This window comes from Roseateles sp. GW821-FHT02E12 (genome assembly GCF_059421665.1).
In genome coordinates this window covers 1,490,351-1,937,395 of sequence record NZ_JBWKVK010000001.1, presented here as the reverse complement: position 1 = coordinate 1,937,395, position 447,045 = coordinate 1,490,351, and the positions used below count along the sequence as shown (strand labels likewise).

Here is a 447,045-nt window from a genome sequence, read left to right as displayed (position 1 = left end):
GTCGCCGAGCTTGGCGCGCAGGCGCGACACGGCCAGGTCGATGCTGCGGTCGTTGACCTCGACGCCGGGCGCGCGCGTCAGCTCGATGAGCTGGTCGCGGTTCAGCACGCGGCCGGGCCGCTGCACGAAGGCGGCGAGCAGCCGGAACTCGGCGCTGGACAGCGCGATGCCGACGTCATCGGCGTTGATGAGCTGGCGCGTCATGCGGTCGAAGCGCCAGCGGCCGAAGCGCAGCGTGCGGGTGTCGTCGTCCACCGCGGTGGCCTGGCCCTTGTGCGCGCGCCGGATCAGGGCCTGCAGCCGCGCCACCAGCTCGCGCGGCTCGAAGGGCTTGGCCAGGTAGTCGTCGGCGCCCAGCTCCAGGCCGACGACGCGGCTCATCGTGTCGCCACGCGCCGTCAGCATCAGCACCGGCGGCGCATCGGCCTGGGTGGAGAGCCAGCGCAGCAGCGCCAGGCCGTCCTCGCCGGGCAGCATCAGGTCGAGCACGATGACGTCGACCTTGTGCGAACCCGCCAGCACCCGCCGCATTGCCCCGCCGTCCGCCGCTGCACTGATCTGCCAGCCATAGCCCTGGAGATAGGCCGTCAGGCTGGTGCGGATCTCGGCATCGTCATCGACGACGAGGCAATGTCCATTCATGCAGAGATTCCCACTTTCAATCGAGCCACGTAGCCGGCACTGACCGAGCCCGTCACGGTGGCGAGCTGGGTGGTGTAGCCGTCGCTGAAGATGCCGTCGGTCGACAGGCTGATGGCATTGTTGTTGGCCGCGCTGTTGCCGTAGCCGCTGGTGGCGTAGACGGCGCTGTTGGCGTCCGACGGGAAGCACAGCTGCGAGGTGCGCAGCTTGTTGTTCCAGTTGGTGGCCGTCGTCGTGCTGCGGTAGACCTCGAAATGGATGTGCGGCACGCGGCCCGAATAGCAGCCCGGGTAGATGGTCTGGAACGTGGCCGTGCCGTCGGTGGCGGTGGCCTGCACGCCGCGCAGGTAGTTCTCGGCGGTCACGCCGCTGGAGTACATGGAATAGCGGCCCAGGGCATCGCAATGCCAGAGGTAGATGGCATAGCCGGACAGATCGGCGCACGACGCGTTCGTGTTCACGAGCTCGATGATGACCTGAAGCGGCACGCCTGTGGCAACGCCGCTGGCGCCACCGATGCTGGAGCGGATGTCGCTGCGCACGACGCCCGACAGCGCCAGTACGTTGGCAACGCCGCCGTTGGCGGTGTTGGAGCCGTCGCCCGGATAGGGGCCTTCGGTCTCGGACGGGATGACGGAGCAGCTGCTCGTCGTGGTGCTGCCGCCGCCGCTGGAAGACCCCGAGGAACCCGAGGATGAGTCGCTCGCCGTCGCGCTGCTGCCGCCACCGCCGCAGCCGGCCAGCGCCAACGCGCCGGCGCCGGTCAGCGACGCGGCACCCGCGCCCAGCAGCCAGCGCAGCGCGACGCGCCGCTCGAAGGCCTGCTGGTGCAGGCGGCTCAGGTCATGGGCCAGGCCCAGGTCGTGGTCATGCTTGGAGTCTTGATCGTGGTGCATTGCGTCTGTCCTTGAGAGGTCGGATGCAGGCATTGCACCGCCGCGATGTATCGGGCGGATCGGCAGATTGTGTCGGGGTCGAAATACGGCGGGGGTTGCTTTTGCGTAGAGCGCGTCTGCTCGATGCATTGCCGGGAGTCCCGCCCGGCGGCGGGGTAACTTTCTTCTGCGGCGCCAGAAGAAAGTTACCAAAGAAGAGGCGCTGAACCGCACTCCATCGCGACGACGCCAGGAGCGTCGCGCGAAAACAGCCGGGGGTATTTCGGGACGAAGCGAACCGCTTCGCTCTCGCTGCTGTCCCTATCACCAGCGCCATCCAGCTCACCACCTGCCCGCTTAACGCCGGCTGCACGCCGGGCTCACGAAAAATGCGAAGACAGCGTCGCTCGAGCGACGCGATCACCGCCAGCACCCCGCGGGCGTCGCCCCAGCGACGCGGTATTCCTGGTGAGTTCGGCGTGCAGCCGACGTTAGGCGGCGTGAAGTGGGCGCCATGGCGCTCGTCACAAGGACAGCAGCGAGAGCGCAGCGGCTCGCGCCTGCGCGCAACGCCTCCGTCGCTTTGCCCCCTGCACACGGCACTTGGTGCTCGTGTGCGGTTCAGCGCCTCTTCTTTGGTGACTTTCTTCTGGCGCCGCAGAAGAAAGTTACCCGCCCGCCGGGGCGGATTCCCGGCGCGATGCACACAAGCGATCAGGACAACCGCAAAAGCATCCCAAACTAACTCACCCCAGGATCAACTGCAACGACCCCTGCAACGCCTGAATCAACGCCTCCAACGCCTGCAACAACCTCTCGCTGCCCTGATGCATCCGCTGCACCGCATCCCCCTGTTCCACGCGCAACCCACGCAGCAGCAACAGCCAGGCCTCATCGACATCCTTGAAGGCGGGCTGCAGAGCCGGGCCGGCCAGCGGCGCGGCGCGCACCTGTTCGTAGGCCTTGATGAACTCGTCCAGGCCTGCCGCCAAACCGCTGGCGTCGTGGCCCGGCATGACCTGCGCCAACAAGCCCTCCTTGGCCAGGCGCTGGCTCAACAGCCGCAGCCGCGTGACCTGGGCCAGCAGCCCGACGGGGCGCTGACCGGCGCGCTCCGAGAGCCGCGCCACCAGCGTCTCGCTGCTCTCCAGCAGGCGCTGCGCGGCACGGTCGCTGCGCGCCAGGTCGGGCTGGCGGTTGGCAAGCGCCGCGTCCAGCTGCGCCCAGGCGGCAGACACCGCGGCCAGTTCCTCGGCCAGATCCTGGCGCAGCAGCTCGCCCAGCCGCGCCAGGTTGGCGGCAACGCGTTCGGCCGAAGCATCCAGCAGCGCCTGGGCCTCGCGGCGCTCCGGCGGGGCGAGGCGCGGCCACTGGCGCAGGGCCTGCAGCTTGACGAGACGCTGGCTCAACATGCGCTGGGCCCCGGCGCGCTCCAGCGCCTCGGCCAGCTCCGAGGTGTGCACGACGCCACGCGCCACTTCCGGCAACTTGGACTGGGTCTGCATCGCGGTGTTGCGCAACAACGCAAAGGCGGCAGCCTCGTCGATGCCACGCGCCTGCATCAGCAGGCCCTTGGCGCGCTCCGTCCACTTGCGCTCGTCGAGCTTGGCTTGGGCGGCGCTGTCGCGCGCCTGCAGCTGGGCGGCCAGGTCGCCCGCCCACAGCAGGGCCTGGTCCAGCGTGTCGGCGGCCACGTCGACGGGCAGCCAGAGCAGCGCGCCGCGGGCCAGCAGCGCGCGCCGCTCCTCGGCGCTGAGCACCGGCGACAGCAGCACCACCGGCAGCGCCCAGGCCCCTTGCGAGTGCAATAAATGCTCCAAGGCGGTGCGATCTGGGCACCACAGCAGGCCAAGACCCGGCCCGACGGCGGGCGCGGCGAGATCCGCAACGGTGCACGCCACCCATCCACAGGCCCGCAATTCGGCGCTCTGGGGCGGCTCGGCGGGGCTGCAGATCAGCGTGCGGCTCTCGATGAAAACAGGGGTGTCGGTCATGGCTCGGAGAAATACGCCCCAAAAAGGCGCAAGAAACAGGCCAACGGGCCGGGCATGGGGTTTGCAAGTATCGGAGCGTGGTGCTCGCAATGGTGCGGGTGCCGTCCCACTGCATGTCCCGCGCCGCCCAGGCACGCGATCGGTGGGTCGGCGCGGGCGTGGCAGCCAGCCCGATAGAGCCCCACGATGTCCGCACTGCAAAACTTCAAACGAGCCGGCCACAGCCCCACGCTGTTCGCCGCCTTCCTGTATTTCGCATTTTCCTGCTGCATCTGGGTGCTCAACGGTGCGCTGGCCCCCTTCATCAGCGAGGCCTACAACCTGACGCCGGCCCAGAAGGGTCTGATGCTGTCCATCCCGATCATGGCCGGCGCGCTGATGCGCTTCCCGCTGGGCATCCTGTCACAGTACATCGGCCGCAAGAACGCGACGCTGGTGGAGATGGGCCTGATCGCCGTGGCCATGCTCTACGGCTACTTCATGGTGAAGAGCTACGACGACATGCTGGCCATGGGCGTGCTGCTGGGCATCGCCGGCGCCAGCTTCGGCGTGGCGTTGAGCCTGGGTTCGGGCTGGTTCCCGCCGCAGTACAAGGGCCTGGCGATGGGCCTGGTGGGCGCGGGCAATGTCGGCACGGCGGTGTCGGTGCTGGTGGCCCCGCCGCTGGCCCAGGCCTTCGGCTGGCAGACGGTCTACGCCTTCGCGGCCGGCGCCATCCTGATCCCGATGGCCGTCATGATCGTCTTCGCCAAAGAGCCGCCCGACGTGGACTCGCACGCCTCGCTGCGCGAACACGCGGCCTGCCTGTTCGAGAAGGACGGCTGGGCGTTCAGCCTGATCTACGGCGTGACCTTCGGCGGCTTCATCGGCCTCATCACCTTCCTGCCGACCTACTACTACGACCAGTTCAGCGTCTCCAAGGTGCAGGCCGGGCAGCTGACGATGCTGGCGGCCTTCATGGGCGCAGCGGTGCGCGTCGTCGGCGGCTGGCTGTCGGACCGCTGGGGCGGCGTCAACATGCTGACCGTGGTACTCGTCGTCGTCGCGATCACGTTGACGCTGATCGGCATGAGCAGCGGCTCGCTGGTGCTGACGACGCTGCTGCTCATCGTCTGCTTCGCGGCGCTCGGCGCCGGCAACGGCGCGCTGTTCCAGCTGGTGCCGCTGCGCTGGCCCGCGGCCACGGCCGTGGCCGGCTCGATGATCGGCGAGATCGGCGCCCTGGGTGGCGGCCTGGTGCCCAACCTGATGGGCCTGTCCAAGCAGCACGCCGGCACCTACATGTGGGGCTTCGTCGTCTTCGCCGTGCTGGCCGTGCTGATGCTGGGTGTCATGCGCGTCATGCAGATCCGCTGGACGCGCACCTGGGCCGAGAAGGGTGGCCGCGCGCGCCACGCAGCTGCCAAAGCCGCGGATGCGGAGCCGGTGAACTACCAGCGCGTCTGAACGCAAGCCGGCCCGGTGCCGGCAGCAAGGTCAGGGCCCCAGGAACTTTGCGGTTCCCCGGGGCCTTGGTGTTTGCAAGGGTCAGCGCGGCAAGAACGCCAGCCAGGCGATCAGCAGCAGATTGAGCAGCACCGACACGCCCAGGGCGATATGCCAAACGCTTACCGCCTCGCGTGCAGCCTTGGGCGGGCGAGCCGAAGCGGGCTGATCGCGCGCGGCCAGGCGCTCCAGCGCAAGCAGGAACTCGTCGGCCGTTTCGAAGCGCAGCTTGGCCTCACGCGCCACCGCGCGCATGACGAGCCGGTCCAGCGGCATCGGCACGCTGGGCTGCAGGCGGCTGACGCTGGCGGGCTCGCGGCGGTAGCGGGCGAGCTGGTAGGGCTCGATCTCGCCGTAGGGCAGGCGGCCGGTCAGGGCCTGGTAGAGCGTGACGCCCAGCGCAAAGAGGTCAGAGCCCACGCCGGGCGGCTGCGGTGGATCCTGCCATTGCTCGGGGTTGATGTAGCTCGGCGTGCCGGCATGCAACTCGTGTGAGGCCGCCGGCGCGCGCGGGCTGAGCGCCACGCCGAGATCAAGTACGCGCCACTGGCCGTCGTCGCCGAAGTGCAGGTTGGCAGGCTTGATGTCGCGATGCACGACGCCGGCCGCGTGCAGCAGGCTCAAAGACCGTGTGACGGCACCACCCAGCGCCAGCGCCTGGGCGGTGTCCAGCGGACCCTTGGCGAGCAGTTGCTCCAAGGTATGGCCACCATGCCAGTCGAACACGGCGTAGAAGTGGGTCGCGCCGTCCGCCGGCGGGTGCACGCGCACGAAGCCGCTCTCGCCGCCACGGCGCCGGTGCCGCGGCGCCTCGGCCAGGCGCAGGCCCAGCCAGATCTCATGGGCCAGCATGGCGCGTTCTTCGGGGTCGTCGGCGCGGCCGGGGCGCAGCATCTTCAGCGCGACGAGCCGGCCGCTGGCAACCTCGCGTGCCTGCAGCAGACGGTGCACGCCGTTGTCAGCGACCAGCGCCGTGACCTGGTAGCCGTCCAGCACCGCACCAACACCGAGCGGGCCGGGGCTGGGCAGCGTACGGCCCAGGGCCGCGAGGTCGGCCAAGCCCGGGTCGGCCAGGTCCTTCACATCCAGCACGAGGGCCGTCGCGTTGTCATGGCTGCCGGCGGCCAGGGCCGCGGCGGTCAGCGCGTCGGCCACGGCCTGGGCCCCCGGCGTGGTGCGCAACAGGTCGGCAATCTGGCGGCCGCGCAAGCTTCCGTGCACGCCGTCGCTCGTCAGCAGCAGGCGGTCGCCCACCTTCAGCTCGCCGGCGCTGTGGTCCAGGCGCAGCGCGTCGTCCAGGCCCAGCGCGCGCGTCAGGCCGGCGAAGTCGCGGCGTTCCATGCGGTGGTCCTGGGTCAGCAACAGGCATTGGCCATCGCGCAGCAGCCAGGCCCGGCTGTCACCGACATGGGCCAGCGCGTAGCGGCGGCCGCGCAGCGCGAGCGCCGTCAACGTCGTCAAGGCCTCGCGCGGTTGGCCGTCGGCACCGGGGCGGCGGTTGTGCGCTGCCAACCAGGCGTTCTGGTGGCCTAGCAGGCGGTCCAGCGCAACGCTGGTGTCCCAGTCGGCCGGCACCGCGTGGAAGTCGCGCAGCAGACTCATCACGGAGGTCTGCGCGGCCATCAGGCCTTCACTGCCCGACCCTTCACCGCCGCTGACGCCATCGGCCAGAGCCGCCACCCAGCCGCGCTCGGCCTCGTGCGAGGCCGGCGCCTGCACGCCGGCGAAGTCTTCATTGCGCGGGCGCTTGCCTTGCAGGCTGGACAGGCCGGTGTCGAGTTCGAAGCGCATGCGCGTAAGTGGATCACCTCCGGAGCGTCGCTCGCAGATGGTGCATTTTTTGGGGTGAGTGCACCCGCACCGGGATAGCGAACGCTTCGGCGTGGGGCGCCGCTGGGCGTTTGAGGTTGATTTCTCACGCTGCGGCAGGTCTGGAGGCCAGCTTCATCGCTGGCACATGGCTTGCAAAGCAATTGGCAGGCCACTTAGGAGTCCGGCATGAAGAAGATGAAGCTCGTGATGGTGGGCAACGGCATGGCCGGTGTTCGCACACTGGAGGAGCTGCTCAAGATCGCGCCCGACCTCTACGACATCACCGTCTTCGGCGCCGAGCCCCATCCCAACTACAACCGCATCCTGCTCAGCCCCGTGCTGGCCGGCGAGCAGACGATCGACGAGATCATCCTGAATCCGCTGTCCTGGTATGCGGAACACGGCATCACCCTGCACCTGGGCAAGACGGTCACCGAGATCGACCGCGTGCGCCGCCGCGTCATCGCGGCCGATGGCACCACCGCCGAGTACGACCGCCTGTTGATCGCCACCGGCTCGAATCCCTTCATCCTGCCGGTGCCGGGCAAGGAGCTGGACGGCGTCATCGCCTACCGCGACATCGCCGACACCAACACGATGATCGACACGGCCACCAAGTACAAGCACGCCGCCGTCATCGGCGGCGGCCTGCTGGGGCTGGAAGCCGCCAACGGGCTGATGCTGCGCGGCATGCAGGTGACGGTGGTCCACCTGGTCGACACGCTGATGGAACGCCAGCTCGACGGCGTGGCCGGCGACCTGCTGCGCAAGTCCCTGGTCGACCGCGGCCTGAACTTCATGCTCGGCGCGCAGACCCAGGAGCTGGTGGCCGGCCCCTCGGGCCGCGTGCAGGCCATCAAGCTGAAGGACAAGGACGGCCAGGTCATCGACGTGCCGGCCGACCTCGTCGTCATGGCCGCCGGCATCCGCCCCAACACCGGGCTGGCCGAGAAGGCCGGCCTGCATTGCAGCCGCGGCATCGTCGTTACCGACACGATGCAGACCGTCACCGACCCGCGCGTCTACTCGGTGGGCGAGTGCGCGGCCCACCGCGGCATCGCCTACGGCCTGGTCGCGCCGCTGTTCGAGCAGGGCAAGGTCTGCGCGACCCACCTGGCCCAGTTCGGCATCGGCCGCTACCTGGGGTCGTCGGTCAGCACCAAGCTCAAGGTCACGGGCATCGACCTCTTCAGCGCCGGCAACTTCACCGGCGGCGCGGGCACGGAAGAGATCGTCATGAGCGACCCCTTCGCCGGCGTCTACAAGAAGCTCGTCATCCAGAACGACCAGCTCGTCGGCGCCTGCCTGTACGGCGACACGGTGGATGGCGGCTGGTATTTCAAGCTGCTGCGCGAGGGCCGCAAGATCGGCGACATCCGCGACAAGCTGATGTTTGGCGAGGCCGGCGCCAACATCGGCGACGTGGGCCACCAAGGCGTCAGCCGTGCGGCCTCGATGGCCGACACCGACGAGGTCTGCGGCTGCAATGGCGTCAGCAAGGGCAGCATCTGCAAGGCCATCCGCGACAAGGGCCTGTTCACGCTGGACGAGGTGCGCAAGCACACCAAGGCGAGTGCCTCCTGCGGCAGCTGCACCGGCCTGGTCGAGCAGCTCATCATGTTCACGGCCGGCGGCGACTACTCGGCCACGCCGAAGAAGAAGGCCATCTGCGCCTGCACCGACGCCAGCCACCAGGACGCGCGCGACACCATCGCCAAGGCCCACCTGCTGACATCCGCCGAGGTCTTCCGCGCACTCGACTGGAAGACGCCCAACGGCTGCGCCACCTGCCGCCCGGCCATCAACTACTACCTGATCTCGACCTGGCCCAAGGAGGCCGTGGACGACCCGCAGAGCCGCTTCATCAACGAGCGCTCGCACGCCAACATCCAGAAAGACGGCCGCTACTCGGTCATCCCGCGCATGTGGGGCGGCGAGACGACGAGCTCCGAGCTGCGCCGCATTGCCGACGCGGTGGACAAGTACCAGATCCCCACCGTCAAGGTCACTGGCGGCCAGCGCATCGACCTGCTGGGCGTGAAGAAGGAAGACCTCGTCAACGTCTGGAAGGACATTGGCATGCCCTCGGGCCATGCCTATGCCAAGGCGCTGCGCACGGTGAAGACCTGCGTGGGTAGCGAGTGGTGCCGCTTCGGCACGCAGGACAGCACGCAGATGGGCAAGGACCTGGAGCGGGCGCTGTGGCGCATGTATGCCCCGCACAAGGTCAAGATCGCCGTGTCGGGCTGCCCGCGCAACTGCGCGGAGGCCGGCATCAAGGACGTCGGCGTCATCGGCGTCGACTCGGGTTGGGAGATCTACGTGGCCGGCAACGGCGGCATCAAGACCGAGGTGGCCGAGTTCTTCTGCAAGCTCAAGACACCGGAGGAAGTGCTGGAGTACAGCGGCGCCTTCCTGCAGCTCTACCGCCTGGAGGGCTGGTATCTGGAGCGCACGGTGCACTACGTCGCCCGCGTGGGGTTGGACCACGTGAAGAAGAAGATCCTCGAGGACGCCGACAACCGCAAGGCGCTGTGGGCGCAACTGCAGTTCAGCCTGGATGGCGAACCCGACCCCTGGTTCGATTTCGGCCCCGCGCATGTCGACCTGCGGCAGTTCGAGAAGGTCGGTGCGTGATGTTGAATCGACGCCGTCTTTTCATCGCGGGCCTGGGCGCCTCCAGCCTTCCGGTGCTGGCCCAGGGCCGCATCAACCAGCTCGGCGAGGCCATCGACAAGGCCGGCGCCCAGCGCATGCTGAGCCAGCGCATGGGCAAGGCCTGGCTGGGCCAGCTGCGCCCCGAGCTGGCGCCGCGCGCGCGGCAGGTGCTGGCCACCAGCGAGGCCCGCTTTGAGCGCCAGCTGAGCGAACTGCTTGCCTTCGCGCCCACGCCAGAGATCGCCGGCAGCTACAAGGCCATGCAGCACCGCTTTGGTGACTACCGCGCGCTGTTGCAGAGCAAGCCCACCCGCGAGCGCATCGACGAACTGCTGCAGACCTCGGGGGAGGTTCTCAGCCTCGCGCAGATCGCCACGGGCCAGCTGCAACAGCGCTCCGCCGCGGCGACCGCCATGCTCATCAACATGTCGGGCCGGCAACGCATGTTGTCGCAGCGCCTGGCCCTCTTCTTCCTGGCGGGCCAGCAGGGCGCACGGCCCGAGCTGGTGGGTAAGGAAACGGCCAAGGCCCGCACCGAATTCGAGACCGCGCTGCGCGTGCTGAGCTCGGCCCCCGAGGTGACACCGGCCATCCACGACAACCTGGAGCTGGCGCGCAACCAGTGGGTCTTCCTGCAATCGGCGCTGGCCGGTGAGAGCCAGGGCCCGCAGGCGGCCAATGACGTGTTCGTGGCGAGCGAGAACCTGCTCGCCGTCATGGAAACCGTGACCGGGCAGTTCGCCCGCCAACTGGGGTGACGACGATGGACGACTGGACCCGCATCTGTGCACTGCAGGACATCCCCGTGCTCGGCTCGCGCCGCGTGCAGCGCCGCGCTGGCGTGGACGTGGCGCTGTTCCGCAACACCGAAGACGACGTCTTCGCGCTGCTGGACCGCTGCCCCCACAAGGGCGGCCCCTTGAGCCAGGGCATCGTCTTTGGCAAGAGCGTGGCCTGCCCGTTGCACAACTGGACGATCGGCCTCGCCGATGGCTGCGCCCGCGAACCCGACGAGGGCTGCACGCCGGCCTTCCGCGTGAAGCTGGAGGGCGGCGATGTCTTCCTGCTGCAAGCCGAGCTGGACACCTTGGCCCTGGACCTGGCCGCGCCTGTGGCCGGGCCGAAGATTTCTATTGCGGTGGCGTAGAGGCTGACGAATCAGCCGAGTTAGAAGAATATGAGCGAGACAAAGTCCACCTGCCCTTACTGCGGCGTCGGCTGCGGAGTCGTCATCGAGCATGACGACACGCAGATCACCGGCGTGCGCGGCGACCCCGACCACCCGGCCAACTTCGGGCGCCTCTGCACCAAGGGCACCAACCTGCACCTGACGGCCACGCCCGTCGTCATCCAGCACCAACGCCAACGCGAGCCGATGAAGCGCGCGGCCCGTGGTGGCCAGACCGAGGTCATCGACTGGGATGCCGCCAACCGCGAGATCGCCGACAAGCTGCTGGCCATCCGCGCCGAGCACGGCCCCGAGGCCATCGGCGTCTACATCTCCGGCCAGCTGCTGACCGAGGACTATCACGCGTTCAACAAGCTGGCCCGCGCCGTCATCGGCACGCCGCACATCGACTCCAACTCGCGGCTGTGCATGAGCTCGGCCGTCGTCGGCTACAAGCAGGCGCTGGGCGCCGACGCGCCGCCCTGCAGTTACGAAGACATCGAGCTGGCCGACTGCATCCTCATCAGCGGCGCCAACCCGGCCTGGGCCCACCCCATCCTGTTCCGCCGCCTCGAAGCCGCGCGCACGAACAAGCCGGGCCACAAACTCATCGTCATCGACCCGCGCCGCACCGAGACGGCCGAGCTGGCCGACCTGCACCTGCAGATCCGCCCCGGCACCGACGTGGCGCTGTGCCACGGCCTGCTGCATGCCGTCATCTGGCAGGGTTGGACCGCAGGCGACTTCATCGCCGAATCCACCGAGGGCTTCGACGCGCTGAAGGAGCTCGTCCGCGACTGGGCACCGGCCCGCGCCGCCCAGGTCTGCGGCTTGAACGAAGCCGACATCTGGCAGGCCGCCGAATGGTTCGCGACCTCACCGGCCTCACTCAGCCTTTACTGCCAGGGCCTCAACCAGAGCAGCAGCGGCACGGCCAAGAACACCGCCCTCATCAACCTGCACCTGGCCACCGGCCAGATCGGCAAGCCCGGCGCCGGCCCCTTCTCGCTGACCGGCCAACCCAACGCCATGGGCGGCCGCGAGAGCGGCGGCATGGCCACGCTGCTGCCGGGCCATCGCGACCCGGGCAAGGCCGAGGACTGGGCCGAGATCGAATCACTCTGGGGCGTACCTGACCTGCCCGGCAAGCGCGGCCACACGGCCGTTGAAATGTTCGAGGCCGCTGCGCGCGGCGAGATCAAGGCGCTGTGGATCGCCTGCACCAACCCGGCCCAGTCCATGCCCGACCAGGCCACCGTGCGCAAGGCGCTGGAGCGCTGCGAGCTGGTCATCCTGCAGGAAGCCTTTGCCCACACGGCCACGGCCCGCTACGCCGACTACCTGCTGCCCGCCGCCACCTGGGGCGAGAAAGAAGGCACCGTCACCAACAGCGAGCGCCGCATCAGCCGCGTGCGCTCGGCCGTGCCGGCGGCGGGTGAGTCCCGCGCCGACTGGCGCATCGTGCGCGACATCGCCGCGCTGATCGACGCCGGCCTGGAGCGTGCGCCGCGCCTCAATGCCGCCACCGCCGAAGACCTCTGGCTCGAACACCGCGACGCCACGCGCGGCCGCGACCTCGACATCACCGGCCTCAGCTGGGTGACGCTGGACACCGAAGGCCCGCAGCAGTGGCCCTTCGTCACCGGCCCGACGGCACGGCTCTACACCGATGGCCGCTTCGCCACCGCCGACGGCCGCGCGCGCTTCATCACCAAGCCCTACCAGGCCACAGCCGAGACGGCCAGCCCCAAACGGCCATTTGCTTTGACCACGGGCCGCATGCGCGACCAGTGGCACGGCATGAGCCGCAGCGGCAGCGTGCCGCGCCTGTTCGCCCACGAGGGCAAGCCGCTGGTGCGCGTGAACCCCAGCGACGCCGCCCGCCGCAAGCTGGCCGACGGCGAACTCGTCCACGTGCGCTCGCGCCGCGGCGAGGTGGTGCTGCAGCTCAAGCTCGACGAGAACGTGCCGCTGGCCGGCGCCGACATCGCCATACACTGGGGCGACGAATTCATCGGTGCCCAGTTCGGCGTCAACGCCGTGACGCAAGGTGCCTTCTGCCCCGATTCCAAGCAGCCCGAGCTGAAGTTCAGCGCCGTGGCCATCGAGCCGGCCGACCTGCCCTGGCGCCTCAGCGCCTGCGCCTGGGTCGCGCCTGAAGACGGCCCGCGCCTGCGCGAGCAGCTGCGTGCGCTGATGCCACGCTTCGGCTATGCGCATTGCCTGCCCGAACCCGCGAGATCCGATCACGGCGAGCAGGTTGGCTGGGCCTTCGAGGCCGCCTGCGCCGAGACGCCCGCGCCCGAACTGGTCGACGAGCTGGCCGCCGTGCTGGGCCTGAACAGCCCCGCCGTGCTGCGCTATGCCGACGCCCAGCGCGGCCGCCTGCGCCTGCTCAACCTGGATGGCGACGACCTGCAGGCCGCACCGTTGCAAGCTCTGCTGCGCGTGGGCCAGCACGACGAAGGCGCTTGGCTCGTCGACCTCTGGCGCGAGCGCACGGCCGCATCCACCGTCGGCCGCTGGCTGCTGTCGCCCGGCGCGCCGCCCACCAACACCATGGCCGCCAGCCCGCAGGTCTGCAACTGCTTCGACGTGCGCGAGGACGTCATCCGCCTGACGCTGTCGCGCTGCAGCGGCAGCCCCACCGAACGCCTGGCCCAGCTGCAAGCCGAGAAGCGCTGCGGCACGCAATGCGGCTCCTGTCTGCCGACGCTGCGCCGCCTGGTCAACACCACTCCCGAGGAGATCCCCGCATGAGCACCCAAGTTGTCTCGCTCGTCGGCGCCGGCCCTGGCGACCCCGAACTCCTGACCGTCCGCGCGCTCAAGCGCATCGAAGGCGCCGATGTCGTGCTGGCCGACGACCTGATCGACCCGCGCGTGCTGGCTCTCGTGAAAGGCCGGCTGCTGCGCGTCGGCAAGCGCGGCGGCTGCATCAGCACGGACCAACACTTCATCCACGCGCTGATGATCCGCGAGGCCCGTGCCGGCCACCGTGTGGTGCGCCTCAAGGGCGGTGACCCCTTCGTCTTCGGCCGTGGTGGTGAAGAGGTCGACGCGCTGCGCGAGGCCGGCTTGGACGTCGAAGTGGTGAGCGGGCTGACCAGCGGCATCGCCGGCCCCGCGGCCGTCGGCATCCCGGTGACGGACCGCCGCGCCTCGCCCGGCGTCATCCTCGTCACCGGCCACCCCGGCGAAGGTCGCGCCGAGCCCGACTGGGCTGCGCTGGCCCGCACCGGCCTGACGCTGGTGATCTACATGGGTGTGGCCCGCGCGGCCGACATCACGGCCAAGCTGATCGCTGCCGGTTTGAAGGCCGACCTGCCCGCAGCCATCGTCAGCGCCGCGCACACGGCGCAGCAGCGCCACGCGGTGACGACCCTGGCCGACCTCCCCGACTGCATCGCCCGCGAAGGGCTGAAGAGCCCGGCGCTGCTGGTCGTCGGCGAGGTGGCGGCACACGCGGCCGTGGCCCAGGCCTGGCCCGAGGTTATGGCTGGTTGACGCAAAGTGATGGCCGGTTGAGCCGCCGTGTCCCCGGCCGGGGACAGCCCTGCGGAACAGGACACGACTTCATCCCCCAGTCGAGGATGGCGCCGCTGCGCGGTGCGCCGCACACTGCCGGCCCCAACCACATGGAGGCCTACATGAAGCTGCCCTTGCCTGCCGCAGCCGCCCTCGCCGGCGCTGCCCAGGCCCAGATCGACATCGACGCGACCCGCCACGGCGGCGCTTTTTCGAGCGACCTGGCGACCCTGTTCCGCTCGATCACGCCCGTCACCCACTCCGACGGCGAACCACCGCAATTGTTCAGACTGAAGACCGCACCACCACCCCAAGGGACGGCGCCCGCACGGGGGGGAAGCATGATGAGCCTCAACTGAGCCTGCGTTCGACGGCTGCGGCGCTGGCCGCCGCCGAGCAGCAACGCGTCACGGGTTGAGCCAGATCACGCGGCTGCTCCAGCGCTGTCCCTCGGATGTGTAGACCTGGCGCAGCAGCAGCGCGCGGTCGTCCAGGAACACGATCTCGCCCGAGGGCGCCGAATTCTCCGCAGACAGCAGCACACGGCGCTCGAGTGCCGCCTCACCACGCCGGAAGACGTGCAGCTTGATCGGGCGCCAGCTGTCAGCGCCGCTGGGCGGCGTCACGGCGTTTTCGGGCTCGTAGCCCCACCGCAGCAAGGCTTGGCCACTCAGCACGGGCTGGGGAGCGCTGACCGGATCGACCAGGCCAGGCAGGATGCTGTAGGCCGTGAAATGCCCCACGCCGTCGAGGCCGACGAGGTTCAGGCTGTCGTCGATCCAGGAGAAGCCGGGGGTCCACCAAACCGCCGCGCCCGCGGCGGAGCCTCGCAGGTCCACCAACGGGGAGCTGCCGACGCCGTCGGTGATGGGCGTACCACGCTGCACTTGCCCGTTGACCGACACGCGCGCGGTCAGCAGTTGCTGCACGCCGGACACCGTCTGGGCCCAGCCCACGACCACGCTGCCGTTGACAACCGCAACGGTGGGCAACGTGCGCAGGAAGCCATCGGCCTCGTTGTACGCCAACAGGATCGGGGCGGTGACGGGCTGACCGCTGGTATCGAAGCCGCGCACGACGACACCATCGCGGAAGGTGGCCCGGCCGTCGGGCAGCGTGACCCGATCCTGGCGGATCGCCGAGACCCACAGCGACTGCGCGTCGGCCGCGAGCTGGAAGCTGCGCAGGTTGACCACCACGGCCGGATCGCCACCCATGTCGAGGCGCTGGGCGTCGGCCGTCAGCGGGCCGCCGCGCGCGTCCAGGCGCTGGATGGAGAAGCTGCCGTCCGTGGGTTCCCAGGCAACGAAGCCGCTGCCCAGCGTGCTGAAGCGGCGCATGCCGGGCGGCCCGACACGAGACCACTGCACGCGGCCGCGCTTGTCGAGCAGCGTCAGCAACTGGCGCCCCGGATAGGTGATCACCGGGTTCTGGCCCACCACCAGCACGCCGTTCGTCACCCGCTGGATGGCGGGGAAGTTGACGGTGAGGGGCTGGCCTGCCTGGTCCGGGCTGTCGGCCGGGTTGACGAGCACCAGCGGCGCTGCCGCGCCCAGGCCGGCCTCGCCGGCATCGGCCGCGACCAACTGCTCGTCGTTGGTCAGCATGATGCCGCTGGGCGCAATCGTGGGCGCCTGGCGCCGCACCCAGCCCAGGCCCTTGGCAAACCAGTCCGCACCGACCAACTCCTCCGTGGGGCCGAACTGGCCGGTCTTGCTCAGCAGCGGGCGTTGCAGGAAATGCGTCTGCACACGCACGGCGGACATCTTGGCACCGCTGACCAGCGTCACGTCCTCGCGGCCGATGACGCGCACATAGGCCGCCACGTCCAGGCTGTCGGACTTGCCGTCGCCGTCCAGGTCGCCCACAGCGTCCAGGCGCTTGCTGAACACGCTGACCTGGTCGCCCACCCGCACGGGCGAGCGCAGCAGCGTGAAGCGCAGGGTCTCGGCGGGCTGGTTGGCCACGAACTGCACGGACTCGGTCTGCTGCACCTCGCCCGCGGTGACCGTGAAGCGCTCCTGGTCGGCGCCGGCGTTGCCGCTGTTGCTGCCCTTGAGCAGCCAGTCGCTGCCAGAGCGGGTCAGCGTGAAGCGGGTTTCATAGCGCAGCAGCTCGGTGCCGGCGGCATTGCTCTGCCGGCCCCAGAAGATCCAGTTGGCGCCCTCGACCTGGGGCAGCAGCGCGGTGGCATCTGCCTCCAGCGTAGCGCCCATCGTGGGCGGCGCGGGTATCAGCGTGGCCGGCCCCGGCAGCGCAGGCGGGCCCGGGTCGCTGCCACCACCACCGCCGCCACCGCAGGCGGCAAGAACGACCATCGCGGCGAGGGCGCACAAGGCCCCCGGCCGCGTCCATGCGCGGTGTGTCATTGATCTCTCCCTGAATCGACCGCCTGGATCAAGGTGGCGGACGGCCGCAGTATCAGGCCGCCGCGGCGGCGTTCAGGGAGCGTGCGGATCAGCTCAGCTTGAAGCTGCTCACCAGGCCGGCCAGGCGCACGGCCTGCTCCTTCAGCGACTGAGCGGCCGCGGCGGACTCTTCCACCAACGCAGCGTTCTGCTGCGTCATCTGATCCAGTTCGGTGACGGTGCCGTTGACCTGGCGGAGCCCTTGGCTTTGCTCGACGGCGGCGGCACTGATCTCGCCAATGATGTCGGTCACGCGCTGCACGGAGCCGACGATGTCGGTCATCGTCGTGCCGGCATCGTTGACGAGGTTGGTGCCCGCCTCGACGCGCTCGACGCTGGCGCCGATCAGCGCCTTGATCTCGCGCGCCGCTTCGGCCGAGCGCTGGGCCAGCAGGCGCACCTCGCCGGCCACGACGGCGAAGCCTCGGCCTTGCTCACCCGCGCGCGCCGCTTCCACGGCGGCGTTCAGCGCCAGGATGTTGGTCTGGAAAGCGATGCCGTCGATGGTGCCGATGATGTCGGCGATCTTCCTGCTGGCGGTGTTGATCTCGCCCATGGTGCTGACGACGCGCGACACCACCGCGCCGCCACGGCCGGCCGTCTCGGCGGCGGCGCCGGCGAGCTGCTTGGCCGTCATCGCCGAGTCGGCGCTCTGGCTGACGGTGCCGGTCAGCTGCGTCATCGAACTGGACGCCTGCTGCAGGTTGGACGCCGTCTGCTCGGTGCGCTGCGACAGATCCATGTTGCCGCTGGCCACTTCGCTCGAGGCGACCTGGATGCTCTCGGCAGACTCGCGCACCTGGCCGACGATCTCGGACAGCGACTTCTGCATGGCGGCCAGCGCCTGCATCATCTCGGCGGACTCGTCGTTGCCGCGCACCTCGGGCGCACGCGACAGGTCGCCATCGGCCATGCGCTCGGCAAAGCGCTTGGCGGCCATCAGCGGGCCGATGATGGAGCGCGAGATCTGCACCGCCAGCAGGCCACCGACGACGATGCAGACGACGAAGGCAATGATGAAACCGGTGAAGACGCTGCTGACCAGGCCATCGACCTTGGCAAAGATGTCGTCGCCGCGCTTCTTCAGGTCGGCCTCGATGCCGTTCAGCATCGCCAGCGCGGGGTCGTAGGCGGCATCGGCCGCCTTCATGTCCTCGAAGGCCGCCTGCGCGTCGGCATAGCCGTCGGCGACGAGCTTTTCGGCGGCCGGCCGCACGGCCTTGCGGTAGTCGGCCATCAGCGCGCGGAACTTGACCAGGGCTTCCTTGCCCTTGTCCTCGGTCGCCATCGCGCCGAAGTCATCCATGGCCTTGTCCAGGCCTGTCTGGGCGGTGTCCCACTCCTTCTTGGCGCGGGCCGTGCCTTCCTTGTTGAAGATGGAGGCCACGAGGGTGGACGTCGCCGTCTTGCTCTGCAGCAGGTGGCTGCGTGCGGCCACCGTGATGTTGGACGTGGGGATCAGCTTCTGCGTGATGCCCTGGATGGCCTTCTGCGAGACGTTCAGGCCGAAGCCTCCAACGGCCACCAGCAGCGCAGTCATGGCAAGGATGATGCCGAAGGCCAGCCAGAGGCGGGCTTGGATGCGCAGGCGTCGCAGCATGGAGGTGCTCCTGTTAGGGAAATTACGGGTCTGAAGGCAGCTCTCGATTGAAGCAGAAACCTGCAACAGAACGTGAAAACCTGCTGGTAGGCTCGCGGCATCGTTCACGCCACAGCCCACCATGAGCTTTCTGGCCATCGACATCGGCAACACCCGGCTCAAGTGGGCCGTCTATGCGGAGGGCGCCGAGCCCGGCAGCCAGCCGCTGCAGCACGGCGCGGTTTTCCTGGAGAACATCGACCGGCTTGCCGACGAGGACTGGCAAGGCCTGGCCCCGCCGGCACGCATCCTGGGCAGCAACGTCGCCGGCGATGCCGTGCGCCGTCGCGTCGAGGAGCAGATGGACCACTGGGACCTGACGCCGCGCTGGGTCGTGCCCGCCGCCGAGGCCGCCGGCGTGACGAATGGCTACGACCACCCCACCCGCCTGGGTGCTGACCGCTGGGTGGCCGTCATCGGCGCCCATGCCCACGCCCGCATGCGCGGCTTCACGGGGCCGGTGCTGACCGTCATGGTGGGCACGGCGGTCACCGTGGACGCGCTGTCCACCGACGGCCAGTTCCTCGGCGGCCTCATCCTGCCGGGCCACGGCATCATGCTGCGCGCGCTGGAAGGCGGCACGGCCGGCCTGCGTGTGCCCACCGGCGAGGTGCGTGACTTCCCCACCAACACCAGCGACGCGCTGACGACCGGCGGCACCTTCGCCATCACCGGCGCCATCGAACGCATGCACCGCCTGCTGGCCAAGCGCGAAGGTTGCGCACCCCTGCTGCTGATGACGGGGGGCGCCGGCTGGAAGGTGGCCCCGGCGCTGGACGCGCCTCACGAGCTGGTCGAAGGACTGATCTTCGACGGGCTGCTGGCGATCAATTCGGCCCCGCGGACCTGATCCGCTCCACCAGCTCCCGCGCAGAACGTACGCCAAGGCGCTGGTAGAGCTTGCGCGTGTGGTCGACAACGGTGCTGGGCGCGATGGCCAGCCGCTGGGCGACCTCGGTGTGGGCCAAGCCCTGCAGCAGCAACCGCGCGACGGCGGCCTGGCCGCTGGACAGCTCGAAGCCACGCAGCCGGCGCTCGTCGGCCAGCTCGCGCGGCTCGAAGCGGCGCAACTGCACCTGCGTCCAGCAGGGCGCAGCGCCGTCGACGGCGTCCAACCGCTGGGCATGGAACTCGAAGCGCCCCCAGGGGCTGTCGACCCACTGCGTGAGCGGGCCATGGCGCGCGCCCACATGCAGGGCCGCGAGCACGGCGTCGGTGGGCGACGCCCGCTGCGCACCCGGCCCCGGGCCAGCCAGCAGCAGCAGGCGCCTGGCGCCGGCGCTGGCATGGCGCAGCCGGCCGACATCGTCCAGCAGCATCACCTCGGCCGCGTCGGGTGCCGGCTGCCAATGCTCGGGCGCGCAGCGCGGCACGCCGTCGCGCGACAACGCCTGGGCCAGATGGGGCAGCAGCGGCAGCAGCCGCGCCTCCTCGGCGGCCGTGAAGCAGGGGTCGCCGGGCGCGCGGTAGAGCACCAGCGAGCCCAGCGGCCGGCCAGCGCTCGAGCGCACGATCAGCTCGACCCGATAGCGAAAGCCTTGCGGCCGCCAGATCTCGGCATACAGCGCCGAGCGGAGGAAGCGCGCCGTATCCAGCTGGACGGCGCTGTTCAGCACGGCGCCCGAGCCCAGGGCCTGCGCGAAGGAGGGCATGGCCTCGGCCTCGCGCTTGTTGTGGAACTCGTCGAAATAGAGCCGGGCGATGGCTTCATCCACCGGCCCCTCGATGCAGTAGCGCGTCAACGCGCCATCGCCGTCGCACCAGTCGAAGAGGTTGCGGCTGGACGGCACCAGGGCGTGCAGCTCGGCCAGCAGCGCCGGCATGACCAGGGGCGTGGGCAGGTCCAGCGCACACAGCTCGCGCAGGCGGCTCAGCTCGCGGGACTTCTTCGGGGTCATGTCAGTGGCGCCCGGCCGCCCGAAGCCACTGACGCGCCCCCTCGGGGGGCAGCGAGCAGAGCGAGCGTGGGGGCCGTTTCATGCTCGGGATTTTCCCGAGCGGCGGCCGCGGGCGACTCACCACTCTTGAGGATGCCGGGCAAGGCCTGACCCGGCATCGTGCCCCCTTGCCAGGGGGTATCGCGCCCCGGGCGCTTGCTCCGGCAACCGGGGCCTGACTCCAATTCAAGCGAACTCAAGGGGGCCCCATGAAAAACACACATTCCCGCCATCGCATCGCGCTGGCCGTCGCCGCAGCCTTGCTCGGCATCGCCACGCCCGCCGGGTCGGCGGTCGTTGTCACGGGGCCGTATTTCAGCAATCCAGGCGGAGCAGCCTTCATCAGCGGTGCCAACCTGATGCTGCCGAGCACCGAGATCTGGTTTGGCGCGGGCGCCTCCGCTGCCCTCAGCGCCGATGCCGGCAGTCAGGTCAGCCTGGGCAGCCTCTATCTCGGCCAGAGTCATTCGGCGACCGTCCTGCTCGATGGCTCGGGAACCGTGCTGCAGCTGAACAGCCCCGGCGACAAGGCGCGACTCACCATCGGCGCCGGCAGCGCGGCCAGCATCAGCGTGACCGGTGGCGCGCTGCTGGACGGGCGTTACCAGGCCAACAACTGTCTGAGCAGCTACCGCTTCTGCGGCACGTTCATCGGCGACGCGACCGGGTCGTCCGGTGCGCTGCTCGTCAGCGGCACCGGCAGCGAGGCGCGCCTGCTCGGCCCTCTCATCATGGGCAATGCCGGCGTCGGCGAGAACGGGTTCGGCGTCGCGGGCGGCACCGCGACCGGGCAGGTTCAAGTGCTGGCGGGCGGCCTCCTGCGCAGCAACGAAGTCAACGCCGGCGTGACCCGTACGACACCCGGCGGCAATGGCAACGAACACAGCGTGGCCAACGTGCTGGTGGACGGCAGCGGTTCGCGTTGGCTGGTTGACGCCAACGCTATCAACGGCAGCGATGCGCGGGCGGATTTCGCCTCCGGTGCACGCGCAACGGCCTCACTCGCCGTCTCGGGCGGCGGCCGCTTCGAGGTGCAGGGCGACGCGGGCCACAACTACGGCCTGCGCCTGGGCAACGGCGGCAGCTTCACCGGCAGCGTCTCAGGCAGCAATGCGGCCCTGTGGCTGACGGGCGATGCCAACCAGGGCTACTTCCACATGGCCGAGGGTGGCACGGCGCTGCTGGACGTGACGAACGGCGGCAAGATCGGCGGCGGGTACTGGGTGCAGGTCGGCCTCAACGGCGGCACCGCCACGTTGAACCTGAACGGTGGCTCGGCCGAGTTCTCCCAGGCTCACATGCATGTGGGCAATAACGGCAACGGCACGCTCAACATCAGCAACGGCGGTCGGCTGAACGTGGGCGCGCTGGGCATCGCAGTGGGCACCGTGAGCAGCACGGGCGTGGTAACGCTTGACGGCGCCGGCAGCCTCATCAAGATAGACGGCTTGGACACCCACCGGCTCACCGTCGGCAACGCGGGCAATGGCAGGCTGACGGTCAGCGGTGGCGCACTGCTGGACGCCACCACCGACGCGGCAGCATGCGTCAACCGCTGGTGCGGTAACAGCGTGGGCTGGCTGGCCGGCAGCACGGGGCACTTCACCGTGACGGGCGCGGGCAGCGAAGCACGCTTCCTGAGCGACTTCAACGTTGGCGAAATCGTCGTCGCCCGGCAAGCCACCGACGGCTGGACCGGCGGTGAGCTCAACGGCACCACGCAGGCCCGCGTCGAGGTGCTGGCCGGCGGCAGGCTGGTGACCGAGGTCTTCAACGTCGGCGGCTGGCTCAGCACCGCCCAGGGTGGCGGCGAGCGAAGCTTTGCCGACGTCGTCGTCGACGGCACGGGCTCGACCTTGCTGGTCACCGGCAGCGCGCTGTCCAACCGCGACGCCAACCTCAACCTTGCCCGCACGCGGGGCGCGGTCAGCACGCTGGAGATCAGCAATGGCGGCCTGCTGCGCCTGCAAGCGCCCGCCGGCCGCAACGCCGCGGCTGACCTGACCGCCGGCCGCTACGCCCCGGGCGATCCGACCGCTGGTGGCGGCAGCAGCGTGACGACGGTGCGCGGCGCTGGTTCGCGCTTCGAGATCGACGGCGACACCTCGCGCCTGGTCGTCGCCAACAACGCGGGCGGCACGGCACTGCTGCAGGTCAAGGACGGCGGCGCCGTCGTCCAGACCGGCAGCAACTGGAGCTACCTGAACATCGGTGAGACGAACGCCACCGGCCGTGTCGAGATCCTCAGCGGCGGGCAGGTCAGCGGCGCGCGCTCTGTCAACGTCGGCAGCGGGGGCGACGGCAGCCTGCTGATCAGCGGTGCCGGCAGCCTGTTGACGACGGACCGCAGCGGCAGCTTCGTTGGCCAGCTCAACGTCGGCACCCAGGGCCGGGGCCGGCTCGATGTCCTCAACGGCGGAGCGGCCTCGGCGTTCTCGCTGCAGGTCGGCAATGGCTACGACACCACGAGCAGCGGCCAGGTCGTCATCGACGGCGCCGGCAGCAAGGTCGAGCTGGATGCGCTGGACTGGCACCGCATGTCCATCAACAGAGGTGGCGTCGTCGTCTCGGGCGGTGCACTGCTGGACGGCACGGTCAACGCGGCGGCCTGCACGGGCCATTGGTGCGGCGTGTTCATCGCAAACAACGCCGGCGACGACGGTGCTCTCACGGTCACCGGCGCAGGCAGCAAGGCGCGCTTCCTGAGCGGCTTCAATGTCGGCCAGGCCTATGCGACCGCACCGCCGGACACGCCGTGGACGATTGGCGTGCCGGGCGGCAGCAGCCTGGCGCGGGTCAACGTGCTGGCCGGCGGGCGGCTCGAAACCGAGATGGTCAGCATCGCCAGTGGCCCCACCGGATCTGCCGCAGACGGCAGCGAGAGCGTCGTCGCGCAAATCCGCGTGAAGGGCGCGGGCTCGGTCTGGCAGGTCAGCGGCGCCAACGGCAGCGCCGCCAGCTTCATGAGCGGCCTGGGCGCTGCCGCCAACACGCTGACCGACATCCAGATCGCCGACGGCGGGCAACTGCTGCTGACGGCCGATGCCAACACGGCCGCCTTCATCCAGCTGGGTGCCAACGGCGGCGTCAACCGCATGAGCGTCAGCGGTGCCGGCTCCAAGATCGTCTACGGCACGACGAGCAACGCAGGGCTGTGGATTGGCCGCACCGGTGCGACGTCCAGCCTGGCCATCAGCAGCGGCGGCGCCATCGACGGCATCAACCGCCTGCAGGTCAGCAACACCGGTTCCACCGGCACGCTGAGCGTGACGGGCAGCGGCAGCCGCATCGACTTCGGCGGCCGCTTCGCCGACCTCTTCGTGGGCCGCCAGGGCGGCATCGGCACCGCCTCCATCACCCATGGCGCCGTCGTCAGCATGGACTCCTGGATGCCACGCCTGTACGTCGCCTCGGGCGACACCGTCGCCGGCACGGTCGGCGCGCTGCGCATCGACGGTGCGGGCAGCCTGCTGAGCCTCGTCAGCCCGCAGAGCGCAGCCGGCGCCTTCGACCTGCCCCAGGCCAACATCGGCTGGGGCGGCGCGGGCACGGTGGACATCACCGGCGGCGGCCAGCTGCTGCTGAACGGCCGTGGCACCTCGGTGCCGGGCCAGGTCGCGAACACGCGCATGACCATCGGGCAGAACATCAGCGGCCTCAACGGCAGCGGCACGGTCAACGTCAGCGGTGCGGGCTCCAGGGTGAGCGTGGCTGGCACCGACGCCGCCGTCTATGTCGGCCGCAACTCGGGCGGCACCGGCGCGCTCAACCTGAGTGCGGGCGCGGCGCTGGACACCACGCTGCTGAACGTGGGCCTGCAAGGCGGCGTCGGCGCGCTGCAGATGAACGCGTCCACGCTCACGCTGACCGGCGAGCACAGCGGCAGCCCCATCGGCGCGACGCTGGGCATCGGCCTGGGTACCGGCTCGCTGGGCAGCGTGCGCTTGGCCAATGGTTCCAACGTCACGATCAGCAACGCGGGCAGCCAGGGTGCCCTGCTGCTCATCGGCGGCGCCAACAGCGCGCCGGGTGGCAACGGCAGCCTGGTGGTGCGGGCATCGACCGTGCAGGTCAGCGGCCAACCGGGCGTCACGGCCGCCGTCATTGGCTACAACGGCAGCGGCCTGGCCAGCTTCGAGAACGGCAGCACGCTCGACGTCGGCAGCAATGGCGGTGTCGTCGTCGGCTGGAAGCCCGGCTCGACCGGCGTGCTCAACCTCAGCGGTGGCTCGACGGTGCAAGCCGGCTACGTCGGCGTGAGTGCCTCACGCGACGGTGATGGCGGCGTCGCGACGCTGATCGTCAACGACACCAGCAGCGTTACCGCCAACACCATCGAGATCGGCGCCAAGGGCTATGTGGGCGGCACCGGCACGTTGATCGGCAGCGTCATCAACCGCGGCATCTTCAGCCCGGGCAACTCACCCGGCACGCTGCACGTGCAGGGCAGCTTCGACAACCAGGCCGGTGGCAAGTTCGTGCTGGAGGTCGAGTCCGACGGGCATGGCGGCTTCGTCACCGATCAGCTGGTCTTCGACGCCGGGAGCAGCGTGAGCCTGGGGGGCGTGCAGATCGAGTTCCGCTTCCTCGGCGCGACGGACCCGAATGCCTTCCAGGCCAGCGGCGGGTTCCAGATCGACAGCTTCCTGAGGCAAGGCAGCACCGGGCTGGACCACACGCTGCTGGGTGGGGCGAGCTATTCGGCAAGCAGCGGGGCCTATCAGTTCTCGTCGTTCAACTTCAGCGCCGACGGCGGGGCGGTGTTCCAGGCCCAGGCCGTGCCGGAGCCGGGGACGTGGGCGTTGTTCGCCATGGGCCTGGGGTTGGGCGGTTGGTTGCAGAGGCGCCGCAAGGCCTGAGCTGCGGATGACGGCATTCCGCTGGGCGGCCGGTGAGCGCGCCGCTCACTCTTCCCAGCGGAAACGCCAGATCGCAATCAGCCCGAACACCGCGCTGAACCCCAGCATCACGCCGCTGGGCAGCAACGCTTCGGCGAACGGCTGCCCGCGCCAGGTCATCGCGTCCAGCGCATCCACCGCCCAGCGCGTGGGCACGCCCAGCGACAGGGTCTGCAGCCATTCCGGGAAGATGAAGGCCGGCACCCAGGCGCCGCCGAGCATGACCATCAGCAGCGTGACCAGGATGGCCAGGCCGCGGGTGGCCTCGGGCGTGCGGCCCAGCGCCGCCACGAGCAGGCCGAAGCTGGCCGTCAGCAGCGAGAAGCAAACCAGCACCAGCGCAAAGCCTGCCGGGCTGCCGAGCACGCGCACGCCGAAGGCGGCGATGGCCACGGCGTAGATGACGGCGAAGACGATCAACGAGATCAGCGTGCTGGCCGCGATGCGGCTGCCCAGCAGTTGGGCGCGGCTCAGCGGTGCGGCGCGCAGCCGCTTCCACAGGCCCAGGCGGCGCATCAGCAAGAGGCCCAGCGCCAGCTCCACGCCGCTCATCAGGATGAACTGCACGCCCATCCCTGCAAAGGAGTGCGCGTAGCTGTTGTAGGCCACGGGTGCTGCGTTGGCGGTGGACTGCAAGGCCTCGATCTCACGCGTCGTGTAGGGCAGGGACAGGCCGCCCGCCTGGGGGGCCGAAGTCCCCTGCGCCTGCGGCTGCGCGGCCTCGCGCTTCTGCACGGCGCCGATGCTGTCGAACATGCGCGCCAGCTCGGCGCGGCGCTCCGGTTCGAGGCTGGTGTCCTTCTCGATCTGCTGCTTCATGTTGCCCAGCACGGGGCTGTTGGCGCTGAAGGTCGAGCGGCTGACCTCCTGCATCAGCGTCTGCGCCAGCATGCCGCGCACGACGGCCAGCGCGCTGGCCTGGGACGGGTCGTAGTGCAGCTGGATCTCGGGCTTGGGCACGCCGCCGAACATCGCGGCGCCGGCCTGCTGGCCCAGGCCTTGCGGCAGGATGGCCACGGCGCGCAGCTTGCCGGCGCGCACCTGGGCCACCGCGTCGGCCTCGTCGGTGACCGTGGTCTTGAGCGAGGACTCGGCCTGCAGCGCCGCGACGACGCGCTGTGACAGCGGGCTCTTGTCCAGGTCGACGATGCCGATGGGGATGCCGGCCATCTTGCTGTTGCTGCCGAACAGGCTGCCGAAGAACGCGGCGATGAGGATGGGCGCGACGATGCTCATCAGCACCGCGCGGCGGTTGGAGAAGTGCAGCTTGATCTCTGCACGGACGAGGGCGAGAAGGGCTTGCATGGTCGGGTCCTCAGTCGCGCAGGGCGCGGCCGGTCAGTTGGAGGAAGACGTCTTCGAGCGTGGCTCGCGCCGAGGCCAGGCCGCGCACCTTCACGCCGCGCTCGGCCAGCGCGGCCAACACGGCGCCGGTCTCGCGGCCGATGTCGGTCACGCGGACGTCCAGCCGCTGGCCCACGCGCTGCACGCCGGGCAGGCCCGCCAGCGCGGCATCGTCGGGCTCGCCGTCGATCTCGACGTGCAGCGTCTGCGCGGCCGGCAGCATCGCAAACAGCTGGGCTTGCGTGCCGCTGGCGACGACGCGGCCGTGGTCGACGATGACGATGCGGTCAGCCAGGCGCTCGGCTTCTTCCATGTAGTGCGTCGTGTAGATCAGCGCCTTGCCCGCGCGCTTGAGCAACTCCAGGTTGTCGAAGATCGCGTTGCGGCTCTGCGGGTCGACGCCGGCCGTGGGCTCGTCGAGCAGGATGACCTCGGGGTCGTGGATCAGCGCGCAGGCGATGTTCAGGCGCCGCTTCATGCCGCCGGAAAAGGTGGAGGGCTTGTCCTTGGCGCGGTCGGTCAGGCCCACCATGGCCAGCACCTCGTCGGCGCGGCGCTTGAGCAGGTCGGGCGGCATGCCGTAGAGGGCACCGAACAGCTCCAGGTTCATGCGCGCCGGCAGTTCCTCGTAGAGCGCGATGTCCTGCGGCACGAGGCCGATGCGGCGCTTGTAGCCTGCTTCGTCGGACGTGAGGCTCGCGCCACCGGAGAGGGTCACCGAGCCGGCATCGGGCACGGTCAGGCCGCAGATCATGCCCACCGTCGTGGACTTGCCGGCGCCGTTGGGGCCCAGCAGCCCCAGCACCTCGCCAGGCCGCAGCGACAGGCTGACCTCGTGCACCGCAACCCGATCACCGTAGGCCTTGCGCAGGCCCCGCGCCACCAGCACTTCGTTCGTCATGCCGCTTGTCTCCTGAATCAAGTGGGCCGGATGCTAGGCCTGCGCCCTGGCGGCCTCCGACAGGGTTGCGACGGATGGCCAGCGGCCGGCGCGAATCGACGGCGACGGGTGTGAACAGCGGCGCCATACTGCCGGCATGAAGGCACGCATCGGCATCATCGGCACGGGCTGGGTCGGCACCAGCGTCGCGTTCTCCACGCTGCTGGCAGGCCATGCCCGCGAGCTCTGGCTGCACGACGAGCGCGGCGCGGTGGCCGAGGGCGAGGCCCTGGACCTGGCCGACGGCGCGGCCTTCTACCCACGCTGCGCGGTGCGCGCCGTGGCGCTGGAACAGATGCGCGAGGCCGACATCGTCGTGCTGGCCGCCGGCCGCAACGGCCGCCCGGACGAGAGCCGGCTGGACCTGTTGCGCGACAACGCGCGCATCGCCGCCGGCATCGGCCAGGCGCTGGCGGGCTTTGGCGGCATCGTGATCGTCGTGACCAACCCGGTGGACGTGCTGACCCGCGTCGTCACCGAGGCGAGCGGCCTGCCGCCCGAGCGCGTCATCGGCACGGGCACGCTGCTGGATACGGCGCGGCTGCGCGAGCGGCTGGCCGTGCGGCTGGGGCTGTCCACGCAATCCATCCACGCCCTCGTCGTGGGTGAGCATGGCGACTCGTCGGTTCCGATCTGGTCGGGCGCACGCGTGGGCGGCCTGGCCCTGCGCGACTGGCCTGGCTGGCAGGCCGAAGAGGAAGCCGCGCTGGGCAGCCAGGTGCGCCGCGCGGCCTACGAGGTCATCCGGCGCAAGGGCGCCACCAATCACGCCATCGGGCTGGTGACGGCCGAGTTGATCGGCTGCATCGCAGGCGATGAACGCCGGCTGCTGCCGGTCAGCCGCGTGCAGACTGGGGCGTGCGGTGTGCAGGGCGTGGCGCTGTCGCTGCCAGCGCTGGTGGGTGCGGGCGGAGCCGTGCAGGTCGTCGAGCCCGCGATGGATGCGGCCGAACGGCAGGCGCTGGCCGCATCGGCCGCGGTGCTGGCGCAGGCGTACACATCGCTGGGAGCGTTATTCAGCGCCTCGTGCAACGAGCACTGAAAGCCCCTTAGGCGCGTTGAGCCGCGGCGCCCTCTTCGAGAAATCGGGGAACTCGCGCAGGGCAGAGAACGATGCGCGCAGCAAGCAATTCGAATCGAAACAGCGTTTTGCAGAAAGCGAACGAACGGTTCGATGCACCGGACAGTTGCATTCACTGCAACTGCGCAAAAAAAGCATTTCTACCCTCCCCGTTTCGTGAAGTTAGGGGTCGATTGAATGGGCTACAGGCGTTACGTTTTGCTTACTCCGCAGACGTCTTGTGTTGACGTGAGCCGGCGATGCTCTCTGGTCATCTCAGTGCCTTGTTCTCCGATGTTCCTTCGTCGCCTTAACCCCGATTCCGCCACCGACCGCGACATCGCGTCGGGCTTGTTTCTTTCCAATCCCGATTACGAGCTGAAGAACTTCGGGCGACTGCCGAGCGCCGACACGACGGCACCGCTATGGAACCGATTCCCGGAGACCACCGAGCCGCAGCACCGCCTGACCTTTGCCGCGTTCGTACGCGAGCAACCGGTAGGCCTGGCGCAGGTCGCGATGCATGCGCCCACCAGCGATTGCGCGGCGTTGCTGTTGCTGCTGGTTCCCAAGACCTTGCAGCACCAGCACGTGGGCTGCGAGATCGTCGAGCGCCTGAGCAAGCAGGCGCGGCGCTGGGCGGGCATCGCGAACTGGTACATCAGCGTGGCGGAGTCCAACACGGGTGCCCTGGCCTTCTGGCGCCACTGCAGCTTCCGCACCAAGACCCAGGGTCTGGTCTGCGACGGTTTTGCCGACCGACTGACGCTGATGACGCGGCCGATCAAGGCTCGGCCCGCCTGCCTGCACCATCGCGAGACCGAGAACGACCAGCTGGTTGCCAACCAGCATCTGTTCGCCCGGTTGCCTTGATGGCGTAGCCCGCAAGGCGGGCTGTGATCAGGTGGCGGCCAGCGCCCGGCCGATCAGGATCTTCTGCACCTCGCTCGTGCCTTCGTAGATCTGGCAGACGCGCACGTCACGGTAGATGCGCTCGACCGGGAAGTCAGAGAGGTAGCCGTAGCCGCCGTGGATCTGGATGGCCTCGGAGCAGACCTTCTCGGCCATCTCACTGGCGAACAGCTTGGCCATCGCCGCCTCCTTCAGGCAGGGCCGGCCGGCGTCCTTCAGGCTGGCGGCATGCCAGATCAGCTGGCGCGCAGCCTCGATCTGCGTCGCCATGTCGGCCAGCTTGAACTGCACGGCCTGATGGTTGAAGATGGGTTGGCCGAAGGTGACGCGGTCCTTGCTGTAGCGCAGCGCTGCTTCAAACGCCGCGCGCGCCATGCCGACCGACTGCGACGCGATGCCGATGCGCCCGCCTTCCAGGCCCGACAGCGCGATCTTCAGGCCCTGGCCCTCGTCGCCGAGGCGGTTGGCGGCCGGCACGCGGCAGTTCTCGAACAGGATCTGGGCCGTATCGCTGCTGTGCTGGCCCATCTTTTCCTCGATGCGCGCGACGGTGTAGCCAGGTGCGTTCGTGGGCACGACGAAAGCGCTGATGCCCTTCTTGCCCGCGGCCTTGTCCGTCACGGCCATGACGATGGCCAGGTCGCCATGCTTGCCGCTGGTGATGAACTGCTTGACGCCGTTGAGCACGTAATCGTCGCCATCACGGACAGCGGTGGTGCGCAGGCCGCCGGCCTCGGAGCCCACGTGGGGCTCGGTCAGGCAGAAGGCACCGAGCATGTCGCCGCGTGCCAGCGGCTTCAGGAAGCGTTCCTTCTGCTCGTCGTTGGCAAAGGCCATCAGGATGGAGCAGACCGGGCAGTTGTTGACGCTCACCACCGTGCTCGTGCCGCCGTCGCCGGCGGCGATCTCTTCGAGGATGACCGACAGCGCCAGGTAGTCCAGTCCCGCGCCGTCCCATTCGGTGGGCACGGCAACGCCGTAGCAGCCCAGCGCCGCGAGGCCTTTCAGCTGCTCGGCAGGAAAGTGGTGGTTCTTGTCCCAGGCCGCGGCGTGGGGGGCGATCTCGGCCTGCACGAAGGCGCGGATGGCGTCTTGCACGGCGAGGTGGTCTTCGGGGAGGAGCATGGGTGGCGCTTTCCGACAAACATTGGGGTGGCGCTATTGTCGAACGCCCGCCCGTGCCGGCGCCGGCTACCAGGCCAGCCGCTGCCCGTCGTAGTTGAAGAAGCTGCCGGTGTCCGTCGGCTTCACGCTGGCGAGCACCGTTCGCATGCCGGCGATGCTGGTGGCGGCGTCGATGTCGGCGCCCGAGCCGCCCATGTCGGTGCGCACCCAGCCCGGGTGAAAGCTGATGACCGTCGCCTTGCCTGCCAGGGCGAGCGAGGCGTCCTTCATGACCGAGTTCACCGCGGCCTTGGACGCGCGGTAGACCCAGCCGCTGGTGCTGGCACGCAGCCCGATGGAGCCCATCTTGGACGAGAGGATGGCCACGCGCGCACCCGGTGCCAGGCTTTCCGCGATCTGCGGCAGCAGGCGCATGGGGCCCAGCACATTAGTGTGCATGACGGCATCGAAGTCGGCCAGGGTCGGCGTGTCCAGGCCCGTGGTGCTGGGGCCGTAGACGCCGGCATTGATGACGACGACGTCGAAGCGCTCGCCTTCGATCTGCCGGGCCAGGCCCTCCACGCTGGCCACGTCGGCCACGTCCAGCTTCAGCCCACGGGCGCCATGCTCGCGCAGCCGGTCCAGCGCCGCGTCGTCACGGGCCGTGGCCGTGATGTGGGCGCCCGCGGCGCGGTACTGGCGGACGAATTCCAGGCCCAGGCCGCGCGACGCGCCGATGATGAGGACGTTCATGAAGGGTCTCAGTGACGCTCGGCCAGCGCCAGGCGCATGGCCAGGAAGGTGAAGAGCCCGGCGCCACCCAGGTTGAGCGCGCGGCCCACGCCGGGCCGGGCCGGCAGGTGCCGTGCTAGCGCCGTGAGCGGCACCAGCGCGAGCGAGAACAGCCCGCCCTGCACGACGAACCACAGGCCCAGGAACACGAAGGCCAGCGTCTTGTGCGGCGCGTCAGCGTCGATGAACTGCGGCAGCAGCGCGAGGTAGAACAGCGCAACCTTGGGGTTGAGTGCATTGGTCAGGAAGCCCTGCCACACGCCACGCGCGAAGGACGGCGCCGCGGCTGCCTTGGCCGATTCGACCGCATCTGCCGGCGCGCTGCGCTGCAGGCCCGACCTCGCCATGCCCCAGGCCACGTAGAGCAGATAGGCCGCGCCGACGAGCTTGACGACCATGAAGGCCTCGGCCGACGTCGCCAGCAGCGCCGCCAGCCCGAAGGCCGCGGCGAAGGTGTGGAAAACGCAGCCGAGGTTGATGCCCAGCACCACGGCCACCCCTTGGCGCCAGCCGGCGCGCAGCGTCGTGCCGACCGTCAGCGCCATGTCCACGCCGGGCGTGGCGTTCAGCACGAAGACGGTGGCGGCGAAGAGCAGGAGGTCGTGGGTGCCGAGCATCATCGACCGCCGGGCCGCCCCAAGGGCGATGGCGCCCCCTCGGGGGGCAGCGAACTTGGTGAGCGTGGGGGCTTCATGGTTTAGAGCATCTCCACGGCGAGTGCGGTCGCCTCGCCGCCGCCGATGCACAGCGCCGCCAGGCCCTTCTTGAGGCCGCGAGCCTTCAGCGCGCCCAGCAGCGTGACGACGATGCGCGCGCCGCTGGCGCCGATGGGGTGGCCCAGGGCCACGGCGCCGCCGTTCACGTTGACGATGTCGTGCGGCAGCTTGAACTCGGCCATGGCGGCCATCGTGACGGCGGCAAAGGCTTCGTTCACTTCCCACAGGTCCACGTCGGCCGCCTGCCAGCCGGCCTTGGCCAGCGCCTTCTGGATGGCACCGGCGGGGGCCGTGCTGAACCACTCCGGCGCCTGGGCATGCACGGCGTGGCTGACGATGCGGGCGATGGGCTGCAGGCCACGCGCCTTGGCCGTGCTCTCGCGCATCAGCACCAGCGCGGCAGCACCGTCGGAGATGCTTGACGACGTGGCGGCGGTGATGGCGCCGTCCTTCTTGAAGGCGGGCTTGAGCGAAGGGATCTTGTCGAGCTTGGCCTTGAAGGGCTGCTCGTCGTACTTGATGACGGTGTCGCCCTTGGGCGAGCTCAACGTGACGGGCGCCATTTCCCAGTCGAACGCACCGCTCTCATTGGCGGCCTTGGCGCGCTGGGTGGACGTGATGGCGTACTGGTCCATGGCCTCGCGGCTGAAGCTGTACTTGGCCACGCACTGCTCGGCAAACACGCCCATGGCCTTGCCGCGCTCGTAGGCGTCTTCCAGGCCGTCGATGGCCATGTGGTCGTAGACGGCCGATGCGCCGTACTTGATGCCCTTGCGGGCGAACATCAGGTGGGGCGCGTTGGTCATGCTCTCCATGCCGCCGGCCACCACAGCCTCGGCCGAGCCGGCCGCCAGCATGTCGTGGCCGAACATCATGGCGCGCATGCCGGAGCCGCACATCTTGCTGAGCGTGACGGCGCCGGCCGAGTCCGGCAGGCCCGCCTTGCGCAGCGCCTGGCGGGCGGGCGCCTGGCCCTGGCCGGCCATCAGGCAATTGCCCATCAGCACCTCGTCGACCGAGTCGCCCGGCACGCCCGCGCGCTCGACGGCAGCCTTGATCGCGACGGCACCCAGTTCCCAGCCTGCGAGGCCGGCGAAATCACCCAGCAGGCCGCCGATCGGGGTGCGGGCGGCGGAAACGATGACGACTGCGTCGGACATGATGTTCTCCATTCGTAACTCGAATCCGCCATTGTGGCGCGGGCCTCAACGCCCTGCAGCCGAAGGCAGGATGCCGCAGTCGACAGGACGGACTTCCGGCTCCAGCCGGCGCACCGCGTGGCAGATCTCCTTCCAGAAGGTGCGCGTCCAGGCGCCATGGCGCTGCAGGAACGCTGGCGCCACCGGCGCGAAGAAAGGCAGCCGCGCCGCCAGGGCCCACTCGACGAGGCCGGTGCGCTGCTCGGCCGACAGGGCTTCCCGGCTGGTCAGCAGCAGATCGAAGCGCTGTGCGTGCAGCATGGTCAGGCTCAGCTCGAAGGCGCTGATGGGCTCGACCGGCCAGCCGCGTTCGCGCGCAACCGTCTCCTGCACCGAGCCGGTCACCACGCCGACCCGCCAGTTGGCCGGCAGCTGGCCGCCGTCCCAGCCCGGGCTGGGCGGCGTGCCCTGGCGAGCGAACAGCGCCAGATGGCCGAACACGGGCGCCCAGGCCAGGTCGGGCCGTCCCTTGGCATCAAGAGGGAAGCGCATCGTCTTCAGCCGCTCGGGCGTGGTGCCGTAAAGCATGGCGATGTCGACCTCGCCCTGGGCCAGCAGCGCGCTGAGGCGGCGGCTGGGCAGGCGCACGAGGTCGGCCGGGCAGCCCATGCGCTTGAGCGCGTCGCGCACGGCGTCGACCTCCCAACCCGGCGGGTCGGCAAAGGCAGCGCCCTGGCCCATCAACATCGGAGGCGCGGCGCTGTCGTTGAAGCCGATCCGCAGCGGTTGCGGGCAGGCCGGCGCTGCCACGGAGGCACGCGCAATGCCGAGCAGCACCAGGCCCATCAAGACAATCAACAACCTCGGCATCGGCCCAGTGTAGGCAGGCAACCCGCGCGAAAGCCGCAGGGGCTACCCTGGCTCAGCGCCACAAACGATAGGCCCAGAACGCCTCTTCGGCCTGGATGCGGCGGCGCAGGTCCTCGGGACTGAAGCCCGTCAGGCGGCGCGTCTCGCGGCACAGGTGCGACTGGTCGGCGTAGTCGTTGTCGGCGGCGATGTCGGCCCAGTTCACGCCCGCACCGTCCTCGGCGGCCACGACCGCGCAGAAGGCGTTCTCGGCACGCGACACGGCGCGCAGCTCGCGCATCGGCAGACCTGCCCAGGCCTTGATGCGGCGCTCCAGCTGGCGCAGGCTGCGGCCGGCCGAACTGGTGGCGGCACGCACGGCCAGCGCCTCGGTCCAGGCCGCATAGCGGTGACCCGGCTGCTGCGTGCCCAGCGCCTGCCAGCGCGGCACCAGGAAGGCTTCGAGCAGCTGCAGCCGCGCCTCGTCGTCAGGGGCGGCGGACATGGCATCGGCCCAGTCGCGCCAGTCGGGCGGCAGCAGCTCGTGCACGTCGACGACCCGGTTGACGTGGCGGTCCAGCGCGAGGCCGGTCAGCGCGGTGAAGGCGTCGGGCAGCATCAACAGCTTGAAGGCCCAGACATCGCCCGTGTTGCGCGTGTGCGTGGGCAGCGTGAAAGGGCCGCCCAACAGCACGGGTGCGTGGCGGCGGTCGGGTGGCGGTGTCGAGAAGCCCGGCGTGGCCAACCACTCGCTGCTGCCCTCTGCCCACCAGAACAGCTGCACCAGCGGCGTCGCGGGGAAGTAGTTCTCGCGCTGCAAGGCGTCGAGGCCGCGCCCGCGGGTGTCGCGCATCATGACGCCGCGCACACAGCCGGCGAGGGCCAGCGGCGGCAGCCAGAGGCGGGTGCGCTCGTCATCCATGCGATCAGTGTCGCATTCGTTCAAGACCCGTCCGCCCCGCGAAGCGCAGCATTCGGCCATGACAGCAACGACCTGGAACGACCTCCCGAGCCACCCCACCCGCTGGTGGGGCTTCCCCGTGCTGATGGCGATGCGCCGCGACTACCTCGCCGTCATCTCCGCGCAGCGCCCGCTGGGCGACCTGGTGGCGCAAACCATCCTGGGCGAGCGCGGCGTGGACGTGTTCGACCCCGAGCTGCTGCGCGCCATCATGGTGGACCACGCCGACGCGCTGGTGCGCTGGAAGCGCGGCCCCGAGGTGTTCGCCGAGCTGATGGGCCAGTCCGTGCTCGTCACCGAGGGCGCCACCTGGCAGCGGCAACGCCGCATGCTGATGCCGGCCTTCACACCCAAACGCGTGGCCGGCTACGCGGCGCTGATGACCGAGGCCGCCGTGCAGGGGCTGGATGCAGTGCGGCCCGGCAACGTCGCCATGGACGCCCTCTTCAGCCACCTGACGATGGATGTCATCTCACGCACGCTGTTCAGTACGCCCATCGGCAACGACACGGCCGCCGCGGCCAAGGCCGTGCAGGTACTCAGCGAGACGGCACTGGCCGAGATGTTCTGGCCCTTCACGCTGCCCGACTGGCTGCCCCTGCCCGGCAAGGCCGCCAAGCGCCGCGCCGGCAAGCTGCTGCACGGGCTGCTGGCGGGCCACATCGACGCGCGACGCACGTCGGGCGACGACGGCAGGACCGACCTGCTCGGCATGCTGAAGGCTTTGCGCGACGAAGCCACGGGCGAGTCGCTGTCGCCGCAGGAGGTGTACGACCAGTGCATGGTGAGCTTCCAGGCCGGCCACGAGACGAGCGCGACGGCGCTGCTGTGGTGGAGCTGGCTGCTGGCCGCCCACCCCGAGGCGCAGGCCCAGGCGCGCGCCGAGGTGGATGCCGTGCTGGCCGGCCGCGTGCCGACGGCCGATGACGCCAGCGCCCTGCCCTACCTGAGCGCCACGCTGAAGGAAGCCATGCGCCTGTATCCGCCGGTGGCCGGCCTGCTGACGCGGCGGCTGACGCGCGACATCACGCTGGGCGGCGTGCGCCTGCCGGCTCGCACGCTGGTGCGCGTGACGCCCTGGCTGCTGCATCGCGACCCGCGCTGGTGGCCTGACGCGCCGCTGGGCTTCAAGCCCGAGCGCTTCCTGCCGGGGGCGGCGCACGAGATCCCGCGCGGCGCCTACATCCCCTTCGGCCTGGGGCCACGCGTGTGCCTGGGCCAGCATTTCGCGGTGCTGGAGATGACGCTGATCGCGGCACTGGTGCTGCAGCGCTTCGAGCTGGCGCCCGTCAGCCTCGAGCCGCCCAAGCCGCGCATGGCCGTCACGCTGCGGCCGGAGTCGGGACTGACGTTGCAATTGAAAGCGAGGGCCGCATCTTGAACCACTGGCTTGTCGGCGCCGCGGTGCTGGTCCTCATCATCGGCCTCGTTCATTCCTGGCTGGGCGAGTTGCGGATCTTTCGCCATCTGCGCCGGGGCAGGGTCGTGCCCACCGGCGGTGACCCGGTGCTGCGCGCCTTCCAGACCCGCATCTTGTGGGCCAGCTGGCATGTCGTGACCGTGCTGGCCTGGGCCTTGGCGGGGTTGCTGCTGTGGTTGGCCCAGCCCGCGGCGCGTGCGGCGTCGGGCGGCTTCGCCGAGCAGGTCATCGCCGCCGCGCTGGCAGCCTGCGGTGGCCTCGTGCTGCTGAGCACCCGCGGCCGCCATCCGGCCTGGGTTGCGTTGCTGCTGGCAGCGGCGCTGGTGCTGATGTCGCTGCGATAACGCAGGTCCGGCGCCCTGCGTTCAGCGGTAGAAGGCCTCCACCACGCCCTTGAGCTTGATGCACAGCGGCCGGCCCTTGCGGTCCAGCGTCTTGCCGGCGGGCACCTTCACCCAGCCTTCGCTGATGCAGTATTCCTCGACGTCGTGGCGCTCCTTGCCGTTGAAGCGGATGCCGATGTCGTGCTCGAAGACGGCGGCGACGTGGTGGGGGCTGCGCGGATCGACGCTGAGGTGGTCGGGCAGTTCGGGGCGAGAAGCTTCGGACATGGAATTCTTGGAGCTGAAAAGGCAGAGCAGGATTGTCGCGCGCCAAGCAGGGGGTTTCGCAAGCGCGCGCTCGGGGGCAGCATCGCGCCCATGAATGAGCAGGCCAGCGAGATCACCCAGTTGCTGACGGCCCTCGCCGGTGGCCAGGCGGACGCGCGGGATCGCCTCTACACGCTGCTCTACCCCGAGCTCAAGCGCCTGGCGCGCAGCCACCTCGCCGGCCATGCGCCGATGACGCTGGAGCCGGCCGCGCTGATCCACGAGGTCTGGCTGAAGAGCGCCGGCCGGGAAGCCGCACTGCACCGCGGCCAGTTCTTCGCCCACGCCAGCAAGGTCATGCGCAGCGTCATCGTCGACCACGTGCGCGAGCGCCATGCCGACAAGCGCGGTGGTGGCGCGCAGGTGACGCTCTCCACCGCCGCACTGGAGCAACTCGCGCCGCCCGACATGCTCAAGCTCGACGACGTGCTGCAGATGCTGGAGCGCGCCGACGGCCGCGCCCACCAGGTGGTGGAGATGCGCTTCTTCGGTGGCCTGGAGCTGGAGGAGATTGCCGTGCTGCTGGGCGTGTCGGTGCCGACGATCAAGCGCGACTGGCGCAAGGCGCGGGCCTTTTTGTTCGACGCCTTGCAGACATGAGCGCCGCGCCGGGCGGTCCCAAGCAAGCTCGCTCCCGCTTGGCGGTACAGCACGAAGTGCGAAGGGTGCGATGAGTTCCACGATTGATCGGGCCGGTGCGCTGGCGGCGTTCGACGCCTGGCAGGACGCGAGCCCGCAGGAGCGCGAGGCGCTGCTGGCCGAACTGCCGCCCGCCCAACGCGAGCGGCTGGAGGCGCTCATCCATGCCGACCGTGCGGCAGAGGACCGCGGCTTCCTCGCCGAGCCGGCTCAGTTGCCGACGGCACCCGAGCTGGCCGGCCAGGTGCTGGGCGCCTGGACGCTGATCGAACCGCTGGGCAGCGGCGGCATGGGCGAGGTGTGGCGTGCGCGGCGCAGCGACGGCGCCCACGGCGGCGAGGCGGCGATCAAGCTGCTGCACAGCCCCTGGCGCGGCGAGGCAGCCCAGGCGCGCTTTCGCCGCGAAGGTGAGCTGCTGGCGCGGCTGACCCACCCCCACATCGCCCAGCTGCTGGACATCGGCGAGGCCCTGCTCGGCGCCACGCGCGCGCGCTACCTCGTGCTGGAGCTGGTGCCCGGCGAGCGCATCGACACCTGGTGTGATGCGCACGACCTGGGCGAGGTCGCACGGCTGCGCCTCTTCCTGCAGGTCGGCGACGCGGTGGCGCATGCGCATGCCCGCCTCGTCGTGCACCGCGACCTCAAGCCGGGCAACATCCTCGTCACGACGGACGGCCAGGTGAAGCTGCTGGACTTCGGCGTCGCCAAGCTGCTGGCGGATGACACCGGTGCCGAGCTGACAGCGGTGAACCCCGCGGGCCTGACACCCGAGTACGCCGCGCCGGAACAGTTGCGCGGTGAGCCGGTCAGCACGGCCACCGACGTGTTCGCGCTCGGCCGGCTGCTGTGCCTGCTGCTGACCGGCCAGCGCGAGCCCGGCCCTGCGCTGCGCGGCGAGCTGGCCCTCATCGTGGCCAAGGCCGTCAAGCCGCGGCCCGAGGAGCGCTATGCCGGCGCAAGCGCATTGGCCGACGACGTGCGCCGCTACCTCGACCACCAGCCCATCAGCGCCAGGCCCGATTCGCTGGCCTACCGCGGCGCCAAGTTCGCGCGACGCTACCGATTGCAGCTCATTGCACTCGGCCTGGTGCTCGCCAGCCTGCTCGCCGGCATGGCCGCCACCGCCTGGCAATGGCGCGAGGCCACGCAGGAAGCCGAACGCACACGCCGCGTGCAGAGCGTGCTGACCGAGCTGCTCGCCGGCCTCAGCCCCGATGCCACCGGCAGTGCGACGGTGCCAATGATCGAGCTGCTGCGCCGCAGCTGGGCCGAGGCCAAGCGGCGGCTGGCCGGCGACCCAACCCTGCTGGCCGAGGTGGCCCGGCCGCTGGGCCTGCTGCTGAACCAGTCTGGCGACATGGCCCTGGCCGCCGAGGCGCTGGCACTGGCCCACGCCCAGCTGCAGGGCCGAAGTGAGGCCGGGCGCGACGTTGCGCTGCAGCTCGCGAATGCGAGGCGCCGCCTTGGCCAGGCCGACGAGGCGAAACAGTTGCTGGGCGCCCTGGTGCCGCCCCCCGGTGCGGCCGGCGACGATGCCGTCACGATCACAGCGCTGGCCCATCTGGGCGAGATTGCCACCGAGGCCGGCCGCCTCGACGAGGCACGGCCTCTGCTCGAACGTGCCGAGCGCGGTGCGCGTGAGCGCTTCGGCACGCAGCATGAGCGCTACCGCCGCGTGGCCGATGCGCTGGCCGGCCTGGCCCGCGCCCAGGGCCGCTGGGACGAGGCACGCCGCTGGCTGCAGGCCCTGGTGGATGCCAGCGCCGGTGCCGGCCGGCTGGTGGCCGCCCAGGCGCGCATGGCGGTGGCGACGATGGAGGTGGAGCTGGGCCACCACGCGGCCGCCGTGCCGTTGCTGCGCGCCAGCGTGCAGGAGCTCACCGAGGTGCTCGGCCCGGCCGACGCGAACACCCTCTACACCCGCACCTGGCTGTCCACCGCCCTCTTCCACCACGGCCTGCGTGACGAAGCCGCCAGCGAGGCCGAGGCCGCCTGGGCGCAGGCCCGGCGCGGCGCGGATACGGAGGCCGCTGCCCTCATCGGCCTGGTGGCCGCGCGCCAGCAGCTGCGCCGCGGTGAGGTGGCGGCGGCCGAGCCGAAACTGCGCGCCCTGCTCGCCGAGCTGGAAGCGGCGCGCAGCCCGGCCGCCGAGCGCTGCCGGGCGCTGCTCGGCGAGGCCGCGCTGCGCCAGGGCCGTGTGGACGAAGCCAGCCAACTGTTGACCCGCGCCGACTCAGCGCAGCACGAACGCCTCGGCCCGCGCGACGGCGAGCGCTGGCCGACGTTGGCCCTGCTGGGCCTGGCCCACGAAGCAGCTGGCCGCATCGGACCCGCTCGCAGCGCCTACCGCGACGCGCAAGCCCTGGCCGACGCGACGCTGCCGCCAGGCCACCCGGATCGGCTGCGGCTGCGTGCGCTCGTGGCGCTGGGTGGAGACGCCGACGCGCCGGCTGCGCTCGATGCCTATGCAAACGCCCTGGCCGACCGCGCCGACGCCACGGCGGTGCGCGCCCGGCTCGCGGGCTTGCTATCGTCCAGGGCCGGCGGGCTGCCGCCTGGCCTGGCCTTGCTGGACTTCTGACGGAGGTGCTGTGATGAAGCTTTCCATTTCGTTGCTCGCAGGCGCGCTGCTCGGCGCTGCCATGGCTGCCCAGGCAGCCGATGTTGCGCCGGCCACCGGCGCCGCAGCGGCCACCAAGGCTTCAAGCGCGCCGACCGCCAAGGCCGCCACCGCCAACACCGGTGCGGCACCCGTGGCTGGCGGCAATGGCGGTGGCCTCAGCAGCAATAGCGGCAATACGGCCACCCAGGTCGGGCCCAAGAAGCCCAAGTGCCCCGACCCCGGCAGCACGGTCTGCCCGGCGCTGGAAAAGACGCCGGCCAAGTAGGCGCGCTCTTCAGCCCTTGGTGACCACCAGCGTCACCTCGTACTTGCCACCATCGCCGGTGATGGTCAGCGTCTTGCTCTTGGGCCCGGCGGCCACGTTGAGCAGGTTGGCGCTGAGCGCGAACTCCTGCGTCGTGCCCACGCGGTCGTCGAAGTTGGGCGCACCGGTGGGGATGGCCAGCGCACCGTTGATGTCGGCCTTCAGCTTGGCGACGCGCTGGGCCCGCGTCATGCCCATGGATGCCGCCAGCGAGCTGACGACCGCGCCCTTGGTGATCTCGCGCGCGGCGCTGGCCTTGCCGTCGTCGTGCTCCATCATGGACACGAGGATGATGGCGTTCGCCGGGTTGGCAATGGCCTTGGCCGAGCCCGACGGGCCCCAGGCATTGCGGCGCCAGACGAGGAAGGGAAAGTCGCTCGGATTGACGCCGGGCTGCAGCGGCTGGGTGCCATGGGTTTCGCCGGCGTCGACGTCGCTCCAGGGGCCGTAGAGCGTGACCTCGGCGTTGGGCAGCAGCGGGTTGCTCAGGTCGACGGCGGTGACGAGCACATAGGGCTCGTCCGAGCCGACTTCGTCGGTTTCGATCTTGCACTTGATCTTGGACAGGGCGATGGTGACGGGCAATGCGGCCATGATGGTCTCCAGTGAGGTTGGAAGCGCAGCGACATGCCGCACTCGTCATCAAAGACGCAGCCGTGGCCAGGCAGGGATCACGGGTCGAAGGTGAAAAGTGCCAGGCAGAGCTGCTGACACACCCTGTCACGGCGGGCGCCGAGCATGCGGGCATCCACCACCGACAGGAGACCTGCCATGCAACCCGACTGCCTCATCCTCTACGTGAACAGCCCCGCCGAGAGCGTGCTCTTCTATCGCTCGCTGCTGGGCCGCGAGCCCGTTGAGCAAAGCCCGAACTTCGCGATGTTCATGCTCAACGACAAGACCATGCTGGGCCTTTGGGCTGCGCATGACGTGCAGCCCGAGAGTGGCCAGCGTGGCGGTGGCGCGGAGATCGGCATCACCGTGGGCACCGACAACGAAGTGAACGCCGCCGTCGCGGCCTGGAAGGCCTCCGGCTGGCCGGTGCTGCAGGCGCCCACGGCCCTGGACTTCGGCTTCACGGCCGTGACTGCGGACCCGGACGGGCACCGCGTGCGGGTGTTCAGGCCGACGCAGAGCTGAAGGGCTGCTCAGTCGCTCAGTCGCGCGCCGCAGGCGGCGCGACGGCGGCGCCCTCGATGCGATGCCGTTCAAGCGACTTCGCGACGAAGGCCGAGGCCTTGGCCTGCTCCACGAAAGCGGCAAGGAAGCGCGCACCCGCGGCCTTGCTCTTGGCCATGCCCATGGCCTGGTTGATGACCATGAATCGCCCGGGCAGCAAGCGCAGGCCCGGGTTGCGCGCGGCGTCCGCTTCCAGCTGCTGCTTTACGCCGGCGGCCACATCGAGCTGCTGCGCCAGGAAGAAGCTGACCACCTCGGGCGAGGTCGGTGCGCGCTCTATCGTCGCCGCCTTGAGTTCGCGCGTCAGGTAGAGGTCGTAGGCGCTGCGGGCGCCTACGGCAACACGAGTGCCTGGGCGATCCACGTCCTCGTTGGCCCGCAAGGGCGAGTCGCTGCGCACGAGGTAGGCCCCTTCGATCTGGACATAGGGCGCCGAGTAGGCCGTGGTCGCGGCGCGCGCGGGGTCGATGGCGAAGAAGCCCACGTCCACCCGGCCGGTGGCCAGCGCGTCCACCGCTTCGCCGGCCGACTTCACCACCATCAACTCCGCCTGCACACCCAACTGCCTTGCCAGCTCGCGCGCCAGGTCCACCGACACACCCGAGGCCTCACCGGTGGCCGGGTCCCTGTTGGCCAGGATGGGATTGCCCAGATTGATGACGGCGCGCAGCCGGCCGGTGGGTGCCAGTTCGGCGATCGCTTGGGCGGAAGGTGTCGGCATGGCGGCACAGGCGGTGAGCAAAGACATGAACAGGGCGAGCAATGCTGTCGGAACTGTTCTCATGGCGCATGAGCCTACACGCGAGCGTGGGTTGGCCGCCTGCGCCTTGAATTCCGGGTTTCCTCTAGCTGGCCGTTTCGCCTTCCCACCCCATGTCGTATCCATGTTCTTCTTCAGACATCCCAAGCCTGTCGTCGACCGGCGGCCGGTGGCGGAGCAGTCGGTCCAGGTGAAGGCCGCCACGCTGCCGGCGCTGACCGAGCTGGCCGAGTCCCGCCGCAGCCCGCTCGCGGATGAGCAGACGCAGTCGCCGGTGCCGATCGACCGAGCACAGCCCTGACGAGCCAGGCTCGGCGGCGGTGATGGGCTGGCTAGCGCGTGCGCCGCGGCTTGCTCTTGCCGCGCAGCTGAGCGCCGGCACTTGCGGTGCCGCGCGTCGCCGGCTTGTCGGCAGCAGGCTTGGCCGGCTTGACCAAACCCGTCGCCGCCGACACCGCCACGGTCTGGTACTCGGCGGCGTAGTGCTTGCGCATGCGCACGATCTCGCGGGTGTACTTGCCGGCGAGCTGCTGCTTCTTCGTGTCCGACAGCAGGCGGCCGGCGACATGGAAGAACTTGGACTCTTCTTCCTTCAGGTGGTGGCGGACCTTGAAGCTGAGCTGCTTCGCGGTTGCGATCCAGCCGTCCTGCTGCTTGTTGCGCACCGACAGGTCTTCGAGCAGTTCGTCCACTTGATGATGCTCATGCAGCGCGTGCCGAGAAGCGTCGAGGCCGCCGTCCTCCATCAGCAAGGGGATGTAGAGGAAACGCTCCTCGGCCGCCGCGTGGGCCATCAGTTCGACCTTCAGCTGCAGGAACAGCAGCTGGCGCGCGGCCATATCACCGCGTGACGCGGTGAGCTTGCGGCAAAGGTCGCGTTGCAGGTCGTGGCTTTCGCGGATGGCGTCGAAGATCATGCGGTCGTCTCCAGGGTGACGATGCATGTTGGTGGGCAACGGGCGCCGCGTCTGTCAGACGCCGCCGCTTCGGTTCAACCGGCGGCGAACCGCCGTGCCGGGTCGTAGGGAAACACGTCGTGCACATGCCCCGCCAGGATGCGCTCCTTGTGGCCCTGCCAGAAGCTCGCATCCAGCAGGTCGGCGTGGTGGCGCATGAAGCAGTCGCGCACCTGGGGGTCGCCAAGCAGGAACGGCGCGAAGGTCTCGGGGAAGACGTCGCGCGGCGCGACGGTGTACCAGACCTCGCCTGACATCTCCTCCTCCTCGTTGCGCGGCTCGGGCACGCGGCGGAAGTTGCAGTCGGTGAGGTACTCGATCTCGTCGTAGTCGTAGAACACGACCTTGCCGTGGCGGGTCACGCCGAAGTTCTTCCACAGCATGTCGCCGGGGAAGATGTTGGCGGCCACCAGGTCCTTGATGGCGTTGCCGTACTCGATGACAACGCGCTCCACCTGCTCGGGCGTCGCGTCCTTCAGGTAGATGTTCAGCGGCACCATGCGGCGCTCGATGTAGAGGTGGCGGATGACGAGGTCGTCGCCCGTCTCTTCGATCAGGCTGGGGCAGAAGTGCCTGAGTTCCGCGATCAGCTCATCCTCGAAGCGGTGGCGCGGGAAGGCGACGCGGGTGTACTCCAGCGTGTCGGCCATGCGGCCCACGCGGTCGTGGGCCTTCACGAGCAGGTACTTGGCCTGGATCAGCTCGCGCGTCGTGTCCTTCTGCGGCGGGTAGAAGTCCTTGATGACCTTGAACACGAACGGGTAGCTCGGCAGGTCGAACACCAGCATCACCATGCCCTTGATGCCCGGTGCGATGCGGAACTTGTCGCTGCTGTGTCGCAGGTGGTCGCGGAAGTCCCGGTAGAAGAGGTTCTTGCCCTGCTTCTGCAGGCCCAGCGCCGAGTAGGTCTCGGAGCGGGGCTTGCGCGGCATCATCGACCGCAGGAAGGCGACGAAGGCGCTGGGCACCTCCATGTCGACGAGGAAGTAGGCGCGGGCGAAACTGAAGAGGGCGAGCAGGTCGTCCTCGCCGAACAGCGCGGCGTCGATAAAGAAGCGGCCGTCGCTCTCGCGGCGCAGGATGGGCAGCGCGAACGGCGTCTCGGTGAAGCCGTTGATGATCTTGCCGACCACGTAGGCGCCCTTGTTCCGAAAGAACAGGCTGGACAGCACCTGCAGCTGGAAGTTGGCGCGCCAGCGGAAGTCGCCCAGCTGGCGCGTGACGGCGGCCAGCACACGGTCGACGTCGCGCCTCAGGTCGACGAACTCGCCTTCGAGCTGGAAGTTGGTGATGACACGCGCGAGGGTGTCGCGCAGCGTCGCCGGCGTCGGGTAGTAGGCCCGGTAGGTCGGCAGCGCGGCGGGCTCGTCGTTCTCGATGTACTCGGTCGAGATGGCCGGCCGCACGAAGATGAAATCGTTGTGAAAGTAGGCGTGGTGCAGGATGCGCGTGCACACCGAGTTGAAGAAGGTCTCGGCCAGCTCGGGCTGGTGGTGGTTGGTCAGCAGGCCGATGTAGTGCAGCTTGACCTGCTGCCAGACTTCCATCGGCAGCGTGGACGCCGCGAAGCACGTCTCCAGCAGCTCGCTGGCCTCGGCGACGCGGGTGTCGTAGAACTCGATGCGCAGCGCCTGGGCGCGCTGCTGGCCCAGCCAGTCGCCACGCTCGAAGCGCGCCTTGGCCTCGCCGGACGTGGCGCGGAAGAGCCGGTAATGGCGATCAAAGCCCCCGAGCAGGGCCTGGGCGATATCAAAGGCGCGGGAGTCCGTCAGCTGCGTCGGGAACATCGCCCGACTCTACTCAGGCCGTTGTGGCGTAGCGCTGCTTCACCTTGGCCAGTGCCCGGCGGTAGGCCGGGTCGACGTCGTCGGCCTTGGCGGCAGTCAACGCGAGGTCTTCCAGCAAGCCGTTGTGCAGGCCGTAGACCCAGCCATGCACGACGACCTCCTGGCCACGCTCCCAGGCGTCCTGCACCACCGTCGTGTGGCAGGCGTTGCGTGCCTGGTGCAACACGTTCAGCTCGCACAGCGCGTCGACACGCCGGGGCTCGGGCACGGTGTCCAGCCAGTCACTGTGCATGTGGCGCACATCCTGCACGTGGCGGATCCAGTTTTCCACCAGGCCCACGCGCAGGTCGTATAGCGCCGCGCGCACACCGCCGCAGTTGCTATGGCCGACGATGATGATGTGGCGCACCTTCAGGTGGTCCACGGCGAACTGCATGACGGACAGGCAGTTCAGGTCCGAGTGCACGACAACGTTGGCGACGTTGCGGTGCACGAACAGCTCGCCCGGCAGCAGGTCCACCAGCTCATTGGCCGGCACGCGGCTGTCGGCGCAGCCGATCCAGAGGTACTGCGGCGTCTGCTGCTTCAGCAGGCGGGAAAAGAAGCCAGGTTCACCGGCTTCGGTCTCGGCAGCCCAGCGCTTGTTGTTGTCGAGGAGGTCCTGCAGTTCGTGGTTGGTCGTCGTCATGCCGGCATTGTCTCCATCAGCAGTTACATCGTCTCTGCAAAGAGCTCGCGGCCGATCAGCATGCGGCGGATCTCGCTGGTGCCCGCGCCGATTTCGTAAAGCTTCGCGTCACGCCACAAACGGCCCAGCGGGTACTCGTTGATATAGCCATTGCCACCAAAGATCTGCACGCCCTCGCCGGCCATCCAGGTCGCCTTCTCGGCTGTCCACAGAATGACCGAGGCGCAGTCCTTGCGCACCTGTCGCACGTGCTCGGCGCCCAGCATGTCGAGGTTCTTGGCCACGGTGTAGGCAAAGCTGCGCGCGGCCTGCAGCACGGTGTACATGTCGGCCACCTTGCCCTGGATGAGCTGGAACTCACCGATGCTCTGGCCGAACTGCTTGCGGTCGTGGATGTAGGGCACGACGTTGTCCATGACGCTCTGCATGATGCCCAGCGGCCCGCCGGTCAGCACGGCGCGCTCGTAGTCCAGGCCCGACATCAGCACCTTGGCGCCGCCGTTCACCGCACCCAGCACGTTCTCGGCCGGCACTTCGACGTCCTGGAACACCAGCTCGCCCGTGTGCGAGCCGCGCATGCCGAGCTTGTCGAGCTTCTGCGCGATGCTGAAACCCTTCATGCCCTTCTCGATCAGGAAGGCCGTCACGCCGCGTGCGCCCAGTTCGGGCTCGGTCTTGGCATAGACCACCAGCGTGTCGGCATCGGGGCCGTTGGTGATCCACATCTTGTTGCCGTTGAGCAGGTAGACGCCGCCCTTGTCCTCGGCCTTGAGCTTCATGCTCAGGACGTCAGAGCCCGCGCCCGGCTCGCTCATGGCCAGCGCGCCGACGTGTTCGCCACTGATCAGCTTGGGCAGGTACTTGGCGCGCTGCGCGTCGTTGCCGTTGCGCTTGATCTGGTTCACGCACAGGTTGCTGTGCGCGCCGTAGCTGAGGCCAACCGACGCGCTCGCGCGGCTGATCTCTTCCATCGCGATCATGTGCGCCAGGTAGCCCATGTCGGCGCCGCCGTATTGCTCGGGCACGGTGATACCCAGCACGCCCAGGTCGCCCATCTTGCGCCACAGGTCCATGGGGAACTGGTCGCTGCGGTCGATCTCGGCCGCGCGCGGAGCGATCTCTTCATCGGCAAAGGCGCGCACCGCGTCGCGCAGCGCGTCGATGTCTTCGCCGAGTTGGAAGTTGAGGCCGGGCAGATTCATGGGAAGGTCTCCTGTGCGCCAGGTCGATACCCCGTTGTTCAGAGGTCGCGGGCGCTTTGATTGACGTAAACGTCAACTGTAGCAAGCGCGCCCCGATCAACCCGCTGCATCTGCAGGCTGAGGCAGCAACCGGCGCACCAACGGGTGGCTGATCTTCTTGTCCGTGCCCACGGCGTAGAACTGCTCGACGACGCCTTCGGCAGCGCCGACGTTCACCAGCCCGTAGCGGCCGGTCAGCGCGTCGTCCACCGCGGTCGCGGCGGGGAACACACCCAGCCCCTCGCTGCCGAAGGTGGCCAGCAACGCGCTGTCCTCGAACTCACCGGTCACCCGCGGGCGCAGGCCCAGGTCGGTCAGCCAATGGTCCAGCCGCGGGCGCAGGGCCGCGTGCGAGGTGGGCAGCAGCAGCGGCACGTCGGCCAGTGAGGCTGGGAAGTCGCGCGCCGCCGCGGCAGCCCAGCGCGGGTGGGCATACCAGGCCACTGGCGAGCTGCCCAGCGAATGGCTGTAGACGCGCAGATTCGGGTTCGTCGGCGCAGGGCGGTCGGCCAGCACCACGTCGAGCCGGTGCAGGGCCAGGTCGCCGAGCAGATCGTCGAATTCGTCCTCGTGGCAGAGCAGGCGCAGCTGCGGCGTGTCGAGGATGGGCGCGAGCAGGCGCTGCGCGACCAGCTTGGGCAGCCCGTCGGAGATGCCCACCGCCAGCCGCATCGTCGGCGCCGTGGCGGCGTCCCGCACCCGCTCGGGCAGGGTCTCGCCGATCTGGAAGATCTGCTCGGCCTGCTCCAACGCTGCGATGCCGGCCTCGGTCAGCGTCAGCCCCCGGCCCGCCGGCTTCAGCAGCGCCGCACCAAGAGCCTGCTCCAGCTCGCGAACCTGCGTCGACACGGTCTGCACGGACAGGCCCAGCTTCTCGGCGGCGCGCGTCAACCCGCCCTCCTTGGCCACGGCCCAGAAGTAGTAGAGGTGGCGGTAGCTGAAGCTCAAGCTCATTGATAACCCCAAGTTACTCGGAAGTATTGCTTCTTGATTTTCTGCTTTTTCTTGGCCTCTTGAAAGTCTAGTCTGGCGTTCCTTGTCGACGGCTCAGGAGGCCCTCATGCAAAACCAACCCCGCACCCACGCGATCGCGATGCCCTATGGCGGCGCGGTCGACCGCGGCACCGCCCACCGCGTGCTGCGCAACACCTATGCGCTGCTGTCGATGACGCTGCTGTTCAGCGCGGCCATTGCCTGGGCCGCCGTTGCCTTCAGCCTGCCCTCGCCCGGCATCATCCTGACGCTGGTGGCCTACTTCGGCCTGCTGTTCGGCATCCACAAGCTGAAGAACAGCGGCATGGCCGTCGGCCTCGTCTTCGCGCTGACTGGCTTCATGGGCTGGACGCTCGGCCCCTTGCTGACGCGCACGCTGGCCCTGCCCTCGGGCGGCCAAGCCGTGATGCTGGCACTGGGCGCCACGGGTGCCGTGTTCCTGGCGCTGTCGGCTTACGCGACGACGACCAAGCGCGACCTGTCTTGGATGGGCGGCTTCCTGTTCGCTGGCATGGTGGTGGCCATGCTCGCCGGCCTGGCTGCGATCTTCTTCCAGATCCCCGCGCTGGCGCTGACGGTCTCCGCCGTCGTAGCCCTGCTGTCGGCCGGCCTGATCCTGTTCGAGACCAAGCAGATCGTGGACGGCGGTGAAACGAACTACGTGCTCGCCACCGTCAGCCTGTTCGTATCCATCTTCAATCTGTTCACGAGCCTGCTGCACTTGTTCGGCTTTGCCGGCTCGGACGATTGATGCTCAAGGCTGCTTGCTGAGCAGCCAGCGGTAAAGGCCGACGCCGATGCCCGCGAAGGCCAGGAGCCCCAGCACCTGGCCTGCCGTCGCGAAGCTGTCACCCACCAGGGCCAGCGGCGCGCCGTTGCCGGAGAACACGACGATGGCGGCCAGGATGACGCCCAGCAGGCTCTCGCCGACGATGAGCCCGGAGGCCAGCAGCACGCCGAGTTGCTTGGTGGCTTCGGGGTCACGCTTGTAGGAAGCGCGGCGGTCGAACCACCAGCCGGCCACGGCGCCGATGACGATCATCAGCGTGCTGTTCATGGGCAGGTAGATGCCCAGGCCCACCGCCAGCGGCGCGAGGTGGGCCTTGCCGCCGGAGGCACGCTTCATGACCTCGTCGACGACGATGCAGGCCACGCCGATCAGGCCGCCAATGCCGATGAGGTTCCAGTTCAGGTCGCCCTGGATGACGCCCTTGGCCAGCGCCGAGATCAGCGCGGCCTGCGGGGCGGCCAATGCCTTCTTCGGATCGACACCCGGCGCGCCGGCGAAGCCGTAGGCCTGGTTGAGCAGGTCCAGCACCGGCGGGATGACGATGGCGCCCGCGACGACGCCGATGATGAGCGCCACCTGCTGGCGCCAGGGCGTCGCGTCGACGAGCTGGCCGGTCTTCAGGTCCTGCAGGTTGTCGTTGGAAATCGTCGCGACGGCGAACACGACGGCCGTGACGAAGAGCGCGAACGCGACCAGAGCCTGGCCCGTGGAGGGCGGCAGCAGCGGCTTCACGACGAAAGCCAGCAGCAGCGACACGCCGATGACGACCAGGATGCCCACGCCCGACAGCGGGCTGTTGGACGAGCCGATCAGGCCGGCCATGTAGCCGCACACCGCGGCGACGAAGAAGCTCATCAGCACGACGTAGACGACGCCGCCGACGACGAGCAGGCCGAGCTGGTCGCCCAGGCCCGCCGACGTGGCGAAGCTGGACAGCATGAAGCCGATGGGCAGCATGCAGGCCAGCGTGATGAGACCCACCGTGCCGATGGGGATGTCCTGCTCGTTGCGCGGCAGCGTGTCGGCCTTGCCGGCCTTGCGCACGCGGGCGGACATGGCGGCCGAGTGCAGGCCGGCGACAACCGGCTTGGCCAGCTTCACCAGCGTCCAGATGGCCGCGACGGCGATGCAGCCGGCGCCAATGAAGCGCACCTTCTTGCTCCAGGCGAACAGCGCCACCGCCTCGGCGGCGCCGTCGACGCCCGACGTCAGATAGGGCACGCCGCCCAGCCAGGCGATGCAGGCACCCACCAGGATGGCGACGCCCACCCAAAGGCCGACGAGGTGGCCCACGGCCAGCAGCGCGAAGCTGAAGTTCAGGTCGTAACCCGTCGTGCCACTTTTCTCGCCGCCGGGCAGGCGGAAGTACTGCGCCAGGTTGGCCGCGAACAACTGGGTCGCGATGACGATGCTGAAGCCCGCCGACACGACGCTGCCGACGACGATGGCCGCCAGCCCCTGGCGGCTGCCCTCGCCACTGTCACTGGCGTGGCCGACCTTCAGCACCTCGGCACAGGCCACGCCCTCCGGGTAGGGCAACGGCGAATTCGTGACGAGCGCGCGGCGCAGCGGGATGGAGTACATGACGCCCAGCACGCCGCCAAGGGCGCACAAGGTCGTCGACATCCAGTACGGGAAGCCACTCCACCAGCCGATCATGACCAGGCCGGGCAGCACGAAGATGATGGACGACAGCGTGCCCGCGGAGGACGCGATGGTCTGCACGATGTTGGTTTCGCCGATGGAATTGCCCGCGGCGCGGCGCAGCAGGGCCATCGAGATGACGGCGGCGGGGATCGACGTCGCGAATGTCAAGCCGGCCTTGAGGCCGAAATAGACGTTGGCGGCCGTGAAGACCAGCGTGATCAGGATGCCCAGCACGATGCCGCGCAGGGTAAGTTCCGTGCCCAGTTCGGGCGTGGCGGTGGGCGATGAGGTGCTCATGCTTGGAGGGTGCGAACGCCGGGTGGGCGAGGCGCGCATCATCGCGGCAGCTTGCACAGGATTCGTGCCCGGATAACCCTAGCGACACGCTCAATTGACGTTAACGTCAATTGGCGACCTAAAATCCCGGCCGATCAAGGAGACAAGCCCATGACCGATCTCGCCGCTGACTACAAGGCACTGGCCGAGTACCGCCCGACCCACAAGGTCCGTTTCGTCACCGCCGCCAGCCTGTTTGACGGGCATGACGCTGCCATCAACATCATGCGGCGCATCCTGCAAGGCATGGGTACGGAGGTCATCCACCTCGGGCACAACCGCTCGGTGGACGAGGTCGTCACCGCGGCGCTGCAGGAGGATGCCCAGGGCATCGCCATCAGCTCCTACCAGGGCGGGCACGTCGAGTACTTCAAGTACATGGTGCAGTTGCTGAAGGAGCGCGGCGGCGAGCACATCCAGGTGTTTGGCGGCGGCGGCGGCGTCATCGTGCCGGCCGAGATCCGCGAGCTGGCCGAGCATGGCGTGCGCATCTTCAGCCCCGAGGACGGCCAGCGCATGGGCCTGCAAGGGATGATCGGCGAGATGGTCATGAAGGCCGACCAGGACTTCAGTGTCTACGCGCCGCAGAACCTGTCCGCCATCACCGGCCACTCGGAAGCCGCCTGGCGCTCGCTGGCCCAGTTGCTCACCGCGCTGGAGAACGGCAAGGCTGACGCGGCGATCGTCGATGCGCTGCGGGAGCAGGCCAAGACCATCAAGACGCCGGTCCTCGGCATCACCGGCACCGGCGGCGCCGGCAAGTCCAGCCTGACCGACGAGCTGATCCGCCGCCTGCGCCTGGATCAGGGCGATGCGCTGCGCGTGGCCCTCATTTCCATCGACCCGTCGCGCCGCAAGAGCGGCGGCGCCCTGCTGGGCGACCGCATCCGCATGAACGCCATCTCGCCCTGGGGCCAGGGCGCACGCGTGTTCATGCGCTCGCTGGCGACGCGTGACTTCGGCTCGGAAATCTCCCCCGCCCTGCCCGACGTCATCGCCGCGGCCAAGATTGCGGGCTTCGACCTCGTCATCGTCGAGACCTCCGGCATCGGCCAGGGCGACGCGGCCATCGTGCCGCTGGTCAATGTGCCGATGTACGTGATGACGCCCGAGTTCGGCGCTGCCAGCCAGCTCGAGAAGATCGACATGCTGGACTTCGCCGAGTTCGTCGCCATCAACAAGTTCGACCGCAAGGGCTCGCTGGATGCGCTGCGCGATGTGAGCAAGCAGGTGCAGCGCAACCGCGAAGCCTTCACGGTGATGCCGGACACCATGCCCGTCTTCGGCACCATGGCCAGCCGCTTCAACGACGACGGCGTGACGGCGCTGTACCAGGCGCTCAAGGTTCGCCTGGCCGACCTGGGCATCCCCTTCAGCGAAGGCCGCCTGCCGCGCGTCGACACGCGCCACAGCACCCACCAGACCCCCATCGTGCCGGCCGGCCGCGTGCGCTACCTGGCCGACATCAGCGACACCGTGCGCTCGTACAAGGCCCGCGCCCGCAAGCAGGCGACGCTGGCCCGCGAGATCCAGCAGCTGGAAGCCAGCCGCGCCATGCTGGAGGCCGCCAACCCCGACAAGAACGGTGCCCGCACGGCGCTGGGCGACCTTGCCGAGCAGCGCAAGGCCAAGCTCGACGGCGACGCTCGCCAGCTGCTCCAGCAATGGCCCGACATGGTCAAGGCCTATGCCGGCGACGAGTACGTCGTGAAGATCCGCGACAAGGAGATCCGTACCGCGCTGGTCACGCAGAGCCTCTCGGGCACCAAGATCCGCAAGGTCGTGCTGCCGGGCTACGAGTGCCACGGCGAGCTGCTGAAGTGGCTGATGCTGGAAAACGTGCCCGGCAGCTTCCCCTACGCCGCCGGCGTGTTCGCCTTCAAGCGCGAGGGCGAGGACCCGACGCGCATGTTCGCCGGCGAAGGCGATGCCTTCCGCACCAACCGCCGCTTCAAGCTGGTCAGCGAGGGCATGCCCGCCAAGCGCCTGTCCACGGCCTTCGACTCGGTGACGCTCTACGGCGCCGACCCCGCGCCGCGGCCCGACATCTACGGCAAGGTGGGCAACTCCGGCGTCAGCATCGCGACGCTGGACGACATGAAGGTGCTGTACGACGGCTTCGACCTGTGCAGCCCGACCACCAGCGTGTCCATGACGATCAACGGCCCGGCGCCGTCGATCTTGGCCATGTTCATGAACACGGCCATCGACCAGAACCTGGCCAAGTTCCGCACCGACAACGGCCGCGAGCCAACAGCCGACGAAGCCGCCAAGATCAAGGACTGGGTGCTGGCCAATGTGCGCGGCACCGTGCAGGCCGACATCCTGAAGGAAGACCAGGGCCAGAACACCTGCATCTTCTCGACCGAGTTCTCGCTGAAGGTGATGGGCGACATCGCCGAGTACTTCGTGCATCACAACGTGCGCAACTTCTACTCGGTGTCGATCTCGGGTTATCACATCGCTGAAGCGGGCGCGAACCCGATCAGCCAGCTCGCGCTGACGCTGTCGAACGGCTTCACCTTCGTGGAGGCGTACCTCGCGCGCGGCATGCACATCGACGACTTTGCGCCCAACCTGAGCTTCTTCTTCAGCAACGGCATGGACCCCGAGTACACAGTGCTCGGCCGCGTCGCCCGCCGTATCTGGGCCATCTCGATGCGCGACCGCTATGGCGCCAACGAGCGCAGCCAGAAACTGAAGTACCACGTGCAGACCTCGGGCCGCAGCCTGCACGCGCAGGAGATCGCCTTCAACGACATCCGCACCACGCTGCAGGCACTGATCGCCGTCTACGACAACTGCAACTCGCTGCACACCAACGCCTACGACGAGGCGATCACGACGCCCACTGACGAGAGCGTGCGCCGCGCGATGGCCATCCAGCTCGTCATCAACCGCGAGTGGGGCCTGGCCAAGAACGAGAACCCGTCACAGGGCGCCTTCATCATCGACGAGCTGACCGAGCTGGTCGAAGAGGCGGTGCTGACCGAGTTCGAGCGCATCAGCGAACGTGGTGGCGTGCTCGGCGCCATGGAGACCGGCTACCAGCGTGGCCGCATCCAGGAGGAGTCGATGCACTACGAGATGCTCAAGCACACCGGCGAGTACCCCATCATCGGCGTCAACACCTTCCGCAACCCGAATGGCGAGACGGTGCCGGAACACATCGAACTGGCACGTTCGACCGACGAAGAAAAGCAATCGCAGCTGACGCGCCTGGCCGAGTTCCAGGACCGCCACGCGGCCGAGGCGCCGGCCATGCTGGCCAGGCTTCAGCAGGCCGTCATCGAGAACAAGAACGTGTTCGACGTGCTGATGGAAGCCGTGCGCGTGTGCTCGCTGGGCCAGATCACCGGTGCCCTCTTCGAGGTGGGTGGCCAGTACCGCCGCAGCATGTAAGCCCGCTCAGGCGGCGAGCTCCACGCGATCCCGCCCGGACCGCTTGGCCTCGTAGAGCGCCGCATCGGCGCGGCTGAACACGGCCTCGGGCGCCTCGTTGGCGCCATGCGCCCGCGCCACGCCGACGCTGACGGTCACCGCCAGCGGGCCGGCCGTGGTCGCGAAGGCCTCGGCGCCCACGGCCTCGCGCAGCCGCTCGCCCAGGCGGGCCTCGCCACCGGCCTCGGGCTGCACCCAGATGACGGCGAACTCCTCGCCGCCCAGGCGCACGGCCAGGTCCAGCGGCCTCAGGGTGTCGCGCAACCGCTCGCCAATGCCGCTGAGCACGGCGTCGCCCACCGCGTGGCCATGGGTGTCGTTGATGCGCTTCAAGTGGTCCACGTCCAACAGAGCCAGCACGGGCGGGTGGGCGGCGCCGCGCTGCAGCAGGCGGCGCAGCCTCTCGTCGAAGCCGCGCCGGTTCAGCAGGCCGGTCAGCACGTCGACCTCGATCAGTCGCTCGATCTGGCGCAGCGCGCGGTCCTGCAACAGCAGCAACATGGCCAGGGCCTGGCCGATGACGAGGCCGACCGTCACGAGCAGGCCGATGGCGTTGTACTGCGTCAGCTGGTCACGGTTGGCCGCGATCAGCGGGCTGACGGCCAGGCCGCGCGCCACCTCGACGACGGCGCTGACGATGAGGTCGCCCGCCAGCAGCAGCAGCGGGAATCCGTGCTGCGCTTGCCAGGCCTTCAGGGCGGCATGCGCGGCCGGCGCGGTCAGCGCCGCGGTGGCCAGCAGCGTCAGCGTCAGCGAGGGCCAGAACACGCCGGTCCAGGCCGTCAGCGTGAAGGAGCCAACGCCCACCAGCGCGGCAAAGACGATGGGCCACCGGCAGCGCAGCGGCAGGCCCAGGTAGACGCGCAGCCCCAGCAGCAGCAGCAGGGCCGACAGCAACCCGCCGAGATGGCCGATGACCCAGAAGGTGCGCGGCGCGTCCAGCGTGATGGCGATGGCACGCGCCAGCTGCGTCAGCGCGGCGGCCGCGAAGGCACCGGCCCAGAACCACAGCGATCGCTCCGACTTCAGATGCCAGGCTCCGCCCAGCGTCGCCAGCGCCAGCATCGTCGTGACGAGCTGGTAGACGCGCAGCAGCGTGTCGGCGTGCAGGGGTTCCATTTGAGGTCGAGTTGGGTCGCAGTCCGCACGATGCCTGCATCACGCCGCCCGGCCGGTGCGCGGCGTGTGGAAGCCATGATTTATCTCACGGCCGAAGGGCTTATACCTGCAGCCGGGCGGCGTTCAGCGCGGCTGCAGGGCCTGCATGGCCGACTTCACCCGCAGCACCATCGGCGACGGCGGCGTCTGGCTGGCGTCAAAAGGATGCAGGCGCTGCCCGCCCGTGGCGGCCATGATCTTGCGCACGTACAGCCGCGTCTCGGCATAGGGCGGCACGCCGAGGTAGCGGTCCACGGCCTTCTCGCCAGCGTTGTATCCGGCCAGCGCGAGCATCACATCGCCCTCGAAATAGGCCAGCAGCCAGCGCAGGTAGGCCATGCCGGCGCGGATGTTCTGCGAGGGGTCGCGCAGCCTGGTGACCTTGAAGCGCAACGCCGTGTCGGGCATGAGCTGCATCAAGCCTTGCGCCTTCTTGGGCGACTCGGCCAGCGGATCGAAGTTGGACTCCTGGGCCATCACCGCGAGCACCAGGGCGGGTGCGAGCTGGTACTCGGGTGCCAGCAACTTCACGTAGTTGACGACCGCGGGCGGCGCGTGGGGCGGCAGCGGCAGCGTGGCCCACAGCGAAACAGGCTTGGCGCCGCGCGCAGGCACCGGCGCCACGGCCACGGGCAGGTCAGTCTCGGGCGGGCGCAAGCAGGGCGGAGGGTCGCCCAGGGGCGTGCCACCCATGGAATCGAGCATGTTCTGCGCCTGCTGCATGCCCTGCTCGGCGGCGGCGGCGAACATGTGGGCGGCCTCGGCATCATTGCGCTGGATGCCGCGCGCATTCGTCAGCATCCAGCCCAGGCTGTACTGGGCCTCGGCGTCGCCATAGCGGGAGGCGCGGCAATAGAGCTTGGCGGCGGCAACCTCGTCGCGCTTGACGCCGTCGCCGTACTCCAGCGCCTTGGCGTCCTGGCGCCAGCGCTCCACCTGGGCCGGCACGACGGGGCCGCGCTCGCCCGGCGGCATGGTCGGCCGCGGCAGCTGCTCCAGCGTCAGCGAGGGCAGCTGGGCCCAACTCGTCGAACTGGCCAACAGCAGAAGCAGGAACAGGCGTCGCAAGGGTCAGTACGGAGCAGGTGGTCGGGGGGCGGAAGTCTAGACTGCCCGCCTGAACAGCGCGCCATGCCCACATGAACAAAACCCGCCTCGAAGCCTTCAGCGACGGCGTCATCGCCATCATCATCACGATCATGGTGCTGGAGATGAAGGTGCCGCACGGCAGCGACTGGGAGGCCCTCAAGCCGCTGTGGCCGGTGCTGCTGTCCTATGTGCTGAGCTTCGTCTACGTCGGCATCTACTGGAACAACCACCACCATCTGCTGCACGCCGTGCACAAAATCAACGGCGGCGTGCTCTGGCCCAACCTGCACCTGCTGTTCTGGCTGTCGCTGCTGCCGTTCGCCACCGGCTGGATGGGCGAGAACCACTTCGCACCGCTGCCGGTGGCCGTCTACGGTGGCGTGCTCGTGATGGCCGCGCTGGCCTGGGTGCTGCTGCAGCGCGCACTGCTGTGCATCCCCGGCAACAACACCGTGCTGGCGCTGGCGCTGGGCAAGGACTGGAAGGGCAAGATCTCGCCGGTCATCTACCTGGCCTCCATCGCGCTGGCCTTCGTGCACGTGGGCCTGTCGCTGGCCGGTTATGCCATCGCCGCGGCGCTGTGGCTGATCCCGGACCGCCGCATCGAACACCACTTGAACAGGAGCGAGTGACCATGCCCACGCTCGACCCCCGCATCGACGCCTACCTGGCCGGCGTACCCGAGTTCGCGCTGCCGATCCTGACGCGGCTGCGCGAGGACGTGCATGCCGCCTGCCCCGACGTCGTCGAGACGATCAAGTGGAGCCGGCCCCACTTCACGCTCGATGGCAAGCTGCTGGCCGGCATGTCGGCGTTCAAGGCGCACTGCGCCTTCGGCTTCTGGGAGCGCGAGGGCGCGGCGCCGGGCGAGCCGGGGGCGATGGGCGATTTCGGCCGCATCACGTCCGTGGCCGATCTGCCCAGCCGCACCGAGCTGCGCAAGCAGATCAAGGCCGCCGCCGCGCTGCTGCAGGCCGGTGCGCCGCGCGCCGCCAAGCCCGACCGCGCGCCGCGGCCGCAGCTGGAGATGCCCGCCGACTTTGCCGCCGCGCTGGCCAAGACCAAGGCCGCCAAGCAGCACTACGACGCCTTCCCGCCCAGCAAGCAGCGCGACTACCTGGAGTGGGTGCTGGAGGCCAAGCGCGAGGAGACGCGCGCCAAACGCGTCGCCCAGGCCGTGGAATGGCTGGCCGAGGGCAAGTCGCGGAACTGGAAATACGAGAACTGTTAGGGCAGCTTCGCTAGCCGATCACCGACTGCAGCGTCGAGTTGCGCATCCAGTCATCGGCCACCACGACACGGTTTCGGCCTTTCTGCTTGGCCTGGTAGAGCGCCTTGTCGGCCAGGTGCATCAGCGTCTCCGGCGTGTCTTCGCGCGCCGCCTCGGCAACGCCGGCCGACAGCGTCACGCGCAGCGGCCGGCCGCCGTCGCCCCGCAGCTCCAGCGCCTCCACGGCCAGGCGCACCTGCTCGGCCAGATGCTTGGCGCCGACCGCGCCGGTGGCCGGCAGCACCAGGCCGAACTCCTCGCCACCCAGGCGCCCGAGCACGTCGGAACTGCGCAGCCGCGCCCGCGTACAGGCCGCGACGGCCTTCAGCACCTGGTCGCCCATGGCGTGGCCGTGCTGGTCGTTGACGCGCTTGAAGTGATCCAGGTCCAGCATGACGAAGCCGACCGACTGGCCTTCGCGGCGGCCGCGCTCCATTGCGTGGGCCAGCAGGGACACCGTGGTGTTGTGGTTGACCGCACCGGTCAGGCCGTCGACGCTGGCGAGCTTGCGCATCTGGCTGGCCATGCGCTCGAAGTTGGCCAGCACGAAGCCGAAGCCCGCCGCCAGCACGGCCATGAAGGCCAGCATGAAGATGGCGCCGCTCCAGGTCTGCCAGGGCTCGGGGTCCACCGGCCGGGCACGCAGCCACGAGGCGGCAACACCCACACGCAGCCACAGCGCCAGGCTTGCCAGCAGCAGCATCAGCGAGACGACGCGAAAACTCATCTCGGCGCGCCAGCCCAGGCGCAGCGCGGCGATGGTGGACGGCAGCAGCAGTACGCCCATGGCCGCCGACATCGCGCCGGCGCGCACCGGCCCCGACACGTCAAGCACCGCCGGCACAGCCAGCGCCGCGGCCAACAGCAGCCAGTGATGCCAGACCGGCAGCCCGCGGTTCAGCAGATGCCGCGACACGGCCGACGCAAAGCCCGCCAGGCCTGCCATCAGCAGCCAGTTGCCGCCCAGCAGCACGGCCCAGCCCGGCAGCCAGGGCCGCAGCGCAAAGAACGCAAAGCCGATGCAGAAGGCCAGCCCCGCCCAGCCCAGGCGCTTGAGTTCGCCGCGGCTGAGTGCGCCGCGACCGGCCATCCACAGCTGCAGCGTCAGCAGGCCGAAGCCGACGACGAGCATCAGCACCAGGGTGGGGACGTGCAGCGACATGCGCGAGCGGCGCCTCGTTTATTGTGATGACTTGTAACGCCCAGTGTAGGCAGGGCCGGCGCCGCGCGCCGCCAGGGTCTGCGCCGATGGCGCGGGGCCACACCTGCGGCTCCAATGACTGACGTGATCGCCCCTGCCCTGACACCGGCCTTGATGCCCGCGCTGTGCCTGTTGAACCCGCATGCCGCCAACGGCCGCTGCGCCGCCCTGGCCCAACCCCTGCGCGAGGCCCTGCCCCAGGTGCCGCTGGTGCTGCCCGAGAACGTGGCCGCCGCGCGCCAGCGCCTGCTGGCCTTGCCCGAAGGCAGCCGCGTCATCGTGGCCGGTGGCGACGGCACCGTGCACCAACTGCTGCCGGCCCTGGTCGCCCGCAAGCTGCAGCTCGCCCTGCTGCCCGGCGGCACCGGTAACGACCTGGCCCGCGCCCTCGGCCTGGCCCGCATGGGCTGGCGCGAGGCTCTGGCCCATGCGCAGCGCGCGCCGGCCACGACGATGGACCTCGGCGAGATCACGACGAACACGGGTGGCGCCCAGCTCTTCATGTCCAGCCTGACGGCCGGCTTCGACGGGGCCATCGCCATCCGCGCCCAGGCCGCGCCCAACTGGCTGCGCGGCCAGCCGCGCTATCTGTGGGCCACGCTGACCGAGATCGCCCGGCTGCGCGTCTACCCGCTGCGCGTCGAGGCCGACGGCCAGCTGCTGCACGACGGCCCGCTGCTGTTCGCCTCCAGCCTGAACACGCCGAGCTACGGCAGCGGCATGCCCGCAGCACCCGGCGCGCGCATCGACGACGGCGAGCTGCAGCTGCTGCGCGTTGGCGCCTTCGGCCGCCTAGGTGCGCTGGCCATGATGCCGCTGCTGCTGACCGGGCTGCATCTGCGCCATGGCAAGGTTGCACTCACGCGCTTCAAGTCCCTGCGCCTGACCAGCACCATGCCCGTGCCGCTGGCTGTGGATGGCGAACCGCTGCTATCAGCCACAGACATCTCGGTACGCGTGCTGCCGCAAGCCCTCAGCGTCGTTCGCTGATGATGCCGGCATGGATCACGAGCAAGACGACCACAGCACCCCACGCGCCGGCTGGCTGGGCCCCTGGCTGAAGGGCTTTCCGGCGCTGCAGCCGCCAGTCGCGCTGGCCGACGTGGCGCAACGCGGCTGGGCCCTGCACGACATGCCCGTACCGCTGGCCGTCGTGCGCCAGCAGGCGCTGGCCCACAACATCGCCTGGATGCAGCGCTTCGCGTCCGAACGCGGCGTGCAGTTGGCGCCGCACGGCAAGACGACGATGAGCCCGCAGCTGTTCCGCCGCCAGCTCGATGCCGGCGCCTGGGGCCTGACGTTTGCCAACGTGCATCAGCTGCGCCTGGGCTTGGCCGCGGGCGCTCAGCGGGCCTTGATCGCCAACCAGGTCATCAGCGCCACCGAACTGGCCGAGCTGCTCGACCTGCGCCGCCGCCATCCCGGCCTGGAGATGGCTTTCTTTGTCGACTCGCAGGCCCAACTCGACCTGATCGCCGCGCACTGGGCGCAGCTTGGCGGCGATGAAGCCCGCATCGATGTGCTGGTCGAACTCGGCACCTCGCGTTGCGGTGTGCGCGAGCACGCACCGGCGCTGGCGCTGGCCCGCGCACTCAAGACCCACCCAGCGCTGCGCCTGCGCGGCGTCGGCTTCTACGAGGGTCTGCAGATCAAGGGCGAAAGCGAGCCCGACGTCGCGCTGATGCAGCAATGGCAGTCACGCCTCCAGGGGCTGCTGGATGCCATCGACACCGAAGGCCTGCTCGACGCCGACGCCCAGCCGCTATGGCTCAGCGGTGGCGGCTCGGCTGCTTTCGACCTCGTCGCGCCCGTGCTGGCCGGCGGCTCCAAGCGCCTGGGCCTGCTGCGCTCGGGCTGCTATGTCTGCCACGACCACGAGCACTACGGCCGCTACATGAAGACCATGGACGAGCGCATGGGCACGCCACTCAGTTCGCCCAGCCTGCAGCCGGCGCTGGAAGTCTGGACCCAGGTGCTGTCCTGCCCCGAGCCGGGCCTGGCGCTGCTGAACGCGGGCCGGCGCGACCTGTCCTTCGACGCCGGCTGGCCGCTGCCGGTCTGGCATCTGCAGGGCGCCGAGCGGACGAAGGCGCCAGCGGGTTGGCGCGTGACCGGCCTGAACGACCAGCATGCCTATCTGCGCTGGGACCCGGCCGAATGCGACGGCCCCGCGGTCGGCGAGCGCGTCGCGCTGGGGCCGTCTCACCCCTGCACCACCTTCGACAAATGGGCCTGGATGGCCGTCGTTGACGAGGACGACCGCGTCGTCGATGCCATCACCACACAGTTCTCCTGATGAACCGCCGCCACCTGCTGAGCCTGTCCGCCGCCGCCTTGATGCCCGCCACCGCCGCTACCTCCTCCGCCGTCCGTTACCTGCATGTCGGCACCTACGCGCCTCAGGGCCAGGGCTTGTACAGCTTCGCCATCGCCGCGGACGGCGCGTTGAAGCCCCTCGGAGTCACCCCCAACGCCAACAGCCCGAGCTGGCTGGCAGCCCACGGCGGGCATGTCTACGCCGCCGAGGAAGGCGGCGACCACATTGCCATCTACACGCAGGACGACGCCGGCCGGCTCGCCCTGCTGCAGCGCCTGCCCAGCGGCGGGCGCAGCCCGGCACATCTCTCGGTGAGCGCAGGCCACGCCTGGGTCGCCCACTACGGCGACGCCCGTTTCGCCGCCCTGGCGCTGCAGGCCGACGGCCGCCTGGGCGATGCCCAAAGCTGGCCAAGCTGCGCCGGCCCCGACTGCCGCCCCGGCCCGCAGCGGGCCGCAAAGGCACCGCCCGGCAGCCAGGCCAACAGCGGCCACGACGCAGCGCACGCCCACATGATCCAGGCCAGCCCCGACGGCCGCTGGCTGCTCGGCACCGACCTGGGCCTCGACCGACTGCTCGTCTGGCCGCTTGCTGCCGGCGCGCCCAACGTTGCTGCAAAGGAACTCGCCCTCAGCCCAGGCTCCGGCCCGCGGCACTTCGCCTTCCACCCCGAAGACCCGCGCTGGGTCTACGTGCTGCAGGAGGAGTCGTCCACGCTGTCCACCGTCGAGCTGACCGACGCCGGCCCGCGCCTGCTCGATGAAATCTCCGTGCTGCCCGACGGCTTTGCCGGCACCAACTACGCGTCCGACCTGCTCGTCGCGCCCGGCGGCCGCCACCTGTACGCGCTGAACCGCCTGCACGACAGCCTGGCCGTCATCTCCCTGGCCCAGCCGCGCAGGCCGCGCCTGCTGGACCACCACTGGGTGCACGGCAGCTACCCGCGCAGCGCCTGCCGCGCCGGCCGCCATCTCTACGTGTGCAACCAGCGCAGCGACCAGCTCAGCCACTTCGACCTGGGGCGCCCCGAGCAGCCGCGCTTCACCGGGCGGCAGACGGCAGTGCCCAGCCCGGCCGGGGCCTGTTCGCTCTAGACTGCCCCGATGAAACACGCCGTCTTCCTGCTGCTCGCCGCAACGGCGCTGGCCCGCGCCGAACCCATCGGTTCGGTCGACACCGCCTTCAAGCTCATCGGGCCCGACCACAAGGTCGTCGTCGATGCGCATGACGACCCCAAGGTGCAAGGCGTGACCTGCTATGTGTCGCGCGCCAAGACGGGCGGCATCAAGGGCGCCATCGGCCTGGCCGAGGACAAATCCGAAGCCTCCATCGCCTGCCGCCAGGTAGGGCCGATCGTCATCAACCAGGCCCTGCCGCGCCAGGAAGAGGTTTTCAACGAGCGCATCTCCCTGATCTTCAAGCGGTTGCGCATCGTTCGCCTCGTCGACCCGGCGCGCAACACGCTCGTCTATCTGACCTACTCCGACCGCCTCGTCGACGGCTCGCCGCAAAACAGCGTCACTGCGGTCCCGGTGAGCCGCGAGACCCCCATCCCGGTCAAGAAATGACACCCCTCGTCCAAGGAGTACCTTGGCCGGTCCCCCGAGGGGACGGCGATGCTTGCCGGATTGACCGGCAAGCACATCGCCAACGCGGGCCGGCTCGGGAGCGGCCCAGCGCTCGGCCCGCAAACCGGGAGCCACACGCATGACATTCACGGAAGCCCTGTTCGCGCTGATGCCGATGCAGGCACTGGCGGCCGCGCTGGTGCTGATCACGCTGATCGGCTGGCGCGGCGCCAACGCCGGCGGGCGCTGGGCCCAGGTCGGCATGGCGGCCCTGGCCCTGGGCCTGGCCCTGCTGAGCCCGGCCGTGGGCGGGCGCTTCACCGCGCCGCACGGCCTGCACAGCGCGGGCATGGCGGCCGTCAGCCTGGGCTTGTCGGCGCTGTGGTGGGCGCTGGGCCTGTGGCTGACACCGCGGCCCGGGCGCTGGCTCATGGCGGCAGCGCCGCTGGTCCTGGGCGCCGGCCATGCGCTGCTGTGGGGCGACCGTGCCAGCGCGCAGACGCTGGCCGACGTCGTGCTGGGCGCCCAGCTCGCGTGGCTGGGCGTCGCGCTGACCCTGCCGGGCCGCAACACCGTGGTGCAGGGCCTGAACAGCCGGCGCTGGCGGCTGCTCGGCCTGACCGCCGTGCTGCCGTTGCTGGCGGCCATGCTGTGCCGCGCCGCCGTCACGCTGTTCGGCAGCCCTTCGCCTTCGCCCGACCTGCTGCTCGCCCTGACCGGCCAGCTCGCGCTGCTGCTGGCCCTGCCCATGCTGCTGCTGGCCTGGCGCGGCCAGATCGAGGCCGAGCTCGCGCGCCTGGCCCAGACCGACGGCCTGACCGGCCTGACAGACAACGCCGCGTTCACCGGGCGCTCGGTGGACCTGATCTCGATGGCCCGCCGCTACGACGAGCCGCTGGCCCTGGTCGTGCTGGACCTGGACGACTTCGAGACCCTGCGGGCCGAGCACGACATCGACTTCGCCGACCGCGCGCTGGCCTTGTTCGCCAGCTGCGTGCAGGCCCAGATGCGCCTGGGCGACCTGGCCGGGCGGCTGGCCGGCCAACAGTTCGGCGTGCTGATGGCCCGCTGCCTGCCCGAGGGCCCGCAGGCGCTGGACCTGCGCCTGCGCACGGCGCTGGCCGAGCGCGCACCGGCCGAGCTGGGCATGAGCCTGTCCTTCAGTGCCGGCTGGGCCAAGCTGCGCCCGGGCGACCGGGGCCTGGCCGACCTGCAACTGCGTGCCGAGACCGCGCTCTACGAAGCCAAGCGCGCCGGCCGCGGGCAATTGATGGCCGAACCGGGCGTGGCGGACTGAGCATGCAGGACAACCTCGTCGACGACTGGGTTGGCCACAACCTGCTGGGCACGGACCCGGCCCTGCTGGCCGCGGTGCGAGAAGCCGCACCCCAGGCCGTCGAACCGCTGACCCGCTACGGCGCCGAGCTCGGCAGCACCGAGACCGCGCAGCTCGCGCGCGACGCCAACCGCCACGGGCCGCAGCTGCGCCAGCTCGACGCCCGCGGCCGCCGCATCGACCTCGTCGACTTCCACCCGGCCTGGCACGCGCTGCTCGCGATGTACCGCCGCCAGGGCCTGGTGGCCGGCGTCTTCGCGACCGACACGCCCGGCCGCTGGACACAGTTCGCGGCCGGCTGCTATCTGCACGGCCAGGTCGAGGCCGGGTCGCTGTGCCCGGCAACGATGACCCAGGCCGCGATCCCCGTGCTGGCCAGGCAGCCCGAACTCTTCGCCCCCCTGCGCGACAAGTTCTTCAGCCGCGAGCACGACCCGCGCGAGGCCACCATCGCCGACAAAGCCTCGATCTGGGTCGGCATGGGCATGACCGAGAAGCAGGGCGGCTCCGACCTGCGCCGCGTGACGACCGAAGCAGCACGCCAAGCCGACGGCAGCTACGCCATCACCGGCCACAAGTGGTTCTTCTCGGCACCCAGCAGCGACGCCCATCTCGTGCTGGCCCGCACCGAGGCTGGCCCGACCTGCTTCTGGCTGCCGCGCTACACGCCAGACGGCGCGCGCAACGCCGTCCACGTGATGCGGCTCAAGGACAAGCTCGGCAACCGCAGCAACGCGAGCAGCGAGGTCGAGTTCCACGGCGCCTGGGCGCAGCGCCTGGGCGACGAGGGCCGCGGTATCCCGACGTTGATCGAGATGGCCGGCTACACGCGGCTGAACTGCGTCATCGGCAGCGCGGCCCTGCTGCGTACCGGCTTTGTGCAAGCACTGCACAACGCTCGCGAGCGCTCGGCCTTCGGGCGCCACCTGGCCGAGCAGCCACTGATGCAGACCGTGCTGGCCGACCTGGCGCTGGAAAGCGAGGCCGCGATGCGGCTGATGCTGCGCCTGGCGCGCGGCTTCGAGAACAACGAGCCCGCCTGGCAGCGGCTGATGACGCCGGCCGCCAAGCTCTGGGTCTGCAAGCGCGCCATCGAATGCACCGGCGAGGCCATGGAGCTGCTGGGCGGCAACGGCTACGTCGAAGACGGCGTGCTGGCGCGCCTGTACCGCGAGGCCCCGGTCAACTCCATCTGGGAGGGCTCGGGCAATGTCATGGCGCTGGACGTGCTGCGCGCCGTGGCCCGCGAGCCGGATGTGGCACTGGCCCTGCTCGACGAATTCGCCGCCAGCTCCGATATACCCGTGCAAGCCGAGGCACGCCAGCTGCGCCGCCTGCTGACCGGCGACCCCGCCGCCCTGGAAGCTCAAGGACGCCGCGTGGCGCAAGGCCTGGTGCTGTGCGCCCAAGGCGTGCTGATGCGCGAGCAGTCGTCCACCATCGCGGCCGATGCCTTCATCGCGACACGCTTCAGCGGCGACGGCCGGCTCGTCGGCACCCAGGCCGTACCGCAGGCCGCGCAGATCCTGGCCACCGCGCTGGCGGCCTGATCACGGCGCCGAGTCGCCAAAGTATTTGTGCACGATGCGCGCCGTCGTGCCGTCGGCCTCCAGCGCTTCGCTGGCCTCCTGGTAGCGCTGCGCCCAGGCAGCATCCATCGAGCGCTTGCTGATCAGCACGAAGGCCGGTTCGTTGGACAGGATCACGTCGGTCGCCACGATGCGGGCCTGCCAGCCCAGCTGCGCCAGCTCCCAGCGTGCCGAAGCCTCGCTGGCCAGCACACCGTCCACCCGGCCCAGGGCCAGCATCTGCCACAGGCTGCGCCGCGAGGCGACCTGTGTCAGCCCGGCACGAAAGCCCGGCTGTGTCAGCAGTTCGGCGTACTCCGGCCCGTAGACCACGCCGATCTGCGCCCCCAGGCGCAGGCCCGGCCGCAGCACCTCGCGCAGCGTGGTGGCGGCACCGATACGCGCCCGATCAACCTGCCGCACAAAAAGGCGGTTCTGCGACAAGACATGCCTGGACACGAAGTAGGCATAGGCCTCGCGCTCGGGTCGACGCAGGCCACCGGGCAGCACATCCAGCCGCCCCGCTTCCAGCTCGACGAGCGCCCGGGCCCAGGGCAGCTCCAGCCATCGGGCCTTGCAGCCTAGGCGTGCCAGGCTTTGCTCCACCAGCTCCACGTTGAGCCCGGTGATTGCACCCGAAGGGGTGCGCATGCTGTAGGGCGGATCATCGTTCCAGCGCACGCGCAGTTCACAGGCCCACGCCGGCGAGGCGGCCAGCGCCAGGCAGATCAAGCCGAGGCGGAGCAGGACGAGAGGCGAAGTCACGGGCCGCATTCTTGGGCCAGCTAGCGCTTTTGTCAGCCGGCTCCGACACGCCACTGCGCCGCCCGCCGATACGCACCCGCGGCAGCCTCGTTGATGCTCAAGGCCACACCCAAGCCCGGAGCCGTTCCATGACCTTCGACGCACAGCTGCCTCAGAACCCCGCCTTCGAAACCAGCGTCGCGCGGCCCCTGCTGGCCACCTTGACGCGCTGGTGGGCGCCCGCCGTGACGGCGGCCGCCGACCCGGAGCTGGGTTATGAATCCGCGCTGCCCTGGACGCTGGTGGTCGATGACCTGCCCGGCGACAGCGGCCCGACGCGTTACTGAATCAGCCCGTTCTTCAGCGCGTAGTAGGTCAGATCACTGTTGGTCTGTAGCTTGAGCTTCTCGAGCACGCGCGTGCGGTAGGTGCTGACGGTCTTCACGCTGAGGAACAAGGCCTCGGCGATGTGGCCCACGGTCTCGCCCTTGGCCAGCCGCAGGAAGACCTGGAACTCGCGCTCGGACAGCGCCTCGTGCAGGGGCTTGTCCTGGGCCGCGCCGCCGCCCGAGCCGCTGGCGACGCTGTCGGCCAGTTGCTCGGCCACCGCCGGGCTGATGTAGCGCCGGCCCCGCGACACCAGGCGGATCGCGTTGGCGATCTCCTCGGGGTCGCATTCCTTGTTCAGGTAGCCGCTCGCACCCTGGCGCAGTAGCGTCGTCGCGTAGTGCGCCTCGGGGAAGCCGCTGAGGATCAGCACGGGCAGCTCCGGGAACCGCGCCTTGATGGCCGCCAACGCATCCACGCCGCTCTGGTCGGGCATGGAGATGTCCAGCAGTAGCACGTCCACCTCGCCACCGCGCGCCATCTCCAGCGCATCGTGGCCGCTCGATCCTTCGCCGGTGACACGCAGGTCGACGTGGTCGGAGAGGTACTGGCGCAGGCCGGTGCGCACGATGGCGTGGTCGTCGACGATGCCGATGCGGATCATGGTGAGGGCTTTGTGCAAAGAGTGGCTGTCAGCGTAGCAGTCCGGGGCAGTGGCCGGCAGGGGCTCCTGTCCTACATCGCCGACAGCCGCGTCCGACATGGGACCGCGCTGCGGGACTATGCCCCCGCGTCTGGCCGAGCGCGATAGTGACTCCAGCGACTCCTGAAGTCGCCCACCCACAGGAGATTCCAAATGTTCAACAAGTCCATCCTGACTGCTGCCGTCGCCACTGCCCTCGTCGCCACGCTGGCCACCACCAGCGGCTGCGCCGTCACCCGCAACCAGGAAACCGTCGGCGCCTACGTCGATGACACCGCGCTGACCACCCGCGTCAAGGCCAAGTTCGCCGCCGACCCCACCGTCAGCGCCATGGCAATCAGCGTCGAGACGCTGAAGGGCACGGTGCAGCTGTCGGGCTTCGCCAAGTCGTATGAGGAAAAGTCGATGGCCGAGAAGCTGGCCCGCGAAACCTCCGGTGTCGTGGCCGTGCGCAACGACATCGCCGTGCGTCAAGGCTCCTGAGCGCGCGCAGGAGCCTGCGCGGCAGAAGGCAGGCTCCTAGGACAAGTCCTACAGCGCGACGCGCTCCCGGCACTGCCGGCCCGGGGCCGAAGCAGTCCATACTTCAGCCTCAAACTCCCCACCGCAGTCGTCGGGCCATGCCAGCACTCAAAGCCTTCATCGTTGAAGACAGTCCGGTGATCCTTGAGAACCTCATCGCGACGCTGGAGGAGCTGGCCCAGGTGGAGGTGGTCGGGTCGGTGGCCGACGAGGCCAGCGCGGTGCGCTGGATGAAGCGAGACCCCGACGCCAATGCCGATCTCTTCATCGTCGACGTGTTCCTGCGCTCCGGCACAGGGCTGGGCGTGCTGCAGGCGGCCCAGCAGCTGGGCTTGCGGGCACGGCGCGTCGTGCTGACCAACTACGCCACCGAGGAAATGCGCCGTCGCTGTGCCAGCCTCGGCGCTGAACGCGTCTTCGACAAGAGCCGCGAGCTGGATGACCTGATCAGCTACTGCGCCGAACTGGCTGAACATGCCACAGCAGCCCGCTCTGCAGCCGCGACCAGTTGAGCGGCTGCCCGTGCTGCGTCATCTCGACCCCTGGCTGGAAGGCGCCAGCCGCAATCGCGGCCTGGCCGTCGGCTTTGCCGCACTCGCGGCCGCGGCCGTCATGGGCGTCAGCGAAGCCGCCTTCTGGGGTGCCGACGAGGCGCTCAAGCAATCCCAGGCCCGCCACATCGCCCGCAACGACGGCCTGCGCCTGCGCGAGCTGCTGACCGACGCCGAGACCGCCCAGCGCGGCTATCTGCTGACGGGCCGTGACGACTACCTCGCCCCCATCCAGCTGGCCGAGCGCGAGCTGCCCAGCGTGCTGTCGCGCCTGCGCGGCCAGTACGCCAGCTCCGAGTGGGAGGCCCTGGTGGCAGACGCCAGCCGGCGCGCCAGCGAAAAACTCTCCGAGCTGCAACTCGTCGTCAAGCTCTACCGCGACGGCGCCGACACGGCCTGGCGCGGGCTGGTCGAGTCCGACATCGGCCGCGAGAAGATGCAGGCCGTGCGCGAAGCCGTCGCCCAGCTCGATCGCCATGAGCTGACCCAGATCGCCACCGAACGCGACGCCGTCTTCCGCTCCCTGACCTATGGCCGCATCGGCGTGCACGGGCTGACGCTGATCAGCCTGTTCGGCCTGGCCATCTTCCTGCGGCGCAACGAAGCCCTGCACCGCACCCGCCGCGAACACGCCCAGGAACTGGCACAGGAGCGCGACCGCCTGGACCGCGAGGTTGCGCGCCGCACCGCCGAGCTGACCGAGCTCGCACAGCATTTGCAAACGGTGCGCGAGGACGAGCGCGCCCACCTCGCCCGCGAGCTGCACGACGAACTCGGCGCCCTGCTGACAGCCGCCAAGCTCGACGTCGCGCGCATCCGCCGCATGACGAAGACCGCCGCGCCCGAGATCGACGAGCGCCTGAAGCACATGAGCGAGCTGCTCGACCAGGGTATTGCGCTCAAGCGCCGCATCATTGAAGACCTGCGCCCCTCGGCGCTGTCCAACCTCGGCCTCATCCCGGCGCTGGAGATCCTGACCCAGGAGTTCGCCCAGCGCTCCGGGCTGCAGCTCAGCCTGGATCTGGAGGACGTCCCCACCAACGACGCAGGCCGGCTGGCGCTGTATCGCCTGGTGCAGGAGGCACTGACCAATGTGCTGCGCCATGCCAAGGCCAAGCAGGTGCGCGTGTCGCTGAACGAGACCGATGGCTGGCTGCAGCTGCACATCCGCGACGACGGCAGCGGCTTCAACCCCGAGGCCGTGGGCGCCGGCCACCACGGCCTGCTGGGCATGCGCTACCGCATCGAAAGCCTGGGCGGCAACCTGCAGCTGCTCTCCGCCCCGGGGCGCGGCACGCTGGTGCTGGCGCGGCTGCCGATGGTAGACCCCGAGCCGGAGCCCGAGCTGCCCTTCACGGTGCCGGGCGAGCTGGGCGGGCCGGTCCAGTCCTGACGCCCGTCTTCCGCTAGTCCTACAGGCCAAGCCTGCCCGGGCCGACATGGCGCTGCCCGACCGCCACAGAAACTTGAGTCCAGCGAGCGGCACCCCGAGCCGACGCACCGCTCGTACGCACTCAAGGAGAGGGCCATGCCATTGCCGAAAATGCCCGTCGTCTCACGCGATGCCGACGCCATCTCGCCCTCTCTGCACACCCGGCAAGCCCACGCGCTGGCCATCGTCGTCACCGTCACTGCGCTCGGCGCCACGGCCGGCCTCAACCTCATCGACGACCCGCGGCCACTGGACGTGCAGCTGAGCGCCTCCATGCAGCGGGCCGGCGAGACGCTGAAGGACTGGCAGGCCCAGCTGTCACGCGGGCTGCAGGTGTCTCTGCGCGCCGTGGCCGACGGCCGCGAACTCCCGCCCACTGACGACGCCGTGATGGCCCAGGCGCTGGCGGCTTCCCAGCCCGCCGTCGAGGCCCGCTAGGCCGGCACGGCCTCTTCGATCCCGGCCAGCACGTCGGCCACCGGCTGCGGCCGGTGCAGCAGGAAACCCTGCACCTCGCCAACGCCTAGGCGCACCAGTTCCAGCAGCACCTCGGGCGTCTCCACGCATTCGGCCACCGTCGTCAGGCCCAGCGTCTGCGCCGCATCCACGAAGCTGCGCACCGCCACTTGGTCCAGCGGGTCGGTCATCAGCGCGCGCACGAACTGGCCGTCGATCTTCAGCAGGTCCACCGGCAGCACCTTCAGGTAGCTGAAGGACGACGAGCCGGCGCCGAAGTCGTCCAGCGCCACACGAGCGCCCAGGGCCTGCATCTGCTTGATGAAGCGCGCCGCCTCGTCCAGCTGGGTGATGACGGCCGTCTCGGTGATCTCCATGCACAGGGCCGCCGCACGCGCCGGGCCCAGCGCGGTCAGCAGCGCACGCGCCTCCTGGTGGTAGGCGGCATCCTGCAGCGTCAGCGCCGACACATTGACGGACAGCGAAGCGATCTCGGGCGAGCCACCGCGCTGCAGCAACTCGACCGCCTGGCGCAGCACCCAGCGATCCAGCCGCGGCGCGAGGTGGAAGCGTTCGGCCGCCGGCATGAAGGCGCCCGGCAGCACGCGGCTGCCGTCGCGCTCGCGCAGGCGCAGCAGCAGCTCGCCGCGCAGGCGGCCGTCGTCCTCGCCCTGGGCGGGCAGCACGCGCTGCAGGTCGAGCTCGAAGCGGTCCTCGTCCAGCGCCTGCTGCAGCCGCGTGGCCCAGCGGTGCTCGCTTTGGTGGGCGCGCAGCGTCGCGTCGTCCGGCGCCCAGACCCGCACGCGGTTGCGCCCCTGCTCCTTGGCCGTCATGCAGCAGGCATCGGCCTCGCGCAGGGCCGTGTCGCCATCGGGCCAGCGGCCGTCCAGCGGCGCGACGCCGATGCTGGTGCCGATGCGAAAACGCTGCTCACCGTGCACGTAGCGGTACTGGTCCATCGCGTCGCAAAGCTTCTGCGCAACGCGCAGGGCCTCGTCCAGCGAGCAGTTCTCCAGGATGGCCGCGAACTCGTCGCCACCCAGCCGGGCCACGGTGTCGCGGCCGCGCACGCCGGCTTCCAGCCTGCGCGCCACCTCGCGCAGCACCTCGTCGCCGGCGGCATGGCCGCAGTGGTCGTTGACCAGCTTGAAGCGGTCCAGGTCGAAGGCCAGCAGCGCGTGGTGGCTGCCGTCGCGCTTGGCGCGCTCCAGCGTGCGCGCCAGGCGCTGGCCGAACTCCACGCGGTTGACGAGGCCGGTCAGCCCGTCGTGGCTGGCGCGCCAGCGGATCTCGTCGAACTGGCGGCGTTGCTGCGTCACGTCGCGGAAGACGAGGACGGCGCCGAGCACGCGCCCGTCGGCGTCGCGGATGGGGGCCACCGAGTCGTCCACGGCACGCAGCTCACCGTCGCGCCCCAGCAGCACGGCGCCAGCGGCCAGGCGCGTCGGGCGGCCGCTGGCCAGGCAGCGCTGCACCGGATCGACCAACGGCTCGCCACCCTCTTCGCGTTGGGCGACGAAAACGAGGCGGGCCGGCTGGCCGCGCGCCTCGGCGGCGGACCAGCCCGTCAGGCGCTGGGCAACCGGGTTGAGCCAGGTCACGCGGCCGAGGGCGTCGGTCGTCAACACCGCATCGGCGATGGACTGCAGCGTCACTTCGAGCAGCTCGTGCTGCTCCTCCAACTGCTGCTGCAGCCGGCGCGCCTCGCTGACGTCCCAGCACACGCCCGACAGGCGCAGCGGCCGGCCCGCGGCGTCACGAAGCACGCGGCCCGAGCCGCGCAGCACATAGACGCTGCCGTCGGGCCAGCAGACGCGCCATTCGCCTTCCAGCTGCGGCTCGCCACGAAGCGCGGCGCGCACGGCTTCGGTGGCAGCGCCGCGGTCTTGCGGATGCAGGCGCCGGCGCCATCGCGCCATGCTGACCTGCTGGCCATGCGTCGTCTCGCCATGCAGCCGCCACATCACGTCGTCCCAGGCCAGATGGCCGGCGCGCAGGTCCAGGTCCCAAACGCCGATGCCGCCGCCGTGCGTGGCCAAGGCCAAGCGCTCCAGCGTGCGTTCCAGTTCGGCGCGCACCTCGGCCGGCTCGCTGACGTCCAGCATGACGACGCCGACACGGTGCCCCGTCTCGCCCTCGTCCGGCCGGCCCACGACGCGCAGCACGCGCCGCCCCGGCTTGCCAGACACGTGGGTCTCGGCCGGCAGCTCCACATCCCACCCCTGGCCATCGCTGGCAGCGCGCTGCAGAGCCGCATCCAGCATGGCCGCGCCATCGGGGCCGAAGCGTTGCAGCAGGGCCGTCAGCGTTGGCACCTGGCCGGCCGGCAGGCCCAGCAGCTCGCAGGCGGAATCCGACAGCGTCAGCTTGCCCGTGTCGGCTTCCCATTCCCAGGCGCCGACGCCGGCCAGCCGGCTGCAGCGCTCCAGAAAGCGCGCGTTCTGCGCCAGCGCGAGCTGGGCGGCCGACATGGCCGTGGATTCGCTCATCAATGCATGCTCCGTCGCCAAGACGAGCAAGCATTGGCCCAGGGGCCGTTTCCCGGTGTCGGCAGCATTGGTGCTGCCGTGTAGGACAACGCCGCACCCGCGGCTCTCGCCGGTTGTCCTACAAGCTCCGCGACGCTGGGCCGACAACCGAAACGCCCTCTCCCGCGTTCACTGATGGCAGCGGCACTGCCGCGCTACTCAGGAGAACTTCATGACCACCCGCCGCAACCCCCTTATCCGCTGGCTCGCCCCTGCTGCCTTGGGCCTGGCCGGGTTGGCCGCCCTGCCGGTGGCCAATGCCGCCGATGTCGGCGTGTCCATCGGCTTCAGTCAACCGGGCCTGTATGGCCGCGTCGACGTCGGCCGCTACCCGGCGCCGGTGCTGATCGCGCCGCAGCCCGTCTACGTCGGCCGCCCGGTCTACCGCGCCGAGCCCGTCTATCTGTGGGTGCCGCCCGAGCATCGCCGCGACTGGCGCCACAACTGCCGTCGCTACGGCGCCTGCGGTGCGCCGGTGTATTTCGTCGAGGACGGCTGGTACCGCCAGAACGTCATCGTCCACCGCGACGACCGCCGCGGGCACGACCATCGCCGTGACGACCGGCGCGACCATGACCGCGGTCACGGGCACGGCCACGGGCATGGCCACGACCGCGACTGATCGGCGGCAATAGGCGGTAAATGGCCGCGCCAGCCCCGCAGTTCCGGCCACCGCCGGGGCGGCTGGCGGCCTAAAGTCGGACAGACCCTGACCGTTGTGCCGCGCCCGTGCGGCTGGCCCGGATGCCCGACTCCGCACTCTCCCCCTCCCTGCCCCTGCTGACCCCGCCGCCGGCCCCGCGCCGCGCCTCGGCCTCGGCTTTTGCCTGGCCCATGCTGCTGGCGCTGGCCGCCTGTGGCGGCGGCGGTGGCGGCAGCCCCGCGCCCGACGTCAGCACGCCGCCCCCGCCGGCCGCCACGCCCAGCCCCCTGCCGATGCCGGTACCTGTGCCGACGCCCAGTCCGTCGCCCAGCCCGTCACCGTCACCAAGCCCTTCGCCGTCGCCGTCGCCCAGCCCGTCTCCTTCACCGAGCCCGGCGCCCAGCCCGAGCCCTAGTCCGTCTCCCAGTCCCTCCCCGAGTCCCTCCCCCAGCCCGAGTCCTTCGCCCAGCCCCAGCCCCAGCCCCGCCCCGTCGCCCACGCCGACACCGCCGCCGCCCCCACCACCCCCACCGCCGGTATCCGGCGTCGTGGCGGCTGGCCTGTCGCTGACCGGTGCCACCGTGCGCGTGCTGGACCCCACGGGCAAGGCCATCGCCACAGGCAAGACGGTGACGGCCTCGACCGGCGCCTACGGTCCCGTCACGCTGAGCGGCACCGGCCCCTTCCGCGTTGAGGCCTGCGGCAGCGTGGGTGACAAGCCGCTGTGCGTCTGGGGCGTGACGAACAACGGCGGCACGCTGAACCTGACGCCGCTGAGCAGCGCCGTGACGGTGCTGGCCAGCGGCCTGTCGCCCGAGACGCTGATGACCGGCGCGCTGAGCACCCTGACCGACGCGGCCCTGGCCAGCGCCCAGACCCAGCTGCGCACCGCCATCGCGCCCGCCCTGACCGACGCCGGCCTGGCCAGCGACTTCGACCTGCTGACGGGCGCGCTGACGCCCGGCTCGCACACCGGCTACGACCGCGTGCTGGACACCATCGCCGTCGGCCTGGGGGCCGACACCAAGGCCTTCGTATCCCTGGGCGCGCGCCTGGGGGCCGGCACGGCCTATCTGGAACCCGGCACCACCCAGGGCAGCCTGAGCTTCGACGCCGGAGCCGGCGGGGTGGACCTGACCGGGCTGGACGGGCTGTTCACCAAGCTCATCGCCGCGACGGCCAACAACAACGCCTGCCAGAGCGCGCAGAGCGGCCTGGCCACCCTGTTCGACGCCAACGTGCGCGCCAGCATCGACCCGGTCTCGTCGGCTTTCGTGGGCCCCACCCAGTCGGCGCAGGTCATCTGCCTGCGGCTGAACGGCGTGCTGGGCGAAGGCGAGGTGCTGTTCGGCGGCAAGCTGCTGCCCACGACGCTGGGCCGCTGCAGCATCGGCAGCGGCGACCCGCTGTGCCGCGTCGACCTGGTCTACGTGACGGCCAAGGGCTTCCAGCGCCGCCTGGGCGTGGAGCAGGTCGCCGTGAAGCGGCCCGCGGGCTGGGCCTTCCTCGGCAACCGCCTGGAGGTGCAGGCAACGGCCGCCACCCGCCTCGTGCTGACGCGCCGCGTGGACAGCGCGGCACCCGATGGCTATGCACGCTATCTCGACGTCAGCATCCCCGCCGTCGGCGTGAGCGGCGGCGGCGTGCTGCAGTGCGCCCGCGTCAGCCAGAAAGACAGCAGTGGCAACGACGTACCGCTGGCCCTGTTCAAGAAAGCCGGCAACGGCGAGTACCTGAGCCTGTGGAGCGTGAGCAGCAACGACGCGACCCCCAGCCTCGACGTCTTCAGCGGCGCCACGCGGGGCAACAACATCGTCAGCGTGCCGGTGAGCAGCGGCGCCGACGGCGACGCCGTGGCACGCAACTTCGCGCGTGTCGGCCGGGCGCTGAAGATCGAGCTGTACAAGGACAGCGTGTGCGGCGCGCCGCTCGGCGGCCTGGATGGCGACGCCATCAGCGTCGATGTGGCGGGCCTGCTGCCCATCGCCGCCACTAGCCAGAGCGGCCAGCCCTGGCCGGCGGTGGCGGCGGCATCAAGCACCGCGCTGGCCTCGCTGAAGGGCGCCGTGAATGCCAAGGTCAACTACGGCCCGATCTGGACCTTCCCGCGCAGCGGCCTCGCGGTGAACCGCGCGCTGCTGTGCACCGACACGGCCTGCAGCAGCAAACTGGCCGAACTGGAGCTGGCCGGCAGCGCGACGGCCGCCGCACTGACCGTGTCGCTGGGCAACGCCGCGCTGGCCGAGAACACCTACAAGCTGCTGCGCATCACCGGCCGCACGCAGGATGGCCTGGTGCTGCAGTTGGACAGCCAGTCCTGCTCGGCGCAGACGTCCGGGCTGCCTTGCTAGCTGGCTAGCGGCTCACGCGGTACAGCTTGCCGCTGTCCGCGATCATCAGCAACGATCCATCGCTGGCCTGCTTGACGTCGCGGATGCGCTCGCCGAGGTCGGCAAACAGGCGCTCGCGGCCGGCGACGGTGTCACCCGCCAGCGTCAGCCGCCACAGCGCCTGGCCGGCCAGCGCGCCGACGAAGAGATTGCCCTGCCACTCGGGGAACATCGCGCCGCCGTAGAAGGCCATGCCGGCGGGAGCGATGGAGGTCGGCACCCAAAACGTCAGCGGCTCGACGAAGCGCGGTGCGTGTGTGCCGTTGCCGAGGCGGCAGCCGTCGCCCACCGGGTCGCCGTAGTTGCAGCCATAGCTGACGGTGGGCCAGCCGTAGTTGGCACCGGCGCGCGCGATGTTGATCTCGTCGCCACCCTGCGGGCCATGCTCGCCGACCCATAAGTCACCCGTCACCGGATGCAGGGCCGCGCCCTGCGGGTTGCGGTGGCCCAGGCTCCAGATGCCGGCCCGCGCGCCGCCGGCGAAGACAGGGTTGTCGGCCGGGATGCTGCCGTCACGGTTGATGCGCACGACCTTGCCCAGCGTCTGCGCCAGGTCCTGCGCCGGGCTGCCGAGCTGGCGCTCGCCCAGCGTGACGAACAGCGTCTTGTCGCGCGCGAACACGAGGCGCGAGCCGTAGTGGCCGCCGCCGCTGACCTTGGGTGCCTGGCGGAAGATGACCGTCAGCCCCTGCAGCGCATTGCCGACGAGCTGAGCCCGCGCGACAGCCGTACCGGCCTTGCCCGCGTCGGCGCCGCTGCCGGGCTCGGAATAGCTCAGATAGACCCACGGCGTGGTCGCAAAGTCGGGGTCCAGCTTGATATCGAGCAGGCCGCCCTGGCCGGCGCTGTCCACCGCGGGCGCGCCGCTGAGGGCCTGGCTGCCGGCCAGGTTGGCAGCCACGCGCACGACGCCGCCCGTACGCTGCGTGACCAGCCAGCCGCCATCGGGCAGCTGGGCCAGGCTCCAGGGGTTGGACAGCGTGACGGCCTGGGCCGTGACTGAAGGCGCCCCAGCCGGTGCGGGCACGGCCGGCGGGGGCACAGCCGGCGAGACCACGGCGCCAGGCTCACTCCCACCGCCCCCGCCACCGCAGCCGGCAATGCCGATCAGCATCCCGAGACCGGCAAGGAGGGTGCGTGCAGTCGCGCTCATGCCGCCGATGATGGCGCCAAGCGCAGGGCCGAGCGGTAAGCAGGCGTTGCGGTTGGCTGACGTGCGGATGTCACATCCGCGTCGAATTCAAGCCGGGTCTTGTTGCCAGCCGTAAGCCGGGCGGGCAACGGCAACCTGGCTTATCCACCAGCGGTCTTCGTCGCGACAACCAAGTGCAACGAAGGGCAGGAGTACGGGTAGGCCTGATGCGAAGGTAAAGGCGGAGGGTCGCGTAGCGGCCCGGGGGACTGAGCCCGGACACAAACAGTCCTGAGGACTGTTTGTGCCTGGCGAAGGATCGGGCCTCTGGCCCGAGCAACGCAGCATCAGGCCTATCCGTGCTCCTGCGAGCCAACCTACCGGCGCGGTAGAGGAAAGCTCGCCAAGCCCGCAAACCCCTTCTTCGACACGGCCTGCACGCCGAACACGACGTTGTCCTTGGACACCGGCAGCGTCACGCGCGTGGCCTTGCCCACGTCCTTGAACTGCTGCCAGGCGGCCGAGTCGGTGTCGCGCCAGACGATGCGGTAGCCGGCGACCTCGGGGTCGTCGCTGGCTGGCCATTCCAGCGTCGAGTCGTTGGTCAGCTCGCGGGCGTCCAGCTTCACGCCCTTGAGCGGCGCGGGCGCCCAGGCCAGGGTCGCCAGACCCGCGAGGTTGGCGCGGGTCACGTCGGCCACGAAAGCGAAGTCGACGAACTCGGGCAGGTCGCCGTAGACGATGCCGTTCTCGGTCCTGGGGTTCTGGTGCTGGTGGGCGAAGTTCTCGAAGGGCTCGCTGATGCGCACGGCCGCGTAGCCGCGCTCCAGGAAGGGGATGTGGTCGCCGCCGCGCAGATAGCGGTCGCGGCGCTGGATGAGCTGCACGGTGAAGCCGGGCATGGCGGCCTCGGCGGCGGCCTTCAGGTGGCGGCCCAGCTGGTGGGTGGGCAGGTCTTCGTTGCCGCCGGCCTGCAGCAGCGGCAGCAGCTCAGCCTGCATCGCGGCGACGGACCTGGCGTCGGTGTCGCTGGCCGGACGGTTGGCGTTGGCCGCCGTCAGCAGGCGCACCAGCGGGTCGAGGCCGTCGGCGAAGAGGCGCAGGCGTTTGGCATCGTGCTGCCCCGCATCGCCACGCGAGCTGCCGATGATGTCGTTGGTGATCATGGCCTCGACGTTGGTGTTCGCCGCCCGCGCCTCGCGCGCCCATTGCGCGGCGCCGAGCAGGCCTTGCTCCTCGCCCGGCACGGTCATGAAGACGATGGTGGCGTCGAACTGCCGCCGGGCCATCACGCAGGCCAGCTCCATGACGGCCGCCGTACCCGAGGCGTCGTCGTTGGCGCCGGGCGCTTCGCCCAGCGCGTCCATCACGTCGCTGTTGCGCGAGTCGTAGTGGCCGCTGACGACCAGGGTGCGGCCTTTGCTCGCGCCACGGCCCGGCAGCGTCGCGACGACGTTGACGAGCTCGGTCGGCTGGTTCATGCGGGTGCCGGCCGGCTCGATGAAGCTCTGCTCCTCCACCTGCAGCCGCCCACCGGCGACCCTGGAGCAGGCGGACAGCTCGGCCGTGATCCAGCGCCGCGCGGCACCGATGCCACGGGTGTCGGAGGCGAGGTCGGACAGCGTGTGCCGCGTGCCGAAGCTCACCAGCTTGCGGATGCGCGCCTCGATGCGCGCCGGGCTGACCTCGGCCAGCATGGCTTTCAGTTCCTCGGCCGGCGTTGGCTGGGCCTGGGCCGTGGCGGCGAGCAGGGCGAGGGTGAGGGCGATCAGTCGGGGTTGCATGCAAACGATTCTGCCCTTGCCGGGTTGCCCGGCTTCTTCTACGCTGGGCCCCACACCGAGGAGGTCCGATGAGCGCTTCAAGCCTGGATTCGCGAGTGAGCACGATCCGAACGGTCGCGCTGGTCGGGCCGGCCGCGGCCGGCAAGACGCTGTTGCTGGACGCGCTGCTGGCCCACGCCGGCGCCATCCCGCAGGCCGGCAGCATCGAGCGCGGCAGCACGGTGAGCGACCATGACCCGCTGGAGCGGCGCCTGGGCCATTCGCTGCAGTCCAGCCTCGCGCACTTCACGCACGGTGGCATCCGCGTGCACGCCATCGACACCCCCGGCGCGCCGGACTTCGTCGGCCAGGCCCTGCCCGCGCTGGAGGCGGCGGACACGGCCATCGTCGTCATCAACGCGCAGAACGGCATCGAGCTGATGGCCCAGCGCCTGCTGACCGCCGCCGGCGAGCGCGGGCTGACGCGGCTCATCGTCGTCAACAAGATCGACTGCCCGGATACCGACCTGCCCGCGCTGCTGGCCCAGATTCGCGAGGTCTTCGGCAAGGAGTGCTTGCCACTGAACTTGCCGGCCGACGGCGCCAAGCGCGTCGCCGATTGCTTCTTCGCGGCGTCAGGTGACGCCGATTTTTCGTCCGTGGCCGATGCGCACCGGGCGCTGGTGGAGCAGGTCGTCGAGGTGGATGCCGCGTTTGTGGACCGCTACCTGACCGACGGCGACGTCGACCCACGCGAGCTGCACGCGCCGCTGGAGCAGGCGCTGCGCGAGGGCCACTTGATCCCGGTCTGCTTCTGCTCGGCCAAGACGGGCGCCGGCATTGGCGAGCTGCTGTCGGCCATCGAGGCCCTGATGCCCAACCCCGCCGAGGGCAACCCGCCACCCTTCCTGGAAGGCAAGGGCACCGAGCCAGCGCCCTACCCCGCCCAACCCGACCCAGCCGGCCATGTGCTGGCCCATATCTTCAAGATCGTGGCCGACCCGTACCTGGGCAAGATGGGCGTCATGCGCGTGCACCAGGGCCGCGTCGCCAAGGGCGGCCTGCTCTTCGTCGGCCATGCACGCAAGCCCATCCGCGTCGGCCACCTCTTCATGCTGCAGGGCGCCAAGCATGTCGACATCGACGAAGCCTTGCCCGGCGACCTCTGCGCCATCGCCAAGGTGGACGACCTCGCCTTCGACGCGGTGCTGCACGACGCCCAGGAGGACGAGCACATCTACCTGAAGCCGCTGGACTTCCCGACGCCGGTGCACGGCCTGGCCATCAGCCCGGCGCGGCGTGGCGACGAGCAAAAGCTCTGGGAAGTGCTGGCCCGGCTGGTAGACGAAGACCCCTGCCTGCGCATCGAGCAGGCAGGCGAGACGCACCAGACGCTGGTGTACGGCCTGGGCGAGCTGCACCTGCGCCTGCTGCTGGAGCGGCTGCGCGAGCTCTACAAGGGTGATGTCCTGACCGAGCCACCGCGCATCGCTTACCGCGAGACGATCTCGGCGCCGGCCGAGGGCCATTACCGCCACAAGAAGCAGAGCGGCGGCGCGGGCCAGTTCGGCGAGGTCTACCTGCGCGTCGAGCCGTTGGAGCGGGGCGCGGGCTTCGAGTTCGTCGACGCGGTGAAGGGCGGCACCATCCCGGGCCAGTTCATGCCGGCCGTCGAGAAGGGCGTGCGCTCGGCGCTGGCCAGCGGCGCCATCGCCGGCTACCCGCTGGTGGACCTGCGCGTCGTCGTCTACGACGGCAAGCACCACTCGGTGGACAGCAAGGAAATCGCCTTTGTCACCGCCGGCCGCCGCGCGCTGATCGAGGCCGTGCGCGAGGCCCGGCCGCTGGTGCTGGAGCCCATCGTGCAGGTCGAGATCACCGCGCCCGAGCATGGCATCGGCGACATCACCGGCGACCTCGCCTCACGCCGCGGCCAGGTCAACGGCACGCGCGCCGCCGTGCCCGGCAGCCTCATCGTGCAGGGCCTGGCGCCGCTGGCCGAGCTGGCCAGCTACCAGACGCGGCTGAACGCGATCACCGCGGGCGAAGGGCGCTACACGCTGCTGCTGTCGCACTACGAGGCCGTGCCGCCGAACACGCAGGCCGCGCTCGTCGGGGCCTACAAGGCGGGCGACGAGGCGGAGTAGTTCAGCCCGGCGGGTCGCGGTATTCCAGCAGCGCGTAGGCGCCGTGCTCGGACTCGCCACCGCCCACCTCGCGCCAGCCCAGGCGGGCATAGAAGCTCAGCGCCGCCACATTCAGGCGCACGCATTTCAACCGCCAGGGTCGCGGCAGGCCACTGTCGCGCAAGGCCGCCAGCAGGCGCTGGCCCACGCCGGCACCGCGCGCCTGCGGCAGCACGAAGAGGTGGTGAACGAAGGGGTCGGCCGTCTGGATGGCCAGCAGCCCAACGGGCCGCCCGCTGGCGTCTTCAGCGACGAGCACGGTCTCGCCCTGGGACACGTCGGCAAACACCGGCGACTGCCGCGCGGCGGGCGGCAGCCAGTCGGCGCTGCTGATGCAGGTGGCGTAGATGGCCTGCAGGTCGCCAGCGTCGGCGGCTGTGGCTGCGCGAACTCTGATCACGCGCCCGTCGGTTTGGGCGGGCTCAGGCGCTTGAGCCAGTCGGTCCAGTCGACCGGCCCGCTGTCGAAGCGCTTCTGCAGGTTGCCCAGCACGACGCTCCAGGATTTGTCGAAATAGGCATAGGCCTTGTCCCATTCGCCGCCGTCACCCCAGCCGACGTGGTGCAAGCGCACGCGGGTGGTCTTGTCATCCACCGCCTCGAAACGCACGATGACCACGGTGCGCTGCTGGCGCACCTCGGGCAAGCTGGGCGGGGCGTTCCAGTCGAAGCTGAGCATCTTCTGCGGCTGCAGCGCGAGGTAGCGCATCTCGTCGGCGCCCTTGCTGCCGGCGGCCCCGTAGGGGTTGATGAAGATGTGGAAGGCGCCGCCGACGCGGGCATCGATCTCGGCGTCGGGCGCGAAGAAGCTGGTGATGCCTTCCTTCGTCGTCCAGGCGGCCCAGGCTTGGTCGAGGCCGGCCTTGATGACGACTTCTTTATCAAGCGCACGTTCGGCCGCAGAGGCGGCCGACGTCGCCAAAACGGCAAGGCTGAGCAGCAAACCGGCAAGAACTCGCATGCAGATCTCCAGGTGCGAAAGCCGGGCCGAGGCCCGAGGTAAAGACAATTTATCATTGCTCCCCATGCCCACCGCCCCCCGCGACGTCGCGCAGATCCGATTGGACAACGCGATGCGGCTGTTCGAAGAGTTCGTCAGCGCCACCGTCAAACATGCCGATGCGGCCACCTTGCGTGGCCTGGAGCGGCGCTTTGCCGAGCGGTTGCAGATCCAGCCCAGCTACTGGAGCCAGATCAAGGGCCGCTCGCGCCAGATCGGCGAACGCCTGGCGCGCCAGTTCGAGCAGCTCTGCCACAAGCAACCGGGCTGGATGGACATTGAACACGGTGCTTTCGCCACCGTAGCGGCGCCCACCGCACCTGCTGCGGCTCCTGCTACGGCACCAGCGGTGGATGACTCGCCCAGCCTGCCGCGGGACGACGACGAGCGCTTCATCATCGGCCTGGTGCTGACCTACTACCGACGCCACCCCCAGCGCGCCCGCACGCGGCTGCTGGACCTGCTCGGCGAGGTGCTGACGCCCACGGCTACGCCGGCACCTGCGCCCGTGAAGGCGCCCGCGCCCAGCCCGCAGGCCGAGCTCGAAGAGTGGCGCAAGCTGCAGGCCCGCGTCGCGCCGCTGAAATCCAAGAAGCGCTGATCCTTCCGCGCATCCGTCATTGGACGGACGGCCTCCTCAAGGTTAGGGGGTGTTGGATAAAAACCGCTTGCGCAAGAGCAACGTTTGTTTATCATTTGCGCAAGTTGTGACGTGTTGCAGTTCTCCCGTCACAGCGAGGTCGCACACCCCAAGCCTCTGACCCGCCCGGCCCGCTTGCCTCGAGCGCAAGCCCCGGGCACCCAACCATCCCCGCAAACGCTGGCGCCACCCCGGGCCGAGCCGCTGCATTGCCCGCCGCCCGCGAGCGGCACCCACAGGAGCACGCCATGCCCCAGTTCACCTCCCCGCGTCCCATGCAGATCAAGGCCCTCAAGCCGCGAAATCCGCTGGTGGCCCCGGCCATGAAACGCCAGGCCGGCGCTCACCAGAGCGCACACGACGCCCATGCCCAGCGCCAGCAAGCCCGCCTCGAATTGCGACGCCTGCTGCGCGACCGATTCCCCGACGACAGCCCCTGACAACAGCGCACCGCTCGCCCCTCAGCCATGACTGATCCATGTCATGAGGGCCGGCCCGGTGCCAAGGAGACCCTCATGAGATTGATCGAGTTGAGCGGCCCCGATGCCGCCGAAACCCACGCAGCCTGGGCCCGCCGCTGGGCCCGCGTCAAGCGCGCAGCCCGCGCCGTCCGGCTGGTGTTCTCGCCGGCCTACCGCCGCCGGCGCGCCCGCAACCACCTGGAGTTCTATGCCGAAGCCGGCGCGCCCGAAGGGGCGCTGTATGTCGACGGCAAACTGACCGCCCAGCTGGAAGGCGTGCGCAGGCTGTGAACTGAGCCGCAAAACGGGGCTGCCTCCGACGAGCAGGCAGCCCCGTCCAGGCCTAGCATCTGCGCATGTCCGACCGCCTGCGCCTGACCCGCCCGCTGCCCAGCCTGGAAGCCTGGGTTGAAGCTTTTGCGCGGGCCGAGATTCCGGTGCTGGCCGAGACGGCCGAGTCGCTGGAGCACATGCGAGCGACCGAGGACGACGTCGACGCCCACAGCCTGGGCGAGATGATGGCCACCGATCCGTTGATGACGCTGAAGGTGCTGGTGCACGCCAGCGAGCAGCGTCGCAGCCGCAATGCCGGCCTCAGGGCCGACGCCGAGACGGTGACCGCGGCCCTGGTGCTGACGGGCATCTCGCCCTTCTTCCGCAGCTTCGGCCCCCAGCCCACGCTGGAAACGGTGCTCGCCGGCCACGACGAGGCACTGCTCGGCCTGTCACGCGTGATGCAACGCGCGGAGCGCTCGTCGCGTTTCGCACTGGGCTTTGCCGCCCACCGCGCCGACCCCGACGCCGCCGTCATCCACAGCGCCGCGCTGCTGCACGACTTTGCCGAGATGCTGCTGTGGGTTCACGCGCCGGACCTGGCACTGAACATCGCCGCGCTGCAGGATGCCGACCGGCAACTGCGAAGCGCAGCCGCGCAGCGCGAGGTGCTGGGCATCACGCTGGCTGACCTGGAACAGGCGCTGATGCGGCGCTGGCATCTGCCGGAGTTGCTGACGCGCATCACCAGCGAGAAGGACGCGCGCGACCCGCAAGTGCGTTGCGTGCAACTCGCCGTGCGCCTGGCGCGGCACACCGCGCGGGGCTGGGACGACGCCGGCGTGCCGGACGACCTGCACGACATCGCCGAGCTACTGAACCTCGGCGAAGCCCACGCGCTGAAGCTGCTTCACGAGTTCGACTGACGCCGGCGCCAGGCCAGCAGCGCGGTCAGCCCGAGCGCACCGAGCGCCGCCGTGCCGGGTTCCGGCACCGCCGTGGCCGTGAAGTTGGCGTTGTTGGGCGCGAAGTCCGAGATGGCGGCGTTGCCGGCAAAGGCACCGTCGCGCGGCCACAGGTTGAAGGTGTAGTCCAGCTTGTTGACGAAGCCCGTGCTGGCCAGCAGGCTGCCGCTGACCGTACCGGTGATGGTCTTGCCGCTGATGGTGATCGAACCGCCTGGCAGCGCGCCAACACCGGCGACCGTGCCCGTGCCGTCGGGGCGCAGGATGATGACGCGGTCGAAGCGCACGCCGTTGATGCCAAGGCTGCTGAAGCCCGCCGTGCCGGCGCCACGGTTGACACCCCAGACGTAGAAGCCCGTGGCCGTGCTGCCGACGTTGCCGTCCAGCGTCGCCGTCAGCGTGAAGATGTCGGTAGACGGGTTGTAGAAGACGCTGGCGGCCAGCACGTCGAGGTCGCTGCTCGCGCTGCTGCCCGCAAAAGTGGCGAGGAAGTCGCCCTTCGGGTCGGTGATGCCGTCGAGGGCGTAGCTGGCCAGTGGCGCGGCGAGCAGCGCAAGTGCTGCGGACGTCGAGACAAGAAAACGCATGCTGAACTCCTGGGTTGGAAAACGGTGAATCAAGGGCAATCGAGTCAATCGGAGCAGTCGCGGCCCACCCTGCGTGGACGGCTGGCGAGGCGGGCTATTCCCGCACCCCCTAGAAGCTGAAGCCGCGCCGGGCATCGGTGTCGGCGTGTTGGATGCACGGCGGCAGGCGTGGCAGCACGCGGGCGCGGCCGGCGCCGGCGTCCATCAGCCCGCGCAGCCGCTCGCGGCCGCGCGACAGCCGCGACATCACCGTGCCAATCGGAATGCCCAGCGCCAGCGCGATCTCGGCGTAGGCCATGCCGTCCAGCGCCACCAGCAGCAGCACCTCGCGCTGTTCCAGCGGCAGCGCGGTGAGCGCCGTGTCCAGATCGCGCAGCGCCAAGCGTTCGGCCTGGGTCGCGGCGACGATGATCTCGGGGATGCGCTCATCCAGGTCGACGGTGTCGAGGCGGCCGCGGCGCAGCGCGTCGACGTGCAGGTTGTGCATGATGCTGAACAGCCAGGTGCGCATGTCGCCCACGCCCTGCCACAGGCCGGCGCGCGACCAGGCGCGCTCCAGCGTGTCCTGCACCAGGTCGTCGGCGTCCTCGCGATTGCGTCGCAGCAACCGCGCGTAGCGGCGCAGCCTGGGCAGGCAGCGCAACAACTCCGCCGCTTCGGGCAAGCAGGTTGTGGAGCCGGGACCGTTCAGGTGGGCGGATGCCATGGCCGGTTAATTCCGCCGGCCGGCGTCACGGTTCAACCGCTGAGCGCGGCGGCGATGAAATCAACGAAAAGCCGCACGCGCGACGGCAGCAGGCGCGACTCGGTCACCGCGTACACGGGCAGCGGCGCCAGCGCCCAGCCGGGCAGCACGCGCTGCAGTTCACCGGTGCGCAGTTCGTCGCGAACGTAAGGCTCGCCCAACGCCGCCACGCCCAGGCCCAGGCGAGCCAGCGCGCGGCACATGCCCAGGCTGTTCATCACGTAGCGGCCAGTGACGCCCACCGTCGCGCTTTCCTCGGCAGCGTGCAGCGCCCACTGCTGCGGGCTGCCGCTGAGCATCAGCAGGCAGTTGTGGTGGGCCAGGTCGGCGGGTTGCTCCAGCGGCGGCGCATGGCGCAGATAGGCCGGCGAGGCGTAGAGCTCGCGCGAGGTCTGGCCCAGGCGCCGCGCGATCAACGTGGAGGGCGTGGCCGGTGGCTCACCCAGGCGGATGGCGAGGTCGAAACCGTCGGCCACCAGGTCCACGCGGCGCGAGCTCAGGTCCAGCTCGAAAGCGATCAACGGGTAGCGCTCGGCGAACTCGCGCAGCGGCACGGCCAGCAGCGTGATGGCGAGGTCCGCCGGCATGGACACGCGCAGCGTGCCGCTGGGCCGCTCGGCCACCTCCTGCAGCTGTTCATGGGCAGAGCGGGCCTCGGCCACCAGGCCTTCGCAGCGGCGGAAATAGGCGCGGCCGGCCTCGGTCAGCTCGACCTTGCGCGTCGTGCGGTGAAAGAGCCGCACCCCCACCTGCTTCTCCAGCTCGGCCACGCGGCGCGACAGCGTCGAGTTCGGCATGCCCAGCAGGTCCGCCGCGCGCCGGAAGCCCTTGGCCCGGGCCACCTCCACGAAGAGTTCGATGTTGCCCAGCAGCTCCACGGCATTGCTCCATCAATGGATCAGAGTTTTCGTTGTAGCTTATTTATCCCAAATGCGAAGCAATCAACCATGAAGGCACCCCAACCCACCCTGTGGAGCCTGTTCATGAAGCCTCTCGAAACCCCCGTCCGCGTTGGCCGCCTGACGCTGCCCAACCGCCTCGTCATGGCGCCGATGACGCGCAGCCGCGCCGACGACACGACAGGCGTGCCGTCCGACCTCGTCGCCAGCTACTACGCCCAGCGCGCCGGCGCCGGCCTCATCGTCACCGAGGGCGTGTTCCCGTCGCCCATGGGCAAGGGCTATGTGCGCACGCCGGGCATGCACACGGACGAGCAGCAGGCTGCGTGGCGGCAGGTCACGGCCGCCGTCCATGCCGCGGGCGGGCGCATCTTCATGCAGCTGATGCACACCGGCCGCATCTCGCACCCGTCGCTGCTGCCCGGCGGTGCCCAGCCCGTGGCGCCGTCCGCCGTCAAGGCGGCGGGCCAGGTCTATCTGGCCAGCGGCCCGGCCGAGTTCGTCGAGCCGCGCGCACTGGCCACCGACGAGATCGCCGCCGTCGTCGACGACTACCGCCAGGCCACGCGTCGCGCAATGGAGGCCGGTTTCGACGGCGTCGAGCTGCATGGCGCGTCGGGCTATCTGCCGGAGCAGTTCCTGTCCTCAGCCACCAACCAGCGCACCGACGGCTACGGCGGCAGCATCGCCAAACGCGCCCGCTTCATGCTGGAAGTGCTGGCCGCGATGGCCGAGGTGGCGGGCGGCGACCGCGTGGGTCTCAAGATCAACCCCGAGATGGGTTTCAACGACGTGCGCGACGACACGCCGCAGGAAACCTACACCTACCTCGTGCAGCAGGTTGCCCACCTGGGCCTGGCCTATCTGCATGTGGCCACCGGCGCCTCCGGCTTCGACTACCACGCGCATCTGCGCCCGCTCTACCCCGGCACCTATCTGCTGGGCGGCGGGCTGGACCAGGCCAGCGCCGAGGATCACATCCGCCGCCGCCGCGCCGATGCCGTCGTCTTCGGCAGCGCCTACCTGGCCAACCCCGACCTGGAGCAACGCTTTGCCATGGGCGCGCCACTGAACACGCCGGCGCGCGAGACCTTCTACAGCGCCGGCGCCGAGGGCTATGTCGACTACCCGCAACTCGGCCACGCGCTTCGCCCCCAGACCTGAGGCGGCCCCCGACGGCCGCGCTCAGACCGGCACGGCCGTCGTGTTCTTCAGCCGCTCCAGCACGAAGCTGGTCTTGCAGTCCTGCACGCTGGGGTGCTTGAGCAGGGTGTCGCTGATGAAGCGCGCGTAGTGCTGCATGTCCTGCACCAGCACGCGCAGCAGGTAGTCCATCTCGCCGGTGAGCGCCGCGCACTCCACCACCTCGGGCCAGGTCTGCACCGCGGCGCGGAAGAGGTCGCGTGGGTTGCGCAGCGGGTTGTCGGTCTGCTTCTCCAGCCGCACGTTCAGGTAGGCCGTGAGCCCCAGGCCGATGCGCTCGGGCGGTACCAGCGCCACGTAGGACGCAATGACGCCCGCCTCCTCCAGCCGGCGCACGCGGCGCAGCACGGCCGAGGACGACAACCCGGCCTCGGCGGCCAGCGCGTCATAGGTCAGGCGGCCGTCTTGCTGCAGCGCGCGCAGGATGCGGCGGTCGATGGCGTCGAGCTCGGTGGGGGCGTCCATGCGGGAAATTGTGCAGCCTGCCGGCTGGTGGCCCCACCTACAGTCTTAGAGCCCGTGACCCCTCCCCTGCTCAGACACCTGGCGGCCTTGCTGCTGTTCGCCGCCGCGCCATTGGCACGGGCGGACGAGATCGTGCTGGCCTCCCCCGACTACTGGTGCCCCTTCAGCTGCAAGGCCGGCGCCGCGCAGGAGGGCTTCACGGTGGACATCGTGCGCGCGATCTTCACGGCCGCCGGCCACAGCGTGCGCCTCGTCAACGAGAACTACAGCCGTGCTCTGCTCGATGTGCGCGCCGGCACCTACACGGCCACGCCCTCCACCTTCCGCGAGGAAGCGCCGGACTTCGTCTTCCCCGAGCAGCCGATCTCGCGCAACCGCTACTGCGTCTACGTCGTCTCAGACAGCCGCTGGACCTACCGCGGTGTGCCGAGCCTGGCCGAGCTGGGGCGCATCGGCGTCATCCGCGACTACTCCTACGGTGCGGCGCTGGACGCGGCGATCAAGGCGGCGCCCAAGCGCTTCGAGGTCAACACCGGCGACGGCCTCACCGAGCGCATGCTGCGCCGCCTGCAGCTCGGCCGCATGGACGCTTTCATCGAGGAAGAAAACCTCGTCGCCTACACCGTCCAGCGCCACCCCGCGCTGGCCGCGCGCTCGGCCGGCTGCGAAGCGCCCAGCTATGCCTACATGGCGATCTCGCCCAAGAGCCCCAAGGCGCAGGACTACGCCCGCGTCTTCAGCGACGGCATGCTGAAGCTGCGCAGGAGCGGGCGGCTCAAAGCCATCCTGGCCAGCTACGGATTACCGGAATGGCCGGCGCCGCCACCGCAATAGACGCATGAATCCTGCGTGTAGCGCAGAGCTGGCGCCAAGATTTGCATGAAACCTGCGGGCGATACGCCGCAGAATTTTCAACTTCTCCAGCATTCCGACGCGAGGCAAGCATGGCCAAGTTCACCCCCTGGGACAACCCGATGGGCACCGATGGTTTCGAGTTCATCGAGTTCGCCGCGCCGGACCCGGCCGGCCTGGGCGCGCTGTTCCTGACCATGGGCTTCAAGGCCGTGGCCAAGCACCGTCACAAGAACGTGACGCTGTATCGCCAGGGCGGCGTCAACTTCATCATCAACGCCGAGAGCGACTCGTTCGCGCAGCGCTTCGCGCGCCTGCACGGCCCGTCGATCTGCGCCATCGCCTTCCGCGTGCAGGACGCCGGCCACGCCTACAAGCGCGCGCTGGAGCTGGGCGCCTGGGGCTTCGACAACAAGGCCGGCCCGATGGAGCTGAATATCCCGGCCATCAAGGGCATCGGCGACTCGCTGATCTATTTCGTCGACCGCTGGCAAGGCAAGGGTGGCGCGGCCGCCGGCGCCATCGGCAACATCTCGATCTACGACGTGGACTTCGTGCCCATGCTGGATGCGCAAGGCCAGCCGGTGGACCCGAACCCGGTGGGCCACGGCCTGACCGAGATCGACCACCTGACGCACAACGTCTTCCGTGGCCGCATGAAGGAATGGTCGGAGTTCTACGAGCGCTTCTTCGACTTCCGCGAGGTGCGCTACTTCGACATCGAGGGCAAGCTGACCGGCCTGAAGAGCAAGGCCATGACCAGCCCCTGCGGCAAGATCCGCATCCCGATCAACGAGAGCAGCGACGACAAGAGCCAGATCGCCGAGTACCTGGACCTGTACCACGGTGAAGGCATCCAGCACGTGGCGCTGGGCACGACCGATATCTATGCCTCGGTCGAGGGCATGAAGAGCACGGGCGTGGCGTTCCAGGACACCATCGACACCTATTTCGACCTGATCGACAAGCGCCTGCCCGGCCACGGCGAGAACCTCGCCGAACTGCGCCGCCTGCGCATCCTGATCGACGGCGCCACCCACATGGGCGTGGACGACGAGCTGCTGCTGCAGATCTTCACCAAGGAAGTGATCGGCCCGATCTTCTTCGAGTTGATCCAGCGCAAGGGCAACGAGGGCTTCGGCGAGGGCAACTTCAAGGCCCTGTTCGAGAGCATCGAGCTGGATCAGATCCGCCGCGGTGTACTCAAGGACGAGCCGGCCAAGGCCGTCTGAAGGCCCGAGGCCCGCAGGGCCTCTTGAAGACAGTCCCAGGCCTCGTCCGAATGGACGAGGCCCATGTGGCCGACGCCATCCAGCCGGTGCGCGCGTGAGCCGCGCAGGATGGCCGTCTCGGCCGGGTTGACGACCTGGTCGCAGGGCGTCCAGAAGCAGTCCACGTCGGGCAGCCCCGGCAGCTCGGCCAGCCAGGCGGTGCCCTGGCGCATCTGGCCCGCATTGACGCCGATGCCCATGGCCGCCATGCGCGTGCCCTGGTGGGGTGAACCCAGCGTGATGGCGCGCGGCGGCGCGTGACCGCTGCCGTACTTGCGCCACCAGGCCCGCAGCGCCAGGCCGCCCATGCTGTGGGCGCAGAGCACCGGCATGCGGCCGGTCAACGCCTTCAACTGTTGAACGCCGGCCTCCAACTCGTCGGCATAGTCGTCGATGCTGCCGAAGGCCGGCTCCATCGACGGCGCCACAAATGCCACGCCCTGCCCGCGCAGCTTCTTCATCCAGCCGTTCCAGCGCCCACGGTTGCAGGAAAAGCCATGCACCAGCAGCACGCCGGTCTGGGCACCGGCCGGCAGATGGTCGGGCTCGGCCCATTCGCGCCAGGGCTGGCGCCAGGAGAAGGCCAGCTCGCTGGCGACGACCTCGCGGCTCCAGGCCCGCAGCAGCTGCCCCCAGGTCGGCGCCGGCCGGTTCACCCAGCGCAGCTGCACGAAACCGAAGCTCAGCACGGCAGACTGCAGGCAAAGCGTCAGCAAGCCCCAGGCCCAGCCGGCGCACCAACCCACCGCCAGCGCAAGCACCAAGCGCACGACGATCCAGATCCTCTGCAGCCTCCCATTCATCGGTGCAGTCTAAGCGGGCAGAATTCCGCCACTCCATGGATGAACTGAGTGCCGAATCCCTGCTGAAGGAACTGCGCGCCGTCGACGCCGAACGCGCGCGCCGTGCGGCCGACCCGGCGCTCGAGGCTCGCGTGCAGGCGCTCAAGAGCTTCCAGCAGCGCCGGTTCGCGCAGACCTACACCGACCTGCTCGCCAACCCGCGCTACGAAGCCGCCACGCGCTTCTTCCTGCACGAGCTCTACGGCCCCGACGACTACCGCCAGCGCGACGCCCAGTTCGCCCGCGTCATCCCGACGCTGACCCGCCTCTTCCCTGAGGAAGTGGTGGACACCGTCGCCAAGCTGGCGCGCCTGCACGCGCTGTCCGAGCGGCTGGACACGCGCATGGCCGACCACCTGCTGTCGCCCGACATCACGCCCGCCGAGTACGGCATCGCCTGGCGGGCCTGCGGCGAGCCGGCCTCGCGCCAGCGGCAGATCGAGTTGACGATGTCGGTCGGCGAGTCGCTCGACAAGCTGACCCGCAAGCCGCTGCTGCGCCAGACGCTGAGGCTGATGCGCGGCCCGGCGCAGATGGCGGGCCTGGGTGCGCTGCAGAGTTTTCTGGAAAGTGGCTTCGATACCTTCCGCGCGATGCGTGGGGCGGGCGAGTTCCTGGCCACCGTGAAGGACCGCGAGGACACGCTGGCTCGCGCCCTCTTCAACGGCGCCTGAAAGCGCCGTCGGGCGGCCTTGTCACCGCCGCGACGTAGGGCAAGTCCCCTAGGCGGGGGACACGCCGCCACCCAAGATCAGCGACCTTCTCCCGCCGAGGCCCGCCGATGAATGCTGCCGTTGCCGCCGTTGATGACGCCCCCGTCCTGAGCTCCCGTGACAAGCCGTGGCTGGCCAGCTATCCGGCCGGCGTGCCGGCCCGCATCGACACCGGCGTCTACGGCTCGCTGGTGGACCTGCTCAACGAAGCCTTCCGCAAGCACGCCCAGCGCGACGCCGCCATCTGCATGGGCCAGCGCATGCGCTTCGCCGAGATCGACCAGCTGTCGCTGCAGCTCGGCGCCTGGCTGCAGGCGCAGGGGCTGAAGCAGGGGGACCGCGTCGCGATCATGATGCCCAACCTGCTGCAGTACGGCGTGGCCATCGCCGCCATCCTGCGCGCGGGCTTCGTCGTCGTGAACGTGAACCCGCTGTACACGCCGCGCGAACTGGAGCACCAGCTCAAGGACTCGGGCGCGCGCGCCATCGTCGTGCTGGAGAACTTCGCGCACACGCTGTCCGAGGTCATCTCAGCGACCGACGTGAAGCACGTCGTGCTCGCCTCCATGGGCGATCTGCTGAACTGGTGGAAGGGCCCGCTGATCAATTTCGCCGTGCGCCACCTGAAGAAGATGGTGCCGGAGTTCCGCCTGCCGACCGGCGAGGGCCGCACCGTCGTGCGCTTCAACGAGGCGCTGAGCCACGGCGAGCGGCTGCACCTGAAGAAGCCCGAACTGGGCCCCGACGACGTCGCCTTCCTGCAGTACACCGGCGGCACCACCGGCGTGTCCAAGGGCGCCACGCTGCTGCACCGCAACATCGTCGCCAACATCCTGCAGGTCGAGGCCTGGTTCCAGCCCATGCTGGCCAAGCTGCCCGACCAGAACATGCAGTTCACCAATGTCTGCGCGCTGCCGCTGTATCACATCTTCGCGCTGACAGCCTGCTTCATGCTGGGCGCCCGCATGGGTCATCTCAACATCCTGGTGCCCAACCCGCGTGACATCCCCGGCTTCATCGAGACGCTGCGCGGCCACAAGATCCACATCTTCCCGGCCGTCAACACGCTCTTCAATGCGCTCGCCAACGAGCCCGGTTTCTCGCGGCTGGACTTCTCCGAGCTGGTCATCTCCAACGGCGGCGGCATGGCCGTGCAGCAGGCCACGGCCGAGAAATGGCTGAAGGTCACCGGCTGCCCGGTCGTCGAGGGCTATGGCCTGTCCGAGACTGCGCCGGCCGCCACCATCAACCCGCTGGACCAACGCGCCTTCAATGGCAGCATCGGCCTGCCCATCTCGTCCACCGAGATCGCCATCCGCGACGACGATGGCCGGGACGTCGCCATCGGCGAGCGCGGCGAGATCTGCATCCGCGGCCCGCAGGTCATGGCCGGCTACTGGAAGCGCCCGGACGAGACGGCCAACGTCATGTGCGCCGACGGCTACTTCAAGACGGGCGACATCGGCATCATGGACGAGCGCGGCTATGTGCGCATCGTCGACCGCAAGAAGGACATGATCCTGGTCAGCGGCTTCAACGTGTACCCGACCGAGATCGAGCAGGTCGTCAACATGCACCCGGGCGTGCTGGAGTGCGCCGCCATCGGCGTGCCGGACGCGAAGTCGGGCGAGGCGGTGAAGCTGTTCGTCGTGAAGAGCGACCCAGCCCTGGCCGAGGAAGACCTGGCGAGCTACTGCACGGCGCAGATGACCGCCTACAAGCGGCCCAAGTTCATCGAGTTCCGCGACGAGCTGCCCAAGAGCAACGTCGGCAAGATCCTGCGCCGCGAATTGCGCACGACGACCGCCTGAGCGGCGGTCGCCTCAGGCCTTAGAACGGGTTGTTCCTGGCGCGCTGCAGGAACAACTTGCCCACCTCGGTCTGCACCGACGGGCCCATCAGCGTGTCACCGGCCCACATCCACTGCGTCGCGCTGGCATCGGCCACCAGGGTCTCGGTCGTGCAGTCCTGCGGCGCGACATCGGAGCGGCAGGCAGCCTGCGTGACGTTGGTGTAGCCGAACGCCGCCGGGAAGCGCGCGATCTGCTGGACTCGCTCATCCACCAGCACCAGGCCGATCAGGCGGCCGTCATTGATCAGGTTCAGGCGCAGCGCCGTGTTGAAGGCCGAGCTCAGCTCGTCCAGGAAGATGGCGCGGTCGATGTCGGTCTGCTGCTGCTTTTCCTTCTGGCCGAAGGGCGTCAGGCCAACGTCGAAGATGGTGCTCACCACCACGCGGCCGTCGGCCTTGGCGATGCGGTTGACCTGGTCGGCCAGCAGCTTGCCGCGCGCCTTGGCCTCGTTGATCAGCGAGTCGCGGCTTTGCGCCGGGAACTGGCGGTAGAGCTCCACGATGTCGTTGACGCCGACCATGATGCCCACGATGTCCTTGGGGCCGAAGCGGTCGTTGGACAGATGCTGGTCGATCTTGTCGCGCACGTCGGCGACCTTGACGCCAACCGCCGCATACATGATGCCCTGGGGCAGCGCGACGAAGTCGCTGTTGCACTGCGAGTAGACGAAGCCGAAGGCGGTGGTGGCCAGCGTCTGGCTCCAGACCGGGCTGAGCTTGCAGTCCACCAGCTTGGTATCGGCGTTCAGGCCGTTGATCGTGTACTTCTTGCCGCTTTGCAGGATGGCGCCGCTTTCGTCGCCAAAGGCAATGACGCGGGTTGGCGCGAAGGGGTCGATCTGCTGGGTGCTGCCGCCGCCGCAGCCGGCGATCAGCGCGGCCGCTGCAACCGTGGCCAGGGCCAGGCCGCGCTTCAGATTCTGGGAGACAACACGTTGCATGACGATCAACTCAGGACAGGAAAACTCAATCGGTGAAGGCGGCGGCGGCCCGGCTGAGCCGGTCGCGCACGCCATCCCAGGCCGGGGCACGCGGGGGCGCCTCGACCCAGATCTCACGGGCGCCGGCCGCATCCAAGGCCCGCAGCACCGCAAACAATTCGTGGGCCGCTGCCGCCGGGTCGGCCGGCAGGGCCTGCCAGCGCCACGCCGGCAACTGGGCGCGTGAATATACCGCCACCCCTTCCAGGGCCCCGCTGGCGGCCACTGTGGCCAAACGTAAAGCCAATGCGTCGGCGTCCAGCAGGCGCACGCGGGCGCTCGGCGCGTAGTGGGCGGCCAGCGTGCCCGAGGCCTTGGGCGCCGCGGCATCGGCTTCGGCCAGCGGCTCGCCAAGCGCGCTCTCGATGCGGGCGCGGCTGATGAGGCCGGGGCGCAGCAGCGCAGGGCGCTCGCGGCTGCAGTCGACGATGCTGGACTCGATGCCGACCTCGCAGGCACCGCCGTCCAGCACCATCAGCTCGGGGCCGAATTCCTCGACGACATGCCGGGCCAGCGTCGGGCTGACGCGGCCGAAGCGGTTGGCGCTCGGTGCAGCCACGCCGTCGACCCCCAGCTCGCGCGCCGCGGCCAGCACGGCGCGGGCGACCGGGTGGGCGGGCGAGCGCAGCGCCACCGTCGCATGGCCACCGGCCGCGGCCTCGGCCATGCCGGCCCTGCGCGGCACGATGACGGTCAGCGGCCCGGGCCAGAAAACGTCCATCAGCCGGCGCGCGGTGGCGGGCAGGTGGTCGGCAAAGGGTTCGGCGCCAGCAACGTCCAGCACATGGACGATCAGCGGGTGGTCGCTCGGCCGGCCCTTGGCGGCAAAGATCTTGGCGACGGCCTCGTCACTGTCGGCCCGCGCGGCGAGGCCGTAGACGGTCTCGGTCGGCAGGCCCAGCAGTTCGCCGTCAGCCAGCCGGCGCGCGGCGGCCTGCACGGCTTCGGGGTCGTGACCGGGCAACAACAACATCAGAAATCGGTCGGCAGACCCAGGATGGCGGCGGCCTGCAAGGCAACGTCGTGCGCGCCTGAAGGCGTCTCGGCCGTGATGTTCAAGTGGCCCATCTTGCGGCCATGGCGCGCCTCGGTCTTGCCGTAGAGGTGCAGATGCGTGCCCGGCAGGGCCAGCACGCGGTCCCAGGCCGGGGGCGTCGGGCCACCGTCGTCGTTGAACCACAGGTCGCCCAGCAGGTTCAGCATGACGCTGGCCGAATGCTGGCGCGGCTCGGGCAGCGGCAGGCCGGCCAGCGCCCTCACCTGCAGCTCGAACTGCGACACGTCGGCGCCGTTCATCGTCCAGTGGCCGGAGTTGTGCGGGCGCGGCGCCATCTCGTTGACGACGAGGCGGCCATCTTCCAGCCAGAAGAACTCGATGCACAGCACGCCGACGTAGCTCAGCGCCTCGGCCACCTGGCGAGCGGCGTTGACGGCCAGCTTCTCCACCTCGGCCGGCACGTCCGGCGCCGGCACCTCGGTGACGGCCAGGATGCCGCCGCGGTGCAGGTTCTGCTGGACGGGGAAGTTGACGATTTGCCCGTCCGCGCCGCGCGCCACCAGCACGCTCAGCTCGAATTTCAGCGGCAGCAGCTGCTCCAGCACGCAGGGCACGCGCTTCAGCCCTTCCCAAGCCTCGGCCAGCTCGGCGGGGCTGGCCACGCGCACCTGGCCCTTGCCGTCATAGCCCATGCGGCTGGTCTTCAGGATGCCTGGCAGCAGCGCCGGGTCGACGGCCGCCAGCTCGATCTCGTTCGTGATGACGGCATGCGGCGCGCAGGGCACACCGGCCGACTCGAAATGCGCCTTCTCGACGGCGCGGTCCTGGCAGACGGCGACCGAGGCCCCCGACGGCGCGACGACACGCATGCCGGCCAGCGTCTCCAGCGCCAGCGCCGGCACGTTCTCGAACTCGGTCGTGATCGCGTCGCAGTCGCGCGCCAGCTGGGCCAGGCCGAAGGAATCCAGGTAGTCGGCCTTGATGTGCTTTTCGGCCACCGCGCCGGCCGGGCTGATGGCGTCCGGGTCCAGCACGATGCAGCGATAGCCCAGGGCCTGGGCGGCGTGCACGAACATGCGGCCGAGCTGGCCACCGCCAAGGACGCCGAGGGTCGCGGCGCCGGGGAGCAGGGGGGTCATCAGCGCAGGTCCTCGCTCATCGCGCGAGCGACTTCGGTCTGTTTGGTGCGGAAGGCATTCAGCTTGGCCAGCAGCGCCGCATCACCCGTGGCCAGCATGGCCACCGCGAACAGCGCCGCATTCGCCGCGCCAGCGTTGCCGATGGCAAAAGTCGCGACCGGGATGCCCTTGGGCATCTGCACGATGGAATGCAGCGAATCGACGCCCTGCAGGTGCCGGCTCGCGACCGGCACGCCCAGCACGGGCACCGTCGTCTTGGCCGCCAGCATGCCCGGCAGATGGGCTGCGCCGCCGGCGCCGGCGATGATGGCCTTCAAGCCGCGGCCGGATGCGGCCTCGGCGTAGGCGAACATCTCGTCGGGCATGCGGTGGGCCGACACGACCCTCGCCTCGAAGGCGACACCGAACTCGGTCAGAATCTCGGCCGCTTGCTTCATCGTTTCCCAGTCGCTGCTGGAGCCCATGACGATGCCGATGACGGCATCCGGGTTCAAGGGGGCTGAGATAGGCAAGGCACGCTCCGGGGCTCAGGAAAGCCTTGAATTGTAGAAGCCGAGGCTCAACCTCCCGCTCGGGCCCAATCTCCTGTCCGCCATGATCGACATCACCCTCCAGAACTTCGAAGCCGAACTGATCACCGCCTCCCAGCAGCAGCCCGTGCTGCTGGACATCTGGGCGCCCTGGTGCGGCCCCTGCCGCACGCTGGGCCCCATGCTGGAGAAGCTGGAGACCGCCTACGCCGGCCGCTTCACGCTGGCCAAGCTCAACAGCGACGAGGTGCCCGAGATCGCGACGCAGCTCAGCCAGATGTTCGGCGTGCGCTCCATTCCTTTTTGCGTGATGTTTGTCGGCGGCCAGCCGGTGGACGGCTTTGTCGGCGCCATCCCCGAGGTGCAGATCCGCGAGTTCCTGGACAAGCATGTGCCGCCCGGCGAGATGCTGGAAGCCGAAGCCGACGTGGCCGAGGCCCAAGACCTGATGGCCGAGGGTGACCTGGAAGCCGCTCTGGGCAAGCTGGCCCACGCCGTGCAGACCGACCCGGCCAACGACGGCGCACGCTTCGACTACGTGAAGGCGTTGCTGGAGCTGGGCCTGGTGGACGAGGCCCGCGAGGCCTTCGCGCCCGTGGCCGCCAAGGCCGCCGACACGCTGACGCCGTCGCCCCGCCTGGCCGCCCTGGCCACCTGGCTGACCGCCTTCGAGGCCGCCGCCGGCGCCGACCCGGCCGCCTTGCAGGCTGCCATTGCCGCCAACAAGCGCGACTTCGACGCGCGCTTCGCCCTGGCCCAGACGCATCTGGCCGGCCAGCGCTTCACCGAAGCCATGGACGAGCTGCTGGAAATCATCATGCGCGACAAGGCCTGGATGGACCAGGCCGCGCGCAAGGCCTACGTCGCCATCCTGGAGCTGCTGACCAAGCCGGCGCCCAAGCCCGCGGCCGAAGCCAAGGCGGGGGCCCTGGAGCTGACGGGCAAGGCTGCCGTGGTGCACAGCGACCCGCTGATCGACAGCTATCGCCGCAAACTGTCGATGGCCTTGTTCTGATGCGTGATTCACGCCGGGCGGGTCGGCCGCCGGCTTGAGCCGCCCGGAGCTGCCGGCAGCTCCGACCCCGCCTCAGGGCACGCCGTTGTTGCCGCGATTGCCGCGGATGTCGCGCAGCCGCACGCATTCCGGGTCGTTGCGATAAATCGGCTTTTCGCACTGCCGGTCAATGCACCAGGCACGCGCGAACAACACCCGGCCGCCGCAGGCTTCGTCGGCCGTCTTGGGCTCGTTGGAGGGCTGTGCCGTCGCCGATGCCGGACCGGCCTTGGCCGGCGTGATGACGGCGGGGCTGGACGCCGCCGGCTCGGGCGCCGCGAACACGGGGCTGCGCGGCACGGGGCGGACGTCGCCCGCCCGCTCGGTCGTGATGGGCCTGGACGCCGCCTCACGGCGCGCAGGCGCCGAGGCCGGCGGTGACACCGGGCGGGTGCTCGCCACGGCTGGGGCGGATGCAGGCGCCGCCTTGACGGCTACGGGTATCGCCGCTGGCGGGGAGGCCGGGACACTGGCCACCGCAGCCTGGGGTTCGGGCTGGGGCTGGGGCACAGGTGCTGGCACCAATGTGGTGGGCACGGAAGCCGCCACCGAGGCGGCCACGGAGGCCGCCGGCTCGATCGGCGGCACCTCCAATTTGGCCTGGTTGCTGCGCAGCTGCATGACGAAGAGCCCCAGCAACAGCAGCGCGCCGACACCACCGCCGGCGATCACCGGCACCTTCCAGGAACGCGGCGGCGGCGCCGCCACAGCCCGGGCCGGCGAGGCGGCGACGGGCGGAGTGGGTGGCGGCGGTGGCGGCGCGCTCTTGCGCAGCGGCACGACGACGGTGGCGCCCAAGTCTTCCTCGAACTGCGACGGCGTGCCCTGCACGGTGTCGGCGAATTCCAGGTCCAGCGGCTCGGCCGGGGCGGGCGCCGGTGGCGCGAACCGGGGCGCCGTGGCCTGGGCGGCAGGCACCTCGGCGCGGCCGTCGAGCACGTCACGCCAGGCGGCGGCGGTCTGCGGGCGCTGGTGGGGCGGCATGCGCAACGCCCAGTCCAGGCCGGCCAGGAAGGCGGGGGAATAGCCCTCGACATGCAGCGGCGCCAGCTCGTCGCCCATTGCGCGGGCCGTGGCCGGCGGCGGTGGGCGGCCGGTCAGCAGCTCGTGCATGGCCGCGGCCAGTGCGTAGAAATCGGTCCAGGCGCCCTGGCGCAGTGCGTTGGACTCGGCGTATTGCTCGATGGGCGCGAAGCTGGGCTTGAGGATGGCCGTGAAGACCTGGGTGCGGTCGCCGATGGCCTGGCGGGCGGCGCCGAAGTCCAGCAGGATGGGCGGGCCGCCGTCGGCCGGCAGGAAGATGTTGTCGGGCGCGACGTCGCGGTGCCAGACCTGCTGCGCATGCAGGATGGCCAGGCCGCCCAGCACGGCGTCAAAGATGCGCCGCGCCCAGGCCTCGGGCGGCGGCGTGGGCTGGGTTCGGCGTGCCTCGCGCAGGTTCTGGCCAACGAGACGCGGCATGGCCATGTAGGCCGTGCCGTTGGCCTCCCAGAAGCGGTAGACCTTGAGCAGCGAGGGATGGTCGAAGCGCGCCAGCAGCTTGGCTTCGTTGACGAAGCTGCGCCGCCCCAGCTCGAAGGTGTCCTTCATCGACACCGAGCGCACGGACACGTGCGACTGCCCGTCCCGCGACGCGAACTGGCTGGGCATGTACTCCTTGATCGCGATCTCGCGCTCAAGCGAATGGTCGCGTGCGAGATAGACGATGCCGAAGCCGCCCACGCCCAGGGTGCCCAGGATCTCCAGCTCGCCGAAGCGGGTGCCGGTAGGTAATGCGTTGACGGGTTCCTCGTCGCGGGCGTCGGCGGTCATAGGCGGGTGAGGTTAACGCAGCCTCGCCGCCAGCACAGCCCGGGATAAGCCCCGTCAGCGTGGTGGACTGCGCAGTCCGGCCGCGTCCAGGCGCTCCGCCCAGAGCAGGCGTTGGGCGGCGTCCTGGCCCCAGGCGGCCTGGGCGGCGTCGGCGTGGCGCGCGGCCAGGCCGCTCTCATGCAGCTTGGCGTAGACCTGGGCCAGGCGGGCATGCAGCGCGGCACATTCGTCCAGGTCGCAGTGGGCGGTGTCCTCGGCCAGCACCTCGATGGCGGCCTGATCGGCCAGGGCGCGGGCCCGCAGGGATTCCCCCCCGTTGGCCCAGCACCAAGCCAGGTCGGCCAGCAGGCTGCCACCCGTGCGGGCCAGGCCAGCGGCCGTCGCCTCGGGCAGGTGGGCTTCGAGCAAGGCGGCGGCAGCGGCAAAGTCGCCCTGCACCGTCAGCAGTTGGGCGCGCAGCAGCGGCGTCAGGTCGGCGCGGGCCGAGCCGCCCACGGCGTCGTCGAAATGCCCGATGGAGTCCACGCCCAGCAGCACGGCCGGCGCCTCGCCGGGTTCGCCGGCCAGGGCGGCGTGGCGGATGCGCAGGGCGCGCATCTGCATCTGGTTGTACAGCAGCGCGGCGAGGCCCGCGTCATCGCCGTCGGCGCTGGCAGCCCGGCGGCCCCAGGCATACCAGCCGGAGGCGGGGGTCTCGTCCCGGGCTCCCATGGCGAGGTCCCAGGCCATGCCCAGGGCCGACGCGACGCGGCAGGCGGCGGCCAGGTTGGATTCGGCGGCCGTGCCCGCCAGCGCGGCGGTGGCATGGGCAACGAAGCGATCGACGTCGCGGTCGACGAAAGCCATCTGCGCCAGCCAGGCGTCGCACAGCGCCTGCAGCGTGCCGAGGCCGGCGGCCGTGGCCATCACCTGCGCGCGGCGCACGCGCTCACGAGCACCGCCGCCAAAGGCGCTGAAGTAGGCCGTCAGGCCCTCGGCCAGGTGCAGCCAGGCCGCCAACTCGATGCGCGGGTGCACCAGGGCACGGGCCTGCAGCCGGTTCAGCTCCTCGCGCGCCTCGGCCTCGCGGCCATGGCGCAGCCACAGGATGGCGCGCTGCGCCTGCAGCACGGCGGCACGCGCCGGCATGGAGGCGACTGCGGCGATTTCGCCGTCCAGCCGCTGCGCCAGCCGGCTCCTCAACTTGACCGGCCCAGTGCTACTCATGCTGTAAGACGCTGCAGCGCCTCCTCGTACTTCTGCACGGTCCGCGCGATGACCTCGGCCGGCAGGGCCGGTGCGGGCGCGGTCTTGCCCCAGGGCTGGCCGTCGATGCGAACAGCCTCCAGCCAGTCGCGCACGAACTGCTTGTCGTAGCTGGGCGGGTTGCTGCCCGGCGCATAGCTCTCGACCGGCCAGTAGCGCGAGGAGTCGGGCGTCAGCACCTCGTCCATCAGTGTCAGGGTGCCGTCCGCGTCCAGGCCGAACTCGAACTTGGTGTCGGCAATGATGATGCCCTTGGTCAGCGCGAAATCAGCAGCGCGCTGGTAGAGCTGGATGGAGATGTCGCGCACGCGGGTGGCGAGGTCGGCGCCGATGATGCCGGCGGCCTGCTCGAACGAGATGTTCTCGTCGTGGTCGCCCATCTCGGCCTTGGTGGCGGGCGTGAAGATGGGGGCGGGCAGCTTGTCGGCATTGCGCAGGCCCGCCGGCAGCTTGACGCCGCAGACGCTGCCGCTGGCCTGGTACTCGGCCCAGCCGCTGCCGGCCAGGTAGCCGCGCACGACGGCCTCGATGGGCAGGGGCTTGAGGCGCTTGACGAGCATGGAGCGCTCGGCCACCTGGTCGCGCTCAGCCGCCGTGACGGCGCTCAGCGGGTCATCGCCGGTCAGGTGGTTGGGCACGATGCCCTGCAGCCTGTCGAACCAGAAGAGGGCCATCTTCGTCAGCAGCGCACCCTTGCCCGGGATGGGCTCGCCCATGATGACGTCGAAGGCCGACAGGCGGTCGGTGGCAACCATCAGGATGCGGTCCTCGCCGACGGCGTAGTTCTCGCGCACCTTGCCGCGGCCGAGCAGGGGCAGCGACGTGAGGGAGGACTGGAGCAGGGCTTGAGGCATGGCAAGGAGGCTGCGGCAGGCACAGCTGAGGCGGAAAACGGCGGATTTTAGGAGCCCAGGAAGCCTCTCACCTGCTGCGCGAAGCGGGTGACGTCGATGGGCTTGGCCAGATAGCCATCGAAACCGGCGGCGCAAAAGCGTGCCTCGTCCCCGTGCATCGCGTGCGCCGTGAAGGCGATGACGGGCACGCCCGCCAGACGCGCATCGTCCCTGAACTCGCGCGCCAGGCTGAGGCCATCGACGCCGGGCAGCTGGATGTCCAGCAGGATGAGGTCCGGCCGCTGCGCCCGCAGCGTCGCGCGGGCCGTCTCGGCATCCAGCGCACGCAGCACCTGCATGCCGTCGGCCTCCAGCACGCATTCGGCGAGCAGCAGGTTCAGTTCGTGGTCGTCGACGACGAGGATGCAGGCCGGCGCCATGTCAGGCCTCCCGCGTCATGCTGCGGGCACGGGCCCAGTGCAGCAGCGCGTCGCGCACCTGCGCCAGCGAGCCGGCTTCGCCCTTGCTTGCGATGACCTGCGCCGAGGCCGCGAGCTGCGCCAGCTCCCGGGCGCTCAGGTTCATCGCGGTCCAGACGACCACGGGCAGGCCCGCCAGCGCCGGGTCGCCGCGCAGCCGGTGCAGCACCTGGAAGCCATCCATGCCGGGCATCATCAGGTCCAGCACCAGGGCCGAGGCGGCATGGCTGGCCAGCCAATCCAGCGCCGCGGCGCCGCCGTCCACCGCGACGGCGTTGACGCCCACCTGCGACAAGGCCGCGCACATCAGGTCGCGCGCCGAGGCCTCGTCGTCAACCACCAGCACCGTGAAGCCGCCGCCAGTGCCCGAGGGTCGCAGCGGTGCCAGCACGCGGTCCAGCTCGGCACGGTCCAGCGGCTTGGCGAGCACGTCGGACACCAGGAAGGTCACCTCGGTGGCTGCGTCGGCGCCATAGCCCAGGGCCTTGACGGGCGTGTGGCGCGAGGCGCCGGACGCGCGCAGGTCGCCCAGCATGGCCAGGCCGGAGGCGTCGGGCCAGGCCAGGTCCAGCGCCATGCCGCTGTAGTGGCGCACGCGGGTCAGCTGCACCACCTCGGCGGCGCTGGCGGCCGTGTCGGTGTTGACGCCGGCATGGGTCAGCTCGCGGGCCAGGCCGTCGCGCCAGGGGTGGTCGCGCAGCGCAACCAACAGGCGTGGGTCGTCCTCGCCTGGCGCTGCGGCAAGGTCGGGATCGGGTACCGCCGCATGGCGCGGCAGCACCGCGTAGAAACAGCTGCCCACGCCGAGCTGGCTGTAGACGCCCACGCGGCCACCCTGGGCTTCGACGAGGCGGCGCGTCAGCGACAGGCCCAGGCCCGTGCCCTGGTGGCGCTTGGCCAGGCCGTCATCGAGCTGCTGGAATTCGACGAAAAGCCGGGCCAGGTCGGCCGCCTGGATGCCGATGCCGCTGTCATGCACTTCCAGCCGCCAGCGGTCCGGGCCCTCGCCCAGGGCGCGCACCTCGACGCGGCCACCGGGTTCGGTGAACTTGATCGCGTTGGACAGGTAGTTCAGCAGCACCTGCTTGAGCCGCGCGGCGTCAAGATACAACTCGCGCAATTCGGGCGCGATGCTGGACACCAGGCTCAGCCCGCGCTGCTCGGCCAGCACGGCCATCGTGGCCATCTGCTCGTCCACCAGGGCGGGCAGGTCCAGCGTCTGGGGGCGGAATATCAGCTTGCCGGCCTCGACCTTGGAGAGGTCCAGCACGTCGTTGATCATCTGCAGCAGGTGGCGGCCACTGCTGCCGATGTGCTGCAGCGCCGCCACATGCCGCGGCGACTCGGGCGGGATGGCGCCCATGGCGAGCAGGTCCGAGAAGCCGATGACGGCGTTCAGCGGCGTGCGCAGTTCATGCGACATGTTGGCCAGGAACTGGCTCTTGAGCCGACTGGACTCCTGGGCGCGCCGGTTCTCGGCCTCCAGCCAGATGGCCTGCTGGCGAGCCTGCTCGGCGGTGCGCATCGCGGTGACCTCCGCGACGATGCCCACCACACGCACCGGCCCGCTGTCGTCGCGCGCCACGCGGGCATCCATGCGCAGCCAGTGCAGGCTGTCATCGGGCCAGACAACGCGGAACTCGGCATGCCAGGGCGTGTTGCTGTCGAGCAGCGCATCCAGCGCCTGGTGCACCGCGTCGCGGTCGTCGGCCTGCACCCCCTCCAACAGCTGCTCGCGGCCCCAGTCGCCGGGGGTCGCGGCGGTCAGGCCGAAGCACTGGTCGAAGCGGCGCGACCGGTGCAACCTGCCGCCGCCCAGCTCCAGCTCCCATTCACCCAGTGCGGCTGACTCGAGTGCGAAGCGCAACCGCGTCTCGCTCTGGCGCAGCGCGTTCTCGATCTGGCACTGGTGGGTCAGGTCGCGTGCGGCCTTGACGCCGCCGACGACCTGGCCGCTCGCGTCCCGCAGCGGCGAGACCTGGGCCGAGATCTCGACCCGCCGGCCGTCCTTGGTGACACGCACCGTGCGGAAGGGCGGCACCTGCCGGCCATGGGCCAGCGCGTCGATGATGCGAAGCTCCTCGGCCTCGCGCTCGGGCGGCACCAGCATCATCACGGGCTGGCCCACGGCCTCGGCGGCGCTGTAGCCGAACATGCGCTCGGCGGCCGCGTTCCAGTTGGTGATGCGACCCTCCGGGGTCTTCACGATGATGGCGTCAGCCGTGCACTCGACCACGGCGGCCAGCCTGCGGACCTCGGCCTCGGCCTCGGTCAGCGCACCGATGTCGCGAAAGACGATGCTGACGCCGCGCACGCGCCCGTCGGCGTGGCGGGTCAGGCCGGCGTGCAGCTCGACCGGCGTGCGCCGGCCGTCCCGCGCGATGCACACCACCTGCTGGCGGCGCACGCCGTCGCGCTCGCGCTCGGCCACCACGTCCACCGGGTTGCGCGCACGCAGATCGTCGGTGCGGCCGACACGGTCGAACACCTCCCACACGCCACGGCCGATGGCATCGGCGGCCACCCAGCCGGTCAGCTGTTCGGCCACAGCGTTGATGCGGGTCACGCGGCCCTCGCCATCGGTCGTGATGAAGCCGGCGTCGATGCTGGCCAGCGTGGTGGCCAGGCTCTGCTCGGTCTCCAGCAGGTCGTCCTCGGCATCGTGGCGCCGGCCGGCCTCGGCTTGCAGCTTGATGAGCGTCTCGCTGTGCTCCTGGGCCGAGGGAATGGCCAGCAGGCTCGGCAGCAGCCGCCAGGCCATCCAGGCGGTCAGCACCGAGGCAAGGGCCGTGATCACCTTGCCCGCCGCCTGCGCCGCGTAGTCCGGGCGCCAGATGGTCCAGACATCCAGCACGTGGGTGGCGCCGCAGGCCAGGATGAACACACCGAACAGCGCGGCCAGACCGCCGAAGTTCAGCTGCGGGCGCTGGCGCGCATAGGCCAGGATGAGCAGGGGGATGGAGAAGTAGGCCAGCGCGATCGCGAGGTCGGCGCCGACCATGGTCCACAGGAGGCCGGGCGACCACTGGAAACAGTAGCCATGCGGCAGGAATCCCGAGCGGGCCACCAAGCTGGTGAGCGCGTCCATGCTTGTCCTCCTTGGGGCCCTGACTTGGAGGCACCCTGTCGGACCATTGTGCGCTCTGCTAACGCTTTGACAATGCCTACGCGCGTCAGCTCACAGACGGGTGTGAAAACCCCACGTATCGCGCCAGAAAGCGCTCGCGACCTTCGCGCTCGAAGCGCTGCGGATCCCAGTCGCCGGGCAGCAACTGCACGACCAGCTCGGGGCGGAAACAGTAGACGTCTGCGGCCTCGAGGCGCCCATCGGGCAACGCCACCGAAACCTGCACGCGTTCGTAGGCCGCGCCCTCGAAGGCATCGAGCCGCGCCCACACCGCAGCGTCGACGCCGCGGTACAGCCGCCCGTCCACCACGCCGGCCTCGGCGGGGCGCAGGCCCGGGTAGTCCTCGCCCCGCACCGGGTGGCGGCGGTAGCCGTGCAGCCGCGCAGCCTCCGACGGCAGCACGCAGCCGCAGACGCGGGCCATGATGTCGGCCCACATCAGCGAGCCGTAGGTGAAGCAGTGACCCGTGGTCACTGCGGTCTTCACTGGACCTTCTGCGCCAGCTCGCCGCGGGCGTAGGCGCCGGCGATCTCGACCAGCGTGCGGCCCTTGATCTTGCCGGCCTGGCCTTCGCAGCCGAACTCCACGTAGCGCTGCTTGGCAATGACCTTGGCGGCTTCGCGGGCGGGCTTGAGCCACTCGCGGGCGTCGAACTTGTCGGGGTTCTCGGCCAGGAACTTGCGCACCGCGCCCGTCATCGCCAGGCGGATGTCAGTGTCGATGTTGATCTTGCGAACGCCGTGCTTGATGGCTTCCTGGATCTCCTCGACGGGCACGCCGAAGGTCTCCTTCATCTTGCCGCCGTACTGGTTGATGATGGCCAGCAGGTCCTGCGGCACGCTGGACGAACCGTGCATGACGAGGTGGGTGTTGGGGATGCGCGCGTGGATTTCCTTCACGCGGCCGATGGCCAGGATGTCGCCCGTGGGCTTGCGGCTGAACTTGTAGGCGCCGTGGCTCGTGCCGATGGCGATCGCCAGCGCGTCCAGCTGCGTGGCCTTGACGAAGACGGCGGCTTCCTCGGGGTCGGTCAGCATCTGGGAATGGTCCAGCTTGCCTTCGGCACCGATGCCGTCTTCCTCGCCGGCTTCGCCGGTTTCGAGGTTGCCCAAGCAGCCCAGCTCGCCCTCGACGGTGACACCGACCTGGTGCGCCATCTCGACGACCTTGCGGGTCACTTCCATGTTGTATTCAAAGGAGGCCGGCGTCTTGCCGTCTTCCATCAGCGAGCCGTCCATCATCACGGAGCCGAAGCCCAGGTCGATGGCGCCGGAGCAGACCTTGGGGCTGGTGCCGTGGTCCTGATGCATGACCAGCGGGATGTGCGGGTACATCTCGGCCGCGGCCTGGATCAGGTGCTTGATGAAGGGCTCGCCGGCGTATTTGCGGGCGCCGGCCGAAGCCTGAAGGATGACGGGAGCGCCGACCTCGTCGGCTGCAGCCATGATGGCTTGCACTTGCTCCAGGTTGTTGACGTTGAAGGCTGGAATGCCGTAGCCGTTTTCGGCGGCGTGGTCCAGCAACTGGCGCATGGAAACGAGAGGCATGGGTTGTCCCCGGTGTAGTTGAGAAATCTCGACCGACTGCGACTCCCAACGTACTTGGTAACCGCGCCGTAACTGGTTGGGGATTCTATGGAGTCCCGGGCATGCCCCACCCCCATAGATGAGAGTAGTCAGCACAATGCGCAGTCATGACAAGACTGGTGTTCGACCACCTCACCAACTGGATCACCGCTGCCGCCAGCGAGCACTCGCACGATCTGGCCGCCCATATCGAGGAGCGCACCGGCGCCAGCCACCGCGCCGCGCTGTCCGCCCTCAAGCGCCTGACGGATGCCGGCTGGCTGACCCGTTCCGGCAGCGGCCGCCGCCCGGTGTTCTCGCCCGGCAGCCTGCGCCAGGTGGCCCGCAGTTACACCCTCTACGGCCTGCAGGAAGACCTGCCCTGGCAGCGCGACTTCGCACCTCACTTCGCGCTGCCCAAGCACGTGGAGCGCATGGTGCAACACGGTTTCACCGAACTCGTGAACAACGCGGCCGACCACTCGGGCGGCAGCAGCGTCACCGTGTCGCTGCGCCAGACGCCCACGCATGTGCAGTTGCTCGTCAGCGACGACGGCGTGGGTGTGTTCGACAAGATCTGCAGCGCCTTCCAGCTCGAAGACCCGCAGCACGCCATGCTGGAGCTGAGCAAGGGGCGGCTCACCAGCGCCCCCGACGCCCACACCGGCCGCGGCCTCTTCTTCAGCAGCCAACTGGCCGACGTGTTCGACATCCACGCCAACAACACCGCCTACCAGCGCCGCGCCTGGGAGAGCGTCGGCTGGAAAAAGGGCCGCGCCCTGCCGCGCCAGGGCAGCTCCATCTACATGGCCATTGCGCTGAACACGACGCGCACGCTGGACGGCATCATGGAAGCCTGGAGCACGCAGGGCGACGGCATCGAGTTCGACCAGACCCGCGTGCAGTTGCGCCTGCTGGCCGGCGAAGGCCTGGCGCTGGACTCACGCGCCCAGGCCCGCCGCGTGGGTGTGCGGCTGACGACCTTCAAGCGCGCCGAGATCGACTTCGAAGGCGTGACCGACGTGGGCCACGGCTTCACGGACGAACTGTTCCGCGTGTTCGCCAAGGCCAACCCGCAGGTGGAGCTGGTGGCGACGAACACGACGCCGCGCATCGCGGCGCTGGTGAAGAGCGCACGGGCGGGATGAGGTTCGCCGCGCGCCTCGCCCTGTGCTGTGCGCTGTTGGTTGGGACCGCGCAGGCCCGCGCGGACGCGGGCTGCGCGCCGGAAGTCGAGGACGCCCTGCGCAACCTCAACCCCAAGGCCGAGATCGCCGGCGAGGCCGTCAGCCCTCATTGCAAGCCCTGGCCACCGTCGAACGGCAAGGTGGTGGCCGCGGTGATGGCCTTCGAACGAGGCAGCGGCAATGACCGCAAGTGGACGGGCGTGCTCGCCCTGCTCGATGCGAGAACGCACCGCATCCTGCACGGACGCCGTTTCGAGATCGAGGAAGACGCCACCACCAACGTGGGCGGCGACAGCCTGAGGCTGGACACGGCCAACTACGCGTTGGCGCCCGGCGTTCGCGCGCTGGGCCTGCGCTACTCGGCCGCCGGCCCCGGGCCTTCAGCGGCTGACGCCCGCCGCAGCGACGAGCTGACCCTGTTCGTGCCCGACGGCCGCGGCTTGCGCCCGGTGCTGGGCCTCTTCATGAGCCTGTCAGAGGCCGTCACGGGCTGCCTGGGGAGCTGCCCCGACGCCGTGTGGGACGACGCCACCCGCACCATCGCCGTCGCCCCGCCAGGCCCCAAGGGTTGGAACGATCTGCGTGTCACGGCCACGGTGGTGCGCGACAGCAATGCAGAGACCGCCACCCTCGACCGCAGGCCGCAGCGCAAGCAGCAGGTCTACCGCTACAACGGCCGGCATTACGAGCTCAAGAGCTCGCAGTTCGACTGGGACGACTACTGCTGCACCATCGCTTGGCCGCCGCGCTGAAGGCGAGCCCGCTAGGGCTTCCTGAGCGCTGGCACCGGCGGCACCGGGATGCGCGGGCCGACATAGCCCTGCACGGTGCCGAAGCGCCCTCCGTCTTCGCGCGCCCAGTCCATCGCCCAGGCCTGCATCTCGGCCGGCTCGCGGCCGACGAAGTTCCACCACAGCAGCGGCGGCTCTTCCCAGGGCTGGCCGCCCAGCAGCAGCAGGCGTGTCGACGCGGCACAGCGCAGCTCGACCGCCTCGCAGCCCGCGCCGATGTAGAGCAGCGTGCCCGGCGTGACGGTCTCGACCGCGTCGTGGCCGGCCGGGCTGACGTCCACCTCGCCCTCCAGCAGCATCACGCCGTGCTCGAAGCCGGCGTCCAGCGCCAGCGTGGCGCAGGCCGGGCCGGTAGCGGCCAGATCCACGCCCAGCAGCGGCGTGAAGCTGGGCACCGGCGAGCGCTGGCCGGCCAGCTCGCCGACGAGGACCGTCGCATCCCAGCCCTCGTCCAGCGCCGCGTGCGGCAGGTCGGGAAAGTGCTGGAAGCTGGGCGGCCGCTCGCGCTCGGCGTCGGGCAGCGCGATCCACAGCTGGGCCAGGTGGATGCGGTCGGACAGCGATTCCTCGCTGTGCGAGATGCCATGGCCGGCCGTCATCAGGTTGACCTGGCCCGCGCGCAGCACCTGCTCGGAGCCCAGGCTGTCGCGGTGCAGGATCTCGCCCTCGATCATCCAGCTGAAGGTGGACAGGCCGGTGTGCGGATGCGGGCCGACGTTCATGCGCTTTTCGGTCGTGGCCGGGCCGGCGTGGTCGGCAAAGCACCAGGCGCCGATGACGCGCCGGCCCTTGGCTGGCAGCGCACGCTGGATAGGCAGGCCGCCAACGTCACCGATGTGGCTGGTGATGCGCTCGACGAACACGCTCATGCCGCCCTCTTGCCGACGAAGTTGACGAAGCCGGTGACGAAGCTCTGGAGCTGCTCGCGCACCTTGTCGTCGACGAGCTTGCCGTCGGCATCGAAGACCGTGCCGGCCCGAGACACCATCAACCGCCCGCCCATCCAAAAATCGTTGCCGAAGGCGCGCAGCACGGACAGCAGCGCGTCCTGCGACTGCACGGTGCCGAAGCCGCCGGGTGTCGCGCCGATCAGGCCGGTGGGCTTGGCCCCGAACAGCTTGGCGCCCTCGCCGCTGGGGCGGGACAACCAGTCCAGCCCGTTCTTCAGCACGCCAGGAATGGCGTTGTTGTACTCCGGCGTGCTGATCAGCAGTGCATCGGCGGCGCGGATCTCTTCGCGCAGCTTTGTGACCGCCTCCGGGATGCCCTGGGCCTCGACGTCACCGTCGTACAGCGGAATGCCGTGCAGCGTGCGCAGCTCGATGGTGACGCCCTCGGGCGCCATCGCGACGGCCGCGCGCAGCAGCGCCGTGTTGTAGGAAGCGCGGCGCAGCGCGCCGCTGAGGGCAATGATGTGCATGGCGTGATGGCGAGCCTGGATGCGGGCATGATGCCAGCCTCGGAGCCCCACGATGTATCGATTCACCTTGCCCGACATGAGCTGCGGCCATTGCGTCGCCGCCATCACCGAAGCCCTGAAGGCGGCCGACGCGCAGGCCCTCGTCCACATCGACCGCGAGGCTAAAACGGCCGAGGTCGACAGCGCCCTGCCCCGCGAGACGCTGGTGGCCGTGCTGACCGAGGCCGGATATCGGCCGACGCCAGCACCGGCCCCGAATCAGACTTAAGCGAAGCGGAACGGCAGCTCGCGCTGGCGCTGGCCCGTCAGCCGCGCCACCGCATTCGCGAGCGCCGGTGCCAGTGCTGGCAGGCCCGGCTCGCCCATGCCCTTGGGCGGGTCGTTGCTGGGCACGATGCTGACCGTCATCACCTTGGGCGAGTCCGGCATGCGCGGCATGGCCATGTCGTAGAAGTTGTTCTGCTCGACGACACCGTCCTTGAACGTGATGCGGTGCGTGGGCATCGTCGTCGCCAGCGCCATGATGGCGGCGCCCTGCACCTGGGTCTCCACCGCCTTGGGGTTCACGCAGAGGTTGCAATGCACGCCGGCATGCACTTCCTGCAGCACCGGCTGGCGGTCCTTGCCCTTGCCCTTGATGCTGGCGACGACGACATAGGCCACGACGGACTCGAAGCTCTCGTGCATCGCCACGCCCCAGGCCTGGCCGGCCTTCAGCTTGCGCTTGCCATAACCGCTCTTGTCGACGGCAGCCTGCAGCGCCGCGCGGTGGCGGTCGGCCTTGGCGTTGCCCTCCATCAGCTTCATGCGGTAGGCCACCGGGTCCTGCTTGGTGGAGAAAGCGATCTCGTCGATCAGCGTCTCCATGACATAGGCCGTGTGCGTGGCGCCCACCGAGCGCCACCACAGCACCGGCACGTTGACGTCCGGGTGGTGCACGCTGAGGTTCATCGGGAACTCGTAGGGCTCGCGCATGCCCTCGGTCGTCGTGCCGTCCACGCCCTTCTGGTAGCCGAAGCCCTCCAGCGGCGAGCCCTTCAGGATGCTCTGGCTGACGATGCGGTGCTGCCAGCCGGCGATCTTGCCGGTCGCGTCAAAGCCGATCTCGGCGCGGTGCACAGTCATGGGCCGGTAATAGCCGGCCTTGACGTCGTCCTCGCGGCTCCAGATCACCTTCACCGGCATGGGCTTGCCGGCCTGGGCCAGCGCCACGGCCACGGCCGCCGCCTCGCGCGGCCATTCGGTGCCCGGCGTGGCGCGCCGGCCGAAGCCGCCGCCGGCCATCTGCACATTGATCTGAATCTGCTCGGGCTTGAGGCCGACGACGCCGGCGAGATTGCCGGCATCGATGCCGGGCATCTGGGCCGCGTAATAGAAATCGCAGCGGTCGGCCTTCAGGTCCACCGTGCAGGCCAGCGGTTCCATCTGCGCGTGGTTCAGGTAGGGGAAGACGAAGTCCGCCGTGATCTTCTTGGGCGCCTTGCTCCAGGCGCTGATGTCGGCCTGGAACTCGGGCTTGGGCGCCGGCGTGCCGGGCGTCTTGGCCAGGGCCAGGTACTGCTTGGTCAGCGCGGCGGTGTCGGGCTTGGCCAGGCCGCCCAGGTTCCAGTCGATCTTGAGCGCATCGCGGCCCTTCTTGGCCGCCCAGTAGCCGCTGGCCACCACGGCCACGCCCTGGCCGCCACGGTCCAGCGCCACCGGCAGCACGGCCTTGACGCCCTTGACCTTCATCGCCTCGCTGGAGTCGAGCTTGGCGATCTTGCCGTTGAAGACCGGCGGGCGCTGGATGACGGCGACCGCCATGCCGGGCAGTTGCACGTCCATGCCGTAGGCCTGGGTGCCGGTGCTCTTGGCCTGGCTGACGACCAGGCCCGTGGGCTTGCCGATCAGCTTGAAGTTCTTCGGATCCTTCAGCGTGACGGCCTCGGGCACGGCCTGCTTCATGGCCGCGTCGAAGAACTCGCCGTAGCCGCCGCTCTTGCCCGCGCCAGTGATGACGCCGTTCTCAGCCTTCAGCGACGAGGCGGGCACACCCCAGCTTTCAGCAGCCGTTGCCACCAGCATGGCGCGGGTGCGTGCACCCAGCTCGCGGTACTGCTGGTAGCTGTTCTTCACCGAGTTGGAGCCGCCGGTCAGGTGGATGCCGAACAGCGGGTCCACGTACTCGGCCTTCTGGTTGCCGAAGCCGGTGCGCACCTTGCTCCAGTCGGCGTCCAGCTCCTCGGCACAGATCATGGCCAGGCCCGTCTCGATGCCCTGGCCCATGTCCATGCGGTTGCACAGGATGGTGGTGGTGCCGTCCTTGGCGATGGTGACGAAGGCCAGTGGCTGCTCGGTGGGCTTGGAGCCGGGCTTGGGGGCCTGGGCGTGCGTCAGGCCGGGCAACAGCGCCAGGCCGACAGCGCCGCCGACGGTGGTGGTGACGAAAGCGCGGCGGGACAGGCCGCCACTCATCGCCTGGTCAATGCGTCGTGGGTTCAGCATGTCATTCCCCTCAGGCGAGCTTGGCCGCGGCCGCGTGGATGGCGGCGCGGATGCGGGTGTAGGTGCCACAGCGGCAGATGTTGCCGGCCATGGCCTCGTCGATCTGGGCGTCGGTCGGCTTCTTGTTGCCCTTGAGCAGGGCCACGGCGCTCATGACCTGGCCGCTCTGACAGTAGCCGCACTGCGCCACGTCGTGCTCCACCCAGGTGGCCTGCACGATCTGGCCGACCTTGTCGGTGGCGATGCCCTCGATGGTGGTCACCGGGCCTTGCACCGAGGAGATGGGCGTCAGGCAGGCGCGCACCGGTACGCCGGCCACGTGCATGGTGCAGGCGCCGCACTGGGCCGCGCCGCAGCCGAACTTGCTGCCGGTGAGCTGGAGTTCTTCTCGCACCGCCCACAGCAGGGGCATGTCGGGGTCGGCGTCCAGCGCGACGGCGCGACCGTTGACGGTCATGTTGATCATGGGTGCTCCTGGCGAAGAGGGGGAAGCCGCGGACTCTAGCCAGAAGCAGTGCCCCCGTACATCACTCAGGCATTACGGTCGGCCGGATGGCTTCGGCCAGGGCCTCGAGGCTCACCGGCTTGACCAGATGGCTGTCGAACCCCGCCGCCGCGGAGCGCCGGATGTCCTCCGGCTGGCCATAGCCCGTCAGCGCCACCAGGCGCATCGGCACGGCCCTGGCACGCAGCCGCCGCGCCACCTCGTAGCCGTCCATGCCGGGCAGGCCGATGTCGAGCAGCACGACGTCCGGCGCCCAGCTCGCCGCCATCGCCAGCGCGTCGGCAGCGCTGAAGCCGGTGCGTACGTCGTGGCCGTCCACCGCCAGCATCATGGCCAGGGATTCCGCGGCATCCTGGTTGTCGTCGATCAGCAGCACCCGGCGCGGCGTGGCGCCGGCGCCATCCGGCATCACTTCCACAGCCGCCGGCTGGGGCGACAGCGGCAGGCGCATCTCGAAGGTGGAACCCTGGCCCACCCCCGCGCTGCTGGCCGCAACGCTGCCGCCGTGCATCTCGACGAGGCGGCGCACGATGGACAGGCCCAGCCCCAGGCCGCCCTGGGCGCGGTCCAGCGTGCGCGCGCTCTGCACGAAGAGGTCGAAGACGACGGGCAGCACGTCCGGCGCGATGCCGGCGCCGCTGTCCGTGACCCGCAGCACCGCGTCGTCGGCGTCGCGCAGCAGCTCGACGGTGACATCACCGCCCGCATCCGTGTACTTGGCGGCGTTGGACAGCAGGTTGACCAGGCATTGCTGCAGCCGCGCGGCGTCGCCCTGCACCGTCAGCGCCGGGCCGGCCACCACCTTCAGCCGGTGCCCGCGCTCCTGCATCGCCGGCATGACCGCTTCAACCGCCGAGGCGACGACCGCGGCCAGCGCCACCGGCCGGCGCTCCAGCTCGATGCGGCCATGGGTGATGCGCGACACGTCCAGCAGGTCGTCCACCATGCGCACCATCTGCTGCACCTGGCGGTCGATGATCTCCACCGCGCGGCGCTGCGGAGCGCCCACCGACGTTGTGCGCAGCATCAGCTCGGCCGCGTTGCGGATCGGCGCCAGCGGGTTGCGCAGCTCGTGGGCGAGCATCGCGAGGAATTCGTCCTTGCGGCGGTCGGCTTCGCGCAGCGTCTGCTCCATGCGCTTGCGCTCGGTCATGTCGAAGGAGATGCCGGCCAGGCTGATGGCAACGCCCGCGTCGTTGCACAGCGCCTGGGCGCGCACTTCCACGCTGCGCAGCTCGCCGTTGTCCGGCCGCAGCACACGCATCTCCAGCGTGAAGCCACCGCGCTCGCGCTCGGCGGTATCGATGGCCTCGCGCAGGGCCGGCAGGTCGTCGGCATGGACGAGGTCGAAGCTCTCCTGCAGCGTGCGCAGCGAGGCCCCCAGCACGTCGGCCGCGTTGTCCGACAGCGCCAGCCGGCGGGTGCGCAGGTCCAGCTCCCAGGTGAACATGCGCGCGTTGGCCAGGAAGAGGCGCAGCTGCTGCTCGCCGGCGCGGCGCAGCAGGTCCAGCTCGATGAGGGCGGACACGCGCGCCAGCAGCTCGCGCGCCGTGAAGGGCTTGATGAGGTAGTCGTCGGCGCCGGCGCCCAGGCCTTCGATGCGCGCCTCCTCGCCGGCGCGGGCCGACAGCAGGATGACGGGCAAGGTGCGCAGGGCCGCGTCGGCGCGCAGCGCGGCCAGCAGCTCGAAGCCATCGAGCCTGGGCATCATCACGTCGGACAGCAGCAGCGCCGGCCGCTCGCGCCTCACCGCCGCCAGCGCCTGCTCGCCGTCGGCCGCCTCCTCCACGCGATAAAAGGGTGCGAGCAGGCTGCACAGGTATTGCCGCATGTCGGCGTTGTCGTCGGCGACGACGACGCGGGCGCCCAGCGTGGCGCGGTAACGCTCGCCGATCTCGGCGGCCACCTCGCCCTCCCCGGCCTTGCCACCCCCGTCGGCCGGCTCGTCCAGGCAGGGCGCCGCTTCATCGGGCAACCAGCGCAGGGCCTCCTGCACATAGGGCACCGCGTGGCTCGCACCGCGCGGCTCGGCCAGCTCGTGCCTCACCTGCTCGGGCGGCAGATGGGCATGGCCGAAGGGCAGGCGCAGCGTGAAGCGCGTGCCGCGGCCGAGCTGGCTGTCGACCTCGATGCTGCCGTGGTGCAGCCGCATCAGCTCCTGCACCAAGGCCAGGCCGATGCCGCTGCCCTCGTGGGTGCGCGCCTGCACGCCCTCGATGCGGTGAAAGCGCTCGAACAGCCGCGGCAGCTCGTGCTCGGCCACACCCACGCCGGTGTCCTCGATCTCGACGACGGCACAGCCCGCCTCGGCGCCCACCCGCACCGACACGCTGCCCTGCAGGGTGTACTTCAGCGCGTTGGAGAGCAGGTTCAGCACGATGCGCTCCCAGTGGTCGCGATCGACATAGACCGGCGCCGGTAGCGGCGCGCAGCCGACCCGAAAGCCCAGGCCCGCGCTGTCCATCGCCGCGCGGAAGCTGCTGGCCAGCTCGCCCGTCAGCGCGGCCAGGTCGACGGGCCGGAAAGCGGATGTCGCGCGGCCTGCCTCGATGCGCGAGAACTCCAGCAGCGCGTTGACGAGCTTGGACAGCCGCAGCGTGTTGCGCTCCACCATGCGCAGCCGGTTGCGCGCCGACGGCGGCAACTGGGCGTGGGCCAGGGCGTCCTGCAGCGGCCCCATCATCAGCGTCAGCGGCGTGCGGAACTCGTGGCTGATGTTGGAGAAGAACTGGGTCTTGGCCCGGTCCAGCCGGGCCAGCTCGTCCGCCTTGCGCTGCTGCATCTCGTAGGCCTCGGCATTGCCGATGGCCGAGGAGAGCTGCTGCACCACCAGGCGCAGGAAGTCGGTGTAGTGATCCCTGGGCAGCCGGTAGGGGTTGAGGCCGACGATGAGCACGCCCTCCTGGCCGGCATCGCCGCTGGGGCGGATGGGCAGCACCATGGCCTTGGCGGCGGGCTCCTTCCAGTCGCCGCGCGGCCAGGCGATGCCGGCCGGCAGTGCATCGACAACCACCGGTTGCTGCGAGCGAAGAACCTCGTTGGCCTGCCAGGGTTCGCCGCGCACATCGAGGGCACGCATGGCGTCCAGCCACCGGCCTTCGCCACCCGCCGCGCCGGCCAGCGAGAAGGCCAACTCGCCATGCGCACGCAGCAGCACGGCGGCGAACTGCACGTCCTTGCGGTTGGTCTCCATCGCCTCGGTGCAGCGCTGCACGGCGTCGGCCACGGTGCGGGCATCGGCCGCGCGCGCAGCGAGTTCGCGCAGCAGCGCGAGCTGGCGTTCACCGACGACGCGCAGCGTCTCGTCCGAGTTGGCGCAGATGATGCCCGCCGCCACGCCGTCGTCGCCGGGGATGGGGCTGTAGGAGAAGGTGTAGTAGGTCTCCTCGGGGTAGCCGTTGCGCTCCATGATGAGGAGCTGGCTTTCCACAAAGATGCCGTCGCCGTTCATCGCGGTCTCAAGCAGCGGCCCGATGTCATTCCAGATCTCGTGCCAGACGGTGGCGGTCGGCTGACCCAGCGCCCACGGATGCCTGCCGCCGATGATGGACTGGTAGGGATCGTTGTAGAGATAGGTCAGCTGCGGCCCCCAGCCGATCCAGATCGGCTGGCGCGAGGTCAGCATGATGCGCACGACCGTCTTCAGGCTGCGCGGCCAGCCAGCGGGTTCACCCAGCGGCGTGCTGGCCCAGTCATGGGCGCGCATCAACGCACCCAGCTCACCACCGCCGGCCATGAAAGCCGTGTCGAAATCGCGCGGTGCCGTTGCCACTTCACTCATGCGGTCACTTCCGTTCGGACACGCCAGGCGGCGCTCCCGCCAGCGGCACGGGCCGGCAACCATCGTCCAGGCCGGAATGGCCGGGACGGGGCAACGATAGCTTCTGATGGCGAAGCGGTCGACGCAGACGCAAAAGGGGCTCCGAAGAGCCCCTTTTGCGTCACTTGAACTGGTAGCTGGCCGTCAGGTACCAGAAGCGCCCACGCGGGTCCACGAAGGAGCCCGCGTAGCCGGTCACGTGCGAGCCATAGCTGGACACGGCCGTGAACGGCGGGTCCTGGTCCAGCAGGTTGCGCGCGCCGATACGCAAGGCCAGCGTCGGCATGGGCTTCCAGCCCACCGCCATGTTCCAGCGGCTGCTGTCCTTGACCTTGTGCTCGACCAACGGGCCGACATTGGCCTCGACCAGGCCGGCCGACTCCGTCCAGCCCTTGACGAAGATGTTCTCCAGCGTCAGGTTCCAGTTGCCCAGGTTCCAGTCCAGGCCCAGCGTGTGCTGCCACTTGGGCACCGGCTGGATGCCGGCGCCGTCGCCAGCCGTGCCCTCATACGACACATAAGGCGTGCCCTTGCCGTTCTGCTGCTTCCACTGGTTGATGAAGCTGCCGGCATAGCTGGCATTCAGGCGGCCCATCGAGCCCAGGCTCCAGCCGGCCTTCACGTCGAGATCGATGCCGTTGGTCTTGAGGTCGCCCAGGTTCTCGACCGGGGTCTCGATGTAGCTGATGAAGCCGCTGGCCAGGCGGTGCACGCGGGCGTTGTAGCGCTGGTAGAGGGTCGCGTCGGACATGATGGCGTCGCCGCCGATGGTGCCGATCTGGTCCTTCTTCTGGATATGCCAGTAGTCGAGCGCGATGGACAGGTCCTTCATCGGCTCGAACACCGCGCCGAAGGAATACTGGCGCGACTTCTCGGGCTTGAGCGAGGGGTCGCTGGACAGGCGCACGTTGAACTGCGTCTCGCAGCGCGGGTCGCCGGCCTGGCCGGGCGGGCAGTTGGGGTCGACCAGGGAGTTGGCGGTGTTGGTAAACGCCGTCGGGCTGTTCACGTCCCACAGCGTGGGCGCGCGGAAACCCGTGCCGGCGCTGGCGCGCAGCAGCACTTCGCGGCTGGGCTGGAAGCGCAGCGTGACGCCCGGGTTGAAGGTGTTGCCGAAGTCGCTGTAGTGGTCGTAGCGCGCCTTGACCGTCGCCTCCCAGCCCTTGGCGAAGGGCATGGAGAGTTCGCTGAAGACCGCGTAGATGGTGCGCGAGGCCACAGTCTTGGGCACGGTGCCTTCACCGCCGATGTGCAGCCCCAGCTCGTAGTCGGCGTTCACCGCGTGGTCGTCGGCCTTTTCCTTGCGCAGGTCGGTGCCCACGGCCAGCATCATCGGCCCGCCCCCCATGGCCATCAGCTCGGTGCTGGCCTTGGCATCGAAGGCGTAGGTCGTGCTCTTGGAGCGGCGCATCGGCCCTTCCATGCGCGCCCGATCCAGCGCGGCCAGGCCGGCTGCGTCCTGCGGGCCGAAGGGGTTGATGGCGCCGCTGCGCAGCTCGGTGATGAAACGCCCTTCGTGGAGGTAGTTGTAGTAGTCCAGCGAGCCCTTGGCTTGCGACATGGTCAGGCCGGCGTCGTAGTCCCAGCCGCGGAAGACCCCGGTGGCGCCGGCGACGAAGCGGGTCTGTTCGTTCAGGACGTTGTTGGTGCGCAGGCCCACGGGCACGGAGCGCATCGCGATCTCGGTGAAGCCGCCGCCCAGCGTGTCGAACTGCGCCGGCGTGTAGCCCAGGCTCTGCAGCAGCGCGGCGGGGAAGAACTTGCTCGAGATCGGAAAGGCGAAGGACGGGTAGGTGCCGTCGGCCTTCACATGACCCGCCGTCGAGTCGATGGGCACGGGCGCGACGCGGCCGATGGAGTCATTGCGCGCATAGCTGCCCTCGAAGAACAGCTGTGAGTCCCCGCCCATGTCGAAGGTCAGCCGGCCGAAGGCATCGGCCTTCTTGGAGTCGGGCAGGTTCTCCTGCACGGCCGGATAGATGAAGCGGCAGCGCCTTTTCTGCGTGCCGTTCGGGGTCAGCACGGGCTGCCCTGCGGCCACCACGTCCTGGATGGTGTTGTAGTTGGGGTCGCAGGGGCTGAAGGCCGCGCCCGCGTTGGCGTAGGCGCCCGGCGTGATGTTGAAGTCGACGAGGCGGCCCGGGAAGGAACGGCCCGACGTCGGGGGGTCGGAGCCAGGGATCTCGTCCATGCCGCGCAGGTACCACTTCTGGTCGATGGCGCTGAGCTTGGTCTGCTTCTTGACGTTGGCGGTCAGCAGCAGGTTGTAGCCGTCGGCCTTGAGCCCGCCCATGCCGAAGGCGATGGAAGCGGCGGTTTCCTTGCCACCGATGTTCTTCTCGGTGTCGCCGTACTTCAGCGTGATGGCGCCCTTGTCGTAGTCTTTGCGGGTGATGAAGTTGATGACGCCGCCGACGGCGTCGGTGCCGTACACGGCCGAGGCGCCGTCGCGCAGCACCTCGATGCGGTCGATGGCCGCGAAGGGAATGCTGTTCAGGTCCACCGACGAGTTGCCGCCGATGGAGCCGAAGGCGAAGTTGGCCAGGCGCCGGCCATTCAGCAGCACCAGCGTCGAGTTGGGCCCCAGGCCGCGCAGGTTGGCGAAGCTCTGTGAATAGCCGGCGCCCTGCGTGGTGTCCGACTGAACGGCGGTGTTGGCGCCGATGCGGCGCAGGATGTCCTCGACGTTGGTGGCACCCGTCTTCTCGATCTGGTCGCGCGTCATCACGCTGACGGGCAAGGCCGTCTCGGACTCGACGCGCTTGATGGACGAGCCGGTGATGGTGATGCGTTCGAGCTGCTGGGCCGGATCCTGAGCCCAGGCGGGGACAGACACGAGCCCGGCGCCGATCAGCGCAAGGGCCAGGCGGTGGTTGCGGTGTTGCATGGAAGCTAACTCCTTGGGGTGTGCGCGGGCTGTATGGGTGGCCCTCGAGTGCTCTTGCCGACTTGCGGCTTGTTGCCCACGCGCAAAGAAGTTTTGAGCCGCGCTTCACAAGCCAGCCCCTGCGGGAAGTCAGGCTGTGGCGCAATCGCAGCACCAAGAATTAGGGCCTGACTTCCTGCACACGCCGGCGCCACCGCGCCGCGCGAAACGCGCGCGCGACCGGGCCGGGAATATCAGCGCCCAGGGTTCGGGGTTTCGGGCCGGCTTTACTGGCGCGCGTACTTCGCCAGCGCCTGCAGCAGTGCCGGGAGGCTGATGGGCTTGGTCAGGTGGGCGTCGCAGCCGGCGGCGAGGGACTGCTGCACGTCGGTGTCGAAGGCGTTGGCCGTCAGCGCGACGATGGGCGTACGCGGCCGGCCTTCGGCGGCTTCGATGGCCCGCCACTGGCGCGTGGCGGAAAGGCCGTCCAGGCCGGGCATCTGCATGTCCATCAGCACGAGGTCGAAGTCGCCCTCCCGGCCCTCCCCGCCCTCCCCGCCCTCCCCGGCCGCCTGACGCAGCGCGGCCAGCGCCTGCTCGCCGTCGCTCACGCGGGTGATGCGGTGGCCCAGCGGCGCCAGCATGCCCTCGATGACGAGCACGTTGACGTCGTTGTCCTCGGCCAGCAGCAGGGCCAGCGAGCGGCTGGGCGCGATACGTTCGGCGCGGGGCTCGGCCAGGTCGGCGTGCGGCGGGCGCGAGTCGGGCAGGTCCAGCCGCACCTCGAAGCGGCTGCCCTCGCCCGGGCGGCTCTGCACGCTGACGTCGCCTCCCATCAGCCGCGCCAGGCTGCGCGTGATGGACAGGCCCAGGCCCGTGCCGCCGAACTCCTGCGCGATGGACACGTCGGCCTGCGCAAAGGGCTGGAAGATGCGCTCCAGCCGGTCCGGCGCGATGCCGATACCGCTGTCCTGCACGCTGATCTGCACCAGGCCTTCCTGGTGACCTTCAGGCCCGTCGCGGCCGCGCTCGCGCGACAGCTCGACGGTGACGCCACCGGTCTTGGTGAACTTGATGGCGTTGCCGACGAGGTTGGTGACGATCTGCGCAACGCGGTGCTGGTCGCCCAGCACCCAGCCGGTGGCCTCGGTGCGCGCGAACACGCGCAGCCACAGGCCCTGGCTCTGCGCGCGCTCGCGCAGCAGTTCGAGCTGCAGCTCGACGAGGTCGACCAGGTTGAAGGGGTGGGAAGCCAGCTCCATCCGGCCGCTCTCGATGCGGGCGTTGTCGAGCAGGTCGTTGATGAGGGCGAACACCTGGCGGCCGGCGTGAGCCAGCACCTCGACGTAGTGCGCCTGCTCGGGCCGCAGCGGCGAGCGCGCGAGGATGTCCGAGAAGCCCAGCACGGCGTTCATCGGCGTGCGCATCTCGTGGCTGACCTGCGCCAGTAGCTCGGTCTTGGCGCGGCTGCGCGCATCGGCCAGCTCGCGCTCGCGCGTCAGCTCGCGTTCACGCTCGCGGGTGTGGCGCTCATGCTCGATGGCCATCAGCAGCAGGGCCAGCACCAGCAGGTAGAGGCCCGGCGCGGGCGTGGTCAGCAGGCCGGCCAGCCCGGCGCCCCAGGACACGAGCACGACGCCCGCCATGGCCAGGCCCGCGGCCAGCCCCTGGCGGCGCAGCAGCAGCGGCAAGGCGCCCAGCGCCAGCAGCAGCGCGTCCAGCGCCCACACGGCCGGGCCGTCGTCGCGCAGCAGCGGCAGTGGGTCGGCGCCCAGGGCCTCGAAGACGGCGGCATTCAGCGCCGTGCCGGAGAGGCGGCCCTGCGGCGTCATGACCTCGTCGGCGAAGAAAGCGCTGCTGCCGACGAAGACGCTGCGGCCGGCGAGCAGGCGCGCCAGTTCGGCGTCTTCCACCTCGCCGAGGGCCGCGCGCATCAGCCGCTGCCAGGACACGCGCGGCGACTCGCCGCCCTCGCCATGGCCCAACAGCGGCAGGCGCAGACGCAAGCGACCGTCGTCGTCCACCGGCCAGCGGCGCGCGCCGGCGACAAGCTCGCCCCCCTCGCGCCGCCACGCGAGCGCCCCGTCGGCGCGCAGCCGCGCGGCGAAGGCCAGGCTCGGCAGGCTGCGGCCCTGCACGCGGTGCAGCAGCGGCAGGCGGCGCAGCAGGCCGTCGTCGTCCAGCGCCACAGAAATGACACCCAGGCTGGCGGGCTCGGTCAGCGCGTCCAGCAGCGCGTCGGCGGGGGCCGTCAGCGCGTCCCAGTCCAGGCCCGGCGCGTGGGCGGCGCCCAGGCGCGTCAGCGCACGTTGCTCGGCCGCGCTGGCCGGCGCCAGCTCAACGGCGGCGCGTTGGCGCAGGCCCGCCGCGGCCAGCACCGCCGGCGGGCCGGAAGCCAGCGTCTGCGCCAGCCGCGCATCGCCCTCGCGCGGACCGGTGAAGACGATGTCGACGACCACCAGGCGCGCGCCGACCTGGCCGAGGTAGTCCAGCATCAGCGCGTAAACCTCGCGCGAGTACGGCCACTCGCCCAGCGGCTGGCGCAGCGCCCGCAGCGAGGCGTCGTCGATGTCGATGACGACGCTGGTGGGCGCAGCCGCCGGCGGCGCCGCGGCACGCAGCAGCAGGTCGCCGAGCGTGCGGTCGATGCGCGCCTGGGCGCCGGTCAGGCTCAGCAACGCCCAGAGCAGCAGGGCTCCGGGCAGGGCGAGCCAGGGCCAACGTTTCAAGGCAAGGGTTTCAAAGCAGTGGCACCAGCAGCAGCGGCAGCAACCAGAGCCAGCGCGAATAGGGCTGCTCGATCATCTGCGTCTGGCCCCAGGGGCTGGCCGCACCGGCGGCGTTGAAGGCCCGCGCGCGCAGGAAGTACTTGCCCGCCGACGGCTTGGGCATGGCGAGCTCGGCCTTGTCGGTGCTGAAACGCTGCACGTCGGCACCGTCGAAAGCTTCGGTCTTGGCCCACTCCAGCTCGTAGCGGGTGACGCCCGGGTCGGCGCGCCAGCGCAGCTTGAGCTGGTCTCCGCTGACCTCGGGCTCGGCCGGCGGCGGTGCGGGCGGCGGGGGCTTGAGCTCAAAGCTCTGCGGGTCGCCGAAGGGGCCGCTGCGGCCACCGGCTTCGACGGAGGCGATGCGCCAGTGGTAAAGGCCATCGGGCAACTTCGCGTCGTAGCTGGCGGCATCGATGGGTGGCGGCTGCAGGGCCAGGTCCTTGAACCCGGCATCGCGCGCGATCTGCAGGCGCACGTTCGGCGCGGCCGTGTTGCGGCTCCAGCCCAGCGCAATGCCGCCGGTGTAGCTGACGGCGCCTTGAGCCGGCGCCTGGATGAAGGGCGGCTCGGGGCGGGCCTGCAGGCGGATGTCGACGTCGGCCGCGGCGCCTTCCTGGCCGCGCGCATCGATGCCGCGCAAGCGCAGGCTGTAGTCGCCATCGGCCATCTCGCGCCCTTCGGCCCAGGCGACGGTGGGCTCGGCCACGCGTGCGTCGAGCAGCAGCTTGTCATAGTCGCCCTTGGCATAGAGCTGGGCGCGCCACGCCACCGCGCCGGCCGGCGAGGCCGCCCAGGTCAGCTGCAGCGGCAGGCGCTCGGCGATCTTGGGCATGGCGGACAGATCAGGCGCCGCCAGCAGCGCGCTGACCGAGCGGGCACCGCCTTCGGCCAGCAGGCCCTGGCCCGAGGCGACGTCGGGGCCGAGGCCATCGGCGTGCACGGCGCCGGACAGCACCTGCATGCGGCTGACGCCGGCAGCCGTCTGCACGCGGAACTCAGTGCCGCGCACGCCCAGGTTCACGTGCGGCGTGCGGATCTCGTACAGCGGCACGCGCTGCGCGTTGGGCGTGACGCGACTGTCCGCGCCGCCCTGCTGCACGCCGATGCGCACCGCCGGAATGGCACCGCGGCCCAGCACCAGCAGTTGCTCGAGGATGACATCGCTCTCGGGCGGCACCAGCAGCCGCGAACCGTCGGCAAAGCGCAGGCTGGCGCTGGACTGCGCGCCGGTGCGGATGCGGTCGCCGGTCTGCAGCGTGGCGCCGGCGACGAGGGGCTCGGTGGCGCTGCCGCGCTGGCGCGTGACCTGGCCGCGCGCAAACACGGCCTCGGCGACGCTGGCTTCCCGGCGCAGCCAGGCGACGGGCATGCGCAGCGTGGAGCCGGGCACGAGGCGCAGCGGGTCGGGCACGCGGTTGAGCTTTTGCAGGTCGCGCCAGGTCTTGGGCGGCGCCAGCCAGTTGTCGGTCAGCGTGATCAGCGTGTCGCCGGGCAGGATGCGGTAGCGCCAGTCGGCGTCGGCCGCTTCGGTCTGCCCTTGGACCCAGCCAAAAGCCAGCAGCAGGCCCATCGCGAGCCAAACTCTCAGTGCGTTCATCTGAAGCCCCTTCCCTGGAAGCAGATTGCATCCTAGCCATAGCAGAGAATCTTCGACACCAAGAGGAGGGCGTGCGATGTTCACGATCTCGGCCTTTACCGGCTGGCTGCGCCGGCACCGCTTCGCCTGCTTCGGGCTGATGGTGCTGAGCTTCGTCGTTTTCGGCCTGCTGACGCTGGACCTGGTGCGGCTGGTCAGCGCCAACGCGACCCTGCTGTCTGACAACGGCTGGCAGGGCCTGGAGGACGGCGGGCTGCGTCAGCTGCTCGAGCTGGCCGCCTCGACGCTCGCGGCGATGGCCGCCTGGCTGCTGTTCAAGGTCTGCGAGACGGTGCTCGTGCAGTCCTGGACAAGGTGACTTGAAGCCCCTCGCCCGGCCCCGCCCCGCTGAACGCGGGCTTGCCCGATCGGTCCCCCGAGGGGACGGCGATGCTTGCCGGGTTGACCGGCAAGCACATCGCCCCAGGCGGGCCGGCTAGGGAGCGGCCCGGCGCTCGGCCCGCACGGAACGTGCCCTACACAGCCGTCAGGGCGTCCTGCAGCTGCCCACGCAGCCGGCGCAGCCGCTGCAGCTCCTGGTCAGGCGCCTGCAGGGCCGGCCACAGCAGTGCGACGAGATCGCGCGCGCTGGCTTCCACGTCGAGCTGCCGGCCGGTGATGACCACCTCCCACAGCATGTGCTCCATCGGCCCGAACACCAGCGAGCGCAGCAACCGCAGCGGGATGTCGCGCCGCACCTCGCCGGCCTCCTGGCCACGCGCCAGCAGGTCCATCAGCGGCGCCGTGTAGCGGCGTTGCAGCTCGACGAAGCCTTCGCCGAGATCCTGGCCCTTGGTGCGGCCCTCGGACAGCACGAGCGCACAGAGCCCCGTGCCCTGGATCAGGAAGAGGCGCAGGTGCGTCAGCACGACGAACTCCAACTGCTCGCGCACCGAAGCCTGGCGCGGCAGGCCGGCTTGAATAGCGTCGATGATCTCGTCGTACCAGTCCTGGATGACGCGCATGCACAGCTCACGCTTGCCGCGGAAGTACGTGAAGACGGTGGCTTCGGAGATGGCCAGGCGCTGGGCGATCTCGGTCGTCGTCGCGCGCTCGTAGCCACGCTCGGCGAACACCTCGCGACCGACGCGCAGGATGTCGCGCACGCGCTGCTCGGCCTTGGGGCCGGCGGGCGATCTCCGCTGAGGCGTGGCGATGGCGGCGGTGGCTGAGGTCATTGCTGGGGCGGATTCTGCGCAATTATTGAGTAATACTCAAGTCGCCATTGCATCCGTGTTCACCCTGGATTATTCTGGCGCCCCTCACGCGGCTCACGAGGCCGTCAAACAATCGAGTTGAGCCACGCTTAATAGTGGCTTGCCGGGAGACAACATGCCGGTCCTGAACACGCAGCTCAACCCCCGCTCGGCCGACTTCAAGGCCAACGCCGACGCGATGCGCGGGTTGATCGACGACTTGAACGCCAAGCTCGGCAAGATCGCCCAGGGCGGCGGCGATGCCGCGCGCGCCAAGCACACCGCCCGCGGCAAGCTGCTGCCGCGCGACCGCGTCGAGATGCTGCTGGACCCCGGCACGCCCTTCCTGGAACTGGCGCCTCTCGCCGGCCTGAACATGTATGACAACGCCGCCCCCGGCGGCGGCGTCATCGCCGGCATCGGCCGAGTGGCGGGCGTGGAGTGCGTCGTCGTTTGCAACGACGCCACGGTGAAGGGCGGCACCTACTACCCGATCACCGTCAAGAAGCATCTGCGCGCGCAGGAGATCGCCCAGCAGAACCGTCTGCCCTGCGTCTACCTCGTGGACAGCGGCGGCGCCAACCTGCCCAACCAGGACGAGGTCTTCCCTGACCGCGACCACTTCGGCCGCATCTTCTTCAACCAGGCCAACCTCAGCGCCGAAGGCATCCCGCAGATCGCCGTCGTCATGGGCTCCTGCACGGCCGGCGGCGCCTACGTACCGGCGATGAGCGACGAGACCATCATCGTGAAGAACCAGGGCACCATCTTCCTGGGCGGCCCGCCGCTGGTGAAGGCCGCCACGGGCGAGGTCGTCACAGCCGAGGACCTGGGCGGCGGCGACGTGCACACGCGCCTGTCGGGTGTGGCCGACCACCTCGCCAACAACGACACGCATGCGCTGGCCATTGCGCGCCAGTCGGTGGCGCGGCTGAACTGGAGCAAGACCAACCCGCTGGCGATGCAGGAGCCCAAGGCACCGGCGCACGACCCGGCCGAGCTGCACGGCGTCATCCCCACCGACACCCGCAAGCCCTTCGACATCCGCGAGATCATTGCCCGCATCGTCGACGGCAGCGAGTTCGACGAGTTCAAGGCCCGCTACGGCGCCACGCTGGTGTGCGGCTTCGCGCACATCGAGGGCATGCCGGTGGGCATCGTCGCCAACAACGGCATCCTGTTCGCCGAGAGCGCCAACAAGGGCGCCCACTTCATCGAGCTGTGCTGCCAGCGCAAGATCCCGCTGGTGTTCCTGCAGAACATCACCGGCTTCATGGTGGGCCGCAAGTACGAGAACGACGGCATCGCCCGCGCGGGCGCCAAGATGGTGACGGCCGTGGCCTGCGCCCAGGTGCCCAAGTTCACCGTCATCATCGGCGGCAGCTTCGGCGCCGGGAACTACGGCATGTGCGGCCGCGCCTACTCGCCGCGCTTCCTGTGGATGTGGCCCAACGCGCGCATCTCCGTGATGGGTGGCGAGCAGGCGGCCAGCGTGCTGAGCACCATCCGCCGCGATGGCATCGAGGCCAAGGGCGGTGCCTGGAGCGCCGCAGAGGAAGAAGCCTTCAAGGCGCCCATCCGCCAACAGTACGAGGACCAGGGCCACCCGTACTACGCGTCCGCACGGCTGTGGGACGACGGCGTCATCGACCCGGCCGACACGCGTCGCGTGCTGGCGCTGGGGCTGTCGGCTTCCTTGAACGCGCCGATCCCGGACACCAAGTTCGGCGTGTTCCGGATGTGATGGAAATCCGCCCGCTCCAGCCGAGCGACTCGCTCGAGGAACTGACCCGGCTGCTGCACGCCGCCTATGCCAGCTTGGCTGCGCAAGGCTGGAACTTCACGGCCGTTGACCAGAGCGTCGAGGTCACGCGCCAACGGCTCGCCGATGCGCAGGCATTCGTCGCCGTCGTCGAGGGTCGCGTCGTCGGCACTGTGGCCATACGCGGCCCCAAGCCAGTCGGCGAGGCCTACATCGCCGACCCGCCACCGCCGCTGTACACGACCGCCGGCACCGCCATCCTGTCGCAGCTCGGCGTGCATCCCGACTGGCGCGGCCAGCGCGTGGCCGAGCGCCTGATCGACACCGCCGAGAGCTGGGCCGCCGCCCAGGGCCTGCACCAGATCGCCCTGGACACCGCCGAGCCGGCCACCGCGCTGCGCAGCCGCTACGCCCGCCGCGGCTATGCCGAGGTTGGCGTTGTGCAATGGCAGGGCAAGACCTACCGTTCCGTGCTGATGTGCAAGCCGCTGCACGCCGCGCAACCCACACCCGCCACGCCATGAACACCTGCCTGACCGTCACGACCGAAGGCCATGTGGCCCGCGTCACGCTGAACCGCCCCGAGGTGCGCAACGCCTTCAACGAGGTGTTGATCGCCGAGCTGGCCGCCACCTTCACCGAGCTGGGCCAACGCGACGACCTGCGGATCATCGTGCTCGCCGCCGAAGGCAAGGCCTTCTGCGCCGGTGCCGACCTGAACTGGATGAAGGCGATGGCCGGCTACTCGTGGGATGAGAACCATGCCGACGCCACAAAGCTGGCCGACATGCTGTGGGCGATCTACAGCTGCCCGGTGCCGGTCATCGCGCGCGTGCAGGGCGACGTCTACGCCGGCGGCGTGGGCCTGGTGGCGTGTGCCGACATCGTCGTCGCGGTGGACGCCGCGGGCTTCTGCCTCAGCGAGGCCAAGCTGGGCCTGCTGCCGGCCACCATCGGCCCCTACGTCGTCAAGGCGCTGGGCGAACAGGCGTCGCGGCGCTACTTCGTGACCGCGGAACGCTTCAGCGCCAGCGAGGCGAAAGCGCTGGGCCTTGTCCACGAAGTCGTCGCCGCCGAGGCGCTGGACGCCAAGGTCGCCGAACTCGCCGCGGCCATCACCGCCAACGGCCCGGCCGCCGCACGCGCCTGCAAGCAGCTCGTCAAGGACGTGGCCAGCCGCGAGATCACGCCCGAGCTGCGCGACAACACCGCGCGCCGCATCGCCGACATCCGCGCCAGCGCCGAAGGCCGTGAGGGCGTGCAGAGCTTCCTGAGCAAGTCCAAGCCCTCCTGGCTGGCGACCTGACGGCCAAGGCCCGCCATGACCCTGCTGAAGTACAGCTTCTCGCTGACGCCACCGCCCCCACAGCCGCTGGCCAGGCACGAGTATTCCTACTCGGAATTCCTGCTCGACCTGGCGCACAAGTGGCGCCAGCTCCCGACCCAGGAAGACAACACGCTGAACTTCCAGTCCGACGACGACGGCGCCGCCATCATCATTTCCGCGGACTTCTTCGACATCCCGGACGAGAAGGCCCAGCTCTTCGCCGAGAAGATCATCAGCAGCGGCGTCGACGCCATCCAGGCCGCCAGCCGCGGTGCCGCCCAGGTGCTGCAGCAGGCCATCAAGCCGCATTCCAGCGGCGTCGGCCTGGAGGTGTCCTATATCGCCGAGACAGACAACGAGCATGTCTACCTCTACCTCGGCTACGTGACGCCGCGCAAGGTCCTGAACTTCTCGATGGTCTGCCAGCCCGGCAGGCAGGCGGCCGCGGCGCTGTTCAACGCGACGGTGCCGGGCTTCCGGCCCGTCCTGCCCTGACACGACACCCGCATGCCTCAGCTCGACACCCTCCAGCTGCTCGCCCTGGCCGCCGCCCTCGGCTGGGCCAGCGGCCTGCGCCTGTACCTGACGGTGCTGCTCGTCGGCATCGCCGGGCACTGGGGCTGGGTCGAGCTGCCGCCGGGCCTGCAGATCCTCGGCACGCCGCTGGTCATGGCCTGCGCCGGCGCGCTCGCGCTCATCGAGTTCCTGGCCGACAAGATCCCGCTCGTCGACAGCGCCTGGGATGCCTTGCACACGCTGATCCGCATCCCCGCCGGCGCGGCGCTCGTGGCCGGCCTCGTCAGCGGCTGGGCGGGTGACCACGGCAGCGCCTGGAGCGTGGTGGCCGCGCTGCTGGGCGGTGGCCTGGCCGCCACCGCCCACACCGCCAAGGCCAGCACGCGCGCGGCGGCCAACACGTCGCCCGAGCCCTTCTCCAACATCGGCCTGTCGTTGATGGGCGACGTGGCCGTGCCGACAATGCTGTGGCTGGCCTGGGCGCACCCCTTTGTCTTCTTCCCGCTGCTGGCGCTGGCTCTTGTCCTCATGGCCACGCTGATCTGGTTCTGCTTCAAATTCCTGCGAGCGCTCATCCAGCGCATGCGCCGACCGAGGCCCGCATGACCTCCACTCAAGACCTCGCCGCCCGCAGCCGCGCGGCCGTCTGGCACCCCTGCACGCAGATGGCGCGCCTGGCCGATGTACCGCCGCTGCCCATCGCCCGTGGCGACGGCCCCTGGCTGTTCGGCACCGACGGCCGGCGCTACTTCGACGCCAACTCATCCTGGTGGGTCAACCTCTTCGGCCACAGCGACAAGCCGCTGCACGACGCCATCAAGGCCCAGCTCGACACCCTGCCCCACGTGATGCTGGCCGGCTGCACACACGAGCCCGCCGTGCGCCTGGCCGAGCGCCTGTCCGCCCGCACCGGCGGCGCGCTGGGCCACACCTTCTTCGGCAGCGATGGCGCCAGCGCCGTCGAGATTGCGTTGAAGCAGAGCTTCCACTCGTGGAAGAACCGCGGCCGCGCCGAGAAGCGCGAGTTCGTCTGCCTGAAGAACAGCTATCACGGCGAGACGCTGGGCGCGCTGAGCGTGACCGACGTGCAGGTCTTCCGCGACGCCTACGACCCGCTGCTGATGCGCGCCCACATCGTCGCGTCGCCGGACGGGCGCCTGGGCAACGAGGCCGAGGCCTTGGATGCCATGCGCACGCTGTTGCGCGAGCGGCATGAGCAGATCGCCGCCGTCATCGTCGAGCCGCTGATCCAGGGCGCGGCCGGCATGGTCATGTACTCGCCGGCCTATCTGAAGGGCCTGCGCGAACTGACGCGCGAGTTCGGCGTTCACCTCATCGCCGACGAGATCGCCGTGGGCTGCGGCCGCACGGGCACCTTCTTCGCGTGGGAACAGACAGGCGCGGATTGGCCAGACTTCATCCTGCTGTCCAAGGGCATCACCGGCGGCACGCTGCCACTGTCGCTGGTGCTGACGACCGACGATGTGTTCTCCGCGTTCTGGAGCGAGGACGTCACGCGCGGCTTCCTGCACTCGCACTCCTACACCGGCAACCCGTTGGCCTGCGCGGCGGCCAATGCGGTGCTGGACCGCTTCGACGCCGGGCAGCTCGATGCCAACCGCGCCCAGGCCGAACGCCTGACCCGCGCCTTCGCGCCTCTGGCTCAATCCACCCCACGCGTCACGCACCTGCGCCAACGCGGCATGATCCTGGCCTTCGATGTGCCGAACGCCCCGCCGCGCTTCGCCGAGACCTTTCACCTGAAGGCCCGCGCACACGAACTGCTGATCCGACCGATCGGCTCGACCGTCTACCTGATGCCCCCTTACCTGATCGACGACGCGACCGCGGCCTTCCTGGCCGGGGCCGTGACGGCGACGTTGAACGATGTCCTTGCTTGATCACCTCCAGGCCAAGCTCCACGCGATTGCCGCGCAGAGCCTGACCCGCACGCTGCGCCGCGCCGACAACGGCACCGCGCCCCGTCAGACCATCAACGGCCGTGAGCTGCTGATGTTCTGCTCCAACGACTACCTGGGCCTGGCCGCCGAGCCGGCCATCGCCGACGCGCTGGCCGAAGGCGCGCGCCGCTGGGGCGGCGGCTCGGGCGCATCGCCGCTCGTCAGCGGCCACAGCGCGGCGCATGAAGCCGTCACGGACACCCTCGCACGCTGGTACGCGCCGCACATCCCGCAGGCGCGAGCCATCGGCTTCTGCACCGGCTACATGGCCAACCTCGCCGTCGTCACGGCGCTGGGCGACGAACACACGGAAGTCTTCTCGGAGCAGCTCAACCACGCCTCGCTGATCGATGCGGCCCGGCTGGCCAAGGCCCAGGTCACGCGCTACGGCCACGCCGACGCGGCCGGCCTGCGCGCGCTGCTGGCCGCGAGCACGGCCAAGGTCAAGCTCATCGTGACGGACGCCGTGTTCAGCATGGACGGCGACCTCGCGCCGCTGCCGGAACTGCTTGCTCTGGCCAACGAGTTCGACGCCTGGCTCATCGTCGATGACGCCCATGGCTTTGGCGTGCTGGGCGACAAGGGCCGTGGCTCGTTGGAGCACTTCGGCCTGAACAGCGAGCGGTTGATCCTTGTCGGCACGCTCGGCAAGGCCGCCGGCCTCGCGGGTGCCTTCGTCGCGGCCCACGCCACCATCGTCGACTACCTGCTGCAGTCCGCGCGCAACTTCATCTTCTCGACCGCCTCGCCGCCGGCCGTCGAGCATGCGCTGCTGACCAGCTTCGAGCTGATCGAAGGCCCGCTCGGAGCCGCCCGCCGCGCCAACCTGGTCGCGCTGCAATCCCAGCTGCGCGACGGCCTGATGTCCCTGATCGATCACCACCCACGCCTGGGCTGGCAGCTCACTGATTCCGCCACGCCCATCCAGCCATTGATCGTCGGCGGCAATGCCGAAGTGATGGCCCTGGCCGCCGCGCTGGAGGGCGCCGGCCTGCGCGTGCCCGGCATCCGCCCGCCCACGGTCGCGGCCGGCACGGCGCGGCTGCGCATCACGCTGTGCGCAACGCACACGGCTGCCGATGTGGACGCGCTGCTGACCGCGCTCGAACGTGCCGCCGCCGCCCAGGAGTGCGCCGCGTGATGAAGGGCTTCTTCATCACCGGCACCGACACCGAGATCGGCAAGACCTTCGTCACCGCCGCGCTGACCCGCGCGCTCGCAGCGAGCGGCCGGCGCGTCGCGCCGATCAAGTCGCTGGCGGCGGGCCAGACGTGGCGCAACAGCCGCTGGATCAACGAGGACGTCGCCGACCTGCTGGAGGCCCAGGACCTCGGCCTCAGCGATGCCGAGGTCGGCCCACTGCAGTTCCGCGAGCCCTGTGCGCCACACATCGCGGCCCGGCTCGAAGGCGGCACGATCGATCGCGATGCGCTGCTGAAGGCCATCCGAGCCACCGCCGCCAAGGCCGACATCGCACTGGTCGAAGGCGTCGGTGGTTTCCGCGTGCCGCTCACCGACGGCTGGGACACGGCGGACCTCGCCGTGGACCTCGGCCTGCCCGTCATCCTCGTCGTCGGCCTGCGCCTGGGTTGCATCAACCATGCGTTGCTGACGGCCGAAGCCATCCGTGCGCGCGGCCTCCAGCTCGCCGCCTGGGTCGCCAACACGGTAGACCCGCAACAACCCCATGTCGCCGACAATCTGGCGGCCCTGCAAGCCGGCCTGAAGGCGCCCTGCCTTGGCCATCTGCCCCGACTTTCCGACCCGCTGGCAGCACCTGCCAGTCTCGACATCTCTGCACTGATCTCCGCATGAACCAGATCCAGACCCTCACCCCGACCTCCGACGCCGACCGCCGCCAGGCCAAGCCCTGGACCGTGAGCGAGATCGCCGCGCTGTTCGAACTGCCCTTCAACGACCTGCTGTTCCGCGCCCAGCAAGTGCACCGCGAGCACTTCGATGCCAACGCGGTGCAGCTGTCGACGCTGCTGTCCATCAAGACCGGCGGCTGCGAGGAAGACTGCGCCTACTGCCCGCAGTCGGCCCACTTCGACACCGGCCTCAAGGCCGAGAAGCTGATCCCGCTGCAGGAGGTCATGGAAGCCGCCCGCGCGGCCAAGCAGAACGGTGCCACGCGCTTCTGCATGGGCGCCGCCTGGCGCAGCCCCAAGCCGCGTCACCTGGAAGCCATCGGCGAGATGATTGCCGAGGTCAAGGCGCTGGGCCTGGAGACCTGCCTGACCGCCGGCATGCTGGAAGACGGCCAGGCCGAGCAGCTGAAAAGCGCGGGCCTGGACTACTACAACCACAACCTCGACACCGCGCCCGAGTTCTACGGCCAGATCATCACGACGCGCACCTACCAGGACCGCCTGGACACGCTGGAGCGCGTGCGCCAGCAGGGGCTGAAGGTCTGCAGCGGCGGCATCGTCGGCATGGGGGAGACGCGCCGCCAGCGTGCCGGCCTGATCGCCCAGCTCGCCAACCTCGACCCCTACCCCGAGAGCGTGCCCATCAACAACCTCGTGCAGGTGGAAGGCACGCCGCTGGCCGGCACCGCGCCGCTGGACCCGCTGGAGTTCATCCGCACCATCGCCGTCGCCCGCATCACGATGCCGCGCGCCATGGTGCGCCTGTCGGCCGGCCGTGAAGAGATGCCCGAGACCATGCAGGCGCTGTGCTTCCTGGCCGGTGCCAACTCGATGTTCTACGGCGACAAGCTGCTGACGACCAGCAACCCGCAGGCCGAGAAGGACCGTGCGCTGCTGGAGCGGCTGGGCATGCGCTGCTCGACCGAGGCCGAGCTGACGCCGTCGGACGCGGCGGCCAAGGTGCAGGTCTGCACGCACTGACATGAAGACCGTTCTGCTGCTCATCGCCACGCTGACCCTGTCGGGCTGCGCCTTCGTCTACGACCAGGTGCAGGACATCGCGCAGACGCAATGCGCCAGCAACAACAGCAATGCCCAGGACCGCCGCAGCTGCGAGAAACGCAACGCGCCGGCCTATGACGACTACGAGGTGCGCCGCAAGCGCATGCAGCAAGGCCAGTCCGGCTGAACCGCTGCCCGCCTCATCACCGCCAGCGACCCTGGCACTGCCTGAACACCGTGTAGAAGGTTCACGAGACCGGAGACAAGAAGAAATGTTCAAGAAGATCCTGATCGCCAACCGTGGCGAGATCGCCTGCCGAGTTGCGGCTACCGCCAAGCGCCTTGGCATTCAAACGGTCGCCGTTTATTCCGACGCGGATGCTCAAGCCCAGCATGTGCAGGCTTGCGACGAAGCCATCCACATCGGCGGCCCGGCGCCACGCGACTCCTATCTGCAATGGCAGCGCATCCTCGAAGCCGCCAAGGCCACCGGCGCGCAAGCCGTTCACCCCGGCTACGGCTTCCTCAGCGAGAACGAGGCCTTTGCCCAGGCCTGCGCCGACGCCGGCCTCGTCTTCATCGGCCCGCCGCCCAGCGCCATCCTCGCGATGGGCCTGAAGGCGGAGTCCAAGCGACTGATGGAAGCCGCCCAGGTGCCGCTGGTGCCGGGCTATCACGGTGCCGACCAGGACCCCACGCTGCTGAAGAAGGAAGCCGACCGCATCGGCTACCCCGTGCTGATCAAGGCCAGCGCCGGCGGCGGTGGCAAGGGCATGCGTGCGGTCTACAACGCGGACGAATTCGACGCCGCACTGGCCTCCTGCAAGCGCGAGGCCATCAACAGCTTTGGCGACGACGCGGTGCTGATCGAGCGCTACGTGCAGAAGCCCCGCCACATCGAGATCCAGGTCTTCGGAGACTCGCACGGCGACTGCGTCTACCTGTTCGAGCGCGACTGCTCCGTGCAGCGCCGCCACCAGAAGGTGCTGGAGGAAGCCCCTGCCCCTGGCATGACACCCGAGCGTCGCGCGCAGATGGGCGAGGCTGCCGTGGCCGCCGCAAAGGCGGTCGGCTACGTCGGTGCGGGCACCGTGGAGTTCATCGCTGAACAAGACGGCCGCTTCTACTTCATGGAGATGAACACGCGGTTGCAGGTCGAGCATCCGGTGACGGAAGCGATCACGGGCCAGGACCTGGTGGAGTGGCAGCTGCGCGTCGCCTCGGGCGAGCCGCTGCCGCTAAAGCAACACGAGCTGCGCATGCACGGCCATGCCATCGAGGCGCGCATCTGCGCCGAGAACCCCGACGGCGGCTTCCTGCCCGCCACCGGCACGCTGGACGTGGCGCGCTGGCCGGCTCACGTCGCGTTCCAACGCGGCAACGTCCGCATTGATGCCGGCGTGCGCGAGGGCGATGCCATCAGCCCGTACTACGACTCCATGGTCGCCAAGCTCATCGTCTGGGGCGAGGACCGCGCGCAGGCGCTGGCCCGCCTGGACCTGGCGCTGCGCGACACGCACATCGTCGGCCTGCAGACCAACGTGGCTTTCCTGCGCCGCTGTGCGGCCACGGCCTCGTTCTCGAACGCCGACCTGGACACCGGCCTGATTGAGCGCGAACGCGCCGTGCTGTTCGACCAGCCGGGCCTGCCGCTGCGCGTCGGCGCCGCCGCCGTCGTCGCGCACACGCTGGCCGTCGAAGGCGCGACGCAGGGTTCCGACCCGTGGAGCGCCCGCGACGGCTGGCGCATGTTCGGCTCGGCCACGCGCCGCTTCGACCTGGAAGCTGGTGGCACGCACCACGAGGTGCTGCTGTCCCGCCACCACCGCGGCGGCATGACGCTGACGGTCGAAGACGAAGCCATCGAGTTCGCCGTGCAGTCGAGCGATGCCGAGACGCACGAGCTCTTCCTCGGCACCGAGCGAGTCCGCGTGAAAACCTACGCTCAGGGCGAGCGCGTCGCCGTTTTCGCCGCGAACGGCTCTGCCGTGCTGACCGAGGTGGATGTCATCGCCCATGCCGGCGATTCGCCCAGCGAAGGTGGCCGCCTCACTGCGCCCATGCCCGGCAAGCTCATCGCCTTCCTCGCCCAGGCCGGCGACACCGTCACCAAGGGCCAGCCGCTGGCCGTCATGGAGGCGATGAAGATGGAACACACCATCTCCTCGCCGCGCGACGGCAAGGTGGCGGAGTTGCTGTTCGCCATCGGTGATCAGGTGACCGACGGCGCCGAGCTGCTGCGCCTGGAGGCCTGAACCATGGCCCTGCCCTCGCACGTCAAGATCCTCGACGTCGGCCCGCGCGACGGGCTGCAGAACGAGAAGGAGAACGTCTCCACCGAGCACAAGGCGCAGCTCGTCGCGATGCTGCAGGACGCCGGGCTGAAGGAGATCGAGGTCACCAGCTTCGTGTCGCCGAAGTGGGTGCCGCAGATGGGCGACAACACGGCCGTCATGGCCGCGATCGCCCGGCGTGCCGATGTGAGGTATTCGGTGCTGGTGCCCAACCTCAAGGGGCTGGAGCCGGCGCTGGCCACCAAGCCCGACGAGATCCTCGTGTTCACGGCCGCGAGCGAGGCCTTCACGCAGAAGAACATCAACTGCTCCATCGCCGAGAGCCTGGAGCGGTTCGCCCCGGTCATCGCAGGCGCGCACGCCGCAGGCATCAAGGTGCGGGCGGCCCTTTCCTGCTCGCTAGGCTGCCCCTACGAGGGCGAGATCACGGCCGACCAGGTCGAGGCGGTCGTCAAGCCGCTGCGCGCGCTGGGCGTGGACGCCATCGACATCGCCGACACCATCGGCGTCGGCACGCCGCGCAAGGTGCAGGCCGCGATGGAGCGGGCGCTCAAGCACTTCCCGCTCGCCGAGGTGTCCGGCCATTTCCACGACACCTACGGCCAGGCGCTGACCAATATCTACGCCAGCATGGAACTGGGCCTGCACAGCTTCCACGCCAGCGTGGCGGGCCTGGGCGGCTGCCCTTACGCCAAGGGCGCAACGGGCAATGTCGCGACGGAGGACGTCGTCTTCATGCTCAACGGCCTGGGCATCGAGACGGGCATCGACCTGGACAAGCTGGTGGACGCCGGCGCCTTCATCTCCAACGTGCTGGGCCGCCCGCCGGTGTCACGCGTGGCGCGCGCCGTGCTCGCCAAGCGCGTCGGCTGAAAAATATCATTCGATTGCAACGGATCTGACGTGTCAGTTGTCACAACTGACTGCTCAAAGAACTTGCACGAGGCCTACCGGGCCCGGCTGTAATCCGCCCGTCATAAAAACAAGGACGTTGGGTTGGCCGGGGCGCATTGGAGACGATGCGGGCCACTCGCGGTAGGCGATGAACTTTCAGCCACTGAGTCTGCACAAGACCCGCTTTCAGCCGGGCAAACCGACGCCGTTCGGCATCTTCGATGTCGGCGGGCGCCTGCTGCTGGCACGCGGCCATCAGTTCGACAGCGTCGAGCAGCTGGAGAAGCTGATCGAGCGCGAAGCGACGGTGGACCTCCGCGAACTCGATGACCCAGCGCGCAAGATCGCCAGCGCGCGGCGCGATCAGCTGCCTGCGTACTGGGAGGAGAGCATGGGCGAAGTGGGCCGGCTGTTGCGGGCCAGCCCGACGGGTGACTTCACGCAGTCGCTGGACCATGCGTCGCGCCCGCTGCTGGCCCTCATCGAGCGCGACCCCGACCTGGCCATCCTGCAGGCGGTGCGCACCGAGTCCGTCGACGGTGGCCCAACCTCCTATGCCAGCCGCCACGCCGTGCACACGGCCACCGCGGCCTGCCTGGCGGCCACGCGGCTGGGCTGGTCGGCGCAGCAGCGGCAATGCGTGCTGCGCACCGCGCTGACGATGAATATCGCCATGGCGGAGCTGCAGAACAAGCTGGTGACCCAGGTGTCGCCGGTCACGCCGCTGCAGCGCGCCGAGATCCAGTCCCACCCGGAGCGCAGCGCGGCCATGCTGGAGATGGCCGGCGTGGCGGACACCGATTGGCTGGAGGCCGTGCGCCAGCACCATGAGGAGCATGACGGTTCGGGCTACCCGCACCGGCCTGCCAAGGTCAACGAGATCGCGCAACTGGTGCACAGCGCCGATTGCTTCACCGCCAAGCTCAGCCCGCGTTCGAAGCGCCCGCCCATGCTGGCCGACGCCGCGGCGCGGCTGCAATATCAATGCGCCAAGGGTGATGCCCTGACCGCGGCCCTCATCAAGGAGTTCGGCCTTTACCCGCCGGGTTGCACAGTGCGCCTGAAGTCAGGCGAGGTGGGCATGGTGATGAAGCGCGGCGACAGCGCCAGCACGCCCCTCGTGGCCGTGCTGACGGACCGCCAGGGCAATCTGCGGATCGAACCCGCCAGGCGCGACACGGCCAAGCCGGAGTTCGGCATTGCGGCCGTCGTGCCGCTGGCCGGATTGAAAGTTCGCGTCGGTCTTGAGAAGCTGATCCAGGCCGTACCCGACTGAGGCTAGGCGCGCAGCTCCCACAACACGTTGACGATGCGCCAGCGGCCGTCTTCCTGGGCCAGGTGCATGTAGTCGATCCAGCTCTCGGCGTCGACGCGCACGCTGGCCGTGCGGCCGAAGACGTCGAGGATCTTCACGTCGGCACGCTTGCCCGTCTCGGGCTTGCCGGCGCGGGCGCGGGTGGCCTGCACCAGCGTCATCGCGCCCATGGTCTGCAGCGTGCTGCGGCCGTCGGGGCGGCGCGCGACGATGCGCTTGGCCAGTTCCGGGTGCAGCGAGCGTTCCATGCGCGCCGCGTCGCCGGCGTACCAGCCCTCGATGTAGTCGCGCGCGCAGGCCTCGATGGCGGCGGCCTCGGGTTCGGCGGCAGTCGCAGCTGTCGCGGCCGTGGAAGCCGCGGCCAGGGCCGCGCTGCTCATGAAGATTCGTCGTTGCAAGATGGGCTCCCGTCCGTATGGGACGGGGCGCAGCATCGCAGCAAGGCTGGTGGCGCGGAAGTGACTTCCGACTAGCCGAGCTTGTCCAAGGCGTTCTCGATCTGCCCCCGCTCGTGGTCGCCCATGCCGCGGCCGGCGCGGCGCACGCGTTCGACAAGGCCGGTATCGACCGGCTTGGCCTGGCCCATCTTCTCCGCCACGCGCAGCAGCACCTGCAGGCGCTCGAAGCCGCCTTCCATGCTCTCGGCGCTGCTCAGCACGCGCTCCAGGCCTGCGAGGCCGAGCTTGGGCCGCTCCAGCAGGCGATTCAGCGCCTCGCGCCGCTCGAACCCGCCCGAGATGCCGCCCGCGGCCCGGACGTAGGCGTCGACCAGCTCGGCCTCGTCGCCCTGCAGCCGCTGCGCGATGGCGCCCAGGGCCTCGCGCTTCTCGAAGTCGCCCTGGATGCGTGATGCGGCCTGCAAGGCGGCGGCGAGCACGGTGGGCTGGGGGGTAGCGGCCACCTGCTTGTCGATGGCGGTGCGCAGCTCGAAATCGCCACCGATACGGCTCAGCGCGTCGGCCCAGGCCGCGAGCACGGCGGGGCTGGTGAGCAGCTTGGGCGCCAGGGCGGCCAACGCCTCGCGGCGCTCGAAGTCGCCGTCGATGCCGGCCGCAGCGGCCAGCCAGGCCAGCTGTTGAGGCTCGGCCAGCGGCTGGCGAGCGATGGCGCTCAAGGCCTCACGACGCTCGAAGGCACCTTGCAGGCTCGCGGATGCGGCGATGAGGCGGTCCACCGCAACCGGGGGCAGTGGCGCATCGAGCTGGAGCGCGGCCTCGATGCGGCGGCGGCGCTGGAAGTCTTCCTTGGCGCGTTCGACATCGGCGAGCACCGCGTCGACGCCGCCCTTGGCGAACAGCTTGCGGGCCCGCACCGGCGCGTCGGTGAGGTTCTCGGCCATGCGCTGCACGGCCTTGGCCCACCACTGGCGGCCGGCTTCGTCCAAAGGCAGGCTCTGGCTGCCGACACGGTATTCGCGCTCGATGCGGCCCTCACCCATGGACTTCAGCACCATCTCGCGCGTCAGCCCACCCTCGCGCTCCTTCACGGTGAGGGTGCCGGTCAGCGTCTGCACCTCGTCCTCGGCGTCGTTGAAGGTCGCCTTGCCATCCAGCGTCACCGCGAAGCTGCCGCCCGGATAGCGGCTGTAGATGCGCGTGCCGCGTACCGAGAAGGCCATGCTGTCGCCCAGGCCACCGAGGTCGAAGCGGTCCAGCAGACTGCGTCCATCGGTGTGGCTGACGACGACGGCCGGCATCGCGACGAGGGCGGCCAGGATCACGGCCACCAGTCCCCAGCGCACGCCGCGGCGCTCGCGAGGCGTCTCGTCATCGCTCTTCAACAGCCGGCGCACGCGGGCAAACAACGGCGAGCCCGCGCTGGCGGCTCCGCAGGCCAGGGCCGGGCCGTGGTGGCCGCCCTGGGCCTTCAGGGCCTCGGCGCAGCGGAGCAGGCTCTGCGCCAGGGCCAGGCGTTGGCCGGAAGGCGCAGCGGCCGCGGCGTCGCAGGCCAGCTCGGCCAGCAGGTCCAGGCGCTGCAGCGCGACGCGGTTCAGCGCCTGCGGCCACAGCAGCGCCTTGATGACGGCGGCCAGCAGCCGCCAGGCCGGGTCGCGCCGGCGCAGATGGGCCAGCTCGTGGCCGAGCACGGCGCGGGCCTCGTCGTCGGGCAGGTCCAGGCACCAGGCCGGCAGGCAGAGCACGCGGCCCGGTGCCAGCAGCGGGCTGGCCCAGCCAGGGCGGGCATGGCGCAGTGCCGGCAGGCGCAGGCTCATGTCGGCCGCAAGCCGGGTCGTCAAGGCCCGCCAGCGCGCATCACCCAGCTCGGGCAGGCGGCGCACGGCGCGGCGCAGCCAGGCCCATTGCAGGGCCAGGCCCAGCAGCATCAACACGGCACCCGCCAGCCACAGCGCCACGAAGCCGATGGCGACGTCATGGGCCTTGGGCGCCAGGCGGGTCGTGATCGGCAACGCGCCGAGCTGGGCGCTGGGCCGCGCGGCCTCGGGCGCTTCAACGACGACCTGCTGGATATCGGCCGGCATCAGTGCGGCCTCCTGCGCGACAAGAGCGGGCCGCGCGTCATCCGCCGGCACGCTCTGCGGCAATGGAGCCAGCAGCGGCAGGCTGGCGCTGACGAGGCCGCCCAGCAAGGCCAGGCGCCACAACGTCTCCTGGGTCGACGTGGCCAGGCGGGCCAGCAGATGAGCGCGCTCGGCCGCCCACAGCGCGCCGATCAACAGGCTGCTGTGCAGCAGATAGCTGCACAGCCAGGTCAGCAGCACATCGGTCATGGGGTTTCTCCCTTGCGTTGTTTCAGCAGCGCCTGCAGCTCGGCAAGCTCTTTGGCGTCGACGCCGCGTGCATCCAGCAGATGGCTGACGAGGGCGCTGGCGCGGCCAGCAAACAGGCTGTCGACGAGGCTGCCCACCATGGAGCGCTGCACATCAGCCTGGGTGACCAGGGGCTGGTAGAGCAACGCGCGGCCCTCGCGGCGGCTGCTGAGCAGGCCGCGCTTTTCCAGCCGCGTCAGCAGCGTGGCCACCGTGGTGTGCGCGAGGTCGCGCTCGCCGCGCAGCGCTTCGGCCACCTCGGCCGTGCTGGCCTCGCCCCGCGCCCACAGCACGCGCATCAGGCTGAGCTGCAGATCGCTCAGCGACACATCCCCACTGCCGATGTCCTCGTCCATTGTGATCTTCTACAGTTGTCGTACTACAAATGTAGAAGATCGGCGAGAGGCCGGCAAGTGTCTTTCGGCAGGGGTCAGGGCGGTGGTTGACCCGCCGGGTTGCGCAGACGCTGGCTGAACCACCACAGATGGCCGTCGGGGTCGACGCAGCCATAGCTGCGGTCGGTCCAGTAGTCGGCGCCGTAGTCGTTGTTGGTCAGCTCATAGGTCACGCGGGCGCCTGCGGCCTGGGCCTGGGCGCAATGGGCATCCGCATCGTCCACATAGAGAAACAGGCTCTGGGTATTGGCACCGCCAGCGGCCTTGGGCGAACGCAGCGGCGCGCCGAAGCGCACCTCGCGCTCGGCACTGCCCTCCGCCACCATGAGGATGGCCTCGCCGTAGCGCAGCTCGCTGTGCATGACGCTGCCGTCGGGGGCGTCCACGACGATGACGACCTCGAAGCCGAAGGCCTTTTGATACCAGGCGATGGCTTCGCGCGCGTTCTCGCAATACAGGGCCGACGACAGTCGCGGCCAGCCGGGTGGGGTGGGTTTCATCGCGGTCTCCGCAGAGCTGGGGTGCGGTTCAATCCTCGCACCCCGACTGCTGCACCGCCACACCATGAACACCGTAGGTTTCGCTAAACACATCGCCGCCTGCGCCCTCGCGCTGCTCTGTGCCTTCGGTGCCCATGCCCAGGAAGCACCGGCCGCCTACGACGCCGCCAAGGCCCAGGCCTGGGGCGCCAACGACCAGGGGCTGCGCTCCTATGTCTTCGTGCTGCTGAAGACGGGCCCCAAGCGCATGCCCGACGGGCCGGGCCGCAACGAGATGTTCAAGGGCCACTTCGCCAACATGGAGCGCCTGGCCAAGGAAGGCCTGCTGGCCTATGCCGGCCCCTTCGATGGCGTGGACGGCTGGCGCGGTCTCTTCATCTTTGCGACGTCAGACATGGAAGTGGCCCGCAAGGCCGTGGAGACCGACCCCGTCATCGTCAATGGCGAGATGGTGGCCGAGCTGCACAAGCACTTCGGCTCGGCGGCGCTGCTGGCCGTCAACGAGTGGCACCCCAGGCTGATCAAGCCCAAGCCCTGAACTGACTCAGCCCCGGTTCAGCACCTTGGGCACGGGGTTCGGCCTCAGCCGGAACGCATCCGGCATGCCCGAGCCCAGCAGCGGGCGCAGGTAGAGGCGGAAGGCGTCGGTCACGTCGGTGCCGCTGTCAGAGATGAAGTGGTCTTCCATCGTGCGCGTCTTGCCGGCCACTGCAGTCAGCGGCAGCAGCTCGTAGTCGACCGAGTAGTAGCCCACGCGCTTGATGGCCACCGAGCCGTCGCGGTTGCCGTGGAAGGCGTATTGCACGGCCTTCTCGCCGACCTCTCTGGCCTCGCGCTGATCCACGTCGCTCACGCAGCCGAGGAAGCTGCGCTGCAGGTAGCCGAAGGTGTCGCCGCGCACGCGCTTGATGCCGAGCTTGCCCTTGATCTCCTCGCAGAGCAGGTCGGCCAGCGCACCGGTGCCGCTGAGCTGCACGTTGCCATGCGCGTCGCGTTCCAGGTCGCCGGCAAGCTTCGAAAGCATGGGCGTGCCGGAGGCGTCGTGAATGCCCTCGGACACCGCGATGACGCAGCGGCCGTAGCGCTCGTGCGTGGCCTTGACGTCGCGCAGGAACTGCTCGGTGTCGAAGTGGCGCTCGGGCAGATAGATGAGGTGGGGGCCGTCGTCGTCGAACTTCTTGCCCAGGGCCGCCGCGGCCGTCAGGAAGCCGGCGTGGCGGCCCATGACGACGCCGACGTAGACGCCGGGCAGGGCCGCGTTGTCGAGGTTGGCGCCGGCAAAGGCCTGGGCGACGAAGCGCGCGGCGGAGGCGTAGCCGGGCGTGTGGTCGTTGCCCACAAGGTCGTTGTCGATGGTCTTGGGGATGTGGATGCAGCGCAGCGGGTAGTTCGCTGCCTGCGCCTCTTCCGACACGATGCGCACGGTGTCCGACGAGTCGTTGCCGCCGATGTAGAAGAAGTGCGTGATGCCATGGGCCTGCAGCACCGTGAAGATCTCGCGGCAGTAGGCGGCATCGGGCTTGTCGCGCGTGGAGCCCAGCGCGGAGGCGGGCGTGTTGGCCACCAGCTCCAGGTTGTGGCTGGTCTCCTGCGTCAGGTCGACGAAGTCTTCGTTGACGATGCCGCGCACGCCGTGGCGGGCGCCGTAGACCTTGCCCACGCCGGCCTGGCGCCGCGCTTCGAGCACGACGCCGACGAGGCTCTGGTTGATGACGGCGGTGGGACCGCCGCCCTGGGCGACGAGGATCTTCGCGAGACTCATGAGCGCTCCTGGCTGTCGTCAATCGACGGCGCGGAGTTTAGGGGCCTCAGCGGTTCATCCGGGTTTCAAGTTGGCCTGCGGGTCGAGCGACGGGCCGCTCCCTGGCCGGCCCGCGCTGGCGATGTGCTCGCGGCTTGCCGCGTTCAGCAGGCAGGACCGGGCGAGGGGGTCACCGGTTCTGCATCCAGGTTTCCAGCTGATCGGCCGGCATGGGCCTGGCGAACAGCCAGCCCTGGCCTTCGTGGCAACCCAGGCCGATGAGGTACTGGCGCTGCTCCTCGGTCTCGATGCCTTCGGCGATGACGGTCAGGCCCAGGCCGCGGCCGAGGTTGATGACCATCTGCGCGATGGTGGAGCCGGCGGACGAAGCCTGCGCCTCCTGCACGAAGGCGCGGTCGATCTTGAGGCGGTCGACCTGCAGTTGGCGCAGCTGGCTGAGCGACGAGAAGCCGGTGCCGAAGTCGTCGATGGCGACGCTGAAGCCGAGCTGCTTGATGTCGGCCAGCACGCGCAGCACGAGGTCGGCGTCTTCCATGGCCATGGACTCGGTGATCTCGAGCTCGATGTTCTGGCCGGCAACGCCACAGTCCTTCAGCGCCCGGCCCAGCATGTCGATGAAGCCGGGGTGGCGGAACTGCGCCATGGACACGTTGACGGCCATGCGGAAGTCGGCATGGCCGAGAGCCTGCATCTTCTTCAGCTGGGCGCAGGCGGTACGCATGACGAACTCGCCGATGGGAATGATGAGGCCGCTCTGCTCAGCCAGCGGGATGAACTGGTCCGGCGGAATGAAGCGACCGTCCAGCGTGCGCCAACGCAGCAGGGCCTCGGAGCCGATGACGCGGCTGCTGTCGAGGTCGACCTGAGGCTGGTAGACGACGAAGAGCTGGCTTTCCTCGAAGCCGGTGCGCAGGCCCTTGAGCAGCTTGAAGCGCTCTCGCGCGTCGCTGCCCATCGCAGCCGAGAAATACTGAGATGAGCCGCGTTGCTGTTGCTTGGCGCGCTTGAGCGCGATCTGGGCGTCCAGCAGCAGCTCGGAGCCGACGGCCTTGGACTCACCCAGGCGCACGAGGCCCGTCGTGGCCGACAACTGCAGGCGTTCGCCGGCCACGATGAAGGGGTCGGCAAAGACGCCGTTGACGGTTTCGGGGCAGACCTTGGCGTGCTCGCCGAGCACGCCGAAGGTATCGGCGCCAACGCGGGCCATCGCGGTGTTCAGGCCCAGCACGTCGCTCATGCGATGCACGACGGCCTGCAGCACCTGGTCGCCAAAATGGTGGCCGAAGGCGTCGTTGATGTCGGAGAAGTCGTCGATGTCGATCAGCGCGAGCGTGACACCGGCCGGGTCCTTCAGGTTCTTGTCGAGCAGTTCGACGAAGCGGTTGCGGTTGGGCAGGCGCAGCAGCGGATCGTTGTAGGCCTGGTCCAGCAGCTGGCTGTACAGGACGACGTTCTCAAAGCCGACGGCGATGTTGGAGCAGAAGGCGCGCAGCAGTTGCTGGTCGAGCTCGTCGAGCTCGCGACCGACGTCGACCAAGGCGGCCATCGCACGGCCCTGGCCCATGCCGAAGTAGAGGCAGGTGCCGTCGTCGTAGACGTTGATCTGCTCGCGCAGGCAGCGCTCCAGGCGCTCGCGCACGGCGGTGATCTTGACCTGGGCCAACGGTCGATCAATCAGACCGCTGTACTGGCCGGCGGCCGCGACGATGCGTACCTCGTCCCCGTTCTCGCCACCCACTTGGGCGCAGACCAGGCCCTCGGGCAGGATGCCGAGCAGCGCGCACAGCTGCGTAACAACGCCCTCGGCAAAGCGCGACAGGCCGCGCATGCGCGACAGCGACGTGCTGCTCTCGACAATCATCTCCAGCCCGCGGCGGTTGGCCTCCAGCGCGCAGATCTGGCGGTAGGAGCGCACGGCAGCCGTCAGCACGGTGTACAGCCGCGTGCGCGTCAGCTCGGACTTGGTCTTGTAGTCGTTGATGTCATAGGCCTGCACCGTCTCGATCTCGGGGGCATAGCCGGGCTGGCCGGTGCGCAGCACGATGCGCACGGCGTTCAGGCGCAGCTCGTCGCGGATGTGGCGCACGAGTTGCAGGCCGGCGTCTTCGCTTTCCATCACGACGTCCAGCAGCACGACGGCGAGGTCGTCCTCGCTGGCGAGCAACTGGCGAGCCTGGGCGGCAGAGCTGGCGTGCAGGAAGATGAGAGGCTGGCCTTCGACCGTCAGGCCTTGCATGGCCAGTTCGGTGGCCTTGTGGACGTCGCCGTCGTCATCGACGATGAGGATGCGCCAGGGCCGGTCGTTGGGGCGATGCTCGCCGTCGGCGTGCTCCGGCTCGTCGAGCAGTTCGAGCAGATCGTCGTCAGCGGCGGGTGTCTCTTGCATGGGGGGCCAGGGCTCCGGGCTTGGGCGGCCACAGCGCAGCGGCCTCTTCTAGTCAAGAGCCGCAAGCGTAGTGCATCCTCAGGCCCACCGCCACGAAAAGCAGGGGCAAAAGTCCGCCGTTTCGCCTCAACGTTTTGCGGGTTTGCCCGGACGCGACGGGCTGTTGCGGCCGGCTCCCGTGACCCGCGGCGGCAGGCCGGTGTGCTGGGTCAAGAGCTGGCCCTTGCGTGGCGTGGCCGCCTTCATCGGCGCGGCTGCCGGGGCCTTGGCAGCGGGCTTGGCCGCTGTGGAGTTCTTGCGCCGCGCGCTCTCGTAGCCACCGTCGGTGAGGGGCTGATAACTCGGGATCAGGTGATGCTTGCCGTTGCCGATCAGGTCGGCCCGGCCCATGGCCTTGAGGGCCTCGCGCAGCAGCGGCCAGTGGTTGGCATCGTGATAGCGCAGGAAGGCCTTGTGCAGACGGCGGCGGCGCTCGCCGCGCACGATGTCGACCTTCTCGCCACGGGTTTCGTCACGGCTGATTCCCTTCAGCGGGTTGAGACCCGAGTGGTACATCGCCGTCGCGGTGGCCATCGGGCTGGGGTAGAAGGTCTGCACCTGGTCGGCGCGGAAGCCGTTCTTCTTCAGCCACACGGCGAGGTTCATCATGTCTTCGTCGCTGGTGCCCGGGTGGGCGGCGATGAAGTACGGGATCAGGTACTGCTTCTTGCCGGCCGCGGCACTCGCCGCTTCGAACATCTGCTTGAAGCGGTCATAGCTGCCGATGCCCGGCTTCATCATCTTGGACAGCGGCCCGCCCTCGGTGTGCTCGGGCGCGATCTTGAGATACCCGCCGACGTGGTGCGTGACCAGCTCCTTCACGTACTCGGGCGACTCCACGGCCAGGTCGTAGCGCAGGCCGGAGCCGATCAGGATCTTCTTGACGCCCGGCAGCGCACGCGCGCGGCGGTACATCTTGATGAGCGGATCGTGGCTGGTGTTCAGGTTCGGGCAGATGCCCGGGTAGACGCAGCTGGGCTTGCGGCAGGCGGCCTCGATCTCGGGGCTCTTGCAGCCGATGCGGTACATGTTGGCCGTGGGGCCACCCAGGTCCGACACGATGCCGGTGAAGCCCTTGACCTTGTCGCGCATCTCCTCGATCTCGCGGATCACGGAGTCTTCCGAGCGGCTCTGGATGATGCGGCCCTCGTGCTCGGTGATCGAGCAGAAGGTGCAGCCGCCGAAACAGCCACGCATGATGTTCACGCTGAAGCGGATCATTTCCCAGGCCGGGATCTTGGTCGCGCCGTCGTGGCCACCCTTCTCGTCCGCATAGCTGGGGTGCGGTGCGCGGGCGTAGGGCAGGTCGAAGACGTGGTCCATCTCCGGCGTCGTGAGCGGGATGGGCGGCGGGTTGATCCAGAGGTCGCGCTCGCCATGGCGCTGCACCAGCGCGCGGGCGTTGCCGGGGTTGGTCTCCAGGTGCAACACGCGGTTGGCGTGGGCATAGAGCACCGGGTCGCTCTTGACCTGCTCGTAGGCGGGCAGGCGCACGACGGTGTGGTCGCGCGGCGGCATCTTGATGCGGCCGATCTTGTGGATGGTGATCGGCTTGGGCGCGTCGGGCTCGGACGTCTCGCAGACCTTGTCGTCGACGATCTGATACGGGCTGATCAGCTCGTCGATGCGGCCCGGGCGGTCCACTTCAGTGGAATCCAGCTCGAACCAGCCTTCGGCCGTCGGGTCGTCGGTACGGCGCATGAAGGCCGTGCCGCGCACGTCCGTCAGGCTCTCGATGGGCTCGCGGCGCGCCAGGCGGTGGGCGATCTCGATGATGGCGCGCTCGGCATTGCCGTAGACGAGCAGGTCGGCCTTGGCGTCCACCAGCACGGAGCGGCGCACCTTGTCCTGCCAGTAGTCGTAGTGGGCGATGCGGCGCAGCGAGGCCTCGATGCCGCCGATGACGACGGGCACGTCCTTGAAGGCTTCCTGGCAGCGCTGCGTGTAGACCAGCGTCGCGCGGTCGGGGCGCTTGCCGCCCTCGCCGCCCGGGGTGTAGGCGTCGTCGCTGCGGATTTTTCGATCAGCCGTGTAGCGGTTGATCATCGAATCCATGTTGCCGGCCGCGACGCCGAAGAACAGATTGGGCTTGCCCAGCGCCTTGAAGGCATCGGCGCTCTGCCAATCCGGCTGGGCAATGATGCCGACGCGAAAGCCCTGGGCCTCCAGCGTGCGGCCGATGACGGCCATGCCGAAGCTGGCATGGTCGACGTACGCATCGCCGGTGACGATGATGATGTCGCAGGAATCCCAGCCGAGCTGCTCCATCTCCGCCCGGGACATCGGCAGAAAAGGCGCGGGGCCGAAGCGCTTGGCCCAGAACGGGCGGTAAGCGGTCAGCGCCTTGGGCGGTTGGGGTAATGCGGACATAAGACGGCGATTGTCGGTGGACAGGCCCAGAAAGCACAAAGCCCGCGCAGTGCGCGGGCTTGACTCAACGGCCGAAGCCGTGAGGGATTACAGCGAACGGATGTTCGATGCTTGCAGACCCTTGGGGCCTTGCTTGACTTCGAACTCGACCTGGGCGCCTTCGGCCAAGGTGCGGAAGCCGCCGTTGTTCTTGATTTCGCTGTGGTGGGCGAACAAGTCCTTGCTGCCGTCGGCCGGCGTGATGAAGCCGAAGCCCTTGCCGTCGTCAAACCATTTGACGGTGCCGGTTTGCATGGTGCTCATGAGAGATTTCCTTGGTGTTATGAACAATTTGCCCGCAGCCCGAGCGGCTGCGGCAAAACACAACACTCAAGATCAGACGGAACGGGCATCTCGGCCAACGCTACCGCCAGCCGAATCGAGGATTGTAGCGGTTCAGGCGGCCCGCAGGGCTTGAACTGCGATGACCTTGCCACGGGCACGCGATCCGCCTTCGATGCGGCTTTCCTCGAAGACCTCGCAAGCGCAGTCGCGGCAGGCGCCGCAAGCCGTCGCAACGCGCAGGTCGTCCTGCAGCGCCTCGAAATTCGCGCAGCCGCTGGAGGCGGCAATCGCAATGTCGCGATCAGAGACTCGGTGGCAGACACAAACAATCATGGGACGGAATTTTAATGCGAATCGATCTCATTTGCAAAAAGAGCGGTTTTGCGCAGGGGCTTTCGCTGGAGATACTTCGGTTCAATTTCACGATTCGGAGTACGCCATGAAAGGCGACGCACAAGTTCTCGTCCACCTGAACGCCCAGCTCAAGCTGGAGCTGACCGCCATCAACCAGTACTTCCTGCATGCCCGCATGCTGAAGAACTGGGGCCTGATGAAGATGGCCAAGCACGAGTACGAGGAGTCCATCGAGGAGATGAAGCACGCCGACAAGCTCATCGAGCGCGTGCTGACGCTCGACGGCCTGCCCAACCTGCAGGACCTCGGCAAGCTCTACATCGGCGAGGACGCCGTCGAGACGATGCGCTGCGACCTGATCATCGAAAAGGCCTCGCACGTCCACCTGAAGGAAGCCGTCGCCTACTGCGAGCAGGTGCGCGACTACGTCTCCCGCGAGCTGTTCGTGCAGATCCTCGACGACACCGAGGAGCACATCGACCACCTCGAAACCCAGATCGAGCTGGTCGCCACCGTCGGCGAGCAGAACTATCTGCAGTCGCAGATGGGCGACGCGAGCTGAGGGCCTTCACCCTCGCACCAAGCCGCCTCTTGCAGGCGGCTTTTTTCTTGCGTCAGAGAAAGCGTTCCAGCAAGCGCTTGGAATGCCTGTCCAGCGCCCAGCGGTCTGGCACCTGCAGCTGCACGCCGTGGTTGGACGTGATCAGCAGCCGACCTTCCTCCAGGCGGCGGATGTCTTCCTCACTCTTCAGCACGAAATCGATCTCGCCGCGGTCGGTCTCGATGCGCCAGGTGCTGGGCGTCGCGAAGGTATTGACCGAGATCAGCCGCTGCAGCGTCGGGTGAAACTCCCGCGCGGCCAGCTCGGCTTCGAGCAGGCCGCGTGGGCCCTCGGGCAGCTCGGACAAACGCGGGATCCAGGCCAGCTCATGGCCATGAACGCCGACCAGTGACACGCCCTCATCGGGTGCCGAGATCGGATGCGCCCGCACCGGCGTCACGCCGACATGCGAGTCGCCGTTGAGGTCCGTCAGCACCAGCCGGCCGAAGGCGTCCAGCTGCAGGTCACGGAAGGGCAATGCGGGCATTCAGGTCTCCACTTCGGTGGCGATCAGGTCGAGCTCGACCGCCGCATTCTTGGGCAACTGCAACACGCCGACCGTGGTGCGCGTGTGCGCGCCAGCCGGACCGAGCACGCGCCACAGCAGGTCCGACGCGCCGTCGGCCACCTCGCTGTGTTGGGTGAAGTCGGCACCGCAATGCACATAGACGGTCATCCGCAGCACGGCCTTCAACCGGGCCAGACTGCCCAGTTCCTGGCGCAGCAGCGTCAGTGCCCGCAGCACGCAGATGGCCGCGCCGCGCCGGGCGCGCTCCAGGCTGACCTCGGCGCCGACGACACCGGTGACGGCCACATGGTCGCCGATGCGCGGGATCTGGCCACTCAGGTAGAGCGTTCGGCCGTCACGCACCAGCGAGGTGTAGCGCCCGCCGATCTGGATCCCCAGGGCAGGGTCGAAGCCGTGCTCGGCCGCGGCAGCGGCCAGTTCGAGATCACGATCAGATGCAGTCATGTCAGTCGTCCTGTTCTGGGGCCGAGCGCCGGGCCGCCCCCAAGCCGGCCCGCCGGGCGATGTGTCCGTCGGACAAAAGGCTCCATCTCAAGCATCAGCGGTATGGGCGCTGGGGTTGGGGGCGACGACCATCAGGCCCGCGTTTTCGGCCTCCTCGGCATCGACGCGGCGGGCTTGCGCTTCCCACAGCCGCCAGTAGTGGCCTTGCTTGGCGATCAACTCATCCTCGCCGCGGTCCATGACGACGAGGCGGTCGGCCTTGCGCAGCGTGGACAGGCGGTGGGCGATGGCGATGGTGGTGCGGCCCTTCACGAGGTTGTCCAGCGCGCGCTGGATTTCCTTCTCCGTCTCGGTGTCGACGGCCGACGTGGCCTCGTCGAGGATCAGGATGGCCGGGTCGATCAGCAGCGCGCGGGCAATCGAGATGCGCTGGCGCTCACCACCCGACAGGCCCTGGCCGCGCTCGCCCACCAGGCTGTCGTAGCCATGCGGCAGGCGCAGGATGAACTCGTGCGCATGGGCCGCGCGCGCGGCGGCGACGATCTCGTCGCGCGTCGCCTCGGGCTTGCCGTAGGCGATGTTCTCGGCGATGGTGCCAAAGAACAGGAAAGGCTCCTGCAGCACGAGGCCGATGTGGCGGCGGTAGTCGGTCACCTTGATGCGGCGCAGGTCCACGCCGTCGACCTTGATAGCGCCCTCGGTCACGTCGTAGAACCGGCAGATCAGGTTCACCAGCGTGCTCTTGCCCGAGCCGCTGTGGCCCACCAGGCCCACCATCTCGCCGGGGCGGATGTCGAGGTTGAGGTTGCGCACCACCGAGCGCGAGCCGTAGCGGAAGTTCAGGCCCTGCATGGAGATCGCACCGGTGACGTTCTCGAACGGCTGCGGGTTCACCGGGTCAGGCACGTTGGAGACGTGGTCGAGGATGTCGAAGATGCGCTTGGCACCCGCCGCGGCCTTCTGCGTGACGGAGACGATGCGGCTCATCGAATCCAGCCGGCCGTAGAAGCGGCCGATGTAGGCCAGGAAGGCCGTCAGCGTGCCCACCGTGATGCTCTGGTGCGAGATCAGCCAGATGCCCACGCCCCAGACGACGAGCAGGCCCATTTCGGTCAGCAGCGAGACGGTCGGCCCGAACAGGCTCCAGGTCTTGTTGAGGCGGTCGTTCACGGCCAGGTTCTTCGCGTTGGCCTCCCGGAAGCGCTGTGCCTCGCGCTTTTCCTGGGCAAAAGCCTTGACGACGCGGATGCCCGGGATGGTGTCGGCCAGGATGTTGGTGACCTCGCCCCACACACGGTCGATCTTCTCGAAGCCGGTGCGCAACCGGTCGCGCACCAGGTGGATCATCCAGGCGATGAAGGGCAGCGGCACCAGGGTGGCCAGCGCCAGGCCGGGGTGGATGTTGAACAGGATCACCGAGATCATGATGAGCATCAGCACATCGGTGATGAAGTCCAGCGCGTGCAGGCTCAGGAACACGCTGATGCGGTCGGTCTCGGAGCCGATGCGCGACATCAGATCACCGGTGCGCTTGTTGCCGAAGTACTCGAGCGACAGGCCGAGCAGGTGTTCGAAGGTCGCCGTGCGCAGATCGGCTGCGATGCGCTCGGACACCAAGGCCAGCAGATAGGTCTTGGCCCAGCCCAGCAGCCACGAGAACAACGCCGCTCCCAGCAAGCCGCCCAGCAGCGACCCGACCAGCATGGTGTCGATCGACTGGCCGTTCTGGAACGGGATCAGCACCCGGTCCATCAGCGGCATGCTCAGGTAGGGCGCCACCAGCGTCGCGCCAATCGAGCCGAGCATGAGTGAGAAGCCCAGCAAGAGCTGGCCCTGGTAGGGCCGCGCAAAGCGCCACAGCCGCAGCAGCACCCAGGTGCTGGGCGGCTTGCTGGCTTCGCCGAAATCAAAGGCCGAGTCCTCGCCGTCGTCCTCCACCTCGGCCGGCACCTGGCCCGACAGGCGCAGAACCTCGCGGTCGAAGGCATCCACCAGGCGCACGGCCGCCGGGTTTCCGGCCAGCGTGAAGCGCCAGCGCGCCAGGCGCTGCCGGGCGTCGAACAGCTCCATGAAGGCCAGGCCGCCGTGGTCGCTCAGGCGCAGGCTCTGGCCCGGGGCCAGAGCCTGCTCGGCCCAACTGCCGGCGGCCGGGTCGAAAGCCAGCAAGCGTGAATTCGTCAGCGCAATCAACCCTTCGGCAAAACGGGCTTGCGCGTCCAGGTCAACCTCCAGCGTGGCCACCACGTTCTCGCCAGCAAGGAGTCGCCCCTGCAGGGCGGCCATTTGAGGATGCGGCGCTATGGTGGGAGGAAGGTCTTGCATGTTGTTGTTTGTTCCGACGGGCTGTCGCGATTCTGTCTGATGAGTTCGGCGCACAATTCCACGCGCTTGGCACCCGCACAACCCCCTCACTCCACAAGCTGCATGAGCCAGAAGAACGACATCCGCCTGCTGCGCATCAATTACCTGCGCGGGCCCAACATGTGGACCTACCGGCCGGTGCTGGAGGTCTGGCTGGACCTCGGCGAGCTGGAAGACCACCCCAGCCACCTGCTCCCCGGCTTCAACGACCGCCTGACGACCGCCCTGCCCGCACTCATCGAGCATCACTGCGGCGTCGGCGAGCGCGGCGGTTTCCTGGAGCGGCTGCGCGAAGGCACCTGGTGCGGCCATGTGCTGGAGCACATCGTCATCGAGCTGCTGAACCTGGCCGGCATGCCCACCGGCTTCGGCCAGACGCGCTCCACCAGCCAGCGGGGCGTCTACCGCATGGTGTTCCGGGCCCGTGACGAGCAGGTGGCCCGCGCGGCGCTGGCCGAGGGCCACGCGTTGATCATGGCCGTCATCAACGACCAGCCCTTCGACGTGCCCGCCGCCGTGGCGCGTGTGCGTGACAAGCTGGACGACTGCTACCTGGGGCCCTCGACCGCAGCCATCGTTGCGGCCGCCACGGATCGCCGCATCCCGCACATCCGCCTGAACGACGGCAACCTCGTGCAGCTGGGCCACGGCGCGCGCCAGCGCCGCATCTGGACGGCCGAGACCGACATGACCAGCGCCATCGCCGAGGGCATCGCCGGCGACAAGGACCTGACCAAGACGCTGCTCAAGGCCGTCGGCGTGCCGGTGCCCAGCGGCCAGGAGGTCAAGACCGCCGCCGCCGCCTGGGCTGCCGCGCAGGACCTGGGCCTGCCCGTGGTCATCAAGCCCAGCGACGGCAACCACGGCCGTGGTGTGACGCTGGACATCGCCAACGAGGCCGACTGCGAGGCCGCCTTCAAGCTGGCCGACGCCGAGGGCTCGTCGGTGCTGGTGGAAAGCTACATCCGCGGCAACGAGCACCGTGTGCTCGTCGTCGGCGGCCAGGTCGTGGCAGCCGCGCGCGGCGAGGTGGCCTGGGTGCATGGCGACGGCCAGCACACGGTTGCCGAGCTGGTCGACATGCAGATCAACACCGACCCGCGCCGCGGCCTGACCGAGGATTTCCCGCTCAACCGCATCCAGCTGGGCGACGACGCCGTCGTGCTGCTGGATCTGCAGCGCCAGGGTTTCACGCCCGAGTCCGTGCCGCCGGCTGGCAAGTCCGTGCTGATCCAGCGCAACGGCAATGTCGCCATCGACTGCACGCCCGACGTCCACCCCGAGGTCGCCCACGCCGTGTCGCTGGCCGCCCGCACCGTGGGGCTGGACATCGCCGGCGTCGACCTCGTCACCGAGGACATCTCCAAGCCGCTGAGCGAAACCGGCGGCGCCATCGTCGAGGTGAACGCCGGCCCGGGCCTGCTGATGCACCTGAAGCCCGCCGGTGGCGCGCCCCAGCCCGTCGGCCAGGCCATCATCGACCACCTGTTCGCAGAAGACGAGTCGGGCCGCATCCCCATCGTCGGCGTGGCCGGCTCGCGCGGGGGCCACCAGATCTCGCGCCTCGTCGCCTGGCTGCTGCACCTGAACGGCCGCCACGTCGGCCTGGCCTGCCGCGACGGCCTGTTCCTCGGCACCCGCCGTGTCGAGAAGAAGAACAGCGCCCGCTGGGACGCCGCCCACCGCCTGCTGATGAACCGCGGCGTCAATGCCGTCGTCGTCGAGAACGACCCGGCCTCCATCCTGCGCGACGGCCTGGCCTACGACCGTTGCCATGTCGGCGTCGTCACCGACCTGGACGGCATCGAGGCGCTGGCCGAATTCGACGTGCAGGACGTGGACCAGCTCTACAAGGTGCTGCGCACCCAGATCGACGTCGTGCTCAGCGACGGCGCCAGCGTGCTGCACGCGGCCCACCCGCGCCTGGTCGACATGGCCGAGCTCAGCGACGGCGAGGTGCTCCTGTACGCCGAGGACGGCAGCCTCGACGCCATCCAGCACCACCGCGACCGCGGCGGCCGTGCCGTGTTCCTGCGCGGCGGTGCCGCCGTGCTGGCCCAGGGGCCGGCCGAGACACCCGGCGCCAATATCGAGGCCCTGCTGCGCCGCTTCGGCAGTGCTGAACCCGGCGCCGCCGAAGCCTCGACGCTGCTCGCCGCCGTTGCCGCCGCCTGGGCCCTGGGCATCTCACCCGAGTTGATCGCCGCAGGCCTCGACACCTTCGTGCCCAACTTGCACCTCGCTTAAACCAGAAAACGACTCATGGACGTTTCCCGCACCCGCGCGCTGCGTGGCCCCAACATGTGGAGCCGCCACACGGCCATCGAGGCCATCGTGCATTGCAACGAGTCCGAGCGCTCGCTCGAACGCCTGCCCGGCTTCGAGCCACGGCTGCGCCAGCTCTTCCCCACCGTCGGTGAGCTGCGCGCGGACGCGTCGCTGGCCCAGGTGCTGGAGCAGGCCACGCTGGCCCTGCAGGCCCAGGCCGGCTGCCCGGTCACCTTCAGCCAGACGCACGTCACGCCCGAGGCCGGCACCTACCAGCTCGTCATCGAGTACAGCGAGGAAGACGTCGGCCGCCTGGCCTTCGAGCAGGCCTTGAAGCTGGTGCTGGCGGCGCTGAACGGCGGTGAATTCGATGCCGACGCCGTGCTCGCCGCCCTGCGCGAGCTGGACGAAGACATCCGCCTCGGCCCCTCGACCGGCTCCATCGTCAACGCGGCCATCGCTCGCGGCATCCCCTACCGCCGCCTCACGCAAGGCAGCCTCGTGCAGTTCGGCTGGGGCGCCAAGCAGCGCCGTATCTGGGCCGCCGAGGTGGACGCGACCAGCGCCGTCAGCGAATCCATCGCGCAGGACAAAGATCTCTGCAAGCGCCTGCTGCAGGCCGCTGGCGTGCCGGTGCCCACAGGGCGGCCGGTCGATTCGGTCGACGACGCCTGGGCTGTCGCCCAGGACATCGGCCTGCCCGTCGTCGTGAAGCCGCAGGACGGCAACCAGGGCAAGGGCGTCACCGTCAACGTGACGACGCGCGAGGGCATCGAGGCAGCCTACAAGGCGGCGGACGAGATCGGCCCCGTCATGGTCGAGAAGTTCCTGCCCGGCTCCGACTACCGCCTGCTCGTCATCGGCGACAAGCTCATCGCCGCCGCCCGCCGCGACCCGCCGCACGTCATCGGCGACGGCACGCACACGGTCAAGGAGCTGGTCGACAAGGTCAACGCCGACCCGCGCCGCGGCGATGGCCACGCCACCTCTCTCACCAAGATTCGCTTCGACGACATCGCCGTCGCGCGGCTGGTCCAGCAAGGCCTGGCGCCCGAGTCCGTGCCCGAGAAGGGCCAGCGCGTCATCCTGCGCAACAACGCCAACCTGTCCACCGGCGGCACCGCCACCGACGTGACGGACGACGTGCACCCCGAGGTGGCGGCACGCGCCATCGCTGCGGCTCAGGTCGTCGGTCTGCATGTCTGCGGCGTCGACGTGGTGGCCGAGAGCGTGCTGCGCCCGCTCGAAGAGATCAGCGGCGGCATCGTCGAGGTGAACGCCGCGCCGGGCCTGCGCATGCATCTGAGCCCCAGCTTCGGCAAGGGCCGCAACGTCGGCGAAGGCATCATCGGCCACCTGTTCGGCAGCGGCACCAAGGCCGAGGACGGCCGCATCCCGGTCGTGGCCGTCACTGGCACCAACGGCAAGACGACGGTCACGCGCCTCATCGCGCACATGTTCGCCAGCTGCGGCCTGAAGGTCGGCATGACGAACACCGACGGCGTCTATGTCGACGGCCGCCAGATCGACAGCGGCGACTGCTCCGGCCCCAAGAGCGCCCGCAATGTGCTGATGCACCCGGACGTGGAAGCTGCCGTGCTGGAGACCGCCCGCGGCGGCATCCTGCGCGAAGGCCTGGGTTTCGACCGCTGCCAGGTGGCCGTCGTCACCAACGTCGGCGCGGGCGACCACCTCGGCATGAACTTCCTGCACACGGCGGAAGACCTCGTGCTGGTGAAGCGCGTCATCGTGCAGAACGTGGCGCCCAACGGCTACGCGGTGCTGAACGCGACCGATCCGCTGACGGCGCAGATGGCCTCCATCTGCCCCGGCCAGGTCATCTACTTCGCGGCCGACCGTCACCACCCGCTGATGGCCACGCACCGCGCCCAGGGCAAGCGCTGCGTCTACGTGGATGGCGACCAGCTCGTGGCCGCGCAAGGCGTGTGGCGCGAGAGCATCCCGCTGCGCGACGTGCCGCTGACACGCGGCGGCCTGATCGGCTTCCAGGTCGAGAACGCGATGGCTGCCGTGGCAGCCGCCTGGGCCGTGGGCCTGGACTGGGACACCATCCGCCGCGGCGTCGGCAGCTTTGCCAATGACGCCGACAACGCGCCGGGCCGCTTCAACGTCATGGACTACCGCGGCGCCACCGTCATCGCCGACTACGGGCACAACGGCGACGCGATGAAGGCCCTGGTGGGCGCCGTGGCGGCACTGCCGGCCAAGACGCGCAGCGTCGTCATCAGCGGCGCCGGTGACCGCCGCGACGAGGACATCCGCGTGCAGACCGAGATCCTCGGCGGCGCCTTCGACGAGGTCATCCTCTACGAAGACGCCTGCCAACGTGGCCGCGCGGCCGGCGAGGTGGTGGCGCTGCTGCGCGCAGGCCTGGAGGGCGCGTCGCGCACCAAGCAAATCGAGGAAATCATCGGCGAGTTCAAGGCCATCGACCGGGCGCTGGAGCGCCTGCAGCCGGGCGACCTCTGCCTGGTGCTGGTGGACCAGGTGGAAGAGGCGCTGGCCCATCTGGCCAAGCGCATCGCGGAAGGCTGAGCCCGGACGCAAGGCACCCGGTGGGCGGCTTGGCGCGGCTAGCGGTAGCGCGCCAGCAGCCGGCTCAGCTCGCCTTCGCTGACCATGCCCTGGATGGCGGCGTTCAAGGCCGCCAACCCGACCGGGCTGCTCGCCGACAGCGCGCACTGCGCCTGCACTTCGGAGACCACCAGCGGCGGGTGCAGCGCCAGCTTGAAGTGGCCGATGCGCTGCTGGTACTCCAGCACGCGCCGGCCGGTCAGCGCGTGCTGCACGCGGCCGAGCACCAGCTTCTGCAGGTTGGCCAGCGCATCGGGTGCGTCGTCGCGCATGAAGCCCGAGCGCAGCATGTCGGCCATCTCGGGGTAGACGTAACCCCGCACCGTGCCCACCGGCTGGCCCGCCAGCGCCGTCAGCCCGGCGGGCGCCGGCACCGTGGTGGCGCTGATGAGCAAGGCCTGATCAGGAATGAAGGGCCGGCTCCAGGCAAAGGCTCCGGGCAGCCAGTCGCTCTGGTAGTCGCACAGCAGATCGCCCTCGCCCCGCTGCAGGGCCTCGGCCAGGCGCTTGCGTGGCACCGGCTTAGCAACGAGCCCACGGCCCAGGCGCCGGGCCAGGGCCTGGCCAATGTCCAGGTGCAGGCCTTCGACGACGCGGTCGTCCTCGATGCGGGCCTGCGGCATCAGTGCGCTGCTCTCCACCAGCATCACCAGCGGGCGGGCCGGCTGGGCGCTGGCGAGCGGGCACAGCAGCAGCGCGGCCACGCCGCCCACCATCCCTCGCCCCCAACGACGCCAAGCCCTCTTCATGGGAGGCATCATGCCGCGCCAGCCAATTCCGAGAGAGGCAAGGGCTGATCGGCGACGGCCTGAATGTGATCGGCGCACGAAAACGCGTGGCGCCTGTGCGCCGCAGCGCGAGGGGCCCCGCTAGACTGGGCCGTCATCCTTCCCAGGCCCACCCGATGAAGTCCCGCCTGCTGCTCACCGCACTCGCCCTGGCCCTGGTGGCCCCGCTGGCGCAAGCCCAGGCCGCCAAGCCCAGCACCGCGCTGCCCGGCACGGCGCCGGTGGCGGTCGACGACCTGCTTTACAAGGCGCTGGGCGGCAAGGAGGCCATCCAGGCCTTCACCAACGACTTCTACGACCGCATGCTGAAGGACGCGCGCATCGCGCGCTACTTCGACGGCATCAACATGACCCACCTCAAGGGCGTGCTGGCCGACTACTTCTGCGTCGTCGCCGGTGGCCCCTGCGTCTATGACGGCGTGAGCATGAAAGACGCGCATACCCATCTCGGCATCGACCGCGCCGCCTTCAACGCACTGGTCGAGAACCTGCAGCTGGCGATGGACGCCGCCGGCGTGCCCTTCGCGACGCAGAACCAGCTGCTGGCGCGCATGGCCTTCTTCCACCGCGACATCATCACGAAGTGAAGCCCCCAGGCCGCCCGGCCCATCACCGCGACGGGGGCTTCCAGAACAACGACGGCGACTTCGAGCCCCGGTCACTGGCCGATGTGCTGCGCTGGCGCTGGACCGCGACCCGCCAGGGCCTGCCGCCGCGGCCGCTGGCCGCCATCCCGACTCAGCCGGCCGACCTCGGCTTCATCCACGCCAACGCCGGCACGTCCCAGCAGCCGGCCGTCACCTGGATCGGACACGCCACCGTGCTGGCCCAACTGGGCGGCCTGAACGTGCTGACCGACCCGATCTTCTCGGCGCGCGCTTCGCCGCTGCCCTTTGCCGGGCCGAAGCGCGAGCAACCGCCCGGCGTCGCCCTGCACGAGCTGCCGGCCATCGACGCCGTGCTCGTCTCCCACAACCATTACGACCATCTCGACCTGCCCTCCTGCCGGGCGCTCAGCAAGCGCCCCGGCGGCGGCCCGCTCTTCGTCGTGCCGCTGGGGCTGAAAGCCTGGTTTGAGGCGCGTGGCATCGCCAAAGTCGTCGAGCTGGACTGGTGGCAGTCCCACACGCTGGCCGGCATGGAGATCGTGCTCGTGCCTGCCCAGCACTGGTCGGCGCGCGGCCTGAACGACCGCATGAAGACGCTGTGGGGCGGCTTCGCCGTCTTCGCGCCTGACTGCCAGCTCTTCTTCGCCGGCGACACCGGCTACTCCCGCGACTTCGCCGCCATCCGCGAACGCTTCTCCGCCCGCCAGCAAGCCGGCGGCTTCGACATCGCGCTGATTCCCATCGGCGCCTACGAGCCGCGCTGGTTCATGAAGGAGCAGCACGTCAACGTCGAGGAGGCGCTGAAGATCCACGCCGATCTCGGCGCGACGCGCTCGCTGGGCGTGCACTGGGGCACCTTCGAGCTGACCGACGAAGCGCTGGACGAGCCGCTACGCCAGCTCGTCCGGCAACGCGACGCCGGGGGCCTGGCCGAGGACGACTTCTTCACGCTGGCCATCGGCGAGACGCGGCGCATTCCTCGCCGCGACTAGGGCAGGGCGCGTCAGCCGACGCGGCAGATCTTCAGCATGTTCGTGCCGCCCGGGTAGCCCATCGGCTCGCCGCAGGTGATGGCATAGGTGTCGCCGGGCATCAGCACACCGCGCTCGACGAGGATCTTTTCCGCCGCGGCCAGGGCCGTGTCACGGTCTTCGAACTTGGGCATCAAGAGCGGCAGCACGTTGCGGTACAGCGCCATCTTGCGTTGGCTGATCGGCTGCGTCGTCAGGCCGAAGATGGGCACCTGGATGCGGTGGCGGCTCATCCACAGCGCGGTGGAGCCGGACTCGGTCAGCGCCAGGATGGCCTTGCAGCCGAGGTGGTAGGCCGTGAACAGCGCACCCATGGCGATGGACTGGTCGATGCGGCCGAACTGGCGGCCGGCGAAGTCGGTGTCCAGGCTCACGAACTCGGCGCGCTCGGCCTCCAGCGCGATGTTGGCCATCTGCTCGACCGTCTCGACCGGGTACTTGCCGGCGGCCGTCTCGGCAGAGAGCATCACCGCGTCGGTGCCGTCCAGCACCGCGTTGGCCACGTCGCTGACCTCGGCACGCGTGGGCACCGGGTTGACGATCATGGACTCCATCATCTGCGTGGCCGTGATGGACACCTTGTCCAGCTCGCGGGCCATCTTGATCATGCGCTTTTGCAGCGCCGGCACGGCCGCGTTGCCCACCTCAACGGCCAGGTCGCCGCGCGCCACCATGATGCCGTCGCTGGCCTTCAGGATGGCTTCGAGGTGGGGGATGGCCTCGTAGCGCTCGATCTTGGCGATCATGGCCGGCTTGTGGCGATAGGGCTCGCCGGCCACGTTGGCCAGCTGGCGCGCCATCTCCATGTCGGTGGCGTTCTTGGGGAAGCTCACGGCCAGGTATTCGCACTGGAAGGACATCGCGGTCTTGATGTCCTCCATGTCCTTGCCGGTCAGCGCCGGCGCCGTCAGGCCGCCGCCCTGCTTGTTGATGCCCTTGTTGTTGGACAGCTCGCCGCCGAGCTTGACGATGGTGTGCACCTGCGCGCCGCGCACGGATTCGACGGTCAGCACCAGCAGGCCGTCGTTGAGCAGCAGCGTGTCGCCGGGCTTCACGTCGCGCGGCAGTTCCTTGTAGTCGAGGCTGGCGATGTCCTGGTTGCCGAGCTCGGTGCGATCGGCGTCGAGGATGAAGGGCGCGCCGGGGATCAGCTCGATCTTGCCGCCTTCGAACTTGCCGACGCGGATCTTGGGGCCCTGCAGGTCGGCCATGATGGCCACCGACTTGCCGACGCGGTCCGCCGCGGCGCGAACCATGGTTGCGCGATCAATGTGATCCTGCGCCTTGCCGTGCGAGAAGTTCAGCCGCACCACGTCGACACCGGCGCGGAGCATCTTCTCCAGCACCTCGGGTGTGTTGGAAGCGGGGCCGAGGGTGGCGACGATCTTGGTGGCGCGGGTCATGGCTGTCTCGATTCTTGGAAGGCGCGGAATTATGGTCCGCCAGACCGCGCGTGGGTTTCGTCGTGTTTCAGCCCAGCACCTTCTCGAAGAAGGCGCTCAAGGGGTCGGGTGCGTAGTCGCCGAAGGGCCCGCGCTCCACATAGCCGAGGCGCCGGTACAGGCCCATGGCCTCGGGCTGATGGATGCCTGTCTCCAGCCGCGCCAGCGTCACGCCGCGTGCCAGCAGGTCGCTCTCCAGCCGTGCCATCAACTGCTTGGCCGCACCGCGGCCGCGCGCGCTGTCGAGCACGAACAGGCGCTTGATCTCCCCATAGGCGGGCTCGCCAGCGGGCGCGTGATGCTTGACGCCGCCGCAGCCGGCCAGCGCGTCGCCAATCCACAGTCCCCAGAAATCGCCGTTGGGCGGGCGCAGGCCGTCGGCCGGTTCGAAGTGGTTGCTTTCGCTCGGATAGAGAGCGGTCATCAGCGCTTCGGACTGGGCGATCAAGGCCTGGGCATCGGGGTGGGCCGGGTCCAGCGGCGCGAGGCGGGTGGGCAGGTTTGACGTCATGTGGTTCGATACCAGTTACAGGGCAGGCACTGTCATCGCGAGCAGATATCGCGCGGGCTCGGTGCCGGGGTTGGCGAAAACACTGCGGCCAACGACACGAAAGCTGATCGAGTCGCCGGCGGTCAGCGTGAAGACCTGGCCCTGCAAAGTCAGGCTGACGCAGCCTTCGAGCAGGCAGAGGTGATGCTCCAGCCGCGCGACGGTCGGCTCCTCGTAGGCCAATTCGGCACCAGGGGCCAGGCGCGCCTCGATGACCTCGGTCGCGAAGCCGGCCAGCGGCGGGCAGCGCATCAGGCGCTCGAAGCCGCTCTGATGGTCGTGCCAGCGCGGCTGGTCGGCGGCACGCAGCAGGCGCACGGGCAGGGCCTCGGCGTCGGCCAGCAGGCGACTCAAAGGCAGGCCGTGCGCACGGGCCAGGCGCGACAGCAGCGTCGCCGTCGGGCTCGTCTCGGCGCGCTCCAGCCGGCTCAGCGTCGCGCGGCTCACACCGCTTTTCAACGCCAGTTCGTCCAGCGACCAGCCGGCCGCCGTGCGCAGCGCGGCCAAGCGCTCGGCCAGTTGACGCTCGAACTGCCCCTCGTCGTTCAATTCAGAGAATTCTTCTCTCATATGAGAATATGCTAGCCGATATGAAGGACCGCCAACTTGCTCCGCTGCTCGCCGCATTGGCCGTCGTGCTGACCTGGGGTGTCAATTTCCCGTTGTCCAAGGCCTTGTTCAACCAGGTGGGGCCAACGGGCTTTCTGGGGCTGCGCTACCTGCTGATGCCCTTTTGCGCCGTGGCCCTGCTGTGCTGGCGTTTCGGCACGCGCTGGCCACGGCTGGACCGCGGCGAGGTCTGGCCGCTGGTGCGCCTGACGCTGATCGGCCAGGGCCTGCACCTGCTGCTGTCGGCCTACGGCATGCAGGGCTCCACCGCCTTCAGCGCCAGCGTGCTGCTGGCCTGCGGGCCGGTGTTCACGCTGCTGATCCTGCGCTTCAGCGGCGTGGAGCGGCTCTCCAGCGGCCAGGTGGCCGGCGTGGCGATGGCCGCAACCGGCGCCCTGCTGTTCACGTCGGACAAACTGCTGGCCGCTGACTGGCAGGCCGGCCTGGGCGACCTGACGCTGCTGGCCGCCGCCGCCCTCTTCAGCTACTACACGGTGGCCAGCAAGCCCCTGATCCAGCATCACGGCGGCGTGACGGTGCTGGGCTACGGCAGCCTGATCTGCACGCTGCCGATGCTGCTGTGGTGCTCGCCGGCGCTGATGGCCCTGGACTGGCCGGCGCAGCCCGGATGGGTGTGGCCGGGCCTGGCCTGGCAGGTCATCGGCGGCGGCTTCCTGGGCTGGCTGGCCTGGGGCTGGGCCAACGAGAAGCGCGGCGTGGCCCGCACCGCGCCGCTGATCTACCTGATGCCGCTCGTGGCCGGCCTCATCGCCTGGCTGTGGGGCGGCGAGCAGTTCAGCGCACCCAAGCTGCTCGGCGCCGGCGTCATCCTCGCCGGCGTCGCGATGGCCCAGTTCAGCCCTTCACTGCCGTCGACAACTGGCGGGCTTCCCGCACGTCCGCAACCGCCAGAGCCGTCATGTTGACAATGCGGCGCACCGTCGCCGACGGCGTCAGGATGTGGACCGGCGCCGCAGCGCCCAGCAGGATGGGGCCGACCGTCACGCCGTGACTGGCGCTGATCTTCAGCACGTTGAAGAGGATGTTGGCGGCGTCCAGCGTCGGCAGCACCAGCAGGTTGGCGGCGCCCTTGAGCTTGCTGTCGGGCAGGAAGGCCTGGCGCACGCTCTCCGACAGGGCCGCGTCGCCATGCATCTCGCCGTCGCACTCGACCTCGGGGTGGGCCACCGCGAACAGCTCGTGGGCGCGGCGCATCTTCACCGCTGACGGGCGCGTGGATGAGCCGAACATCGAGTGGCTGACGAAGGCGAGCTTGGGCGGCAGGCCGAAGCGCTTGACCTCTTCGGCAGCCATGGCGGCGATGTCGGCCAGCTCTTCGGCACTCGGATCGTCGTTGACGAAGGTGTCGGTGATGAAGAGCGTCATCTGCTCCAGGATCAGCGCGTTCATCGCGGCGAACTGGCGCACACCTTCGCGCAAGCCGACGAGGTCGCGCACCTGCTCCAGGTGACGGTCGAAACGGCCCACCATGCCGCAGATCATTGCGTCGGCATCACCCAGCTCGATGGCCAATGCGCCGATGGCCGTGTTGGAGCGGCGCACCGCCGACTTGGCCATCTCCGGCGTGAAGCCGTTGCGCTTCATGCGGGCGTAGTAGGCCTCCCAGTACTGGCGGAAACGCGGGTCATCCTCGGGGTCGATGACGGCGACGTCTTCACCGAGCTTCAGGCGCAAGCCGGCGCGCTGGATACGCGCGGCCAGCACCTCGGGGCGGCCGATCAGCGTGGGCTTGCACAGGCCTTCATCCAGCGCCACCTGCACCGCGCGCAGCACGCGCTCGTCTTCGCCCTCGGCGTAGATGACACGTGCGCACTCGGCCTTGGCGGTGGCGAACACCGGGCGCATGAACATGCCGGTCTGGTAGACGAAACGCTCCAGCGACTGGCGGTAGGCGACGAGGTCCGTCACCGGCCGCGTCGCGACGCCATCCGCCGCCGCGGCTGCCGCCACAGCCGGTGCGATCCGCAGGATCAGGCGCGCATCGAAGGGCTTGGGAATCAGGTAGTCCGGCCCGAACGCCAGCTCCTGGCCGGCGTAGGCGGCGGCCACTTCATCCGACGTCTCAGCCTTGGCGAGCGCCGCGATCTCGCGCACGCAGGCCAGCTTCATGCCTTCGGTGATCTTGGTGGCACCGCAGTCCAGCGCGCCGCGGAAGATGTAGGGGAAGCACAGGACGTTGTTGACCTGGTTCGGGTAGTCGCTGCGGCCGGTGGCCACGATGCAGTCCGGCCGCACGGCCTTGGCCAGCTCGGGGCGGATCTCCGGCTCGGGGTTGGCCAGCGCCAGGATGATGGGCTGCGTGGCCATGGTCTTGACCATGTCGGCGGTCAGCACGCCGGCGGCCGAGCAGCCGAGGAAAACGTCGGCGCCATCGACCACATCGGCCAGCGTGCGTGCCTTGGTCAGCTGGCAGTAGCGCTGCTTGGATTCATCCAGCTTGCCCGCCTTCGCATCCTCGCGCTCGCTCTGGATGACGCCGCGCGAATCGCAGACGAACACGTTCTCGCGCTTCACGCCCAGACCCACCATGACGTCCAGGCAGGCGATGGCCGCCGCGCCCGCGCCGGACACCGCGACCTTGACCTTGGCGATGTCTTTGCCCACCAGCTCCAGGCCGTTCAGCAGTGCGGCCGACGAGATGATGGCCGTGCCGTGCTGGTCGTCGTGGAACACCGGAATGTTCATGCGCTTGGACAGCTCGCGCTCGATGTAGAAACACTCGGGCGCCTTGATGTCCTCGAGGTTGATGCCGCCCAGCGTCGGCTCCATCGCGGCAATGATGTCGATGAGCTTGTCGGGGTCGCGCTCGGCCAGCTCGATGTCGAACACATCGATGCCGGCGAACTTCTTGAACAGGCAGCCCTTGCCTTCCATGACCGGCTTGGCCGCCAGCGGGCCGATGTCGCCCAGGCCCAGCACCGCGGTGCCGTTGGTGATGACGCCCACCAGGTTGCCGCGCGAGGTGTAGTCGGCCGCGAGCGACGGGTCGCGCTCGATGTCCAGGCAGGGATAGGCCACGCCCGGCGAGTAGGCCAGCGACAGGTCGCGCTGGTTGGAGAGCGCCTTGGTCGGCGTGACGGAAATCTTGCCGCGCGTCGGCGCGCGGTGGTAGTCCAGGGCGGCGTCGCGCAGCGCGGCTTCGGCAGGCGACAAGGGAGCGTTGTTCTTTTCCATTGGGGCGTGTCTCCAGAGAGGAACCCCCAAGGTTACGCCGCGTTTCAGCCCCTGCCGATGCAGGTTTTTTGGCGATCTATGCCGAAGCCGATATCACCCGGTCGCGGCCTTCGTGCTTGGCGCGGTACATGGCCTGGTCGGCCTCGCGCAAGGCCGCGTCCAGATCGGACGGGCCGGCCGCCTGGGCCACGCCCCAGCTCGCGGTCACCTGCAGGCCGGCCGGCCATTCGGTGCGCGCGAACACCTGGCGCAGCCGCTCGGCCACGGCCACGGCCTCCTCGGCCGGCGTTTGCGGCATGACGACGACGAACTCCTCACCGCCCCAGCGCGCCAGCAGATCGTCTCGCGGCAGGTTGGCGCGCAGCGTGCGGGCCAGCAGCACCAGCACCTGGTCGCCCACCTCATGGCCATGGCCGTCGTTGATGCGTTTGAAGTGATCCAGGTCGATGAAGACGACCGACAGCGGAAAGCCCATCTCGCCCTGCAACTGCAGCAGCAGCTCCAGCGCACGGTTCAGGCCGTCGCGATTGGCCACGCGCGTCAGCGGATCGCGCAGCGCCATCTTCTCCAGCGCCTTCGAGCGCTTCATCGACAGACGCAGCCGGCCGTGCACCGTCCAGCTTTCCCAGGCCAGGTAGCCCAGCAGGCTGAACATCCACAGCCCGACGAGGCCCAGGCGGAAGGTCTCGGGTGCGACCCAGTTGCCGACCAGCTCGGCCCGGTCGAGCCGGATCACGTGCACGCCAGGCGCCGCCTGGCCGCCGGTGCTGATGCTGAAGACGCGGATGCGGTTCAACTGCGGCCCCATCAGCGGCACGGGCAGGGGATGGCTCTGCGCCCACCAGGAACTGACCATGAACTGCGACAGCCGCAGTTCCACCGGCAACGGCTGCGCGCCGGGCGCGAAAACCACCTCGTGCGGCTTGAGGTTGACGGCGTCGCCCTTGGCCGAATAGCTGGGGTCGAAATTGCGCAGGAAGACACGCACCTGCGCCGGGCTCTGGTCCAGCGTCGGGCCTTCCGCGCGCAGCCAGAGGCGGATGTGGCTGAAGGTGCTCAGGTCGAGGTCGCGGCCCAGCATCTCGATCTGCAGCTCGCAGAAAGGCCACTGGAAACCGGTGCGGATCTCGCATCGCATCGCGGTGGCGCCGTTCTTGTCGACCGAGACCTCGGCCTGGCTGAGCCCGCCACTGCCGCGGTCATCGACCACCTGCAGGCTCTGGCGCGGCGCCCGGCCATCCAGCGCCAGCCGGCGCGTCATCCAGTGCTCGTTGGCGTATAGGCCCAGCAGCGTCGCGACGACGAGCAGGGCGAGTAGCCAGCGCAAGACCATGCGGGCATTGTGGAGGCCGGTGGCGCCTGGCGGCGATGCGGGCCGCCGGCGTACGTGAAATCGGGCCGCGTCAGAACAACTGTGTCGACCCCTTGGCGGCCAGGGCCTGCGCCAGCTTGGGCGGCAGGCCCTCGGTCGTGTAGCGCGTCAGCACCAGCCGCAGCAGCCCCGGCGGTGCGACCCAGCTGAGCAACTCGTGGGCCACCTCGGCCAGCGCCTCCTCGTCGAGGTCCGTCGCCCGCTGCGGGTCGACACGCAGCAGCAGCACGGCGGCCTGGTAGCCCACGCCCTGCACGGTCTCAGCCTGGCCAAACAGCCAGGCCTCGCTCACGGCCGGGCATTCGCGCAAGGCGTCGGCCAGCGAGCGGCCATCGGCGGCTTCCAGTGGCGTCTCGCCGACCTGGCCCTGCTCGCGTGCAATCGCCAGCTCCTCAACCGCCGCCTCGCGACGGGCGCGCACCGCGCGCAGCCGGGCCTCGTTGCGGCGGCGCTGCTCGGCGTCGCCACCCAGCGCGTGCTCGACCAGCCAGCGGGTGGCCACGTCGCGCTCGGCCGTTTTGTGCGCGCGACAGGCCTCCAGCAGCGCCGCCGCCGCCGCGCGGCGACCGGCCTGCAGCTCGAAGCGTGCACGCAGCAGCAATGCCGGCGGCGTCTCGGCCGGTGTCTCGGCCAGCACCGGCGCGGGCTCGCCGAAGGCCAGCGCCAGCTGCAACAGGCGCTCCGGCGTCGCCCGTGGCCCGGGCGCCAGGCCTTGCAACAGCCGATGACCCATGCGCCATGCCAAGCGCGCGCCGGCGGCGTCGGCCTGCCCGCCCGACAGCTGCAGCCAACGCTCACCCAACCATTCGGCACCGGCGCTGCCGCTGGGCCAGGGCCAGTCCTGCGCGCCAACGCCCAGGGCGGCCATGCGCTGGCTCAGCGATGGATGCGTGCCGCCCTCCGTGGCGTCGACGACTGGGGCAGCGGAACCCAGCGCCAGCTCGCGCCAGGCAACCGCTTCGCGCAACAGGCCATCGGTTGGCACCTCCGCATGAACGCGCATCAGGCGGCGTACCACCGTGTCGCCGAGCTGCGCTCGCGCCGCCTGCAGGTGCTCCAGCAGGGCCAGCGCGCGTACCAGTTCGGCCGCGCTGCCTACCTGGGCCGCCAACGCGTCGGCCTCGAATTCGCAGCGCCGCATGTGGGCCAGGCTGAGGCGGTCGAACCAGGGCAGGAAGCGGTTTGCGAAGCCGGCCGCCGCACGCTCCCAGGCCGAGCTGTCGGCCGCAGGGCCATCGCCGTCCTCCAGCCGGCTCAAGGCCACCCAGGACTGGCGGGTGCGGTACAGCCAATGGCCGAGCCGGCCATGGCGGTGCGAGAAGTGGCCGAGCTCATGGGCGATGACGGCCTCGACGGCCGGCGCATCCAGGGCCGCCAGCAGCGGCCGGCCCAGCACCAGCACGCGCCGCACGGGGCGCAGCGACACGCCGCGGTTCAGCTCCAGGGCGCCGGCATTGAGCTCATCGTCGAGGGCGATGGCATGCACGCGCGGCGCCTGCAGTGCATCGGCCAGCGCATGGACGCGCTCGTAAAGCCGCGGCGCCTCGTCTGGCCGCAGCTCGTGCGGTGGCGAGGGCTGGCGCGGCTGCAGCACCCAGGCCAGCAGCAGGAAGGTGGCCAGCGCCAGACCCGCGATGAAGGCATTGCCCCACCAAAGCGCCGGCAGGCCCAGCATCAGCGCCAGGGGCAGCAGCCAGAAAAGTTGGTTCAGCGCCGCCGCGCCCAGCGCGACGGCGGCCAGCAGCGCTGGGGCCGTTGCGCTGCCGCGAGCCATCAAACGGCGGCGCGTTGGTGGGTTGGCATCAGCCTATCAGCCAGCTGCCCGCTGGCTGAGGATCTCAAACGCCGGCAGCGTCTTGCCCTCCAGCACTTCCAGGAAGGCGCCGCCGCCGGTGGAGATGTAGCCCACCTGCTTCTCGATGCCGTACTTGGCGATGGCGGCCAGCGTGTCGCCGCCGCCGGCGATGCTGAAGGCGCTGCTGTCGGCGATGGCGCGGGCCAGCGTCTCGGTGCCGTGGGCGAAGGCGTCGAACTCGAACACGCCGACCGGGCCGTTCCAGACGATGGTGCCGGCGGCCTTCAGCTGCTCGGCGAGCTTGGCCGCGGTCTTGGGGCCGATGTCGAGGATGAGGTCGTCGTCGGCCACGTCGGTAGCCGCCTTGACGGTGGCCGGCGCGTCGGCCGAGAAGGCCTTGGCGGTGACGACGTCTTCCGGGATGGGCACGGCAGCGCCGCGCGCGGCCATCGCGTCGATGACGGCCTTGGCCTGGCCGACGAGGTCGGCTTCGGCCAGCGACTTGCCGATCTTCAGGCCCGCGGCGAGCATGAAGGTGTTGGCGATGCCGCCGCCGACGATGAGGCCGTCAACCTTGGCTGAAAGCGCCTGCAGGATGGTCAGCTTGGTCGACACCTTGGAGCCGGCGACGATGGCCACCAGCGGGCGCTTGGGCGCGGCGAGGGCCTTCGTGACCGCGTCGATCTCGGCCGCCAGCAGCGGGCCGGCGCAGGCGATGGGCGCGAACTTGGCGATGCCGTAGGTGGTGGCCTCGGCGCGGTGGGCGGTGCCGAAGGCGTCGTGCACGAAGATGTCGCACAGCGCGGCCAGCTTCTTCGACAAGCCCTCGTCGCACTTCTTCTCGCCCTTGTTGACGCGGCAGTTCTCCAGCAGCACCAGCTCGCCGGGCTTCACGTCCACGCCGTCGACCCAGTTGGCCTTCAGCGGCACCGGGCGGCCCAGCAGCTCGGCCATGCGCTCGGCCACGGGTGCCAGCGAATCCTCGGGCTTGAACTCGCCTTCGGTCGGGCGGCCCAGGTGGGACGTGACCATGACGGCGGCGCCGGCGTCCAGCGCGGCCTTGATGGCCGGCAGCGACGCGCGGATGCGGGTGTCCTCGGTGATCTTGCCGTTGTCGTCCTGCGGCACGTTGAGGTCGGCGCGGATGAAGACGCGTTGGCCGGCCACCTTGCCGGCGGCGATCAGGTCGGAGAAGCGGATGACGTTCATGGTGGGCGGGCAGTGAGTAGAAAAACTGCCGCGATTCTCTCCGCCCCGCGTTCCGGCGTGGTTACCAGCCGAGGCCGAGCTTCAGCGGCAGCATGACGACCATGCCGCTGATGATGGTGCCGAGGATGTCGCGACGCCAGAAGAAGTAGGCGGTGGCGACCAGTGCGGCCGGCCAGCGCGCGTCCTGCCAGGTCGTGATGACCTGGCCTTGCGTCATGAAGATCTCGGGGGCGACGACGGCCACCAGCGCCGCCAGCGGCGCGACCTTGAGCAGCTCGCGCAGCCAGTCGGGAATGGGCAGCTGCTGGTCGCTGATCATGAAGAAGCCCCGCGTCACGGCGGTGATGGCGCCCAGGCCGAACAGCGCGATCCAGATCATCCACTCACTCATGTCGCGCCTTCCGGGTGTCCAGCCACCAGCCCACGGCCCCGGCCGCCACGATGGCGCACAGGATGTTGAGCTTCAGTGGCAGCGCGTAGGTCGCAATCGACACGGCGCCGGCCGTGATGGCCACCCACCACAGCACCTTCTCGGTCAGCAGCGAATAGGACAGGCCCAGCAGCGCCAGCACGCCGGCAAAGCCGATGCCCCAATGCGTCGGGATGCGGTCGGCCAGCAGGATGCCGGTGAAGGAGCACACCTGCCAGGTGGGCCAGTTCACGGCCACGCCACCCCAGAAGTAGCGCTGCTGGGGCGGCGCCGGCACGGGGTCGGGGTAGCGCTTGACGAAGTAGACGAAGTTCAGGTCGGCCGCGAAGTAGGTCGTCATCAGCCGGCGCCAGCGCGGCAGGTGGCCGAAGTAGTGGCGCCACTGCGCGCTGAAGATGACGAAGCGCAGGTTGACGCAGAAGGCCGTGGCCAACAGCACCCACAGCGGCGCGCCGGAGGCGATCAGCGGCAGGGCCGTCAACTGGGCGCTGCCGGCGAACACCAGCAGCGACATGCCCATGGCGAGCGGCAGGCTGAGCCCGCTCTTCACCATCGTGACGCCGGTCACCAGGCCCCAGGCGGCCAGCCCCAGGGAGGGCGAGGCCATGTCGCGCGCGCCGCTGCGGAAATCAGGATCGGCCGCGAGCGCGCGCAGCCTTGCTATCAAACTCATGCCGCCATTCTCGGCGGCACTTCAATCACTGGCCGATGCGACGGACTTTGCCGCTGCCGGCGATCGACGAACTGATCTCCGGCGAGCCGGCGTACTTCACGTCGCCGCTGCCGGCGATGGAGACACTGAGCTTCTTGGTTGCGTTGACCTGGGCGTCGCCGCTGCCGGCGATGCTGACCTTGACTTCCTCGGCCACCAGGTCGGCGGCCTTCACGTCGCCGCTGCCGGCGATGGAGACGGTGGCATTGCCGCAGCGGCCGGCCGCGACGATGTCGCCGCTGCCGCTGACCTTCATGCCCAGGCGCTCGGCGTCCAGGCCAGAGAAGCGGATGTCGCCCGAGCCGGCGATGGAGGCATCCACGCCACCGGTCTTCATCGCCTCGACCTTGACGGTGCCCGAGCCGGCCACGGAGACGGCGCGCAGGGCGGGCATCTCGATGACGAAGCTGGGGTTGGTCGAGCTGTGCACGTTGACGCCCTTCTTGGGCGAGATTTCCAGCGTGCGGCCCTTGCTGCCGTCGACGACGCGGGTTTCGATCAGGGGCAGCAGGTTGCGGTCGGCCTTGACCTCGACCTTGTTGCCCGAACCCTGACGGATGACGACATTGAAGCCGCCGGTCAGCGAGACGCCGTCGAAGGCGCCCGTGTCGCGGGCCTCGGTGGCGATGTCGCCATTGCCGTTGACGCGCTCGCTGCTGATGCTCCAGCTCCACGCCTGGGCGGAACCGCTGAAGACGGCGGCGGCAACGAGACCGAGGGCAAAGAGACGGCGGTTGGTGTTCATGGCGGGCTCCATCGGGGTTGTGATGGTTCCCATGGTGCCTGGCCGCCGCGGAGCCGGCCTGCGGCAGGCGACGATGCGCAGGATCGGGGGCGTGAAATGCAGTTGGGCGCGCCGGCCCGGCGCCCTTGTCAGTGGCCCTTGGCCTTCTCGGGCGCCTTTTCAGACGCTTTTTCGGCCGGCTTGGCCTCGGCCTCGTCGGCCGCCGGCTTGACCATGCCCGGGCGCGGTACGACGGGCGTCACGCCTTCGAGCTTGTTCTCGCGCATGTACTCGTCCATCTCGCGCCAGCCGGTGTAGACGGCTGCCTTCTGCGCCTTGGGGTTGAGCACATAGCAATCCTCGATGGCCCGCATGGCATGCCGGCAGGCACTGCCGATGGCCTTGCCCTCGGCCTCCTTGGCCGCGGCCAGCTTGGCGGGGTCGTCGATGCCCAACTGCTCGCAGGCCGACAGGGCTGCGAGCAGGGGCAGGGCAAGGAGAAGGCGCTTCATTGGCAAAAGTATCGGCTGTGCGGGCGCGAACTTGAGGTGGCGTTGAATCAGCGCCTGGCCATCGCCAGCAGGCGCGCGATGCGCTCCTCGGTGGCCGGGTGGGTGGAGAACAGGCCCCGCAGGCCGCCGCCGGACAGCGGATTCATGATCATCATCTGCGCCGTCTCGGGGTGGGCCTCGGCGGGCGCCAGAGGGATGCCCTGGGCGACCCGGTGGATCTTGTCCAGGGCCGACGCCAGCGCCGCCGGGTCACCGGAGATTTCGGCGCCGCCGCGATCGGCCTCGAATTCGCGGGCACGGCTGATGGCCATCTGGATCAGGCTGGCCGCCAGCGGCGCGAGGATGGCAACCGCGATGCCGGCAATCGGGTTGGTCGGCCGGCCGTTCTCGTCGCGGCCACCGAAGAAGGCGGCGAAGTTGGCCAGCATGGAGATCGCGCCGGCCATCGTCGCGCTGACGGTGCTGATGAGGATGTCGCGGTGGGCCACGTGGGCCAGCTCGTGGGCCATGACGCCACGCAGCTCGCGCTCGGACAGCACGCGCAGGATGCCGGTCGTCGCGGCCACGGCCGCATGCTCGGGGTTGCGGCCCGTGGCGAAGGCGTTGGGCGCGTCCTCGTCGATCAGATAGACACGCGGCATGGGCAGGCCGGCGTGCTGGGCCAGCTCGGCCACCATGCCGTAAAACTGCGGCGCCGAGCTCGCGTCCACCTCGCGGGCGTTGTACATCTTCAGCACCATGTCCGCGGAGAACCAGTAGCTGAAGAAGTTCATGCCCACGGCGACGACCAGCGCAATCAGCATGCCGGTCTGGCCGCCGATCCACGAACCGACGGCCATGAACAGCGCCGTGATGGCGGCCATCAAGACGGCGGTTTTCAGCAGGTTGAACATCGCGGCAATCCTCTCAAGTCAGGGCGTACCCCGCCTACATGGTGCCTGAAGGCGCACGTTCAAGCCGGGACGATCGGCCCGCTCAGGCGAGCCGGGGGTAGTCGTCGCAGCTCAGCAATTCGGGTGCCTGCGCCCCACCAGCGCGGCGCAGGGTTTGAACACGGGTGGCGGCAGGCAAGGGTTCGGCGAGAAATTCGACCTCATGGATCTCCAGCGGCGTCGCTGCGCAGAGGTCCACCCGCACGGCCGATGCGCCGAGCACGCAGCGCAGGCGGATCGACGCCGTGCCGGTGTTCTGGAAGCGCAGGTCCTTGTAGCCGTAGACGACCGTGGCATCGGCGCCGAGCGGCGCGAAGCGGGTGCTGTCGGTGTAGAGGTCGCGCGAGTGCGGGTGGCGCTCCAGGATGCACAGGCCGGCTTGCAGGGCCAGCAGGTAAACCATGCCGGAGAGCTGGCACAGGCCTCCGCCGACAGAGGTGCCCACGGCGGCGCCGGTGATGGTGCGGCCCTCGCGGTAGCCGGCGCTCGCGCTGGGGCGACCCACCGCATGCCAGAACGAGAACACCTCGCCGGGATGGATGACGAGGGCCTCCAGCCGGACGGCGGCGATGCCGAGGTTGTGCAGCTTGTTGTCGAGCAGCGCACCGGTGGCCGAGCCCAGGCCCTGGGTGACGCTCAGCCGCGGCACGTCGGCGGGCTGGCCCGGGGCAGCGTCGTGCGCGGCGAAGCGGCTGCGCAGGCCGCCACGCCAGTCTCGCCAGTGCCGTTGGGCAAGGCGCAGCTGCAGGCGCCAGGGGGCGGGGATCAGCTGCCTCATGGCTTGCGCAATTGCACGAGCAGATAGGAGGCCAGCGGCATGAGGCGGCTGCGGCACAGCAGGCTGTCGATCCAGCGCAACGGTGCGCGCAGGCGTGCCGGCAGGCGGTGCACCGGCAGCATCAGCACCGCGGCGCGGGCGGCGAGTTGCCAGCCCGGCCCCGCGGCCGCGCGGATCTCGTCAAAGCTGAGCGACGTCGCCCCATGCCAGCCGGCAGGCTGCTGGCGCAGCAGGCGCCTGCGGGTGGCGGACGGCACATCGAACACCAGCATGCCGCCCGGGCGCAGCACGCGCCGGCATTCGCTCAACACCTGCGCCTGCTTGGGCCGGCTCAGGTGCATGAAGAAGTGCAGTGAAAAGATCGCGTCCAGGCTGGCGTCCTCGAACGGCAGCGCCGTGGCCGAGCCTTGGATGACCGGCCGATCAGGCGCGTGGGCGCGGGCCTGGTTGAGCATCCCGGCGCTTGCATCGACGCCAACGCTGGCAAAGCCGAGCAGTCGGCCCGTGCCGCAGGCCAGATCGAGCACCTGCGCGCCGGGCGCGGCCGGCAACCAGCGCTGCAGGATGGCCCGCTCCTGGGCGTCGAGATAGCGGCCGTAGCTGTTGCCGAAACGGCTGGCGTCGTAGCCGGTGGCGATGCCGTCGTAGTAGGCGTGGAGGGCCTGTTCTTCGCTGTCGTTGCAAGTCAAAGGCTGCGGGGTCAAAGGGCCCTCGGGGGTAGACGAGACGCCGCGCAGCTTACTGGTGCGAGGCGTCCACGGCCCCGGAGACTTTCTTCCGCTGGCCGGTCAGCCGCCCGGCATCGAAAACCGCTGGCCGACACCGATCGGGTGCGCCAGCATCAGCGTGGCCGCGCCGACGCGCTTGCCGCCCGGGCGCTGCAGCTCCGTGAGCCGCAGGGCACCTGCACCGCAGGCCACCACCGGGCCTGCGCCATCCACCGCGACAACGCAGCCCGGCTCGCCTGCGCCCGGCGCCAGCTCGGCCCGCCAGACTTTGAGCGCCTCGTCGCCCAGCGTCGCGATGCCGCCCGGGAAGGGGTCGAAGGCGCGCAGGCGGCGCTCGATCTCCGCGGCGGGCCGGGTCCAATCGATGGCACTTTCGGCCTTGTCGATCTTGTGGGCGTAGGTGATGCCCTCGGCGGGCTGGGGCGTCGGCGGCAGGCTGGCGGCCTGCAGGGCCTCGACGATCAGGCGGCCGCCCATCTCAGCCAGCCGGTCATGCAGGACCGCGGTCGTGTCGTCAGCGCGGATGACCTCGCGGCCGATCAGCAGCATGTCGCCGGTGTCCAGGCCCGCGTCCATCTGCATGATGGTGATGCCGGTCTCGGCGTCGCCGGCCTCGATGGCGCGGTGGATGGGCGCCGCGCCACGCCAGCGCGGCAGCAGCGAGGCGTGGATGTTTAGGCAGCCACGGCGGGGCAGGTCCAGCACCCATTGCGGCAGGATCAATCCGTAGGCGGCGACGACCATCACGTCGGCATCCGCCGCCAGCAGTGCCTCGCGGGCCGCGGCCGCGTCGGCGGCGTACTTGCCGTCCAGCTTGAGGCCCTGCGGCTGGGCGACCGGGATGCCGGCGGCCAGGGCGCGCTGCTTTACCGCCGATGCCTGCAGCTTCATGCCCCGCCCCGCCGGGCGGTCCGGCTGGGTCAGCACCAGCGGGACGGTGAAGCCGGCGCGCAAAAGCGCGTCCAGCGCGACGGCGGCGAACTCGGGCGTGCCCGCAAAAACAACGCGCATCAGAACCTCTGGTTGCGCTTCTTCGCCTCGGCCTCGTCCTCGCGCGTCTTCTTGATCATCTTGGTCTTGATGCGGTCGCGCTTGAGCGGGCTCAGGTATTCGACGAACACCTTGCCCATCAGGTGGTCCATCTCGTGCTGCACGCAGACGGCCAGCAGGCCCTCGGCGTCGAACTCGTAGACCTCGCCGTCGCGATTGGTGGCGCGCACGGTGACCTGGGCGTGGCGGGGCACCTTGTCGTAGATCTGCGGCACCGAGAGGCAGCCCTCCTCGCCGTCGACCCAGCCATCGCTGACCTTGACCAGCTCCGGGTTGATCAGCACGCGCGGCGTGTCGCGGTCCTGCGAGGTGTCGATGACGATGACGCGTTCGTGCACGTCGACCTGGGTCGCCGCCAGGCCCACGCCATCGGCGGCATACATGGTCTCCAGCATGTCGTCGACGAGCCGGCGGATGCGCTCATCGACCGCAGCCACGGGCTTGGCGACGGTGTGCAGGCGCGGATCGGGATAGCGAAGGATGTCGAGTTGGGCCATGAGATGTGGGTCGGCGGCCACGCCTTGTGCTTTGTAAGCACTCGCAAGCGGGGGCCGGCCAGGTTGAATGCGGGCAGAATCGCCTGGATTTTCGCCGATCCGGCAATCCCCTCGGAGACCGCGCCCGATGCCCGCTGCACGACCCGCCCATCTTCCCGTCCTTGCGGCCTGCCTTGCCCTCGCAATGACGTCGGCCTGGGCCCAGACCAGCCAACTGCCCATCACGCCAGAGCAGCGCCGCGTGGCCGACCAGGTCGCCAGCGCCGGCGTGCCGCTTTCCGAGCTGGCACCCAATGCGCCGGACAGCCACACGGTCAAGGCCGGCGACACGCTGTGGGACATCTCCCAGCTCTTCCTGAAGAGCCCCTGGCGCTGGCCCGAACTCTGGGGCATGAACCGCGACCAGATCCGCAACCCCCACCTGATCTACCCCGGCCAAGTGCTGCTGCTCGTCAAGGTCGACGGCCGCGCGCGGCTGCAACTGGCACAGGGCATCAGCGGTGGAACGGCAGGCGACACCGTCAAGCTGCGTCCGCAGATGCGCATTGCGGCGCTGGACAGCGACCCCATTTCGGCCATCCCGCTGCACCTGATCCAGCCCTTCCTGACCGACGCCGTCGTCTTCGAGACCGACCAGCTGGCAACCGCGCCTCGCATCGTCGCCGCCCAGGAAGGCCATGTGCTGCTGGGCAGGGGTGACCTGGCCTACGCCCGCGGCGACTTCGCCAGCGCGACGGATTTCCGCATCTTCCGCACCGCACGCACGCTGCGCGATCCGACCACCAAGGAAGTCCTGGGTTACGAGGCGCCCTACGTCGGCACGGCGGAGCTGATCCGCCCCGGCGAGAACCGCGCGGTGGCCGACGGCAAGACCGAGATCGTGCCGGCGACCGTGCAGATCCAGCTGGCCAAGCAGGAAGTCGGCATCGGCGACCGCCTGGCCCCCACGCCGCCGCGCAACCTCGAACGCTACGTGCCGCACGCCCCGGACAAGGCCATGGCGGGTCAGATCGCGGCCATCTACGGTGAAGCACTGAACGCGGGCCAGAACCAGATCGTCGCGCTGAACCGCGGCAAGCGCGACGGCGTCGAGCGCGGCCATGTGCTGGCGCTGTGGCGCGACGGCGAAGTCGTCATGGACAAGACGCAGGAGAAGGCCCAGCCCATCAAGCTGCCGGACGAACGCCACGGCGTGCTCTTCGTCTTCGAGGTCTATGAGCGCGTGTCCTATGCCTTGATCATCTCGGTCAAGGAACCGGTCAGGCCGGGCGACCGCTTCACCCAGCCCTGAAGGTCGACGCCGATGCTCTCGTCAGCCGAGCTGGCCGCCTGGCTGCGGCTGACCGAGTGCGTGGGCCCTGGTGCCGCACGGCGCCTGCTGGCCATGGCGGGCAGCCCGCAAGCCGTCTTTGAACTGCCCGCTGCTGCGCTGGACCAAGCCCTGCCGGGCAAGCAGCGCGAAGCCTTCAGCCGGCCGCCCGAGCACCTGGACGAGCTGATTGCCAACGCCAAGACCTGGTTGGCCGAGCCCGGCCATGGCCTGCTCGTGCTCGGCGATGCCGACTACCCGCCGCGCCTGCTGGCCACCGCCGACCCGCCGCTGCTGCTGTGGCTGCAGGGCCGGCGCGAGCTGCTGTCGGCCCCGTCCATCGCCATCGTCGGCAGCCGCAGCCCGACGGCCCAGGGCGGCGACAACGCCCGCGCCTTCGCCCGGGCGCTGGCCCGCGCCGGGTATGCCGTCGTTTCCGGCCTGGCACTGGGCGTGGACGCCGCAGCCCATGAAGGCGCGCTGGACGCCGGCGGCGCCACCATCGCCGTCGTCGGCACCGGGCTGGACCAGGTCTACCCTCGGCGCAACGCCGGCCTTGCGGCCCGGCTGCTGGCCGGCGGCGGCCTGATCGTCAGCGAATACGCACTGGGCATGCCGGTGCTGCCCGCCAATTTCCCCAAGCGCAACCGCATCATTGCTGGGTTGAGCCAGGGTTGCCTGGTGGTCGAGGCGGCCGTGCAGTCGGGCTCGCTGATCACCGCCCGGATGGCCGTCGAGGCCGGGCGCGAGGTGTTTGCCATTCCCGGCTCCATCCACTCGCCACAGGCTCGCGGCTGCCATGTGCTGATCCGCCAGGGCGCCAAGCTCGTCGAAACGGCCGAGGACGTGTTGGAGGAGCTGCCCCCTCTGGGTGATGCGCCTGCGGCGCCCGAAGCGGCCGGAGAAACCCCGCATGAGCAGCAGGCCCTGCTCGACGTGATGGGCTTCGACCCCGTCAGCCTGGATGCCCTGATGGCCCGCAGCGGCTGGCCGGCGGCCGAGCTGAGCGCGGCCCTGCTGGAGCTGGAACTCGACGGCCATGTCGCGCGGCTGGCAGGCCAGATTTTCCAGCGCCGCAGGCTGGGATAACGAGCTTAACCGCGGATATCAGAGCCCGATCCGAGGGGTTATTCGCGTCCGGTGGCCGCCAGACCCTGGGCTATCATCCCCTCACAATGTTCGATGTCCTGGTTTATCTCTACGAGACCTATTGGCGCCCGGACGCCTGCCCCGACCATGTGCAGCTTGCCCGCAAGCTGACGGCGGTGGGCTTCGAAAACGACGAGATCCAGGAGGCGCTGTCCTGGCTCGACGGTCTGGCCGTGGCTGGCGAGTCCTACCAGGGCGAGCAGAGCGCGGACGCGATGCGGGTGTATTCGCCCGCCGAGATCGAACACCTGGGCGAAGCCTCCGTCGGCTTCGTCAGCTTCCTGGAATCCGCTGGCGTGCTGCCCGGGCCGATGCGCGAGATGGTCATCGACCGCGCCATGGCCATTCCCGGCGCCCCCATGGACCTGGAAGACCTGAAGATCATCGTGCTGATGGTGTTCTGGAGCCTGGGCGAGGAGCCCGATGCGCTGATCCTGGACGAACTTTTCGTCGCGCCGGAAGACCGGTTGATTCACTGACCCATCGGTCCTAAAAGAAAAACGGCGCCTGAGGCGCCGTTTTCACTTGAGCAGCTGCTCCGGATCGGCATCCAGCTTGGCCAGCGCCTTGCGCGTGGCCTGCACGGTCAGGGCCTCGTCCTGGGCCGGCAGCAGCAGGCCAGCCTGCAGGAAGGCGGCCATGCGGTTCAGCGAGAACAGCACGCCACGGCCCTTGGGCGTGACGAACAGCGCCAGCTGCTTGCGCAGGCCGCGCCAGGCCAGCTGCACCTGCTCGTTGCGGCCGCGGTAGTCCAGCATGAACCAGCCGCCCACCTGCAGCTCGCGCGCCCAGGCGACCATGGCCGGCGTCGGCGCTGAACCGCCTTCGGCCACGACCTCCATGCCCTCGGACTCGTGGCCGGACAGGTCGCGCACCAGCATCTCGTCGACATGGCTGTCGCCACCCTCTATGTCCTCGGGCAGCATGGCTTCCAGCGTTTCGAGCTGGTCCATCAGTTCGTCCAGGCGCTCGCGCGGGATGGCCGCCGTCTTGGCCGTGAAGGCCGCAGCCAGCGCGTTGTTCAGCAAGCGCACGTGGTCATCCTGCTTGTCGGCGGCCAGGCCGGCATGGCTCATGCCGTCGCGCAGCGTCTTGAGCAGCGGCGGCAGGCGGCGGATGACGTCGGCACGTTCCTCACGCGAGGCCTTGGAGCTGGCCGACCAGATCAGGTCAGCAGCGGCGCGCTTCATGGCCTTGGTCACGTCGGACTGGGCACCCACGCGCACCGCCGTGACGGCCAGCACGTCCGCCCAGACGTGAAAGAGGAAGTCGCGCACACCGTCCTGCACCGGCACCTCGGACAGCATCTTGCGCAGCTCGATGGTGTACTGGATGGCCAGCGTCTCGCGCTGCTCGACCTGCTGCGCCAGCGAGACGCCCCGCTTGGAGGCCTGGTTCTCGTTCTCGAAGTAGTGGTCGAGGAATTTCTCGAACTCGGTCAGCACGGTCGAAAAGACTCGCCGGCCGGTATCCGGATAGGCCTCGACGACCTGCACGACACGCTTGATCTCGCGCTCCAGCGCATCGCTGCTGGCGCGCTCGGCACCGGGGCCGCTGTTGTGGGCCGTGTTGAAACCCATCACGCAGGCGCCCATGCGGTCGATGAGGCGGCGCGCCGGGTGGTCGGCGGCGGCGAAGAAGTCGGGCTCGCTGACGGCCACGCGCAGCACCGGCATCTGCAGGCGCGCGAACCAGACGCGCACCGTGGCCGGGATGCGCTCCTCGGTCAGGATGCTCTGGAACATCATCGCGACGATCTCGATAGTCGCGCGCTCGGCCGGGTTGTTGGCCGCCTGCTTCAGGACCTGCTTGAAGGCCTGGTTGCGCGCGCCAATCTCCTCCAGCGCCCGCGGTGCGCTCGCGCCTGGGCCGCTGCCGCTGGTCTCGGCGCTGCCGCCCGGGCGGCGCTGCAAAGACTCCTGGGCATGCTTGATGGCCCCCATCAAGCGTGGTGAAGCGGCGATCTGGGGAGCGTCAGCCAGCGAGGGCTTGGCGCCACCCGCCGCAGGCGCCTCGGCCGCCACTTGACCAGCACCGCCGGACTGACCCGGCGTTAAATCAGCCAGGCTGGGCTTGCCGCCGCCCGGGCGGGCAGGCACCTGGCTCTTGGTGACCGGAAAGCCCGGCACATGGCGGGCCAGCACGCGCTGCAGCTGGGCCATCACCTCGTCGGCCTGGCTGCTGGGCCTGCTGCGTACTGGCGCGGTGCCGGCTGCGGAGCCCGCGGCCATGGGCACGGGGCCGGAGCTGACAGGCGGCTGCGCCGGTGCTGGCGGCACGCCGCTGGCGGCGGCTGTCGCCGCCACCGCGGCCTGGGCGGTACGGCGGATGAAGGGCCGCAGGTCGACCTCGGGCAGCACCTTCTGGGCGATCAACCAGCGGTTGGTCTCGTGATAAGCCTCGCTGATGAGCTGGGCGAACTCCTCGTGCAGCTCGTGGTGCAGCAGCTGCCAGACGGTGGCGTCAAGGCTGACACGGCCCCAGGCATCGAGCGCGATGCGGGCGATGACGTGGGCACGCAGCAGGTCCAGCGGCGCCAGGTCCTCATGAGCTTCAAGCGCCTGCATGCGGGTGCGCAGGTCGGTGAATTCCCAGGTGGCCCGGTCCATCATGACCAAGGCCAGGCGGGAGCTGGTGATCTCGCGCTCGATGGTCGAGTCGTCCACCAGACTCATCTTGACCGACTGGGCCGGAACCGTCGCCTCGTGCTCGCGGGCGTTGTCGGAGACCCCGTGCATGGCCGCATGGCGCAGTGCCGCGACGACGGCCATCTGCCAGTTGGGGCCGGACTTCTGCCAGGCCTGCACCGCGTCGCGCCGCGCCATCATGACCGCATGCGGCGCGCCCTGAACCAGCAGGTTGCCGGCCCCCTGGCCCACCGCGGCAACCAAGGGCGTCATACCCCGCACCAGGGCTTCGAGGTAGACGCGCCGTGCCTGCGTGGCCAGGGCCTGGTTGCGGGCAGCGGTCATGGAGCGTGGGGGGCGACTCGGCGTGGTTGCGGGCTTCGCTTCACTCTACACGACGGCCCCGGAATTCGGGTCGTTGGGGTCGTCACGATTCACGGCGGTCTTGATCAGGTCTTCGCGCTTGACGCCCAGCCACATCGCGATGGCCGCGGCGACGAACACCGACGAGTAGATGCCGAACAAGATGCCGATGGTCAGCGCGACGGCGAAGTAGTGCAGCGTCGGGCCACCGAACAGCAGCATGGACACCACCATCAACTGCGTGCAGCCGTGGGTGATGATGGTGCGGCTCATCGTCGACGTGATCGCGTGGTCGATCACCTCGTGGGTGTTCATCTTGCGGAACCTGCGGAAGGCCTCGCGCACCCGGTCGAAGATGACCACGGACTCGTTGACCGAGTAGCCCAGCACCGCCAGGATGGCCGCCAGCACCGCCAGCGAAAACTCCCACTGGAAGAAGGCGAAGAAGCCCAGGATGATGACTACGTCGTGCAGGTTGGCGATGATGCCGGCCAGCGCGAACTTCCACTCAAACCGGATGGCCAGGTAGATCATGATGCCGACCACCGTCGCGGCCAGTGCCTTGGCGGCGTCCTGGGCCAGCTCGGCGCCGACGGCCGGGCCGACGACCTCGGAGCGCGACAGCTTGATCGGTTCGGCGCCATCGGCCTTCTTGCAGATCTGCTTGCTGACCTGCTCGCCCTGAGGCGTGACCTGCTGGATCTGGCTGATCGTGCCGCTCTCGGCGGTGCACAGCTCGGTGAAGACCTTGCCGACCAGCTCGGTCTGCTTGATGTCGCCGCGCACAGGCAGGCGAATCATCACGTCGCGCGAGGAACCGAAGTTTTGCACCTGGACTTCGCCGAAGCCCATGTGTTCGACGGTGAGGCGGGTCTTCTCGATCTCGGCCGCCTGCGGGTAGGCCACCTCGATGACGGTGCCGCCGGTGAACTCGATGGAGAAATGCAGGCCACGCGTGACCAGGAAGAACACGGCGGCTGCGAAGGTGATGAAGGAGATCGCGTTGAAGATCAACGCGTGCTTCATCAGCGGCAGGTCGCGCTTGATGCGAAAGAGTTCCATGTCGTCTTCTCTTTAAGCCTTGGCGGCCACGTCGGTGGTTTCGGCTTCGGGCTTGTCAGCTTCTGGCTTCCAGATCTGCCCGATCGACACGCTCTTGAGCTTCTTCTGGCGGCCGTACCAGAGGTTCACAAGGCCGCGCGAGAACACGACGGACGAGAACATCGAGGTCAGGATGCCCAGGCAGTGCACGACGGCAAAGCCCTTGATGGGGCCGGAGCCGAACACCAGCAGCGAGACGCCGGCGATCAACGTTGTCACGTTGGAGTCCAGGATGGTGGCCCAGGCGCGCTCGTAGCCGAGGCGGATGGCCTGCTGGGGCGATTCGCCGCCGCGCAATTCCTCGCGCACGCGCTCGTTGATCAGCACGTTGGAGTCGATGGCCATGCCCAGCACCAGCGCGATGGCGGCGATACCCGGCAGCGAGAGCGTCGCCTGCATCATCGACAGCGCCGCAATCAGCAGCAGCAGATTGAAGCCCAGCGCCAGCGACGAGAACACGCCGAACAGCAGGTAGTACACGCACATGAAGGCGGCCACCGCGGCAAAGCCCCAGGTGACGCTGGCAATGCCCTTCTCGATGTTTTCCTTGCCCAGGCTGGGGCCGATGGTCTTCTCTTCGATGATTTCCATCGGCGCGGCCAGCGAGCCGGCGCGCAGCAGCAGGGCCGTGTCGCTGGCTTCCTGCGTCGTCATCGCGCCCGAGATCTTGATGCGGCCACCGCTGAGTTCGCTGCGGATGACCGGCGCCGTGACAACCTCGCCCTTGCCCTTCTCGAACAGGATGATGGCCATGCGCTTGCCGACGTTCTCGCGCGACAGGTCCTTCATGATGCGGGCGCCCTTGGCGTCCAGCGTCAGGTCCACGGAGGGCGAGTGGTTTTCGTCGAAGCCCGGCTGAGCGTCGACGAGGGCGTCGCCCGTCAGCACGACCGTGCGCTTGACGATGATGGGGCCGAAGCCGCGGTCGATGAAGCGCTCGGTGCCGAAGGGCACGGGGCCATTGCCCTTCAGCGCTTCCAGCGACTCGGCGCCGTCGTCCACCATCCGCAGTTCCAGCGTGGCGGTGCGGCCGATGATGTCCTTGGCCTTGGCGGTGTCCTGCACGCCAGGCAGCTGCACGACAACGCGGTCCAGGCCCTGCTGCTGGATGACCGGCTCGGCCACGCCCAGCTCGTTGACGCGGTTGTGCAGCGTCGTGATGTTCTGCTTGAGCGCGGCGTCCTGCACGGCCACCTGGGCCTTGGGATTCAGGTTGCCGGTCAGGCTCAGCTCGCTGCCCTCGCCCTGCGGCGTCCAGATGACATCAGGCAGCTGGTTGCTCAGCAGGTTGAACGCGGCGGTGCGCTGTTCGGCGTCACGGAAGGCGATGACGACCGTGTTGCCGTCGCGGCTGATGCCGGCATGGCGGATGTTCTTGTCGCGCAGCATGGTGCGCGAATCGCCGGTCAGCGCCTCGGCCTTCTTCGTCAGCGCCGCCTTCATGTCCACCTGCATCAGGAAGTGCACGCCGCCGCGCAGGTCCAGGCCCAGGTACATCGGGTTGGCGTGCAGGCTGGTCAGCCACTGCGGCGAACGCGACAGCAGGTTCAGCGCCACGATGTAGGTCGGCTCGGCCGGATCGGGGTTCAGCGCCTTGCTGATCGCGTCCTTGGCCTTGAGCTGCGTGTCGGTGTCGCCAAAGCGCGCCTTGACCGAGTTGCCGTCGAACTGCACGAAGTCCGCCTGGACGCCGGCTTCCTTCAGCACGGCCTCGATGCGGGTGGTCATCGCGGTGTCGACCTTGACGGTCACCTTGGCACTCGACACCTGCACCGCCGGCGCTTCGCCGAACAGGTTGGGCAGGGTGTAGAGAGTGCCGATCAGCAGCGCGACGAGCAGGATCGCGTACTTCCAGAGCGGATAGCGGTTCATGAGACTTCCTTGTCAGCGCCTGAGCGGCGTGGTCAGCGCCCCGGGAGGTGGCGCCACGCCGGCTTACTTCAAGCTGCCCTTAGGGAGAACCTGGGTGACGGCGCTGCGCTGGATCTGCAGCTCGACGCCATTGGCGACTTCGAGGTGGATGAAGTTGTCGCCCAGCTTGGCAACCTTGCCGATGATGCCGCCGGCGGTGACGACCTCGTCGCCCTTCTGCACCGCTTCGATCATGGCCTTGTGCTCCTTCTGGCGCTTCATCTGCGGCCGGATCATGACGAAATAGAGCACCACGAACATCAGCACCAGGGGCAGCATGCCGAGGAGGCCGTTCTCGGGACTGGCAGCCGGGGCGGCCTGGGCGTAGGCGTTGGAGATGAACACGTTGAATTCCTAGGTGGGAAGGGCCGCGACAAACCGCAGGACAACCTTGAATTCTAGTGCGGCCGCCTGAATGGCCTGCGCCGGCCCTGCAAGGGGTGCTCAGAGGGCGCCGCGTCCTGCTAATCTGCGCCGCCATCGAACTGCCGCGGAGCCCCCCCTTGCCGATCAGGACCCTGACCGACCGACTGAGCCTGCGCCGACTGCTGACGCTGCCCTACGTCGTGTTGGTGCTGGCCCTGGTGCTGCTGATGGGCACCCTATCCTGGCGCGCCGGGCGCGACACGGTGGGCACCTTGTCCGGCCAGCTGCTCGTGGAGGCGGTGAGCCGCCTTGCGGTGTCCCTGGAGCGCCACGTCGGCGGCGCAGACGCGGTGCTGGAAGCCGCCTTCCCCACCGGCCTGCCGGCCCCCGACAGCGTCAGCCGCGAGCTGGCCACGCTGCGCACCCGCTTCTGGCTGGCCACCTCGGTGCATCGCGACCCGAACAACTACGTTTACTACGGCGACCGCCACGGCCATTTCCTCGGCCTGTGGCGCTTCTCTGAACTGGAAGCCGAACTGCGCACGCGCACCGAGGGCGTCGGGCCGCGCACCCTCTACCGGCTCAGCGGCATCACCGGCGACCTGCGGGCGCCGGTCATCGAGGACAAGGTCTTCGAGCCGCGCGAGCGCCCCTGGTACCAGGCCGCACTGTCCAACCCGGCGCCCCTGAGCTGGACGCCGGTCTACATCGACTTCAAGACGCTGGACCTCGTCGTGACGCGCACCAAGCGCGTCGGCAACGACGTTGGCGAACCCGAGGGCGTGGCGGCGACCGACTTGCCGCTCAAGCAGGTCAACGCGCTGCTGCAGCGCCTGGCCTTGACCGAGAACGCCGTTGCCATGGTGGTGGAGGCCGATGGTCAACTCATTGGCGTGTCGCGCGGTGCGCACATGAAGACGCGGACTGTCGGCCAGCACGAGCGGCTGAACGCCGCCGAGAGCCCCGACGCGCTCGTGGCGGCCGCCTTCGACGCGGTGCGCCAGCGCACGACCTCCGGCCCCGAGTCCCTGGGCACGGCGCCGCGCACCGACAGCTTCAGCGATGCCGAGGGCCGCGTCGTGCAGCTCGGCTATGCCCGCGTCGACCCGGCGCTGGGACTGAACTGGCTCATCATCGTCGCCGTGCCGCGGGCCGATTTCCTCGCCGGCGTGCAGCGCAACTTCGTGCAGGCCGCCATGCTGGCCGGCCTGGGCGTCATCGTCGCGCTGGGCCTGGGCTGGGCCGTGCTCGGCGTCGTCACGCGCGAACTGCGCGAGCTGGCCGAGGCGGCCCGCCGCGTCGGCGACGGCGTGCTGGACGAGCCCCCCGAGGTGCACCGCACCGACGAGCTCGGCGAGCTGGCGCGCAGCTTTGCCGACATGCAGCGGCGCCTGCTGACCGACCAGCTGACGGGCCTGTCCAACCGCGGCGCCATCCTGCGCCGCATCGAGGACCGCATCCTGCAGCAGCGCCGCCGCGGCGACCGCTGGCCCTTCGCCGTCATGTTCGTCGACCTGGCGCGCATCAAGGAGATCAACAAGCGCTTCGGCCACGGCATCGGCGACGCGGTGCTCAAGGAGACGGGGCAGCGCCTGCGCGCCAGCGTACGCATCGGCGACATCGTGGCCCGCTACGCCGGCGACGAGTTCGTGCTGCTGCTGGACTCGGTTGAGAACCGAGCCGATGCCGAGGCCGCGCGCGACCACCTCGAAGCCGCCCTGCGCGCGCCGCCAGAAGCGCTGGCCGGCATCGCGCCTGCCGATTTCGTCGTTGGCACCAGCTTCGGCATCGCCCTCTACCCCGACGACGGCCAGGACACCGAAGGCCTGCTGCGGCATGCCGACGCCGACATGTACGCCCGCAGGCAGCAGACCCTACCCACCGATGCCTCCAAGCCCTGACTCCGGCATTGACCTCTCGGCGCTGCGCCGCCACGCGGTGGCGCGCAGCCTGTTCACCCCGACCACCCTGCTGAAGGCCGTCGAGAAGCTCGGCGGCTTCGTGCAGGCCGACCCGCTGCGCGCCCCGGCCAGGGCGCAGGACCTGACGCTGCGCCACCGCGTCAAGGGCTACCAGGCCGGCGACCTGGAGCGCCGCTACCCGCGCCTGCCGCTGCAGGAAGACTTCTTCATCAACTACGGCTTCGTCACGCCCGAGCTGCGCGCGCTGATGCACCCACGCACCACGCGCCGCGTCTGGGACAAGCCGCGCTGGAAGCTGGCCAACGCCGTGCTGGCCGAGGTCGAGCGCCTGGGCGAGGCCCACCCGGCCGACGTCGACGCGGCGCTGGGTCACGGCCCGGTGAAGAACTGGTTCGGCGGTAACAGCCGGCTCTCCACCGAGTTGCTGGACGGCCTGCACTACCGAGGCCACCTCGACGTCGTGCGGCGTGACAGCGGCACGCGGGTCTACCGCCTGGGGCCGACCTGGGAAGCCCACCCCGACCCGCAGACCGCGATGGACGCGATGGCCGATGTGCTGGTGCGCAAATACGCGCCGCTGCCGGCCGGCAGCCTGTCCACCTTGATCAGCATGCTGTTCAATGCCTCCCACCAATGGCATGAGCTGCGCAAACCCACCTTCGCCCGCGCCAAGGAGAGGCTGGCCCATGCCAAGGTCGACGGTGTCGACTGGTACTGGCCCGCCGACGAAGACCCGACGCGCGGCTGGCGCATTCCGAGCCAGGTGCGGCTGCTGGCGCCCTTCGACCCCGTCGTCTGGGATCGCCGCCGCTTCGAGCTGCTGTGGGGCTGGGCCTATCGCTTCGAGGCCTACACGCCGGCGGCCAAGCGGGTACGCGGCCATTACGCGCTGCCCTTGCTGTGGCGCGACCAGGTCATTGGCTGGGCCAATGCGGGCGTGAAGAGTGGGCGGCTGAAGGTGGACTGCGGCTATGTGGCCGGCAAGGCGCCGCGCGATGCCGGTTTCAAGGCGGCGCTGGAGGAGGAGCGGGAGAGGCTCGCGACGTTCCTGGGCGTGGAAGCGGGTTGAGGCAAGAGACTCCACCCACCGTCTGATCGAGGAGGCTCCCGTGCAAACAGACAACCAGCGCAAGAGTTGGCAACACCTGTTCCTGCTGATCCTCTTTCTGCTCAGCCTGTACTACTTTTACAGGGCGGTGAACTATCGCTTTGGCACTCCTGGACGCATGGGGCCGCCCAATCCGATCGCACCGGCGTGGTACTACGTCCATGCCCTCGTCGCGGTCCCCATGTTGCTGGTGGCTCCATTGCAGCTGACCTCCGAGCTCCGCAACCGCATGCCGGCTCTTCATCGAGTGCTTGGCAGGGCGTATGTGTGCTGCGCCATCGTCGCGGCGCCGACAGCCATCTATATGGGTGTCGCCGGCCCCTATGAAGGCTCGCGCCTGTCGATTGCCCTGACCGGCGTGCTCTGGCTGTTCTTTACGCTGTCGGCATGGCGCCTGGCGGTAGCAAGGAACTTCGTGGCTCATCGCGCGTTCATGATTCGCAGCTACGCCATGGCGCTCGTCCTGGTATGGCTGAGACTCATGTACGACCTCCAGGACGTCCTGTTCTTCTATGTCAAGAACGAGGACTTGCGCGATGCAACGCGCGAATGGGCCTCCTGGATAGTCCCTCTGCTGGCCGTCGAAATATTCCTGTCCTGGCTGCCCCAGCTCCGCGGTCGCAAGAACCGATAAGTCCAAATGCATCGCTCATCCATGCCCAGGATCACATCCACCCCGACCACCGCCGGAATCCTCGCCATGCGCCGCCTTGCCCCACTGCTGCTTGCTCTGACCCTGAGCCCTCTCGCCCATGCCGACGAAGCCAGCACCACCTCTGCCTTCCAGAAACTGCGCACGAGCCCCTGGCTGCTGCGCCAGTTCATGGCCGAATTCCCCAAGGGCGGCGACCTGCACAACCATCTGGACGGCAGCATCTATGCCGAGAACATCATTCGCTGGTCCGCCGAGGACGGCAAATGCGTGGCGCCCGCCACCGGCCAGATCAGCTTCCCGCCCTGCGACGCGCAGCGCCCGGCCATGAAGGACTACGCGGCCGATTCGGTGAACTACCGCCAGCTCGTCGACGCCTGGTCCGTGCGCAACTACGAGCGCGGGCCGAAGTCCGGCCACGACCAGGTCTTCGACACCTTTGGCCGCTTCATCCCCGGCACGATCGGCCGCGAGGGCGACATGCTGCGCGAGGCCACCAACCGCCGCGGCGCGGAGAACACCGTCTACCTGGAGCTGCTGCAGTCCTGGGGCATGGACAAGGCGCGTGCCATCGCCGCCGCCGAGCCAGGTGCCTTCCGCGCCGACCAGCCGGCCAAGGACTGGGCCGGGCATCCGGTCCTCCAGCGCGTCGTGGCCGACACGCGCACCGAGCTGGACCGCATCGAGAAGCGCTGGCGCGAGCTGGCGCACTGCGGCCAGGCCGAAGCCGAGCCAGGCTGCGGTGTCACGCTGCGCTACCTGGCCCAGGTCATCCGCACCTTCCCGCCGGAGCAGGTCAACGCGCAGATCGCGCTGGCCTTCCTGCTTGTGAAGGCCGACCCACGCTACGTCGGGCTGAATCTCGTCGCGCCCGAGGACGACCCCGGCACGCTGCGCCACTACCGTGAGCAGATGGCCGTCGTCGGCGCCTTGGGCAAGGTCTACCCCGAGGTGGCGGTGAGCCTGCATGCTGGTGAGTTCGGCTTCGGCCTGGTGCCGCCGGAGGACTTCCGCGACCACATCCGCCAGGCCCTGGACGTAGCCGGCGCGCGCCGCATCGGCCATGGCGAGGCCATCGGGCTGGAAACGGGCGCGTTCGACACGCTGCGTGACATGGCCAAGCGCGGCATCGCGGTCGAGATCAACCTGACCAGCAACGCCATCGTGCACGACCTCAAGGGCGATCAGCACCCTTGGCTGCTCTACCGCCAGTTCGGCGTGCCCACGGCGCTGTCGGCCGACGACGAAGGCGTGTTCCGCATCGACCTGACGAACGAGTACCAGCGCGCTGCGGCCACCTACCCGAAGCTGAGCTACCGTGACTTCAAGCAACTGTCGCGCAATGCCCTCCACTACGGCTTCGTCGAGGGCCAGGCCTTGCTGGCCGACACCGGCAGCGGCCGTCTCGTCGCGGCCTGCGCGGGTGAACGATCCACGCCCGAGCCCAAGACCGCGCGCTGCCGCGACTTTCTGTCCACCCACACCAAGGCCCGCCTGCAATGGGACCTGGAAGCGCGCTTTGCCCGCCTCGAGGCCCGGCCTCACTGAATGTTTCTCGACATCGGGCCCCTGCGCCGCAACACCGCCTTTCGCCGCCTCTTCGCCAGCCAGTTCATCTCGGGGCTGGGCACCATGGTCAGCTACGTGGCCGTGCCGTGGCAGCTCTATGAACTGACGCGTTCCAACGCGCAGGTCGGCCTGCTGGGGCTGGTGCAGTTGATCCCCGTCGTCGTCTGCGGCCTGCTGGGCGGTGCGGTAGCGGATCGGGTGGACCGCAAGCGCCTGCTGATCGGTTCCGAGGCGCTGATGGCGCTCTGCCTGGCCGGCCTGTTGATGAATGCGCTGGCCGCCGCACCGAGCGTCCTCGCCATCTACGCGCTGGTGGCCGTGCTGCAGGGCGCGAGCGGCTTTCACCGCCCAGCGCTGGAGGCGCTGACGCAGAAGTTCGCTCGACCCGAGGAGTACGCGGCCGTGGCGGCGCTGTCGTCGGTGCGCGGCACGGTGGGCATGGTCGCCGGGCCGGCGCTTGCCGGGCTGCTGCTGGCCAAATGGGGCGCGGTCGGCGCCTACATCTTCGACTTCGCGAGCTTCATCGTGGCGCTGTTCTTCATCGCCCGCATCCCGCGCGAAGCCATCGGCACGGTCAGCAATCCCGGCGAGCGCCCGCACCTGCTGGCCGACCTGGCCGAAGGCCTGCGCTTTGCATGGGCGCGGCCCGCGCTGATGGGCACCTACATCGTCGACATCGTCGCGATGGCCTTCGCTTTCCCGGTCGCGCTGTTCCCGGCCATGGCTGCGGCGGACGGGCGCACCGAGTCGGTCGGCTGGCTGCTGTCGGCCATGTCGGTGGGCGCGCTGCTCATCGGCCTGTTCAGCGGCTGGACGGGCAAGGTCAGCCGCCATGGCCGCGCCGTCGTCATCGCGGCGGCGGTCTGGGCGCTGGGCATCGTGGCCCTGGGCTTTGCGCCCAGCCTGATGCTGGGCCTGGTGTGCCTCGCCGTGGCGGGCGCGGCAGACATGGTCAGCGGCGTGTTCCGCGGCACGATCTGGAACGAGACGATTCCGAACACGCTGCGCGGGCGGCTGGCGGGCATCGAGATGATCAGCTACCTGACCGGCCCGCTCGTCGGCAACGCGCGGGCCGGCTTCATGGCGGACGCCTGGGGCGTGGCGCCGGCCATCTGGATCGGCGGCGTGATCTGCCTGGTGAGCGTCATCGCGACAGGCTTTTGCCTGCCGCGTTTCTGGGCCTACCGCAGCACGACCGCCGCCGCTTAGACGTTGACCGAACTCATCTGCGCCGCCGGGTAGCGCGTGCCTGCCACGGCGTGCTGGGCGAGCAACGCATCGATGCGTTCACGCCGCCCGTCGTCGAAGTGGATGTGCGAGGCCTGTGCGTTCTCGTCCAGCCGGGTGATGCTGCGCGTGCCGGGGATGGGCACGATGTCCTCGCCCTGGTCCAGCAGCCACGCCAGTGCGAGCTGGGCGGGCGTGTAGCTCCACTCTTCCGCCAGCGCCGCGAGTGCGTCGGCCAGCGCGAGGTTGTGGTCCAGGTTCTCGCCCTGGAAGCGCGGGTGCACGCGGCGGCGGTCGTCCGCAGCGAGCTGGTTGGCCGAGCGGATGGCGCCGGTCAGGAAGCCGCGGCCCAGCGGGCTATAGGGCACCAGCGCGATGCCCAGCTCGCGGCAGGTCGGCAGCACCTCGGCCTCGACGTCGCGGCTCCACAGCGAATACTCGGTCTGCACGGCCGCGATAGGGTGCACGGCGTGGGCGCGGCGGATGGTGGCGGCCGAGGCTTCGGACAGGCCCAGGTGCTTGACCTTGCCCACCTTCACCAGCTCGGCCATCGCGCCGACCGTCTCCTCGATGGGCACGGTCTTGTCGACGCGGTGCTGGTAGTAGAGGTCGATGCGGTCGACGCCCAGCCGCTTCAGGCTCGCGTCGCAGGCCTCGCGCACATAGGCTGGGCTGCCGTCAATGCGCACGGCAGCGCCATCCGGCGCACGCACATGGCCGAACTTGGTGGCGATGACGACCTCGGCGCGGCGCGCGGCCAGCAGTGGCGACAGCAGGCGCTCGTTGGCGCCAATGCCGTACATGTCGGCCGTGTCGAGGAAGTTGATGCCGATGTCCAGCGCGTGGTGCAGCACTCCCAGCGATTGCGCGTCGTCGGCCGGGCCGTAGAAATCGGACATGCCCATGCAGCCCAGGCCGAGGGCCGAGACGTCGGGGCCGTGGGTGCCGAGGCGGCGGCGAGACAGGGGTGAGTGGGTCATGGTGGGCTCCTTGAAGGGATCATCGACGGGATGGCGAGAGCTTAGAAACCGGCGGGGCACTCGCCCAGCACAAAGCTCGGGCATGCTTGCCTGATCCTCCGGCTCAAGGCCCCACGCAGCGTCGGGCCGACGCAAGCCTTTGCACAATCGCCTGCATGTCCACTGACGACGATCTCCAGGCCCTGCGTGAACGCACCGTCGCGCTCGCACTCGCCCGCACGCCCGGCGACGGCCTGCATCAGACGGCTCTCCCCTGGCTGCGCCTGATCCGCGCCAGCGCCCCCGCGCTGCCGGTGCCGGCCATCTACGAACCCGGCCTGGTGCTGGTGCTGCAGGGCCGCAAGCAGGCCACGCTGGGCGAGCGCGTCGTGCACTACGACGCGATGCAATGCCTGATCGTGCCGGTGACGACGCTGCCGCGCGGTCGCGTCGTCGAGGCCAGCCCCGACAAGCCCTACGTCTGCCTGCGGCTGAGCTGCGAGACCCAAGCCCTGGCTGAGCTGCTGCTGGACGGCGACGCACCAGCCGCCGAGAGCGACGCCGGCCTGCAGGTCGCGCCCGTCACCGCGCCGCTGCTGGACGCGGCGCTGCGCCTGCTGCAGCTGCTGGACAGCCCGCAGGACCTGAAGACGCTGGCGCCACTGCTGCAGCGCGAGATCCTCTACCGCGTGCTGACCGGGCCGCTCGGCCCACGGCTGCGCGCGCTGGCCCAGGGCGATGGCGTGGCGCGCCGGCTCAACCGCGTCATCGAGCAGTTGACGAGCCGCTTTGCCGAGCCGCTCTCCATCGACGAGCTCGCCGCGCTGGCGCACATGAGCCCGTCGACGCTGCACCTGCGCTTCAAGCAGCTCACAGCCTTGTCGCCCTTGCAGTTCCAAAAAACATTGCGGCTGCAGCAGGCGCGCCGGCTGATGCTGGGCGACGGGCTGGACGCCGCCAGCGCCGCCCACCGCGTGGGCTACGAGAGCCCATCGCAGTTCAGCCGCGAGTACCGGCGGCTCTTTGGTGCGCCGCCGCGTGAAGACGTCGCACTTCTGCGCGCCACCGCCGCCTGACCAACACATAGAATGGCGGGCTTCCGAGGAGCGTTGCAACCTCAGCACCATTGAGGCCAGGCTCGGAACTTCATCCTGCAACTGCGCTCACCCGCTGGCCCCTGGCCGGGGTGAGTCCTGAACTACCCGGCACAGCACCAGCGGCTTCATTCGCTTGAAGGAGCCCGCATGAGCACCACCGACTACCTCGTCAAAGACCTGTCCCTCGCCGCCTGGGGCCGCAAGGAAATCAAGATCGCCGAGCATGAAATGCCGGCGCTGATGGCCATCCGCAAGGAGCACGCCGAGACCCAGCCGCTCAAGGGCGCGCGCGTCACCGGCTCGCTGCACATGACCATCCAGACGGCCGTGCTCGTCGAGACGCTGCAAGCCCTGGGCGCCGAAGTGCGCTGGGCTTCGTGCAACATCTTCTCGACGCAGGATCACGCCGCCGCTGCGCTGGCCGCCGTCGGCACCCCCGTGTTCGCCTACAAGGGCGAGACGCTGGAAGACTACTGGGACTACACCCACCGCATCTTCGAATTCGCCGGCAAGGGCGAGCCGGGCGAAGGCCCGAACATGATCCTGGACGACGGCGGCGACGCGACGCTGCTGATGCACCTGGGCCAGAAGGCCGAGAAGGATCTGTCCGTGCTGGCCAACCCCGGCAGCGAGGAAGAGCGCATCCTGTTCGCGGCCATCAAGAAGAAGGTTGCCGAAGACGGCACCTGGTACACCCGCAAGAGCGCCGAGATCATCGGCGTGACGGAAGAGACGACGACGGGCGTGCACCGCTTGAAGGAAATGTCGGCCAAGGGCACGCTGCTGTTCCGCGCCATCAACGTGAACGACTCGGTCACGAAGAGCAAGTTCGACAACCTGTACGGCTGCCGTGAATCCCTGGTGGACGGCATCAAGCGCGCGACCGACGTGATGGTGGCCGGCAAGATCGCCGTCGTGGCCGGCTATGGCGACGTGGGCAAGGGCTCGGCCCAAGCGCTGCGTGCGCTGTCGGCCCAGGTCTGGGTGACCGAGATCGACCCCATCTGCGCGCTGCAGGCCGCGATGGAAGGCTACCGCGTCGTGACGATGGAATACGCCGCCGACAAGGCCGACATCTTCGTGACGACGACCGGCAACAAGAACGTCATCCGCCACGAGCACATGGCCGCGATGAAGAACAACGCCATCGTCAGCAACATCGGCCACTTCGACAACGAGATCGACGTCGCGTCGCTCGAGAAGTACGAGTGGGAAGAGATCAAGCCCCAGGTCGACCACGTCATCTTCCCGGACGGCAAGCGCATCATCCTGCTGGCCAAGGGCCGCCTCGTGAACCTAGGCTGCGGCACAGGCCACCCAAGCTACGTGATGAGCAGCTCGTTCGCGAACCAGACCATCGCCCAGATCGAGCTCTACGCGCACAAGGACAACTACGCCGTCGGCCAGGTCTACGTGCTGCCCAAGCACCTGGACGAAAAGGTCGCCCGCCTGCAGCTGACCACGCTGAACGCGCAGCTGACCGAGCTGACCGAAGAGCAGGCCGCGTACATCGGCGTGAACAAGGCCGGGCCGTACAAGCCGGACACCTATCGCTACTGATCAAGAGCCGATGCGCGCAGACCAGATCCTCGTAGGCCAAGGCCTGGCGCCCACGCGCTCGGCCGCGCAGCGCCTGATCCAGAACGGCGCCGCCGAATGGGCCTCGCCCACCGGCTGGGTCGTGCTGAAGAAGGCCGGCGAGGACCTGCCCGAGACGGCGCAGCTGCGCGTCACCGACGACGCCGAGCTGCGCTATGTGTCGCGCGGCGGGCTCAAGTTGGAGGGGGCGCTGGCACGCACCGGCTTCGACGTCCGCACCCACACGGTACTGGACGTCGGCCAGAGCACCGGCGGCTTCACCGACTGCCTGCTGATGCGCGGTGCACGGCATGTCGTCGGCATCGACGTGGGCCACAGCCAGCTGCACCCGCGGCTGCTGGCGGATGCGCGCGTGACGGCGCTGGAAGGCGTGCACGTGCGCGAGCTGGCCGGGCTGCGCTCGCATGCGCCGACGGGCGGCTTCACGCTCATCGTCGGCGACCTGAGCTTCATCTCCATGGTGGGCAGCCTGCCCGAGCTGCTGCCCTGGCTGGAGTCGCACGGCCACCTGCTGGTGCTGATCAAGCCGCAGTTCGAGCTGGGCCCGAAGGCGCTGGACAAGCGCGGTCTCGTCAAGGACGAGGCCGATTACCCCCGCCTGGAAGGCCGCGTGCGCCTGGCCTGCACGGCGCTCGGCCTCAAGGTGCTGGACTATTTCGACAGCCCCATCACCGGCGGTGATGGCAATCGCGAATTCTTTTTGTGGGCCTCCCGATGAGCACCCCTGTTTCGTTCGAATTCTTCCCGCCCAACACGCCGGTCGGCGTCGAGAAACTCAAGACCGTCGTGCAGGAACTGGGCGCGCTGTCGCCGCAGTACTTCAGCGTCACCTACGGCGCCGGCGGCTCCACACGCGACAAGACGCTGTCCGCCGTGATGGACATCGCCGCCGCCGGCTTCGAGGCCGCGCCGCACCTCAGCTGCGTCGGCTCCACGCGCGAGAACATCGCCGAGATCCTTGCCACCTACCGCGCGCAGAACATCCACCGCGTCGTCGCGCTGCGCGGCGACCTGCCCAGCGGCACGGCCACGGCGGGCGAGTTCCGCTACGCGTCGGAGCTGGTCAGCTTCATCCGCGAGACGCAAGGGCCCGACTGGCACATCGAGGTCGCCGCCTATCCCGAGGTGCATCCGCAGCAGCGCTACGCCGCCAAGGACATGCAGCACTTCGCCGACAAGATGCGCGCCGGCGCCGACGGCGCGATCACGCAGTTCTTCTTCAACGCCGACGCCTATTTCCACTTCGTCGACGAGGCGCGCAAGCTGGGCGTCACCCAGCCCATCGTGCCGGGCATCATGCCCTTCCACAACTACGGCCGCATCGCCCAGTTCGCGCAGCGCGACGGCATCGACATCCCGCGCTGGGTGCAGATGAAGATGGAAGGTTTCATGGACGACGCCGCCAGCATCCGCGGCTTCGGCCTGGACGTCATCACCCGCCTGTGCGAACGCCTGATCGACGGCGGCGCGCCGGGCATCCACTTCTACACGCTCAACCAGAGCGCGTTGACGCTGGAACTCTGCAAGCGCCTGGGTCTCGGGCGCTGAGCGGCCGCAGCCGCGCCGTTGCGCGGATGCCCTGCAATCTCGCGCGAGATTGACCCAACACAAAGCCACACCGCCACCGCGGGTAGGGCGGCGCAACCATGTTGCGCTGCATCAAATTCGCCGAAAGACGCACGACGTGGAATGACTCCATCGGGGCCCGCCCCATTCTCAGGAGCCATCCATGTTCAAGAAGATTCCCGTCCTCGTCGCCGTCCTTGCCGCGCTGGCCGCCCCGCTGGCCCAGGCCGACGAAGGCCCGCTGCTGGTGCGCGTGCGCGCCCTGCGCCTGGACTCGGCCAACAAGGACAGCACGGGGCTGGGTCTGTCGATCAACAACAAGACCTTCCCGGAGGTCGACTTCAGCTACTTCATCGCGCCCAACCTCGCGGCCGAGCTGATCCTGACCTATCCGCAGAAGCAGACCCTCTATTCCAACGGCAGCGCCATCGGCTCGCTCAAGCACCTGCCGCCCACGCTGACGCTGCAGTACCACTTCAACCCGACCGGCACCGTGCGCCCCTACGTTGGCGCCGGCGTGAACTACACCCACTTCTCGTCGGTCGAGTTCGCCCCCGCCGTGCAGGCCGCGCTCAAGCCCAGCATCAAGCACAACAGCTTCGGCGTGGCCTGGCAGGCGGGCGCTGACGTCGAGATCACCCAGGGCACCTATCTGAACTTCGACCTGAAGAAGGTCAACCTGGGCACGACGGTCTATTCCAACGGCGCGTCGGCAGGCAAGTTCAAGGTCAACCCGACGCTGGCCAGCGTGGGCCTGGGCTGGCGCTTCTGAACCACGGCGCAAGCCGTCAGCCAGCGAAGGGGCAGCGCCCCGACTGCGGCTCGTTGTCGTCGGGCAGCACGTACTGCTTCCATTCGCGGTTGGCCGGCTCGCCGAAGGCCAGCAGCTCGGGGTGGGCATCCATACCGTCCCAGGCCTGCAGGCGTTCACGCGTCACCCGGCGGGCGGCCTCGCCGGCGTCACTGCCAGCGTCGAGCCCGAAGAAGGCCTGGCGCGGCTGCATCAGCACAACCAGCCCCGGCCCCAGGTTGCGGCTGCGCCGGCGCCGGTAGCTCGGCGCTGCGCAGAAGCAAAAGATCTGGTGGCCACCAAAGGCGAACTCCCAGCGCGGGTCTTCGGGGTCGCTTGGGGCATCGGCCGGCCACGGGCGGGTGTCCTGGGCATGCAGGAACTCGAGCAGCGCCCAGAAGCGCTGGCCATACTCGTCATGCGTCAAGGCCGGATCGTCGGGCGCAAAGAACACGGCGAGATTGCGGCGTTCGAGCGGCTTCGACTCGGCCCGGCGCAGGAACTGGTCCAGCCCCGCCGGCAGCAAGGCCCGCGTCGCGGCATCGGCGAAGGTGTAGTAAAGCGCGCCGCGGCGTGCTGCGGCGGCACCGAGGTAGCAGGGATAGCGCGGGTCAGCCAGCCGCTGCATGAAGCTGCGGTAGCTGGCTGCAAACCAGGCCGGCACCGCGACCGCCGTACCCGCCTGGCTGCCCAGGATCACGCGGTCCGTCACGGCGGCGAGGGTGGAGTCGAGCACGGCATCAACAGACTTCATGCTGGGCCTCCCAGTCGGGGTCGGGCAGCCGCTGCCGGTCGACCTTGCCATGCGGCAACAACGGCGGGCTGTCGATGGGCACGAACAGTGTCGGCACCGAGGGGCCGCTCAAACGTTGTGCGCAGTAGCTGTACAGCGCCGAACAATCGACCTCGGCACCGGGCACCAGCACCAGGTAGGCCACCAGGCGCAACTCGCCTCGGCGGTCGGCCCTGGGCAGCACGAAGGCGCGGTCGACGGCCGGATGGCGCTGCAGCCACAGCTCGACCTCGCGCGGTTCGACCCGGACACCACGAATCTTCAATTGCTCGTCGGCCCGTCCCAGGAACTCGATCAGGCCGTCCTCCCGGTAGCGGGCCAGGTCGCCGGTGCGGTAGAGCTGCCCGCCGCGCTCGGGCCGAAAACGGTCTGGCACGAACCGCGCAGCCGTCAGCTGCGGCTGCTTGAGATAACCACGGGCCACGGCCACGCCACCAATCAGGATTTCGCCCGGCAGCCCTGGCGGCACGACCGCGCCGTCTGCATCGCACAGGTACAGCTGCACATTGGCCATCGGCCGACCCAGTGGAACAGCGGCGCCCGGCGTGGCACCGCGCTCGCACACGAAGCCGGTCACGGAGATCGCCGCCTCGGTCGGCCCGTAGAGATGCAGCAGCGTTGCGTCGAGCGTGTCGAAGAAGCGCTGCTCCAGCCGCGGGCTCAGCACCTCGGCACCGCACATGACCAGCCGCAGGCTGCGGCAGGTTGCGGCCTCGGGCAGGTCGAGAAAGCGCTGCAGCAGCGACGGCACGAAGTGCGTGACGGTCACGCCATGGCGGCCGATCAGGCCGCACAGATAGGCCATGTCGACATGGCGCCCGGGCGCGGCGAGCACCAGCGCCGCCCCGCAGGCCAGGGGCCAGAAGAACTCCTTGATCGACACGTCGAAGCTGAACGGCGTCTTCTGCAGCAGCCGGTCGTGCGCCGCCAGCGCCCAGTGCTTCTGCAGCCACAGGATGTTGTTGACCAGCGAGCGATGCTCGATCAGCGTGCCCTTGGGGCGCCCGGTGGAGCCCGAGGTGTACATGACGCAGGCCAGGTCGGTGGGCGAAGCCGCCACGGGCGCCGCCGCGGCAGGCACGGCTCCATTGGCGTCGAGGTCGACGACCGCGGGGACGCGGCCCGCCAACGCCGCGACGAAGGGCGCCTGTGCCAGAGCCACCACCGGCTCGACGTCGTCGAGAATCATCTGCTGCTGCAGCGGCGGCAGGTTCGGCTCCAGCGGCACGTAGGCACCGCCCGCCTTCAGCACCGCCAGCAGGCCCGTCACCAGCGCGAGCGAGCGCTCGGCCATGACGGGCACCAGCACCCCGGGCCGCACGCCCAACGCCCGCAAACGCGCAGCCAGCGCTTCGGCCCGACGCTCCAGCTCGGCATAGCTGAGCACGGCAGCGTCGCTGACGACGGCCGGCGCGGCAGGGGTCAGCCGCGCCTGTCCCTCGAACAGCTGGTGCAGGGTCTGCTCGTAAGGCAGGTCGGCATCGGTGTCGTTCCAGTCGAACACGGCGCGCCGCCATTCAAGGGTCGTGCACAGGGGCGACTCCCCCGGCATCGCAGCCAATCGCGCCCAATAGCGTCCCAGTCGCTCGACCTCGTCGCGGCTGCTGCGGCGGCTGTCGAAATGCAGGCTCACGTCCAGGCGACCGGCGCCACAGGCGAACTCGCACACCAGGCCCGCACCGCGGCGGCAGTCGGCCGGCAGCGGCCCGGCATCGCCTTCGCGCAGCAGCACGACCGAGTCGAACACGCCAGGGCCAACGGCGCTGGATGCCTCGCGGCGCAGCACGGCCTCGTACAGCGTCTGCATGTCGTCGTCGGCACCGATCTGCAAGGCCAGCAGCGGCCGCCCGCCACGCCGGTCATCCAGCGCGACCCAGACCTCACCCTGCCAGACGCGCCGGCGGCACAGCCTCAGCCAGGCTGCGACCGCCCATGCCCAGCTTTCGGCCGGGCCGAGCGGCAACCGGCACCAGGCGGCCTCGTGGGTCGACGTCATGACGCGCGGGCAAGCAATGCCGCCACGCGGTCATCGATGATCGGTTGGTGGTAGCGGCATTCGTCCGACGTGACCACCGAGCCATGCAGGCGGTGGCGCGGCACGTAGAGCCGGTCGCCGGCCCTCAGGTGCAGCGCCGGGCCATAGCTGGGCCAGAAGTCCATTTCGCCGGACTCGATGACCAGCAGGCGGTCGCTGTCGTGCACATGGGTCGTCGAGCGCTCGCTGCTCGGTTCGACATAGGTTTCCATGTCGACCTGGAACGGCGCCGCGGCGATCACCTCGCCATAGTCGACCGCCAGCTGGCGTTGCCGGCCCAGGTCGTCCGACCATTCGATCTGCAGCGCCAGATCCTGCTCGGCCAGCGCATGGAGTTGGCGCATCGCCTCGAAGCCGCCTCGCAGCTCGGCCTCGGCGGCGGCGTCGCCCGCCATGGCCGTCAGCGCGCGGTCGGCCAGCTGCTGCGCAGCGCCGCCGGCGCCCGGCCACTCGGGCATGCCGGACCGGCCCAGCGCCTGCGGCAGCGCCTCCCGCAAGCGGCTGCCCAGGGCTTCGCTCCACAAGCGGTCGTACAACTGGGCACCGATCACTCGCCAGGGCTGCTGGTGCTGCCGCACCAGGCCATGGGCCAGATTGGCCACCGCCAGCCAGGAGCCCAGGTAGAACTGCCAATAGGCATGGGGCCGCGCGGGCAGGCCCGCCCAGGCCAGCAACGGTTGCGTTGCGGCCTGGGTGGCGGCAGCCGCGGCCGCCAGGGCCGCGCGCAGTAACGCCAGGCGGTCGGTCCAGTCGACACCGCCCTGCTGGCGGCCAAAGGCCAACTCCTTGGACAACATCGGCCCACCCAGCTGGATCAGCAGCATCTGCGCAACCCGCGCCGGGTCGCGGCGATCGCGCAGCAGCCCGGCCGTACCGTCGGCGGTGCGCAGCCGCTGGCTTGCCGCCTCGATGAGCGCGCCGACCGGCGCCGCGCCCGCCTCGCCGGCCAGCCAGCCGAACGCGTACTGCTCCAGGAACGGGCGCACGGCGGCACCGCGAAGGCGGGTCTCATCCGCGTAGAAGCTTGCGCGATCCATCTCCTGCTGCGGCGAACCGACATCGCAGAGAAACGCGCAATCGGCTTCGTGGATGTTGGTCAGCATGCGCTGCGCCATCAACGCGCTGAGCTCGAAGCAGCGCTGGGCCTGCAGCGGCGGATCGAACGGCAGCATGCGCAGATCCTGCGGCCGGACCGGCCGATGGAAGGGGTGCCGGTCGAGGATCAACTCGTGGCCCTCGGCGCTGCGGAAGGCCGGGTTGTCGAGGTAGGCGCGCAGTGCTTCGCGCGGCACCGCAGACGGCGGGATAGCGTCCATGGGAGCCTCCTTCGCCGCCACCCGCGGCCGGGATGTTCTGCCGGCCGGGAAGGCCTCAGAAAGCCTAGTAGGTCCACCCTTTGGCTGCCCCCCCTATTTGCAGGGCGCCGCTTCAGCGCTGCGCATCGAACTGAGGAAACCCGGCGCTGGCCAGCGCGGGCCCGGGGCCGGCGCGTCCGCTCATGTAAATGAGCGCTTAACACGGCCGGGCGCCAGGGCCGGCCCGCAGAATGCCGGCCATCATGAGCCGCCTCCTCCTCGCGCTGGCCGCGCTGTGTGCCTGCGCAGTCAGCGCGGCACAAACGCCGACCGCCCCCGTCAAGCCCGCCGCCGCCGCCAACGCCCCCGCTGCGGCGGCCAGTGGCGCTGGCAACCGGCTTGAGCGCGTGGAGGTCAGCAGCGGCCCCACCGCCAACAGCCGCCGTCGCAACAGCACGGCGAGCAAGATCGTCATCGAGCGCGAGGACCTGGACCGTTATGGCGACACGGTGCTGGGCGACGTGCTGCGCCGCCTGCCCGGCGTCACCATCGGTGGGCGGCCCGGCCGCGGCGGCGACATCCGCATGCGTGGCCTGGGCAGCGGCTTCACGCAGATCCTTGTGGACGGCGAACGTGCGCCGGCCGGCTTCGCAGTGGAAGACCTGCCGCCCGACCAGGTCGAGCGCATCGAGATCTACCGCGCGCCCACCGCCGAGACCGGCGCCCGCGCCATCGCCGGCACCATCAACATCATCCTGCGCGAGCCCCTGCTCAAGGCCAACCACGAGCTGCGCTTCACCCTCGGCCAGGACCGCGGCGAGCCCCAGGCCGACTTCAGCTGGACGCGCAACCTCAAGTGGGGCGGGCCGAACGGCGACGAGTTCGTCGGCGCCGTGTCCACCAACGGTGGCCTGCACCGGCGCTTCAACAACATCGACTCGCACAACCGCGTCGTCGACACCGACACCGGCCAGGTGCTCAACGAGACCGTGCAGCAGGGCACGAGCGTGGGCAACAGCGCCAACCTCAACGGCAACGCCCGCCTGCGCTGGAAGTACAGCGACACGCTGAGCTTCAACCTCTCGCCCTTCTTCGCGCTGTCGCAGAGCGAGGGCCACAGTCAGAACAACGCCGTGGGCTTCACGCGCTTTCGCGACGTCCGCGGCGACAACGACGGCCGCATGCACAACCTGCGGCTCAACCTGTCGGCCAACTACCGGCCCCAGGTGGGCGAGAGCTGGGAGCTGCGCGTGGGGCGCGGCGGCTTCAAGAACACCAGCAACAGCCAGCGCCGCGAGAGCCTGAAGGACGTGGGCGTGGACATGCAGCGCGTGCAGGACGACCACAACGTCACCGACGAGGACCAGACCAGCCTGGGCGCCAAGTGGAGCCTGAAGACCGCCGCGGAGCACCAGTGGGTGACCGGCATCGAAAGCGAGCAGAGCCGCCGCACGCAGGTGCGCCGCACGCTGGTCGACGGCCAGGAGTCGCTCGCGCTGCAGAAGTTCGGCGACACGCTGGGCTCGCGCAACCAGCGCTTTGCGACCTACACGCAGGACGAGTGGAGCCCGAGCAAGATCTGGTCGGTCTATGCCGGCCTGCGCTACGAGCGCATCGAGACGCGCGCTGACGGCAGCGGCCTGATGCCCGACACGCGCAACGTCTCCCAGGTCGCGTCGCCGCTCTTCCACCTGCTGTGGAAGCCCGAGGCCTTCCCGAAAGACCAGGTGCGCCTTAGCCTCACGCGCAGCTACCGCTCGCCCAACCTCAACGACCTGATCGCCCGGCCCACCATCAACGCCACCTACCCCAGCGGCCCCAACCTGCCCACCTACGCCGACCGCGCCGGCAACCCCGACCTCAAGCCCGAACTGGCTACCGGCGTGGACCTGAGCCTGGAGCACTGGCTGCCCACCGGCGGCATCGTGTCGGGCAGCGCCTTCGTGCGCGACATCAAGAGCCTGATCCGCAGCCGGCTGGAACTGGAGACCGTGCCCTGGGACACCTCGCCGCGCTGGGTCAGCCGCCCGCGCAACATGGAAGGCGCCCGCACCATGGGTGTCGAGTTCGAGGTCAAGGCCCGCCTGGATGAAGTCTGGGACGACGCGCCTGCCGAGTGGCAGTTGCTGCTGCTGCGCTTCAACATCGCCGTGTTCGACAGCAAGGTCAAAGGCATCCCTGGCTCCAACGCCCGCCTGGACCAGCAACCCCGCGGCAGCCTGAACTTCGGGCTGGACCACCGCTGGAAGGCGCTGGGCCAGAACTTCGGCAGCGGCTTCAACTTCAACTACGTGCCTGCCAGCCGCGTGCAGCAAACCGAGAACCTGAGGCGCGAGGAGACCGCCCGCCGCCAGTTTGACGCCTACCTGTCCTGGGCCAGCGGCTCGGTGCGCGACGGCATCAACTGGCGCCTGTCGCTGGCCAACCTGGTGCCGCGCGACGCGCAGACAACGTCCGAGGCCGTCTACCTCGACACCGTCACCAGCCACCAGATCGTCACCGACAGCTGGTCGCGCAACAAGACCTTCCGCGTCGTTTCGCTGCGCGCCGATCTGCGGTTCTAGACAATGCGGCCATGACCCGCCGCATCATCTTCTTCTGCATGGGCAACATCTGCCGCAGCCCGACCGCCGAAGGTGTCATGCGAGAGGCTCCTTAGCGCGCCGCGTCGCTGAAAAGGACCGAACGGCCCACGGGTTTAGCAGCTTTGCCGTGGCGCACGCAGTCAGTTCAATCGACGAGTAGGGGCGCCGGTGGCGACGTTGTGGCGGCTAGTCGGGCTGGAGCAATTCGTAGCAAGTGCCCATTTCGCTTGACTATTGCGAAGTCGAAATCCGCGAGTGAGGTCCTGACGCCAACCAAGGGATGGCAGGGGGGCTGAATCTGCCAGATCCTTCGCCCCCGCAGTTGAGTGATGGGACTTCTACTCATGCCCTGGATGTGCGGGATTCCATATTCAGTCGCGCTGATAAATTGAGATCACGCACAAATATCCTGCCAACAAACGTGCGGTCTTGAAACAGGGAGTGAAATGAAACTGATTCGACTTCTAGGCGTTGCGGCGTGGCTCGCTGCCTTGTCCGCGGCTGTGGGTGCTCAAACCTACACGGTCACCAACCTGGGAAGCCTAGGCGGTGGCTATAGCTACGCATACGGCATCAACGCCTCCGGGCAGGTGGTCGGCACGGCCTACACCAGTTCGTACCGCTATCACGCATTCGCCACGGGGTCGAATGGCGTGGGCATGCAGGACCTTTATCCAACAGGTTACGAAGGAGAGGCGTACGACATCAATGACGCCGGGCAGGCTGTTGGCATCCAGAGGCAAACCAGCTACGGCGACCGCGCGTTCATTACCGGCCCCAATCGTGGCGCGGTAACGCTGCTTGGCACCTTGGGTGGGAGTCGGAGCACGGCGTCGGGAATCAACGCCACGGGGCAAGTGGTGGGCTGGGCCGACACGACTGGTGATGCCGCGCAACATGCGTTCATCACAGGCCCCAACGGCGCCGGGATGACGGACCTGGGAACGCTGGGCGGCAAGGACAGCTTCGCCGAAGCCATCAATAGCAAAGGCCAGGTCGTAGGCGGTGCTGAAACGCTCAGCGGTGTGCGACGGGCGTTCATCACCGGAGCGAACGGTGTAGGGATCACCGACCTTGGGACCCTCGGCGGGGTAGGTAGTTTCGCCAGAGACGTGAATGACGCAGGACAGGTCGTCGGGTTTGCAGCCACCGCCGGCGGCTACGCCCACGCGTTCATCACAGGCGCCGATGGAACTGGTATGCGCGACCTGGGCACCCTAGGTGGGTCGTGGAGCGAAGCCAACGGCATCAATTCGAGCGGCCAAGTCGTGGGAAGAAGCCTGGTGAGCGCCGGATATCAACGCGCGTTCGTCACCGGCCCAAATGGAACAGGCCTCGTCGATCTGTCATCCATCCAGCTTCCGATGGGAGACATCCTCGCCGTTGCCATGGCCATCAACGACTCGGGGCAGATCGTCGCCTACTCGGGAGGCGGCTACGCGTTTCTGCTGACCCCTGTCGCAGGGGTTCCGGAGCCGGCGTCCTATGCAGTCCTAATCGCAGGACTGTTTGGGATCGCGGCGGCAGTTCGGCGGAAGGGTGCGCGGCACCAGTCGTCGTTGCAGGTGTGTTGACGAGGCCTGGGCCTCGGTCCACGAGACATGGTCTGACGACCACTCGCAGCCATGGCCGCAACGACGACGGCCTCGTCGATGCGTCGTCTCGCTCCGGGCCGATCTCCGGTTCTAGACAATGCGGCCATGACCCGCATCCTCTTCTTCTGCATGGGCAACATCTGCCGCAGCCCGACGGCCGAGGGCGTCATGCGCGCCAAGCTGAAGGCTGCCGGCCTGGATGTCGAAGTCGACTCCGCCGGCACCCACGGCTACCACGTCGGCAGCCCGCCCGACGAGCGCAGCCAGGAGCATGCCGCCCGCCGTGGCTACGACCTGAGCGCCCTACGCGCGCGCCAACTAGTGGCCAAGGACTTCACCCGCTTCGACCTCGTGCTGGCCATGGACGGCGACAACGTCGCCAACGCCGAGCGCCTTTGCCCGCCGGGCGAACGCCACCGCCTGAAGCTGCTGCTGAGCTACGCACCCCACACCGGCAAGCGCCATGTGCCCGACCCCTACTACGGCGGTGAGGCGGGCTTCGACGAGGTGCTGGACCTTGTCGAGGCGGCGTGCGATGGGCTCATCGACACGCTGCGCAGGCGCTGAGGCCCAGCCTGGATCAGTACACGAGGGAGAAGGTGACGTACCCCTCACCGGCCTCGGCCAGGTGCTTGATGCCCGACGTGCCGGCACTGATCGCAATGAACCGGAGGCTGCGCCCAGTTTCCGCGGCGTGCTTCGCCAGCTCCAGCGCCGCGGTCATCCGTTCGGCGGCGTGAGGCGCCAGATCGTTGTACTGCAGCTCGAGGTTGGCCCCGGCTGTCATGAGCGATTTCAGGAACGCGGGTTGGAGCGTGTTGTTGTGCACCTGATGTCTCCGTTGTTGTTGAAGGCAGCATAGCCCTGCAGGGGCGTCGCGTCGGCCCGTGTTGCCCCCGAGCGACCCCACCAGCCGGCCAGCGCAGCCACAGCCGGTTTCCAGGGGAGAACCAGCATTTGTTCGCCCAACGAACAAACTACGATGTCCAGCGCTGTCATAAAAAAGAGCCGGAGACATGAATTTGATCAAGCCCTTGCTGGGCGCGCTGCTGCTGGCCGGCGCCGCCACCCAGGCCGCACCCCCCGTTGACGCGCCCTACACCTGGCGCCCGGTCGCCATCGGCGGCGGCGGTTTCGTGGACGGCCTCGTCTTCCAGCCCGCCGTGCCGGGCCTGACGTATGCCCGCACCGACATGGGTGGCGCCTACCGCCGCGACACGGCGACCGGCCCCTGGCAGCCGCTGCTGGACGGGCTGCCGCTGGCCGACGTGAACCTGATGGGCGTCGAGAGCCTGGCCGTGGACGCAAACGACCCCGACGCCCTGTATCTGGCCTGCGGCACCTACACCAACCCTGCCGTGCCCAACGGCGCCGTGCTGCGCTCGCACGACCGCGGGCGCACGTTCCAGCGCACCGCCCTGCCCTTCAAGCTCGGCGGCAACGAGGGCGGCCGGGGCAACGGCGAGCGGCTGGCCGTGGACCCGAACGACGGCCGCGTGCTCTACCTCGGCAGCCGCCTGGCCGGCCTGTGGCGCAGCACGGATGCAGCCCGGAGCTTCCAGCGCGTGGACGCCTTCCCCGACTCGGCCTGGCGCCGCAACGAGACCGACGGGCCGCCGCCCAGTTGGGGTGGCAGCGACGGCAAGGCCACGATCAACTTCGTCCTCTTCGACCCGAGCAGCGGCACGCGTGGCCAGCCCAGCCGCACGATCTACGCGGGCGTGTCGGTCATCGGCCGGCCCAGCCTCTGGGTCAGCCGCGATGCAGGCGCCACCTGGGCGCCCGCGCCCGGCGGACCCACCCAGCACCGCCCGATGCGAGCGTCGCTCGCGAGCGACGGCAAGCTCTACATCGCCTACGCCAGCGAGCCCGGCCCGCACCGCATGAAGGACGGCTCGGTCTGGCGCTACGACGTTGCCAAGCAGGCCTGGGCCGACATCACCCCCGAGCGCCCCAGCGCCGCCCAACCTTTCGGTTACGCAACCGTCGCCGTCGATGCCGCGAACCCCCAGCGCCTGCTCGCCAGTACCGCCGGCCGCGGCGCGGGCGACGAACTGTTCCGCAGCACCGACGGCGGCGCGACGTGGAAGCCCTTGTTCACCGCCGCGAAGTTCGACGCCGCCGCCGCGCCCCACGTCGCCGACACGCACCTACACTGGCTCTACGACGTCAAGATCAACCCCGCCAACCCCGACCACGCCCTCTTCACCACCGGCTACGGCGGCTGGGAGACGCTGGACCTGACCCGCGCCGACAAGGGCGAGCCCACGCACTGGCAGGTCATGAGCACCGGCATCGAGGAGACCGTCGCCCTGGCCCTGCACAGCCCGACGAAGGGCGTGCCGCTGGTGACCGCCATCGGCGACTACTCCGGCTTCGTCCACACCGACCTCGACAAGCCCGCGCCCGGCAACCCCAAGCCACCCTTCTTCGGCAACACGCACGACGTGACCGGAGCGGAAGCTGCGCCCGAGGTCATCGTTCGCATCGGCAAGCCGCGCGACGGCGGCAAGAACCTCGGCTACTCGCTCGACGGCGGCACCAGCTGGCGCGAGCCCGCCACCGTGCCCGATCCCAAGTCCAGCGACGGCTTCATCGCCGTATCCGCCGATGGCAAGGCCTGGGTGTGGACGCCCAAGGGAGGCGCGCCCCACGTCAGCCACGACCGCGGCGATACGTGGACGGCCGTGAAGGGCCTGCCCGCCGGCACCCGCGTCATCGCCGACCGCGTGAACCCGAAACGCTTCCACGCGATGGCCTTGTTCGACGACCAGCTCTTCGCCAGCAGCGACGCCGGCCTCACGTTCACCGCCAAGCCATTGGCCCTGCCCGATGGCCCCGTCGTGCGTGCCGCCGCCGGCAGCCACAACATCACCGGCCGCGGCGACGACCGCGGCGGCCAGGACCGGCTCTACGCCACGCCCGGCCGCGAGGGCGGTCTCTGGCTTGCCGCCTTCCACGGCCTGTACCGCAACGACGGCAAGGGCTTCAGGCACCTCCCCGCCGTCTCGCAGATCCACGCCTTCGGCTTCGGCCGTGCCGCACCGGGCTCAAAGGAGCCGGCCCTCTACCTGGTCGGGACGGTTTCCGGCCAGTACGGCCTCTTCCGCTCCACCGACGGCGCCGCCAAGGCTGACAGTTGGCAGCGCATCAACGACGACACCCACCAGTGGGGCCTGATCCTGCAGGTCAGCGGCGACCCCAAGGTGTTCGGCCGCGTCTACGTCGGCACGCACGGCCGCGGCGTGCAGTACGGCGATCCGCGCTAACGCTTTGGCAACTCGAAGCGTCGCAGCGAGGACTTCAGCAGCCTGTCGTCGGCATCGAACAGGCTGACCAGCTCCAGCCGCAGCGGCCCGGCCGGCGCCCTGATCTCACGCAGATGGCGCTGCAGCCGCCGGCCCGATTCGAAGCGCGTGTCGTCGCTGGCCGGGCCCAGCCGCTGCGCCACCTCGGCGGGCGCCATGCCCGGCGCAAGGGCCAGTGCGGCCCGGGCCCAATCGTCCTCCAGCGCCTGCACCGCCGCATCAGGCGGTGTGGGCGGATCGTCCATGGCCTCGAAGACGACACGCGTGTCGTCCGGCCAGCTCGCGTCGCCGATTGGCAGGCGGAACATGCGCTCGCGCAGCGAAAAGCCCCAGTCGTAGTCCTGCGCACCGCTGTCGCGCAGCCCGTGCAGCAGGCGCTCGCTGAGCGTCAGTCGCCGCCCGCCATGCACCAGCGTGACAGCAAAGATGGGCCCGTCCGCGAAATTGCTGGGGCTCCAGTCGCGGTCCTCGCAGTCGTCGATGACCAACGACCGCAGCCAGCCAAAGCCGGTCGCGCCGCGCGCCACGCCGCTGCCGAAGCCCACGCGGCATTGCAGCCGCAGGTCGCCCAGGCGCCGCTCGCCATCGGGCACGCCCGGCGTGCGGATGTCGGGCCGCCAGGTCACGCGGCCGTCGGCCAACCGGCTGCGGATTTCGATGCGTTCATCCAGCGCACGCCAGGCCGGGTCGACAACGAAGCGATCCTCGACATCCAGCACAACCGGCTGTCGACCGCTCGGAGCCATCAGCCCGAGCTCCAGCGCCTGCGTCGTTTCGGCCCGGGTGCGCGCGTAGACCCTGAACTTCAGCGTCGCGGCCGGCGCCAAGGCATGGTGTTTCTCGAACAGCGACTCGGCCTTGAAAAGCTGGGCCATCGTCTTCTTCTCGCGCGCTGTGGCCGCCTCGCCCTGCACCTCGACGCGGCCCAACTGGGCCTCGGGCGGCGGCGCACTGGCGGGCAACGCGAGCGCGCCAGCCAGCAGCGCCATCGCGAGGCTCATCAAGCCTCCGCGAACGCGTCCCGCGTGAGGTTCTCGGGCGCCTCGCCCGCCGCGCGGCAGGCCACGTCGTCCTCGATGCGGATGCCGCCGTAGCGCGACAGACGCTCCACCGCGGCCCAATCGACCTGGCCGGCATGCGGCGAGGCGCGCAACTGGCGCAGCAGCGTCGGGATGAAGTACAGCCCGGGCTCGATGGTGACCACCATGCCGGCCTGCAGCGGGCGCGTGAGGCGCAGGTAGCGGTGGCCCTCGGGCTTGTCCGCCACGCCGCCGGTCTCGCTGGCCATGAAGCCGCCCACGTCGTGCACCTGCAGGCCCAGCAGATGGCCGATGCCGTGCGGGAAGAAGGGCTTGGTGACACCCTCGGCCACCATGGCCTCGTCGCTCATATTGACGATGCCGGCCTCGCGCAGCACGCGGGCGATGCGGCGGTGGGTGCTGAGGTGGATGTCGCGGTAGTCCACGCCCTCGCGCACTTCATCGACTAGGGCCAGTTGCTCACGCTCCATCGCCACGATCAGCGCCGCGAATTCATCGTGGCCGGGCGCCGTCCAGGTGCGCGTGATGTCGCTGGCATAACCGTTCACCTGCGCGCCGGCGTCGATGAGGAAGCTGCGCGCCTCGGCCGGCGGGCTCTCGTCCTGGTACTGGTAGTGCAGCACCGCGGCGTGCTCGTTGAGGCCGACGATGTTGGTGTAGGGCAGGTCGCGGTCGGTGTGGCCTGTGGCCACGAGATAGGCGCGGTGGATGCCGGCTTCGCTCTCGCCGCGCAGGAAGGCAGCGCGGGCGGCCACATGGCCCGGCACGGCGCGGCGCTGGGCGGCGCGCATCTGGGCCAGCTCATAGGGGCTCTTCACGCCGCGCGCCCAGTGCAGCAGGTTCAGCAGCGGCTCGGGGTTGTTCGGCGTGAGGCCAGGCAGGGCCGCGTCGGCCTCGCCGAGGATGGCCGTGCGCGGCGTGACGCAGTCTGCCAACGCCTGGGCGGCCTCCTCGGGCTCGCGGATGACGACGAGCTCCACCGCGTCCACCCACTCGCCACTCGGCGCGCTGGGCGGCACATGCCAGTAGTCGTCGGGCTGGAAGTAGACGACGCGCGGCTTCTTGCCCGGCCGCACGGCGATCCACGAATGCGGGTGCTGGGTCAGCGGCAGCCAGTGCTTGAAATGCGGGTTGGCCTGGAAGAGATAGGGCCGGTCATCGAGGAAGGCGTATTTCTCGATGCCGGAGGCGATCAGCAGCGTGTCGAAGCCGGTGCGCTCCAGCGCGGCTTCGGCCTGGTGCTGCAGCGTGGCGAGGTGATCCAGGTAGGCGCTCATCGCCGTGGCCTCACTTGCGAACGTAGGTCAGCTTCTTCGTGCCGCCGTCGCAGCTGCCGATGACTTTTGCATCGCCCACCTTGTCGTTGTCGACGGCGGCGATCTCGTAGCCCTTGACGCCTTTTTCATCGAGCTTGGCGACGATCTCGGCCTTGAGTTCGTCGCAAGGCTTGGGGACGGCCTGGGCGGCGGTGCAGAAGGCGAAAAGCAGGGCGGTGGCGGCAAGCTTGCTCATGGCAAATGGGGCTCGTGATGGGGTGGTGGCGGCATTGTGCTTCTAGGCGGGTATGCCAAGAAAGCAGGCGTGCACGCTGACTAGAATCCGCGCCCGAAACGGACCAAAAAACCCAGGGAGGGGTTCATGTTCAAGCGCCATTTGGGGTGCCTGTTGGCACTCGCCATGACTTTGACGGCTTGCGGGGGCGGAGGCGGCAGCAGCGGAGGCCAGGACCCCGCCTATCACCTCAGCTTCGCGCCTGGCACCTTGACGGCCAGCTACGCCCAAGGCACCTCGGCGTCGCTCAGCGTCACGGCCACGCTGGACCGATCCGTCAGCCAGACCATCAACGTCGCCATCGTCGACAGCGTCGGCGTCATCGAGCCCAATGTGCAGCTGTCTGCGGGCACGGGCAACAGCTACCTGGCCAGCGTGACGCCCAAGCCTTCGCTCGCCACGGGCGAATACAACGGCTCGCTGCAGATCAAGATCTGCTTCGACAGCCCGGTCACCTGCGCCTCGCCGCTGCCGGGCTCGCCGTTCTCGCTGCCCTACAAGTTCACCGTGACGGCGCCGCCGGCGGCCAACGTCAGCCCCACCCGCCTGTCGGTGAACGCCGACCAGGACGAAATCCCGTCGCTGCAGCTCGCCGTCAACCTGCCCGTCAACACGGGCACGGCCTTCACCGAGTTCATCGACAAGGCCGGCGTGTTCCAGTTCAGCGGCGGCCCGGTGACGGTCAGCGGCCAGGGCCTGAACCGGGTGCTGGTGGTGAATCCGACGCTGGCCCCCGGCAGCTACACGGGGCAGATCGAGCTGCACATCTGCAAAGTGCAGCCCTGCACGCAGGAACTGCCCGGCTCGCCGGTGATCGTGCCCTACTCGATCACGCTCAAGCCCTCCATCAACCTGAGCACGCTGGCGCGCTCCGTGGGCGTGGGCGAATGGGCCCAGCACCAGGCCAACGCCGCGCACACCGGCTACGTGCCGCTGACGCTGGACGCCGCCAAGTTCAACCGCCGCTGGCGCTGGGCCGTGCCCGTGACGGAGACGACGGGGCAGTCGGGCGTGGCAACGGCCTTCCAGCCGGTGGTCACGTCCAACGACATGGTCTACGTGCTGACCTCGGGCTATTTCCAGACGGCCACGCTGTACGCGATCAGCGAGCACGACAACAGCCTGAAGTGGAAGAAGGAGTTCGGCAGCATCTTTGCCGCCAACCCGCCATCCACCGATGCCGGCGCCGTCTACCTGGCCACCAGCGGCCATGGGGACACGGCCATGTGGGGCTTCAACGGCAGCACGGGCGCGCAGAAGTTCCGCACCGCCTTCGGCTCGCAGTGGGAGCATTACCTGGCGCCCACCATCGTCAATGGCAACGTCTACACGAACGGCGGCTCCTACGGCGGCCTGCTGAGCTTCAAGACCTCGGACGGCACGCAAAACTGGTTCGCCTTCATGTCCCAGTACGACCAGTGGACGCCCGCCGTGGACGGCAGCTACGCCTATGCCTTCATGCCCAATGGCCTGAACGGGGTCAATGTCGCCGACGGCAGCTCAGCCTTCGTCATCAACGACCCGAACAACGCCGTCCAGGCCTACAGCGTCAACGGCGCGCCCATGCAGATCGCCCCGGGCAATGTGGTCGTCATCAACGGCAACGGCTCGAATGGCTCGAAGAACCGGCTCGTGAACTTCGACGTCGCGGGCCGTGCCATCAAGTGGTCGGTCGAGGGCAGCTTCAGTGGCTCACCGGCCTACGCCAAGGGCGTCGTCTACACGATCAACGGCGCACAGCTCGAAGCCCGCAGCGACGTCGACGGCAGCCGCACCTGGGCCTGGCTGCCGGACGAGGCATCGACCAATCCCTTCTCCACCGACTACGGGTCGCTGGGCAAGAACATCATCGTGACCGACAACCTGCTGTTCGTCAGCACGGTGACCAAGGTCTACGCGATCAACCTCGCGACGCGCCAGACGGTCTGGACCTTTGCCAAGCCGGGCCGCCTGGCCCTGTCGCCCAACGGCATCCTCTACGTCAGCACCGTCGCATCGGGTGAACTGCCCGCCGGCCTGTACGCCATCAACCTGCGCTGAGGCGCTGCGGCTGACGGACGTGGCTCAGCCGGCCACGTCCCACACCACGCCCTCTTCCGTCAGCATGGCGTCCAGCGGCGCATCCAGCGCGCTGGGCTTGAGCAGCGGCAAGAAGCCGTGGGCATACCCGATACCCACGGCCGCGGGCCGGGGCTGGGTTTCGGTCAGCGTCTTGTCCATGAACCCGCCGCCGTAGCCCAGGCGCAGGCCGCAAGGCCCGAAACCCAGGCAGGGCACGAGCATCAGCTGGGGCTGGAACTCCTCGGTGCCTTTCGGCTTGGGGATGCGGAAGGCGTCTTCCTCCATCGGGCAGCCGGGGTACCAGACGTGAAAGCGCAGCGTGCGGTGGACCTTGTCGACCACTGGCAGGCCGATGCGCCGTTCCGGGTGGCCTTCGCTCCAGCGGTAGAGCGCCGGCAGCGGGTCGAACTCGCCCTTGATGGGCCAGTAGGCGCCGATGGTGGTTTCCTGGCGCCGCAGCAGCCACACGCGCAGCACCTCCTGCAACTCGTCAGCCAACTCAAGGCGCCGGGGCAGGGCCAGGCGTTGTTCGATCAGCTTGTGCCGGATGGCGGCGCGGTCGTTGGCGTCCATGGGGCGCGAGCTTACATTCGCCGGCATGACCGATCCCTTCACCGAGCTCTGCATCGAGATGCTCTCGCCCCTCGGCGCGGTGCGGGTGCGCCGCATGTTCGGCGGCCAAGGGCTTTACGTGGATGGCCTCTTCATGGCCATCATCGACGACGGCCAGCTCTTCCTGAAGGCCGACGACGTGACGCGCGAGCGTTTCGACGCCGCCGGCTGCGTGCCCTTCACCTTCCCGAACAAGGACGGTGAACCGGTGATCACCAGCTACCGCCGCCCGCCCGAGGACGCGCTGGAGTCGCCACCGCTGATGCTGCCCTGGGCGCGATTGGCGCTCGAGGCGGCCTTGCGCGCGGCGAACGCCAAGGCCAGGAAGCCCGCAGCTCGGAAGTCAGCCGCCAAAAAACCGGCGGCCAAGAAAACCACGCCCCGCCGTGCCTGAAGTCGGCGGCACCAGCAGTTCGAAGTCCGCGGCCGGCCAGCCTTCCAGCACGGCCGTCTGGCCCGGCGCCAGGGCCACGGCCTCGCCGGCTTCCAGCCACTTGTCCTCGGCCGGCTCGTCGGTGGTGCCCGACAGCGTCAGCCAGACGCGGCCACGGGCCACCGCCAGGCGGCGCGCCTCGGCGCCACCGGCCAGGGTCATCGCCCGGCCACCGTCCAAATGCCATACAGATTGCGCGTCGCTCATGATGAGCCTCCTGGGTTGATGTCAGGGATTCTGCTTAGATCACCCACGACGGTCCAATGACTCCGCGGCGCGGATTGATACCATTCACGCATGAATCAGCCGTTACGCCAGAGACCGTTGTCGATCGGCCCGCTGCGCGCCTTCGAGGCCGTGGCCAGGCTGCTGTCCTTCCGCGCCGCGGCCGAGGAGCTGAGCCTGACGCAGTCGGCCATCAGCCGGCAGATCCAGTCGCTGGAGGAGGAGATCGGCTGCGTGCTCTTCCTGCGCGGCACGCGCAAGGTCGAGCTGTCCGGCGACGGGGCCGTGCTGCTGCCCACCGCCGTGGCCGTGCTGTCGCGCCTGGACCAGACCGTGCGCCAGATCCGCCGCTCGCGCGGCCGGCGCGTCGTCAACGTCAGCACCTTTGCGTCCTTCGCATCGCTGTGGCTGATCCCGCGCATGGAGGCCTTCCAGCGCGAGCATGCCGACATCGACATCCGCGTGTCGGCCTATGACCGCAAGGTGGACCTGGAAGACGGCGAGAGCGACCTGGCCCTGCGCTACGACGACCGCCCGTCGGTGCCGGCGGATGCCGAGCAGCTGTTCGAGGAGCTGCTGTCGCCGACCGTCAGCCCCTGGTACCTGCAGAACCCGCCCGCGCCGCTGAAGCGCGCCGCCGACCTCACCGGCCATGCCCTGGCGGAAGAAGACGACCCCCGCCCCAGTGCCGAGTACCTGAGCTGGCGGCGCTGGCTGACCGAGCAAGGCGAGCACGACCTGCAGCCGCGCCGCTGGCTCTACCTGAACTTCACCTACCAGCAGGTGCAGGCCGCGCTGACCGGCCAGGGCGTGGCCCTGGCCCGCCTGCCGCTGGTGCACGAGCACCTGACGCGCGGCGAACTCGTCGAGCCCTTCGGCAAGGCGGGGCGGCTGGGCAGCCCGTTCAGCTACTGGATGATGCTGGGCCCGAACGCCGCGCGCCGGCCCGAGGTGCGGCAGTTCGCCGACTGGGTGCGCGAGCAGGCCGCCATCACCCGCGAACAGCTCGTCGGGGTCTGAGCCCATGTGGAAGCGCGCCGTCGTCTATGGCCTGGCCCTGGCGGCCGGTACCGCGCTGCTGCAATGGCTCGACTACCGCCACTTCGCCCGAGCCCAGTCCGAGACGGTCTACATCGCGGTGATCGCCGTGACCTTCCTGGCCTTGGGCGCCTGGGCAGGCGTCAAGCTGCTCGGCCGCCGCGCGCCCCCGGCCGAGCCCTTCGACGGCAACCCACAGGCGCAAGCGACGCCGGGCATCAGCCCGCGCGAGCTGGAGGTGCTGGAGCAGTTGGCCGCCGGTTTGTCCAACAAGGAGATCGCCGACAAGCAGCATGTGTCGCCGCACACGGTCAAGACGCATGTGGCCAAACTCTATGAAAAGCTCGACGCGCGGCGCCGCACCGAGGCCATCCTGAAGGCGCGCGAGCTCGGTTTGTTGCGCTGATGGGCTGATTTCATCGAAATCACCCATTTATCCGATGGCCCTGGCGGCCTGAACATCGTTCCATGGCGGCTCCTTCCATCCGCCATGAGGTCCCAATGCTGAAAACCATCCTGTCCTTCGGTGCCGTCGCTGGCTTGGCTGCCGGCATCCCGCTGTTCGCCCTGCTGATCCTGAACCGGGGGGCGCCGCCGGCTCACGGCATGGTCATCGGCTACACGCTGATGCTGGTCGCGCTCAGCCTGGTCTTCGTCGCCATCAAACGCCGCCGAGACGACGACCTCGGCGGCGTCATCCGCTTCTGGCCCGCCTTCGCGCTGGGCCTGGCCATCAGCCTCGTTGCCGGCGTCGTCTATGCGGCCGCCTGGGAAGTGACGTTGGCCGTCACCAAACTGGACTTCGGCACCGAATGGGCCAAGATGTACCTGGCCGAGAGCAAGGCCAAGGGCCTGCCCGAAGCGGAGCTGGCCAAGCTGGCCGCCGAGATGGACGAGTTCAAGCGCAACTACGCCAACCCGCTGTTCCGCTTCCCGATGACCATGGCCGAGATCGTGCCGGTGGGCCTGCTGGTGTCGCTGGTATCGGCGGCGCTGCTGCGCAACCCGCGCTTCATGGCCGCCAAACGCATCTGAGGAGACCCATCCATGCTGCCCACCGGCGCCGCCCTCTACGCCTTCCTGTTCGCCACCCTGGTGCTGGCGCTGACGCCGGGGCCTGGCGTCGTCTTCATCGTCGCGCGCACGCTGGCGCAGGGGCGCACGGCCGGCCTGGCGTCGGTCGCCGGCGTGGCGCTGGGCAATTTGACGAATGCGGTCGGCGCGTCCATCGGCCTGGCGGCGCTGTTCGCCGCTTCTTCGCTGGCCTTCACCGTCGTGCGCTGGGCGGGTGCGGCCTATCTCATCTACCTCGGCATCCAGGCGCTGCGCCAGCCCACCGCGGCGGCTGACGGCACGCCGCCCGCGCCCGCCGAGCCGCGCAAGCTCTTCCGCGACGGCTTCTTCGTCGCGCTGCTCAACCCCAAGACGACGTTGTTCTTCGCCGCCTTCATCCCGCAGTTCCTGCACCCCGAGGGCTCGCAGGCGGCGCAAGCCTTGACGCTGAGCGTTCTCTTCGTCGCAGTGGCCGCCGTGACGGACAGCGGCTACGCGCTGCTGGCCGGCTGGATGAAGCCGCTGCTGCGCGGCGCGGCCAGCAGCGGACGTTATGTGTCAGCGCTGGTGTATTTTGCGCTGGGGCTGTATGCGGCGTTTGGCGGCACCAAACAGAAAACCTGAGCTCATTGCGGCGAACTCTGGGTTCGATAGAGCTTGGCGGCATGCACCCAGAAGGCAAAGCTGCCGTCATCCGGGCTCTCCACGAATGGCGCAAGTCCTACACGGATGAGTTGTTCTGCCAGGTCGGTTCCGTCGCCTTGAGGCGCGACCCTGATCTTGCGATCCAGGACGTCCCCGTAGTTCTTCCCGGTGTTCTCGTCAGCGAGCGACTCCATCCGTTCCGGCGTCATCGCGCCGATGTTCCAGACGTGAACGTCGTGGTCGATCGCGAACGTCTTGATGCGCCAGGCCTCGCCATCCTTCAGACAGAACTGGATGGTGTCCGCCGCGCCAGTCGCGGCCCTCTCCAGGTTCTGGAGATAGCTGCTTTCAACGGTGAGCACGTAGATCAGAAGCAGGGAACACATGGGAGGTTTCAGTGCGACGCCGTAGCAACCACCCCGGTATCCGCCACGACCCTCGCCAGCGCCTGCGCCATGGCCTGCTGAGAACGCAGCACCTCGTTGACGCCGGCATCCTTCAGCCACTGCACCTCTTCCTGCGTGTGAGCGATGACAGCGCAGCGCAGTTCGGGGTTGAGCTGGCGCGCCAGCGTCAGCATGGCAGGCACCCCGCGCACATCGTTCACGGCGATGACCAGCCAGGCGGCCTGGGCGATGTGGGCCTGCACCAGCGTCATGGCCTCAGTGGCCTCGCCCAGCACCGCCGCCTGCCCAGAGGCACGCAGCTTCTCGACGACGTCGCGGTCATGGTCGATGACCACCAGCGGCCGGCTGCCGAGTTCGGCGTGCAAGGCCGTGCCCAGTGAGCCATGGCCCACCAGCACGACCTGACCGGCCAGCGCGCTCTGCGGCGTGTCGGCCGGCAGCTCGGCCAGCGGGTCGTCGCGCGCCTCCAGCTTGCGCGCCCAGGCCGAGCGCTTGAGCACCCAGCTGCGCAAAGGTTCCACGCCTGCGAAGAGCACCGGGTTCAACGCGATGGACACGATGGCGCCGGCCACGACGAGGCTGGTCGCCTCGGGCGGCACGAGGTTCAGGCTCTGGCCCAGGCCCAGCAGGATGAAGCTGAATTCGCCGATCTGCGCCAGGCTCACCGCCACCGTCAGCGCCGTACTCAGCGGGTAGCGCAGCACCAGCACCAGCGCGCCGGCCGCCACCGTCTTGCCGACGAGGATGACGGCCACCGTGGCCAGCACGGCCATGGGTTGCTCGACGAGGATGCGCGGGTCGAACAGCATGCCCACCGCCACGAAGAACAGCACCGCGAAGGCGTCGCGCAGCGGCAGGCTCTCATGCGCCGCGCGCTCGCTGAAGGCTGACTCGCGCAGCACCAGGCCTGCGAAGAAGGCGCCTAGCGCGACGCTGACGCCAAACAGCGCCGCCGCCCCCACCGCCAGGCCGATGGCCGCCGCCACGGTGGCCAGCGTGAACAGCTCGCGCGAGCCGGTACGGTTGACCTGCCACAGCATCCACGGCAGCAGGCGCCGGCCCACCACCAGCATGACGGCGATAAAGGCGCCGACGGCGAGCAGCGTCTTGGCGATGGTCCAGGCCAGATGGCCGCCGCCCTGTCCCTCCCCCTGGCCCTGGCCGCTCAACACCGGCATCAGCACCAGCGCCAGCACCATGGCCAGGTCCTCGACCACCAGCCAGCCGACCGCAATGCGGCCATTGCCCGTGTGCAGCAGCTCGCGCGACTCCAGCGCCCGCAGCAGCACCACCGTGCTGGCCACCGACAGCGCCAGCCCGAACACCAGCGACGCGCCCAGGTCCCAGCCCCACCACCAGTGCGCCAGCCCCGCGCCCATCGCCGTTGCCGCGGCCATCTGCACCAAGGCGCCGGGCAGCGCGATGCCCTTGACCGACACCAGGTCGCCGACCGAAAAGTGCAGGCCGACGCCGAACATCAGCAGCATCACGCCCACCTCCGACAGCTGCTGGGCCAGATGCACGTCGCCGACGAAGCCCGGCGTGTACGGTCCGATCAGCACGCCGGCCAGCAGGTAGCCGACGAGGGCCGGCAGCCGCGCCCACTGCGCGAGCAGGCCCAGCACCAGCGCCAGGCCAAAGGCGGCGGCCAGCGTCGAGATCAGGGTCATGCCATCGTGCATCGTCGGGGGTCTTCCTAGTCAGTTATTCAATCGCCGCAATTCGCGGGCCGAGCGCCGGGCCGCTCCCAAGCCGGCCCGCCTTGGGCGATGTGCTTGCCGGTCGATCCGGCAAGCATCGTCGTCCCCTCAGGGGACCGGCCAAGGTACTCCTTGGGCGAGGGGCCTCATTTCAGTCAGGGGTGATGAGCTCGCGCTCGGTCAGGATCAGCGTCAGCGCACGGTCATGCGCCTCGACGGGGAAATGGGTCTCGGCGGCGGACCAGGCCAGGCCGATGGTCGTCACGCCGGGATGCTCGCTGAGCCAGCGGTCGAAATAGCCGCCGCCATAGCCGAGGCGGAAACCCTCGCGCGTGAAGCCCACGCAAGGCACCAGCACAACGTCGGGCACGGCGACCGCGCCGGTGGACGTGGCGATGCCGCACTCGTCCTGGGCCGTCGTCGGGCCGCCGTCCCAGCGGCGAAACACCATCTCGGCCGGATCGCGCCGCGCAAAAGGCAGGGCGCGAGCGAACGGCAACGCACCGGGGTCGAACTCACCCGGCAGCGGCCAGTAGACGCCCAGCAGCTCCGGCTCCAGCTGGGCCAACAGTTCGCGCAGCGATGCACTGAGCGCGGCCTGGGCGGTCTGGAAGGCCAGGCCGGCCGCGAAGTCGCGGCGCGCGGCCAGCAGCTCGCGGCGAAGGGCAGGACGGTCGGGGTGGGCAGCGCTCATCGTGGGGCGGTTTCGGCGGCGGAGGGCGGCCTATTAAAACCCATGGCCCATGTCGCTCCTCAGGGCTGGGGACGAGCCCCATCATCGGGATGGAGCGCACGGCCTGCGCGGGGCTATGGTCGCGCTCGTCTTTCACCCCGGAAGCCGCCATGCCGACGCCCCACGCCCCCTATCACCCCATCATCTATGTGCGCGGCTACGCGATGTCGCGCGGCGAGATCGACGAGACCACGGCCGACCCCTTCTGCGGCTTCAACCTCGGCTCGACGATGTACCGCGCGGTGCCGAACAAGACCGACAGGCCGCGCAAATACGTCTTCGAGTCGCCCGTCGTGCGGCTGGCCTCGGAGTACGGCTACCAGGACGTCTACGAGGACGGCTACGACATCGTCGACCCCGAATGGGAGGCCGACTCCCTGGGCAAGCCGACCGACAACAAGCTGGGCAGCCGCTGCATCGTCATCTACCGCTATTACGACGCCGCCTCCTCCTACCTCGGCAACAGCAAGACGCCGGAGATCGAGGACTTCGCCAAGGGCCTGTCCAAGCTCGTCGCCCGCGTGCGCGACCTGGTCTGCAAGAACCCCGAGAACAAGATCAAGCCGGCCGACTTCCGCTGCTATCTCGTCGCCCACTCCATGGGCGGCCTGGTGTGCCGTGCCTTCTTGCAGAACCCGGCGCTGGACACCGACAAGGTCGCCAAGCATGTCGACAAGTTCTTCACCTACGCCACGCCGCACAACGGCATCGACGTGCTGGGCCAGAACATCCCGTCCTGGCTGAGCCTCAACGACATCTCCAACTTCGACCGCGACAAACGCATGCCGGCCTATCTCGACTTGGCGGCCGCGGCCAAGAAGCACAAGCGCGTGGACCTCATCCCCGAGGCGCGTTTTCCGTCGCGGCGCGTGTTCACGCTGGTGGGCAGCAACCGGCTGGACTACGAAGCCGCGGCCGGCATGTCGCGCAGCTTTGTCGGCCATGGCAGCGACGGCCTCGTGAAGATCGAGAACGCGACGCTGTGCGGCCTCGACGCCAAGGGCAACATCACCGACCAGTGCGCCAAGGCCGTCGTCTACCGCGCCCACTCGGGTTACTTCGGCATCGTCAACAGCGAGGAGGGCTACCAGAACCTGGCCCGTTTCCTGTTCGGCGACGTGCGCGTGGACCTGTGGCTGGAGATTGACGACATCCGCCTGCCCGACAAGGTGCAGGAAGAGGCCGACGCCGGCCGCGCCGTCAATGCGCTCTACCAGATCGAGGTCGTGGCGTCGCCGCGCGGCAAGCTCTGGTACCTGACGCGGCGCACGACCGAGGAGGACTCCGTTGCCTGCGTGGCGCATGCCAACTGGAAGAAGGACGCCAGCCAATACCTCAGCAGCGTCTTCCTCGCCAACCGGGCCAAGGTCAACCCGCGCCGCCGCTCACTGGCCTACGGCATGACGCTGGGCGTGCGCGTGCCCGACTACGAGATCGAGAAGCGCCTCTGGCTCAACGAGCACTTCGAGGGCGGCTATTTGTTCCGCAACGCGCTCATCCTGGAGATGGTGCCGCCGGCCAACGACGGCGACGCCTGGAAGGTCAAGTACGCCTGGCAGGACGCCGGCGTGTCCATGGCCGACACCGAGATCGCGGCCAAGCAGCTGACGTCGAGCCGCATCGAGGTCAGCGTGCCCTTCGACAGCAGCGCCGTGGCCACCAACGGCAAGATGAAGCCCACCAACCCCGGCATCCGTGGCCGGCTGCGCTTCGAGATCGAGGGCTGGAACCTGGACGCGGCGGACTAGGACCTGCTAACGCGCGCGGCGGCGCAGCCAGGCCAGGCCGGCCGCGCCGCCCAGCAGCAGCGCCCAGCTCGCCGGCTCGGGCACGGCCGTGATCTGGTAGACGAAGCTGTGGTCGCGGTAGTTGAAGTCGCCGCCGCTGGGCAGGTCTTCGAAGGCGATGTTGGTGCCGGCCGGCACCTGCGCATCGCCGGCGAAAGGCGCCGCCCAGGCGTGATTGACACCATCGCCGTTCAGGCTGACATCGGTGTAATAACGCGCCGCGCCGCTGTTGGCGTCGATGAAGAACACCAGGCTGTCGCCGGCCGACACCGTGCCCAGCACAAAGGTCTGGCCATAGGCGCTGGCGTGGTTGTCCAGGCCGGGCGTGCCGTCCACACCGTTGATGCGCGCACCAACGAGATTGGTGAAGCCGCCGGCCTCGCCGGTGTAGTAGGCCACCAGCGTGCCGCTGGCGCCCACCGTGAAGCTGCTGGCCGGCGCCTGGGTGCCGGGCGTGGGGTAGATGTCCGGGTTGGCCTGGGCGGTGAGGCTCAGCAGCAGCGCCGAAGCCAGCAGGATGCGTTGTGCAGCGGTCTTCATCGGCAGTCTCCTTGTCGACTGGCGCGAGGTTAGCGAAATTGGTAGCGCTATCCAGCCCCTAACTCGTGGGCCGCGCCGCGCAGCCGGCGGCGCTTGCGTAAAAGGCCGGGGCGCCGGTGGGCCTGGGTTAAATTCAGGACCAAGGCGCGGCGCTCGGCCAGCTGGCCGGCGCGCACGCAGTGTTGAGCAGTCGCAGGCGTGGAGCGCATGAGTCAGATGGGTGGTCGAGTTTTCAAATGCATGGGCCGCGGGGTGCTGATCCTGCTGCTGTCGGTGGCCTTGAGCGCCGACGCTGCCCCATCGCCGCCGGCCGATGCCGACCCCGCCGTGCAGGCCCGGGACGCCTGGGTCAAGCGCGACCGCAAGCGCCTCGCCGCGCTGGTGGATGCCGCCCGCGCCCAGAACCATTCGCTGGCGGGCTGGGTCGAGTACTTCGACCTGAACGCACGCCTGGCCGAAGTCCGCCAGCCCGAGATGGACGCCTTCTACGCGCGCTACCCCGGCAGCTATGTCGAGGACCGGCTGCGCAATGACTGGCTGCTGGAGCTGGGCCGCCGCCGCGACTGGGTCAACTTCCGCCGCGACCATGCCACCTACGTGATGCGCGACGACCGCGAGGTGGCCTGCTATGCCTTGCTGGCAGAGCAACTCACCGGCAACAAGGTCAACGCCGACACGGCTCGCGCAGCCTGGCTGGCGCAGAAGGACGGCGACGACGGCTGCCAGCAGCTGGCCAGCGCGATGGTTGAAGCCGGCGCCTTCAAGCCCGAGACGCTGTGGGCCAAGGCGCGCCTGGCTACCGAGCAGAACCGCCCCCGCGCCGCCCGCCAGGCCGTGGCCCTGCTCTCAGCCAAGCTGCTGGACCAGAAGCTCGCCGAGCTGCAGGACAACGCCGGCCGCTACCTGACGCGCAAGGCCCGCACCACGCCGCGCGCCGAGGCCGAGCTGACGGCGCTGGCCCTGGCCCGCGTTGCCGCCAACGACGCGACCCAGGCCGGTGACCTGCTGCGCGAGAAGTGGAGCCGCCTGCCCACCGACCTGCAAGCCTGGCTGTGGGCGCAGATTGGCCGCCAGCAGGCGCTGCGCCTGCAGGACGACGCGCTCGCCGCCTTCGAGCGCGCCCACAAGCTCGCGCCCGAGCTGGAGTGGAGCGACGACACGCTGGCCTGGAACGCCCGCGCCGCGCTGCGCGCCAAGGCGCCGGCCATGGCCCTGCGCGCCATCGAGAAGATGAGCGCCACCGAGCAGCGCGACCCCGCCTGGGCCTACTGGAAGGCCCGCGCAACCCGCCTGCAAGGCGACCAACCCGCCGCCCGCGCCCAGCTCGCCGTGCTGGCCACGACCCCGCTGAACTACTTCGGCCGGCTGGCCGCCGAAGACCTCGGCCTGCCCACGCCGTTGCCGCCGGTGCCCGCGGCGCTGACGGCCGACGAGCGCCGCGCCGCGCGCGGCCATGCGGGCCTGACGCGCGCGCTGCAGCTCATCGACCTCGGCCTGCGCAGCGAAGGCGTGCGCGAATGGAACTTCTCGCTGCGCGGCATGGGAGACCGCGCCCTGCTCGCAGCCGCCCAGGAGGCCTGCGACCGCGAGGTGTGGGACCGCTGCATCAACACCAGCGAGCGCACCAAGACCGAGATCGACATCGCCCAGCGCTACCCCCTGCCCCACCGCGCCGAGCTGCAGCGCGAGGCCCAGGCCGCCGGCGTGGATGCCGCCTACGTCTACGGCCTGATCCGCCAGGAATCGCGCTTCGTGCTGGATGCGCGCTCCCACGTCGGCGCGGCCGGGCTGATGCAGGTCATGCCGGCCACGGCCAAGTGGACGGCCAAAAAGGCTGGCCTCGACTACAGCGCCGAGCGCATGCACGACCGCGACTTCAACCTGCGCATCGGCACCCAGTACCTCAAGCTGGTGCTGGACCGCTTCGAAGGCGCCCAAGCCCTGGCCGCGGCGGCCTACAACGCCGGCCCCGGCCGGCCGGCACGCTGGCGCGACGGCCCCGTCATCGACGCCGCCATCTGGGCCGAGAACATCCCCTTCAACGAGACGCGCGACTACGTCCGCAAGGTGCTGCTGGGCGGCGCCATCTACGCCCAGGTGCTGGGCCTGCCGGCCACGTCGCTGCGCGAGCGCCTGGGCGTCAGCGTCGGCCCGGCCGGCGCCCGCGCCGCGGATGTCAGCGATGTGCCGCCGGCAGCGGTGGCTGGGGAGTCCAAATCATGACCCTCTCGGTTCTCGTCCTCGGTGGCGGCGGCTTTGTCGGCCGCGCCCTCTGTGAGCAGTTGACGCGCCGCCTCGGTGCCGACGTCCGCATCACCGTGCCCACGCGGCGCTTGCCCCATGCCCAGGCCGTGCAAAGCCTGCCCGGCGTCACCGTCATCCAGGCCGACGTCTTCCACGACCTGCCTCGCCTCGTGCCCGGCCACGATGCCGTCGTCAACCTCGTCGCCATCCTGCAGGGCAGCATGGCCGCCTTCGAGCACGTGCACGTGGAGCTGCCCAAGCGCATCGCCGCGGCGGGCGCCAAGCGCGTGGTGCACGTCAGCGCCTTGGGCGTGGCCGAGCATGCGCCGTCGCGCTACCTGCGCAGCAAGGCGGCCGGCGAGGCCGTGCTGCAAGTGGCGACGCAAACCGGCGCGCTGGACCTGACGCTGGTGCGCCCCTCCCTCGTCTTTGGCAACGGCGACAAGAGCGTCAACCTCTTCGCGGGCCTGCAACGCTACTTCCCGCTGATGCCGCTGGGCGGCGCCGAAGCGAAGCTGCAACCCGTCTGGGTGCAAGACCTGGCCCGTGCCTTGGTGGAGGTGCTGCTGCGCCGCGAGGCCGTTGGCCAGACCTACGAAATCGCCGGCCCGCGCGTGCTGACGCTGGGCGACCTGGTGCGCCTGGCAGGCCGCGTCGCCGGCTGCGAACGCACCGTGCTGCCCCTGCCCCATGCGGTTGCCACGTTGCAGGCGCTGTTCATGGAATGCCTGCCGGGCGAACCGCTCTTGTCGCGCGACAACCTGGCGTCGCTGAGCGTGCCCAATGTGGCGAGCGGCAGCCACCCTGGTCTGGCCGAGCTGGGCATTGCGCCGTCCTCACTGGAAGCGGTGCTGCCGACCTATCTGGCGCCGGGCAGCGGCGTGGCGCGGCTGGATGCGTGGCGGGCGAGGCGATAACGGCGCCAGCGATTCAGGGGAGCGCCTATGTCACCCCCACTTGTGGCTCCAGACGCATCCACGAGCAGAGGCCAGTGAAGCAAAGCGCGTGCTCTTGATGGCGGCAATCGTCTCGACGTCAAAGAGTTTCTTCGGGCTTGAATCCAGGATTTCAACGTTGACGACAACGCCGCGCTCAACGTCAACGCGAGCATGCGCCCAACCGTAAGGCACGCGGTCCAGCTTCGGTTTTGGAGAATTGAAATCCATCATCCCCAACTCGGAGCACTCCCCGCTTTGAAGCCCGACACCGGGCTCTGGTGCCACAGGCTCCCGGGCCGGCGCCGTGGCGCAGCCCGCACAAAGCATTGACAGCCCTGCGGCTGCAAGAATCAGACGGTGCATGACACTCCCTTGTGGCAAAGCCTGACAAGCCCTCTCGTGGCCTTTGTCAGACGTCAAGTTTCGAATCCAAACAGCGTCTCGCCTCTGGGGTAAACGCGCTTGGAACGCATCAGTCCCTTGCGCATTGCTCATCCCGCTGAGGGCCCAGGGCTCATAAGCTTCGGAGTCCCCAACGGCAGACCCGCATGAAGCTCTACATCGGCAACAAGAACTACTCGTCCTGGTCCATGCGCAGCGGCGTGCTGCTGGCGGCCTTCGGCATTCCCTTCGAAGAGGTCAAGCTGCGCTTCGACTTCACGCCGGACTCGGAATGGACGCGCGTCATCGCCGGCATCAGCCCGACCAAGCGCGTGCCGGTCATCGTCGAGGACGACGGTTTCAGCGTCTGGGAGACGCTGGCGATCGCCGAGTACATCGCCGACCGCCACCCTGAACACGCCATCTGGCCGCGCGACCTGAAGGCCCGCGCCCGCGCGCGCAGCCTGTGCGCCGAGATGCACGCCGGCTTCACGCGGCTGCGCACGGTCTGCCCGATGAATATCGAGGTGTTCTTTCCCGACGTCGGCGCGCGGCTCTGGGCCGAGGACGAGGCGCTGCGCGCCGACGTGGCGCGGCTGGACGCGGCCTGGAGCGAAGCGCTGGCGAGCAGCGGCGGGCCTTTCCTGTTCGGCGCGTTCAGCGCAGCGGACGCCTATTTCGCGCCGGTGGCCGTGCGGCTGAGCCGCTTCGGCCTGCCAGTGTCTGAAGCCGCTGCGGCCTACCGCGACGCGCTGCTGGCGCACCCCGCCGTGGAGGACTGGATTGCGGACTCGATGCGGGAGCAGGACTTCGTCGTTGAAGACGAGCCGTATCGGACGGGGCGCTGAGCATGCTGGAGCTTCGCCCTTGTTGTGAGCACTGCTCTGTTTCGCTGCCGCCGGAGTCTGTCGATGCGCGCATCTGCAGCTTCGAGTGCACCTTCTGTGCGGACTGCGCGGAAGGCCTGCTCGGCAATGTCTGCCCGAACTGTGGCGGCGGTTTTGTGCCTCGGCCGGTGAGGCCCGTTCGGAACTGGAAGGGCGGCAACTATCTTGGGGACTATCCGGCAAGGACGGTTCCCAAGTTGAGGCCGGTGGATTTGGAGGCGCATGCGGCGTTGGTCGCTGCGCTGGGTGGGTTGCCGCCTGAGAAACGGTAGCGTTTTGCGGGAGTGTGGTTGCCGGGAGTCCCGCCCGGCGGCGGGGTAACTTTCTTCTGCGGTGCCAGAAGAAAGTCACCAAAGAAGAGGCACTGAACCGCATGCCATCGCGACGGCGCCAGGCGTGTCGCGCGAAAACAGCCGGTGGTATTCCGGGGCGAAGCGACCCGCTGCGCTCTCGCTGCTGTCCTTGTCACCAGCATGATTCATCGCACCGTCGGGCCGCCTAACGCGCGGCTGCACGCCGGGCTCACGAGAAATGCGAAGACAGCGTCGCTCGGGCGACGCGATCACCGCCGGCACCCCGCGGGCGTCGCCCCAGCGACGCGGTATTCCTGGTGAGTTCGGCGTGCAGCCGACGTTAGGCGGCGTGAAGTGGGCGCCATGGCGCTCGTCACAAGGACAGCAGCGAGAGCGCAGCGGCTCGCGCCTGCGCGCAACGCCCCCGTCGCTTTGACCTCTGCACATGGCACTTGGCGCTCGTGTGCGGTTCAGCGCCTCTTCTTTGGTGACTTTCTTCTGGCGCCGCAGAAGAAAGTTACCCGCCCGCCGGGGCGGACTCCCGGCAATGCAACGAGCACCAAGGCTCCCCGCAAAAGCAACCCCTCAGAATTCCACAACCGAGCGGATGCTCTCCCCCCGCCTCATCAACTCAAACCCCTCGTTGATGTCCTCGAGCTTGAGCTTGTGCGTGATCAGCTCATCGATCGCCACCTTGCCCTCCATGTACCAGTCGACGATCTTCGGCACATCGGTCCGCCCACGCGCACCGCCGAAAGCTGAGCCTTCCCACTTCCGCCCCGTCACCAACTGGAACGGTCTCGTGGAAATCTCGGCACCGGCAGGCGCCACGCCGATGATGATGCTGCGCCCCCAGCCCTTGTGCGTGCACTCCAGCGCCTGGCGCATCAGCTGCACATTGCCCACGCATTCGAACGAGTAGTCCGCGCCGCCATCGGTCAGCTGCACGATGTGATCCACCACGTTGGCCACGTCCTTGGGGTTCACGAAGTCCGTCATGCCGAAGCGCCGCGCCATCGCCTCGCGCGCCGGGTTGATGTCCACGCCGATGATCTTGCCGGCGCCCACCATCTTGGCGCCCTGGATGACGTTCAGCCCGATGCCGCCGAGGCCGAACACCACCACCGTCGCGCCCGCCTCCACCTTGGCCGTGAACAGCACGGCACCCACGCCCGTGGTCACGCCGCAGCCGATGTAGCAGACCTTGTCGAAGGGTGCGTCCGGGCGGATCTTGGCCAGCGCAATGCCGGGCACGACGATGTGGTTCGCGAACGTGCTCGTGCCCATGTAGTGAAAAATGGGCTCGCCGTTCAGCGAGAAACGCGACGTGCCGTTGGGCATCAGCCCCTTGCCTTGCGTCGAGCGGATGGCCTGGCAGAGATTCGTCTTGCGGCTCAGGCAGAACTTGCACTCGCGGCACTCCGGCGTGTACAGCGGAATGACGTGATCGCCGGCCTTGAGCCACGGCACCTTGCTCTCCAGCACCACGCCCGCGCCCTCATGGCCCAGCACGGCAGGGAACAGGCCTTCGGGGTCGGCACCCGACAGCGTGAAGTCATCCGTGTGGCAGATGCCGGTAGCCTTGACCTCGACGAGCACCTCGCCCTCGCCCGGGCCTTCGAGGTCCAGGGTTTCGATGGTCAGCGGTTGGCCAGCCTTCCAGGCAACGGCGGCTCGGGTCTGGATGCTCATTTCGGTTCTCCTGCAGTAGGTTGAAGTCGGTTCAGCGCGGCGACGAACTCGCGCGCTTCGAGGCGGCACAGCCGCAGGCGGCGCAGCAGCCACGGCGTCAGGTCTTGCTGGCCCAGATGCTCGGGCCAGGCGCCGGCATCGGCGTCGGGGATTTCGGCGGGGTCGGTGCCTGTGGCGGGTTCGCCGTTCAGGATGTCGACGCAGGCCGTGCGGGCCAGCGGCAGCGCGGTTTCGGCCTTGGCAGCGTCCAGGCGCGCGGTGCGCCGCTGCACCTGGTGCTGCACGGCGCCGAGCAACGCCATCAGGCGATAACCGTGGCTCAGTGCGGACTCGATCTCGGCCTCGGGCAGACGCACGCTCTCGGGCTCCACGCGCGTGCGCTGGGCCGCAGCCGCCAGCGCCGCCAGTGCGGTGTAGGCCTGCTGGCGGCTCAGGCGCTGGGCGGTCTGTTCTTCGGCGCTGGGCATCCAGCGCAGCATGTTGGCCGAATGCCGGGCCAGCGCACTGCGCAGCTGCGCGCCCAGGCGCGGCACGGCGGCGCGCTCCCAGGAGGGCAGCACGAAGCTGAACAACCAAGCCAGGCCCGCGCCGATGACGGTGTCGGCCAGCCGCTCGAAGATGAAAGGGTCGCTGCCCGGCGCCAGCATCAGCGGCTGCAGCAAGGCCATCAGCGTGGCGGCGGTGGCGGCAACGCGGTAGCGGCGGTTCACGTAGGCATGGGCCGTGCCGACAGCGGCGATGAAGCACAGGCTCAGCAGCGGCACCCAGTGCACGTGCGCCAGCAGCAGCACCAGCAAGCAGCCCTGCACGGTGCCGATGATGCGTTCGTTGCGGCGCGACAGCGTCTGCTCCAGGTTGCCGCGCAGCACGACGGCCACGCTGAGCATCAGCCAGAAGGGATGGGCCGCCCACGGCAGGGCCGCACCCAGCGCATAGGCGAACGACAGCGCCGCCGCCGAGCGCAGCGCATGGCGCATGACGCTGGATTGCAGGTTCAGGTGGGGCTTGAGCGCCGCCAGCGGCCAGCCCTCGGGCGACACGAAGGGCGCCAGGCGCTCGGGCGTCCAGGGGCTGTCGGGGTCGTCGGCTGCGGCCTGGCGGGCGACCATGGCGCTGACGTCGTCCAGCATGTGCCCCACGCGCGACTGCAGGGCCGACACGAGATGGGTGCGTGAGTCGCCGGCCGGCGCACTGACATCGGCCAGCCGCGCAGCCAGCTGCGCTCGCCAGGCGTCGGCCGACACCTCGGGCAGCGGCGCGCCGTAGGCCACTGTGTCGGCCAGCGCGGCGAGCACGTCGGCCAGGTGGCGCAGCGCGTCGGCCAGCGCGGCGCGCCATTGGCGGCCGGGGAAGTCCTGACCCAGCAGCTCGGTGTCCAGCCGGCTGGCCAGCAGCAGGTCGCGCAGCTCGATGAGGCCGAGCACGAGGTCGGTCTGGCGGCGGCTGCGCGGCGAGCGGCGCGCGGCGAAGACCTGGTCGCGCGCCGCCTGCAGTGCATCGGCCAGCAGCACGTCATCGGCGATGGACGCGCGGATGCTGGCCTCGGCCCCACCCACCGCGCCGGCAATGCGCTGGGCGCGCGAACGCAGCCGTTTCTCGGTGGCGCGCAGCGCCTGCGCCAGGGCCAGCTCGCGCAGCCGGTGGCGCAGCACGACCGCACCGCCCCGCGCCCAACCGGCGTAGACGCAGCCGCCCAGGCCCACCCACAGCGCGTGCTCCAGCGGCGACGCAGCGCCGGCCGTGCGGTCCCAGGCCATGGCGAACACCATCGCCAGCACCGGCGCGAAGGACAGCGGCCCGGCGCGCAGGCCCCAGGCCAGCGCCATCAGCGACAGGAAGGTGACGACGGCGATGAGGGCCACGGTCAGCGCGAGCGAATGGTCCGTCACACCGACGAGCAGCGTCACGACGGCGGCCGCGGCTGCGGCGGGCAGCACGCGGGGCAGCACGCGCTGCGGCGGGTTGGGCACGTCCGTCAGGCTGGCGCAAACGGCGCCGCCGACCGCCGCGAGGCCGGCCGTCTCGCCGAACAGCGCGCCGACAACGAGATGCGTGGCCGACACGCCGAGCGCAACGCTCAGGCCGTTCAGGTGGGCCGCTTCGAGGCGCTTCAGGAACTTCACTTGACGAGCATTTCCATGACACGGCGCTCGCTGGCCGGCAGCTCATGCACCGAGAACCAGCCGGACTTCTCGGGCCGGTAGACGTACTGCGGTGGCGCGCTGGTGGCGATGCGCTGCTTCAGCGGCGCGAGCCCCGTCTGGGCAGCTTCGGGCTGGCCCAGGGCCTGCAGCGCGGCGGCCTGCACGATGACGGCCAGGTCGCTCCACGACCCGAGCACCAGCGCCTCGCCGGCATCGCGGCGCGCGGCAGCGGCGTCGCCGTCGGCCAGCGCCAGCCAGCCCTTCAGCGCCAGCGTGTCGGGGTCGGCGGGGTCCAGGATGAGTGCCTCCTTGATCTGGGCCCTTGCCGCATCACGGCGGCCGGCGCGCAGCAGGTCCAGCGCGTAGTCGCGGCGCAGCGGCACAAGGCCGGTGCGCAGCCGCAGCACGGCCTCGTACTGAGTGAAAGCCTCGTCCCAACGGCTGGCGAGGGCCAGCGTGGCGGCGCGGCCCCACAGCGCCTCGGGCTGGTCGCCCTGGTAGGCCAGCACGGCTTCGTAGGCGGCCAGTGCGGCGGCAATGTCGCCGAGGCGGCGGTGGTGGTCGGCCAGCGCCAGGTTGACGCGAAAAGCGTCCTCGCCCTTGAGCGCGCCAACGCCGCGCGCCAGGCCAGGCACCACCTCGCCGGCCAGCGGGCGGCCGCCGTGCCAGAGGGCGTCGGCCACACCCACGCGCAACGTGCCGCTGCGCGGATGGGCGGCCAGGGCACGCGTGGCCAGCTCGTCCACGGCGGCACCGTTGCCGCCTTCGATGGCCAGTGCGTTGAGCTGGGCAGCCAGGGCGCGCTCATCGGTGGGCGCGAGCTTGAGCGCACGGGCGAACAGCGGCCGGGCGTCGGCTAGCTTGCCGTCCTCCAGCTTCTGGTTGCCGGCGTTGACGAGGGCCACCGGCAGGCTGGCGCGCGTGTCGCGCTGGGCGAAGAAGCGCGTCACGGCGGTGCGCAGGGCGGGGTCTAGCTGGATCAGGCGCTCGCGCACGATCTCGCGGCCGTCATACGCGTCGCGTCTCGGCGACGCCTCGGCATTGGCGCCCTCGGCGAAGTACTCCCACACCGAGCCACCCGCGTAGCGCGACAGGAACCCGTTGCGCGTCTTGGCGTCACGCGCCTTGGCCTGCTGGTAGAGCGCCTCGATGCCACGCGCCTGGTCGGCCGTCAGCACGCCGTGGACCTGGTGGGTGAGTTCGTGGAGCACGGTGTTGTAGCGGTCGAAGATGCTGCGCTCGACATCCTCGATACCGGTGACGGTGAAGTGGCCGCCCATGCCGCGCACGTCGTCCCACAGGCGCGAGTCGTAGTCGATGCGGGCGTCCTTCAGCGCGTGGGCCTGCGGCGTCTCCGACAGGCGCATCCACATCGGCTTGATGAAGTGGGTGGCGCCGCCTTCAACGAGGACGGGGATGAAGGCCTTCCAGGGCGCGACGGACAGCGCCACGCGCTTCTGGTGGCGGGGCGACAGGTCTTTCCAGTTCAGCACATAGCGCTCGATGCCGGGCACCACGGGCGTGGGCAGGGCCTTGAAGCGGCGCTCGTAGTCGGCGCGGTGCACGTCGACGGCGAAGCGCTGCGACTCCAGCGCCTTGGCCGCGATGGCGTGCGCGCGGCCGAGCTGGGGGCAGCGCTGCAGCACGGTGAGGCTGATGGCCAGCGCCGTGTCGAAATCGCCCTTCTCGAACGCGTCCGACGCGCGCTTCACGTCGGCCATCAGCGGCGCGAAGCCGTCGCTCAGCCGCGCGGCGAGCTGGGTGTAGTTCTCGCGCGCGTAGCCATTGCCCAGCAGGTAGTGGGCGGCCTCGTGGTGGCGGTTCAGCGCAACGGCGCCCTCGGCGGCAGCGATGGCGTCCTCGGTGCGGCCCAGCCGAATGAGCGTGTCGGCCAGCGCCGAAAGGCCATCGGCCGTGCGGACCTGGGCGATGCCCTGCTCCAGCTTCGCGAGGGAGGCGTCGAACTCGCGCAGCTGGTAGTGGCGCTGGCCCAGGCCGCGCAGCGCCTGGGCACGGTCGGCGGGGCGGGTGGCCTTCTCCAGCGCCAGCTCGAAGCACAGCCGCGCGCGCTCGAAGTCGCGCCGGTCGAGTGCCAGGCGGCCGGCGGCGAGCAGGTCGATGGCGTCGGCCTTGGCATCCTTCAGAACGCCATGCGTGCGGCGATCGATGGCGGCGCCGTCGTCGCGGGCGAACAGCCACTGGTAGATGACGGCGCGCTCGGCGGCGTCCGGCCGGGATGCGCGCAGCAACGCATCGACATCCGCTCGCGCGGCGGCGTATTGCTGCTCGGTCAGCAGCACCTGCAGCCGGGCGGCATCGGTGGCCGCATTCGCAGCGGTCAGGGTCAGGCCAGCAGCAAGGGCAACCGCGAGGTGAAGGGCCAGTCGACGCCAGGGCATTCAGGCTCCATGAAGTGGAGCCGGCATGCTAATCGTCGGAAGAGAAACCAGATGCCTTGACGACCGGCCCCCAGTAGTCGCGCTCGGACGCCAGGCGCTTCGCGTAATCGGAAGGCGAGAGGCTCAGCGGCTCGAAGCCGAGCTTGGCCAGCGCCTCGACCACGCTGGGCTCGCGCACGGCGGCACGGGCGATGTCGGCCAGCTTGTCGACCGTCGCCTGCGACGTCTTGGCCGGCAGGAAAAGGCCATAGCTCTCGACGCCAACGATGCCCTTGAAGCCCTGCTCCTCGAAGGTGGGCACGTCGGGCGCGAAGCGCGAGCGAGCCTTGTCGGTCACGCCCAGCAGGCGCACGCGGCCGGAGGCGAGGTGGGGCAGGAAGTCGCCGATGGAGAAGCAGCCCGAGGCGATCTGGCCGCCCATCAGGTCCTGCATGCCGGGCGCGGCGCCGCGGTAGGGCGCGTGCGTGAGCTTCAGCCCCGCCGCGTGCTCGAACTGATTGCCCAGGAAGTGGGGCATGGCGCCGGCGGCGGGCGAGGCATAGGCGGCCTTGTCGGGGTTGGCCTTGAACCAGTCGGCCAGTTGGGCCAGCGTCTTCACGGTGGCCGGCACCTGAGGCCCGACGCCGAAGCCGCAGGTGGACAGCGCCAGCGGCGAGACCGGGATGACGTCGGTCGCCGGGTTGTAGGCCAGCTTGCGGTAGGCGTGCGGGTAGACGGTGAACATGGACGACGGGCCGAGCAGCATCGTCTGGCCGTCGGGGGCCGCGTCCTTCAGCGCACCGATGGCGATGCGGCCGCCGGCGCCCACCTTCTGCTCGACGAGCACGGTCTCGGCCAGCTTGCCGCGGGCGAACTCGGCGATGCGGCGCGCCGTGGTGTCCACCGACCCCCCGGCCGGGAAGCCGACGAGGATGCGGGGCGGCTGAGCCTGCGCTCGCGCAGCGAGCGGCAAGGCCGCAAGGGAAAGCATGAGATGGCGGCGTTGCATCATTTGTTGTCTCCTGTCGTGTTGTCAGTCTGTGGGCGGTAAGGCGGCGACGCGGGCCAGGCGTTCCAGGCCAGCCAGCAGTGCGGGGCCCTGGTCGCCCAGGGCATCGAGCAGCGCGCGGTCGTGGGCAGCCACGGCGGCTTCGAGCTTGGCCAGCAGCTTCTTGCCGGCCGGCGTCAGGTACAGGCCCCAGCTGCGCGCGTCATCGGGCGCGTCGCGACGCTCGGCCCAACCCTGGGCGGTGAGCCAGTCGGTCAGGCGCAGCGCGCCGCTGCGGTGCAGGCCCATGGCCTGGCCCAGCAGCCCTTGGCGCAGGCCGGGGTTGCGTGCAATCAGCACCAGGGCCGCAAAGCGCGGTGGGGTGACGTCCCACTCGGCGGTGGCCCGGTAGAAGTCCAGGTAGAGCGCGTTCTGCGCGCGGCGCAGCGTGTAGCCCAGCAGTCCGTCCAGCAGACCGTAATCCAGCCCGGGAACGGGCAACATCGGGCCTTCGGGCGGGATTGCAGGGTTGTCGGACTTGCTCACCATCCCAGATTAGGTTTTGTTGCCTACTGCAACTATCTCGCTTACCCTGAGTTAACCTGAGCATATGAAGATCCTCATCGCAGGCGGTGGCATCGGCGGACTGACGGCCGCGCTGGCCCTGCACGCGCGCGGCCACAGCGTGACCGTGCTGGAGGCGGTGCGTGAGCCCAAACCCCTTGGCGTTGGCATCAACCTGCTGCCGCACGCGGTGGGCGTGCTAGATGAGCTGGGCCTGCTGCCGGCGCTGCGAAGCATGGCTGTCGAGACCTCGGCGCTGGTGTTTGCCAACCGCCACGGCCAGGCCATCTACCGCGACCTGCGCGGCACGGACGGCGGCTACAGCCATCCGCAGTTCAGCATCCACCGCGGCGAGCTGCAGATGCGGCTGTGGGCCGAGGCGTCGGCCAAGGTGACGGTGCTCGGCGGCCATCGCGTCGTCGGCGTGCGCGACGACAACATCGCCCTGATCGAGACCGCCGATGGCCCGCGCGAGCTGGCGGCGGACCTCATCGTCGGCGCCGACGGCATCCACTCCGCCCTGCGCCGCCGCCTGGCACCAGACGAGGGCGCCCCCTGCTGGCGCGGCGTCATGATGTGGCGCGGCACGACCTGGGCGCCGCCCTTCCTGGACGGCCGCACGATGGTGCAGGCCGGCTACAGCCAGGCCAAGTTCGTGGTGTACCCGATAGCCGCGCCGCGGGCCGACGGGCTGCAGCTCATCAACTGGATTGCCGACCGCCGCGTGCAGAAACCCACGCCCGGCCTGACCGCCCCCGACCGCGCCGACTGGAGCCGCACCGGCAAGCTCGACGACTTGCTGCCCACCTTCGGCGGCTGGCACTTCGACTGGCTGGACGTGCCAGGCCTCATCACCCGCGCCGAGCAGATGCTGGAATGGCCCATGGTGGACCGCGACCCGCTGCCGCGCTGGCGGCTGGGCCGCTCCACGCTGCTGGGCGACGCGGCCCATCCGATGGTGCCCATCGGCTCCAACGGTGCCACCCAGGCCATCATGGACGCGCAGGCGCTGGCCCAGGCGCTGGCCAACCACGCTGATCTCGACACGGCGCTGGCCGCCTACGAGGACGAGCGCCTGCCCATGTGCGCCCGCATCGTCGAGATGAACCGCCGCGAAGGGCTGGACGCCATCCTCGACCGCGTGGAGGCGCTGGCGCCGGACGGCTTCGCGAACCTGGCGGACGTCATCGACCCCGCCGAGGTGGCGCGCGAGATCAACAGCTACAAGGCCGCCGCCGGCCATCGAACAAAACCCGCTTGATCGCCGCTTGATCATCCGGTGGCCCGCGACGATCATCGCGGCCCATGCCCTTACTGAAGCTCGGCCGCTCCGTCCCGCCGCACGACCGTCACCCCGTCGCCTGGTACCAGCCCGAAGTGCTGTGGACGGCCGCACGGCAGGTGCTGTCGTCGCTGGACCAGCTGCGCAACCGCGATGGCCGCGAGAGCCAGCCCACGCCCCTCGTCGTCATCGACCGCAGCCAGCCCGAGGCAGATGGTGAATTCAAGGGCGCTTTCTGGTTCGACTTCATCGCCGACACCGGCGACGGTGGCAACGCGAGCTATGCGGTGGCCAGCGCGGCGCTGGCACCGGAACTCGCATTGGGCGACGAGACCTTGCCGCGCGGGCAACTGCTGCTCTTCGGCGGCGACCTCGCCTACCCGGCCGCCAGCACGGAGGACTACCGCTACCGCTTCGTCGAGATGTTCGAGGCCGTGCGCAACGACTTCGCCAACACGCTGGTGCGCGGCCGGCCGCTGACGCTCGCGGCCGTGCCGCAGAACCACGACTGGATGGACTCGGCCTCCACCTTCAGCCGCTACTTCGTGCGCGGCTACGACTCCGCGCCGCTGCTGGGTGCGGACATCCCGCAGCGCCAGTCCTACTTCTGCGTGAAGCTGCCCGGCGGCTGGTGGGTGCTGGCGCTGGACTTTGCGCTGACCCACGACATCGACCGCGACCAATACGAGCAGTTCGAGACGCTGGCCGTCGGCGGCCACGGCAAGCCCGCCGCCATCGGCGCAGATGACAAGGTCATCCTCATCTACCCCGAGCCCTACTGGACCCGGCCCATCGGCGACGGCGCCGACGAGAGCCACCCCAAGCGCTACCAACGCCTGGAGGGCCTGCTGCGCGGCCGCATCCGGCTGCGGCTGGCAGGTGACCTGCACCACTACATGCGTTGGGATTCGGCGGCGGGCAACGAGACCGACGGCCGCCTCGTGACATGCGGCTGCGGCGGCGCCTTCACCCACCCGACGCACACCAATACGACGACGCGGCCTGTGCGGCTGCAGGCCTTCGACACCGAGGACTGCATCCCACCCGAGCCGCGCAGCGAGACGCCGGCGCTGAAGATCGGCCTGACGGGCCGGCGCGCCGGCGGCCAACGCTTCGCGCGGCAGGAGGCCACCGTCTACCCGGCGGCGGCCGCGTCGCGGGGCCGGGCCTGGCGCAATCTCTTCGCCTTCTTGCCCAGGCGCGAGGGCGGCAACGGCAACGTGGGCTTCGCCCTGCTGCTGGGCGCGCTGTACTGGTTCAACGCCTACCTGAACTCCATGCCCTTCTCGTGGTCGTTCAGGGCCGACGGCTTCCAGCCGCTGTGGGTCTACGCGCCGGGCGAGTTTGCGGCGGTGCTGGCGCTGTGGCTCAAGGCGATGGTGTTCAGCCCGCTGGGCTTTCTCATCAACCTGCTGATGGCCTTCGGCTGCATGGCCACGGGCCGCGAGGCGGTGGATGAGCTGTCACCCGACGACGGCCTCACGACGCGCTGGGCCGTGACCTGGGGCATGGGCGCCGTGCATGCCGGGGTGCATGTGCTGGCTGTCTTCAGCCTGGAGTTCTTCATGCACCAGGCTGTCAGCCTGTGGGCGGGCCTGGGCAGCCGCGACCAGTCGCTGGGGCTGATCCTGCACTCGCTGCTGGTGGGCTCGGGCGTGTTCGTCGGCGGCGCCGTGTTGGGGTCGGCCTTGTTCGGCGGCTATCTGGCGCTGATGTGCCGGCTGGGCCTGCTGACGAACAACGGCTACTCGGCGCTGGACGGGCAGGACCACAAGGGCTTCCTGCGCTTTCGCATCGCGCCAGACGGCAGCATGCAGGCCTTCTTCATCGCCATCGACCGCGTGCCGCGGCGCTGGCGGCGCGCGGGCACGCCGGGGCCGGTGTGGCGCAACGATGACCCCGCGGCGACGCCGCCGCGGGTGCACGACCGGTTTACGGTTTAGGTCTTCAGCATGTCCGCGGCGATGAGCCGCACCGGCGCATTGCCGTAGCTCAGGAACTGCTCGTGGAAGGCCTTGAGGTTGAACCCCGGCTTGGCCCTGAGCGCCTCGCGCAGCGCAAAGATCTCGCTGTAGCCGCTGAAGTAGCTCGTCAGCTGCACCGAGGTCAGCTGCACGCGGCGCCATTTTTCCTTGGCCTCGCGTTCGGTCTGGAAGGCCTGGCGGGTCAGCAGGTCCAGCGCGTCGGCCTGGCCCATGCCGAGCACGTGCACGCTGTAGTCGAGCACCGTGTTGGTAACCGAGCGCAGATGCCATTTGCCATACATCAGCGTCATCTCCGGCGAGGCGCCGTAGCCGCTCTCGATCATCATGCGCTCGCCGTAGACGGCCCAGCCCTCCACCATCGCACCGTTGCCGAACAGGGCCTTGACCTTGCTCGGCGCGCGGTTGGCATGCACGAGCTGGGTGTAGTGGCCGGGGATGGCCTCGTGGATGTTGAGGATCTGCAGGATCCAGTGGTTGTATTCGCGCAGTGAGCTCTCGGCCTCGGCGGGCGTGAGGTCGTCCAGCGGCGTGACGTTGTAGTAGGTGCTGTCCTGCGGCCGGTAGGCGCCGGGCGCCTCGATGCTGGCTCCGGCCACGCCGCGCTGGTACTCGGGCGTCTCGCGCACGGCCAAAGGCTTGCTGGCGTCCTGGCTGAGCAGGTCGTGGTCGCGCACCCAGGCTTCGAGCTGCGGGATCTGCGCGCGGATCTCGTCAACGAAGCGCTCGCGGGCGACATGGCGCTCGCTGAGCTTGGCGATGACGCGGCCGATCAGCGCGAAGCGGTCGGCGGGCGGGGCCTCGCTGCCGATGACGGTCGGCCACAGCGCGGCGGCTTGCGTCTGCATGCTGGCCAGCACCTCCTCGCGGCGCGCTTGAGCCAGCTCGTAGGTCTCGCGTGCCGTGCGGGCAGACTGGATGTCATGCGCGAACTTGGGCTCATAGAGCTCGGCACCGAGGCGGAAGCTGCGCACAGGCTTGAGCTTCTTCAGGTGAGCCACGTAGCCATTCACCGCGGTGCGGGCCTGGGCGAGCGGCTTGGCAAGGTCCACCTTGGCCTCGGCCGCGCGCTTGGCGATGTCGTCCAGCACGCCCAGCACGCCGGGCGCCTGCTGCAACGCCAGCTCGGTGTGCTCGCGCGTAACGCCGGCGAGGCCGCCCGCCGCGGCGCGGTAGTAGGCCGGCAACTGCGCCAGCCGCGGAGCCAGAGCGCGCAGGCGCTGGGGCAGCGGTGCGTAGTCGGTGTTCAGCAGCAGATCCAGCAGCGCTGCGGGGTTGTGTTCCGAAGGGTTCCACGACCATTCGCGCAACACGTCCATGCGCCACAGGTCGCTCTTGATCTTGGCCGTCAGCAAAGCGCGGTCGATGCGGTCGCTGGTCGTGAGCCGGGCGTCGGGCAGGCCCTCGAAGGTGTTCAGCCGCTCCTTCAGGAAGGCGCGCATGCGCTGGCGCTGGGCAGTGCTCGGCAAGGTCATGCGACCCGCAAACTCGAAGCGCCCGGCTGCCACGGCGGCGTCGGGGTCGAGCTTCCACAGCGCTTCGAGAAAGTTCTCGCTCAGCGTGCCGACGGCGGAGTTCTCCTCGGCCAGGGCGGGCAGGCCGAGGCTGGCCAGGCCCAGGGCAGCGAAGTCGCGGCGCCTCATGCCGCCGCGGCCTCGAGTGCGTCGATGAACATCTTGGCGACATCGAACCCGCTCTGGTCGGTGATCTCCTGGAAGCAGGTCGGGCTGGTCACGTTGATCTCGGTGACGTTCTCGCCGATGACGTCCAGGCCCACCAGCAGCAGGCCGCGCGCGGCCAGGATGGGGCCGAGGTACTCGGCGATCTCGCGGTCGCGGTTGGTGAGCGGGCGGGCCACGCCCTTGCCGCCGGCGGCCAGGTTGCCGCGCACTTCGCTGCCCTGCGGGATGCGCGCCAGGCAGTGCGGCACCGGCTTGCCGCCGATGATGAGGATGCGCTTGTCGCCCTCGGTGATGGCCGGGATGAAGCGCTGCACCATGACGGTCTGCGTGCCCTCCTTGTTCAGCGTCTCGATGATGCTGCCCAGGTTCAAGCCGTCGTCCTTGACGCGGAAGATGCCCATGCCACCCATGCCGTCCAGCGGCTTCAGGATGATGTCGCGCTGCTCGGCATGGAAGGCGCGAATCTCGGCCGGGTCACGCGTGACGAGGGTGGGCGAGATGAACTCGGGGAATTCGAGAATGGCGAGCTTCTCGGGGTGCTCGCGCAGGCTGCTGGGCCGGTTGAAGACCTGAGCGCCTTCGCGCTCGGCCTGGCTGAGCAGGTGGGTCGTGTAGAAGAACTCGCTGTCGAAGGGCGGGTCCTTGCGCATCAGCACGGCATCGACGTCGGCCAGAGCCAGGTCGGCGGTAGCCGTGACGGTGTACCAGTCATGCGCATCACCGGTCAGCGCGATCTCCACCGCGCCGCGCGCCGTCACGCGGCCGCCGCGCAGCCAGACGAGCTGCTGCGGCTCGCAGGCCAGGATGCTGTGGCCGCGCCGGGCGGCCTCTCGCATCATCGCGAAGGTGGAATCCTTGTAGGTCTTGAAGGTGGCGAGCGGGTCGGCAACGAAGAGCAGCTTCATGGTCTGGGCGGGAGCAGCAAAGGCGTCGGCCAGTGTTGCACAGCGTCGCGCTCAGGCCTTCAGGTAGGGTCTCAGCGCGGCCTGCGCGCCGTCCGCGATCTGCCGCCAGTGCTCGCGCCGTTGCCGGGCGCGAGCGCGGTGCTTGGCCTTGAGCTGGGCCAGCGGCGCGACGACGGCGGGCACCGGCACCTCCACGCCGTGCAGGCCGAGCGGCCGGCTGCCGAAGCCCTGCCAGAAGTCGTCGTAGGAGCGCCGGAAGCCGCTGGCGTAGCAGGGCTCGAAAGCGATCTGGCATTGATCGCGCACACCGACGATGCGCGTCTGGCCGACGGCGCGGGTCAGGGCGGTCAACGCGGCAAACACGAAGTAGGCGGGCGCGTTCTGCGGGAAGTCGGTGCGAAAGCTCGCCAGCGTGGGAGAGTCCGCCGGCAGCATGCCCTGGTTGCGCGTCGCGAACAGCACGGGGCCGTGGCCGGCGTCCGGGCCGAGGCGGCGGGCTTCGATCCAGGCAAAGGACAGCTCGTGCAGCGTCTCGCCGCGGTGGCGCAGCACGAGGCTGAGCGGGCCTTCGTGACGGGTCTGGGCATTCGCGCGCCATCGGATCTCGTGGCCGGCGGGGTGGCGCCACAGGCGCAGGCCGTCGCCATGCAGGGCCGGCAGCAGGTTGGGCGCGAAATGGGCCTGCTCGAAATGGAAGTGATCCAGCACGCAGGCCAGGCGCTCGGCGCTGTCGAAGCCGCGCGACAGGAAATGGCGGTGGCTGATGAAGAAAAACGCGTCGACCTGGGACGGTGCGGCCACCAGCCGCGCGAAGGCGGGAATGGTGAAGAGCCGGGCCAGTTCATTGCGTTCGCCCAGCATGCGGCCGGCGCCAAGCAGCACGCGCAGCCCGTCGGGCAGGCCCTGGGTGCAGGTCCGTTGCCAGGCATTGCCGGCAATGCGGCTCAGCAGCTGCATGCCGCTGGGTGGCAGGGAACTCGGCCAGTCTGGCGCGGTGGAGGGGGTCACGTCTCGAAGGGAAGCCGCCCGGGGCGGCTCGCATTGACAGCTTCGAGAAAGATTATCGACAGATTGTGGACATGAAAGCGCTGCCGGCCCCTCGATCCGAGGGCGGGAAGTCCCGGGCGTGACTTATGGCGCGGGGGTTACACGCGGGCGCGCCGCCAGCTCGCCACCACCGTGGCGATGCCACCCGCCACCACGCCCCAGAAGGCCGCGCCGATGCCGAAGATGCTGAGGCCGGACAGGCAGACGAGGAAGGTCAGGATGGCCGCGTCGCGGTGGCCCTCGTCCTTCAGCGCCGCGGCCATGGCGCCGGCGATGGTGCCGAGCAGGGCCAGGCCGGCAATCGCCGCGACGAGTTCGCGCGGGAAGGCAGACAACAGCATGGCCACGGCCCCGCCGGCCAGGCCGATGAGCACGTAGAACAGGCCCGCGGCGATGGCGGCCGTGTAGCGCCGCGCCGGGTCTTCATGCGCCTCGCGGCCCATGCAGATGGCTGCCGTGATGGCGGCGAGGTTGAAGGCATAGCCGCCGAAAGGCGCGAGCAGCGTTGTGGCCGCACCGGTCACGGCGATGCTGGCGGACACCGGCGTGGTGTAGCCGCTGGCGCGCTGGGCCGCAACGCCGGGCAGGTTCTGCGAGGCCATCGTGACGATGAACAGCGGCAGCGCCACGCCGATGGCGGCATGCCAGGTGAAGTGCGGCGCCGTCCAGACCGGCAGCGCGAAGACCTGGGACGTGTCGACGCCCAGGAAGCCGAGCCGGCCCTGGGCCAGGGTCACCGCGATGCCCGCGATCAGCACGCCGGGCACGGCGTAGCGCGGCCACAGGCGGCGGCCGGCCAGGTAGGCGGCGGCCATGGCAAGCACGAGTTCGGGCGCGGTCTTCACGCTCGTCACGGCGTCCAGGCCGAAGCGCGCCAGCACGCCGGCCAGCAGGGCCGAGGCGATGGCCACGGGGATGCGATCCATCAGACGCTCGAACCAGCCGCTGGCGCCGGCCCAGGCGATGAGCAGGCCGCAGACGATGAAGGCGCCGATGGCCTCGGGCATCTCCACGCCCGAGGTGGACGCGAGCAAGGCCGCGCCGGGCGTGGACCAGGCCGTCAGCACCGGCTGGCGCGTCCACAGGCTGAGCCCCAGGCTGGTCAGGCCCATGCCCAGGCCCAGCGCCCACAGCCAGGAGGCCGTCTGGGCCGGCGTGGCGCCCAGGGCGACCGTGGCCTGGAAGATGATGGCCACCGAGCTGGTGTAGCCCACCAGCACCGCCACGAAGCCGGCAACCACGGTGGACGGCGAAAAGTCTTGCAGCAAGCGTGTCATGCGGCCAGCATAGCCACCACCCCGACCTAGACCCGGCAGTTGACCGCTCTCTACTCATCGTCAGTCTCGGCCCATCAACGCCGCGCAAACTCGGCGCCGTTCACCACCTCGGTCAACAGCGCTGCACACCCGCTAGTCTGGCGCTGCGGTCCGCTGGCGGCGTTGCTCCTCCTTGTGGGCAACAGCCCACTGCGTCGTCGCGCCTTGCAAGCGACCCACCTCGCCAGCCCCTCGGGCGTGCCCAACTGCCGGATCTAGGTCCACCACGAAAGGCCCACGAATGTGCCGTTTCCTCGCCTACTCGGGCGACGCGATTTTTCTGGAGGATCTGGTCTGCAAGCCGCGCCATTCACTGGTGCGCCAGAGCCTGCAGGCCTCGGAGGCCAAGACGGTCACCAACGGCGACGGCTTCGGCATCGGCTGGTACGGCGAGCGTGAAATACCGGGCGTGTACCGCGAGGTGATGCCGGCCTGGAGCGACGAGAACCTCATGGCGCTGTGCGCCAATGTGCGCTCCCACCTCTTCATGGCCCATGTGCGGGCGGCGACAGGTGGCGGTGTCTCAAGGCAGAACTGTCACCCCTTCCACTTGGGGCCTTATCTCTTCATCCACAACGGCCAGATCGGCGACTTCTCGCGCCTGCGCCGCGGCATGGAGGCCCAGCTGTCCGATGAGCTCTACGACCTGAAGCGCGGCGCGACGGATTCGGAACTGCTTTTCCTGCTCATCATGGGGCGCGTGAAGGCCGGTGCAACGGTCGAGGCGGCGACGCGCCAGGTGCTGCTCGACACGGTGGACGAGATGGAGGCGCGCGGCATCACGACGCCGCTGCGCTTCTCGGCCGCACTGGCCGACGGCAAACAGCTCTGGGCTGTGCGCTGGGCCAGCGACGACAAGCCGCCCAGCCTCTATCTCAAGCCCCAGCCGGGCGGCTGGGCGATTGCGTCGGAGCCGTTGGGCGACGATGCCGAGGCTTGGCAGCCGCTGGCCAAGGGCGAGGTCGTGCATGTGCACGATGGGCGCATCGAGCGCCGGCTGCTCTGTGGCGGTTAAGGCCGCTTCCACCACAGCAGCAGCGCGCCCACGGCGAGCACCGCGACGCCGACGATGACCCCGGTCTTCACATAGACCAGGCTGGACCAGAACAGATAGGCGCTGCAGGCGCTGAACAGCAGCGGCAGCCACGGATACAGCGGCACGTGAAACGGTCGCGGCTGCTCGGGCTCGCGCCGACGCAGCACGATGAGGGCCAGGCCGCTGAGCGTCAGGAAGAACCAGTAGACCGGCGACAGATAGTCCACCATCGTCGTGAAGCCACCGCGCGTCAGGTCGCCGAGCAGCACCAGCAACAGGGCCACGGCGGAGGTCGCGACGACGGCGGCGGTGGGCGTGCCGCGGCGGGCGTTCCAGCGGGCGAGGTGCCACTCGGCGGCGAGGTCGCGCGCGGCGGCGTAGGTGGTGCGCGGGCCGGCGATCAGGATGGCGTTCATCACCGACAGCGCGGTCAGGCTCACCACGGCCACCATCAGCAACTCGGCCGCCGGCCCGAAGGCCAGCCGCATCAGCTCGGCCGCCGGCGCCTCGCTGCGCGCCAGGCCTGGCAGGCCCAGCACCCGCACGTAGGCCCAGTTGGCCAGCAGGTACAGGCCCATCACGAGGCCCAGGCCCAGCATCAGCGCGCGGGCGATGCCACGCTTGGGGTCGCGCATCTCGGCAGACAGCGTGGCCGCGTCGCTCCAGCCGCCGTAGGCCAGGAAGACGAAGACCATGGCCATGCCCCAGTCCGGCGTGGTGGTGGCCGCGCCCTGGGTGGCCGGCGGCAGGCCGGCCAGCTGCTGCGCGCCCGCGCCCAGGCCCAGCAGCAGCAGCCCCGCCAGCACCACGGCCATCAGGCCCAGCTGCGTGCCCAGGCCCACGCGCACGCCCAGCAGGTTCAGGCCGGTCAGCGCCACGATCAGCCCGGCCGCCAGCACCGCACTGGCATGCGTGCCCAGCCAGGGCTTCAGGTCCAGCACCTGGCCGAGGTAGTCGCCGAAGACGAAGCCCAGCAGCGCCATCGAGCCGGTGTGGATGACCGCGAAGCGCGACCAAGCGAACAGGAAGCCCAGCCGGTGCCCGAAGGCGCGGCGCAGGAAGTGGTAGTCGCCGCCGGCATCGGGGAAGGCCGCCGCCATCTCGGCGAAGCACAACGCACCGATGACCGACAGCAGGCCGCCGAAGGCCCAGGCCAGGTAGAGCTGGGCCGGGTCCACCAGCGCCTGGGCGACCAGGGGCGAGGTCTTGAAGATGCCGGCGCCCACCACCATGCCCACGCACAGCGACACGGCGTGCCGCACGTCGAGGCCACGCTCGGGCTGGGCGGGGGCGGCCAGGCTCAGATTTCGACCTTGCTGCCCAGCTCGACGATGCGGTTGGTGGGCAGGTGCAGGAAGTCGGCCGCGGCGGCCGCGTTGCGGTGCATGCTGGCGAAGAGCTTCTCGCGCCACAGCGCCATGCCCGAGCCGATGGTCGGGATGACGATGTCGCGGCTGAGGAAGTAGCTGGTCTCCATCTCGTCCAGCTGCACGCCGTGCTTCTTCAGCAGCTCCAGCGCCTCAGGCACGTCAGGCTCGTTCTTGAAGCCGAAGTGCAGGCCGACCTGCCAGCAGTGGTTGCCCAGGGCCTCGACGTCACAGCGCTTCTCGGCGGCGACCCAGGGCACCTCGTGATGCTTGACGGTGACGAAGACGTTCTGCTCGTGCAGCACCTTGTTGTGCTTGAGGTTGTGCAGCAGCGCGTTGGGCGTGGAGCCCTTCTCGGCCGACAGGAAGACGGCCGTGCCGGCCACACGCGTGGGCGGGTTGATGAAGACGGCCTCCAGGAAGGCATCCAGCTCGATGGCGTCCTCGCGCAGCTTGTCGGACAGCTGCTTGCGGCCCTGCTTCCAGGTCAGCATCAGCGTGAACATGCCAACGCCGATCAGCAGCGGGAACCAACCGCCCGCGGCCACCTTGAGCAGGTTGGACGCCAGGAAGGTCACGTCGATGACGAAGAAGATGCCGGTGGCGGCGATGCACAGCGCCAGCGGGTATTTCCAGCCGTAGCGGATGACGAAGAAGGTCATCACCGTCGTGATCGTCATGTCGATGGTGACGGCCACGCCATAGGCGCCGGCCAGCTTGGTCGACGAGCCGAAGAAGACGACGGCGACGATGACCAGGGCATACAGGCCCCAGTTGACGAAGGGCACGTAGATCTGGCCGATGTCGCGCACGCTGGTGTGCAGGATGCGCAGCCGCGGCAGGATGCCCAGCTGGATGGCCTGCTTGGTGACCGAGAAGGCCGCCGTGATGAGGGCCTGGGACGCGACGATGGCCGCGGCCGTGGCCAGCAGGAACAGCGGGATCTCGGCCCAGGCCGGCGCGAGCAGGAAGAACGGGTTCTTCACGCCGCTGGGGTTGTCCAGCAGCATGGCGCCCTGGCCGAAGTAGTTGATGACCAGGGCCGGCATGACGACGCCGTACCAGGCGATGCGGATGGGCTTCTTGCTGAAGTGGCCGAGGTCGGCGTAGAGGGCTTCGCCACCGGTCACGACGAGGACGACGGCGCCCAGGGCGACGAAGGCCACCCAGCGGTACTCCAGGCAGAAATGCAGCGCGTAGATCGGGTTGACGGCGGCCAGCACATGCGGGTTGTCAAGGATGTGCGGCAGGCCCAGCGCGGCCAGCACCACGAACCACAGCAGCATGACCGGCCCGAAGGCCTTGCCGATGCCGCCGGTGCCGAAGCGCTGCACGGCGAACAGGCCCGTCATGACGATCAGCGTCAGCGGCAGGATGGCGTCGTGCAGCTGCGGCTCGTAGACGTCGATGCCCTCAACGGCGCCCAGCACCGTCATGGCCGGCGTGATGACGGCGTCGCCGAAGAAGATGGCCGTGCCGAACAGGCCCACCAGCATCAGCGTGCGGCGCAGCGGCGGCTTGTCGTTCACGGCGTTGGTGGCCAGCGCCAGCATGGCGATGAGCCCGCCCTCGCCGTTGTTGTCGGCCCGCAGGATGAGCAGCACGTACTTGACCGAGACGATGACGGTCATCGTCCAGAAGAGCAGGGAGAGCACGCCGAGGATGTTGTCCGGCGTTGGGGCGACATGGCCGCCGTGGAAGACTTCTTTGAGGGCGTACAACGGGCTGGTACCGATGTCGCCGTAAACCACCCCGAGAGCACCGAGCGTGAGGCCCGCCATCGCCGAAGGGCTGCGAGCCGCTTGAGAAGAACTCACTGCGCGAAGACCACCGGCTTGGGGTGGCGTTTGTTCGAAAGTGGGGATTCTGCGCTCGCTTTTGGTGTTTTGTGCAGTGCAACAAAATCACGTAAGCGAGGCTTGACGCCTCAGGGACAGCAGCGTATTGCGCCGCTCAGGCGGCTTCGGCCTCCGCCTGAGGGTCGGTGGCCTCCAGCTCGTAGCTGGCCGCCAGCATCGCCAGACGCCCGATGACGCCGTACATGTAGAAGCGGTTGGGCGCGCTCGCGCCTGGCTTCTCGCCCGGGCGGGGCAGGTGCGGTGAGTCGGCAAAGGCCAGCGGCACGTAGCTGGCGCCGGGGGCGTTCAGGTTCTCATCGATGCCGCGGTGGGCGTGCACGCGGTAGAAGCCGCCGACGACGTAGCGGTCCATCGTGTAGACGACCGGCTCGGCCACGGCCTCGTGCACGCGCTCGTGCGTGGGCACGCCCTCCTGCACGATGACCTCCTGGCCCAGGTTCTCCGGCAGGCGGGAGGCCAGCGTCTCGATGTCCTTGGCGTCGCGCACCGTCAGCACGCCCTTGCCGTAGCTGCCCACGTCGCTCTTGATGATGACGAAGGGCTTCTCGTTGATGCCGTATTCCTTGTACTTGCGGCGCACCTTGGTGAGCTGGGCGTCGGCAGCCGTCTGCAGCGCATCCAGCCCCTTCTTGCCGTGCAGGTCGACGCTCTGGAACATCGGCGTGATCAGCCAGGGGTCCATGCCCAGCAGCTTGCCGAAGCGCTTGGCCACTTCCTCGTAGGCGCGGAAGTGCTGGCTCTTGCGCCGCACCGTCCAGCCGGCGTGCAGCGGCGGCAGCAGGTATTGCTCGTGCAGGCCCATCAGCTGCGGCGGCGTGCCGGCCGAGAGGTCGTTGTTGAGCAGGATGGTGCAGGGGTCGAAGCCCTTGAGCATCAGCCGGCCGCGCTTGCGCACCAGGGGCTCGATGGTGATGCTGCTGCCGTTGGCGATCGTGAGCTCGGTGGGCTCGGTGATGGCCGTGTCCAGCGTGCCGAAGCGAACGTTCAGGCCGGCCTGCGTGAAGATGCGCGCCAGCGTGGCGAGGTTGTCCAGGTAGAAGCTGCAGCGCGCGCCCGTCTCGGGGATGACGAGCAGGTTGCGCGCCTCGGGGCAGATTTTCTCGATGGCCGCCATGGCCGCCTGCACGGCCTGGGGCAGCATCTGCGGCGTGAGGTGGTTGAAGCCGCCGGGGAAGAGGTTGGTGTCGACGGGGGCGAGCTTGAAGCCGGCGTTGCGCAGGTCCACCGACGCGTAGAAGGTCGGCGTGTGCTCCATCCATTCGAGCCGGAACCAGCGCTCGGTCGCTGGCATCGATTCCAGGATGCGAGCCTCCAGCTCGTTGATGGGCCCGTTCAGGGCGGTGATCAGATGGGGAACCATGGCCGAATGATCTCAAACTCGCAAAGGGCAGGTCACGTGGGGCCGGCCGGCCGGTTCACAAGACGCCTTGCGCGCAAACGGTGCGCCCGCGCCCGGCGTGCTTGGCCCGGTAGAGCTCGTCGTCGGCGCGCTTGATGGCCGTGGCCAGCGCCTCGCCCGGCTGCACCCGCACGGCGCCGGCGCTGAAATCGACCACGAAGCCCAGGCTGGTCTCGCAGCGCCGCGTCAGCGCCATGTGCAGGCGCGAGTCCAGGCGCCGGAAGGCCTCGGGCTCGCAGTGGCGCAGCAGCAGGCAGAACTCCTCGCCGCCATAGCGGCCAACCAGGTCGCTGGCGCGCAGCTCGCCGCGCAGCACCTCGCCGGTGAGCTTGAGCACCTCGTCGCCGGCCGGGTGGCCGCGTTCGTCGTTGATGCGCTTGAAGTGATCCAGGTCCAGCATCAGCAGCACGGCAGCGGTGTCCGCGTTGGCGCTGATCCCCAGCGCCTGGCCGGCGCGGTTCATCCACTCGCGGCGGTTCAGCAGGCCGGTCAGCATGTCCAGCGACGCCAGCCGCACCAGCGCCTGCTCGGCCGCGTCGCGGTGCGCCAGCAGAAAGCCCATGGTGCCCAGCACCAGGCTGGCGTTGAGCAGCATCATCGAGCTGAAGTTGAGCGCGTTGGGCGCCAGGAAGCGCGGGTAGATCTCCGGCCAGCCCAGCACCAGGCAGCCGCGGGCCAGAGTCAGCACGCCATTGGCCAGGGCCGCCACGCCGCACAGCCAACGCCAGCGCACCTGGCCCACGCCCCGCAACAGCAGCACGCTCGCCCAGATGACCTGGGCACCGATGGTCAGGTTGGTCAGGCCGGTCGCCACGCCCAGGTCGCTGAAGACGGCGGCATGCACGCCGCCCAGCGCGAGCGGCACGGCCCACAACCAGCGGCTCGGCACCGCCAGCCCGAGGAAGCGGCAGACCGTCAGCACCATGGCGGAGGCCGACCCGCTCAGCGCCATGACGCCCAGCGTCGCCAGCAGGCGCGGCGCGCCGAACGTCGCGCCGATCAGCAGGCCGAACCCGATCGCCTGGCCGAGCAGCATGAACTGCCAGGCCTGCAGGCCGCTGCGGGTGCGGATACCGACGCCGACGACCAGCGCCAGGCTCATCAGCAGCGCATTGACCAGCACCGCCACAAGCAGGGTGATCACATCCATGGCGCGGCAGCATAACGGCCGGTCAGCGCGCCAAAAAGAAAAGCCGCCCCGGAGGGCGGCTCGGTGTGAACAAGGGCCGGCGCGGGGCCAGCCCTCGAGATCACTTGTGGTACGCGGTCTCGCCGTGCGACGAGATGTCCAGACCTTCGCGTTCTTCCTCTTCGGTCACGCGCAGGCCGATGGTCAGGTCGACCAGCTTGTAGGCGATCAGCGAGACGACACCCGACCAGACGATGGTGATGCCGACGGCCTTGGCCTGGATCAGGAACTGCGCGCCGATGGAGAAGTCTGCGGGCGTGATCATGGTCGCCGTGACCCAGTCACCCATGGCGCTGGGGCCACCCAGGTTGGGCGAGGCGAACACGCCGGTCAGCAGCGCGCCGACGATACCGCCGACACCGTGCACGCCGAAGACGTCCAGCGAGTCGTCCGCACCCAGCAGCTTCTTCAGGCCCGACACACCCCACAGGCAGGCGAAGCCGGCGACGATGCCGATGACGAGACCGCCACCGATACCGACGTTGCCGGCGGCCGGCGTGATGGCGACGAGGCCGGCGACGGCACCCGAGGCAGCACCCAGCATCGAGGCCTTGCCCTTCAGCAGCGCTTCACCCACGCACCAGGCCAGCACGGCGGCAGCCGTGGCAGCGAAGGTGTTGATGAAGGCCAGAGCTGCGAAGCCGTTGGCTTCCAGTGCGGAGCCGGCGTTGAAGCCGAACCAGCCCACCCACAGCAGCGAGGCACCGACCATGGTCAGCGTCAGGCTGTGCGGCGTGAACTGCTCCTTGCCGTAGCCGACGCGCTTGCCGATCATGAAGGCACCCACCAGGCCCGCAACGGCGGCGTTGATGTGCACCACCGTGCCGCCAGCGAAGTCCAGCGCACCCATCTGCCAGATGTAGCCGGCCTTGGCGTTCATCGCGTCAGCCACTTCCTTGGCGGAGTAGGCGTCCGGGCCCATCCAGAACCAGACCATGTGGGCGATCGGCAGGTAGCTGAACGTGAACCACAGTGTCAGGAAGGCCAGGGCCGCCGAGAACTTGATGCGTTCGGCGAAGGCGCCAATGATCAGGCAGGCGGTGATGCCGGCGAAGGTGGCCTGGAAGGCGGCGAACACCATCTCATACATCGGCACACCCTTGCTGAAGGTGCCGCCGGTGGCGAAGGTGCCTGCCACGTTGTCCCAGATGCCTTTCATGAAGAGGCGATCCGTGCCACCGATGAAAGCATTGCCCTCGGTGAACGCGAAGCTGTAACCGTACAGCACCCACAGCACGACGATCAGCGAGAAGCCGACCATGACCTGCATCAGCACCGACAGCATGTTCTTGCTGCGCACCAGGCCACCGTAGAACAGCGCCAGGCCAGGCACCGTCATCATGATGACGAGCAGCGTGGACAACAGCATCCAGGCGGTGTCGCCCTTGTTGGGCACGGCGGCCGGAGCCGAGGCCGCATCGGCCGGGGCGGAGGCCGCGGCGGCAGGAGCGGCATCGGCCGTGGAAGCGGCGGGCGCGGCGGCGGTGGCTACGGCGGCGGCGGGCGCCGAGGCGGCCGGGTCCTGAGCCCAGGCGGCTGGCGCCAGCAGGCCGGCGGCAAGCGCGAGGCCGGCAAGGAGTTTCTTCATTTGAGGTTTCTCCAAACGGTTGTTATGGACGCGCGCTTCAGAGCGCGTCGTTGCCGGTTTCGCCGGTGCGGATGCGAACGACCTGATCCAGCGGCGACACGAAAATCTTGCCGTCACCGATCTTGCCGGTGCGGGCGGAGGACTCGATGGCCTCGATGACGCGCTCGACGACGTCGTCGTTCACTGCCGCCTCGATCTTGACCTTGGGCAGGAAGTCCACGACGTATTCGGCGCCACGGTACAACTCGGTGTGGCCCTTCTGGCGGCCGAAGCCCTTGACTTCGGTGACCGTCAGCCCTTGAACGCCAATGGCGCTCAGGGCCTCACGCACCTCGTCGAGCTTGAACGGCTTGATGACGGCAGTGATCAGTTTCATGTCGAACTCCAGTGCTTCTTAGAAGGTCTTCTTCAGGCCGACGACCAGCATCGTCTTGCCCATGAACTTGCCGTTGGCCGGGCTGGCATAGGCCGTCTTGTTGGCGTCCGTGCCGATGACGCCGCCGCTCACGACCAGGCCGGAGAAGTCCTTGGCCAGCGTCAGCGAGTAGTCGGTGTAGGAAGCGGCGGAGTTGTGCTTGACGGTCTGGTGGCCGACGTGGGGCGACAGGGTCATGCCGTCACCGAGGTCGAAGTTGGCCGTCACGTCGAAATAGCTGCTGCCCTTGCTGTCGGCAAAGCCGAACAGGTTGGTGGTGCCGTGCGAGTACTTGGCCGTCACCGGGCCGTAGGTCAGCGCGCCGTAGATCTCCAGCGTGTTGGCACTGGGGTTGAGCTTGTTGCTCGGGTACAGGTACTGCAGCACGCCGACGTCCAGCGTCAGGCCCGGGGAGATCTCGGTCTTGTAGCCGCCGTAGACGTCGATCTCGACTTCGGAGTCGCCACCGGCGTCCTTGATCCACTTGATCGTCGAAGCCCAGGTACCGACGTAGAAGCCGTTCGGCGCCGCGTAGTCGATGCCGCCTTGCAGTGCCGGCTTCAGGCGCGATTGGGAGATGCCGCGGTAGCGGTATTCGCTGACGACGCCGACGTTGAACGACAGCGGGTCGGCCGGTGCCGGTTCATCGGCAGCGAAAGCCGGCAGCGCCGCGGACAGTGCCAAAGCGAGCAGCGAAGGGGACAACTTCATGGCGGAGCTCCTATTTCAAGTTGGGGGGAAAGCAGTCCGGCAGGTATTTGCAGCTTCCGTGCCAAGCGTCACACGGTGGTCACTCGCACGAATCTGGGATGCAGATGCCCGCAAGTCGCACCAATGCACCAATTTGAATCAATTTTGTGCATAGAACCGCACCAACGATGTGCATTCGTCGGGTAATGCTCCCGGCCGACCTCGGCGGGGCCGGCGGCTAGACTGACCCGCCACCCCAGGGAGCCCTGAGTGCACAAGCTTCGTGCTGGCCACCCGGCCCTCTACCCTCCCGACCATTGACCCGCTGAATGAGCCTCGCCACCGTCCACAGCCGTGCCCTCGACGGCCTCGCCGCCGCGCAGGTCACGGTGGAAGTCCACCTCGCCAACGGCCTGCCGTCGTTCACGGTCGTGGGCCTGGCGGACACCGAGGTCAAGGAGGCCCGCGAGCGCGTGCGCGCGGCGCTGCAGAACAGCGGGCTTTCGTTTCCAACGAACAAGAGGATCACGGTCAACCTGGCCCCGGCCGACCTGCCCAAGGAAGGCGGGCGCTTCGATTTGCCCATGGCCCTGGGGCTGCTCGCCGCCAATGGCCAGATCGACGCGGCCAGGCTGGCCCGTTTCGAATGCGCGGGCGAGCTGTCGCTGGCGGGTGAACTGCGCGCGGTGCGCGGCGCACTCGCGATGGCACTGGCGCTGCGCCAGGACGGCAACCAGCGCGAGTTGCTGCTGCCTGAAGCCAGCGCGGCCGAGGCGGCACTCGTCGATGGCCTCGTGGTGCGCCAGGCCAGACATCTGCTCGATGTCGTGGCCGCGCTGCAGCCCGACGGCGAGGCCCTGCCCCGCGCAGCGGCCCTGCCACGTGAGCGCCAGGCCGGCCTGCCCGACCTGGCCGACATCAAGGGCCAGGCCGGCCCCAAGCGCGCGCTGGAGATCGCCGCGGCGGGCGGGCATTCACTGCTGATGGCGGGCCCACCGGGAACTGGCAAGTCCATGCTGGCCCAGCGCCTGGCCGGGCTGCTGCCGCCGCTGGATGACGAAGCCGCGCTGGAGTCCGCCGCCGTGCTCAGCCTGGCCGGCCAGTTCGACATTGCGCGCTGGGGGCAACGGCCCGTGCGCTCGCCTCATCACTCGGCGTCCAGCGTGGCGCTGGTGGGCGGGGGCTCGCCGCCGCGGCCGGGAGAAATCTCGTTGGCGCAGCACGGCGTGCTGTTCCTGGACGAACTTCCCGAGTTCCCGCGTGCCGCGCTGGAGGCCCTGCGCGAACCGCTGGAGACCGGCCGCATCCTCATCTCCCGCGCCGCGCGCCAGGCCGAGTTCCCCGCACGCTTCCAACTGGTTGCGGCGATGAACCCCTGCCCTTGCGGCCACCTCGGCAATCCGCTCAAGGCCTGCCGCTGCTCGCCCGACCAGGTGGCGCGCTACCAGGGCCGGCTCAGCGGCCCCTTCCTCGATCGGTTGGACTTGCTCATCGAAGTACCGGTGATCCCGCCGCGCGAGCTGCAGGATCTAGCGCCCGGCGAAAGCACAGCCGTGGTTGCCGCCCGAGTGGCTGCAGCGCGGGCGCGTGCCATTGCGCGGCAGGGCGTGTCGAACGCATTGCTGCAAGCCCAGGATCTGGCCGCCCACGCCGTGCTGGAGCCTGCGGCCAAGGCCTTGCTGGACCGCTCGGCGGAGAAGCTGGGCTGGTCTGCCCGCAGTTTTCACCGCGTGCTGCGCGTGGCGCGCACGGTGGCGGACCTGGCCGGCGCCGACCAGATCGCAGCGCCTCACGTGGCCGAAGCCATCCAACTGCGACGCGGCCTGCCCATGGCCTCTTAGCCATGCAAGTCCATCAAGTCATCGTCTACAAATACGGCTTCCCGGCGGACGAGATCTCGCCGGACATCAGCCCGTTCGTCGTGAAGTTGGAGACCTGGCTGAGGATGTCTGCCATCCCCTACGAAACCCGCACGGGGGCCAAGCAGAACATGCCGAAGGCCAAGCTGCCGGTGGCCGAAATCGATGGGGTCGTCGTGCCGGACTCGGACTTCATCATCGAGCACCTGCAGCAGCGCGACGACCGCGCGCTGAGCAATCAGGCGCTGACCCCGGTGCAGCAGGCTCAGGCCGCGGCCGTGGCTGCACTGGTCGAGGATCGGCTCTACTTCCTCTGCCTCTACCTGCGCTGGTGCGTGCCCAGCAATGTCGAGCTCTACAAGCCGCTGCTGCTGGACTACGCGCGCCGCAGCGTGCCGCGGTGGCAACGCCCGCTGGTGCCGCTGGTGGGGCCACTGGCCATCGCCCAGGCCCGCCGGCAGCTCGCCCGGCAAGCCTGGTACCAGGGCGTGGCACGGCATTCCTACGACGAGGTCGTGCAACTGGGGCTGAAGGCCTGCCAAGCGCTGGCGACGCTGCTGCAGCCGGGGCCCTACCTGTTCGGCACGGAACCCTGCGCCACCGACGCCACGGTCTTCGGCGCGATCCATGCGCTGGTCCGCCACCCCTTCGAGAGCCCGGTGAAGGACTTCGTGCGGGGTCAGCCCCATGTGCTGGCCTATCACGACCGCATCTGGCAGCGCTACTGGACGCCGCCCCTCATGGCCAGGTGAGCTGGCCGCGAGATCCAAGCCGAAGGCTCAGGAGCGCACGAAGCCGTTCTCGGTGAGGCGGACTTCGTCGCCGACACGCAGGCCGGGGTCAGCATTGCGTTCAAAGCGGCGCGTGCGGCCGTCGCGCTCCTGCACCTGGATGACCCAGACGTTGTAGGTCTTCTGGTTCTTCTCGATCTCGTTGCCGGCATAGCCGCCACCGACAGCACCGGCCACCGTGGCCAGCTTGCGGCCATTGCCGCCGCCCACCATGTTGCCCAGCAGGCCGCCAACCACGGCGCCGCCCACCGCGCCCACGCCGCTGGCCTTGCCGTGGCGGGATTCGGTGTGCACGTCGGTCACGCGGCCGCAGCTCTGGCACAAGGCCGGCTGGCTTTGCTCCACGACGGGCGCGGGGCGGGCCTCACGAACGGGGTCCGCGGCGGCCAGGCGCTGCGGCTGGCGCGTGTCCTGCGCGGCGGCCGGCTGCGCTGCTGCGGCAACCGGTTCGTTGCTGCCGCCCGAACGGCCCACCGCGTAGGCGCCACCCAGCAATGCCAGCACGACGGCAACGCCGGCGACGATCTGGGTGGACTTGACGGGAAGTGTGGGGGTCGACATGGAGACTCCGGTGTGTTTGAACGATGTTGAAAGGATGCCGCTACGCCGCGGCCTGCCCTGTAGGACAAGGCCGCTTCAGTTACATCTGGCCCGCCGCGATCGACGGGGCGTATCAGCCGAGCAACGGGGCCAGGGCCCGCCGGGCGTCGGCATCGCCCAGGCCGCAGCGCGCGGCCCAGTCGGCGAGTTGGTCGTCGCCGATGCGGCCGACGTTGAAATAGGCCGCGTCGGGGTGGGCCAGGTAGAAGCCGCTGACGCTGGCAGCCGGCGTCATGGCCATGCTGTCGGTCAGGCCCATGCCGATCTCCTCGGGTGCCAGCACGCGGAAGAGGTCGCGCTTGGACAGGTGATCCGGGCAGGCCGGATAGCCGGGCGCGGGGCGGACGCCGGCGTACTTCTCGGCGATGAGTTCGGCGTTGGACAAGCCCTCAGCCGCCGCATAGCCCCAGAACTCGCGGCGCACGCGCTCGTGCAGCCATTCGGCGGCGGCCTCGGCCAGGCGGTCGGCCAGGGCCTTGAGCATGATGGCCGAGTAGTCGTCGTGGGTGGCCAGGAAGTCGGCTTCCTTCTTGTCGACACCCAGGCCCGCGGTCACCGCGAACATGCCGACGTGGTCGCCACGCTCGGCCACGAAATCGGACAGGCAGCGGTTGGGCCGCTTCACACCCTCCACCACCGGACGCTCGCTCTGCATGCGCAGGCCGTGCCAGGTCATCAGCGGCGCGGCGCGGCTCTCGTCGGCATAGAGCGCGATGTCGTCCTCGTCCACGCGTGCGGCGGGGTAGAGCCCGAAGACGGCATGAGCCTGCAGCCAGCGGCCGTCGATGATCTTCTTCAGCATCGCCTGCGCGTCGGCAAACACCTTGCGCGCCTCGGCACCGACGACGGCGTCATCGAGGATGGCGGGATAAGGCCCGGCCAGGTCCCAGGTCTGGAAGTACGGCGCCCAGTCGATGTACCGCGCCAGCTCGGCCAGGTCGAGGTTCTTCAGCACGCGCCGGCCGATGAACTTCGGCGCGGGGGCGACGCGGCTCAGGTCCAGCACCGCCTTGTTGGCGCGGGCCTGCGCCAGCGTCACCAGCGGCGTCTGCTTCTTGTTGGCATGCAGTTGGCGGGTCTTCTCGATGTCGACCTTCAGCTCGGCGATGTAGGCCGCGGCGCGGTCGTCGCTGAGCAGCTCCGTGCACACGCCCACGGCGCGCGACGCATCGGGCACGTAGACGACCGGCCCCTCGTAGTGCGGCGAGATCTTGACGGCCGTGTGCACGCGGCTGGTCGTCGCGCCGCCGATCAGCAGCGGCATGCGGCGCGAGGCGAAGTAGTCGTCGCGCTGCATCTCGGCCGCGACGTGCTGCATCTCCTCGAGGCTCGGCGTGATCAGGCCCGACAGGCCAATGATGTCCGCGCCCTCTTCCTTGGCTTTGCGAAGGATGTCCTGGGCCGGCACCATGACGCCCATGTTGACGACCTCGTAGTTGTTGCACTGCAAGACCACCGTGACGATGTTCTTGCCGATGTCGTGCACATCGCCCTTGACGGTGGCGATGACGATCTTGCCCTTGGGCTTGGCGTCGCCGCCGCCTTCGATCAGCAGGCGCTTTTCTTCCTCGATGTAGGGCAGCAGGTGGGCCACGGCCTGCTTCATCACGCGGGCGCTCTTCACCACCTGCGGCAGGAACATCTTGCCCTGGCCGAACAGGTCGCCGACGACGTTCATGCCGGCCATCAGCGGGCCTTCGATGACGTGCAGCGGGCGGCCGCCGCCCGCGGAGATGGCAACCCAGGCCTCCTCGGTGTCCTCGGTGATGAAGTCGGTGATGCCGTGCACCAGCGCGTGCGACAGCCGCTGGTTCACGTCGCCCGCGCGCCAGGCCAGGCGGGCGGAGTCGTCCTTGCCGGCGCTCTTGGCGCGGTCGGCGATCTCGATCAAACGCTCACCGGCATCAGCCCGGCGGTTCAGCACCACGTCTTCCACGCGCTCGCGCAGCTCGGCGTCGAGGTCGTCGTACACGCCCACCATGCCGGCGTTGACGATGCCCATGTCCATGCCCGCCTGGATGGCGTGGTACAGGAACACGGTGTGGATGGCCTCGCGCACCGGCTCGTTGCCGCGGAAGCTGAAGGACACGTTGCTCACACCGCCCGACACCTTGGCGCCGGGCAGGTTCTGCTTGATCCAGCGCGTGGCCTCGATGAAGTCCACGGCGTAGTTGTCGTGCTCCTCGATGCCCGTGGCGATGGCGAAGATGTTGGGGTCGAAGATGATGTCCTCGGGCGGGAAATCCACCTCGTCCACGAGGAAGCGGTAGGCCCGCTCGCAGATCTCCTTCTTGCGCGCGAAGGTGTCGGCCTGGCCTTTCTCATCGAAGGCCATCACGACCGCGGCCGCGCCGAAGCGCTTCACCAGCTTGGCCTGGCGCTTGAACTCGGCCTCGCCTTCCTTCAGCGAGATGGAGTTGACGATGCCCTTGCCCTGGATGCACTTCAGGCCGGCCTCGATGACGCTCCACTTGGACGAGTCGATCATGATCGGCACACGGGCGATCTCGGGCTCGCCGGCGATCAGGTTCAGGAAGCGCACCATGGCCGCCTGGCTGTCCAGCATGGCCTCGTCCATGTTGATGTCGATGACCTGCGCGCCGTTCTCCACCTGCTGGCGCGCCACGGCCAGCGCCTGCTCGAACTGGCCCGCGAGGATCATGCGGGCGAAGGCCTTGGAGCCGGTGACGTTGGTGCGCTCGCCGATGTTGACGAACAGGCTGCTGGAGTCGATGGCAACAGGTTCCAGGCCGGAGAGCTTGAGCGCGGGAGGCGAAGGGGGGGTGGTCATCGATGGCATCTCAGGCGGAAGATCGATGAGCGCCGTTTCAGAAATCCGAGCCTGGCAGGCAAGAAAACCCGTCGCAGCGCTCCTCGGATGGGCGGGAATTCTACGCAGCCGCCCCTTCGCCGTAGCTCAAGAACGGCTCGCTTAAGCCGAAGGCCCATGAGAATGCCCTGATCCATGGCCTCTGAACTCATCCCTCTGCCCACCCGCACGCTGCGGCTGGGCATGACACTGCCCTACGACCTCTTCGACGCCAGCGGCAAGCTGCTGTTCGCGCGCGGCCAGGTGCTGCGCGACTCCCCACTGGTGCGCAGCCTCGTCGACGGCGGCGCCTGGGTGAACTCCGCCGACACGATGGAATACCAGCGCGCGCTGGCCCACCGGCTGGACACCATGGTCATGCAGGACGTGCCGCTGTCCGACATCGCCAAGGCCGACGGCGCCTTCCGGCTGGACTCGCTGGTGCCGGCCAAGGTGGAACAAGGCCCGCGCGAGGCCTGGTCTGACCTGCTGCTGCACACCCACGGCCTGCTGCGCGAGGCCGATCCGGTGGACTTCACCGGCCGCCTCGTTACCCTGCGCGACGCCGCGCTGAAGCGCCTGCACGCCCACCCCGACGCAACGCTGATGCTGCTGGTGTTCGAGAGCAGCCAGGAGTTCGGCGACTACAGCGCCCGCCACGCGCTGCTGACGCTGCTGCTGGCCGACCTCGTCGCCCAACAACTGCAGCTGCCGCCCGCGCTGCGCGAGGCCCTGCAGGGCGCCGCGCTGACGATGAACTACGGCGCCGGCGCCGCGCATGATCGCCTGGCCAACCAGGTCGACACCGCCACACCCGCGCAGCGCCAGGCCCTGGCCGCCCATGGCGACCGTGCGGCGGCCAAGCTCGCCCAGGTCGGCGTCACCGACGAGGCCTGGCTGACGGCCGTGCGCCTTCACCACGAAGCCGGGCCCGGCCCGCTGGCAAGCCGCGGCGACGGCGAGCGGCTGGCACGCCTGCTGCGCCGCATCGACCTCTTCGGTGCGCGCCTGTCGCCCCGCCGCAGCCGCCAGGCCCTGAGCGGTGCCGCCGCGGCGCGCGCCGTCTTTCTCGACGAACACCAGCAGCCCGACGAAGCCGGCGCGGCCCTCATCAAGACCGTCGGCCTCTACCCGCCGGGCAGCATCGTGCGGCTGGCCAACGGCGAGATCGGCATCGTCTTCAAGCGTGGCTTCAGCGCCAACGAGCCGCTGGTGGCCGCGCTGATCGGCAAGAGCGGCAGCCCCTTGAGCAACCCCGTGCCGCGCGACACGCGGCTGGCCTCGCAGGCCATCGCGGCCAGCCTGGCGCCGGCGGAGCTGAAGCTGCGTGTGAACCTGGAAGCGCTGCTCAAGCTCTGAGCGCGCCCTGACGTCACCCAGCAAGAGCGGCCCACGGGCCGCTCTTTTCATTCGGCACTTGCGTTTGCCGAACTGTGCATATATTCTGTGTATACACATTATGCACAGCAGTCTTTTCATCTCCCAGACGGACGCCCGGCCGATGTATCTGCAGATCGTCGAGCAGATCCGCCAGCGCGTCGCCGCCGGGGACTGGCCGGCCGGGCAGGAGCTGCCGTCCATCCGGGCGTTGGCGGCGGACCTGCGGGTCAGCGTCATCACCGTGAAGCGCGCCTACCTGGACCTGGAATCCGAAGGCGTCATCGTCACCCGCCACGGCAAAGGCTCCTTCGTGGCCGACGCGCAAGGCCTGGCCAAGGACATGCGCCTGGCCCAGCTCGACACCCACCTCGCCGCCGCCAGCGAGATCGCTCGCTCCCTCGTCATGCCTGAACCCGAACTCATCGAACGACTGCGCAGCGCGCTGCAACACCAGGAGGCCGACCAATGAGCGCCAAGGCCATTGAAATGAACGGCGTGCGCAAGGCGTTCCGCTTCTTCACGCTGGAAGACGTGTCCCTCGACCTCGAGCACGGCCAGATCATGGGCCTCGTCGGCCCCAACGGCGCCGGCAAGAGCACCACCATCCGGCTGCTGATGGGCATGCTGACGGCCGACGCCGGCAGCATCCGCCTGCTGGGCCACGACATCCCTCGCAGCCAGGCCGCCGCCAAGGCCGACGTGGGCTTCGTCAGCGACGACATGAAGCTGCTGCCGCAGGCCACGCTGGCCTGGCACATGGACTTCGTCGCGTCCATCTACCCAAGCTGGGACGCGGCCTATGCCGCCACGCTGTTGAAGCGCTTCGGCCTGCACGCGGGGCAGATGGCCAAGAGCCTGTCCACCGGCGAGCAGGCCAAGGCCCTGCTGCTGCTGGCCCTGGCGCGGCGCCCTCGCCTGCTGGTGCTGGACGAGCCCACGTCGGGGATGGACCCGGTCGCCCGGCAAGAGCTGCTGACCGAGTTCATGGACGTGCTGCGCGACGACAGCCGCTCCATCCTGTTCTCGTCCCACAACACGGTGGACGTGGAGCGCATCTCCGACCGCATCACCTTCATCGACCGCGGCCGCGTCGTCGCGTCGAACAACAAGGAAGACTTCCTCGAACGCTGGCGCACGCTGCGGCTGCGGTTGCCGGAGGGCGCACCCGATTGGCCTGCCTCGCACTGGCCGGAGATCGTCCACCGCGACATCGACGGCCCCAACATCACGCTGACGGTCGACGGTTTCAGCGAAGACTTCGTCGCCCGCCTCGGCGCGCCGGTGCAGGACGTTTACCGCATGAGCCTGGAGGAGGTGTTCGTCGCCACCGTCATGCACAGCAGGGAGGCACGGCCATGAACCTGCTCACACGCAAGCTCATCGCCAAGGAGCTCTATGTCTACCGCTGGCTGCTGGTCGGCGCCACCGCCGCGGGCTTCGCGGGCCTGTTGAGCGCGACCTCCGGCGACGTGGGCTTCAACATCGGCTTCATCGTCTGGCTGACCGCTGTCATCGCGCTCGGCGTGATGCTCGCGCTGTTCGGCGTCGCCCAGGAACGCAAGGAGCGCTCGCTGCTCTTCATGCTCAGCCTGCCGCTGTCGCCCGGCGACTACGTGCGCGCCAAGCTGCTGGGCCTGCTCGCCTGCTTCCTGCTGCCGTGGGCCGCACTCAGCGGCGGCGCGCTGGCGCTCATCCTCGTCATGCCTGGCATCGCGGACGGCCTGCTGCCCTATGCCGTGCTGCTGTGCGTCTTCCTGCTGCTGAACTTTGCGCTGGTGCTGTGCGGTGCGCTGCACATCGCCTCCGAGGCTGCCATGGGCGGGTTGATCATCCTCACGAACATGTCGGTCTCGCTCTTCATGATGGGCGTGGGCCGCATTCCCGAGGTGGGGCAGTACATGCTCGCCGCCACCCCAGTCTGGAACGCCGCGTTCTGGCTGCTCCTCGCCGCGGAACTGGCCGCGACGCTTCTTGCCCTGTCCCTGCCCCTGCTCATCGCCGCGCGGCGGCGCGATTTCATCTAGGAGCGCTCATGACTTCCCAACCCAACGGCGAGAGGCTGCACGCCCTCGACGCAGTGCGGAGCTTTGCCCTTTTGCTGGGCGTTGCCTTCCACGCGATGCTGTCCTTCATCCCCGGCATGCCGCCCGGCCTGTGGGCGATGAACGACAACTCGCCGAGCGCCTTCCTGGCCGACGCGAGCTTCGTGGCGCACAGCTTCCGCATGACGCTGTTCTTCTTCATCGCGGGCTACTTCGCGCGGCTGCTGCACCAGAAGCACGGCACTGCCGGCTTCTGGGCCAACCGCGGCAAGCGCATCGCCGTGCCGCTGGTGGTGGGCTGGCTGCTGCTCTTCCCGGCCATCATCTTCGTGTGGGGGCTGGGCATGCAGAAAGTGTTCAACGGCGCGCCGCCCGCGCCGCCGGAAATGCCCAAGACCTTCGGCGCGCTGCCGCTGTTCCACCTCTGGTTCCTGTACCAGTTGCTGTGGCTGTACGCCGGCGCGCTGGTGGTGCGCGCGGCAATAGCCGCGCTGGACCGGGGCCAGGTGCTGCGCGGCCTGGTGGACCGCGTCGTGACCGGCGCCCTGCGCTGGCCCGCCGGTGCGCTGGTGCTGGGCCTGCCACTGGCGGCGAGCTTGCTGTCGCTGCCGATGTGGATGCCCTGGGCCGGCATCCCCACGCCGGATCAGTCGCTCATCCCGCAGCTGCCCGCCACGGTGGGTTTCGGCACGGCCTTCGCCTTCGGCTGGCTGGTGCATCGCGCACCGGGTGCGCTGGCGGCGCTGCGTGCACGCTGGCTGCCGCATCTGGCGCTGGCCGTGGCGTCGTCGGCCGTCTGCCTGGTCGTGCTGAAGACCCAGCCCATCTTCGGCATGCCCGACCAACCCAAACTGATCTTCGCGCTGGCCTTCGTCGCCTCCGCCTGGGCCTGGAGCTTCGCGGTCACCGGCGCGGCGCTGCGCTTCCTGTCGGGCCACAGCGCCGTGCGCCGCTACGTCTCGGATGCGTCCTACTGGATCTACCTCGCCCACCTGCCGCTGGTGTGCGCGCTGCAGGTCTGGGTGGGCGACTGGCCACTGCACTGGGGCGTGAAGTTCCCCTTCGTCGTGCTGGCCAGCCTGGCGATCCTGCTGCTGAGCTATCACTACCTCGTGCGCTCCACCGTCATCGGCAAGGTCCTCAACGGCAAGGCCTACCCGCGCCATGCCGTGGCGGCCAGCGTCGAGGAGCCGGCGACCGATGACGTCGTCGCCTCGCTGTGCGGCGTGTCCAAGCGCTACGGCAAGCTGGAGGCGCTGAGCAGCGTTGACCTGCAGTTGAAGCGCGGCGAACTGCTCGCGCTGCTGGGCCCCAACGGTGCCGGCAAGTCCACCGCCATCTCGCTGTGGCTGGGCCTGCACGACGCGGACGCCGGCATCGTGAAGCTGCTCGGCGGCTCGCCGCAGGAGATCGCGCGACGGCAAGGCCTGGGCGTCATGATGCAGGACGTCGAGCTCCCCAAGGACTTGAAGGTCCATGAGCTGGTCGCCCTGTCGGCCAGCTACTACGCACATCCGCTGAGCGTGAAGGACACGCTGGCGCGCGCCGGCATCACGGCGCTGGCGAGCCGGTCCTACGGCAAGCTCTCCGGCGGCCAGAAGCGGCAGGTGCAGTTCGCCATCGCCATCTGCGGGCGGCCCAAGGTGCTGTTCCTGGACGAACCCACCGTCGGCCTCGACATCCAGGCCCGCGAGGTCATGTGGGCCAACATCCGCGCGCTGCTGCGCGAGGGCTGCTCCATCCTGCTGACGACGCACTACCTCGAGGAGGCCGAGGCACTGGCGACGCGCGTGGCGGTGCTCGGCAAGGGCCGCGTCATCGCCTCCGGCAGCGTGGACGAGATGCGTGCGCTGGTGTCGCGCCGCCACATCCGCTGCGAGACCGCCTTGGTGCCGGGCGATGTGCGCCAGTGGCCGGGCGTGGTGGACGTGTCCTGCGACCACGACCAGCTCGCCATCGTCGCCACCGATGCCGAAGGCGTCGTGCGCCGCCTGCTCGCCGCCGACCCCCAGCTCTCGCGCCTGGAAGTCCGCCAGGCGGGGCTCAACGATGCATTCAACGCCCTCACACAGGAGGCCGCATGACCACTCTTGCCCACTCCCTGGACCTCCCGGCGCCGAAGCGCGCGGCGTCTCCCTACGCGGTCGAGATCCGTCTCGAACTCCTGCGCCTGCTGCGCCAGCCGGCCTTCGCGCTGCCGATGTTCGTGCTGCCGGTGGCTCTGTATCTGCTGTTCGCCTTCGCGGTGGCCGGCGAGATGACGGCCAAGGACCCCGACGCCGCCCGCTTCATGTTTGCCGGCTTCTCGCTGATGGCCGTGACCATGGCCGCCGTGTTCGCCACCTGCCCGTCCATCGCCATGGAGCGCGAGCTGGGCCTGCTGACCCTCAAGCGCGCCCAACCCGCGCCGCCCGGCGCCTGGCTGACGGCCAAGATCGTGGCCGGCGTCGTGACGGGCCTGATCGCCTACCTGCCCATCCTCGTCGTCACGGCCGTCAGCGGCCAGGCCATGTTGAGCGCCGGCCAGCTCGCCGCCATGAGCGCCGTGCTCGTGGCCGGCGCCATCCCGTTCTGCGCACTGGGGCTGATGGTGGGCGCGCTGGCCAGCGGCACCGCCGCGCCGGCCTACGCCCACCTGCTGTATCTGCCGGGGCTCTACCTGTCGGGCGTGTTCTTCCCGCTGCCCAAGTCCATGTACTTCCAGGCCCCGTTCTGGCCGCAGTTCCACCTCAACCAGCTCGTCTTCGCCGCGGGCGACGTGACCAAGTTCCGCTACATCGGGCCGGAGATGGCCTTCGCCGTGCTGCTGGGCTTCACGGTGCTGTGCAGCGGCATTGCGATGCATCGCCTGAAGCGGCGCGGCTGACTTCGCCCAACGCTCACCGCAGCAAAAGGGCGGCCCGCAGGCCGCCCGATGACTGTCACAAGAACCCGATCAACGCTGGGCCGAACCGCTGGCCGAGGCGTCCAGCGCCACCGAGCGGTCGGCGCGCGAGGCCTTGGCGGAGGCGCTGCCCGAGGCCTGGCCATTGCGGCCGGCCGCCTGGGCGGTGGCGCCACTGGTCAGGCCCTTGTTGCTGGCCGTCGCCGGAGCAGCGGGGGTGGCCGGCGTGGTGGTAGTGGTGGGCGTTGCGGCAGCGACTGGCGTGGCAGGTGCCGTCGCGGTCGGCGTGGCGGGAGCGGCGGGCGCTGCGGGGGTGGCCGGCGCGGTGGCGGCGGGCGTGGTGCCCTGGTTCAACGCACCGTTCAGCGCGCCGCTGCCCTGGCCGGCCAGGTTGCCGTTGATGCCGTTGGCCGTGCCGCTCAAGGCGCCGGTCACGCTGCCGTCTGCGCTGCCCGAGCCGCTGGCGGCTGTGGAGCCGACCTGGTCCTTCAGGCCCTGGCCCGTGGTCTTCACGTTGCCCACCGTGTCGCCAGCCGTGGACTTCACATCGACCAGCTTGCCGGTGGCGGTGGTCTTCACGTCATCGACCTTGCCTTGCACGGCGGTCTTGGCATCGCCGGCCTTGTCGGTCACGCCTTGCTTGACGTCGCCGACCTGGCCCTTGGTCTTGTCGACCGTGCCCTTCAGCAGCGAGCCGTCGGCGTTGGCCGAACCGTTGGCGTTGCCGTTGGCTGCGCCGGTGACGTTGAGCGAGCGGGGCGACAGCGCGCCGGTCAGGCCGCCGGTGAGGCCACCCCCGGCACCACCGCCGAGCAGGCCGGCGGCGTGGGCGTTGGCAGCGATGAGGCCGGCAGCGATGGCGACGGCGCTGAGGGTGGTGCGGACGGTGCGACGGGTTGCAAACATGATGGATCTCCGGGATGGTTGTTTCGGAAGAGCCAGCCATTCCGGCCCTTTCACTGAGTACAACGATCGCTGCGGAGACTTCCTTCCCGGCCGAGATGCAACTGTCTGTTTCAGCGCGCCTGGCGGGCTTGCAACTGCTCCGGCACGACGCGCAGATCCTCGGCCACGAAGCCGCGGCCGTAGACCGGGTCTCGGCCCGGCGCACCGAGGTCGACGGCCGCCGCGCTCAGCCGCTCGACCGCTGCCGAGGCCGCGGCGACGTCGGGCTCGCGCAACTCGGCCGCCAGCAACCCCGCCACCAGCGGTGCCGCGAACGACGTGCCCCGCGCCACGCCGTACCCCCCGCCGCTGCGCGCCACGGCCATGTCGGCACCGGGCGCCGACCACATCACCTGCGGCCCCTGCGCCGCCTCGGGCAGCACGCGGCGCGAGGGGTTCACACCGGTCACGCCCACCACGCCGGCATAGGCCGCCGGGTACAGCGGCGGCGCGGCCGGGCCGTCATTGCCCACCGCCGCCACGAGCAGGTGGCCGCGCTTGACGAGCGCCGCCACGCCCTGCTCCAGCAGCCGGTTCTGCGGCCCGACGAGGCTGACGTTGACGACGGCGACGCGCTCGCGCGCCATCCAGGCCAGCGCGCGCACCACCTCCTCGGCCGAGCCGCCATCGGGCTTGTCGCAATACACATCAGCGGCGAACAGCTCGGCCTTGCCTGCAGCCAAGACACCGGCAAAGCCACGGTCGCGGCCGACGAGCAGCGACGCGACCGCCGTGCCGTGCTCGCTGGGCACCACGCTGCCGCCGCAGCCGAAGCTGCCACCAGCCGCGCTGCGCAGCGCCGCGTGCTTGCGGTCCACACCGCCGTCGATGAGGCCCACGCGGATGGGGCCGCGCTGCGGGGCGGCGGCGCCGTTACCGGTCGCGACCTCACCGCTGCGTGAATAGAGATGGTTGAAGTCGGCCGGCAAGTCGGGTTGGGCTGCACGCAGCCTGGCCAGCGCCTCGGCCGTGTCCAGGCCAGCGGGCACGCGCAGCACGACCTCGCGCAGCTCCAGCTCCGGCCAGCTCTCCTCGCGCAGCTTGACGAGGCCCAGGCTCACAGCCACGGCCAGCGCGGCGTCGCTGGGGGACACCAACACCAGCTCCTGGCGGCGGATGGGCTCGCCGGCGGGGTCGGCCTCGATGAGGTCACGGTGCTGGCGCAGCAGGTCGCGCACACCGGTCACGCGCTGGTCCACCAGCTTGACGGTGGACTGCAGCAGCTCGGGCAGCGGCTGGGGCAGCACACGGTCCACGATGCCGGGCAGGCGCGGCACGCCGGGCAGCTGCGGCAGGCGCAGCTGGGCCTGGGCCGGCAGGGCGAACGCGGCAGCAATGGACAGGGCAAAGACAGTTTTCATGGCGCTCACAGGCTATTTGTGAGGATAACGATCGAGGCAGGGAAGAAAATCCATGCTTCGTCCGTTGTCTGTGTATCGATGCCTGAAACGCCTTCTGAACTTCGCCAGGAGATTGCCTCCCTGCTGCCGCGGCTGCGCCGTTTTGGCCGCACGCTGGCCCGCTCCCACGAAGACGCCGACGACCTGGTGCAGGTCGCCATCGAGAAGGCGCTCACGCGCACCGACCAGTGGGTGCCTGGAACGCGCCTGGACAGCTGGATGTTTCGCATCATGCAGAACGCGTGGATTGATGAGCTGAGGGCCCGCGAGCGGCGCGGCCAGACCTTCCTGCCCGAGGAGGAAGGCGACAACGTGGGCGACGACGCGAAGTCGGGTGCGCCGCTGGACGCCATCCTCGTGCGCAAGGCCGTGGCCAAGTTGAGCGACGAGCATCGCGCGGTGGTGGGCCTGGTGCTGGTGGAAGGCCTGAGTTATCAGGAAGCGGCGGAGACGCTGGGTGTGCCGGTGGGCACCGTGACCAGCCGCGTGGCCCGCGCCCGTGAGGCGTTGCAGGAGTTGCTGGGAGAGTGGCCATGAATTTGAATGACGATCAATTGAAGGCCGAGCGCCGCCGCTTGTCCGCCGCGTTTGACGGCGTGTTGAGCGAGCCCGTGCCGGACCGGCTCAAGGCCTTGCTGGCCGAGCCCGCGCCGGCAGCGCAAGTCGTGAACCTGGGCGCCGTGCGTGCCCAGCGCAAGGCGATGTCCAACTGGGCCGCGTGGGGCGGCATGGCGGCCACGCTGGTGCTGGGCACGCTGATCGGCACGCGGCTGGCGCCACCCACGGGCAGCGACGACCGGTTGGTGGCGAGCGGCGAGATCGCCAAGGCGCTGAACCAGCAGCTCGCCAGCGCACCTGCGACGGGTACGGGAGCGGTCGCCGTGCAGGTCAGCTTCAAGGCCAAGGACGGCCGCTGGTGCCGCAGCTTCTCGACGACGACAACGGCCGGCCTGGCCTGCCGCGAGGGCGACGGCGCCTGGGCGCTGCAGCAGGTGGCGGCCGTGGCCGCACCGAGCGGCGGCATGCGGCAGGCCGCCAGCAGCCTGCCGCCCAGCGTGCTGGCCGCGGTGGACGCCGCCATGGCCGGCGAGGCGCTGAACGCCGAGCAGGAAAAGGCCGCGCGCGACGCAGGCTGGCAGCGCTGAGGGAAAGCGCCTGGGCTGGGGCCTGTGAACACTACGGCAGTGGGTCGCGTTGTGGCCAGAAAGCCCGCGAGCAAGGCGCAAACCGGAGCCGGGTTGAGTACCCGGCGAGGATTTGCAACGCCGCGCGCGGGCTTTCTGGCCTCAACCCGAAGGGAAGGCCATCCGCCAGGGGCCACTCGGCGTTGCACCGCTTGCCCGCATATCAATGCGGGCGGCGCACTGCGCCTTGATTGGCCCCTGGCGGATGGCCTTCGCGACCCACTGCCGTAGCGTTCACAGGCCCTAACATCCATGGCAGCCGGGGAGCGCCCCGAAATCATCACCACACCGTCTGCATGCCGCAAAACGTCGCGAGCCGTCTGAGTGTCAGCCTGGCGCGCTTCAAGCGCTATCTGGTCCTCGGCAACCTCCTCATCCTGGCGGTGGTGGTGCTGGTCGCCTTGCTGGTGGCGGACGCCAGCCACGAGGCGCAAGAGCTGCGCGCCCGCCAGTCGGCAGCCAGCCTCGCGCAGACGCTGAGCCTGAGCGTGGGCGCGGGCCTCAAGCAGATCGACAACACGCTGCTGTCCACGCTGCACCAGATCAAGCGGCTGCAACTGAAGGGCCCGCTGGACGCGCGCGAGCTGACGCGCATTGCCGACGAGCAGCGGGCGCTGGTGCCGGTGATGAACGCGCTGCGCATCACCGACGCCGACGGCCAGGTGCTCAACCCGGGCGACAAGCCGGCGGTGTCGGTGGTCGACCGCGACTACTTCCGCGCCGCGCGCGTGAACCCCACGCAGCTCGCCGTCTCCGAGCCGCTGCAAGGGCGGTTGAATGCCGGTTGGGGGCTGATCCTCGCGCGGGCCCGCACCGATGCCGAAGGCCGGTTTATCGGCGTGGTGTACGGCGGCGTCCAGACGGCCAGCTTTCGCGACGACTTCCGGCGCGCCGATGTGGGCAGCAAGGGCGCGGTGACGCTGCGCTCACGCTCGCTTCAGCTGATCGCACGCCATTCGCCGCTCGACCGGGACCCCGAGATCGGCATGGGCACGGCCAATGTGTCTGACCAACTGCGCGCGGCGCTGGCGGCCAACCCCGCGCGCGGCAGCTTCGTGACGCACACGGCGCTGGACGGCATCGAGCGCATCAGCGCCTACGAGGCCGTGCCGGGCTACCCCATGCTGCTGGTGGTGGGGCTGGCCACCGATGACTACTACGCCACCTGGCGCCAGCAGATCAGCGTGCTGGCCGCGATGCTGCTGCTGCTGGAGGCGCTGCTGCTCGCGTTCTCGGTGTTCATCTACCGCGCCCAGGCGCGCCAGGTGCAGGAGCGCAGCCGCGTCGAGATGCTGTTCGCCGAGCGCGGTGCGCTGCTGGACAACGAGTTGGTGCCGATGGTGAAGCTGCGGGACCGGCGAGAGGTCTGGCACAACGCCGCGCTGGCCCAGCTGTTCGGCTACGGCCCCGGCGAGCTGCGCGGCCAGCCCGCGCGGATGCTCTATCTCGACGACGAGTCCTTCGCCCTGGTGGGCCACGCCTACCAGCGCTTGGCGGCGACGAGCAGCTACCGCACCCAGTTGCGCATGCGGCGCAAGGACGGCAGCCCGCTGTGGATCGACCTGAGCGGCACAGCCCTGCCCGATGGCGAGTCGCTGTGGCTGATGCTCGACATCACCGCCATCAAGCGCAGCGAAGAGCAGGCACGCCACCTGGCCTTCCACGACGTGCTGACCGGCCTGCCCAACCGCCACCTGCTGTTCGAGCGCATCGATTTCCTGCTGCGCGACGCCGCCCGCAACAACCGCTGGCTGGCCATCTGCTACATGGATCTCGACGGTTTCAAGACGGTCAACGACACTCACGGCCACGACGCCGGCGACGCGCTGCTGCGGGCCGCCGCAGCGCGCCTGAGCGCCGGCGTGCGCGACAACGACGTCGTCGCACGCATCGGCGGCGACGAGTTCGTCATGGTGCTGAACCAGCTCAGCGGCCTGCGCGACGAGCGGCATGCGCTGAATCGGCTGCTGGAGAGCTTCATGGAGCCCATCGTCCTGCCCAACGGCGCCGAGGTGCGCATCGGCCTGAGCATCGGCGTGGCCATGTACCCCCGCCACGGCCGCGACGCCAACACGCTCATCACGCGGGCCGACCAGGCCATGCTGGTGGGAAAACGCGCCGGCAAGGGCCGCTGGGTGACGTGCGACGACACCCCGGAACCCGGCGAGGCCTGAACGACGCGCCGTCAGGCAATGGCCTGGAAATGCTCCATGGTGGGTGGGCTGGCGAAGAAGCCACCCACCAGGCCGCGCCAGACCGCGAACAACGGCCCGTTGCGGAAGCCCTGCATGTGGTCCTCCAGCGTCTGCCATTCGACGAGCAGCACATAGCGCTCGGGCGACTCCACGCCGTGCTGCACGCTGGCGCGGATGAAGCCGGGCGACTGCGACAGCGCGGTGGCGATGCCCTCGCGGATGGCGGCTTCGAAGGCGGCCTGCTGGCCGGGCTGGATGCGGAAGTCGGCAATTTCGAGAATCATGGCGAGGACTCTGCCACGACAGCCGCGCTCAGGCCGGCTTGTGGTTTTGCATCAGGCCGACGGCCATGCCCAGCGGGTCCAGCAGCACGGCCATCACGTCGCCATCGGGCAGGGCCGTGACGGGCACGATGACGCTGGCGCCCTGGGCCGTCGCGGCGGCCACGGTCGCGGCCACGTCGGGCACGCTGACGAAGATCTGCACGCTGCTCGGCGCGCCGGGTGGCGCGGGCCAGATGCCGCCGGGGATGCCGCCCGGTGCGGCCGGGATCTCGCGGTAGCCCATCGCGTTGTGGGCCGTGATGGCCCAGCCGAACACGCGGCCGTAGAACTGCGCGGCCCGCTCGGGGTCGGGGGTGACGATCTGCCAGTGCGTGACAGGAGCAGGGGCCGTGACGGGTGCGTTCATCGTGGATCCTCGGTGGGGGTTTGGAGTTGCCAGCTGCCGCGGCTGCGCATGACGAGCACGCGGTCGACCAGCAGGCGCTGCAGGGCGACGTTGACGGCGTCCAGCGGCAGGCCGGTCATCGCGGCCAGCCAGCGGGAGTCGGGGCGGAAATCGCGCCGCGAGATGGCGCGGCAGACGCCGCGGCGCGCCTCGGCGAGGCCGAGTTGCCGCAGCTCGTCGTCGGCCAGCCCCAGGCGCCGGCCCAGGCGCTGCACGCAGCGGCCGGTGGCGATGGTGCGGCCGGCCAGCAGCCGGGTCAGCGTCGTGTGGTGCACGCCCAGCGACTGCGCAAACGCGCGCAGCGAATAGGCCGGGTTGATGGCGCGCCGCCGGTTGAGCGTGTCGGCGAGCAGGGTGTGCAGTGACATGGCCCCAGCTTAGGCGAGGGCTTGCTGCCGCCCGCGCAGAAACTGGTGCGATCCCCCTGCCGAGGGATCAGTCGGGAGGGAGTCAGTCCGGAATGCGGCTGATCTGCACGCTGACGATCTTCCAGGCGCCGTTGCGGCGCACGTAGATGTCGATGTAGCGGTAGTGGCTGTTGAAGGGCTTGCCCTGGTAGCGGCCGGTCATGCGGGTGCGGCCGCTGAGCAGGGCCGTGTCGCCGTAGACGCGCACCTCGAAGTCCTCGACGGTGTAGGGGTCCAGCACGAGGTCGGGCGACACGAGGCCGTCGACAAAGCTCGCCTTGGTTTCGACATCACCGCGCGCATCGATCTGCCGGAAGTCGTCGGCCATGTTGGCCTCGATGGCGGCGCGATTCTTGGCGAGGATGGCCTGGTCCCAGCGGTCGGCCTGGGCCTTGAGCTGCGCGACGAGCTTGGGCGGCGCCGCGTGCAATGCACCGGCCATGGCCAGCGCGGCAATCAGCAGTGCGCGGCGCACCAGCCCTGCGGGCCTCATACCTTCAGGCTGCCCCAGATCAGGCTGGTGATCAGCCTGCGCGCCGCCTCGAAGTCGGCCTCCTCCAGCCGCGGCTTGCCCATGTAGAGGGCGAACTGCGGCGCCAGGTCGGCGTAGGCCTGGGTGGACGACCAGATGAGGAACATCAGGTGCGTGAAGTCGATCTGCCGGATCAGGCCCTCGGCCGCCCAGCGCTCGAAGCGCTCGACGTCGGCATGCAGCAGCGGCATGACCTGGGCGCGCAGCACCTCGGTGTAGCGCGGCGCGCCGGCCATGATCTCGCGGGTGAAAACGGCGTTGCCGCTGGGCCGCTCGCGGCTGAAACGTAGTTTGTCGGCAACATAACTCTCGATGGCCGCCTTGGGATCATCGGCCTCGGCGATGGCGTTCATGTTGGCCATCCACTCGCCCATGACGCTGTCCAGCACCGCGCGGTAGAGGTCTTCCTTGCTGGGCCAGTGGTAGAGCAGGTTCTGGCGGGACAGATCCAGCGCAGCAGCGATGCTGTCGAGGCTGACGCCTTCAAAACCAAAGCGGGCGAATTGGCGTTCGGCCTCGGCAAGGATGGCCTCCTGCTTGCGCAGGGTGGCGGCGCGCGGGGTGCGCGTCACGGTCGCGATGTCGGTCATGCACCGCATTTTGACGGGGCGCACCAAGCCGGCCCTGCGGGTTTTTACGCTTCGGTCAAGTTTTACAGGGTAGTAATGTTTGCCTGTTTTCGCCTGGGAGATTCCCGTGGACCTTGCCGACTTGAAATCCGGGCGCCTGACGCCCGATGAGTACGCCAGCAACTTTGCCGACGCCCACCCGCCGCTGAACCGCACGCAGGCACTGATCGAGGCCGAGCGTTGCTACTACTGCTATGACGCGCCCTGCCAGACGGCCTGCCCGACCGGCATCGACATCCCGAGCTTCATCCAGCGGGTGGCGCAGGACAACGTGCGCGGCGCCGCCGAAGCCATCCTGACGGCCAACCCGCTGGGCGGCATGTGCGCACGCGTCTGCCCGACCGAGGTGCTGTGCGAGCAGGCCTGCGTGCGCAACACCAACGAAAGCAAGCCGGTCGAGATCGGCATGCTGCAGCGCTATGCCGTCGAGGGTCATCTGGCCAACCCGGGCGCCAAGCCGCTGTTCGAGCGCGGCATGCCCACGGGGCGGCGCATCGCCGTCGTCGGCGCGGGCCCGGCCGGCCTGGCCGCGGCACACGGCCTGGCGTGGCGCGGGCACGACGTCGTGCTGTTCGACGCGGCGCCCAAGCTCGGCGGGCTGAACGAGTACGGCCTGGCCACCTACAAGGTGGCCGGCGGCTTTGCGCAGAAGGAGATCGACTGGCTGCTGAGCATCGGCGGCATCACGCCGAAACTGAACTGTCGACTCGGCCGCGACATCACGCTCGACGGCCTGCTCGCTGAATACGACGCTGTCTTCCTGGGCCTGGGCCTGGCCGGCGTGAACGCGCTGGGCATTGCCGAGCCCCAGGTCACCGGTCTGCGCGACGCGGTCGAGTTCATCGCCGAGCTGCGCCAGCACGCGCCCGAGATCGTCACCGTGGGCCGCCGGGTCGTCGTCATCGGCGGCGGCATGACGGCCGTGGACGCAGCGGTGCAGAGCAAGCTGCTGGGCGCCGAGCAGGTCACCATGGTCTACCGCCGCGGCATCGACGGCCTGTCGGCTTCCACCCACGAGCAGCACTGGGCGCAGACCCACGGCGTGACCATCCGCTGCTGGGCACGGCCGCTGGGCATCGAGGCCGACGGCGGCGCGTTGCGCGGCATGCGCTTTGCGGCGACGAAGCTCGAAGGCGGCAAGCTGGTCGACACCGGCGAGCAGTTCTTCATCGAGGCCGACATGGTGCTGCGCGCCATCGGCCAGACCTATCAGCCCGAAGCGGCTGGCAACGCCATCACGCTGCAGGCCGGCCGCATCAAGACCGATGCCGACGGCCAGACCAGCCTGGCCCGCGTCTGGGCCGGCGGCGACTGCCGCGCCGGTGGCAAGGACCTGACCGTTGAAGCCGTGGAACACGGCAAGCGCGCCGCCGCCAGCATCGACCGCCACCTGGGCCTGAGCACCGCCCGCCACATGGACAAGGAGGCCGCGAATGGCTGACCTGAGCACCGACTTCCTGGGCATCAAGAGCCCGAATCCCTTCTGGCTCGCGTCGGCCCCGCCGACCGACAAGGAGATCAACGTCCGCCGGGCCTTCGAGGCGGGCTGGGGTGGCGTCGTCTGGAAGACGCTGGGCGAAGACCCACCGGTCGTCAACGTCAACGGCCCGCGCTACGCCACGCTGTGGAGTCAGGACCGCCGCGTCATCGGCTTCAACAACATCGAGCTCATCTCCGACCGGCCGCTGCAGACCAACCTGGACGAGATCAAGCGCGTGAAGCGCGACTTCCCCGACCGGGCCATGATCGTCTCGCTGATGGTGCCGGTGAACGAGGCGAGCTGGAAAGCCATCCTCGAGCGCGTGGCCGACACCGGCGCCGACGGCGTGGAACTGAACTTCGGCTGCCCGCACGGCATGAGCGAGCGCGGCATGGGCTCGGCCGTGGGCCAGGTGCCGGAGTACATCCAGCAGGTGACCGAGTGGTGCAAGAAGCACACGAAGATGCCCGTCATCGTGAAGCTCACGCCCAACATCACCGACGTGCGCTTCCCGGCCCGCGCGGCCAAGAACGGCGGCGCGGATGCGGTCAGCCTCATCAACACCATCAACTCGGTGATGGGCGTGGACCTGGACCGCATGACCATGAGCCCCGTCACCGACGGCCTGGGCTCGCACGGCGGCTACTGCGGCCAGGCCGTGAAGCCCATCGCGCTGAACATGGTGGCCGAGATCGCCCGTGACGCAGCCACGGCCGGCCTGCCCATCTCGGGCATCGGCGGCATCACCACCTGGCGCGACGCGGCGGAGTTCATCGCCATGGGTTGCGGCACGGTGCAGGTCTGCACGGCCGCCATGGTCTATGGTTTCAAGATCGTGCAGGACATGTGCTCGGGCCTCTCCAACTTCATGGACGAAAAGGGCTACACCCGGCTGGCGGACTTCCAGGGCCTGGCGGTGCCGACCGTGAAGAACTGGAACCAGCTGAACCTGAACCATGTCGAGAAAGCGGTCATCGACCAGGACAGCTGCATCAAGTGCGGGCGCTGTCACGTCGTCTGCGAGGACACGTCGCACCAGGCGATCTTTGCAACCAAGGACGGCCAGCGGCATTTCCATGTGAACGACGCGGAATGCGTCGGTTGCAATCTCTGCGTGTCGATCTGCCCCGTCCCTGGCACCATCTCGATGCGCGCGCTCCAGCCCGGCGAAACCGATGCCCGAACCGGGCGAGTGATCGACGGCAGCTACGCCAACTGGACCACGCATCCGAACAACCCGATGGCCGCACAGAGCTGCGGCTGACCCACCCCAGGAGGCGGCATGCTGATCGGTGCCCACACCATCATCTACAGCAAGGACCCCGAGGCCGACCGGGCCTTCTTCCGGGACGTGCTGGCGCTGCCGAATGTCGATGTGGGCGAAGGCTGGCTGATCTTCAGCCTGCCGCCATCGGAGCTCGCCTTCCACCCCGCCGAGACGGGCGGCAGCCACGAGTTCTATTTCATGTGCGAAGACATCCAGGCCTTTGTCGCCAAGATGGGTCAGAGCGGCATCGCCTGCACGCCCGTCAACGCGCTGGGTTGGGGCCAATTGACGCGCATCACCTTGCCGGGCGGTGGTCAGCTCGGTGTCTATCAGCCGCGGCATGCCCGGCCCGCGGCTTGAGGAATTGATATGAGTCACTACGAAGTTGCGCACTGGATCAACGGTGCCGTGAGCCGCGGCACCGGCGAGCGCCAGCAAGACATCTACAACCCAGCCAGCGGCGCCGTGCAGGGCAAACTGCTGCTGGGCAGCGTGGCCGACCTGGACGCCGCCGTGGCCAGCGCCACCAAGGCCGCCAAGGCCTGGGGCCAGACGCCAGCCCTGGCCCGCTCGCGCGTGCTGTTCAAGTTCCTGTCCATCGTGCAGGAGCGCCGCGAGATCCTGGCCGACGCCCTGGTGCGCGAGCATGGCAAGACCACGCCCGACGCTTTGGGCGAGGTGGCGCGCGGCATCGAGAACATCGAGTTCGCGACCGCAATGCCGCAGCTGCTGAAGGGCGAGTACACCGAGCAGGTCGCGCGCGGGCTGGACGCCTGGAGCGTGCGCCAGCCGCTGGGTGTCGTGGCCGGCATCACGCCGTTCAACTTCCCGGCCATGGTGCCCATGTGGATGTACCCACTGGCCATCGGCTGCGGCAATGCCTTCATCTTGAAGCCCAGCGAGCGCGACCCGAGCGCGTCGCTGCTGATGGCGGCGTGGCTGAAGGAAGCCGGCCTGCCCGATGGCGTGTTCAGCGTCGTGCAGGGCGACAAGGACATCGTCGACGCCATCCTGGCCCACCCCGGCATCGCGGCCGTCAGCTTCGTCGGCTCCACGCCGGTGGCCGAACACATCTACAAGGTGGGCTCTTCCCACGGCAAGCGCGTGCAGGCGCTGGGCGGCGCGAAGAACCACATGGTCGTCATGCCCGACGCCGACCTCGAACAGGCGGTGGACGCGCTGATGGGCGCGGCCTACGGCTCGGCCGGCGAGCGCTGCATGGCCATCTCGGTGGCCGTGGCGGTGGGTGATGCAGCCGATGCGCTGGTGGCCGCCCTGGCGCCCAAGGTCGCCGCGCTGAAGATCGGCGAGGGCCACGGCAGCGGCATCGAGATGGGCCCGCTGATCACGCGCGCCTCGCAGCAGCGCGTCGAGAAACTGATCGGCGAAGGCGTGGCAGCCGGTGCGAAGGCTGTCGTCGATGGTCGCGGTCATCGCGTGGCCGGTTTTGAAGACGGCTTCTTCGTCGGCGGCACGCTGCTGGACGGCGTGTCGGCCGACATGAGCTGCTACACCGAAGAGATCTTCGGCCCGGTGCTCTGCGTGGTGCGCGTGCCCGATCTCGCAGGAGCCATCGCGCTCATCGAAGCCAACGAGTACGCCAACGGTGTGGCCATCTTCACCCGCGACGGCCACGTGGCGCGCGAGTTCGTGCACCACATCCAGGTCGGCATGGTGGGCGTGAACGTGCCGCTGCCGGTGCCCATGGCCTTCAACAGCTTTGGCGGCTGGAAGCGCAGCCTGTTTGGCGACCACCACGCCTACGGCCCTGAGGCGGTGCGGTTCTATACCAAGCACAAGGCCGTCATGCAGCGCTGGCCGGACTCCCTGCCCAAGGGTCCGCAATTTGCTTTCCCGCAGAACACCTGATTAGCAAGGAAGCTGCCCATGAATGACCCGACGCTGAGCAATCCCGATCTCGTTCCCACGACGGCCGCCCAGCGGACCTGGCGCTGGTATCACTTCGCGGCGCTGTGGGTGGGCATGGTCATGTGCATCCCGGCGTACACGCTGGCGGCCAGCCTCATCGAGTCGGGCATGAGCTGGAGCCAGGCGGTGGGCACGGTGTTCCTGGGCAACCTGATCGTGCTGGTGCCCATGCTGTTGATCGGCCATGCGGGCGCCAAGTACGGCATCCCGTATGCGGTGCTGGCGCGGGCCTCCTTCGGCACGCAGGGTGCGCGGCTGCCGGCCCTGCTGCGCGCGCTGGTGGCCTGCGGCTGGTACGGCATCCAGACATGGTTTGGCGGCCAGATGATCTACACGCTGGCCGGCGTGCTGCTGGGCCAGCCACTCAGCGGCGCCCCGCTGCCGGTGCTGGGTATCAGCGCCGCACAGTTCGGTTGCTTCCTGCTGTTCTGGGCACTGCAGTTCTGGTTCGTCGTGCACGGCATCGAGGCCATCCGCAAGCTCGAGACCTACACCGCGCCGATCAAGATCGTCATCTGCTTCGTGCTGCTGTGGTGGGCCTGGGACAAGGCCGGCGGCTTCGGCCCCATCCTCGACCAGCCCTCGGCCTTCGTCGAAGGCGGCAAGAAGGCCGGCCAGTTCTCGGCGGTGTTCTGGCCGTCGCTGACGGCGATGGTGGGTTTCTGGGCGACGCTGGCGCTGAACATCCCCGACTTCACGCGCTTTGCGAAGACGCAGCGCGACCAGCTCGTCGGCCAGGCCATCGGCCTGCCGCTGCCGATGGGCCTGCTCGCAGCACTCGCGGTGTTCGTCACCTCGGCCACCGTCGTCATCTACGGCAAGGCGCTGTGGGACCCGGTGGACCTGGCCAGCCGCATGACGGGCGCCGCCGTGCTGATCGCGCTCATCGTGCTGCTGATCGACACCGTCAGCGTCAACCTCGCGGCCAACCTCGTCGGCCCGGCCTACGACTTCTCAGCGCTGGCGCCCGGGCGCATCAGCTACAAGCTGGGCGGCATCCTCACGGCGGGCCTGGCCATCGTCATGATGCCGTGGAAGATTTTGGAGTCCACGCAGGGCTACATCTTCACGTGGCTCATCGGCTACTCGGCGCTGCTGGGGCCGGTGGCCGGCATCTTGATCGTCGACTACTACCTGCTGCGCAAGACGGAGCTGGTGGTGGAAGACCTCTACCGCGAGCACGGCAGCTACCGCTATCACCGCGGCTGGAACCGCGCCGCCATCATCGCCTTCATCCTGGGCGTGCTGCCCAACGTGCCGGGCTTCATGAACGCCGCCTTCCCCACCGCCGTGCCTGACGTGGCACCGGCCTTCAAGCTGATCTACACCTACGCCTGGTTCGTCGGCCTGGGCCTGGCCGCCGTGATCTACGGTGCGCTGATGGCGGGCAAGGTGCAACCGCAACTCGCGAGGAACGCGACATGACTTCCCTTCTGATCCGCGGCGCCGTCGTCGTCAACGCCGACGCCGAATCCCGCACCGACGTGCTGTGTGTGGACGGCCGCATCGCGGCCATCGGCGACCGCGCGGCGCGCGAGGCACCTGCCGGCACGACGACGCTCGACGGCACCGGCCAGTACCTGCTGCCGGGCGGCATCGACCCGCACACCCACATGCAGCTGCCCTTCATGGGCACGGTCACGCAGGACGACTTCTTCAGCGGCACCGCGGCCGCGCTGGCGGGCGGCACGACGAGCATCATCGACTTCGTCATCCCCAACCCGCAGCAGCCGCTGATGGAGGCCTACCGCACCTGGCGCGGCTGGGCCGAGAAGGCCGCGGCGGACCACGCCTTCCACGTCGCCGTGACGTGGTGGGACAAGAGCGTCAGCGACGACATGGGCACGCTGGTGCGCGAGGAAGGCGTGAACAGCTTCAAGCACTTCATGGCCTACAAGAACGCCATCATGTGCGACGACGAGACGCTGGTGAACAGCTTCAAGCGTGCGCTCGAACTGGGCGCCATGCCCACCGTGCACGCCGAGAACGGCGAGCTGGTCTACCTGCTGCAGGCCGAGGTCGCCAAGATGGGCATCACCGGCCCCGAGGGCCACCCGCTGAGCCGCCCGCCGATGGTGGAAGGCGAAGCCGCCAACCGCGCCATTGCGATTGCCGACGTGCTGGGCGTGCCCATCTACATCGTGCACGTCAGCTGCATCGAGAGCGCCGAAGCGATTGCGCGTGCCCGCGCCCGCGGCCAGCGCGTCTACGGTGAGGTGCTGGCCGGCCACCTGCTCATCGACGACAGCGTCTACCGCGACCCGTCGTTCGAGAAGGCCGCCGCCTACGTGATGAGCCCGCCCTTCCGCCCCAAGATCCATCAGGAGTTCCTGTGGCGCGGCCTGCAGTCGGGCCAGTTGCACACGACCGCCACCGATCACTGCACCTTCTGCGCCGAGCAGAAGGCCGCCGGCAAGGACAACTTCGCCCAGATCCCCAACGGCTGCGGCGGTGTCGAGGAGCGCATGGCGGTGCTGTGGGATGCGGGCGTCAACTCCGGGCGCCTCACGCCCAGCGAGTTCGTCGCTGTGACCTCGACCAACGCCGCCAAGCTCTTCAACATGTACCCGCGCAAGGGCGTCATCGCTGAAGGATCGGACGCCGACCTCGTGCTGTGGGACCCGGCCGGCACCAAGACGCTGTCCGCCAAGACGCAGTTCTCGAAGAACGACTTCAACATCTTCGAGGGCCGCACCGTGCGCGGCATTCCCAGCCACACCATCGCCCAAGGTCGCGTCGTGTTCGCCCGCGGCGACCTGCGCGCCGAGCAGGGCAAGGGCCGCTACCTGAAGCGCCCGCCGTTCGGCCCGCAGTTCGACGCCGCAGCCAAGCGCGCCCACGACCTGGCACCCACCGCCGTCGCCCGATGAACATAGAGCCCCCACGCTCGCTTCGCTCTCTGCCCCCCGAGGGGGCGCGTCAGCGCCTTCGGGCGGCCGGGCGCCGCTGACCATGCAAACCGTCATCCCTCAGCTGCGCATGACGGACGCCGCACGCAGCCAGGCCTTCTACCTCGACCAGCTCGGCTTCAGCGTCGACTGGCAGCACCAGTTCGAGCCTGGCCTACCACTCTTTCTGCAGATCACGCGCGAGGGCCAGACGCTGTTCCTGACCGGCCACGCCGGCGACTGCCAGCCCGGCGGTGCGGTCTATTTCTGGGTGCCGGACGCCGACGCGACGTACGCCGCCTTCACCGCGCGCGGCGTGAAAGCGGTCAAGCCCATCGAAGACATGCCCTGGGGCGTGCGCGAGTTCCTGCTCGTCGACCCCGACCACAACAAACTGCGCTTCGGCACGAAGCTCTGAGGAGTCCACCATGGACATGCCCACCACCAAGCCCGACATCACTCAACTGCGCGTCAACGGCCAGCGCCTCTGGGACTCGCTGATGGAGTTGGCGCAGATCGGCGCCACCCAGAAAGGCGGCGTCTGCCGCCTGACGCTGACCGACCTCGACAAGCAGGGTCGCGACCTCGTCACACGCTGGGCGCGCGAGGCCGGCATGACGGTCACCATCGACCAAATCGGCAACGGCTTCATGCGCCGCGCGGGCCGCAACAACAGCCTGCCGCCCATCATGACCGGCAGCCACATCGACACCCAGCCTACCGGCGGCAAGTTCGACGGCAACTACGGCGTGCTGGCCGGCATCGAGGTCGTGCGCACGCTGAACGACCATGGCATCGAGACCGAGGCGCCCATCGAGGTCGCGTTCTGGACCAACGAGGAAGGCTCGCGCTTCGTGCCCGTCATGATGGGCTCGGGCGTGTTCGCCAAGGCCTTCACGCTGGAACATGCCTACGCGGCGACGGACACCGAAGGCAAGACGGTGAAGGGCGAGCTGGAGCGCATCGGCTACATCGGCAGCCAGGTGCCCGGCGACCACGCCATCGGCGCCTACTTCGAGACCCACATCGAGCAGGGCCCGGTGCTGGAAGACCATGACAAGACCATCGGCGTCGTCACCGGCGTGCTGGGCATCCGCTGGTACGACTGCGTCGTCACCGGCATGGAAGCCCACGCCGGCCCCACGCCCATGGCGCTGCGCAAAGACGCGCTGCAGGTGGCCACCAAGCTGATGCAGGAAGTGGTGGCCTGCGCCCACCGCCATCCGCCGCATGGCCGCGGCACGGTGGGCATGGTGCAGGTGCACCCCAACAGCCGCAACGTCATCCCGGGCCGCGTCAAATTCAGCATCGACCTGCGCAACGCGACCGACGCGCTGTGCGAAGCCATGGACGCCGACATCCGCGCCGTGGCCGCCAAGCTGAGTGCCGAGAGTGGCCTGCCCATCGAGATCACGCCCGTCAGCGCCTACCCGGCCCAGCCCTTCCACGCCGACTGCATCGCCGCCGTTCAGAAGGCCGCCGACGCGCTGGGCTACAGCAACATGCGCGCCGTGTCAGGCGCCGGCCACGACGCCGTCTACATGGCTCGTCTCGCCCCGGCCGGCATGATCTTCATCCCTTGCAAGGACGGCATCAGCCACAACGAGATCGAGGACGCCAAGCCCGAGCACATCGAGGCGGGGTGCAATGTGCTGCTGCAGGCGATGCTTGAACGCGCCGGCTGAAGCGTGGACGACTGCAAGCCCATCCGCTACCTGAGCGTGTCCATCGCCGTGGCGGCGGACAAGGCCTACGACTTCGTCGGCGACCCGCTCAATCTGCCCCGGTGGGCGAAGGGGCTGGGCCAGGGTGTGCGCCGCTCGGGTGAGCACTGGGAAGTCGTCACAGGCGCCGGCACCGTCGGCCTGCGCTTCGCGCCGCGCAATGCCTTCGGCGTGGCCGATCACACGGTCATCCTGGCTGACGGCAGCGAGGTCTACGTGCCGCTGCGCGTGATGCCCAACGGGAACGGCAGCGAGGTCATGCTGGGCCTGTTCCGCCAACCCGAGATGGACGACGCCACCTTCGAGCACGACGCTGGCCTGATGCAGGCCGACCTGCAGACACTGAAAGCGCTGCTGGAACAAGGCTAGCGATCACTGGCCACCCGCCAGGCCTGCACCACCGCCCAGGCCAGCTCCGGCAGGATGAAGAGCAGCAGTACCGGTGCGCCCGACTGCCACCAAGCCCAGCCCATCCACAGACCGAACAACAGCCGCCCTGCTGCGTCGTAGCGACCGAGCTGCACCGTCGGCCCGCGCAGCCTCAGCACCGCCCAGACAAGGACGATGCTGCCCATCAGCAGCGCGAACAGCGTCTGCACCGGATCAAACGCCGGTAGCGACTGGCCGCCCAGGGCCTGGTTGATCGTGCTCAGCTGGGCGCGGTTCATCTCGAAGGTCCAGGGCGTCGCGAACGGTGCGGTGACGATGAAGTCGTAGAGCGCGCTGAACCAGACGACGCGCAGGAAACCAGGGGTGCTGAAGGTGGGCATGAAGAGGCAAGAATGAAGGGAGTGCCCACATGCTCGACCCTGGACCACACTCCAGGGTCAAGCCCTTTCTCCACGACCTCCATGCGCATCGGCCCCCTCTCCACGTTGACCGGCCTGAGCCGCGACAGCCTGCGCTTCTACGAGAAGCGCGGACTGCTGCAGGCCCGTCGCACCGACAACGGCTACCGCGACTACCCGGAGGAGGCCGTGCAATGGCTGGCCTATGTGCGCACGGCCCAGCAGCTGGGCTTCACGCTCGCCGAGATCGCGGCCGACCTGCCTTTGCTGGCCCAGGGCGAAGACGCCGGGCCGGCACTGCGCGCGACGCTGGCCCGCAAGCTGGCCGACATCGACGAGCGCATTGCGGCACTGCAGGGGCTGCGCGGTGAGCTGGCCAACCGGCTGGCCGACACGCCCGAGACCGGCGCCAGCTGCCCCTTGCGCCCGGTGGCCTGAGGCTCAGGCCACCGCGCTGCGCACCGCCTCGCGCACGAGGCCGTCGAGCTTGCCGGTGATCTGCGTCAGCTCGCCCGACACAACGGCGAACTCACGGCCCGAGTCGCCGGCGCGCGCAGCCACGACCTGGGCATTGAAGGACACGATGCGGGCATGCTTGGCAATGGTCTCGATGTCGCCCATGACCGACGTGAGCTGCTTCTTGGCCGCTGCGGCCTGCTGGCGGGCAAGGTCTTCGTAGAGTTGGGTCAACCGGTTCAGCACGGCCAGCAGCGGGGTGACGCTTTCCACCAGCTCCTCCAGCAGGCCGGGCGCGCTGCGGGCTTCGGCGGCGATGGCATTGAGTGCGCGCTGCGCCAGCTCAATGAAGCCGCCGATGCGCTCATCGGCACGGTCGGCGCCGAAATAGGCCTGCTCCAGTTCGCCCCCCAGCGCACGGGGCGACAGCTCGCCTTCGGTCAGCGAGCGGTGGGCCTCGCGGAAGGTCGCCAGTGCATCGTGCGCCGTGGCAAGCGCGCCTTCGCGGCCTTGCAAGGCCAGCACCGCGAACAACACCAGGCGCTGCGACGTGAAGCGGCGCCGGCCTGACAGGTTGATCAACTTGCCAAAGACCTCGCCTGCCGTTTGTTTGGGCGCGGCCCCCGCTTTTCGTGCATCGGGCACCGCACGCTGATGGTGCAACATGGCTTCCTCCGTGAGCTGGGTCACGACCGGCGCCTCCCGCGGCGGGCATACCGGTCCTGCCTACCCTAGGGTTAGCACGGGGCGTGCCAGCGCAGCCTCCTCAGTTCGAGGTCGGCGGTGTCAACGCCGCTTCCAGACTGACTACACGGCGTCCACGCGCTTCCCAACGCACCAGCGCCGCGCGCAAGGCCTCCTCATCCTTAGCGGCGGCCCCCAGCACGCGCCGCGTGGCCCAGCTGTCGTCCTTGCCGCCCTCCTGGTCATGGTGATCGTGCGGCGTGCCTTCGCTGCAGGCTTTGCAGAGCACGCGAACGTTGGAAGTCCAATCCTCGACATGCGCTCCCGCCACCGCCAAGGCTTCATCAAGGGCCTCGATGCCGGCGGATGAATCGACATCCACTTCCAGCTCGAAAGTTGTCATACGCGACGGCATATGCAACTGGAGCACGTTGAATACGTCGTACTCACGCCCTCGCGAAGTCCGCGTACCGGTGGGGGCGCCGTCGTGCAGCACGATGTCCTCGGCGCGATAGCCCGAGCCGGCATAGGGAATGTTCTCGATGCGCACGCGGACCGGGTCGACACGGCGGCCCCAGACCACTTCGCCCTCACCATCGGGATTCAAACGCACCGGCGTCCTGCCGAAGTCGTCCTCGATGGGCCCGTCGCCGTCCGCGACCTCGATGCCCAGGCGCCGCCAGGTGGCTCGGGCCGTCGCCCAGTCGCACAGCGCCGTCGCGGCGATGGCCAGGTTCCAGTTCGAGGCCTCGTCATCGGGGCGCAATTCGACGGCACGGCGGTTGAAGTCCAGCGACTCCAGCCACTCGCCGCGGTATTTGTGGATGAGGCCGATGTTGTAGAGCGTCGATGGGCGCTCGGGGTCCAGCCGCTAGGCCTCGTGGTACAGGCGCAGTGCCTGATCGTCGTCGCCACCATCCAAGGCCACCGCCTGCTCATGCAGGTCTTCAGCCTGCTGCTTCGCGTCGACGCTCATGCCAGCTTCGCAAGCCGCCTGGCCGCCTCGGCCAGCGTCTCATCCCGCTTCGCAAAGCAGAACCTCACGTGCCGCCTCTCCTGGGGCTGCTGGTAGAAGACCGACAGCGGGATGGCCGCGACGCCGATCTCGGTCGTCAGCCATTTGGCGAAGTCCAGCTCGGGCAAGTCGGACACGGCGCTGTAGTCCACGGTCTGGAAGTAGGTGCCCTCGCAGGGCAGCAGCTTCAGCGGCGTGGCGGCCAGCGCGGCGCGGAAGCTGTCGCGCTTGGCTTGGTAGAAATCGCTCAGCCCCTGCCACGGCGCCGGGTTGGCGAGGTAGGCCGCGATCGCATGCTGCGTGGGCGTGTGGACCGTGAACACCGTGTACTGATGCAGGCGGCGAAAGGCCGCTGACAACGCCGGCGGTGCGGCGACGAAGCCGACCTTCCAGCCGGTCACATGAAAGGTCTTGCCGAAGCTGCTGACGAGGAAGCTGCGCGCAGCCAACCTGGGGTAGCGCGCCACGCTCTCGTGCGGCGCGCCGTCGAACACCATGTGCTCGTAGACCTCGTCGCTGACGACGAAGAGATCGTGCGCTTCAGCGATCCGCTCCAGCTCGCGCAGGTCCTCAGCCGTCGCAACGCGGCCGCTGGGGTTGTGCGGCGTGTTCAGCATCAGCGCCCGCGTGCGCGGCGTGATGGCGGCGCGCACGGCCGGCCAGTCGATGCGGTAGTCCAGCGTCATCGGAACGCCCACGGGAACAGCGCCGGCGAGGCGGATGGCGGGGTCGTAGCTGTCGTAGGCGGGCTCGATGATGATGACCTCGTCGCCCGCGCCAACGCAGCTGTGCAGCGCGGTAATCAACCCCTGCGTGCCGCCCGCGGTGATCGTGATGTCGCGGTCCGCGTCATAGGCCGAGCCATAGAGCGCGTTCAGTTTGGCGGCCACGGCCTGGCGCAGCGCCGGCACGCCGGTCATCGGCGGGTACTGGTTGTGGCCAGCCGCCATCGCGTCGGTGACGGCCTGCAGCAGGGCCGGGTCGGCACCGAAGTCCGGAAAACCCTGGCCGAGGTTGACGGCGCCATGCTCGGCGGCCAGCGCCGACATGACGGTGAAGATGGTGGTGCCCGTATTGGGCAGCTTGGTGGGCAAGGCGGGCATGGAGAGCGATTCTGCCGGCGCCTATGCGCGACGCACTTATACGGCGCACGCATAAGCAGATGCGTTCGCCGTCAGCGCACGGGCGGCCCCAGCAACAGGCGCCGCGCGGCCAGCGCAATCGGCAAGCCGAACACGAAGCAATGCGCCGCAATCGCCGCCGCATCCAGCTTGGGCGGCCAGAACGGCGTGTGCAGAGCCGACAGCGGCAGCACCACGTTGTTCATGCCGAAGTAGACGACGAAGCCGTAGGCCAGGCCCGCGGCGGTCGCGTTGCGCAGCAGCGCGGGCAGGCGCAGCGCCACCGCGCAGAACAGGCCGGCCCAGATCAGCGCGATGCCGTAGTGCAGCGCCACGCCCAGCGCGAACGTGGCCGGCCCGCCGCCGAAGGCCGCCTCGCGGCCGATGAGGCCGGCGGCGACGGTCTGGAACACCTTGAGCTTCATGCCGTAGTAGCTCAGCGCGAAGACGAGGTCGCCGGTACCGGCAACCAGCCCGCCCCAGAAAACAGCACGGGTCAGCGGCTTCATTGCACCGGCCCCGGCGGGCCCTTCAGCTCGACGACATTGCCCTGGGGGTCGCTGAGGTAGATGGACGGCCCCTCGCCTTCGGCGCCGTAGCGGCTCTCAGGCTGGCCGGCCTCCACGCCATGCGCCGCGAGGTGGGCGCGGATGGCCTGCGCGTCGAAGGGCTCGACGCGCAGGCAGAAGTGATCCATGTTGCGCCCCTCCACGCCCGGCGCCGCGCCGCCCATGCGGCCGAGTTTGCTGTCCACCGGCACGAGGTCGATCAGCGAGTGGCCGGCGCGCAATTGCACGAGGCCGATCTCGTCCTGGCGGCGCTCGATGGCGCAGCCGAGCACGTCGACGTAGAAGCGGGTGATGGCGTCGAGGTCGATGACGCGCAGCACGAGGTGGTCGATGCCTTGCAGCTTCAGCATCCGGCGGTCTCCTGTTTTAGAGCAGTGAGGATCATGCCGCGGCGCGCCCATGCCGAAAGTGACGACGGGTTTGTCCCGAGTAACGAAGAGGTGCCCCCGCGCTCAATAGAGGCATGCAACTCCCGCAGGCCCTCACCCCATGCTGCCCTGGAATCGCCCCCATGCTCGCAAGGCTCGCCGCCCCCCGAGGGCGCGCGTCAGCGGTTTCGGGCGGCCGGGCGCCGCTGACATGAGCTGGCTGACCCGCCTCGGCTTTGTCGCCCCAGCCGCCTCGGCGCTGGGTGACGAGGCCGCCCTGCTGGCCCGCGTGGCCAACGGCGACGCCGACGCGCTGGCCCTGGTGTACCGGCGCGAGAGCGGTTCCGTCTACCGCTACGCCCTGGCACTGGCCGGCGACGAAGCCACGGCGCTGGACGCCGTGCAGGAGGCCTTTGCCCAGTTGCTCCGCGGTCCGCAATCCTTCAACGCCGGGCGCGGCTCGCTGGGTGCCTATCTGGCCGGCATGGCCCGGCATCAGTTGCTGAACCAGTGGCGCGACGCGCGCCGGCATGTGCCGCTGGACGACTCGCTGGACGCCGACGAAGCCGCCGAGCCCATGCCGGCCAGCGACGCCCGCCTGAACCAGGCCCAGCAGCAGGACGGCCTCTGGGCCGCCATCCGGCGCCTGAGCTGGCCGCAGCGCGAGGCCATCGTGCTGGTGGACCTGCAGGAGCGCAGCTACGAGGACGCCGCCGCGATTGCCGGCGTCAGCACCGACGTGCTGCGCACCCGCCTGCACCGCGCCCGCCAGCGCCTGGCCGACCTGCTGGCCGTGGGAGACCGATCATGAGCATTCACAACGACACCCCGGCCTGGCTGCTGCCGGCCCGCACGGAGTTCGCCAAGCTCCAGCCCGACGCGGAGCAGGACGCCACGCTGCTGGCCCGCCTGACCGAGCAGCAGCACGTACTGCGCGCCCGCCGCCTGGTTGCCGAGACTGCCGAAGCCCACCAGCCGCACTGGCTGCGCCGCCTCGCCTGGGGCAGCGGCGCCCTCGGCGCCACGGCGGCCCTGCTGCTGAGCGCCCTCCTGCTGCTGGACCCGCCCGGCACCCAGGCCGCCTACGCAGCGGCAGCAGGCAGCGGCTTCATTCCGCTGGTGCCCGAGCGTGAGTTCCGCGCCGCGCTGGCGGCCGAACGCAGCGCCGCCGTTTGGTTGCAGCCCACCGAGCTGCCACGCGAGCGCCTGGCCCTGCTGGGCCTGCCCTTTGACGCCGCTCGCGCCGACGAGACGGTGCGTGCCGAGCTGATGCTGAACCCGAGCGGCCAGGTGCTGGCCGTGCGGATCCTGAACTGATGCCCCTGTTGTTGATGGAGACCCGATCATGAAGAAGCCCCTGATGAGCCTGGCGCTGTGCGCGCTCACGGCCTCGGCCTGTGCGCTGGAGGCGGACACCGCCCAGCGCGACGTGCAGCGCCAGATCCTGGATGAGCAGCGTAATGTCCAGCGGGAGGCGCAACGCGAGGCCGAGCGCGAGATCCACCGTGTGCTGGCCGAGCTGCCCAGGCAACTGGCCCTGGGCAACCAGGCCCTGGCCTTTGCCGGCCGCGAGCTGGAGAGCGAGCGCGTCGTGCGCGGCGCGCCCTACTGCGCCACGGCCGTGCACGAAAACATCCAGCCTCTGGGCGACGGCAACCGCATCGTGCGCAAGCAGGAGAGCCAGCTTTGCCGCGACGGCGAGGGCCGCACGCGGCGCGAGGTGCAGCGCGAGGGCGGCCCCAAGGTCATCTACCTGAACGACCCGGTGGCCAAGGAGAGCTGGGTCATCTACCCCGACGAGAAGCGTGTGCAGCGCCTGCGCGGCAACGCCGCCTGGGCGCCCGGCGCCGACGCCGCGGCGCATGCCGCCTGGCAGGCGTCGATGCAGGAGTGGGGCGAGCGCATGAAGGAGCAGGCCGCACGCTGGAAGGAATGGGGTGCCCGCGTCGCCGAGCGCGCACGCAGCGTGGATGCCGAGCGCGTCCGCGGCCGTGCGATGGCTGGCGAACCAGGCATCGTCATCGAGCAGGAGTTGGTGATGCCAACCGCACCGGGTGCCAGCGCCGTGGAACGCCGCCGTGAGCTGCGTGTCATCCGCGCCAGCGAACTGCCCGCACCGCCTGCCATGCCGGCCCCGCCCGTGCCCATGGTTGCGCCCACACCGCCGGTACCGCCCATGCCGCTGCTGCTGCCCGGCCCCATGCTGCCGCGCGAAGGCGGCGTGACGACGGCGCTGGCGCCCAAGGAGATCGACGGGGTCAAGGTCACCGGCGAACGCACGACCTGGACGCTGGAGGCCGGCAAGATCGGCAACGAGCGCGCAATAGTCAGCAGCCGCGAGGTCTGGCGCAGCCCCGACCTGATGCTGACCGTGCAGAGCCGCGATGCCGACCCGCGCGTGGGCGAGCAGAACTACCGGCTGGAGAAGATCAAGCGCGGCGAACCCGACCCGGCGCTGATGAAGCCCCCGGCCGAGTTCAGCGAGAGCCCGCGCCGCAGCGCCAAGCCTGCGACGAATGCCCCGAGTGCGCCGACGCGGGCGTCCTGAGGGTCAGTCCGCAGGCGCCGCCGGGGGCGTCGACACCGGCTTCAACATGCTGGCCAGGTTCTGCGCAATGCCCGTGATGCCCTGATTCGACAGGCCCGCGTCGTGCATCACCGCATCGACGATGGGCTTGGCGATCTGGTACTGCAGCGCCGAGTTCATGACCTGCTCGGGGAAGGTGGCGCCGTTCGCGGCGCCGCCGCCTTCCCCGCTCCCACCCTGGCCCTGGCCGGGCATGCCGTTGACCTGCACGATGCGGATGGAGTCGATCTTCTCCATCGGCTTCACCGCCTCCGCCAGGATGGCGGGCAGTTGTTGCAGCAGCTGGGTGCGCACCTGCAGTTCAACCTGAGCGGCCGACAGCGTGTTCAGCGCGTCGTTGATGGCGCGGCGGCCTTCGGCTTCGGCGATGGCCGCAGCCTGTTTGGCCTTGGCCTCGATGGTCAGTGCCTCGGCGCGGTCGATGGCCGCCTCCTTCTCGGCGGAGGCCGACACCTTCACCGCGATGGCGTTCTGCTCGGCGTCCTTGCTGGCTTCGATGAGCTGGATGGCCTTGTCCCGTTCGGCCACGGCCACCTGGCGCGCGGTGTTGACGGTTTCCTCGGCCTTCACGGCTTCGGCACGGGCCAGGTTGGCGGCGGCGTCGGCTTCCGACTGCTCGCGTGACTTGGTGGCGATGGCGATCTGCGTGTCCTGGCGCGCGATCTCGACCTGCTTGCGCTGCTCGGCGCGCTTCATCTCGGTCTGGCGCTCCTGCTCGATCTCGCGCGTCTGAATCACCAGCGTCTTCTCGATCTCGGCGGCCTTGATCTCGCGCTCGGCCTCGATGCGGCGCTGGCCCACCTGGCGTTCGGCTTCGATCTTCACCGTCTCGGCCTCGCGGGTGCGCTCGGCCTGCTGCGACGCGATCTGCGCGGACTGCTCGGCCCGGGCCATCTCGATCTCGCGCTTCTGCGACAGCGAGGCGAACTCCTGGTCCTTCTCGATGGTGAGCTTCAGGCGCGAGGCTTCGAGGTTCTTGGTGCGCACCTGCACCTCGGTGTCCTGCTCGACGTCGTTGCGCTGCTTGCGGCGCGCTTCGGTCTGCTCGGTCAGGCGCGTCAGGCCTTCGGCGTCGAAGGCGTTGTTGGGGTTGAAGAACTGCTTGTCGGTCTGGTCCAGGCTGGTCAGCGAGACGGACTCCAGCTCCAGGCCGTTCTTCTCCAGGTCTTCGGCCACGGCGTTCTGCACCGCCTGCACGAAGTCGCGGCGCTTGTCCTGCAGCTCCTGGATGGTCATCGTCGCGGCCGTGGCGCGCAGGCTGTCGACGAACTTGTCTTCCACCAGTGCCTTCAGCTCGTTCGGGCTCATGGTGCGCAAGCCCAGCGTCTGCGCGGCGGTGCTGACGGCTTCTTCCGTCTGCTGAACGCGCACGAAGAAGGCCGCCGTCACGTCCACGCGCATGCGGTCCTTGGTGATGAGGCTTTCGCGCTCGCGGCGCAGCACTTCGAGCTTGAGCGTGTTCATGTTGACGAGCACGCGCTCGTGGAACACCGGCAGCACGATGGCGCCACCGTCCATGATGACCTTCTGCCCACCCAGGCCGGTGCGCACGAAGGCCAGCTCCTTGGTGCTGCGCTTGTACAGCCGCGCAAAGACGAAGCCGATGGTCAGCAGACCGAGCAGCGCGATACCGGCGATGCCGGAGATTTGGATCAGGTTGTCCATGCTTTTGTCTCCCTCAAATCAGGTTGGGATGGGGGTTGGCGATGCAGCGGTAGAACGCCCCCAGCTTGCGCACGATCAGTATCTGTGCGCCTTCTTCAAACACTTCGTCGTCCAGGTCGGGTTCCACCATCAGGTAGTGGATGCGCCCATGGGCGTCTCGCACCCGGGCCTGCGCGGCCAGCCCGCGGCGCGCCGCACCGGCGCTGACGACACCCGCGCGGCCAACGAGCGACTGCTCGCTGACGGCGCTGGTCTCGTCGCGCGGCACGATGTGCGCCACCAGGGCACCCAGGCCGCGCACCGTGGCCAGCGCCGGCGGCACGGCCAGCAGGCCCGCCAGCCACGCCGGCAGAAAGCCGCCGAGCAGGTTGAACGCCACCTTCTGCAGCGCATAGCCGAACAGCGCATAGCCCAGCAGGAAGAGCAGCAGCAACACCAGCGCCGGCACACGCCCGAGGTGCAGCCAGCCGAGCACCTTGTCCGTGCCCGTCTCGACCGGGTGGTCGGGCAGCCAGTGGTCGATGAGGTTGCTGGGGCTGAGCGCGATCAGCATGCCCAGGCCCTCCAGCAGCGCAATCGCCACGATCAGCGCCACGGCGACGCCGAAGGGCAGGGTCTCGGGTGACGTGAACAGATTCATTTCAGGAGTGTCCTGTCAGATGCAAGTCGGAGCGAGCGAGTTTCGGGCCGAGCGCCGGGCCGCTCCCAAGCCGGCCCGCGATGGCGATGTGCTTGCGGCTCGATGCCGCAAGCATCGCCGTTCCCTCGGGGGACCGGCCAAGGCAAGTCTTGGACGAGGGGCCCATCACTTCATGCCTGGCCGGCCTTGATCTGCGCCATGCGCTCGGCGATCTTGTGGTCGCGCACCAGTTGCTCCAGTTCGCTCAGGCGTGCGGCCTGGTCGAGGGTGCCGGCGCGCTGCGTGCCGTCCAGGCCCGTCTGGCGTTGGTAGATCTTGTCGAAGGCATCGGCGACCTTGCCCAGCCGCTGCTCGACGTTGGACTGCCCCTGAGGCTGCGCGGCCGACTCGGTCGCCGCGCGGCTCTGGCGGAACTCGGCCAGCGCCTCCTGCATCTCGCGCTTCTTGGCCAGCAGCGCGGCGGTGAAGCCCTGCAGCTCCTGCTCCTGCCGCGCCAGGTCGGCCAGCGTCGTCTCCAGCACGGGGATCTGCGCCTCGATGTCGATCTGCCGCGACACGGCGGCGCGCGCCAGGTCCTCGCGCGCTGCCGTCAGCGCCTGGGCGATCTGGTCACTCAGGTCCTCGTGGCCGCGGTTCAGCTTGGCGTGCTGCTGCTGCGCCAGATGACGGTTGGCGATGACAAGGCCCAGCTCATGCCGCACCTCGTCGATGACGCCGTCGGCCTCGCGGACGGCCTGCTCCATGGCGGCCTGGGGATTCAGGTCTTCGATCTTGTCCAGCAAGGCGTGCATGCCGCCGGCGATCACGCGGCCCACGCGGGTCTTCAGGGAATCGGTCATGTCAGCCTCCTTGGGTGGTGGTTTGAAGCGCCGAGGCCAGCTCGACGGTGGTGCCCAGGTGGCGGCGCACCACCCCGGGGTCAAAGGCATGCGCGGCGCTCGTCGTGGCCTGGCGCAGCAGGGATTCGCTCAGCAGCGCGGCGCGGCGCACCAGCGCGTCTTCCAGCTTGGCCGCGTCGTCGGCGGTGGCGGGAGCACCGCTGATGACGAGGGCCATCAGCGTCGTGACCTGCTCCACCAGGAGGTTGAGCACCTCCGAGTGCCGGCCCTCGCTGCCTTCGATGCGCACCATGGCCTCGCGCAGCCGGTGCGTCAGCTCGCGCGCCCAGGCGTGGGCGGCCACGTAGTCAAACGCGCCGTCGTGCTGGCGCTTGAGCTGGCCCAGCAGCACGCGCAGCTTGTCGCTGTTGGTCGTGGCGCCTTCCACCTGCAGCTGGGCCAGCCAGAGGTAGAGGTCGCTCGGGATGCGCGCCGAGAGCGGCTCCATCGTGATCGTCTGCGTCGCCATCAGGCACCGCCTTCAAATGAGTTCGAACGAACTCAAATGTATTCGTTTGAATTCACATGTCAACAATTACCTTCTTGGCATGTCGGATTCCGGAGAAACTTTCGTCACCCCTCCCGCCCACTCTCCGCCACCCGCTCGCCACGTTCTCCCGCATGAAATACGACGACTCGGAGTACTTCTTCCTCAATTTCGAGACGGATCTCGACAACCACGCCGCCAACACCCACAGCGGCATGTACCTGGCCTGGGCCGTGCACGCCGGCCTGACCCGCGATGAAGCGGCAGACGAGAGCTGGATGCGGGCCGTTGCGGCCACCAAGACCCGGCAGCTGACGGGCGCCAACCTGCTGTCCGACCTGTGCGACGGCAAGCTGACCGACATGGAGTTCAACGCCGAGGGCAATGCCTTCACGGCGAACTACTACGAGAAGGACTTCCACCACGATTACGCGCGGGTGTTCGACAGCCAGATCCCCAGCACCGGCCACGACACCGACGACATCTGCAGCGTGCCGGACACCTGGGCCAACTTCGACCTGCTCAAGCCCGTGCTGGACCGGCGCCTGGCGCAGTGGCGCGCCGGTGGGCCGCCGCCCGAGCTGAGCCTGGTGGGCGACGCACCCGCCGCACCGCCGCCGCCCGCCCCCACCGGCCCGGCGCCGGACATGGACGCGCTACGCCGCCGCGCGGAGGGCGGCGACCGCGACGCCTGGTACGACCTGGCGATCGAATACATCACCGGCGCCCATGTGCCGCGCGACTACGTGCAGGCCGCCAATGCCTTCGAGAAGGCCGCGCAGGCCGGCATTCCCGAGGCGGCCTTCAACCTCGGCGTTTGCTACCAGAACGGCGACGGCCGGCCCAAGGATCCCAAGCAGCGGCTGCGCTGGTTCGCGCTGGCAGCCGAGGGCGGCCATGGCCAGGCCGCCTACTTCCTCGCCATGGCCTACCGGGAAGGCAACGAGGTGCCGCAGGACTTCGTCGCCTCCAACGCGCTGATGCTGCTGGCCCAGCGGCGCGACGTGGAGGAGGCGCGCAGCGCCGGCATCATGGCCGGCAGCACGGCCGAGTCCTTCGCGCTGTCGGCGCAGTTGGGCGAGCCGGGGCAGTTGGTGGCGCTGCTGTCGGCACGCCGGCGCAAGGTGCTGGCGGGCCAGGTGGATACCGGTGTGGAGCGCTTCAAGCACGGCCCGGGCGCAGCGCCCAAGACCGCGCGCCCTGCCGGCAACGAGGCGCCCAAGCAACCCGCCGGCGGCGGATTCGGGCTGGGCCATGTGGCACTGCTGATCGGCGCGGCCAGCTTCGTGGTGCTGCTGCTGGCCGGCATGCGCGGTTCACGCTTCGTCACGCTGGCCTGGGTGTTGTCGATCGTCGGCGCAGGCGGCGTGTTCGCCGTGGCGCCGTCGCTGGGCCTGCGCGGCGCCATGCGCGGCATCGTGACGGCGCTGGCCGCGCTGCCCGCGCTGGGCGGCTTCATCAACATCTGGCTGGTGGTGCGCTGGGCTGGGCGCCGCTCGGCTTGATCGGCCTCAGGCGGCGTCAGGCCGCGTCCAACATCTCGCTGAAGAACTTGTCGCCGCTGACGCGCGGCTTGTAGGCCGACACGGCCTTGGCGATGGCCGCGATGTGGTCGGGCGTGGTGCCGCAGCAGCCGCCAGCGATGTTGAGGAAGCCGGCCTGGGCGAATTCGCCCACCAGGCGCGCCGTCACGTCCGGCGTCTCGTCGAAGCCGGTGTCGCTCATGGGGTTGGGCAAGCCGGCATTGGGGTAGCAGCTCACCGCCACGTCACCCGCCACCTTGGACAGCTCCTCGATATAGGGCCGCATCAGCGTGGCACCGAGAGCGCAGTTCAGGCCGATGGCGATGGGGCGGGCGTGGCGCACCGAGTGCCAGAAGGCGGTCACGGTCTGACCGGACAGGATGCGCCCGGACGCGTCGGTCACCGTGCCCGAGATGATGACGGGCAGGCGCTCGCCGGTGTCTTCCATCAGCTCGTCCAGCGCAAAGATGGCCGCCTTGGCGTTCAGCGTGTCGAAGATGGTCTCGACGAGGAAGAGGTCGCAGCCGCCTTCCAGCAAGCCCTTGGCCTGCTCGTAGTAGGCGGCGCGCAGCGTGTCGAAGTCGACGTTGCGGGCGCCGGGGTCGTTGACGTCGGGGCTGATGGAGGCGGTGCGCGGCGTGGGGCCAAGGGCGCCAGCCACGTAGCGGGGCTTGTCGGGCGTCGAGTACTTGTCGCAGGCCGCGCGGGCCAGCTTGGCGGCTTCGACGTTCATCTCGTAGGCCAGCCCGGCGAGGTCGTAGTCTTCCTGCGCAACGGAGGTGGCGCCGAAGGTGTTGGTCTCGATGAGGTCGGCACCGGCGGCGAGGTATTGCTCGTGGATCTCGCTGAGCACGTCGGGCCGCGTGAACATCAGCATCTCGTTGTTGCCCTTCAGGTCCTTGTGATGGTCCTTGAAGCGCTCGCCACGGTAGTCGGCCTCGACCAGCTTGTAGCGCTGGATCATGGTGCCCATCGCGCCGTCGAGCACGGCAATGCGTTGCTGGAGCAGGGCCGGCAGGCCTTGGGCGCGGGTGTAGGCGATGGACTTCATGCGCCCATTTTCGCAGCTTGGGCAATGGCCTCGCCCAGTTGGGCGCATGAGGCGCTGCCGCCGAGGTCGGGCGTCTTCGGTGCGGCGGGGTCGGCCAGGACCGCCTCAATGGCCGCCATGACGGCGTCGTGGGCGGCGCGGTGGCCCAGGAAGTCCAGCATCATCGCGCCCGCCCAGATCTGGCCGATGGGGTTGGCGATGCCCTTCCCCGCGATGTCAGGCGCCGAGCCGTGCACGGGCTCGAACAGGCTGGGCCATTCGCGCGTCGGGTTCAGGTTGGCCGACGGCGCGATGGCGATGGTGCCGGTGCAGGCGGGGCCGAGGTCGGACAGGATGTCGCCGAACAGGTTGCTCGCGACGACGACGTCGAAGTGCTGCGGCCGCTGCACAAAATGGGCGCAGAGAATGTCGATGTGGAATTTGTCGACGGCCACGCCGGGGAACTGCGCGGCCATGGCTTCGACGCGCTCATCCCAGTACGGCATGGTGATGGCGATGCCGTTGCTCTTGGTGGCCGACGTGAGCTTGGCGCGCGGGCGGGAGGCGGCCAGATCGAAGGCGAAGCGCAGCACGCGGTCCACGCCCACGCGGCTCATGACCGTCTCCTGGATGACGATCTCGCGCTCGGTGCCGGCGTACATGCGGCCGCCCACGCTGGAGTACTCGCCCTCGGTGTTCTCGCGCACGATCCACATGTCGATGTCGCCAGGCTTGAGCGGCTGGCCCTGGCGGTTGACGAGCGGCGAACGCACGCCGGGCAGCAGCCGCGCCGGGCGCAGGTTCACGTACTGGTCGAACTCGCGGCGGAACTTCAGCAGCGAGCCCCACAGGCTGATGTGGTCCGGCACGATGGCCGGCCAGCCAACGGCGCCGAAGAAGATGGCATCGTGGCCGCCGATCTTCTCCTTCCAGTCGTCGGGCAGCATCTGGCCGTGCTGCTCGTAGTAGCGACAGTGCGCGAAGTCGAATTCGTCGAAGCGCAGCGGCAGGCCGAAGCGTTCGGCCACGGCGCGCAGCACGCGCAGGCCTTCGGGCATGACCTCGGTGCCAATGCCGTCACCGGCGATAACCGCAATCTTCTGCATCACTCGTCTCCAAAGAATTCAGCAGCCTCGGACAGCACCACGTCGGGCACTTCCTCGGCGATGTAGTGGCCGCTGTTCACTGCGTGGCCCGTGACGTTGTCGGCCGCGGCCTGCCAGAGCTTCAGCGGCTCGAAGCACTTGCCGACGACGCCGTTCGCACCCCACAGCACGCGCAGCGGCTGGGTGACGCGCCGTCCGGCGTCCCGGTCGGCACGGTCATGGCTCAGGTCGATGCCCGCACCGGCACGGTAGTCGGCGCAGATGCCCGCGGCGGTGCCAGGGCGGGCGATGCAGCGCTCGTACTCGGCCCAGGCCTCAGGCGCAAAGAAGCTGCCGCCGCGGCGGCCCATGCCGTCGCGCAGATAGGCCACAGGGTCGGCCTCGATGAGGCGCTCGGGCAGCGGCGCGGGCTGGATCAGGAAGAACCAGTGCCAATAGGCGCGTGCGAAGGCCTCGGTCGTGCCCTCGTACATCGCCAGCGTCGGCGCGATGTCGAGCAGCATCAGCCGCGTGACGACTTGCGGGTGGTCCAGCGCCAGCCGATGCGCCACGCGCGCGCCACGGTCGTGGGCCAGCACGGCAAATCGCTGGTGGCCGAGGGACTGCATCAGCGTGACGGCATCCAGTGCCATCTCGCGCTTGGCGTAGGCCGCACTGCCTTCCCCGGCCGGCGGGCGGTCGCTGTCGCCATAGCCGCGCAGGTCCATCAGCACGACGCGGCGGGTCTGCGCCAGCACGGGTGCCACACGGTGCCACATCGCCATCGTCTGCGGGTGGCCGTGCAGAAGCAGCAAGGGCGGCCTGCCGGAGTCCGACGGGCCGCCCTGGCGGGCGAACAGCGTGACGTCGTCACGCTGCGCGGTGTGAGTTTGGAAGTCGGTCCACATGGGACCGATTCTGATTCAGGCCGTACGCAGGAAGTAGAGATTGGCGCCGGCACGGGCCAGCAGCACGAATCCACGCAACGCCGGCACATAACGCAGGCGGCCGTTGACGCCAGGGCCACCGTCGGGCGAGGCCGCCACCTTGACGCTGCCGCCGCTCAGCACGCTCATGTCCCAGACGTTGCCGTCGTTGGGCTTGATGACGTAGATCCGACCTGCTGCGGGGCCCACACCCGAGTAGAAGAGGAACCGGTCGCCGTCCGGGTCGTAGTCCATGCCGGCGTAGGTCGGCTTCTCCGCCAGCCATTGGGTGAACGCAGCGCTCGCATTGAAGGTGATGGCGAACTGCTGGTTGCCGTCCAGCGACGCGCGAGTGGCGGCGAGATGGTCGCCATAGCCCTGGCCGTCTCCGCACTGCAGGCTGAAGACCTGGTTGCGCCGAGAGTCATGGGCAACCGGCCAGCGCCAACCCGGATCCGGAAGGATGTTGGTGACGATATCGGTGAGCTTGCGGTCCACGGGCGACCACTTCTTCAGCGTCGTGCAGATGATCTCGCCGGTTGAACGAATCTGCCCCGCACCGTAGTAGCCAGCAGCGATGTCCGGGAAGGTGCGAGCCGCGTCCCATTGGTTGGTATCGAGATTGAAGGCATCAACCGTGGGGAAGGCCCAGGCCGTGCCCCAGGTTCCGTACGCGCCGATCATCATCAGCCGGTTGAGCTGCGGCACGAAGTACAGCGAGCTGTAGGTGTGCCGCGCCGAGGGCCGTCCGTCCGGGTAGTGGGAAACGTTGGGCAGGTAGACCTTGCTGGCTGCCAGACGCTGAGTCCAGCTCGGCGCATCCGCCAGAAGGCTGAGCGAAACGACTCGGTTGTCCGGCGAGTCACCGTGGCCACCGGCCGCTGCAATGATGATCTCGCTGGTCAGGTCGTTGATGGCCATGCCGCTGAAGGCGTTGATGGCAGCGCCGCCGGCACCCGAGGTGTTGGGAATCTCGATCCATTCGCCGACCGCCTTGCCTGCCATCCAAGCCGGTGTGACCCGTGCCGGCGCGACCGACCACACGGGTGCCGTATGGAATGCGTCGCGCAGCGCCGGAAAGTTGCTGGCGGACATCAGCCGCTGGTAGGCCGAGGCCGCACCGGTCACGCCGTGCCGCACGGCATAGCTCAACGCCGGGATCAGGTTGCCCCACATGGCACGCTCGCCCGGCATGATTTCGCCGGCCAGTTGACCCTCGACCTTGCCGAACCAGGGCGGCGGGCTGGCGTAGCTGCCTGCGTAGACGGCCGCATCGCTCGGATACCAGGGGCCCTTGCCGCCCTTGAAGTCAGGGGCGAACACCGGCGAGATGCTCATGGTGTACGGCGTGCCATTGACATACCAGAAGCTGCCGGCCGCGCCGAGGCGCATGACGGCGCTGCGTGCCTTCCAGCGGAAGAAGGCGTCGTGCTTGGTCGCCGTGGCGGCAGCAACCGGCAGCCCCATGCTCAGCGAGAAGCCCCAGGCGGCCGTGACGAAGTCCTGCATCCAGGGTGCGTCGAAATAAGGGCCGCTGCTGTTGTAGTTGCCACCCTCCACCCAGCCGAAGGGGTTGTTGGGCTGGGCAACGTAGATGGAGTGCAAGTTGTCGATGTTGGACTGGACGCTGCTGAGGAACTCCGCGCGCAGCGCGGCGTCACTGTCGGGCGTGACGTTCAGCGCCATGGCCAGCGCGCGCCATTGCCAGGCCGCCGCACGAACCTGCCAGGCACCCAGGCAGGACTGCACCAGCCCCAGGGCGCCGTTGCGCAGCACGTCGTTGTCGCCCTTGCCCAGGTAGTTGAACGTGGCCGCAAACTGCACCAGTTCCATGAAATAGAAGCGGCCGGTCAGCAGATAGGCCATGTAGCCAACCGCCGGGCTGTGGGCGCAGTCCCAACCCACCGGCGCCGTTCCCTTCGGAACGGGCGTGTATTGGCCACGTGTCGAGCCACCCTGATCCCAGAAGCCGCTGTTGCTCTGGTTCAGCACGAGATAGGGGTACTGCGAGAACCGCAGGGGCCGCTGCGTCTTCTCGTCGCGGTAGTGCAGCGGATAGCGGCCAGCGGCAAAGCCGTTGCGCACCACGGCGCCGTAGGCGGTGTTGCTGTCGCAGGTCAGGTACAGCGCGTCATGCTGGGGCAGCAGGCCGATCGGCGCCTGGTAGCCGGGCGAGCGCATGCTGTCGCTGTCATAGACGATGTTGGCCTTGTCCAGCGGCGTGAAGCTCGTCACCAAGGTCTGGGCCACGGCCGACGTGGGCGCCACGCGGGCGCTGTAGGTCGGCACCTGCTCGGTCGCCTGCAGGTACGCCAGGTCGTGCTTGGGCGTAACGCCAGGGTCGTCGCTCAGCCAGTAAGACAGGGCCGTGCCACTGATCAGTGGCGTGCGGCAATGGTGGGGCAGGTCGATGGCGGCCGAGAAGCGCTGGCTGCTGCCGAGCTTGAAGCTGTAGGTCGCGGCCTTGTTGATCGGGCCGGCCACCGTCAGGTAGCCGTTCTCGATCCACGGCAGCACTTCGACGGCACCGCCGGCGAACAACCGAACTTCCAGCCAGGCCACCAGGTGGGCATCGCTGCCCACGGGCTTGCGGAAAATCCACGAGGACATCTGCGGCCCGCTGGCCCAGGTGGTGTGCGGCGCGTCCCAGTCGGTCGCGCCAAAGCTAGCAGTGCCAAGGCTGCCAGCACCCACCTCGGCGGTGATGTTGGTCTTCTTCAGGTCGGCCAGGCTCAGCGGCGTGCTCACCTTGGCGGCGGCGCTATCAACGCGCCGCAGGCGAACCGTCAGCAGCGTGTTGGCCGTCAGGTCGGCAGTACCGGCCAGCTGGGCAAACTTCAGGGAGCCGTCGGGCCAGGTCGTGCGTGAAATGACCTGCAGATCGCTGATGCTGGCGCCGACGGTGCTGCCGGCCGGAATGTCACCGCGGCGGAATGCGAAACCGAGGCAGAAGGGGGCCTTGGCTTGATTCTTGGTGGCCAGCAGTTTGAACTGCATCGCACCGGTGAAAAGGCCGGAGGCCTGGCCCGCCACGACGGGTGCAGGCGCCGGCGCAGGCGGCGGTGCGGGTGCCGGCGGTGGCGCAGTAATAGGTGTGGAGGGCAGCTTGATCGCCGCCGCACTGGCGGTCGCGCTCTCGGAAAGCGTTGCCTCCGCAGCGCTTTCGCCACCTCCGCCACCGCAACCGGCCAAAGGAATGGTGCCGCCAAGGGCAGCGGAATACTGAAGAAATTGGCGGCGCTTCGGGTCGGTCATGGCAAAGGAATCCTCTGCAGCGGGGCGTCGCTGCATTTCGGTACTAGGGGGAGGTCTAGCGGCGGAGCGGATTCTGACGCGCTCGTTTGACGTTCCCGTCGCGAAACGTTACGAGCTAGGGATGCCGGAGGGTATAAGTTTGGGTTATGCCATTTGGTCGCCCAAGCCCTTGCAGCGGCAGGCCCGGCTGCAAACAATTCGAGCCTGTCTCTCCTATGAAATCGCCCGCGATGAAGCCCTTCTCCCTGGCCCTGTTGACCCTTCTGGCGCTGGCCGCCGCACCCGCAGCGCAGGCGCAGGGGAAGCCGCTGATTTACTGCGCCGACGCCAGCCCTGAAGGCTTTGACCCCGGTTTATGGGACAGCGCTAGCACCAATACCGTCAGCGCGCAGATGTTCGACGGCCTGCTTGGCTTCAAGCGGCCGACCACGGAACTCGCGCCCAAGCTCGCCACGAGCTGGGAAATCTCCCCTGACGCCCGGAGCTTCACCTTCAAGTTGAGGGAGGGCGTGAAGTTCCACAGTACTCCCTGGTTCAAGCCCACGCGCGACTTCAACGCCGACGACGTGCTGTTCACCTTCAGCCGCTTCATCGACCCCAACCACCCCTTCAACAAGGCGTTTCCGGCCAACTTCATCTACCCGCAGAACCTCGGCCTGGCGAAATTGATCGAGGGCATCGACAAGATCGACGATCGCACAATTCGTTTCCGGCTTCGTCAACCGAATGTGACATTCGTCGCAAACTTCGCGTTCGCCTGGGCGGGCATCCAGTCCGCCGAGTACGCCGCCCAGCTGTTGAAGGACGGAAAGGCCTCACAGATCAATGTGCAGCCGGTGGGCGCCGGGCCGTTTCGCTTCAAAAGTTATGCGAAGGACGACGTGCTGCGCATGGAGGCGCACCCGGACTACTGGGGCGGCAAGCAGCCCACCACGGCCCTGGTCTTCAGCATCAGCCGCGAGCCCAACGTGCGCGTGCAGAAGATCGCTGCCGGCGAATGCCATGTGACCGCAGCCCTGCGCGATGTCGACGTCTCCTCGCTGGCGGGCAACGCCAACATCAGCGTCGAGAAGATCCAGGCGCTGAACATCTCCTACCTGAGCTTCAACCTGAAGAAGCCGCCCACCGACAAGCGCGAGGTGCGCGAAGCGCTCGACATCGCCGTCGACCGCGACGCCATCTTCAAGGCCTTGTTCCCGCGCGGCGACGCGACGCAGGCGGTCAGCGCCTTCCCGCCGGCCATCCCCGGCTACAACAAGAAGCTGAAGAACGAGTTCGACCCGGCCAAGGCCAAGGCGCTGCTGGCCAAGGCGGGCTTTCCCAACGGCTTCGAGATCGAGCTGTGGGCATTGCCGGTGCAGCGCCCCACCAACCCCAACGGCCAGCTGATGGCCCAGCTCATCCAGCAGGACTGGGCCAAGATCGGCGTGAAGGCCAGCATCAAGACCTTCGAGTGGGGCGAGTACCTCAAGCGCGCCAACAACGGCGAGCACAACGTCTACATGAGCGGCTGGAGCGGCGAGACCGGTGACGCCGACGACTTCCTCACGCCCAACCTCAGCTGCGCGGCCAGCAAGGGCGGCGTGAAGTTCTGCAACGCCGAGTTCGAGAAGCTCATCGACGAGGCCCGCGCCACGCCCGACCCGAAGAAGCGCATCGCGCTGTACGAGAAGGCGCAGGAGATCTTCAAGCACGAGCGGCCGTGGATCACGATGGCGCACTCCACCATCTACATCCCTGTGCGCAAGGACGTCGTCGGCTTCAAGATGGCGCCCAACGGCTCGGTGGACTTCGAAGGCGTCTACCGGAAATGAGACTTCGCCACATTGAGGTCTTCCACGCCATCATGCAGGCCGGCACCATCAGCGGTGCCGCCCAGCTGCTGCACATCTCGCAGCCGGCCGTCACCAAAGTGCTGCAGCACTGCGAGCTGCAACTGGGCATGGCGCTGTTCGACCGCGTGCGCGGCAAGCTCTACCCGACGCCCGAGGCCCAGCGCCTCTTCGTCGAGATCGACAAGCTCAACCGCGACCTCGTCGGCATCCGCCGGCTCGCGGCCAACCTGAAGAGCGGCGAGAGCGAGCAGGTGCGCCTCGTTGCCACGCCGGCCCTGGCGATGGCCATCGTGCCGGCCGCCATGACGCCCTGGTGCAAGGCCTACCCCAACGCCCACTGCTCGCTGGCCACGCACCACACGCGCGAGATCGTCTCCGCCTTGCTGCTCGGCGAGGCGGACCTCGCCCTGTCGCTGCAGGACCCCCGCCACCCCGGCATCAAGGCCGAGGTCATCGCCAGCGGCACCATGGTGGCCCTGTGCCCGCACGCCAGCCCCGAAGCCAAGGGCGAGGGGCCGCTGGGCCTGGCCGACATCCGCACCGAGATCGTCGGCCTGCAGAGCGACGACCCGCTCGCCGGCCTGCTGCACCACGCCGGCGAGGCGTTGGGCCAGCCGCTGGCCAGCCGCATCACCGTGCAGACCTACCAGCTCGCGCGCGCCCTCGTCGAGGCCGGTGTCGGCATGACGTTGGTGGACCCCTTCACCGCCGCCAGCGCCGACCCCACCAAGGTCCGCGTGCGCCTGCTGGCACCTGCCGTGCCCGTGCAGCTCTACCTGCTCAGCGCCGCCAGCGCACCGCTGGGCCAAGCCTCGCGCCGCCTCGTCAAGTTCATCACCGCCGCCGCGCACGAACACCTGTCCCGACTGCCGTGATCCAGATCGAAGACATCGCCTCGCACGCCGACTTCCGCCGCCTGGCTTCACTCGGCCACGGCATCGCCACTGACCTGCGCTACGCCACGGCCGACAACTTCGTCGGCCACGCCGTTTACGACGGCATCGACTGCGCCTGGCTGCGCCGCGAGGCCGCCGACGCGCTCGAGCACGCCGCCGCCTGGCTGCACGCACGCCGCCCCGGCTACCGCCTGCTCGTGCTGGACGCGCTGCGCCCCCAGCGCGTGCAACAGCGCCTGTGGGACGAGCTGCAGGGCACGCCGCTGACGATGTACCTCGCCAACCCCGAGCGCGGCTCCATCCACAGCTTCGGCATGGCGGTGGACCTGACCCTGCTCGACCCCACCGGCCGCGAGGTCGACATGGGGTCGGGCTTTGACGAGATGACGCTGGCCTCCCACCCCGACCACGAGGCCGAACACCTGGCGCTGGGCGCGCTGACGCCCGAGCACCTTGTGGAGCGCGGCTGGCTGCGCGCGGCCATGCGCGAGGCGGGCTTCCACGGCATCACCACTGAGTGGTGGCACTTCGACTTCGGTGACCGCGTGGCGGTCAGGCGGGATCTGCCGCGGGTGCTCTAGAGCGATTTCTGCATGAAGACGCTCAAGGGATCGTCGGCATAGCCACCGAAGGGTCCACGCCGCTCGTAACCGCAGACGGCATACAGGCCCAGGGCCTCGGGCTGGTAAGGCCCCGTCTCCAGCGTCACCGTGCGGCAACCCCGGGCCGCGGCCGCCGACTCCAGCAGATCCAGCAGGCGCCGAGCGATGCCGTGGCCACGCGCCCGCGGGCTGACGAACATGCGCTTGAGTTCACCGAACTCAGGGCTCAGCACGACGGCGCCACAGCCAACCGCCTGCCCCGCTGCATCCCGGGCCACGGCGAACAGCACGTTCGGCTGGGTCAGCGAAGCCAAATCCAGCGCGTGCCGGCTTTCGGGCGGGTAGAGGGAGTCCTGGTAGGCGTCCAGCTCGGCAATGAGGGCGATGACCTCAGGCTGGTTCGCAGATTCAAAGGTGATGCTCGTCAAGCAGAGGGCTCCATGGCTTGTAGGGAAGGCATAACTCGCTGGACGCGCCGATTGACGTCACGGCCGGCCCACGCACTCAGGCGATGGGCCCCGACATCACCCATTCCGATGGCGCGATGTCATAGGCGTCCTGCGCACAGGCAACGGCCTCCTCGAGGGTTTCATGCCAGGTATCGGCGGCATAGCGCCCATCCAGCGAATGGTAGACAAGCATGAAGTTCTTGTTTCCATCGTCTGTGATCTCGAATCGAAACTCGAGCTCGAGCGCGTTGTCGTCATCAGGATCTGCGGGCGACCACCCACTGTTAGGGTGACCGAGGATGCGTACAACTCGGCAAGGGATGGTTGCGTAGGATTTCATTGATGCGAGCGACGGTCAGGCCGCATTTTTGCCTGCCTTGAATGCGTATGGCCCGTCACCGAGCATTGCCTGGAGAACAAGCATCGCAGTCCATACGGCAGGCAGCTCGGCGCCAGCGCCGACAAACCAGAATCCCTTGCGCACCGCCCAAAAGTGAGTGGCGCCAAGCATCATGGGCACGGCGTACAAACTCACCCATCGAGTGAAGACGCCCGGGATCAACAACAGCGCACCCGCGAATTCCGCCGAGAGCACGTACCAAGGCACAAACGACGGGTATCCGTTGGCCGCAAAGTTCGACAACCATTGGGGGAGGCCGCCCGGCAATACAGCGAACTTCCAATACAGATGGGCGATGAACAGCAGGCCGAGTACCGATCTCAGCAGGAGCGGGGCGTAGAAAGCAGCATGACGTGCAGGCATGTGAAAGGGGCTAGCTCACCTAGTAGGTCAGCGCCATGGCCAGTGAATCGAAGTAGACGCCGTTGAAACGCATGCCATTGCGCTTGCGACCTTCGTGGACGAACCCCGTACGTTCATAGAGCCTGATCGCGTTGACGTTGTCTGCGCGAACCTCGAGTTCTATTCGCGTGATGCCACTTTGCCGCGCGTGAGCCAGTGTGGCTGCCATGAGTTGGCGGCCAATACCCCGCCCTCGATAGGCAGAGAGAACGCCCATTCCCAGCGAGCCACAGTGCTTCACGGCCGCGGCCCAACCCGGGAACACATCGCACCAGCCTATGACGGCCAAACCGTCCAGCGCAACGTACTGCGCAGCGTTGCTCTGGACGCTCTCACGAACGAACTCTTGGATGCGCTCCAGAGGCAAGGCTTCCGTTTGGGCGAGGAACCTGTTTTCTCTCGCAACGGCATCGAGACACGCGCGAAAGCCTTCGGCATGGGCTTCGGTGATGTGGGCGATTTCGAACGGCATTGGGCGGTCTGACATGTTCCAGGGTGACAGTCACTGCCGCAACGACTATGCCAATGAAACATCGGCAAAGCGGCGTGAAGTGACAAGTTCTTCATCGGCGGACGGCGACGGCCTAAGCGCCTGCATGGCGCCGCGCCAAGTCGCCAGCCCACTCCGCCACCCGCGCCCTCACCGCCGCAGGCCCCATGGCTTCAGCCTCGGGCGCCAGCGACAACACCAGCCGCGCCGCCTGGTCCACGCTCTCGATGGGTAGCTTGAGCCTGGCCCAACGCTGCGGCCCGGGCGGCTTTTCTGGCACCGCAGCCGCCACGGCCTGTGCCGCGTAGCTGCCCTTCTCGGCCAGCCGTCGGCGACCCTCGGCGGTGATGCGAATGACCGCGACCTCGGGTCGCAGATCGCGCTCGAAGCGCTGCAACGAGGCCTGCCACCAGGTCGACAGGTCGAAGTCGGCTGGGCGCTCGAACACCTCTTCACTCACGCTGAACGACTGGATGTTGGCCACCTTCAGCGTCAGCGTGCGCGCGCCGGCTCGCGCGACGGCATACCAGCTGCCACCCTTGAGCACCAGGCCCAGGGGTTCGGCCTTCCAGTGGCGCTCGCCCTTCCAGCTCAGATAGTCCAGCTCGACACGGCGGCACTCCAGCACCGCCTGCGCCAGCGCCGGCAGATGAGCGGCCGGCTCGCCGCCCTGATACCAGTCCAGCGGGTCCACATGCAGCCGCGCCTGCAAGCGGCCGGCCAGCGCCGCGGACTCGCCAGGCAGCGCCGACTGCAGCTTGAGCCGCAGCCGCTGCGACGCTCCCCCCAGGCCCAGCTCGCTGGCCGCGCCTGGCAGGCCCAGCAGCGGCAGCGCCTGGGCCTCGTCACCGAGCAAACCGTTCAGCCGCGTGGCGAAGCCCTCGCGCAGCCTGAACCCGCCGCCACGGCCGCGCTCGGCGTAGACGGGCACGCCGGCGGCTGACAGCTCGTCGATGTCGCGCAGGATGGTGCGTACCGACACCTCGAACTCGCGCGCCAGCGCCGGCGCCGTGATCTGCGGGCGCAGCTGCAACAGGATCAGGATGGACAGCAGTCGGCTGGCACGCATGTCGTCGATGGGGCTCGGCAATACATGACGCGCATTGTCAGCTTATGAACCGCAACATGCCGCCATCCCCAACACAAGGACGAGACATGAGCACCCCCGACCCCGAACGCCGCCAGTTGCTGCAGGCCGCTGCCGCCATGACGATTGCAGGCAGCGCCGCCGCCGCAACACCTGCCGAGCCCGTGCCCGGGCCGGCCATGACCGGCACGCTGCCCGCCACGCGCACGCCCGGCAAACCCGGCGACTTCGACTTCCTGACCGGGCGCTGGAAGATCCTCAACCACAAGCGCCGTGGTGGTCCTCAGGGCGCCTGGGATGTCTTCGAAGGCGAGGCCACCGTGCACGCCATCCTGGCGGGCATCTGCAGCGTCGAGGAGCTGCGCATCCCGGCGCGCCAGTTCAGCGGCATGGGCCTGCGCCTGCTGGATGTGAAGAAGGCGCAGTGGTCGGACTTCTGGGTCAACGCCGCCTCGGGCGAACTGGGCGCGCAAGGGTTGCCCGGCAGCTTCGAGGGCGGCGCGGGCATCTTCCAGGAGCAGTCCGAGGAAGACGGCAAACCCGTCATCTACCGCAGCGTCTGGGACCGCATCACGCCCACCAGCTGCCGCTGGCAGCAGGCCGCCTCGCGCGACGACGGCAAGACCTGGGTGATGGACTGGTCGATGGACTGGACGCGGGTGGGCTGATCACCGCGCGCGGCGCTCGTCGCCCAGCCGCTCCAGCACGCCTCGGATACCCGCACCCTCGCTGATCTGCGGGTTGGAGTAACCGTCGCTCTTGCCCGCCTCCTGCTCGCGCACCTCAATGAGCTTGCGCGCGAACGCATGCGCTTCGGTGAAGGACCAGGTCTTGCGCAGCGCATCCTGGTACATCGCGCGGCCGAAGAAGGTCAGCTCCGAGCGTTTGCCACAGCCGTAGGAGGTGTGCTCGGCGTCGGCCGCCGTCATGACCAGCGTGCCGTCACCGGCCAGCGGAGCAATCCAGCTGCCGGAGTAGCAGGCCGACACTGAGATCACGCGCCAGCGCACACCGGCTTCGTCCAGCCAACGCTTGAGCAGCTCGGGCGTGACGGGCTCGGTCTTCAGCGGCCAGGTGTCGTTGGCCAGCTTGCCGTCGCGACCACCGTGCGAGGTCAGATGCAGGAAGAGCACGTCCCGGTCGCGGTCCATCACGGCGGCCATGCGGCTGATGGTCTTGCGCAGATTGGCCGGGGTGCCCCAGGGCAGCGTATCGCTGGTTGCACGGTTGGCCACCAGTTCCACCAGGCGACCGTCCGCACCAAAGCGTTCGCGCATGGTCTTGGCGACGGTGGCGCTCTCGCGCATGAAGACGTCTTCCGACGCGTTGGGCGCATAGGTCGCCGCGTAGACATTGACCCGGCCCTGCTGAGGTGGCAGCAAGCCCTGCAACGCCGCGGTGATCAGTTGCGCCTGCCTGCCCAGGGTCTCGTCGGTCAATGGCAGCGCGGTCTCGGGTTCAACCTCAGCATCGGCATTGGCACTGGCCGGCGGCTCGGCCCACCAGAACGTCGGCGGAGCGAGCCAGCCGTTGAGCATCAGCGGGATCGGGACCAGCAGCAGGGCAGCACCACGCGCCAGCCCGGAACCCGCTGCCCGCCACAGCAACACAAGCTGCGTCAGGCCCGCCCAGCACAAGGGCAGCAGCCATGCTGTCAGTTGCAGGCTCAGGGGCCATTGCTCGAACGGATCGAGCGCGGCGCGCATCCCGAGAAGGATGCCACCGGAGACCAGACCGAGCATCAGCCCGGCAATGCAAACCAGCGCAAACAGCGTGGCTGGCCCCGGCATCGCCGACACTCGCGCCGAGCCAGACCTCGCAACCACCCAGCACAACCAGGCCAGGATGACGATGCCCGCCCAGCCTGCGAGAAAGCCTTGCCAGAGCAGCATCGGCGTGCCCTGCATCATCACGCGCTGAGCAATGAACTGCAGCAGATAGCCCGCCAGGATAGGCGCTGCGACCGTCGCCGGCGAGGCCTCAAGGCCCTCCCAGCGCGGCGCGCGGAACGCCAGCACGCGCGCAGCTTCGCGTAGCCATGACGCACCGCCTCGTGCGGGCGCGCCGTCGTCCAGCGCTGCGGCCGCCAGCAACGGCGCGTCTTCAGGCGCTTGCAGCGCCCGATCATCTTCATTCATCGCCACACCCGAATCTGCCGGCCATCGTCTCTAGCTCATGCGCTCAAAGCGCGGCCTGACGACGCCGTCAACCTCCAGCGTGCCAGTGAACATCTCGAAAGGCCTCACCCACCATCCACTGTCGTTGTACAGCGGCCGGTAGACCACCACGACCTCCAGCGTCTCGCTGTGGCGGGCTACATGAAGCACCTCGTACTCGCCGCCCTTGTAGTGGCGGTAGCGGCCGGGGGCGATGGAAGGCAGCGGGGGCAGGTCGGATTCGCTCATGCCCCCGATTTCACCTCAGGGCTTGAAGGCCGGGTCACTCTCCGCACCCTTGCGCGGCTGCCAGCCCAGGCCGTAGTACTCGCCACGGTCACGTGCCCAGGGGTCGAAGGCGTTCGTCACATGGGCCAGCTCGGCGCTGAGTTCAGGCACCGTGCGCAGCAGCACCCGCTTGAAGGGCGAGACCTCGATGCGATGGCCGTTGCTCTCCTTCGCCTCGAACTGCTTGCCGCTCGGGCCGTTGTTCAGCAGCCATTCGATGCCGAGGTGGCCGTAGAACTCGGGGCGGAAGCTGCTGGTGAAGAAGCGGTCGCTGAACAGGCGGCGCGACGCGTTCAGGATGAAGACCTGGAACTGCGTCTCCGAGATCGCATAGCCATGCGGCCGCGTGAACTCGGACAGCCACCCCACCACGGTGTCCACGTCCTCGATGTTGTCCACCAGGCTGCCATCGGGCTTACCCAGGCAGTCGTTGATGGGGCTGCCGTCGAGGTTCTTCTGCGCGGCGGTGATGACCTTCTTCGCGTCGCACTTGTGCTGGCCGTAGACGCCGCGCAGCTCGTTGATGACCTTCTGCTGGCGCAGGCGCTCGGGCGAGCCTTGGGCCAGGCGGGCGTCGATGAAATCGTCGAAGCTCGTCAGCTGGCGCAGCCCGTATTGCCGGCGGAACTCGTTGAAGCGCGGCACGCCGTGCTCGCGGTCGCGGATGATGTCCAGCGCCGCGACGTCGATCTTGCCGGTGGTGGACTGCAGCCGCGGGATGGATAGGTTCTGCAGGAAGGCCGGCGTGTTGCCCAGCGTCAGCAGGCCCAGGCGCTGGCGGCCCATGGACAGCGCCCAGTCGGCGGCGCCCTGCTCGTTCAGCGCGCCGGTGGCCTTGCCGCGGAAGGTCTCGATGACCGGCACCTTGGCGGCGATGCGATTGGGGTCGGCGTCCCAGTGGCGCAGCTCGATGAGGTCAGGCACCAGCGAATGCAGGCGGTAGACGCTGACGAACTCCTCGGGGAAGTTGAAGGGCGAGCCGAAGTGGTTGACGCCACCGTTCACGTGATCGGGGTTGGCGAGGCTCCAGATGTCGTCCTTCGTCGCGTCGTGGCGGGCGAAGAGGCGGTCGCTGGTGTAGACCCGTGCGCCCAGGCCAAAGATGCCCGGCCCCGAGGCCAACGCCGAGTACCACTGGCCGGCCTTCTTGGCGTCGGTGCTCTTGCCGAAGTTCTGCACGACGATGGCTTCAAGCGCGTTCTCGACGAAGGGGTGGCCTTCGAACAAGCCGCCCCAGTTGGCGTTCATGCCGAGGTAGAGCGGCTCGTCGTAGAGCAGCTGCGTCGTCCACTCGATGGTGTGGATCTTGGCGATCTCGGCGGCAACGACGAGACGGCCCACCTCGAAGAGCACGTCGGCCGACACATCGCGGTAGCGGATGACGGCGCCGGGCTGCGCCGGGTCGCGCAGGCCCGAGTCGGCATCCGGCGTGGCGGCCGCGCGGCGGCGGAACTCGGCGACGAAGGCGTTGTGCTCGCGCGAGAACACCGTCTGGTAGAACCCGACACCGATGCTCCAGTTGTCCGGGAAGGCTGCCGCCCCCTGGCCGGCCCACTGCGGCAGGATGGGGTCGCCCGCCGCGAAGACGGGCAACTGGCCCAGGGCTTCGCCGGCGCCGCCGCGGGCACCGGGTTGCAGCAGCAGCCGGGCCGGGTCGGCCGGGTCGCGCTTCACGCGCTGACGCGAGACCGCGTTGTAGCCGTAGATCTGCGAGGCGTCCCACCAGGCCGTGTTGTTGTTGGCATGCGTGCGGAAGGCTCGCGCCAGTGGCTTGGTGCCGTCGGCCGCCGTGTAGCGCGGCGGCGCATTGCCGTCGGCAACGAAGGCACGGTCGATGCGGTCATCGGGCCGGCAACCGAGCTTGGCGGCGTCGCCCGAGCAGCCGACAGACATCCACTGCGGCGCATTGCGGCCCTCCTCCATGTGCGAGAACCAGTCGTGCGTCATGAACTGGATCCAGAACGCCGCCAGCACGTTGAAGAACGGCGCCTTCTGGTAGTCGCAGTTCGCGTCAACCGAATTGCCGGGCAGGCCCTGGCCGTCGCGGCACTTGGCCGGGTCGCTCTGGGCGCGCGTGAAGAGCTTGCGGCTGATGAGCTGGGGGTCGGGCTGCAGCAGCGAGAGCCGGTCGCCATGGCGGTTGCGGGCGAGCTGGTCGTCGCTGATGTCGGGGTAAGTGGCCTCGAACTGCACGTTGCGTGCGAACAGCGCGCCGGTCGAGCCCATCTTCGGGTTGCGGATGTCGTTGCAGACACCGCTGAGCTGGCGCCAGCGGATCAGCTCGCCCTGGCAGAGCTGCGCGCCGTCGCCGCCCACCGCGGCGTACAAGGGCGAGTCGGCCGGCAGCCGCATCGAGGGCCAGGTCTTGATGGACGCACCCGCCACGCCGTCGCGGCCCGTGGCGTAGTCGGCAAAGCTGCCGGAGTTGTCGAAGAGGTTGAACTTGATCAGCTCCATGCGCTGGTATTCCAGGTCCAGCAGCGCACCGTCGACACCGCGCCCGTTGGGCCCGAGATGGCTGCCGACGCCACTCGTGCCCGGCAGCAGCGAGGCGCTGTCGCCCGTGGCCCAGTAGTTGGCCCAGTCGACGTAAGGCGTTTGGCGGAAAGCCGCGGCGCGGTCGCTGCCGCGGCAGCGGGCCACGGCCTCGCCCACCTTGCCGTTGAAGCGCTCGCCGCGCTCGTCGGCCACCTTGCGAAAGCCCCCGGCCACCATGGCAGTGCAGTTCTTGGTGTCGTCCAGGCTGGACTGCGGTGTGGTGCTGATGCAGCCGGCCAGCAACAGAAGCGGTGCGAGCAGCCAGGTGAAGCGATGTGTCATGCGGTTGTCCTCATCTTGTTCTTGGGTCACCGCGCAACATAGCGAGGGCACGGCCGCAGCGTCAATCCTGCGGAGTGCCATGAAGATTCAGGTTGAGGACGCCCTGCCTGGCGAGGCGGCCTATCGGGCGCCCTAGGCGCCTAGGGTGGCTGGCGGCAGGCGCCGTCTGCCTTGGCCGCGGCGGACTGCTTGCACAGCTCGCGCCACAACCGCAGGACGAGGCCGTTCTCGCGCTGCGCAAACGCCGGCAGCGCGCCAACATGCAAGCGGCGGCGCTCGACGACCGGGCTGAGCTTGACGATCTGGCGGGCCAGCGCTGCGTCCTGGCGCAGGCGCTCGTCGACGTAAAAGCTGTGCACCAGCAGCAGCGGCGTGCGGCCGGCCACCAGCTTCTGCAGCGCGCTCTCGTGGTTGGGCGCGGCGTCCAGCGGCCAGCCCCGCTCCTGGGCAATCACCTCGGCGCGGCTGCCGGAGGTCACGCCCAGGCGCGCGTCTCCCGCGAGCGCGCCGAGCTGCTGGCCATCCCAGCTGCCAACCGCACCGCGGCGGGCATAGAAGGCGTACTCGACATGGCCCAGGCTGTAGTCGAACTCGCGCTTGGGGCCGCTGCGCGGCGGCAACGCCAGCAGCGCGGCAATGGGCCCGCCCTCGCCCACGCCGGCCACGAGGTCGAGCTGGCCAGCCTCGATCATGGCCCGCACGCGCCGTGCCGGCAGGCGCAGCAGCTCGGCATGCTCCAGGCAGCCCACCTCACGCAGGGCCGCGCGAATCCAGTCGACGAGCAGGCCGGGCGGCTTGGCGAAGTCATCGCCCTGGCCGCGCAGAAAGGGCTCGGCCGAGGCATCGGGAAAGGCGATGCGCAGGCGCTCTGGGCAGGTCTGGGCCTGCACGGCGGCGGCCGAGAACAGCGCCGCCGCAAGGGCGCACACAATGCCGCGCAAGGTCCGAGAGTCCACGCGACCGAGTATGCGGTTAGCCCCTCATTTCTGATTGTTTGCAAACGATATGAAACCGTCCCGCCGTCAACTTCTGCACTTCTGCGCCGCCACGGCCGGCCTGCTGGCTGCCGCCCGCCCCAGCCAGGCCGCTGGCGGGCCGCTGCTGGCACCACGGCTGCGCCCGGGCGACACGCTGGGCCTCGTCAGCCCGGCCAACGCCACCTTCGAGCGCGAGCCGCTGAAGATCGCCATCGAGGCGCTGCAGGCCCTGGGCTTCAAGGTCAAGCTGGGCGAGTTCGTCGCCGCGCGGCGGGGGCCCTTCGCCGGCACCGACGCCCAGCGCGCCGCCGACATCAACGCGATGTTTGCCGACGACTCGGTGGCTGGCATCCTGGCGATGACCGGTGGCTCGGGCTGCAACCGCATCGTCGACAAACTCGACTACCGACTCATCGCCGCCAAGCCCAAGTTCTTCGGCGGCTTCAGCGACCTGACCTGCCTCGTCAACGCCATCCATCGCCAGACCGGCCTCGTCGCCTTCCACAGCCCGGTGGCCGGGTCGGAGTGGAACGACTTCTCGGTGCAGAGCTTCAAGGCCGTCGCGATGAACGCCGACGCCGCCGTGCTGCGCAACCCAGTCGTGAAGCCGGTGGATGACCTCGTGGCTCGCGAGGAGCGCATCACGACGATCCGCCCGGGCAAGGCGCAAGGGCGGCTGGTGGGCGGCAACCTCACCGTGCTGGCATCCATGGCCGGCTCGGCCTACTTTCCCGACTGCCGCGGCGCCCTCCTCTTCCTCGAGGACATCAACGAATACATCTACCGCATCGATCGCTGCCTGTCGACGCTGCGCCTGGCTGGCGCCCTGTCGCAGCTGAGTGGTGTCGTGCTCGGCCGCTTCACCAAATGCGAGCCCGGCGACGGCTACGGCAGCCTGACGCTGGACGAAGTCTTCGACGACTACTTCCAGCCGCTCAACATCCCCGTCTACCGCGGTGCGGCCATCGGCCACATCAAGCGCAAGCTGACCGTGCCGGTGGGTACGCCGGCGGAGATGGATGCGGACGCGGGCACGATCCGGCTGCTTCAGCCGGCCGTCATTTGACGCAGCCCGATGCCGGCAGGCCGTAGGGCTTGAGCAATTCGGCCGTGCGCCCACTGCGGCACAGCTCGTGCAGCGCCTTCGCAAACGCCGCTGCCACGGCCGCATCGACGCGCTGGCGATTCAAGCCGAAGGCATAGCCAAAGCTCTTGACGACGCCGGCCGGGCGCAGGCTGCTCAGGCCCTCCTCGCGGATGAGCTGCAGGGCAACGGCCTCGTTGGCCAGGGCCAGGCCCTCTTCGCCGTAGCGGCCGGCGGCGAGCTTGCGCAACACGGTGCGGTTGTCGGTCTCGATCTCGGCACGAGCGCCCGGCACCTCGTTGACGAGGGCAGTCAACGCATCCTGCGCACCCGAAGGCCCATAGACCCCGATGACGCGGCCCGCGAGCGCGCGGGTGTCGCCGTCGAAGTTCAGCGTGCTGGCGTCGCGCGCAAACAGCAGATAGCGCGCATCGATGACGGGCGGTGAGACATGGAACCTGGGCCGGGTCGTGGGCGGCGTCACGATGGCGAACACGCCCTCGACTTCGCCCGCCTGCCCCATGCGCAGCGCACGCCGCCACGGCAGGACCTCCACGCTGCAACGCCAGTCCAGCCGCGCGCAGACGGCCTGCAGCACGTCGACCAGCGGCCCGGCCGCGCGGCCCTCGGTCTCGTAGCTGTAGGGCGGCAGCGGCTCGGCAACGAAGCGCAACTCCGTCGCCGACGCCAGCGTGGCCCAGCCTGCCAGGCTGGCCGCCATCCATCGCTTGCCCATGCTCGCCCTCCTGGCGGCGAGGATAGACCGGTCAGCGCTGCGTCGCCACCCAGTTCACGAGCGCATCCAACACCGGCCGCCCCTTGGCCGCAGCCTCGGGATGGTTGAGCAGCGCGACGAAGACCCAGGTCTTGCCCGAGGCGTCGGGCACGAAGCCGGCCAGGCCCACGGCGTCGCGCAGCGTGCCGGTCTTGAGCCGTGCCTGGCCGGTGGCCGGGCCGTCCTTGAGGCGGCGCGACAGCGTGCCGTCGACACCCGCGACGGGCAGCGTCGCCAGCAGCTCGGGTGCCTGGGCACCGGCCTGGCCCGCGCGCAGCAGGCCGGCGAGCTGGGCCGGGCTGATGCGCTCGCTGCGCGACAGGCCCGAACCGTTGTCCAGCACCAGGCCGCGGTCGTCCAGGCCATGGGCGGCGAACCAGGCGCGCACGACGCGCTCCGAGGCGACCAGCGTCGGCTCGCCACCCTGCGCCGCCTGGGCGCCAAGCTGCAGGTAGATGAGGCGGGTGAGCGCGTTGTCGCTGCGCTTCATGACGCCGCGCAGCACCTCGGCCAGCGGCCGGCCGCGGTGGGTGGCCAGCACGACGGCGCCGGTTGGCGCGGCGGCTTCCACATCGCCCGGGCCCATGCTGCCCCCCAGCTCGCTCCAGAACTGGCGCAGCGTATGCGTGACCAGCCATTGCCGGTCGACGATCTGCAGCGGCGCGCGCTGGCTGCAATTCGCAGGGAAAGCCCCTTGCAGCTTCAACGCCCAGCCGTCGCCGGCGGGTTGCACGATGGCGGGTTTCCAGACCTCATCCCAGTCCTTGCACAGCCGCGTGGACTGCGTCATCGCGCTGGCGTCTACGCTCAAACCCTGCAGGGTCGGCAGGGCTCGTGCGGTGACGCCGCTGGCCGTGGCCTGCAGCTCGAAGTCGAGCAGGCTGCCATTCAGGTGCAGCGCGTCGGGGATGACGTTGTAGTCGAACTCCGGTGCGTCATCGAAGGGCGGCAGGCCGATGTCGAAGCGGGTCGGCTTGAACAGCGTGCGGTCGACGACGAGGCCGCCACGGATCTCACGCACGCCGCTCTCGCGCAGTTGCCGCAGCAGCCACCACAGCGCCGGCCAGTCGAGGTCGGGGTCGGCGCCGCCGCGCAGGATCAGCGGGCCGTCGATCACGCCGTTCTGCGCCGGCGCGCCCGCCAGCAGCTCGGTGCGACCGCGGTGGTTGATGCCCAGCTTGTCCAGCGCGACGGTGGCGGTGACCAGCTTCATCGTCGAGCCTGGCGACATCGGCTCGTCGGCACGCCGGCGCAGCGCGGCGCGGGAGCCGTCCAGCGGCTGCAGCACGAAGCCCAGGCTGTCGGCCGGCAGCCCGGCCTTCGTCAAAGCGGCCTGCACCGGGTCGGGCACCGTGGGCGTTGCGCAGCCGGCCAGCAGCAGCGAGGCAGCAAACAGCCAGGCACGCATCAGCATACCCCCAGGCGGTGGGCGACGAGCCGGGCCAGCGCCACGTCCTCCAGGCCGATGCCGACGCTCTTGTAGACCACGATGTCCTGCGGGCCGCGCGGGCGCGGGTTCACGATCAGCTCGCCCAGTTCGACCAAGCGCTCCGGCGCGATGACGCCGGGCGCGGCGAGCACGATGTCGCCCGCCTCCTGCTGCGCGGCGGCGAGCCACTCGACGGCAACGAGCGCGGCGCGACCCAGCAGCGTGTCGTCCAGTTCGCGCGCCGTCTTCGTGCTGGAACCCACCGCCGCCACGAAGGCGCCGGGCTTGACGAGGGCGCCGTCGAACAGCGGCGTAGCCGAGCGCGTGGCGGTGGCGATGACGTCCGCCTCGGCAGCAGCCGTGGCCGCGTCGACGGCCTGCACGGGCACGCCCAACGAGGCCTGCAGTTCGGCGGCGAAGGCCTCGGCGCCGGAGCGCGCACAGACCAGCACGCGCTCGAAGCGGCGCACGCGGCACAGTGCCTCGGCATGCGCCCGGCCCTGGATGCCGGCCCCGAAGACGGCCAGCGTCTTCGCATCCGGCAGCGCGAGCAGGTCGGCCGCAACGGCACTCGCTGCGGCGGTACGCAGCCGCGTGAACTCGTTGGCCTCCAGCGTGGCCAGTGCGGCGCCGGTATCGGCCGAGAACAGGCTGACGAGGAAGTTGTACTTGCCGTTGCGCGCCGAGTAGACCTTGGTACCGAGCACGGCCGGCAACTCACCGTCGGCATCGAGGATGGCGCCCATCGCGCTGATGGCGAGCGAGGCCCCTTCGCGCGTGGCGGTGGCGCGGTGGCGGGCCAGCACCTGGGCCTGGCCGCGGCCGTGCTGGGCGAAGGCGGCGTGCAGCGCGCGGGCGGCGCTGTCGGGGTCGAGAACGGCCGCGACTTCGGCCTCGGTGATCAATCGCATTTCAGTTGTCCATTCCGTGTTCGCGGCATCGCGAACGCATGCAACGCAGGCTGAGCGCCGGGCCGCTCCCAAGCCGGCCCGGCATGGCGATGTGCTCGCCGGTCAAACCGGTGAGCATCGCCGTCCCCCAGGGGGACCGTCCAAGGTATTCCTTGGGCGAGGGGCCTAGCAAACAGCACTGTAGAGGGGCGGCCGCGCACCGTGAGCGCGCTTTCATGCGGCACACATTCCCGCAGGTTATGTGCGGCGCACAAGCATTCATTGAACGGCGCGCAACACCTGGGGTGCCGCCCCCTGGGCGGGCTCGCACGTGGCGGCGAACATCGCCGGCAATCGGAATCACATAGAGGAGTCGTTGAGATGAAGTTGAATCGACTTGTGGCGCAGCTCGCCATCAGCGGCCTGGCCGCTCACACCGGCCTGGCGCTGGCGCAGAACGAAAGCTCGCGGCTCGAGCGCGTCGAGGTGACGGGCTCCAGCATCAAGCGCATCCGGGACGAGGGTGCCCTGCCCATCCAGGTCATCAGCCGCAAGGAGCTGGACCGGGCTGGCATCGCGTCGGCTGAGCAGATGATCATGCAGCTCAACATCAACGGCAACGGCCTGGACAACCTGGCCGGCAATGCCGACGTGGTGGACGGCGCGGCGCGTGGCAACAACGGCGCCAGCAGCGCCAACCTGCGCGGCCAGGGCAGCAATGCGACGCTGATCCTGCTGAACGGCCGCCGCGTGGCAGCCCACGGCCTGAACGGCGGCACGGTGGACCTGAACCAGATCCCCTTCGCGGCCATCGACCGCGTCGAGATCCTGAAGGACGGCGCTTCGGCCATCTACGGCACCGATGCCATCGGCGGCGTCATCAACTTCATCCTGCGCCAGAACTACAGCGGCGTGACGATCAACGCGCTGGCCGACGTGCCGCAGCAAAAAGGTGGCGAGATCTACGGCGCCGCCGTGACGGCCGGCTACGGCAACCTGGCGACGGACGGCTTCAACTTCCTGGCCTCGCTGTCGGTGCGCGACAACAAGGTGCTGCGCGGCGACCAGCGCGACTTCGTCAACACCTTCCAGCCCGACCGCGGCCTGGCGCCCGACACGCGCGGCACGCCCATCGCGACGCTGTTCGCCATCAACGGCACCCAGGCCAACGTGCTGAGCCGCGACAACATCAACAACACCGGCCGCAGCACCGGCCCGGTGGACTTCGCCGACCCGACGCTGCGCGTCAACGGCATCAACATCCTCGACCTGCCCGGCCAGGCGGGTTGCTCGTCGGTGGACGGCATGAGCCCCTACCAGGAGAGGCTCTGGGCCACCGCCGCGTCCAAGTACGGCTGCGCCTGGGACACCGGGCGCGCCGCCGTCATCCAGCAGCCCATCAAGAACACCAACCTGGTCAGCCGCCTGACCTTCAAGCTGGGTGAGCACCAGGTCTTCGGCGAGGTGGTGCTGGGCAAGGCCGAGTCGGCCAAGAGCTTCTCGCCCAACCAGATCACCAGCGGCACGGACACGGCCACCACCTCGCTGCCCAACACCACCGTCGTCGCCAGCCCCTTCCGCAACCTGCGCTACCCGAGCACGGGCGCGGGCTACACCGACATCTTCAACGCGCTGGTCAAGTCCTTCCCGCAACTGGAGGTGAACCGCGGCCTGCCGATGGCCTTCCGCTGGCGCTGCATGCCCTGCGGCAACCGCGAGATCGACACGACGGCCGACACGGCCCGCTACCTGGTGGGTGCCGATGGCGCCCTGCCCTTCTTCACCGACTGGGACTACCGCGTCGGCTTCTCGCGCGCCGAGAGCAAGGGCAGTTCCACCATCGGTGGCGGCTACCACTACTGGCAGCCCTTCGCCAACCTGATCAACACCGGCGTGCTCAACCCGTTCTCGCTGACGCAGACGCCTGAAGCCATCAAGGCGCTGGACGCGATCTCGGCCAACGGCGTGACGCTGTACGGCGGCAAGTTCACGATGCAGCAGGTCGACGCCACCGTGTCAGGCCCGGTGTTCAAGCTGCCCGGCGGCACCGTGATGGCTGCGCTGGGCGTGGACTCGCGCTCCGAGAAGTACAAGTTCGACGGCGACCAGCGCGCCAATGCCAACACCGTCGACGCGCTGATCTTCAACGTGCCCTTCGACAACGCGCTGGCCACGGCCGGCACGCTCAAGCGCACCATCAAGGCCGTGTTCGCCGAGGTGGCCGTGCCCGTCATGAAGGACATGGAGATCACCGGTGCCATCCGCCGCGACGAGTACACCGGCTTCGGCTCGACGACCAACCCCAAGATCTCGCTGCGCTACAACCCGACGGAGCAGCTGCTGTTCCGCGGCGCCTACAGCACGGGCTTCCGCGTGCCGACCTTCAAGCAGATGTTCGACCCGATCACGCAGAGCGTGTTCGTCGGCGCCGACTTCACCGACCCCGCCACCTGCCCAACGCGTGTGGTGTCGAACGCGCCCGGCTGCGCGAGCGTGCGCGACTTCAACACGCTCTTCGGCGGCAAGTCCACCCTCGGCCCCGAGGAAGCCAAGATGTACAGCGCCGGCATCGTGCTGCAACCGAGCAAGGATCTCGTCGCCAGCCTGGACTGGTGGTCGGTCGAGCGCACGGGCACGATCCAGTCGTTCGGCCTGACGACGCTGGCCGACAACTACCAGTACTTCCAGGACAACTTCTTCCGCGACAGCGCCGGCAAGCTGGTGGCCGTGGACACCCGCTGGGTAAACGCCGGCGAGACCATCACCAAGGGCCTGGAGTTCAGCGTGCGCGGCAGCATGAACGCGCTGGGCGCGGCCTGGACGGGCTCGTTCGACCTGTCCTACCTGCTCGACAAGAAGTCGCGCCTGGTGCCGAGCGCGCCGATGGGCAGCAGCGAGGTCGGCCGCTTCACGCGCGCCGGTGACCTGGGTATCCGCTGGAAGCACACCGCCACGCTGACCCGCACCGAGGGCGACTGGGCAGCCACCGTCCAGCACGTCTACCGCACCGGCTACCAGGACTTCACGCTGCCTGGCGTGGCCAACGGCACCGTGAAGCCGAGCGACTGGAATCCGCGCGTGGCGGCCTACTCCATCATCAACGCCAGCGTGGCCTACGCCGGCATCAAGAACCTGACGATCACGGCCGGCATCAAGAACCTGCTGAACCAGGATCCGCCGTTCAGCGTCACCTACGACACCAACACCGGCGCCGGCTCCAGCTGGGAGCCGCGTGTGGCCGACCCGCGCGGCCGCGCCTTCACGCTGCGCCTGGAGTACCGGATGTTCTGATGAGACCCTGCTGGCCTTGCCAGCTTCTGCAGCCCCGCCCCATGGCGGGGCTTTTTTTTGATGGGTACCGGACGTTGTGCCGCGAGGCGGCCCAACCTGCGCAGTCGACGTTTCAGACGAGCGTCAACGTGCCGGCCGCCACATCCATGTCGGCATGCACACCGAGCGGCAACGGCCGGTTCGGCTGGCCATGGCCCGAGGGCCAGCCGGCGAGCACGGGGCAGCGCAGCCGCGGCAGATGGTCGGCCAGCACGGCATCGGGGCTCTCGGCGCCGCTGAAGCTGCCGACCAGCAGGCCGGCAATGCGATCCAGCACGCCGGCCAGCCGCAACTGCGTCAGCATGCGGTCGACACGGTAGGGTTCCTCGCTGATGTCCTCGACGAAGAGCAGCGCGCCGTCCACCTCGGGCAGATACGGCGTGCCGAGCAGCGCGCAGAACATCGCCAGGTTGCCGCCGATCAGGCGGCCGCGAGCGCTGCCGCCGTGGCTGAGGGTGTGCGGCTCAGCGCGGCCGACGACATCGCCCACGCGCCAGCCGCGGGCCAGGCTGTCGAACAGCGCGTCGGTGTCGGCTTGCGAGCCGGGCAGGCCCCAGTCGCTGGCCGGCATGGGCGCATGCAGGGACGGGACGCCTGCGTTCGTCCGCAGCGCGTGCAGCACGGTCAGGTCGCTATAGCCGATGAGCAGCTTGCGCGTGTGCGCCAGCAAGCCGAGGTCGAGGTGATTGAGCAGGCGGATGCAACCCGAGCCGCCGCGCAACGCGAGCACGGCGTCGATCTCGGGGTCGGCAAAAGCGGTGTGCACGTCGGCCAGGCGGACGGCATCCGACGCGGCGAGGAAGTCCAGCGGTGGGGGGCCGAAGCAGCTCGGCAGCAGCACCGGTTCATAGCCGCGTTCGCGCAGCCAGCCTTCAACCGGTTCCAGCCGCCCCGGCTTGGGCGGGCCGGCCGGCGCGATGACGGCGATGGCGGCGCCCGAGCGCAGCGGCGGGATCAGGAATTCGTCTTCAGCCATGCATGCACCGCGCCGCCGAGGGCGGGCAGCTTCCAGGTGGTCGATGCGTCCGGGTGCGGCGCGTAGCGGCTGCCCAGGCTGGTGGTCACGGCGATCAGGTAATGCAGCTCGCCGTCGTGCACGATGCCGGCGTCGCTGCCGTAGTTCTGCGTATTGCCGGTCTTGTGGGCAAAGCGAGAAGGGATGCCAGGCACCCAGCCGGGCAGCGCGCGCAGCGACTCGCTGCTGAGGTTGTGGTGCAGCTTCTGCGCGTCCAGCGCACGGCGGATGACAGCGCGGCTGGCGGGGCTGACGAGGGCTGGCTGAGCCGGCGCGTCGGCGTCAAGCCGCCACATGAGCCGCAATGCATCCCAGGCCGTCATCTGGATCTGGCCCACGCCCGAGCCAGCGGCGTTGCCCCAGCCGCCGTCGGGCTGGGTGTTGGCGATCATCAAGCCCGGCAGGCCGTGGGCGGCGAACAGCGCGTGCATCTCGTTGTGCACCTCCACGCCATGCTCACGCCGGATGGCGCCGCGGTCGTGCAGGTGGGCCACGAGGGCCGAGGTGGCCTCGTTGCTGCTGACGGTGATCATGTCGAACAGCCAGTCGCCCACCGGCCGGGTCTGGCCCGCAAAGGCCAGGGGCAGCGCCCAGTCGCTGCGGCCGCCGTCCACGAGCAGGCCCACGCCGACGGCCACCATCATCTTCAGCAGCGACGCTGGGTAGGGCGCGACGAAGTGCGGGCCGCTGCCGAACCAGGCGGGGAAAGCGATGCGCGACCAGTCCGCCCCGGGCAACCAGGCGTAGGAATCGCCCGCCGCATCGCGCACATCGGCGTGGAAGGCGATGTTGCCCACCGCCCCGAACTCGCCGTCGAAACGCGCGACGAGGCCCTGCGGGTGCTCGCGCGAGAACAGCACGTTGGCGCCCACCGCCGCCGCGCCGCGCGGGAACACGGCCACGGCGAGGTCGACGCTGGGATGCCAGCCGAGCGGCGCGCCGCCTTGCAGCTTGTCGGGCGTGGCCTCGAAGCGCTGCGCCAGCACGGCGGCGCGCAGGGCTTCAGCGAGGTCGTCGGGGGTCACAGGCTCAGGCCTTCCAGCGGCAGCGGGCTGGCGCGGCCCGAGACGAGCTCGGCCACGATGTTGGCCGTTGCGAACGAGAAGGTGAAGCCCAGCGGCCCGTGGCCGACGTTGAGCCAGAAATTGCGCACGCCGCTGGCACCGACGATGGGCGCGCTGTTGGGCGTGGCCGGGCGCAGGCCGGCCCAGGCGGTGGCGCGGTCGTAGTCGGCGGCGTGCGGGAAGGTGGCGCGCACCGAACGCTGCAGCGAGGCCAGGCGCTGCGGGTCGATGGACTCGTCCTCACCCACCAGGTCCACCATCGCGGCCACGCGCAGGTCGGTGCCGATGCGGGCGTAGAGGATCTTGCGTTCGAAATCGGTGACGCTAACCTCGGGCGGGCGGTGGCCGGCGGTGATGGGTGCGGTCAGGCTGTAGCCCTTGAGCGGGTAGATGGGCAGATTGATACCCAAGGTCGCCGCCAGGCTGCGGCTTTGCAGGCCGGCCGCGAGGATGACCTCGTCGGCCGCCAGCTCGCCCGCCGAGGTGCGCACCGCGCGCACGGCGCCGCCGGCGTCGACCGAGAAGCCCTGCACCGTGGCGGCCAGCTGGCCGCGGAAGTGCTCGTGCTGCTGCAGCCGGGCGAACAGCTGCTGGCAGAAGGCGTGGCAGTCGGCCACCGCCTCGCCGGCCGTGAAGATGCCGCCGGCCAGGGTGGCCTCCCCTTCCTCGAACTGGGCCAGCGCGGGCTCCAGGGCCACGCACTCGTCATGCGACAGCGCCTGCTCCGAGCCACTGGCCCGGACGCGCGCAGCCACACGGGCGAACTCCGCCGGCTTGCGGTAGACAACGAGCTTGCCCGGCGCACGCAGCGCAATCGCGTCGCCCAGCTGCGCCTGCGCCTGCAGCCGCGTGAACGACGCCTGGCTGTAGGCGCCCAGCGCCAGCAGCCGCTCGGTCATGCGCCGGTTCACCGGCCCGCGGCAAGCGCGCAGGAAGGCGATCAGCCAGGACCACTGCGCCCAGTTCGCCTCGGGCTTGAAGCGCAACGGGCCGTCGGGGTCGAGCAGCCAGCGCAGCGCCTTCAGCGGCACGCCGGCGTCGGCCAGCGGCGACACGTAGCGATAGCTGAGCTGGCCGCCATTGGCACGGCTGGCGCCCTGGGCCACCTCGGCCTCGCGCTCGATCAGCGTCACGCCATGGCCTCTTTCCAGCAGCGCCCAGGCCGTGGTCAAGCCCACCACCCCGCCGCCGATCACCACGCAATGCTTCATCCTGCCCTTGGACCCTTGTCTTGGCCGGCAGGGTAAAGAGACGCGCCGTCAGCGGCCAATGAAAGCGGTGGTTGCGGCCATCACCCCGCGTTATGGCGCGCAGCCCGCTCAGAGTCCAGGCGTCGGCCGGGCGCGCTGCTTGAAGAAGGTGTCCCAGGCGTCACGGTAGGCGCGCTGGGTGTCGGCCGGCAGCGAAATGCGCAGAGTGTCACGCAACATGGCGGCACCCTCGGGCGTGCCCAGGGCCGTGTCGATGAGCCGGATGGCCACCTGGCCCCAGGGCGTGCGCGGGCAGGCAACGCCGCTGACGACGGGTTCGCTGGCGCCCCTGATGGGCAGCGCGGCCAGCAAGTCACCCGGCGTACGGCTGGCGAAGGCGACCAGGGTGTTCGGGTAGTCCAGGGTGTAGTCGGCCCGACCCTGGAGGAGCATGGGCAGCAGGTTGCTACCGTAGTCGCCACCGAACACGCTCTGCAGTTGCGGGTTCGCCGATGGGGCGCCGAGCATGGTGTCCAGCGCCGGGCCATAGCTGCGCCCCTGGGTGACGACGCCGCGCAGCGATTTGTCGCCCAACAGGGCCTCGAGATCGACGGCGCCGCTCGCGTCCACGCGCAGCGCGGCGCGGCGGTCCTGGCGCACGATGAGCTGGGGCGGCGGCACCAGCCAGGTATTCGTGAAATAGGCCAGGCGCTCGCGCTCGGCGGTGCGGGCCGCGCCGGCATGGCAGGCCTGCTGTTGCTCGCGAATCAGCGTCCAGCTGCGCTCGGCATTGGCCACCACGGGTTTGAACACCACCCCAGGCAAGCGCGCCTGCAGCCACTGCGTCAGCTCATCGGCCGGTCGCCGCATCCGGTCGCCGTCCGGCACCGCCATGGTGTTGCTGACCACCCAGGTGATCGCATCGACGACCAACGGCGCCTGGGCAGACGCACTCCCGCCGGCCACAAGAGCGAGGCTGGCCACCCGGGCAGGCAGGCGGCGCAAGCTCAGCCCGCCAGCACGGCAGCCATGGCCTCGGCCGTAGCCTCGACGTTGCGCGTGTTCAACCCGGCCACGCACATGCGGCCCGAGCGCAGGATGTAGACGCCGAACTCGGTCTTGAGCCGCTCGGCCTGTTCCGCCGTGAGGCCGGTGTAGCTGAACATGCCGCGCTGGGTCAGGAAGTAGTCGAAGTTGCGGCCTGGCAGCTTGGCGACGAGCACGTCGTACAGCTCGCGGCGCATGGACTGGATGCGCTCGCGCATGTCCGCCACCTCGGCCTCCCACATGGCGCGCAGCGCCGGCGTGGTCAACACCTTGGCCACAACCTGGCCGCCGTGCATGGGCGGGTTGGAGTAGTTGCGGCGGATCATGAACTTCATCTGTCCGAGCACGCGGGCGGCCTGATCAGCGTCCGGGCAGACGACGCTCAAGCCCCCACAGCGCTCGCCGTACAGGCTCATGCTCTTGGAGAAGCTGTTGGCGATCAGGAAGCTCAGGCCCTCGTCGGCCAGCAGGCGCGGTGCGAAGGCGTCCTCGTCGATGCCGTCGCCGTAGCCCTGGTAGGCCAGGTCCAGGAAGGGCAGCAGCTGGCGTTCGCGGATGACGGGCACCAAGGCGCGCCACTGGTCCTGGGTCAGGTCCACGCCGGTGGGGTTGTGGCAGCAGGCGTGCATCAGCACGACGCTGCGCTCGGGCAGGGCCTGGAGATGCGCCAGCATCTCGTCAAAACGCAGGCCGCCGGTGGCGGGGTCGTAGTACGGATACGTCTCGCAGGTATGGCCCGAGCCCTCGAAGACGGCGCGGTGGTTGTCCCAGGTCGGGTCGGACAGGTAGATCTTGCTGTCCGGGAAGTAGCGCTTCAGCAGGTCGGCGCCCACCTTGAGGCCACCACTGGAGCCGACGCCCTGGATGGTGGCGATGCGGCCGGCCTTGATCGCCGGATGCTCTGCGCCGAACAACAGGGCCTGAACGGCGCTGCGGAAGTTGGCCGCGCCCTCCATCGGCAGATAGGGCCGCGGGCCAGCGGCCTCGACAACGGCCAGCTCGGCAGCGCGCACCGACGGCAGCATGGGGATGCGGCCGTCGTTGTCGAAGTAGATGCCGATGGACAGATTGATCTTGCCGGCGCGGGGATCCTTCTGGAAGGCCTCGTTGAGGCTCAGGATAGGGTCGCCGGCATAGGCATCGACATGCTCGAACATGGGTGGGCTCCGTTGGGGGAACCCGGATTATCCGAGGCCTTCACCTCCCCTGCCGCCGGCAGGCCGTCAGCGCGCCTTGCGCAGCTCTATCAGGCTCTGGGAGTCGCTGATCCAGACGGCGCGTGCGGCGCCGGTTGCGCTCTTGGGCAGATCCTTGTCGACGGCGGGCGCCTTGGCCGGCAGCTTGCTGGCGTCTTCCCAGATCCAGGCGTTGCACACCAGCTTGCCCTTGCAAGCGGCCGTGCCGGCAGCCTTGAGGGCGGCCTGGTCGGTATTGGCGCTGCACAACACGAGGGCCACCTGATCGCTGCTGTCCTTGGTGCTGCAGCCGGCATGGGCGGAAGCGGCACCGATCAGGCTCAGCAGGCCGGCGACCAGGGCGCGCGAGGCAGAGATTCGCATGGGCATCTTTCAGGTTCGGAAACAAAAAGACCGGCCAGAGGCCGGTCTCGATCATCCGTCGAAACGACGGAAGTGCCGGACTCAGGCCTTGCGGCGGCGGCTGACAGCCACCAGGCCCAGGGCCAGACCAACCAGGGCGATGGAGCCCGGTTCCGGCAAGCGGTTCACGATGGCCTGCACCTTGGCGTTGATGGCGACCGGGAAGTCGGCGAAGTTGTTGACTTCAAGGACCCACGGATTAGCAGCGGTCATCGGGTTGGTGGGGATGCTGCCGTCCGGCAGGACAACGCCACAGCCGGTGTTGACGAGGCACAGGGGCGAGAACACCATCTGGGCAATCGAGGGAGAGGCGCCAGCGGAACCGATGGCCTCGGCCGTCATCGCGTCGATGCCGGCACCTTGCGCGGCGACCGCGGCAGCAATGGCAGCCGCCTGCGAGTTGGGCACACCGTCGGTCGCGATGTTGATGATGGACTTCAGGCCGGCGTTGTAGTTGGCCGAACCGATCATCGCCCCCGAGATGGCACTGATACCCAGGTCCGTGGCGGTGGTGCCGCCGGAGTAGACGATGCCATTGATGGCCGCAATGATGCCTGCCAAGGTGCCACCCGTCACGATGGTGGGCGCCACGATCTGCGCGGTACCGGTCGCAAAGGTGTAGACCGTGACTTCAATGCTGCCGTCGGTGGGCAAGGCGCCCAGAGCGGTGGCATAGCCGGACTGCATGATGGCGAAGTTGGTTGCGCCGATGCTGCCGGAGGCGTCGATCAGGAAGCCCAGTTGAGTGGTCGGCGCCGCGGACGCCGAGAAGGTGGCGGTGGCTATGGCCAGAGAGGCCAGGGCACCGCGCATGAAGCGGGAGATGATGGACATGGCTTACTCGTCGGTTGGGTTGAAGGGGCGAGGTTTTGCCGGCCTGCAGGGTTCCCCTGGTGCACTGACAGCGTCGCCTCGACGAACCCTGCAGGCCGGTTGCACCTCGCTATGCATCAGCCATGCCAACAAAAGAAATATCTCGCTACATCAATGAGTTATGACGCCATGGGCACTGGACTCTTTACAAACTGCAAAGCCCACCGACATCCCTAATTTGTCGGAATCAGGGGCAAACGGCATGCCAAGCCACCCACCGCCCGTGCGGGTGCGACCACCCCAGAATCCGCTCGGCAACGCGGCCGGCGGCCGCCCAGCGCAGCGTCCACAGCGTTGCCGATGCGGCCGGCTCACCGGCCGGCAGCCGTGGCAGGGGCGGCACGCGCGTGTCGCGGGCGCTCAAGGTCGGGAGCTCGCCACAGATCCATGCCAGGCCACGGCTCAGGCAGAGGCGGTCGACCGTCGCCCTGAGCCGCGCGAGGTCGGCCTCGGGCAGGTAGTACAGCACCCAGCTCGTCAGCAGCACCGGCTGCACGCCGGCCGGCAGCCGGTCGAGCCAGGGCTCGATGGCGGCGATGCAATCGGCCGATTGGGTCAGCATGACCGGCATGGCCCGCAGCTGCGCGGCCGCGCGCACCAGGCGTTCGCGGCGCGTGGCGTCGTGCGGCCACAGGCAGGCCTGCAGCCAGCGCAGCCGCTCGGGTTCGTTCACATCGACGGGCGCCAGGTCCAGGCCATGGCGCAGGGCGAGTCGCCAGCCGGCCGTAGCGGGCGGCGGCTCCAGGCCCAGCCAGCGTGACTCGATCTCGGCCCGCTGTCCATCAGCGGCCGGGCCGCGCTCGTGCCACGCGCCGTCGTCGCCGCGATAGCGCAGCGCGTACTGGTCCACGCCGAGATTGAGGCCGGCACTGCAGCCGAAATCCAGCAGCGCGAGATCGCAAGCGCCGGTCGCACGCGCCGCCGCGTCCAAAGCCGGCCAGAGGGCCGCGCCGCGGGCGATCTCGTTGGTCTGCGTCGCGCCGTGGCGCAAATGATCCAGCAGCGCCGGCCATTCGCGCGCCAGGCAGGCCGACAGCGCCGTGGCCAGGCCGGCGTCGGGTTCGCGCTGGCCGCCGGCGCTGCGGTAGTAGGCCGCCAGTTCCGGCGCGGCGCCGGCCAGCACACGGTCGTGCAGGGCCGCCAGCAGCAGATTGACCTTGCGCTGCGGGGGCGGCGCCTCGGCCAGCAGGGCCAATGCCCGCTCATCCTCGGCAGCCAGGGCGCACAGCGCGGTGTAGAGGGGCTCCAGTGCGCATTCCTCGCGCCCGAAGCGGCGCAGCAGTTCCGACAGCTCAGCGTGTTGCATGCCGCCAGCATAGGCAGGCGCGCCACCGCCTTGTGTCGGCCAGCCGACAATGCGCCATGCCCGAAAACGACGTGTTGTGGCGGGTGCTGGCCGCCAACTTCCCTGGCCTGGTGCTGCCCGACGCGGTCTCGGCGCACTTGCCGGCGCTGGTGACGCATCGCCGCCTGGGAGACGGGCGCAGCCTGTTCGTGCAGGGCCAAAAGCCCACCGCCTTCTACGCGGTCGCGGCCGGCGAGATCGAGACCCGTTTCACCGGCATGGACGGCACGGTGTCGGTCATCGAGCATGTCGGCCCGCCACGCCTCTTCGGGCTGGCGGCCTTCGCGGCCGGACAGCCTGCCGAGTACGAGGCTGTCGCCCGAGGCAGCAGCCTGGTGCTCGTCATCGGCCGCGAGGCCTACATGCTGCTGATGGACCAGGTGCCAGGTTTTGCGCGCGCCTTGATGGCCGAGTTCGCGCGGCGCTACGACGGCACCTTGCGCCTGCTGCAGGCGGCGCGCCACCAGGGCGCGGCGGAGCGCTTCGCACTGGCCCTGGCGCAGCTGGCTCGAGAACGTGGCCAGGCCACGGAAGACGGCTGGATGGAGGTTCAGGCCACGCAGGCCGAGCTGGCCCGGCTCGCCCATCTGTCGCGCCAGACTGCCAACCAGTTGCTCGCCGCGGCCGAAGCCGAGGGTCAGGTGCGTCGCGGCCGCGGCCGCTGGCTGTGGCGGCCAGCCCGCCGATGAAAGCTCAGCTGGCCAGCGCCGCCTCGATGTCGCCGCGCAACTTTTCCGGCGGGTCGTTGGGCGCGTAGCGCTTGATCACCTGGCCGTCGCGGCCGATGAGGAACTTCGTGAAGTTCCACTTGATGGCCTCGGTGCCCAGGAAACCCGGCTTCTCGCTCTTCAGGAACTTCCACAGCGGGTGGGCGTCGCTGCCGTTGACCTTGGTCTTGGCCATCATCGGGAAGCTGACACCGTAGTTCAGCTCGCAGAAGCTGGCGATCTGGTCGTTGCTGCCCGGGTCCTGGCCGCCGAATTCGTTGCTCGGGAAGCCGATGACGACCAGGCCGCGGGGGCCGTACTCCTGCCAGAGCTGCTCCAGGCCCTTGAACTGCGGCGTGAAACCGCATTCGCTGGCCGTGTTGACGACCAGCAGCACCTTGCCACGCTGGGAAGCCAGGTCCGCCGGCTCGTCACGGATGGAAACGGCCTGAAAGTCGAAGACGCTTTCGCTCATTGATGCACCCTTCGCGCTACGCGCTTGCCAGGCCATCGCGGTGGCCAAGCGTTCGTCAGGCTTGCGATGCCGGGCAGCGCAAGTCCAGCCTCACTCCCGCCGGGCGGGAATGTGTCCCTTCGGGCGGCCGTGCGAGGCACGCATCCTCCCCTAGAAAGGCGAAGCCCATGCTAACGCCAGGCGGCCCCGAGGGTTTGTAGCATGGCGGCTGGCGCGCGGCTGGCCTTCCAATCGCGCGAACTTGGCGAAGCGGCTCCAACCCGGGGCGCGCCGCCCGCACGGCAACTTCGGAATCAACCCTGTTCATGGATCACCTGGCTTGCTACACCCCGGCCGATCTGGCCGGACGCACCCCGCCCGACCTTGGCACTTTCCGCTGGAAGCTGCTGGCCCAAGGCGACTCGTGGTTCTCGAACGCCCGCGCCAAGCTCAACGCCCACGCCAACCTGCTGCAGGAGCTGGTCTTCAAGGCAGGCACGGCGGCCGTCAATTGCGCCGGCACCGGCAACTCGCTGTCGCATATGGTGGACCTGCAGTCCAACCCCGACTTCGTGCGCCTGCTCGTCGGCCCCGACGCGCCCACCTGGGACGGCATCCTGCTGTCCGTCGGCGGCAATGACCTGATCGCCGCGGCGCGCACGCCGGCGCAGAACTCGAACGGCGAGCCCGTCCCGCTGGAGCTGCGCCTGCTGCGCCGCCAGACCGAATGGGGCCCACCGTCAGCCGGCGTTGCGCGCTATTTCTCCGAACCCGGCTGGTCGACCTACGCCGAATACCTGCGCGCGAACGTCAAGCACCTGCTGAGCCTGCGTGACCAGGGCCCGTCGGCGGGCAAGCCCGTCTTCATGCACTGCTATGCCGTGCCGATGCCGCGCCCGGCCGGTGCCGAGGGTGGCGACGACCTGGGCGCCAGCGGCCCCTGGCTCTTCCCGGCACTCAAGGCCTACGGCGTGCCGAGCGCCGACTGGGCAGCCGTCAGCCGGCTGATGGTCTTCCACCTGGCGCAGTTGTTGAAGAGCATTGCGGCCGACAAGCCGGCCTTCCCCGGCCTCTTCATCTTCGACTCGACGGCCGTGCCCCTGGCCCTGGCCGCGCCCGGCTCCACTGGCATCAGTGGCGACTGGCACAACGAGATCCACCTGAACCACAGCGGCTGCTTCAAGATCGCGCGCGCCTGGAGCGAGCACATCGAGATGGTGCTGGAAGGCAAGCACCTGATCCAGCCCACGCCCGGCCGCAAGGGCCGAGGCAGCAGCAGCAATTCCGGCAGCTGATCAGAGCGGCTGGTTCACCAGCCCCAAGCCGGGAGGCTGACCGGTCTTAGCGGTCCTGGGGCAGGTGGTCGGTGCGGGCCAGGTCGAGCAGGTGCTCGACCTCTTCCTTGTGCTCGACGAGGTTGCGCTGGTGCCAGCGCCGGATCCACCACATCGTGCCCGCCACACCAATGCCGAAGATGGTGATGGCCCCGAAGGCCGACAGGCCGAAGCGCGTCATGGCCGTGTAGGACGCGCCCAGGCCGAGGATGCAGGCCTGCTCGTTGAAGTTCTGCACCGCAATGCTGCGGCCGGCACCCATCAGGTTGTGGCCCCGGTGCTGCAGCAGCGCATTCATCGGCACGACCAGATAGCCGCCGATGCCGCCCAGCAGGATCAGGAAGGGCGCAGCCACCCAGACATTGCCGATGAAGTTCATGACGATGAGCAGCAGGCCCATCGCGATGCCCAGCGGAATGACCGCGGTGGCACGATCCAACCGGCAGTAGAGCGACGCGACGACGGCGCCGACCGCCGTGCCGATGGCCACGACGCCCACCAACGAGGACGCCTGCGTCGTGCCGTAGCCCAGCGCCGCGGCGGCCCAGGCCAGCACGATGTAGCGCAGGTTGCCGCTGACGCCCCAGAACAGGGTCGTCGTCGCCAGGGAGATCTGGCCGAGCTTGTCCTGCCAGAGGCGGCTGTTGCAGGACGAGAAGTCGCGCACCAGGCCCAGCACGCTGTGCGCAAACGGCTGCAGCGGCGCCGACGTGCGCGGGATGCGCAGGTTGAACAGCGCTGCCAGCACATACAGGCCGACGAGGCTGGCAATGGCCGCCTCGGGTGCGGTGTCGATGCCGGTTTCGACCATCGGCATGTCGACCAGCAGCAGCATGTGGGAGACACGGTCGCCGATCAGTTGGCCACCCAGCAGCACGCCGAGGATGATGGACGTGATCGTCAGGCCCTCGATCCAGCCGTTGGCCTTGACGAGCTGGGACGGTGGCAGCAGCTCGGTCAGGATGCCGTACTTGGCCGGCGAATAGGCCGCCGCGCCCAGGCCGACGATGGCGTAGGCCATCAACGGATGGGCACCGAACAGCATCATCAGGCAGCCGACCACCTTGATGCTGTTCGAGAAGAACATGACCTTGCCCTTGGGCACCGCGTCGGCAAAGGCGCCGACGAAGGGGGCGAGCACGACGTAGAAGAGCGCAAACATCGGCACCAGCGCGGCGCGCTGCCACTCGGCGGCGCCGGAGGTGCGCAGCAATTCGACGGCGGCGACGAACAGCGCGTTATCAGCCAGCGAGCTGAAGAACTGCGCCGACATGATGGTGTAGAAGCCACGTTTCATCGGGCGGGGCGCAATCCTGAACTGTCTCTGCTTATATAGGCCGATAAACGGGTACGGCGCGGGTTTATAGCACGCGGGCCCTTCACGAAGACCCGCCCGCCAGCACGCGCAAAATCACGCCATGCCCCGCCCCATCGAAGCCCTGATCCACACCGAAGCCCTCGCACACAACCTGGGCCGCGCACGCGCGCAAGCCCCCAACGCCCGAGTCTGGGCCGTGGTCAAGGCCAATGCCTATGGTCATGGGGTCGAACGCGCCTTCGAGGGTTTGCGCGCAGCCGATGGCTTCGCGCTGCTGGACCTGGCCGAGGCCGAGAGGCTGCGAGCGCTGGACTGGCGCGGCCCCATCCTGCTGCTGGAAGGCGTGTTCGAGCCGCGCGACCTGGAGCTGTGTTCGCGGTTGAAGCTCTGGCACAGCGTGCACTGCGAGCAGCAGATCGACTGGCTGGCCATGCACAAGACGCACGAGCCGCACCGCGTGTTCCTGAAACTCAACTCCGGCATGAACCGCCTGGGCTTCACGCCCGCGGCCTTCCGCGCCGCCTATGCGCGGCTGGAAGCCCTGCCCCAGGTGGACGAGATCGGCCTGATGACGCACTTCTCGGACGCCGATGCCCAGCGCCTGGGCACCGACGGCATCGCCCATCAGCTGGCCGCCTTCGAGACCGTCACCGAGGGCCTGGCCGGCGAGCGCACGATTGCCAACAGCGCCGCCACGCTGCGCCACGCGGCACGCACGGCCAACGACTGGGTACGCGCCGGCATCATGGTCTATGGCGGCGTGCCCGACTTCCCGGAGCACGACGCCGCCCACTGGGACCTGCGCCCAGCAATGACGCTGCGCTCCAAGGTCATCGGCGTGCAGCAGCTGCAGGCCGGCGAGACGGTGGGCTACGGCAGCGCCTTCACCGCCGAGCAGCCCACGCGCATCGGCATCGTCGCCTGCGGCTATGCCGACGGCTACCCCCGCCACGCGCCCACGGGCACGCCGGTGCTGGTGGACGGCCAGCGCACACGCACGTTGGGCCGGGTGTCGATGGACATGCTGGCGGTGGACCTGTCCGCGCTGCCGGCCAGCGGCTTTGGCAGCGAGGTGACGCTGTGGGGCGAGGGGCCTGCCATTGGCGGGAAGGCCTCGCGCCTGCCCATCGACGAGGTGGCCCAGGCGGCCGGCACCATCGGCTACGAGCTGATGTGCGCCATCGCGCCTCGTGTGCCCGTTCGCAGTGTCGGCAGTGCCTGAACTCAACTGGGCCCCGCGGCCGGATGAACTCGAGTTCGACGCCATCCGCGCCAGCGGTCCGGGCGGCCAGAACGTCAACAAGGTCAGCAACGCCGTCCACCTGCGCTTCGACATCCGCGCGTCCAGCCTGCCCGAGGCCGTCAAGGCGCGGCTGCTGAACTGGGCCGACCAGCGCATCACCTCGGAGGGTGTCGTCGTCATCAAGGCCCAGGACACGCGCAGCCTGGAGCGCAACCGGGCCGACGCCGTCGCCCGGCTGATCGAGCTGGTGCAGGCCGCCGCCCACGTGCCCAAGGCCAGGCGGGCGACCAAGCCCACCTATGGCTCCAAGCAGCGCCGGCTGGAGGGCAAGTCCAAGCGCAGCGACATCAAGGCCGGGCGCCGCGGCGGCAGCAAGGACTACTGAGCCGCCGTGAACTTCATGCCCAGCTGATCGAACAGGAAGGCATAGATGTCCGCCGTCTGGTTCACGCGGATGGACAGCGAGCTGCCCATGCCGTGGCCGGCATGGGTGTTGATGCTCAGCATCACTGGCCGCCCGGACCCGGTCGCGGCCTGCAGCCGGGCGATCATCTTGCGCGAATGCATGGGGTTGACGCGGCCGTCGGTCTCGCCGGTGCCCATGAAGATGGCGGGGTACTTGGCGCCGTCCTGCACGTGGTGGTAGGGCGAGTAGGCATACAGAGCCTTGAACTGCTCGGGGTTCTTCACCGTGCCGAACTCGGTGACGTTGAAGGCGCCGTTCGGGTCCAGTTCCACGCGCAGCATGTCGTAGATGCCCACCATCGAGACGACGGCGCGGAACAGCTCCGGATGCTGGGTGAAGACGGCCCCCATCAACAGGCCGCCATTGCTGCCACCGATGGCCGCCATGCGCTCGCGGCGGGTGTAGCCCTTGTCGACGAGGTACTGCGCCGAGGCGGCGAAGTCGTCGAAGACGTTCTGCTTGTTCGTCAGCGCGCCCTGGGTATGCCAGGCCTCGCCGAACTCGCCGCCACCGCGCAGGTTGGCGATGACGTACACCCCGCCGGCATCCAGCCACAGCCGGGTGGACGCGCCCAGAAAGCGCGGCACCTGGCTGACGTTGTAGCCACCGTAGCCGTTGAGCAGCAGCGGCGCGCTGCCGTCGAGTGCCAGGCCCTTCTTGCGCACGATGTTGAGCGGGATGCGCGTGCCGTCCTTGGAGGTCGCGAACTCGCGCACCACCTCCACGTCGCCGAAGGACACCGGGCTGGTCTGGCGCAGCAGCGTGGGCACGCTCTTGGCGCTGGCCTCGTCGACACGCACGAAGCGCGCCGGCTCCAGGTAGGTCTTCACGGCGACGAGCAGGCTGCCGTCGTCCATCACCGCCACTTCGTCCACGGTCGCAACCTCTGGCAGCGGCAGCTGGCCCCGCGGCTTGCCGTCTAGCCCGTAGATGGCCACGCGCGAAGGCCCGCCGACGATCTCGCGCAGATAGATGGCGTTCTTCGTGATGGTGATGTTGGCGGCACCGAACTCGCCGCCGGGCTCCAGCGCCGCGTCGGACTCGGGCACCAGCGTCTGCGCGCGGGCCAGCGTCGGGTCGTCCAGGCCGAGCTTGAGCAGCTTGCCGCGCGGCGCGCCCTGGCGGGAGATGAGATAGAGCGCATCGGGCCCCAGGGCCGCGGCGACGACCTTGTCCTCGAAGCGCGTCACCTGGCGGATGCTGCCGTCCTTGCCGATCAGGTAGTGCGCGAACTCGCCACCATCGCCGTTGGCGACCGAGGCGACCACGCCCGGCGCGCCGGGCCGGGCATCGAGCGCGATCTCGGCGACGCGCGGGAAGTCCTTGCCCAGCACGTACGCGTCCTTGGCGGGGTCGTCGCCCACGCGGTGGTAATAGATCTGCTGGTAGAAGTGCTGGCGCTCGGCCGGCTCGCTGGCGTCGGGGTAGCGCGTGTACCAGAAGCCCGTGCCGTCCTCGCGCCAGGCGAGGCTGCCGCCGCCGGTGGGGTACTGCACGTTGGGAATGACCTTGTCGACGCTCTTGCCCGTGGCCACATCCACGATGTGCAGCGAGCCGTCTTCGCTGCCGTTTTGCGACAGCGACACCGCCACCAGCTTGCCCGTGGGCGACGGCACGAACCAGTCGATGGCCGTGCTGCCCTTGGCGTTGAGCGTGTTCGGGTCCAGCACGACGCGGACCTTGGCGGGGTCGGCGTCCTGGCCCAGCACGGCCAGCATGGGCTGCTGCTTCGGCGGCTGGTTGTACATGGCGAACAACTGGCCCGGCGTGGCATGCAGCGCGTAGAAGGCGCTGGAGCTGGCCGTGGCCTGCTTCATCAACCAGTCGAACATCGGCTTGCGCGCCGGCAGCTTGTCGACATAGCCGCGGGTGCGCCGGTCCTGCGCGGCGCTCCACTGCTTGACCTTGGCGTCGCCGGTCTTCTCCAGCCAGCGGTAGGGGTCGCCAACGGTGACGTCGCCGTAGGTGTCGGCGACCGTTTTCACCGCGGTCGGCGGCGCGCCCTTGTCGGCGGCCTGCGCCAGCAGCGCAGCGCAACCGAGGGCCAGGGCGGCAAGCCAGGATGGGTTCGTCATCGGTTCTCCCTTGAATGCGCATCCAGGGTACGCCGTCCAAGCCGGTGAGGCACCGGTGTTTGTCAGGCCCCGCGAGCGCGCCGGCTGAACAGCATCGGCAAGGCCAGCAGATAGACCGCCGCCGCCACGATCCAGACGCAACCCGCCCAGGACGCCTGCGTGGCCGCGAACCCGGCGGTGACGACCAGCGGCCCAGCCACGCCGATCAGGCTGGCGATGCTGGCCAGCGTGCCTTGCAGCTCGCCCTGGTGTTGCTCGTCCACCTGCCGCGCGAGCACGGCCTGCAGCGCGGGCAGGGCCAGCCCGCCGAGGGCGAACAGGGGCAGCAGCGCAAACGGCATCCACGCCGCCGCGGCCACGCCCATGCCCACGAAACCGAGCCCGTCCGCAGCCATGCCGGCCAGCAGCGCACGGCGCTCGCCGAGCTTGGACACCATCGGGCCGGTGACGAAAGCCTGCGAGATCGCATGCAGGCCGCCGTAGCAGGCCAGCGACAGCCCCGCCACCCAGGCCGTCCAGCCGTAGCGGTCCTGGCCGTACAGGATCCACAGCGAACCGGGCACCTGCGACACCAGCGCGATCACCGCGAACACGCCCACCAGCGGCAGCAGCGGCGGCCGGCCCTGCAGGCGATGCAGCGCCGAGAAGGCATTGAACTTGGCAAGATCCAGCCGGGCCGTGCGGTTCTGGTTGGATTCGGGCAGCGCGAACCAGGCCAGGGCCAGGTTCAGCGCGTTCATGGCGGCCGCGGCGACGAAGGGCGCGCGCAGCGTCCACTCGCCCAGCGCCCCACCGATCAGCGGCCCGACGACGAAGCCCAGGCCCATGGCGGCGCCCATCTGGCCGTAGCGCTTGGCGCGGTCGGCCTCGGGCGTCACGTCGGTGATGTAAGCCGTGCCGACCGCCATGCTGGCGCCGGTGATGCCGGACAGCACGCGCCCGACGTAGAGCCAGGCCAGGTTGGGTGCCAGCGCCATCAGCACATAGTCGGCCGCGGCACCGGCCAGCGAGGCCAGCAGCACCGGCCGGCGGCCGAAACGGTCGCTCAAGGCGCCCAGCACCGGCGAAAACAGGAACTGCATCGCCGCGTACACGGCCAGCAGGCCGCCGTAATGAAGGCTGGTGGCCTCGGCACCGGCCAGCTCGCGCAGCAGGCCGGGCAGGATGGGGAACACCAGGCTCATGCCCACGGCGTCCAACCACAGCGTCATCAGGATGACGGTCAAAGCTCGATTCACGGAAGTCTCTCTATCGTTGATAGAGAGCATTGTGCCTGAACCTCTCTATCATTGCTAGAGATGAACGCCGAACGCCCTGCCCGACTGAATCGCGACGATGTGCTGCGCGCCGCTCTCGACCTGCTGAACGAGGTCGGCATCGACGCCTTGAGCACCCGCAAGCTGGCGGAGCGCCTGGGCGTGCAGTCGCCCACGCTGTACTGGCACTTCAAGAGCAAGGCGGCGCTGCTGGACGCGATGTCGTCGGCCGTGCTGCTGGAAAGCCGCGCCATCGCCACCCCGGGGCCGGACGAGCCCTGGCAGGACTGGCTGATGGCTGACGGCCGCAGCTTTCGCCGCGCGCTGCTGGCCTACCGCGACGGTGCCCGCCTGCATGCCGGCACGCGGCCGGGCGAGGCGCAGCGCGGGTCCATCGAGGCCCGCCTGGGCCAGCTGTGCGCGGCCGGCTTCGAGCCGGGCCCGGCCACGCTGCTGATGATGTCGGTCGGCCGCTTCGTCGTGGGCTGGGTGCTGGAGGAGCAGTCCGCACAGGCGTTCGACGCACCGCCGTCATCCACGCTGCAAGGGCCGGACGCCGAGCAATACCCGCTGCTGGCGGCTGGCTGGGCGGCGACGGTGGGCGGCGATGCCGACGCCGTGTTCGAAAGCGCTTTGCGGCTGCTGATCGACGGCGCTAGGCCTGGGGCCGCGTCGCGACAAACAGGCTGACGAGGCACAGCGCCATGCCGCCCACGGCCAGCGGCGTCGCCTGCCAGCCTTCCAGCACGGCCGACACGATCAGCGCGATGACCGGCACCAGCACGCCGATCAACGCCGCCTGCGCCGGGCCACGGCGCTCGGCGAGCTTGTAGTACAGCGTGAAGGCGATGACCGAGCCGAAGGCGGCCAGGTAGACCAGGCTGCCGACATAGGTCCAGGCCCCGTCGAAGGGCAGGCCGTGGCCCAGCGCCAACGACATCCCCAGCAGGAAGGCCGCGCCATAGCCCATGCTCCAGGCCAGCACCGGGATCAGCGGCAGGCCACGGCGCGTCAGCACCATCGTGAAGAAACCGCCGATGCAGGCCACCACCACCGCGAAAAAGCTCAGGCCCAGGCCGAGCGCCGCGTTGGGCCTCGCGCCGGAAGAAGCGAGCTCGGGCCAGAAGATCAGCGCCACGCCCAGCACCGCGCCACTGCTGGCCACCAGAAAGCGCCGGCTCACCGGCTGGCGCCACAGCAGCCAAGCGACGAGGGCGTTCATGAACACCATCAGACAGAACAGCACGGCCACCAAGCCGCTGGGCACGAAGCGCTCGGCCTCGTAGATGGACCAGTAGTTGCCGGCGTACTGGATGACGCCGGTGCCCAGCATGTAGCCGTGGGCATAGCGCGGCAGCTTCAGCGACGTGCCCTGCCAAAGCGCCAGGCCCGCCAGCATCAACGCCGACAGCGCGAAGCGCCAGCCCACCGACGTCAGCGCCGGCACCGTGCTGTTGAGCTGGTAGAGGATGACGTGCCAGGTGCTGGCCCAGATCGCCACCGGGGCCAGGAAGAGGAACCAGGTGGGCAGGCGGCCGGAGGTGTCTCCCGCCATCAGGCCGCGCGCTTGAAGCTCGCCAGCAGCAGGCCGGCCGCGACGAACAGCGAGCCGAACACGCGGTTCAGCGCCTTGATGTGGCTCTCGCTCTTCAGCGCCGCCAGCACGCGAGCGGCCAGCACCGTGTAGCCGGCCATGACGACGAGGTCCGTGAAGGCCAGCGTGCAGCCGATGACGAGGTACTGCGGGCCGAGCGGCGCGTGCAGGTCCAGGAACTGCGGCACCACGGCCAGCAGGAAGACCGTGCCCTTGGGGTTGACGGCGTTGATGCCCCAGCCGCGCAGCACGAGCTGGCGGCGCGTGACCTCGAGGGCACCGTCGTCGGCCGCCACCAGCGGCTTGGCTGGCGCGCGCCACTGCTGCACGCCGAGGTAGACCAGGTAGGCCACGCCCGCCCACTTCACGAGCGCGAAGCCCAGGGACGACGCCGCGATCAGCGCGCCCAGGCCGGCGCTGACGAGCACGACCTGGGTCAGGATGCCCAGGATGAGGCCGAAGGTCATGAAGTAGCCGCGCTTGAAGCCATGGCTCAGGCCCGCGCTCATCGCCGCCACCGCACCCGCGCCAGGAGACAGGCTGATGGCCCAGGACGCCGCGAAAAAGGCCAACCACAACGAGAAGTCCACGACCGGCTCCTTGAATAACTGCTGAGCCGGCGAGTCTGCCACGCGGCAAGCCAGTTGGTGCCAGAGCGACTCGCTGCGCTCGGGCGGCCTGGCACCCAAAACATAAGATCTCCCGATGCTCAAGGCCCTTTTCGCGCTGCCACGCGGTGTCTGGCTGATGGGTCTCATCAGCCTCGTCAACGACAGCGCCAGCGAGCTGGTCTATCCCCTCGTGCCGCTTTACCTGAGCGGTGTGCTGATGGCCGGCCCGCGGGTGCTCGGCCTCATCGAAGGCATTGCCGAAGCCCTGGCCAGCCTGCTCAAGCTATGGGCCGGCGTCATGGCCGACCGCAGCGGGCGCAGCAAGCCTTGGGTGGTGGCCGGCTACGGCCTGGCCGGGCTGGCGCGGCCCTTGATCGCCTTCGCCACCGGCTGGCCCATGCTGCTCGCGCTGCGCCTGACGGACCGCGTCGCCAAGGCCGTGCGCGCCGCGCCGCGCGATGCGCTGCTGGCCGCCAGCATCACGCCAACCCAGCGCGGCCTGGCCTTCGGCCTGCACCGGGCCATGGACAACAGCGGCGCCGTCATCGGCCCGCTGCTGGCCTGGGCCCTGCTGAGCGCGGGCGTGCCGCTGCAGCAGGTCTTCCTGTGGGCCCTGCTGCCCGGCCTGGCCTGCCTGGCGCTGACCAGTGCGCTGCGCGACGCCCCGCCTCCCGCCGCGCCCCCGGCCGCCTTCTCGTGGACGCTGGCCGGCCTGCCCCAGCCGCTGCGCCGCTACCTCATCGTCGTGGCCCTGTTCACGCTGGGCAACTCCAGCAACATGTTCCTGCTGCTCAGAGCCAAGGAACTGGGCGTGGCCGAGGCCCAGGTGCCGCTGCTGTGGGCGGCGGTGTCGGGCGTGGCGGCGCTGTTCGCCGTGCCGCTGGGCGGGCTGTCGGACCGCGTCGGCCGCGTGCGCCTGCTGGTGGCCGGCTACGTGGCCTATGCGCTTTTCTACGTCGGCATGGGCTGGTTCGCGGCGCCGGGCTGGCGCCTGTATGCCCTCTTCGGCCTGTACGGGGTTTTCATGGCGGCCACCGAGGGCGTCGAACGCGCGTTGGTGGCCGACCTCGCGCCGCCGGCCCAGCGCGGCACGGCCTTCGGCTGGCTGAACCTGACGATGGGCGCGATGCTGCTGCCGGCCTCGCTGCTGTTCGGCTGGCTGTGGGAGGGCATGTCGACGACGCTGGCCTTCGGGTTCTCGGCGGGGTGCGCGCTGGCGGCGGCCCTGCTGCTCAAGCTCTGGGTCAGGCCGCCAGAATCGCGCCCATGAATCGACAGCCTTCCGTCCAGCGAGAAATCGTCAGCACGCGCCGCTGGCTGCAGTCCCACCGCTGGCTGCGCCTGCACGTCGGCTTGATCGCGCTGTGCTGCCTGGCCTGCCTGTGGCTCAGCGGCGCGCTGCTGCACAAGATCGGCGTGGACACGCTGTCGCTGCGCTTCGGGCTCAGCCTGGCCATCAGCTACGGCGCCTATCTGCTGTTGCTGCGACTGTGGGCGACCTATCTGCTGAGCCGGGAGGACGGCGATGCTGGCGACGTGCTGGACATCGCCGCCGACATCGCGGATGCGGGCGGTGGCATCGGAGACGCCGCGGGCTCGGTCCTCGACGCAGCATCCGGCCTGGACGAAGGGGCGCTCGTCTTGCTGCCCATCGCCGCCCTCGTCGGCATGGCGCTCGCGCTGGCCGCCCTGCTGGGCGCGGGCGTGAGCCTGCTGTTCGGTGTGGAGGTGCTGATGGCGGTGTCCGTCGAGGTCGCCCTGGCCGCCTTTGCCGCGGGCCTGGCCTGGCGGCACCAGCGCCAGTTCGAGCGTGGTGGCTGGCTGAGCTGCGCGCTGCAGCACACCTGGGTCGGCGCGCTGGCCTTCATGCTGGCCGGCATGGGCCTGGGCGCAGCACTCGACCACTGGATGCCCGAGGCCGAGTCCCTGCCGCACGCTGTCAAGATCTGGCGCTCGCACTGACGACAATGGCCTCATGGCCACCAGCAAAAGCATCTACACCTGTACCGAGTGCGGCGGCACCAACGCCAAATGGCTGGGCAAATGCCCCCACTGCGGCTCCTGGAACACGCTGACCGAAGGCACCGCCGAACCCGCGGGCGGCGCCAAGAACCGCTACCAGTCGCTGGCCAAGAGCCAGCCCGTCGCGACGCTGTCCGAGATCGAGGCCAGCGACTTCGAACGCACCCCCACCGGCCAGGAGGAGCTGGACCGCGTGCTGGGCGGCGGCATCGTGGCCGGTGGCGTCGTGCTGATCGGTGGCGACCCGGGCATCGGTAAATCGACGCTGCTGCTGCAGGCGGTCGAGTCGTTGAGCCAGACGCCGGTGACGGGCCGCCCCGGAGCCGGCGACACCCCCTCGGGGGGCCAACAGTTCCTCAAGGTGCTCTACGTGACCGGCGAGGAAAGCGGCGCCCAGGTCGCGATGCGATCGCGCCGCCTCGGGCTCTCGGGCACCAAGGTGCGCGTGCTGGCCGAGATCAGCCTGGAGCGCATCCTGGCCACCATCGACGTCGAGGAGCCGGACTTCTGCGTCATCGACTCCATCCAGACGCTGTACTCCGAGCAGCTCTCGTCGGCGCCCGGCTCCGTCGCGCAGGTGCGCGAATGCGCGGCCCAGCTCACGCGCACGGCCAAGGCGCGCGGCTGCGCCATCGTGTTGGTGGGCCACGTCACGAAGGAAGGCGCGTTGGCCGGGCCGCGCGTGCTGGAGCACATCGTCGACACGGTGCTGTATTTCGAGGGCGACACGCACAGCAGCTTCCGCCTGGTGCGCGCCATCAAGAATCGCTTCGGCGCGGTCAACGAGATCGGCGTGTTCGCGATGACGGAGAAGGGCCTCAAGGGCGTGGCCAACCCGAGCGCGATCTTCCTGTCCACGCACGCCGAGCCGGTGCCGGGCAGCTGCGTGCTCGTCACGCTGGAAGGCACGCGGCCGCTGCTGGTGGAGCTGCAGGCGCTGGTGGACAGCGGCGGCGTGAGCCCGCGGCGGTTGAGCGTGGGCCTGGACCGTGACCGGCTGGCCATGCTGCTGGCCGTGCTGCACCGCCACGCCGGCGTGGCGACGGGCGACCAGGACGTGTTCGTCAACGCGGTGGGCGGCGTGCGTATCAGCGAGCCGGCGGCCGACCTGGCGGTGCTGCTTGCCATCCAGAGCTCACTGCGGGGCAAGGCGCTGCCGCGGGGCTTCATCGCCTTTGGCGAAGTGGGCCTGGCGGGCGAGGTGCGCCCCGCGCCGCGCGGCCAGGAGCGGTTGAAGGAGGCGGCCAAGCTGGGCTTCAGCGTGGCGGTGGTACCCAAGGCCAATGCACCGAAGAAGCCCATCGAGGGGCTGACCATCCACGCCGTCGAGCGTGTCGAACAAGCCATCGAGGTGCTGCGCGGCCTCGTCTGAAATTTGGGCGAGCCGAAGCTTGGGCTTCAAAGAGCTGGACCTGGCCGTGCCGGGCGACGAGGCCGGCTCGGCAGGCGGGTGCGCGTGGAGGCCGGCCTTGGGGGGCCGCGGGATTGCCTTTGTTTTATCCCTGCCAAAGTCTGCTTAGGATCAGGGCCTCGCACCGGAGGAACCCTTCATGTCCGATCCCGCCGACCTCAGGCAGCACATCCGCACCGACTTTCTCGCCGCTCAGCATGACGCCGAATCCCTGCCGGGCTGGGTGTTCAAGCCGGTGCATTTCAGCCAGGGTCCGGCCGGCCTGGTGCTGAACATGAGCGACGGCGGCCTGCAGGTGCTGACCAGCGCGGCCGAACCGCTGACCGAGTCGAAGTACGAGGTCGTGCTGCTGCTCGGGCGCTCCGACGTGGACAGCGATGAGGAACAGGTGTCGTGGTTCAACGGTGTCGTCGAACGCAAATGGTCGCGGCCGGTGCCGCGCATGGGCATCCTGCACGGCATGTGCTTCACGGCGCGCAACTCCACGGCCGAGCAGTTCCTGGTCGGGCACAACGGGGCGCTGGAGTCCGGCCAATGGGTGCGCTGCGTGCTGCTCAAGGTACCCAGCTAGCCTGACATGGACCACTGCGGCCGCCTGCTCGACCACGTGCACCTGCGCGTGAGCGACTTGGCGGCCAGCCGGCGCTTCTACCGCGCCGCGCTGGAGGCCATCGGCCGGCTCGATGCCTTTGGTGAAGCGGCGGGCTGCTTCTACGCCGACGAGTTCTACGTCGACACGGCCGAGGGCCGCGTCTCCCACGTGCACCTGGCCTTCCAGGCCCGCAGCGAGGCCGAGGTGCAACGCTTTCACGCGATGACGCTGGCCGCCGGCGGCCGCAACCATGGCGAGCCGGGGCCGCGCCACTACCACCCGGGCTACTACGCCGCCTTCGTGCTGGACCCGGACGGCAACAACATCGAGGCCGTCTATCACGGGCCGACGACGCGCTCGGCCGACAGCGTCGAGATCACCCGCCTGCCGCCGGGCTGAGGCCATGGCAGGATGCGCGCCATGAGCGCACTGCCCGCCCCACCCTACTACGCCGTCATCTTCACCAGCCAGCGCACGCCGGGCGACGGCGGCTATGGCGACATGGCCGACCACATGGTGGCACTGGCCGCCGAGCAGCCGGGCTATCTGGGTGTGGAGAGCGCCCGCGGCGAGGACGGCCTCGGCATCACGGTGTCCTACTGGCGCAGCCCCGAGGACATCGCCGCCTGGCGCCGCAACGCCGAGCACAAGATCGCCCGCGACACCGGCCGCAGCGACTGGTACCAGCACTACACCTTGCGCGTCGCCAAGGTCGAGCGGGCCTATGCCTGGGAACGCGCCGACGGCGCGAAGGACCCGCAGGCATGAATCCCTGGATCGGCGTTGGTTTGGCACTCGCGGCCCTGGTGCTGGGAGGCGCCCTGCTCGGCTGGCAGGGCGCCATCTTCGCGACGACGGGCATCGTCTTCTGGCTGCTGCTGCAGATCTCGCGGCTGATGCGGGTCATGAGGGTGGCAGGCGCGGCGCCGCTGGGCTCGGTCGGCAACGCGGTGATGCTGAACAGCAAGCTGCACGCCGGCATGAAGCTGGTCGACCTGATCGGGCTGGCCGGCAGCCTCGGCGTGAAGCAGGCGCCCGAGACCTTTGTCTGGCGCGACGCCGGCGGCGACACGGTCGAGGTGGTGCTGAAGAAAGGCAAGCTCGTCGAGTGGCGGCTGATCCGCGCGGACGATGCTGCTGGCTCTTCGTAAAATCGCCGGTTTTCACCCGCACGCATTGGAGTAACGATGGTTCCCGCCCCCCTGCACGACCGCGACGGCAAGATCTGGATGGACGGCGAACTCGTCGACTGGCGCGACGCCAAGATCCACGTGCTGACCCACACCCTGCACTACGGCTGCGGCGCCTTCGAAGGCGTGCGCGCCTATGACACGGTCAACGGCACGGCCATCTTCCGGCTGCAGGAGCACACGCAGCGCCTGTTCAACAGCGGCAAGATCCTGCGCATGAAGATCCCCTTCTCGCAGGAGCAGGTCAACGAGGCGCAACGCGCCGTCGTCAAGGCCAACGGCCTGAAGAGCGCCTACATCCGCCCGCTGATCTGGATCGGCTCCGAGAAGCTGGGCGTCAGCCCCAAGGGCAACCAGGTGCACCTGATGGTGGCCGCGTGGAGCTGGGGCGCCTACCTGGGCGAGGACGGCCTGAAGCGCGGCATCCGCGTGAAGACCAGTTCCTACACCCGCCACCACGTCAACATCACGATGACGCAGGCCAAGACGGTGTCCAACTACACCAACTCCATCCTGGCCAACATGGAAGCCACCGACGACGGCTACGACGAGGCGCTGCTGCTGGACGCCTCGGGCTTCGTGTCTGAGGGCGCAGGCGAGAACCTCTTCGTCATCAAGGGCGGCGTCGTCTACACGCCCGATCTGTCGGCCGGCGCGCTGAACGGCATCACCCGCAACACCATCTTCTCGATCTGCCAGGACCTGGGCCTGAAGCTGGTCGAGAAGCGCATCACCCGCGACGAGGTCTATATCTGCGACGAGGCCTTCTTCACCGGCACCGCCGCTGAAGTGACGCCTATCCGCGAGCTGGACCGCATCGAGATCGGCTCGGGCTCGCGTGGCCCCATCACCGAGAAGATCCAATCGGCCTTCTTCGACATCGTCAACGGCCGCAACCCCAAGTACGCCGAGTGGCTGACTGCCGTCTGAGAGCAAAAACATGAGCACCACCCAAGCCCCCGCCGCTACCGTCGAAGTGACCGCCAAGGATTGCAACGACAACGGCACCGTCTTCTGCCCCAACCCCAAGATGGCGCTGTGGAGCACCCACCCGCGCGTATTCATCGACCTGACCCACGGCGGCCAAGGCCAGTGCCCCTACTGCGGCACGGCCTACAAGCTCAAGGCCGGCGAGGTGCTCTCGGGCGGCCACTGATGCGCCGCAACCCCGCCCAGCAGGCGGCCCTGCTGGCCTCGCCCGACGACACCGAGGCCCAGTTCTACGAGGCCTTGCAGCACGCCGACCTGGACCATCTGATGGCCCTGTGGGCGGATGACGAGGAGATCGCCTGCGTGCACCCGGGCGGCCCGCGCATCGTCGGCACGGTGGCCATCCGCGCCGCCTTCGAGGCCGTGTTCCAGCGCGGCGCCGTCAACGTCCACCCCGAGCGCGTGCGTCGCCTGCACAGCGGAGACTGCGCCATCCACCACGTGCTGGAGCGCGTGCAACTGCACGCCCAGGACAAGGCGACCGCGCCGACGGCCTGGGTCATCGCGACCAACGTCTATCTGAAAACGGCGCTGGGCTGGCGCCTGGTGCTGCACCACGCCAGCCCCGGCAGCGCGGGCGACGTCCAGGAGCTCGTGGCAGACGCCGGCATCCTTCACTAGGAGTTCGGCGCATGCAGTACCGCGCCCCCCGCTGGCTGCCCGGCGGCCATGCCCAGACCATCTGGCCCGCGCTCTTCAGTCGCCAGCACGACGGCCCGCCGCCCAGCTGGACGCGCGAGCGCTGGGACACGCCGGACGGCGATTTCATCGACGTCGACTTCCTGGCCGATGCCCCGCCTGGTGCGCCGATGTTCGTGCTCTTCCATGGCCTGGAGGGCGACCGCACCAGCCACTCCAGCGTCGCCTTTGCGAGCGCCGCCCGTGCGCGCGGCTGGGCGATGGCCCTGCCCAACTTCCGGGGTTGTTCCGGCGAGCTGAACCGCGGCCCGCGGGCCTACCACTCGGGCGACTTTGAGGAGGTCGGCTGGATCCTGCAGCGCCTGCGCGAACGCCACGGCCGGCCGTTGATCGTGGCTGGCGTGTCCCTGGGCGGCAACGCGCTGATGCGCTGGGCCGAAGAGGCCGGCACGACCGCCGCCCACACGGCCCGCGCCGTCTGCTCCATCTGCTCGCCCATCGACCTCGCCGCCGCGGGTGCGGCCATCGACCGCGGTTTCAACAGGCAGGTCTACGCGCGCCGCTTCCTGCGCACCATGATCCCCAAGGCGCTGCGCAAGCTGCAGCAGCACCCGGGCCTGTTCGACGGCGAGCGCCTGAAGCGCGCGACGACCATCTACGAGTTCGACAACCTCTTCACCGCGCCGCTGCACGGCTTCAGGAACACCGAGGACTACTGGGCCCGCGCCGCGGCCAAGCCGCACCTGCACCGCATCCGCATCCCGGCTCTGGTGCTCAACGCGCGCAACGACCCCTTCGTGCCCGGCAACAGCCTGCCGCACGCCGCTGAAGTGGGCGCCCATGTGACACTCTGGCAGCCCGGCCATGGCGGCCACGTCGGCTTCCCCGCCGGCCGCCTGCCGGGCCATCTGCTGACCATGCCCGAGCAGGTTTGCGACTGGCTCGACAAGCAACGCTGAAGGAGGTCGCCCGTGGACCCCATCGTCGAAGCGGCCCTGAAGAAGTGGCCCAACGTGCCGCACTGCTACGGCTGGCTGGCGCTGGATGCGCGCGGCGACTGGTACATGCGCGATGAGCGCATCCAGCATGCCGGCCCCTTCCCGACGGTCAAGGGCAGCCGCATCAACCACGACAAGCTGCGCGCCTTCATCGAGCGCAACTACGCGGCCGACGCGGCCGGCTGCTGGTTCTTCCAGAACGGCCCGCAGCGCGTCTACGTGGAGCTGGAATGCACGCCCTGGGTGTGGCGGCTACAGCCCGACGGCCGCGTGCTGAGCCACACCGGCAACGAGGCCGCCGTGCAGTCAAGCTGGCTGGACGAGGCCGGGCACCTCTACCTTCTCACCGACCTCGGGCTGGGCCTGGTGCACACCGCCGACATGGGCCTGGCGGCCGACGCCGTCGAGCAGGGCCGCTGGGTGCCCCAGGAGTTGATGTCCGGCGAACTGCCGCAGCGCTTCGGGTTTGTGCGCCGCCCCGTCATGGCGATTGCGACCAGCGTGTGACAACACGAATTAGGGGGCGTTCCCGAGCTAGGGATGGCTGACGCGACCGGGCGCGCCTCATGATGATCGGACGCGAGCAAGGCTTGACCCCCAAGCCGCCCGCCAATCCTGGAGGAGCCCATGCGGCTGATCAGTCTTCGTCGCATCGCAGCCTGCGCGCTGCTCTGTTGGGTGGGCGCAGCGTCGGCCGCCACCGTCAACGTCACGGCATCCAGCAGTCATCTCACGGTCGGCTCCACGGTCACGTTGAGCTTTGCCGTCGCCGGCCTGCACCAGGGCGGCACGGGCTCGCTCGCGGGCTTCGATCTGGACCTGCACTACGACGCCAGCCTGCTGCAATTCCAGAGCGCCAGCTTCGTGGACGCCGGCAGCGGCAGCAACATGCTCGACCTGCCCGAGCCGGCAAGCCTCGGTTTTTTCGGTGATGCGACCGCGGCTGCCGGCATCGTCGACGCCTTCGGCCTGTCGGGCAACTCGTCGGCCGTGCTGGACGCGCAGCAGGCGAACGCCTTCGACTTCCTGACCCTCAGTTTCATCGCACTGCAGGCCAGCACCGGCACCGACCTCGTCGTCGACCTGGCAGACCCGTCGTTGCTTTTCCTGGACGGTGCCGGCCAGCCCATCGGCATGAACTTCATCAACGCGCGGGCACAACTCGTCATCGATGCGCAGGGCGGCGGCGGCAACACGCTGCCCGAGCCCGCTGCGCCCGCCTTGGCCCTGGCCGCACTGGCCGGCGCCGGCTGGGTGCGGCGCCGCACTGCCAGCGCAGGCCGTGCTGCCCTGGCGCTCAGCCTGGCCCTGGCCGCGCCCCTGGCCAGCCACGCGCAGACCAAGGCGGAAGCCAAGGCCGACCCCACCCCCATCGACGTGCGCGTCATCGAGGTGGCGGGCAGCCGCGCCAAGGTTCGTGCCGACGATGGCCGCGAGTACTGGGTGACTGTCGGCCAGGCGCTGACGGCAGACAAGGTCGGCCAGCGCCTGCGCGGCCAGGCCCTGCCGCGCGGTGACGCCATCAAAGTGAACGCGCCGACCTTCTCGGCGAACTGATCCCCTCCACAGGAGACACCCCCATGAAGCCTAGCCTGCAGGCGCTCGCCGCCTCGCTGCTGGGGGCTTGCGTCTGCGCAAGCCACGCCCAGACCTCGTCGCCCTTCCCGCCCCCCAGCGAGGACATGGGCAAGTATGTGAAGAACAGCGGTGGTGGCCTGGACACGGGCTGCACCTACCGTGGCGGCGGCCCGCTGATCGTGCAGATCAAGCTGCCGGCGCCCGTCAACGACACCATGCTCGACGCCGATGGCCGCATCCAGTCGGGCAAGCTTGCCAAGCTGGTTGCCGACAAGGTCGTCGGGCAGCGGGTCAAGGTCTCTTTCCCGGTCTACGACATCGACGACAAGGCCGTCACCGACGGCACCTACCAACCCGAGGTGGACCGCCTGTCCTGGAACGGCGAGTTCATCCAGACCCTCTCAGGCTTCAACAACACCTGGGTGAACGACAGCTTCGAGGTCGACATCTCCAAGGTCAAGTTCGCCGGCCGGCAGGTCGCCCAGAACGCGGTCAACGAGTTCAAGGTCGACATCGACACGGCCAACGTCAACGACGAGTACTGGTGCATGAGCATCGACTGGGTGGGCGTCGAGTTCGAGGCGGCCTATCCCTTCGTGCTGGCCCACGGCATCGCGGCCAACCGCGATACCTGGCTGGCCGCCACCGCCCCGGGCGTCATCGCCGAGATGGACAAGTCCGGCGTCGTCTACGACCGCTTCTCCACGGCCAACCCGAACGGCGCCGTGGCCGCCAACGCCATCGACCTCAAGGGCCAGATCCAGGGCTTCCTGGACCCCTACAAGGCCAAGAAGGTCAACCTCATCGTGCACAGCAAGGGCGGCCTCGACAGCCAGGCCCTGGCCTCCATCAGCGCGCCGGCCTTCGACGTGCTGTCGCTGGGCACGCTGTCGACACCGCACCGCGGCTCGGTCGTGGCCGACCTGACGATGCTGCAGCGCGCCGTCGCCAGCTTCTACACCAACAACGGCACCGACCCCAACGGCTTCGCACAGAGCTTCGTCAGCAGCTCGGTCGCCGGCATGGCCAGCGGCTTCGGCGCCGGCCCCCAACCTCCCGGCCTGATCGACCTGACGACGACGGCGTCCAACAACGCCATCGCCGCGGGCATCCGAGGCAATGTCTCCAACACCTTCACCATCGGCGCCGACGCCGGCCCGATGTGCGCCAGCGCGCCCGCCAACAGCCAGATCGACCCGATGAACCCGATCAGCGGCGTGCCGCTGCTGGGCAGCTACACCTACAACGCGCTGCGCCTGGCCTACCAGTCCATCTGCAGCTATGCGTCCGCGGTGCAGCTCAACTTCGAGGTGCTGCCGAGCATCGACCCGAACCTGCCGCCAACCACCGTGCTGACCTATGCCACGGTCCTGGCACCGGCGCTCAACCCCAACGACGTCGTCGTGGGCTTCACCAGCGCCAACCCCGGTTGGGGCACGCCGCTGGGCAACAACGCCAGCACCAATCACTCCACGGTCAAGAACGCGGGCAATGTCCGCAAGATCCTGGACAAGGCAATCCCGCTGCGCTGAGGCCGACATGAGCAAGACTATCCGCCCCCATCGCATCCTCCGCGCCTTGCCCCTGGCCGTCGCGGCCCTCCTTGCCACGCTGCCAGCCGCCGTGCCGGCCCAGGTCACCCAGGGCCAGGCCGCCGTCGGCCTGCCGGTCACGCAGGCTGCCACCATCGTCAGCGGCCAGACCTCGGTCAGCTTCAGGCTGCCGGTGTCGGCGCTGGCCAGCATGCGCCTGCAAGTCACCGTGCCCGTACCCGGCGTCACGCTGACCGTGCTGAACCCGCAAGGCCAGACCGTCTTCGCACCCGGCGACGCCAGCGTCGGCTTCCTGGATGGCGCCGCGCTGTCGCCGCCCCTGCCGGGCGGCCAGTTCCTGACGCCTGACATCACCACGCCCGCCAACGGCGACTGGACGGTGCGCGCCGACTTTCCAGCCTCGCCGCACCCCACCGTGGCGCTGCTGACGACGTTCGCACAGTCCACGCTGCAGGTCGGCCTGGTGCTGAGCTCCAACGTCTACCGCGTCGGCAACCCGGTGCCGCTGGGCCTGCTGGTCATCAACAACGGCCAGCCGGTGGCGGGCCTGACGCCGAGCATCACCATCAGCAAGACCGGCACCGCGCCTGTCGTGCTGAACGCCCGCGACTCCGGCCAACCGGCCGACTACGACGGCAAGGCCGGCGACGGCATCTACAGCCAGGGCACGGTGTTCACCGATCCCGGCACCTACCAACTGCTGGGCGAAGTCAGCGTCCCGCAGCCCGGCGTCGTCGCGCAACGCAGCGCCCAGGCCGTGCTGGAGATCGTGCCCGCCAACTACCAGCTGGACAGCATCACCGGCACCATCGTCAACGGCAGCGGCGGCTGCGTGGCCAGCCTGAATGTGGACACGCTCGGCAATGCGAGCCTGGCGGGCACCTACGCCACCGCCGCCACGCTGAAGAGCCCCAGCGGCAAGACCCTCATCAAGCGCAGCAGCGCGGACATCGGTGCGCCCGGCAGCGTCAGCACCCGCATGACCTACAGCGCGGCCGAGATCCGCAGCCAGCTCGGCGAAGGCGGCGTGTTCAACGTCGACCCGCTGGACGTGCTCTCGTTCATCGCCGGCCAGCCCTGGCTGGAGCTGCGCAAGTCCTCGGCCTTCAGCTTCCCCAGCATCCCGCTGGCCCAGCTCTGCGCCGACCCGATTGAAATCAACAACGGCGCCACCGTCGCCAGCACGTTGCGCGGCCGCTTCATCGGCCAGCTCGACTTCACGCTGCCCATCCGCGTTACCGCGGCGGGCAGCTACCAGGTGTCGTTCAAGGTCATCGACAGCAAGGGCATCGAGGTCGGTCAGTTCGGCCTGACCCCCGCGTTCGCCGTCGGCACCAACAACGTCAAAGCCAGCGTGCTGGCCGACAAGCTGCAGGTCAGCGACGGCCCCTTCACCATCGAGTCGGTGCTCGTCGTGGGCAGCGGCAACCGCAGCGCCCAGGCCTCGCGCGTGCCGGTGGCCACCAGCGACTTCTCGCGCTGGCAGTTCTTCCCCACCATCACCGGCGACCTGAACGGCGACGGCGCGGTGGGTGCGGCCGACCGCGACATCGTCACCCAGTCGCGCGGCCAGGTGCCGCGTGTGCCGGGCGACCGCCGCGACCTCAACGGCGATGGCAAGATCGATCTCCTCGATGCTCGCGAGGTCGTCAACCGCCAATGCGCCGCAGGAAGCTGCCCCCGCAACTGAGTCCCGCTCAAGGCTTGGCCGTGCTCGCCGCGGCTGCCTCGTTCATGGCCGCGGCCGCCGTCGTGGCGCCGCCCGAGCCCGCGCTGCAGCAAGTGCAGCAGGCCTTGCCGGCGGGCGCTCGGGTCGACGTGGCCCTGGACGTTGGCGGCGATGGCAGCGGCCGCCTCGTCTTCAGCACGCTGCGCACCGATGCCGCGCTGGGCGCCATCGAGCTGCTCGACCCCCAGGGCCGCGCCGTCTGGCGCCGCACGCCCGCCGAGCTGGGCGCGGTCCCGCGCGCCCAGACCCCTCAGCCCGAGCTTGGCGATGCCATCCCCCTGCCGGAGGTGCTGCAGCCCAGGCCGGGCCGCTGGCAGCTGCGCCTGGAGCGCACAGGCCCGGTCGGATCGGCGGCCCGGCTGGCGTTGAGCTATCGCCTGCTGCCTCGCTACACGCTGGCCTTCTGGAGAGCGGGCGAGCATGCCGCCGCCGGCCAGCCGCTGCTGCTGACGCTCAGGCCCGCGGACATGGGCCGGCCGGTGCTGCAGCCCGCCTCGTTGGCGCTGCGCGTGCTGCCGTTGCAGCCAGGTGGTGTGGCCCTGGAACTGCAGGCGCGCCAGGACCTGACAGGCCCGACCGGTGCGCGCATCAGCACCGAGCCCGGTGCCTATTTCGCGCAATGGCGTCCACAGCTGCCGGGCGCCTACGAGATCCAGGCCACCTGGCAGCCCCCTGGCACCCCGGCGCCGCTGGTCGCCGTCCAGCGCGTGGACGTCGCCGCGGCCAACGGGCAGCTGCGCTTCACCGGCTTGAAAGCCGAAGGCCTGCCCGCCTGCGTGCGAGAACTGGTGCTGGGCTTCCAGGTGCAGCTGGACGCCACGCCCGCCGACGGGGCCGTGCACAGCCTGGCCGCACGCGTGGTCGGTGCCAGGCAAGCGCGGCAGGTCAGCGCCAGCGTGAAGCTGGAGGGTCGCAGCGGCGTGGTCGAACTGAGGCTCTCGCAAAGCACGCTGCAGGCACTGGGCTGGCCTGTACAGCGCATCGAATCGAGCCAGCTCACACGCTTCTCGCCCGACCTCAAGGTGCTGCTGACCGGCGATGCCGTGGAACTGGCCGCCCTGCTGCCGGCTGCCACGCTCTGCCCCTGAAACGCTGAAGCCGGAAACGACAAGGGCTGCCGAAGCAGCCCTTGCAGCACTCAAACGTCTGGACTTACTGGGCTGCCGAGGCCGCCGGAGCCGCCATCTTCGGCTCGTCGAACTTGGCGCCGCCGTTGTTGGCCATGTAGGCCACGGCACGCGAGATTTCGAAGTCGCTGAAATCGCCGCCGCCCTGCGGGCCCATGTTGCCCTTGCCCTTGAGTGCCGAATGCACCAGGGCGTCGAAGCCGCTCTTGATGCGCGGGCCCCAGGCCGCAGCGTCGCCGAGCTTGGGCGCGCCGGCGGCACCGGTGGCATGGCAGGCCGAGCACTGGGCCTGGAAGACCTGCTCGCCCGTCTTCATCGCAGCGGCGTCGTTCACGTCCTTGACCTCGACACGGCCAACCGGTGCGATACGAGCGGCGATGGCCTGGGCTTCAAAAGCGCCCGTGCCGGCGGCCGGCTTGGTGTCGGTGGTGACGTAGTTCGCCAGCATGATGATGACGATCACCGGCACCACGAAGGCAAACAACACGGCCCACGCAAGCTGCTTGGGGGTCTTGATCGGGCCGGTGTGGGCGTCGTCGTGGTCGTGGCTGGCGCTCATGGATTCCTCTTGTCGATCTCGGGACTGGTCATCTTGTTCATGCCGGACGCAGCGCGCGGCACGAAAAACCGGCGAATTATAGGCAGGCCCCGGCGCCCGCCCTGAGGTCGGGGACCCCGCTGCTAGAATGAGCGGCTTCGCGCCCGTAGCTCAATGGATAGAGTACTGCCCTCCGAAGGCAGGGGTTGTTGGTTCGATCCCAACCGGGCGCACCAGACGCTTCAAGCACTTGACTTCACGGTTAGGTGCTTTTTTGTTGGGCGGTACCGTAGAAGTACCGTGAACGCCCTCAAGAGCGCGCTCTGCGGCAGCCCACAGCGGCTCGCAAAAGCCGGGCACGCGATGCCTAGGGCACCAACCGCTTCAAGCCGGCCTTGCCCTCCTTCAAGGCAGCTTTGCGGAAGATGGACGGGTTCGCGAGCACGACTGCGTCCAGCATCGGGTCAGTCTGGTTGGGATCAATCTTGCGGCGAATGCGGTCATAGCTCAGGTACAGAAACCCGCGCTCTCGCTGATAGGCAAGGATTGAATCGACCAAGGGCTCTGTCTGGGCCGGCGCCGTGTCGGTTGCCGGCCGAACATCCTCTTGAGCGGTTGCTTCGGTCTCGATCTCTCGAATGCGCTCCACCAAGAGGTTCCACGGCAGCGCCCCCGGGACGGAGAAGTCGAAGTATTGAATCGGCTCAAGGCGCGGGTGCACCTTGCACGCCTCCAGCTTGAGCGGGATAGGGGTCTTGCCCTTTCCGAGTCCGTAGGCCCACTCGAACGTGACGTAGGCAGACTCGGTCGAGTCCTGACTGAGCGCGATGATGACCGCGATCGAGTCCGAGATTCCGCGCTCAATGGCTTCCCGCCACGCAGTGCCCGCGCGCAGCTGCCCTTGGTCTCGCCACAGCGAGATGCCGGCTTCGGCCAACTTGATCCCCAGAAGCTCAGCGAAGTGATGATCCTTCGTGGAGTAGCTGAGGAAGACGGTTGGCATGGCGATCTCCGCGGTACAGCGCGGCCACCATTGTCCAGCGAGCAAAGCATGTTGTCCGCCCGCCTGGCCCGCCCATGACCGCTGAAGCGATGGGCCTCCCTGGCCTCAGGGGGCCGAGCCTTGCAACAGGCCGTCCTTGAAGGCGACGAAGACGCCATTGGTCCAGCCGAACCCGTCCTGGGTCTCGTATTCGCCGCCGCCACCGGGGCGGTCTTCGGCGACGTCGTACTTCTCCAGCAGCCGGCCGGTGGCCAGGTAGACGCGATGCACGCTGGCGCACCAGCGCGTGGCAATCTCGCGGGCCAGGGCTGCGTGGCCGTAGCGCAGCAGGCCCTGGGAAGCCATCCATTGCAAGGGCGCCCAGCCGTTGGGCGCATCCCATTGCTGGCCTGTGTTGAGGGCTGTCGTCAGCAGGCCGTTGGCGCCGAGCAGATGCCGCTGCACCTGGGCGGCCATGGCGTCGGCCTGCGCCTGGGTGGCCAGGCCCAGGTAGAGCGGCACGAGGGCGGCGGCCGTCAGCGGGCGCGGATCGGCGGCCTGGCGCCAGTTGAGGTCGGCAAAGTGGCCGGCATCGGCGCGCCAGAAGCACGTCTGCAGCAACTGGCGGCGAGCCGCGGCGCGGGCCTCGAAGGCGCGGGCCGTGCCGGTGTCGCCGCTGCGCGCGGCGCCCAGCGCTATCGCCCCCTCCAGGCCGGCCAGCAGCGCGTTCAGGTCGACGGGCGCCAGCGCTGTCGTCTCGATCGTTGCGATGTCGGCCGGGTCAGCGCACCAGCGGCCGGAGAAGTCCCAGCCGCTTTCGGCGCCGGCGCGCAAGTCGCGCCAGACCTCGGTGGGCGTGCGACCCTTGGCTTCCTCCGCCGTCAACACGTCCTCGCGCCAGCTCTCCTCGCGCGGCGTGCAGCGGTCGTCCCAGTAGCGGTTCAGCAGCGCACCGTCGGCCGTGCGTACAACGCGGCGGTGGGCCTGGCCCGGTGCCAGCGTGGCCTCGCCGGCCATCCAGAAGGCGTGCTCGGTCTTCAAGGCCTGGAGATGGGCCGCGAAGCCGGCGGCGGGGTCGTCCGCATGCAGCAGCTCGACCATGCGGAAGAAGAACGGCGGCTGCGAGCGGCTCAGCATGTAGCTGCGGCTGCTGTTGGGGATGAAGCCGTGGGTTGCGATCAGGTGGGCGAAGTTGGCGAGCATGTGCTCGGCCAGGTCGCGCCGGCCATCGGCGACGAGGCCGAGCATCGTGAAGTAGCTGTCCCAGTAATACAGCTCGCGAAAGCGCCCGCCGGGCACCACGTAGGGGTGAGGCAGCGCCAGCAGGCTCTCGCCCTCCTGCGCCTGGGGGTGCGCGCGCACCAGCAGCGGCCACAGGGCCTGGATGTGTTCACGCAGCCCCAACCGAGGGCCGACCGAAGCGTCGTGGCCGGGCAGCACGAAGTGGGCGTGCACGAAGTCGACCAGCGAGAAGCCGGGCAGGCGGCGCTCGGCCTCGAAGCGCGCGCGGATCAGCGCGGGCGCCGTCTTGGGCCGCGCATCGACGAAGCTCTTGCCATCGCCAAAGACGCGCGTCATCTGCACGGCGATGAACAGCTCGCCGTACAGCTCGTGGGGCGTGGCCGCCGTGCCGTACTCGGCAGGTGCAATGGCGTGGATGGGCGCGGCGGCGAACAGGTCGCCGGGGCGCTGGGAAGAGGGAGTCATGACGCGAGATGCCGGCGCAGCCGGGTGAGCGAGATCGCCAGCGCCGCGACGGGCACCAGCAGCAGGCCGAAGGCGGTGGTGCCGTCGAAGGCGACGAAGAGGCGGCCGGTGACGAAGCTGCCCAGCGTGCCGCCCAGCGCCGAGAAGACGACGATGAGGCCGGTCATGGCCGCGTGCTGGCGCTGCGGCAGGGCGCTCAGCATGGCGGAGTTGATGGCCGGGTAGATGGGCGCGAGCAGCAGGCCGGTCAGCGGCAGCAGGTAGGCGGCGGGCGGGGCGTTGAGCCAGCCGACGTCACCCGTCAGCGGTTGAGCGCCGCGGGCCATCGGCAGCGCAACGAGGATCAGTGCCGCGATGCCGACCAAGCAGGCGATGACGACGGTGAACCAGCCCAGCCGCCCGATGACGGCCGCACTGGTCAGCCGGCCTAACGCCGTCGTCGCCGGCATGATGACGGCGAGCCCCACGCTCATGGCCGTGGGCAGGTGTAGCACCTCGTTGTTGAAGCTGGGCAGCCAGGTCGAGATGCCCTGCTCAATCAGCACGTAGAGGAAGGCCGACAGCAGGAAGACGACCACCAGCGCCAGCTTGAGCAGCGGCGCCATCGCCAGCAGGTCTTCACGCAGCGAGGTGTCGGGCGACTGGATGGGGCCTTCGTCCAGCGGACTGATGAGCAGCAGCACAAAGGCGCCCGCCGCCAGCGCGGCCAGCAGCGGGTAGACCTGCAACCAGCCTCGCCCTTCGGCGTGCGCGGCCTGGCTGAACAGCAGGAACCCGCCCAGCACGCCGACCATGAACAGGCCTTCGAGCAGGTTGGTAAAGCGCGCATGGCCGGCGCGGTCGTGCGTGACCAGGCCGATCATGGAATAGGCCGAGACCTTGACCAGCGCGAAGCCCGCACCCAGCGTGCAGAACAGCAGCTTGATGGCCCAGAAAGCCGACAGCACCGGCATGGCCAGGCAGGCCGCGCCGACGGCCGCGACAGCCAGCAGCATCGACCGTTTCAGGCCGAGGCGCGGCAGCAGCGAGGCGACGAGGAAGGACGTCAGCGCAATCGGCAAGTCCTTCCATGCGTCCAGCAGTGCGGCCTCGGCGCGTGGCACGCCGAGGGTCTGCACGACCAGCAGGTTGACCGCACCGACGCTGTTCAGCAGCGCGCCGAACAGCATGTAGGTCAGGATGATGGCGAGCCGGATGCGCAGGCCGCCGCTCGACAGGGGCACCGCCGGCAGGGATGTAGGTTGTGTCATGTCGAGAGGGGCTTTGAGTTCGGGCATCGCCATCTTGGCGCGTCAGAACTGGAAGCCGACGCTCAGCTCGTAGGCCCGGCCGAACAGCGGCCGCGCCAGGAACACGCCGTCCTGCCCCACGCCCTGGCCCGGCACGCGGAAGTTGCCTTCCGTCAGGCCGACCTTGTTGGTCAGGTTGGTGCCGGTCAGGCGCACCTCCAGGCCGTTGTCCATGGAGAACACGGCGCCCGCGTCGATGGTGCGATAGGCCGGCAGCTTGAGCGTGTTGGTCTGGTCGGCGAAGCGGTCACCGACATGGCTGAAGGTCGCGAAGGTACGCAGCTGGCCAAAGCCGGTTTGCGTCTGCCAGCTCGGCGTCAGGCGCGCCTGGAACTTCGGCGCGCGCTCCACGCGGTTGCCGGTGAACTGCTGGAAGTCCTTGTACTTGGCGTCCTGGAAGTTGCCGGTGGCGGCGACCTCGAAGCCATAGCCGGGGCGCAGCGCCAGCTCGAACTCGACGCCAGTGGCCTTGCTGTTGGGGCGCAGCACGACGTTGCCGGCGTTGGTGAACTGCTGGGTCTGCGAGTTGGTGAGCTTGTTGGCGTAGGCCGTCAAGAAGGCGCTGTACAGCTTGGTGGCGGTCTTCAGGCCGATCTCGTACTGCGTGATGTCCTCGACCGAGTCGCGGCTCTCGTTGGCGCCGCGGCCGCGCAGCACGTCGAAGTCGGGCAGGCGGTGGCCCTTGTTGACGCGCACGAAGGCGCTCAAGTCGCGGCTGAAGGCGTAGTTGGCGCCGCCGGTGAAGGAGCTGCGGCTGAGCTTGCTGTCGATCAGCGTGTTCGTGCCGTTGAAGTACGACAGGTTGTTGTTGTAGATCGTCGTCGGGTCGGCATCGAGGTCGCCGTTGCTGACGTTGGCGATGGTGCCCGTGATGCGCTGGGTTTCGCGGCGGGCGCCGAGGTCGATGCGCAGTTCCTTGCTCAGCTGCCACTCGTCGGCGACGAAGAAGGCGTGGGTGTTGCCGCTGTAGTTCGCGTCGAGGTTGAAGGAGAAAGGCGGCGAGACATAGCCGTTGCGCGAGGCCTTGACGCCGTTGTCCAGGGCCACGTCGATGAGGCGGGCGTGGGACTGCACCGTCATCAGCTGGGCCTGGCCCAGCGTCCAGACGTCGTGCGAGCTGTAGCCGGCCAGGTAGAGGCCGACGGTCAAGTTGTTGCCCGGCGCGATCTCGCGGGACAGGCGGGTTTCGTTGCTGGTCGAGCGCAGCGCCTTGTCCACGGCCCACATGCCGTTGACGATGACGGGCGTGCTGCCGGCGACCGTGCCACCACCGTTGGTGAAGGTGGCGGTGCCGGTCGTTGCGGCGCGGCCGGTGGCTGCGACGACGGCTGCATCGCCATTGGCGGCGGTGACCTGCGACGCGATGTAGCTGGACAGCGTCTGCGGGTTGGCGCCGGAGAACAGCGCGTAGGTCGGCGTGTCGCCTGTCGTGTGGCTGAGCTTGTTGGTCAGCGTCCAGTCGCCCAGCTTGGTGTCGAAGTTGGCGCCATAGGTCTGCACGTCGGCGCCGCGGCCGTCGGCCAGATCCTTGGTGACGGTGCTGCGCAGGATCTCGGGCTTGCCGTTGGGCAGGGTGCGGCCCGAGGCGCGGCCGGTTTCCAGCACGATGTTGCGCAGCTCGTTGCCGTAGAAATAGTCCTTGCTGGCGTCGAAGCCCGGGTAGCTGGACGCGCTCTTGCCGTCGGCCGAACCGACGACGGGGATGGCCGTGAAGAAGGCGTTGCGGTCGTGCAGCGCGCGGGCATAGAGCTGCAGGCTGCCGTTGTCGAGCTTGCGGCTCAGCACCACGCTGGCCTGGCCACCGTCGTCGGCGGGGAACTGCGTGTCGCGCACGCCCTGGCTCTGGCGCCAGAAGCCGCCGACCATGACGCTCCATTGGTCGCTCAGCTTGCCGGCGTAAACGCCGTCGACGCGCTTCAAGCTGCCGGTACCCGTCGTCACGCGCAGGCTGGCCTCGGGGTTGCGGCCGTCCTTCTGGATGAAGTTGACCGTCACGCCGGGCTGGCCGCTGCCGAAGATGGGGCTGGGGCCACCGCGCAGCACTTCCATGCGGTCGATGGTGTCGTCCAGGCGGAAGAGCTGCGAGTGCTCGAAGAAGCTCAGCGTGGGCAGGTGGTACAGCGGCGCGCCATTGAGCTGGAAGGTCGAGTAGGGGCCGTCGCCCGGCGTCGGGAAGCCCCGCACGCGGATGTTGGCGCCGGCCTGGCCGCCGGAGGTTTCGACGAACACACCGGGCACGGTCTTCAGGATGTCGGCCGTGCTGGTGGGCGCGGCCTGCTTGATCTGCTCTTCGGAAGCGGTCGTGATCGAGAAGCCGGCTTCGAGCTTGCGCACGCCTTCGCGGCGCGCCGTGCCAGTGACGACGACGGCTTCGAGCTCCTTCACTTCGGGGGACTTGTCGGCCGGCTTGGCGCCAGGGCTGGCCTCTTGGGCGAACGCGGCGCCGCACAGGGAGGCCGCGGCCAGGGCGATCAGCTGCAGGCGGAAGTTGCGCGAGAACGGGGCGCCGACGCGCGGCGTGGCATGGGGCTTGGGCATCTGTTGTCTCCGACGGTTGTTGTAGGTCCCGAAAGCCAGCGCGGCCGTCGCTACTTTCGATGGGTTGAACTTTGATGGCAAATGTTATCGATGTCATTTGGGTAAATACCGATGCAACAGGTGAGTGACATCGATGACATCGATTGCGGTTGAAATGACAGCGTTGGCGGGTGGCGGCGAGCGCGCTCAACAGGCGCGACGGGCGATGTCCGCCGCGCGGGGCATTGTTGAAGAGGCGGCAACCCGTCGCGAAGCGATGCGCCGGCGGTCATGCACAGGCGGCCATCTCCCGGCGCTGAATTAAGCTGCGGTCAGTTCCCCAGCCCTTCCTGGTTCCGCGAGCATGAGCGACAGCAAACCCGTCACGATGGAGCAGATCGCCGCTCTCGCCGGCGTCTCCACCATCACGGTCTCGCGCGCGCTGCGCGACAGCCCGTCGGTCACGCCCGCCACGCGCGAGCGCATCAAGACGCTGGCCGAGGCCGCCGGCTATCGCTTCAACCACCACGCCCGCAACCTGCGCCTGCGCCGCAGCCACATGGTGGCTGTCATGCTGGAAATGCAGCCCGATGCCGACCGGCCGATGACCGACGCCTACCCCCTGCAACTGCTGGGCGGCATCACGCAGGAGCTGACCTCGCGCGGCTACAGCGTGCTGCTGTCGGCCATGCAGAGCCCCGGCCAGGGCATGGCGGCATCAGCGGACGGCCTCATCCTGCTGGGCCAGGGCGCCAATGGTTCTGCCGTCAAGTCCGCGGCAGCGATGGGCCTGCCCATGGTGGTCTGGGGTGCCGAGCATGGCCGGGGCGCCGCCGTCGTCGTCGGCGGCGACAACGCCCACGGGGGCGCCTGTGCGGCCGAGCGCCTCATCGCCTTGGGCCGGCGCGAGCTGCTGTTCCTGGGCGACGTGCGCCACGCCGAGATCCGCGATCGCCAGCAGGGCTTCGTGAAGGCGTTGAAGGCATCCGACCTGAAGGCGCAGACGCTGACGCCCGCGGCCTTCACCTTCGGCGCAGGCTTCACGGCCGTGCAGGCGCATCTGGCCAAAGGTGGCAAGCTGCCCGACGGCCTGTTCGCCGCCAGCGATCTGCTGGCCATGGGCGCCGTGCGCGCCTTCACGGACGCGGGCCTGGCCGTGCCCGACAAGGTCTCCGTCATCGGCTACGACGACTCCCCCGCCGCGCAGAGCTTCGCACCGCCGCTGACCAGCGTGCGCCAGGACTGGCATCACGGCGGTGTGCTGCTCGCGCGCAAGGTGCTCGACCTGATCGGTGGCCAGGGCGCGGCCAGCGAGATCATGCCGACCGAGTTGGTGGTTCGCGGCACTTAAGGCCCTAGGCGCACCTTCAGCGGTCCCGCTCGGTGCTGAATTTCGTCAGGCTGCACCCGCTGCGCCGAAATCCTCAGCGAACGGCTTTCGTCAGGGTGTCAACGAATGCCACGCAGGCCTGACTCGCATCCGGCTGGCTGCGCCAGCGTTGCGCCAGCGCTCGCAGCGCCGAGCGCACCTCGCGGGGCATGGTGCCGTCCAGCGGGTCATCGGCCACGGCAGACAGGTGGTCGGCGTAGAGGCGGCGGGCATCGGTGTCGCAGTCCAGCAGTTCCATCACGGCGCTGGCCAGCGTCTGGAATTGCTCAGGCGACAGCTCGGGCGCCCCGCTGCCCTGCCCGCGCTGCGGCCACGCGGCCAGGCACAGGTACTCGATGGGGCCCAGGCTGCGCCGCTGCGCGCGCGGCTGGTGCGAGCCCCAGGCTGCGCGTGAACCGCTGGGCAGGCGCCCCTGGCTCAATGCCTCCGTCAATGTCTGCGCCACGGCAGCGCGCGCGGCGAATTCGCCCCGCAGGTTGACCTCCGCCAGCACGCGCAGGAACGCCGGGTAGAGCTGGTCGCCCAGGCCGACGCAGATGGTCTCCATCAGCGCCACGGCGCTCTCCTGCCGGGGGCCGAGGTCGAGGCAACCGCCGATCAGGGCCTGCGCGGCGTCGGCCCAGCGCGGCTGGGCCAGCAATTGGGGTTCAGCCTGCAATCAGGGCGCCGAGCACGCGGTCTGCGTGCTGCTGCACGGACAGGCCGCGCTGCTCCGCCGCCACGTCGGCCCGCAGCGTGGCGGCGCCGCCTGCACTCAGGCCATCCATCCACGCTGGGTCTCCGGCCCGCGCGGGCGCCGAGGGCGCGTCCAGCGGGCGCAGGGGTGTCGCTGAGAACAGCGAAGCGGAGGGTGGAAAGGGCGCGCCGATCATGGCTGTGGAGAAGAGGTTGAGATTGGAGAAGAGCTTATCGAAGGCGGGCGGCAAAGGCGACTACGGCTGCCCCTAATTCGGCAATCACAGGCCCCTTGACGCCGCAGGCTCAGCCGCCCTTGCAGCCGGAGAACGTCGCGCGGTCGGCGTTGAAGGATTCGAGGCGCCAGCCCTGCGGCGTCCACAGCGCCGTCATCGCATGCCCGGCGCTGACACGTGAATCGCCGCGGCGAGACAGCGGCGGCATGTCCAGGCGCGGGGTATCGGTGGCGCTCAGCAGCTTGCCGATATCGCTGCGGCCGTCGGTCGTCGGCACCGTGGCCAGGCAGGGTGCGGCGTTGCGGACGATGGACGCGGGCGCTTTCATGAGGTCGGGCCCTTCGATGAACTGGAGCTGCGGCAACGACAGGCGCTGCAACAGTTCGCCGTCGCGCCGCGACACGGCGTCGCGCAGCTGGCGCCAGAACTGCACGAAGGCGCCATCGCGGTCGACGCGGGACTCGCAGCCCTTGGCTTTGGGCGACAAGCTGGCCACAGCAGGCAGCGCCACGGTGCCGCAGCGTGCAGGGTTGAGGGCCAGTGTGTAGCCGTCGGTGCCGGTGCGCTTCACGATGGCGCGGTAGCGGGTGTTGCCTTCGACCTCGTCGGCCCATTCGAAACGCCAGGCGCCGTCGGGGGTGGCGCTGGGCGGCCCTTGCGTCTGCACGCCGCATTCATGCGTGCCGGACGTGGCGAAGATGCCCGCGCCCAGCGGCGTGCCGGCCGCGTCGTGGCTGACGTTGACGGTAAGCGCGTTGCTGGCGTGGCAGATGAGCTGCGTGGGCAGCGCGTCCTTCGTCACTTGCGCGTGGGCGCCGCCGGCGGCGAGCAGCGACACCAGCAGCAGGTCGCGCACGGCGGGCAGGGGAGGCATCGCGAAGGCCATCGGTTCGATCCAGGAAGCAGGCGGGCCAGTATCCCGGCCGCCGCTGCCGGTCATGTCACAAGAAGAAAGGTCACGGCGCGCGGCGCACGCCGACTGCGCTGGACAGGGAGCGGATGGACTCGGTCACGCCGTCCGGCTCGCCGGGGCCGTTGGACTGGTTGCCGCCGACGACCTTGACCCGGCCGTTCGACAACACCTCCTCGACGATGGCCACATGCCCCTGCGCAGGGTTGTTGCCGCGCGGGAAGACGATGACATCACCCGGCCGCACGTGGGCGGCGTCCTGGGGCACGGCCTGGCCCCAGTGCAGCCAGCTGCGCGCCGCGGCGCTGCCCGTGCCCTGCACGCCGGCGCGTTGCATGCTCCAGTTGACGAAGGAGGAGCACCAGGAGGTCTCGTCGTTGCTGGCCTTCAGCGTGGTGGCCTGGTGGTACTCGACGACGCGCGGGTTGTTGCGGCCGCCTCGGATCTCGTTCGTGCCGAGCTCGCCGCGGGCGATCTCCAGCCAGCGGGGGGCCTGGCCTTGCGCCGATGCGGCCGGTGCGGCGGGCGGGGCGGCAGCCGGTGCCGTGGCCAGCAGGCCCTGGCGCTGCAGTGCGGTCTCGACGGCGTTGGTGCGGCGCTGCTGGTCGGCGCGGATGACAGCCTGCACCTGCGCCTCGGTCGGCGTGCGGCCGAGCTGCTGGCGGGCGATGTTGACGAAGCCGCTGCCCGCCTGGCCCCCGTTGCTGAGATGAAAACGCTCACCGCTCGTGGCGTCGACATAGCTGTGCAGGCGCAGGTTGGTGATGTGCGCCGCGTCGATGGGTTGGCCGCGCAGCGTGGGGAGCTGGTTCAGGAAGCGCTGCGCCGCGCTGGGCGACTGGTTGTAGAGGTCGAGATAGGCAGAGGCCAGGCGTGCATCGCCCGGGTTCAGGCCGGCCTGGCGCGCGGCCGCCTCGTAGGCGGGCAGGCGGCCTTGCAGCGTCGCCAGCTGACGGCGGTCGGCATCGGCCGCGCTGGTGGCGGCGTGCTGATACGAGAACGAGCCGCGGTTGTGCGCGGCATTGCCCGGGTCGGTGTGGCCGCCGTAGGCCGCGGTGAAGCCGCCGTCCGGCCGGCGCGTGCCTTCCGCATTGCCGATGACGATGGCCGCGGGGGCGTTGGAGCCGAGCGCCGGATCGGTGAAATGGCGCAGGTCCAACGCGGCGGTGGTGGCGGTGCGCGCGGCCTGGGCCTCGTTCACGCGGCCGCGGTTCTGGTCTGCCAGCAGTTCGCCGCCCGCGCCGCGCTGCAGGTTGACGTCGGGCACGGCCCGGTCGAAGGCGTGTGCCAGCGCCGTCATCACGTAGTTGCCGATGGCCACCGCGGTGTCGTAGGCCGCCTTCTGGTACGCCGGGTTGAGCGTGTACAGCGGCAACACCTTGTCGATCGTGTCTTTCAGCCCGCTGGCCGCCGGCTGCGCCGGCGCCGCGCCGTGCTGAGGGAGGCGCAGTGAGTCGCCCACGTGGATGACGTCGGGGTTGTGCACCTGCGGGTTGGCGGCCAGCAGGGACTTCAGCGTCAGGCCATGGTCGGCGGCGATGTGCCGCAGGTCGTCGCCCGACCGCACCGTGTAGCGCGCGCCGGCGCCGGGTTCGGGCAGGTTCAGCCGCGTGCCAGGGTAGATGACGTCGGGGTTGCGAACCTGCGGGTTGGCGGCCAGCATCGCGTCCAGCGATACGCCGTGGTCCGCGGCGATGCGGTGCAGGCTGTCGCCGTGCTGCACCTCGTAGCCGTCGCCAGCGGGCGGGGAATCGTGCAGGCTGGCTGCGGCAGGCGTGGTTCGGGAGACGGTGGTCATGGCATGCCCTGTGCGGTGGGTCTAACGGTCAGGCCATTTCAGGGCACTGGCGCCGCACGGGCAATTGCGGGCGCTGCTATTTCGGAACGTACGGCCGGCGGCAGCGCTAGGGTTGGCCGCAGCCTGCCGCCGCTTCATCCGAACAGCTTCGTCATCAGGTCGTGCACGACGCTCGGCCGGGCCAGCAACTCGGTGTTCATCAGCGCCACCAGGCTGCCCAGCTGCAGCAGCAGCACCAGGTGTCCCACCACGGCCTTGATGGACATGGACAGGCTGAACACGTTGAGCTGCTGCGCGTAGCGGTTGATGAGCCCCAGCACACCGTCCACCAGGTACAGCAGCACCAGCGAGGGCGCGGCCACCATCAGCGCCAGGCGCAGCATGCGGCCGAACTCCATCTCGAATGCGACCGCGCCGGCCGGCAGCAGGTGCCAGGTGCCGTGGATGGGCCACATCGCGAAGCTGTCCATCAGCGTGGCGGCAAACAGCATGAAGCCGCCCGAGGCCATGAACACCCAGCTCGCCAGCCGCGCCAGGAAGGCACCGGTCAGCGACGTCTGGTGGCCGGACAGCGGGTCCAGCACCTGGGCCTGTCCCGAGCCCACCTTGGTGTCGATCAGCTGGCCCGCCATCTCGAACGACCACATCAGCCCCGCAAACAGGAAGCCCAGCGCCGCCCCCAGCAGGGCCTCGCGGCCGTACAGCACGCCCCACTGCCAGCCACTGAGCTGCAAGGGCTGGGCGTTCTGCACCAGCAGGCCCAGCAGCCCGAGCGCCAGGAACAGCGAGTTGCGGATCAGCGCGGGGATCAGGTCCTGCGTGAACAGCGGCACCAGCAGGAAGGCCACCGCCACCCGCATGGTGGACAAGCCCAGCAGCAGTGCGGCATCGGTCGGGTGGCCGATCCAGAACTCCAGCATCAGCGTTGGATCTTGACGAGGCCGGGGAACTCGCTGAACACCCTGTCGCCCAGGCGGTACAGGCTGCCGCCCAGCAGCGACGCGGTGATGAAGATGGTGACCACGATGGCGAAGAACTTGGCCACGTACTGCACCGTCTGCTCCTGCAGCTGCGTGGCCGCCTGCACAAAGGCGATCAGCAGCCCCACGATGGCCGCCACGAGGATGGGCGGTGCCGACAGCAGCAGCACCAGCCACAAGGCCTGCTGCGTGAGCTGGATGACTTCACTGTTCATATCTGGTACGTCAGGACGAGGCCGTGCGTGAGCTTGACCCAGCCGTCGATCAGCACGAACAGCAGCAGCTTGAAGGGCAGCGACACCGTCGTGGGCGACAGCATCTGCATGCCCATGGCCATCAGGATGTTGGAGATGACGAGGTCGATGACGAGGAAGGGCAGGAAGATCAGGAAGCCGATCTCGAAAGCCACCGTCAGCTCGCTGACCGTGAAGGCCGGCACGACGACCAGAAAATCGCGTTCGCTCAGTTCCTTGGCCTGCTCGGGCTTGAGGCTGCGCTGCGCGGTCTTCAGGAAGAAGGCCCGTTCCAGCGGCCGGCTGTGCTGGATCAGGAACTCGCGCAGCGGCTCCTTGGCCACGTCGGCCGCGGCCAGCATCTGGCTGGTCGACGCCGAGGACGCCTTGGCCGTGGCGGCGGGCATGGCACCGAGCTTGTCCTGCATCTCCACCCCCACCGGGTACATGACGTAGACGCTGAGGATCAGCGCCAGGCCGTTCATGACCACGTTGGGCGGCACCTGCTGCAGGCCCATCGCGTTGCGCAGCAGGCTGAGCACGACGACGAGCTTGGTGAAGGACGTGACCATCACCGCCACGAACGGCGCCATGGCCAGCAGGATGACGGTGATGAGCGCCGAGGCGGGCGTGAAGGAACTGAGGTCCATGGATCAGGTGGTTTCGATTCGGAAGGCCTGGCCCGTGCCCCACGGCACCAGGCGGCCACGGGCGCGCACCACGTCCGGCCGTGTGGCCTCGATGAGCTGGCATGGCGCGGGCACGGCAGGCACCGGCCCGCGCCAGCCCATCACCAGGTCCACCGGCAGCGGCTGCTCCCAGCGCGACACGAGCTGCCACGGTGATTCGCCCGCGGCAGACTCGCCGCGGGCGCGCACCTGCTGGCCGGCGGCGTCGTCCAGCAGCAGCAGGCCGCCGGGCTCCAGTGCCGCCAGTTCATCGTCGGCCAGGCTCCAGCGCGCCAGCACGCACTCGGCGGCCGCAGGTTGCCACTGCAGGCCGGGCAGGTCGGGCGCCTCGGCCAGCGCACGCAACGCGGGCCACGGCAGCGACAGCCGCGCCTCGGCATCGGCGTTGCGCCACCGCGCCTGCGCGCCAACCGCCGGCGTGGCTTGCGCAACCCACTGCCAGGGCGCATCGGCCACCAGGCCCGCCACGCCAAGCCCGGCCAGCGCATCCAGCAGCTCGCCCGCCAGGTCGAGCACGACGGCGGCTTCGGCGGCGCAGGGCAGCTCGCCATGCGCCAAGCCTGCCGCACTGACGCACAGGCCGACCGGTCCCGACACGAAATGCCAGGCCTGCGCCTGGTTGAGCGGTTGAGGGAACGAACTCATGGTGCTCCGCTCACGCCCGGCGGCTGACCATCATGCGGGTCACCTCGGTGACGGAGCGGGCCTTCATCTTGCGCATGCCGCGCGAGCGGTACAGCTCCACGCTCTTCAGCGACAGCTTGATCTCGTCGGCGATGTTCTTGTTCATCATGCCCTTGACCACCAGCGACAGCACCTGGCGCTCGCGCGGCGACAGCGTCTGCGAGCGGCGCTCGAACTCTTCGCGCGAGCCTTCCACCTCGGCGTCGATGCCGGTGTCCATGTCGGTGGGCGCAAAGGCGCGGTCCAGCGCGGCGCTGAGCGCCACATCGTCCAGCGGTTTTTCCAGCAGCGACACGGCACCGCGCTTTTGCATCGCGGCCACCGCCAGCGGCACGTCGGCGTGGCCACTCATGTAGATCACCGGCAGGTGGATGCCGCGCTCGCGCAGCGCGTCGTGCAGGTCCAGCCCCGACAGCTCGGGCATGCGCACGTCCAGCATCAGGCAGGTGGACTCGGGCCAAGTGGTGCCCACGGCCACGCGGGCCAGCGACTGCAGCGCGTCGCGCGGATCGCCCCAGTCGCGCACCTGGCAGCCAAAGCCTTCGAGCCAGAAGCGCAGGGAGTCACGGAACTCGTGGTTGTCGTCCACGACGTAGATCTGGCGAGGGGTCATCGCGTTGTCTCCAAGGTGGGTTGCGAAGTTGTCTGGGTTGCGGCAGCCATGACCGGCAGCGCGAAGTGAAAGCAGCAGCCCCCGGCCTCACGGCGCGTGAACCAGAGGCGGCCCTGGTGCATCTCGATCAGCGAGCGGCAGATGGACAGGCCCAGGCCCATGCCGTTGGGCTTGGTGGAGCTGAAGGGAAGGAAAAGGCGGGCCTCGGTCTGCGGCGTGATGCCGGGGCCGTTGTCGCCCACGCGCAGTTCCGCGCGGCCGCCTTCCACGCGCAGCTCGATGTCGATCAGCGGGTCGGCGGGGCGATCCAGCCGCAGCGCGTCCAGCGCATTGCGCAGCAGGTTGATGAGCACCTGCTGCAGCATCACCGCGTCGCCCTGCACATGCACCGCCGGCCCTGGCAGCGCCAGCGTCAGCTGCACCGCCTCGCGCTGCAGGTCCCAGTCGAGCAGGGCCAGGCTCTGGTGCACCAGCGCGACGAGATCCACCCGCTCGGTCTTGGGCTGGCGAGACTGCGTGTACTCGCGCACCCGGCCGATGATCTGGCTGGCGTAGGTGACCTGCTGCACGGCCTTGTCGAGCGCGGCGAGTTCGTCGGTGCTGTCGGGGTGGCGGCGCGCCAGGCGCAGCTTCAGGCCGCGCAGCAGGTTGGCCGTGGCGCCGATGGGCTGGTTCAGCTCGTGCGCCAGCACGCTGCCCATCTCGCTGACGGTCAGCGAGCGCGACGTGAACAGCAGGCCTTCGCGGTCGTCGAGCTGGCGCTGCAGGTGGTGCAGCCGCTCGCGCTCGTCGGCCAGGCGCAGCAGCACGTGGCGCGCGTCCAGTGCCACGCGTTGCGCCACGTACTCGCCGCTGACGCCGCAGCGCGTGCGCACGCCCAGTGGCGCCGCCAGCGCACTGGCCAGGCCATGCAGCGGCTCGGCCCAGGCCTCGGCCAGGCCGCCGGGCTCGCCGGGCAGCAGCGCCAGCATCGGCGCATTCAGCGCGACGAGGAAGTCGCCGTCCAGGATGGCCAGCGCCTCGTCGAGGTCGCCCAGGGCGTGGAGCAAGTCGGCATCGACGCGGTTCATGAGTAAGCCTCCTGCGGCCACAGGGGTTGGTTGCACAGCAGCCAGGGCAGCGACGGCCGAGCGGCCAGCAGCGCGCGCAGGCTGGGGCTGGCGGCGGCTTGCACCAGCACGTCGGCCCATTGCGCGATGCCGGGGGCGACGTCGTCCAGGCGCAGCTCGCAGCTCACTTGCCCGGGTGCCAGACGGGCTGTGCCGGCCAGGTCGCGCAACGTGCGCGGGCGGCCTTGCGGGCCCAGTGCCAGGCGCACGGCCCACCAGCGCTCGGCCACGGCCGGGCGGGCACTGCGCCAGCGCGCGGGCCAGCGGCGCGATTGCCAGGTGGCGGCGTCGCGCGTGACCTGCAGGCTGGCCAGGCCGGCGGGGCTGGCCAGCAGCACGGGCAGGCCCAGGCGCCAGGCCTGCAAGGCGGGGCGCAACGCAGCGGCGGAGACGGGCGCCGTGGCGGCCTCGCGCAGGTGGACGAGCAGCGCCTGCGCCCAGGGCGGCACGGCCTCCGAAGTCATGGCTTCGAGCACGGACATGGGCAGTGCGTCGCCCTGCGCGTCGTCGCCACCTTTGTTGTCGTGGCCTGCGTCGTCGAACAGCGCACGCCAGCTCGATGCGTCCTGCACGCGCCAGCGCAGCTCGGGGCCATGCTGCAGCGTCAGCGGGGTCATCAGCACGGGCGCCATCGGCAGCACCGCCGCATTCGCCTCCACGAAGCGCGTGGGGGCCATCGGCGTGTCGCCCAACAGCCCGGAGTGCAGCGGCGACGGCGTGGCCCCCTGGGGCTTGTCTGGCGACGCCACCGCGGTGGGCATGGAGTTCACCGTTGGCGCATCGGGCGCAGCCTGCGCTTCAGCGACGGCGGCCGTCGCGGGCGGCACTTCATGGGCTTGATGTGCCTGATTCAGCGAGCTCAGCGGCTGGGACATTTCCGTCACTGGCGCCTGCGGGTGCGGCTGGGCAGCCTCCAGCTCGGCACTGCTCACCGCTTCAGCCTCGCCCAGCGACGCCTGCATCAAGGCCTGCCACGCTTCCCAGGTCTCGGCCGGAGACAGCGCCTGGATGGCGGTGATGCCGCTCATGAGTCCACCTCATCCGCCGGGCGGGCGCGTTTGTGGCCGCGTGCGGCATCGCGCACGCGCGGCCGCAGCACGTCGTGGCCGGCGTCGCGCAAGCGCTTGTCGAGGTCGCTCAGCTGCTGCCGCGCCTGGGCCTGCGCCACCGCCGGCACGCGCAGCTCCAGGGTCAGCGGCGCCAGCGGCTGGGCCTGTTCGACGTGCAGTTGCCAGGCCGGCCCGGCCGCAGCGGGCAGTTCCACCTGCCACGTGCGCGCCGTCGCCAGGAATGCCGGGTTGGGCTCGGCAAGCTGGCGAAGCGCGTCCACCCGTTCCGTGGTGACCGTGGCCGGCGCCATGGCACGGACTTCCGCGACCTCCGGCACCGCATCGCGCGGGGCGCCCGCAGCGAGCGGCAACGCGACCGGCTGCGGCTCGGCCACCGGCGGCTCGTCGTCCTGCGCGCGGCGCCGCTGATAGGCGCTGCGCCAGGCGGGCTCGCCGGCATCGCCAGGCGCGGACCGTGCGCGCGGCGCCAGCTCGTCGCCCGTTTCCAGCGACAGCGACAGTGCTTGCAACGACACGACGGCACCGCCGCGCAGCGGCAGCGCAGTCAGTGCGACCAAAGAGGGATGGATGGGCAGCAGCTTCATGGCTTCTCAATGACGAGGACGGTGGGCGTCCTCGGCCTCCAGTTCGGCCTGCTGGTCACGGGCCAGCAGGAGGTCGCGGCGCTGATCCTTCAGCGTGGCATCCACGGCCGCCTCGCGGGCCTGGGCGCGCGCCATCTCGGCGCGGCGTTCACGCACCAGGGCCTCGGCCTGCTCCAGCAGCTCCTGCTCGTCGAGCAGCGCGTACTCGTCGCGCTCCAGCCGCTCGGCGAGCGCTTCGCGGTGCGCCTTCAGCTGGTCGCCCCAGCGCGGCATGTCCACGCTGCCGGCGCCGCCCCAGTGCTGCGCGAGTTCGGCCAGAAGGGTGCGGCTTTGCTCGATGCGCGTTTGCCGGTCGTCCACCACCGTGCGGGCCTGGCACTCGTCGGCCTGGGCTTGCGCCAACGCCTGGCGTGCGCGCTGCACGCGCAACTGGCGCAGCCGCAGCCATTGGCGGCCGTGGTCGGCGGAGAGTGCCACCCGCTGCGTCACGACACGATCTCCCGCAGATGCTGCAGGCAGCCGTCCCAGTCGCTGGGCTCGTGCGAGCCCTGCTGCAGCAAGGCCTTGATCTGCGGCATGCGTTCGATGGCCTGGTCGGCCAGCGGGTCGCTGCCGGCCTGGTACTCGCCCACGCGCAGCAGGAACTCGACCTCCTTGTGCCGCGCCATCAGCGCGCGCAGGTGGGCGGCGTCGCGCTGTTGTTCGGGCGTCGTCACGCGCGTGAACACGCGGCTGGCGCTGGCCAGCACGTCGATGGCCGGGTAGTGCTGGGCCTGCGCGAGTGAGCGCGACAACACCAGGTGGCCGTCGAGGATGGAGCGCACTTCTTCTGCCACCGGGTCGCTGCCTTCCTCGTCTTCGGCCAGCACCGTGTAGAAGGCGGTGATGGAGCCGTGCGCGTCGTTGCCGGCGCGCTCGAACAGGCGCGGCAGCTCGGCAAAGACGGACGGCGGATAGCCGCGCCGCACGGCGGGCTCGCCCGCCGCCAGGCCGATCTCGCGCAGGCCGCGCGCGAAGCGGGTAACCGAGTCCATCATCAGCACGACCTTGGCGCCCTGCGCGCGAAAGCCCTCGGCAATCGCGGTGGCGGCGTAGGCCGCGCGCACGCGCTCCAGCGCCGGCCGGTCCGAGGTGGACACGACGACCACCGAGCGCGCCAGGCCTTCCGCGCCCAGGCTGTCTTCCAGGAACTCGCGCACCTCGCGGCCGCGTTCGCCGATCAGGCCGATGACGTTGACCTCGGCGCGTGTGGTGCGCGCCAGCATGCCCAGCAGCGTGGACTTGCCACCGCCGGCCATGGCGAAGATGCCCAGCCGCTGCCCCTCGCCCACGGTCAGCAGTGCATCCATGGCACGCACGCCGCACACCAGCGGCTCGTGCACCGGGCGGCGCTGCAGCGGCGAGGGTGCGTCGCGGTACAGCGGCACGCGCGGCAGGTGCCCCAGCGGCGGGCCGCCGTCCAGCGGCTGGCCGAACGCGTCGATGACGCGGCCGAGCAGCCCCGTGCCGCTGGGCAGCTGCGCCGCGTCGTGCAGCACCTCCACCGCCGCGCCCACCGGCACGCCTTGCAGCGAGCCCAGCGGCGCGAGCACGGCCTCGTGGCCCTGGAAGCCGATGACCTCGGCCAGCAGGCCGGCCTCCTGCGGGCGCTGCGGGTCGAACACGCGGCAGCTCTGGCCCACGCGCGCCTGCACGCCCGTCGCGCGCATCAGCGTGCCGCCAGCCTGCACCACGCGGCCCAGCGTGGCCACGGTGCGCAGGCGCTGCAGGCTGCGGCGCAGGTCGTCGGTGTCGATGGCGGCGTCCAGCGTGGGCGTCATGGCGCCAGCCTCCAGGCGCGGGCGAGGCGTTCGACCTGCGTAGTCAGCCCCGCGTCGGCGGTGCCGAACTCCGTGGTCAGGCGGCAGTCGGTGTCGGCCAGGTCGGTGTCGGGCTGGATCTCGGCGTTGGCGAGGCCTGCCTTGTTGTCGGGGTCGATCGCCTGCAGTGCAGCGCGCAGGCCCGACAGCTGGCTTGGATGCACCTGCAAGCGCCAGGTGCGCGCCGGCAGCAGCTCGCGTGCGGCCTGCGCGGCCAGGCGGGCCAGGCGTTCCTCGGCGGGCAACTCGCCCAGCAGCTTCTGGAAGATCTCCAGTGCGAGGCCGGCCACGCGCTGCTGCAGCTGCTGGCGCTGCGCCTCGTGCGCCTTCGTCAGCTCGGTTACGGCGTCAGCGACTTGTGCGCGGGACTGTGCCTCAGCCTGTGCGAGGCCCTGGCCCAGCCCTTCGGCACGGGCGCGGGCACAGGCGGCGTCGATGCGAACCTGCTCCTGCGCGAGCAGCTTGTGCAGCGCCGCGACCAGCGCTTGTGCGTCCTGCAGCGCCGGCACCTCGGCGGCGCGCAGCACGCGGCGGTCCGACGCGATGCCCAGCCGGGCCTGCGGATCGCGATGCCAGAGCACGAAGCCGTTGTTCATGCCGACACCGTCGATTGCAGGGTGAGCGTTTCGCGCAGCACGGCCAGCGCGGTCGCCTGCGGCATGACCCAGGCCGCAACCGGCCCGAGCCGGCGGCTGGCCGCGTGGCGCAGCGAGCCGTGCGGCAGACCGGCCAGCAGCACCGCGGCGCCGGCCTCGGTGAACTGCTGGCTCAAGCCCTCGGGCGTGGAAACCTCCGGCCAGTCGCTCAAGGACGCGGGCAGCCCTTCGGGCAAGGGCGGCCAGTCCTGCGCGCTGCGCAGCGCGCGCCACCACGGCGCGCCCAACGCCGAACGGGCCAACTCGCGCAGCGGGCCGGCGATCCACAGCCGCAGCGCGGGTGCAGCCAGCACCGAGCCGCAGCGCAGCGCGAGCGCCAGCAGCTCGCTGCGCTCAAGCCCAAGCCACGGCGGCGCCGCGTCCAGCTGCGCCCATGTGAGCGTGCGGGCTTCGACCGGCGCGTCGTCCAGCAAGCGGCGGGCGACCTGCGCGCGCAACTGGCGTTCAGTCATGGCCGCCCCCTTCGAGTGCCAGCTGCGCCGAGGCCTTGCGGCGTCGCCAGGCCAGCACGCCCGCGCCACCCAGGCTGGCGGTGCCCAGCGTGATCGCCAACGCCAACGCGGCGATGGGCTGGCTTTCCGGCACCGGTGCCACGGTCGGCGTGGGCTCGGCGGCAAAGGCGACGACCGAGACGCTCTCGTACGGCAGCCCTTCGACGCTGTTGACCACCAGCGCGCGCACCTTGGGCAGCAGCGCCTCGATATCGAGGCCGGGGCGGTGCTTGAGCATCACCGAGGCCGACGACGGCTGGACCTTGTCGGACAGCGGATGGCGCTCCGGCACCACCAGAGTGACGCGTGCCTGCAGCACGCCGTCGATGCTGGTCAGCGTGTGCGACAACTCCTGCGACAGCGCGTGCATCAACCGCGCGCGCTCCTCCACGGGCGTGGAGACGAAGCCCTCGCGCTTGAAGACCTTGCCCAGGCTGTCGAAGTCTTCGCGGGGCAGGCCTTGCGCTCTCAGGATCTGCACCGCGCGGGCGAAGTCCGCCTCAGCGGTGAGCACCTCGAAACCGTCCTCGCGCGCCTGCTTCTGTGCCGGCACGCCGGACAGGCGCAGCGCCGAGACCATGTCGTTGGCCTGGCGCTCGTCGAGCTTGGCGTACAGGGTCTGGTCGCCGCAGGCGCTGAGCAAGGCGGCCAGCGCGAGCGCGGAGAGGCTTCGTAGGTGCTTCATCAGGATTGCTGTCTGAACAGTTGCTGCAAGCCTTCGGACGTGCGGTTCGCGATGTTCGAAGTGAGCTGGCAATGAAACATGAACTCCTGGCAGCGCACGGTCAGGTTGACCAGCTCGCCGGGCGTCAGCTCCTGGCCCGACAGCGACGCCGCGCGGGCATCGCGCCCGAGCGACGCCGCTTCGGCGTTGATGTGGTCCAGCGGCTGGACGATGCGCTGCATGGCAAGCGTGGGCGACTCCGTTGCGCGCACATCCAGGCGTTGCATTGCGCCGGCCATGGCGCGCTCGAAGCCAGCCACGTCCGCGGCCGGCGGCACGGTCCCAAGGGCGGACAACGACGCGCCGGCGCCGAGCTGGACATCGGCCACCGGGGCGGCCGTGGCGACACCGGGTGTCACTGCTTGCGCGCCATCGTTTCGAGCGCGGAGCCGACTGTCGACACCGCCGTGTGCGAGCTGCTGGCCAGGAAGCTCATCTTCAGCGACATGGCGGTCAGCTCGGTCACGTCCGCCGGCTTGTCGCCGCCGTTGTTCATCGCGGCGGACTTGGTCTCGATGTTGTCGGCCTGCTTGTCCAGGGCCTGGCCCCAGGCATCGGCCATGGCTTCGAACCATGAGCCGCCGCTGGATTTGCCGCTGCCCGTGGAACCGTTTGCAGGTGCTGCGGCGAGGGTGCTGAGAAGCGAGTTGGACATGGGAATCTCCTTGGGAGGGGTGGGGGGCGGGGGAACTAGAGCGTCAGCCGCGTGCGCTGGCCGTCGCGTTCGACGACGACGGCGCGCTCGGCAATCTCGACGACGCGGTGGCCGCTGGGCAGCAGCGCGCCACTGAAGTAGCGGCTGCCGTCGGCGGTGATGAAGTACGGGCTGTCCGTGTTGTCGACCACCGCGACCAGGCGCTTGGCCGGGTCCTCGGCGGGTGGAGTGACCGCAGCGACGGCGACGGCGGGCGGCTGGTTGTCCACGCGCAGCGTGGGCAGGCGGGCGATGTCGCGCTTGGCGGCGGCGGCGGCGGCCTGCACCTTGGCGGCGTCGCGCTCCTTGGTGTGCATGACCAGCTCACCTTCGGCCGACCAGCTCGCCTGCGCGGCGATGCCGTACAGGCGGAACACGTCGACGGCGCTGGCCTGCAGGTCGACCGGCGCGGTGGGTGTGGCCGCCTGCGCGGGAGGCATGACCTTGGCGACGACTTGCCCAGCTTCGCGCAACGTGCCGCCGCGCCAGGCCAGCACGCCGCCGCCGATGACCATGACCAGGCCCAGTGCGGTCAGCACGCCTTCGAGCATAGGGCGCGGGCGGGGCAGGGGTGATGCGGGCGCGTGGACGCCGGGCGCCTGGCTGCTGGTGAGCGGCGGTGGGCCGTCGTGCATGACGGGCTCGGGCCAGTGGGCCTCGTCGGCCGGGCCGTAGGCCACGCGCGTGTCGCCCAGCTGCAGCGGCTGGCCCGGCGCCCACGCATGCACGTCGGTGCCGGGCATCAGCGCGCGCTCGGCCAGCACGGCATGGCCGGCAATGAGCTGAACGCCGACCCGACCTTGCGACGGCACCAGCCGCGCCTGGAAGTCGGCTGGGCTGGCCAGCAGGATGTCGGCGAACTGCGTGTCGCCCTGGCTGGACACGTTCTGGCTGCAGACGAGCAGGTCGCCCTGTGCCGCCAGCCGCGCGCGCGCGCCGGCTTGCGGGCCGGCCAGCACGCGCAGCTCCAGCACGGAGCCGGTGAGTTTGGGCTTCATCAGCATGGCGGGTGCTCCTACTGCGCGCCTTCGCCGCCCGCCGGTGCCGCGGGAGCGGCCGGGGCTGCGGGATTGGGCAACGGCTCGCGGGCCCGCTCCAGGGCGCTGGCTGCCGCCTTGCTGCTGGCCAGGCGCGGGGTGATGAGGAACATGCGCTCGATGCGCTGGCCGCCCTTGCGCTGGGTCTTGAACAGGTTGCCGAGGATGGGGATGTCCCCCAGCAGCGGCACCTTGTCGACGCCGGCCGTGGCGCTGTCGCGCACCATGCCGCCGATCAGCAGGCTCTCGCCCTCGGAGATCAGCGCCTGGGTGTTGATGCCGGAGCGTTCGACGATGGGCAGGTTGTCCACGCTCTGGCCGGTCAGGCCGCCATCCTCGATCTGCACCAGCAGCTTGATGCGGGCGGCGCCGTCGCCGTCCTTGCCGTCCCTGAACACGTGCGGCGTGACGCGCAGCCGGGTGCCGGCGGTGACGTTGAAGAGGTCCACGTCATCCCGGCCGGCAACGCGCACGTAGTAGGTCTGGCTGTTGTCGAACACCGCCTCGACGTTGGACAGTGTGACCACCTGCGGGCTGCTGACGACCTTGGCCGCGCCGTCGCTCTGCAGCGCGGTGATGCGCGCCACGAACGGGAAGCGGTCGCCGATCACGGCCGAGATGGCGCCGCCCTTGGCGCTGGGCGTCACGTCCTGCTGGCCGTTCAGCCGCAGGTCGCTGGATGTGCCGTTGCCCACCAGCAGGCTGGACAGGCCGTGGTTGTAGCGCCAGTTGATGCCCAGCTCGCGCAGGCGGTCGGTGTTGATGTCGATGATGGTCGCCTCGATCTCGAGCGACTGGGGCTCGATGTCCAGCGACTTGATGAGGGCGGCGTAGCGGTCCAGCCGCTCGGGCAGGTCGCGCACGATGACGGCGTTCAGGCGCGGGTCGGCCTCGATGCGCGGGCTGAAGTCGGGCGGCGGCGGTGCCTCGACGGGTGCCTGCGCGGCATACCCCACCTCGGTGAGCGCGGCGACCAGCGTGTCGGTGCCACGCACGTTGGGGGCGGCTTCGTCCACCAGGCCCAGCGTGCCGCCGGCGCCAGCGGTGCCACCCGTGCGGAGGGCGCTGCCGCGCATGCGCTGGCCGCCCTGCGCGCGGGCGGGGTCGGTGGCGACGGCCGCGATACGGCCCCGGGTCGGTTGGCCGGTCAGCGAGCGCAGGATGCTGGCCACGCCGGGCAGCGTGGTCTGCTGGCCGCCGAAGCTCATGGGCACGTCCTGCGCCCAGGCGTAGCGCAGGTAGAAGATGCGGTAGTCGGGCAGCGGCTGCTGCTGCACCGGCGCCCAGCTGTTGACGGCCGCGGCGGCTGTCGTGGGGCGCACCTGGCGCACCAACTCGTCCACCTGCTGCACGAAGCGCTTGGCGCCCACGGCCAGCAGCGCGCCGTCGCCGCCGAACTTGAGCGTGTTGCGCGCGTCCGGCAGCTGCAGGGCCTGGGCCGCGCGCTGCACCTGCGAGGCCACGGCGGGCGAGAGCAGGTAGCTGCGCGTGGTGGTGTCGCTGGCCGGTGCGATGTAGAGCACGCCGCCGTCGTAGTAGCTCAGCAGGTTGTAGGCGCGGCTCAAGTCGCGCAGCAGCTTGGCCGGCGTGCCTTCGAAGCGACCGTTGACCTGGCCCTGCACGCCGCTGACGACGACGGGGATGTCGCTGCCGGAGAACAGGCCTTGCAGGAACTGCTCGATGGGCTGGTCACGCGCTTCGAGCTTGAGAGGGCGCAGGCCTTCGGGCAGCGGCGCAGCCGCAAGGGGCACAGCTTGGGCCAGCAGCAGCGTGGCGGCCGCCGCGATTCGGATGTTTGAGGTCATGCGGCGAGCAGCGCGGCCTGCGGTGAAGCGGGCGCGTGGAGAGAGGTGTTGGGGCCGGACCCCGGCGGGGGCAGGTGGTACAGCGGCGTGAGCCGCAGCGTGGGCAGCAGTTCATGGAACGACAGCACGGGCGTGTCGAAGCACTCGTTCTCGATGAGCTTGCGCAGGTGCCAGCGCAGGTCGACGGCGCAGACGATGGCCTGCGGGCGCAGCGCCTGGACCTGCGCCTGCACGTCGGCGGCGAACAGGCGCGCCACGTCGGGCGCGACCGCCAGCTGGGTCACACCGCCGCTGACGTGCAGGCTTTGGCGCAGCAGGCCTTCCAGCTCGGGCGAGAGCATCAGGGCCTGCAGTTCGCCGCTGGGGCAGATGCGGTGGTGCGTCTGGCGGCGCAGCGCAATGCGCGTCATCTCGGTCAGCGCCTGCACGTCCTTCTCGCGCTGGCTGGCGTCGGCCAGCGCTTCGAGGATGTCGCGCAGATTGCGGATGGAGACCTCCTCGGCCACCAGGCGGCGCAGCACCTCGGTCACCTTCTGCACCGGCAGCGCGCGCAGCACCTCCTTCACCACGTCGGCCAGCTCGGCCTGGGCGCGGGTCAGCAGCTCGCTGGTTTCCTGGATGCCAATGAACAGCGGCGCGTGGCGACGCAGCGCCTGGCGCACCTGCTCGGCCAGCACCTGCGGGTCAGCGCGCTCGTCGCCCGCGATCTCGCCTTCGGCCAACGGCACCTCATGGGCCAGCAGCCGCCAGCCTGCGCGGCCGACGCGACCATGCAGCGCCAGTCGTGGCAGCGGCAGGCCCTGGTCGAGCTGCAGCTCGTCCAGCATGGTTTCGATGGCCCGCGTGGCCGCCAGGCCGCCGTCGCCCAGCATGGGCTGCGGCAGCTCCAGCAGCAGCGGTACCGACGGCCGCACGCGCGGTTGCGCCGTCTTGAACGCGGCCGGCTCGGGCGTGCCGCGCCTGGCGCTGAAGCTGGGCATGCGTTCGGTCAGCCAGTCGCGGCTGCTGGCCGTCAACATGACGCCAGCCACGCCGAACACGACCGCCAGCAGGCCGAACACCAGCGGCGGGAAGCCCGGCACCATGGCCAGCAGCAGGCAGATGCCGGCCGCCATCATGTGCACCCGCGGCTTGGCGCCCAGCTGCTTGCGGATGGCGTCACCCAGATGGCGGTCGTTCTCGTCGTCGTTGATGCGCGTGACCAGCAGGCCTGCCGCCATGGCGCCCAGCAGCGCCGGGATCTGCGCCACCATGCCCTCGCCGATGGACAGGATGGAGTAGCGGTGCACCGCGTCGGCCAGCGCCAGGTCTTGCTGCAGCACGCCGATGGCCAGGCCGCCCAGCAGGTTGATGAGGATGATGACGATGCCGGCGATGGCGTCGCCCTTGACGAACTTCATCGCGCCGTCGAGGCTGCCGTGCAGCTTGCTTTCCAGCTCCAGCGTGCGGCGGCGGCGCTTGGCCTCGTCCTTGTCGATGAGGCCGGAGCGCAGGTCGGAGTCGATGGACAGCTGCTTGCCGGGCATCGCGTCCAGCGAGAAGCGCGCCGCCACCTCGGCGATGCGTTCGGCGCCCTTCGCGATGACGATGAACTGCACCACGGTGATGATGAGGAACACCACCAGGCCCACCACCAGGTTGCCGCCCGCCACCAGCTTGCCGAACGTGGCAATGATGTGGCCGCCGTCGGCATGCAGCAGGATCAACCGCGTGGTCGCGATGGAGAGCGCCAGCCGGAACAGCGTGGTCATCAGCAGCACGCTGGGGAACACCGAGAACTCCAGCGGCCCGGCCACGTACACGGCGATCAGGATCAGCACCAGGCCCGAGGCGATGTTGACGGCCACCAGCATGTCGATCAGCCACTGCGGCAACGGCAGCACCATCAGCGCCACGATGGCCACGATGCCGGCAACGAGGAAGAGGTCGCTGAAGCGCGCGATCAGCCCTTCGCGCGGCTGGTCGGCCGCGGCGAAGTAGCCGGACAGGCCGTCGGTGCGCTTGGCGCTGCTCACGCGTGGCCTCCCAGCTTGCGGCGCAGCTCGGCGTACACGGCAAGCACGTTGCGCACGTAGGCCTGCGTCTCGGCAAAGGGCGGCACGCGCCGGCCATGGCGCTCAACCGCACCTTCGCCGGCGTTGTAGGCGGCCAGCACCAGGCGCAGGTCGTTGCCGAAGCGAGCCTGCAGGCGCTTGAGGTAGCGGGCCGAGGCTTCGAGGTTGGCCTGCGGCGTCAGCAACTCCCGGTCCGCGGTGATGCCCATGTCGCGGCCCGTGGCGGGCATCACTTGCATCAGCCCGCGGGCGCCGGCGGGGGAGATGGCGCCGCTCTGGTGGCGCGACTCGATGTGCGCAAGCGCATGCAGCAGCAGCGGGTCGATGTCGTGGCGCTGGGCCACCTCGGCCACCAGCGGTGCCACGGCGCGGATGCGGGCCTGGCCCACGGCGTCACGGGGCGATGCGTGCGGGGCCGCGGCAAGCGGTGGCGTCACCGGTGCAGCGGACAGCACCTCGACAGGCAGGGCCTCCGCGGGTTCGAGTGGTGGTGGCTCGGCCGGGGTGGAGCGGCTCCTGACCAATGCGGCCAGGCACAGCCTCTCGGTCAGCGCGAAGCCGCTGGCGCCCGCGGCCGGCGCGGTGTCCAGCAGCGCCTCGGCGGAGGCAGACGGGCAGTTCGGTGCGGCGGCGAATGCCCCCACCAGCGGGGCCGCGCCTAACGCACCGGTCGCCATGACATGGCAGATCCGTTGAAGTCCGAACACTTGTCTTCCCAGCTTTTGGAACCGGGCGGACTATGGGGGCAAGCCTTGCCTGCTTGTTGACCATTGAAAGCAGAAGTAACTGACTGACCCGTAGACATTGCTCCCCTTTATGTAGACCACCTCCCCCCACGTTTACGCGTAGAAACATCTGCTGCACCGCGGCAATCCGAGACCGGGCATCGTTCGGTCCGTCGCCCCCAGTCGCCCTGCCGCTGGCGTGGTGAAAGGCCCCCTAGAAGTAGGTCTGGTCTTGGCATTGAAAACAAGTTTTCACAAACCCCGTTTGCACCCCCTAGAAATAGGTGTTAGGCACCCATGGCCGACGACAGCGGCGACAAGACCGAACAACCCACACAGAAGCGCCTGCTGGACGCCCGCAAGAAGGGCGACATCGCCAAGAGCAAGGAGCTGACCAGCACGGCAACGCTGTTGGTCTGGCTGGTGATGGGCGCGTTATGCATCCGCCTCGGGGCCGAGCGGGTGGCGGCGTTGTGCGAGTCGCTGTTCGCGCGCGTGGCCGCCGGTTGGCGCGAGGAGGGGTTCGGCCACGTTGCCGCGCTGCTGGGCTGGCAGAGCGTGGAGTTGTCGATGCTGCTGGTGGCCTTGCTCGTCATTCCCGTCGCGGCGCTGGGCACGCTGGTGGAGTACCTGCAGGCGGGGCCGGTGATGGCGTTCGAGAAGGTGGCGCCCAAGCTGGAACACCTGAACCCGGCCGCGGGCATCAAGCGCATGTTCTCGCTCGACAACCTGGTCGAGCTGATCAAGGGCATCCTGAAGACGGCGCTGCTGCTGGCCATCGGTTGGGCGGTGGCCAAGTTGCTGCTGCCCGACGCGATGCGGCTGGCGTTGAGCACCGACAGCCCGGCCCAGCACCTCGGCGGCCTGATCTGGGAAGCCACGGTCAAGACGCTGGCCTGGACGGTGGGCGTGTTTTCCGGCGTGGCCATGCTCGATGCGTTCTGGACGCGCCACCGCTACACCAAGAAGATGCGCATGAGCATGCGCGACATCAAGCAGGAGATGAAGGAAAGCGAGGGCGACCCGCACCTGAAGCAGCAGCGCAAGCAGGCCCACGCCGAGTGGAGCCAGCGCAATCAGGCAGCCGCGGCGCGCGGCGCCAATGCGCTGGTGGTGAACCCCACCCACGTGGCCATCGCCATCGCCTTCGAGCCCGGTCGCTGCCCCGTGCCCACCGTCAGCGCCAAGGGCGAGGACCACGTTGCCCGCGCGATGCGCGAGGCCGCCGAGGACGCTGGCGTGCCCATCGTGCGCAACGTACCGCTGGCGCGCGAGCTGCTGGCGCGCTGCGAGGAAGGCGAGGTCATCCCGCCCGACCTGTTCGACGTGCTGGCCGAGGTCATCGTCTGGGCCGAGAGCGTGCGCGAGCAGCTCAAGTGGGAGGCTGCCCGCGCCGACCCGCACCAGCGCGACCAGGTGCCCCCCGAGCCGCCGCGCACCCGGCCCGCCCCGGGCGAGGACATGACCCGCCACCCCGACATCGACCCGCGCGCGATGTTTGCGTGAGCCGCCAAGACGACAACGCCATGCAAGACCTGATGCTCAACCTCGCCAGCACCGTGGCGGCCCTGGCCTTCGTGCTGCTGCTGGCCTGGGTATTGATCCGTGGCTGGCGGCGGCTGCAGACCTTTGGCGGCAGCCGCATGGCGAACAACGCCCAGGCGCTGCGCTTCGTGCGCGCGCTGCCGGTGGGCTCCCGCGAACGCGTGGTACTGCTGGACCATGCCGGCGAGCGCTGGATGCTCGGCGTCACGCCCGGCGGCATCAGCCTGCTGGCGCGCCTACCCATCCCCGGCCCCGCATCGGGCAACGACGTATGACCACGGCGTTCTCACACCGCAGCGACAAGCTGACGCTGCGCGAGTTCACCGCCGGCGACGCGACCGACATCCAGCGCCTGCATGCCGACCCGCGCGTTCGCGCGCTGCTGCCCGACGAGCAGCCGCTGCACGACGCGCACTGGGCGCAGCACTTCGCGAACTGCCTGGGCGGCTTCTACCGCCAGCACCCAGGCCTGGGCATCTGGCGCTGTGCCGTGCCGCTGCAGGGCGCCGAGCAGTTCGCTGGCTGGTTCAGCCTGATGCCGGTGCAGGCAACGCCCGACATCGCGGCCTTCGGCGTTCAGCCCGGCGACGCGGAACTCGGCAGCCGCCTGGTGCCGGAGCACTGGGGCAGCGGCCTGAGCCTGACCGGCGGCGAGGTGCTGCTGCGCCACGCCTTCGAGCGGCTGGGGCTGCGCACGGTGTGGGGCATCTGCCACCCCGAAAACCGTGGCGCCCGCGTCTGCCTGGAGGCGCTGGGCTTCACGCCGCGCAGCCACGCGCCCTACGAGGGCCAGTTGTCCGATTACCACGCGGTAGACGCGGCGACCTGGTCGCGCGTCCACACCCTCAGCCGCCGCGACCGCCTGCGCCAAACCCGGCGTGCGGCCGATTCCTCCACCTCCAACCCAGCCCCAACGTCGGCCCCCCACGCATGAGCACTCCCGCCTCACCCAACCCCTGGCAAACGGCGCTGAGCCGCCGCCTGGCGCAAGCCCTGTCGCTGTCGAGCCTGGCGCATGCCCCGCTGGCCGATACCGCGTTCGATGCTGCGTTCGACAACGCCGTGCTGGCCACGCGCTGGCGCGTGCCGGCCCGCCCGATCGAGCAATGCCGCGCTGCGGGCGCGTTGAGCGAGATGCTCGGCGCCGGCGGGCCTGCTGCGCGCGGCGACCTGCTGCGCCACTGCCTGCAGCACTACCGCACGCAACTCGCCGCCGACGACGCGCAGGACGACGTGGGCCTGGCCCTGGCGGCCTACCTGGGCGCATGCCGCCAGGCCTTCGATCACGAGCCGCTGAGCCCGCATCGCTGGCTGGCAGTCACGCAGTGGCTGAAGGCCTGGGTCATCGACGAGGTGCTGTGGGACGACGCCCCGCTGGCCGAGCGCCAGGACGCTTTCGAGCGCTTCGCCGTGCTGGCCGTGGCACTGGGCGAATGGACCGTGCAGGCCAGCCGCCAGGGCACGGCGCAACAGGCCTCAGCCACGTGGATGGCGCGCACCAGCCTGCGCGGGCAATTGGGGCTGGACCTGCCCGCGCTGTGCACTGTGTTGCGAAGTCAGGATGCGCAGACTGCGGCGAACCCTAGCGCCGTGGCCGACGAATTAGGAGCGGCCGCATATAGGCAGCAGCCGCACGACCCCGTTTAATTCAATCCGTCAGCGCCGCAGAGTTTGATTAGAAAACCTTGACGACAAGACACGCAGCGAATTCGGTGTTTCCTCAGTCGCCACCGGAATCAGATGCCTCGCATTTTTTCAATCAATGACTGCGGCAAGGTTTGCCGCTAACCCATCTTTTTTGGAGATCAACATGGGATCAGCAGTTAGCAGCGTTTTGGGCGGTGGCGGTTCGGGCGGCATCCTGGGTGCCGTCGGCGGCATCGTGGGCGGCATCTTCGGTGGCCCCATCGGCGCCATGATCGGCCAGGCCATCGGCAACATGCTGCAGCAAGCCGTCGGCGACGCCACCAAGCAAGCCGTCGACACGCTGCAAAAGGAACATGGCATGCCCAAGTTCCTGGCCGACGAGGTCAAGGGCAAGGTCGACAGCATCATCAGCGGCCTGCAAAAGCCGGTCAGCGCGGAAGCTTCGCAGCAGGCCGCCCAGCACGTTGGCGACAACTTCGAGGCCTTCAAGAACGACCTGGCCCAGACGCTCGTGAAGCTCGTCAAGGAACAGTTCGAACAGAACGAAGCCAGCCAGACCGGCGGCGCCTCGTCTGGCGGCAAGGCCGTCAAGGGTGGCAGCTGGCTCGAGGCCCTGTCCAAGGCCATGGGCAGCGCCCTGGGCCAGAAGGCGGCCAAGATGGTCGAACTGAGCGACAAGGTCGCTGAGACCGCCGGTGGCCAAGGCAAGGAAGCCGCCAAGGCCAACACCGAAGCCACGCTGGAACTGCAAGGTACCAGCCAGATGTTCAACCTGATGCAAAGCGCCTTCTCGGCCGCCATCAAGTCCATCGGTGAAGGTCTGTCGCAAGCCGCTCGCAAGGGCTAATGCAAGTGGGGCGGGGTCAAACCCGCCCCGTTTTCAATTTGGAGAAGAACTTGGCTCGCATCCAACAGGCAATCCTCGGGATTGCCATTGCCGTTTGTCACGCCCCTTCCTTCGCGCAGGGATTCGTCAACGTGTACGAGGTCCCGCACAACGTCTCGATGAACGTGATCGCGAACCAGTTCATTCACCAAAACCTCAACGAAACGCTGCACCACTGGGACGCGTACGAGCAGCAGCAGAAGGGCAAGCCCAAGCCCATCACCAGCCTGCCGCTGGCACAGAGCACCGGCCTGGGCATCTCGGCGCTGGCCAGGAACCTCCCCACGGACCAGGCCGACGCGGGCCGGGCCGCCTACAAGCAGGCCTTCGACTTCCACGAGCAGGTCATCCGCAAGTTCGGCCTGCCCTCCGGTGACCTCGGCGTGGCTTTCGCCAGCTGCGTCGCGGGCGCCTGGATGGCCTACAACAACAAGCCCTTCCCCGACGAGTTCTACCTGCCGCTGGTGAACCAGATGCGCCAGATCGTCAGCAGCAAGGGGCCTGGCCTGCAGGCGCTGTCGGCGACCGACCGCTCCACCACCTACGAGAGCCTGGCCATCGCCGGAATGATGCTGGCCAGCAGCCAGATCACCTGGCAGCGCAACCCGCGCGCCACCGGCGCCGAGGACCTGCGCAGCCGCATGCGCGCGCAAGGCAGCGACACCCTGACCCGCATGCTGCAAGTGCCCCCCGACCGCGTGGGCATTGGCGCTTCGGGCGTCTATTCGTTGGCCGAGGCGCGTCGCTAGGCCCTTGCCCTTCCATCACGGCGCCGCGGCGCCGATTGCTTTCCGGGGCCACGGTCTCGGCATCTCCATGTTCAAGCATTCCTCCCCTACACGCCTCGTGCGCCTGCTGGCCACCACGGTCTTCTGCGGTCTCGTGGCGAGTTGCGGCGGCGGCGGTGGCGCCGGCACCCCGCCGCCCACCGGCGGCGACCCACTCCCGCCCGTCACGCCCAGTACGCCCACCTTCAAGACCTATCAAGACAAGACGTTGCCCGGCCGCCTGCTCGTCAATTCGGCGCTGGGCAATGCCGTGGTGTTCGACCTGCTGACCGGTGAGACCAGCTCGCTGCCGGCCTCCGGCATCAAGGCCGCCAATTCCGCCGACGGCGACCAGTGGCAGTCCACTGCCATGTCGCCGGTGCTGCTGCGCTTCAACGACACGCAACTGGCCGGCGACGGCGCGCCGAATGTGCGGGTGTCGGTGTTCGACAGCCTGGCCAGCACCACCGCGACCCAGAGCTGGAAAGTGCCCGGCAGCTTCTCCGGCAGCCCGCTGGTGTCGCCCGACGGCAAGAAGGCATTGGCCTTCTACCGCGCCTCTCACACCGACGACCCGCGTCTGACCGTCTGGGATCTGCAGACCGGCAACGTCCTCAAGCAGGGCTCGCTGCTGGACGACAAGACCATCCTCGACACGCCGGTCACCTGGCTGCCCGACGGCCGCTACGCCTACCTGCTGGACAACCGGCTCATCGTCTCGTCGCCCGCCAGCAGCACCGAGACCGAGCTGGCGCGGTTCGCGGCACTGCCCAGCAACAATGCCGCCAACTGGCAGAGTTATGTGTCCGGCCAGTCGACGCTCGTGGCGAGCCCGGACGGCAAGCGCGTCGCCTTCAGCTGGGTGGAACAGCGCGGCTCCGGCCTGGACAAGCATGTCTGGGTGGCCGGCGTCGACGGCAGCCGCCTGCACCGCGTGACCAAGGTGGCCGACGAGGGCAGCCCGCTCGAGTTCCGCTTCATCAGCCCGAGCTGGTCACCCGACAGCCAATGGGTCGTCGCGCTGTTGGACATGCACGCCACCGGCACGCAGCCGCTGTTCCCGCCGTCGCCCTACAACGACATCCCGCCCCCGCTGACCGTGAGCGGCACGACCGGCTGCGGCAACAGCCAGGTCATCGTGCTGGCGGCCGATGCGGAGCGGGAGCCCATCTCCTGGCCCACGCTGGATGCGTCTCACGGTGTGAAGACGAAGACCACCGCCGGCCTGCCCGCCTGGATCACCAGCTGCCGGCCCGTGTCCTGGATGCCATGACACCGACGGCGCGCGCGATCGCCCAGATAGTGGCGCTCGGCACCGCGCTGGCGGCCGGCAGTGCCGGGGCCCAGCCCGATGCCCGGTCGCTGGCCGCCGACCCGGCGGCGCTGGAGCAGCTCATCAAGGCCGCCAGCCTGGATGTGATGTCAGAAGCCACCGTCAATGCTTGCGAGGACATGGGCGTGCCCTCCGCCGCACAGGTGCGCGACGCCTGGGTGGCGTGGCGCGAGCGGCACCAGCTGGCCTCGCTGCGCACGGTGGTGAAGGACCTGAAGCGCCGCCAGGGCAGCAGCGCGCCGCCCTGGGCGACGCTGACCGACCCCATGCGCCAGCGCGTGCTGAGCGACGCCACGCCCGATGCCACCTGTGCCGCGCTGGCGCGTGACTGGCAGACGCCCGGCATGGACGTGACCGCGCTGTACCCGCAGGCGCGCGCCGCCGCGATGGCGGTCGTGCAAGCTCGGCTGGCCTCGCCGCCGTCGCTGCCCGCCATCGCGCCGGGTGCGGCGCGGGGGCAGGTCTTGTTGCCCAGCCAGGTCCCGGCGTTCGCGGCGCAGCACCCTGGCCACTGGAGCTCGATGTCGGTCGAGGCGGCCCAGCGTGATCTGGGCCTGGTCTACGTGAAGGGGCGCGTGGTGCGCTACGGCGACGATGGTGACCACTACCTCCTGAGCCAGGACCAGGGCGACCGGCATTCGGAGCAGCCCGTCTACCTGCGCTTCGATGCGGAACCCTGGGTGGGCCGCGAGGTGGTGCTGCGCGGCGTCTTCACATCGCTGAGCCGCAGCTCCGCGACCCTCGCCGATGCCGCGCTGGTGAGCGACGCGTCGGCCCTGGCGCCGTCGCCACTGCCCCAGGCGCCGTTGAGCCGCAAGAACGTGATGCTGCAGCGCGTGCTGAGCGTGCCGGGCCGCGGCCTGCCGGACAAGGACCTGGCCGCCGTCGTGATCCACGGCAGCGCCAACTACAACTACGGCAGCAGGTGGGAGGAGGACGTGCGTTTCCTGCTGCGCGACGGCACCGTCTACCACCGCACCGAAATGCCGCCCGACCAGCTCAACGTGGCGATGTCGCGCCAGCTGGAGCCCCAGCGCTGGGGGCACTGGCGCAGCGCGGCCAAGGGGTACGACATGCAGGCCCAGGACGACGAAGGCCGCGCCGCCGGCGACTGGCGCGCGGCGCCGCATCGCGTCGTGCGCCCCTGGCCCAAGGACACGCGGCTGGAGGGCAGCTTCAGCCGCGCCAGCTTCAGCGGCAGCCTGGTCACCGGTGGCACCTCGTTCAAGCGCGGCATCCGCTTCACGCGTGACGGCCGCTTCGAGCGCAACTTCAGCTCGCAGTCGGGTTCCGGCAGCCTGGCGGCCATCCAGGGCACGGTGATCTCGAGCGCCGCCCGCGGCGATGGCAAGGGCAGCAGCAGCACCGCGGGCGGCACGGTGGGCGGCCCCTTTGGATCCGTCACGGCCACCAGCGGCACGCGCAGCCGGGATGACGGCGCCAGCCGACGCGGCCGCTACCAGCTCAGCGGGTTCGTCATGACGCTGGACTACGACGACGGCCGCCAGGAGCGCCTGCTCAGCTTCCCTGTGTACGACGACCACCGCACCGTCTACCTGGGTGACAGCAGCTACGCCCTCGACAAATAGCCCCTTCATCTCTGGAGCCCTCGTGCCTCACCTACCCCAACTTCTTCGCTTGTCCCGCCTGTCCATTCACCTCGGGCTGGCGGCGCTCGCCTGTGTCGCGGGCACCGCCACGGCCCAGCAGGTTGCGCCTGCAATCAGCCTGGCCGAGCAGATGCGCACCATGCTCGGCAAGCCCGTGGCCGGCGGCGCGGCCGCACCGGCGTTCGCTCCCGCGCCTGCGGTGACTGCGGGCGGTGGCCTCGGCACGTTCGATGCGCCCATCGTCGTCAACGGCCCGGTGCAGCTGCGCCAGTCCGCCACCGAACTGGCACAGCGATTCCCGGCCGCGCACCGCGGCGCGATGACCAAGGCCTACGAGGAGTCGTTCCTCTTCTGGCAGAAGCTCGAAACCCAGCTCGGCCTGACGCCCAACGATGCCGCGGCTGGCGTGGCGGCCTTCATCGCTGGCAACTACGCGGCCTTCATGCAGCAACAGGTGCCCGACGAGGATTTCAAGTCGCTGGTGCTGCAGATGCAGAGTCTGCTGGCGCGCAACCCGTCGTTCACGCAGAGCACACCGGCCGCCAAGCGCGCCATGTTCGAGCAACTGGCCATGGTGGGCACTTTCATGGCGGTCTACCGCGAGCACCTCAACAGCAAGCCCAACGCCAACGAAGAGGTCAACTTCCGCAACTCGGCCAAGGCCAATCTGGAGGCGGCGCTGGGCCTGTCGATCGAGCGCATCCAGATCGGCAGGCAGGGGCTGGTGGCGCGTTGACAGCGGGGCGGCCAGGCCTCCTCAGAAGTCGTAGTGCCGTCCGGCGATGGCGTCGGCCACCATGGGGGTCCACGTATCCAGGTGGACGAAGTCCGACGAGTCGGGAAACCGGTGCGCCGCGAAGAGGAGGGCCTCCGGGTCCAGCACGGCTTCGGCCGCTTCCGGCGTGGGGTGCACCAGGTCGGCCAGCAGAACGACGCGGCGCGACGTGGCCATGTCGTCGCTGAGGTCGATGGCGTCCAGGTTCGGGCCCCAGTGCCAACGCCCGTTGGCGCGGCGGATCGCCTCACCCAGGCTCACGCCCAGGTCGCCCAGCAGGCTGTAGACGATGAAGGGGCCGCCGCGCGTGCAGTCTGGCCAGGGCGCGTGCTTGGGCAAACGGTTGAACGCCGGCAACTGCGGCCAGTGCACCTTGGCCCAGGTGTTCAGGGCCTTGGCGTACGCCGTGCCTTGCAGCGCCTGCGGATCGGGCCCGCCATGCGCCAGCAGCCATTCACGCAGCAGGCGCTGGCGCTCGTCCAGCGTGGCCTGGAAGTAGGCCTGGTTCTGCTGCACCTGGGCGTCGCTCAAGGCCTTGCCGGCTCCTGAATGCGGCAAGTCGTACGGCGGGTAGCTGCTCAAGTCCCACGTGGTGGTTTTGGTGCCGGCAAGCCAGCGCTGGAGGAGGTTGGGCATGTTGTGGGCGGGTGCCAATGAAGAAGGGGTGGCCGCAGCCGGCCACCCCTTCAGGACTTCAGAGCGGGCACGTCAGAACCAGCCTTTTACCGTATTGAAAATGCCGCGGCCACTGGCATCGCCCGCGAGCGCGCCGCCAATGCCGCCCACGATGCCGCCGACCACGGTGCCCACGCCCGGGAAGATGGCCGTGCCGATGGCTGCGCCCAGCGCCGCACCACCCCAGCCGCCCAGCGCGCCGCCGGCCACGCCGGACGCGGTGCGCCCGGTGTTCTCGCCGATGCGGTTGCCGTCGGTCTGGTAGGCCTGCACGAGCGAGACGGCGTCCAGCACCGCGCCCACGGGCCGGGCCACCTTGCCGACGTTTTCCAGCACCTCGCCGGAGCCGCGCAGCAGGCGGTTGTCCATCAGCGCCTCGGCATCGCGCGCCACCTGGCCGCGGACTTCGCCGTCCAGCCCCTTGCGCCCCACCTTGGATTCGACGTCGATGCGCTGCTGCATGCGCGGGTCTGCCGCTGGCGGATTCGCCACCACGTCGACGACGCGCGCGCCGCCCTGCGTGGGCACCTCGGTGCGCACCGGCACGCCGGCGGCACGCCAGCGGTCGGCAATGGCGTCGCGCGCCAGCGCACCGTTGGTGTTGTTGGCCACCGACGCCGGCACGCCGGACGTGCGCCCGAGCGAACCAGCTGGCGGTGCGTGCACCGTCTGGCCCACCTGGATGCCGTTGGCGTTCAGCAGGTCCGTCAGCCCGCGCGTGAAGCCGCCCTTGCCCGTCCAGGCGCTGGTCGTCGCCTCCCAGCGCTTGGTCAGGATGGGGTTGTCGCGCAGCAGCTGGCCGCCCTGCTGGGCCCACGACTGCCCGGCCGCCCAGAGGCCGCCGGGCATGTGGTCCGGCACCAGGGAGGCCGAGCCGGGTTGGCTTTCACGAGCCGCCTGCAGCAGGTCCTGGTGGTAATGCGCCACGTCACCCGGGTGGCCCGAGTCCAGCAGGTGCCGCTCGATGGCGGCATGTGCCGCCTCGGCCGCCTGCGGGTTGTCGCGGCGCGCTTCCACCACCCAGTGCGCCAGGCGCTGTGTGTCCACCACGCCAGTGCGCGCATCGGTTGCGCGGCCAACCACATCCGCGGCGGGGTCCCGCGTGACCGGCGGCGCGGAACGCGCGCCCGAGGCGCCATCGACTGCAGTCAAGCTCATGGCGGCCCCCGGTCAGAACTCGAGACGAATCACCGTCAACGAGAAGCGGTGCGCGTCACGCGTCGCGGGTTCGGGCTGACGGCGGGTTTCGCCGCTCTCGCTGGCCGAGGCCAGCGCGCCCAGGAACGCACCGCTCAGCGACGCCGAGAGCAGGCCCGAGAAGGCGCTGAACAGGCTGCGCAGGAAGTCGCCCGCCTGCTGCTGCGTGGCTTCGGCCGGCGGGTTCTTCTGCAGGTCCGTGGCGTTGATGTAGTTCTGGTCGACCTTGCGGATGGCGCCGTTCGAGTCCACCGCCAGGAAGCCCTTGCCGGCCGGGTTCTCCTGCAGCACGTTGCCGTCGTCGTGGGTCCAGTCCAGGGTCTTGCCCCAGCCCTTGGCCTCGTCGATCTTCAGGTCGCCGACCTTGTTGGTGTCCACGCCGCTGATCTCCACGCCGTAGTCGCCGTTGGTGATGGCGAGCTTGCTGGCCAGCGTCGCGCCGTTGCCGGCGGGCGTGGTCTCGATCGTCAGCTTGGTGCCGTCTTCGAGCGCGAAGGTGGTGGTGCCCCAGAAGTCGAAGGCGTGCTGGCCGTCGACGTTCACGTGCGGGTCGCCCCAGATGTTGTAGTTCTCGCCGGTGTGCTTGTTGGTGATGTTGACGGTGTTGTTGTCACCCGCGGTGATGCGGTAGTTGTCGTTCTCGAACACTGCCTGGCCGCCGCTCATCTTGGTGCTGGCGTGGGTCGGGTTACTGCTGTCGGCGCTGGCCGAAGCGCTCAACGAGGCGCTGCTCGTCGCTTGGATGCTGGTCATTCGGATCTCCTCAGGGGTTTGCTCAGTCGCGATGCGATTGCATTCGGACTCGCTCACCCCCGCTAGCTGCGGCCGCCCGCAATTCGGGGCAGCCGCAGCTAGGGCCAGCCGCAACCTTTTCAGCTTGGGTTGGCCTGTGCCCGGTCGCAAGACACGCGTCGACTGGCGGCGCGGGCAGCTTCTCGTACTGGATGCCGGCCCGGGCGGGCGCGACCTGCCGCTGTAAGCAGCCTGGACAGCCTCAGAGCTTCAACTTGCCGTGCACGCCCTCGTCGACCCGCTGGGCCGTGATGGCGCCGAACAGCATCTTGAGGCCCGCGATCGCCGCGCCGTTGCGGTTGTCCCAGTACTCGCCGCTGACGGGGTCCACGCGCAGCAGGCAGATGCGCGGGTCATCCTCGCCCTCGGTGAACCAGGCGCGCAGCTTCGGGCTCCACAGGCGTTGGATGGTCTCCCGGTCCGTCACCTGAGCCACGCTGCCGTCCAGCTTCAAGTGGCCGCCGTTGTCGCTCTCCTTGAAGAACAGCGTGACGCGCGGATCACGGTCCAGCTCGATGTTCTTCAAGCTGTCGATCTCGGTGAAGAACCACAGCTGGCCGCTGCCCTCCTCCACCTCGATGACCGTCATCGGCCGGGCATGCAGCTGCAAGCCCATGCCCAGCGTGCAGAAGAAGCAGCTGTTGCCGGCCTGGACCAGGTCGGCGATCTTGCGCGCGGCGGCGGGGCCGCTCAGGTCTTCTTCGGTGCTCACGTCGTCGTGATCGGATGTGTTGCGGCGGGTGGCGTCTTGCATGTCGGCTCCTTGGCTTTGACTGACGCTCAAGCCTAGGCAGCCGCCCGGGTGAAGCCTGTCGGCCAGGAAGACGGCCCCATGTCGGCACGGGCCGCCTGCTCTCCTACAAGGGCATAGGCGCCAGCCGATGGGCGCTGCTGCGGCTTGCTGCGCCAATCAAGGTTCTGGCACCTCGCCCACCTCCAAGGAGCAAGCCATGTCCAGCGACATCTTCAAGCGCAACCAGCGGCCGTGGCTTACCGCTACCGCCGCTATCGCAATGCTGGTCGCCTGCAGCCAGCCAACGCAGCAGCCACCCGCTGCAACGGCGGCCAACCCGCCACCGGCCGAGCCATCCGGCGGCGGTGGCAGCGGCACGCCTGATCCGGCCATGCCGCCGCCCGCACCGCCTTCGCCGCCCTCCGTGGCGCCGCCCTCGTTCCCGCAAGCATCCGCGCCCGCACCTTTCCCGGCCTCGAATCCGACACGCTGAACGGCCGCGCCTCAGCCGGCAACGTGTCGGGACAGCCCGGCCACCAGCGCGTCGAATACCGCGCGACAGGCCATGTTCTGGCGCAGGTCCTCGTGCATGGCCACCCAGGTCTCCAGCGGCCAGGCGAACTGATCCGCCAGCACGCGCTCCAGCACGGGTTCGCGCCGTGCCAGCGCCGTCTGGCAGACGCCGATGCCGGCGCCGGCGCGCACCAATGCGAGCTGGGCCAGGTCGGAGTCGCAACGCAGCGCAAAGCTGTCGCGGCTGATGCCGCCCAGGCGCTTGGCCCCCGCGCGGATGAAGGGTGTCACCGTGTCAAAACCCACCAGCGTGTGGCCACGCAGCTCGGCGAGCGACGCGGGCCGGCCGACGCGGTCGAGATAGTCGGGGCGCGCAAAAAAACCCAGCTCGATGCTGCCGATGCGGCGCGCGATGAGCTGCCCCTGCTCGGGTGGCGTCATCCGCACGGCGATGTCGGCCTCGCGGCGCAGCAGGTCCTGCAGCTGGTTGCTCAGCGCCAGCTCCAGCACCAGGCCGGGGTGGCGCTCACGCAGCCCCGCGAACACGCCGGCCAGCACCTCCACGCCGATGACCTCGCTGGCCGTCACGCGCACCGTGCCGCTCACCTCGTCGCCCCGCGCCGTCGCCGCCCGCTGCAACGCAGCCGCGGCCGCCTCCATCTGCTCCGCATGCCCGCGCAGCGCCAGCGCCGCGTCGGTGGCCAGCAGGCCGGTGGGCGAGCGGGTGAACAGCGGCTGCCCCAATGCCAGCTCCAGCGCGGCCATGTGGCGGCCGACGGTCGGCTGCGTCAGCCCCAGCAAACGCGCGGCGCCCGACAGCGAGCCCTCGCGCAGCACACCGAGAAAGGTGTGCAGCAGTTCCCAGGGCAAGGTCGAGGCCATACACAAATGTATAGCCGTGCGTCGATCTTCGGCAATTCTCAAATAGCCCGCGGTTTTCCAGAATGCACCGCATCAACAGCGAACTGGAGAGCAGCGATGCAAGGCAAGACGAAGACGGTTCTGGTGCTCGGCGCGAGCGGTGGCATTGGCGGCGAGGTGGCACGCCAGCTGCGCGACGCGGGCTGGCAGGTGAAAGGCCTGAAGCGCGGCCAGGCGGCGGCGCACGAACTGCGCGACGGCATCCACTGGCTGCGCGGCGACGCACTGAACGCCGCCGACGTGGCCAGCGCGGCCCGGGGCTGCGGCGTCATCGTGCATGCCGTCAACCCGCCCGGCTACCGCGACTGGGACCGCCTCGTGCTGCCCATGCTCGACCACAGCATCGCCGCGGCCAAGGCCGAGGGCGCCACGGTGGTGCTGCCCGGCACGGTCTACAACTTCGGCCCCGACGCCTTCCCGCTGCTGCACGAGGGCGCGCCGCAGCGCCCCGTCACCCGCAAGGGCGCCATCCGCGCGGAGATGGAGGCACGGCTGCGCGCAGCCAGCGAGGCCGGCCTGCGCGCCATCGTCGTCAGGGCGGGCGATTTCTTCGGACCGCAGCCGGGCAACAACTGGTTCTCGCAAGGCCTCATCAAGCCGGGCAAGCCGGTGACGGCGATCAGCAACCCGGCCGCACCCGGCGCCGGCCACCAGTGGGCCTACCTGCCCGATGTGGCGCGAACGATGGTCGAGCTGCTGGCCAGGCGCGACACGCTGCCCGCCTTCGCCAGCTTCCACATGGCCGGCCACTGGGACGCCACCGGCCGCGAGATGGCCGAGGCCATCCAGCGCGTCGTCGCCACCCAAACCGGCCGGCCGCCGCGCATCGCCGCCTTCCCCTGGTGGCTGCTGAACCTGGCCTCGCCCTTCGTCACGACCTTCAAGGAGATGCGCGAGATGCGCTACCTCTGGCAGCAACCTGTGCGCATGGACAACGCCGGTCTCGTCGCCGCGCTGGGCCAGGAGCCCCACACGCCGCTGGACGAAGCCGTGGAGGCTTCCCTGCGCGGCCTGGGCTGCCTGCCACCGGCAACAGCAGCAACGGCGCCCGGCCGTAACATGGCCTCCAGCTCATTCGCCAGGACTTCCCCATGACCTACTGCGTCGCCATGCGCCTGCGTGCGGGCTTGCTGTTCGCGTCCGACACCCGCACCAACGCCGGCGTCGACCACATCGCGACCTTCCGCAAGATGTACCAGTTCCAGATCCCGCACCAGCGCGAGATCGTCATCCTGACGGCGGGCAACCTGGCGACGACGCAGTCCGTCATCTCCGTGCTGAACCAGCGCCTGCATGGCGACGGCGAGCACCTGCTCAACGTGCCCAGCCTCTACGACGCGGCCGTGCTGCTGGGCCGCACGCTCAAGGAGATCGTCTCCCGCGACAGCGACGACCAACACGGCAACGTCGACTTCGGCGCCAACATGCTGATGGGCGGCCAGATCCTGGGCGAAGGCCCGCGCCTCTTCCACATCTACCCGCAGGGCAACTTCATCGAGGCCACGGAAGACACGCCCTACTTCCAGATCGGTGAGAGCAAATACGGCAAGCCCATCATCGACCGCGTCATCCGCTACGACACGACGCCGCTGGACGAGGCCGCCAAGTGCACCCTCGTCAGCTTCGACTCGACCATCCAGTCCAACCTATCGGTCGGCCTGCCCATCGACATGATCATGCTGCGCGCCAACCAGTTCGAGCAGGCGATGAAGCCGCCCAACCGCATCGGGCGCGACGACCCGTACTTCCAGTCGCTGCGCACGGGCTGGAGCGCAGGGCTGCGCAAGGTGTTCGACGACCTGCCCAACGAGCCCTGGTTCGACCAGTGAGCCAGGCTCGCTTCGAGCCCTGGGAACACCCGTCCCCCGTCACCGGCACGACGCTGCGCGGCTGGCGCACGCCGCCCACGGGCAGGCCGCTGCTGCACTTCCTGCACGGCAACGGCTTCTGCGGCCGCGTCTACGAGCCGATGCTGCAGGTGCTCTCGGCCGACTTCGACCTCTGGCTTTGCGATGCGCCCGGCCACGGTGACAGCGAGCCGGCGGCGCGCTTCCCCGGCTGGAACGCCTGCGCCGCAGCCGCGCTCGAGGCGTTCCAGGCCGGCCGCAAACCTTACGGCGACGTGCCTTGCTTCGCGGCCGGCCACAGCTTTGGCGGCGTGCTCACGGCACTGCTGCTGGCCGAACCCGGCCAACCCTTCGCGCGCGCCGTGCTGCTGGACCCGGTGCTCTTTCCGCCCCCCATGCTGCTGGCCGCGACGCTGATCGGTCGCGTCGGCAGCGGCCTGGTCAACCCCCTGGCCCGGGCCACGAGGCAGCGCCGGCGCGAATGGCCCGACCGCGAGCATGCCCGCCAGAGCCTGCGCGGCCGCGGCACCTACCGCGGCTGGGCCGAGCCCGCGCTGGACGCCTTCATCACCCATGCGCTGATGGACACTCCGGACGGCCACGCCCGGCTCAAGTGCGCGCCAGAGCTGGAGGCCACGATCTTCAGCACCATGCCCCAGCGCCTGTGGAGCGGGCTGCGCCGCATTGCCGTGCCCACATTGCTGCTGCACGGCAGCGACACCATGCCCTTCATCCGCGAGGGCTGCGCACGGGCGCACCGCCACAACCGGCCGCACCTGCATCCGCAGGTAACGGCCGGCAGCCACTGCTTCATGCAGGAAGCGCCGGCCGACGCGGCGGCGCGCGTACGCGCCCACCTGATTCAGGCTGGCAGCGGCCCGAGCACGCGCATCGAGTAGTCCACCGCCTTGACGTCCTTGGTCAGGCGGCCGATGGAGATGCGGTCCACGCCGGTCGCGGCGATCCAGCGCAGCTGATCCAGCGCCACGCCGCCCGACACCTCCAGCAGCGCCCGGCCCGCGTTGACGGCCACGGCCTCGCGCATCTGTGCCTCGCTGAAGTTGTCCAGCAGCACGCTGATCGCACCCGCATCCAGCGCCTCGCGCAGCTGCTCGATGGTCTCGACCTCGATCTGGATGTCCACGCCCGCGTTCAGCGCCTGGGCCGCACGCAAGGCCTGACCCACGCCACCGGCTGCGGCGATGTGGTTTTCCTTGATGAGGATGCCGGCGTACAGCGCCAGCCGCTGGTTCTGCCCGCCGCCCACGCGCACCGCGTACTTCTGCGCCAGGCGCAGGCCCGGCACGGTCTTGCGTGTGTCGAGGATGGCGCAGCCGGATGGGTTGGGGCTCGCGCCGGCCACCGCGTCCACATGGGCGCGTGTGATCGTCGCCGTGCCCGACAGCAGCTGCAGGAAGTTCAGCGCCGGCCGCTCGGCCGACAGCAGCGCGCGGCCATCGGCCTCGATGCGGCAGGCGATGCTGTCCGCCGTCATCAGCTCGCCTTCGTCGTAAAGCCATTCGATGCGAGCCGTCGCGTCCAGCGCGGCAAACACGCCGTCGAACCAGTCACGCCCGCACAGCACCGCCGCCTCGCGCACGCGCACCTGGGCGGCCACGCGGCGGCCCGCGGGCACCAGCTGGGCCGTCCAGTCGCACTTGCCGATGTCCTCGGCCAGGGCCTCGCGGATGTTGCGTTCGCGCGCGCCCTCCAGTGTCTCGTTCTGGTTCACTCCGCCGGCCCCACTGTCAGTGTGATCTCGCCCAGGCCCTCGATGCGGCCCACCAGCACATCGCCCGGCACCACGGCACCCACGCCGGCCGGCGTACCCGTGTAGATCAGGTCGCCCGGATGCAGGTGATACAGATGAGACAGGTTGGACACGATCTCGGCCTGCTTCCAGATCATCTCGGCCAGGTCGCCGCGTTGCTTCTCCACGCCGTTCACGGCCAGCGTGAGGGCGCCCTTGTCCAGCGTGCCCAGTTCGCTCTTGCGCACGATGTCGCTGAGGATGGCCGACTGGTCGAAGCCCTTGGCGGTGTCCCAGGGCCTGCCGGCCGCCTTGGCCACGGCCTGCAGGTCGCGGCGCGTCATGTCCAGGCCCGCGGCATAGCCCCAGATGGCAGCAACCGCGGCCTCGGGCGTGACCTTGAACACCGGCGCGCCAATGGCCAGCACCAGCTCCATCTCGTAGTGATAGTTTTTCGTCTCGGTCGGGTAGGGCACCGTGGAGCCCGAGGGCGTCAGCGCCGTGGCCGGCTTGGTGAAGTAGAACGGCGGCTCCCGCGTCGGGTCGGCGCCCATCTCGCGGGCATGATCGGCATAGTTGCGGCCGACGCAGAAGATGCGGCTCACCGCATAACGCGCATCGGTGCCGCGGACGGCGGCGCTGGGAATCTCGGCCGGAGGAAAGACGAAATTGCTCATGGCATGGCTTCGACGATGGAAGGACAGCGCGCAGCATACTGGGCTGGTCCTGCTGCTTGTGCTGATGACGGGCTGCGCCACCAAGGCGCCGGCACCGGCGGATCGCGATGGGCCACTGCCCAACCCGCCGGCCGACCTGGCCCGCGTGCCCGACGCCGTGCCGCGGCTGGAGCCCATCCGCATCGGCGGCCCCAACAAGCCCTACGAGGTGATGGGCGAGCGCTACCAGCCCATCCTGGCTGACGTGCCTTACGCCGAGCGTGGCTTGGCTTCCTGGTACGGCCGCAAGTTCCACGGCCGGCCCACGGCCAGCGGCGAGGTCTACAACATGTACGCGATGACGGCCGCCCACCCGACGCTGCCCATCCCCAGCTACGCCCGCGTGCGCAACCCGTCCAACGGCCGTGAGGTCGTCGTGCGCGTGAACGACCGCGGCCCCTTCCACAAGGGCCGCGTCATCGACCTGAGCTACACGGCCGCGCTCAAGCTCGACCTGCTGCGTGGCGTGGCACCCGTCGAGGTCCGGCGCATCACCTACGCCGAGATCCGCGCCGGCGTGGGCGTCGCGCCAGCCAGCGAACCGCCGCCCGTCTTCGCGCCCGACACCCCGCAGGGCGCGCCGCAACGCGAGACGACGCCCGGCGGTGCTACCGGCAACAGCTACTGGCTGCAGTTCGGCGCCTTCTCAAAACTGGACGGCGCCGAGACCCTGCGCCAGCGCGTGGCCGAAACCGACCTGGCCCTGCTGCCGCTGCTGACCGTCGTGCGCGAGGCCGGCAAGCATCACCTGCGCGCCGGGCCCTTCCCGAGCCTGGACGAGGCGCGTGCAACGGCTGCGCGGCTGCGCGACGAAGGCGGGCTGGAGTCGACTCTGGTCGAGAAACGCTAGCGCCCGCCGCCCGCGTCAAGCAGCGTGCCCACCGTGTAGCTGGACGCATCACTGAGCAGCCAGACAACGGCCTCGGCGATCTCCTCGGCGCGGCCCATGCGCTGGATGGGAATGTCTTTCACCTGCGCCTGCGCGCGCTCCAGCATGCCGCTGGTGGCATGGATGTCCGTCTCGATGATGCCGGGCCGCACACCGTTGACGCGGATGCCCTCGGCGATCAGCTCGCGCCCCAGGCCTTTGGTCAATGTGTCGACGGCGCCCTTGGTGGCCGCGTAGTCCACATAGATGCCGGCCGAGCCGAACTCGGCCGCGCGCGAGCTGAGGTTGACGATGGCGCCGCCCGCGCCGCCATGCTTGGTGCTCATGCGCCGCGCGGCCTGCTGGCAGCACAGCAGCGTGCCGATGACGTTGACATCGAAGAGGCGGCGCCAGCGCTCGGGCGTCATCGCCTCCAGCCGCGCGGCGGGTGCAACGACGCCGGCGTTGTTGACCAGGCCCGCCAGCCGGCCGCCGGCCGCGTCCAGGCGCTCGAACATCGCGGCCACCTGGGCCTCGTCGGCCACGTCGGCCTGCAGGGTCAGCGCGCGCCGGCCGAGTGCGTGCAATCTGGCCGCCACCGCCTCGGCCGCGCCGCTATCCTGGGCGTAGTTGATGGCTACGTCCCAGCCGGCCTCGGCACAACGCAGTGCCGTGGCGGCACCGATGCCACGCGAACCTCCGGTGATCAATACCCAAGCCGTCATGCCGGCATTGTGGGGTTGTCGGAGAAGATGGGCGGCCCACTTCAAACCACATGGATTTCCTCGACGTCCCGACAGTCCTCAAGGTCAGCGCCCTCTTCAATCTGATGGCGGCGCTGGCCTGGCTGATGCTCGCCCAGGTCTTTCGCATGGCGCCGCGCGCCGGCCGGTTGATGGCAGCGGGGCATCTGGTGCGCATGCTCACCCAGGGCTGCGGCGACTGCATGGCCGGCTGGCCCGCGCTGCTGCGCCAGGCCTTGCCCGAGTTCGGCCTGCTGGCCTGCGTCGTGCTGCTGCTGCTGGCACTGCGGCGCATGCTGCGCAGCCGGCTGCGCCTGCGCCACATCGCCTGGGTCAGCGGGCTCGGAGCGGTAGGCATTGCCGCCGGCCTGGCCAGCGGCTCGGGTCTCGGGCCCCAGCTCGCCAGCACGCTGAGCGTGGCCCTGCTGTCCGTGCTGGCCGTGCGCGAGGTGGTTCGCGGCGTGGGTGACCGGCTCTCGCCCATCATCACGGCCTGCACCACGCTGCCCTTCGCCGCGCTGGCGCTGCTCACCCTCGCGCATTTCGCCGAACTGCTGCTCGTCCCCGGCTGGGAGGGCCATATCCTCAACGGCGAGCTGCCGTCGCCCGCTCGCGCCGTGCTGTGGTTCACCGTCACGGCCGGCATCACGCTGAGCCTGCTCGCGCTGATGATCTGGCGCCTCATCACGCGCATCCAGCACCTCACCTACCGCGACCCGCTGACGGGCGCGCTGAACCGCCGCGCCTTCGAGCAGGCGCTGATCGACGCCCAGGCCCAGCTGCAACGCGGCCGCGGCTTCGCGCTGGCGATGATCGACATCGACCACTTCAAGCGGGTCAACGACGAGCACGGGCACCAGGCCGGCGACGCGGCCCTGCAGCATTGCGTGCGGGTCTGGCAGGCCGGGCTGCGCGAGGTGGACCGCCTCGGGCGCCTGGGCGGCGAGGAGTTCTGCGTGCTGCTGCCGCTGGGCGCGCCGGGCGACCTGGCGACGGCCGCCACCGTGGCCGAGCGGCTGCGCAGCCATCTTGCCGCCCAGCCGCTGCGCTGGAAGGACGCGGAGCTGAGGTTGTCGGCCAGCTTCGGCGTGGCGCTGCCCGTGGCCGGTGATGCACAAGGCGAGATCTGCCTCGTGCGCGCCGACGCCGAGCTCTACCGTGCCAAGGCCGAGGGGCGCAACCGCATCTGCGTGGCCACGCACCTGCTCCCGGCGGGAACGGCATGACCACGCTCGCCCAGACCCAGACGCTGCTGGCCAGCATCATCCTCGTGACCGCCGTGTGCGTGCTGGTGTGGCTGGCGCTGGCATTGATCGCGCGCATCGCGCCGCGGGCCTCGCTGGCCATGGCCTGCGCGAATGCGGCCGCGGCGTTGTCGCTGACCCTGCATGCGCTGCGCGGCGTGCTGCCGGACGCCCTCACGTACTGGCCGGGCGACGTGCTCTCCGTCGCCTCCTTCGCGCTGCTCGGCGCGGCGGTGTCGGGCATCACGATGCGCCAGGTGATCTGGAAACCGGGGGCCGTCGTCGTCGTCGTCGCGGCACTGCTGCTGCTCGCCCTGCCCGACGATCCCGGGCTGCGCTGGCAGGCCCGCATCGTCAACGGCGCCGGTGCCGGCTTGACGCTCGCGGCCGGCATCGCGGCCTGGCGCAGCCTCAGTGGCCGCGCCAATGGCCGGCGCACGCCCGCACCGCTGACGCTGCCGCTCTTCTTCATCGCGCTGCTGATGGCGTGGCGCTGCCTGGAAACCTTCACCAACCCCGGCCGCATGCCCGGCATACGCGCCCCGACCGAGTTCAACCTCGTCTTCCTGTGGGCCGCGCTGGTGCTGACGCTGCTGCAGAACGCGACGCTGGCCTTCCTGGTGCTGATGCGCCTCATCCTGCGCATCGAGCGCCTGCTCGAGCGCGACCCGCTGACCGACACGCTGAACCGCCGCGCCTTCGACCAAGCCATGGCGCACGCCCATGCCTGGCTGGCGCGCGGCCGCGGCTATGCCCTCGTCATGATCGACATGGACCGTTTCAAGCAGCTCAACGACAGCCTCGGCCATGCCGCCGGCGACGCCGCGCTGCGCCAGATGGTGCAGGAGCTGCAGCCCTGCGTGCGCGACGTGGACCGCTTCGGCCGCCTGGGTGGAGAGGAGTTCTGCGTGCTGCTGCCCGACACCGACATTGCCGGCGCGGCACTCGTCGCCGAGCGCATGCGCACGCTGGTCGACACGGCGCCGCTGCGCTGGCTGGAGCAGGACTGGCCGCTGAGCGCGAGCTTCGGCGTCGCCGAGGCCGAGCGCGGTGATGCCGGCGGCGATGCGGTGCTGGCGCGGGCCGACGCGGCGCTGTACCGCGCGAAGAACCAGGGCCGCAACGTCGTGCAGGCCTGAGGAAGCACGGCCCTCCCGGGAACTCGCGGCCCGAACTTGCCACAGACGAGGACCGCGTGAGTAAACCGCGGCAGCAACCAAGGCGCCCCACCATGCTCGAACCCCAAGACGTCATCGACCAGGCCGCCGAAGCCGCCGAGGATGCCAAGACCGCGCGGCTCAACGCGGCCGTCGCCGTGACCGTGGCGGTGCTGGCCACCTTCATGGGCATCTGCAAGGTCAAGGACGACAACATCGTCCAGGGCATGCAGCAGGCGCAGGTCAATAAGCTCGACTACTGGGCCTACTACCAGGCGCGCAACATCCGCGCCGACGTTGCCGAGGCCGCGGCCACCCAGCTCGAACTCGCCAGGGCCGGCGCGCCGGCGGCCCAGGCCGATGCCTACGAAAAAGCCATTGCGGGCTACCGCACCAAGCAGGCCGACCAGCTCAAGAAGCGCGACGAACTCAAGGTGCTGGCCGAAACCGCGCAGTCGACCTACGAGTCACTGAACCGCCGCGACGACCAGTTCGACCTGTCCGACGCGCTGCTGGCCATCGCCATCGCGCTGCTGGCCGTGACGGCGCTGACGCGCCTGTGGCCCCTCTACGTCGTGGCCATGGTGCCGACCTTCTTCGGTGTGCTGATGGGGGTGGCGGGCCTGATCGAGCTGCCCATCCACCCCAACATGCTGTTCAAGCTGCTGGCCTGACGAAGGGCCTGTTCACACGGTGGCATCCTTCAAAGGCAGGATGCCGCCCCCTAGCTTGGCGCGCGTAATGCAGCCACCCGGCGCCTAGATTTCCTTGCAAGCGCGCATGCGGTCGCGCCAGGGAGATCTCCATGCTGCGCCACCTGCTGCTGATCGGCTTCATCGTGCCCTTGCTGGCCGGCTGTGCGGGCACGCCGGTCGTGAACGCCTTGCACAACCCGCTCTACCGGGCCGAGAACCACACCTCCACGATCACCGTGCGCGCCACCGAGCCGCGTGACGGCATTGCCGAGATCCACATCCGCGCGGTGGTGGGCGAGCTGACAGCCTGCAATGCCGGCACGTTCTCGTTTCCCAGCCTCATCCCCTGCCGGCGCAATGCGGTGGCGCTGGGCGCCATCTGCACCTTCGCCAACGTGAAGACCGAGGTGAGCTGCAGCTTGCCGATCTCGATCACGCCGCAGCGCCTGGTCAGCTACACGGCCAGCGCGCGCAGCGGCGGCAATCGCACGAGCACGGCGCCCGACGTCACCTACGCCGGCGGCGCGCCGCTGACGCAGGCCACGCTGAACCTGCCCATCATCGGCAGCCTCACCATTCCCTGGGAGACCGCGCGGCCCATCATCTGGCGCACCGATACGCCGTCGTCCGCCACGGACCGTGGCGACAAGATCGACTGGGGGCTGGTGCCCGATGCCGACATGCCCAGCTACCGCGCCTTCACCGACGACCTGCAGCCGCTGGTGCTGGCGCTGTTCTACACCGACACCAACAACTTCACGCAGTGGACGCGCTTCTGGAAGGGCTTGTTCAACATCTGGGCCGGCCCCACCGGTGCCGACGGCGAGGGTTGCTCACGCAGCTTCGCGGCGCCCGCTTCCACCGTGCGCGCGGCCTTCGACGGCACGCAGATCCTGCACCGCAACGCCTTCCGCGACTGCGCGTCCATCTCGCTGGGCGGCGGCGCCGGCACGGCCCAGACCAACCTGGGCGACGCGGCCTGGGTCATGCTGCACGAGGCCGGCCACTTCCTGTTCGGCCTGGGCGACGAATACGTCGGCGGCGGCAACTCGTCCATCTCCACACCCAAGAACGTGTTCGGTTCCAAGGCCGCCTGTGACTCCGCGTCCACCAGCAACAGCCTGCCCACGTCGCAATGCGTGCAGATCGGCACGACCGGCACCTGGCGCAACGACGACGCCCAGAACACGACGATGGAGGACCGCATCCTCAGCAGCGACTGGCGCACGCTGGCCGGCCGCGCCCTGGGTACCCGCATCAACAAGTGCACCAGCGGTGCCTGCTACTGAAGGAGGCAGCCATGACAAAGATCTCCATCCCGCTGGCGTCAACGCTTCTCGCACTGGCCTGCGCAGCGACTGCGCAGACCAACACGGCCCCGCAGGCATCCGACGGCGGCAAGGCCACCCTCGTGGAGCCGCGGCCCGTGGCCGAGGCCGACGACCCGCTCAACAACCGCGTGCTGGCCCAGACGGCCAACGGCCTGGCGCTGAGCCTGACGATTGACGGCAGCAGCGTCACGCTGAACTCCGTCGCCGCCGCCCGCGTGCCCCTGCGCCAGGCGCGGCCCGCGCGCGGCGAAGAGGGCGACACGGTGACCATCACCGGCTTCTCGGCGGGGCGCATCGTCGCCAGCACCGTCGTGTCCGACGCCGTGCTCAATGCCAGCGAGGGCGACGGCCTGGTGCGGCTGACGCGGCGCCAGGTCTCGGCCGTACTCGTGGCCAACGCGCCGATCGACACGCTGCAGGTGTCGGCACCGGCCACGGCCGCCAGCGCGACGCTGGCCGTGCGCCCGGCCTACGCCCGCCTGTGCGAGGCCGCGCCTAACCACGAGTGGTGCCCGAAGCAGCCGCCGCGTTGAAAGGCGGCGGCCTTCAGGTCACCACACCTTGCAGTGCTGGCCCGCCGGCTTGACGAGCTTGGCGCCCGGCTTGCAAGCAAAGGCCTTCTCGAACTCCGGCATGTTGACGACGACGCCGTTGATGCGCCAGCGGGCCGGTGAGTGCGGGTCCACCTTGGCCTGCACGCGCAGCGCCTCGGGGCGGGCGTCGGCACAGTCCCACTGCGCGAAGCCGACGAAGAAGCGCTGCTCGGGCGTCATGCCGTCGCGGTTCTCCAGCGTCTTGCCCACCATGTGCACCTTCCAGGCTTCCCAGGCCAGCACGAGGCCGCCGAGGTCGGCCAGGTCTTCGCCCAGCGTCAGCTTGGAGTTGATCTTGATGTCGTCGACGACGGTGTAGCCGGCGTACTGGTCCACCACGCAGGCAGCGCGCTTCTCGAACTCCTGGCCGTCCTTCTTCGTCCACCAGCTCTTCAGGTTGCCCTGGGCGTCGAATTGCCGGCCTTCGTCGTCGAAGCCATGCGTCAGCTCGTGGCCGATGGTGCCGCCGGTGTTGCCGTAGTTGGGCGCCTCGTCCAGGCGCGGGTCATACAGCGGCGCCTGCAGCACGCCCGCCGGGAAGTTGATGTCGTTCATCTGCGCGTCGTAGTAGGCGTTCACCGTCTGCGGCGTCATGCTCCACTCGCCGCGGTCCAGCGGCTGGCCGATCTTGGCCAGGCGGCGCCGGGCCTCGAAGGCATTGCCGCGCATGACGTTGCCGAGGAAGTCGCCACGCTGCACGGCCAGCGCCGAGTAGTCGCGCCAGCGCTCGGGGTAGCCCACCTTGTTGACTATTGATCTGAGCTTGGCGTGGGCGCGCGCCTTGGTCTCGGCGCTCATCCAGGCCAGGCTGTCGATGGAGCGGGCCATCGCGGCCTCGATCTCGTCGGTCATCTGCACCGTGGCGGCCTTCAGGTCGGGCGTGAAGTTGCGCGCGACGAACTCCTGGCCCAGGGCCTCGCCAAGCTGCACGTCAACGAGCTGCACGCAGCGCTTCCAGCGCGGCTTGAGCTGGGGCTGGCCGGTCAACGTCTGGCCATAGAAGTCGAAGTTGGCCTGCACGAAACCGTTGTCCAACGCGTTGCTGAGGCTGCTGGCCAGGTGCCAGCGCAGATAGGTCTTCAGGTCGGCCAGGCTCATCGCGTTGAGGCGTGCGCCCAGGGCCTTGAAGAAAGCGGGCTCGGTGACGTTGTAGCGGGCGTGCCAGGGCGCGGTGCCGAGTGCGGCCTGGTAGCTCGCCCAGTCGAAACCAGGCGTGAGCGCCTTCAGGCCGCGGGCGTCGACGACATGGAAGGTCTTGTAGGGGTCGCGCTTGTCGACCTTGGACAGGGAGGCCTTGGCCAGCACCGTCTCGGTGTCCAGCACGCTGCGCGCCGCGGCCTTGGCAGCAGCCGGCGCCTCGCCCAGCAGCTCGAAGACGCGCGCCACATGCGCCTCGTAGGCGGCGCGGATCTTCAGCGTCCGGTCGTCGCGCTTGAGGTAGTAGTCGCGGTCAGGAAGGCCCAGGCCGCCGGCGGAGGCGAAGGCGATCTGGCGTGTCGCGTCGGCAAAGTCCTGGCCCGCGCTGAAGCCGAAGAAGAGGCGGTCGTTGCCGGCCGCGAGCTGCAGCTCGGCCAGCAGGGCCGGCAGGTCGCGCTTGTTGTTCAGCGCGGCAATGCGGTCCAGCAGCGGCTGCAGGCCTTTCAGCCCCGCGGTCTGCACGGCGCCTTCGTCCATGCAGGTGGCGAAGTAGTCGCCCAGCTTGCCCTGCGTGGCCGTGCGCTCGGCGCCGGGCTCGCCCAGCTTGTTCAGCACGCCCCAGAGGTAGCGCTGGTTCTCGTTGGCCATCTTGGCGTAGACCGACCAGCGCGACTGGTCCGCCGGGATGGGGTTGGTCTTGGTCCAGGCGCCGCAGGCGAAGCGGTAGAGGTCGTCGCAGGGGTCGACGCTGCGGTCCATGGCCGTCACGTCCAGGCTGGGCGTGTAGGGCAGGGCATCGAGCGGCGTTTCTGCGCCGTGGGCCAACGTCGCCGCCAGCAAGGCGGGGAGCAGCAGTCGTTTCATGATGGGCAGAACGAATTTTGAAGTGGGAGCGATTGTGGGCGCGACACGCACAGCCAGCCATTCGTCAGAGGCGCTTGCCCCCGGCAGCGGCCGCCATCAACTGCGCCAGCCGGCGTTCACGCGTGGCCTCCTGCTTGGCGCTCAGCACCCAGCCAGTCGCAGAACTCGACGGGGGAGGCGAAGTACAGCGGTTCGGCCATGATGTGCGCATTCTGATTCGCCCTGCCCATCCATGAACACCCTGCTGCTGCTCGTCGCCATCGCCGATGAACACAAGGCCTTGCTGCTGAACCGCTTTCGCGTCATCGACGCGCCCGACGCCACCCGCCGCGCCGCGGCCATCGCCGCCCATGCCGGCGAGATCGAGCTCGTGCTGACGAATGGCGCCACGGGCTTTCGTGCCGACGAGATCGCTGCCTGCCCCAACCTGAAGCTGCTGGCCGCCCAGGGCGCCGGCTACGAGACTCTGGACCTTGCCGCCGCCCGGGCGCGCGGCATCCTCGTCTGCAACGGCGCCGGCACGAATGACGACTGCGTGGCCGACCACGCGATGGCCCTGCTGCTGGCCAGCGTGCGCGCCCTGCCTCAGCAAGGCACGGCACTGCGGGCCGGCGTGTGGCGCGACGCCCTGCCCCTCTTCCCCCAATTCAGGGGCCGGCGCCTGGGGCTGATCGGCATGGGCACCATCGGCCGCAAGATCGCCGATCGCGCGCTCGCCTTCGGCATGCTCATCGGGTATCACAACCGCCGCCCGCGCGAGGACGCCGGTAGCGCGACGTACTTCGACAGCGTGCCCGCCCTGGCCACCTGGGCCGACGACCTCGTCGTCGCCGCGCCGGGCGGTGCGGCCACCAAGCACATCGTCAACGCCGAGGTGCTGGCCGCGCTGGGCCCCGGCGGCCATGTCGTCAACATCGCGCGCGGCTCCTGCGTGGACACCGCCGCCCTGGCCGCTGCGCTGCGGGCCGGCCGCATCGCCGGCGCGGCACTGGATGTCTACGAGAGCGAGCCCCTGCCTCCGCAGGAGCTGCTGGGCCTGGACAACGTCATCCTGACGCCCCATGTGGCCGGCTGGTCACCGCAGGCCATCCGCGCGACGGTGGAGAACTTCATCGCCAATGTCGAAGCCTGGCAGCGTGGCGAGCCGCTGTTGACGCCGATCTGAGGCCGCTGGCCTCAGCTGCGCCGCGACTCCAGCACCTGGCTCTCCTCGCGCGGCGCGTACTGGCGGCGGCCGCCTTCCTGCAGCGCCACCTCCGCGGCAATGCGGCCCAGCTGCGAACTGGCCATGTCCTGGAGCGTCTGCAGTTCGGCCTCGTCGGGCATGCGCGTGTCCTGCGCCTCGCCAGCCCCGGCCCGCGCCAGCTTGCGGCGAGCGAACAGCGCATCCAGGGTCAGCAGGCGGTTTGGGGTGGAGGGGGTATTCATGGCATCTCCGAGAAAAACGTCGGGGTTATGGAACAGACGTCATCGCGGCCCCGACTGCGACAGCCCCCCGCATCAACCCTTCCCTAATTCCGCGGTTGGCGCCCGAACCCCGCCTCCAGATACTGGCCCGGCATCCACGGCGCAAGGAGCCGGCCATGTCCCAGCGTCAATTCCTGGCCGCCGCCGTCCTGGCGGCCTGCGCGTCACAGGCCCTGGCAGACGGCTATGTGGCCGTCTGGCGCCCGGGGTCGGGCACGCAATGGGTCAAGGCCGGCGTGTCGGCCGACGAGTTCAAGACCGCCGACCTGGACTACTTCAAGCGGGGCCTGCGCATCGTGTCGCTCACCGTGCGCGACGGCAAGCTGACCGCCGTCTGGCAGCCCGGTACCGGCACGCAGTGGGTGCACTGGGACATGAGCGAGGCCGACTTCAAGGCCAAGGACACCGCTTATTTCAAGCAAGGCCTGCGCATCGCCGCGTTCGCGCTGCACAACGGCCGCTTCGCCGCCGCCTGGCGCCCCGGCACCGGCACGCAGTGGGTGCACTGGGGCCTGACGGGCGACCAGTTCAAGGCCAAGGACGCGCCCTACTTCAAGGCCGGCCTGCGCGTCACGCAGATCGAGCTCGACAACGGCAAGCTCGCCGCCGTGTGGCGGCCGGGCACCGGCACCCAGTGGATCCACTGGGGCATGAACGGTGCCGCCATGGAAGCCAAGGACGCCACCTACTTCCCGCAGGGCCTGAGGCTCGCCACGGCATCGTCCGACGGCGGCAGCTACGCGGCCGTGTGGCGCCCCGGCACCGGCACGCAGTACTGGGTGCACCGCCGCTGCTGGGTCGACTTCGCGACCGAGGACTTGGCCTATTTCGGCAAGGGCCTGCGCCTGGGCTTCCTGAAGATGCAGGAAGAGGCCCAGGGCGCCTACCACTACCCGTGGAAGAACGGCGTCACGCGCAACGTCGGCCAGGGCAACAACAACCCCTCGGGCTCGCACAACGGCAGCCAGGCCTTTGCCTTCGACTTCATGATGGACTCGGGCACCGAGATCCGTGCGGCGCGTGCCGGCACCGTGGAGTGGGTGCGCGAAAGCCAGACAACGAACTACGACCCCTCGTCGCCCACGACGGCCACCAACCAGCCCTTCACGCCCGGCAGCCACGACAACTGGGGCAACACGGTGCGCATCCGCCACCTGGGCGGCTTCACGAGCTGGTACTTCCACCTCACGCACAACGGCGTCAAGGTCAAGGAGAACGACAAGGTCGAGGCCGGCACCGTGATCGCGCTGAGCGACAACACGGGCCGCACGACCGGGCCGCATCTGCACTTCCAGGTGCAAGGCGACTCCCTGGACTGGGGCCAGTCGGTCGCGATCAGCTTCAACGGCTGCCAGGTGCCCAAGACCGGCGACAACGTGACCTCGCAGAACGGCAACCCCTGACGCGCTACGCTGCTGCCTTCGGTCACTGACCAGGGGTTCGCATGCAACTGGGCGCCTTTTCAATCAGCCTCGCGGTCAAGGACATTGCTGCCTCCCGCGCCTTCTACGAGGCGCTGGGCTTCACCGCCTTCGGTGGCAACCAAGCGCAGAACTGGCTCATCCTGAAGAACGGCTCGACCGTCATCGGGCTGTTCCAGGGCATGTTCGACAAGAACATGCTGACCTTCAACCCCGGCTGGGACAGCAATGCCCAGGCGCTGCCCGACTTCCTCGACGTGCGGCAGATCCAGCAGCAGCTCAAGGCCCAGGGCCTGACGCTGAGCCAGGAAGCCGACCCCGCATCCATGGGGCCGGGCTACATCTCCCTCACCGACCCTGATGGCAACCCGGTGCTGATTGACCAGCACGTCTGACGACAATGGGCGGATGCGGTTCACGGCATCTATCCCCCTGAATCGGTCCCGCCTGGCGGGGCCGGCTTGAGTCGTTGGTCCACAGGCCCCAGCCTCGCGCCGACGCCTGCTCCTAAAGCGGCCCTGCCCTGGCCGCCCGGCTCACGCCGCGGCCCGACGCGCGCCCTGCTGCTGTCGCTGCTGGCCCACGTGCTGCTGCTGAGCCTGACCTTCGGCGGCGAAGGGCTGGGGCTGCCCGGCCTGAGCTTCCCCTGGCAGGCCCGGCGAGCCGAGGTGCCCGACCTGCGCGTCGTGCTGCTGACGCCACGGGTGGAGCCGGTGCCCGCCGAGGAAACGCCCACCGCGCCGGCCGAGACAGCCGCTGAGACGTCACCGCGCGCCGAGGCGGCCGACGACACACCGCCACCGGCGCCTCCAGCACCCGTCGCTCCCGCCGTCATCGCCGTGGACAAGCCCAGCGAGACGACCTGGACCGTGCCGCCTGCGCCGCCGGCGTCCGCACCCGTCATCGCAGCCTTCGGCGCCGCCTCCAGCCCGGAGGTGACGCGGCTGCGCGAGGCCAGCGACACGGCGTTGAATCGGGAGAGCCAGGTGCGCGCCTCCGAGCTGGCCCAGCTCGACCGTGCCAGGCGCGACGCGCAACAGCAGGCTCAAGCGCAGACCGAACGACTGGCCGCCGCACAGGCCGAGGCCGAACGCCTCGAAGCCGCGCGGCTGGAGGCAGCCAGGCAGGAAGCCGCCCGCAAGGAGGCTGCTCGCCAGGAAGCGGCCAGGGTCGAAGCGGCGCGGCTGGAGGCCGAGCGCCTGGAAGCCCAGAAACAGGCTGCGGCCAGGCAGGAGGCCGCGCGCACCGAGGCGGCACGCCTGGACGCCGAGCGCCAGGAAGCCACACGCCGCGCCGCCGCGCAGCAGGAGGCGACGCGCCAGGAGGCTGCCCAGGCCGAGGCTGCACGCGCGGAAGCCGCTCGGCAAGAGGTTGCCCGCCAGGAAGCGGCACGTGCCGAGGCCGCCCGCCAATCCGCGGCCCGGCAGGAAACCGCCAGGCAGGACGCAGCAAAGGAGGCCGCACGCCAGGAAGCCGGGCGCCAGGAGGCGGCCAGACAGGAAGTCGCCCGCGCCGCCGCCGCCAAGCTCGCGGCCACCAAGGCCGAAGAGGAACAACGCGAGGCCAAGCTGCGCGCCATCGGCCAGCAGCTGAACGAAGAAGCCGCCAAGCGTGACGCGGCTCGCCAGGCCCAGTCCAACCTGCCGTCTTCGTGGAGCAGCGCCCGCCGCGGCCGCCTGTTCGGCCGCACGGATGCCAACGCCGAGATGGTGCTCTACGCCGAGGCCTGGGCGCGCAAGATCCAGCTCAACCAGACCTTCGATCTCGTCCGCGACGCGGTGAAGACGCCGCACACCGACCCGCTCGTGACCGTGGCCATCCGCGCCGACGGCACCGTCGAGTCCGTCAGCTTCTTCCGCTCCAGCGGCGTGCCTGCCGTTGACGACGCCATCCGCCGCGTCATCGAGAGCCAGGCGAACTACCCGGCTTTCCCGCCGGCGCTGGCGCGGGAGTACGACGTCGTCGAGATCCGCCGCACCTGGCATTTCGATTCGGCGATACGGTTGTACTAGCCCCGTTCAGCCCCAGGGTTCTCCCGTCCCTCTTGCTGCACCGCACACAGAGGGAATGTCCCCGATTCGCACTGCAGGTGGGGTGCTAGCGTGAGGTGTTGTTCGTGGTTCCGGCTTGGCCGATGCGCGCGGCCGGACGCTCTGTTGATTCCCGTCGCAAAACACCAAGCTAGGAGACACAGATGAGGACTTCCCTTGCCGCGGCCCTGCGCCGCTCCGCCTGTCGAGTCGGGCTGCCGCTGCTGGCGGCCTTCAGCCTGGCCGCCCCGGCCGCCGCCAGCACGCTGACGCAGAACGTGTCGTGGACCATCGACCGCGCCGGCACGACCGCCAAGTACCGCATCGTCGCCTACGGCGACTCCATCTACGCCGGCTACAACGGCTCGGTGCTTAACGCCGCCAAGTACGCCGCGCCCACGGTGGACGCCGAGTACCTGTCCGCACTCTGGAACGCCGACATCGAAAGCGTGCGCCGCGCCAAGTCCGGCGCCGTCGCGTCCGACGTCTACGCCAACAAGATCGTGGCCGAGAAGTCCTACATGCAGGCCGCGTCCACCCGCGTCGTCACCTTCGAGATGTGCGGCAACGACGGCCTGCAGGCCCGCTCCGCCTTCAAGAGCCAGACCGGCACCTGCAACTACGCCGGCATGGACGCCGCCGTGAACAGCTGCAAGACCTATGTGGCCGCCGCGATGGACTTCATCAACGCCAACGCCTACGCCGGCGTGAAGCTCAAGCAGATCTCCAACCTGCACTACCCCGGCTACAACGCCGACAACACGCAGAGCAGCTGCAAGGACGCGACCACGGGCGCCACCGTCAACATGCGCGACCGCTTCCTGCCCAAGATCGCAACGATGAACTACTGGATGTGCGAGTACGCCCGCCAGAAGGGCTTCAACTGCGCCGACAACTTCGCGCAATACATGGGCGGCGATTACGACAGCAACGGCGACGGCATCATCGACTCAGACGGCCTGCGCTACGTGCCCGGGGAGAGCGAGGCCAGCTACGTCACCCGCATCACGACGACGCTGAAGTCCACCATCCGTGACGCCAACGCCAAGTTCGTCTCCAGCAGCAGCAGCTACGACTACATCCAGTCCGACGACACCCACCCGACCTACAGCGGTGGCACCGTCTCCGCCGGCATCTTCGGCGGCACGACAGGCTCTGGCGCACCGCGCTACACCTCGTTCGCGAGCGGCAAGAACCCGATCTGGAACCAGTACGGCCATGAGCGCATGGGCTGGGCAATTTCCACCTCCAACCCGGCGGCACCGTGAAGCGCTGAGCCACGGCGGGCCACGCGAATGAACGAGCGCAAGCCAACGCCATCGAGCGACGCGGCCTGGGGCCCGTCGCCGTGGTGGCTCGCCATCGCGCTGGCACTCGTCGCCGGCGGCATCGCGCTGTGGTGGCCGGCCGCTGACGCCCCGGCGCCCGCGGTGCCGGTGGCCGCGGCGGTTGCCCTGAGCCTGCCCGCCGCGCCGGCACCACAAGCCGAGCCGAGCGCACCGGCAGCCCCGGCGGCGGTGAGCCTGGCGAGCATCGCAGCGCCCGCCGCCCCTCCTACCCGCATCCCACGCCTGCGCGACCCGGGCGGTGACCAGACCCCCGACCTGGCCGACTACGTCAACGAAGGCGAACGCCCCACGATGGCTGAAGTGATTGACCGCCTGCACGCGGCCGGCGTGCGCACCGGCCTCGGTGCCTTCTCGCCGCCCGGCACGCGGCCACCGCTGATCGGCCTGGCCGTGCCCGAGAGCTTTGCACTGCCGCCCGGCTATGTGCGCCACCACCAGGCCACCGACGACGGCCAGCGCATCGAGCCCATCCTGATGTTCTCGCCGGATGCGCAGACGCTGGTCGTCAACGGCCGCACGGTCGCCGTGCCGGCCGACCGCGTCGTGCCGCCCGAGCTGGCGCCGCCGGGGCTGCCGATCCGGCGCATCGTCGTGCCTGCGCGCGTGGACGGCGCGCGTTGACCCTCGCCGCCTTGCCAAGCCGGCTCGCCCGCAGCCGGTGGACCGGTGTTGTCATGGCCGCGCTGCTGTGCGGCCTGTACGCCCGCGGCGGCCCTGCGTGGATGCTGGGTTTCGTCGCCCTGGTGCCGTGGCTGCGCACGCTGGATGCTGAAAGCCGGCTCGGCCCCACGCTGCTCGGTGCCTGGGCGATGTCGGTCGCCTACACGGCCGCGGTGTTCTTCTGGTTCGGCAGCGCGCTCGGGGCCTACACGCAGGTCGGCGCGGGCGCGGGCCTGGCGATGCTGCTGCTCCTGGCGCCGCTGTTCCAGCCGCAGATCCTCGTCTTCGCCGCCGTGCGACACCTTGTGAGGCGGCAGCGTGGCGCGGTGATCGGCGCGCTCGCCGGCGCGGCCGCCTGGGTCGCCGCCGAATGGGCGTTGCCGCGGCTGCTGGGCGACACCCTCGGCCACGGCCTCTATCCCGCCCGCCTGCTGCGCCAGGCCGCGGACTTGGGCGGCGCCACCGGGCTGACCGTCGTGCTGCTGCTGGCCAACGAGGCGGTGGCCGCCGCCCTGGCCCGCCGCCGCGAGGGCCTCCGTGGGGTCGCGGCCCCGCTCGCGCTGGCGGCCCTCGGCCCGTTGCTGCTGGCGGGCTACGGCCTCACCGCGCTGCAACCCGAGCCACCCTCTGCCGCCAAGCCGCTGCGCCTGGGCCTCGTCCAGTCCAACATCACCGACTACGAGCGCCTGCGCCGTGAGAAGGGCGCAGGCGCCGTCGTGCGTGAGGTGCTCGACACCCATTTCGCGATGAGCTACGACGCGGTGGAGCGCCAGCATGTGGACGCCGTGCTGTGGTCCGAGACCGTCTACCCCACCAGCTTCGGCCAGCCCAAGAGCGAGGCCGGCGCCGAGCTGGACGCCGAGATCCGGGCCATCGTCGACGCGGCCGGCGTGCCCTTCGTGTTCGGCACCTACGACCGGGACGCGGACGGTGAATACAACGCCGCCGCCTTCGTCTCGCCTCGCAGCGGCCTTCTGGGCATGTACCGCAAGACCCGGCTCTTCCCATTCACGGAGTACCTGCCCGCCTGGGCCGACACACCCACCGTGCGCGGCTGGCTGCCCGGCGCCGGTGCCTGGCGGCCGGGCTCGGGGGCACGCGTCTTTCCGCTGCGCCTGGCCGATGGCCGCGAGGTGCCTGTACTGCCGCTGATCTGCCTGGACGACACCGACGCCGGCCTCGCGATTGCCGGCGCACGACTGGGCGCGCAGGTCATCCTGACGATGTCCAACGACTCCTGGTTCACCGACCACACGCAGGGAGCCGCACTGCACCAGGCGGTGGCGGCCTTTCGCAGCATCGAGACCCGGCTGCCGCAGTTCCGCGTCACGACGAATGGCTTCAGCGCCGTCATCGATGCCCGCGGCGAGGTCATCGCCGCCACGCGTATGGGCGAGCGCACGCTAGTCATCGGCGACCTGCCGGTGCGCGACCCGGCGCCCACGCTGATGGTCGCCTGGGGCGACTGGGTCGGGCAGGCGGCAGCCGGCTTCCTCGTGGGGCTGGCCGCGCTGGCGGTGCTGCGGCGCTGGCTGGGCGCGATGGCCGTGGCGGCGCCGTCGACGCTGCCCGCCGAAGTCGTCGTGCTGCCGCCTGCCGCCCGCGCGGTGGCCGGCCTGTTGCGTTTGATCTCGCGCGGCGGCGCGCTGGCCATGGGCGCAGCGGTGCTGTGGGGCGACGGCACGCTGCAGACGAACACCTTCGCGCTGATCCGCATGTTCACGGCCCTGTGCCTCATCCCCGAGGCCGCGGCCTGGGCGGTGCTGCGCGCCTGCATCGCGAAGGTCACGCTGGCGGACGGCCTGCTGGCGCTGACGCGTGGCACGAGGCGGCTGGAGATCCCGCTGCGCGACATCGCCGCCATCGAACCCTGGCGTTTGCCCCTGCCCGGCGCCGGTGCTTGGCTGCGCCTGAACTCGGGCGCGCGCTGGCCCCACGGCCTTGGCCTGCCCGATCCCTGGGCCTTGGCCGGCGCCCTCGGCCTGCCCGTGCACGAGCAGCCCTCCGCGCCTGCCTGGTGGGCCTGTGCACGCAGCCGCGCGCAGCGGCCACCCAGCCGCCTCGCGCAGCCGGCGGTCAAGTTCCTGCTGCTGCCCTTCCTGCTGGCCGTGCCCGCCTTCCAACTGCACCAGAAGATCGCCTACGGCAGCGCGTTCGGGGAGTTCTACAGCTACGGGCTGGCGGCCTATCTCCAGGCATTTGCGCTGTGGTGGGCGGCATGGATTGCCGGCGTGGTGCTGTGCGCGGCGGCGGTGCGGGCGGTGATCGAGGTGGGCGCGTTAGCGGGCGGATTGGTGCGGCCACAGCAGGCGCTGCCGGTGCGCGCCTGGCTTGAACGGCTGGGGCTGCTCGCGTTGTATCTGGGCTTGCCGGCCTGGCTGCTGCTGCGCGCCGTGGCCCATTGACCCCTGAAGCGGGTTGCTCGACCGCATGTGGCTGCGGTGATGGGCTGCGCCTGGGATTACTCGGAAGGATGAAAACTGGTAGAAAAGGTCTGAAGATCAGCGTTCACCAGCGGGTGATCGCCAGGGAGAGCGCAAGGGTGTTTGAAATTCCTGACTTCAGTACCTGTGACGGCAAGCCCCACGCCTTCCGGCACGCCGGCTAAAGCGATGGGTAGCGCGCCCGTGCACCTGCTCATCGTCGACGACCACGCGGTGTTGCGCATGGGCCTGGCGCAGCTGCTGCTTGAATTGCCTGGTGGCTGCGAGGTCAGCCAGGCGGCCGACCTGGCGCAGGCGCAGGCGGTGCTGGCGGCGCGGCCCGACGTGGCGCTGGTGGTGCTGGACGTTCACCTGCCCGGCATGGCGCCGCTGCAAGCACTGGCCACGCTGCGGCTCGGTTTTCCGCTCTTGCCGGTGCTGTTGCTGTCTGCCGATACCGACCCCGATCTGGCCAGTCGCGCACTGCGCGAAGGTGCCTCCGGCTGGCTGCCCAAGAGCGTTGACGGGCGCACGCTGCTCGCTGCGGTGGAACTCGTCATGCAAGGCGGCTGCTACGTGCCGGCGTTCCTGCGCCAACGCTCGACGGCAGTGGCTGAAGAATCGCTCACTGAGCGCCAGCTGGAAGTGCTGGCGCAGTTGATCCAGGGGCGCAGCAACAAGGAAATTGCCCGCGCGCTGAGCATGGCCGAACCCACCGTGAAGGGTCATCTGGTCACCGTCTTCCGCGTGCTCAGGGTGCGCAACCGCGCGGAAGCGGTGAGCGCTGGGCAGGCGCATTTGCGCGAGCATCGGCGGTTTTTGTAGGCTCAATTTCGCATCCGCCGCCGAGCCGACGCGGCGAAGACCGCCAGCCCGATGCCGAGCAGCACATCGGACGCCGGCTCCGGCACGCTGGAAACGTTGATAGCCCCGCCGATTGGCGAAGTAGCGAGCTCCGCCAGGGTCGAATCGAGCAGCACGACATTGCTGAACAACAGGTCGCTTTGCCCCGTGGCGAGTGCCTGAAACCACAGGTGCACGACAAGGCCGTCGCCCGTTGCGCCGGGACCAGGCCCGAGCAAGGTGCTGGCCGTGTATGACACCGTGCCGGCGATGTTGTCGATGGCGCCTGGGACGAACGACGTTGCCCGGCCACCCGCCGTCAGGTGGGCGCCCTCAAGAACGTCGTTGACCTGGACGATCGTCGGATCGAAGGCGACATCGAACTGGAAGCCGTACAGGTCTGTGGCGTCGGCAACGAGCACGCTCAACGTGAACGTGTCACCGACATGCACCGCAGCAGGCTGGGCAGTGAACGAGAGGGTCGTCGCCGACGCGGGCACCGCCAGGAGCGCCAGAACGATCCCCCACAAGAAGGTCTGCTTCATCATTTCTCCTTCGATCAATCACGTTGAACCGATGTATTCAGGTCGCCGACGAGGGCTGCGCGCCGTCTCGTTCGTTGACGATCCGTCAGGGGCAGGTCGTGCCCGCCGGAAGCTTCTGCGCAACAAACGACAGGTCCCGGATATCGACCACGCCGTCGCCATTCGTGTCCGCCGTCGCATCGAACCCGGGCATGCCGGCTCGCTTGCCAAACGAAGCCTTCACGACAGCGTGATCCCGGCAGTCAACGACGCCGTCGAAGGTCACGTCTCCAGGCATCGTCACGACGGTGAACGTGGCGGAACCCGTGCCCGTATTGCCGGCAACATCGGTGGCAGCAGCGCTGTATCTGTGGCTGCCTGGGCCGAACGAAGAAGCCAGGCCCCGGATGTCTGCACAGGTGCTCGATGCAACGCCGGAGTGCTTTTCCAAGACCTCGCACCGGATGTCGATGTTCTGTCCTGGCGCGTACGAGCCCAGATTGCCTCTGTAGACGATGGCGGGCGGTGTCTTGTCGATCTTGACCGAGACGATGTTGCCGTTTTCGCTCTTGTTCCCCGCGCCGTCCACGGCGAACTTCAAGCTGGAGGACGCCGTGCCTTCCTTGCTCAGGGTCTGGTCGGCGGGGCAGTCCGCGACGCCGGAACCGCCCACGTCCGCACAGGTGAAGTGGACGACCACGTTGCTGGTGTACCAGCCGCCGGGGCCGGGCTGCGTCGTCGCAGCCGCCGTGACGGTCGGAGGCGTCATGTCGATCCGGACGGGACTGGCCGCGAAGCTGACCGTGTACCCACCGCCCGACAAGGTGTAGGTGAATCCATCCGGAAGGTCCTCTGACACCACCGCGCGGTTGGCAACGCAGGCCACATCGCAAACCGGGTTGATCACGACCTGCCTGTTCGCCCAGGTACCGGGGTTGTAGGGCCTGCCGTCAGATGTCACCAGGGAGTAACCGAAGCTCGGGCGATTGAACGTGACGCCGGAGTTCACGCTGGCAACCGCCGTGATGAAACGCGCCCCCGGGAAATCGGCGCTGATGATCCCGACGCGACTCTGGGCAAAGTGGAATTGCGGGCGCATCACATAGTCCGCCACCAGCGTATTCATTCCTTCGTAGGAGATCGTGCACAGGCCGAGGGCGCATCCGGTGCGTGGAAAGTCGGGATACGTGGAAGCATTGGCCGTGATGCCGTCCACCAGCCCGGTGGACAGACGCGGAGCGCCCGTCTGCGAACTGGAATGGCCGCTGGCGAAGAAATACGGAAACCCACCGTCCGAGCCACCGATGCCGATGCGGTAGAAGTCCGTCGAGCCAGCCGTTGTGGCGGCCTCTGCAAGATGGCCTTTGACAGGAAGCCAGAGCCAGTCATAGAGATCAAAATTCCCACGCAGCTTTTCGAATTTCCGGTCCGTAAACCCCGATGAATTGTCGAATCGATAGTATTGATTGGCCGCCAGCGCGGTACCCATGTATTGTTGAGTGATCAGCAGCTTGCCGCGGGCGTCGCACGAGTTCGGATCAGGTTTTGCATTGACAGGGCGAACCGGCCCCAGGGACACCAGGTCTGCACGAGGGCAAGTGCTGGGCAGCAGGTAATCCGAATACTTTTGCCCCGTTGCCACACCGTCAAGGACGGCTTCTCTTTGCAGCAAGGCACTGAGCGCCGGCCCGGGGTTGCACTTACAGTCGGCCTCCTCCATGACGACCCGCATGATGACTATTTCCGACGGATTGTTTTTCAGGAATGCAAGGGTCGGCCGCAGCACGCCGCCTTCGAATTGAAGGAACATGTCGACCCAGCTGTGAAATACCAGCAGTTCGCAGTTCGGCGACGAGTAGTATTGATTGCAGTCTTGAAGGGCAAAGCGGTCGTAGTATTTAAGGCGAATATCGAGATACCTGATGCCGGAATCCAGTTGTTCGCGAATACTCATGGTCTGCGTTTGCGCGATTTCACCGCCCACGCCCGTGTAGGTTCCGCTGTCATGCGTTCCCGGCAGAGAAAGTTCGGTGAGTTTTTTCGCCTTGCCGATGGTCAGCATCCATTGGGGGTTATGCGCAGCGGCCCCGGAATCGTGCCAATAGGCGCCGTCGTTGTGTGCCAGCGCGGGTGATTGGCAATAGAACACCGCCAATATCAGCGCCAGCATCACCGCCATGCGCCGCCCAGTATGGGCAATCAATGTCAGCATGGAATGCTCCCCGTCAATGGTGTGGAATCTCATCACTGCTCGCTCGATCCGCTGGCGCGCGGCGGCGGCATTGCCAAGGCCCGCCTAACAAACCCGTCGCACGCAAGTTCAGGCCAGTCTAGGTAGCGCCGCACGGGCTGCCCAGCCGACAGACGGATGGGGCGGCTGATCCGTTTGGATGGGTAGTGGCCCGGCAGGCACTGCAGGTGGCGGTCAAGCGCGTGGTGGGGCGCTGCGCCAGCGGCACGCTCACACTGAAACAGTCGTCACGACGGCCGCTTTGGGCTGAGAGCGGTCTTCTATGCTCTCGTCTGATCAACCCTGTCCACACCATGCTTCCAGCTGACGCGCCCCTGGATAGACCACGGCTGTACGTCGATCTCAATGAGATGGTGGAGAGCGACTTGGTCCTGCTGTCTGCAGAAGATTCCAAGGCGGATTCCTCTGGCGCAAGCGTCTATCTGCAGGAGGGGCTGGTTGTGGACATCTATATGGATGACGTCGACGACCACGGCCATGCCGACCCGTTGGTTGCACGCGGCACAGTTGAGGCGACAGCGGAGCGCGGTTGGGCACGACACGTGAAGTGGTGCTGCCGAATCAGTCCACCTGGGATTCAGCGGCTGTCGGAATTGCGCGTGTAAGTCCGCTTCCGCTGCAAAGCCCTCATCCGTCGCTGCCACTAGGCCGCCCGCCGCCCTCGCCCACCAATTGAAGACCGCCCTGAGCGCGGCCGACCCTAGCGCGCCGGCGCTGCCGCCGCCGTACTCAGAATGCCCTGGATCATGGCCTCCGAATAGAACTCGCCGCTGCTCTCACTGCGGGCCAGCATGGCGCGCCACAGGGGCACCGGCGCCATCGCATAACCCTTGAAACGCTTGAAGCCGCAGGCGTAGAGGCCGCGATAGACCGTCAGGTCGCCCTGGAGCTGATCGCACTCCTTGAGCAGCTTTTGCGTGTACTGCTCGCTCATCTCGTCGCTGAAGATGCCGGTCGAACGCAGGGCCTCCAGCATGAGGGCCTCCGCGCCGCCTTCGTGGACCCAGGGATCGCTCTCGCCGACACCGCCGCGCGCCACGTTGACCTGCCACACGTGCGCCATCTCGTGCGCCACCAGGCCCGCGATGTAGCTGCGCTTCTTGGGGTGATCGTCGACCAGGCCGCGACCTTCGAGGCGGTAGGCAATGCCGCCACCCACGGCGCCGCCCTTGATGCTGATGCCGCCGGGCGGGCCGTCGAAGCCCACCACGGCCAAGGACACCAAGGGCGTGCCGATCAACTTGCGCTGGAGCGCCTGCTCGTAGAACTGCGACACCTTGGCGGTCGTGTCCCGCAGCACCTCGCGCAGCCAGGCTGGCGCCTGCGGGTCGATGATGACGTCCACCTGGCCCATGCGGGCCGGCTTGTTCGGCCCGAAGTAGGCATAGCCCTCCAACTCGGTGCCGGGCTTGGCCGGTGCGGCCGCCGTTTCACCGGGCAGGCCGCGCATGTGCAGCGCGACATCCATGGTTCGCGTGCGCTCGCCTTGGGTCAGCGCGCCGTACAGGAAGCCGAGATAGAAGTCCCACCCGCCGTCGGAGAAGCGGTTGATCGGGGCATATTGCCCGCCCTCGGCAAACTCGTCGTAGGCGCCAATCTCGACGCTCAGCTTTGTCAGGGGCTTGGCGCTGCGCAGGCTTTCGTGGTCGGCGCGGCCGGCCAGCTCCACCCCCGGCGTCAGCACGCGCCAGGCTTGCCCGCGGTAGTTGCGGATGGGTGCACCCAACTCGATGGCGGTGATGGGTTCCGAGAAAACGTAGTCGGCCCGCCACTTGTCCGCAGCGATGTGCGTCAGCGTCAGCTCGGTATGCAGTGGCGCCGGCGTAGCGGCGTGCGCGGTGCCAAGGAGTGTGGCGAGCAGCAGGCACGCCCACACCGGGATCGACGAAAGCTTCATGCGAAAAGGCCTTGGCAGATGGGGCCGCGATGGTAGCTGCGGCTCTACGTTGAACATCGGTTCCCGCCACTCGATCAGAAGCCTCCGATATGCTCCCACCCCAGTTGTACATACAAGTGGAGCACTCCCATGACGACCTATGACATCGTCATCGCCGGCGGCGGCGTGTCGGGCCTGTATTGCGCGCTGCGCCTGGCCGATGCCGGCCACCGCATCCTCGTGCTGGAGGCCGCGGCCGACCGCTGGGGTGGGCGCATCGAGACCGAGGACATGGACGGCTTCATCGCCGAGTACGGGCCGATGCGTTTCGAGCCGACGCTGCAGCCGCGCTTTGCCGCCCTGTGCGCCGAGCTGGGCGTGGGCCTGGTGGACTTCTCCGGCCCCTCGGCCGACCAGCTCGCCACCAACGATGCCGACCTGCCCGAGGCCGAGCGCGGGCTGAACTCGCTGCAGCTGCTGCAGCGCGGGATCATGCTCATCATGGGCCGCGCGCCGGATGACCAGGCCTGGATCGACGCGCTGACCGAGGCCGACTACATGCGGCTGCGCAAGCATGCCCAGCTGCATGGCCAGCCGCTGTGGGACATGGGCTTCTGGAACGCGCTGTCGGCCCAAGGGGTGTTGAGCCACCGGGCGCTGGTGAAGCTGCGCGACACCGGAACTTTCTATCACATGATCCCGGAGAACCTGAACGCGGCCGAATGGATCATCTGGTGGCTGCGCGCGCTCAAGACCGTGGGCCAGCAGCTGGCCAGCATCGAGGGCGGTTCGGCCAAGTTGACCGAGGGGCTGCTCGCGCGGCTGCGCGGCCACGCGAACGTGACGATGGCCGGCGGCCACAAGCTGATGGGCGTGCGGCCCGTGGAGCTGGGCAAGCCGACGCTGGCACTGGACGTGGCAACGCAGAACGGCGCACTCACGCTGCGCGCCGAGCGCCTCATCCTCGCGCTGCCGCGGCTGCCCTTGCTCAAGCTGACGCGCCACCTGCCCGAGCACGTCGCCTCGCAGCTGGACAGCGTGAACGGCTTCCCGATGCTGAAGGTCTTCTTCGTCTGCAACATGCCTTGGTGGAGCCATGGCCAGGCGCCGCAGCAGTACGCCAACTGCATGCCCACGCGCGAGATCCACTACTTCCGCCGCCCGCCCGAGGCCGATGCCGATGGCCACGGCATGGTGCTGCTCTACATGGACCGCCCGTCCACCGAGTTCTGGCGCCACTACGTCATCGACGGCGACCACCACGACCGCGCCGAGCTGGACCAGAACGCGCGCATCGTGGACGCCTTCGCCCTCTTCGTCGCTCGCGACGTGAAGCGCTCGGCGGAATCGAACGCCGAATCGGCCCTGAAGCTGACCGACAACGCCCGCCGCATCTTCGGCGGCCTGAGCCTGGCGGAAACGGCCGGCTACATCCGCAACTCCATCATCACCTACGGCATCCGCGACTGGGCGCGCGCGCCCTACGGCGCTGCCAACCACGGCTGGCAACCGGGCGTGCGCTCGTGGAAGGTGATGGAGGCCTTCAAGGCCTTCGACTTCGGCAGCGGTGCGCGCAATCTGCACATCGTCGGCGAGGCTTATTCGGACTACCAGGGCTTCATCGAAGGTGCGCTGAACAGCGCCGAGCTGGCGCTGGCGACCATACCAGCGCAGCCCGTGGACGAGGCCGCACAGGAGCCTGGCCTGGGCCTCTCCTGAGGCGCCTGATACCAGTTGCGAATGGCTATCCTGCCGTCCACCGAAGGAGGTGGTGATGAGCAGGAAGTGGCTGGCGCTGGTGGCGCTGACGATGGGGATGACGGGCGCGCAAGCGGCCGATACGGGCTCGATGGACTGGGTGCGCGCCCAGATGAAACCGATGGCGGCGAACTCGCCCGCCGAGCTCAGCGACGCGCAGTTGCAGGCCTTCGGTGATGCGATCGGCAACGCCCGCGTCGTGGCCCTGGGCGAGCAGACGCACGGCGGCCGCCAGGAGTTCGAACTCAAGACGCGGCTGCTGCGCTATCTGCACGAGCGCAAGGGCTTCGACGTGCTGCTGCTGGAGAGCGGCGTGTTCGACGTCGCGCTGTTGCAGCAGGCCATGCAGCGCGGCGAGAAGCTCGATGCGCTGGCGCCGGGCAACGTCTTCTACATGTACTCAAAGAGCGACGCAGGGCGAACGCTGCTGCGCTATCTTGACGAGGCGCAGGCAGGGCCGAAGCCGATGCTGCTGTCGGGCATCGACAGCCAGCTCAGCGGGGGCTTGAGCCGCATTGAGCTGCCGCCACGGCTGCGCGCCAGGCTGCAAGGCGACGCCAGCGACTGGCCGGTGTTCGAGCGCCTGGCCGACAAGCTGATGCAGATGGACCGCACGCCACCCTCCAGCGGCGACGCGAAGACCTTTGAGGCGGTGGCCGCGCGGTTGAAGGCCACGCTGTGCAAGCCCGGTGGCGACGAGCTGCTGTGCCGCAGCCTGGCCGGCCTGCGGGCCCAGGCGGCCAACTTCTGGCGCGGGGACTATCTGCGGGATCACGAGATGGCCAACAACGTGCTGTGGCAGCTGCAGCGCGTCTACCCGGGCCGCAAGGCCGTCATCTGGGCGCACACCATCCACGTCGCACGCGGCGTGAAGTTCGACGACAGCCATCGCTACGCCGGCGACATCCTCGGCCAGAAGCTGGGCCGCGACTACTACGTGCTGAACCTGACCGCGCTGCAAGGCAGCTTCTTGGAATTCGCGTCGGGCGAGGTGCTGCCCATGCCGCCCGCCTATCCGCGCAGCCTCGAAGCGGCCTTGGCCAGCGACCCGGCCGGCTTTGCCTTCCTCAACGCGCCCAAGCGCCTCAAGATCGGCCTGCCGGCCCGCGGCATGGAGTTCGGCTACAGCATGCCCCTGGGCACCGGCGTCGGCCTGGGTGCGCAGTGGGACGGCGTGTTCTACATCCGCGACCTGGCGCCGGTAAAGATGGAGCGGTGAAGGCGCACGGCCCGCGAGGGAATGCTCAGGCAGAAAGCCCGCGTGGGTGCAAATGTGGCTTGCCATCGCGCTTGACAGATCGCGGGGCAGGCCTTGCACGCCACAGCAATCGACGGCGTTCTCTGGTGAGCGCGTTCAATTGGGTCAGCAAGCTGGCATCAATGGCCGCCGCGGCAGCAAGACGCCCCATGAGTTGCTCAGTTGCGATCAGCCGCGCCTCCAAATCCTCCATCTGCGCGACAACTTGCCGAACCTGCTCGATGCGCGCCAGATGCTGCGCAGGTACGTGCGCTCCATCGGATGCAAGCAAGACGCCGGTCACCAATCGCTCTTCATCAAGCGCGTAGCACCTGCCGCTATGCGGCAGATAGCCATGCTTGCGCACGCAGGCGATGGCGACATCAAGAAACTCCTCGTCAGCGTCAGGCCCCGAGAACGTCAGGTCGTCAACATAGCAACTGAAACGCAGGTCTCGCTCAACAGCCAAGCAGTGGAGTTCATCCAAAAGCGGCCGTACGACGTGAAAGGCCAGCACGAGACTCACGGAGCTACCGATGGGAAGACTGCCACGATGCGTACAAAGCCGCGCGAGTATTGCGGCGCAATCCTGCGAGCATTGCAGCGCGGTAGCGAAGAAGTCCCACACCCTCTCTCGGGTGACTGAAGGAAAGAAATGCCGGATGTCCAGCTTCGCCAGCCTCTGTGCACCGAGATGCACCAAGGCATTGGTCACATGCGAGCGACCGGCCCGTCCTGAGTGCAGATAAGGTGGCAGTTCCAAACGATTGAGCAACTCGCTCACGCGTGTGTGCACGACCTGCAAAAGAGGCTTGGCCACGTCGATCTGTCGCTGCTTGCCGCCAGTGACGCGGATGACCGAACGATAGTTGTCGGATTGATTGCAAAGCTGCTCCAGCTTCGGCAAGGGCAGGCCGAGCAGGTCGCGAGCCAGGCGCCGCCGGCTCTGTATGCGATAGAACGGACTTTGGTTCAACGCATAGCTCACACTCAACTCCTCTTGAGGCTTCGAGAGGCTTCGAGAACCAGCTCATGACAGACCGCCGAAGGTCCTGATCAACCAGGCCACGCTGGCCGTGGCTCTAAGCACCAACTCCAGCTTTGCAAGCCAGCTGCTTCTCGACTCGCGCCGACGGCGAGGACGTCGTTGCTGCTTTGCCATTGAAGGCATCCTTTCTTCACGGCGCCTCCACATCGGAGGCTCCATCTAGCCGCAAAGATAGGCAAAGACGTCGGCGCGTTAATCCCCTCGTGACTCAACTGTTCGTCAGTATCCAGCTCTGACGGTCCAACGCGCCACCCGACCAGCGGTCGGGCCACGCGAGGACTGGGCAGAGGCTTCGCAGCCTCCTCGGACCGAAGTCCCGTTGTCCACATCGCAGGTCATTTCGCACTAGCGATGCCAAATTAGGCGACACACCAACCAGATTCGATCAAGGTAAACGCGGAGTAGCGCAGCAAGTTCAAACCGCCTTGAACCACAGCCGCTGGAACAGCGGCGAGCGGCAGGACAGCCGGCCGTTGACGACGGCCATGCCGTCGCGCTCGGCCAGCGTGGCGTGGGTCGGGCCGGCCAGCAGCGACACGCCCAGGCCCAGCCGGTGCGGCAGCGAGGCCCAGCGCAGGCCGATGGCCTCGGCCAGCGTGGGCAGGATGTCGACGTGCGTGAACTCGCGCTGCAGGTCGTCCGCGGCCAGCGCGTGGCCGTGGGCGTCATAGCGGGCCAGCGCATGGAAAACGGTGCGGCCGTGGGCCTCGGGGAGCAGTTCGCCGTTCAGCATGGGCTCGGGGTTGAGGTGGTCGCCCATGATCCAGACGACCTTGGACCGGCCGTCGCGCTGGGCGATGAAGCGCTCCACGAACTGCGCCACGACACGGTCGGTGCAGCGCAGCGCCTCGCGCATCACGTCGGCGGGTTCGTCGTCGTCCTCGTCAGCCTGGCCGACGCCATCCACGCAGCCGCCGTCGTGCGCCCCCGCGGGGCCGTGGGTGTCGACGGTCAGCAGCAGGCTCAGGCGCGGCTCGTCGGCCTGGCGCGGGCGCTGCATGTCGGCCCAGGCCTGCTCGACGAGGTCGCTGTCCAGCAGGCCCCAGCCCGCGGCGGGCACGGCGACGCCGCGTTGCTGCCACTGCTCGGCGCCGAAGCGACGCGCGACGTGGTGGTCTTGCAGGAAGCGGCCCTTGCCGGCGAACTTCAGCGAGGCCCCGCCATAGAAGCTGATGTCCCAGCCCTGGGCCGCCAGCAGGTCGGTCAGGCATTGGCCGCCCTCGAAGAAGCGCCGGCTGTACTCCAGCGAGTTGTGGCTCATCAGGCCCACGGGCTGCAGCGGCAGCCCGCACAGCGCGCTGAACATGCCGCCCACCGTCCAGCTCGCGCCGCTGAGGTTGCGCAGCTCGCCCAGGGTCTGGAAGTCGTCCTGCATGCGCGTGAGCCGCGGCAGCAGCGCCGCGTGGGGTTCACGCGGGCGGGTGTAGCCCTCGTCCAGAGACTCGACGAAGACGACGAGCACGTCGGGCTTCTGCTCGGGCGCCTGCACGCTCGCGCGGCCGGGGTCGGCGTAGTGCCGGGCCAGGTAGTCGCCGCCGTCGGGCTCGGGTTGGCAGGGGTCGGACACCGTCGCGTTGACGGACACGACGGCGCCCGTGCCCAGCAGGGCCAGCAGCGCCCGCCCATGCCAACGCTTCATGCGGCGCAGCAGGAAGAGGCTGAGCACCGTGAGGCCCATCACCGCCAGCAGGCAGCGGCAGGCGCGCCACAGCATGCGCGGGTCGGCGTAGTCCAGGCCGCCGTTCTGCAGGTGGTAGAGCACCTGGTCGGCCGTCACCAGGCCCAGGTAGGTGCGCAGAAACCAGCTCGCGCCGACGATGGTCCAGAGCAGCAGGACGAGGGCCGCCAGGACGGCAGCCCGGGGCGGCGGGAGGGCAGAGAGAAGTCGGTCGGCGGGCATCGCCGGCGAGTCTGCCGACGCCGCTTTGCCGGGGCGCTAGCGGAAGTTTGCTGAGTGTTGGCGCCAGGCAAAGGACTGTGTGCAGCCCCCAGCCCCGGGGCGCCTCAACTGCGCCCGGAGCGCAGCAGCTTCAGCCGCCCGCTGGCCGCCCAGCTGTCCAGCGGGCGGCGGATGTCCTGGCGCAGTTCGTTCTCGCTGTCGGCCTCGGCGGTGAGCATGCCGACCCAGGCGTTGCGGCCCGCCTCCTTGGCCTCGTAGAGCGCGGCGTCGGCGAGGTCGATGGCGGAGCGCCAGTCCAGCGCGCGCGGCATTGCGGGGCACAGCGGGAAGGCCGAGAAGCCGACCGAGCAGGTCTGCGCCAGGCGCACACCGCCTTCGAGCGCGAAGGCCTGCGACGACACGGCCTGCAGGGCCCGTTCGGCCAGCTCGGCGGCCCGGCTGCGCGGTGTGCCGCGGGCGACGATGAGGAACTCCTCGCCGCCCCAGCGCACCAGGTAGTCGGTGGCGCGGAAGACCTGCTGCAGCCGGCCGCGCATCTGCTCCAGCACGGCGTCGCCGGCCATGTGGCCGTGGGCGTCGTTGATGCGCTTGAAGTGGTCGATGTCGATGAGGAAGAAGAGCAGGTCCTGCTCGCTCTCGCCCGCGGTGGGCGCGTCAGCCACCGGCTCGTAGTGGCGCAGCGCCAGCGCCGCGTCGGCCGGCATCTGGCGGTCGAGGAAGCGGCGGTTGCGCAGGCCGGTCAGCGGGTCGGTGAGGCTGGCTTCTTCCAGCTCGAAGGACTTGGCCGTCAGCGCGGCGGTGGCGGCCTCCAGCGCCTCGGTGCGCTCCTGCACGCGCACTTCCAGCACGCGGCGATGGCGCAGCAACAGCCGCGTGCGCATGCTGACGATGGCGGCCACCAGGGCGACGGCAGCGACGACGGCAAGGGCCATGGCCCAGCGCGTCTGCCACCAGGCGGCGCGCACCTCGACGCCGATCTTCAACTCGCTGGGGCTCCAGGCGCCGTCACGGTTGCTGCCCTGCACGCGCAGCTGGTAGTGGCCCGGCGAGAGGTTGGTGTAGGCCGCCGCGCGGCCCAGGGCGCCGCCGGCGTCTATCCAGCCGGCGTCCAGGCCGTCGAGGCGGTAGCGGTAGCGGTTGCGGCCGGGCTGGCTGTAGTCCAGCGACGCGAAACCCAGCGTCAGGCCGCGCTGGCCTGGGGCCAGGACGATGTCGGTGCCACTGGCAGGCAGCGCGCGCTCCTCGCCGTCCACACGCAGCTCCGAGACGACCAGCGGCGGCTTGTAGGTCCAGGGCGAGAAACGCTCGGGATCGATGACGAGCAGGCCGCGCGCGCCGCCGAACAGCATGCGGCCGTCGTCCAGCTTGGCGTAGCTGCGAAACCAGCCGGTGCCGAGGTCGGCGCCGTCGGCCGCGCCCAGCTCACGGCGCTCGCCGCCGTGCGGGTCGTACATGTTGCGCTGCGACCAGATGCGGCCCTGCTTGTCGAACAGCAGGTTGGCGCCGAAGGCCCCGCCAACGTCGGAGGCGCCGATGACCTCGAAGCGCGCCTGCTTGCCGCTGCTCTCAACGAGGCGATGCAGGCCGGTGCCGGTGTCCACCCACAGGCGGCCAGCCAGGTCCACGGCCATGCCGAGCACGGTCTGGCCGGTCAGGCCCTTGGGCTCCACCCATTCGGCCACGGGCTCGTCCGCGCCGGGCTTGGCAACGCGGAACAGCCCGGCGGCGCCGCCGGCCCACAGGCTGCCGTCGGGCAGCGTCGCGAAGGCGTTGACCTCACCGGTGCCGCCGACGAGGCCGGACGTCGGGATGGCGCGCATGGTCGGCTTGCCCGGCGTCCAGCGCATGACGCCGTCCAGCGTGGCGATCCACAGCGCACCGTCGTCGGTGGGGTGGAAGCGCCGCGGCACGGCGTTGCCGCTGCGCAGCGTCTCCTTCCAGCGGCCTTGCGTATCGAAGCGCAGCAACTGGGTGTCGACGGCCACCCAGACGGAGCCGTCCTTGGTCTGCCCCAGGGCATTGATGCGGCCCGGCGGCAGCCCGCCGGCGCCAGGTGCGATCAGCCCCGCGGGCTGCAGCTGGCGGTCGCGGCGCTCGATGCCGCCGGACAGCAGGCCCAGCCAGATCTCGCCGTTGTCCAGCTGCAGGATGCTGCGCACGTCCAGCCCGCCCGAGGCCGAGCCGATCGCTTCGCGCACCATGGACAAGCCTGGCAGCGACGGCACATGGCGCATCAGGCCGCCGCCGTAGCTACCGGCCCAGACGGTGCCCGAAGGGTCGCGCATCAGCGCGCGCACATCGCTGCGCGGCGCGGTGCCGGCGCCGGTGGCGGGCAGGCGTTCGATCAGGCTGCCGTCGGTCGCGCGCCGCCGCGACAGGCCCGAGGCGTCGCCGAACCACAGCTCGTCGGCATCGGGTTGGGCCATGGCCATCACCGGCCAGGCGCCCGAGGTTGCGCCCGGCTGGGCGCCGGGGCTGAAGGGCAGCGGCAGGCCCTGGGGCGACAGCGCGCGCAGGCGGCCCTGGGCCGTGCCGACGATGATGCGGCCGTCCAGCGTCTCGCTGATCAGTGTGACGAGCTGGTCGCCAACGTCCACGTCCAGCGTCTCGATGGGGCCGTCGGCCGTCTTGCGGGCCAGGCCGCGCCAGGTACCTATCCACAGCGTGCCCTGGCGGTCGACGAGCAGGGTCTGCACGCGCGGGTCAGGCAGGCCGTCTTCGCGGCCGCGGTGGTGGGTGAAGCGCTGGGTCTTGACGTCGAAGCGGTCCAGGCCGCCGCTGCCGCCTATCCACAGCGTGCCGTCCTTCTCCAGCGCAAGCGTGCGCACGGTGTTGGCGGCGGGCGCGGTCTCGTCGGCGGACTTGCCGTCGCGGGCCCAGCGGTCCCAGCGCCCCGTGGCCATGTCCATGCGCACCAGGCCGCTGTTGCCGGCGGCTACCCACATCCAGCCGCGCGGGTCGGGCAGCATGGCGCGCACGAATTGCTCGGGCAGCAGCTGGCCGTCGGGGCCGCTCAAGGGGTAGCGCCGGAAGGCATAGCCGTCGAAGCGCAACAGGCCCTCGGGCGAGCCGGCCCACAGCAGGCCGCGGGCGTCCAGGGTCAGGGCCGAGACGACGTTGTCGCGCACGGCGCCGGGCTCGCCGATGGATTCGAAGCGCGGCACCACGGCCTGCGCCCCACCCATCAACCCAACGGCGATCAGCAGGGCTGCACACCCTTTTGTTATCAAGACCCTCATGCCAGCATTCTCAGGCACGGGCACGCCACTGCCGGCAGGGTCTTGCCCTCAGTGAACGTGAATCATCACTGCGCGAGCGGCTTGGTGATCGCGTCGATGCGCTCGACCACCTCCGGCGTGAGCTTGGGCGTCACGGCCAGGGCGCCGAGGTTGTCGTGCAGTTGCTCGATGCGGCTGGCGCCCAGGATGACCGTGGACACGCGCGGGTTGCGGTTGATCCAGGCGATGGCCAGCTGGGCCGTGTTGCAGCCCAGCTCGGCGGCAATCTCGGCCAGCTTGCCGACGGCGTCGTTCTTGGCCTTGTCCTGCAGCTGTTCGCGCATCCAGCTCATGTTCTCCAGCGCGCCACGGCTGCCCGCCGGGATGCCCGCGCGGTACTTGCCGGTCAGCAGACCCGAGGCCAGCGGGCTCCAGGTGGTGAGGCCCAGGCCGATGTCGTCGTACAGGCGGGCGTAGTCCTGCTCGACCCGGCGGCGGTGGAAGAGGTGGTACTGCGGCTGCTCGACGACGGGCTTGTGCAGGTGGTGGCGCTCGGCGATCTCCCAGGCGGCGCGGATGTCGCCCGCGCTCCACTCGCTGGTGCCCCAGTACAGCGCCTTGCCCTGGCGAATGATGTCGCTCATCGCCCAGACCGTTTCCTCGATGGGCGTGTTGGGGTCGGGGCGGTGGCAGTAGATCAGGTCCAGATGTTCCAGCTGGAAGCGCTTCAGCGACGCATCCACCGCCTGCATCAGGTATTTGCGGTTCAGCGTGTCCTTGCGGTTCACCGTCACGCCGTCGCGCGCCAGGCCCCAGAAGAACTTGCTCGACACGATGTAGTCCAGCCGGTTCCAGCCCAGTGCCTTGAAGGCCTGGCCCATGACGACCTCGCTCTCGCCCTGGGCGTAGACCTCGGCGTTGTCGAAGAAGTTGATGCCGGCGTCGAAGGCCGCGGCCAGCATCTCGGTGGCGGCCTGGGTGCCCACCTGGTTGTGATACGTGACCCAGGAGCCGAGCGAGAGTTCGGAAACCTGAAGGCCGGCGCGGCCGAGGCGGCGGTATTGCATGGATGAGTTCCTGGAGCTGAGATGCGGAAAAGCGACAGCTTAAGCGCGCCCCCACCGGCGCGCCGGCACATGGCCACAATGCCCCCGAGCGCGCCGGGGGCGGGGCGCACGACGGGATGGACGATGGAGCTGCCTGGACGCGCGTCGAGGCGCAGCCTGCTGCTGCTGGCCCTGGCTGGTGCGGTGCCCGCGCTTGCCGATGACGCGCCCCTGTTCGTCCTCATCGACGGCAGCATCGAGATGCCCCAGGCCCAGTTCAAGGACGGCAAGCCCATCGACGGCCTGCAATACCACCTCGCCCTGGAACTCGGCCAGCGCATCGGCCGCCCGGTGCACTTTCGCCTCGTGCCGCGCCGGCGCCTCGCCCAGATCCTCGATGCCGGCCAGCAGGCCGACCTCATCTGCAACTACATCCCCGGCTGGCTGCCCGGCCCGCTGCAGTGGAGCCGGCCGTATCTCGACGACGCCGACCTGCTTGTCACCGCGGCGCGCCGCCCGGCACCCGCCCAACTGCAGGACCTGGCCGGCCAGCGCATCGGCACCGTGGCCGGCTTTCTCTACCCCGAGACCGAGACGGCCCTCGGCTCGGGCTTTGTGCGCGACGACGCGCCCAACCTGATCACCAATCTGCGCAAGCTCGCTTCGGGCCGCATCGACCACGCCATCGTCGGCCGCGTCACCTTCGAATACCTGCAGCGCCACGGCGACGTGCCGCTGGAGCTGCACTCGCCTCTCGTCATCGCGCGGCTGCGCACGGCCTGCGCACTGTCGCCGCGCAGCAGCCTGAAGCTGGCCCAGCTCGACGCGGCCATCGCCACCATGCAAACGGATGGCAGCCTGGCCCGCATCGTCGAGCGCTTTCGCTGAAGCCTGGGCGCGCCATGAGGTTGACGAGGCGCTGCCTGTTGCTAACCCTGGCCACGGGGCGGCCCGCGGTGGCGGCCGAGGCGCCCCTCGTCGTTCTGATCGACAGCACGGTGCAGCTGCCCCAGGCGTTGATCCGTGACGGCCGGGTGGTGGAGGGTCTGCAGCACGACATCGCCGTCGAGCTTGGCCACCGCCTGGGCCGGGAACTGCGCTTTCGTGTCGTGCCGCGCCGGCGCGTCGGGCCGCTGCTGCTGGCCGGCGAGGACGCCGACCTGATCTGTACCTATCTGCCCGCCTGGCTGCCCGGGCCGCTGCAGTGGAGCCGGCCCTTCCTGGACGACGGCGAGCTGCTCCTCACCGCCAGGCGGCGCGCGGCACCGGCGCGGCTGCAGGACGTGGCGGGCGAGCGCATCGGCACGATCTCCGGCTTCGAGTACAGCCAAGCCGCCGCGGTGCTGGGCGCGGGCTTCAGGCGCGACGACGGGCCGACCCTGGACAGCCTGCTGCGCAAGCTCGCCCTCGGCCGCGTCGACCACGCCCTCGTCGGCCGCGCCAGCTTCGCCTATCTGCTGCGCCGCGGCGAGGTGCCCGTGGCTTTGCACCCGCCGCTGCTTGTCGCGCAATGGCGCACGGCCTGCGCACTGTCGCCCCGCGCCACCGTGTCGCTGGCCGATCTGGACACCGCGCTGGCGGCCATGCAAGCCGACGGCAGCCTGGCGCGCATCGTCGAGCGTTATCGTTGAGCCCATGAATCTCGCCGTGATCGGTGCAGGCCCTGCCGGCCTCGCGCTTGCCCTGCTGGCTGCCCAGCGCCTGCCCCAGGCCAGCATCCACCTCTTCGACACCCGCCCGCTGGACCGCGACGTCAGCGGCGATGCGCGCACGCTGGCGCTCAACCTCGGCAGCATCCGGCTGCTGCAGCGCCTGTCGGCCTGGGTGCCCCAGAGCGCCCAAGCCATCCAGACCGTGCACATCAGCCAGGCGCCGCCCGCGCCCATCGCCGGTGAGGTGCGCATCAGCGCCGCCGAGCAGGGCCTGCCCCAGCTCGGCGCCGTGCTGCCCTATGGCGCGCTGGTTGCGCCGCTGCAGCAGCGCTGGCTGGCGCTGGCTGCGGCCTCACCGCAGCGCCTGTTCACGCGCTTCGCGACGGCCGTGCATGCGATCCGCTCCAGCTCGGACGGGGTGGAGCTGGACTGCGGCGAAGGCCCGATCGTCGACAGCTTCGACCTCGCCGTCGTCGCCGAGGGCGGCGTGTTCGCCGAGCAGGATCGCAAAAGCATCACCAGCGACTACCACCAGAACGCCTGGGTGGGCAGCGTGCGCCTGGCCGCGCCCGGGCTGCGGGGCCTGGCCATCGAGCGCTTCACCCGCAACGGCCCGCTGGCCCTGCTGCCGCTGCCCGACGACGCGCAAGGCCCACGCGCGGCGCTGGTGTGGTGCCTGCCCCAGGCCGAAGACGACATCGCCTCGTTGACCGACGCCCAGCGCCTGACCGTCATCCAGCAGCAACTGCCCGCCGTGGCGGGAACGCTGACCGGCATCTCGGCGCTGAAGTGCTTCCCGCTGGGCCTGAACGCCGAGACGCGACTGTTGCAGGGCCGGGCGCTGCGCATTGGCAACGCGGCCCAGACGCTGCACCCCGTCGCCGGCCAGGGCCTGAACCTCGGCTTGCGCGACGCCCAGGCCCTGGTCGACGCGCTGCGCGAGGCTGCCGAAACCGGCCAGAGCCTGGACGCCGCGCTCGCCCGCGTCGACTGGCAGCGCGCGCCCGACCGCTGGCCCATGATCGCCGCGACCGATTTCCTCGCCCGCAGCTTCGCCTGGCGCCTGCCAGGGTTGCCGGCGCTGCGTGGCCTGGCGCTGGCCGGGCTGGAGCTGGCCACGCCGCTGAAGACGGCGGTGGCGCGACGCATGATGTTCGGAGGCTGAATGGACATCCGACCCATCCAGCCCAAAGAGATCGAAGCGGCGCGCCAACTGCTGGCCGACAACGACTGGGGGCCGCGCGTGCAGGACCCTGGCGTGTTCCGCCAACTGCTGGCCCAGTCCCAGGTGGCGCTGGTCGCCGTCGAGGGCGGCCAGGTCGTCGGCTTCCTGCGCGCGATCACGGACGGCCTGTTCAATGGCTACATCTCCATGGTCGTCGTCGCGGCCTCGCACCGCGGGCAAGGCATCGGCACGCAGCTCGTGCAGGCCGCCATGGGCAGCAACGACCGCATGACCTGGGTGCTGCGTGCCGGCCGCGACGGTGTGTCGGCCTTCTACGAGAAACTGGGTTTTCGCGTGTCCGAGGTCGCCATGGAGCGGCCCGGCCAGCGGCGCTGATTGGGAAACACGATGCGAACCCTCTTCACGCTGGCCCTGCTGCTGACCCTGCTGCCGGCCCAGGCCCAGCTGATCCCGCCGGCCAAGGCCATCGCCGGCGCCTCGCAGGAGGAGTGGTCGAAGCGCTGGTGGCACTGGGCCTTGTCGTTCGACGACGAAGACAGCCCCGTTGCCGACACCGACGGGCGGCTGTGCGCCAGCGGCCAGTCGGGCCCGGTCTGGTTCCTGGCCGGCACCTACGGCACGCGGCGCACGGTGCGCAGCTGCCGCATCCCGGCCGGCAAGACGCTGTTCTTCCCCCTCGTCAACACCATCGCCTTCCCGCCCGACGACGAGCGCGAAGCCTGCGCCTCGCTGATGCTGCGCGCCGAGTCCCAGACAGAGGCGCCGGAGGCCCTGGTGCTGGACCTGAACGGCAAGCGCTTCAACGGCTTGGCCGCGCACCGCCAGGCCACGCGCGGCTGCTTCCTCGTGGCACCGGACGACGATGCACCGGCGGCCGGCAATGGCTACTACGTCGCGCTCGGCCCCCTCAAGCGCGGCCGCTACACGCTGAACTTCGGCGGCATCCTGCCCAGCCTGTCACAGGCCGTGACCTACACCCTCGATGTCCGGTGACAGGTGACGGGCCTGCGCCCTAGACTCCGGCTAACGCCACCGCAACACGCATGACGCCCGCTCCCATCCCCGCCAACGACGCCGAGCGGCTGCGCGCGTTGCGCGAGCTGCTCATCCTCGACACACCGCCCGAGGAGCGTTTCGACCGCATCGTCAGCTTCGCGGCCGACGAGTTCGACATGCCCATCGCGCTGATCAGCCTCGTCGACGCGCAGCGACAGTGGTTCAAGGCCCGCGTCGGCCTGGCGGCCTGCGAGACCTCGCGCGAGATCTCCTTTTGCGGCCATGCCATCGTGCAGAGCGACCTGTTCCAGGTGATGGACGCGCTGCAGGACCCACGCTTTGCCGACAACCCCCTCGTCGTGGGCGACCCGTTCATCCGCTTCTACATCGGCGCGCCGCTGATCCTGCCCAGCGGGGCGGCCATCGGCACGCTGTGCCTCATCGACATCAAGCCGCGCGAGTTCGACGCGATGGACAGCGCCATTCTGGGCACGCTGCGCGACCTGGTCGTCGCCGAGCTGTCCGGCCAGGGTGAGGGCGAATGATGGACGCCCACGTCAAGCTCACAGGCCGGCTGCTGCTCGTCGAGCCGCAGTTCGTGCTGCGGCGCACGGTGTCCGTCATGGCGCGCGACATGGGCCTGGCCGACGTGCAGGAGGCGACCAACGCTGCCATCGCGGAGCGGCTGCTGGTCGAGCGCCGCTTCAATGCGCTGCTGATCGCCATCGACGACGAAGGCGAATCGCTGGAGCTGCTGCGCCGCCTGCGCGCCGGCGACACCCCGCAACCCGCCAGCCTGCTGGTGGCAGCCACGGCCACGGCCTGCGATGTCGAACTGGCCATGCGGCTCAAGGAGCTCGACGTCTGCCGGCTGCTGCTCAAGCCCTTCAAGGTGCGCGGCATGCTGGAGGTCATCTCCGCCCTCGGTGCGCCGGCGCCCTTGGCCGAGCCCTGAATAAGGCCCTGTCGTGCCCGCTTTTGCGGCCAACGGCGCCGCGCCGCGGGCCTAGCATGGGTCACCCATGCGCCGCCCCGCCTTTTTCCGCGTTGCTCCTGCCGCCCTGCTGGCCCTGCTGCTGGCCGGCTGTGGCGCGCCCAGCCAGCCCCTGCCCATGGTGGTCAGCCCCGCTGACGCGCTGCAGATCCGTGGCTGGGTGCCCGACGCGTTCAAGGCCCAGATCGGCGTCGCGCCCGTCAAGGGCGGCCAGGAGACCGGCCGCTGGTGGGGCTCCAGGGTCAGCGCCATGGCGCTGCAGCAGGCACTGGACGAATCGCTCCACGCCGTCGGCATGAAGCCACCCGCACCGCTGCCGGCGCCACGCTTCGAGTTGCAGGCCGAGCTGGTGCAGCTGGATCAGCCGCTGGTGCCGGCCGTCGGTGTGACGGTGGGTGTGGCGGTGAGCTACACGCTGCTGGACAAGGCCGGTGGCGGCCGCGTCGTCTACCAGCGTCGCATTGCCAACACCGACGAAGCCCGCTTCAGCGAGGCCATCCTGTCGCCCAACGAGAGGCTGCGCATCGCCAACGAGCGCGCACTGCGGGCCAACATCGACCTGCTGCTGCGCGACCTGGTCACGCTGCGGCCTTGAGTTCGTGCCGGCGCTGGCCGGCCGTGAACCACAGCAGCAGCGCACAGATGACGCCCGCCACGCTGGCCACGCCGAAGAACAGCATCATCGCGTCGTAGCCCGCCGGGTTGGCGGCGCTCGCACCGCCCAGGTCGTTCAGCCAGCCCGCCACCAGGTTGGCGCCCGCGATGCCGGCGTTCTGCGCCACCCACATCAGGCCGATCGCAGTGCCGAAGCGCGCCGGCGCCACGAGGCGGCTGGTGAGCGGCCACATGACGGCCGGCACCAGGGAGTAGCTGATGCCGATCAGCGCGGTCGGGCCCCACAGGCTCCAGGGCGTCAGCGCCATGACGGCCAGCGCGATGGGCAGCAGCAGCGCACCGAAGGCCAGGAAGGGCGCGTAGCGCTGCAACCGGTCACACAGCCAGCCGAAGGCCGGCGTGGCGAACACGGCGGCCAGGAAGACGTAGCTGTTCATCTCGCCAGCGGTAGCCAGGTCCAGCCCGTGGACATGCTGGAAGTAGGTGATCGAGAAGGTGCTGCGAAACGCCAGGATGACCGAATACCACAGCACGCACAGCGCCAGCAGATACCAGTAGGCCTTGCCGAAGTGCAGCAGGTCGCGCATCACGAAGCGCTCGGCCACCGGCGCCACGGCGCTCTTGCCCGAGCGGCCGCGGTCTACCCACCAGTAGGCGGCGGCCGCCACGAAGGACGTCGCTGCGATGAGCGCCGCGATGACCAGCGGCGGCTGCCAGCCCTGGGCGTAGGCGGTGGCGAACCAGGTGGGCGACATGTCGGCGCTGTAGGAGCCCAGGCGGCCGATGGCCAGCGTGAGCCCCATGACGAGGGCGATGCTGCCGCTGGCGAAATACTGGGCCAGGGCCGCCAGCGTGGCGATGTTGAAGGTCTCGGCGCCGATGCCGTAGAGCAGCCGGCCCGCGGCCATGCCGGCGAAGCTGGGGCTGAAGGCCGTCAGCAGCGCCCCGGCCAGGCAGATGCCGGCGGTGATGAGCGTCATGCGGGCCGCGCCAAAGCGGTCTACCAGCACGCCGCCAACCAGGATGAGCACGACATTGGGCAGGCTGTAGATGGCGTTCAGCAAGCCGACCTGTTGGCCGCTGAACCCGCGCTGCTGCTGCAGCAGCTCGGCCACCGGGCCGATGGAGTCGTAGACGTAGAAATTGCCATACAGCGAGAGCGCCACCAGCACGCCCACGAGCCAGGCCGTGGTGCGGCTGGCTGTGTTGTCAGTCATGGGGAATCCTTTGCAAGCGCTGGCCAGTCGCCTGGCGCAGCGGAGAGCGCGGATTCTCGATGCGCGCCAGGCGGCGGCGCATCGGGGTCTACGCGCTCAAAGCTTGCGGTGGGCGAGCGCCGGCAATTGCTGGCGCACCTGGGTCAGGCGCGCCGGGTCCACCTCGGCGAGGACGACGCCTTCGCCCTCGGCCAGCACGCTGAGCACCTGGCCCCAGGGGTCGATGACCATGCTGTGGCCCCAGGTACGGCGGCCGTTGGCATGCTGGCCGCCCTGGGCCGGCGCGATGACGTAGCACTGGTTCTCGACGGCACGGGCGCGCAGCAGCAGCTCCCAATGGGCCTGGCCGGTGGTGTAGGTGAAGGCGGCCGGCACGGCCAGCAGCTCGCAGCCGCCATAGGCGCGGTAGAGCTCGGGGAAGCGCAGGTCGTAGCAGACCGACAGGCCGACCTTGACGGCGCCGGCGTCGAAGCTCGTCGGCTGGCTGCCGGGCTCCAGCACGCGGCCCTCGTCATAGCTTTCGCGGCCGTTGTCGAAGGCGAACAGGTGGATCTTGTCGTAGCGCGCGGCGCACTCGCCGTCGGGCGAGAACACCAGCGTCGAGTTGCGCACGCGCTCGGCCGTCGTCGACTTGATGGGCAGCGTGCCGCCGATGATCCACAGCCCCAGGTCGCGCGCGGCCGTCGCCAGCATGGCCTGGATGGGGCCTTCGCCCTCGGCTTCCGCCAGCGCCAGCTTGTCGCTGTCGTGCATGCCCATGAGGCAGAAATACTCCGGCAGGGCCGCGAGCTGGGCGCCGCGGCGGGCGGCGTCCTCCAGCAGGCGGCGCGCCGTGGCAAGGTTGGCGGCCACGTCAGGGCCGGAGACCATCTGGACTGCTGCGATCTTCATGCTCATGGCGCCGATGCTAGCGCCGTGACAAGGCGGTGGATGTCTTCTTCGTCGTTCAACCATGACAGCGACGCGCGAACGATGCCGTCGAGACCTCGCGCCTGCATGTCCAGTGGCGTGTAGGGCACGCCGTTGGCGCCGACGCGGATGCCCTGCTGCGCCAGCTGCGAACGGATCGTCGCAGGCGCCTCGCCCTCGACGGTGAAGCTGACCAGCCCCGAGCGCGGCCCGGTGCCGAGGTCCTGCACGCGCACATGGGGCAGCGCTTCCAAGCGCTCGCGCAGCAGGGCCGCCAATGCCTGCACGCGTGTGGCGATGGCGTCGACCCCGAGCTCCAGCGCCTCGGCAATCGCGACCTGCAGCGCCAGCCGCAGCGCGACCGGTTGCTCCGCGGTCTCGAAGCGGCGTGCGTCGTCGCGAAGTTCCTGCCCCCAGGGCGCGGATTGCACATCCACCCAAGGCGGCTCCAGCCGGTCGAGGAAGCTCTTGCGCACGTAAAGCAGCCCCGTGCCGCGCGGCCCCCGCAGATGCTTGCGGCCGGCGCCCTTGAGCACATCGCAACCGAGGGCCTGCACGTCGACGGGCAACTGGCCGAGCGCCTGGCCAGCGTCGATCAGATAGGGCACGCCGGCCGCGCGGGCCACGCGACCCAGCCCTGCGGCGTCGTTGATGAGGCCGCCATTGGCCGGCAGCCAGGTCAGCGAGATCAAACGTACGCGCTCGTCGATCAGCGCCGCGCTGGCCTCGACATCGACGCTGCCGTCGGCACGGCAGGGCAGCACCTCGACGCTCGCGCCGGCGCGCTGGTAGGTCGCGAGATTGCCACCCCACTCCTGCCGGCCGACGAGGATGCGGTCGCCCGCGCGCAGCGGTGCCGTGTGCGTGAAGGCCGCCCAGACCGCGCCAAACGCCGCCGAGCCGCTGCCCATGACCGCCACTTCATCCGTGCCGGCGTTCAGCAGCCGCGCCGCGCCCTCGCGCAGCTGCTGCAACTGCGCGGCGACGGCGTCGGCGGCGTCCATCGGCCCGAGGCGCGATTCCAGCGCCAGGTGCGCCTGCAAAGCCGCCAGCGCCGCAGCCGACATCGTCGAGGCCCCGGCGTGATTCAGCAGCAGTGCCTCGCCCCAGCCCGGCGTCGCCGCGCGGCCGGCCGCCACTTGTGCGGCGGTGATCACGACACCAGCTCCACCAGCGCCTCGACCTCCACTGCCGCACCGGCTGGCAGGCTGGCCACGCCGATGGCAGCGCGCGCATGCCGGCCACGTTCGCCCAGGGCCGCCACGACGAGGTCGGAGGCACCGTCGGCCACCGTGCTGTGCTGGGTGAAGCCCGGCGCCGAGGCGACAAAGACACCCAGGCGCAGCACCTGGCGCACGCGGCCCAGGTCACCACCGACGGCGGCGTCCAGCACGGCCAGCAGCTTGAGAGCGGCCACCTCGGCCTCGGCGCGCCCCGCTGCGGCGTCCAGCACGCCACGGCCCGGTGTGCCGATCTGGCCGGCAATGACGAGCAGGCCCTCGCCCTCGCGGTAGTGCAGATAGTTGGCGGCGGGCGCGCCGAGTTCGGGCAGGGTGTGGCCGAGGGTGGCCAGCCGGTCTTTCAAGGTCGTCATGGGGTGAGCAGCAGCTTGCCCTGCGTCGCACGCGACGCGAGCAGTTCATGGGCACTGGCCACGTCGGCCAGCGGGAATTCGGCGTGGATGCGCAGCTGCACGGCATGGCTCAGCAGCGCGTCGAACACCGTCGCAGCCCGCGCGCGGCGCTTGCTCGCATCGGGCAGGAAGTGGGGCAGTACCGGCCGCGTCAGCGTGAGGCTCTTCCTCTGAAGCGCCAGCACGTCGACCGGCTCGGGCTGGCCGCTGGCCGCGCCGAAGAGCACGAGGTGGCCACCGACGCGGAGCGCCTCCAAGCTGCCGGCGAACGTCGTGCGGCCGACCGAATCGAAGACAACGCCGACGCCACGCGCCGCAGCCGGCCAGTCACTGTCGGCCAACAGCGGCTGGGCACCCAGGCCGCTCAGCCAGTCGGCCTTGACTGCGCTGGACACGGTGCCGAAGACCTCATGCCCACGCGCCAGCAGCCACTGCACCAGCCAGCCGCCCACGCCGCCGGCCGCGGCATGCACCAGCACCGGCTCGCCCGGCCGCAAACGCGCGACGTCGTCCAGCAGCATGGCCGCCGTCAGCCCATGCTCCAGCGCCGCGGCGGCGTCACGCAGCGACAGCGCCTCGGGCACGCGCACCAGGTGCTCCAGCGGCACGGCCAGGTGGCCGGCGTAGGCACCCTGCACGCCGGTCGTGAAGGCGACGCGCTCGCCCGGTGCGAACTCGGCGCCGGGTGGCACGTCGACGATCTCGCCCGCGCCCTCCAACCCGAGGCGCCAGGGCAGCGAGATGCCGGGGTAGCGGCCCTCGCGCTGGTAGAGGTCGACGAAGTTGACGCCGGCGTAGGCGATGCGCACGACGGCCTGGCCGGGCGCGGCGGCCGGCTGTGGCAGTTCGCGCAGCGCCAGCACCTCCGGCCCGCCGAAGCGGTCGAGAACGATGGCGGTAGTCGTGGAAGACATGGCAGCTCCGCAGTTAATCTGGCGCCACTGTCGGCCGCGCCCCGGTCCCGCGCCAGCGAGGCTTTGGCACAGCGGCTTTGCCGATTTCTCAACACCCGTGCTTTCAACATCCGTGCGCGAGCGCCTGCCACCCCTGTTCTCCCTGCAAGCCTTCGAGGCCGCCGCGCGCCTGGGCAACTTCAGCCGCGCGGCCGCCGAGCTGCACCTGACGCCCGGCGCCATCAGCCGCCAGGTGCGCCAGCTGGAGGACTGGTGCGGCCAGACGCTGTTCGAGCGCGTCGGCAACGCGATGCGGCTGACGGCCGAGGGCCGCGAGCTGCTGGCGCGCCTGGGCGGCCCGCTGGCGGCGCTGCACGAGGCCGTCTACCCGGAACCGGCCGAGGCACGCACGACGTTGCAGATCGCCACGCTGGGTTCGCTGGCGCGGGCCTGGCTGCTGCCGCGGCTGCACGGCTTCATCGCACAGGCGCCCACGGTGCGCCTCATCGTGCAGACGGACTACGCCCTCGTGCGCCCGCCGCCGCGCGTGGCCCTTGTGGCGCTGCGCCACGGCCGGCCCCAGGACGACGGCGAGGTCTTGTTTGAGGACCGGTTGCTGGCCGTCGCCGCACCGGCGCTGGCCCGCGAACTGGGCCGCGACGCTTCGCGCTGGCCGGCCGCGCGCATGCTCAGCCATGTGACCGGCGACGCGCCGCTGTGGCAGGCCGCGGCCGGCGCGACGACAGCGCCGGAAGGCCCGGCCTTCAACGACGCCGGCCTGACGCTGGACGCGGCCGAGGCAGGCCTGGGCGTCG

Annotated in this window: 415 protein-coding genes, 1 tRNA gene, 1 pseudogene and 2 riboswitches (2 of these 419 only partly in view); of the genes and pseudogenes, 195 read left to right on the top strand and 222 right to left on the bottom strand. The window is 69.5% G+C overall.

Annotated features, from left to right (window positions below; genetic code table 11):
• From AC07V5_RS09205 to AC07V5_RS09195, 3 genes are all read right to left on the bottom strand, one after another.
• Positions 1-642: the 5' portion of a response regulator gene (locus AC07V5_RS09205; RefSeq protein WP_495115344.1), read on the bottom strand. The gene continues 78 nt to the left of window position 1, outside the view; the window shows 642 of its 720 coding nt (coding positions 1-642); its start codon is at positions 640-642; the stop codon falls past the left edge of the window.
• Positions 639-1,538 carry a dioxygenase family protein gene (locus AC07V5_RS09200; RefSeq protein WP_495115343.1) on the bottom strand — a complete coding sequence of 300 codons (900 nt, stop codon included), beginning with the start codon at positions 1,536-1,538 and terminating at the stop codon, positions 639-641. Before AC07V5_RS09200 ends, AC07V5_RS09205 begins: the two co-directional genes overlap by 4 nt.
• A gap of 725 nt (positions 1,539-2,263) precedes the next feature.
• A complete protein-coding gene (locus AC07V5_RS09195; RefSeq protein ID WP_495115342.1) occupies positions 2,264-3,511 on the bottom strand; it encodes an ANTAR domain-containing response regulator in 1,248 nt (415 codons plus the stop codon).
• 186 nt (positions 3,512-3,697) lie between these two features.
• On the opposite strand from AC07V5_RS09195, the gene AC07V5_RS09190 reads away from it, so the two are divergent.
• The gene (locus AC07V5_RS09190) at positions 3,698-4,957 is read left to right on the top strand and encodes an MFS transporter (RefSeq protein ID WP_495115341.1); all 1,260 of its coding nucleotides are present in this window, start codon (positions 3,698-3,700) and stop codon (positions 4,955-4,957) included.
• Between the two features lie 81 nt (positions 4,958-5,038).
• On the opposite strand, the gene AC07V5_RS09185 is transcribed toward AC07V5_RS09190, so the two are convergent.
• A complete protein-coding gene (locus AC07V5_RS09185; protein WP_495115340.1) occupies positions 5,039-6,787 on the bottom strand; it encodes a protein kinase domain-containing protein in 1,749 nt (582 codons plus the stop codon).
• 207 nt (positions 6,788-6,994) lie between these two features.
• Here AC07V5_RS09185 and nirB point away from each other — a divergent pair, with 207 nt between their 5' ends.
• The 6 genes from nirB (at position 6,995) to AC07V5_RS09155 (ending at position 14,520) form a co-directional block, all read left to right on the top strand.
• Positions 6,995-9,445, top strand: a complete 2,451-nt coding sequence (gene nirB / locus AC07V5_RS09180; RefSeq protein WP_495115339.1) for a nitrite reductase large subunit NirB — start codon at positions 6,995-6,997, stop codon at positions 9,443-9,445.
• Positions 9,445-10,224 (top strand): type IV pili methyl-accepting chemotaxis transducer N-terminal domain-containing protein, encoded by a 780-nt coding sequence (locus tag AC07V5_RS09175; protein ID WP_495115338.1) that lies wholly within the window; start codon positions 9,445-9,447, stop codon positions 10,222-10,224. Before nirB ends, AC07V5_RS09175 begins: the two co-directional genes overlap by 1 nt.
• Positions 10,225-10,229: 5 nt before the next feature.
• The gene (gene nirD / locus AC07V5_RS09170) at positions 10,230-10,613 is read left to right on the top strand and encodes a nitrite reductase small subunit NirD (protein WP_495115337.1); all 384 of its coding nucleotides are present in this window, start codon (positions 10,230-10,232) and stop codon (positions 10,611-10,613) included.
• Positions 10,614-10,643: 30 nt separating this feature from the next.
• A complete protein-coding gene (locus AC07V5_RS09165) occupies positions 10,644-13,394 on the top strand; it encodes a nitrate reductase (protein WP_495115336.1) in 2,751 nt (916 codons plus the stop codon).
• Entirely contained in the window at positions 13,391-14,140 is a 750-nt protein-coding gene (cobA, locus tag AC07V5_RS09160) for a uroporphyrinogen-III C-methyltransferase (protein ID WP_495115335.1), read from the top strand. Before AC07V5_RS09165 ends, cobA begins: the two co-directional genes overlap by 4 nt.
• A 143-nt stretch (positions 14,141-14,283) precedes the next feature.
• A complete protein-coding gene (locus AC07V5_RS09155) occupies positions 14,284-14,520 on the top strand; it encodes a hypothetical protein (RefSeq protein WP_495115334.1) in 237 nt (78 codons plus the stop codon).
• Between the two features lie 48 nt (positions 14,521-14,568).
• Here the strand turns inward: AC07V5_RS09155 and AC07V5_RS09150 are convergent, their stop codons facing one another.
• Both AC07V5_RS09150 and AC07V5_RS09145 read right to left on the bottom strand, forming a co-directional pair.
• Positions 14,569-16,530, bottom strand: a complete 1,962-nt coding sequence (locus tag AC07V5_RS09150) for a hypothetical protein (protein WP_495115333.1) — start codon at positions 16,528-16,530, stop codon at positions 14,569-14,571.
• Between the two features lie 88 nt (positions 16,531-16,618).
• The gene (locus AC07V5_RS09145) at positions 16,619-18,169 is read right to left on the bottom strand and encodes a methyl-accepting chemotaxis protein (RefSeq protein ID WP_495115332.1); all 1,551 of its coding nucleotides are present in this window, start codon (positions 18,167-18,169) and stop codon (positions 16,619-16,621) included.
• A 121-nt stretch (positions 18,170-18,290) separates the two neighbouring features.
• Here AC07V5_RS09145 and AC07V5_RS09140 point away from each other — a divergent pair, with 121 nt between their 5' ends.
• Positions 18,291-19,058 carry a type III pantothenate kinase gene (locus AC07V5_RS09140; RefSeq protein ID WP_495115331.1) on the top strand — a complete coding sequence of 256 codons (768 nt, stop codon included), beginning with the start codon at positions 18,291-18,293 and terminating at the stop codon, positions 19,056-19,058.
• On the opposite strand, the gene AC07V5_RS09135 is transcribed toward AC07V5_RS09140, so the two are convergent.
• Positions 19,036-20,106, bottom strand: coding sequence for a helix-turn-helix transcriptional regulator (locus AC07V5_RS09135; protein WP_495115330.1), 1,071 nt, complete (start codon positions 20,104-20,106; stop codon positions 19,036-19,038). The genes AC07V5_RS09140 and AC07V5_RS09135 overlap by 23 nt on opposite strands.
• Positions 20,107-20,354: 248 nt before the next feature.
• Here AC07V5_RS09135 and AC07V5_RS09130 point away from each other — a divergent pair, with 248 nt between their 5' ends.
• Positions 20,355-25,004: a beta strand repeat-containing protein gene (locus AC07V5_RS09130; protein WP_495115329.1), complete on the top strand. Its 4,650-nt coding sequence runs from the start codon at positions 20,355-20,357 to the stop codon at positions 25,002-25,004.
• Between the two features lie 45 nt (positions 25,005-25,049).
• Here AC07V5_RS09130 and AC07V5_RS09125 read toward each other — a convergent pair whose 3' ends face one another.
• Positions 25,050-26,348 (bottom strand): ABC transporter permease, encoded by a 1,299-nt coding sequence (locus AC07V5_RS09125; protein ID WP_495115328.1) that lies wholly within the window; start codon positions 26,346-26,348, stop codon positions 25,050-25,052.
• Between the two features lie 10 nt (positions 26,349-26,358).
• A complete protein-coding gene (locus AC07V5_RS09120) occupies positions 26,359-27,288 on the bottom strand; it encodes an ABC transporter ATP-binding protein (RefSeq protein WP_495115327.1) in 930 nt (309 codons plus the stop codon).
• A 136-nt stretch (positions 27,289-27,424) separates the two neighbouring features.
• Between AC07V5_RS09120 and AC07V5_RS09115 the strand changes: the two genes are divergently transcribed.
• Positions 27,425-28,369 (top strand): lactate/malate family dehydrogenase, encoded by a 945-nt coding sequence (locus AC07V5_RS09115; protein ID WP_495115326.1) that lies wholly within the window; start codon positions 27,425-27,427, stop codon positions 28,367-28,369.
• Positions 28,370-28,681: 312 nt separating this feature from the next.
• The gene (locus AC07V5_RS09110; protein WP_495115325.1) at positions 28,682-29,260 is read left to right on the top strand and encodes a GNAT family N-acetyltransferase; all 579 of its coding nucleotides are present in this window, start codon (positions 28,682-28,684) and stop codon (positions 29,258-29,260) included.
• A gap of 27 nt (positions 29,261-29,287) precedes the next feature.
• Here AC07V5_RS09110 and AC07V5_RS09105 read toward each other — a convergent pair whose 3' ends face one another.
• From AC07V5_RS09105 to AC07V5_RS09080, 6 genes are all read right to left on the bottom strand, one after another.
• Entirely contained in the window at positions 29,288-30,424 is a 1,137-nt protein-coding gene (locus AC07V5_RS09105; protein ID WP_495115324.1) for an acyl-CoA dehydrogenase family protein, read from the bottom strand.
• 66 nt (positions 30,425-30,490) lie between these two features.
• Positions 30,491-31,156 carry an SDR family oxidoreductase gene (locus AC07V5_RS09100; protein ID WP_495115323.1) on the bottom strand — a complete coding sequence of 222 codons (666 nt, stop codon included), beginning with the start codon at positions 31,154-31,156 and terminating at the stop codon, positions 30,491-30,493.
• Between the two features lie 8 nt (positions 31,157-31,164).
• Positions 31,165-31,812, bottom strand: a complete 648-nt coding sequence (locus AC07V5_RS09095) for a LysE family translocator (RefSeq protein ID WP_495115322.1) — start codon at positions 31,810-31,812, stop codon at positions 31,165-31,167.
• An 80-nt stretch (positions 31,813-31,892) separates the two neighbouring features.
• Entirely contained in the window at positions 31,893-33,071 is a 1,179-nt protein-coding gene (locus tag AC07V5_RS09090; protein ID WP_495115321.1) for an acetyl-CoA C-acyltransferase, read from the bottom strand.
• A 45-nt stretch (positions 33,072-33,116) separates the two neighbouring features.
• Entirely contained in the window at positions 33,117-33,920 is an 804-nt protein-coding gene (locus AC07V5_RS09085) for a substrate-binding periplasmic protein (RefSeq protein ID WP_495115320.1), read from the bottom strand.
• Between the two features lie 52 nt (positions 33,921-33,972).
• Positions 33,973-34,821: an AraC family transcriptional regulator gene (locus AC07V5_RS09080; RefSeq protein WP_495115319.1), complete on the bottom strand. Its 849-nt coding sequence runs from the start codon at positions 34,819-34,821 to the stop codon at positions 33,973-33,975.
• Positions 34,822-34,879: 58 nt separating this feature from the next.
• Here AC07V5_RS09080 and AC07V5_RS09075 point away from each other — a divergent pair, with 58 nt between their 5' ends.
• Positions 34,880-36,241 (top strand): cytochrome P450, encoded by a 1,362-nt coding sequence (locus tag AC07V5_RS09075; protein WP_495115318.1) that lies wholly within the window; start codon positions 34,880-34,882, stop codon positions 36,239-36,241.
• Positions 36,238-36,624, top strand: coding sequence for a hypothetical protein (locus AC07V5_RS09070; protein ID WP_495115317.1), 387 nt, complete (start codon positions 36,238-36,240; stop codon positions 36,622-36,624). The genes AC07V5_RS09075 and AC07V5_RS09070 overlap by 4 nt, the downstream gene beginning before the upstream one ends.
• Before the next feature lie 21 nt (positions 36,625-36,645).
• Here AC07V5_RS09070 and AC07V5_RS09065 read toward each other — a convergent pair whose 3' ends face one another.
• Positions 36,646-36,891, bottom strand: coding sequence for a DUF3297 family protein (locus tag AC07V5_RS09065; RefSeq protein ID WP_495115316.1), 246 nt, complete (start codon positions 36,889-36,891; stop codon positions 36,646-36,648).
• Positions 36,892-36,981: 90 nt separating this feature from the next.
• Here AC07V5_RS09065 and AC07V5_RS09060 point away from each other — a divergent pair, with 90 nt between their 5' ends.
• The 3 genes from AC07V5_RS09060 to AC07V5_RS09050 all read left to right on the top strand — a co-directional run bounded on the left by AC07V5_RS09060 (position 36,982) and on the right by AC07V5_RS09050 (position 40,457).
• Complete coding sequence (locus tag AC07V5_RS09060; protein WP_495115315.1) at positions 36,982-37,530, top strand: ECF-type sigma factor; 549 nt, start codon at positions 36,982-36,984, stop codon at positions 37,528-37,530.
• A gap of 70 nt (positions 37,531-37,600) precedes the next feature.
• Positions 37,601-40,150, top strand: coding sequence for a serine/threonine-protein kinase (locus AC07V5_RS09055; RefSeq protein WP_495115314.1), 2,550 nt, complete (start codon positions 37,601-37,603; stop codon positions 40,148-40,150).
• Positions 40,151-40,163: 13 nt separating this feature from the next.
• Positions 40,164-40,457: a hypothetical protein gene (locus AC07V5_RS09050; RefSeq protein WP_495115313.1), complete on the top strand. Its 294-nt coding sequence runs from the start codon at positions 40,164-40,166 to the stop codon at positions 40,455-40,457.
• A 9-nt stretch (positions 40,458-40,466) separates the two neighbouring features.
• On the opposite strand, the gene AC07V5_RS09045 is transcribed toward AC07V5_RS09050, so the two are convergent.
• Positions 40,467-41,090, bottom strand: a complete 624-nt coding sequence (locus AC07V5_RS09045; protein WP_495115312.1) for a hypothetical protein — start codon at positions 41,088-41,090, stop codon at positions 40,467-40,469.
• A gap of 177 nt (positions 41,091-41,267) precedes the next feature.
• On the opposite strand from AC07V5_RS09045, the gene AC07V5_RS09040 reads away from it, so the two are divergent.
• Positions 41,268-41,636 (top strand): VOC family protein, encoded by a 369-nt coding sequence (locus tag AC07V5_RS09040; RefSeq protein ID WP_495115311.1) that lies wholly within the window; start codon positions 41,268-41,270, stop codon positions 41,634-41,636.
• A gap of 16 nt (positions 41,637-41,652) precedes the next feature.
• Here AC07V5_RS09040 and AC07V5_RS09035 read toward each other — a convergent pair whose 3' ends face one another.
• On the bottom strand, positions 41,653-42,396 hold the full coding sequence (locus AC07V5_RS09035) for an ABC transporter substrate-binding protein (RefSeq protein WP_495115310.1): 744 nt from the start codon (positions 42,394-42,396) through the stop codon (positions 41,653-41,655).
• Positions 42,397-42,559: 163 nt separating this feature from the next.
• Between AC07V5_RS09035 and AC07V5_RS09030 the strand changes: the two genes are divergently transcribed.
• On the top strand, positions 42,560-42,736 hold the full coding sequence (locus tag AC07V5_RS09030) for a hypothetical protein (RefSeq protein WP_495115309.1): 177 nt from the start codon (positions 42,560-42,562) through the stop codon (positions 42,734-42,736).
• Positions 42,737-42,767: 31 nt separating this feature from the next.
• Here the strand turns inward: AC07V5_RS09030 and AC07V5_RS09025 are convergent, their stop codons facing one another.
• The 5 genes from AC07V5_RS09025 to AC07V5_RS09005 form a co-directional block, all read right to left on the bottom strand.
• Entirely contained in the window at positions 42,768-43,352 is a 585-nt protein-coding gene (locus tag AC07V5_RS09025) for a hemerythrin domain-containing protein (protein ID WP_495115308.1), read from the bottom strand.
• 74 nt (positions 43,353-43,426) lie between these two features.
• On the bottom strand, positions 43,427-45,178 hold the full coding sequence (gene aceK, locus AC07V5_RS09020; protein WP_495115307.1) for a bifunctional isocitrate dehydrogenase kinase/phosphatase: 1,752 nt from the start codon (positions 45,176-45,178) through the stop codon (positions 43,427-43,429).
• A 13-nt stretch (positions 45,179-45,191) separates the two neighbouring features.
• A complete protein-coding gene (gene can / locus AC07V5_RS09015; RefSeq protein ID WP_495115306.1) occupies positions 45,192-45,866 on the bottom strand; it encodes a carbonate dehydratase in 675 nt (224 codons plus the stop codon).
• 23 nt (positions 45,867-45,889) lie between these two features.
• Positions 45,890-47,068 carry an isovaleryl-CoA dehydrogenase gene (locus tag AC07V5_RS09010; RefSeq protein ID WP_495115305.1) on the bottom strand — a complete coding sequence of 393 codons (1,179 nt, stop codon included), beginning with the start codon at positions 47,066-47,068 and terminating at the stop codon, positions 45,890-45,892.
• A 96-nt stretch (positions 47,069-47,164) separates the two neighbouring features.
• Positions 47,165-48,061 carry a LysR family transcriptional regulator gene (locus AC07V5_RS09005; RefSeq protein WP_495115304.1) on the bottom strand — a complete coding sequence of 299 codons (897 nt, stop codon included), beginning with the start codon at positions 48,059-48,061 and terminating at the stop codon, positions 47,165-47,167.
• A 106-nt stretch (positions 48,062-48,167) separates the two neighbouring features.
• On the opposite strand from AC07V5_RS09005, the gene AC07V5_RS09000 reads away from it, so the two are divergent.
• Positions 48,168-48,851 (top strand): Bax inhibitor-1/YccA family protein, encoded by a 684-nt coding sequence (locus AC07V5_RS09000; protein ID WP_495115303.1) that lies wholly within the window; start codon positions 48,168-48,170, stop codon positions 48,849-48,851.
• 3 nt (positions 48,852-48,854) lie between these two features.
• On the opposite strand, the gene AC07V5_RS08995 is transcribed toward AC07V5_RS09000, so the two are convergent.
• Positions 48,855-50,834, bottom strand: coding sequence for an OPT family oligopeptide transporter (locus tag AC07V5_RS08995; protein WP_495115302.1), 1,980 nt, complete (start codon positions 50,832-50,834; stop codon positions 48,855-48,857).
• Positions 50,835-50,984: 150 nt separating this feature from the next.
• On the opposite strand from AC07V5_RS08995, the gene icmF reads away from it, so the two are divergent.
• On the top strand, positions 50,985-54,275 hold the full coding sequence (gene icmF / locus AC07V5_RS08990) for a fused isobutyryl-CoA mutase/GTPase IcmF (protein ID WP_495115301.1): 3,291 nt from the start codon (positions 50,985-50,987) through the stop codon (positions 54,273-54,275).
• Between the two features lie 6 nt (positions 54,276-54,281).
• Here the strand turns inward: icmF and AC07V5_RS08985 are convergent, their stop codons facing one another.
• On the bottom strand, positions 54,282-55,433 hold the full coding sequence (locus AC07V5_RS08985; RefSeq protein WP_495115300.1) for a GGDEF domain-containing protein: 1,152 nt from the start codon (positions 55,431-55,433) through the stop codon (positions 54,282-54,284).
• Positions 55,434-55,556: 123 nt separating this feature from the next.
• On the bottom strand, positions 55,557-56,540 hold the full coding sequence (locus tag AC07V5_RS08980) for a transglycosylase SLT domain-containing protein (protein WP_495115299.1): 984 nt from the start codon (positions 56,538-56,540) through the stop codon (positions 55,557-55,559).
• A 71-nt stretch (positions 56,541-56,611) separates the two neighbouring features.
• On the opposite strand from AC07V5_RS08980, the gene AC07V5_RS08975 reads away from it, so the two are divergent.
• Entirely contained in the window at positions 56,612-57,193 is a 582-nt protein-coding gene (locus AC07V5_RS08975) for a TMEM175 family protein (RefSeq protein ID WP_495115298.1), read from the top strand.
• Between the two features lie 2 nt (positions 57,194-57,195).
• Positions 57,196-57,792: a YdeI/OmpD-associated family protein gene (locus AC07V5_RS08970; RefSeq protein WP_495115297.1), complete on the top strand. Its 597-nt coding sequence runs from the start codon at positions 57,196-57,198 to the stop codon at positions 57,790-57,792.
• A gap of 10 nt (positions 57,793-57,802) precedes the next feature.
• Here the strand turns inward: AC07V5_RS08970 and AC07V5_RS08965 are convergent, their stop codons facing one another.
• On the bottom strand, positions 57,803-58,993 hold the full coding sequence (locus AC07V5_RS08965) for a GGDEF domain-containing protein (RefSeq protein ID WP_495115296.1): 1,191 nt from the start codon (positions 58,991-58,993) through the stop codon (positions 57,803-57,805).
• Positions 58,994-59,116: 123 nt separating this feature from the next.
• Here AC07V5_RS08965 and AC07V5_RS08960 point away from each other — a divergent pair, with 123 nt between their 5' ends.
• From AC07V5_RS08960 to AC07V5_RS08935, 6 genes are all read left to right on the top strand, one after another.
• Complete coding sequence (locus tag AC07V5_RS08960) at positions 59,117-60,022, top strand: diacylglycerol/lipid kinase family protein (RefSeq protein ID WP_495115295.1); 906 nt, start codon at positions 59,117-59,119, stop codon at positions 60,020-60,022.
• A 10-nt stretch (positions 60,023-60,032) separates the two neighbouring features.
• Positions 60,033-61,328, top strand: a complete 1,296-nt coding sequence (locus tag AC07V5_RS08955) for an alanine racemase (RefSeq protein ID WP_495115294.1) — start codon at positions 60,033-60,035, stop codon at positions 61,326-61,328.
• Positions 61,328-62,443: a lactonase family protein gene (locus tag AC07V5_RS08950; RefSeq protein ID WP_495115293.1), complete on the top strand. Its 1,116-nt coding sequence runs from the start codon at positions 61,328-61,330 to the stop codon at positions 62,441-62,443. The genes AC07V5_RS08955 and AC07V5_RS08950 overlap by 1 nt, the downstream gene beginning before the upstream one ends.
• A gap of 9 nt (positions 62,444-62,452) precedes the next feature.
• Positions 62,453-62,917 carry a CreA family protein gene (locus AC07V5_RS08945; protein WP_495115292.1) on the top strand — a complete coding sequence of 155 codons (465 nt, stop codon included), beginning with the start codon at positions 62,453-62,455 and terminating at the stop codon, positions 62,915-62,917.
• Positions 62,918-63,056: 139 nt separating this feature from the next.
• A complete protein-coding gene (locus tag AC07V5_RS08940) occupies positions 63,057-64,214 on the top strand; it encodes a GGDEF domain-containing protein (protein ID WP_495115291.1) in 1,158 nt (385 codons plus the stop codon).
• A 2-nt stretch (positions 64,215-64,216) separates the two neighbouring features.
• Entirely contained in the window at positions 64,217-65,803 is a 1,587-nt protein-coding gene (locus AC07V5_RS08935) for an acyl-CoA dehydrogenase family protein (protein ID WP_495115290.1), read from the top strand.
• Here AC07V5_RS08935 and AC07V5_RS08930 read toward each other — a convergent pair whose 3' ends face one another.
• Positions 65,804-66,586 carry a substrate-binding periplasmic protein gene (locus AC07V5_RS08930; protein ID WP_495115289.1) on the bottom strand — a complete coding sequence of 261 codons (783 nt, stop codon included), beginning with the start codon at positions 66,584-66,586 and terminating at the stop codon, positions 65,804-65,806.
• 128 nt (positions 66,587-66,714) lie between these two features.
• Here AC07V5_RS08930 and AC07V5_RS08925 point away from each other — a divergent pair, with 128 nt between their 5' ends.
• Positions 66,715-66,912 (top strand): hypothetical protein, encoded by a 198-nt coding sequence (locus AC07V5_RS08925; RefSeq protein ID WP_495115288.1) that lies wholly within the window; start codon positions 66,715-66,717, stop codon positions 66,910-66,912.
• On the opposite strand, the gene AC07V5_RS08920 is transcribed toward AC07V5_RS08925, so the two are convergent.
• Positions 66,906-67,556 (bottom strand): response regulator, encoded by a 651-nt coding sequence (locus AC07V5_RS08920; protein ID WP_495115669.1) that lies wholly within the window; start codon positions 67,554-67,556, stop codon positions 66,906-66,908. The genes AC07V5_RS08925 and AC07V5_RS08920 overlap by 7 nt on opposite strands.
• A gap of 192 nt (positions 67,557-67,748) precedes the next feature.
• Here AC07V5_RS08920 and AC07V5_RS08915 point away from each other — a divergent pair, with 192 nt between their 5' ends.
• The 4 genes from AC07V5_RS08915 to AC07V5_RS08900 all read left to right on the top strand — a co-directional run bounded on the left by AC07V5_RS08915 (position 67,749) and on the right by AC07V5_RS08900 (position 70,538).
• Complete coding sequence (locus tag AC07V5_RS08915; protein WP_495115287.1) at positions 67,749-68,078, top strand: BON domain-containing protein; 330 nt, start codon at positions 67,749-67,751, stop codon at positions 68,076-68,078.
• A 137-nt stretch (positions 68,079-68,215) separates the two neighbouring features.
• The gene (locus AC07V5_RS08910; protein WP_495115286.1) at positions 68,216-68,629 is read left to right on the top strand and encodes a response regulator transcription factor; all 414 of its coding nucleotides are present in this window, start codon (positions 68,216-68,218) and stop codon (positions 68,627-68,629) included.
• Between the two features lie 10 nt (positions 68,630-68,639).
• A complete protein-coding gene (locus AC07V5_RS08905; protein WP_495115285.1) occupies positions 68,640-70,061 on the top strand; it encodes a CHASE3 domain-containing protein in 1,422 nt (473 codons plus the stop codon).
• Positions 70,062-70,196: 135 nt separating this feature from the next.
• Positions 70,197-70,538, top strand: a complete 342-nt coding sequence (locus tag AC07V5_RS08900; RefSeq protein ID WP_495115284.1) for a hypothetical protein — start codon at positions 70,197-70,199, stop codon at positions 70,536-70,538.
• Here the strand turns inward: AC07V5_RS08900 and AC07V5_RS08895 are convergent.
• Positions 70,535-73,045, bottom strand: a complete 2,511-nt coding sequence (locus AC07V5_RS08895) for an EAL domain-containing protein (protein WP_495115283.1) — start codon at positions 73,043-73,045, stop codon at positions 70,535-70,537. The genes AC07V5_RS08900 and AC07V5_RS08895 overlap by 4 nt on opposite strands.
• A gap of 211 nt (positions 73,046-73,256) precedes the next feature.
• On the opposite strand from AC07V5_RS08895, the gene AC07V5_RS08890 reads away from it, so the two are divergent.
• Together AC07V5_RS08890 and AC07V5_RS08885 are read left to right on the top strand one after the other, a co-directional pair.
• A complete protein-coding gene (locus AC07V5_RS08890) occupies positions 73,257-73,706 on the top strand; it encodes a hypothetical protein (protein ID WP_495115282.1) in 450 nt (149 codons plus the stop codon).
• A 569-nt stretch (positions 73,707-74,275) separates the two neighbouring features.
• Positions 74,276-76,078 (top strand): hypothetical protein, encoded by a 1,803-nt coding sequence (locus AC07V5_RS08885; RefSeq protein WP_495115281.1) that lies wholly within the window; start codon positions 74,276-74,278, stop codon positions 76,076-76,078.
• 4 nt (positions 76,079-76,082) lie between these two features.
• On the opposite strand, the gene AC07V5_RS08880 is transcribed toward AC07V5_RS08885, so the two are convergent.
• Together AC07V5_RS08880 and AC07V5_RS08875 are read right to left on the bottom strand one after the other, a co-directional pair.
• Positions 76,083-77,270 (bottom strand): PQQ-dependent sugar dehydrogenase, encoded by a 1,188-nt coding sequence (locus tag AC07V5_RS08880; RefSeq protein ID WP_495115280.1) that lies wholly within the window; start codon positions 77,268-77,270, stop codon positions 76,083-76,085.
• Between the two features lie 356 nt (positions 77,271-77,626).
• The gene (locus AC07V5_RS08875) at positions 77,627-79,033 is read right to left on the bottom strand and encodes a M28 family metallopeptidase (protein WP_495115279.1); all 1,407 of its coding nucleotides are present in this window, start codon (positions 79,031-79,033) and stop codon (positions 77,627-77,629) included.
• Positions 79,034-79,101: 68 nt separating this feature from the next.
• Between AC07V5_RS08875 and fusA the strand changes: the two genes are divergently transcribed.
• Positions 79,102-81,159 carry an elongation factor G gene (gene fusA, locus AC07V5_RS08870; RefSeq protein WP_495115278.1) on the top strand — a complete coding sequence of 686 codons (2,058 nt, stop codon included), beginning with the start codon at positions 79,102-79,104 and terminating at the stop codon, positions 81,157-81,159.
• 1 nt (position 81,160) lies between these two features.
• Here the strand turns inward: fusA and AC07V5_RS08865 are convergent, their stop codons facing one another.
• Positions 81,161-81,598: a GNAT family N-acetyltransferase gene (locus tag AC07V5_RS08865; RefSeq protein ID WP_495115277.1), complete on the bottom strand. Its 438-nt coding sequence runs from the start codon at positions 81,596-81,598 to the stop codon at positions 81,161-81,163.
• The gene (locus AC07V5_RS08860; protein WP_495115276.1) at positions 81,595-82,158 is read right to left on the bottom strand and encodes an SRPBCC family protein; all 564 of its coding nucleotides are present in this window, start codon (positions 82,156-82,158) and stop codon (positions 81,595-81,597) included. Before AC07V5_RS08860 ends, AC07V5_RS08865 begins: the two co-directional genes overlap by 4 nt.
• Positions 82,159-82,222: 64 nt before the next feature.
• Here AC07V5_RS08860 and AC07V5_RS08855 point away from each other — a divergent pair, with 64 nt between their 5' ends.
• The 4 genes from AC07V5_RS08855 (at position 82,223) to AC07V5_RS08840 (ending at position 84,497) form a co-directional block, all read left to right on the top strand.
• Positions 82,223-82,798 (top strand): hypothetical protein, encoded by a 576-nt coding sequence (locus AC07V5_RS08855; RefSeq protein ID WP_495115275.1) that lies wholly within the window; start codon positions 82,223-82,225, stop codon positions 82,796-82,798.
• Positions 82,799-83,085: 287 nt separating this feature from the next.
• Complete coding sequence (locus tag AC07V5_RS08850) at positions 83,086-83,277, top strand: hypothetical protein (RefSeq protein ID WP_495115274.1); 192 nt, start codon at positions 83,086-83,088, stop codon at positions 83,275-83,277.
• A 75-nt stretch (positions 83,278-83,352) separates the two neighbouring features.
• Positions 83,353-83,589 (top strand): hypothetical protein, encoded by a 237-nt coding sequence (locus tag AC07V5_RS08845; protein WP_495115273.1) that lies wholly within the window; start codon positions 83,353-83,355, stop codon positions 83,587-83,589.
• Positions 83,590-83,654: 65 nt separating this feature from the next.
• Entirely contained in the window at positions 83,655-84,497 is an 843-nt protein-coding gene (locus AC07V5_RS08840; protein WP_495115272.1) for an HDOD domain-containing protein, read from the top strand.
• Here the strand turns inward: AC07V5_RS08840 and AC07V5_RS08835 are convergent.
• The 3 genes from AC07V5_RS08835 to AC07V5_RS08825 form a co-directional block, all read right to left on the bottom strand.
• Positions 84,482-85,123, bottom strand: a complete 642-nt coding sequence (locus tag AC07V5_RS08835) for a PEP-CTERM sorting domain-containing protein (protein WP_495115271.1) — start codon at positions 85,121-85,123, stop codon at positions 84,482-84,484. The genes AC07V5_RS08840 and AC07V5_RS08835 overlap by 16 nt on opposite strands.
• Before the next feature lie 109 nt (positions 85,124-85,232).
• Positions 85,233-85,829: an RNA polymerase sigma factor gene (locus AC07V5_RS08830; protein WP_495115270.1), complete on the bottom strand. Its 597-nt coding sequence runs from the start codon at positions 85,827-85,829 to the stop codon at positions 85,233-85,235.
• A 32-nt stretch (positions 85,830-85,861) separates the two neighbouring features.
• A complete protein-coding gene (locus tag AC07V5_RS08825) occupies positions 85,862-86,746 on the bottom strand; it encodes a LysR family transcriptional regulator (RefSeq protein ID WP_495115269.1) in 885 nt (294 codons plus the stop codon).
• Positions 86,747-86,851: 105 nt separating this feature from the next.
• Between AC07V5_RS08825 and AC07V5_RS08820 the strand changes: the two genes are divergently transcribed.
• A complete protein-coding gene (locus tag AC07V5_RS08820; RefSeq protein ID WP_495115668.1) occupies positions 86,852-87,931 on the top strand; it encodes an alkene reductase in 1,080 nt (359 codons plus the stop codon).
• A 21-nt stretch (positions 87,932-87,952) separates the two neighbouring features.
• On the opposite strand, the gene AC07V5_RS08815 is transcribed toward AC07V5_RS08820, so the two are convergent.
• Positions 87,953-88,435: an Lrp/AsnC family transcriptional regulator gene (locus AC07V5_RS08815; protein ID WP_495115268.1), complete on the bottom strand. Its 483-nt coding sequence runs from the start codon at positions 88,433-88,435 to the stop codon at positions 87,953-87,955.
• A gap of 54 nt (positions 88,436-88,489) precedes the next feature.
• Here AC07V5_RS08815 and AC07V5_RS08810 point away from each other — a divergent pair, with 54 nt between their 5' ends.
• Together AC07V5_RS08810 and hppD are read left to right on the top strand one after the other, a co-directional pair.
• Positions 88,490-89,269 carry a substrate-binding periplasmic protein gene (locus AC07V5_RS08810; RefSeq protein ID WP_495115267.1) on the top strand — a complete coding sequence of 260 codons (780 nt, stop codon included), beginning with the start codon at positions 88,490-88,492 and terminating at the stop codon, positions 89,267-89,269.
• 110 nt (positions 89,270-89,379) lie between these two features.
• Positions 89,380-90,519: a 4-hydroxyphenylpyruvate dioxygenase gene (hppD, locus tag AC07V5_RS08805; protein WP_495115266.1), complete on the top strand. Its 1,140-nt coding sequence runs from the start codon at positions 89,380-89,382 to the stop codon at positions 90,517-90,519.
• Here hppD and AC07V5_RS08800 read toward each other — a convergent pair.
• Positions 90,471-91,361, bottom strand: a complete 891-nt coding sequence (locus AC07V5_RS08800) for an esterase/lipase family protein (RefSeq protein WP_495115265.1) — start codon at positions 91,359-91,361, stop codon at positions 90,471-90,473. The genes hppD and AC07V5_RS08800 overlap by 49 nt on opposite strands.
• Before the next feature lie 35 nt (positions 91,362-91,396).
• Here AC07V5_RS08800 and AC07V5_RS08795 point away from each other — a divergent pair, with 35 nt between their 5' ends.
• Positions 91,397-92,074, top strand: coding sequence for a DUF8198 family protein (locus tag AC07V5_RS08795; RefSeq protein WP_495115264.1), 678 nt, complete (start codon positions 91,397-91,399; stop codon positions 92,072-92,074).
• Between the two features lie 107 nt (positions 92,075-92,181).
• Positions 92,182-93,924, top strand: a complete 1,743-nt coding sequence (locus tag AC07V5_RS08790; RefSeq protein ID WP_495115263.1) for a long-chain-fatty-acid--CoA ligase — start codon at positions 92,182-92,184, stop codon at positions 93,922-93,924.
• 19 nt (positions 93,925-93,943) lie between these two features.
• On the opposite strand, the gene AC07V5_RS08785 is transcribed toward AC07V5_RS08790, so the two are convergent.
• Genes AC07V5_RS08785 through purE form a run of 4 tightly spaced genes read right to left on the bottom strand, consistent with a single transcriptional unit; the run spans position 93,944 to position 97,545 of the window.
• On the bottom strand, positions 93,944-94,906 hold the full coding sequence (locus AC07V5_RS08785) for an SGNH/GDSL hydrolase family protein (protein ID WP_495115262.1): 963 nt from the start codon (positions 94,904-94,906) through the stop codon (positions 93,944-93,946).
• A 25-nt stretch (positions 94,907-94,931) separates the two neighbouring features.
• Positions 94,932-95,918 (bottom strand): L-threonylcarbamoyladenylate synthase, encoded by a 987-nt coding sequence (locus AC07V5_RS08780; protein WP_495115261.1) that lies wholly within the window; start codon positions 95,916-95,918, stop codon positions 94,932-94,934.
• Entirely contained in the window at positions 95,918-97,081 is a 1,164-nt protein-coding gene (locus AC07V5_RS08775) for a 5-(carboxyamino)imidazole ribonucleotide synthase (RefSeq protein WP_495115260.1), read from the bottom strand. The genes AC07V5_RS08780 and AC07V5_RS08775 overlap by 1 nt, the downstream gene beginning before the upstream one ends.
• Positions 97,081-97,545, bottom strand: a complete 465-nt coding sequence (gene purE / locus AC07V5_RS08770) for a 5-(carboxyamino)imidazole ribonucleotide mutase (protein WP_495115667.1) — start codon at positions 97,543-97,545, stop codon at positions 97,081-97,083. The genes AC07V5_RS08775 and purE overlap by 1 nt, the downstream gene beginning before the upstream one ends.
• Positions 97,546-97,675: 130 nt before the next feature.
• Between purE and AC07V5_RS08765 the strand changes: the two genes are divergently transcribed.
• On the top strand, positions 97,676-98,626 hold the full coding sequence (locus AC07V5_RS08765) for a tetratricopeptide repeat protein (protein WP_495115259.1): 951 nt from the start codon (positions 97,676-97,678) through the stop codon (positions 98,624-98,626).
• Positions 98,627-98,698: 72 nt separating this feature from the next.
• Here AC07V5_RS08765 and AC07V5_RS08760 read toward each other — a convergent pair whose 3' ends face one another.
• The 7 genes from AC07V5_RS08760 to fba form a co-directional block, all read right to left on the bottom strand.
• On the bottom strand, positions 98,699-100,477 hold the full coding sequence (locus AC07V5_RS08760) for a serine/threonine protein kinase (RefSeq protein WP_495115258.1): 1,779 nt from the start codon (positions 100,475-100,477) through the stop codon (positions 98,699-98,701).
• A gap of 54 nt (positions 100,478-100,531) precedes the next feature.
• Positions 100,532-101,683, bottom strand: coding sequence for a hypothetical protein (locus tag AC07V5_RS08755; protein ID WP_495115257.1), 1,152 nt, complete (start codon positions 101,681-101,683; stop codon positions 100,532-100,534).
• The gene (locus tag AC07V5_RS08750) at positions 101,680-102,576 is read right to left on the bottom strand and encodes a phosphoribosylaminoimidazolesuccinocarboxamide synthase (protein WP_495115256.1); all 897 of its coding nucleotides are present in this window, start codon (positions 102,574-102,576) and stop codon (positions 101,680-101,682) included. Before AC07V5_RS08750 ends, AC07V5_RS08755 begins: the two co-directional genes overlap by 4 nt.
• 47 nt (positions 102,577-102,623) lie before the next feature.
• Positions 102,624-102,995 (bottom strand): response regulator, encoded by a 372-nt coding sequence (locus AC07V5_RS08745; protein WP_495115255.1) that lies wholly within the window; start codon positions 102,993-102,995, stop codon positions 102,624-102,626.
• Between the two features lies 1 nt (position 102,996).
• A complete protein-coding gene (locus tag AC07V5_RS08740) occupies positions 102,997-106,122 on the bottom strand; it encodes a PAS domain S-box protein (protein ID WP_495115254.1) in 3,126 nt (1,041 codons plus the stop codon).
• An 85-nt stretch (positions 106,123-106,207) separates the two neighbouring features.
• The gene (locus AC07V5_RS08735) at positions 106,208-106,648 is read right to left on the bottom strand and encodes a gamma-glutamylcyclotransferase family protein (protein ID WP_495115253.1); all 441 of its coding nucleotides are present in this window, start codon (positions 106,646-106,648) and stop codon (positions 106,208-106,210) included.
• On the bottom strand, positions 106,645-107,709 hold the full coding sequence (gene fba, locus AC07V5_RS08730; protein WP_495115252.1) for a class II fructose-bisphosphate aldolase: 1,065 nt from the start codon (positions 107,707-107,709) through the stop codon (positions 106,645-106,647). Before fba ends, AC07V5_RS08735 begins: the two co-directional genes overlap by 4 nt.
• A 146-nt stretch (positions 107,710-107,855) precedes the next feature.
• Between fba and AC07V5_RS08725 the strand changes: the two genes are divergently transcribed.
• Positions 107,856-108,875 (top strand): ATP-binding protein, encoded by a 1,020-nt coding sequence (locus AC07V5_RS08725; protein ID WP_495115251.1) that lies wholly within the window; start codon positions 107,856-107,858, stop codon positions 108,873-108,875.
• Positions 108,872-109,666 (top strand): PA3715 family protein, encoded by a 795-nt coding sequence (locus AC07V5_RS08720; protein ID WP_495115250.1) that lies wholly within the window; start codon positions 108,872-108,874, stop codon positions 109,664-109,666. The genes AC07V5_RS08725 and AC07V5_RS08720 overlap by 4 nt, the downstream gene beginning before the upstream one ends.
• Positions 109,667-109,677: 11 nt before the next feature.
• On the opposite strand, the gene AC07V5_RS08715 is transcribed toward AC07V5_RS08720, so the two are convergent.
• A complete protein-coding gene (locus AC07V5_RS08715; protein WP_495115249.1) occupies positions 109,678-110,574 on the bottom strand; it encodes a pirin family protein in 897 nt (298 codons plus the stop codon).
• Positions 110,571-111,125: an NADPH-dependent FMN reductase gene (locus AC07V5_RS08710; RefSeq protein ID WP_495115248.1), complete on the bottom strand. Its 555-nt coding sequence runs from the start codon at positions 111,123-111,125 to the stop codon at positions 110,571-110,573. The genes AC07V5_RS08715 and AC07V5_RS08710 overlap by 4 nt, the downstream gene beginning before the upstream one ends.
• 52 nt (positions 111,126-111,177) lie before the next feature.
• Here AC07V5_RS08710 and AC07V5_RS08705 point away from each other — a divergent pair, with 52 nt between their 5' ends.
• Positions 111,178-111,393 carry a heavy-metal-associated domain-containing protein gene (locus tag AC07V5_RS08705; RefSeq protein WP_495115247.1) on the top strand — a complete coding sequence of 72 codons (216 nt, stop codon included), beginning with the start codon at positions 111,178-111,180 and terminating at the stop codon, positions 111,391-111,393.
• Here the strand turns inward: AC07V5_RS08705 and AC07V5_RS08700 are convergent.
• From AC07V5_RS08700 to AC07V5_RS08675, 6 genes are all read right to left on the bottom strand, one after another.
• A complete protein-coding gene (locus AC07V5_RS08700) occupies positions 111,390-113,609 on the bottom strand; it encodes a xanthine dehydrogenase family protein molybdopterin-binding subunit (protein WP_495115246.1) in 2,220 nt (739 codons plus the stop codon). The genes AC07V5_RS08705 and AC07V5_RS08700 overlap by 4 nt on opposite strands.
• A 10-nt stretch (positions 113,610-113,619) precedes the next feature.
• Positions 113,620-114,075, bottom strand: coding sequence for a (2Fe-2S)-binding protein (locus tag AC07V5_RS08695; RefSeq protein ID WP_495115245.1), 456 nt, complete (start codon positions 114,073-114,075; stop codon positions 113,620-113,622).
• Between the two features lie 61 nt (positions 114,076-114,136).
• Positions 114,137-117,895, bottom strand: coding sequence for an ATP-binding protein (locus tag AC07V5_RS08690; RefSeq protein WP_495115244.1), 3,759 nt, complete (start codon positions 117,893-117,895; stop codon positions 114,137-114,139).
• A 160-nt stretch (positions 117,896-118,055) separates the two neighbouring features.
• Entirely contained in the window at positions 118,056-120,821 is a 2,766-nt protein-coding gene (locus AC07V5_RS08685; protein ID WP_495115243.1) for a TonB-dependent receptor plug domain-containing protein, read from the bottom strand.
• 266 nt (positions 120,822-121,087) lie between these two features.
• Positions 121,088-123,529 carry a hybrid sensor histidine kinase/response regulator gene (locus AC07V5_RS08680; RefSeq protein WP_495115242.1) on the bottom strand — a complete coding sequence of 814 codons (2,442 nt, stop codon included), beginning with the start codon at positions 123,527-123,529 and terminating at the stop codon, positions 121,088-121,090.
• Between the two features lie 10 nt (positions 123,530-123,539).
• Positions 123,540-125,165 carry a FecR family protein gene (locus AC07V5_RS08675; protein WP_495115241.1) on the bottom strand — a complete coding sequence of 542 codons (1,626 nt, stop codon included), beginning with the start codon at positions 125,163-125,165 and terminating at the stop codon, positions 123,540-123,542.
• A 76-nt stretch (positions 125,166-125,241) separates the two neighbouring features.
• Between AC07V5_RS08675 and AC07V5_RS08670 the strand changes: the two genes are divergently transcribed.
• Positions 125,242-125,523, top strand: coding sequence for a hypothetical protein (locus AC07V5_RS08670; protein WP_495115240.1), 282 nt, complete (start codon positions 125,242-125,244; stop codon positions 125,521-125,523).
• A gap of 157 nt (positions 125,524-125,680) precedes the next feature.
• Here the strand turns inward: AC07V5_RS08670 and AC07V5_RS08665 are convergent, their stop codons facing one another.
• The gene (locus tag AC07V5_RS08665) at positions 125,681-126,382 is read right to left on the bottom strand and encodes a TetR/AcrR family transcriptional regulator (protein WP_495115239.1); all 702 of its coding nucleotides are present in this window, start codon (positions 126,380-126,382) and stop codon (positions 125,681-125,683) included.
• Between the two features lie 154 nt (positions 126,383-126,536).
• Here AC07V5_RS08665 and AC07V5_RS08660 point away from each other — a divergent pair, with 154 nt between their 5' ends.
• The 13 genes from AC07V5_RS08660 to AC07V5_RS08600 all read left to right on the top strand — a co-directional run bounded on the left by AC07V5_RS08660 (position 126,537) and on the right by AC07V5_RS08600 (position 139,303).
• Positions 126,537-128,144, top strand: coding sequence for a carboxyl transferase domain-containing protein (locus AC07V5_RS08660; RefSeq protein ID WP_495115238.1), 1,608 nt, complete (start codon positions 126,537-126,539; stop codon positions 128,142-128,144).
• On the top strand, positions 128,144-128,686 hold the full coding sequence (locus AC07V5_RS08655; protein ID WP_495115237.1) for a GNAT family N-acetyltransferase: 543 nt from the start codon (positions 128,144-128,146) through the stop codon (positions 128,684-128,686). Before AC07V5_RS08660 ends, AC07V5_RS08655 begins: the two co-directional genes overlap by 1 nt.
• Positions 128,683-129,468 carry an enoyl-CoA hydratase/isomerase family protein gene (locus AC07V5_RS08650; RefSeq protein WP_495115236.1) on the top strand — a complete coding sequence of 262 codons (786 nt, stop codon included), beginning with the start codon at positions 128,683-128,685 and terminating at the stop codon, positions 129,466-129,468. The genes AC07V5_RS08655 and AC07V5_RS08650 overlap by 4 nt, the downstream gene beginning before the upstream one ends.
• 15 nt (positions 129,469-129,483) lie before the next feature.
• Entirely contained in the window at positions 129,484-129,984 is a 501-nt protein-coding gene (locus tag AC07V5_RS08645; protein ID WP_495115235.1) for a hypothetical protein, read from the top strand.
• A 12-nt stretch (positions 129,985-129,996) separates the two neighbouring features.
• A complete protein-coding gene (locus AC07V5_RS08640) occupies positions 129,997-130,611 on the top strand; it encodes a DUF4126 domain-containing protein (protein ID WP_495115234.1) in 615 nt (204 codons plus the stop codon).
• On the top strand, positions 130,608-131,906 hold the full coding sequence (bioA, locus tag AC07V5_RS08635; protein ID WP_495115233.1) for an adenosylmethionine--8-amino-7-oxononanoate transaminase: 1,299 nt from the start codon (positions 130,608-130,610) through the stop codon (positions 131,904-131,906). Before AC07V5_RS08640 ends, bioA begins: the two co-directional genes overlap by 4 nt.
• Positions 131,893-133,107 carry an 8-amino-7-oxononanoate synthase gene (bioF, locus tag AC07V5_RS08630; protein WP_495115232.1) on the top strand — a complete coding sequence of 405 codons (1,215 nt, stop codon included), beginning with the start codon at positions 131,893-131,895 and terminating at the stop codon, positions 133,105-133,107. Before bioA ends, bioF begins: the two co-directional genes overlap by 14 nt.
• A complete protein-coding gene (gene bioD, locus AC07V5_RS08625; RefSeq protein WP_495115231.1) occupies positions 133,107-133,781 on the top strand; it encodes a dethiobiotin synthase in 675 nt (224 codons plus the stop codon). The genes bioF and bioD overlap by 1 nt, the downstream gene beginning before the upstream one ends.
• Complete coding sequence (bioB, locus tag AC07V5_RS08620; protein ID WP_495115230.1) at positions 133,778-134,818, top strand: biotin synthase BioB; 1,041 nt, start codon at positions 133,778-133,780, stop codon at positions 134,816-134,818. The genes bioD and bioB overlap by 4 nt, the downstream gene beginning before the upstream one ends.
• A gap of 1 nt (position 134,819) precedes the next feature.
• Positions 134,820-135,026, top strand: coding sequence for a hypothetical protein (locus tag AC07V5_RS08615; protein ID WP_495115229.1), 207 nt, complete (start codon positions 134,820-134,822; stop codon positions 135,024-135,026).
• A gap of 85 nt (positions 135,027-135,111) precedes the next feature.
• Complete coding sequence (locus AC07V5_RS08610) at positions 135,112-137,094, top strand: acetyl/propionyl/methylcrotonyl-CoA carboxylase subunit alpha (RefSeq protein WP_495115228.1); 1,983 nt, start codon at positions 135,112-135,114, stop codon at positions 137,092-137,094.
• 3 nt (positions 137,095-137,097) lie between these two features.
• The gene (locus AC07V5_RS08605) at positions 137,098-138,006 is read left to right on the top strand and encodes a hydroxymethylglutaryl-CoA lyase (RefSeq protein WP_495115227.1); all 909 of its coding nucleotides are present in this window, start codon (positions 137,098-137,100) and stop codon (positions 138,004-138,006) included.
• A gap of 169 nt (positions 138,007-138,175) precedes the next feature.
• Positions 138,176-139,303, top strand: coding sequence for an HD-GYP domain-containing protein (locus AC07V5_RS08600; RefSeq protein ID WP_495115226.1), 1,128 nt, complete (start codon positions 138,176-138,178; stop codon positions 139,301-139,303).
• A 2-nt stretch (positions 139,304-139,305) separates the two neighbouring features.
• Here AC07V5_RS08600 and AC07V5_RS08595 read toward each other — a convergent pair whose 3' ends face one another.
• The 4 genes from AC07V5_RS08595 to AC07V5_RS08580 all read right to left on the bottom strand — a co-directional run bounded on the left by AC07V5_RS08595 (position 139,306) and on the right by AC07V5_RS08580 (position 143,004).
• Positions 139,306-139,740: a nuclear transport factor 2 family protein gene (locus tag AC07V5_RS08595; RefSeq protein ID WP_495115225.1), complete on the bottom strand. Its 435-nt coding sequence runs from the start codon at positions 139,738-139,740 to the stop codon at positions 139,306-139,308.
• Positions 139,741-139,811: 71 nt separating this feature from the next.
• Positions 139,812-142,070, bottom strand: a complete 2,259-nt coding sequence (locus AC07V5_RS08590; protein WP_495115224.1) for a M56 family metallopeptidase — start codon at positions 142,068-142,070, stop codon at positions 139,812-139,814.
• The gene (locus tag AC07V5_RS08585; RefSeq protein WP_495115223.1) at positions 142,067-142,465 is read right to left on the bottom strand and encodes a BlaI/MecI/CopY family transcriptional regulator; all 399 of its coding nucleotides are present in this window, start codon (positions 142,463-142,465) and stop codon (positions 142,067-142,069) included. Before AC07V5_RS08585 ends, AC07V5_RS08590 begins: the two co-directional genes overlap by 4 nt.
• 74 nt (positions 142,466-142,539) lie before the next feature.
• Entirely contained in the window at positions 142,540-143,004 is a 465-nt protein-coding gene (locus AC07V5_RS08580) for a VOC family protein (protein WP_495115222.1), read from the bottom strand.
• A gap of 64 nt (positions 143,005-143,068) precedes the next feature.
• Here AC07V5_RS08580 and AC07V5_RS08575 point away from each other — a divergent pair, with 64 nt between their 5' ends.
• Positions 143,069-143,542 (top strand): YciI family protein, encoded by a 474-nt coding sequence (locus AC07V5_RS08575; protein ID WP_495115221.1) that lies wholly within the window; start codon positions 143,069-143,071, stop codon positions 143,540-143,542.
• Positions 143,543-143,548: 6 nt separating this feature from the next.
• On the opposite strand, the gene AC07V5_RS08570 is transcribed toward AC07V5_RS08575, so the two are convergent.
• From AC07V5_RS08570 to AC07V5_RS08550, 5 genes are all read right to left on the bottom strand, one after another.
• Positions 143,549-144,766, bottom strand: coding sequence for a 6-phosphofructokinase (locus AC07V5_RS08570; RefSeq protein WP_495115220.1), 1,218 nt, complete (start codon positions 144,764-144,766; stop codon positions 143,549-143,551).
• Positions 144,767-144,935: 169 nt separating this feature from the next.
• On the bottom strand, positions 144,936-147,152 hold the full coding sequence (locus AC07V5_RS08565; RefSeq protein ID WP_495115219.1) for a putative bifunctional diguanylate cyclase/phosphodiesterase: 2,217 nt from the start codon (positions 147,150-147,152) through the stop codon (positions 144,936-144,938).
• 126 nt (positions 147,153-147,278) lie between these two features.
• A complete protein-coding gene (locus tag AC07V5_RS08560; RefSeq protein WP_495115218.1) occupies positions 147,279-149,561 on the bottom strand; it encodes a YgiQ family radical SAM protein in 2,283 nt (760 codons plus the stop codon).
• An 87-nt stretch (positions 149,562-149,648) separates the two neighbouring features.
• Positions 149,649-149,855: a cold-shock protein gene (locus AC07V5_RS08555; protein WP_056875433.1), complete on the bottom strand. Its 207-nt coding sequence runs from the start codon at positions 149,853-149,855 to the stop codon at positions 149,649-149,651.
• A gap of 141 nt (positions 149,856-149,996) precedes the next feature.
• A complete protein-coding gene (locus AC07V5_RS08550; RefSeq protein ID WP_495115217.1) occupies positions 149,997-150,218 on the bottom strand; it encodes a (2Fe-2S)-binding protein in 222 nt (73 codons plus the stop codon).
• 106 nt (positions 150,219-150,324) lie between these two features.
• Here AC07V5_RS08550 and bfr point away from each other — a divergent pair, with 106 nt between their 5' ends.
• Positions 150,325-150,801 (top strand): bacterioferritin, encoded by a 477-nt coding sequence (gene bfr / locus AC07V5_RS08545; RefSeq protein ID WP_495115216.1) that lies wholly within the window; start codon positions 150,325-150,327, stop codon positions 150,799-150,801.
• A gap of 52 nt (positions 150,802-150,853) precedes the next feature.
• Here bfr and AC07V5_RS08540 read toward each other — a convergent pair whose 3' ends face one another.
• From AC07V5_RS08540 to AC07V5_RS08530, 3 genes are all read right to left on the bottom strand, one after another.
• Positions 150,854-151,327 carry a cyanophycin metabolism-associated DUF1854 family protein gene (locus tag AC07V5_RS08540; RefSeq protein WP_495115215.1) on the bottom strand — a complete coding sequence of 158 codons (474 nt, stop codon included), beginning with the start codon at positions 151,325-151,327 and terminating at the stop codon, positions 150,854-150,856.
• Entirely contained in the window at positions 151,328-151,813 is a 486-nt protein-coding gene (locus AC07V5_RS08535; protein WP_495115214.1) for a RidA family protein, read from the bottom strand.
• Between the two features lie 87 nt (positions 151,814-151,900).
• Positions 151,901-154,135 (bottom strand): cyanophycin metabolism-associated ABC transporter, encoded by a 2,235-nt coding sequence (locus tag AC07V5_RS08530; RefSeq protein WP_495115213.1) that lies wholly within the window; start codon positions 154,133-154,135, stop codon positions 151,901-151,903.
• A 102-nt stretch (positions 154,136-154,237) separates the two neighbouring features.
• On the opposite strand from AC07V5_RS08530, the gene AC07V5_RS08525 reads away from it, so the two are divergent.
• Entirely contained in the window at positions 154,238-156,421 is a 2,184-nt protein-coding gene (locus AC07V5_RS08525; RefSeq protein WP_495115212.1) for a cyanophycin synthetase, read from the top strand.
• A 15-nt stretch (positions 156,422-156,436) separates the two neighbouring features.
• Positions 156,437-158,998, top strand: a complete 2,562-nt coding sequence (cphA, locus tag AC07V5_RS08520; RefSeq protein WP_495115211.1) for a cyanophycin synthetase — start codon at positions 156,437-156,439, stop codon at positions 158,996-158,998.
• A gap of 38 nt (positions 158,999-159,036) precedes the next feature.
• Here the strand turns inward: cphA and AC07V5_RS08515 are convergent, their stop codons facing one another.
• Positions 159,037-159,786, bottom strand: coding sequence for a substrate-binding periplasmic protein (locus AC07V5_RS08515; protein WP_495115210.1), 750 nt, complete (start codon positions 159,784-159,786; stop codon positions 159,037-159,039).
• A gap of 155 nt (positions 159,787-159,941) precedes the next feature.
• Between AC07V5_RS08515 and AC07V5_RS08510 the strand changes: the two genes are divergently transcribed.
• A complete protein-coding gene (locus AC07V5_RS08510; RefSeq protein ID WP_495115209.1) occupies positions 159,942-160,412 on the top strand; it encodes a group I truncated hemoglobin in 471 nt (156 codons plus the stop codon).
• Entirely contained in the window at positions 160,409-161,425 is a 1,017-nt protein-coding gene (locus AC07V5_RS08505) for an MBL fold metallo-hydrolase (protein ID WP_495115208.1), read from the top strand. The genes AC07V5_RS08510 and AC07V5_RS08505 overlap by 4 nt, the downstream gene beginning before the upstream one ends.
• A gap of 11 nt (positions 161,426-161,436) precedes the next feature.
• Here the strand turns inward: AC07V5_RS08505 and pyk are convergent, their stop codons facing one another.
• The 3 genes from pyk to AC07V5_RS08490 all read right to left on the bottom strand — a co-directional run bounded on the left by pyk (position 161,437) and on the right by AC07V5_RS08490 (position 164,026).
• Entirely contained in the window at positions 161,437-162,867 is a 1,431-nt protein-coding gene (gene pyk, locus AC07V5_RS08500) for a pyruvate kinase (protein WP_495115207.1), read from the bottom strand.
• A 67-nt stretch (positions 162,868-162,934) separates the two neighbouring features.
• Positions 162,935-163,417: a GNAT family N-acetyltransferase gene (locus AC07V5_RS08495; RefSeq protein ID WP_495115206.1), complete on the bottom strand. Its 483-nt coding sequence runs from the start codon at positions 163,415-163,417 to the stop codon at positions 162,935-162,937.
• Between the two features lie 15 nt (positions 163,418-163,432).
• Positions 163,433-164,026, bottom strand: a complete 594-nt coding sequence (locus AC07V5_RS08490; RefSeq protein ID WP_495115205.1) for a helix-turn-helix domain-containing protein — start codon at positions 164,024-164,026, stop codon at positions 163,433-163,435.
• 20 nt (positions 164,027-164,046) lie between these two features.
• On the opposite strand from AC07V5_RS08490, the gene AC07V5_RS08485 reads away from it, so the two are divergent.
• Positions 164,047-164,991 carry a DMT family transporter gene (locus AC07V5_RS08485; RefSeq protein ID WP_495115204.1) on the top strand — a complete coding sequence of 315 codons (945 nt, stop codon included), beginning with the start codon at positions 164,047-164,049 and terminating at the stop codon, positions 164,989-164,991.
• Here AC07V5_RS08485 and AC07V5_RS08480 read toward each other — a convergent pair.
• From AC07V5_RS08480 to def, 13 genes are all read right to left on the bottom strand, one after another.
• Positions 164,921-167,260: an NADP-dependent malic enzyme gene (locus AC07V5_RS08480; RefSeq protein ID WP_495115203.1), complete on the bottom strand. Its 2,340-nt coding sequence runs from the start codon at positions 167,258-167,260 to the stop codon at positions 164,921-164,923. The two genes, AC07V5_RS08485 and AC07V5_RS08480, sit on opposite strands and share 71 nt — an antisense overlap.
• A gap of 76 nt (positions 167,261-167,336) precedes the next feature.
• On the bottom strand, positions 167,337-168,593 hold the full coding sequence (locus AC07V5_RS08475; protein ID WP_495115202.1) for a GGDEF domain-containing protein: 1,257 nt from the start codon (positions 168,591-168,593) through the stop codon (positions 167,337-167,339).
• Between the two features lie 70 nt (positions 168,594-168,663).
• Complete coding sequence (locus tag AC07V5_RS08470) at positions 168,664-170,406, bottom strand: M48 family metalloprotease (protein WP_495115201.1); 1,743 nt, start codon at positions 170,404-170,406, stop codon at positions 168,664-168,666.
• 36 nt (positions 170,407-170,442) lie between these two features.
• A complete protein-coding gene (locus AC07V5_RS08465; RefSeq protein ID WP_495115200.1) occupies positions 170,443-171,636 on the bottom strand; it encodes a phosphoglycerate kinase in 1,194 nt (397 codons plus the stop codon).
• A gap of 61 nt (positions 171,637-171,697) precedes the next feature.
• Complete coding sequence (locus tag AC07V5_RS08460; RefSeq protein ID WP_495115199.1) at positions 171,698-172,027, bottom strand: AzlD domain-containing protein; 330 nt, start codon at positions 172,025-172,027, stop codon at positions 171,698-171,700.
• Positions 172,020-172,739: an AzlC family ABC transporter permease gene (locus AC07V5_RS08455; protein ID WP_495115198.1), complete on the bottom strand. Its 720-nt coding sequence runs from the start codon at positions 172,737-172,739 to the stop codon at positions 172,020-172,022. Before AC07V5_RS08455 ends, AC07V5_RS08460 begins: the two co-directional genes overlap by 8 nt.
• Positions 172,740-172,764: 25 nt before the next feature.
• Positions 172,765-173,523: a head GIN domain-containing protein gene (locus tag AC07V5_RS08450; RefSeq protein WP_495115197.1), complete on the bottom strand. Its 759-nt coding sequence runs from the start codon at positions 173,521-173,523 to the stop codon at positions 172,765-172,767.
• Positions 173,524-173,651: 128 nt separating this feature from the next.
• A complete protein-coding gene (locus tag AC07V5_RS08445; RefSeq protein ID WP_495115196.1) occupies positions 173,652-174,014 on the bottom strand; it encodes a hypothetical protein in 363 nt (120 codons plus the stop codon).
• A gap of 47 nt (positions 174,015-174,061) precedes the next feature.
• On the bottom strand, positions 174,062-174,907 hold the full coding sequence (htpX, locus tag AC07V5_RS08440; protein WP_495115195.1) for a zinc metalloprotease HtpX: 846 nt from the start codon (positions 174,905-174,907) through the stop codon (positions 174,062-174,064).
• An 82-nt stretch (positions 174,908-174,989) separates the two neighbouring features.
• On the bottom strand, positions 174,990-175,724 hold the full coding sequence (locus tag AC07V5_RS08435; protein WP_495115194.1) for a VanW family protein: 735 nt from the start codon (positions 175,722-175,724) through the stop codon (positions 174,990-174,992).
• The gene (locus tag AC07V5_RS08430; protein WP_495115193.1) at positions 175,721-176,413 is read right to left on the bottom strand and encodes a class I SAM-dependent methyltransferase; all 693 of its coding nucleotides are present in this window, start codon (positions 176,411-176,413) and stop codon (positions 175,721-175,723) included. Before AC07V5_RS08430 ends, AC07V5_RS08435 begins: the two co-directional genes overlap by 4 nt.
• A gap of 99 nt (positions 176,414-176,512) precedes the next feature.
• Positions 176,513-177,463 (bottom strand): methionyl-tRNA formyltransferase, encoded by a 951-nt coding sequence (fmt, locus tag AC07V5_RS08425; protein ID WP_495115192.1) that lies wholly within the window; start codon positions 177,461-177,463, stop codon positions 176,513-176,515.
• A complete protein-coding gene (gene def / locus AC07V5_RS08420) occupies positions 177,463-177,999 on the bottom strand; it encodes a peptide deformylase (protein ID WP_495115191.1) in 537 nt (178 codons plus the stop codon). Before def ends, fmt begins: the two co-directional genes overlap by 1 nt.
• A gap of 127 nt (positions 178,000-178,126) precedes the next feature.
• Here def and AC07V5_RS08415 point away from each other — a divergent pair, with 127 nt between their 5' ends.
• The 3 genes from AC07V5_RS08415 (at position 178,127) to AC07V5_RS08405 (ending at position 180,936) form a co-directional block, all read left to right on the top strand.
• Positions 178,127-179,290 (top strand): LysM peptidoglycan-binding domain-containing protein, encoded by a 1,164-nt coding sequence (locus AC07V5_RS08415; protein ID WP_495115190.1) that lies wholly within the window; start codon positions 178,127-178,129, stop codon positions 179,288-179,290.
• Positions 179,291-179,302: 12 nt separating this feature from the next.
• Positions 179,303-180,397 (top strand): DNA-processing protein DprA, encoded by a 1,095-nt coding sequence (dprA, locus tag AC07V5_RS08410; RefSeq protein ID WP_495115189.1) that lies wholly within the window; start codon positions 179,303-179,305, stop codon positions 180,395-180,397.
• A gap of 86 nt (positions 180,398-180,483) precedes the next feature.
• Positions 180,484-180,936, top strand: coding sequence for a Smg family protein (locus AC07V5_RS08405; protein ID WP_495115188.1), 453 nt, complete (start codon positions 180,484-180,486; stop codon positions 180,934-180,936).
• Positions 180,937-180,978: 42 nt separating this feature from the next.
• Here the strand turns inward: AC07V5_RS08405 and AC07V5_RS08400 are convergent, their stop codons facing one another.
• The 4 genes from AC07V5_RS08400 to yajC all read right to left on the bottom strand — a co-directional run bounded on the left by AC07V5_RS08400 (position 180,979) and on the right by yajC (position 186,804).
• Positions 180,979-183,429 carry a DUF1631 family protein gene (locus tag AC07V5_RS08400; RefSeq protein ID WP_495115187.1) on the bottom strand — a complete coding sequence of 817 codons (2,451 nt, stop codon included), beginning with the start codon at positions 183,427-183,429 and terminating at the stop codon, positions 180,979-180,981.
• A 45-nt stretch (positions 183,430-183,474) separates the two neighbouring features.
• The gene (secF, locus tag AC07V5_RS08395) at positions 183,475-184,509 is read right to left on the bottom strand and encodes a protein translocase subunit SecF (protein ID WP_495115186.1); all 1,035 of its coding nucleotides are present in this window, start codon (positions 184,507-184,509) and stop codon (positions 183,475-183,477) included.
• A gap of 12 nt (positions 184,510-184,521) precedes the next feature.
• On the bottom strand, positions 184,522-186,420 hold the full coding sequence (gene secD / locus AC07V5_RS08390; protein ID WP_495115185.1) for a protein translocase subunit SecD: 1,899 nt from the start codon (positions 186,418-186,420) through the stop codon (positions 184,522-184,524).
• Between the two features lie 63 nt (positions 186,421-186,483).
• A complete protein-coding gene (gene yajC, locus AC07V5_RS08385; protein WP_495115184.1) occupies positions 186,484-186,804 on the bottom strand; it encodes a preprotein translocase subunit YajC in 321 nt (106 codons plus the stop codon).
• A 158-nt stretch (positions 186,805-186,962) separates the two neighbouring features.
• On the opposite strand from yajC, the gene AC07V5_RS08380 reads away from it, so the two are divergent.
• From AC07V5_RS08380 to AC07V5_RS08360, 5 genes are all read left to right on the top strand, one after another.
• Complete coding sequence (locus AC07V5_RS08380) at positions 186,963-188,726, top strand: diguanylate cyclase domain-containing protein (protein ID WP_495115183.1); 1,764 nt, start codon at positions 186,963-186,965, stop codon at positions 188,724-188,726.
• Positions 188,710-189,816 (top strand): DNA glycosylase AlkZ-like family protein, encoded by a 1,107-nt coding sequence (locus AC07V5_RS08375; protein WP_495115182.1) that lies wholly within the window; start codon positions 188,710-188,712, stop codon positions 189,814-189,816. Before AC07V5_RS08380 ends, AC07V5_RS08375 begins: the two co-directional genes overlap by 17 nt.
• 40 nt (positions 189,817-189,856) lie before the next feature.
• Complete coding sequence (locus AC07V5_RS08370; RefSeq protein ID WP_495115181.1) at positions 189,857-190,489, top strand: DUF2306 domain-containing protein; 633 nt, start codon at positions 189,857-189,859, stop codon at positions 190,487-190,489.
• 66 nt (positions 190,490-190,555) lie between these two features.
• Positions 190,556-192,055, top strand: coding sequence for a hypothetical protein (locus tag AC07V5_RS08365; RefSeq protein WP_495115180.1), 1,500 nt, complete (start codon positions 190,556-190,558; stop codon positions 192,053-192,055).
• Complete coding sequence (locus tag AC07V5_RS08360) at positions 192,056-193,285, top strand: MFS transporter (protein ID WP_495115179.1); 1,230 nt, start codon at positions 192,056-192,058, stop codon at positions 193,283-193,285.
• Here AC07V5_RS08360 and AC07V5_RS08355 read toward each other — a convergent pair.
• Positions 193,282-194,283 carry an aldo/keto reductase gene (locus AC07V5_RS08355; protein WP_495115178.1) on the bottom strand — a complete coding sequence of 334 codons (1,002 nt, stop codon included), beginning with the start codon at positions 194,281-194,283 and terminating at the stop codon, positions 193,282-193,284. The genes AC07V5_RS08360 and AC07V5_RS08355 overlap by 4 nt on opposite strands.
• 155 nt (positions 194,284-194,438) lie before the next feature.
• Between AC07V5_RS08355 and AC07V5_RS08350 the strand changes: the two genes are divergently transcribed.
• From AC07V5_RS08350 to AC07V5_RS08330, 5 genes are all read left to right on the top strand, one after another.
• A complete protein-coding gene (locus tag AC07V5_RS08350) occupies positions 194,439-195,338 on the top strand; it encodes an AraC family transcriptional regulator (protein WP_495115177.1) in 900 nt (299 codons plus the stop codon).
• Between the two features lie 20 nt (positions 195,339-195,358).
• Positions 195,359-195,434: riboswitch (S-adenosyl-L-homocysteine riboswitch) on the top strand.
• Between the two features lie 72 nt (positions 195,435-195,506).
• The gene (ahcY, locus tag AC07V5_RS08345; protein ID WP_495115176.1) at positions 195,507-196,919 is read left to right on the top strand and encodes an adenosylhomocysteinase; all 1,413 of its coding nucleotides are present in this window, start codon (positions 195,507-195,509) and stop codon (positions 196,917-196,919) included.
• A 10-nt stretch (positions 196,920-196,929) separates the two neighbouring features.
• A complete protein-coding gene (locus AC07V5_RS08340) occupies positions 196,930-197,676 on the top strand; it encodes a TlyA family RNA methyltransferase (protein WP_495115175.1) in 747 nt (248 codons plus the stop codon).
• On the top strand, positions 197,673-198,506 hold the full coding sequence (gene metF / locus AC07V5_RS08335; protein WP_495115174.1) for a methylenetetrahydrofolate reductase [NAD(P)H]: 834 nt from the start codon (positions 197,673-197,675) through the stop codon (positions 198,504-198,506). Before AC07V5_RS08340 ends, metF begins: the two co-directional genes overlap by 4 nt.
• Before the next feature lie 181 nt (positions 198,507-198,687).
• Entirely contained in the window at positions 198,688-199,296 is a 609-nt protein-coding gene (locus AC07V5_RS08330) for an OmpW/AlkL family protein (RefSeq protein WP_495115173.1), read from the top strand.
• Between the two features lie 16 nt (positions 199,297-199,312).
• On the opposite strand, the gene AC07V5_RS08325 is transcribed toward AC07V5_RS08330, so the two are convergent.
• From AC07V5_RS08325 to AC07V5_RS08315, 3 genes are read right to left on the bottom strand one after another with little or no spacing between them, the layout of a single operon-like run.
• Positions 199,313-200,068: a YqcI/YcgG family protein gene (locus AC07V5_RS08325; protein WP_495115172.1), complete on the bottom strand. Its 756-nt coding sequence runs from the start codon at positions 200,066-200,068 to the stop codon at positions 199,313-199,315.
• On the bottom strand, positions 200,055-202,103 hold the full coding sequence (locus tag AC07V5_RS08320) for an amino acid adenylation domain-containing protein (protein WP_495115171.1): 2,049 nt from the start codon (positions 202,101-202,103) through the stop codon (positions 200,055-200,057). Before AC07V5_RS08320 ends, AC07V5_RS08325 begins: the two co-directional genes overlap by 14 nt.
• Positions 202,100-203,458, bottom strand: a complete 1,359-nt coding sequence (locus tag AC07V5_RS08315) for a cupin domain-containing protein (RefSeq protein WP_495115170.1) — start codon at positions 203,456-203,458, stop codon at positions 202,100-202,102. Before AC07V5_RS08315 ends, AC07V5_RS08320 begins: the two co-directional genes overlap by 4 nt.
• Positions 203,459-203,700: 242 nt before the next feature.
• Between AC07V5_RS08315 and AC07V5_RS08310 the strand changes: the two genes are divergently transcribed.
• From AC07V5_RS08310 to AC07V5_RS08295, 4 genes and pseudogenes are all read left to right on the top strand, one after another.
• On the top strand, positions 203,701-206,001 hold the full coding sequence (locus AC07V5_RS08310; protein WP_495115169.1) for a TonB-dependent receptor plug domain-containing protein: 2,301 nt from the start codon (positions 203,701-203,703) through the stop codon (positions 205,999-206,001).
• An 11-nt stretch (positions 206,002-206,012) separates the two neighbouring features.
• Positions 206,013-206,084: pseudogene (locus tag AC07V5_RS08305) on the top strand (arsenate reductase/protein-tyrosine-phosphatase family protein); the annotation flags it as partial.
• Between the two features lie 384 nt (positions 206,085-206,468).
• Positions 206,469-207,596, top strand: coding sequence for a PEP-CTERM sorting domain-containing protein (locus tag AC07V5_RS08300; RefSeq protein ID WP_495115168.1), 1,128 nt, complete (start codon positions 206,469-206,471; stop codon positions 207,594-207,596).
• Between the two features lie 126 nt (positions 207,597-207,722).
• Positions 207,723-208,184, top strand: coding sequence for a low molecular weight protein-tyrosine-phosphatase (locus tag AC07V5_RS08295; RefSeq protein ID WP_495115167.1), 462 nt, complete (start codon positions 207,723-207,725; stop codon positions 208,182-208,184).
• A gap of 13 nt (positions 208,185-208,197) precedes the next feature.
• Here AC07V5_RS08295 and AC07V5_RS08290 read toward each other — a convergent pair whose 3' ends face one another.
• The gene (locus AC07V5_RS08290; protein ID WP_495115166.1) at positions 208,198-208,446 is read right to left on the bottom strand and encodes a hypothetical protein; all 249 of its coding nucleotides are present in this window, start codon (positions 208,444-208,446) and stop codon (positions 208,198-208,200) included.
• A 187-nt stretch (positions 208,447-208,633) separates the two neighbouring features.
• Between AC07V5_RS08290 and AC07V5_RS08285 the strand changes: the two genes are divergently transcribed.
• On the top strand, positions 208,634-210,886 hold the full coding sequence (locus AC07V5_RS08285; RefSeq protein ID WP_495115165.1) for a WD40/YVTN/BNR-like repeat-containing protein: 2,253 nt from the start codon (positions 208,634-208,636) through the stop codon (positions 210,884-210,886).
• Here AC07V5_RS08285 and AC07V5_RS08280 read toward each other — a convergent pair.
• Genes AC07V5_RS08280 through AC07V5_RS08270 form a run of 3 tightly spaced genes read right to left on the bottom strand, consistent with a single transcriptional unit; the run spans position 210,883 to position 213,477 of the window.
• Positions 210,883-211,926, bottom strand: coding sequence for a hypothetical protein (locus AC07V5_RS08280; RefSeq protein ID WP_495115164.1), 1,044 nt, complete (start codon positions 211,924-211,926; stop codon positions 210,883-210,885). The two genes, AC07V5_RS08285 and AC07V5_RS08280, sit on opposite strands and share 4 nt — an antisense overlap.
• Positions 211,926-213,242 carry a Xaa-Pro dipeptidase gene (gene pepQ, locus AC07V5_RS08275; protein ID WP_495115163.1) on the bottom strand — a complete coding sequence of 439 codons (1,317 nt, stop codon included), beginning with the start codon at positions 213,240-213,242 and terminating at the stop codon, positions 211,926-211,928. Before pepQ ends, AC07V5_RS08280 begins: the two co-directional genes overlap by 1 nt.
• Positions 213,243-213,252: 10 nt before the next feature.
• Positions 213,253-213,477 carry a DUF1161 domain-containing protein gene (locus AC07V5_RS08270; protein ID WP_495115162.1) on the bottom strand — a complete coding sequence of 75 codons (225 nt, stop codon included), beginning with the start codon at positions 213,475-213,477 and terminating at the stop codon, positions 213,253-213,255.
• 165 nt (positions 213,478-213,642) lie between these two features.
• On the opposite strand from AC07V5_RS08270, the gene AC07V5_RS08265 reads away from it, so the two are divergent.
• On the top strand, positions 213,643-215,556 hold the full coding sequence (locus AC07V5_RS08265; protein WP_495115161.1) for an outer membrane protein assembly factor BamB family protein: 1,914 nt from the start codon (positions 213,643-213,645) through the stop codon (positions 215,554-215,556).
• Positions 215,557-215,580: 24 nt separating this feature from the next.
• Here AC07V5_RS08265 and AC07V5_RS08260 read toward each other — a convergent pair whose 3' ends face one another.
• Positions 215,581-216,150 (bottom strand): 5-formyltetrahydrofolate cyclo-ligase, encoded by a 570-nt coding sequence (locus AC07V5_RS08260; protein WP_495115160.1) that lies wholly within the window; start codon positions 216,148-216,150, stop codon positions 215,581-215,583.
• A gap of 25 nt (positions 216,151-216,175) precedes the next feature.
• Here AC07V5_RS08260 and AC07V5_RS08255 point away from each other — a divergent pair, with 25 nt between their 5' ends.
• Entirely contained in the window at positions 216,176-216,583 is a 408-nt protein-coding gene (locus tag AC07V5_RS08255; RefSeq protein WP_495115159.1) for a TfoX/Sxy family protein, read from the top strand.
• Here AC07V5_RS08255 and AC07V5_RS08250 read toward each other — a convergent pair.
• The gene (locus AC07V5_RS08250; protein WP_495115158.1) at positions 216,533-216,829 is read right to left on the bottom strand and encodes a DUF2917 domain-containing protein; all 297 of its coding nucleotides are present in this window, start codon (positions 216,827-216,829) and stop codon (positions 216,533-216,535) included. The genes AC07V5_RS08255 and AC07V5_RS08250 overlap by 51 nt on opposite strands.
• Before the next feature lie 90 nt (positions 216,830-216,919).
• On the opposite strand from AC07V5_RS08250, the gene AC07V5_RS08245 reads away from it, so the two are divergent.
• The 4 genes from AC07V5_RS08245 to AC07V5_RS08230 all read left to right on the top strand — a co-directional run bounded on the left by AC07V5_RS08245 (position 216,920) and on the right by AC07V5_RS08230 (position 219,562).
• A complete protein-coding gene (locus AC07V5_RS08245) occupies positions 216,920-217,867 on the top strand; it encodes a LysR substrate-binding domain-containing protein (protein ID WP_495115157.1) in 948 nt (315 codons plus the stop codon).
• 4 nt (positions 217,868-217,871) lie between these two features.
• Positions 217,872-218,291, top strand: coding sequence for a response regulator transcription factor (locus AC07V5_RS08240; RefSeq protein ID WP_495115156.1), 420 nt, complete (start codon positions 217,872-217,874; stop codon positions 218,289-218,291).
• A 95-nt stretch (positions 218,292-218,386) separates the two neighbouring features.
• The gene (locus AC07V5_RS08235; protein WP_495115155.1) at positions 218,387-218,920 is read left to right on the top strand and encodes a DUF4199 domain-containing protein; all 534 of its coding nucleotides are present in this window, start codon (positions 218,387-218,389) and stop codon (positions 218,918-218,920) included.
• Positions 218,921-218,932: 12 nt separating this feature from the next.
• Positions 218,933-219,562, top strand: coding sequence for a LysE family translocator (locus AC07V5_RS08230; RefSeq protein ID WP_495115154.1), 630 nt, complete (start codon positions 218,933-218,935; stop codon positions 219,560-219,562).
• A gap of 2 nt (positions 219,563-219,564) precedes the next feature.
• Here the strand turns inward: AC07V5_RS08230 and AC07V5_RS08225 are convergent, their stop codons facing one another.
• The 3 genes from AC07V5_RS08225 to AC07V5_RS08215 all read right to left on the bottom strand — a co-directional run bounded on the left by AC07V5_RS08225 (position 219,565) and on the right by AC07V5_RS08215 (position 222,384).
• The gene (locus AC07V5_RS08225) at positions 219,565-219,969 is read right to left on the bottom strand and encodes a hypothetical protein (RefSeq protein ID WP_495115153.1); all 405 of its coding nucleotides are present in this window, start codon (positions 219,967-219,969) and stop codon (positions 219,565-219,567) included.
• Between the two features lie 8 nt (positions 219,970-219,977).
• The gene (locus AC07V5_RS08220; RefSeq protein WP_495115152.1) at positions 219,978-221,672 is read right to left on the bottom strand and encodes a cation:proton antiporter domain-containing protein; all 1,695 of its coding nucleotides are present in this window, start codon (positions 221,670-221,672) and stop codon (positions 219,978-219,980) included.
• Positions 221,673-221,841: 169 nt separating this feature from the next.
• The gene (locus tag AC07V5_RS08215; RefSeq protein ID WP_495115151.1) at positions 221,842-222,384 is read right to left on the bottom strand and encodes a 5-formyltetrahydrofolate cyclo-ligase; all 543 of its coding nucleotides are present in this window, start codon (positions 222,382-222,384) and stop codon (positions 221,842-221,844) included.
• Positions 222,385-222,533: 149 nt separating this feature from the next.
• Here AC07V5_RS08215 and AC07V5_RS08210 point away from each other — a divergent pair, with 149 nt between their 5' ends.
• Positions 222,534-224,171 (top strand): esterase/lipase family protein, encoded by a 1,638-nt coding sequence (locus tag AC07V5_RS08210; RefSeq protein ID WP_495115150.1) that lies wholly within the window; start codon positions 222,534-222,536, stop codon positions 224,169-224,171.
• A 6-nt stretch (positions 224,172-224,177) separates the two neighbouring features.
• On the opposite strand, the gene AC07V5_RS08205 is transcribed toward AC07V5_RS08210, so the two are convergent.
• Positions 224,178-224,750, bottom strand: coding sequence for a PEP-CTERM sorting domain-containing protein (locus AC07V5_RS08205; protein ID WP_495115149.1), 573 nt, complete (start codon positions 224,748-224,750; stop codon positions 224,178-224,180).
• Positions 224,751-224,957: 207 nt separating this feature from the next.
• Between AC07V5_RS08205 and AC07V5_RS08200 the strand changes: the two genes are divergently transcribed.
• Together AC07V5_RS08200 and AC07V5_RS08195 are read left to right on the top strand one after the other, a co-directional pair.
• Positions 224,958-226,973, top strand: coding sequence for a lytic transglycosylase domain-containing protein (locus AC07V5_RS08200; RefSeq protein ID WP_495115148.1), 2,016 nt, complete (start codon positions 224,958-224,960; stop codon positions 226,971-226,973).
• Complete coding sequence (locus tag AC07V5_RS08195; RefSeq protein WP_495115147.1) at positions 226,970-227,911, top strand: complex I NDUFA9 subunit family protein; 942 nt, start codon at positions 226,970-226,972, stop codon at positions 227,909-227,911. The genes AC07V5_RS08200 and AC07V5_RS08195 overlap by 4 nt, the downstream gene beginning before the upstream one ends.
• Positions 227,912-227,941: 30 nt before the next feature.
• Here AC07V5_RS08195 and AC07V5_RS08190 read toward each other — a convergent pair whose 3' ends face one another.
• On the bottom strand, positions 227,942-228,295 hold the full coding sequence (locus AC07V5_RS08190; protein ID WP_495115146.1) for an energy transducer TonB: 354 nt from the start codon (positions 228,293-228,295) through the stop codon (positions 227,942-227,944).
• Between the two features lie 185 nt (positions 228,296-228,480).
• Here AC07V5_RS08190 and AC07V5_RS08185 point away from each other — a divergent pair, with 185 nt between their 5' ends.
• Both AC07V5_RS08185 and AC07V5_RS08180 read left to right on the top strand, forming a co-directional pair.
• On the top strand, positions 228,481-229,161 hold the full coding sequence (locus AC07V5_RS08185) for a glutathione S-transferase (protein ID WP_495115145.1): 681 nt from the start codon (positions 228,481-228,483) through the stop codon (positions 229,159-229,161).
• Positions 229,162-229,163: 2 nt separating this feature from the next.
• Positions 229,164-229,472 carry a DUF1272 domain-containing protein gene (locus AC07V5_RS08180; RefSeq protein ID WP_495115144.1) on the top strand — a complete coding sequence of 103 codons (309 nt, stop codon included), beginning with the start codon at positions 229,164-229,166 and terminating at the stop codon, positions 229,470-229,472.
• Positions 229,473-230,078: 606 nt separating this feature from the next.
• Here AC07V5_RS08180 and AC07V5_RS08175 read toward each other — a convergent pair.
• The 5 genes from AC07V5_RS08175 to AC07V5_RS08155 are packed head-to-tail and all read right to left on the bottom strand — an operon-like array spanning position 230,079 to position 237,199.
• Positions 230,079-231,179: an S-(hydroxymethyl)glutathione dehydrogenase/class III alcohol dehydrogenase gene (locus AC07V5_RS08175; protein ID WP_495115666.1), complete on the bottom strand. Its 1,101-nt coding sequence runs from the start codon at positions 231,177-231,179 to the stop codon at positions 230,079-230,081.
• A gap of 2 nt (positions 231,180-231,181) precedes the next feature.
• Positions 231,182-233,308 (bottom strand): FUSC family protein, encoded by a 2,127-nt coding sequence (locus AC07V5_RS08170; protein WP_495115143.1) that lies wholly within the window; start codon positions 233,306-233,308, stop codon positions 231,182-231,184.
• A complete protein-coding gene (locus AC07V5_RS08165) occupies positions 233,305-235,728 on the bottom strand; it encodes a tetratricopeptide repeat protein (RefSeq protein WP_495115142.1) in 2,424 nt (807 codons plus the stop codon). The genes AC07V5_RS08170 and AC07V5_RS08165 overlap by 4 nt, the downstream gene beginning before the upstream one ends.
• A 28-nt stretch (positions 235,729-235,756) precedes the next feature.
• Positions 235,757-236,719, bottom strand: coding sequence for a Bug family tripartite tricarboxylate transporter substrate binding protein (locus AC07V5_RS08160; protein WP_495115141.1), 963 nt, complete (start codon positions 236,717-236,719; stop codon positions 235,757-235,759).
• A 21-nt stretch (positions 236,720-236,740) separates the two neighbouring features.
• Entirely contained in the window at positions 236,741-237,199 is a 459-nt protein-coding gene (locus tag AC07V5_RS08155; RefSeq protein ID WP_495115140.1) for a MarR family winged helix-turn-helix transcriptional regulator, read from the bottom strand.
• 106 nt (positions 237,200-237,305) lie between these two features.
• On the opposite strand from AC07V5_RS08155, the gene AC07V5_RS08150 reads away from it, so the two are divergent.
• Both AC07V5_RS08150 and AC07V5_RS08145 read left to right on the top strand, forming a co-directional pair.
• Positions 237,306-238,520 (top strand): flavin-dependent oxidoreductase, encoded by a 1,215-nt coding sequence (locus tag AC07V5_RS08150; RefSeq protein WP_495115139.1) that lies wholly within the window; start codon positions 237,306-237,308, stop codon positions 238,518-238,520.
• A 44-nt stretch (positions 238,521-238,564) separates the two neighbouring features.
• The gene (locus AC07V5_RS08145; RefSeq protein WP_495115138.1) at positions 238,565-240,484 is read left to right on the top strand and encodes a hypothetical protein; all 1,920 of its coding nucleotides are present in this window, start codon (positions 238,565-238,567) and stop codon (positions 240,482-240,484) included.
• Here the strand turns inward: AC07V5_RS08145 and AC07V5_RS08140 are convergent.
• The 4 genes from AC07V5_RS08140 to AC07V5_RS08125 form a co-directional block, all read right to left on the bottom strand.
• Positions 240,481-242,166 (bottom strand): DUF885 domain-containing protein, encoded by a 1,686-nt coding sequence (locus AC07V5_RS08140; RefSeq protein WP_495115137.1) that lies wholly within the window; start codon positions 242,164-242,166, stop codon positions 240,481-240,483. The genes AC07V5_RS08145 and AC07V5_RS08140 overlap by 4 nt on opposite strands.
• The gene (gene gshB, locus AC07V5_RS08135; protein ID WP_495115136.1) at positions 242,163-243,110 is read right to left on the bottom strand and encodes a glutathione synthase; all 948 of its coding nucleotides are present in this window, start codon (positions 243,108-243,110) and stop codon (positions 242,163-242,165) included. The genes AC07V5_RS08140 and gshB overlap by 4 nt, the downstream gene beginning before the upstream one ends.
• A gap of 51 nt (positions 243,111-243,161) precedes the next feature.
• Complete coding sequence (locus tag AC07V5_RS08130) at positions 243,162-244,118, bottom strand: DUF535 family protein (protein ID WP_495115135.1); 957 nt, start codon at positions 244,116-244,118, stop codon at positions 243,162-243,164.
• 137 nt (positions 244,119-244,255) lie between these two features.
• The gene (locus AC07V5_RS08125; RefSeq protein WP_495115134.1) at positions 244,256-245,434 is read right to left on the bottom strand and encodes a benzoate/H(+) symporter BenE family transporter; all 1,179 of its coding nucleotides are present in this window, start codon (positions 245,432-245,434) and stop codon (positions 244,256-244,258) included.
• A 280-nt stretch (positions 245,435-245,714) separates the two neighbouring features.
• Here AC07V5_RS08125 and AC07V5_RS08120 point away from each other — a divergent pair, with 280 nt between their 5' ends.
• Complete coding sequence (locus AC07V5_RS08120; RefSeq protein WP_495115133.1) at positions 245,715-246,488, top strand: class II glutamine amidotransferase; 774 nt, start codon at positions 245,715-245,717, stop codon at positions 246,486-246,488.
• On the opposite strand, the gene AC07V5_RS08115 is transcribed toward AC07V5_RS08120, so the two are convergent.
• The 7 genes from AC07V5_RS08115 to AC07V5_RS08085 form a co-directional block, all read right to left on the bottom strand.
• On the bottom strand, positions 246,485-247,771 hold the full coding sequence (locus AC07V5_RS08115; RefSeq protein WP_495115132.1) for an APC family permease: 1,287 nt from the start codon (positions 247,769-247,771) through the stop codon (positions 246,485-246,487). The genes AC07V5_RS08120 and AC07V5_RS08115 overlap by 4 nt on opposite strands.
• Before the next feature lie 38 nt (positions 247,772-247,809).
• Positions 247,810-249,657, bottom strand: a complete 1,848-nt coding sequence (locus AC07V5_RS08110) for a potassium transporter Kup (protein ID WP_495115131.1) — start codon at positions 249,655-249,657, stop codon at positions 247,810-247,812.
• A gap of 172 nt (positions 249,658-249,829) precedes the next feature.
• Positions 249,830-251,095: a glutamate--cysteine ligase gene (gene gshA / locus AC07V5_RS08105; RefSeq protein WP_495115130.1), complete on the bottom strand. Its 1,266-nt coding sequence runs from the start codon at positions 251,093-251,095 to the stop codon at positions 249,830-249,832.
• 55 nt (positions 251,096-251,150) lie between these two features.
• Complete coding sequence (locus tag AC07V5_RS08100; RefSeq protein WP_495115129.1) at positions 251,151-252,284, bottom strand: GGDEF domain-containing protein; 1,134 nt, start codon at positions 252,282-252,284, stop codon at positions 251,151-251,153.
• 100 nt (positions 252,285-252,384) lie between these two features.
• Positions 252,385-253,911, bottom strand: a complete 1,527-nt coding sequence (amt, locus tag AC07V5_RS08095) for an ammonium transporter (protein WP_495115128.1) — start codon at positions 253,909-253,911, stop codon at positions 252,385-252,387.
• A gap of 37 nt (positions 253,912-253,948) precedes the next feature.
• Complete coding sequence (gene glnK, locus AC07V5_RS08090; RefSeq protein ID WP_056192325.1) at positions 253,949-254,287, bottom strand: P-II family nitrogen regulator; 339 nt, start codon at positions 254,285-254,287, stop codon at positions 253,949-253,951.
• An 18-nt stretch (positions 254,288-254,305) separates the two neighbouring features.
• Positions 254,306-255,037 (bottom strand): TorF family putative porin, encoded by a 732-nt coding sequence (locus AC07V5_RS08085; RefSeq protein WP_495115127.1) that lies wholly within the window; start codon positions 255,035-255,037, stop codon positions 254,306-254,308.
• Between the two features lie 308 nt (positions 255,038-255,345).
• Here AC07V5_RS08085 and AC07V5_RS08080 point away from each other — a divergent pair, with 308 nt between their 5' ends.
• Positions 255,346-256,857, top strand: a complete 1,512-nt coding sequence (locus tag AC07V5_RS08080; RefSeq protein ID WP_495115126.1) for a YifB family Mg chelatase-like AAA ATPase — start codon at positions 255,346-255,348, stop codon at positions 256,855-256,857.
• 2 nt (positions 256,858-256,859) lie between these two features.
• Complete coding sequence (locus tag AC07V5_RS08075) at positions 256,860-257,627, top strand: glutathione S-transferase C-terminal domain-containing protein (RefSeq protein WP_495115125.1); 768 nt, start codon at positions 256,860-256,862, stop codon at positions 257,625-257,627.
• A 27-nt stretch (positions 257,628-257,654) separates the two neighbouring features.
• Here AC07V5_RS08075 and AC07V5_RS08070 read toward each other — a convergent pair whose 3' ends face one another.
• Complete coding sequence (locus tag AC07V5_RS08070) at positions 257,655-258,227, bottom strand: glycine zipper 2TM domain-containing protein (protein WP_495115124.1); 573 nt, start codon at positions 258,225-258,227, stop codon at positions 257,655-257,657.
• Between the two features lie 112 nt (positions 258,228-258,339).
• Positions 258,340-261,057, bottom strand: coding sequence for a methionine synthase (gene metH, locus AC07V5_RS08065; protein ID WP_495115123.1), 2,718 nt, complete (start codon positions 261,055-261,057; stop codon positions 258,340-258,342).
• A 20-nt stretch (positions 261,058-261,077) separates the two neighbouring features.
• A riboswitch (S-adenosyl-L-homocysteine riboswitch) is annotated at positions 261,078-261,148 on the bottom strand.
• A gap of 83 nt (positions 261,149-261,231) precedes the next feature.
• Between metH and AC07V5_RS08060 the strand changes: the two genes are divergently transcribed.
• The 6 genes from AC07V5_RS08060 (at position 261,232) to AC07V5_RS08035 (ending at position 267,363) form a co-directional block, all read left to right on the top strand.
• Positions 261,232-262,434, top strand: a complete 1,203-nt coding sequence (locus AC07V5_RS08060) for an HD-GYP domain-containing protein (protein WP_495115122.1) — start codon at positions 261,232-261,234, stop codon at positions 262,432-262,434.
• A gap of 142 nt (positions 262,435-262,576) precedes the next feature.
• Positions 262,577-262,924: a GntR family transcriptional regulator gene (locus tag AC07V5_RS08055; RefSeq protein WP_495115121.1), complete on the top strand. Its 348-nt coding sequence runs from the start codon at positions 262,577-262,579 to the stop codon at positions 262,922-262,924.
• On the top strand, positions 262,921-263,814 hold the full coding sequence (locus AC07V5_RS08050; RefSeq protein ID WP_495115120.1) for an ABC transporter ATP-binding protein: 894 nt from the start codon (positions 262,921-262,923) through the stop codon (positions 263,812-263,814). The genes AC07V5_RS08055 and AC07V5_RS08050 overlap by 4 nt, the downstream gene beginning before the upstream one ends.
• Positions 263,811-264,479: a hypothetical protein gene (locus tag AC07V5_RS08045; RefSeq protein ID WP_495115119.1), complete on the top strand. Its 669-nt coding sequence runs from the start codon at positions 263,811-263,813 to the stop codon at positions 264,477-264,479. The genes AC07V5_RS08050 and AC07V5_RS08045 overlap by 4 nt, the downstream gene beginning before the upstream one ends.
• Before the next feature lie 8 nt (positions 264,480-264,487).
• Positions 264,488-266,581 carry an ATP-binding cassette domain-containing protein gene (locus AC07V5_RS08040; RefSeq protein WP_495115118.1) on the top strand — a complete coding sequence of 698 codons (2,094 nt, stop codon included), beginning with the start codon at positions 264,488-264,490 and terminating at the stop codon, positions 266,579-266,581.
• The gene (locus AC07V5_RS08035) at positions 266,578-267,363 is read left to right on the top strand and encodes an ABC transporter permease (protein ID WP_495115117.1); all 786 of its coding nucleotides are present in this window, start codon (positions 266,578-266,580) and stop codon (positions 267,361-267,363) included. The genes AC07V5_RS08040 and AC07V5_RS08035 overlap by 4 nt, the downstream gene beginning before the upstream one ends.
• 69 nt (positions 267,364-267,432) lie before the next feature.
• Here AC07V5_RS08035 and AC07V5_RS08030 read toward each other — a convergent pair whose 3' ends face one another.
• Positions 267,433-268,287: a hypothetical protein gene (locus AC07V5_RS08030; protein WP_495115116.1), complete on the bottom strand. Its 855-nt coding sequence runs from the start codon at positions 268,285-268,287 to the stop codon at positions 267,433-267,435.
• 110 nt (positions 268,288-268,397) lie between these two features.
• On the bottom strand, positions 268,398-269,687 hold the full coding sequence (locus AC07V5_RS08025; RefSeq protein WP_495115115.1) for a S8 family serine peptidase: 1,290 nt from the start codon (positions 269,685-269,687) through the stop codon (positions 268,398-268,400).
• Positions 269,688-269,765: 78 nt separating this feature from the next.
• On the opposite strand from AC07V5_RS08025, the gene AC07V5_RS08020 reads away from it, so the two are divergent.
• From AC07V5_RS08020 to AC07V5_RS08010, 3 genes are all read left to right on the top strand, one after another.
• Entirely contained in the window at positions 269,766-270,263 is a 498-nt protein-coding gene (locus AC07V5_RS08020) for an RNA polymerase sigma factor (RefSeq protein WP_495115114.1), read from the top strand.
• Complete coding sequence (locus tag AC07V5_RS08015; RefSeq protein ID WP_495115113.1) at positions 270,260-270,871, top strand: RT0821/Lpp0805 family surface protein; 612 nt, start codon at positions 270,260-270,262, stop codon at positions 270,869-270,871. The genes AC07V5_RS08020 and AC07V5_RS08015 overlap by 4 nt, the downstream gene beginning before the upstream one ends.
• Before the next feature lie 335 nt (positions 270,872-271,206).
• Positions 271,207-273,084: a sensor domain-containing diguanylate cyclase gene (locus tag AC07V5_RS08010; RefSeq protein ID WP_495115112.1), complete on the top strand. Its 1,878-nt coding sequence runs from the start codon at positions 271,207-271,209 to the stop codon at positions 273,082-273,084.
• An 11-nt stretch (positions 273,085-273,095) separates the two neighbouring features.
• Here AC07V5_RS08010 and AC07V5_RS08005 read toward each other — a convergent pair whose 3' ends face one another.
• The 5 genes from AC07V5_RS08005 to AC07V5_RS07985 form a co-directional block, all read right to left on the bottom strand.
• Complete coding sequence (locus AC07V5_RS08005) at positions 273,096-273,389, bottom strand: antibiotic biosynthesis monooxygenase family protein (RefSeq protein WP_495115111.1); 294 nt, start codon at positions 273,387-273,389, stop codon at positions 273,096-273,098.
• A 28-nt stretch (positions 273,390-273,417) separates the two neighbouring features.
• Positions 273,418-273,795, bottom strand: coding sequence for a VOC family protein (locus AC07V5_RS08000; RefSeq protein ID WP_495115110.1), 378 nt, complete (start codon positions 273,793-273,795; stop codon positions 273,418-273,420).
• Entirely contained in the window at positions 273,792-274,202 is a 411-nt protein-coding gene (locus tag AC07V5_RS07995) for a helix-turn-helix domain-containing protein (RefSeq protein WP_495115109.1), read from the bottom strand. Before AC07V5_RS07995 ends, AC07V5_RS08000 begins: the two co-directional genes overlap by 4 nt.
• An 82-nt stretch (positions 274,203-274,284) precedes the next feature.
• Positions 274,285-274,734: a nuclear transport factor 2 family protein gene (locus AC07V5_RS07990; RefSeq protein WP_495115108.1), complete on the bottom strand. Its 450-nt coding sequence runs from the start codon at positions 274,732-274,734 to the stop codon at positions 274,285-274,287.
• Entirely contained in the window at positions 274,731-275,363 is a 633-nt protein-coding gene (locus AC07V5_RS07985; RefSeq protein ID WP_495115107.1) for a TetR/AcrR family transcriptional regulator, read from the bottom strand. Before AC07V5_RS07985 ends, AC07V5_RS07990 begins: the two co-directional genes overlap by 4 nt.
• Positions 275,364-275,469: 106 nt before the next feature.
• Between AC07V5_RS07985 and AC07V5_RS07980 the strand changes: the two genes are divergently transcribed.
• The 9 genes from AC07V5_RS07980 to AC07V5_RS07940 all read left to right on the top strand — a co-directional run bounded on the left by AC07V5_RS07980 (position 275,470) and on the right by AC07V5_RS07940 (position 285,059).
• Positions 275,470-276,843, top strand: a complete 1,374-nt coding sequence (locus AC07V5_RS07980; protein WP_495115106.1) for an NAD(P)-dependent oxidoreductase — start codon at positions 275,470-275,472, stop codon at positions 276,841-276,843.
• Complete coding sequence (gene preA / locus AC07V5_RS07975) at positions 276,836-278,146, top strand: NAD-dependent dihydropyrimidine dehydrogenase subunit PreA (RefSeq protein ID WP_495115105.1); 1,311 nt, start codon at positions 276,836-276,838, stop codon at positions 278,144-278,146. The genes AC07V5_RS07980 and preA overlap by 8 nt, the downstream gene beginning before the upstream one ends.
• 18 nt (positions 278,147-278,164) lie before the next feature.
• Entirely contained in the window at positions 278,165-278,509 is a 345-nt protein-coding gene (locus tag AC07V5_RS07970) for a VOC family protein (RefSeq protein ID WP_495115104.1), read from the top strand.
• A 9-nt stretch (positions 278,510-278,518) separates the two neighbouring features.
• On the top strand, positions 278,519-280,018 hold the full coding sequence (locus AC07V5_RS07965) for a CoA-acylating methylmalonate-semialdehyde dehydrogenase (protein WP_495115103.1): 1,500 nt from the start codon (positions 278,519-278,521) through the stop codon (positions 280,016-280,018).
• 18 nt (positions 280,019-280,036) lie between these two features.
• On the top strand, positions 280,037-281,503 hold the full coding sequence (locus AC07V5_RS07960) for an NCS1 family nucleobase:cation symporter-1 (RefSeq protein ID WP_495115102.1): 1,467 nt from the start codon (positions 280,037-280,039) through the stop codon (positions 281,501-281,503).
• Positions 281,500-282,948 (top strand): dihydropyrimidinase, encoded by a 1,449-nt coding sequence (gene hydA, locus AC07V5_RS07955; RefSeq protein WP_495115101.1) that lies wholly within the window; start codon positions 281,500-281,502, stop codon positions 282,946-282,948. Before AC07V5_RS07960 ends, hydA begins: the two co-directional genes overlap by 4 nt.
• Before the next feature lie 82 nt (positions 282,949-283,030).
• Positions 283,031-283,384, top strand: coding sequence for a bleomycin resistance protein (locus AC07V5_RS07950; protein ID WP_495115100.1), 354 nt, complete (start codon positions 283,031-283,033; stop codon positions 283,382-283,384).
• A gap of 10 nt (positions 283,385-283,394) precedes the next feature.
• Positions 283,395-284,651 carry a Zn-dependent hydrolase gene (locus AC07V5_RS07945; protein ID WP_495115099.1) on the top strand — a complete coding sequence of 419 codons (1,257 nt, stop codon included), beginning with the start codon at positions 283,395-283,397 and terminating at the stop codon, positions 284,649-284,651.
• Positions 284,652-284,654: 3 nt separating this feature from the next.
• A complete protein-coding gene (locus AC07V5_RS07940) occupies positions 284,655-285,059 on the top strand; it encodes an SRPBCC family protein (RefSeq protein ID WP_495115098.1) in 405 nt (134 codons plus the stop codon).
• On the opposite strand, the gene AC07V5_RS07935 is transcribed toward AC07V5_RS07940, so the two are convergent.
• Complete coding sequence (locus tag AC07V5_RS07935; protein ID WP_495115097.1) at positions 285,056-285,460, bottom strand: hypothetical protein; 405 nt, start codon at positions 285,458-285,460, stop codon at positions 285,056-285,058. The genes AC07V5_RS07940 and AC07V5_RS07935 overlap by 4 nt on opposite strands.
• An 81-nt stretch (positions 285,461-285,541) precedes the next feature.
• On the opposite strand from AC07V5_RS07935, the gene AC07V5_RS07930 reads away from it, so the two are divergent.
• Positions 285,542-285,916 (top strand): MerR family transcriptional regulator, encoded by a 375-nt coding sequence (locus AC07V5_RS07930; RefSeq protein WP_495115096.1) that lies wholly within the window; start codon positions 285,542-285,544, stop codon positions 285,914-285,916.
• Positions 285,917-285,919: 3 nt separating this feature from the next.
• On the opposite strand, the gene AC07V5_RS07925 is transcribed toward AC07V5_RS07930, so the two are convergent.
• From AC07V5_RS07925 to AC07V5_RS07905, 5 genes are all read right to left on the bottom strand, one after another.
• Positions 285,920-286,600, bottom strand: coding sequence for a type IV pili methyl-accepting chemotaxis transducer N-terminal domain-containing protein (locus AC07V5_RS07925; RefSeq protein WP_495115095.1), 681 nt, complete (start codon positions 286,598-286,600; stop codon positions 285,920-285,922).
• Positions 286,601-286,700: 100 nt separating this feature from the next.
• Positions 286,701-287,384, bottom strand: a complete 684-nt coding sequence (locus AC07V5_RS07920) for a hypothetical protein (RefSeq protein ID WP_495115094.1) — start codon at positions 287,382-287,384, stop codon at positions 286,701-286,703.
• Positions 287,385-287,590: 206 nt separating this feature from the next.
• Positions 287,591-288,736 carry a pyridoxal phosphate-dependent aminotransferase gene (locus AC07V5_RS07915; RefSeq protein ID WP_495115093.1) on the bottom strand — a complete coding sequence of 382 codons (1,146 nt, stop codon included), beginning with the start codon at positions 288,734-288,736 and terminating at the stop codon, positions 287,591-287,593.
• A 71-nt stretch (positions 288,737-288,807) separates the two neighbouring features.
• Positions 288,808-289,263 (bottom strand): hypothetical protein, encoded by a 456-nt coding sequence (locus tag AC07V5_RS07910; protein ID WP_495115092.1) that lies wholly within the window; start codon positions 289,261-289,263, stop codon positions 288,808-288,810.
• Positions 289,260-289,673 (bottom strand): VOC family protein, encoded by a 414-nt coding sequence (locus AC07V5_RS07905; RefSeq protein WP_495115091.1) that lies wholly within the window; start codon positions 289,671-289,673, stop codon positions 289,260-289,262. The genes AC07V5_RS07910 and AC07V5_RS07905 overlap by 4 nt, the downstream gene beginning before the upstream one ends.
• Before the next feature lie 229 nt (positions 289,674-289,902).
• Between AC07V5_RS07905 and AC07V5_RS07900 the strand changes: the two genes are divergently transcribed.
• Genes AC07V5_RS07900 through AC07V5_RS07890 form a run of 3 tightly spaced genes read left to right on the top strand, consistent with a single transcriptional unit; the run spans position 289,903 to position 292,239 of the window.
• The gene (locus AC07V5_RS07900; RefSeq protein ID WP_495115090.1) at positions 289,903-290,502 is read left to right on the top strand and encodes an RNA polymerase sigma factor; all 600 of its coding nucleotides are present in this window, start codon (positions 289,903-289,905) and stop codon (positions 290,500-290,502) included.
• Complete coding sequence (locus AC07V5_RS07895) at positions 290,499-291,008, top strand: hypothetical protein (RefSeq protein ID WP_495115089.1); 510 nt, start codon at positions 290,499-290,501, stop codon at positions 291,006-291,008. The genes AC07V5_RS07900 and AC07V5_RS07895 overlap by 4 nt, the downstream gene beginning before the upstream one ends.
• A 28-nt stretch (positions 291,009-291,036) precedes the next feature.
• Positions 291,037-292,239 carry a hypothetical protein gene (locus AC07V5_RS07890; RefSeq protein ID WP_495115088.1) on the top strand — a complete coding sequence of 401 codons (1,203 nt, stop codon included), beginning with the start codon at positions 291,037-291,039 and terminating at the stop codon, positions 292,237-292,239.
• A 3-nt stretch (positions 292,240-292,242) separates the two neighbouring features.
• Here the strand turns inward: AC07V5_RS07890 and AC07V5_RS07885 are convergent, their stop codons facing one another.
• The 4 genes from AC07V5_RS07885 to AC07V5_RS07870 all read right to left on the bottom strand — a co-directional run bounded on the left by AC07V5_RS07885 (position 292,243) and on the right by AC07V5_RS07870 (position 295,930).
• A complete protein-coding gene (locus AC07V5_RS07885) occupies positions 292,243-293,943 on the bottom strand; it encodes a flotillin family protein (RefSeq protein ID WP_495115087.1) in 1,701 nt (566 codons plus the stop codon).
• A gap of 13 nt (positions 293,944-293,956) precedes the next feature.
• Positions 293,957-294,583: a YqiJ family protein gene (locus tag AC07V5_RS07880; RefSeq protein ID WP_495115086.1), complete on the bottom strand. Its 627-nt coding sequence runs from the start codon at positions 294,581-294,583 to the stop codon at positions 293,957-293,959.
• Positions 294,584-294,753: 170 nt separating this feature from the next.
• On the bottom strand, positions 294,754-295,422 hold the full coding sequence (locus tag AC07V5_RS07875; protein WP_495115085.1) for a PspA/IM30 family protein: 669 nt from the start codon (positions 295,420-295,422) through the stop codon (positions 294,754-294,756).
• A gap of 1 nt (position 295,423) precedes the next feature.
• Positions 295,424-295,930, bottom strand: a complete 507-nt coding sequence (locus AC07V5_RS07870) for a hypothetical protein (RefSeq protein WP_495115084.1) — start codon at positions 295,928-295,930, stop codon at positions 295,424-295,426.
• Positions 295,931-296,082: 152 nt separating this feature from the next.
• Here AC07V5_RS07870 and AC07V5_RS07865 point away from each other — a divergent pair, with 152 nt between their 5' ends.
• Entirely contained in the window at positions 296,083-297,453 is a 1,371-nt protein-coding gene (locus AC07V5_RS07865; protein ID WP_495115083.1) for a tetratricopeptide repeat protein, read from the top strand.
• A gap of 16 nt (positions 297,454-297,469) precedes the next feature.
• Here AC07V5_RS07865 and AC07V5_RS07860 read toward each other — a convergent pair whose 3' ends face one another.
• The 4 genes from AC07V5_RS07860 to AC07V5_RS07845 are packed head-to-tail and all read right to left on the bottom strand — an operon-like array spanning position 297,470 to position 303,767.
• On the bottom strand, positions 297,470-298,522 hold the full coding sequence (locus AC07V5_RS07860) for a homocysteine S-methyltransferase family protein (protein WP_495115082.1): 1,053 nt from the start codon (positions 298,520-298,522) through the stop codon (positions 297,470-297,472).
• A complete protein-coding gene (locus tag AC07V5_RS07855; protein ID WP_495115081.1) occupies positions 298,519-299,607 on the bottom strand; it encodes a tartrate dehydrogenase in 1,089 nt (362 codons plus the stop codon). The genes AC07V5_RS07860 and AC07V5_RS07855 overlap by 4 nt, the downstream gene beginning before the upstream one ends.
• On the bottom strand, positions 299,607-300,494 hold the full coding sequence (locus tag AC07V5_RS07850) for an alpha/beta fold hydrolase (RefSeq protein WP_495115080.1): 888 nt from the start codon (positions 300,492-300,494) through the stop codon (positions 299,607-299,609). The genes AC07V5_RS07855 and AC07V5_RS07850 overlap by 1 nt, the downstream gene beginning before the upstream one ends.
• Before the next feature lie 15 nt (positions 300,495-300,509).
• Entirely contained in the window at positions 300,510-303,767 is a 3,258-nt protein-coding gene (locus tag AC07V5_RS07845; RefSeq protein ID WP_495115079.1) for a hypothetical protein, read from the bottom strand.
• Between the two features lie 230 nt (positions 303,768-303,997).
• On the opposite strand from AC07V5_RS07845, the gene AC07V5_RS07840 reads away from it, so the two are divergent.
• From AC07V5_RS07840 to AC07V5_RS07830, 3 genes are read left to right on the top strand one after another with little or no spacing between them, the layout of a single operon-like run.
• Complete coding sequence (locus AC07V5_RS07840) at positions 303,998-305,581, top strand: ABC transporter substrate-binding protein (protein ID WP_495115078.1); 1,584 nt, start codon at positions 303,998-304,000, stop codon at positions 305,579-305,581.
• Positions 305,578-306,477, top strand: a complete 900-nt coding sequence (locus AC07V5_RS07835) for a LysR family transcriptional regulator (RefSeq protein WP_495115077.1) — start codon at positions 305,578-305,580, stop codon at positions 306,475-306,477. The genes AC07V5_RS07840 and AC07V5_RS07835 overlap by 4 nt, the downstream gene beginning before the upstream one ends.
• Positions 306,474-307,079: a M15 family metallopeptidase gene (locus AC07V5_RS07830; RefSeq protein WP_495115076.1), complete on the top strand. Its 606-nt coding sequence runs from the start codon at positions 306,474-306,476 to the stop codon at positions 307,077-307,079. The genes AC07V5_RS07835 and AC07V5_RS07830 overlap by 4 nt, the downstream gene beginning before the upstream one ends.
• Here AC07V5_RS07830 and AC07V5_RS07825 read toward each other — a convergent pair.
• From AC07V5_RS07825 to AC07V5_RS07805, 5 genes are all read right to left on the bottom strand, one after another.
• The gene (locus AC07V5_RS07825) at positions 307,076-307,528 is read right to left on the bottom strand and encodes a GNAT family N-acetyltransferase (RefSeq protein WP_495115075.1); all 453 of its coding nucleotides are present in this window, start codon (positions 307,526-307,528) and stop codon (positions 307,076-307,078) included. The genes AC07V5_RS07830 and AC07V5_RS07825 overlap by 4 nt on opposite strands.
• Positions 307,529-307,604: 76 nt before the next feature.
• A complete protein-coding gene (locus tag AC07V5_RS07820; RefSeq protein ID WP_495115074.1) occupies positions 307,605-307,889 on the bottom strand; it encodes a hypothetical protein in 285 nt (94 codons plus the stop codon).
• A gap of 15 nt (positions 307,890-307,904) precedes the next feature.
• Positions 307,905-308,312, bottom strand: a complete 408-nt coding sequence (locus tag AC07V5_RS07815; protein ID WP_495115073.1) for a DoxX family protein — start codon at positions 308,310-308,312, stop codon at positions 307,905-307,907.
• A 19-nt stretch (positions 308,313-308,331) separates the two neighbouring features.
• Entirely contained in the window at positions 308,332-308,823 is a 492-nt protein-coding gene (locus AC07V5_RS07810) for a GNAT family N-acetyltransferase (protein ID WP_495115072.1), read from the bottom strand.
• Positions 308,824-308,935: 112 nt separating this feature from the next.
• Positions 308,936-309,910: a helix-turn-helix transcriptional regulator gene (locus AC07V5_RS07805; protein WP_495115071.1), complete on the bottom strand. Its 975-nt coding sequence runs from the start codon at positions 309,908-309,910 to the stop codon at positions 308,936-308,938.
• An 86-nt stretch (positions 309,911-309,996) separates the two neighbouring features.
• Here AC07V5_RS07805 and AC07V5_RS07800 point away from each other — a divergent pair, with 86 nt between their 5' ends.
• A complete protein-coding gene (locus AC07V5_RS07800; protein ID WP_495115070.1) occupies positions 309,997-310,596 on the top strand; it encodes a twin-arginine translocation signal domain-containing protein in 600 nt (199 codons plus the stop codon).
• Here the strand turns inward: AC07V5_RS07800 and AC07V5_RS07795 are convergent, their stop codons facing one another.
• The 4 genes from AC07V5_RS07795 to AC07V5_RS07780 form a co-directional block, all read right to left on the bottom strand.
• Positions 310,597-312,066: a C13 family peptidase gene (locus AC07V5_RS07795; protein WP_495115069.1), complete on the bottom strand. Its 1,470-nt coding sequence runs from the start codon at positions 312,064-312,066 to the stop codon at positions 310,597-310,599.
• Positions 312,067-312,096: 30 nt separating this feature from the next.
• Complete coding sequence (locus AC07V5_RS07790; RefSeq protein ID WP_495115068.1) at positions 312,097-312,333, bottom strand: DUF1653 domain-containing protein; 237 nt, start codon at positions 312,331-312,333, stop codon at positions 312,097-312,099.
• A 15-nt stretch (positions 312,334-312,348) separates the two neighbouring features.
• Positions 312,349-315,192: a peroxidase family protein gene (locus tag AC07V5_RS07785; RefSeq protein WP_495115067.1), complete on the bottom strand. Its 2,844-nt coding sequence runs from the start codon at positions 315,190-315,192 to the stop codon at positions 312,349-312,351.
• Between the two features lie 140 nt (positions 315,193-315,332).
• Positions 315,333-316,133, bottom strand: coding sequence for a hypothetical protein (locus AC07V5_RS07780; protein ID WP_495115066.1), 801 nt, complete (start codon positions 316,131-316,133; stop codon positions 315,333-315,335).
• A gap of 64 nt (positions 316,134-316,197) precedes the next feature.
• Here AC07V5_RS07780 and AC07V5_RS07775 point away from each other — a divergent pair, with 64 nt between their 5' ends.
• A complete protein-coding gene (locus AC07V5_RS07775; RefSeq protein ID WP_495115065.1) occupies positions 316,198-317,235 on the top strand; it encodes a S66 peptidase family protein in 1,038 nt (345 codons plus the stop codon).
• On the opposite strand, the gene AC07V5_RS07770 is transcribed toward AC07V5_RS07775, so the two are convergent.
• Genes AC07V5_RS07770 through AC07V5_RS07760 form a run of 3 tightly spaced genes read right to left on the bottom strand, consistent with a single transcriptional unit; the run spans position 317,228 to position 320,368 of the window.
• On the bottom strand, positions 317,228-317,989 hold the full coding sequence (locus tag AC07V5_RS07770) for a substrate-binding periplasmic protein (RefSeq protein WP_495115064.1): 762 nt from the start codon (positions 317,987-317,989) through the stop codon (positions 317,228-317,230). The two genes, AC07V5_RS07775 and AC07V5_RS07770, sit on opposite strands and share 8 nt — an antisense overlap.
• Before the next feature lie 31 nt (positions 317,990-318,020).
• Positions 318,021-319,436 (bottom strand): D-alanyl-D-alanine carboxypeptidase/D-alanyl-D-alanine endopeptidase, encoded by a 1,416-nt coding sequence (gene dacB / locus AC07V5_RS07765; RefSeq protein ID WP_495115063.1) that lies wholly within the window; start codon positions 319,434-319,436, stop codon positions 318,021-318,023.
• Positions 319,436-320,368 carry an ornithine cyclodeaminase family protein gene (locus AC07V5_RS07760; RefSeq protein WP_495115062.1) on the bottom strand — a complete coding sequence of 311 codons (933 nt, stop codon included), beginning with the start codon at positions 320,366-320,368 and terminating at the stop codon, positions 319,436-319,438. Before AC07V5_RS07760 ends, dacB begins: the two co-directional genes overlap by 1 nt.
• 360 nt (positions 320,369-320,728) lie before the next feature.
• On the opposite strand from AC07V5_RS07760, the gene AC07V5_RS07755 reads away from it, so the two are divergent.
• On the top strand, positions 320,729-323,638 hold the full coding sequence (locus tag AC07V5_RS07755; protein WP_495115061.1) for a TonB-dependent receptor plug domain-containing protein: 2,910 nt from the start codon (positions 320,729-320,731) through the stop codon (positions 323,636-323,638).
• A 112-nt stretch (positions 323,639-323,750) separates the two neighbouring features.
• On the opposite strand, the gene AC07V5_RS07750 is transcribed toward AC07V5_RS07755, so the two are convergent.
• The 8 genes from AC07V5_RS07750 to AC07V5_RS07715 form a co-directional block, all read right to left on the bottom strand.
• Positions 323,751-324,653 (bottom strand): S66 peptidase family protein, encoded by a 903-nt coding sequence (locus AC07V5_RS07750; RefSeq protein WP_495115060.1) that lies wholly within the window; start codon positions 324,651-324,653, stop codon positions 323,751-323,753.
• The gene (locus tag AC07V5_RS07745; RefSeq protein ID WP_495115059.1) at positions 324,632-325,717 is read right to left on the bottom strand and encodes a serine hydrolase; all 1,086 of its coding nucleotides are present in this window, start codon (positions 325,715-325,717) and stop codon (positions 324,632-324,634) included. The genes AC07V5_RS07750 and AC07V5_RS07745 overlap by 22 nt, the downstream gene beginning before the upstream one ends.
• The gene (locus AC07V5_RS07740) at positions 325,714-326,967 is read right to left on the bottom strand and encodes a D-amino acid dehydrogenase (protein WP_495115058.1); all 1,254 of its coding nucleotides are present in this window, start codon (positions 326,965-326,967) and stop codon (positions 325,714-325,716) included. Before AC07V5_RS07740 ends, AC07V5_RS07745 begins: the two co-directional genes overlap by 4 nt.
• A gap of 108 nt (positions 326,968-327,075) precedes the next feature.
• Positions 327,076-327,951 carry a hypothetical protein gene (locus tag AC07V5_RS07735; RefSeq protein WP_495115057.1) on the bottom strand — a complete coding sequence of 292 codons (876 nt, stop codon included), beginning with the start codon at positions 327,949-327,951 and terminating at the stop codon, positions 327,076-327,078.
• A gap of 2 nt (positions 327,952-327,953) precedes the next feature.
• Entirely contained in the window at positions 327,954-329,150 is a 1,197-nt protein-coding gene (locus AC07V5_RS07730; RefSeq protein WP_495115056.1) for an amino acid aminotransferase, read from the bottom strand.
• Positions 329,151-329,216: 66 nt separating this feature from the next.
• Positions 329,217-329,552 (bottom strand): hypothetical protein, encoded by a 336-nt coding sequence (locus AC07V5_RS07725; protein ID WP_495115055.1) that lies wholly within the window; start codon positions 329,550-329,552, stop codon positions 329,217-329,219.
• 81 nt (positions 329,553-329,633) lie between these two features.
• The gene (locus AC07V5_RS07720) at positions 329,634-330,425 is read right to left on the bottom strand and encodes a VWA domain-containing protein (RefSeq protein ID WP_495115054.1); all 792 of its coding nucleotides are present in this window, start codon (positions 330,423-330,425) and stop codon (positions 329,634-329,636) included.
• Positions 330,426-330,651: 226 nt separating this feature from the next.
• On the bottom strand, positions 330,652-331,770 hold the full coding sequence (locus tag AC07V5_RS07715) for a DUF2332 domain-containing protein (RefSeq protein ID WP_495115053.1): 1,119 nt from the start codon (positions 331,768-331,770) through the stop codon (positions 330,652-330,654).
• A gap of 56 nt (positions 331,771-331,826) precedes the next feature.
• Here AC07V5_RS07715 and AC07V5_RS07710 point away from each other — a divergent pair, with 56 nt between their 5' ends.
• Entirely contained in the window at positions 331,827-332,498 is a 672-nt protein-coding gene (locus AC07V5_RS07710) for a Crp/Fnr family transcriptional regulator (RefSeq protein ID WP_495115052.1), read from the top strand.
• Between the two features lie 4 nt (positions 332,499-332,502).
• Here the strand turns inward: AC07V5_RS07710 and AC07V5_RS07705 are convergent, their stop codons facing one another.
• Entirely contained in the window at positions 332,503-332,991 is a 489-nt protein-coding gene (locus AC07V5_RS07705) for a glutathione peroxidase (RefSeq protein ID WP_495115051.1), read from the bottom strand.
• Between the two features lie 305 nt (positions 332,992-333,296).
• Here AC07V5_RS07705 and AC07V5_RS07700 point away from each other — a divergent pair, with 305 nt between their 5' ends.
• Entirely contained in the window at positions 333,297-334,265 is a 969-nt protein-coding gene (locus tag AC07V5_RS07700; protein ID WP_495115050.1) for a hypothetical protein, read from the top strand.
• A 46-nt stretch (positions 334,266-334,311) separates the two neighbouring features.
• On the opposite strand, the gene lplT is transcribed toward AC07V5_RS07700, so the two are convergent.
• Positions 334,312-335,601, bottom strand: a complete 1,290-nt coding sequence (gene lplT / locus AC07V5_RS07695) for a lysophospholipid transporter LplT (protein ID WP_495115049.1) — start codon at positions 335,599-335,601, stop codon at positions 334,312-334,314.
• A gap of 121 nt (positions 335,602-335,722) precedes the next feature.
• On the opposite strand from lplT, the gene alr reads away from it, so the two are divergent.
• Entirely contained in the window at positions 335,723-336,844 is a 1,122-nt protein-coding gene (gene alr / locus AC07V5_RS07690) for an alanine racemase (RefSeq protein WP_495115048.1), read from the top strand.
• The gene (arfB, locus tag AC07V5_RS07685) at positions 336,837-337,250 is read left to right on the top strand and encodes an alternative ribosome rescue aminoacyl-tRNA hydrolase ArfB (RefSeq protein ID WP_495115047.1); all 414 of its coding nucleotides are present in this window, start codon (positions 336,837-336,839) and stop codon (positions 337,248-337,250) included. Before alr ends, arfB begins: the two co-directional genes overlap by 8 nt.
• On the opposite strand, the gene AC07V5_RS07680 is transcribed toward arfB, so the two are convergent.
• On the bottom strand, positions 337,244-339,406 hold the full coding sequence (locus AC07V5_RS07680) for a prolyl oligopeptidase family serine peptidase (RefSeq protein ID WP_495115046.1): 2,163 nt from the start codon (positions 339,404-339,406) through the stop codon (positions 337,244-337,246). The genes arfB and AC07V5_RS07680 overlap by 7 nt on opposite strands.
• A gap of 62 nt (positions 339,407-339,468) precedes the next feature.
• Positions 339,469-340,674 (bottom strand): Tet(A)/Tet(B)/Tet(C) family tetracycline efflux MFS transporter, encoded by a 1,206-nt coding sequence (tet, locus tag AC07V5_RS07675; protein WP_495115045.1) that lies wholly within the window; start codon positions 340,672-340,674, stop codon positions 339,469-339,471.
• A gap of 30 nt (positions 340,675-340,704) precedes the next feature.
• Between tet and AC07V5_RS07670 the strand changes: the two genes are divergently transcribed.
• Positions 340,705-341,352: a TetR/AcrR family transcriptional regulator C-terminal domain-containing protein gene (locus AC07V5_RS07670; protein ID WP_495115044.1), complete on the top strand. Its 648-nt coding sequence runs from the start codon at positions 340,705-340,707 to the stop codon at positions 341,350-341,352.
• Here AC07V5_RS07670 and AC07V5_RS07665 read toward each other — a convergent pair.
• Together AC07V5_RS07665 and AC07V5_RS07660 are read right to left on the bottom strand one after the other, a co-directional pair.
• On the bottom strand, positions 341,318-342,217 hold the full coding sequence (locus AC07V5_RS07665; RefSeq protein WP_495115043.1) for a DMT family transporter: 900 nt from the start codon (positions 342,215-342,217) through the stop codon (positions 341,318-341,320). The two genes, AC07V5_RS07670 and AC07V5_RS07665, sit on opposite strands and share 35 nt — an antisense overlap.
• Positions 342,217-342,846 carry a LysE family transporter gene (locus tag AC07V5_RS07660; protein ID WP_495115042.1) on the bottom strand — a complete coding sequence of 210 codons (630 nt, stop codon included), beginning with the start codon at positions 342,844-342,846 and terminating at the stop codon, positions 342,217-342,219. The genes AC07V5_RS07665 and AC07V5_RS07660 overlap by 1 nt, the downstream gene beginning before the upstream one ends.
• Positions 342,847-342,961: 115 nt before the next feature.
• Here AC07V5_RS07660 and AC07V5_RS07655 point away from each other — a divergent pair, with 115 nt between their 5' ends.
• The 16 genes from AC07V5_RS07655 to AC07V5_RS07580 all read left to right on the top strand — a co-directional run bounded on the left by AC07V5_RS07655 (position 342,962) and on the right by AC07V5_RS07580 (position 356,657).
• Positions 342,962-344,137, top strand: coding sequence for an MFS transporter (locus AC07V5_RS07655; protein WP_495115041.1), 1,176 nt, complete (start codon positions 342,962-342,964; stop codon positions 344,135-344,137).
• Positions 344,134-344,829 (top strand): hypothetical protein, encoded by a 696-nt coding sequence (locus tag AC07V5_RS07650; protein WP_495115040.1) that lies wholly within the window; start codon positions 344,134-344,136, stop codon positions 344,827-344,829. The genes AC07V5_RS07655 and AC07V5_RS07650 overlap by 4 nt, the downstream gene beginning before the upstream one ends.
• 13 nt (positions 344,830-344,842) lie before the next feature.
• Positions 344,843-346,261, top strand: a complete 1,419-nt coding sequence (gene radA, locus AC07V5_RS07645) for a DNA repair protein RadA (RefSeq protein WP_495115039.1) — start codon at positions 344,843-344,845, stop codon at positions 346,259-346,261.
• A 178-nt stretch (positions 346,262-346,439) separates the two neighbouring features.
• A complete protein-coding gene (locus tag AC07V5_RS07640; protein WP_495115038.1) occupies positions 346,440-346,871 on the top strand; it encodes a hypothetical protein in 432 nt (143 codons plus the stop codon).
• 6 nt (positions 346,872-346,877) lie between these two features.
• The gene (locus AC07V5_RS07635; RefSeq protein WP_495115037.1) at positions 346,878-347,291 is read left to right on the top strand and encodes a VOC family protein; all 414 of its coding nucleotides are present in this window, start codon (positions 346,878-346,880) and stop codon (positions 347,289-347,291) included.
• 21 nt (positions 347,292-347,312) lie between these two features.
• Positions 347,313-347,660: an antibiotic biosynthesis monooxygenase family protein gene (locus AC07V5_RS07630; RefSeq protein ID WP_495115036.1), complete on the top strand. Its 348-nt coding sequence runs from the start codon at positions 347,313-347,315 to the stop codon at positions 347,658-347,660.
• Positions 347,657-348,043 (top strand): hypothetical protein, encoded by a 387-nt coding sequence (locus AC07V5_RS07625; protein ID WP_495115035.1) that lies wholly within the window; start codon positions 347,657-347,659, stop codon positions 348,041-348,043. Before AC07V5_RS07630 ends, AC07V5_RS07625 begins: the two co-directional genes overlap by 4 nt.
• A gap of 36 nt (positions 348,044-348,079) precedes the next feature.
• On the top strand, positions 348,080-349,012 hold the full coding sequence (locus AC07V5_RS07620) for a branched-chain amino acid transaminase (RefSeq protein WP_495115034.1): 933 nt from the start codon (positions 348,080-348,082) through the stop codon (positions 349,010-349,012).
• Positions 349,013-349,022: 10 nt separating this feature from the next.
• Positions 349,023-349,238: a zinc-finger domain-containing protein gene (locus AC07V5_RS07615; protein ID WP_495115033.1), complete on the top strand. Its 216-nt coding sequence runs from the start codon at positions 349,023-349,025 to the stop codon at positions 349,236-349,238.
• A complete protein-coding gene (locus tag AC07V5_RS07610; RefSeq protein ID WP_495115032.1) occupies positions 349,238-349,693 on the top strand; it encodes a YybH family protein in 456 nt (151 codons plus the stop codon). Before AC07V5_RS07615 ends, AC07V5_RS07610 begins: the two co-directional genes overlap by 1 nt.
• 11 nt (positions 349,694-349,704) lie before the next feature.
• Positions 349,705-350,670 carry a YheT family hydrolase gene (locus AC07V5_RS07605; protein ID WP_495115031.1) on the top strand — a complete coding sequence of 322 codons (966 nt, stop codon included), beginning with the start codon at positions 349,705-349,707 and terminating at the stop codon, positions 350,668-350,670.
• Between the two features lie 12 nt (positions 350,671-350,682).
• Positions 350,683-351,216: a DUF2946 family protein gene (locus tag AC07V5_RS07600; RefSeq protein WP_495115030.1), complete on the top strand. Its 534-nt coding sequence runs from the start codon at positions 350,683-350,685 to the stop codon at positions 351,214-351,216.
• A gap of 120 nt (positions 351,217-351,336) precedes the next feature.
• Positions 351,337-352,266 carry a cohesin domain-containing protein gene (locus AC07V5_RS07595; RefSeq protein WP_495115029.1) on the top strand — a complete coding sequence of 310 codons (930 nt, stop codon included), beginning with the start codon at positions 351,337-351,339 and terminating at the stop codon, positions 352,264-352,266.
• Between the two features lie 23 nt (positions 352,267-352,289).
• Entirely contained in the window at positions 352,290-353,819 is a 1,530-nt protein-coding gene (locus AC07V5_RS07590; protein WP_495115028.1) for an esterase/lipase family protein, read from the top strand.
• Positions 353,820-353,826: 7 nt separating this feature from the next.
• Positions 353,827-355,530, top strand: a complete 1,704-nt coding sequence (locus AC07V5_RS07585) for a dockerin type I domain-containing protein (RefSeq protein ID WP_495115027.1) — start codon at positions 353,827-353,829, stop codon at positions 355,528-355,530.
• Positions 355,531-355,550: 20 nt separating this feature from the next.
• Positions 355,551-356,657, top strand: coding sequence for a hypothetical protein (locus AC07V5_RS07580; protein ID WP_495115026.1), 1,107 nt, complete (start codon positions 355,551-355,553; stop codon positions 356,655-356,657).
• 64 nt (positions 356,658-356,721) lie between these two features.
• Here the strand turns inward: AC07V5_RS07580 and AC07V5_RS07575 are convergent, their stop codons facing one another.
• Positions 356,722-357,255, bottom strand: coding sequence for a c-type cytochrome (locus tag AC07V5_RS07575; RefSeq protein ID WP_495115025.1), 534 nt, complete (start codon positions 357,253-357,255; stop codon positions 356,722-356,724).
• Between the two features lie 139 nt (positions 357,256-357,394).
• Between AC07V5_RS07575 and AC07V5_RS07570 the strand changes: the two genes are divergently transcribed.
• A tRNA-Arg gene (locus AC07V5_RS07570) sits at positions 357,395-357,470 on the top strand.
• Between the two features lie 131 nt (positions 357,471-357,601).
• On the opposite strand, the gene AC07V5_RS07565 is transcribed toward AC07V5_RS07570, so the two are convergent.
• From AC07V5_RS07565 to AC07V5_RS07550, 4 genes are all read right to left on the bottom strand, one after another.
• On the bottom strand, positions 357,602-358,237 hold the full coding sequence (locus AC07V5_RS07565; protein WP_495115024.1) for a toll/interleukin-1 receptor domain-containing protein: 636 nt from the start codon (positions 358,235-358,237) through the stop codon (positions 357,602-357,604).
• 105 nt (positions 358,238-358,342) lie between these two features.
• Entirely contained in the window at positions 358,343-359,923 is a 1,581-nt protein-coding gene (gene treF / locus AC07V5_RS07560) for an alpha,alpha-trehalase TreF (RefSeq protein ID WP_495115023.1), read from the bottom strand.
• Complete coding sequence (locus AC07V5_RS07555; protein WP_495115022.1) at positions 359,920-361,173, bottom strand: MFS transporter; 1,254 nt, start codon at positions 361,171-361,173, stop codon at positions 359,920-359,922. Before AC07V5_RS07555 ends, treF begins: the two co-directional genes overlap by 4 nt.
• 42 nt (positions 361,174-361,215) lie before the next feature.
• Entirely contained in the window at positions 361,216-363,750 is a 2,535-nt protein-coding gene (locus tag AC07V5_RS07550) for a TonB-dependent receptor (RefSeq protein WP_495115021.1), read from the bottom strand.
• Positions 363,751-364,093: 343 nt separating this feature from the next.
• Here AC07V5_RS07550 and AC07V5_RS07545 point away from each other — a divergent pair, with 343 nt between their 5' ends.
• Positions 364,094-365,080, top strand: a complete 987-nt coding sequence (locus AC07V5_RS07545; protein ID WP_495115020.1) for a substrate-binding domain-containing protein — start codon at positions 364,094-364,096, stop codon at positions 365,078-365,080.
• 73 nt (positions 365,081-365,153) lie between these two features.
• On the opposite strand, the gene AC07V5_RS07540 is transcribed toward AC07V5_RS07545, so the two are convergent.
• The 23 genes from AC07V5_RS07540 to AC07V5_RS07430 form a co-directional block, all read right to left on the bottom strand.
• On the bottom strand, positions 365,154-365,777 hold the full coding sequence (locus tag AC07V5_RS07540) for a hypothetical protein (protein ID WP_495115019.1): 624 nt from the start codon (positions 365,775-365,777) through the stop codon (positions 365,154-365,156).
• Positions 365,767-365,991: a hypothetical protein gene (locus tag AC07V5_RS07535; RefSeq protein WP_495115018.1), complete on the bottom strand. Its 225-nt coding sequence runs from the start codon at positions 365,989-365,991 to the stop codon at positions 365,767-365,769. The genes AC07V5_RS07540 and AC07V5_RS07535 overlap by 11 nt, the downstream gene beginning before the upstream one ends.
• 109 nt (positions 365,992-366,100) lie before the next feature.
• Complete coding sequence (locus AC07V5_RS07530) at positions 366,101-366,916, bottom strand: hypothetical protein (protein ID WP_495115017.1); 816 nt, start codon at positions 366,914-366,916, stop codon at positions 366,101-366,103.
• A 70-nt stretch (positions 366,917-366,986) separates the two neighbouring features.
• Positions 366,987-368,738 (bottom strand): TIGR02594 family protein, encoded by a 1,752-nt coding sequence (locus AC07V5_RS07525; RefSeq protein ID WP_495115016.1) that lies wholly within the window; start codon positions 368,736-368,738, stop codon positions 366,987-366,989.
• A 134-nt stretch (positions 368,739-368,872) separates the two neighbouring features.
• The gene (gene sctT / locus AC07V5_RS07520) at positions 368,873-369,658 is read right to left on the bottom strand and encodes a type III secretion system export apparatus subunit SctT (RefSeq protein ID WP_495115015.1); all 786 of its coding nucleotides are present in this window, start codon (positions 369,656-369,658) and stop codon (positions 368,873-368,875) included.
• On the bottom strand, positions 369,658-369,933 hold the full coding sequence (gene sctS, locus AC07V5_RS07515; RefSeq protein WP_495115014.1) for a type III secretion system export apparatus subunit SctS: 276 nt from the start codon (positions 369,931-369,933) through the stop codon (positions 369,658-369,660). The genes sctT and sctS overlap by 1 nt, the downstream gene beginning before the upstream one ends.
• On the bottom strand, positions 369,930-370,601 hold the full coding sequence (gene sctR, locus AC07V5_RS07510) for a type III secretion system export apparatus subunit SctR (protein WP_495115013.1): 672 nt from the start codon (positions 370,599-370,601) through the stop codon (positions 369,930-369,932). Before sctR ends, sctS begins: the two co-directional genes overlap by 4 nt.
• A gap of 3 nt (positions 370,602-370,604) precedes the next feature.
• The gene (locus AC07V5_RS07505) at positions 370,605-371,285 is read right to left on the bottom strand and encodes a hypothetical protein (protein WP_495115012.1); all 681 of its coding nucleotides are present in this window, start codon (positions 371,283-371,285) and stop codon (positions 370,605-370,607) included.
• 10 nt (positions 371,286-371,295) lie between these two features.
• Positions 371,296-371,937 carry a response regulator transcription factor gene (locus AC07V5_RS07500; protein ID WP_495115011.1) on the bottom strand — a complete coding sequence of 214 codons (642 nt, stop codon included), beginning with the start codon at positions 371,935-371,937 and terminating at the stop codon, positions 371,296-371,298.
• Positions 371,934-373,007 carry a sensor histidine kinase gene (locus tag AC07V5_RS07495; RefSeq protein ID WP_495115010.1) on the bottom strand — a complete coding sequence of 358 codons (1,074 nt, stop codon included), beginning with the start codon at positions 373,005-373,007 and terminating at the stop codon, positions 371,934-371,936. Before AC07V5_RS07495 ends, AC07V5_RS07500 begins: the two co-directional genes overlap by 4 nt.
• A complete protein-coding gene (locus tag AC07V5_RS07490; RefSeq protein ID WP_495115009.1) occupies positions 373,004-374,074 on the bottom strand; it encodes a hypothetical protein in 1,071 nt (356 codons plus the stop codon). The genes AC07V5_RS07495 and AC07V5_RS07490 overlap by 4 nt, the downstream gene beginning before the upstream one ends.
• Positions 374,071-374,700, bottom strand: coding sequence for a hypothetical protein (locus AC07V5_RS07485; RefSeq protein WP_495115008.1), 630 nt, complete (start codon positions 374,698-374,700; stop codon positions 374,071-374,073). The genes AC07V5_RS07490 and AC07V5_RS07485 overlap by 4 nt, the downstream gene beginning before the upstream one ends.
• Before the next feature lie 6 nt (positions 374,701-374,706).
• Entirely contained in the window at positions 374,707-375,189 is a 483-nt protein-coding gene (locus AC07V5_RS07480; RefSeq protein WP_495115007.1) for a hypothetical protein, read from the bottom strand.
• Positions 375,186-376,520, bottom strand: coding sequence for a FliI/YscN family ATPase (locus AC07V5_RS07475; protein ID WP_495115006.1), 1,335 nt, complete (start codon positions 376,518-376,520; stop codon positions 375,186-375,188). The genes AC07V5_RS07480 and AC07V5_RS07475 overlap by 4 nt, the downstream gene beginning before the upstream one ends.
• A complete protein-coding gene (locus AC07V5_RS07470) occupies positions 376,517-377,155 on the bottom strand; it encodes a FliH/SctL family protein (RefSeq protein WP_495115005.1) in 639 nt (212 codons plus the stop codon). The genes AC07V5_RS07475 and AC07V5_RS07470 overlap by 4 nt, the downstream gene beginning before the upstream one ends.
• The gene (locus AC07V5_RS07465) at positions 377,152-377,667 is read right to left on the bottom strand and encodes a hypothetical protein (RefSeq protein WP_495115004.1); all 516 of its coding nucleotides are present in this window, start codon (positions 377,665-377,667) and stop codon (positions 377,152-377,154) included. The genes AC07V5_RS07470 and AC07V5_RS07465 overlap by 4 nt, the downstream gene beginning before the upstream one ends.
• Positions 377,660-378,391, bottom strand: coding sequence for a type III secretion system inner membrane ring lipoprotein SctJ (sctJ, locus tag AC07V5_RS07460; RefSeq protein ID WP_495115003.1), 732 nt, complete (start codon positions 378,389-378,391; stop codon positions 377,660-377,662). The genes AC07V5_RS07465 and sctJ overlap by 8 nt, the downstream gene beginning before the upstream one ends.
• The gene (locus tag AC07V5_RS07455; RefSeq protein ID WP_495115002.1) at positions 378,391-378,789 is read right to left on the bottom strand and encodes a hypothetical protein; all 399 of its coding nucleotides are present in this window, start codon (positions 378,787-378,789) and stop codon (positions 378,391-378,393) included. Before AC07V5_RS07455 ends, sctJ begins: the two co-directional genes overlap by 1 nt.
• A complete protein-coding gene (locus AC07V5_RS07450) occupies positions 378,786-379,085 on the bottom strand; it encodes a hypothetical protein (RefSeq protein WP_495115001.1) in 300 nt (99 codons plus the stop codon). The genes AC07V5_RS07455 and AC07V5_RS07450 overlap by 4 nt, the downstream gene beginning before the upstream one ends.
• Before the next feature lie 35 nt (positions 379,086-379,120).
• Positions 379,121-380,128 (bottom strand): SctD/MshK family protein, encoded by a 1,008-nt coding sequence (locus tag AC07V5_RS07445; RefSeq protein WP_495115000.1) that lies wholly within the window; start codon positions 380,126-380,128, stop codon positions 379,121-379,123.
• A gap of 11 nt (positions 380,129-380,139) precedes the next feature.
• Positions 380,140-381,966, bottom strand: coding sequence for a type III secretion system outer membrane ring subunit SctC (gene sctC / locus AC07V5_RS07440; RefSeq protein ID WP_495114999.1), 1,827 nt, complete (start codon positions 381,964-381,966; stop codon positions 380,140-380,142).
• Positions 381,963-383,981 (bottom strand): FHIPEP family type III secretion protein, encoded by a 2,019-nt coding sequence (locus AC07V5_RS07435; RefSeq protein ID WP_495114998.1) that lies wholly within the window; start codon positions 383,979-383,981, stop codon positions 381,963-381,965. Before AC07V5_RS07435 ends, sctC begins: the two co-directional genes overlap by 4 nt.
• A complete protein-coding gene (locus AC07V5_RS07430; RefSeq protein ID WP_495114997.1) occupies positions 383,978-384,697 on the bottom strand; it encodes a lytic transglycosylase domain-containing protein in 720 nt (239 codons plus the stop codon). The genes AC07V5_RS07435 and AC07V5_RS07430 overlap by 4 nt, the downstream gene beginning before the upstream one ends.
• A 345-nt stretch (positions 384,698-385,042) precedes the next feature.
• On the opposite strand from AC07V5_RS07430, the gene AC07V5_RS07425 reads away from it, so the two are divergent.
• The 9 genes from AC07V5_RS07425 to AC07V5_RS07385 all read left to right on the top strand — a co-directional run bounded on the left by AC07V5_RS07425 (position 385,043) and on the right by AC07V5_RS07385 (position 393,269).
• Positions 385,043-386,251 carry an EscU/YscU/HrcU family type III secretion system export apparatus switch protein gene (locus tag AC07V5_RS07425; protein WP_495114996.1) on the top strand — a complete coding sequence of 403 codons (1,209 nt, stop codon included), beginning with the start codon at positions 385,043-385,045 and terminating at the stop codon, positions 386,249-386,251.
• Positions 386,248-386,565, top strand: coding sequence for a flagellar biosynthetic protein FliO (locus AC07V5_RS07420; protein ID WP_495114995.1), 318 nt, complete (start codon positions 386,248-386,250; stop codon positions 386,563-386,565). Before AC07V5_RS07425 ends, AC07V5_RS07420 begins: the two co-directional genes overlap by 4 nt.
• Positions 386,562-387,224: a GNAT family N-acetyltransferase gene (locus AC07V5_RS07415; RefSeq protein WP_495114994.1), complete on the top strand. Its 663-nt coding sequence runs from the start codon at positions 386,562-386,564 to the stop codon at positions 387,222-387,224. The genes AC07V5_RS07420 and AC07V5_RS07415 overlap by 4 nt, the downstream gene beginning before the upstream one ends.
• Positions 387,221-387,937 (top strand): DUF6683 family protein, encoded by a 717-nt coding sequence (locus AC07V5_RS07410; protein WP_495114993.1) that lies wholly within the window; start codon positions 387,221-387,223, stop codon positions 387,935-387,937. Before AC07V5_RS07415 ends, AC07V5_RS07410 begins: the two co-directional genes overlap by 4 nt.
• 163 nt (positions 387,938-388,100) lie before the next feature.
• A complete protein-coding gene (locus tag AC07V5_RS07405; protein ID WP_495114992.1) occupies positions 388,101-388,784 on the top strand; it encodes a hypothetical protein in 684 nt (227 codons plus the stop codon).
• Entirely contained in the window at positions 388,784-389,572 is a 789-nt protein-coding gene (locus AC07V5_RS07400) for a DUF6683 family protein (RefSeq protein ID WP_495114991.1), read from the top strand. The genes AC07V5_RS07405 and AC07V5_RS07400 overlap by 1 nt, the downstream gene beginning before the upstream one ends.
• A 67-nt stretch (positions 389,573-389,639) precedes the next feature.
• Positions 389,640-390,863, top strand: coding sequence for a hypothetical protein (locus AC07V5_RS07395; RefSeq protein ID WP_495114990.1), 1,224 nt, complete (start codon positions 389,640-389,642; stop codon positions 390,861-390,863).
• Positions 390,860-392,512 (top strand): hypothetical protein, encoded by a 1,653-nt coding sequence (locus tag AC07V5_RS07390; protein ID WP_495114989.1) that lies wholly within the window; start codon positions 390,860-390,862, stop codon positions 392,510-392,512. Before AC07V5_RS07395 ends, AC07V5_RS07390 begins: the two co-directional genes overlap by 4 nt.
• A gap of 49 nt (positions 392,513-392,561) precedes the next feature.
• The gene (locus AC07V5_RS07385) at positions 392,562-393,269 is read left to right on the top strand and encodes a DUF6683 family protein (protein ID WP_495114988.1); all 708 of its coding nucleotides are present in this window, start codon (positions 392,562-392,564) and stop codon (positions 393,267-393,269) included.
• 21 nt (positions 393,270-393,290) lie between these two features.
• Here AC07V5_RS07385 and AC07V5_RS07380 read toward each other — a convergent pair whose 3' ends face one another.
• The 4 genes from AC07V5_RS07380 to AC07V5_RS07365 form a co-directional block, all read right to left on the bottom strand.
• The gene (locus tag AC07V5_RS07380) at positions 393,291-393,944 is read right to left on the bottom strand and encodes a hypothetical protein (protein ID WP_495114987.1); all 654 of its coding nucleotides are present in this window, start codon (positions 393,942-393,944) and stop codon (positions 393,291-393,293) included.
• 72 nt (positions 393,945-394,016) lie between these two features.
• On the bottom strand, positions 394,017-395,141 hold the full coding sequence (locus AC07V5_RS07375; protein WP_495114986.1) for a glycine zipper domain-containing protein: 1,125 nt from the start codon (positions 395,139-395,141) through the stop codon (positions 394,017-394,019).
• A gap of 12 nt (positions 395,142-395,153) precedes the next feature.
• Complete coding sequence (locus tag AC07V5_RS07370) at positions 395,154-395,933, bottom strand: DUF1521 domain-containing protein (protein ID WP_495114985.1); 780 nt, start codon at positions 395,931-395,933, stop codon at positions 395,154-395,156.
• Between the two features lie 241 nt (positions 395,934-396,174).
• The gene (locus AC07V5_RS07365; RefSeq protein ID WP_495114984.1) at positions 396,175-396,726 is read right to left on the bottom strand and encodes a pyridoxamine 5'-phosphate oxidase family protein; all 552 of its coding nucleotides are present in this window, start codon (positions 396,724-396,726) and stop codon (positions 396,175-396,177) included.
• A gap of 196 nt (positions 396,727-396,922) precedes the next feature.
• On the opposite strand from AC07V5_RS07365, the gene AC07V5_RS07360 reads away from it, so the two are divergent.
• Positions 396,923-397,198, top strand: a complete 276-nt coding sequence (locus AC07V5_RS07360; protein WP_495114983.1) for a hypothetical protein — start codon at positions 396,923-396,925, stop codon at positions 397,196-397,198.
• Between the two features lie 11 nt (positions 397,199-397,209).
• Here the strand turns inward: AC07V5_RS07360 and AC07V5_RS07355 are convergent, their stop codons facing one another.
• Positions 397,210-398,100 (bottom strand): LysR family transcriptional regulator, encoded by an 891-nt coding sequence (locus AC07V5_RS07355; protein ID WP_495114982.1) that lies wholly within the window; start codon positions 398,098-398,100, stop codon positions 397,210-397,212.
• 96 nt (positions 398,101-398,196) lie between these two features.
• Between AC07V5_RS07355 and AC07V5_RS07350 the strand changes: the two genes are divergently transcribed.
• Genes AC07V5_RS07350 through AC07V5_RS07340 form a run of 3 tightly spaced genes read left to right on the top strand, consistent with a single transcriptional unit; the run spans position 398,197 to position 400,885 of the window.
• The gene (locus AC07V5_RS07350) at positions 398,197-399,234 is read left to right on the top strand and encodes an NAD-dependent epimerase/dehydratase family protein (RefSeq protein ID WP_495114981.1); all 1,038 of its coding nucleotides are present in this window, start codon (positions 398,197-398,199) and stop codon (positions 399,232-399,234) included.
• Positions 399,231-399,968: a proteasome-type protease gene (locus AC07V5_RS07345; protein ID WP_495114980.1), complete on the top strand. Its 738-nt coding sequence runs from the start codon at positions 399,231-399,233 to the stop codon at positions 399,966-399,968. The genes AC07V5_RS07350 and AC07V5_RS07345 overlap by 4 nt, the downstream gene beginning before the upstream one ends.
• Positions 399,965-400,885 (top strand): alpha/beta fold hydrolase, encoded by a 921-nt coding sequence (locus tag AC07V5_RS07340; protein WP_495114979.1) that lies wholly within the window; start codon positions 399,965-399,967, stop codon positions 400,883-400,885. Before AC07V5_RS07345 ends, AC07V5_RS07340 begins: the two co-directional genes overlap by 4 nt.
• Here AC07V5_RS07340 and nadC read toward each other — a convergent pair.
• Both nadC and AC07V5_RS07330 read right to left on the bottom strand, forming a co-directional pair.
• Positions 400,849-401,718 (bottom strand): carboxylating nicotinate-nucleotide diphosphorylase, encoded by an 870-nt coding sequence (gene nadC, locus AC07V5_RS07335; protein WP_495114978.1) that lies wholly within the window; start codon positions 401,716-401,718, stop codon positions 400,849-400,851. The two genes, AC07V5_RS07340 and nadC, sit on opposite strands and share 37 nt — an antisense overlap.
• On the bottom strand, positions 401,715-402,413 hold the full coding sequence (locus tag AC07V5_RS07330; RefSeq protein WP_495114977.1) for a fumarylacetoacetate hydrolase family protein: 699 nt from the start codon (positions 402,411-402,413) through the stop codon (positions 401,715-401,717). Before AC07V5_RS07330 ends, nadC begins: the two co-directional genes overlap by 4 nt.
• On the opposite strand from AC07V5_RS07330, the gene AC07V5_RS07325 reads away from it, so the two are divergent.
• Positions 402,412-403,302, top strand: a complete 891-nt coding sequence (locus AC07V5_RS07325; protein WP_495114976.1) for a septal ring lytic transglycosylase RlpA family protein — start codon at positions 402,412-402,414, stop codon at positions 403,300-403,302. The two genes, AC07V5_RS07330 and AC07V5_RS07325, sit on opposite strands and share 2 nt — an antisense overlap.
• On the opposite strand, the gene AC07V5_RS07320 is transcribed toward AC07V5_RS07325, so the two are convergent.
• Entirely contained in the window at positions 403,299-404,045 is a 747-nt protein-coding gene (locus AC07V5_RS07320; protein WP_495114975.1) for an SDR family oxidoreductase, read from the bottom strand. The genes AC07V5_RS07325 and AC07V5_RS07320 overlap by 4 nt on opposite strands.
• Before the next feature lie 50 nt (positions 404,046-404,095).
• On the opposite strand from AC07V5_RS07320, the gene AC07V5_RS07315 reads away from it, so the two are divergent.
• The 5 genes from AC07V5_RS07315 to AC07V5_RS07295 all read left to right on the top strand — a co-directional run bounded on the left by AC07V5_RS07315 (position 404,096) and on the right by AC07V5_RS07295 (position 409,023).
• Positions 404,096-405,289, top strand: coding sequence for a GGDEF domain-containing protein (locus AC07V5_RS07315; protein ID WP_495114974.1), 1,194 nt, complete (start codon positions 404,096-404,098; stop codon positions 405,287-405,289).
• Positions 405,286-406,446, top strand: a complete 1,161-nt coding sequence (locus AC07V5_RS07310; protein WP_495114973.1) for a GGDEF domain-containing protein — start codon at positions 405,286-405,288, stop codon at positions 406,444-406,446. Before AC07V5_RS07315 ends, AC07V5_RS07310 begins: the two co-directional genes overlap by 4 nt.
• A 92-nt stretch (positions 406,447-406,538) precedes the next feature.
• Positions 406,539-407,138, top strand: coding sequence for a DUF4337 domain-containing protein (locus tag AC07V5_RS07305; RefSeq protein WP_495114972.1), 600 nt, complete (start codon positions 406,539-406,541; stop codon positions 407,136-407,138).
• Positions 407,139-407,269: 131 nt separating this feature from the next.
• A complete protein-coding gene (locus AC07V5_RS07300; RefSeq protein WP_495114971.1) occupies positions 407,270-408,448 on the top strand; it encodes a M64 family metallopeptidase in 1,179 nt (392 codons plus the stop codon).
• 11 nt (positions 408,449-408,459) lie between these two features.
• On the top strand, positions 408,460-409,023 hold the full coding sequence (locus AC07V5_RS07295; RefSeq protein ID WP_495114970.1) for a hypothetical protein: 564 nt from the start codon (positions 408,460-408,462) through the stop codon (positions 409,021-409,023).
• A gap of 18 nt (positions 409,024-409,041) precedes the next feature.
• Here AC07V5_RS07295 and AC07V5_RS07290 read toward each other — a convergent pair whose 3' ends face one another.
• The gene (locus AC07V5_RS07290) at positions 409,042-411,084 is read right to left on the bottom strand and encodes a M13 family metallopeptidase (protein ID WP_495114969.1); all 2,043 of its coding nucleotides are present in this window, start codon (positions 411,082-411,084) and stop codon (positions 409,042-409,044) included.
• Positions 411,085-411,316: 232 nt separating this feature from the next.
• Here AC07V5_RS07290 and AC07V5_RS07285 point away from each other — a divergent pair, with 232 nt between their 5' ends.
• The gene (locus AC07V5_RS07285; RefSeq protein WP_495114968.1) at positions 411,317-412,249 is read left to right on the top strand and encodes an NAD(P)-dependent oxidoreductase; all 933 of its coding nucleotides are present in this window, start codon (positions 411,317-411,319) and stop codon (positions 412,247-412,249) included.
• A gap of 11 nt (positions 412,250-412,260) precedes the next feature.
• Here the strand turns inward: AC07V5_RS07285 and AC07V5_RS07280 are convergent, their stop codons facing one another.
• Positions 412,261-412,512 carry a hypothetical protein gene (locus AC07V5_RS07280; protein ID WP_495114967.1) on the bottom strand — a complete coding sequence of 84 codons (252 nt, stop codon included), beginning with the start codon at positions 412,510-412,512 and terminating at the stop codon, positions 412,261-412,263.
• A 155-nt stretch (positions 412,513-412,667) separates the two neighbouring features.
• On the opposite strand from AC07V5_RS07280, the gene AC07V5_RS07275 reads away from it, so the two are divergent.
• The 7 genes from AC07V5_RS07275 to AC07V5_RS07245 all read left to right on the top strand — a co-directional run bounded on the left by AC07V5_RS07275 (position 412,668) and on the right by AC07V5_RS07245 (position 421,259).
• The gene (locus tag AC07V5_RS07275; protein ID WP_495114966.1) at positions 412,668-413,954 is read left to right on the top strand and encodes a M23 family metallopeptidase; all 1,287 of its coding nucleotides are present in this window, start codon (positions 412,668-412,670) and stop codon (positions 413,952-413,954) included.
• A gap of 41 nt (positions 413,955-413,995) precedes the next feature.
• A complete protein-coding gene (locus AC07V5_RS07270; protein ID WP_495114965.1) occupies positions 413,996-414,367 on the top strand; it encodes a VOC family protein in 372 nt (123 codons plus the stop codon).
• 66 nt (positions 414,368-414,433) lie between these two features.
• On the top strand, positions 414,434-415,984 hold the full coding sequence (locus AC07V5_RS07265; RefSeq protein ID WP_495114964.1) for a TonB C-terminal domain-containing protein: 1,551 nt from the start codon (positions 414,434-414,436) through the stop codon (positions 415,982-415,984).
• 182 nt (positions 415,985-416,166) lie between these two features.
• Positions 416,167-417,270: an SGNH/GDSL hydrolase family protein gene (locus AC07V5_RS07260; RefSeq protein ID WP_495114963.1), complete on the top strand. Its 1,104-nt coding sequence runs from the start codon at positions 416,167-416,169 to the stop codon at positions 417,268-417,270.
• Positions 417,271-417,297: 27 nt separating this feature from the next.
• Positions 417,298-417,972 (top strand): hypothetical protein, encoded by a 675-nt coding sequence (locus AC07V5_RS07255; protein WP_495114962.1) that lies wholly within the window; start codon positions 417,298-417,300, stop codon positions 417,970-417,972.
• 53 nt (positions 417,973-418,025) lie between these two features.
• Complete coding sequence (gene lnt, locus AC07V5_RS07250) at positions 418,026-420,416, top strand: apolipoprotein N-acyltransferase (RefSeq protein WP_495114961.1); 2,391 nt, start codon at positions 418,026-418,028, stop codon at positions 420,414-420,416.
• 207 nt (positions 420,417-420,623) lie between these two features.
• Positions 420,624-421,259, top strand: coding sequence for a response regulator (locus AC07V5_RS07245; RefSeq protein WP_495114960.1), 636 nt, complete (start codon positions 420,624-420,626; stop codon positions 421,257-421,259).
• Between the two features lie 2 nt (positions 421,260-421,261).
• Here AC07V5_RS07245 and AC07V5_RS07240 read toward each other — a convergent pair whose 3' ends face one another.
• Both AC07V5_RS07240 and AC07V5_RS07235 read right to left on the bottom strand, forming a co-directional pair.
• Positions 421,262-421,822: a cohesin domain-containing protein gene (locus tag AC07V5_RS07240; RefSeq protein WP_495114959.1), complete on the bottom strand. Its 561-nt coding sequence runs from the start codon at positions 421,820-421,822 to the stop codon at positions 421,262-421,264.
• Positions 421,823-421,907: 85 nt separating this feature from the next.
• Positions 421,908-424,013, bottom strand: a complete 2,106-nt coding sequence (locus AC07V5_RS07235; RefSeq protein ID WP_495114958.1) for a dockerin type I domain-containing protein — start codon at positions 424,011-424,013, stop codon at positions 421,908-421,910.
• Positions 424,014-424,345: 332 nt separating this feature from the next.
• Between AC07V5_RS07235 and AC07V5_RS07230 the strand changes: the two genes are divergently transcribed.
• Positions 424,346-424,657 carry a hypothetical protein gene (locus tag AC07V5_RS07230; RefSeq protein ID WP_495114957.1) on the top strand — a complete coding sequence of 104 codons (312 nt, stop codon included), beginning with the start codon at positions 424,346-424,348 and terminating at the stop codon, positions 424,655-424,657.
• Positions 424,658-424,752: 95 nt separating this feature from the next.
• Here the strand turns inward: AC07V5_RS07230 and AC07V5_RS07225 are convergent, their stop codons facing one another.
• Entirely contained in the window at positions 424,753-425,949 is a 1,197-nt protein-coding gene (locus AC07V5_RS07225; protein ID WP_495114956.1) for a hypothetical protein, read from the bottom strand.
• Between the two features lie 129 nt (positions 425,950-426,078).
• Here AC07V5_RS07225 and AC07V5_RS07220 point away from each other — a divergent pair, with 129 nt between their 5' ends.
• Together AC07V5_RS07220 and AC07V5_RS07215 are read left to right on the top strand one after the other, a co-directional pair.
• Positions 426,079-427,647 carry a flavin monoamine oxidase family protein gene (locus tag AC07V5_RS07220; RefSeq protein ID WP_495114955.1) on the top strand — a complete coding sequence of 523 codons (1,569 nt, stop codon included), beginning with the start codon at positions 426,079-426,081 and terminating at the stop codon, positions 427,645-427,647.
• Positions 427,648-427,702: 55 nt separating this feature from the next.
• Positions 427,703-428,905, top strand: a complete 1,203-nt coding sequence (locus AC07V5_RS07215) for an erythromycin esterase family protein (RefSeq protein WP_495114954.1) — start codon at positions 427,703-427,705, stop codon at positions 428,903-428,905.
• A gap of 25 nt (positions 428,906-428,930) precedes the next feature.
• On the opposite strand, the gene AC07V5_RS07210 is transcribed toward AC07V5_RS07215, so the two are convergent.
• The 4 genes from AC07V5_RS07210 to AC07V5_RS07195 all read right to left on the bottom strand — a co-directional run bounded on the left by AC07V5_RS07210 (position 428,931) and on the right by AC07V5_RS07195 (position 436,156).
• Positions 428,931-429,911 carry a reverse transcriptase family protein gene (locus AC07V5_RS07210; protein ID WP_495114953.1) on the bottom strand — a complete coding sequence of 327 codons (981 nt, stop codon included), beginning with the start codon at positions 429,909-429,911 and terminating at the stop codon, positions 428,931-428,933.
• A gap of 475 nt (positions 429,912-430,386) precedes the next feature.
• Complete coding sequence (locus AC07V5_RS07205; protein WP_495114952.1) at positions 430,387-431,871, bottom strand: sulfatase-like hydrolase/transferase; 1,485 nt, start codon at positions 431,869-431,871, stop codon at positions 430,387-430,389.
• 104 nt (positions 431,872-431,975) lie between these two features.
• Positions 431,976-435,110 (bottom strand): diguanylate cyclase, encoded by a 3,135-nt coding sequence (locus tag AC07V5_RS07200; RefSeq protein WP_495114951.1) that lies wholly within the window; start codon positions 435,108-435,110, stop codon positions 431,976-431,978.
• A gap of 65 nt (positions 435,111-435,175) precedes the next feature.
• A complete protein-coding gene (locus AC07V5_RS07195; RefSeq protein ID WP_495114950.1) occupies positions 435,176-436,156 on the bottom strand; it encodes a potassium channel beta subunit family protein in 981 nt (326 codons plus the stop codon).
• 123 nt (positions 436,157-436,279) lie between these two features.
• Between AC07V5_RS07195 and AC07V5_RS07190 the strand changes: the two genes are divergently transcribed.
• The 8 genes from AC07V5_RS07190 (at position 436,280) to AC07V5_RS07155 (ending at position 441,558) form a co-directional block, all read left to right on the top strand.
• Positions 436,280-437,023: a substrate-binding periplasmic protein gene (locus tag AC07V5_RS07190; RefSeq protein WP_495114949.1), complete on the top strand. Its 744-nt coding sequence runs from the start codon at positions 436,280-436,282 to the stop codon at positions 437,021-437,023.
• 14 nt (positions 437,024-437,037) lie between these two features.
• Positions 437,038-437,766 (top strand): substrate-binding periplasmic protein, encoded by a 729-nt coding sequence (locus AC07V5_RS07185; RefSeq protein ID WP_495114948.1) that lies wholly within the window; start codon positions 437,038-437,040, stop codon positions 437,764-437,766.
• A gap of 4 nt (positions 437,767-437,770) precedes the next feature.
• Positions 437,771-438,952 carry an FAD-dependent monooxygenase gene (locus tag AC07V5_RS07180; RefSeq protein WP_495114947.1) on the top strand — a complete coding sequence of 394 codons (1,182 nt, stop codon included), beginning with the start codon at positions 437,771-437,773 and terminating at the stop codon, positions 438,950-438,952.
• Positions 438,953-439,348: a GNAT family N-acetyltransferase gene (locus AC07V5_RS07175; protein WP_495114946.1), complete on the top strand. Its 396-nt coding sequence runs from the start codon at positions 438,953-438,955 to the stop codon at positions 439,346-439,348.
• A 12-nt stretch (positions 439,349-439,360) separates the two neighbouring features.
• Positions 439,361-439,966: a hypothetical protein gene (locus AC07V5_RS07170; protein WP_495114945.1), complete on the top strand. Its 606-nt coding sequence runs from the start codon at positions 439,361-439,363 to the stop codon at positions 439,964-439,966.
• Positions 439,967-440,016: 50 nt separating this feature from the next.
• On the top strand, positions 440,017-440,514 hold the full coding sequence (locus AC07V5_RS07165) for a GAF domain-containing protein (protein WP_495114944.1): 498 nt from the start codon (positions 440,017-440,019) through the stop codon (positions 440,512-440,514).
• Complete coding sequence (locus AC07V5_RS07160) at positions 440,514-440,924, top strand: response regulator (RefSeq protein ID WP_495114943.1); 411 nt, start codon at positions 440,514-440,516, stop codon at positions 440,922-440,924. Before AC07V5_RS07165 ends, AC07V5_RS07160 begins: the two co-directional genes overlap by 1 nt.
• A 67-nt stretch (positions 440,925-440,991) precedes the next feature.
• Positions 440,992-441,558, top strand: a complete 567-nt coding sequence (locus AC07V5_RS07155) for a hypothetical protein (RefSeq protein ID WP_495114942.1) — start codon at positions 440,992-440,994, stop codon at positions 441,556-441,558.
• Here AC07V5_RS07155 and AC07V5_RS07150 read toward each other — a convergent pair.
• The 5 genes from AC07V5_RS07150 to AC07V5_RS07130 form a co-directional block, all read right to left on the bottom strand.
• Positions 441,542-442,795 carry an MFS transporter gene (locus AC07V5_RS07150; protein ID WP_495114941.1) on the bottom strand — a complete coding sequence of 418 codons (1,254 nt, stop codon included), beginning with the start codon at positions 442,793-442,795 and terminating at the stop codon, positions 441,542-441,544. The two genes, AC07V5_RS07155 and AC07V5_RS07150, sit on opposite strands and share 17 nt — an antisense overlap.
• 96 nt (positions 442,796-442,891) lie before the next feature.
• Positions 442,892-443,686, bottom strand: a complete 795-nt coding sequence (locus tag AC07V5_RS07145) for a carbon-nitrogen hydrolase family protein (protein WP_495115665.1) — start codon at positions 443,684-443,686, stop codon at positions 442,892-442,894.
• A gap of 2 nt (positions 443,687-443,688) precedes the next feature.
• Positions 443,689-444,861: an aminotransferase class V-fold PLP-dependent enzyme gene (locus AC07V5_RS07140; RefSeq protein WP_495114940.1), complete on the bottom strand. Its 1,173-nt coding sequence runs from the start codon at positions 444,859-444,861 to the stop codon at positions 443,689-443,691.
• Positions 444,858-445,298, bottom strand: a complete 441-nt coding sequence (locus AC07V5_RS07135; RefSeq protein ID WP_495114939.1) for a RidA family protein — start codon at positions 445,296-445,298, stop codon at positions 444,858-444,860. Before AC07V5_RS07135 ends, AC07V5_RS07140 begins: the two co-directional genes overlap by 4 nt.
• A complete protein-coding gene (locus tag AC07V5_RS07130; protein ID WP_495114938.1) occupies positions 445,295-446,251 on the bottom strand; it encodes a quinone oxidoreductase family protein in 957 nt (318 codons plus the stop codon). The genes AC07V5_RS07135 and AC07V5_RS07130 overlap by 4 nt, the downstream gene beginning before the upstream one ends.
• 97 nt (positions 446,252-446,348) lie before the next feature.
• On the opposite strand from AC07V5_RS07130, the gene AC07V5_RS07125 reads away from it, so the two are divergent.
• Positions 446,349-447,045: the 5' portion of a LysR family transcriptional regulator gene (locus AC07V5_RS07125; RefSeq protein ID WP_495114937.1), read on the top strand. Its footprint extends 203 nt past the window's final position; the window shows 697 of its 900 coding nt (coding positions 1-697); its start codon is at positions 446,349-446,351; its stop codon lies off the right edge, out of view.

Bases quoted from the DNA above. Each gene is read 5' to 3' on its own strand.
- AC07V5_RS09200 (WP_495115343.1), bottom strand. From the start codon at position 1,538: ATGCACCACGATCAAGACTCCAAGCATGACCACGACCTGGGCCTGGCC.
- AC07V5_RS09195 (WP_495115342.1), bottom strand. From the start codon at position 3,511: ATGACCGACACCCCTGTTTTCATCGAGAGCCGCACGCTGATCTGCAGC.
- AC07V5_RS09190 (WP_495115341.1), top strand. From the start codon at position 3,698: ATGTCCGCACTGCAAAACTTCAAACGAGCCGGCCACAGCCCCACGCTG.
- AC07V5_RS09185 (WP_495115340.1), bottom strand. From the start codon at position 6,787: ATGCGCTTCGAACTCGACACCGGCCTGTCCAGCCTGCAAGGCAAGCGC.
- nirB (WP_495115339.1), top strand. From the start codon at position 6,995: ATGAAGAAGATGAAGCTCGTGATGGTGGGCAACGGCATGGCCGGTGTT.
- AC07V5_RS09175 (WP_495115338.1), top strand. From the start codon at position 9,445: ATGTTGAATCGACGCCGTCTTTTCATCGCGGGCCTGGGCGCCTCCAGC.
- nirD (WP_495115337.1), top strand. From the start codon at position 10,230: ATGGACGACTGGACCCGCATCTGTGCACTGCAGGACATCCCCGTGCTC.
- AC07V5_RS09165 (WP_495115336.1), top strand. From the start codon at position 10,644: ATGAGCGAGACAAAGTCCACCTGCCCTTACTGCGGCGTCGGCTGCGGA.
- cobA (WP_495115335.1), top strand. From the start codon at position 13,391: ATGAGCACCCAAGTTGTCTCGCTCGTCGGCGCCGGCCCTGGCGACCCC.
- AC07V5_RS09155 (WP_495115334.1), top strand. From the start codon at position 14,284: ATGAAGCTGCCCTTGCCTGCCGCAGCCGCCCTCGCCGGCGCTGCCCAG.
- AC07V5_RS09150 (WP_495115333.1), bottom strand. From the start codon at position 16,530: ATGACACACCGCGCATGGACGCGGCCGGGGGCCTTGTGCGCCCTCGCC.
- AC07V5_RS09145 (WP_495115332.1), bottom strand. From the start codon at position 18,169: ATGCTGCGACGCCTGCGCATCCAAGCCCGCCTCTGGCTGGCCTTCGGC.
- AC07V5_RS09140 (WP_495115331.1), top strand. From the start codon at position 18,291: ATGAGCTTTCTGGCCATCGACATCGGCAACACCCGGCTCAAGTGGGCC.
- AC07V5_RS09135 (WP_495115330.1), bottom strand. From the start codon at position 20,106: ATGACCCCGAAGAAGTCCCGCGAGCTGAGCCGCCTGCGCGAGCTGTGT.
- AC07V5_RS09130 (WP_495115329.1), top strand. From the start codon at position 20,355: ATGAAAAACACACATTCCCGCCATCGCATCGCGCTGGCCGTCGCCGCA.
- AC07V5_RS09125 (WP_495115328.1), bottom strand. From the start codon at position 26,348: ATGCAAGCCCTTCTCGCCCTCGTCCGTGCAGAGATCAAGCTGCACTTC.
- AC07V5_RS09120 (WP_495115327.1), bottom strand. From the start codon at position 27,288: ATGACGAACGAAGTGCTGGTGGCGCGGGGCCTGCGCAAGGCCTACGGT.
- AC07V5_RS09115 (WP_495115326.1), top strand. From the start codon at position 27,425: ATGAAGGCACGCATCGGCATCATCGGCACGGGCTGGGTCGGCACCAGC.
- AC07V5_RS09110 (WP_495115325.1), top strand. From the start codon at position 28,682: ATGTTCCTTCGTCGCCTTAACCCCGATTCCGCCACCGACCGCGACATC.
- AC07V5_RS09105 (WP_495115324.1), bottom strand. From the start codon at position 30,424: ATGCTCCTCCCCGAAGACCACCTCGCCGTGCAAGACGCCATCCGCGCC.
- AC07V5_RS09100 (WP_495115323.1), bottom strand. From the start codon at position 31,156: ATGAACGTCCTCATCATCGGCGCGTCGCGCGGCCTGGGCCTGGAATTC.
- AC07V5_RS09095 (WP_495115322.1), bottom strand. From the start codon at position 31,812: ATGCTCGGCACCCACGACCTCCTGCTCTTCGCCGCCACCGTCTTCGTG.
- AC07V5_RS09090 (WP_495115321.1), bottom strand. From the start codon at position 33,071: ATGTCCGACGCAGTCGTCATCGTTTCCGCCGCCCGCACCCCGATCGGC.
- AC07V5_RS09085 (WP_495115320.1), bottom strand. From the start codon at position 33,920: ATGCCGAGGTTGTTGATTGTCTTGATGGGCCTGGTGCTGCTCGGCATT.
- AC07V5_RS09080 (WP_495115319.1), bottom strand. From the start codon at position 34,821: ATGGATGACGAGCGCACCCGCCTCTGGCTGCCGCCGCTGGCCCTCGCC.
- AC07V5_RS09075 (WP_495115318.1), top strand. From the start codon at position 34,880: ATGACAGCAACGACCTGGAACGACCTCCCGAGCCACCCCACCCGCTGG.
- AC07V5_RS09065 (WP_495115316.1), bottom strand. From the start codon at position 36,891: ATGTCCGAAGCTTCTCGCCCCGAACTGCCCGACCACCTCAGCGTCGAT.
- AC07V5_RS09060 (WP_495115315.1), top strand. From the start codon at position 36,982: ATGAATGAGCAGGCCAGCGAGATCACCCAGTTGCTGACGGCCCTCGCC.
- AC07V5_RS09055 (WP_495115314.1), top strand. From the start codon at position 37,601: ATGAGTTCCACGATTGATCGGGCCGGTGCGCTGGCGGCGTTCGACGCC.
- AC07V5_RS09050 (WP_495115313.1), top strand. From the start codon at position 40,164: ATGAAGCTTTCCATTTCGTTGCTCGCAGGCGCGCTGCTCGGCGCTGCC.
- AC07V5_RS09045 (WP_495115312.1), bottom strand. From the start codon at position 41,090: ATGGCCGCATTGCCCGTCACCATCGCCCTGTCCAAGATCAAGTGCAAG.
- AC07V5_RS09040 (WP_495115311.1), top strand. From the start codon at position 41,268: ATGCAACCCGACTGCCTCATCCTCTACGTGAACAGCCCCGCCGAGAGC.
- AC07V5_RS09035 (WP_495115310.1), bottom strand. From the start codon at position 42,396: ATGCCGACACCTTCCGCCCAAGCGATCGCCGAACTGGCACCCACCGGC.
- AC07V5_RS09030 (WP_495115309.1), top strand. From the start codon at position 42,560: ATGTTCTTCTTCAGACATCCCAAGCCTGTCGTCGACCGGCGGCCGGTG.
- AC07V5_RS09025 (WP_495115308.1), bottom strand. From the start codon at position 43,352: ATGATCTTCGACGCCATCCGCGAAAGCCACGACCTGCAACGCGACCTT.
- aceK (WP_495115307.1), bottom strand. From the start codon at position 45,178: ATGTTCCCGACGCAGCTGACGGACTCCCGCGCCTTTGATATCGCCCAG.
- can (WP_495115306.1), bottom strand. From the start codon at position 45,866: ATGACGACGACCAACCACGAACTGCAGGACCTCCTCGACAACAACAAG.
- AC07V5_RS09010 (WP_495115305.1), bottom strand. From the start codon at position 47,068: ATGAATCTGCCCGGCCTCAACTTCCAACTCGGCGAAGACATCGACGCG.
- AC07V5_RS09005 (WP_495115304.1), bottom strand. From the start codon at position 48,061: ATGAGCTTGAGCTTCAGCTACCGCCACCTCTACTACTTCTGGGCCGTG.
- AC07V5_RS09000 (WP_495115303.1), top strand. From the start codon at position 48,168: ATGCAAAACCAACCCCGCACCCACGCGATCGCGATGCCCTATGGCGGC.
- AC07V5_RS08995 (WP_495115302.1), bottom strand. From the start codon at position 50,834: ATGAGCACCTCATCGCCCACCGCCACGCCCGAACTGGGCACGGAACTT.
- icmF (WP_495115301.1), top strand. From the start codon at position 50,985: ATGACCGATCTCGCCGCTGACTACAAGGCACTGGCCGAGTACCGCCCG.
- AC07V5_RS08985 (WP_495115300.1), bottom strand. From the start codon at position 55,433: ATGGAACCCCTGCACGCCGACACGCTGCTGCGCGTCTACCAGCTCGTC.
- AC07V5_RS08975 (WP_495115298.1), top strand. From the start codon at position 56,612: ATGAACAAAACCCGCCTCGAAGCCTTCAGCGACGGCGTCATCGCCATC.
- AC07V5_RS08970 (WP_495115297.1), top strand. From the start codon at position 57,196: ATGCCCACGCTCGACCCCCGCATCGACGCCTACCTGGCCGGCGTACCC.
- AC07V5_RS08965 (WP_495115296.1), bottom strand. From the start codon at position 58,993: ATGTCGCTGCACGTCCCCACCCTGGTGCTGATGCTCGTCGTCGGCTTC.
- AC07V5_RS08955 (WP_495115294.1), top strand. From the start codon at position 60,033: ATGGATCACGAGCAAGACGACCACAGCACCCCACGCGCCGGCTGGCTG.
- AC07V5_RS08950 (WP_495115293.1), top strand. From the start codon at position 61,328: ATGAACCGCCGCCACCTGCTGAGCCTGTCCGCCGCCGCCTTGATGCCC.
- AC07V5_RS08945 (WP_495115292.1), top strand. From the start codon at position 62,453: ATGAAACACGCCGTCTTCCTGCTGCTCGCCGCAACGGCGCTGGCCCGC.
- AC07V5_RS08940 (WP_495115291.1), top strand. From the start codon at position 63,057: ATGACATTCACGGAAGCCCTGTTCGCGCTGATGCCGATGCAGGCACTG.
- AC07V5_RS08935 (WP_495115290.1), top strand. From the start codon at position 64,217: ATGCAGGACAACCTCGTCGACGACTGGGTTGGCCACAACCTGCTGGGC.
- AC07V5_RS08925 (WP_495115288.1), top strand. From the start codon at position 66,715: ATGACCTTCGACGCACAGCTGCCTCAGAACCCCGCCTTCGAAACCAGC.
- AC07V5_RS08920 (WP_495115669.1), bottom strand. From the start codon at position 67,556: ATGATCCGCATCGGCATCGTCGACGACCACGCCATCGTGCGCACCGGC.
- AC07V5_RS08915 (WP_495115287.1), top strand. From the start codon at position 67,749: ATGTTCAACAAGTCCATCCTGACTGCTGCCGTCGCCACTGCCCTCGTC.
- AC07V5_RS08910 (WP_495115286.1), top strand. From the start codon at position 68,216: ATGCCAGCACTCAAAGCCTTCATCGTTGAAGACAGTCCGGTGATCCTT.
- AC07V5_RS08900 (WP_495115284.1), top strand. From the start codon at position 70,197: ATGCCATTGCCGAAAATGCCCGTCGTCTCACGCGATGCCGACGCCATC.
- AC07V5_RS08895 (WP_495115283.1), bottom strand. From the start codon at position 73,045: ATGAGCGAATCCACGGCCATGTCGGCCGCCCAGCTCGCGCTGGCGCAG.
- AC07V5_RS08890 (WP_495115282.1), top strand. From the start codon at position 73,257: ATGACCACCCGCCGCAACCCCCTTATCCGCTGGCTCGCCCCTGCTGCC.
- AC07V5_RS08880 (WP_495115280.1), bottom strand. From the start codon at position 77,270: ATGAGCGCGACTGCACGCACCCTCCTTGCCGGTCTCGGGATGCTGATC.
- AC07V5_RS08875 (WP_495115279.1), bottom strand. From the start codon at position 79,033: ATGCAACCCCGACTGATCGCCCTCACCCTCGCCCTGCTCGCCGCCACG.
- fusA (WP_495115278.1), top strand. From the start codon at position 79,102: ATGAGCGCTTCAAGCCTGGATTCGCGAGTGAGCACGATCCGAACGGTC.
- AC07V5_RS08860 (WP_495115276.1), bottom strand. From the start codon at position 82,158: ATGCGAGTTCTTGCCGGTTTGCTGCTCAGCCTTGCCGTTTTGGCGACG.
- AC07V5_RS08855 (WP_495115275.1), top strand. From the start codon at position 82,223: ATGCCCACCGCCCCCCGCGACGTCGCGCAGATCCGATTGGACAACGCG.
- AC07V5_RS08850 (WP_495115274.1), top strand. From the start codon at position 83,086: ATGCCCCAGTTCACCTCCCCGCGTCCCATGCAGATCAAGGCCCTCAAG.
- AC07V5_RS08845 (WP_495115273.1), top strand. From the start codon at position 83,353: ATGAGATTGATCGAGTTGAGCGGCCCCGATGCCGCCGAAACCCACGCA.
- AC07V5_RS08840 (WP_495115272.1), top strand. From the start codon at position 83,655: ATGTCCGACCGCCTGCGCCTGACCCGCCCGCTGCCCAGCCTGGAAGCC.
- AC07V5_RS08835 (WP_495115271.1), bottom strand. From the start codon at position 85,123: ATGCGTTTTCTTGTCTCGACGTCCGCAGCACTTGCGCTGCTCGCCGCG.
- AC07V5_RS08830 (WP_495115270.1), bottom strand. From the start codon at position 85,829: ATGGCATCCGCCCACCTGAACGGTCCCGGCTCCACAACCTGCTTGCCC.
- AC07V5_RS08820 (WP_495115668.1), top strand. From the start codon at position 86,852: ATGAAGCCTCTCGAAACCCCCGTCCGCGTTGGCCGCCTGACGCTGCCC.
- AC07V5_RS08815 (WP_495115268.1), bottom strand. From the start codon at position 88,435: ATGGACGCCCCCACCGAGCTCGACGCCATCGACCGCCGCATCCTGCGC.
- hppD (WP_495115266.1), top strand. From the start codon at position 89,380: ATGGCCAAGTTCACCCCCTGGGACAACCCGATGGGCACCGATGGTTTC.
- AC07V5_RS08800 (WP_495115265.1), bottom strand. From the start codon at position 91,361: ATGAATGGGAGGCTGCAGAGGATCTGGATCGTCGTGCGCTTGGTGCTT.
- AC07V5_RS08795 (WP_495115264.1), top strand. From the start codon at position 91,397: ATGGATGAACTGAGTGCCGAATCCCTGCTGAAGGAACTGCGCGCCGTC.
- AC07V5_RS08790 (WP_495115263.1), top strand. From the start codon at position 92,182: ATGAATGCTGCCGTTGCCGCCGTTGATGACGCCCCCGTCCTGAGCTCC.
- AC07V5_RS08785 (WP_495115262.1), bottom strand. From the start codon at position 94,906: ATGCAACGTGTTGTCTCCCAGAATCTGAAGCGCGGCCTGGCCCTGGCC.
- AC07V5_RS08780 (WP_495115261.1), bottom strand. From the start codon at position 95,918: ATGTTGTTGTTGCCCGGTCACGACCCCGAAGCCGTGCAGGCCGCCGCG.
- AC07V5_RS08775 (WP_495115260.1), bottom strand. From the start codon at position 97,081: ATGACCCCCCTGCTCCCCGGCGCCGCGACCCTCGGCGTCCTTGGCGGT.
- purE (WP_495115667.1), bottom strand. From the start codon at position 97,545: ATGGGCTCCAGCAGCGACTGGGAAACGATGAAGCAAGCGGCCGAGATT.
- AC07V5_RS08765 (WP_495115259.1), top strand. From the start codon at position 97,676: ATGATCGACATCACCCTCCAGAACTTCGAAGCCGAACTGATCACCGCC.
- AC07V5_RS08760 (WP_495115258.1), bottom strand. From the start codon at position 100,477: ATGACCGCCGACGCCCGCGACGAGGAACCCGTCAACGCATTACCTACC.
- AC07V5_RS08755 (WP_495115257.1), bottom strand. From the start codon at position 101,683: ATGAGTAGCACTGGGCCGGTCAAGTTGAGGAGCCGGCTGGCGCAGCGG.
- AC07V5_RS08750 (WP_495115256.1), bottom strand. From the start codon at position 102,576: ATGCCTCAAGCCCTGCTCCAGTCCTCCCTCACGTCGCTGCCCCTGCTC.
- AC07V5_RS08745 (WP_495115255.1), bottom strand. From the start codon at position 102,995: ATGGCGCCGGCCTGCATCCTCGTCGTCGACGACCACGAACTGAACCTG.
- AC07V5_RS08740 (WP_495115254.1), bottom strand. From the start codon at position 106,122: ATGGACGCGCTCACCAGCTTGGTGGCCCGCTCGGGATTCCTGCCGCAT.
- fba (WP_495115252.1), bottom strand. From the start codon at position 107,709: ATGCCTCTCGTTTCCATGCGCCAGTTGCTGGACCACGCCGCCGAAAAC.
- AC07V5_RS08725 (WP_495115251.1), top strand. From the start codon at position 107,856: ATGACAAGACTGGTGTTCGACCACCTCACCAACTGGATCACCGCTGCC.
- AC07V5_RS08720 (WP_495115250.1), top strand. From the start codon at position 108,872: ATGAGGTTCGCCGCGCGCCTCGCCCTGTGCTGTGCGCTGTTGGTTGGG.
- AC07V5_RS08715 (WP_495115249.1), bottom strand. From the start codon at position 110,574: ATGAGCGTGTTCGTCGAGCGCATCACCAGCCACATCGGTGACGTTGGC.
- AC07V5_RS08710 (WP_495115248.1), bottom strand. From the start codon at position 111,125: ATGCACATCATTGCCCTCAGCGGCGCGCTGCGCCGCGCTTCCTACAAC.
- AC07V5_RS08705 (WP_495115247.1), top strand. From the start codon at position 111,178: ATGTATCGATTCACCTTGCCCGACATGAGCTGCGGCCATTGCGTCGCC.
- AC07V5_RS08700 (WP_495115246.1), bottom strand. From the start codon at position 113,609: ATGCTGAACCCACGACGCATTGACCAGGCGATGAGTGGCGGCCTGTCC.
- AC07V5_RS08695 (WP_495115245.1), bottom strand. From the start codon at position 114,075: ATGATCAACATGACCGTCAACGGTCGCGCCGTCGCGCTGGACGCCGAC.
- AC07V5_RS08690 (WP_495115244.1), bottom strand. From the start codon at position 117,895: ATGAGTGAAGTGGCAACGGCACCGCGCGATTTCGACACGGCTTTCATG.
- AC07V5_RS08685 (WP_495115243.1), bottom strand. From the start codon at position 120,821: ATGCAACACCGCAACCACCGCCTGGCCCTTGCGCTGATCGGCGCCGGG.
- AC07V5_RS08675 (WP_495115241.1), bottom strand. From the start codon at position 125,165: ATGAACGCACTGAGAGTTTGGCTCGCGATGGGCCTGCTGCTGGCTTTT.
- AC07V5_RS08670 (WP_495115240.1), top strand. From the start codon at position 125,242: ATGTTCACGATCTCGGCCTTTACCGGCTGGCTGCGCCGGCACCGCTTC.
- AC07V5_RS08665 (WP_495115239.1), bottom strand. From the start codon at position 126,382: ATGACCTCAGCCACCGCCGCCATCGCCACGCCTCAGCGGAGATCGCCC.
- AC07V5_RS08660 (WP_495115238.1), top strand. From the start codon at position 126,537: ATGCCGGTCCTGAACACGCAGCTCAACCCCCGCTCGGCCGACTTCAAG.
- AC07V5_RS08655 (WP_495115237.1), top strand. From the start codon at position 128,144: ATGGAAATCCGCCCGCTCCAGCCGAGCGACTCGCTCGAGGAACTGACC.
- AC07V5_RS08650 (WP_495115236.1), top strand. From the start codon at position 128,683: ATGAACACCTGCCTGACCGTCACGACCGAAGGCCATGTGGCCCGCGTC.
- AC07V5_RS08645 (WP_495115235.1), top strand. From the start codon at position 129,484: ATGACCCTGCTGAAGTACAGCTTCTCGCTGACGCCACCGCCCCCACAG.
- AC07V5_RS08640 (WP_495115234.1), top strand. From the start codon at position 129,997: ATGCCTCAGCTCGACACCCTCCAGCTGCTCGCCCTGGCCGCCGCCCTC.
- bioA (WP_495115233.1), top strand. From the start codon at position 130,608: ATGACCTCCACTCAAGACCTCGCCGCCCGCAGCCGCGCGGCCGTCTGG.
- bioF (WP_495115232.1), top strand. From the start codon at position 131,893: ATGTCCTTGCTTGATCACCTCCAGGCCAAGCTCCACGCGATTGCCGCG.
- bioD (WP_495115231.1), top strand. From the start codon at position 133,107: ATGAAGGGCTTCTTCATCACCGGCACCGACACCGAGATCGGCAAGACC.
- bioB (WP_495115230.1), top strand. From the start codon at position 133,778: ATGAACCAGATCCAGACCCTCACCCCGACCTCCGACGCCGACCGCCGC.
- AC07V5_RS08615 (WP_495115229.1), top strand. From the start codon at position 134,820: ATGAAGACCGTTCTGCTGCTCATCGCCACGCTGACCCTGTCGGGCTGC.
- AC07V5_RS08610 (WP_495115228.1), top strand. From the start codon at position 135,112: ATGTTCAAGAAGATCCTGATCGCCAACCGTGGCGAGATCGCCTGCCGA.
- AC07V5_RS08605 (WP_495115227.1), top strand. From the start codon at position 137,098: ATGGCCCTGCCCTCGCACGTCAAGATCCTCGACGTCGGCCCGCGCGAC.
- AC07V5_RS08600 (WP_495115226.1), top strand. From the start codon at position 138,176: ATGAACTTTCAGCCACTGAGTCTGCACAAGACCCGCTTTCAGCCGGGC.
- AC07V5_RS08590 (WP_495115224.1), bottom strand. From the start codon at position 142,070: ATGACCGATGTGCTGCTGACCTGGCTGTGCAGCTATCTGCTGCACAGC.
- AC07V5_RS08585 (WP_495115223.1), bottom strand. From the start codon at position 142,465: ATGGACGAGGACATCGGCAGTGGGGATGTGTCGCTGAGCGATCTGCAG.
- AC07V5_RS08580 (WP_495115222.1), bottom strand. From the start codon at position 143,004: ATGAAACCCACCCCACCCGGCTGGCCGCGACTGTCGTCGGCCCTGTAT.
- AC07V5_RS08575 (WP_495115221.1), top strand. From the start codon at position 143,069: ATGAACACCGTAGGTTTCGCTAAACACATCGCCGCCTGCGCCCTCGCG.
- AC07V5_RS08570 (WP_495115220.1), bottom strand. From the start codon at position 144,766: ATGAGTCTCGCGAAGATCCTCGTCGCCCAGGGCGGCGGTCCCACCGCC.
- AC07V5_RS08565 (WP_495115219.1), bottom strand. From the start codon at position 147,152: ATGCAAGAGACACCCGCCGCTGACGACGATCTGCTCGAACTGCTCGAC.
- AC07V5_RS08560 (WP_495115218.1), bottom strand. From the start codon at position 149,561: ATGTCCGCATTACCCCAACCGCCCAAGGCGCTGACCGCTTACCGCCCG.
- AC07V5_RS08555 (WP_056875433.1), bottom strand. From the start codon at position 149,855: ATGCAAACCGGCACCGTCAAATGGTTTGACGACGGCAAGGGCTTCGGC.
- AC07V5_RS08550 (WP_495115217.1), bottom strand. From the start codon at position 150,218: ATGATTGTTTGTGTCTGCCACCGAGTCTCTGATCGCGACATTGCGATT.
- bfr (WP_495115216.1), top strand. From the start codon at position 150,325: ATGAAAGGCGACGCACAAGTTCTCGTCCACCTGAACGCCCAGCTCAAG.
- AC07V5_RS08540 (WP_495115215.1), bottom strand. From the start codon at position 151,327: ATGCCCGCATTGCCCTTCCGTGACCTGCAGCTGGACGCCTTCGGCCGG.
- AC07V5_RS08535 (WP_495115214.1), bottom strand. From the start codon at position 151,813: ATGACTGCATCTGATCGTGATCTCGAACTGGCCGCTGCCGCGGCCGAG.
- AC07V5_RS08530 (WP_495115213.1), bottom strand. From the start codon at position 154,135: ATGCAAGACCTTCCTCCCACCATAGCGCCGCATCCTCAAATGGCCGCC.
- AC07V5_RS08525 (WP_495115212.1), top strand. From the start codon at position 154,238: ATGAGCCAGAAGAACGACATCCGCCTGCTGCGCATCAATTACCTGCGC.
- cphA (WP_495115211.1), top strand. From the start codon at position 156,437: ATGGACGTTTCCCGCACCCGCGCGCTGCGTGGCCCCAACATGTGGAGC.
- AC07V5_RS08515 (WP_495115210.1), bottom strand. From the start codon at position 159,786: ATGAAGAGGGCTTGGCGTCGTTGGGGGCGAGGGATGGTGGGCGGCGTG.
- AC07V5_RS08510 (WP_495115209.1), top strand. From the start codon at position 159,942: ATGAAGTCCCGCCTGCTGCTCACCGCACTCGCCCTGGCCCTGGTGGCC.
- pyk (WP_495115207.1), bottom strand. From the start codon at position 162,867: ATGACCCGCGCCACCAAGATCGTCGCCACCCTCGGCCCCGCTTCCAAC.
- AC07V5_RS08495 (WP_495115206.1), bottom strand. From the start codon at position 163,417: ATGACGTCAAACCTGCCCACCCGCCTCGCGCCGCTGGACCCGGCCCAC.
- AC07V5_RS08490 (WP_495115205.1), bottom strand. From the start codon at position 164,026: ATGAGAGAAGAATTCTCTGAATTGAACGACGAGGGGCAGTTCGAGCGT.
- AC07V5_RS08485 (WP_495115204.1), top strand. From the start codon at position 164,047: ATGAAGGACCGCCAACTTGCTCCGCTGCTCGCCGCATTGGCCGTCGTG.
- AC07V5_RS08480 (WP_495115203.1), bottom strand. From the start codon at position 167,260: ATGGAAAAGAACAACGCTCCCTTGTCGCCTGCCGAAGCCGCGCTGCGC.
- AC07V5_RS08475 (WP_495115202.1), bottom strand. From the start codon at position 168,593: ATGGTCTTGCGCTGGCTACTCGCCCTGCTCGTCGTCGCGACGCTGCTG.
- AC07V5_RS08470 (WP_495115201.1), bottom strand. From the start codon at position 170,406: ATGGCTCGCGGCAGCGCAACGGCCCCAGCGCTGCTGGCCGCCGTCGCG.
- AC07V5_RS08465 (WP_495115200.1), bottom strand. From the start codon at position 171,636: ATGAACGTCATCCGCTTCTCCGACCTGATCGCCGCCGGCAAGGTGGCC.
- AC07V5_RS08460 (WP_495115199.1), bottom strand. From the start codon at position 172,027: ATGAGTGAGTGGATGATCTGGATCGCGCTGTTCGGCCTGGGCGCCATC.
- AC07V5_RS08455 (WP_495115198.1), bottom strand. From the start codon at position 172,739: ATGAGTTTGATAGCAAGGCTGCGCGCGCTCGCGGCCGATCCTGATTTC.
- AC07V5_RS08450 (WP_495115197.1), bottom strand. From the start codon at position 173,523: ATGAACACCAACCGCCGTCTCTTTGCCCTCGGTCTCGTTGCCGCCGCC.
- AC07V5_RS08445 (WP_495115196.1), bottom strand. From the start codon at position 174,014: ATGAAGCGCCTTCTCCTTGCCCTGCCCCTGCTCGCAGCCCTGTCGGCC.
- htpX (WP_495115195.1), bottom strand. From the start codon at position 174,907: ATGTTCAACCTGCTGAAAACCGCCGTCTTGATGGCCGCCATCACGGCG.
- AC07V5_RS08435 (WP_495115194.1), bottom strand. From the start codon at position 175,724: ATGAGGCAGCTGATCCCCGCCCCCTGGCGCCTGCAGCTGCGCCTTGCC.
- fmt (WP_495115192.1), bottom strand. From the start codon at position 177,463: ATGCGCGTTGTTTTTGCGGGCACGCCCGAGTTCGCCGCCGTCGCGCTG.
- def (WP_495115191.1), bottom strand. From the start codon at position 177,999: ATGGCCCAACTCGACATCCTTCGCTATCCCGATCCGCGCCTGCACACC.
- AC07V5_RS08415 (WP_495115190.1), top strand. From the start codon at position 178,127: ATGCCCGCTGCACGACCCGCCCATCTTCCCGTCCTTGCGGCCTGCCTT.
- dprA (WP_495115189.1), top strand. From the start codon at position 179,303: ATGCTCTCGTCAGCCGAGCTGGCCGCCTGGCTGCGGCTGACCGAGTGC.
- AC07V5_RS08405 (WP_495115188.1), top strand. From the start codon at position 180,484: ATGTTCGATGTCCTGGTTTATCTCTACGAGACCTATTGGCGCCCGGAC.
- AC07V5_RS08400 (WP_495115187.1), bottom strand. From the start codon at position 183,429: ATGACCGCTGCCCGCAACCAGGCCCTGGCCACGCAGGCACGGCGCGTC.
- secF (WP_495115186.1), bottom strand. From the start codon at position 184,509: ATGGAACTCTTTCGCATCAAGCGCGACCTGCCGCTGATGAAGCACGCG.
- secD (WP_495115185.1), bottom strand. From the start codon at position 186,420: ATGAACCGCTATCCGCTCTGGAAGTACGCGATCCTGCTCGTCGCGCTG.
- AC07V5_RS08375 (WP_495115182.1), top strand. From the start codon at position 188,710: ATGCCTCCAAGCCCTGACTCCGGCATTGACCTCTCGGCGCTGCGCCGC.
- AC07V5_RS08365 (WP_495115180.1), top strand. From the start codon at position 190,556: ATGCGCCGCCTTGCCCCACTGCTGCTTGCTCTGACCCTGAGCCCTCTC.
- AC07V5_RS08360 (WP_495115179.1), top strand. From the start codon at position 192,056: ATGTTTCTCGACATCGGGCCCCTGCGCCGCAACACCGCCTTTCGCCGC.
- AC07V5_RS08355 (WP_495115178.1), bottom strand. From the start codon at position 194,283: ATGACCCACTCACCCCTGTCTCGCCGCCGCCTCGGCACCCACGGCCCC.
- AC07V5_RS08350 (WP_495115177.1), top strand. From the start codon at position 194,439: ATGTCCACTGACGACGATCTCCAGGCCCTGCGTGAACGCACCGTCGCG.
- ahcY (WP_495115176.1), top strand. From the start codon at position 195,507: ATGAGCACCACCGACTACCTCGTCAAAGACCTGTCCCTCGCCGCCTGG.
- AC07V5_RS08340 (WP_495115175.1), top strand. From the start codon at position 196,930: ATGCGCGCAGACCAGATCCTCGTAGGCCAAGGCCTGGCGCCCACGCGC.
- metF (WP_495115174.1), top strand. From the start codon at position 197,673: ATGAGCACCCCTGTTTCGTTCGAATTCTTCCCGCCCAACACGCCGGTC.
- AC07V5_RS08330 (WP_495115173.1), top strand. From the start codon at position 198,688: ATGTTCAAGAAGATTCCCGTCCTCGTCGCCGTCCTTGCCGCGCTGGCC.
- AC07V5_RS08325 (WP_495115172.1), bottom strand. From the start codon at position 200,068: ATGAAGTCTGTTGATGCCGTGCTCGACTCCACCCTCGCCGCCGTGACG.
- AC07V5_RS08320 (WP_495115171.1), bottom strand. From the start codon at position 202,103: ATGACGTCGACCCACGAGGCCGCCTGGTGCCGGTTGCCGCTCGGCCCG.
- AC07V5_RS08315 (WP_495115170.1), bottom strand. From the start codon at position 203,458: ATGGACGCTATCCCGCCGTCTGCGGTGCCGCGCGAAGCACTGCGCGCC.
- AC07V5_RS08310 (WP_495115169.1), top strand. From the start codon at position 203,701: ATGAGCCGCCTCCTCCTCGCGCTGGCCGCGCTGTGTGCCTGCGCAGTC.
- AC07V5_RS08300 (WP_495115168.1), top strand. From the start codon at position 206,469: ATGAAACTGATTCGACTTCTAGGCGTTGCGGCGTGGCTCGCTGCCTTG.
- AC07V5_RS08295 (WP_495115167.1), top strand. From the start codon at position 207,723: ATGACCCGCATCCTCTTCTTCTGCATGGGCAACATCTGCCGCAGCCCG.
- AC07V5_RS08285 (WP_495115165.1), top strand. From the start codon at position 208,634: ATGAATTTGATCAAGCCCTTGCTGGGCGCGCTGCTGCTGGCCGGCGCC.
- AC07V5_RS08280 (WP_495115164.1), bottom strand. From the start codon at position 211,926: ATGAGCCTCGCGATGGCGCTGCTGGCTGGCGCGCTCGCGTTGCCCGCC.
- pepQ (WP_495115163.1), bottom strand. From the start codon at position 213,242: ATGAGCGCCTACCTGGATCACCTCGCCACGCTGCAGCACCAGGCCGAA.
- AC07V5_RS08270 (WP_495115162.1), bottom strand. From the start codon at position 213,477: ATGAGCAAGCTTGCCGCCACCGCCCTGCTTTTCGCCTTCTGCACCGCC.
- AC07V5_RS08265 (WP_495115161.1), top strand. From the start codon at position 213,643: ATGACTTTGACGGCTTGCGGGGGCGGAGGCGGCAGCAGCGGAGGCCAG.
- AC07V5_RS08260 (WP_495115160.1), bottom strand. From the start codon at position 216,150: ATGGACGCCAACGACCGCGCCGCCATCCGGCACAAGCTGATCGAACAA.
- AC07V5_RS08255 (WP_495115159.1), top strand. From the start codon at position 216,176: ATGACCGATCCCTTCACCGAGCTCTGCATCGAGATGCTCTCGCCCCTC.
- AC07V5_RS08250 (WP_495115158.1), bottom strand. From the start codon at position 216,829: ATGAGCGACGCGCAATCTGTATGGCATTTGGACGGTGGCCGGGCGATG.
- AC07V5_RS08245 (WP_495115157.1), top strand. From the start codon at position 216,920: ATGAATCAGCCGTTACGCCAGAGACCGTTGTCGATCGGCCCGCTGCGC.
- AC07V5_RS08240 (WP_495115156.1), top strand. From the start codon at position 217,872: ATGTGGAAGCGCGCCGTCGTCTATGGCCTGGCCCTGGCGGCCGGTACC.
- AC07V5_RS08235 (WP_495115155.1), top strand. From the start codon at position 218,387: ATGCTGAAAACCATCCTGTCCTTCGGTGCCGTCGCTGGCTTGGCTGCC.
- AC07V5_RS08230 (WP_495115154.1), top strand. From the start codon at position 218,933: ATGCTGCCCACCGGCGCCGCCCTCTACGCCTTCCTGTTCGCCACCCTG.
- AC07V5_RS08225 (WP_495115153.1), bottom strand. From the start codon at position 219,969: ATGTGTTCCCTGCTTCTGATCTACGTGCTCACCGTTGAAAGCAGCTAT.
- AC07V5_RS08220 (WP_495115152.1), bottom strand. From the start codon at position 221,672: ATGCACGATGGCATGACCCTGATCTCGACGCTGGCCGCCGCCTTTGGC.
- AC07V5_RS08215 (WP_495115151.1), bottom strand. From the start codon at position 222,384: ATGAGCGCTGCCCACCCCGACCGTCCTGCCCTTCGCCGCGAGCTGCTG.
- AC07V5_RS08210 (WP_495115150.1), top strand. From the start codon at position 222,534: ATGCCGACGCCCCACGCCCCCTATCACCCCATCATCTATGTGCGCGGC.
- AC07V5_RS08205 (WP_495115149.1), bottom strand. From the start codon at position 224,750: ATGAAGACCGCTGCACAACGCATCCTGCTGGCTTCGGCGCTGCTGCTG.
- AC07V5_RS08200 (WP_495115148.1), top strand. From the start codon at position 224,958: ATGAGTCAGATGGGTGGTCGAGTTTTCAAATGCATGGGCCGCGGGGTG.
- AC07V5_RS08195 (WP_495115147.1), top strand. From the start codon at position 226,970: ATGACCCTCTCGGTTCTCGTCCTCGGTGGCGGCGGCTTTGTCGGCCGC.
- AC07V5_RS08190 (WP_495115146.1), bottom strand. From the start codon at position 228,295: ATGCACCGTCTGATTCTTGCAGCCGCAGGGCTGTCAATGCTTTGTGCG.
- AC07V5_RS08185 (WP_495115145.1), top strand. From the start codon at position 228,481: ATGAAGCTCTACATCGGCAACAAGAACTACTCGTCCTGGTCCATGCGC.
- AC07V5_RS08180 (WP_495115144.1), top strand. From the start codon at position 229,164: ATGCTGGAGCTTCGCCCTTGTTGTGAGCACTGCTCTGTTTCGCTGCCG.
- AC07V5_RS08165 (WP_495115142.1), bottom strand. From the start codon at position 235,728: ATGCCCTGGCGTCGACTGGCCCTTCACCTCGCGGTTGCCCTTGCTGCT.
- AC07V5_RS08160 (WP_495115141.1), bottom strand. From the start codon at position 236,719: ATGATGCAACGCCGCCATCTCATGCTTTCCCTTGCGGCCTTGCCGCTC.
- AC07V5_RS08155 (WP_495115140.1), bottom strand. From the start codon at position 237,199: ATGTTGCCCGTTCCCGGGCTGGATTACGGTCTGCTGGACGGACTGCTG.
- AC07V5_RS08150 (WP_495115139.1), top strand. From the start codon at position 237,306: ATGAAGATCCTCATCGCAGGCGGTGGCATCGGCGGACTGACGGCCGCG.
- AC07V5_RS08145 (WP_495115138.1), top strand. From the start codon at position 238,565: ATGCCCTTACTGAAGCTCGGCCGCTCCGTCCCGCCGCACGACCGTCAC.
- AC07V5_RS08140 (WP_495115137.1), bottom strand. From the start codon at position 242,166: ATGAGGCGCCGCGACTTCGCTGCCCTGGGCCTGGCCAGCCTCGGCCTG.
- gshB (WP_495115136.1), bottom strand. From the start codon at position 243,110: ATGAAGCTGCTCTTCGTTGCCGACCCGCTCGCCACCTTCAAGACCTAC.
- AC07V5_RS08125 (WP_495115134.1), bottom strand. From the start codon at position 245,434: ATGACACGCTTGCTGCAAGACTTTTCGCCGTCCACCGTGGTTGCCGGC.
- AC07V5_RS08120 (WP_495115133.1), top strand. From the start codon at position 245,715: ATGTGCCGTTTCCTCGCCTACTCGGGCGACGCGATTTTTCTGGAGGAT.
- AC07V5_RS08110 (WP_495115131.1), bottom strand. From the start codon at position 249,657: ATGGCGGGCCTCACGCTCGGTGCTCTCGGGGTGGTTTACGGCGACATC.
- gshA (WP_495115130.1), bottom strand. From the start codon at position 251,095: ATGGTTCCCCATCTGATCACCGCCCTGAACGGGCCCATCAACGAGCTG.
- AC07V5_RS08100 (WP_495115129.1), bottom strand. From the start codon at position 252,284: ATGGATGTGATCACCCTGCTTGTGGCGGTGCTGGTCAATGCGCTGCTG.
- amt (WP_495115128.1), bottom strand. From the start codon at position 253,911: ATGAAGAAACTCCTTGCCGGCCTCGCGCTTGCCGCCGGCCTGCTGGCG.
- glnK (WP_056192325.1), bottom strand. From the start codon at position 254,287: ATGAAACTGATCACTGCCGTCATCAAGCCGTTCAAGCTCGACGAGGTG.
- AC07V5_RS08085 (WP_495115127.1), bottom strand. From the start codon at position 255,037: ATGAAGTTGTCCCCTTCGCTGCTCGCTTTGGCACTGTCCGCGGCGCTG.
- AC07V5_RS08080 (WP_495115126.1), top strand. From the start codon at position 255,346: ATGAGCCTCGCCACCGTCCACAGCCGTGCCCTCGACGGCCTCGCCGCC.
- AC07V5_RS08075 (WP_495115125.1), top strand. From the start codon at position 256,860: ATGCAAGTCCATCAAGTCATCGTCTACAAATACGGCTTCCCGGCGGAC.
- AC07V5_RS08070 (WP_495115124.1), bottom strand. From the start codon at position 258,227: ATGTCGACCCCCACACTTCCCGTCAAGTCCACCCAGATCGTCGCCGGC.
- metH (WP_495115123.1), bottom strand. From the start codon at position 261,057: ATGACCACCCCCCCTTCGCCTCCCGCGCTCAAGCTCTCCGGCCTGGAA.
- AC07V5_RS08060 (WP_495115122.1), top strand. From the start codon at position 261,232: ATGGCCTCTGAACTCATCCCTCTGCCCACCCGCACGCTGCGGCTGGGC.
- AC07V5_RS08055 (WP_495115121.1), top strand. From the start codon at position 262,577: ATGTATCTGCAGATCGTCGAGCAGATCCGCCAGCGCGTCGCCGCCGGG.
- AC07V5_RS08050 (WP_495115120.1), top strand. From the start codon at position 262,921: ATGAGCGCCAAGGCCATTGAAATGAACGGCGTGCGCAAGGCGTTCCGC.
- AC07V5_RS08045 (WP_495115119.1), top strand. From the start codon at position 263,811: ATGAACCTGCTCACACGCAAGCTCATCGCCAAGGAGCTCTATGTCTAC.
- AC07V5_RS08040 (WP_495115118.1), top strand. From the start codon at position 264,488: ATGACTTCCCAACCCAACGGCGAGAGGCTGCACGCCCTCGACGCAGTG.
- AC07V5_RS08035 (WP_495115117.1), top strand. From the start codon at position 266,578: ATGACCACTCTTGCCCACTCCCTGGACCTCCCGGCGCCGAAGCGCGCG.
- AC07V5_RS08030 (WP_495115116.1), bottom strand. From the start codon at position 268,287: ATGTTTGCAACCCGTCGCACCGTCCGCACCACCCTCAGCGCCGTCGCC.
- AC07V5_RS08025 (WP_495115115.1), bottom strand. From the start codon at position 269,687: ATGAAAACTGTCTTTGCCCTGTCCATTGCTGCCGCGTTCGCCCTGCCG.
- AC07V5_RS08020 (WP_495115114.1), top strand. From the start codon at position 269,766: ATGCCTGAAACGCCTTCTGAACTTCGCCAGGAGATTGCCTCCCTGCTG.
- AC07V5_RS08015 (WP_495115113.1), top strand. From the start codon at position 270,260: ATGAATTTGAATGACGATCAATTGAAGGCCGAGCGCCGCCGCTTGTCC.
- AC07V5_RS08010 (WP_495115112.1), top strand. From the start codon at position 271,207: ATGCCGCAAAACGTCGCGAGCCGTCTGAGTGTCAGCCTGGCGCGCTTC.
- AC07V5_RS08005 (WP_495115111.1), bottom strand. From the start codon at position 273,389: ATGATTCTCGAAATTGCCGACTTCCGCATCCAGCCCGGCCAGCAGGCC.
- AC07V5_RS08000 (WP_495115110.1), bottom strand. From the start codon at position 273,795: ATGAACGCACCCGTCACGGCCCCTGCTCCTGTCACGCACTGGCAGATC.
- AC07V5_RS07995 (WP_495115109.1), bottom strand. From the start codon at position 274,202: ATGTCACTGCACACCCTGCTCGCCGACACGCTCAACCGGCGGCGCGCC.
- AC07V5_RS07990 (WP_495115108.1), bottom strand. From the start codon at position 274,734: ATGAGGCCCGCAGGGCTGGTGCGCCGCGCACTGCTGATTGCCGCGCTG.
- AC07V5_RS07985 (WP_495115107.1), bottom strand. From the start codon at position 275,363: ATGACCGACATCGCGACCGTGACGCGCACCCCGCGCGCCGCCACCCTG.
- preA (WP_495115105.1), top strand. From the start codon at position 276,836: ATGGCTGACCTGAGCACCGACTTCCTGGGCATCAAGAGCCCGAATCCC.
- AC07V5_RS07970 (WP_495115104.1), top strand. From the start codon at position 278,165: ATGCTGATCGGTGCCCACACCATCATCTACAGCAAGGACCCCGAGGCC.
- AC07V5_RS07965 (WP_495115103.1), top strand. From the start codon at position 278,519: ATGAGTCACTACGAAGTTGCGCACTGGATCAACGGTGCCGTGAGCCGC.
- AC07V5_RS07960 (WP_495115102.1), top strand. From the start codon at position 280,037: ATGAATGACCCGACGCTGAGCAATCCCGATCTCGTTCCCACGACGGCC.
- hydA (WP_495115101.1), top strand. From the start codon at position 281,500: ATGACTTCCCTTCTGATCCGCGGCGCCGTCGTCGTCAACGCCGACGCC.
- AC07V5_RS07950 (WP_495115100.1), top strand. From the start codon at position 283,031: ATGCAAACCGTCATCCCTCAGCTGCGCATGACGGACGCCGCACGCAGC.
- AC07V5_RS07945 (WP_495115099.1), top strand. From the start codon at position 283,395: ATGGACATGCCCACCACCAAGCCCGACATCACTCAACTGCGCGTCAAC.
- AC07V5_RS07935 (WP_495115097.1), bottom strand. From the start codon at position 285,460: ATGCCCACCTTCAGCACCCCTGGTTTCCTGCGCGTCGTCTGGTTCAGC.
- AC07V5_RS07930 (WP_495115096.1), top strand. From the start codon at position 285,542: ATGCGCATCGGCCCCCTCTCCACGTTGACCGGCCTGAGCCGCGACAGC.
- AC07V5_RS07925 (WP_495115095.1), bottom strand. From the start codon at position 286,600: ATGTTGCACCATCAGCGTGCGGTGCCCGATGCACGAAAAGCGGGGGCC.
- AC07V5_RS07915 (WP_495115093.1), bottom strand. From the start codon at position 288,736: ATGCCCGCCTTGCCCACCAAGCTGCCCAATACGGGCACCACCATCTTC.
- AC07V5_RS07910 (WP_495115092.1), bottom strand. From the start codon at position 289,263: ATGAAGCCGCTGACCCGTGCTGTTTTCTGGGGCGGGCTGGTTGCCGGT.
- AC07V5_RS07905 (WP_495115091.1), bottom strand. From the start codon at position 289,673: ATGCTGAAGCTGCAAGGCATCGACCACCTCGTGCTGCGCGTCATCGAC.
- AC07V5_RS07900 (WP_495115090.1), top strand. From the start codon at position 289,903: ATGAGCTGGCTGACCCGCCTCGGCTTTGTCGCCCCAGCCGCCTCGGCG.
- AC07V5_RS07895 (WP_495115089.1), top strand. From the start codon at position 290,499: ATGAGCATTCACAACGACACCCCGGCCTGGCTGCTGCCGGCCCGCACG.
- AC07V5_RS07890 (WP_495115088.1), top strand. From the start codon at position 291,037: ATGAAGAAGCCCCTGATGAGCCTGGCGCTGTGCGCGCTCACGGCCTCG.
- AC07V5_RS07885 (WP_495115087.1), bottom strand. From the start codon at position 293,943: ATGGACAACCTGATCCAAATCTCCGGCATCGCCGGTATCGCGCTGCTC.
- AC07V5_RS07880 (WP_495115086.1), bottom strand. From the start codon at position 294,583: ATGAATCTGTTCACGTCACCCGAGACCCTGCCCTTCGGCGTCGCCGTG.
- AC07V5_RS07875 (WP_495115085.1), bottom strand. From the start codon at position 295,422: ATGACCGATTCCCTGAAGACCCGCGTGGGCCGCGTGATCGCCGGCGGC.
- AC07V5_RS07870 (WP_495115084.1), bottom strand. From the start codon at position 295,930: ATGGCGACGCAGACGATCACGATGGAGCCGCTCTCGGCGCGCATCCCG.
- AC07V5_RS07865 (WP_495115083.1), top strand. From the start codon at position 296,083: ATGAAATACGACGACTCGGAGTACTTCTTCCTCAATTTCGAGACGGAT.
- AC07V5_RS07860 (WP_495115082.1), bottom strand. From the start codon at position 298,522: ATGAAGTCCATCGCCTACACCCGCGCCCAAGGCCTGCCGGCCCTGCTC.
- AC07V5_RS07855 (WP_495115081.1), bottom strand. From the start codon at position 299,607: ATGCAGAAGATTGCGGTTATCGCCGGTGACGGCATTGGCACCGAGGTC.
- AC07V5_RS07850 (WP_495115080.1), bottom strand. From the start codon at position 300,494: ATGTGGACCGACTTCCAAACTCACACCGCGCAGCGTGACGACGTCACG.
- AC07V5_RS07845 (WP_495115079.1), bottom strand. From the start codon at position 303,767: ATGACCGACCCGAAGCGCCGCCAATTTCTTCAGTATTCCGCTGCCCTT.
- AC07V5_RS07840 (WP_495115078.1), top strand. From the start codon at position 303,998: ATGAAGCCCTTCTCCCTGGCCCTGTTGACCCTTCTGGCGCTGGCCGCC.
- AC07V5_RS07835 (WP_495115077.1), top strand. From the start codon at position 305,578: ATGAGACTTCGCCACATTGAGGTCTTCCACGCCATCATGCAGGCCGGC.
- AC07V5_RS07820 (WP_495115074.1), bottom strand. From the start codon at position 307,889: ATGAAATCCTACGCAACCATCCCTTGCCGAGTTGTACGCATCCTCGGT.
- AC07V5_RS07815 (WP_495115073.1), bottom strand. From the start codon at position 308,312: ATGCCTGCACGTCATGCTGCTTTCTACGCCCCGCTCCTGCTGAGATCG.
- AC07V5_RS07810 (WP_495115072.1), bottom strand. From the start codon at position 308,823: ATGCCGTTCGAAATCGCCCACATCACCGAAGCCCATGCCGAAGGCTTT.
- AC07V5_RS07805 (WP_495115071.1), bottom strand. From the start codon at position 309,910: ATGCGTGCCAGCCGACTGCTGTCCATCCTGATCCTGTTGCAGCTGCGC.
- AC07V5_RS07800 (WP_495115070.1), top strand. From the start codon at position 309,997: ATGAGCACCCCCGACCCCGAACGCCGCCAGTTGCTGCAGGCCGCTGCC.
- AC07V5_RS07795 (WP_495115069.1), bottom strand. From the start codon at position 312,066: ATGAATGAAGATGATCGGGCGCTGCAAGCGCCTGAAGACGCGCCGTTG.
- AC07V5_RS07790 (WP_495115068.1), bottom strand. From the start codon at position 312,333: ATGAGCGAATCCGACCTGCCCCCGCTGCCTTCCATCGCCCCCGGCCGC.
- AC07V5_RS07785 (WP_495115067.1), bottom strand. From the start codon at position 315,192: ATGACACATCGCTTCACCTGGCTGCTCGCACCGCTTCTGTTGCTGGCC.
- AC07V5_RS07775 (WP_495115065.1), top strand. From the start codon at position 316,198: ATGAAACCGTCCCGCCGTCAACTTCTGCACTTCTGCGCCGCCACGGCC.
- AC07V5_RS07770 (WP_495115064.1), bottom strand. From the start codon at position 317,989: ATGGGCAAGCGATGGATGGCGGCCAGCCTGGCAGGCTGGGCCACGCTG.
- dacB (WP_495115063.1), bottom strand. From the start codon at position 319,436: ATGCGTGCCTGGCTGTTTGCTGCCTCGCTGCTGCTGGCCGGCTGCGCA.
- AC07V5_RS07760 (WP_495115062.1), bottom strand. From the start codon at position 320,368: ATGCGATTGATCACCGAGGCCGAAGTCGCGGCCGTTCTCGACCCCGAC.
- AC07V5_RS07755 (WP_495115061.1), top strand. From the start codon at position 320,729: ATGAAGTTGAATCGACTTGTGGCGCAGCTCGCCATCAGCGGCCTGGCC.
- AC07V5_RS07750 (WP_495115060.1), bottom strand. From the start codon at position 324,653: ATGGCTGAAGACGAATTCCTGATCCCGCCGCTGCGCTCGGGCGCCGCC.
- AC07V5_RS07740 (WP_495115058.1), bottom strand. From the start codon at position 326,967: ATGAAGCATTGCGTGGTGATCGGCGGCGGGGTGGTGGGCTTGACCACG.
- AC07V5_RS07730 (WP_495115056.1), bottom strand. From the start codon at position 329,150: ATGTTCGAGCATGTCGATGCCTATGCCGGCGACCCTATCCTGAGCCTC.
- AC07V5_RS07725 (WP_495115055.1), bottom strand. From the start codon at position 329,552: ATGCGAATCTCTGCCTCGCGCGCCCTGGTCGCCGGCCTGCTGAGCCTG.
- AC07V5_RS07720 (WP_495115054.1), bottom strand. From the start codon at position 330,425: ATGTCCATCATCTCCCGCTTCATGCGCGGTGCCCTGGCCTCTCTGGCC.
- AC07V5_RS07715 (WP_495115053.1), bottom strand. From the start codon at position 331,770: ATGCAACACGCTGAGCTGTCGGAACTGCTGCGCCGCTTCGGGCGCGAG.
- AC07V5_RS07710 (WP_495115052.1), top strand. From the start codon at position 331,827: ATGCCCGAAAACGACGTGTTGTGGCGGGTGCTGGCCGCCAACTTCCCT.
- AC07V5_RS07705 (WP_495115051.1), bottom strand. From the start codon at position 332,991: ATGAGCGAAAGCGTCTTCGACTTTCAGGCCGTTTCCATCCGTGACGAG.
- AC07V5_RS07700 (WP_495115050.1), top strand. From the start codon at position 333,297: ATGGATCACCTGGCTTGCTACACCCCGGCCGATCTGGCCGGACGCACC.
- lplT (WP_495115049.1), bottom strand. From the start codon at position 335,601: ATGAAACGTGGCTTCTACACCATCATGTCGGCGCAGTTCTTCAGCTCG.
- alr (WP_495115048.1), top strand. From the start codon at position 335,723: ATGCCCCGCCCCATCGAAGCCCTGATCCACACCGAAGCCCTCGCACAC.
- AC07V5_RS07680 (WP_495115046.1), bottom strand. From the start codon at position 339,406: ATGACGAACCCATCCTGGCTTGCCGCCCTGGCCCTCGGTTGCGCTGCG.
- tet (WP_495115045.1), bottom strand. From the start codon at position 340,674: ATGCTCTCTATCAACGATAGAGAGACTTCCGTGAATCGAGCTTTGACC.
- AC07V5_RS07670 (WP_495115044.1), top strand. From the start codon at position 340,705: ATGAACGCCGAACGCCCTGCCCGACTGAATCGCGACGATGTGCTGCGC.
- AC07V5_RS07665 (WP_495115043.1), bottom strand. From the start codon at position 342,217: ATGGCGGGAGACACCTCCGGCCGCCTGCCCACCTGGTTCCTCTTCCTG.
- AC07V5_RS07655 (WP_495115041.1), top strand. From the start codon at position 342,962: ATGCTCAAGGCCCTTTTCGCGCTGCCACGCGGTGTCTGGCTGATGGGT.
- AC07V5_RS07650 (WP_495115040.1), top strand. From the start codon at position 344,134: ATGAATCGACAGCCTTCCGTCCAGCGAGAAATCGTCAGCACGCGCCGC.
- radA (WP_495115039.1), top strand. From the start codon at position 344,843: ATGGCCACCAGCAAAAGCATCTACACCTGTACCGAGTGCGGCGGCACC.
- AC07V5_RS07640 (WP_495115038.1), top strand. From the start codon at position 346,440: ATGTCCGATCCCGCCGACCTCAGGCAGCACATCCGCACCGACTTTCTC.
- AC07V5_RS07635 (WP_495115037.1), top strand. From the start codon at position 346,878: ATGGACCACTGCGGCCGCCTGCTCGACCACGTGCACCTGCGCGTGAGC.
- AC07V5_RS07630 (WP_495115036.1), top strand. From the start codon at position 347,313: ATGAGCGCACTGCCCGCCCCACCCTACTACGCCGTCATCTTCACCAGC.
- AC07V5_RS07625 (WP_495115035.1), top strand. From the start codon at position 347,657: ATGAATCCCTGGATCGGCGTTGGTTTGGCACTCGCGGCCCTGGTGCTG.
- AC07V5_RS07620 (WP_495115034.1), top strand. From the start codon at position 348,080: ATGGTTCCCGCCCCCCTGCACGACCGCGACGGCAAGATCTGGATGGAC.
- AC07V5_RS07615 (WP_495115033.1), top strand. From the start codon at position 349,023: ATGAGCACCACCCAAGCCCCCGCCGCTACCGTCGAAGTGACCGCCAAG.
- AC07V5_RS07610 (WP_495115032.1), top strand. From the start codon at position 349,238: ATGCGCCGCAACCCCGCCCAGCAGGCGGCCCTGCTGGCCTCGCCCGAC.
- AC07V5_RS07605 (WP_495115031.1), top strand. From the start codon at position 349,705: ATGCAGTACCGCGCCCCCCGCTGGCTGCCCGGCGGCCATGCCCAGACC.
- AC07V5_RS07595 (WP_495115029.1), top strand. From the start codon at position 351,337: ATGCGGCTGATCAGTCTTCGTCGCATCGCAGCCTGCGCGCTGCTCTGT.
- AC07V5_RS07590 (WP_495115028.1), top strand. From the start codon at position 352,290: ATGAAGCCTAGCCTGCAGGCGCTCGCCGCCTCGCTGCTGGGGGCTTGC.
- AC07V5_RS07585 (WP_495115027.1), top strand. From the start codon at position 353,827: ATGAGCAAGACTATCCGCCCCCATCGCATCCTCCGCGCCTTGCCCCTG.
- AC07V5_RS07575 (WP_495115025.1), bottom strand. From the start codon at position 357,255: ATGAGCGCCAGCCACGACCACGACGACGCCCACACCGGCCCGATCAAG.
- AC07V5_RS07565 (WP_495115024.1), bottom strand. From the start codon at position 358,237: ATGCCAACCGTCTTCCTCAGCTACTCCACGAAGGATCATCACTTCGCT.
- treF (WP_495115023.1), bottom strand. From the start codon at position 359,923: ATGACTCCCTCTTCCCAGCGCCCCGGCGACCTGTTCGCCGCCGCGCCC.
- AC07V5_RS07555 (WP_495115022.1), bottom strand. From the start codon at position 361,173: ATGACACAACCTACATCCCTGCCGGCGGTGCCCCTGTCGAGCGGCGGC.
- AC07V5_RS07550 (WP_495115021.1), bottom strand. From the start codon at position 363,750: ATGCCCAAGCCCCATGCCACGCCGCGCGTCGGCGCCCCGTTCTCGCGC.
- AC07V5_RS07545 (WP_495115020.1), top strand. From the start codon at position 364,094: ATGAGCGACAGCAAACCCGTCACGATGGAGCAGATCGCCGCTCTCGCC.
- AC07V5_RS07535 (WP_495115018.1), bottom strand. From the start codon at position 365,991: ATGATCGGCGCGCCCTTTCCACCCTCCGCTTCGCTGTTCTCAGCGACA.
- AC07V5_RS07530 (WP_495115017.1), bottom strand. From the start codon at position 366,916: ATGGCCTTCGCGATGCCTCCCCTGCCCGCCGTGCGCGACCTGCTGCTG.
- AC07V5_RS07525 (WP_495115016.1), bottom strand. From the start codon at position 368,738: ATGACCACCGTCTCCCGAACCACGCCTGCCGCAGCCAGCCTGCACGAT.
- sctT (WP_495115015.1), bottom strand. From the start codon at position 369,658: ATGCTGGAGTTCTGGATCGGCCACCCGACCGATGCCGCACTGCTGCTG.
- sctS (WP_495115014.1), bottom strand. From the start codon at position 369,933: ATGAACAGTGAAGTCATCCAGCTCACGCAGCAGGCCTTGTGGCTGGTG.
- sctR (WP_495115013.1), bottom strand. From the start codon at position 370,601: ATGGACCTCAGTTCCTTCACGCCCGCCTCGGCGCTCATCACCGTCATC.
- AC07V5_RS07505 (WP_495115012.1), bottom strand. From the start codon at position 371,285: ATGAGTTCGTTCCCTCAACCGCTCAACCAGGCGCAGGCCTGGCATTTC.
- AC07V5_RS07500 (WP_495115011.1), bottom strand. From the start codon at position 371,937: ATGACCCCTCGCCAGATCTACGTCGTGGACGACAACCACGAGTTCCGT.
- AC07V5_RS07495 (WP_495115010.1), bottom strand. From the start codon at position 373,007: ATGAACCGCGTCGATGCCGACTTGCTCCACGCCCTGGGCGACCTCGAC.
- AC07V5_RS07490 (WP_495115009.1), bottom strand. From the start codon at position 374,074: ATGAGCGGCATCACCGCCATCCAGGCGCTGTCTCCGGCCGAGACCTGG.
- AC07V5_RS07485 (WP_495115008.1), bottom strand. From the start codon at position 374,700: ATGAAGCTGCTGCCCATCCATCCCTCTTTGGTCGCACTGACTGCGCTG.
- AC07V5_RS07475 (WP_495115006.1), bottom strand. From the start codon at position 376,520: ATGACGCCCACGCTGGACGCCGCCATCGACACCGACGACCTGCGCCGC.
- AC07V5_RS07470 (WP_495115005.1), bottom strand. From the start codon at position 377,155: ATGAACAACGGCTTCGTGCTCTGGCATCGCGATCCGCAGGCCCGGCTG.
- AC07V5_RS07465 (WP_495115004.1), bottom strand. From the start codon at position 377,667: ATGACTGAACGCCAGTTGCGCGCGCAGGTCGCCCGCCGCTTGCTGGAC.
- sctJ (WP_495115003.1), bottom strand. From the start codon at position 378,391: ATGAAGCACCTACGAAGCCTCTCCGCGCTCGCGCTGGCCGCCTTGCTC.
- AC07V5_RS07450 (WP_495115001.1), bottom strand. From the start codon at position 379,085: ATGTCCAACTCGCTTCTCAGCACCCTCGCCGCAGCACCTGCAAACGGT.
- AC07V5_RS07445 (WP_495115000.1), bottom strand. From the start codon at position 380,128: ATGCTGATGAAGCCCAAACTCACCGGCTCCGTGCTGGAGCTGCGCGTG.
- sctC (WP_495114999.1), bottom strand. From the start codon at position 381,966: ATGACCTCAAACATCCGAATCGCGGCGGCCGCCACGCTGCTGCTGGCC.
- AC07V5_RS07430 (WP_495114997.1), bottom strand. From the start codon at position 384,697: ATGGCGACCGGTGCGTTAGGCGCGGCCCCGCTGGTGGGGGCATTCGCC.
- AC07V5_RS07425 (WP_495114996.1), top strand. From the start codon at position 385,043: ATGGCCGACGACAGCGGCGACAAGACCGAACAACCCACACAGAAGCGC.
- AC07V5_RS07415 (WP_495114994.1), top strand. From the start codon at position 386,562: ATGACCACGGCGTTCTCACACCGCAGCGACAAGCTGACGCTGCGCGAG.
- AC07V5_RS07410 (WP_495114993.1), top strand. From the start codon at position 387,221: ATGAGCACTCCCGCCTCACCCAACCCCTGGCAAACGGCGCTGAGCCGC.
- AC07V5_RS07405 (WP_495114992.1), top strand. From the start codon at position 388,101: ATGGGATCAGCAGTTAGCAGCGTTTTGGGCGGTGGCGGTTCGGGCGGC.
- AC07V5_RS07400 (WP_495114991.1), top strand. From the start codon at position 388,784: ATGCAAGTGGGGCGGGGTCAAACCCGCCCCGTTTTCAATTTGGAGAAG.
- AC07V5_RS07395 (WP_495114990.1), top strand. From the start codon at position 389,640: ATGTTCAAGCATTCCTCCCCTACACGCCTCGTGCGCCTGCTGGCCACC.
- AC07V5_RS07390 (WP_495114989.1), top strand. From the start codon at position 390,860: ATGACACCGACGGCGCGCGCGATCGCCCAGATAGTGGCGCTCGGCACC.
- AC07V5_RS07380 (WP_495114987.1), bottom strand. From the start codon at position 393,944: ATGCCCAACCTCCTCCAGCGCTGGCTTGCCGGCACCAAAACCACCACG.
- AC07V5_RS07375 (WP_495114986.1), bottom strand. From the start codon at position 395,141: ATGAGCTTGACTGCAGTCGATGGCGCCTCGGGCGCGCGTTCCGCGCCG.
- AC07V5_RS07370 (WP_495114985.1), bottom strand. From the start codon at position 395,933: ATGACCAGCATCCAAGCGACGAGCAGCGCCTCGTTGAGCGCTTCGGCC.
- AC07V5_RS07365 (WP_495114984.1), bottom strand. From the start codon at position 396,726: ATGCAAGACGCCACCCGCCGCAACACATCCGATCACGACGACGTGAGC.
- AC07V5_RS07360 (WP_495114983.1), top strand. From the start codon at position 396,923: ATGTCCAGCGACATCTTCAAGCGCAACCAGCGGCCGTGGCTTACCGCT.
- AC07V5_RS07355 (WP_495114982.1), bottom strand. From the start codon at position 398,100: ATGGCCTCGACCTTGCCCTGGGAACTGCTGCACACCTTTCTCGGTGTG.
- AC07V5_RS07350 (WP_495114981.1), top strand. From the start codon at position 398,197: ATGCAAGGCAAGACGAAGACGGTTCTGGTGCTCGGCGCGAGCGGTGGC.
- AC07V5_RS07345 (WP_495114980.1), top strand. From the start codon at position 399,231: ATGACCTACTGCGTCGCCATGCGCCTGCGTGCGGGCTTGCTGTTCGCG.
- AC07V5_RS07325 (WP_495114976.1), top strand. From the start codon at position 402,412: ATGGCATGGCTTCGACGATGGAAGGACAGCGCGCAGCATACTGGGCTG.
- AC07V5_RS07330 (WP_495114977.1), bottom strand. From the start codon at position 402,413: ATGAGCAATTTCGTCTTTCCTCCGGCCGAGATTCCCAGCGCCGCCGTC.
- AC07V5_RS07320 (WP_495114975.1), bottom strand. From the start codon at position 404,045: ATGACGGCTTGGGTATTGATCACCGGAGGTTCGCGTGGCATCGGTGCC.
- AC07V5_RS07315 (WP_495114974.1), top strand. From the start codon at position 404,096: ATGGATTTCCTCGACGTCCCGACAGTCCTCAAGGTCAGCGCCCTCTTC.
- AC07V5_RS07310 (WP_495114973.1), top strand. From the start codon at position 405,286: ATGACCACGCTCGCCCAGACCCAGACGCTGCTGGCCAGCATCATCCTC.
- AC07V5_RS07305 (WP_495114972.1), top strand. From the start codon at position 406,539: ATGCTCGAACCCCAAGACGTCATCGACCAGGCCGCCGAAGCCGCCGAG.
- AC07V5_RS07300 (WP_495114971.1), top strand. From the start codon at position 407,270: ATGCTGCGCCACCTGCTGCTGATCGGCTTCATCGTGCCCTTGCTGGCC.
- AC07V5_RS07295 (WP_495114970.1), top strand. From the start codon at position 408,460: ATGACAAAGATCTCCATCCCGCTGGCGTCAACGCTTCTCGCACTGGCC.
- AC07V5_RS07290 (WP_495114969.1), bottom strand. From the start codon at position 411,084: ATGAAACGACTGCTGCTCCCCGCCTTGCTGGCGGCGACGTTGGCCCAC.
- AC07V5_RS07285 (WP_495114968.1), top strand. From the start codon at position 411,317: ATGAACACCCTGCTGCTGCTCGTCGCCATCGCCGATGAACACAAGGCC.
- AC07V5_RS07280 (WP_495114967.1), bottom strand. From the start codon at position 412,512: ATGAATACCCCCTCCACCCCAAACCGCCTGCTGACCCTGGATGCGCTG.
- AC07V5_RS07275 (WP_495114966.1), top strand. From the start codon at position 412,668: ATGTCCCAGCGTCAATTCCTGGCCGCCGCCGTCCTGGCGGCCTGCGCG.
- AC07V5_RS07270 (WP_495114965.1), top strand. From the start codon at position 413,996: ATGCAACTGGGCGCCTTTTCAATCAGCCTCGCGGTCAAGGACATTGCT.
- AC07V5_RS07260 (WP_495114963.1), top strand. From the start codon at position 416,167: ATGAGGACTTCCCTTGCCGCGGCCCTGCGCCGCTCCGCCTGTCGAGTC.
- AC07V5_RS07255 (WP_495114962.1), top strand. From the start codon at position 417,298: ATGAACGAGCGCAAGCCAACGCCATCGAGCGACGCGGCCTGGGGCCCG.
- lnt (WP_495114961.1), top strand. From the start codon at position 418,026: ATGGCCGCGCTGCTGTGCGGCCTGTACGCCCGCGGCGGCCCTGCGTGG.
- AC07V5_RS07245 (WP_495114960.1), top strand. From the start codon at position 420,624: ATGGGTAGCGCGCCCGTGCACCTGCTCATCGTCGACGACCACGCGGTG.
- AC07V5_RS07240 (WP_495114959.1), bottom strand. From the start codon at position 421,822: ATGAAGCAGACCTTCTTGTGGGGGATCGTTCTGGCGCTCCTGGCGGTG.
- AC07V5_RS07235 (WP_495114958.1), bottom strand. From the start codon at position 424,013: ATGCTGACATTGATTGCCCATACTGGGCGGCGCATGGCGGTGATGCTG.
- AC07V5_RS07230 (WP_495114957.1), top strand. From the start codon at position 424,346: ATGCTTCCAGCTGACGCGCCCCTGGATAGACCACGGCTGTACGTCGAT.
- AC07V5_RS07225 (WP_495114956.1), bottom strand. From the start codon at position 425,949: ATGAAGCTTTCGTCGATCCCGGTGTGGGCGTGCCTGCTGCTCGCCACA.
- AC07V5_RS07220 (WP_495114955.1), top strand. From the start codon at position 426,079: ATGACGACCTATGACATCGTCATCGCCGGCGGCGGCGTGTCGGGCCTG.
- AC07V5_RS07215 (WP_495114954.1), top strand. From the start codon at position 427,703: ATGAGCAGGAAGTGGCTGGCGCTGGTGGCGCTGACGATGGGGATGACG.
- AC07V5_RS07205 (WP_495114952.1), bottom strand. From the start codon at position 431,871: ATGCCCGCCGACCGACTTCTCTCTGCCCTCCCGCCGCCCCGGGCTGCC.
- AC07V5_RS07200 (WP_495114951.1), bottom strand. From the start codon at position 435,110: ATGAGGGTCTTGATAACAAAAGGGTGTGCAGCCCTGCTGATCGCCGTT.
- AC07V5_RS07195 (WP_495114950.1), bottom strand. From the start codon at position 436,156: ATGCAATACCGCCGCCTCGGCCGCGCCGGCCTTCAGGTTTCCGAACTC.
- AC07V5_RS07190 (WP_495114949.1), top strand. From the start codon at position 436,280: ATGGAGCTGCCTGGACGCGCGTCGAGGCGCAGCCTGCTGCTGCTGGCC.
- AC07V5_RS07185 (WP_495114948.1), top strand. From the start codon at position 437,038: ATGAGGTTGACGAGGCGCTGCCTGTTGCTAACCCTGGCCACGGGGCGG.
- AC07V5_RS07180 (WP_495114947.1), top strand. From the start codon at position 437,771: ATGAATCTCGCCGTGATCGGTGCAGGCCCTGCCGGCCTCGCGCTTGCC.
- AC07V5_RS07175 (WP_495114946.1), top strand. From the start codon at position 438,953: ATGGACATCCGACCCATCCAGCCCAAAGAGATCGAAGCGGCGCGCCAA.
- AC07V5_RS07170 (WP_495114945.1), top strand. From the start codon at position 439,361: ATGCGAACCCTCTTCACGCTGGCCCTGCTGCTGACCCTGCTGCCGGCC.
- AC07V5_RS07165 (WP_495114944.1), top strand. From the start codon at position 440,017: ATGACGCCCGCTCCCATCCCCGCCAACGACGCCGAGCGGCTGCGCGCG.
- AC07V5_RS07160 (WP_495114943.1), top strand. From the start codon at position 440,514: ATGGACGCCCACGTCAAGCTCACAGGCCGGCTGCTGCTCGTCGAGCCG.
- AC07V5_RS07155 (WP_495114942.1), top strand. From the start codon at position 440,992: ATGCGCCGCCCCGCCTTTTTCCGCGTTGCTCCTGCCGCCCTGCTGGCC.
- AC07V5_RS07150 (WP_495114941.1), bottom strand. From the start codon at position 442,795: ATGACTGACAACACAGCCAGCCGCACCACGGCCTGGCTCGTGGGCGTG.
- AC07V5_RS07145 (WP_495115665.1), bottom strand. From the start codon at position 443,686: ATGAAGATCGCAGCAGTCCAGATGGTCTCCGGCCCTGACGTGGCCGCC.
- AC07V5_RS07135 (WP_495114939.1), bottom strand. From the start codon at position 445,298: ATGACGACCTTGAAAGACCGGCTGGCCACCCTCGGCCACACCCTGCCC.
- AC07V5_RS07130 (WP_495114938.1), bottom strand. From the start codon at position 446,251: ATGTCTTCCACGACTACCGCCATCGTTCTCGACCGCTTCGGCGGGCCG.